At 69.2% G+C, this 448,307-nt stretch carries 442 protein-coding genes, 2 tRNA genes, 1 other RNA gene and 3 pseudogenes (2 of these 448 only partly in view); 227 read left to right on the top strand and 221 right to left on the bottom strand.

The features are described 5' to 3' along the window. A protein-coding gene (locus tag LAJ19_RS05680; RefSeq protein WP_225477429.1) for a DJ-1/PfpI family protein crosses the window boundary here: on the bottom strand, nt 1-405 show its 5' portion. The gene continues 210 nt to the left of window position 1, outside the view; only the first 405 of its 615 coding nucleotides appear in the window; the start codon lies at nt 403-405; its stop codon lies beyond the left edge, outside the window. Beyond that, entirely contained in the window at nt 402-863 is a 462-nt protein-coding gene (locus LAJ19_RS05675; protein WP_225477427.1) for a GNAT family N-acetyltransferase, read from the bottom strand. Before LAJ19_RS05675 ends, LAJ19_RS05680 begins: the two co-directional genes overlap by 4 nt. A gap of 18 nt (nt 864-881) precedes the next feature. Between LAJ19_RS05675 and pdxR the strand changes: the two genes are divergently transcribed. From pdxR to LAJ19_RS05655, 4 genes are all read left to right on the top strand, one after another. After that, complete coding sequence (gene pdxR, locus LAJ19_RS05670; RefSeq protein ID WP_225477424.1) at nt 882-2,393, top strand: MocR-like pyridoxine biosynthesis transcription factor PdxR; 1,512 nt, start codon at nt 882-884, stop codon at nt 2,391-2,393. A gap of 8 nt (nt 2,394-2,401) precedes the next feature. After that, entirely contained in the window at nt 2,402-2,770 is a 369-nt protein-coding gene (locus LAJ19_RS05665; protein ID WP_225477423.1) for a hypothetical protein, read from the top strand. Between the two features lie 107 nt (nt 2,771-2,877). Continuing rightward, nucleotides 2,878-3,024, top strand: a complete 147-nt coding sequence (locus tag LAJ19_RS05660) for a hypothetical protein (RefSeq protein ID WP_225477422.1) — start codon at nt 2,878-2,880, stop codon at nt 3,022-3,024. Continuing rightward, nucleotides 3,021-4,181, top strand: coding sequence for a glutathionylspermidine synthase family protein (locus LAJ19_RS05655; RefSeq protein ID WP_225477421.1), 1,161 nt, complete (start codon nt 3,021-3,023; stop codon nt 4,179-4,181). The genes LAJ19_RS05660 and LAJ19_RS05655 overlap by 4 nt, the downstream gene beginning before the upstream one ends. A 68-nt stretch (nt 4,182-4,249) precedes the next feature. Here LAJ19_RS05655 and LAJ19_RS05650 read toward each other — a convergent pair whose 3' ends face one another. From LAJ19_RS05650 to LAJ19_RS05630, 5 genes are all read right to left on the bottom strand, one after another. Then, nucleotides 4,250-4,822, bottom strand: coding sequence for a cob(I)yrinic acid a,c-diamide adenosyltransferase (locus LAJ19_RS05650; RefSeq protein WP_225477419.1), 573 nt, complete (start codon nt 4,820-4,822; stop codon nt 4,250-4,252). An 80-nt stretch (nt 4,823-4,902) separates the two neighbouring features. Continuing rightward, nucleotides 4,903-6,408: a 4-alpha-glucanotransferase gene (malQ, locus tag LAJ19_RS05645; protein ID WP_225477417.1), complete on the bottom strand. Its 1,506-nt coding sequence runs from the start codon at nt 6,406-6,408 to the stop codon at nt 4,903-4,905. A 204-nt stretch (nt 6,409-6,612) separates the two neighbouring features. Continuing rightward, a complete protein-coding gene (locus LAJ19_RS05640) occupies nt 6,613-7,779 on the bottom strand; it encodes an N-acetylmuramoyl-L-alanine amidase family protein (RefSeq protein WP_225477415.1) in 1,167 nt (388 codons plus the stop codon). 81 nt (nt 7,780-7,860) lie between these two features. Further along, nucleotides 7,861-8,328 (bottom strand): Rrf2 family transcriptional regulator, encoded by a 468-nt coding sequence (locus tag LAJ19_RS05635; RefSeq protein ID WP_225477413.1) that lies wholly within the window; start codon nt 8,326-8,328, stop codon nt 7,861-7,863. A 19-nt stretch (nt 8,329-8,347) separates the two neighbouring features. Then, nucleotides 8,348-9,220: a DUF1028 domain-containing protein gene (locus LAJ19_RS05630; RefSeq protein ID WP_225477411.1), complete on the bottom strand. Its 873-nt coding sequence runs from the start codon at nt 9,218-9,220 to the stop codon at nt 8,348-8,350. 90 nt (nt 9,221-9,310) lie between these two features. Here LAJ19_RS05630 and pyrF point away from each other — a divergent pair, with 90 nt between their 5' ends. Beyond that, nucleotides 9,311-10,111, top strand: a complete 801-nt coding sequence (pyrF, locus tag LAJ19_RS05625; RefSeq protein ID WP_225477409.1) for an orotidine-5'-phosphate decarboxylase — start codon at nt 9,311-9,313, stop codon at nt 10,109-10,111. A 58-nt stretch (nt 10,112-10,169) separates the two neighbouring features. Here pyrF and LAJ19_RS05620 read toward each other — a convergent pair whose 3' ends face one another. Beyond that, on the bottom strand, nt 10,170-11,384 hold the full coding sequence (locus tag LAJ19_RS05620; protein ID WP_225477407.1) for a cysteine desulfurase-like protein: 1,215 nt from the start codon (nt 11,382-11,384) through the stop codon (nt 10,170-10,172). A 155-nt stretch (nt 11,385-11,539) separates the two neighbouring features. Between LAJ19_RS05620 and LAJ19_RS05615 the strand changes: the two genes are divergently transcribed. The 6 genes from LAJ19_RS05615 to LAJ19_RS05590 all read left to right on the top strand — a co-directional run bounded on the left by LAJ19_RS05615 (nt 11,540) and on the right by LAJ19_RS05590 (nt 17,979). Further along, on the top strand, nt 11,540-11,815 hold the full coding sequence (locus LAJ19_RS05615; RefSeq protein WP_225477405.1) for a hypothetical protein: 276 nt from the start codon (nt 11,540-11,542) through the stop codon (nt 11,813-11,815). A 12-nt stretch (nt 11,816-11,827) separates the two neighbouring features. After that, nucleotides 11,828-13,942 carry a transglycosylase domain-containing protein gene (locus LAJ19_RS05610; RefSeq protein ID WP_225477403.1) on the top strand — a complete coding sequence of 705 codons (2,115 nt, stop codon included), beginning with the start codon at nt 11,828-11,830 and terminating at the stop codon, nt 13,940-13,942. A 27-nt stretch (nt 13,943-13,969) separates the two neighbouring features. Then, complete coding sequence (locus LAJ19_RS05605; protein WP_225477401.1) at nt 13,970-14,380, top strand: vWA domain-containing protein; 411 nt, start codon at nt 13,970-13,972, stop codon at nt 14,378-14,380. Further along, nucleotides 14,377-14,655: a hypothetical protein gene (locus tag LAJ19_RS05600; RefSeq protein ID WP_225477400.1), complete on the top strand. Its 279-nt coding sequence runs from the start codon at nt 14,377-14,379 to the stop codon at nt 14,653-14,655. Before LAJ19_RS05605 ends, LAJ19_RS05600 begins: the two co-directional genes overlap by 4 nt. Then, a complete protein-coding gene (locus LAJ19_RS05595; RefSeq protein ID WP_225477398.1) occupies nt 14,652-16,241 on the top strand; it encodes a hypothetical protein in 1,590 nt (529 codons plus the stop codon). The genes LAJ19_RS05600 and LAJ19_RS05595 overlap by 4 nt, the downstream gene beginning before the upstream one ends. An 88-nt stretch (nt 16,242-16,329) precedes the next feature. Beyond that, nucleotides 16,330-17,979 (top strand): VOC family protein, encoded by a 1,650-nt coding sequence (locus tag LAJ19_RS05590; RefSeq protein ID WP_225477396.1) that lies wholly within the window; start codon nt 16,330-16,332, stop codon nt 17,977-17,979. Between the two features lie 43 nt (nt 17,980-18,022). On the opposite strand, the gene LAJ19_RS05585 is transcribed toward LAJ19_RS05590, so the two are convergent. The 3 genes from LAJ19_RS05585 to lepB all read right to left on the bottom strand — a co-directional run bounded on the left by LAJ19_RS05585 (nt 18,023) and on the right by lepB (nt 19,905). Then, on the bottom strand, nt 18,023-18,706 hold the full coding sequence (locus LAJ19_RS05585; protein WP_225477394.1) for a DUF2259 domain-containing protein: 684 nt from the start codon (nt 18,704-18,706) through the stop codon (nt 18,023-18,025). 35 nt (nt 18,707-18,741) lie between these two features. Then, entirely contained in the window at nt 18,742-19,257 is a 516-nt protein-coding gene (locus LAJ19_RS05580) for a hypothetical protein (RefSeq protein WP_225477392.1), read from the bottom strand. Between the two features lie 69 nt (nt 19,258-19,326). Continuing rightward, nucleotides 19,327-19,905, bottom strand: coding sequence for a signal peptidase I (gene lepB, locus LAJ19_RS05575; protein ID WP_225477390.1), 579 nt, complete (start codon nt 19,903-19,905; stop codon nt 19,327-19,329). A gap of 161 nt (nt 19,906-20,066) precedes the next feature. Between lepB and LAJ19_RS05570 the strand changes: the two genes are divergently transcribed. The 10 genes from LAJ19_RS05570 to LAJ19_RS05525 all read left to right on the top strand — a co-directional run bounded on the left by LAJ19_RS05570 (nt 20,067) and on the right by LAJ19_RS05525 (nt 33,401). Next, nucleotides 20,067-20,411 carry an FKBP-type peptidyl-prolyl cis-trans isomerase gene (locus tag LAJ19_RS05570; protein ID WP_225477388.1) on the top strand — a complete coding sequence of 115 codons (345 nt, stop codon included), beginning with the start codon at nt 20,067-20,069 and terminating at the stop codon, nt 20,409-20,411. Nucleotides 20,412-20,570: 159 nt separating this feature from the next. Beyond that, nucleotides 20,571-21,329: a DeoR/GlpR family DNA-binding transcription regulator gene (locus LAJ19_RS05565; protein ID WP_225477386.1), complete on the top strand. Its 759-nt coding sequence runs from the start codon at nt 20,571-20,573 to the stop codon at nt 21,327-21,329. A 27-nt stretch (nt 21,330-21,356) separates the two neighbouring features. Then, entirely contained in the window at nt 21,357-22,628 is a 1,272-nt protein-coding gene (locus LAJ19_RS05560) for an ABC transporter substrate-binding protein (RefSeq protein WP_225477384.1), read from the top strand. An 82-nt stretch (nt 22,629-22,710) separates the two neighbouring features. Next, complete coding sequence (locus LAJ19_RS05555) at nt 22,711-23,619, top strand: carbohydrate ABC transporter permease (protein ID WP_225477382.1); 909 nt, start codon at nt 22,711-22,713, stop codon at nt 23,617-23,619. Beyond that, nucleotides 23,616-24,485 carry a carbohydrate ABC transporter permease gene (locus LAJ19_RS05550; RefSeq protein WP_225477380.1) on the top strand — a complete coding sequence of 290 codons (870 nt, stop codon included), beginning with the start codon at nt 23,616-23,618 and terminating at the stop codon, nt 24,483-24,485. The genes LAJ19_RS05555 and LAJ19_RS05550 overlap by 4 nt, the downstream gene beginning before the upstream one ends. Nucleotides 24,486-24,542: 57 nt before the next feature. Continuing rightward, nucleotides 24,543-26,549 carry a beta-galactosidase gene (locus tag LAJ19_RS05545; RefSeq protein WP_225477378.1) on the top strand — a complete coding sequence of 669 codons (2,007 nt, stop codon included), beginning with the start codon at nt 24,543-24,545 and terminating at the stop codon, nt 26,547-26,549. Continuing rightward, a complete protein-coding gene (locus LAJ19_RS05540) occupies nt 26,542-28,041 on the top strand; it encodes a glycoside hydrolase family 36 protein (RefSeq protein WP_225477376.1) in 1,500 nt (499 codons plus the stop codon). Before LAJ19_RS05545 ends, LAJ19_RS05540 begins: the two co-directional genes overlap by 8 nt. After that, nucleotides 28,038-29,150, top strand: coding sequence for a galactose-1-phosphate uridylyltransferase (gene galT, locus LAJ19_RS05535; RefSeq protein WP_225477374.1), 1,113 nt, complete (start codon nt 28,038-28,040; stop codon nt 29,148-29,150). The genes LAJ19_RS05540 and galT overlap by 4 nt, the downstream gene beginning before the upstream one ends. Then, nucleotides 29,147-30,202, top strand: a complete 1,056-nt coding sequence (gene galK, locus LAJ19_RS05530) for a galactokinase (protein ID WP_225477373.1) — start codon at nt 29,147-29,149, stop codon at nt 30,200-30,202. Before galT ends, galK begins: the two co-directional genes overlap by 4 nt. Before the next feature lie 409 nt (nt 30,203-30,611). Beyond that, a complete protein-coding gene (locus LAJ19_RS05525; protein ID WP_225477372.1) occupies nt 30,612-33,401 on the top strand; it encodes a hypothetical protein in 2,790 nt (929 codons plus the stop codon). A gap of 360 nt (nt 33,402-33,761) precedes the next feature. Here LAJ19_RS05525 and LAJ19_RS05520 read toward each other — a convergent pair whose 3' ends face one another. From LAJ19_RS05520 to LAJ19_RS05510, 3 genes are read right to left on the bottom strand one after another with little or no spacing between them, the layout of a single operon-like run. Further along, nucleotides 33,762-34,163, bottom strand: a complete 402-nt coding sequence (locus LAJ19_RS05520; protein WP_225477371.1) for a DUF4259 domain-containing protein — start codon at nt 34,161-34,163, stop codon at nt 33,762-33,764. Continuing rightward, the gene (ispG, locus tag LAJ19_RS05515; protein ID WP_225477370.1) at nt 34,160-35,395 is read right to left on the bottom strand and encodes a flavodoxin-dependent (E)-4-hydroxy-3-methylbut-2-enyl-diphosphate synthase; all 1,236 of its coding nucleotides are present in this window, start codon (nt 35,393-35,395) and stop codon (nt 34,160-34,162) included. The genes LAJ19_RS05520 and ispG overlap by 4 nt, the downstream gene beginning before the upstream one ends. Nucleotides 35,396-35,441: 46 nt before the next feature. Further along, a complete protein-coding gene (locus LAJ19_RS05510) occupies nt 35,442-36,014 on the bottom strand; it encodes a TetR/AcrR family transcriptional regulator (RefSeq protein ID WP_225477369.1) in 573 nt (190 codons plus the stop codon). Nucleotides 36,015-36,316: 302 nt separating this feature from the next. On the opposite strand from LAJ19_RS05510, the gene LAJ19_RS05505 reads away from it, so the two are divergent. The 3 genes from LAJ19_RS05505 to LAJ19_RS05495 all read left to right on the top strand — a co-directional run bounded on the left by LAJ19_RS05505 (nt 36,317) and on the right by LAJ19_RS05495 (nt 39,547). Next, complete coding sequence (locus LAJ19_RS05505) at nt 36,317-37,057, top strand: MBL fold metallo-hydrolase (RefSeq protein ID WP_225477367.1); 741 nt, start codon at nt 36,317-36,319, stop codon at nt 37,055-37,057. A 197-nt stretch (nt 37,058-37,254) separates the two neighbouring features. Next, a complete protein-coding gene (locus LAJ19_RS05500) occupies nt 37,255-39,078 on the top strand; it encodes an alpha-amylase family glycosyl hydrolase (protein WP_225477365.1) in 1,824 nt (607 codons plus the stop codon). Nucleotides 39,079-39,151: 73 nt separating this feature from the next. Then, nucleotides 39,152-39,547 carry an NADH-quinone oxidoreductase subunit 15 gene (locus LAJ19_RS05495; RefSeq protein WP_225477363.1) on the top strand — a complete coding sequence of 132 codons (396 nt, stop codon included), beginning with the start codon at nt 39,152-39,154 and terminating at the stop codon, nt 39,545-39,547. Nucleotides 39,548-39,610: 63 nt separating this feature from the next. On the opposite strand, the gene LAJ19_RS05490 is transcribed toward LAJ19_RS05495, so the two are convergent. The 5 genes from LAJ19_RS05490 to ligA form a co-directional block, all read right to left on the bottom strand. Then, on the bottom strand, nt 39,611-40,045 hold the full coding sequence (locus tag LAJ19_RS05490; RefSeq protein WP_225477361.1) for a divergent PAP2 family protein: 435 nt from the start codon (nt 40,043-40,045) through the stop codon (nt 39,611-39,613). Between the two features lie 4 nt (nt 40,046-40,049). Further along, a complete protein-coding gene (folD, locus tag LAJ19_RS05485; protein ID WP_225477358.1) occupies nt 40,050-40,943 on the bottom strand; it encodes a bifunctional methylenetetrahydrofolate dehydrogenase/methenyltetrahydrofolate cyclohydrolase FolD in 894 nt (297 codons plus the stop codon). Continuing rightward, a complete protein-coding gene (nusB, locus tag LAJ19_RS05480) occupies nt 40,940-41,443 on the bottom strand; it encodes a transcription antitermination factor NusB (protein ID WP_225477356.1) in 504 nt (167 codons plus the stop codon). The genes folD and nusB overlap by 4 nt, the downstream gene beginning before the upstream one ends. After that, a complete protein-coding gene (locus tag LAJ19_RS05475; protein ID WP_225477354.1) occupies nt 41,440-41,790 on the bottom strand; it encodes an Asp23/Gls24 family envelope stress response protein in 351 nt (116 codons plus the stop codon). The genes nusB and LAJ19_RS05475 overlap by 4 nt, the downstream gene beginning before the upstream one ends. 118 nt (nt 41,791-41,908) lie before the next feature. Then, nucleotides 41,909-43,939, bottom strand: a complete 2,031-nt coding sequence (gene ligA, locus LAJ19_RS05470) for an NAD-dependent DNA ligase LigA (RefSeq protein ID WP_225477352.1) — start codon at nt 43,937-43,939, stop codon at nt 41,909-41,911. A gap of 227 nt (nt 43,940-44,166) precedes the next feature. Here ligA and LAJ19_RS05465 point away from each other — a divergent pair, with 227 nt between their 5' ends. Further along, nucleotides 44,167-45,264, top strand: coding sequence for a BMP family lipoprotein (locus LAJ19_RS05465; RefSeq protein ID WP_225477350.1), 1,098 nt, complete (start codon nt 44,167-44,169; stop codon nt 45,262-45,264). Between the two features lie 135 nt (nt 45,265-45,399). Here the strand turns inward: LAJ19_RS05465 and LAJ19_RS05460 are convergent, their stop codons facing one another. Beyond that, a complete protein-coding gene (locus tag LAJ19_RS05460; RefSeq protein WP_225477349.1) occupies nt 45,400-46,467 on the bottom strand; it encodes a protease complex subunit PrcB family protein in 1,068 nt (355 codons plus the stop codon). A 75-nt stretch (nt 46,468-46,542) separates the two neighbouring features. Next, nucleotides 46,543-48,183 carry a DNA repair protein RecN gene (locus tag LAJ19_RS05455; RefSeq protein ID WP_225477347.1) on the bottom strand — a complete coding sequence of 547 codons (1,641 nt, stop codon included), beginning with the start codon at nt 48,181-48,183 and terminating at the stop codon, nt 46,543-46,545. A 184-nt stretch (nt 48,184-48,367) separates the two neighbouring features. On the opposite strand from LAJ19_RS05455, the gene LAJ19_RS05450 reads away from it, so the two are divergent. The 8 genes from LAJ19_RS05450 (at nt 48,368) to LAJ19_RS05415 (ending at nt 56,504) form a co-directional block, all read left to right on the top strand. After that, nucleotides 48,368-49,480: an alginate biosynthesis protein AlgP gene (locus LAJ19_RS05450; protein WP_225477346.1), complete on the top strand. Its 1,113-nt coding sequence runs from the start codon at nt 48,368-48,370 to the stop codon at nt 49,478-49,480. Nucleotides 49,481-49,819: 339 nt separating this feature from the next. Next, complete coding sequence (gene pckA / locus LAJ19_RS05445; protein ID WP_225477344.1) at nt 49,820-51,412, top strand: phosphoenolpyruvate carboxykinase (ATP); 1,593 nt, start codon at nt 49,820-49,822, stop codon at nt 51,410-51,412. A gap of 120 nt (nt 51,413-51,532) precedes the next feature. Beyond that, on the top strand, nt 51,533-51,862 hold the full coding sequence (locus LAJ19_RS05440; RefSeq protein ID WP_225477342.1) for a cyclic-di-AMP receptor: 330 nt from the start codon (nt 51,533-51,535) through the stop codon (nt 51,860-51,862). Between the two features lie 403 nt (nt 51,863-52,265). Beyond that, a complete protein-coding gene (locus tag LAJ19_RS05435; RefSeq protein WP_225477340.1) occupies nt 52,266-52,691 on the top strand; it encodes an acyl-CoA thioesterase in 426 nt (141 codons plus the stop codon). Beyond that, on the top strand, nt 52,675-53,106 hold the full coding sequence (gene nrdI, locus LAJ19_RS05430; RefSeq protein ID WP_225477338.1) for a class Ib ribonucleoside-diphosphate reductase assembly flavoprotein NrdI: 432 nt from the start codon (nt 52,675-52,677) through the stop codon (nt 53,104-53,106). The genes LAJ19_RS05435 and nrdI overlap by 17 nt, the downstream gene beginning before the upstream one ends. Beyond that, entirely contained in the window at nt 53,085-55,172 is a 2,088-nt protein-coding gene (nrdE, locus tag LAJ19_RS05425) for a class 1b ribonucleoside-diphosphate reductase subunit alpha (RefSeq protein WP_225477337.1), read from the top strand. The genes nrdI and nrdE overlap by 22 nt, the downstream gene beginning before the upstream one ends. A gap of 71 nt (nt 55,173-55,243) precedes the next feature. Then, complete coding sequence (locus LAJ19_RS05420; RefSeq protein ID WP_225477335.1) at nt 55,244-56,242, top strand: ribonucleotide-diphosphate reductase subunit beta; 999 nt, start codon at nt 55,244-55,246, stop codon at nt 56,240-56,242. After that, nucleotides 56,235-56,504 carry a thioredoxin domain-containing protein gene (locus tag LAJ19_RS05415; protein ID WP_225477333.1) on the top strand — a complete coding sequence of 90 codons (270 nt, stop codon included), beginning with the start codon at nt 56,235-56,237 and terminating at the stop codon, nt 56,502-56,504. Before LAJ19_RS05420 ends, LAJ19_RS05415 begins: the two co-directional genes overlap by 8 nt. A gap of 117 nt (nt 56,505-56,621) precedes the next feature. Here LAJ19_RS05415 and LAJ19_RS05410 read toward each other — a convergent pair whose 3' ends face one another. From LAJ19_RS05410 to LAJ19_RS05385, 6 genes are all read right to left on the bottom strand, one after another. Further along, entirely contained in the window at nt 56,622-57,221 is a 600-nt protein-coding gene (locus LAJ19_RS05410; RefSeq protein ID WP_225477331.1) for an HAD family hydrolase, read from the bottom strand. 77 nt (nt 57,222-57,298) lie between these two features. Further along, nucleotides 57,299-60,076, bottom strand: coding sequence for a DNA polymerase I (gene polA / locus LAJ19_RS05405; RefSeq protein WP_225477329.1), 2,778 nt, complete (start codon nt 60,074-60,076; stop codon nt 57,299-57,301). A gap of 89 nt (nt 60,077-60,165) precedes the next feature. After that, nucleotides 60,166-60,303: a hypothetical protein gene (locus tag LAJ19_RS05400; RefSeq protein WP_225477327.1), complete on the bottom strand. Its 138-nt coding sequence runs from the start codon at nt 60,301-60,303 to the stop codon at nt 60,166-60,168. A gap of 272 nt (nt 60,304-60,575) precedes the next feature. Beyond that, nucleotides 60,576-61,145, bottom strand: a complete 570-nt coding sequence (locus tag LAJ19_RS05395) for a C39 family peptidase (RefSeq protein ID WP_225477325.1) — start codon at nt 61,143-61,145, stop codon at nt 60,576-60,578. A 96-nt stretch (nt 61,146-61,241) separates the two neighbouring features. Next, nucleotides 61,242-62,840 (bottom strand): peptide chain release factor 3, encoded by a 1,599-nt coding sequence (locus LAJ19_RS05390; RefSeq protein WP_225477323.1) that lies wholly within the window; start codon nt 62,838-62,840, stop codon nt 61,242-61,244. A gap of 161 nt (nt 62,841-63,001) precedes the next feature. After that, nucleotides 63,002-63,982, bottom strand: a complete 981-nt coding sequence (locus LAJ19_RS05385) for a histone deacetylase family protein (protein WP_225477322.1) — start codon at nt 63,980-63,982, stop codon at nt 63,002-63,004. Between LAJ19_RS05385 and LAJ19_RS05380 the strand changes: the two genes are divergently transcribed. Next, nucleotides 63,955-64,977, top strand: a complete 1,023-nt coding sequence (locus tag LAJ19_RS05380) for a nitronate monooxygenase (protein ID WP_225477320.1) — start codon at nt 63,955-63,957, stop codon at nt 64,975-64,977. The genes LAJ19_RS05385 and LAJ19_RS05380 overlap by 28 nt on opposite strands. Then, nucleotides 64,974-65,465, top strand: coding sequence for a GNAT family N-acetyltransferase (locus tag LAJ19_RS05375; RefSeq protein ID WP_225477318.1), 492 nt, complete (start codon nt 64,974-64,976; stop codon nt 65,463-65,465). Before LAJ19_RS05380 ends, LAJ19_RS05375 begins: the two co-directional genes overlap by 4 nt. Here LAJ19_RS05375 and LAJ19_RS05370 read toward each other — a convergent pair. After that, nucleotides 65,452-65,835: an ACT domain-containing protein gene (locus LAJ19_RS05370; RefSeq protein WP_225477316.1), complete on the bottom strand. Its 384-nt coding sequence runs from the start codon at nt 65,833-65,835 to the stop codon at nt 65,452-65,454. The genes LAJ19_RS05375 and LAJ19_RS05370 overlap by 14 nt on opposite strands. Nucleotides 65,836-65,935: 100 nt before the next feature. Between LAJ19_RS05370 and LAJ19_RS05365 the strand changes: the two genes are divergently transcribed. Together LAJ19_RS05365 and LAJ19_RS05360 are read left to right on the top strand one after the other, a co-directional pair. Continuing rightward, nucleotides 65,936-66,922 (top strand): S1C family serine protease, encoded by a 987-nt coding sequence (locus tag LAJ19_RS05365; RefSeq protein WP_225477315.1) that lies wholly within the window; start codon nt 65,936-65,938, stop codon nt 66,920-66,922. Between the two features lie 38 nt (nt 66,923-66,960). After that, nucleotides 66,961-67,548, top strand: coding sequence for a helix-turn-helix transcriptional regulator (locus LAJ19_RS05360; protein WP_225477313.1), 588 nt, complete (start codon nt 66,961-66,963; stop codon nt 67,546-67,548). A 4-nt stretch (nt 67,549-67,552) separates the two neighbouring features. On the opposite strand, the gene LAJ19_RS05355 is transcribed toward LAJ19_RS05360, so the two are convergent. The 5 genes from LAJ19_RS05355 to LAJ19_RS05335 all read right to left on the bottom strand — a co-directional run bounded on the left by LAJ19_RS05355 (nt 67,553) and on the right by LAJ19_RS05335 (nt 72,193). Then, nucleotides 67,553-67,843, bottom strand: coding sequence for an antibiotic biosynthesis monooxygenase family protein (locus LAJ19_RS05355; protein ID WP_225477311.1), 291 nt, complete (start codon nt 67,841-67,843; stop codon nt 67,553-67,555). A 66-nt stretch (nt 67,844-67,909) separates the two neighbouring features. Continuing rightward, the gene (locus LAJ19_RS05350) at nt 67,910-69,463 is read right to left on the bottom strand and encodes a 2-isopropylmalate synthase (protein WP_225477309.1); all 1,554 of its coding nucleotides are present in this window, start codon (nt 69,461-69,463) and stop codon (nt 67,910-67,912) included. A 205-nt stretch (nt 69,464-69,668) separates the two neighbouring features. Then, a complete protein-coding gene (gene upp / locus LAJ19_RS05345) occupies nt 69,669-70,292 on the bottom strand; it encodes a uracil phosphoribosyltransferase (protein WP_225477307.1) in 624 nt (207 codons plus the stop codon). A gap of 22 nt (nt 70,293-70,314) precedes the next feature. Then, on the bottom strand, nt 70,315-71,154 hold the full coding sequence (locus tag LAJ19_RS05340; protein WP_225477305.1) for a phosphotransferase family protein: 840 nt from the start codon (nt 71,152-71,154) through the stop codon (nt 70,315-70,317). A 25-nt stretch (nt 71,155-71,179) separates the two neighbouring features. Further along, a complete protein-coding gene (locus LAJ19_RS05335; RefSeq protein ID WP_225477303.1) occupies nt 71,180-72,193 on the bottom strand; it encodes an HD-GYP domain-containing protein in 1,014 nt (337 codons plus the stop codon). A gap of 35 nt (nt 72,194-72,228) precedes the next feature. Between LAJ19_RS05335 and LAJ19_RS05330 the strand changes: the two genes are divergently transcribed. The 9 genes from LAJ19_RS05330 (at nt 72,229) to LAJ19_RS05290 (ending at nt 81,480) form a co-directional block, all read left to right on the top strand. Continuing rightward, nucleotides 72,229-72,960: a YkgJ family cysteine cluster protein gene (locus LAJ19_RS05330; protein ID WP_225477301.1), complete on the top strand. Its 732-nt coding sequence runs from the start codon at nt 72,229-72,231 to the stop codon at nt 72,958-72,960. After that, nucleotides 72,957-73,490, top strand: a complete 534-nt coding sequence (locus LAJ19_RS05325; protein WP_225477299.1) for a histidine phosphatase family protein — start codon at nt 72,957-72,959, stop codon at nt 73,488-73,490. Before LAJ19_RS05330 ends, LAJ19_RS05325 begins: the two co-directional genes overlap by 4 nt. Beyond that, the gene (locus LAJ19_RS05320; RefSeq protein ID WP_225477296.1) at nt 73,487-74,302 is read left to right on the top strand and encodes an alpha/beta fold hydrolase; all 816 of its coding nucleotides are present in this window, start codon (nt 73,487-73,489) and stop codon (nt 74,300-74,302) included. Before LAJ19_RS05325 ends, LAJ19_RS05320 begins: the two co-directional genes overlap by 4 nt. 126 nt (nt 74,303-74,428) lie before the next feature. Next, nucleotides 74,429-75,958 (top strand): DUF4127 family protein, encoded by a 1,530-nt coding sequence (locus LAJ19_RS05315; protein ID WP_225477294.1) that lies wholly within the window; start codon nt 74,429-74,431, stop codon nt 75,956-75,958. Between the two features lie 111 nt (nt 75,959-76,069). Next, complete coding sequence (locus LAJ19_RS05310) at nt 76,070-76,351, top strand: hypothetical protein (protein WP_225477292.1); 282 nt, start codon at nt 76,070-76,072, stop codon at nt 76,349-76,351. Between the two features lie 38 nt (nt 76,352-76,389). Beyond that, the gene (locus tag LAJ19_RS05305; RefSeq protein WP_225477290.1) at nt 76,390-77,313 is read left to right on the top strand and encodes an ROK family protein; all 924 of its coding nucleotides are present in this window, start codon (nt 76,390-76,392) and stop codon (nt 77,311-77,313) included. 159 nt (nt 77,314-77,472) lie between these two features. After that, on the top strand, nt 77,473-79,050 hold the full coding sequence (locus tag LAJ19_RS05300) for an L-glutamate gamma-semialdehyde dehydrogenase (RefSeq protein WP_225477288.1): 1,578 nt from the start codon (nt 77,473-77,475) through the stop codon (nt 79,048-79,050). 92 nt (nt 79,051-79,142) lie between these two features. Next, the gene (locus LAJ19_RS05295; protein WP_225477286.1) at nt 79,143-79,640 is read left to right on the top strand and encodes a DinB family protein; all 498 of its coding nucleotides are present in this window, start codon (nt 79,143-79,145) and stop codon (nt 79,638-79,640) included. 523 nt (nt 79,641-80,163) lie between these two features. Then, nucleotides 80,164-81,480, top strand: coding sequence for an aminotransferase family protein (locus tag LAJ19_RS05290; protein ID WP_225477284.1), 1,317 nt, complete (start codon nt 80,164-80,166; stop codon nt 81,478-81,480). Between the two features lie 21 nt (nt 81,481-81,501). On the opposite strand, the gene LAJ19_RS05285 is transcribed toward LAJ19_RS05290, so the two are convergent. Genes LAJ19_RS05285 through aroE form a run of 4 tightly spaced genes read right to left on the bottom strand, consistent with a single transcriptional unit; the run spans nt 81,502 to nt 87,386 of the window. After that, nucleotides 81,502-81,900, bottom strand: a complete 399-nt coding sequence (locus LAJ19_RS05285; RefSeq protein ID WP_225477282.1) for an OsmC family protein — start codon at nt 81,898-81,900, stop codon at nt 81,502-81,504. Between the two features lie 4 nt (nt 81,901-81,904). Further along, a complete protein-coding gene (locus tag LAJ19_RS05280; RefSeq protein ID WP_225477280.1) occupies nt 81,905-83,197 on the bottom strand; it encodes a sensor histidine kinase in 1,293 nt (430 codons plus the stop codon). Next, nucleotides 83,194-86,523 (bottom strand): CHASE domain-containing protein, encoded by a 3,330-nt coding sequence (locus LAJ19_RS05275; RefSeq protein WP_432804230.1) that lies wholly within the window; start codon nt 86,521-86,523, stop codon nt 83,194-83,196. Before LAJ19_RS05275 ends, LAJ19_RS05280 begins: the two co-directional genes overlap by 4 nt. Continuing rightward, complete coding sequence (aroE, locus tag LAJ19_RS05270) at nt 86,520-87,386, bottom strand: shikimate dehydrogenase (protein ID WP_225477276.1); 867 nt, start codon at nt 87,384-87,386, stop codon at nt 86,520-86,522. Before aroE ends, LAJ19_RS05275 begins: the two co-directional genes overlap by 4 nt. Before the next feature lie 220 nt (nt 87,387-87,606). On the opposite strand from aroE, the gene LAJ19_RS05265 reads away from it, so the two are divergent. The 5 genes from LAJ19_RS05265 (at nt 87,607) to LAJ19_RS05245 (ending at nt 90,848) form a co-directional block, all read left to right on the top strand. Continuing rightward, a complete protein-coding gene (locus LAJ19_RS05265; protein WP_225477275.1) occupies nt 87,607-88,662 on the top strand; it encodes a PhoH family protein in 1,056 nt (351 codons plus the stop codon). 105 nt (nt 88,663-88,767) lie between these two features. Beyond that, nucleotides 88,768-89,235: an rRNA maturation RNase YbeY gene (gene ybeY / locus LAJ19_RS05260; protein ID WP_225477274.1), complete on the top strand. Its 468-nt coding sequence runs from the start codon at nt 88,768-88,770 to the stop codon at nt 89,233-89,235. Between the two features lie 5 nt (nt 89,236-89,240). After that, nucleotides 89,241-89,624 carry a diacylglycerol kinase gene (locus LAJ19_RS05255; protein ID WP_225477273.1) on the top strand — a complete coding sequence of 128 codons (384 nt, stop codon included), beginning with the start codon at nt 89,241-89,243 and terminating at the stop codon, nt 89,622-89,624. Between the two features lie 62 nt (nt 89,625-89,686). Beyond that, nucleotides 89,687-90,235, top strand: a complete 549-nt coding sequence (locus LAJ19_RS05250; protein ID WP_225477272.1) for a GNAT family N-acetyltransferase — start codon at nt 89,687-89,689, stop codon at nt 90,233-90,235. A 1-nt stretch (nt 90,236) separates the two neighbouring features. After that, on the top strand, nt 90,237-90,848 hold the full coding sequence (locus LAJ19_RS05245; RefSeq protein WP_225477271.1) for a hypothetical protein: 612 nt from the start codon (nt 90,237-90,239) through the stop codon (nt 90,846-90,848). Nucleotides 90,849-90,860: 12 nt separating this feature from the next. Here the strand turns inward: LAJ19_RS05245 and LAJ19_RS05240 are convergent, their stop codons facing one another. After that, on the bottom strand, nt 90,861-91,925 hold the full coding sequence (locus tag LAJ19_RS05240; RefSeq protein ID WP_225477270.1) for a lipid II:glycine glycyltransferase FemX: 1,065 nt from the start codon (nt 91,923-91,925) through the stop codon (nt 90,861-90,863). A 91-nt stretch (nt 91,926-92,016) separates the two neighbouring features. Between LAJ19_RS05240 and LAJ19_RS05235 the strand changes: the two genes are divergently transcribed. From LAJ19_RS05235 to bshA, 3 genes are all read left to right on the top strand, one after another. Then, nucleotides 92,017-93,009 (top strand): peptidylprolyl isomerase, encoded by a 993-nt coding sequence (locus LAJ19_RS05235; RefSeq protein WP_225477269.1) that lies wholly within the window; start codon nt 92,017-92,019, stop codon nt 93,007-93,009. A gap of 112 nt (nt 93,010-93,121) precedes the next feature. Continuing rightward, a complete protein-coding gene (gene ilvD, locus LAJ19_RS05230; protein WP_225477267.1) occupies nt 93,122-94,816 on the top strand; it encodes a dihydroxy-acid dehydratase in 1,695 nt (564 codons plus the stop codon). Nucleotides 94,817-94,938: 122 nt separating this feature from the next. After that, complete coding sequence (gene bshA / locus LAJ19_RS05225; protein ID WP_225477265.1) at nt 94,939-96,072, top strand: N-acetyl-alpha-D-glucosaminyl L-malate synthase BshA; 1,134 nt, start codon at nt 94,939-94,941, stop codon at nt 96,070-96,072. A gap of 66 nt (nt 96,073-96,138) precedes the next feature. Here the strand turns inward: bshA and LAJ19_RS05215 are convergent, their stop codons facing one another. Beyond that, nucleotides 96,139-96,381 carry a hypothetical protein gene (locus LAJ19_RS05215; RefSeq protein ID WP_225477263.1) on the bottom strand — a complete coding sequence of 81 codons (243 nt, stop codon included), beginning with the start codon at nt 96,379-96,381 and terminating at the stop codon, nt 96,139-96,141. 755 nt (nt 96,382-97,136) lie between these two features. Then, nucleotides 97,137-97,211 (bottom strand) — tRNA-Val (locus tag LAJ19_RS05210). A 197-nt stretch (nt 97,212-97,408) separates the two neighbouring features. Between LAJ19_RS05210 and rimP the strand changes: the two genes are divergently transcribed. From rimP to infB, 4 genes are read left to right on the top strand one after another with little or no spacing between them, the layout of a single operon-like run. After that, a complete protein-coding gene (rimP, locus tag LAJ19_RS05205; RefSeq protein WP_225477261.1) occupies nt 97,409-97,867 on the top strand; it encodes a ribosome maturation factor RimP in 459 nt (152 codons plus the stop codon). 42 nt (nt 97,868-97,909) lie between these two features. After that, nucleotides 97,910-99,094 carry a transcription termination factor NusA gene (nusA, locus tag LAJ19_RS05200; protein ID WP_225477259.1) on the top strand — a complete coding sequence of 395 codons (1,185 nt, stop codon included), beginning with the start codon at nt 97,910-97,912 and terminating at the stop codon, nt 99,092-99,094. A 60-nt stretch (nt 99,095-99,154) separates the two neighbouring features. After that, a complete protein-coding gene (locus LAJ19_RS05195; RefSeq protein ID WP_225523204.1) occupies nt 99,155-99,382 on the top strand; it encodes a YlxR family protein in 228 nt (75 codons plus the stop codon). Nucleotides 99,383-99,427: 45 nt separating this feature from the next. Next, complete coding sequence (infB, locus tag LAJ19_RS05190; protein ID WP_225477257.1) at nt 99,428-101,233, top strand: translation initiation factor IF-2; 1,806 nt, start codon at nt 99,428-99,430, stop codon at nt 101,231-101,233. Nucleotides 101,234-101,405: 172 nt separating this feature from the next. Here infB and LAJ19_RS05185 read toward each other — a convergent pair whose 3' ends face one another. Further along, nucleotides 101,406-101,906 (bottom strand): hypothetical protein, encoded by a 501-nt coding sequence (locus LAJ19_RS05185; RefSeq protein ID WP_225477255.1) that lies wholly within the window; start codon nt 101,904-101,906, stop codon nt 101,406-101,408. Between the two features lie 195 nt (nt 101,907-102,101). Between LAJ19_RS05185 and LAJ19_RS05180 the strand changes: the two genes are divergently transcribed. From LAJ19_RS05180 to argC, 3 genes are all read left to right on the top strand, one after another. After that, nucleotides 102,102-102,446 (top strand): hypothetical protein, encoded by a 345-nt coding sequence (locus tag LAJ19_RS05180; protein ID WP_225477253.1) that lies wholly within the window; start codon nt 102,102-102,104, stop codon nt 102,444-102,446. A 65-nt stretch (nt 102,447-102,511) separates the two neighbouring features. Beyond that, on the top strand, nt 102,512-104,803 hold the full coding sequence (gene secD / locus LAJ19_RS05175; protein WP_225477251.1) for a protein translocase subunit SecD: 2,292 nt from the start codon (nt 102,512-102,514) through the stop codon (nt 104,801-104,803). A gap of 126 nt (nt 104,804-104,929) precedes the next feature. Beyond that, nucleotides 104,930-105,973, top strand: coding sequence for an N-acetyl-gamma-glutamyl-phosphate reductase (argC, locus tag LAJ19_RS05170; protein WP_432804239.1), 1,044 nt, complete (start codon nt 104,930-104,932; stop codon nt 105,971-105,973). A gap of 82 nt (nt 105,974-106,055) precedes the next feature. Here the strand turns inward: argC and ftsY are convergent, their stop codons facing one another. From ftsY to LAJ19_RS05155, 3 genes are all read right to left on the bottom strand, one after another. Further along, nucleotides 106,056-107,012 carry a signal recognition particle-docking protein FtsY gene (ftsY, locus tag LAJ19_RS05165; protein ID WP_225477247.1) on the bottom strand — a complete coding sequence of 319 codons (957 nt, stop codon included), beginning with the start codon at nt 107,010-107,012 and terminating at the stop codon, nt 106,056-106,058. A gap of 93 nt (nt 107,013-107,105) precedes the next feature. Continuing rightward, nucleotides 107,106-107,360 carry a glutaredoxin family protein gene (locus LAJ19_RS05160; protein WP_225477245.1) on the bottom strand — a complete coding sequence of 85 codons (255 nt, stop codon included), beginning with the start codon at nt 107,358-107,360 and terminating at the stop codon, nt 107,106-107,108. Beyond that, complete coding sequence (locus LAJ19_RS05155; protein WP_432804238.1) at nt 107,357-109,126, bottom strand: protein kinase domain-containing protein; 1,770 nt, start codon at nt 109,124-109,126, stop codon at nt 107,357-107,359. The genes LAJ19_RS05160 and LAJ19_RS05155 overlap by 4 nt, the downstream gene beginning before the upstream one ends. Before the next feature lie 501 nt (nt 109,127-109,627). Between LAJ19_RS05155 and LAJ19_RS05150 the strand changes: the two genes are divergently transcribed. Then, a complete protein-coding gene (locus LAJ19_RS05150) occupies nt 109,628-111,430 on the top strand; it encodes a hypothetical protein (protein ID WP_225477241.1) in 1,803 nt (600 codons plus the stop codon). 61 nt (nt 111,431-111,491) lie between these two features. Continuing rightward, on the top strand, nt 111,492-112,145 hold the full coding sequence (locus tag LAJ19_RS05145) for a glycosyltransferase family 2 protein (protein ID WP_432804229.1): 654 nt from the start codon (nt 111,492-111,494) through the stop codon (nt 112,143-112,145). 45 nt (nt 112,146-112,190) lie between these two features. On the opposite strand, the gene LAJ19_RS05140 is transcribed toward LAJ19_RS05145, so the two are convergent. From LAJ19_RS05140 to LAJ19_RS05125, 4 genes are read right to left on the bottom strand one after another with little or no spacing between them, the layout of a single operon-like run. After that, the gene (locus tag LAJ19_RS05140) at nt 112,191-112,739 is read right to left on the bottom strand and encodes a hypothetical protein (protein ID WP_225477237.1); all 549 of its coding nucleotides are present in this window, start codon (nt 112,737-112,739) and stop codon (nt 112,191-112,193) included. Between the two features lie 8 nt (nt 112,740-112,747). Continuing rightward, a complete protein-coding gene (locus LAJ19_RS05135) occupies nt 112,748-113,605 on the bottom strand; it encodes an MBL fold metallo-hydrolase (protein ID WP_225477236.1) in 858 nt (285 codons plus the stop codon). Beyond that, the gene (yjjX, locus tag LAJ19_RS05130; RefSeq protein WP_225477234.1) at nt 113,602-114,174 is read right to left on the bottom strand and encodes an inosine/xanthosine triphosphatase; all 573 of its coding nucleotides are present in this window, start codon (nt 114,172-114,174) and stop codon (nt 113,602-113,604) included. Before yjjX ends, LAJ19_RS05135 begins: the two co-directional genes overlap by 4 nt. Next, on the bottom strand, nt 114,171-114,599 hold the full coding sequence (locus LAJ19_RS05125) for a damage-inducible protein DinB (protein WP_225477232.1): 429 nt from the start codon (nt 114,597-114,599) through the stop codon (nt 114,171-114,173). The genes yjjX and LAJ19_RS05125 overlap by 4 nt, the downstream gene beginning before the upstream one ends. Before the next feature lie 139 nt (nt 114,600-114,738). Between LAJ19_RS05125 and LAJ19_RS05120 the strand changes: the two genes are divergently transcribed. Beyond that, entirely contained in the window at nt 114,739-115,185 is a 447-nt protein-coding gene (locus LAJ19_RS05120; protein WP_225477230.1) for a response regulator, read from the top strand. A gap of 44 nt (nt 115,186-115,229) precedes the next feature. Here the strand turns inward: LAJ19_RS05120 and LAJ19_RS05115 are convergent, their stop codons facing one another. Continuing rightward, complete coding sequence (locus LAJ19_RS05115; protein ID WP_225477975.1) at nt 115,230-116,201, bottom strand: aldo/keto reductase; 972 nt, start codon at nt 116,199-116,201, stop codon at nt 115,230-115,232. 83 nt (nt 116,202-116,284) lie between these two features. Between LAJ19_RS05115 and LAJ19_RS05110 the strand changes: the two genes are divergently transcribed. Continuing rightward, nucleotides 116,285-117,667 carry an MDR family MFS transporter gene (locus LAJ19_RS05110; RefSeq protein WP_225477228.1) on the top strand — a complete coding sequence of 461 codons (1,383 nt, stop codon included), beginning with the start codon at nt 116,285-116,287 and terminating at the stop codon, nt 117,665-117,667. 105 nt (nt 117,668-117,772) lie between these two features. Here the strand turns inward: LAJ19_RS05110 and pdxT are convergent, their stop codons facing one another. The 6 genes from pdxT to fsa all read right to left on the bottom strand — a co-directional run bounded on the left by pdxT (nt 117,773) and on the right by fsa (nt 123,077). Further along, nucleotides 117,773-118,366 (bottom strand): pyridoxal 5'-phosphate synthase glutaminase subunit PdxT, encoded by a 594-nt coding sequence (gene pdxT, locus LAJ19_RS05105; RefSeq protein ID WP_225477226.1) that lies wholly within the window; start codon nt 118,364-118,366, stop codon nt 117,773-117,775. 5 nt (nt 118,367-118,371) lie between these two features. Next, entirely contained in the window at nt 118,372-119,262 is an 891-nt protein-coding gene (pdxS, locus tag LAJ19_RS05100; RefSeq protein ID WP_225477225.1) for a pyridoxal 5'-phosphate synthase lyase subunit PdxS, read from the bottom strand. A gap of 80 nt (nt 119,263-119,342) precedes the next feature. Beyond that, nucleotides 119,343-119,735, bottom strand: a complete 393-nt coding sequence (locus LAJ19_RS05095) for a response regulator (RefSeq protein ID WP_225477224.1) — start codon at nt 119,733-119,735, stop codon at nt 119,343-119,345. Further along, nucleotides 119,732-121,105 carry a peptidoglycan DD-metalloendopeptidase family protein gene (locus LAJ19_RS05090; RefSeq protein ID WP_225477223.1) on the bottom strand — a complete coding sequence of 458 codons (1,374 nt, stop codon included), beginning with the start codon at nt 121,103-121,105 and terminating at the stop codon, nt 119,732-119,734. The genes LAJ19_RS05095 and LAJ19_RS05090 overlap by 4 nt, the downstream gene beginning before the upstream one ends. Nucleotides 121,106-121,143: 38 nt before the next feature. Then, entirely contained in the window at nt 121,144-122,421 is a 1,278-nt protein-coding gene (gene rho, locus LAJ19_RS05085) for a transcription termination factor Rho (RefSeq protein WP_349774828.1), read from the bottom strand. Next, on the bottom strand, nt 122,418-123,077 hold the full coding sequence (gene fsa, locus LAJ19_RS05080) for a fructose-6-phosphate aldolase (protein WP_225477222.1): 660 nt from the start codon (nt 123,075-123,077) through the stop codon (nt 122,418-122,420). The genes rho and fsa overlap by 4 nt, the downstream gene beginning before the upstream one ends. A 627-nt stretch (nt 123,078-123,704) precedes the next feature. Between fsa and ileS the strand changes: the two genes are divergently transcribed. Continuing rightward, complete coding sequence (ileS, locus tag LAJ19_RS05075) at nt 123,705-126,893, top strand: isoleucine--tRNA ligase (protein ID WP_225477221.1); 3,189 nt, start codon at nt 123,705-123,707, stop codon at nt 126,891-126,893. A 78-nt stretch (nt 126,894-126,971) separates the two neighbouring features. Here ileS and LAJ19_RS05070 read toward each other — a convergent pair whose 3' ends face one another. The 4 genes from LAJ19_RS05070 to argJ all read right to left on the bottom strand — a co-directional run bounded on the left by LAJ19_RS05070 (nt 126,972) and on the right by argJ (nt 130,619). Beyond that, complete coding sequence (locus LAJ19_RS05070; protein WP_225477220.1) at nt 126,972-127,721, bottom strand: shikimate dehydrogenase; 750 nt, start codon at nt 127,719-127,721, stop codon at nt 126,972-126,974. A 68-nt stretch (nt 127,722-127,789) separates the two neighbouring features. Beyond that, nucleotides 127,790-128,542 carry a TspO-related membrane protein gene (locus LAJ19_RS05065; protein WP_225477219.1) on the bottom strand — a complete coding sequence of 251 codons (753 nt, stop codon included), beginning with the start codon at nt 128,540-128,542 and terminating at the stop codon, nt 127,790-127,792. Nucleotides 128,543-128,610: 68 nt separating this feature from the next. Continuing rightward, on the bottom strand, nt 128,611-129,390 hold the full coding sequence (locus tag LAJ19_RS05060; RefSeq protein ID WP_225477218.1) for a hypothetical protein: 780 nt from the start codon (nt 129,388-129,390) through the stop codon (nt 128,611-128,613). Between the two features lie 74 nt (nt 129,391-129,464). Next, nucleotides 129,465-130,619, bottom strand: coding sequence for a bifunctional glutamate N-acetyltransferase/amino-acid acetyltransferase ArgJ (argJ, locus tag LAJ19_RS05055; protein ID WP_225477217.1), 1,155 nt, complete (start codon nt 130,617-130,619; stop codon nt 129,465-129,467). A gap of 88 nt (nt 130,620-130,707) precedes the next feature. Here argJ and LAJ19_RS05050 point away from each other — a divergent pair, with 88 nt between their 5' ends. Both LAJ19_RS05050 and LAJ19_RS05045 read left to right on the top strand, forming a co-directional pair. Beyond that, on the top strand, nt 130,708-132,300 hold the full coding sequence (locus tag LAJ19_RS05050) for a GMC family oxidoreductase (RefSeq protein WP_225477216.1): 1,593 nt from the start codon (nt 130,708-130,710) through the stop codon (nt 132,298-132,300). A 92-nt stretch (nt 132,301-132,392) separates the two neighbouring features. Beyond that, the gene (locus LAJ19_RS05045) at nt 132,393-132,917 is read left to right on the top strand and encodes a hypothetical protein (protein WP_225477215.1); all 525 of its coding nucleotides are present in this window, start codon (nt 132,393-132,395) and stop codon (nt 132,915-132,917) included. Nucleotides 132,918-133,005: 88 nt separating this feature from the next. Here the strand turns inward: LAJ19_RS05045 and LAJ19_RS05040 are convergent, their stop codons facing one another. Further along, nucleotides 133,006-134,835 carry an arginine--tRNA ligase gene (locus LAJ19_RS05040; protein ID WP_225477214.1) on the bottom strand — a complete coding sequence of 610 codons (1,830 nt, stop codon included), beginning with the start codon at nt 134,833-134,835 and terminating at the stop codon, nt 133,006-133,008. A 121-nt stretch (nt 134,836-134,956) separates the two neighbouring features. On the opposite strand from LAJ19_RS05040, the gene LAJ19_RS05035 reads away from it, so the two are divergent. From LAJ19_RS05035 to LAJ19_RS05020, 4 genes are all read left to right on the top strand, one after another. Beyond that, complete coding sequence (locus tag LAJ19_RS05035; protein WP_225477213.1) at nt 134,957-136,987, top strand: thioredoxin domain-containing protein; 2,031 nt, start codon at nt 134,957-134,959, stop codon at nt 136,985-136,987. An 85-nt stretch (nt 136,988-137,072) separates the two neighbouring features. Further along, nucleotides 137,073-137,666, top strand: a complete 594-nt coding sequence (locus tag LAJ19_RS05030; RefSeq protein WP_225477212.1) for a chromate transporter — start codon at nt 137,073-137,075, stop codon at nt 137,664-137,666. Between the two features lie 85 nt (nt 137,667-137,751). Then, nucleotides 137,752-138,270, top strand: coding sequence for a chromate transporter (locus LAJ19_RS05025; protein WP_225477211.1), 519 nt, complete (start codon nt 137,752-137,754; stop codon nt 138,268-138,270). Nucleotides 138,271-138,346: 76 nt separating this feature from the next. Beyond that, nucleotides 138,347-139,024 (top strand): polyamine aminopropyltransferase, encoded by a 678-nt coding sequence (locus LAJ19_RS05020; protein WP_225477210.1) that lies wholly within the window; start codon nt 138,347-138,349, stop codon nt 139,022-139,024. Between the two features lie 60 nt (nt 139,025-139,084). Here the strand turns inward: LAJ19_RS05020 and LAJ19_RS05015 are convergent, their stop codons facing one another. The 3 genes from LAJ19_RS05015 to LAJ19_RS05005 all read right to left on the bottom strand — a co-directional run bounded on the left by LAJ19_RS05015 (nt 139,085) and on the right by LAJ19_RS05005 (nt 141,942). Beyond that, a complete protein-coding gene (locus LAJ19_RS05015) occupies nt 139,085-139,864 on the bottom strand; it encodes an alpha/beta hydrolase family protein (RefSeq protein ID WP_225477209.1) in 780 nt (259 codons plus the stop codon). Between the two features lie 66 nt (nt 139,865-139,930). Beyond that, a complete protein-coding gene (gene aspS / locus LAJ19_RS05010) occupies nt 139,931-141,274 on the bottom strand; it encodes an aspartate--tRNA(Asn) ligase (RefSeq protein ID WP_225477208.1) in 1,344 nt (447 codons plus the stop codon). Between the two features lie 188 nt (nt 141,275-141,462). Further along, the gene (locus LAJ19_RS05005) at nt 141,463-141,942 is read right to left on the bottom strand and encodes a GreA/GreB family elongation factor (protein WP_225477207.1); all 480 of its coding nucleotides are present in this window, start codon (nt 141,940-141,942) and stop codon (nt 141,463-141,465) included. A gap of 312 nt (nt 141,943-142,254) precedes the next feature. Between LAJ19_RS05005 and LAJ19_RS05000 the strand changes: the two genes are divergently transcribed. The 3 genes from LAJ19_RS05000 to LAJ19_RS04990 all read left to right on the top strand — a co-directional run bounded on the left by LAJ19_RS05000 (nt 142,255) and on the right by LAJ19_RS04990 (nt 144,461). Then, nucleotides 142,255-142,893: a hypothetical protein gene (locus tag LAJ19_RS05000; protein WP_225477206.1), complete on the top strand. Its 639-nt coding sequence runs from the start codon at nt 142,255-142,257 to the stop codon at nt 142,891-142,893. A gap of 211 nt (nt 142,894-143,104) precedes the next feature. Continuing rightward, nucleotides 143,105-143,965, top strand: a complete 861-nt coding sequence (locus LAJ19_RS04995; RefSeq protein WP_225477205.1) for an HpcH/HpaI aldolase/citrate lyase family protein — start codon at nt 143,105-143,107, stop codon at nt 143,963-143,965. A 22-nt stretch (nt 143,966-143,987) separates the two neighbouring features. After that, on the top strand, nt 143,988-144,461 hold the full coding sequence (locus LAJ19_RS04990; protein ID WP_225477204.1) for a MaoC family dehydratase: 474 nt from the start codon (nt 143,988-143,990) through the stop codon (nt 144,459-144,461). A gap of 506 nt (nt 144,462-144,967) precedes the next feature. On the opposite strand, the gene LAJ19_RS04985 is transcribed toward LAJ19_RS04990, so the two are convergent. Both LAJ19_RS04985 and LAJ19_RS04980 read right to left on the bottom strand, forming a co-directional pair. Then, entirely contained in the window at nt 144,968-145,702 is a 735-nt protein-coding gene (locus tag LAJ19_RS04985; protein WP_225477203.1) for an MBL fold metallo-hydrolase, read from the bottom strand. Nucleotides 145,703-145,757: 55 nt separating this feature from the next. Continuing rightward, nucleotides 145,758-146,453, bottom strand: coding sequence for a Crp/Fnr family transcriptional regulator (locus LAJ19_RS04980; RefSeq protein WP_225477202.1), 696 nt, complete (start codon nt 146,451-146,453; stop codon nt 145,758-145,760). A 92-nt stretch (nt 146,454-146,545) separates the two neighbouring features. On the opposite strand from LAJ19_RS04980, the gene LAJ19_RS04975 reads away from it, so the two are divergent. Further along, the gene (locus LAJ19_RS04975; RefSeq protein ID WP_225477201.1) at nt 146,546-147,232 is read left to right on the top strand and encodes an ABC transporter ATP-binding protein; all 687 of its coding nucleotides are present in this window, start codon (nt 146,546-146,548) and stop codon (nt 147,230-147,232) included. A 5-nt stretch (nt 147,233-147,237) separates the two neighbouring features. Here the strand turns inward: LAJ19_RS04975 and LAJ19_RS04970 are convergent, their stop codons facing one another. The 7 genes from LAJ19_RS04970 to prxQ form a co-directional block, all read right to left on the bottom strand. Next, entirely contained in the window at nt 147,238-148,320 is a 1,083-nt protein-coding gene (locus tag LAJ19_RS04970) for an NADH:flavin oxidoreductase/NADH oxidase (RefSeq protein WP_225477200.1), read from the bottom strand. A gap of 129 nt (nt 148,321-148,449) precedes the next feature. Beyond that, nucleotides 148,450-149,046, bottom strand: a complete 597-nt coding sequence (locus LAJ19_RS04965) for a hypothetical protein (protein WP_225477199.1) — start codon at nt 149,044-149,046, stop codon at nt 148,450-148,452. After that, nucleotides 149,047-149,835, bottom strand: coding sequence for an ABC transporter permease (locus LAJ19_RS04960; RefSeq protein ID WP_225477198.1), 789 nt, complete (start codon nt 149,833-149,835; stop codon nt 149,047-149,049). Beyond that, nucleotides 149,832-150,581: an ABC transporter permease gene (locus LAJ19_RS04955; protein ID WP_225477971.1), complete on the bottom strand. Its 750-nt coding sequence runs from the start codon at nt 150,579-150,581 to the stop codon at nt 149,832-149,834. Before LAJ19_RS04955 ends, LAJ19_RS04960 begins: the two co-directional genes overlap by 4 nt. A gap of 47 nt (nt 150,582-150,628) precedes the next feature. Next, nucleotides 150,629-151,645, bottom strand: a complete 1,017-nt coding sequence (locus LAJ19_RS04950; protein ID WP_225477197.1) for an ABC transporter ATP-binding protein — start codon at nt 151,643-151,645, stop codon at nt 150,629-150,631. 124 nt (nt 151,646-151,769) lie between these two features. Beyond that, on the bottom strand, nt 151,770-152,456 hold the full coding sequence (gene rpiA, locus LAJ19_RS04945) for a ribose 5-phosphate isomerase A (RefSeq protein ID WP_225477196.1): 687 nt from the start codon (nt 152,454-152,456) through the stop codon (nt 151,770-151,772). Beyond that, nucleotides 152,453-152,953 (bottom strand): thioredoxin-dependent peroxiredoxin PrxQ, encoded by a 501-nt coding sequence (gene prxQ / locus LAJ19_RS04940; RefSeq protein WP_225477195.1) that lies wholly within the window; start codon nt 152,951-152,953, stop codon nt 152,453-152,455. The genes rpiA and prxQ overlap by 4 nt, the downstream gene beginning before the upstream one ends. Before the next feature lie 202 nt (nt 152,954-153,155). Here prxQ and LAJ19_RS04935 point away from each other — a divergent pair, with 202 nt between their 5' ends. The 9 genes from LAJ19_RS04935 to LAJ19_RS04895 all read left to right on the top strand — a co-directional run bounded on the left by LAJ19_RS04935 (nt 153,156) and on the right by LAJ19_RS04895 (nt 161,470). After that, nucleotides 153,156-155,012, top strand: a complete 1,857-nt coding sequence (locus tag LAJ19_RS04935; RefSeq protein WP_225477194.1) for a hypothetical protein — start codon at nt 153,156-153,158, stop codon at nt 155,010-155,012. Next, a complete protein-coding gene (locus LAJ19_RS04930; RefSeq protein ID WP_225477193.1) occupies nt 155,009-155,470 on the top strand; it encodes a pilus assembly FimT family protein in 462 nt (153 codons plus the stop codon). The genes LAJ19_RS04935 and LAJ19_RS04930 overlap by 4 nt, the downstream gene beginning before the upstream one ends. Next, the gene (locus LAJ19_RS04925) at nt 155,467-155,895 is read left to right on the top strand and encodes a type II secretion system protein (RefSeq protein WP_225477192.1); all 429 of its coding nucleotides are present in this window, start codon (nt 155,467-155,469) and stop codon (nt 155,893-155,895) included. The genes LAJ19_RS04930 and LAJ19_RS04925 overlap by 4 nt, the downstream gene beginning before the upstream one ends. Continuing rightward, the gene (locus tag LAJ19_RS04920; RefSeq protein WP_225477191.1) at nt 155,892-156,626 is read left to right on the top strand and encodes a prepilin-type N-terminal cleavage/methylation domain-containing protein; all 735 of its coding nucleotides are present in this window, start codon (nt 155,892-155,894) and stop codon (nt 156,624-156,626) included. The genes LAJ19_RS04925 and LAJ19_RS04920 overlap by 4 nt, the downstream gene beginning before the upstream one ends. Nucleotides 156,627-156,757: 131 nt before the next feature. Further along, complete coding sequence (gene deoC, locus LAJ19_RS04915; RefSeq protein ID WP_225477190.1) at nt 156,758-157,420, top strand: deoxyribose-phosphate aldolase; 663 nt, start codon at nt 156,758-156,760, stop codon at nt 157,418-157,420. Next, a complete protein-coding gene (locus tag LAJ19_RS04910) occupies nt 157,421-158,053 on the top strand; it encodes a Maf family nucleotide pyrophosphatase (protein WP_225477189.1) in 633 nt (210 codons plus the stop codon). Next, nucleotides 158,050-158,832, top strand: a complete 783-nt coding sequence (locus tag LAJ19_RS04905; RefSeq protein WP_225477188.1) for a rod shape-determining protein MreC — start codon at nt 158,050-158,052, stop codon at nt 158,830-158,832. The genes LAJ19_RS04910 and LAJ19_RS04905 overlap by 4 nt, the downstream gene beginning before the upstream one ends. Nucleotides 158,833-158,840: 8 nt before the next feature. Continuing rightward, nucleotides 158,841-159,365, top strand: coding sequence for a rod shape-determining protein MreD (mreD, locus tag LAJ19_RS04900; RefSeq protein ID WP_225477187.1), 525 nt, complete (start codon nt 158,841-158,843; stop codon nt 159,363-159,365). Beyond that, nucleotides 159,362-161,470 (top strand): penicillin-binding transpeptidase domain-containing protein, encoded by a 2,109-nt coding sequence (locus tag LAJ19_RS04895; RefSeq protein WP_225477186.1) that lies wholly within the window; start codon nt 159,362-159,364, stop codon nt 161,468-161,470. Before mreD ends, LAJ19_RS04895 begins: the two co-directional genes overlap by 4 nt. A gap of 63 nt (nt 161,471-161,533) precedes the next feature. On the opposite strand, the gene LAJ19_RS04890 is transcribed toward LAJ19_RS04895, so the two are convergent. Continuing rightward, nucleotides 161,534-162,280: a WecB/TagA/CpsF family glycosyltransferase gene (locus tag LAJ19_RS04890; RefSeq protein WP_225477185.1), complete on the bottom strand. Its 747-nt coding sequence runs from the start codon at nt 162,278-162,280 to the stop codon at nt 161,534-161,536. A gap of 76 nt (nt 162,281-162,356) precedes the next feature. Between LAJ19_RS04890 and LAJ19_RS04885 the strand changes: the two genes are divergently transcribed. Together LAJ19_RS04885 and bshC are read left to right on the top strand one after the other, a co-directional pair. Further along, nucleotides 162,357-163,031: a Crp/Fnr family transcriptional regulator gene (locus tag LAJ19_RS04885; RefSeq protein WP_225477184.1), complete on the top strand. Its 675-nt coding sequence runs from the start codon at nt 162,357-162,359 to the stop codon at nt 163,029-163,031. Between the two features lie 155 nt (nt 163,032-163,186). Continuing rightward, nucleotides 163,187-164,743 carry a bacillithiol biosynthesis cysteine-adding enzyme BshC gene (gene bshC, locus LAJ19_RS04880; protein WP_225477183.1) on the top strand — a complete coding sequence of 519 codons (1,557 nt, stop codon included), beginning with the start codon at nt 163,187-163,189 and terminating at the stop codon, nt 164,741-164,743. A 56-nt stretch (nt 164,744-164,799) separates the two neighbouring features. Here bshC and proC read toward each other — a convergent pair whose 3' ends face one another. Beyond that, nucleotides 164,800-165,591 carry a pyrroline-5-carboxylate reductase gene (gene proC / locus LAJ19_RS04875; RefSeq protein WP_225477182.1) on the bottom strand — a complete coding sequence of 264 codons (792 nt, stop codon included), beginning with the start codon at nt 165,589-165,591 and terminating at the stop codon, nt 164,800-164,802. Between the two features lie 80 nt (nt 165,592-165,671). Between proC and LAJ19_RS04870 the strand changes: the two genes are divergently transcribed. Both LAJ19_RS04870 and LAJ19_RS04865 read left to right on the top strand, forming a co-directional pair. Further along, nucleotides 165,672-166,484, top strand: coding sequence for a 50S ribosomal protein L11 methyltransferase (locus LAJ19_RS04870; protein WP_225477181.1), 813 nt, complete (start codon nt 165,672-165,674; stop codon nt 166,482-166,484). Further along, complete coding sequence (locus LAJ19_RS04865) at nt 166,481-167,188, top strand: 16S rRNA (uracil(1498)-N(3))-methyltransferase (RefSeq protein ID WP_225477180.1); 708 nt, start codon at nt 166,481-166,483, stop codon at nt 167,186-167,188. Before LAJ19_RS04870 ends, LAJ19_RS04865 begins: the two co-directional genes overlap by 4 nt. A gap of 18 nt (nt 167,189-167,206) precedes the next feature. Here the strand turns inward: LAJ19_RS04865 and recO are convergent, their stop codons facing one another. After that, the gene (recO, locus tag LAJ19_RS04860; RefSeq protein ID WP_225477179.1) at nt 167,207-167,941 is read right to left on the bottom strand and encodes a DNA repair protein RecO; all 735 of its coding nucleotides are present in this window, start codon (nt 167,939-167,941) and stop codon (nt 167,207-167,209) included. A gap of 85 nt (nt 167,942-168,026) precedes the next feature. Between recO and LAJ19_RS04855 the strand changes: the two genes are divergently transcribed. Next, entirely contained in the window at nt 168,027-168,455 is a 429-nt protein-coding gene (locus LAJ19_RS04855; RefSeq protein WP_225477178.1) for a hypothetical protein, read from the top strand. A gap of 136 nt (nt 168,456-168,591) precedes the next feature. Here the strand turns inward: LAJ19_RS04855 and LAJ19_RS04850 are convergent, their stop codons facing one another. Beyond that, a complete protein-coding gene (locus LAJ19_RS04850; protein WP_285892302.1) occupies nt 168,592-168,858 on the bottom strand; it encodes a cold-shock protein in 267 nt (88 codons plus the stop codon). A gap of 209 nt (nt 168,859-169,067) precedes the next feature. On the opposite strand from LAJ19_RS04850, the gene LAJ19_RS04845 reads away from it, so the two are divergent. From LAJ19_RS04845 to LAJ19_RS04825, 5 genes are all read left to right on the top strand, one after another. Then, a complete protein-coding gene (locus tag LAJ19_RS04845; protein ID WP_225477177.1) occupies nt 169,068-169,541 on the top strand; it encodes an MgtC/SapB family protein in 474 nt (157 codons plus the stop codon). 286 nt (nt 169,542-169,827) lie between these two features. Next, nucleotides 169,828-170,490, top strand: a complete 663-nt coding sequence (locus tag LAJ19_RS04840; protein WP_225477176.1) for a GntR family transcriptional regulator — start codon at nt 169,828-169,830, stop codon at nt 170,488-170,490. Then, a complete protein-coding gene (locus LAJ19_RS04835) occupies nt 170,487-171,419 on the top strand; it encodes a proline dehydrogenase family protein (protein ID WP_225477175.1) in 933 nt (310 codons plus the stop codon). The genes LAJ19_RS04840 and LAJ19_RS04835 overlap by 4 nt, the downstream gene beginning before the upstream one ends. Before the next feature lie 68 nt (nt 171,420-171,487). Next, nucleotides 171,488-173,059 carry an L-glutamate gamma-semialdehyde dehydrogenase gene (gene pruA / locus LAJ19_RS04830; protein ID WP_225477174.1) on the top strand — a complete coding sequence of 524 codons (1,572 nt, stop codon included), beginning with the start codon at nt 171,488-171,490 and terminating at the stop codon, nt 173,057-173,059. A 477-nt stretch (nt 173,060-173,536) separates the two neighbouring features. Beyond that, on the top strand, nt 173,537-175,270 hold the full coding sequence (locus LAJ19_RS04825) for a S8 family serine peptidase (protein WP_225477173.1): 1,734 nt from the start codon (nt 173,537-173,539) through the stop codon (nt 175,268-175,270). A gap of 76 nt (nt 175,271-175,346) precedes the next feature. On the opposite strand, the gene LAJ19_RS04820 is transcribed toward LAJ19_RS04825, so the two are convergent. Further along, nucleotides 175,347-176,696 carry a phytoene desaturase family protein gene (locus LAJ19_RS04820; protein WP_225477172.1) on the bottom strand — a complete coding sequence of 450 codons (1,350 nt, stop codon included), beginning with the start codon at nt 176,694-176,696 and terminating at the stop codon, nt 175,347-175,349. A gap of 1 nt (nt 176,697) precedes the next feature. Next, nucleotides 176,698-177,600, bottom strand: coding sequence for a UbiA family prenyltransferase (locus tag LAJ19_RS04815; protein ID WP_225477171.1), 903 nt, complete (start codon nt 177,598-177,600; stop codon nt 176,698-176,700). 114 nt (nt 177,601-177,714) lie between these two features. Between LAJ19_RS04815 and LAJ19_RS04810 the strand changes: the two genes are divergently transcribed. Together LAJ19_RS04810 and LAJ19_RS04805 are read left to right on the top strand one after the other, a co-directional pair. Beyond that, nucleotides 177,715-178,668, top strand: coding sequence for a MerR family transcriptional regulator (locus LAJ19_RS04810; protein ID WP_225477170.1), 954 nt, complete (start codon nt 177,715-177,717; stop codon nt 178,666-178,668). Next, a complete protein-coding gene (locus tag LAJ19_RS04805) occupies nt 178,665-179,543 on the top strand; it encodes a complex I NDUFA9 subunit family protein (RefSeq protein WP_225477169.1) in 879 nt (292 codons plus the stop codon). The genes LAJ19_RS04810 and LAJ19_RS04805 overlap by 4 nt, the downstream gene beginning before the upstream one ends. 57 nt (nt 179,544-179,600) lie before the next feature. Here the strand turns inward: LAJ19_RS04805 and LAJ19_RS04800 are convergent, their stop codons facing one another. Together LAJ19_RS04800 and LAJ19_RS04795 are read right to left on the bottom strand one after the other, a co-directional pair. After that, on the bottom strand, nt 179,601-180,155 hold the full coding sequence (locus tag LAJ19_RS04800; RefSeq protein WP_432804237.1) for a phosphoribosyltransferase family protein: 555 nt from the start codon (nt 180,153-180,155) through the stop codon (nt 179,601-179,603). A 209-nt stretch (nt 180,156-180,364) separates the two neighbouring features. Further along, entirely contained in the window at nt 180,365-180,895 is a 531-nt protein-coding gene (locus LAJ19_RS04795; protein WP_225477167.1) for a phosphoribosyltransferase family protein, read from the bottom strand. Between the two features lie 686 nt (nt 180,896-181,581). On the opposite strand from LAJ19_RS04795, the gene LAJ19_RS04790 reads away from it, so the two are divergent. From LAJ19_RS04790 to LAJ19_RS04755, 8 genes are all read left to right on the top strand, one after another. Beyond that, complete coding sequence (locus LAJ19_RS04790; RefSeq protein ID WP_225477166.1) at nt 181,582-182,034, top strand: DUF4395 domain-containing protein; 453 nt, start codon at nt 181,582-181,584, stop codon at nt 182,032-182,034. A gap of 9 nt (nt 182,035-182,043) precedes the next feature. After that, on the top strand, nt 182,044-183,615 hold the full coding sequence (locus LAJ19_RS04785; RefSeq protein ID WP_225477165.1) for a nitrite/sulfite reductase: 1,572 nt from the start codon (nt 182,044-182,046) through the stop codon (nt 183,613-183,615). Then, nucleotides 183,612-184,151: an adenylyl-sulfate kinase gene (cysC, locus tag LAJ19_RS04780; protein WP_225477164.1), complete on the top strand. Its 540-nt coding sequence runs from the start codon at nt 183,612-183,614 to the stop codon at nt 184,149-184,151. The genes LAJ19_RS04785 and cysC overlap by 4 nt, the downstream gene beginning before the upstream one ends. Next, nucleotides 184,148-184,831 carry a phosphoadenylyl-sulfate reductase gene (locus LAJ19_RS04775; protein ID WP_225477163.1) on the top strand — a complete coding sequence of 228 codons (684 nt, stop codon included), beginning with the start codon at nt 184,148-184,150 and terminating at the stop codon, nt 184,829-184,831. The genes cysC and LAJ19_RS04775 overlap by 4 nt, the downstream gene beginning before the upstream one ends. A 106-nt stretch (nt 184,832-184,937) precedes the next feature. Beyond that, nucleotides 184,938-186,107, top strand: a complete 1,170-nt coding sequence (gene sat, locus LAJ19_RS04770; protein WP_225477162.1) for a sulfate adenylyltransferase — start codon at nt 184,938-184,940, stop codon at nt 186,105-186,107. Between the two features lie 98 nt (nt 186,108-186,205). Beyond that, entirely contained in the window at nt 186,206-187,156 is a 951-nt protein-coding gene (locus tag LAJ19_RS04765; RefSeq protein ID WP_225477161.1) for an ABC transporter substrate-binding protein, read from the top strand. A gap of 30 nt (nt 187,157-187,186) precedes the next feature. Continuing rightward, nucleotides 187,187-188,029: an ABC transporter permease gene (locus tag LAJ19_RS04760; RefSeq protein WP_225477160.1), complete on the top strand. Its 843-nt coding sequence runs from the start codon at nt 187,187-187,189 to the stop codon at nt 188,027-188,029. Between the two features lie 8 nt (nt 188,030-188,037). Further along, a complete protein-coding gene (locus tag LAJ19_RS04755) occupies nt 188,038-188,775 on the top strand; it encodes an ABC transporter ATP-binding protein (RefSeq protein WP_225477159.1) in 738 nt (245 codons plus the stop codon). 85 nt (nt 188,776-188,860) lie between these two features. Here the strand turns inward: LAJ19_RS04755 and LAJ19_RS04750 are convergent, their stop codons facing one another. Beyond that, nucleotides 188,861-189,595, bottom strand: a complete 735-nt coding sequence (locus tag LAJ19_RS04750) for a sporulation protein (RefSeq protein WP_225477158.1) — start codon at nt 189,593-189,595, stop codon at nt 188,861-188,863. Between the two features lie 43 nt (nt 189,596-189,638). Continuing rightward, nucleotides 189,639-190,448 (bottom strand): polyphosphate--glucose phosphotransferase, encoded by an 810-nt coding sequence (gene ppgK, locus LAJ19_RS04745; RefSeq protein WP_225477157.1) that lies wholly within the window; start codon nt 190,446-190,448, stop codon nt 189,639-189,641. Between the two features lie 125 nt (nt 190,449-190,573). Between ppgK and LAJ19_RS04740 the strand changes: the two genes are divergently transcribed. Both LAJ19_RS04740 and LAJ19_RS04735 read left to right on the top strand, forming a co-directional pair. Beyond that, complete coding sequence (locus tag LAJ19_RS04740) at nt 190,574-191,188, top strand: TetR/AcrR family transcriptional regulator (RefSeq protein ID WP_225477156.1); 615 nt, start codon at nt 190,574-190,576, stop codon at nt 191,186-191,188. Between the two features lie 114 nt (nt 191,189-191,302). Beyond that, nucleotides 191,303-192,793, top strand: a complete 1,491-nt coding sequence (locus LAJ19_RS04735) for a 2-phosphoglycerate kinase (protein ID WP_225477155.1) — start codon at nt 191,303-191,305, stop codon at nt 192,791-192,793. 19 nt (nt 192,794-192,812) lie between these two features. Here the strand turns inward: LAJ19_RS04735 and pdxH are convergent, their stop codons facing one another. Together pdxH and LAJ19_RS04725 are read right to left on the bottom strand one after the other, a co-directional pair. After that, nucleotides 192,813-193,457, bottom strand: a complete 645-nt coding sequence (pdxH, locus tag LAJ19_RS04730; RefSeq protein ID WP_225477154.1) for a pyridoxamine 5'-phosphate oxidase — start codon at nt 193,455-193,457, stop codon at nt 192,813-192,815. Then, nucleotides 193,454-194,293, bottom strand: coding sequence for a DNA-formamidopyrimidine glycosylase (locus tag LAJ19_RS04725; RefSeq protein ID WP_225477153.1), 840 nt, complete (start codon nt 194,291-194,293; stop codon nt 193,454-193,456). Before LAJ19_RS04725 ends, pdxH begins: the two co-directional genes overlap by 4 nt. 396 nt (nt 194,294-194,689) lie before the next feature. On the opposite strand from LAJ19_RS04725, the gene LAJ19_RS04720 reads away from it, so the two are divergent. Then, the gene (locus tag LAJ19_RS04720) at nt 194,690-195,343 is read left to right on the top strand and encodes a pyroglutamyl-peptidase I (protein ID WP_225477152.1); all 654 of its coding nucleotides are present in this window, start codon (nt 194,690-194,692) and stop codon (nt 195,341-195,343) included. A 265-nt stretch (nt 195,344-195,608) separates the two neighbouring features. Here LAJ19_RS04720 and LAJ19_RS04715 read toward each other — a convergent pair whose 3' ends face one another. The 12 genes from LAJ19_RS04715 to LAJ19_RS04660 all read right to left on the bottom strand — a co-directional run bounded on the left by LAJ19_RS04715 (nt 195,609) and on the right by LAJ19_RS04660 (nt 205,324). Then, nucleotides 195,609-195,908, bottom strand: coding sequence for a hypothetical protein (locus LAJ19_RS04715; RefSeq protein ID WP_225477151.1), 300 nt, complete (start codon nt 195,906-195,908; stop codon nt 195,609-195,611). Nucleotides 195,909-195,910: 2 nt separating this feature from the next. After that, entirely contained in the window at nt 195,911-196,300 is a 390-nt protein-coding gene (locus tag LAJ19_RS04710; RefSeq protein WP_225477150.1) for a hypothetical protein, read from the bottom strand. An 8-nt stretch (nt 196,301-196,308) separates the two neighbouring features. After that, entirely contained in the window at nt 196,309-196,803 is a 495-nt protein-coding gene (locus tag LAJ19_RS04705) for a hypothetical protein (protein WP_225477149.1), read from the bottom strand. 63 nt (nt 196,804-196,866) lie between these two features. Beyond that, a complete protein-coding gene (locus LAJ19_RS04700; protein ID WP_225477148.1) occupies nt 196,867-199,749 on the bottom strand; it encodes a transglutaminaseTgpA domain-containing protein in 2,883 nt (960 codons plus the stop codon). Continuing rightward, complete coding sequence (locus tag LAJ19_RS04695) at nt 199,721-200,671, bottom strand: AAA family ATPase (RefSeq protein WP_225477147.1); 951 nt, start codon at nt 200,669-200,671, stop codon at nt 199,721-199,723. Before LAJ19_RS04695 ends, LAJ19_RS04700 begins: the two co-directional genes overlap by 29 nt. Nucleotides 200,672-200,725: 54 nt before the next feature. Continuing rightward, nucleotides 200,726-201,046, bottom strand: coding sequence for a VanZ family protein (locus LAJ19_RS04690; RefSeq protein WP_225477969.1), 321 nt, complete (start codon nt 201,044-201,046; stop codon nt 200,726-200,728). A gap of 50 nt (nt 201,047-201,096) precedes the next feature. Then, the gene (locus tag LAJ19_RS04685; RefSeq protein WP_225477146.1) at nt 201,097-201,516 is read right to left on the bottom strand and encodes a VOC family protein; all 420 of its coding nucleotides are present in this window, start codon (nt 201,514-201,516) and stop codon (nt 201,097-201,099) included. 9 nt (nt 201,517-201,525) lie between these two features. Next, entirely contained in the window at nt 201,526-202,008 is a 483-nt protein-coding gene (locus LAJ19_RS04680; protein WP_225477145.1) for an AAA family ATPase, read from the bottom strand. Between the two features lie 37 nt (nt 202,009-202,045). Continuing rightward, entirely contained in the window at nt 202,046-202,531 is a 486-nt protein-coding gene (locus LAJ19_RS04675; protein ID WP_225477144.1) for a PaaI family thioesterase, read from the bottom strand. A 197-nt stretch (nt 202,532-202,728) separates the two neighbouring features. Continuing rightward, nucleotides 202,729-203,292, bottom strand: coding sequence for a DUF402 domain-containing protein (locus tag LAJ19_RS04670; protein ID WP_225477143.1), 564 nt, complete (start codon nt 203,290-203,292; stop codon nt 202,729-202,731). Between the two features lie 9 nt (nt 203,293-203,301). After that, complete coding sequence (purN, locus tag LAJ19_RS04665) at nt 203,302-203,877, bottom strand: phosphoribosylglycinamide formyltransferase (protein ID WP_225477142.1); 576 nt, start codon at nt 203,875-203,877, stop codon at nt 203,302-203,304. A gap of 88 nt (nt 203,878-203,965) precedes the next feature. Further along, nucleotides 203,966-205,324 (bottom strand): dipeptidase, encoded by a 1,359-nt coding sequence (locus LAJ19_RS04660; RefSeq protein ID WP_225477141.1) that lies wholly within the window; start codon nt 205,322-205,324, stop codon nt 203,966-203,968. A 165-nt stretch (nt 205,325-205,489) separates the two neighbouring features. Here LAJ19_RS04660 and hspR point away from each other — a divergent pair, with 165 nt between their 5' ends. The 5 genes from hspR (at nt 205,490) to LAJ19_RS04635 (ending at nt 210,839) form a co-directional block, all read left to right on the top strand. After that, complete coding sequence (gene hspR / locus LAJ19_RS04655) at nt 205,490-206,185, top strand: heat shock protein transcriptional repressor HspR, fused homodimer type (protein ID WP_225477140.1); 696 nt, start codon at nt 205,490-205,492, stop codon at nt 206,183-206,185. 103 nt (nt 206,186-206,288) lie between these two features. Beyond that, nucleotides 206,289-207,128, top strand: a complete 840-nt coding sequence (locus tag LAJ19_RS04650; RefSeq protein ID WP_225477139.1) for a metallophosphoesterase — start codon at nt 206,289-206,291, stop codon at nt 207,126-207,128. 126 nt (nt 207,129-207,254) lie between these two features. Continuing rightward, nucleotides 207,255-208,811: an ABC transporter ATP-binding protein gene (locus LAJ19_RS04645; RefSeq protein ID WP_225477138.1), complete on the top strand. Its 1,557-nt coding sequence runs from the start codon at nt 207,255-207,257 to the stop codon at nt 208,809-208,811. Continuing rightward, nucleotides 208,808-209,863: an ABC transporter permease gene (locus tag LAJ19_RS04640; RefSeq protein WP_225477137.1), complete on the top strand. Its 1,056-nt coding sequence runs from the start codon at nt 208,808-208,810 to the stop codon at nt 209,861-209,863. The genes LAJ19_RS04645 and LAJ19_RS04640 overlap by 4 nt, the downstream gene beginning before the upstream one ends. 82 nt (nt 209,864-209,945) lie before the next feature. Continuing rightward, nucleotides 209,946-210,839 carry an ABC transporter permease gene (locus tag LAJ19_RS04635; protein ID WP_225477136.1) on the top strand — a complete coding sequence of 298 codons (894 nt, stop codon included), beginning with the start codon at nt 209,946-209,948 and terminating at the stop codon, nt 210,837-210,839. Between the two features lie 111 nt (nt 210,840-210,950). On the opposite strand, the gene msrQ is transcribed toward LAJ19_RS04635, so the two are convergent. Both msrQ and msrP read right to left on the bottom strand, forming a co-directional pair. Beyond that, nucleotides 210,951-211,577 carry a protein-methionine-sulfoxide reductase heme-binding subunit MsrQ gene (gene msrQ, locus LAJ19_RS04630; protein WP_225477135.1) on the bottom strand — a complete coding sequence of 209 codons (627 nt, stop codon included), beginning with the start codon at nt 211,575-211,577 and terminating at the stop codon, nt 210,951-210,953. A 2-nt stretch (nt 211,578-211,579) separates the two neighbouring features. Further along, nucleotides 211,580-212,569 (bottom strand): protein-methionine-sulfoxide reductase catalytic subunit MsrP, encoded by a 990-nt coding sequence (msrP, locus tag LAJ19_RS04625; protein ID WP_225477134.1) that lies wholly within the window; start codon nt 212,567-212,569, stop codon nt 211,580-211,582. 200 nt (nt 212,570-212,769) lie between these two features. Here msrP and LAJ19_RS04620 point away from each other — a divergent pair, with 200 nt between their 5' ends. Both LAJ19_RS04620 and LAJ19_RS04615 read left to right on the top strand, forming a co-directional pair. After that, a complete protein-coding gene (locus tag LAJ19_RS04620; protein ID WP_225477133.1) occupies nt 212,770-213,939 on the top strand; it encodes a BMP family ABC transporter substrate-binding protein in 1,170 nt (389 codons plus the stop codon). Between the two features lie 674 nt (nt 213,940-214,613). Continuing rightward, on the top strand, nt 214,614-215,177 hold the full coding sequence (locus LAJ19_RS04615; protein WP_225477132.1) for a peroxidase-related enzyme: 564 nt from the start codon (nt 214,614-214,616) through the stop codon (nt 215,175-215,177). Nucleotides 215,178-215,231: 54 nt separating this feature from the next. On the opposite strand, the gene LAJ19_RS04610 is transcribed toward LAJ19_RS04615, so the two are convergent. The 4 genes from LAJ19_RS04610 to LAJ19_RS04595 all read right to left on the bottom strand — a co-directional run bounded on the left by LAJ19_RS04610 (nt 215,232) and on the right by LAJ19_RS04595 (nt 218,692). Further along, complete coding sequence (locus tag LAJ19_RS04610) at nt 215,232-216,074, bottom strand: hypothetical protein (protein WP_225477131.1); 843 nt, start codon at nt 216,072-216,074, stop codon at nt 215,232-215,234. A 67-nt stretch (nt 216,075-216,141) separates the two neighbouring features. Beyond that, the gene (locus LAJ19_RS04605; protein WP_225477130.1) at nt 216,142-216,978 is read right to left on the bottom strand and encodes a 3-hydroxyacyl-CoA dehydrogenase family protein; all 837 of its coding nucleotides are present in this window, start codon (nt 216,976-216,978) and stop codon (nt 216,142-216,144) included. A gap of 218 nt (nt 216,979-217,196) precedes the next feature. Further along, the gene (locus tag LAJ19_RS04600; RefSeq protein WP_225477129.1) at nt 217,197-217,505 is read right to left on the bottom strand and encodes a YciI family protein; all 309 of its coding nucleotides are present in this window, start codon (nt 217,503-217,505) and stop codon (nt 217,197-217,199) included. Nucleotides 217,506-217,510: 5 nt separating this feature from the next. Then, nucleotides 217,511-218,692: a thiolase family protein gene (locus LAJ19_RS04595; RefSeq protein WP_225477128.1), complete on the bottom strand. Its 1,182-nt coding sequence runs from the start codon at nt 218,690-218,692 to the stop codon at nt 217,511-217,513. A 618-nt stretch (nt 218,693-219,310) separates the two neighbouring features. On the opposite strand from LAJ19_RS04595, the gene ffh reads away from it, so the two are divergent. From ffh to LAJ19_RS04580, 3 genes are all read left to right on the top strand, one after another. Next, nucleotides 219,311-220,651, top strand: coding sequence for a signal recognition particle protein (gene ffh / locus LAJ19_RS04590; protein WP_225477127.1), 1,341 nt, complete (start codon nt 219,311-219,313; stop codon nt 220,649-220,651). 110 nt (nt 220,652-220,761) lie between these two features. Beyond that, nucleotides 220,762-220,837: transfer RNA gene (locus LAJ19_RS04585), tRNA-Lys, on the top strand. Between the two features lie 221 nt (nt 220,838-221,058). After that, complete coding sequence (locus LAJ19_RS04580; RefSeq protein ID WP_225477126.1) at nt 221,059-221,280, top strand: MarR family transcriptional regulator; 222 nt, start codon at nt 221,059-221,061, stop codon at nt 221,278-221,280. 139 nt (nt 221,281-221,419) lie between these two features. On the opposite strand, the gene pfkA is transcribed toward LAJ19_RS04580, so the two are convergent. The 4 genes from pfkA to LAJ19_RS04560 form a co-directional block, all read right to left on the bottom strand. Continuing rightward, nucleotides 221,420-222,427 carry a 6-phosphofructokinase gene (gene pfkA, locus LAJ19_RS04575; protein WP_225477125.1) on the bottom strand — a complete coding sequence of 336 codons (1,008 nt, stop codon included), beginning with the start codon at nt 222,425-222,427 and terminating at the stop codon, nt 221,420-221,422. A gap of 93 nt (nt 222,428-222,520) precedes the next feature. Beyond that, complete coding sequence (gene rsmI / locus LAJ19_RS04570; protein WP_225477124.1) at nt 222,521-223,450, bottom strand: 16S rRNA (cytidine(1402)-2'-O)-methyltransferase; 930 nt, start codon at nt 223,448-223,450, stop codon at nt 222,521-222,523. Further along, nucleotides 223,443-223,661 carry a hypothetical protein gene (locus LAJ19_RS04565; protein WP_225477123.1) on the bottom strand — a complete coding sequence of 73 codons (219 nt, stop codon included), beginning with the start codon at nt 223,659-223,661 and terminating at the stop codon, nt 223,443-223,445. Before LAJ19_RS04565 ends, rsmI begins: the two co-directional genes overlap by 8 nt. Further along, complete coding sequence (locus LAJ19_RS04560; protein ID WP_225477122.1) at nt 223,658-224,086, bottom strand: hypothetical protein; 429 nt, start codon at nt 224,084-224,086, stop codon at nt 223,658-223,660. The genes LAJ19_RS04565 and LAJ19_RS04560 overlap by 4 nt, the downstream gene beginning before the upstream one ends. 124 nt (nt 224,087-224,210) lie before the next feature. Here LAJ19_RS04560 and LAJ19_RS04555 point away from each other — a divergent pair, with 124 nt between their 5' ends. From LAJ19_RS04555 to LAJ19_RS04510, 10 genes are all read left to right on the top strand, one after another. After that, entirely contained in the window at nt 224,211-224,651 is a 441-nt protein-coding gene (locus LAJ19_RS04555) for a 23S rRNA (pseudouridine(1915)-N(3))-methyltransferase RlmH (protein WP_225477121.1), read from the top strand. A 27-nt stretch (nt 224,652-224,678) separates the two neighbouring features. Continuing rightward, a complete protein-coding gene (locus tag LAJ19_RS04550) occupies nt 224,679-225,314 on the top strand; it encodes a GNAT family N-acetyltransferase (RefSeq protein ID WP_225477120.1) in 636 nt (211 codons plus the stop codon). 48 nt (nt 225,315-225,362) lie between these two features. Continuing rightward, on the top strand, nt 225,363-225,827 hold the full coding sequence (locus LAJ19_RS04545) for a hypothetical protein (RefSeq protein WP_225477968.1): 465 nt from the start codon (nt 225,363-225,365) through the stop codon (nt 225,825-225,827). 19 nt (nt 225,828-225,846) lie between these two features. Beyond that, nucleotides 225,847-226,632 (top strand): hypothetical protein, encoded by a 786-nt coding sequence (locus LAJ19_RS04540; protein ID WP_225477119.1) that lies wholly within the window; start codon nt 225,847-225,849, stop codon nt 226,630-226,632. 70 nt (nt 226,633-226,702) lie between these two features. Beyond that, on the top strand, nt 226,703-227,626 hold the full coding sequence (locus LAJ19_RS04535) for a phospho-N-acetylmuramoyl-pentapeptide-transferase (RefSeq protein ID WP_225477118.1): 924 nt from the start codon (nt 226,703-226,705) through the stop codon (nt 227,624-227,626). A 106-nt stretch (nt 227,627-227,732) separates the two neighbouring features. Further along, on the top strand, nt 227,733-228,698 hold the full coding sequence (locus LAJ19_RS04530) for a class I SAM-dependent rRNA methyltransferase (protein WP_225477117.1): 966 nt from the start codon (nt 227,733-227,735) through the stop codon (nt 228,696-228,698). Between the two features lie 77 nt (nt 228,699-228,775). Then, nucleotides 228,776-229,420: a monothiol bacilliredoxin AbxC gene (gene abxC / locus LAJ19_RS04525; RefSeq protein ID WP_225477116.1), complete on the top strand. Its 645-nt coding sequence runs from the start codon at nt 228,776-228,778 to the stop codon at nt 229,418-229,420. Between the two features lie 272 nt (nt 229,421-229,692). Continuing rightward, nucleotides 229,693-230,472 carry a hypothetical protein gene (locus LAJ19_RS04520; RefSeq protein WP_225477115.1) on the top strand — a complete coding sequence of 260 codons (780 nt, stop codon included), beginning with the start codon at nt 229,693-229,695 and terminating at the stop codon, nt 230,470-230,472. Then, nucleotides 230,469-230,873, top strand: a complete 405-nt coding sequence (locus LAJ19_RS04515) for a DUF8082 domain-containing protein (protein WP_225477114.1) — start codon at nt 230,469-230,471, stop codon at nt 230,871-230,873. Before LAJ19_RS04520 ends, LAJ19_RS04515 begins: the two co-directional genes overlap by 4 nt. 82 nt (nt 230,874-230,955) lie before the next feature. Continuing rightward, a complete protein-coding gene (locus tag LAJ19_RS04510; protein ID WP_225477113.1) occupies nt 230,956-232,644 on the top strand; it encodes a HAMP domain-containing protein in 1,689 nt (562 codons plus the stop codon). A 63-nt stretch (nt 232,645-232,707) separates the two neighbouring features. Here LAJ19_RS04510 and LAJ19_RS04505 read toward each other — a convergent pair whose 3' ends face one another. Next, nucleotides 232,708-233,163: a PA2169 family four-helix-bundle protein gene (locus LAJ19_RS04505; protein WP_225477112.1), complete on the bottom strand. Its 456-nt coding sequence runs from the start codon at nt 233,161-233,163 to the stop codon at nt 232,708-232,710. Between the two features lie 226 nt (nt 233,164-233,389). On the opposite strand from LAJ19_RS04505, the gene LAJ19_RS04500 reads away from it, so the two are divergent. Further along, nucleotides 233,390-234,085, top strand: a complete 696-nt coding sequence (locus tag LAJ19_RS04500) for a YqjF family protein (RefSeq protein WP_225477111.1) — start codon at nt 233,390-233,392, stop codon at nt 234,083-234,085. A gap of 49 nt (nt 234,086-234,134) precedes the next feature. On the opposite strand, the gene LAJ19_RS04495 is transcribed toward LAJ19_RS04500, so the two are convergent. Further along, nucleotides 234,135-237,263, bottom strand: coding sequence for a DEAD/DEAH box helicase (locus LAJ19_RS04495; protein ID WP_225477110.1), 3,129 nt, complete (start codon nt 237,261-237,263; stop codon nt 234,135-234,137). 574 nt (nt 237,264-237,837) lie between these two features. Further along, the gene (locus tag LAJ19_RS04490; RefSeq protein ID WP_225477109.1) at nt 237,838-238,212 is read right to left on the bottom strand and encodes an MliC family protein; all 375 of its coding nucleotides are present in this window, start codon (nt 238,210-238,212) and stop codon (nt 237,838-237,840) included. Between the two features lie 168 nt (nt 238,213-238,380). Between LAJ19_RS04490 and LAJ19_RS04485 the strand changes: the two genes are divergently transcribed. Then, nucleotides 238,381-238,656: a hypothetical protein gene (locus tag LAJ19_RS04485; protein ID WP_225477108.1), complete on the top strand. Its 276-nt coding sequence runs from the start codon at nt 238,381-238,383 to the stop codon at nt 238,654-238,656. Between the two features lie 181 nt (nt 238,657-238,837). On the opposite strand, the gene LAJ19_RS04480 is transcribed toward LAJ19_RS04485, so the two are convergent. The 3 genes from LAJ19_RS04480 to LAJ19_RS04470 are packed head-to-tail and all read right to left on the bottom strand — an operon-like array spanning nt 238,838 to nt 242,617. Then, complete coding sequence (locus LAJ19_RS04480; protein WP_225477107.1) at nt 238,838-239,632, bottom strand: FAD binding domain-containing protein; 795 nt, start codon at nt 239,630-239,632, stop codon at nt 238,838-238,840. Nucleotides 239,633-239,690: 58 nt separating this feature from the next. Next, nucleotides 239,691-242,081, bottom strand: coding sequence for a xanthine dehydrogenase family protein molybdopterin-binding subunit (locus tag LAJ19_RS04475; protein ID WP_225477106.1), 2,391 nt, complete (start codon nt 242,079-242,081; stop codon nt 239,691-239,693). Between the two features lie 50 nt (nt 242,082-242,131). After that, nucleotides 242,132-242,617, bottom strand: a complete 486-nt coding sequence (locus LAJ19_RS04470; protein ID WP_225477105.1) for a (2Fe-2S)-binding protein — start codon at nt 242,615-242,617, stop codon at nt 242,132-242,134. 281 nt (nt 242,618-242,898) lie between these two features. Between LAJ19_RS04470 and LAJ19_RS04465 the strand changes: the two genes are divergently transcribed. The 4 genes from LAJ19_RS04465 (at nt 242,899) to LAJ19_RS04450 (ending at nt 247,268) form a co-directional block, all read left to right on the top strand. Further along, nucleotides 242,899-244,107: a GAF domain-containing protein gene (locus tag LAJ19_RS04465; protein WP_225477104.1), complete on the top strand. Its 1,209-nt coding sequence runs from the start codon at nt 242,899-242,901 to the stop codon at nt 244,105-244,107. Nucleotides 244,108-244,142: 35 nt separating this feature from the next. After that, nucleotides 244,143-245,333, top strand: coding sequence for an MFS transporter (locus LAJ19_RS04460; RefSeq protein WP_225477103.1), 1,191 nt, complete (start codon nt 244,143-244,145; stop codon nt 245,331-245,333). A gap of 188 nt (nt 245,334-245,521) precedes the next feature. Beyond that, nucleotides 245,522-246,661, top strand: coding sequence for an NAD(P)/FAD-dependent oxidoreductase (locus LAJ19_RS04455; RefSeq protein WP_225477102.1), 1,140 nt, complete (start codon nt 245,522-245,524; stop codon nt 246,659-246,661). Nucleotides 246,662-246,788: 127 nt separating this feature from the next. Next, the gene (locus LAJ19_RS04450) at nt 246,789-247,268 is read left to right on the top strand and encodes a hypothetical protein (protein ID WP_225477101.1); all 480 of its coding nucleotides are present in this window, start codon (nt 246,789-246,791) and stop codon (nt 247,266-247,268) included. 12 nt (nt 247,269-247,280) lie between these two features. Here the strand turns inward: LAJ19_RS04450 and LAJ19_RS04445 are convergent, their stop codons facing one another. Further along, nucleotides 247,281-247,745, bottom strand: a complete 465-nt coding sequence (locus LAJ19_RS04445; protein ID WP_225477100.1) for a peroxiredoxin family protein — start codon at nt 247,743-247,745, stop codon at nt 247,281-247,283. A 564-nt stretch (nt 247,746-248,309) separates the two neighbouring features. Beyond that, the gene (locus LAJ19_RS04440; protein WP_225477099.1) at nt 248,310-249,062 is read right to left on the bottom strand and encodes a MerR family transcriptional regulator; all 753 of its coding nucleotides are present in this window, start codon (nt 249,060-249,062) and stop codon (nt 248,310-248,312) included. A gap of 191 nt (nt 249,063-249,253) precedes the next feature. On the opposite strand from LAJ19_RS04440, the gene LAJ19_RS04435 reads away from it, so the two are divergent. The 4 genes from LAJ19_RS04435 to LAJ19_RS04420 all read left to right on the top strand — a co-directional run bounded on the left by LAJ19_RS04435 (nt 249,254) and on the right by LAJ19_RS04420 (nt 253,139). Continuing rightward, a complete protein-coding gene (locus LAJ19_RS04435) occupies nt 249,254-249,985 on the top strand; it encodes an AzlC family ABC transporter permease (protein WP_225477098.1) in 732 nt (243 codons plus the stop codon). Next, the gene (locus tag LAJ19_RS04430) at nt 249,982-250,278 is read left to right on the top strand and encodes an AzlD domain-containing protein (protein WP_225477097.1); all 297 of its coding nucleotides are present in this window, start codon (nt 249,982-249,984) and stop codon (nt 250,276-250,278) included. The genes LAJ19_RS04435 and LAJ19_RS04430 overlap by 4 nt, the downstream gene beginning before the upstream one ends. Before the next feature lie 73 nt (nt 250,279-250,351). Next, nucleotides 250,352-251,998, top strand: coding sequence for a PASTA domain-containing protein (locus tag LAJ19_RS04425; RefSeq protein WP_225477096.1), 1,647 nt, complete (start codon nt 250,352-250,354; stop codon nt 251,996-251,998). A 7-nt stretch (nt 251,999-252,005) separates the two neighbouring features. Continuing rightward, nucleotides 252,006-253,139, top strand: a complete 1,134-nt coding sequence (locus tag LAJ19_RS04420; protein WP_225477095.1) for a cysteine desulfurase family protein — start codon at nt 252,006-252,008, stop codon at nt 253,137-253,139. A 121-nt stretch (nt 253,140-253,260) separates the two neighbouring features. On the opposite strand, the gene LAJ19_RS04415 is transcribed toward LAJ19_RS04420, so the two are convergent. The 5 genes from LAJ19_RS04415 to LAJ19_RS04395 all read right to left on the bottom strand — a co-directional run bounded on the left by LAJ19_RS04415 (nt 253,261) and on the right by LAJ19_RS04395 (nt 259,317). Then, on the bottom strand, nt 253,261-253,953 hold the full coding sequence (locus tag LAJ19_RS04415; RefSeq protein ID WP_225477094.1) for a Nif3-like dinuclear metal center hexameric protein: 693 nt from the start codon (nt 253,951-253,953) through the stop codon (nt 253,261-253,263). A 141-nt stretch (nt 253,954-254,094) separates the two neighbouring features. Continuing rightward, nucleotides 254,095-256,884, bottom strand: a complete 2,790-nt coding sequence (locus LAJ19_RS04410) for a valine--tRNA ligase (RefSeq protein ID WP_225477093.1) — start codon at nt 256,882-256,884, stop codon at nt 254,095-254,097. Beyond that, nucleotides 256,877-257,356, bottom strand: coding sequence for an NUDIX domain-containing protein (locus LAJ19_RS04405; protein ID WP_225477092.1), 480 nt, complete (start codon nt 257,354-257,356; stop codon nt 256,877-256,879). Before LAJ19_RS04405 ends, LAJ19_RS04410 begins: the two co-directional genes overlap by 8 nt. Before the next feature lie 600 nt (nt 257,357-257,956). Then, nucleotides 257,957-258,712: a hypothetical protein gene (locus tag LAJ19_RS04400; RefSeq protein WP_225477091.1), complete on the bottom strand. Its 756-nt coding sequence runs from the start codon at nt 258,710-258,712 to the stop codon at nt 257,957-257,959. Nucleotides 258,713-258,795: 83 nt separating this feature from the next. After that, complete coding sequence (locus tag LAJ19_RS04395; RefSeq protein WP_225477090.1) at nt 258,796-259,317, bottom strand: DUF4388 domain-containing protein; 522 nt, start codon at nt 259,315-259,317, stop codon at nt 258,796-258,798. Nucleotides 259,318-259,482: 165 nt separating this feature from the next. Here LAJ19_RS04395 and LAJ19_RS04390 point away from each other — a divergent pair, with 165 nt between their 5' ends. The 10 genes from LAJ19_RS04390 to LAJ19_RS04345 all read left to right on the top strand — a co-directional run bounded on the left by LAJ19_RS04390 (nt 259,483) and on the right by LAJ19_RS04345 (nt 268,247). Further along, nucleotides 259,483-260,505 (top strand): ADP-ribosylglycohydrolase family protein, encoded by a 1,023-nt coding sequence (locus tag LAJ19_RS04390; RefSeq protein WP_225477089.1) that lies wholly within the window; start codon nt 259,483-259,485, stop codon nt 260,503-260,505. 96 nt (nt 260,506-260,601) lie between these two features. Then, nucleotides 260,602-260,820: a 50S ribosomal protein L31 gene (gene rpmE / locus LAJ19_RS04385; RefSeq protein ID WP_225477088.1), complete on the top strand. Its 219-nt coding sequence runs from the start codon at nt 260,602-260,604 to the stop codon at nt 260,818-260,820. 90 nt (nt 260,821-260,910) lie between these two features. Then, complete coding sequence (locus LAJ19_RS04380) at nt 260,911-261,522, top strand: thymidine kinase (protein WP_225477087.1); 612 nt, start codon at nt 260,911-260,913, stop codon at nt 261,520-261,522. Nucleotides 261,523-261,635: 113 nt separating this feature from the next. Continuing rightward, nucleotides 261,636-262,712, top strand: coding sequence for a GGDEF domain-containing protein (locus LAJ19_RS04375; RefSeq protein WP_225477086.1), 1,077 nt, complete (start codon nt 261,636-261,638; stop codon nt 262,710-262,712). A gap of 42 nt (nt 262,713-262,754) precedes the next feature. Beyond that, nucleotides 262,755-263,141, top strand: a complete 387-nt coding sequence (locus tag LAJ19_RS04370) for a response regulator (RefSeq protein WP_225477085.1) — start codon at nt 262,755-262,757, stop codon at nt 263,139-263,141. 28 nt (nt 263,142-263,169) lie between these two features. Continuing rightward, nucleotides 263,170-265,530, top strand: a complete 2,361-nt coding sequence (locus LAJ19_RS04365) for a transglycosylase domain-containing protein (protein ID WP_225477084.1) — start codon at nt 263,170-263,172, stop codon at nt 265,528-265,530. 77 nt (nt 265,531-265,607) lie between these two features. Further along, nucleotides 265,608-265,991, top strand: coding sequence for a hypothetical protein (locus LAJ19_RS04360; protein ID WP_349774827.1), 384 nt, complete (start codon nt 265,608-265,610; stop codon nt 265,989-265,991). A gap of 173 nt (nt 265,992-266,164) precedes the next feature. Next, on the top strand, nt 266,165-266,890 hold the full coding sequence (locus LAJ19_RS04355; protein ID WP_225477083.1) for a cytochrome c biogenesis CcdA family protein: 726 nt from the start codon (nt 266,165-266,167) through the stop codon (nt 266,888-266,890). Continuing rightward, on the top strand, nt 266,875-267,534 hold the full coding sequence (locus tag LAJ19_RS04350; protein ID WP_225477082.1) for an ABC transporter ATP-binding protein: 660 nt from the start codon (nt 266,875-266,877) through the stop codon (nt 267,532-267,534). The genes LAJ19_RS04355 and LAJ19_RS04350 overlap by 16 nt, the downstream gene beginning before the upstream one ends. After that, the gene (locus LAJ19_RS04345) at nt 267,531-268,247 is read left to right on the top strand and encodes a heme exporter protein CcmB (protein ID WP_225477081.1); all 717 of its coding nucleotides are present in this window, start codon (nt 267,531-267,533) and stop codon (nt 268,245-268,247) included. The genes LAJ19_RS04350 and LAJ19_RS04345 overlap by 4 nt, the downstream gene beginning before the upstream one ends. 10 nt (nt 268,248-268,257) lie before the next feature. Here the strand turns inward: LAJ19_RS04345 and LAJ19_RS04340 are convergent, their stop codons facing one another. After that, complete coding sequence (locus tag LAJ19_RS04340) at nt 268,258-270,732, bottom strand: tetratricopeptide repeat protein (protein ID WP_225477080.1); 2,475 nt, start codon at nt 270,730-270,732, stop codon at nt 268,258-268,260. Nucleotides 270,733-270,926: 194 nt separating this feature from the next. Here LAJ19_RS04340 and LAJ19_RS04335 point away from each other — a divergent pair, with 194 nt between their 5' ends. From LAJ19_RS04335 to LAJ19_RS04290, 11 genes are all read left to right on the top strand, one after another. Further along, entirely contained in the window at nt 270,927-272,726 is a 1,800-nt protein-coding gene (locus LAJ19_RS04335) for a S8 family serine peptidase (RefSeq protein WP_225477079.1), read from the top strand. Nucleotides 272,727-273,446: 720 nt separating this feature from the next. Next, nucleotides 273,447-274,163, top strand: coding sequence for a cytochrome c biogenesis protein CcsA (gene ccsA / locus LAJ19_RS04330; RefSeq protein ID WP_225477078.1), 717 nt, complete (start codon nt 273,447-273,449; stop codon nt 274,161-274,163). Then, nucleotides 274,156-274,287, top strand: coding sequence for a hypothetical protein (locus LAJ19_RS21660; protein ID WP_255639843.1), 132 nt, complete (start codon nt 274,156-274,158; stop codon nt 274,285-274,287). The genes ccsA and LAJ19_RS21660 overlap by 8 nt, the downstream gene beginning before the upstream one ends. Then, nucleotides 274,284-274,748, top strand: coding sequence for a cytochrome c maturation protein CcmE (gene ccmE, locus LAJ19_RS04325; protein WP_225477077.1), 465 nt, complete (start codon nt 274,284-274,286; stop codon nt 274,746-274,748). Before LAJ19_RS21660 ends, ccmE begins: the two co-directional genes overlap by 4 nt. Nucleotides 274,749-274,797: 49 nt before the next feature. After that, nucleotides 274,798-276,771 (top strand): heme lyase CcmF/NrfE family subunit, encoded by a 1,974-nt coding sequence (locus LAJ19_RS04320; RefSeq protein WP_225477076.1) that lies wholly within the window; start codon nt 274,798-274,800, stop codon nt 276,769-276,771. Between the two features lie 32 nt (nt 276,772-276,803). Further along, nucleotides 276,804-277,385: a TlpA family protein disulfide reductase gene (locus tag LAJ19_RS04315; RefSeq protein ID WP_225477075.1), complete on the top strand. Its 582-nt coding sequence runs from the start codon at nt 276,804-276,806 to the stop codon at nt 277,383-277,385. Then, on the top strand, nt 277,382-277,858 hold the full coding sequence (locus tag LAJ19_RS04310) for a cytochrome c-type biogenesis protein (protein ID WP_225477074.1): 477 nt from the start codon (nt 277,382-277,384) through the stop codon (nt 277,856-277,858). Before LAJ19_RS04315 ends, LAJ19_RS04310 begins: the two co-directional genes overlap by 4 nt. A 20-nt stretch (nt 277,859-277,878) precedes the next feature. Next, on the top strand, nt 277,879-278,913 hold the full coding sequence (locus LAJ19_RS04305; protein WP_225477073.1) for a c-type cytochrome: 1,035 nt from the start codon (nt 277,879-277,881) through the stop codon (nt 278,911-278,913). Further along, nucleotides 278,910-279,497, top strand: a complete 588-nt coding sequence (locus tag LAJ19_RS04300) for a QcrA and Rieske domain-containing protein (RefSeq protein WP_225477072.1) — start codon at nt 278,910-278,912, stop codon at nt 279,495-279,497. The genes LAJ19_RS04305 and LAJ19_RS04300 overlap by 4 nt, the downstream gene beginning before the upstream one ends. 1,378 nt (nt 279,498-280,875) lie before the next feature. Next, on the top strand, nt 280,876-281,382 hold the full coding sequence (locus LAJ19_RS04295) for a GNAT family N-acetyltransferase (RefSeq protein ID WP_225477071.1): 507 nt from the start codon (nt 280,876-280,878) through the stop codon (nt 281,380-281,382). A gap of 175 nt (nt 281,383-281,557) precedes the next feature. After that, nucleotides 281,558-282,454, top strand: coding sequence for a carbohydrate kinase family protein (locus tag LAJ19_RS04290; protein WP_225477070.1), 897 nt, complete (start codon nt 281,558-281,560; stop codon nt 282,452-282,454). A gap of 26 nt (nt 282,455-282,480) precedes the next feature. On the opposite strand, the gene LAJ19_RS04285 is transcribed toward LAJ19_RS04290, so the two are convergent. The 4 genes from LAJ19_RS04285 to bamA form a co-directional block, all read right to left on the bottom strand. Further along, nucleotides 282,481-283,836 (bottom strand): HD-GYP domain-containing protein, encoded by a 1,356-nt coding sequence (locus LAJ19_RS04285; RefSeq protein ID WP_349774826.1) that lies wholly within the window; start codon nt 283,834-283,836, stop codon nt 282,481-282,483. 79 nt (nt 283,837-283,915) lie between these two features. Beyond that, complete coding sequence (gene panD / locus LAJ19_RS04280; RefSeq protein ID WP_225477069.1) at nt 283,916-284,278, bottom strand: aspartate 1-decarboxylase; 363 nt, start codon at nt 284,276-284,278, stop codon at nt 283,916-283,918. 56 nt (nt 284,279-284,334) lie between these two features. Beyond that, complete coding sequence (locus LAJ19_RS04275; RefSeq protein ID WP_225477068.1) at nt 284,335-285,900, bottom strand: Rqc2 family fibronectin-binding protein; 1,566 nt, start codon at nt 285,898-285,900, stop codon at nt 284,335-284,337. 123 nt (nt 285,901-286,023) lie between these two features. Next, a complete protein-coding gene (bamA, locus tag LAJ19_RS04270) occupies nt 286,024-288,615 on the bottom strand; it encodes an outer membrane protein assembly factor BamA (RefSeq protein ID WP_225477067.1) in 2,592 nt (863 codons plus the stop codon). 323 nt (nt 288,616-288,938) lie between these two features. On the opposite strand from bamA, the gene LAJ19_RS04265 reads away from it, so the two are divergent. From LAJ19_RS04265 to LAJ19_RS04255, 3 genes are read left to right on the top strand one after another with little or no spacing between them, the layout of a single operon-like run. Next, on the top strand, nt 288,939-289,589 hold the full coding sequence (locus tag LAJ19_RS04265) for a YggS family pyridoxal phosphate enzyme (RefSeq protein ID WP_225477066.1): 651 nt from the start codon (nt 288,939-288,941) through the stop codon (nt 289,587-289,589). Further along, complete coding sequence (locus tag LAJ19_RS04260) at nt 289,586-290,425, top strand: DivIVA domain-containing protein (RefSeq protein WP_225477065.1); 840 nt, start codon at nt 289,586-289,588, stop codon at nt 290,423-290,425. The genes LAJ19_RS04265 and LAJ19_RS04260 overlap by 4 nt, the downstream gene beginning before the upstream one ends. Next, on the top strand, nt 290,422-291,681 hold the full coding sequence (locus tag LAJ19_RS04255) for a cytochrome P450 (RefSeq protein WP_225477064.1): 1,260 nt from the start codon (nt 290,422-290,424) through the stop codon (nt 291,679-291,681). The genes LAJ19_RS04260 and LAJ19_RS04255 overlap by 4 nt, the downstream gene beginning before the upstream one ends. Before the next feature lie 594 nt (nt 291,682-292,275). Here LAJ19_RS04255 and LAJ19_RS04250 read toward each other — a convergent pair. Both LAJ19_RS04250 and LAJ19_RS04245 read right to left on the bottom strand, forming a co-directional pair. Further along, complete coding sequence (locus LAJ19_RS04250; protein WP_432804228.1) at nt 292,276-293,031, bottom strand: hypothetical protein; 756 nt, start codon at nt 293,029-293,031, stop codon at nt 292,276-292,278. Between the two features lie 26 nt (nt 293,032-293,057). Then, nucleotides 293,058-293,234 carry a helix-turn-helix domain-containing protein gene (locus tag LAJ19_RS04245; protein ID WP_432804236.1) on the bottom strand — a complete coding sequence of 59 codons (177 nt, stop codon included), beginning with the start codon at nt 293,232-293,234 and terminating at the stop codon, nt 293,058-293,060. 591 nt (nt 293,235-293,825) lie between these two features. On the opposite strand from LAJ19_RS04245, the gene LAJ19_RS21900 reads away from it, so the two are divergent. From LAJ19_RS21900 to LAJ19_RS04235, 3 genes are all read left to right on the top strand, one after another. Next, the gene (locus LAJ19_RS21900) at nt 293,826-293,942 is read left to right on the top strand and encodes a DUF554 family protein (protein ID WP_349774825.1); all 117 of its coding nucleotides are present in this window, start codon (nt 293,826-293,828) and stop codon (nt 293,940-293,942) included. After that, entirely contained in the window at nt 293,936-294,169 is a 234-nt protein-coding gene (locus LAJ19_RS04240; protein WP_255639842.1) for a DUF554 family protein, read from the top strand. Before LAJ19_RS21900 ends, LAJ19_RS04240 begins: the two co-directional genes overlap by 7 nt. Before the next feature lie 194 nt (nt 294,170-294,363). Beyond that, nucleotides 294,364-295,629 carry a DUF4384 domain-containing protein gene (locus tag LAJ19_RS04235; protein ID WP_225477061.1) on the top strand — a complete coding sequence of 422 codons (1,266 nt, stop codon included), beginning with the start codon at nt 294,364-294,366 and terminating at the stop codon, nt 295,627-295,629. A 351-nt stretch (nt 295,630-295,980) separates the two neighbouring features. On the opposite strand, the gene nspC is transcribed toward LAJ19_RS04235, so the two are convergent. The 6 genes from nspC to rpe form a co-directional block, all read right to left on the bottom strand. Next, nucleotides 295,981-297,201, bottom strand: coding sequence for a carboxynorspermidine decarboxylase (gene nspC, locus LAJ19_RS04230; protein WP_225477060.1), 1,221 nt, complete (start codon nt 297,199-297,201; stop codon nt 295,981-295,983). Between the two features lie 47 nt (nt 297,202-297,248). After that, nucleotides 297,249-297,773, bottom strand: coding sequence for a hypothetical protein (locus tag LAJ19_RS04225; protein WP_225477059.1), 525 nt, complete (start codon nt 297,771-297,773; stop codon nt 297,249-297,251). Between the two features lie 93 nt (nt 297,774-297,866). Beyond that, nucleotides 297,867-298,013, bottom strand: a complete 147-nt coding sequence (locus LAJ19_RS04220) for a hypothetical protein (protein ID WP_225477058.1) — start codon at nt 298,011-298,013, stop codon at nt 297,867-297,869. A gap of 21 nt (nt 298,014-298,034) precedes the next feature. Beyond that, complete coding sequence (locus tag LAJ19_RS04215) at nt 298,035-298,862, bottom strand: hypothetical protein (protein WP_225477057.1); 828 nt, start codon at nt 298,860-298,862, stop codon at nt 298,035-298,037. 95 nt (nt 298,863-298,957) lie between these two features. After that, nucleotides 298,958-299,683, bottom strand: a complete 726-nt coding sequence (locus LAJ19_RS04210; protein WP_225477056.1) for a 2-phosphosulfolactate phosphatase — start codon at nt 299,681-299,683, stop codon at nt 298,958-298,960. Between the two features lies 1 nt (nt 299,684). Then, complete coding sequence (gene rpe, locus LAJ19_RS04205) at nt 299,685-300,359, bottom strand: ribulose-phosphate 3-epimerase (protein WP_225477055.1); 675 nt, start codon at nt 300,357-300,359, stop codon at nt 299,685-299,687. A 199-nt stretch (nt 300,360-300,558) separates the two neighbouring features. On the opposite strand from rpe, the gene scpA reads away from it, so the two are divergent. The 3 genes from scpA to meaB all read left to right on the top strand — a co-directional run bounded on the left by scpA (nt 300,559) and on the right by meaB (nt 304,553). Beyond that, entirely contained in the window at nt 300,559-302,700 is a 2,142-nt protein-coding gene (scpA, locus tag LAJ19_RS04200; RefSeq protein ID WP_225477054.1) for a methylmalonyl-CoA mutase, read from the top strand. A 206-nt stretch (nt 302,701-302,906) separates the two neighbouring features. Further along, nucleotides 302,907-303,359: a hypothetical protein gene (locus LAJ19_RS04195; protein WP_225477053.1), complete on the top strand. Its 453-nt coding sequence runs from the start codon at nt 302,907-302,909 to the stop codon at nt 303,357-303,359. Between the two features lie 240 nt (nt 303,360-303,599). Next, nucleotides 303,600-304,553 carry a methylmalonyl Co-A mutase-associated GTPase MeaB gene (gene meaB, locus LAJ19_RS04190; protein ID WP_225477052.1) on the top strand — a complete coding sequence of 318 codons (954 nt, stop codon included), beginning with the start codon at nt 303,600-303,602 and terminating at the stop codon, nt 304,551-304,553. A gap of 19 nt (nt 304,554-304,572) precedes the next feature. On the opposite strand, the gene LAJ19_RS04185 is transcribed toward meaB, so the two are convergent. The 5 genes from LAJ19_RS04185 to LAJ19_RS04165 all read right to left on the bottom strand — a co-directional run bounded on the left by LAJ19_RS04185 (nt 304,573) and on the right by LAJ19_RS04165 (nt 308,105). Continuing rightward, a complete protein-coding gene (locus LAJ19_RS04185) occupies nt 304,573-305,196 on the bottom strand; it encodes a DNA-3-methyladenine glycosylase (RefSeq protein ID WP_225477051.1) in 624 nt (207 codons plus the stop codon). Continuing rightward, a complete protein-coding gene (locus LAJ19_RS04180) occupies nt 305,193-305,426 on the bottom strand; it encodes a hypothetical protein (RefSeq protein WP_225477050.1) in 234 nt (77 codons plus the stop codon). The genes LAJ19_RS04185 and LAJ19_RS04180 overlap by 4 nt, the downstream gene beginning before the upstream one ends. Nucleotides 305,427-305,430: 4 nt before the next feature. After that, a complete protein-coding gene (locus LAJ19_RS04175; protein WP_225477049.1) occupies nt 305,431-306,387 on the bottom strand; it encodes an ABC transporter ATP-binding protein in 957 nt (318 codons plus the stop codon). Between the two features lie 61 nt (nt 306,388-306,448). Next, nucleotides 306,449-307,267 carry an ABC transporter permease gene (locus LAJ19_RS04170; protein WP_225477048.1) on the bottom strand — a complete coding sequence of 273 codons (819 nt, stop codon included), beginning with the start codon at nt 307,265-307,267 and terminating at the stop codon, nt 306,449-306,451. After that, entirely contained in the window at nt 307,260-308,105 is an 846-nt protein-coding gene (locus LAJ19_RS04165; protein WP_225477047.1) for an ABC transporter permease, read from the bottom strand. The genes LAJ19_RS04170 and LAJ19_RS04165 overlap by 8 nt, the downstream gene beginning before the upstream one ends. 192 nt (nt 308,106-308,297) lie before the next feature. Between LAJ19_RS04165 and LAJ19_RS04160 the strand changes: the two genes are divergently transcribed. After that, on the top strand, nt 308,298-309,050 hold the full coding sequence (locus LAJ19_RS04160) for a DUF937 domain-containing protein (RefSeq protein WP_225477046.1): 753 nt from the start codon (nt 308,298-308,300) through the stop codon (nt 309,048-309,050). Nucleotides 309,051-309,182: 132 nt separating this feature from the next. On the opposite strand, the gene cysK is transcribed toward LAJ19_RS04160, so the two are convergent. Then, on the bottom strand, nt 309,183-310,139 hold the full coding sequence (cysK, locus tag LAJ19_RS04155) for a cysteine synthase A (protein ID WP_225477045.1): 957 nt from the start codon (nt 310,137-310,139) through the stop codon (nt 309,183-309,185). An 834-nt stretch (nt 310,140-310,973) separates the two neighbouring features. Here cysK and LAJ19_RS04150 point away from each other — a divergent pair. From LAJ19_RS04150 to LAJ19_RS04140, 3 genes are all read left to right on the top strand, one after another. Beyond that, on the top strand, nt 310,974-311,765 hold the full coding sequence (locus LAJ19_RS04150) for an ATPase (RefSeq protein ID WP_225477964.1): 792 nt from the start codon (nt 310,974-310,976) through the stop codon (nt 311,763-311,765). Then, the gene (locus LAJ19_RS04145) at nt 311,762-312,850 is read left to right on the top strand and encodes an enolase C-terminal domain-like protein (protein WP_225477044.1); all 1,089 of its coding nucleotides are present in this window, start codon (nt 311,762-311,764) and stop codon (nt 312,848-312,850) included. The genes LAJ19_RS04150 and LAJ19_RS04145 overlap by 4 nt, the downstream gene beginning before the upstream one ends. A 106-nt stretch (nt 312,851-312,956) precedes the next feature. Next, nucleotides 312,957-313,214 carry a hypothetical protein gene (locus LAJ19_RS04140; protein WP_225477043.1) on the top strand — a complete coding sequence of 86 codons (258 nt, stop codon included), beginning with the start codon at nt 312,957-312,959 and terminating at the stop codon, nt 313,212-313,214. Between the two features lie 84 nt (nt 313,215-313,298). On the opposite strand, the gene LAJ19_RS04135 is transcribed toward LAJ19_RS04140, so the two are convergent. Further along, nucleotides 313,299-313,778: a hypothetical protein gene (locus LAJ19_RS04135; protein WP_225477042.1), complete on the bottom strand. Its 480-nt coding sequence runs from the start codon at nt 313,776-313,778 to the stop codon at nt 313,299-313,301. Between the two features lie 95 nt (nt 313,779-313,873). Between LAJ19_RS04135 and glgP the strand changes: the two genes are divergently transcribed. After that, the gene (glgP, locus tag LAJ19_RS04130) at nt 313,874-316,390 is read left to right on the top strand and encodes an alpha-glucan family phosphorylase (RefSeq protein WP_225477041.1); all 2,517 of its coding nucleotides are present in this window, start codon (nt 313,874-313,876) and stop codon (nt 316,388-316,390) included. Nucleotides 316,391-316,852: 462 nt separating this feature from the next. Continuing rightward, nucleotides 316,853-317,755: an EamA family transporter gene (locus tag LAJ19_RS04125; RefSeq protein ID WP_225477040.1), complete on the top strand. Its 903-nt coding sequence runs from the start codon at nt 316,853-316,855 to the stop codon at nt 317,753-317,755. 59 nt (nt 317,756-317,814) lie between these two features. Here LAJ19_RS04125 and LAJ19_RS04120 read toward each other — a convergent pair whose 3' ends face one another. Next, nucleotides 317,815-319,389, bottom strand: a complete 1,575-nt coding sequence (locus LAJ19_RS04120; RefSeq protein WP_225477039.1) for an ABC transporter ATP-binding protein — start codon at nt 319,387-319,389, stop codon at nt 317,815-317,817. A 76-nt stretch (nt 319,390-319,465) separates the two neighbouring features. Between LAJ19_RS04120 and LAJ19_RS04115 the strand changes: the two genes are divergently transcribed. After that, entirely contained in the window at nt 319,466-320,290 is an 825-nt protein-coding gene (locus LAJ19_RS04115; protein ID WP_225477038.1) for a phosphatase PAP2 family protein, read from the top strand. Between the two features lie 102 nt (nt 320,291-320,392). Further along, nucleotides 320,393-321,082 carry a c-type cytochrome gene (locus LAJ19_RS04110; RefSeq protein WP_225477037.1) on the top strand — a complete coding sequence of 230 codons (690 nt, stop codon included), beginning with the start codon at nt 320,393-320,395 and terminating at the stop codon, nt 321,080-321,082. A 4-nt stretch (nt 321,083-321,086) separates the two neighbouring features. Here LAJ19_RS04110 and LAJ19_RS04105 read toward each other — a convergent pair whose 3' ends face one another. Continuing rightward, nucleotides 321,087-321,413, bottom strand: a complete 327-nt coding sequence (locus LAJ19_RS04105) for an HNH endonuclease (protein WP_225477036.1) — start codon at nt 321,411-321,413, stop codon at nt 321,087-321,089. A gap of 93 nt (nt 321,414-321,506) precedes the next feature. Further along, the gene (locus LAJ19_RS04100; RefSeq protein ID WP_225477035.1) at nt 321,507-322,475 is read right to left on the bottom strand and encodes a DUF1517 domain-containing protein; all 969 of its coding nucleotides are present in this window, start codon (nt 322,473-322,475) and stop codon (nt 321,507-321,509) included. 92 nt (nt 322,476-322,567) lie between these two features. Here LAJ19_RS04100 and LAJ19_RS04095 point away from each other — a divergent pair, with 92 nt between their 5' ends. The 8 genes from LAJ19_RS04095 to LAJ19_RS04060 all read left to right on the top strand — a co-directional run bounded on the left by LAJ19_RS04095 (nt 322,568) and on the right by LAJ19_RS04060 (nt 330,332). Further along, nucleotides 322,568-322,948, top strand: a complete 381-nt coding sequence (locus LAJ19_RS04095; RefSeq protein WP_225477034.1) for a hypothetical protein — start codon at nt 322,568-322,570, stop codon at nt 322,946-322,948. A 76-nt stretch (nt 322,949-323,024) separates the two neighbouring features. Continuing rightward, nucleotides 323,025-323,582 carry a desiccation-associated late embryogenesis abundant protein gene (locus LAJ19_RS04090; protein ID WP_225477033.1) on the top strand — a complete coding sequence of 186 codons (558 nt, stop codon included), beginning with the start codon at nt 323,025-323,027 and terminating at the stop codon, nt 323,580-323,582. Nucleotides 323,583-323,696: 114 nt separating this feature from the next. Beyond that, nucleotides 323,697-324,014 (top strand): ATP-dependent Clp protease adapter ClpS, encoded by a 318-nt coding sequence (clpS, locus tag LAJ19_RS04085; protein WP_225477032.1) that lies wholly within the window; start codon nt 323,697-323,699, stop codon nt 324,012-324,014. Between the two features lie 13 nt (nt 324,015-324,027). After that, nucleotides 324,028-326,253, top strand: a complete 2,226-nt coding sequence (locus tag LAJ19_RS04080) for an AAA family ATPase (protein ID WP_225477031.1) — start codon at nt 324,028-324,030, stop codon at nt 326,251-326,253. A 72-nt stretch (nt 326,254-326,325) separates the two neighbouring features. Beyond that, nucleotides 326,326-326,805, top strand: a complete 480-nt coding sequence (locus tag LAJ19_RS04075) for a hypothetical protein (RefSeq protein ID WP_225477030.1) — start codon at nt 326,326-326,328, stop codon at nt 326,803-326,805. Nucleotides 326,806-326,870: 65 nt separating this feature from the next. After that, nucleotides 326,871-327,437: a GNAT family N-acetyltransferase gene (locus LAJ19_RS04070; RefSeq protein ID WP_225477029.1), complete on the top strand. Its 567-nt coding sequence runs from the start codon at nt 326,871-326,873 to the stop codon at nt 327,435-327,437. 53 nt (nt 327,438-327,490) lie between these two features. Beyond that, nucleotides 327,491-328,633 (top strand): LCP family protein, encoded by a 1,143-nt coding sequence (locus tag LAJ19_RS04065; protein ID WP_225477028.1) that lies wholly within the window; start codon nt 327,491-327,493, stop codon nt 328,631-328,633. Between the two features lie 100 nt (nt 328,634-328,733). Continuing rightward, nucleotides 328,734-330,332, top strand: a complete 1,599-nt coding sequence (locus LAJ19_RS04060) for an alpha-amylase family glycosyl hydrolase (RefSeq protein WP_225477027.1) — start codon at nt 328,734-328,736, stop codon at nt 330,330-330,332. A 61-nt stretch (nt 330,333-330,393) separates the two neighbouring features. Here the strand turns inward: LAJ19_RS04060 and LAJ19_RS04055 are convergent, their stop codons facing one another. Beyond that, the gene (locus LAJ19_RS04055; protein ID WP_225477026.1) at nt 330,394-330,984 is read right to left on the bottom strand and encodes a DedA family protein; all 591 of its coding nucleotides are present in this window, start codon (nt 330,982-330,984) and stop codon (nt 330,394-330,396) included. A gap of 69 nt (nt 330,985-331,053) precedes the next feature. Continuing rightward, a complete protein-coding gene (locus tag LAJ19_RS04050) occupies nt 331,054-331,623 on the bottom strand; it encodes a hypothetical protein (RefSeq protein ID WP_225477025.1) in 570 nt (189 codons plus the stop codon). A 98-nt stretch (nt 331,624-331,721) separates the two neighbouring features. Between LAJ19_RS04050 and LAJ19_RS04045 the strand changes: the two genes are divergently transcribed. Together LAJ19_RS04045 and hisG are read left to right on the top strand one after the other, a co-directional pair. Continuing rightward, a complete protein-coding gene (locus tag LAJ19_RS04045) occupies nt 331,722-332,906 on the top strand; it encodes an ATP phosphoribosyltransferase regulatory subunit (RefSeq protein ID WP_225477024.1) in 1,185 nt (394 codons plus the stop codon). Then, complete coding sequence (hisG, locus tag LAJ19_RS04040) at nt 332,903-333,541, top strand: ATP phosphoribosyltransferase (RefSeq protein ID WP_225477023.1); 639 nt, start codon at nt 332,903-332,905, stop codon at nt 333,539-333,541. Before LAJ19_RS04045 ends, hisG begins: the two co-directional genes overlap by 4 nt. 60 nt (nt 333,542-333,601) lie before the next feature. On the opposite strand, the gene LAJ19_RS04035 is transcribed toward hisG, so the two are convergent. Next, on the bottom strand, nt 333,602-334,795 hold the full coding sequence (locus LAJ19_RS04035; protein ID WP_225477022.1) for a MalY/PatB family protein: 1,194 nt from the start codon (nt 334,793-334,795) through the stop codon (nt 333,602-333,604). An 81-nt stretch (nt 334,796-334,876) separates the two neighbouring features. Here LAJ19_RS04035 and LAJ19_RS04030 point away from each other — a divergent pair, with 81 nt between their 5' ends. The 4 genes from LAJ19_RS04030 to LAJ19_RS04015 are packed head-to-tail and all read left to right on the top strand — an operon-like array spanning nt 334,877 to nt 337,325. Beyond that, entirely contained in the window at nt 334,877-335,590 is a 714-nt protein-coding gene (locus LAJ19_RS04030) for a 5'-methylthioadenosine/adenosylhomocysteine nucleosidase (RefSeq protein WP_225477021.1), read from the top strand. A gap of 11 nt (nt 335,591-335,601) precedes the next feature. Beyond that, on the top strand, nt 335,602-336,000 hold the full coding sequence (locus tag LAJ19_RS04025; RefSeq protein ID WP_225477020.1) for a CidA/LrgA family protein: 399 nt from the start codon (nt 335,602-335,604) through the stop codon (nt 335,998-336,000). Between the two features lie 28 nt (nt 336,001-336,028). Next, complete coding sequence (locus tag LAJ19_RS04020; protein WP_225477019.1) at nt 336,029-336,694, top strand: LrgB family protein; 666 nt, start codon at nt 336,029-336,031, stop codon at nt 336,692-336,694. Nucleotides 336,695-336,728: 34 nt separating this feature from the next. Next, complete coding sequence (locus tag LAJ19_RS04015; protein ID WP_225477018.1) at nt 336,729-337,325, top strand: TetR/AcrR family transcriptional regulator; 597 nt, start codon at nt 336,729-336,731, stop codon at nt 337,323-337,325. A gap of 15 nt (nt 337,326-337,340) precedes the next feature. Here LAJ19_RS04015 and LAJ19_RS04010 read toward each other — a convergent pair whose 3' ends face one another. After that, a complete protein-coding gene (locus LAJ19_RS04010) occupies nt 337,341-338,081 on the bottom strand; it encodes a helical backbone metal receptor (RefSeq protein ID WP_225477017.1) in 741 nt (246 codons plus the stop codon). A gap of 81 nt (nt 338,082-338,162) precedes the next feature. Here LAJ19_RS04010 and LAJ19_RS04005 point away from each other — a divergent pair, with 81 nt between their 5' ends. Next, nucleotides 338,163-338,837, top strand: a complete 675-nt coding sequence (locus LAJ19_RS04005; RefSeq protein ID WP_225477016.1) for a c-type cytochrome — start codon at nt 338,163-338,165, stop codon at nt 338,835-338,837. A gap of 56 nt (nt 338,838-338,893) precedes the next feature. Here LAJ19_RS04005 and LAJ19_RS04000 read toward each other — a convergent pair whose 3' ends face one another. The 5 genes from LAJ19_RS04000 to LAJ19_RS03980 all read right to left on the bottom strand — a co-directional run bounded on the left by LAJ19_RS04000 (nt 338,894) and on the right by LAJ19_RS03980 (nt 342,027). Next, entirely contained in the window at nt 338,894-339,103 is a 210-nt protein-coding gene (locus LAJ19_RS04000; protein ID WP_225477015.1) for a hypothetical protein, read from the bottom strand. 101 nt (nt 339,104-339,204) lie between these two features. Then, complete coding sequence (locus LAJ19_RS03995; RefSeq protein WP_225477014.1) at nt 339,205-339,390, bottom strand: ATP-binding domain-containing protein; 186 nt, start codon at nt 339,388-339,390, stop codon at nt 339,205-339,207. Continuing rightward, nucleotides 339,387-340,181, bottom strand: a complete 795-nt coding sequence (locus tag LAJ19_RS03990; protein ID WP_225477013.1) for a helicase domain-containing protein — start codon at nt 340,179-340,181, stop codon at nt 339,387-339,389. Before LAJ19_RS03990 ends, LAJ19_RS03995 begins: the two co-directional genes overlap by 4 nt. Next, nucleotides 340,154-341,368 (bottom strand): helicase domain-containing protein, encoded by a 1,215-nt coding sequence (locus LAJ19_RS03985; RefSeq protein ID WP_225477012.1) that lies wholly within the window; start codon nt 341,366-341,368, stop codon nt 340,154-340,156. Before LAJ19_RS03985 ends, LAJ19_RS03990 begins: the two co-directional genes overlap by 28 nt. Before the next feature lie 125 nt (nt 341,369-341,493). Next, nucleotides 341,494-342,027, bottom strand: coding sequence for a hypothetical protein (locus tag LAJ19_RS03980; RefSeq protein WP_225477011.1), 534 nt, complete (start codon nt 342,025-342,027; stop codon nt 341,494-341,496). Between the two features lie 163 nt (nt 342,028-342,190). Between LAJ19_RS03980 and LAJ19_RS03975 the strand changes: the two genes are divergently transcribed. After that, nucleotides 342,191-342,655 carry a hypothetical protein gene (locus LAJ19_RS03975; protein WP_225477010.1) on the top strand — a complete coding sequence of 155 codons (465 nt, stop codon included), beginning with the start codon at nt 342,191-342,193 and terminating at the stop codon, nt 342,653-342,655. A 110-nt stretch (nt 342,656-342,765) separates the two neighbouring features. Here the strand turns inward: LAJ19_RS03975 and LAJ19_RS21895 are convergent. After that, nucleotides 342,766-343,194, bottom strand: a pseudogene (locus LAJ19_RS21895) (HD-GYP domain-containing protein); the annotation flags it as partial. Between the two features lie 223 nt (nt 343,195-343,417). On the opposite strand from LAJ19_RS21895, the gene LAJ19_RS03970 reads away from it, so the two are divergent. Further along, nucleotides 343,418-344,932, top strand: coding sequence for a glycine--tRNA ligase (locus LAJ19_RS03970; protein ID WP_225477009.1), 1,515 nt, complete (start codon nt 343,418-343,420; stop codon nt 344,930-344,932). Between the two features lie 57 nt (nt 344,933-344,989). On the opposite strand, the gene LAJ19_RS03965 is transcribed toward LAJ19_RS03970, so the two are convergent. Further along, complete coding sequence (locus tag LAJ19_RS03965; RefSeq protein WP_225477008.1) at nt 344,990-345,613, bottom strand: DUF305 domain-containing protein; 624 nt, start codon at nt 345,611-345,613, stop codon at nt 344,990-344,992. Between the two features lie 26 nt (nt 345,614-345,639). Between LAJ19_RS03965 and LAJ19_RS03960 the strand changes: the two genes are divergently transcribed. Together LAJ19_RS03960 and trmFO are read left to right on the top strand one after the other, a co-directional pair. Further along, nucleotides 345,640-346,458, top strand: coding sequence for a YdcF family protein (locus tag LAJ19_RS03960; protein WP_349774824.1), 819 nt, complete (start codon nt 345,640-345,642; stop codon nt 346,456-346,458). A 223-nt stretch (nt 346,459-346,681) separates the two neighbouring features. Further along, the gene (gene trmFO, locus LAJ19_RS03955) at nt 346,682-348,112 is read left to right on the top strand and encodes a methylenetetrahydrofolate--tRNA-(uracil(54)-C(5))-methyltransferase (FADH(2)-oxidizing) TrmFO (protein WP_255639848.1); all 1,431 of its coding nucleotides are present in this window, start codon (nt 346,682-346,684) and stop codon (nt 348,110-348,112) included. A gap of 32 nt (nt 348,113-348,144) precedes the next feature. Here the strand turns inward: trmFO and LAJ19_RS03950 are convergent, their stop codons facing one another. Both LAJ19_RS03950 and LAJ19_RS03945 read right to left on the bottom strand, forming a co-directional pair. Next, nucleotides 348,145-349,086 carry a hypothetical protein gene (locus LAJ19_RS03950; protein WP_225477007.1) on the bottom strand — a complete coding sequence of 314 codons (942 nt, stop codon included), beginning with the start codon at nt 349,084-349,086 and terminating at the stop codon, nt 348,145-348,147. Nucleotides 349,087-349,148: 62 nt separating this feature from the next. Next, complete coding sequence (locus LAJ19_RS03945; RefSeq protein WP_225477006.1) at nt 349,149-349,319, bottom strand: hypothetical protein; 171 nt, start codon at nt 349,317-349,319, stop codon at nt 349,149-349,151. 106 nt (nt 349,320-349,425) lie between these two features. On the opposite strand from LAJ19_RS03945, the gene murD reads away from it, so the two are divergent. Together murD and LAJ19_RS03935 are read left to right on the top strand one after the other, a co-directional pair. Beyond that, nucleotides 349,426-350,754: a UDP-N-acetylmuramoyl-L-alanine--D-glutamate ligase gene (gene murD, locus LAJ19_RS03940; protein ID WP_225477005.1), complete on the top strand. Its 1,329-nt coding sequence runs from the start codon at nt 349,426-349,428 to the stop codon at nt 350,752-350,754. Further along, nucleotides 350,751-351,866: an FtsW/RodA/SpoVE family cell cycle protein gene (locus LAJ19_RS03935; protein ID WP_225477004.1), complete on the top strand. Its 1,116-nt coding sequence runs from the start codon at nt 350,751-350,753 to the stop codon at nt 351,864-351,866. Before murD ends, LAJ19_RS03935 begins: the two co-directional genes overlap by 4 nt. Nucleotides 351,867-351,945: 79 nt before the next feature. Here LAJ19_RS03935 and mglA read toward each other — a convergent pair whose 3' ends face one another. Continuing rightward, nucleotides 351,946-352,536, bottom strand: a complete 591-nt coding sequence (gene mglA, locus LAJ19_RS03930; RefSeq protein ID WP_046844630.1) for a GTPase MglA — start codon at nt 352,534-352,536, stop codon at nt 351,946-351,948. 34 nt (nt 352,537-352,570) lie between these two features. After that, nucleotides 352,571-353,056, bottom strand: a complete 486-nt coding sequence (gene mglB / locus LAJ19_RS03925; protein WP_225477003.1) for a GTPase-activating protein MglB — start codon at nt 353,054-353,056, stop codon at nt 352,571-352,573. A gap of 118 nt (nt 353,057-353,174) precedes the next feature. Here mglB and LAJ19_RS03920 point away from each other — a divergent pair, with 118 nt between their 5' ends. Next, entirely contained in the window at nt 353,175-355,022 is a 1,848-nt protein-coding gene (locus LAJ19_RS03920) for a phosphodiester glycosidase family protein (RefSeq protein ID WP_432804227.1), read from the top strand. Between the two features lie 98 nt (nt 355,023-355,120). On the opposite strand, the gene LAJ19_RS03915 is transcribed toward LAJ19_RS03920, so the two are convergent. Genes LAJ19_RS03915 through LAJ19_RS03895 form a run of 5 tightly spaced genes read right to left on the bottom strand, consistent with a single transcriptional unit; the run spans nt 355,121 to nt 358,250 of the window. After that, complete coding sequence (locus LAJ19_RS03915; RefSeq protein ID WP_225477002.1) at nt 355,121-355,672, bottom strand: 3'-5' exonuclease; 552 nt, start codon at nt 355,670-355,672, stop codon at nt 355,121-355,123. Nucleotides 355,673-355,709: 37 nt separating this feature from the next. After that, nucleotides 355,710-356,630, bottom strand: a complete 921-nt coding sequence (locus LAJ19_RS03910; protein ID WP_225477001.1) for a hypothetical protein — start codon at nt 356,628-356,630, stop codon at nt 355,710-355,712. A 38-nt stretch (nt 356,631-356,668) separates the two neighbouring features. Next, nucleotides 356,669-357,181: a gluconokinase gene (locus tag LAJ19_RS03905; RefSeq protein WP_225477000.1), complete on the bottom strand. Its 513-nt coding sequence runs from the start codon at nt 357,179-357,181 to the stop codon at nt 356,669-356,671. Then, the gene (uvsE, locus tag LAJ19_RS03900) at nt 357,178-358,077 is read right to left on the bottom strand and encodes a UV DNA damage repair endonuclease UvsE (RefSeq protein WP_225476999.1); all 900 of its coding nucleotides are present in this window, start codon (nt 358,075-358,077) and stop codon (nt 357,178-357,180) included. Before uvsE ends, LAJ19_RS03905 begins: the two co-directional genes overlap by 4 nt. Continuing rightward, on the bottom strand, nt 358,074-358,250 hold the full coding sequence (locus LAJ19_RS03895) for a DUF2256 domain-containing protein (RefSeq protein WP_225476998.1): 177 nt from the start codon (nt 358,248-358,250) through the stop codon (nt 358,074-358,076). The genes uvsE and LAJ19_RS03895 overlap by 4 nt, the downstream gene beginning before the upstream one ends. A 333-nt stretch (nt 358,251-358,583) precedes the next feature. Here LAJ19_RS03895 and LAJ19_RS03890 point away from each other — a divergent pair, with 333 nt between their 5' ends. After that, nucleotides 358,584-360,554: a carbohydrate binding domain-containing protein gene (locus tag LAJ19_RS03890; RefSeq protein WP_225476997.1), complete on the top strand. Its 1,971-nt coding sequence runs from the start codon at nt 358,584-358,586 to the stop codon at nt 360,552-360,554. Between the two features lie 143 nt (nt 360,555-360,697). Here LAJ19_RS03890 and LAJ19_RS03885 read toward each other — a convergent pair whose 3' ends face one another. The 3 genes from LAJ19_RS03885 to LAJ19_RS03875 all read right to left on the bottom strand — a co-directional run bounded on the left by LAJ19_RS03885 (nt 360,698) and on the right by LAJ19_RS03875 (nt 362,978). After that, nucleotides 360,698-361,786: a 3-deoxy-7-phosphoheptulonate synthase gene (locus LAJ19_RS03885; RefSeq protein WP_225476996.1), complete on the bottom strand. Its 1,089-nt coding sequence runs from the start codon at nt 361,784-361,786 to the stop codon at nt 360,698-360,700. A gap of 204 nt (nt 361,787-361,990) precedes the next feature. After that, nucleotides 361,991-362,299, bottom strand: coding sequence for a hypothetical protein (locus tag LAJ19_RS03880; RefSeq protein ID WP_225476995.1), 309 nt, complete (start codon nt 362,297-362,299; stop codon nt 361,991-361,993). Between the two features lie 73 nt (nt 362,300-362,372). Further along, nucleotides 362,373-362,978 carry a YIP1 family protein gene (locus tag LAJ19_RS03875; protein ID WP_225476994.1) on the bottom strand — a complete coding sequence of 202 codons (606 nt, stop codon included), beginning with the start codon at nt 362,976-362,978 and terminating at the stop codon, nt 362,373-362,375. Nucleotides 362,979-363,096: 118 nt separating this feature from the next. Between LAJ19_RS03875 and era the strand changes: the two genes are divergently transcribed. After that, on the top strand, nt 363,097-364,017 hold the full coding sequence (era, locus tag LAJ19_RS03870; RefSeq protein WP_225476993.1) for a GTPase Era: 921 nt from the start codon (nt 363,097-363,099) through the stop codon (nt 364,015-364,017). A gap of 104 nt (nt 364,018-364,121) precedes the next feature. Here era and LAJ19_RS03865 read toward each other — a convergent pair whose 3' ends face one another. From LAJ19_RS03865 to LAJ19_RS03855, 3 genes are read right to left on the bottom strand one after another with little or no spacing between them, the layout of a single operon-like run. Beyond that, entirely contained in the window at nt 364,122-364,613 is a 492-nt protein-coding gene (locus tag LAJ19_RS03865) for a Nudix hydrolase (protein ID WP_225476992.1), read from the bottom strand. A 6-nt stretch (nt 364,614-364,619) separates the two neighbouring features. Then, on the bottom strand, nt 364,620-365,150 hold the full coding sequence (locus LAJ19_RS03860; protein ID WP_225476991.1) for a YfiT family bacillithiol transferase: 531 nt from the start codon (nt 365,148-365,150) through the stop codon (nt 364,620-364,622). After that, the gene (locus LAJ19_RS03855; protein WP_225476990.1) at nt 365,147-365,479 is read right to left on the bottom strand and encodes a nucleotide pyrophosphohydrolase; all 333 of its coding nucleotides are present in this window, start codon (nt 365,477-365,479) and stop codon (nt 365,147-365,149) included. Before LAJ19_RS03855 ends, LAJ19_RS03860 begins: the two co-directional genes overlap by 4 nt. Before the next feature lie 90 nt (nt 365,480-365,569). On the opposite strand from LAJ19_RS03855, the gene LAJ19_RS03850 reads away from it, so the two are divergent. Further along, nucleotides 365,570-366,475: a phosphoribosyltransferase gene (locus tag LAJ19_RS03850; RefSeq protein ID WP_225476989.1), complete on the top strand. Its 906-nt coding sequence runs from the start codon at nt 365,570-365,572 to the stop codon at nt 366,473-366,475. Between the two features lie 73 nt (nt 366,476-366,548). On the opposite strand, the gene LAJ19_RS03845 is transcribed toward LAJ19_RS03850, so the two are convergent. Continuing rightward, the gene (locus LAJ19_RS03845) at nt 366,549-367,040 is read right to left on the bottom strand and encodes a DUF4384 domain-containing protein (RefSeq protein ID WP_225476988.1); all 492 of its coding nucleotides are present in this window, start codon (nt 367,038-367,040) and stop codon (nt 366,549-366,551) included. 84 nt (nt 367,041-367,124) lie between these two features. On the opposite strand from LAJ19_RS03845, the gene ftsH reads away from it, so the two are divergent. Beyond that, nucleotides 367,125-368,972 (top strand): ATP-dependent zinc metalloprotease FtsH, encoded by a 1,848-nt coding sequence (gene ftsH / locus LAJ19_RS03840; protein WP_225476987.1) that lies wholly within the window; start codon nt 367,125-367,127, stop codon nt 368,970-368,972. Between the two features lie 20 nt (nt 368,973-368,992). Here the strand turns inward: ftsH and LAJ19_RS03835 are convergent, their stop codons facing one another. From LAJ19_RS03835 to LAJ19_RS03820, 4 genes are all read right to left on the bottom strand, one after another. Continuing rightward, the gene (locus LAJ19_RS03835) at nt 368,993-370,177 is read right to left on the bottom strand and encodes a mechanosensitive ion channel family protein (protein ID WP_225476986.1); all 1,185 of its coding nucleotides are present in this window, start codon (nt 370,175-370,177) and stop codon (nt 368,993-368,995) included. A 127-nt stretch (nt 370,178-370,304) separates the two neighbouring features. Next, nucleotides 370,305-371,339 carry a phosphate acyltransferase PlsX gene (gene plsX, locus LAJ19_RS03830; RefSeq protein WP_225476985.1) on the bottom strand — a complete coding sequence of 345 codons (1,035 nt, stop codon included), beginning with the start codon at nt 371,337-371,339 and terminating at the stop codon, nt 370,305-370,307. Beyond that, a complete protein-coding gene (locus LAJ19_RS03825; RefSeq protein WP_225476984.1) occupies nt 371,329-371,907 on the bottom strand; it encodes a LabA-like NYN domain-containing protein in 579 nt (192 codons plus the stop codon). The genes plsX and LAJ19_RS03825 overlap by 11 nt, the downstream gene beginning before the upstream one ends. A gap of 103 nt (nt 371,908-372,010) precedes the next feature. Beyond that, complete coding sequence (locus LAJ19_RS03820; RefSeq protein WP_225476983.1) at nt 372,011-372,361, bottom strand: DUF309 domain-containing protein; 351 nt, start codon at nt 372,359-372,361, stop codon at nt 372,011-372,013. 127 nt (nt 372,362-372,488) lie between these two features. Here LAJ19_RS03820 and trxA point away from each other — a divergent pair, with 127 nt between their 5' ends. Then, nucleotides 372,489-372,845 (top strand): thioredoxin, encoded by a 357-nt coding sequence (gene trxA / locus LAJ19_RS03815; RefSeq protein WP_432804235.1) that lies wholly within the window; start codon nt 372,489-372,491, stop codon nt 372,843-372,845. Between the two features lie 176 nt (nt 372,846-373,021). Here trxA and LAJ19_RS03810 read toward each other — a convergent pair whose 3' ends face one another. Beyond that, complete coding sequence (locus LAJ19_RS03810) at nt 373,022-373,594, bottom strand: alpha/beta hydrolase (RefSeq protein ID WP_225476981.1); 573 nt, start codon at nt 373,592-373,594, stop codon at nt 373,022-373,024. 44 nt (nt 373,595-373,638) lie between these two features. Beyond that, nucleotides 373,639-373,995 carry a VOC family protein gene (locus tag LAJ19_RS03805; RefSeq protein WP_225476980.1) on the bottom strand — a complete coding sequence of 119 codons (357 nt, stop codon included), beginning with the start codon at nt 373,993-373,995 and terminating at the stop codon, nt 373,639-373,641. A 27-nt stretch (nt 373,996-374,022) separates the two neighbouring features. Here LAJ19_RS03805 and LAJ19_RS03800 point away from each other — a divergent pair, with 27 nt between their 5' ends. The 3 genes from LAJ19_RS03800 to LAJ19_RS03790 all read left to right on the top strand — a co-directional run bounded on the left by LAJ19_RS03800 (nt 374,023) and on the right by LAJ19_RS03790 (nt 376,532). Beyond that, on the top strand, nt 374,023-374,619 hold the full coding sequence (locus LAJ19_RS03800; RefSeq protein WP_225476979.1) for a hypothetical protein: 597 nt from the start codon (nt 374,023-374,025) through the stop codon (nt 374,617-374,619). Between the two features lie 51 nt (nt 374,620-374,670). Beyond that, nucleotides 374,671-375,699 (top strand): aldo/keto reductase, encoded by a 1,029-nt coding sequence (locus LAJ19_RS03795; RefSeq protein WP_225476978.1) that lies wholly within the window; start codon nt 374,671-374,673, stop codon nt 375,697-375,699. Between the two features lie 86 nt (nt 375,700-375,785). Further along, nucleotides 375,786-376,532, top strand: a complete 747-nt coding sequence (locus LAJ19_RS03790; RefSeq protein WP_225477956.1) for a chlorite dismutase family protein — start codon at nt 375,786-375,788, stop codon at nt 376,530-376,532. Between the two features lie 72 nt (nt 376,533-376,604). Here LAJ19_RS03790 and LAJ19_RS03785 read toward each other — a convergent pair whose 3' ends face one another. The 11 genes from LAJ19_RS03785 to LAJ19_RS03735 form a co-directional block, all read right to left on the bottom strand. Next, nucleotides 376,605-377,267 carry a response regulator gene (locus LAJ19_RS03785; RefSeq protein ID WP_225476977.1) on the bottom strand — a complete coding sequence of 221 codons (663 nt, stop codon included), beginning with the start codon at nt 377,265-377,267 and terminating at the stop codon, nt 376,605-376,607. Beyond that, nucleotides 377,264-378,289: a DUF4097 family beta strand repeat-containing protein gene (locus tag LAJ19_RS03780; RefSeq protein ID WP_225476976.1), complete on the bottom strand. Its 1,026-nt coding sequence runs from the start codon at nt 378,287-378,289 to the stop codon at nt 377,264-377,266. Before LAJ19_RS03780 ends, LAJ19_RS03785 begins: the two co-directional genes overlap by 4 nt. After that, a complete protein-coding gene (locus LAJ19_RS03775) occupies nt 378,286-380,028 on the bottom strand; it encodes a sensor histidine kinase (RefSeq protein WP_225476975.1) in 1,743 nt (580 codons plus the stop codon). Before LAJ19_RS03775 ends, LAJ19_RS03780 begins: the two co-directional genes overlap by 4 nt. Nucleotides 380,029-380,102: 74 nt before the next feature. Beyond that, on the bottom strand, nt 380,103-380,870 hold the full coding sequence (locus tag LAJ19_RS03770) for a BON domain-containing protein (RefSeq protein WP_225476974.1): 768 nt from the start codon (nt 380,868-380,870) through the stop codon (nt 380,103-380,105). Nucleotides 380,871-380,918: 48 nt separating this feature from the next. Then, the gene (locus LAJ19_RS03765; protein ID WP_225476973.1) at nt 380,919-382,358 is read right to left on the bottom strand and encodes a M1 family metallopeptidase; all 1,440 of its coding nucleotides are present in this window, start codon (nt 382,356-382,358) and stop codon (nt 380,919-380,921) included. A 6-nt stretch (nt 382,359-382,364) separates the two neighbouring features. Continuing rightward, on the bottom strand, nt 382,365-382,841 hold the full coding sequence (locus tag LAJ19_RS03760) for an NUDIX domain-containing protein (protein WP_225476972.1): 477 nt from the start codon (nt 382,839-382,841) through the stop codon (nt 382,365-382,367). Between the two features lie 41 nt (nt 382,842-382,882). After that, on the bottom strand, nt 382,883-383,296 hold the full coding sequence (locus tag LAJ19_RS03755) for an acyl-CoA thioesterase (RefSeq protein WP_225476971.1): 414 nt from the start codon (nt 383,294-383,296) through the stop codon (nt 382,883-382,885). After that, nucleotides 383,293-383,580: a 30S ribosome-binding factor RbfA gene (gene rbfA, locus LAJ19_RS03750; protein ID WP_225476970.1), complete on the bottom strand. Its 288-nt coding sequence runs from the start codon at nt 383,578-383,580 to the stop codon at nt 383,293-383,295. Before rbfA ends, LAJ19_RS03755 begins: the two co-directional genes overlap by 4 nt. A 67-nt stretch (nt 383,581-383,647) precedes the next feature. Next, entirely contained in the window at nt 383,648-384,940 is a 1,293-nt protein-coding gene (locus LAJ19_RS03745; RefSeq protein ID WP_225476969.1) for a LysM peptidoglycan-binding domain-containing protein, read from the bottom strand. 88 nt (nt 384,941-385,028) lie between these two features. Then, the gene (locus tag LAJ19_RS03740) at nt 385,029-385,544 is read right to left on the bottom strand and encodes a hypothetical protein (protein WP_225476968.1); all 516 of its coding nucleotides are present in this window, start codon (nt 385,542-385,544) and stop codon (nt 385,029-385,031) included. A 37-nt stretch (nt 385,545-385,581) separates the two neighbouring features. Next, nucleotides 385,582-387,540: a VWA domain-containing protein gene (locus LAJ19_RS03735; RefSeq protein ID WP_225476967.1), complete on the bottom strand. Its 1,959-nt coding sequence runs from the start codon at nt 387,538-387,540 to the stop codon at nt 385,582-385,584. Nucleotides 387,541-387,818: 278 nt separating this feature from the next. Here LAJ19_RS03735 and LAJ19_RS03730 point away from each other — a divergent pair, with 278 nt between their 5' ends. Continuing rightward, the gene (locus LAJ19_RS03730; RefSeq protein WP_225476966.1) at nt 387,819-389,837 is read left to right on the top strand and encodes a DNA gyrase subunit B; all 2,019 of its coding nucleotides are present in this window, start codon (nt 387,819-387,821) and stop codon (nt 389,835-389,837) included. On the opposite strand, the gene LAJ19_RS03725 is transcribed toward LAJ19_RS03730, so the two are convergent. Next, complete coding sequence (locus LAJ19_RS03725; RefSeq protein WP_225476965.1) at nt 389,827-391,521, bottom strand: S8 family serine peptidase; 1,695 nt, start codon at nt 391,519-391,521, stop codon at nt 389,827-389,829. The genes LAJ19_RS03730 and LAJ19_RS03725 overlap by 11 nt on opposite strands. Before the next feature lie 53 nt (nt 391,522-391,574). Beyond that, nucleotides 391,575-393,965 carry a tetratricopeptide repeat protein gene (locus LAJ19_RS03720; protein WP_225476964.1) on the bottom strand — a complete coding sequence of 797 codons (2,391 nt, stop codon included), beginning with the start codon at nt 393,963-393,965 and terminating at the stop codon, nt 391,575-391,577. A 90-nt stretch (nt 393,966-394,055) separates the two neighbouring features. Here LAJ19_RS03720 and LAJ19_RS03715 point away from each other — a divergent pair, with 90 nt between their 5' ends. Continuing rightward, on the top strand, nt 394,056-394,712 hold the full coding sequence (locus tag LAJ19_RS03715) for a cyclase family protein (protein ID WP_225476963.1): 657 nt from the start codon (nt 394,056-394,058) through the stop codon (nt 394,710-394,712). 133 nt (nt 394,713-394,845) lie between these two features. Here LAJ19_RS03715 and LAJ19_RS03710 read toward each other — a convergent pair whose 3' ends face one another. The 8 genes from LAJ19_RS03710 to mraZ all read right to left on the bottom strand — a co-directional run bounded on the left by LAJ19_RS03710 (nt 394,846) and on the right by mraZ (nt 401,082). After that, nucleotides 394,846-395,334: an acyl-CoA thioesterase gene (locus tag LAJ19_RS03710; protein ID WP_225476962.1), complete on the bottom strand. Its 489-nt coding sequence runs from the start codon at nt 395,332-395,334 to the stop codon at nt 394,846-394,848. Next, nucleotides 395,331-395,654 (bottom strand): 4a-hydroxytetrahydrobiopterin dehydratase, encoded by a 324-nt coding sequence (locus LAJ19_RS03705; protein ID WP_225476961.1) that lies wholly within the window; start codon nt 395,652-395,654, stop codon nt 395,331-395,333. The genes LAJ19_RS03710 and LAJ19_RS03705 overlap by 4 nt, the downstream gene beginning before the upstream one ends. Nucleotides 395,655-395,720: 66 nt before the next feature. Beyond that, nucleotides 395,721-396,908 carry an FtsX-like permease family protein gene (locus LAJ19_RS03700; RefSeq protein WP_225476960.1) on the bottom strand — a complete coding sequence of 396 codons (1,188 nt, stop codon included), beginning with the start codon at nt 396,906-396,908 and terminating at the stop codon, nt 395,721-395,723. Nucleotides 396,909-397,014: 106 nt separating this feature from the next. Next, on the bottom strand, nt 397,015-397,575 hold the full coding sequence (locus LAJ19_RS03695) for a 3D domain-containing protein (RefSeq protein WP_225476959.1): 561 nt from the start codon (nt 397,573-397,575) through the stop codon (nt 397,015-397,017). A gap of 435 nt (nt 397,576-398,010) precedes the next feature. Beyond that, nucleotides 398,011-399,348, bottom strand: a complete 1,338-nt coding sequence (locus LAJ19_RS03690) for a peptidoglycan D,D-transpeptidase FtsI family protein (RefSeq protein ID WP_225476958.1) — start codon at nt 399,346-399,348, stop codon at nt 398,011-398,013. Beyond that, nucleotides 399,339-399,713, bottom strand: coding sequence for a hypothetical protein (locus LAJ19_RS03685; protein ID WP_225476957.1), 375 nt, complete (start codon nt 399,711-399,713; stop codon nt 399,339-399,341). The genes LAJ19_RS03690 and LAJ19_RS03685 overlap by 10 nt, the downstream gene beginning before the upstream one ends. After that, complete coding sequence (gene rsmH, locus LAJ19_RS03680; protein ID WP_225476956.1) at nt 399,710-400,651, bottom strand: 16S rRNA (cytosine(1402)-N(4))-methyltransferase RsmH; 942 nt, start codon at nt 400,649-400,651, stop codon at nt 399,710-399,712. Before rsmH ends, LAJ19_RS03685 begins: the two co-directional genes overlap by 4 nt. A gap of 2 nt (nt 400,652-400,653) precedes the next feature. Further along, a complete protein-coding gene (gene mraZ / locus LAJ19_RS03675; RefSeq protein WP_225476955.1) occupies nt 400,654-401,082 on the bottom strand; it encodes a division/cell wall cluster transcriptional repressor MraZ in 429 nt (142 codons plus the stop codon). 243 nt (nt 401,083-401,325) lie between these two features. Here mraZ and LAJ19_RS03670 point away from each other — a divergent pair, with 243 nt between their 5' ends. Continuing rightward, nucleotides 401,326-401,685, top strand: coding sequence for a DUF423 domain-containing protein (locus LAJ19_RS03670; protein ID WP_225476954.1), 360 nt, complete (start codon nt 401,326-401,328; stop codon nt 401,683-401,685). 57 nt (nt 401,686-401,742) lie between these two features. Here LAJ19_RS03670 and rnpB read toward each other — a convergent pair. The 3 genes from rnpB to LAJ19_RS03655 form a co-directional block, all read right to left on the bottom strand. After that, nucleotides 401,743-402,179, bottom strand: an RNA gene (gene rnpB, locus LAJ19_RS03665) — RNase P RNA component class A. A gap of 129 nt (nt 402,180-402,308) precedes the next feature. After that, complete coding sequence (locus LAJ19_RS03660) at nt 402,309-403,070, bottom strand: pseudouridine synthase (RefSeq protein WP_225476953.1); 762 nt, start codon at nt 403,068-403,070, stop codon at nt 402,309-402,311. After that, nucleotides 403,067-403,438: a hypothetical protein gene (locus tag LAJ19_RS03655; protein ID WP_225476952.1), complete on the bottom strand. Its 372-nt coding sequence runs from the start codon at nt 403,436-403,438 to the stop codon at nt 403,067-403,069. Before LAJ19_RS03655 ends, LAJ19_RS03660 begins: the two co-directional genes overlap by 4 nt. 132 nt (nt 403,439-403,570) lie before the next feature. Between LAJ19_RS03655 and truB the strand changes: the two genes are divergently transcribed. Continuing rightward, entirely contained in the window at nt 403,571-404,497 is a 927-nt protein-coding gene (truB, locus tag LAJ19_RS03650) for a tRNA pseudouridine(55) synthase TruB (RefSeq protein WP_225476951.1), read from the top strand. Between the two features lie 38 nt (nt 404,498-404,535). Here the strand turns inward: truB and gatA are convergent, their stop codons facing one another. The 4 genes from gatA to LAJ19_RS03630 all read right to left on the bottom strand — a co-directional run bounded on the left by gatA (nt 404,536) and on the right by LAJ19_RS03630 (nt 408,087). After that, a complete protein-coding gene (gatA, locus tag LAJ19_RS03645) occupies nt 404,536-405,984 on the bottom strand; it encodes an Asp-tRNA(Asn)/Glu-tRNA(Gln) amidotransferase subunit GatA (protein WP_225476950.1) in 1,449 nt (482 codons plus the stop codon). A gap of 45 nt (nt 405,985-406,029) precedes the next feature. Then, nucleotides 406,030-406,791 (bottom strand): DUF4388 domain-containing protein, encoded by a 762-nt coding sequence (locus tag LAJ19_RS03640; RefSeq protein ID WP_225476949.1) that lies wholly within the window; start codon nt 406,789-406,791, stop codon nt 406,030-406,032. 127 nt (nt 406,792-406,918) lie between these two features. Continuing rightward, complete coding sequence (scpB, locus tag LAJ19_RS03635) at nt 406,919-407,452, bottom strand: SMC-Scp complex subunit ScpB (protein WP_225476948.1); 534 nt, start codon at nt 407,450-407,452, stop codon at nt 406,919-406,921. Then, nucleotides 407,449-408,087, bottom strand: a complete 639-nt coding sequence (locus LAJ19_RS03630) for an L-threonylcarbamoyladenylate synthase (RefSeq protein ID WP_225476947.1) — start codon at nt 408,085-408,087, stop codon at nt 407,449-407,451. Before LAJ19_RS03630 ends, scpB begins: the two co-directional genes overlap by 4 nt. Nucleotides 408,088-408,181: 94 nt before the next feature. Here LAJ19_RS03630 and pilC point away from each other — a divergent pair, with 94 nt between their 5' ends. Both pilC and LAJ19_RS03620 read left to right on the top strand, forming a co-directional pair. Continuing rightward, on the top strand, nt 408,182-409,402 hold the full coding sequence (gene pilC, locus LAJ19_RS03625; RefSeq protein WP_225476946.1) for a type IV pilus assembly protein PilC: 1,221 nt from the start codon (nt 408,182-408,184) through the stop codon (nt 409,400-409,402). Between the two features lie 257 nt (nt 409,403-409,659). Further along, nucleotides 409,660-410,751 (top strand): annotated as a pseudogene (locus LAJ19_RS03620) (transposase). Between the two features lie 6 nt (nt 410,752-410,757). Here the strand turns inward: LAJ19_RS03620 and LAJ19_RS03615 are convergent. From LAJ19_RS03615 to acnA, 3 genes are all read right to left on the bottom strand, one after another. After that, nucleotides 410,758-412,083 carry a S8 family serine peptidase gene (locus LAJ19_RS03615; RefSeq protein ID WP_225476945.1) on the bottom strand — a complete coding sequence of 442 codons (1,326 nt, stop codon included), beginning with the start codon at nt 412,081-412,083 and terminating at the stop codon, nt 410,758-410,760. An 857-nt stretch (nt 412,084-412,940) separates the two neighbouring features. Beyond that, the gene (locus tag LAJ19_RS03610) at nt 412,941-413,273 is read right to left on the bottom strand and encodes an HNH endonuclease (RefSeq protein WP_225476944.1); all 333 of its coding nucleotides are present in this window, start codon (nt 413,271-413,273) and stop codon (nt 412,941-412,943) included. Nucleotides 413,274-413,391: 118 nt separating this feature from the next. Then, complete coding sequence (acnA, locus tag LAJ19_RS03605) at nt 413,392-416,103, bottom strand: aconitate hydratase AcnA (RefSeq protein ID WP_225476943.1); 2,712 nt, start codon at nt 416,101-416,103, stop codon at nt 413,392-413,394. A 169-nt stretch (nt 416,104-416,272) separates the two neighbouring features. Between acnA and LAJ19_RS03600 the strand changes: the two genes are divergently transcribed. After that, nucleotides 416,273-417,091 carry a hypothetical protein gene (locus tag LAJ19_RS03600; RefSeq protein ID WP_225476942.1) on the top strand — a complete coding sequence of 273 codons (819 nt, stop codon included), beginning with the start codon at nt 416,273-416,275 and terminating at the stop codon, nt 417,089-417,091. A 161-nt stretch (nt 417,092-417,252) separates the two neighbouring features. Here LAJ19_RS03600 and LAJ19_RS03595 read toward each other — a convergent pair whose 3' ends face one another. After that, nucleotides 417,253-417,420 (bottom strand): hypothetical protein, encoded by a 168-nt coding sequence (locus LAJ19_RS03595; RefSeq protein ID WP_225476941.1) that lies wholly within the window; start codon nt 417,418-417,420, stop codon nt 417,253-417,255. A 1,083-nt stretch (nt 417,421-418,503) separates the two neighbouring features. On the opposite strand from LAJ19_RS03595, the gene LAJ19_RS03590 reads away from it, so the two are divergent. Together LAJ19_RS03590 and LAJ19_RS03585 are read left to right on the top strand one after the other, a co-directional pair. Beyond that, nucleotides 418,504-419,097 (top strand): chemotaxis protein CheB, encoded by a 594-nt coding sequence (locus LAJ19_RS03590; RefSeq protein WP_225476940.1) that lies wholly within the window; start codon nt 418,504-418,506, stop codon nt 419,095-419,097. A gap of 555 nt (nt 419,098-419,652) precedes the next feature. Further along, a pseudogene (locus LAJ19_RS03585) lies at nt 419,653-420,437 on the top strand (IS982 family transposase). 50 nt (nt 420,438-420,487) lie between these two features. On the opposite strand, the gene LAJ19_RS03580 reads toward LAJ19_RS03585, so the two are convergent. Beyond that, the gene (locus LAJ19_RS03580) at nt 420,488-421,222 is read right to left on the bottom strand and encodes a class I SAM-dependent methyltransferase (protein WP_225476939.1); all 735 of its coding nucleotides are present in this window, start codon (nt 421,220-421,222) and stop codon (nt 420,488-420,490) included. Between the two features lie 690 nt (nt 421,223-421,912). Between LAJ19_RS03580 and LAJ19_RS03575 the strand changes: the two genes are divergently transcribed. After that, nucleotides 421,913-423,829: a heavy metal translocating P-type ATPase gene (locus LAJ19_RS03575; RefSeq protein WP_225476938.1), complete on the top strand. Its 1,917-nt coding sequence runs from the start codon at nt 421,913-421,915 to the stop codon at nt 423,827-423,829. 560 nt (nt 423,830-424,389) lie between these two features. Beyond that, nucleotides 424,390-424,719: a hypothetical protein gene (locus LAJ19_RS03570; RefSeq protein WP_225476937.1), complete on the top strand. Its 330-nt coding sequence runs from the start codon at nt 424,390-424,392 to the stop codon at nt 424,717-424,719. Nucleotides 424,720-424,817: 98 nt separating this feature from the next. On the opposite strand, the gene LAJ19_RS03565 is transcribed toward LAJ19_RS03570, so the two are convergent. The 4 genes from LAJ19_RS03565 to rpmH all read right to left on the bottom strand — a co-directional run bounded on the left by LAJ19_RS03565 (nt 424,818) and on the right by rpmH (nt 427,346). Beyond that, on the bottom strand, nt 424,818-426,410 hold the full coding sequence (locus LAJ19_RS03565) for a YidC/Oxa1 family membrane protein insertase (RefSeq protein ID WP_225476936.1): 1,593 nt from the start codon (nt 426,408-426,410) through the stop codon (nt 424,818-424,820). Next, nucleotides 426,407-426,661: a membrane protein insertion efficiency factor YidD gene (gene yidD / locus LAJ19_RS03560; RefSeq protein WP_225476935.1), complete on the bottom strand. Its 255-nt coding sequence runs from the start codon at nt 426,659-426,661 to the stop codon at nt 426,407-426,409. Before yidD ends, LAJ19_RS03565 begins: the two co-directional genes overlap by 4 nt. Then, complete coding sequence (rnpA, locus tag LAJ19_RS03555) at nt 426,658-427,125, bottom strand: ribonuclease P protein component (protein WP_225476934.1); 468 nt, start codon at nt 427,123-427,125, stop codon at nt 426,658-426,660. The genes yidD and rnpA overlap by 4 nt, the downstream gene beginning before the upstream one ends. 77 nt (nt 427,126-427,202) lie before the next feature. Next, entirely contained in the window at nt 427,203-427,346 is a 144-nt protein-coding gene (rpmH, locus tag LAJ19_RS03550) for a 50S ribosomal protein L34 (RefSeq protein WP_012692334.1), read from the bottom strand. A gap of 179 nt (nt 427,347-427,525) precedes the next feature. On the opposite strand from rpmH, the gene LAJ19_RS03545 reads away from it, so the two are divergent. Together LAJ19_RS03545 and LAJ19_RS03540 are read left to right on the top strand one after the other, a co-directional pair. Next, nucleotides 427,526-427,912, top strand: coding sequence for a ComEA family DNA-binding protein (locus tag LAJ19_RS03545; RefSeq protein WP_225476933.1), 387 nt, complete (start codon nt 427,526-427,528; stop codon nt 427,910-427,912). 92 nt (nt 427,913-428,004) lie between these two features. Then, entirely contained in the window at nt 428,005-430,131 is a 2,127-nt protein-coding gene (locus LAJ19_RS03540) for a DNA internalization-related competence protein ComEC/Rec2 (protein ID WP_225476932.1), read from the top strand. A gap of 59 nt (nt 430,132-430,190) precedes the next feature. Here the strand turns inward: LAJ19_RS03540 and LAJ19_RS03535 are convergent, their stop codons facing one another. From LAJ19_RS03535 to LAJ19_RS03525, 3 genes are all read right to left on the bottom strand, one after another. Further along, a complete protein-coding gene (locus tag LAJ19_RS03535) occupies nt 430,191-431,786 on the bottom strand; it encodes an MDR family MFS transporter (RefSeq protein WP_225476931.1) in 1,596 nt (531 codons plus the stop codon). Beyond that, a complete protein-coding gene (locus tag LAJ19_RS03530) occupies nt 431,783-432,253 on the bottom strand; it encodes a MarR family winged helix-turn-helix transcriptional regulator (RefSeq protein WP_225476930.1) in 471 nt (156 codons plus the stop codon). The genes LAJ19_RS03535 and LAJ19_RS03530 overlap by 4 nt, the downstream gene beginning before the upstream one ends. Before the next feature lie 91 nt (nt 432,254-432,344). After that, the gene (locus tag LAJ19_RS03525) at nt 432,345-432,800 is read right to left on the bottom strand and encodes an NUDIX domain-containing protein (protein WP_225476929.1); all 456 of its coding nucleotides are present in this window, start codon (nt 432,798-432,800) and stop codon (nt 432,345-432,347) included. Between the two features lie 264 nt (nt 432,801-433,064). Between LAJ19_RS03525 and LAJ19_RS03520 the strand changes: the two genes are divergently transcribed. The 4 genes from LAJ19_RS03520 (at nt 433,065) to LAJ19_RS03505 (ending at nt 438,194) form a co-directional block, all read left to right on the top strand. Then, complete coding sequence (locus LAJ19_RS03520; protein WP_225476928.1) at nt 433,065-434,093, top strand: thiamine ABC transporter substrate-binding protein; 1,029 nt, start codon at nt 433,065-433,067, stop codon at nt 434,091-434,093. A 221-nt stretch (nt 434,094-434,314) separates the two neighbouring features. Beyond that, nucleotides 434,315-435,871, top strand: coding sequence for an ABC transporter permease (locus tag LAJ19_RS03515; protein WP_225476927.1), 1,557 nt, complete (start codon nt 434,315-434,317; stop codon nt 435,869-435,871). 1 nt (nt 435,872) lies between these two features. After that, nucleotides 435,873-436,871 carry an ABC transporter ATP-binding protein gene (locus tag LAJ19_RS03510; protein ID WP_225476926.1) on the top strand — a complete coding sequence of 333 codons (999 nt, stop codon included), beginning with the start codon at nt 435,873-435,875 and terminating at the stop codon, nt 436,869-436,871. 657 nt (nt 436,872-437,528) lie between these two features. Continuing rightward, complete coding sequence (locus tag LAJ19_RS03505; RefSeq protein ID WP_225476925.1) at nt 437,529-438,194, top strand: thiamine diphosphokinase; 666 nt, start codon at nt 437,529-437,531, stop codon at nt 438,192-438,194. Here LAJ19_RS03505 and LAJ19_RS03500 read toward each other — a convergent pair whose 3' ends face one another. Then, nucleotides 438,195-438,485 (bottom strand): hypothetical protein, encoded by a 291-nt coding sequence (locus LAJ19_RS03500; RefSeq protein ID WP_225476924.1) that lies wholly within the window; start codon nt 438,483-438,485, stop codon nt 438,195-438,197. A 145-nt stretch (nt 438,486-438,630) separates the two neighbouring features. Here LAJ19_RS03500 and LAJ19_RS03495 point away from each other — a divergent pair, with 145 nt between their 5' ends. Further along, nucleotides 438,631-439,209: a hypothetical protein gene (locus tag LAJ19_RS03495; RefSeq protein WP_225477954.1), complete on the top strand. Its 579-nt coding sequence runs from the start codon at nt 438,631-438,633 to the stop codon at nt 439,207-439,209. 72 nt (nt 439,210-439,281) lie between these two features. Here LAJ19_RS03495 and LAJ19_RS03490 read toward each other — a convergent pair whose 3' ends face one another. The 3 genes from LAJ19_RS03490 to metG all read right to left on the bottom strand — a co-directional run bounded on the left by LAJ19_RS03490 (nt 439,282) and on the right by metG (nt 443,646). Continuing rightward, nucleotides 439,282-440,658: a gluconeogenesis factor YvcK family protein gene (locus tag LAJ19_RS03490; protein ID WP_349774823.1), complete on the bottom strand. Its 1,377-nt coding sequence runs from the start codon at nt 440,656-440,658 to the stop codon at nt 439,282-439,284. After that, entirely contained in the window at nt 440,655-441,497 is an 843-nt protein-coding gene (gene rapZ, locus LAJ19_RS03485; RefSeq protein ID WP_225476923.1) for an RNase adapter RapZ, read from the bottom strand. Before rapZ ends, LAJ19_RS03490 begins: the two co-directional genes overlap by 4 nt. A gap of 124 nt (nt 441,498-441,621) precedes the next feature. Continuing rightward, nucleotides 441,622-443,646: a methionine--tRNA ligase gene (metG, locus tag LAJ19_RS03480; protein ID WP_225476922.1), complete on the bottom strand. Its 2,025-nt coding sequence runs from the start codon at nt 443,644-443,646 to the stop codon at nt 441,622-441,624. Nucleotides 443,647-444,370: 724 nt separating this feature from the next. Here metG and LAJ19_RS03475 point away from each other — a divergent pair. Beyond that, the gene (locus LAJ19_RS03475; protein ID WP_225476921.1) at nt 444,371-444,712 is read left to right on the top strand and encodes a hypothetical protein; all 342 of its coding nucleotides are present in this window, start codon (nt 444,371-444,373) and stop codon (nt 444,710-444,712) included. Nucleotides 444,713-444,764: 52 nt separating this feature from the next. Here LAJ19_RS03475 and LAJ19_RS03470 read toward each other — a convergent pair whose 3' ends face one another. Next, complete coding sequence (locus LAJ19_RS03470; protein ID WP_225476920.1) at nt 444,765-445,412, bottom strand: GNAT family N-acetyltransferase; 648 nt, start codon at nt 445,410-445,412, stop codon at nt 444,765-444,767. A 109-nt stretch (nt 445,413-445,521) separates the two neighbouring features. Between LAJ19_RS03470 and ruvA the strand changes: the two genes are divergently transcribed. Further along, the gene (gene ruvA / locus LAJ19_RS03465) at nt 445,522-446,124 is read left to right on the top strand and encodes a Holliday junction branch migration protein RuvA (protein ID WP_225476919.1); all 603 of its coding nucleotides are present in this window, start codon (nt 445,522-445,524) and stop codon (nt 446,122-446,124) included. A 1-nt stretch (nt 446,125) separates the two neighbouring features. Here the strand turns inward: ruvA and mnmE are convergent, their stop codons facing one another. Further along, the gene (gene mnmE, locus LAJ19_RS03460) at nt 446,126-447,442 is read right to left on the bottom strand and encodes a tRNA uridine-5-carboxymethylaminomethyl(34) synthesis GTPase MnmE (protein WP_225476918.1); all 1,317 of its coding nucleotides are present in this window, start codon (nt 447,440-447,442) and stop codon (nt 446,126-446,128) included. A 104-nt stretch (nt 447,443-447,546) separates the two neighbouring features. Between mnmE and LAJ19_RS03455 the strand changes: the two genes are divergently transcribed. Next, nucleotides 447,547-448,307: the 5' portion of a hypothetical protein gene (locus LAJ19_RS03455; protein WP_225476917.1), read on the top strand. 25 nt of this gene lie beyond the right edge of the window; only the first 761 of its 786 coding nucleotides appear in the window; its start codon is at nt 447,547-447,549; its stop codon lies beyond the right edge, outside the window.

Raw genomic sequence — 448,307 nt, 5'->3', positions numbered from 1 at the left:
CGCGGCGTCCTCCCAGTGGGTTGTGACGGGCAGCGCCGCGAGCAGCCCCGCGCCCGCCAGCACAAACGCCCCGGTGCAGATGGAGGCCAGAAGTTCCACCCGCCGGGCCTCCTTCTGCAGCCAGGCGCGCACCTGCAGGTCGGCGCTCAGGTCATCCACCACCCCGCCCGGCACGATCAGCACGTCCAGCGGCGGATGGGTGTCGAGCGTGGCGTGCGGCAGGACCCGGAACCCGCCGCGGCCCACGGCAGGCCGGTCCTCCACGGCAATCAGGAGGGGCTCAAACGGCCGCGCCTCACCTTCACGGTCCGCAAGGCGGGACGCGACGCTCAGCACCTCGAACGGGCCGCCCAGGTCAAGCACCTCGATGCCGTCGAACAGCAGGATGCCCACGGTGCGGGTCACGGCGCGCCGCCCAGCGCGCGGCTGAAGTGATGCGCCGTGAGGTTCAGGCCGCACTTCAGGTACAGGCGGTGCGCGGCAAAGCGCGTCTCCCCCACCCCGGAATCCAGGTGCAGCGCCGCGCAGCCCAGTTCGCGGGCACGGGCCTCCAGCCAGTGCAGCAGGGCGCCGGCATGTCCGCGCCGGCGGGCGGCAGGGCGCGTGCTCAGGTCATCCACGTACAGCGTGCGGCCGGCGTCCAGCAGGTGCATGACCCGGTAACCGGCCGCCGCAACGGCCTGTTCGTCGCCTGGCTCGAAGGCGCCCACCAGCGCGTACCCTTCGCTCCGGGCGCTGAACACAAAAGCCGCCAGGGCTTCAGGCGTGGCGGTGTGGGGCGACTCGGGACGCAAGGCCCGCAGGGCCTGATACGCCAGGTGCGCCTCGTCGGGTGCAATGGAACGTAGGGTTCGTTCAGTCATGCGGGTACACTAGCGGGCATGGTGGCCCCCAGCACAGTTCCACTTCCGGCTGTTTCCCGGGGGCCACTGGCCCCGCGGACCGAGGACCTGCCGTTCCCGGTCACGCTCGCCCGCAGCGTCCCTGAACCGCTGCACGCGCAACTGGCCCGGCAGGTGCGCGCCGCCGTCCTGGCCGGCCGGGTGCCCGGCGGGACGGCCCTGCCCGGCACCCGCACCCTCAGCCGCACGCTGGGGGTCACGCGCGGCGTCGTGGAGGCCGCGTACGCGGAACTCGTCGCCGACGGCACCCTTCAGGCCCAGGTGGGGCGCGGCACCCACGTGCCCGACACCGCTGCCCCGGGTGACCCGGCGCCCGCCGGGGACCGGCCTGCGTGGCTGCCCACCCCCGGCCCACTGCCTGTGGACGGTCTGCAGGTCGCGGCCGGTCTGAATTTTCGGGTCGGCGTGACCGGCACCGCCGTGCTGGACACCCGCGCGTGGCGGCAGGCGTGGGCGGACGCGGCGCGCCAGCCGGTGCCCGGCGATTACGGCGACCCGGCCGGCGAGGAGCCTCTGCGGGCCGCGCTGGCTGCGTTCGTGGGCCGGCAGCGCGGCCTGCCGGTCACTGCGCAGGACGTCCTCGTCACGAACGGGACGCTGCACGCCCTGAACCTGATCGTGCGCGCCCTGCTGCCCCCAGGCTCCCGGGTCCTGCTGGAGAACCCCGGCTACCGCGCCGCGAGGCAGGTGCTGCTGGACGCAGGCCACGAGGTGATTCCAGTTCCCGTGGACGCCGACGGCATGAAGGTCGGGCCCGGCACGCCGCCTGCCCGGCTGGCCTACGTGACCCCCAGCCACCAGTTCCCCCTGGGCGGCCGCATGTGCCTGCCGCGCCGCCTGGCCCTGCTGGACTGGGCCCGCACGCACGACGCCCTGATCGTCGAGGACGATTACGACGGCGAATTCCGGTACGGCGCGCCGCCCCTGCCCACCCTCGCCAGTCTGGCGGCGCAGACGGGCGCGCCGGGCCGCGTGCTGTACCTGGGCACCCTCAGCAAGGTGCTGACGCCGGCGGTCCGCTCGGGTTTCGTGGTGGCGCCCCCCGCGCTGCGCGCGGCCCTGCTGCGCAGCCGGACCCTGCTGGACTTCGCGCCGTCCCTGCCGGTGCAGTCGGCCCTGACGGCGCTCCTCGCGGGCGGGCACGTGGACCGGCACGTCCGGCGGGCGCGGCGCTGGCACGCGCAGGTTCGGGCGGCGCTCACGGCGGAGCTTGCGGCCCTGGCGCCCCTTGCGGCGCTGGGCGGCATCGAGGCCGGCCTGCACGTCTGCCTTCACCTGCACCCCAGCCTGGATGCCGTGGCCGCGGCGGACACCCTGTCTGCCCAGGGGGTGCAGGTCTCCACGCTGCACACCTACACCTTCGGGGGGCCCGTTCCGAATGCCCTGCTGCTCGGGTACGGCGGCCTGACCGCCGCCCAGGCCATGGAGGGCGGGCGTCGCATCGCGCAGGTGCTGCGGGCCGCGGCAACTTCCCAGCGGCTCATGACGTAACGGAAACCATGAGCAAGACCTTCACCCTTCCGCTGCTGGCCGCGCTGCCGGCCCTGCTGGCGTCCTGCGGGAACGATCTCGACCGGTACTCCCGCGGGCAGTACACCACCTACGAGCAGTGCCTGAATGCCAACCGCAGCGTCATCCAGCGGGGCCTCACCAACCCCTGCCAGAAACGCAGCGGCGGCGGGTACTACGGGCCGTACGTGTTCATCGCAGGTGGCCTGACCCGCTACGTCGGCTACACCAGCGCGGGCGGACTGTCCGGCCGCGGCCTGACGTACGACAGCAAGAAAGGCACGTACGGGTCGTTCAAAGCGCCCGTGAGCCGCGGCGGATTCACCAGCAGCAGCCGTGCCAGGAGCTCCAGCAGCTGATCCTTCAGCCGCGCGCCCCGGGGTCCACCCGGGCGGCGCCTTCCCCTGCGCTCCGTTCAGTTCTCATTTGCACCGCGCCGCCCACCGGGCGTGTGCCGGAGGTTCCCGTGCCGAAACACCTCACGATTCTGCTGCTTCCCGCCGCCTCTTCCGCCGCCAGTGGCGCCCCGCGCGTGACGCACAACGGCTGCCGCCAGAGTCCGCTGCGCACGACGCCCGGACTGGCCCGCCGCGCCGTCAGGGACGCAGCATGAAGCGGCAGCTCCTTCCCCCGCGGCCGAACTGGGAGGCTCGCCTGCAGGAGGTGGGGTTCACCTGGTACGCCCCCACCCCGGAGCACCCCGTGCCGTACTGGAGTGAGGACGGTTACTACGCGTTCACGTCCGCCGAGATCGCCACGGTCCAGACGGCCGGTCAGGACCTCACGCGGCTGGTGCTGGACGCTACCGGGCACGCCATCGAGCGCGGCCGGCTCGCGGAACTCGGCATTCCGGCCTTCCTGCATTCGGCGGTGCGGGACTCCTGGGAGCAGGACGATCCGACCGTGTACATGCGCCTGGATGTCGCCTACGACGGCCAGGGCGGGGTGAAGCTGCTGGAGGTGAACGCGCAGACGCCCACCAGCCTGCTGGAGGCGGCGGTGAGTCAATGGCAGTGGCTGGAGGACCGTCAGGCACGCGGGGAGCTGCCGGCGCACGCCACGCAGTGGAACACCATTCATGAGGCCCTGACCGAGCAGTGGACGCACCTGCGCGAAGCGCGCGGCCTGACGGAGGTGGCGTTCAGCAGCGCGCGCGTGGACGAGGATCTCGCCACGGTCACGTACCTGCGGGAACTGGCGCAGGCCGCGGGCGTACGCACGTCGTTCCTGTTCGCGGATGAACTTGGAACCAGCCCCACCGAGCCGTTCCTGCTGGACACCTGGAGCCTCCCGCTGAGGCAGCTGATGTGGCTGTGGCCGTTCGAGTATGCCTGGGAGTCGCGCGACGCGGCGTTCCTGGCCAGTACCGGCACGCGGTTTCTGGAGCCCCTGTGGAAGACCGTGACGGGCAGCAAGGGGCTGCTGGCGCTGCTGCACGAGCTGAACCCCGGCCACCCGAATCTGCTGCCTGCCACGCTGAGTCCCGGCGCGCTGGGCCCCCAGGTGGTCCGCAAGCCGCTGTACTCACGCGAAGGGCAGAACGTGCAGCTGCCGGGCGAGGCCAGCACCCCCGGTGCGTACGGGGACCTGCCGGTCGTGGAACAGGCGTACACGGAACTTCCGACCGTGCCCGCCCCTGACGGGCCGCGTTACCCGGTGCTGGGCGTGTGGGTGGCCGGGGATGAGGTGTGCGGGCTGGGCATCCGGGAGGGCCGGTCACGCGTGACGGATAACCGGGCGACCTTCGCGCCTCACGTGGTCCTGAACTGAGACGGCAACGCGCAGCGGAGCGTTCAGGCCAATCAACCTGAACGCTCAGGGCTGCTGCGGGCCGGTCGTCAGCGGCGGCCCTTGACCAGCCACGCGTGCTCGCCAATGCCGGCGCTCTGGTTGGCGGCCCGGGCCATCACGAACAGCAGGTCCGACAGGCGGTTGAGGTACACCTGCACGTGCGCGTTGGCGTCCTCCTCGTGCAGCAGCCGGATCACCTCGCGCTCGGCGCGGCGGGCCACGGTGCGCGCCACGTGCAGCGTCGCCGCGGTGGGCGTGCCGCCCGGGTGCACGAACCCCGTGAACGGCGGGGCGCCCTCCTGGTAGCGGTCGATCATGGCCTCCACGAACTGCGCGTCCTGCTCGTCGATCCGGCTGATCTTCTGCTCGTACGTGGTGCCGCTGCGCGTGGCGAGGTCGGCGCCAACGTCGAACAGGGCGTTCTGAAGGTATTCCAGGTCGGCGTCCAGGGCGGGATCGGGGGCGTGACTGCGGGTGTTGTGCGCCCGGGCCAGGCCCAGCACGCTGTTCAGTTCATCCACGGTGCCGTACGCTTCGACGCGGATGTTCGCCTTGCTGACGCGGTCCGCGCCGTACAGGCCGGTGGTGCCGCCATCCCCGGTTTTCGTGTAGAGCTTCATGCTGCCCAGGCTAGTGCAGCGCGGCGCCACAAGATGGCAGATGGCCCACCGACCGGGGCCATCTGCCGGGTGCCGGGAGGTTAGAGGCGGCCGGTCTGTTCCGTCAGGGTCCGCAGCGCGGCGGCGTGCTCGGCGCGCAGGTCCCCGGCGCGGTAGCGCCAGGTCCAGTTGTGGTCCCCGGTGGTGCCCGGGAGGTTCATGCGGGCCTCGGTGCCCAGATTCAGCAGGTCCTGAAGGGGCACCACCGCGAGGTTCGCCCGGCTTTCGAAGGCGAGGCGGGTGAGCTGAGCGGCGAAGGTTTCTTCGGTGGGGTCGCTGCTGGTGTACACCCGGAAGTTGTGGCGTTCCTGGTCGTCGGCGTTGCGCCACCAGCCGCGGGTGGTGTCGTTGTCGTGCGTGCCGGTGTACACAACCTGGTTTTCACGCAGGTTGTGCGGGAGGAAATCATTCACGCTGAAGTCCCCGCCGCCGAACGCGAACTGCAGGACCGCCATGCCCGGGAAGTCGAAGTCGTCGCGGAGTTTCTCCACGTCGGGCGTGATGACGCCCAGATCCTCAGCGATGATGGGCAGCACGCCCAGCGCGGTCCGGACGGCTTCGAACATCTCGTGCCCGCGGGCTGGCACCCACTGCCCCTTGATGGCGTTCTCGGCCGGGAAGGGAATCTCCCACGACGCAGCGAAGCCGCGGAAGTGATCGATGCGGATCACGTCGTACAGTTTCAGGCTCCCCTGGAACCGCTTGATCCACCACTGGTAACCGTCTTTGCTCATGACGTCCCAGTTGTACAGGGGGTTGCCCCACAGCTGCCCGGTTTCGCTGAAGTAGTCCGGTGGAACGCCCGCCACGACCGTGGGCTGCCCCTGGTCGTCGAAGTAGAACTGATCGCGGTTCGCCCAGGCGTCGCTGCTGTCCATCGCCACGAAGATGGGAATGTCCCCGATCACCTGAATTCCGCGTTCGGCGGCGTAGCGGCGCAGGACCGTCCACTGGCGGAAGAACAGGAACTGCGTGAATTTCACGCGTTCAATGGCTTCGCGCAGGCGGTCCCGGGCGGCGGCCAGGGCCTGCGGGTCGCGGTCGCGGGTGGCGCTCTCCCAGGCGTTCCAGGGCAGCCCGCCGTGCGCGTCCTTGAGTGCCATGAACAGGGCGTAGTCGTCCAGCCAGTCGGCTTCTGCGACCGTGAAGGCGTCAAAGTCAGGTTTCAGGTGCTGCGCGTCACCGGCGGCGTAGCGGGCGTAGGCGCGTTCGAGCATCTGGTTGCGCCACACGTACTGCTGCCCGAAATCGACCTTGTCGGCGTTGAATTCAGGCAGGGGGGTGAAGTCCACGTCCTCCAGCAGACCGTGTTCGCGCAGGGCGTTCAGGTCGATCAGGTAGGGGTTGCCGGCGAAGGCACTGAAGGCCTGGTACGGACTGTCGCCGTACCCGGTGGGACCAAGCGGCATGACCTGCCAGTATTTCTGGCCGGCCTGGGCGAGCCAGTCCACGAAGGCGCGGGCAAACTGACCGAGCTCGCCGATACCGTAGGGCCCGGGGAGGCTGGTGGGGTGCAGCAGGACGCCGCTGGATCGTTGAATCGTCATGAAGGGACCTCCGGGAACTGAGTGGAGCGGGGCCGTTCCCCGCTATGGAAGTGATTCCACTTTTCGCCACCGATACTACAGCCCCGCACCCCTGTCCGGCCATCCCAACAAGCTTTACACCGGATCCACTCGCGGGTACCTCCCGGGTCATGCCGCGGCACCCGGGCGGGTCCGCGACCGGGCCCCGGCCGCCGTGCGCAGCGGTCACTTGGTGTTCAGGAAGTCCAGGATGGCGCGGGCCAGCGCCTGCGCCAGACGCTCCCGGTACGCGGGCAGCGCGAGTTTCGGCCCCTCGACCGGGTGTGACCCGAAACCGACCTCCACCAGGATTGCAGGCGTGGTGGGGTTGCGGATCACGTAGAACGCGTCCGTCTGCACCCCGCGGTTCACGGCCCCTGTCGCGCTGATCAGCTGCGCCTGCACCTGCCGCGCCAGCTGCCGGCTGAATGAGATCTTCGCCTGCGCCAGGATGTCCCCCAGTTCCTTCTGGGCGGTTCCGGCCGCCTGCCGCGTGAGTTCCAGTCCCACGCTGCCCCCACCGTTTTCCTGCACGGCCAGACTGCGGTTGCCGCCGGCCAGCGGCTGCCCGAAGTAGTACGTCTCGATGCCCTGCGCGCCCGGCCCGGCCGAGTTCACGTGAATGCTCACGAAGGCACTCACCTGTCCGTTGTTCGCCAGGCGGGACCGCGCGGCAAGGTCAGTGCGCTTGTCCGAACTGAGATGCTGGTCTACGGTGCGGGTCATGACGACGTCCACGCCGTGCCGCAGCAGTTCCGCGCGGGTGCGCAGCGCGACGTCGAGCGTGACGTCCTCCTCCTTCACCCAGTGGCTCACGGCGCCCGGGTCAGTGCCGCCGTGCCCGGCGTCCAGCACCACGCGCGGGCGCACCAGGGCGCTGGTGGTCACGGCGGCGGGACGGGCCACCGCCGCCGGCGCGGGTGCTGTGGCCCGCGCCGGGGTGCTGGGCACCCGCGCGGCCGGGGCGCTGGCGGGCACGTCAATCACCAGCCGCGCCGGCTGAGCGCCGCTGGCGGGCATGACGCTCACCTTCGCCTGAGCGTGCCCGGAGGCCAGGGTGACGGTCACCGTGCTTCCCGCCACGGCGTATGCGGTGACGCCTGGGGCATGCAGGGGTCCCTGGTCGGCCTTGAGGGTCACGCCGAGTTTCACGGTGACGCTCGGCCCGGCCAGTTTCACGCTGCTCGTGGTGACTTTCGGCAGGTCGAACACAAGCCGGGTGTACCCGTCGTGTTCCCCCACGCGGGGCGCGGCGAGACTGCCACTGAGCGGCCCGATCAGCAGGCTGCCCAGCAGGGCGCCCAGGGCCAGGGACCGGCGAACGCGGGAGGAGGGGGTGGCGGGGCTGTTCACTGCGCTGGAGTGTATCGCCCGGCGGGCAGGCCCGGATGGGAGGCGGGTCCGGCCCGCCTCATGCGGCCTGGGAAGCGGCGTTCAGGCGTTGGGTTTCAGAAGGTGACCCAGGCAGTGGCCGTAATTCACGCCCTGACGGGCGTCGGTCACCAGGTCTTGCACACTGAATTCCTGCAGGACGCCGAGCATGGCGTCCCGCATGCGGGTGTACACGGTGTGCCGCGCGTGGCAGCGGGCCTCCTCCACGCAGGGTTCATGCCAGTTGAGGCTGATGCATGACAGCGGCGCGACCGGCCCGTCAATGGCGCGCACCACCTCGCACAGGCTGATCAACTGGGGTTTGCGGGCCAGGGCGTAGCCGCCCCCGATGCCCTTTTTGCTTTTCACGACGCCCTTGGCGGTCAGGGCGGCCAGGATGCGCACCAGGTACGGGCGGTGGACGCCGGTGGCTTCGCTGATCTCTTCACTGGACACCCAGCGGTCGAGCGCCTGGGTGCCCAGGAATCCCAGCGCCTGGAAGGCGTACACGTCGGTGGCGGACAGCCGCATGCCGCGCAGTGTACCCCGGCTACGCGCGGTCCGGGGTCCGGCCGGCGTGCCGCGCCTGGAGGTACCCCAGGGCGACGGGGTCGAACTGCCCGCCCGGCACCCAGCGTTCCTCCAGGTTTTCCGTCCCGAACAGGGCCCAGGCGGCCGCTTCGGTCCGGTCGTCCCAGTCGCCCTGCGGCAGGTCCGGCGCGTACCCCTGGGTGACCAGCAGCGCGCGCAGCCAGGCGAGTTCCGCGGGTGTCAGGACGCGGGTGGTGTCCGGCCGGCCGAACAGCAGATCGTGGGTGTCCAGCAGCCGCGCAAGGTCGCCGCAGGGGTCGGGGTGATCGTCGGAGCGCAGGTTCACCCAGTCATCGGTCAGGCCGCCGTACCCCCGGCCCGGTCCGGCGCACACCAGCGCCGCGGACTGCCGGCCGCGGCGGTCGCCGCCGGCGGCGTCGCCGGCGATCAGGGCGGCCAGCAGCCGGCGCGGCAGCGGCAGGGCGCGGCCGGCCTCCCAGGCGGCGCGCATGGCCTGCACCACGCCCGCGCCGGCCAGGATGTTGCCCTGAATGGCGACGTCCGGCGCGGCGTACCCACCGGCCCAGGCGTGGCAGTCGGGGCCGGTGAACGTGGCGCTCGTGCCGTCAGCGCGCACCAGCCCGAACTGCCGGTGGGCGATGCCGCTGTCGGTGGCCTGGAAGTGCGCCGAGGTGGCTTCGGCGCTGTGACCACCGGCCATGAGGCGCAGGCCCTCCGGGCCGAACGTAGGGTTCACGTAGCTCTGGGTGGCCACAGCGCCCACACCGCCCTGCACGAAGGGCACCAGGGCGCCCACAGCGAGGAACTTGCTGGCGACCGCCACGCCCAGGTCGCCGGTGCGCGCGTCGCGGCCCACGATGGAAAAAGTCATGGGTGAAGGCTACCGCGCGCCGCTTACAGGAGGTCTGTTATTCCAGACACCGCGCCGGGCGGGTGGGGGCGCGTGTTAGCGTTGAGCCCGATGACGTTTGCGCAGGCCGTGACCGACCGCACCCGAACCCACCAGACCCGCCTGTGCGTGGGCCTGGATCCCCGCCTGGACGCATACCGGGACGCAGAGCACCTGCGCAGCCACACGCTGGAGGTGCTGGAGGCGACGGCGCCCTTCGCGGCGTGCGTGAAACCGCAGCTGGCGTTCTATGAGGCGCTGGGGCTGGACGGGCTGCGCATTCTCGAGGAGGTGTGCGCCGCCGCCCGCACGCTGGGCGTGCCGGTGCTGCTCGACGCCAAACGTGGGGACATCGGCAGCACCGCGCAGGCCTACGCGCAGGGCTGGCTGACGGGCCGGCACGCGGGCGCGGCGCTGACCGTGAACCCGTTTCTGGGCTTCGAGACCCTCACGCCGTTCGTGGAGGCCGCCCGCGCCAATGGCGGCGCGGTGTTCGTGCTGGTGAAGACCAGCAACCCGGGGCAGGGGGACCTGCAGGGGGGCGGCATCAGTGAACGCGTGGCGGATGAGGTCACCCGCCTGAACGCGCAGGAGGACGGGGAGTACGGCAGCGTGGGGGCGGTGGTGGGGGCCACGCACCCGGGGGACCTCGCGGCGTTCCGGGTGCGGATGCCGCGCGCGCTGCTCCTGCTGCCGGGGCTGGGCGCGCAGGGGGCCACGGCCGCGCAGCTCGCGCCGGCGTTTGCGGCCGGCGGAACGGGTGCGCTGGCAAGTGCCAGCCGCGGCGTTCAGTACGCGCAGGGGCTGAGCGTTCCGGCCAGTGTGGCTGCTGCGCGGTCGTTCCGGGACGAGCTGAACAGCGCGCTGAATTAAACGGCGTGAGGTCCGGTGGAGGGGTGTCCCTCCACCGGACCTTATGGCTCCGGCCGGCTCAGCCGAGGAGACCCAGCATCCGGTCTATGTCGTCCAGGCTGGTGTAGTGCGCAATGCTGGCGCGCACCACGCCCAGCGGGTACAGGCCCAGATCCTTGAGGGGCTGCACGGCGTAGAAGTGCCCGGCGGCGACGTCCACGCCCTGCGCGGTGAGGCGCAGCGCGGTCTGTTCGGGCGTTTCGCCACCCACGCGGAAGGCGACGGTCCCGATGCGGCCCTGCATGCTCTGAGGGCCGTACACCGTGACGAGATCATGGGCCAGCAGGCCGTTCACGAGCCGCTCCATGACCGGCGCCTCGAGCGCCTGAATGTGGGCGGACGCCGCTTCGAGGGCCGCGCGGGTCAGGTCCGCGTGACCGCCCAGCTCCCGCAGGTAGTCCAGGGTGCCGAGCCACCCGGCGAGCAGTTCGAACTGCGGCGTGCCGTGTTCGATGCCGGTGATGTCCCCCTGCGGCACGAACTCCAGGCGGGGCCACGCCAGGGTGGCCCGCAGGTCGGGGCGGATCCACAGGGCGCCCAGGTGCGGCGCCCAGACTTTATACGGGCTGAACGTCAGGAAGTCCGCACCCCAGCTCTGCACGTCGGGAAAGGCGTGAGGTGCGGCGTGCACGGCGTCCACGATGCTCCACGCGCCCGCCGCGCGGACCTGCGCCGTGATCGCGCGGATGTCCGGGCTGACGCCCAGGGCGTTGCTGGCAGCGGTCACGGCCACCAGCCGCGTGCGGGGCGTGAGGAGTGCGGCGAGGTCGTCGGGGTGCAGGGTCATGTCGGGCTGCCGGGCGTGCCAGACCTTCACGGTGACCCCCTGGCGCTCCAGCTCCCGCCAGGGGCTGGCGTTGCTTTCGTGCTCCAGGCCGCTGAGAATCACCTCGTCGCCCTCGCCCCACAGGCGGCTGAAGGCGGCGGCGAGGCGGAAGGTGAGGGCGGTGGTGCTCTGCGCGAGGGCCACGTCCTCCGGCTGGGCGTTCAGGAAGAGGGCCGTCGCTTCGCGGGCGCGGTGCTTGAGAGCCAGGATCTCCGCGCCGGGACGGTGTCCGGGCATGGAGTTCGTGGCGCCGTAGCGGGTGAGGTGGTCGGTGACCGCCTGAATGGCGCGTGTGGGAATCAAGCCGCCGGCGGCGTTGTCAAGGTAGGAGCGGCCATTCTGAAGTTGCGGGAACTGGGCGCGCAGGTCAGCCTGGGCGGGCAGGGGGGTGCGGGCGGCGGTGGTCATGCGCCGAGTGTAGGCCGAAGGCACGGGGGGTGTCCCGGCACGCGGAACTGCCTGTGCAGATAGGAGGGATCGCCGCCGGGGGCGGGAACATGAACGCCCGCCTGATCGTTCTTTCGTGTGATGTGTCCCTCATGCCTCTCCCCTATGCTGCGGCCATGAGTTTCGTGCGTAAGCCCCGGCCCTACTCGTCGGGACTGCCGGCCACGCCGCGGCCCGCGCCGGCCGTCCCGAAGCTGCGCCGCGAGCGGGCGTCCGGCGGAACGCCGCGGCCACGCGCGCCCCGGTCGTCATGGGCGGGGGCCGTATCGGCCCTGGCGGGGCTGGGGGCGCTGCTGGTGCTGCTGGTGGGCCTGTCGGGCCTGTGGAACTCGGTGGCGCGGGACTGGCAGTTCCGGTCGGCGGGCGCGGGCGTGCTGGACGTGGTGCGCTGAGTGACCCGGAGGGTGAGGACACTGCTGCGCAGGTGGCAGAACCCCTGGCCGCGCACGCCGTTCGTGCGGCAGCCGGCGCCCTGGACGCTGCGGCGCGCCCTGAGGGCCGCCCTGGCCGGGGTGGGCGCCCTGACGCTGGGCACGATCGGGCTGGGCGTGGCGGGCGCCGTGAGCACGGGCGCGCTGGGGCGGGTGTGGAACCTGCGGTCGGAACTGCTGCCCATTGAGGTGCAGGACCGGCGGGGCGGGCCGCTGGGCGTCATCGATCACTGCCGGGAGGGCAACGCCGTGAACGCCGTGCCGTGCCGGGAATCGCTGAGCGTGCCGCTGTCGGGCGTGAGCGAGCCGTTCCTGCTGGCGTACGTGGCCAAGGAGGACGTGCGGTTCTTCTCGCACGCCGGGGTGGACCTGGGCCGGTTGCCGCGCGCGGTCCTGAGCGGCGCGGGGGGCAGCACGATCACCATGCAGCTGCTGAAGAACAGCGTGCTGGCCGGGCACTTTGATTACGACACGGACCGGCGCGGCCCGCTGCTGACCGTGGCCCGCAAGGCGACGGAATTCGTGCTGGCCCCGCTGGTCACGTGGCGGTACGGGCGGCGGGAGGTGCTCGCCATGAGCGTGAACAGCCTCCCCTGGATCGGGATTGGGCAGCGCAAGGGCGTGTACGACGCGTCGCGCGCGGTGTTCGGGGTGGAACCCGCAGACCTGACGCTGGCGCAGAGTGCGTTTCTGGTGGGGCTGCTGCCCGCTCCGGGCCGCTACCTGGTGTCGGAGGACACCGCGCCGGAGCAGGCGACCGCGCGCTTCCGCTGGATGCGCACCCAGCAGCTCGTGACGCTGAACATCCTGCGCTCGCACGGGCTGATCAGCCCCTCAGCGCACGCCGAGGCGGCCGCGACGCCGCTGCAGCCCAGGCTGTGGCGGGTGACCTACGCCGGAAGCGGCGCGGACCTGCGGGTGGTGTCCGCGGCACGCAACCCGGCGTACATGAACGAACCGGAACCCGTGTGGGCCATGCAGGAACTGGTGCGCCGCGAGCTGCGGCAGGCAGGGCTGGACCCGAAACGGGTGGGGCGCGTGGTGCTGACCGTGGACGCGCAGGCGCAGGCGGCCCTCACGCGGCGCGTGACGGGCGAAGGGAGGACGGGACCGCGCCCGCCGGGCGTCGCGGAGGGCGCCGCGATCGTGGACGTGCGGGGCGGCGGGATTGTGGCACTGGCCAGCAGCACAGGCGGCGCGCAGAGCAGTGAGGCGGGGCGGCAGTGGGCCGCGTCCGCGCTGCGGCCGGTGGCCAGCACCGTCAAGCCGCTGCTCTACGCGCTGGCGTTCGGGGACGGCGTGACGCAGCTGAGCACTTTCCGTGACGAGGTAACCCGCTACGCCGGGCAGGCGATCGGCAACAGTTCCGGGACCTTCCTGAACCGGGCGGTCACGCTGCGCGAGGCGAACGCCCGCAGCCTGAACACCGTGGCGGTGCAGGTGGGCACCCCCCGCGAGGGGGCGCTGCGCCGCACGCTGGACCGCGCCGGGTACCGTCAGGACCCGGACAACACGTCCAGCGTGTCGCTGGGCACGTACCGCGCCGCGCCGCTGGGCGTGGCGGCGGCGTACGCGAGTTTCGCCAACGGCGGTCAGCTGTGCCGTCCGCATCTGCTCGCCGAGGTGTACGACCGGTCCGGGCGGCCGCTGGCTCTGCCCCGCCCAGGGTGCGCGCCGCTGTGGGACGAGGTGGTGGCCTTCGAGACCTTCGACCTGCTGACTGGGGCCGTGACCTCGAACGCCGGTCACGTGCCGTTTCTGCGCCCCACGGCGTGGCAGCGCCTGACCGGCAGGGCCGTGCCGCTCGGCGCCAAATCCGGCACCACCGACGACGTGAACGACACGTGGTGCGCGGCCGTGACGCCGCAGTACGCGATGGCGGTGTGGATCGGTGACCCGGACGGCCGGCAGAGCGTGCCCGTGAACCTGTACCGTGATCAGACCGCATGCCGTGAGGTGGCGCTGCTGCGCGACCTGCCGCATGACCGGAGCAGCCTGGCGGTACCGCCCGGCATCACCCGCGTCGGGGGGGTGGCCGTGCCGCTGGCCGGCCTGAACCCCCGCAATCCGGCGCCTTCCCCGCCCTGAACTTCCGAGGTGACCATGTCCCTGCCTATGACTGTGCCTGCCCTTCTGTCCGCCCTGCTACCCGCGCCGCTGAGCGCCTCGACCCTGCTGGGGCTGTCCACGCCACCGCTGCACCTGACCGTGGCGGTGGACATGACCGGCAGCAGCAAGAATCCCGCATTCCGGTACGCGGATCAGGCACGGCTGCTGTCGCAGAGTGTCCTGTTCAACCAGCTGAGGTCCGGGGACACCGTTACGCTGCTGCGCATCTGTGACGGCGTGCAGACCGTGGCGGATTTCCGCTTTCAGTCGAAGAACGGCGCGCGCCTCGCCCGGGCGGACATCCTGCGTTACACCACAGCCCTCACGAAACCCTGCGCAGGGAAGGGGAGCGCCATCACGGCGGGGCTGGCGCTGGCGGCCAGACGTGGGGGCAGACGCCCCGGGTGGGTGACGTGACGGTCCTGTTCACGGACGGCGCGCTGCTCGACGACCCGAAGCGCGCTGGGATCGGGGGCGTGGTGAAAGGGTACCTGGGCGCGCAGGACACGCGGCTGCTGTTCGTCGCGGGCCTCAGCCCGGAGGCAGGCGCTGGTGGGGTGTCCATCCGGGACAGCTTTGTCAAGGCGCTGGGCGCGAGCGCGGCGGAGAAACGGGTGCTGCTGGCCGGCGCGTATGATCTGTCGAACGTGTACCCGTCTTTCGCGAACCTCGTGAAGGCGGCCCGCAGGTGAGCGGGCGTGAGCCGCACGAGCCTGCGCCGCTGGCCGGGGTGATCAGCCAGGAGGGCCACACCGACGACCTGCGGCCCCTGTCCCGGGTGACGCTCAGCGGCCCGGACCTGGGCACCGTGAACATGGAATTCGCCGGTGAGGATAACCGCGTCGGCCCGCAGCAGGTGATCGTGCCGCCCTTCCCGGCAGCGGGAGAGGCGGCGCCGGCAACCGCCGCCCAGACCGCAGGGATGACGGGTGTGGACGCAGAAGAGTTTGATCCGCGGGTCTATGAGCCGGCCCTGCCGAAACCCGGCCCTCTGGTGGCCGAGGCGTTCATGCCGGTGCTGACGCCGCACCACTTCGGGGAGCTGCTCGATGACCTGCGCGGCGAGCTTCAGCTGGTGAAGGACGAGTCGGCGCGCGCGGCCCTGACGTCCCGGTCGCGGCTGCTGCGACTGAACGTCGAGCAGTACCGCGTGAACTTCGAGCTGGCGCGCACCACCCTGAACCGCGTGCTGGCCGAAACCGGCGTGGGCGTCCGGACCTCATGGGCGCGGCAGCAGGAGCACCTGAGCTTCATGAACGCGGCGAGCAGCGGCGTGGAACGCGCCTACGAGCAGGCGACCGAGGCGATCGAGCAGGCGCGCGCCCAGCGGTTCGAGGCGCTGGCGCGGGCGGGCGTCCGGCCCGATACCATCACAGCCGAGGATTTCTACACGCAGCAGGCGGTGGCGCAGCTGGCGGCTGAAGGGCACGCGGTGCGGCCGCCCGAGCAGAAGAGCGGCAGCAAACGGGTGTTCAACGCATTCGCGGTGTTCAGCAAGTTCTTCGTAGGCCTGATCAGCGGGGTGAGCATCAATCTGCTGTTCAACCCGGAGTCCCGGCTGTACCTGACCCTGATCGCCCTGACGGCGGGCGTGATGTTCAGCGTGCTGCTGCTGTGGCTGGTGGATGAACTGTCCTACCGCGCGAAACTCGCGGGCAGCACGCCCGGCATGAGCCGCCCGGCGTCGTACGTGACAGGGATCGTGCTGGTCACCTTGCTGTACCTGGGTGTGGAAGGGTACCTGAACTGGGACGGCATCCTGCGGACCACGCAGGAGATCGCCGCCAACGCCGCGCAGCAGGGTCAGCTTACGGACCTGAGTGCCGCGCCGGAGGAGCGGAGTGCGCCGGAGCACTGGTCGCTGCTGGTGTTCACGCTGGCCCTGGTGAGCATGGCGGCGGGCGCGGCCCTGATTCAGGGGCGGGAGCGGGCGCGCGGGGTGCTGGAGCGCGAGCGGCTCACGGCGCGCGTCTCGGTGCTCAAGGCAGGTGGGGCGTGGCAGGAGGTGGCGCGCGCCACAGACCTCGTCACGTACCTGGAAGCGGCGCGGGACCGGCTGGCGCCGCCGCGGGACGTGACGAGCCCGGATCACGCGCGGCTGAACGAGCGGGTGCTGGGGCACTGGGAGCAGGAGCGGGACCAGCAGGTGCAGGCCGTGACGGGCGCGCTGGTGCGTGAGGCGCGGGCGCTGCACGAGACGCTGGAGGAGTTCGCGGCGCAGGTGCAGGCGGCGCGGTTCCCGGTGCGGCGGGGCGGGTTGCGGGGCCTGCTGGGCTGAAGAGCTGGGGGGTGATGGCACTGCCCCTCCATCATTTTTTGTGTTCTGATTGTCAATTAATAGTTCAATATTAAGTAATAATTGGAGCATGACCTTCTTCACCCCCGCTCCCGGGACCAGCCCCGTCCAGGGCCTGCACCACGTCACGGTGATGGCCAGCGACCCCCAACGCAACCTCGACTTCTACACCCAGGTGCTCGGCCAGCGGCTCGTGAAGGTCACCGTGAACTTCGACGACCCCGGCACGTACCACTTCTACTACGGCGACCACACCGGCCAGCCCGGCACGATCATGACCCATTTCCCGTGGCCCGGCGCCCAACGCGGCCAGCGCGGCAACGGTGAGGTCGTCGCCACGGCCTACAGCGCCCCCGCCGGCTCCGAAGCCTACTGGCGCGCCCGGCTCGCCGAACACGGCCTGAGCGTCACTGAAACCACCCGGTTCGGGCAGACTACGCTGACCTTCGACGACCCGGACGGCACCTGGGTGGAACTGATCTTCGAGAACGGCCAGCCCGTGCAGCCCTGGCCCGCCTCCCCCGTGCCGGCCGGGCACGAACTGCGTGGGTTTCACTCCGTGACCGCCTGGGTGCGCGACACAACCGCCGTGCGGGACCTGCTGGTCGGGCAGCTGGGGTTCACCGAACTCGGCACCGAACGTGACTCCGAAGGCCAGCGCACCCGCTTTCAGGGCAGCGGCAGCGGCGTCGGGCTGTTCGTGGACGCCGTGGAACGCCCAGGCCAGGGCCGCGGGCATTTCGGGGCCGGCAGCATCCACCACGTGGCGCTGCGCACCCGTGACGACGCGGAGCAGGAAGCGTACATGACGTCCCTCACCGCCGCCGGGTACCGCCCCACGCCCGTGCAGGACCGGCAGTACTTTCACTCCATCTACTTCCGGGAACCGAACGGCGTGCTGTTCGAGATCGCCACGGACGCCCCCGGCTTCCCCGACGATGAACCCGTTGCCGAACTGGGCATGCACCTGAAACTCCCCGCGTGGTTCGAGTCCCGGCGGGCCACCATCGAGGCGCACGTGCCGCGCATTCTCAACCGCGAGTACGGCGTGACAATCGGACAGCGGGACCTGAGCGCCGCGCCGGCCACGCCGCAGCCCCAGCCGGAAGGCGTGCAGGTGTACGCCGCGGGGCGCGCGCTGGATCAGGCGCGCGTGGCGGTGGTCCTGCTGCACGGGCGGGGCGGCACGGCGCCGGACATCCTCAGCCTGGAACGTGACCTCAACCTCAGCGCGTTCGCGTACCTCGCTCCGCAGGCGCCGGGGAACACCTGGTACCCGCTGTCGTTCCTGGCGCCGGTCGGGCAGAACCAGCCGCACCTGGACCGCGCGCTGGGCGCCGTGGACGCCGTCATGGCGCAGCTGGCCGCGCAGGGCATCCCGGCCAGCCGGGTGGTGCTGGGCGGGTTCAGTCAGGGCGCGTGCCTTGCCCTGGAGTACGCCAGCCGCGCCGAACATAAACCCGCCGCGGTGGTGGCGTTCAGTGGCGGCCTGATCACCCTGGACCAGGCCAGCCGCTTTGACGGCACGGCCGTGTTCATGGGGGTGGACCCTCAGGACAGTCACATTCCCCTGGCCCGGTTTCAGGAGACCGCCGCGCAGTTGCAGGCGCGCGGCGCGGCCGTCGACGCCCGCGTGATTCCCGGTCTGGGCCACACCATCAACAAGGACGAACTGGACGTTGCCCGCATCCTGATGCAGCAGGTGGCCGCCCAGGTCTGAGCCCACCTGCACCGGGGGCACCCACAATGGGGTGCCCCCGGTGTCACTTCAGGGTGACGGCCACGAAGAGGGCGGTGGCATCCGGGCCCTCGAAGCCAGGCCCGTAGGCGCGCACCGTGACCAGCACCCGGTTGCCCTGCACGTCCACCCGCTCCAGGGTGTACCGGGCCGCGCAGGCCCGCCCGGACGGCAGGGCCCGGTCGCGCCACACCTCCTGTCCGTTCACGCTCAGGATGAATCCAGCCGGGCGCTCCCCAGGGGGCAGCAGTTCTGGCGAGCAGTCCGACGGCAACGGCACCACGTGCAGGCGCACCGGGACAGCGCGGGACCACAGCGCAACCGGCGTGACCTGCGTCTGGCCGGGCGGCGTGGCGTCACTCCAGCGGGGGAAGGAAACGCTGTACACCCGTTGATACCGGGGCCGGCTGAGCGGGCGGCCCGCCAGACCAGACAGGGCGGCGCGGGTGGCTGGCGCCGCGAGCAGGTCCGTCAGGACATGGCCCGGGGCCTGGTCAGCGGTGCGCTGGGCCTGAAAGGTCACGCGGCTTGACGTGGTGCTGAGGACCGTGACCTGAGCGGTCCCGAACCCACTGCCGTCACGTGCGCCCTGAGTGACCGCCAGCACACGCTCCCCACTGGCGGAGAAGCGCACCTGGGTCACGGGGAGACGGTCGTTGGCCAGGGCGCTGCCGGTCAGGGCAAGCCACAGCAGAAGAAGTCGGGGCATACCTGCACCGTACTCCCCGGCGGCCAGCAGGTGCGCTATTTGAACTTGAGGCTGGCGAGCACCTTGTCGAAGGTGGCGCTGGCCTGGGCGAACCGGGCGGGGGCGTCCGTGAGCTGAAACGAGTACAGGTTCCGGGCACCCACACCGTACCAGACGCGCATCTTGAGCTGGCCTTTGGGATGCACGAGGGTGTAGCTGCGCTCCACACCGCTCAGGCCGCCGTAGTTCACCGTGCGGCTCGCGGTCTGCTTCACAGCGGCTCCGGTGCCCTTGATGCCGGCCTCGAATTTCTTGAATTCCGTTTCGGGTGTCGGCTTTCCTCCGGCCTTGTCCACGAACAGCAGGCGCATCAAGGTCGCGGGCGGCGCCTTGGCCGAAACCAGCGAGACGCCCTTGGTGCCGTCACCGAAGTCGGCACCCAGCCAGCCTTTGGGAAGGCTGACGCTGAAAGGCAGTTTCGGATCGCTGAACTTCACGAGAGTCTGCGCGCTGCTCAGGCCGCCCGCAAGCACTGCGGCGGCCAGAAGAACCTGGGGTCGGACAAACGTCATGACGGGCACCGTATCAGGCGAGTGTGAGTGCGCCACGGCCGTTGCGTGAACGGAACCGCGGCGCTCCGGTCAGCGCGCAATCAATCCCGGCTTCGGCCACAGGCGCAGGTCGGCAGGCCCGGCGGCGTCTCTCAGGCTGACCGGGCCGTAGGCGCGGCTGTCGAGACTCTCCCCGATGCGGCGGTTATCGCCAAGAACCCACACCTTGCCGGCGGGAACGGTCAGGGCCACCTGATCGTCCAGGAACCCTTCGCTGGCGTACGACTCTGCGATGACGCGGCCGTTGACCTGCACCTGCCCGCCCTGAATGGCGATGCGGTCGCCCGGCAGGCCAAGCACGCGCTTGACGTTGTACTGCCGGTGCCGCACGCCGTACACCCTCTCGAAGGCGTAGGGACTGTCTGCAGGCGCCTTGAAGATCAGCAGGTCCCCCCGTCTGGGGAACGGGCCTCCCAGGCGCCAGGCGCGCAGCCACCGGGGGTACTTGAGCAGCAGCAGCACGTCCCCGCTGCGCAGGGTGGGGTTCATGGAGTCGCCGTCCACGCGGGCCAGGGTACAGCCGAACGTGGTCAGCAGGTAGACGGGCAGCAGGCCGCCCAGCAGCCAGGCACGCCAGCTGGAATCAGGGGAAGGGGGCGGCGTGGTCACAGGCGCCGAGGGTAGCGCAGTGAGGGCGCCGGGTGTGGCGCGCACCGGGCGTGGCGGGCCCTTGAGGATCGTCCCAGCAGAACGCCGTTCCTTTTCACTGTCTTTAGGGTCACTTCAGTAACGCTCGCACTTGCCTGGGAAAAACCGGTACCCTGTCGCGCATGACGGCTGAAGGCATGACGGACGGTTTGAAGGTCGAGAAGTACCATGAGGGCACAGGGGAGCAGGCCGAGGCAGGCCGGATGGTCCGCGTGCATTACACGGGGACCCTGGAGAATGGACAGAAGTTCGACAGCAGCCGTGACCGTGGGGAGCCCATCGAGTTTCCGCTGGGCGTGGGGTACGTGATTCAGGGGTGGGATCAGGGCATCGCGCAGCTCCGGGTGGGGGATAAGGCGAAACTCACGGTTCCTGCCCACCTGGGGTACGGCGCGGCGGGCGTGCCCGGGGTGATTCCCGGCGGCGCCACCCTGATCTTCGACGTGGAACTCGTGGACGTGCGCTGAGCTTCAGCTTTCGTAAGTTGCGCGGGCACACCCTGTTCGGTGTGCCCGCGCTGATGTGTGGCACACCTTTCAGCGTGCTTCCACGGTTGAGCCCGTTGACAGCTTTGCGCTCACAACATAAACTTTGAAAGTAACGAAACTCACTCATCGGGGGCCGCCTTGGTTGAAGCACGCAGAAGCGAGATTCTCTCATTGGTCCAGCAGCACGGAGAATTACCCGTCACAGAACTTTCGAAACTTCTGGGCGTTTCGGAAGTCACCGTCCGCAGCGACCTGAAAGTCCTGGTGGACGCCGGACAGGTCCGCCGCACCCGCGGCAGCGTCCGCCTGCCCCTGGACATCCGCCGCGAATCCCCCATCGAGGAAACGCGCCTGGAACACAGCGCGGCCAAACGCCGCATCGGCCGCGCCGCCGCCGCCCTGGTCCGCGACGGGGAAACTGTCTTCCTGGACGTAGGAAGCACCACCACCGAAGTCGCCCGCGCCCTCTCCCCCACCCTGCAGGGCGTCACCGTGGTCACCAACGGTCTGAACATCGCCCTGGAACTTGAGCGTCTGTCCGGCGTGCGCGTCATCGTGACCGGCGGCACCCTGAGGCCCCTGCAGCACTCGCTGATCAGCCCGTACGCCCTGGACATCCTGCGCCGCATTCACGCCGACCGTCTGATTCTGGGCTGTAACGGTGTGCACGCCGAGCACGGCGTCACGAACGCCAACCACGAGGAAGCCGAGATCAAACGCCTGATGGTTGAACAGGCCCGCGAGGTGGTCGTCGTGGCGGACCACAGCAAGCTGGGGCAGATCAGCCGCGCGCACATCGCCCCCACCCGCCGCGTCACCACCCTCGTCACCGACCGTGGCGGCACCCAGCCCTCAGCCGCCCTGCGTGACGCTGTCCTGGACCTGATCCTCGCCTGAGCCACCCCCACGTTCCCTGGAGGAATCATGAAAAAATTTGCCCTGCTGTCCGCACTGGTCCTCGCCACCACGGCCTCCGCGCAGTCCAGCCTGTCCGGCACCGTCACCGTCTGGTCCTGGGACGCCGCCGCCAAGGCCCTGGAAAGCACCGTTCCCAGCTTCAACAAGAAGTACCCGAACGTGAAGGTGAACGTCGTGGACCTGGGCAACCAGAACGTGTACGACCGCGGCCTCGCCGGCTGCGCCGCCGGCGGCGTGGACATGCCCGACGTGTACTCCATCGAGAACAACGAGGCCGAGGTGTTCTGGGCGCGCTTCCCTGACTGCTTCGTCGACCTGAACACCAAAGGCGCAGACAAGCTCATCAGGAACTTCCCCGCGTTCAAGTGGACGGAACTCACCGCGAACGGCAAACGCTTCGCGATGCCCTGGGATTCCGGCCCCGTCGTGATGTTCTACCGCCGCGACCTGTACCAGCAGGCCGGCGTGAACCCCACCGCCATCAAGACCTGGGACGACTTCATCGCGGCCGGCAAGAAAATGAACGCCAAGTTCGGCGGCAAGGTCAAGCTGGGCGTCATCGCCAACGGTCAGGACGACGAGTGGTTCCGCATGCTTGCCAACCAGAACGGCTGCTTCTACTTCGACAATGACGCCGCGAATGTCACCGTCAACAAACCCGGCTGCGTCGACGCCCTGAACACCGTCAAGAAACTGCTCGCCGCGCAGGTCGTGGCCACCGGCGACTGGGGCGGGCAGATCACGTCGTTCAAGGCCGGCCGCACCGCCAGCGCCATGTTCGGCGCGTGGTACGAAGGCACCATCCGCACCAACGCCCCCGACCAGAAGGGCAAGTGGGGGGTGTACCAGATGCCCGCCAGCAGGGCCGGCGGCGTGCGCGCCAGCAACCTGGGCGGCAGCGCCCTGGCCATCCCCAGCGCCAGCAAGAACCAGGCCGCGGCGTACGCCTTCCTGGAAAACGCCCTCGCCACCAGCAACGGTCAGGTCACCATGCTCAAGTCCCAGGGGCTGGTGCCCAGCCTGCTGAGCGCCACGAAAGACCCCTACGTGAACCAGGGCCAGGCCTACTGGGGCAACCAGAAGATCTGGAAAACCATCCTCGACACGCTCGGTGACGTGCCCCAGGCGCGCGGCACGCAGTACTTCCAGGACGCCCGCCAGGTGATGATCGTCGTGCAGGCCGACTTCGTGAAGGGCAAGTACAAGACCGCCAAGGAAGCCCTGGACGACGCCGCCAGGAAGATCAGCAGCGCCACGGGCCTGCCGGTCGCGAAGTAAGGTTCAGCTCCCAGAGCCAACGGGCGGGCGGAGGGCGCACACCGCGCCTCTCGCCCGCCCGGCCCCCGTGTGCGAGGTGTTCATGACCACAGCCCCCCGACCCGCCGTGACGCGGCCCGCCAAGGCGGGCTGGTGGGCGCGCCTGCCCAAAGCGCCCTACCTGTTCATCCTGCCGTACCTGCTGATCTTCCTGGCCTTCTGGGCCTGGCCGATCGTGAGTTCCTTCCTGATGAGTTTCAAGGATTCGCGCCTCGGGGCCGCCGCGCCCTACGGCATGGCCAACTGGTCGCGCCTGATCAGCGACGAGTTCTTCCGCACCGCGCTGCGCAACACCCTGGTGATCCTGCTGGTGCAGGTGCCGCTCATGCTGTCGCTCGCCACGGCGCTCGCCGTGGCGCTGAACAGCCGCCTGCTGCGCGCCGCCGGCTGGTTCCGCTTCGCGTTCTTCGCGCCGCTGGTGGTGGGGACTGTGGCGTACTCGGCGGTGTTCCGGCTTCTGTTCAACACGGATTTCGGCATTGTGAACCGCGCCCTGACCAGCCTCGGCCTGCCCGCCGTGGACTGGCTGAACCAGTCGGGACCCGCCATGACCGTCCTGATTCTCGCCATGACCTGGCGCTGGACGGGGTACAACGCGATCATTCTGCTGGCGGGCCTGCAGGGCATCAGCGAGGATGTGTACGAAGCGGCCTCCATTGACGGCGCCACACCCTGGCAGCAGTTCTGGAAGATCACGCTGCCGCTGCTGCGCCCCAGCCTGCTGTTCTGCCTCGTGCTCAGCGTGATCGGTACGCTGCAGCTGTTCACGGAACCGGCGCTGATCACGAACAGCGGCCCGGGGAACGCCACCATGACGCTCGGCACGTACCTGTACCAGCAGGGCTTCCGGTCGTTCAACTTCGGGTACGCCAGCGCCATCGCGTACACCGTGGCGGCCATCGCCGCAATCTTCAGCGTGGTGCAGCTGCGCCTGTTCGGGAGGGACGAATGACCACCGCACCGCAGAGGACCGCTCCGCAGCGCAGCCGCAAGGCGCGTGACCGCATCTCGGCCACGTGGCTGCACGTCCTGCTCATTCCCCTGGCCCTGGTGTTCCTGGCGCCCCTGTGGATGATGCTGGTGTTCAGCACGCACCCGGAAACCGCCATCTTCAGCCCTAACCCGCCCCTGTGGTTCGGCGGGGCGTTCGCAGAGAACTTCCGCGGGCTGCAGGCCGACACGAACTTCCTGCGGGCCCTGCTGAACAGCACCGTGATCGCCACGATGTACACGGTCTTGAGCATGCTGCTGACCAGCATGGGCGGGTACGCCTTCGCGAAGTTCGAGTTTCCCGGGAAGAACGTCCTGTTCGGCCTGATCCTGGCGACGCTGACCATCCCGACGTTCGTGACGATCATTCCGCAGTTCATCCTGGTGGCGCGCGACCTGAAGATGTCGAACACCTACTGGGCGGTCATTCTGCCCACCCTGGCGAACACCATCGGCATCTTCTACATGCGTCAGGCGTTCCTGACGGTGCCCACCGACCTGCTGAACGCCGCGCGCATTGACGGAGCCAGCGAGTGGCGCATCTACTGGCAGATTGCGCTGCCCATCGTCCGGCCTGCCCTGGCGGCCCTGGCCATCCTGCTGTTCCTGGCGTCCTGGAATGACTACCTGTGGCCGCTGATCGTGCTGACGCAGAAAGACAGTTACACCATGCCCGTCGCGCTGGGCACCCTGGTGGGCCTGACGCGCGTGTCGTGGGGCGGCATCATGGTGGGCACCGCGATTGCCACCGTGCCGTTCCTGGCGCTGTTCCTGGCCCTGCAGCGTCACTTCGTGGCGGGCATCGCGGGCGGCGCCGTGAAGGACTGACCCGGCGCACCCACCCCGCCCCACGCGTTTCCGTTTCTCTCTGGAAGGACCACTCCCATGACCCACGCTGACACCGTTCCTCCTCATCTTCTTCTGGGCACCTGCGACTACCCGGAGCACGTGCCACCCGACCGCTGGGCGCCGTACGCCCGGCAGCAGCGCGAGCTGGGCCTGCACTTCGTGCGCGTGGCCGAGTTCGCCTGGAGCCGCCTGGAACCCCGCCCCGGTGACTTCAACTGGGCGTGGCTGGACGAAGCGGTGGACGCCTACCACGCCCAGGGCCTGCGCGTGGTGATGTGCACGCCCACCCCCACACCGCCCGCATGGCTGATCCGCGCGCACCCGGACATCCTGGCGTTCGATGAGCACGGCCGGGTCCGGGAATTCGGGTCCCGCCGGCACTACGATTTCGCGTCCCCGGTGTACCGGGAGCATTCACGGCGGATCACGCGCGCCATGGCGGAACGCTACGGGCAGCACCCGGCCGTGGCCGGCTGGCAGACGGACAACGAGTTCGGCTGTCACGCCACCAGCCGCAGCTACGGCGGCGCAAGCGCCGAGCGTTTCCCCGCGTGGCTCGAAGCGCGCTACGGCACGCTGGACGCGCTGAACCACGCGTGGGGCAACGTCTTCTGGAGCATGGAGTACACCGACTGGTCCCAGATTCGTCCGCCGGTCCTGACCGTCACGGAAGTGAACCCGTCGCACGTGCTGGACTACGCGCGCTTCGCGTCGGCCATGATCGCGGAGTTCCAGGCGGAACAGGTGGCCCTCCTGCGCGAACTGTCGCCCCGACGCTTCATTACGCACAACTTCATGATCTTCGAGTCGGGGTTCGATCACTACGACGTGGCGCGGGGCCTGGATTTCGCCACCTGGGACAACTACCCGACCGGCATGCTGGAGTTCTTCGCGCCGCCGGGCGTGGACGAGGCCCTCAAGACGCACTACGCGCGGACCGGCCACCCGGACCTCGTGGCGTTCAACCATGACGTGTACCGCGGCCTCATGCGCGGCCAGGACGGTCTGGGCCGCGAAGGCGCCGGCACCCCGAACGGCTTCTGGGTGATGGAGCAGCAGTGCGGGCAGGTGAACTGGGCGCCGTACAACCCGCTGCCCGCCGACGGCGCCGTGAGCTTGTGGACCGCGCAGGCCTGGGCGCACGGCGCGGACGTCGTGAGCTACTTCCGCTGGCGCGCCGCCACCATGGCCCAGGAGGTCATGCACTCCGGCCTGCTTCGCCACGACGAAACGCCGGACCGGGGCCACGCCGAGGTGCAGGCACTTGACCAGACGCTGTTCCCCGCCGGTCCCATACGTGCACGCGTGGCGCTGCTGCACGATTACGAAAGTCTGTGGCTGTACGACCAGCAGAAACATGCCGCCGGCCTGAGCTACTGGGCGCAGACCGTCACGTACTACATGGCGCTGCGCTCACTGGGCGTGGACGTGGACGTCGTGCACGCCGACACGGACCTGAGCGGGTACGCCGTGGTGGTCGCCCCGGCCATCACCCTGGTCAGCGCCGGACGCGCCGCCCACTGGACCCACGCCGTGCAGGCCGGCACGCCGCTGATCTGCGGGCCCCGCACCGCCTTCCGCACGCCGGGCGGCGCCACCTGGGACGACGGGCAGTTCGGTCCGCTCAGCGACCTCGTGGGCGCCCGGCTCCACCAGTACGACAGCCTGCGCCCCACGCTGACGCAGCCAGTCACAGGCCTCCTGGGGACGTTCGACGCGACCTTCTGGGCGGAAAGCTACCGCCTGAACGGCGCGCAGGCCCTGGCACACTATGCGGGCGGCCCCCTGGACGGTCAGCCGGCCGTGATCCGTCACGGCCGCGTCACGGTGATCGGCGCGCACAGCGCCCCCCTGATCAGCGCGGTCCTCACGGACGTGCTCACCGCAGCCGGCGTGCCGGTCACGCCCCTGCCGGAAGGCGTGCGGGTGTCACGCCGCGCCGGCCGGGTGCTGGTGCAGAACTGGAACCCGGAACCCACGGACTGGAACGGGCGGCGGCTGCCTCCCGTGAGTTACCAGGTGATGGAGGAAGCCAGTGTTTGAATGGACGGTGCAGGAGAACCCCGGCACGCTGCGGGTCCTGATCAGCGGCTTTCAGTCGTGGAGTGAGGCGGAACTGCGCCCGCTCACGGACGTGCAGGCTGCGCCTCAGCAGGCGTGGCGGACGGAACAGGGCCACGATCCGTCTTTTCCGCCCAGCGGCCGGGCAGGCGTATGGCGCAGCCACACCGTGCTGGCCCTGGTGCGCGCCGATGGCAGCGGCTGGGTGGGCAGCGTGGGCGAGGCGCCCCTCACCTTCGCGCAGTGGGAGGCGACAGCCCAGGCTGACCACGTGCGCGTGACCTGCACGCTCGAAGGCCCACCGGTGCCTGTGACCTGGGAGGCCACGCAGGACGTGACCGCTACTCTCGAAACGCGCGCAGCTGAGCTGGGCGCCGCCATGCAGGCGCGCACGCCAGCGCCGCTGCGCGTGTGGTGCTCGTGGTACTCCTACTACCGGGACGTGACCCTGGACGCCATGCTGGACAACGCCCGGCTCGCCCGCGAGCAGGACCTGCCGTTCGACGTGTTTCAGCTCGATGACGGTTTCCAGGCTGAACTGGGGGACTGGCTTGAGCCGAGCGCTCACTTCGGCGGGCACGCCCGGGAACTGCCAGCCCGGCTGGCGGAACTGGGGTTCACTGCGGGCCTGTGGCTCGCCCCGTTCCTGGTGTCACCCCGCTCGGCACTGTTCGCCGAGCACCGCGACTGGATGCTGCGCGGCCAGGACGGCGAGCCGCTGCCCGTGGGCCACAACTGGGGCGGGCCGTACCACGCGCTGGACACCACGCACCCGGACGTTCTGGCGTGGCTGCGGGAGCTGGGCCGCACCGTGCGCAGCTGGGGGTACACGTACCTGAAAATCGACTTCCTGTACGGCGCGGCCCTCCCCGGCGTGCGCCACGACCCACACGCCGGGCGGGCCGAAGCGTACCGCCGGGGGATCGAAGCGTTCCGGGAGGGCGTGGGCGAGGACGCGTTCATTCTGGGGTGCGGCGCACCACTGGCGCAGAGTACCGGCGTGGTCGACGCCATGCGCACCGGCCCGGACGTGGCCCCCATCTGGGATGAGGACTCCCGCCGGGTGTGGCTGGGCGACGCCACTGGACCGAGCGCCCGCAACGCCCTGCACACCGCCCTGAGCCGCTGGTACCAGCACACCTGGTACCAGCCGGACCCGGACGTGGCGATCTGCCGGCGTGAACTGAGCCTCCTGAACGCCACGGAACGTGAGGCGATCGCCGGCATGCTGGACGTCATCGGGGGTCTGCGCGCCAGCAGCGACCCGATCAGGCTGCTGGACCCTGAGGGGCTGACGTTACTGCGCCGCTGCCTGACGCTCAGCCGCCCGGACCGGCCGGCCACCCTGGCCCAATCGTTAGGGAACGCTGTTACCCACTTCACGAGGGGAACGTTTAACCTGACCGACACCCCGCAAGACGGTATTCCCGCACACGGATTCCGGCCGGGGCGTGCCCAGGAGGGTCACGCATGACCACCACGCTCACCGAATACCACACCGCCGATTTCGTGAAGCCCGACGGGCGCAACCTCACGCTGTACGGCCTGAACCCCATCCGGGTAGACAGTGACATCCCCAGCCCCAGCCCTGACCCGGTCGATGCCCGGCCCCTGATGCGCTGGCACCCCGTGCGCGGCGAGTGGGTCATGTACGCCGCGCACCGCATGGGCCGCACGTTCCTGCCGCCCCCTGAGTACAACCCGCTTGCCCCCACCCGTGACCCCGAGCATCCCACCGAACTGCCGCGCGGCAACTACGACATTGCCGTGTTCGACAACCGCTTTCCCAGCCTCACGCTGGCCGCCCCCGACCCGGGCGCCGGACCTGCCGGCACGCGCGCCGGGGTGGGCGCATGTGAAGTGGTGGTGTTCAGCCAGGACGCCCGCGGCCGCCTGAGCGACCTGACCGACGAGCAGGTCAGCCTGCTGCTGGCCGTCTGGGCCGACCGCACCACCCGCCTCGCCGGGACCGGCCGCATTCAGAGTGTGCTGCCCTTCGAGAACCGCGGGGTGGAGGTCGGCGTGACCCTGCACCACCCGCACGGGCAGATCTACGCGTACGATCACGTCCCACCCGTCGCGGCGCGCGCCACGGCGCAGATGGACGCCTACCAGGCGCAGCACGGCCGACCGTGGCTGGCGGACTTCGTGCAGGAGGAACGCGCCAGCAGCGCACGCATCATCCACGACGACGGGCAGGCCCTCAGTGTCGTCCCCCCGTTTGCGCGGTACACCTACGAGACCTGGGTGCTGCCCGCCCGGCCCGCCAGCCTCCTGTCGGAACTGTCGGACGAGGAACGCCTGAGCCTCGCCCGGGTCCTGAAAGACGCCCTGCTGCGCCTCGACGGTCTGTTCGGCGTGCGCATGCCGTACCTGATGACCGTACACCAGGCTCCCGTTGACGCCCCGCACCCGTCCTTTCCGCTGCACATCGAGATCTACCCGTACCTGCGCGCGCCGGGCCGCATGAAGTACCTCGCCGGCACAGAACAGGGCGCCGGAGAGTTCGCCAACGACAAATTCCCGGAAGTGGCAGCGCAGGAACTGCGCGCCGTGCCGGGTGGCGCCGGAGACGGCCTGTGAGCGCCGACACCACCGGCCCATCGTACGCCGCTGTCTTCGGCGCACCGCCGGCCGTGACGGCCTCCGCGCCGGGCCGCGTGAACCTCCTTGGCGAGCACACGGACTATCAGGGCGGCTTTGTCCTGCCCACCGCCATTCCCCAGCAGGCCACGGTGAACCTGGGGCGCAACGGCACCAGTGAGCACGTGCTGCATTCGGCCAACCTGAACCAGACGCTCCGCATCCCGGTCGGCGAGGTTGGCGAGGGTTTCGCCCCCTACCTCACCGGCTGCTTCGCTCTCAGCGGCGTGCAGGAGGGCCTGAACGCCTTCATCACCAGCGACGTACCCAGTGGCGGGCTCAGCAGCAGCGCCGCGCTGGAAGTCGCCACCCTCCGCGCCCTGCGGCAGCTGAACAGCCTGGACCTCGATGATGTGGCCCTTGCCCTGCGGGGCGTTCAGGTGGAACACGAGTTCGTGGGCGTCATGTGCGGCGTCATGGACCAGATGGCCAGCTCACTGGCCGACACCCGCACCATGCTGCTCATCGACACGCGCAGCCTGGAACGCCGCGCCGTGCCCTTCCCACAGGGTGCAGAAATCCTCGTGATCGACTCGGGCGTGCCCCGCCGCCTCGCAGAATCCGGGTACAACGAACGCCGCGCCCAGGTTGAAGAAGCCTCACGCCTGCTCGGTGTGCCGCAACTCCGGGACGTCACCGACCCCACGGCTGTCGAGACGCTCCCTCCCGTCCTGCGAGAACGCGCCCGCCACGTGGTCACCGAGAACGGCCGCGTGCTCGCCGCCCTGGAACCCGGCGTGGACGCCGCGCGCTTCGGTACCCTGATGAACGCCAGCCACGCCAGCCTCCGCGACGACTACCAGGTCAGCCACGAGCGCGTGGATGAACTCGTGGCGCTGCTTCAGGCCCACCCGGAGGTCTTCGGTGCCCGCATGACGGGGGCCGGCTTTGGTGGTGCGGTCGTTGCCCTGGTGCGCGAGGGGCAGGCCTCCGCCGTTGCCCAGACTGTGCTCGCGCAATACAGCGAACAAGGCACCCAGGTCGTTCCCTGATCAGGGAAGCTTTGGCACCACTCCTAAGCGTCCCTCTTATAAAGGAATTTCAAGGACATCACTGTTTGGCCTGGCTGGCACAGACTCAGCCCGTCAGGCATAGAGTGGTGGGCCGCGCCCCCACACTCAAGCCGGCAGCAACCTAAGCAGCTGAAAACAGGCCGGCCGCGCCACGATCCGAAGAGGTCAACAGGGCGCCACCTGATTTCCGTTCAGGGTGTCATCCGACGCTTCTGTACTACGAGGGCCAGCCTCATACCACAGGAGAACCGAGGCGGGCAGGCATGGCCTCTACACCCTGGGCCCAGTTCCGTCCCCAGCAGTACGAGTTTCATAGAATGGGGGCACACCTGCTGGCGCTCAAATCGTCAGCAGGGTCAATTATGACCCATTAGAATTCTGAGCGCATATGAAGAGCCTGCGCCTCCCGGCAGCCATGATTGGCCTGACTGCCCTCCTCACCGCCTGTCCTCAGACCCCCACACCCACACCGCCCACCGCGCCTGCCCGCCTGGGTCTGACCGTCAACCTCACTGGTGTGAGCAGCGCCCCGGTCAAGGTCACCAACACCAGCACGAATACGGTCTTGAACGATGGCCCCCTCAGCAGCGGAAAAACCTTCGGCGACCTTACAGCGGGCACCGTGCTGAAAGTCGAACCGGGCAACATCAGCGACTTTACGGCCCCCGCTACGCAGACGATCACCCTGGATGCCAGCAAGACCATCACGCTGGAATACAAGGCCCTGGCTGGCAGCGCCGTGCAGAGCAACCGCATTCAGGGAACTCTGAGCGGGCTGCCAGCGGGTGGAACGCAGGCCATGATTTACGACCACTACACTGGCTATGACACCAACAATGTAGGAACAGTGCTCGGCAATACCCTGAACCTGCCCCTGACGAAGGCGCCGGATGTCAGGGCCCTGAGCCCACTTCTCCCCTCCCCCTCCTATAACAGCTGTGTTTTTACGGGCACACAAACGGCAGTGCCTAATGTCGCCCTCTTCGCCAGCGTGGAGGTTCTCAGTGCCAAAAACGACCTGCTGGGAGAGGTGACCGAGCAGATCATTTCAGGTGGGACGCTGACAGACAGCAGTGTTGCCCGCATATACAGCGATTCAGCAGCGACCGTCAAGGGGACGGTGCAATGCTCGTTCTATGACGGCTCATCGTTAAAGGTCATCATGGACCTGACATTAAGGGCCGGCTGGAATGCCGTTGAGTACGTCGCTTCCGAAGCGGGCGCGACGTACAAGACCCTGAGCAGTGATGCCCGCTCGGCACTGAAGGGCGTGCCCTACGAGCAGCAGGTTTTCGTCACTCTTGACCGGAGTGTGGATATCACCTCCGACGCCAGCGTGACCGTGCCGGCCATGCTGTACCAGATTGGAGGCTACTCCGGTCAGGTGAGCCTCAGCACAGATGTTCCAGGGCTGACGGTGGAACCGTCCAGCCTGTCTCTGTCGCCTCTTAGTGCACAGAACGTGAAGGATCAGGCGGTCAGCAAGTACCTCACGAGGTTGGGCGTCAACCCCCAGCGGCTCGATACGAACCTGACCTTCAAGTACAGCGGCCAGGCCAACCTCTCAGGGTCCTTCAACGTGCTCGTGAAAGACGCGGCTGGCGTCCAGGTGGGCGGTGGCAGTGGAATGCTGAATATCACCCGGCCCGGCTTGAGCCTGTCCGCGTGTTATCCCAGTGATCTGGGGCTGTATCCCAATACCACCGGCGCGATCACCGTGTGTGCCAACACCATCGGATCGTTCAGTGGCCCCGTCACCTTCTCGGCAACCAACCTCCCGGAGGGCGTGACCGTGACTCCGGTCACTCAGCAAGTCTCCGGGTATTCTTACTCCTCACTCTCCTTCAAGGCAGACGCTAGTGCTAAACCAGGGTCGTATCCCATCACCCTGACCGCAGATGGCGGCGCCGTGACAGCGTCGACCACCGCGACCCTGAAGGTTCTCGCGCCTACGGTCAACGTCAACGTGTCAGGGTATTACGGGGGGCCAACCGTCTACCAGGGGGGAACCGCCGCGCTGAAGGTCGACGTGAGCACGGACAACGGCTTCAACGGCACGACCACCTTGAACGTGACGGGTCTTCCCGCAGGGGTGTCGGCCGCGCCGCGGACGGTGACGGTGACCCCGGGAAGTACCACCTCAACCAGCATTACCCTGACGGCTGCTGCCGACGCGGTGCTGGGCGATTCGACAATCAAGGTGACCAGCCCGGACCAAAGCGCATACAGCTACGGACAGGAGACCACGCTCTCGGTACGTCCGGCGCGACTGAGTCTGGGAACATCGATCAGCAATCCGGTAAAGGCCACGGGCGGAATCTGGGCAGTAACGGAAGGGGTCTACGACAGTTCCCTGTCGTCCTACAAGTACACGGTTACCCGCTTCACGGGGACGGCGCAAGCTGCGGCCAGTGCGTCAGTGGCAAGCGGTTACTACTCGCCTCAGCTGATCAGTACCACTGGCGGCGTGGTGGTCTTCCCTCAGGATGCCGGGAAGGCACCGACCCTGATTGCTGATGACGGCACCATGACCCAGCTGCCCCCTGTGGCTTTCAGTTCGACGCCAACCATGACCAACAGAACAGACAGCCAGGGTCGTGTCTGGTTTGTTCAGACGACCAGTACCAGTGCGGGTACGACCACCAGCCTCAAGACCTGGACCCCTGAGACGGGAGTCATCGTCACCATGGACTCGACGGCGAATTATGGTTACAGCTCTTATGACAGTTCGCTCATTCTGAGTAACGATGGAAAAACGCTCATTTACCTCGGAGGGTACTCCGGAGACGCCCTGAAGATCGACACAGGGAGTGGCACAATCACCAAGCTTGATCTGGTGAAGAGTAGCAATACCTCCTCCGCAGCCGTTGCTGGTGACGGTACGCTCTGGTTCAGCAGCGGTGGTCTCCTGGCACGCCTTAACGCAGACAATTCAGTCACCAGGTTCAACAATGTAACGACAGGAAGTCTCATCGGCTTCGACCTGGCAGATCCCACGATCCTGTGGGGCGCCGACTACTCCTCTGTGTACAAGATCAGCACGGTCACTCCCACCTCGACCCGAATCACCATGGGAAGCATTACCAAAGCCGTGCTCAATGATCAAGGCGGTGCTCAGGTGATCACTTCTGAATACGGCGGTTCTTCCTCCGCGTCTTACCTCTCGCTGATTAAGTAACGTCTCCTCACAGCAGAAGGTCACAGGTTGAGCTGTGGCCTTCTGCCTGTTGGTCTTCCCCTGTGCGGCGGCCCATGAACGCTCCCAGGAGCATGCAGGTCTATTACTGCGGCAACGCAGCACGCACTTTCAACCGTGGCTCCTGAAATTCACAGTGATCCGCTGGGTCGCTGCCCATCGAACAACACTGTCATCTGCGGCCGCCAGCGACAGAACTCATCTGCTAGGCGCAGGAAAAGGAATTCCTTGTGCCTGGCAGTAGCGGGAATGCAGTGCTCAGGGCGTCTAACGGCTGGCGGTGCAGGCTACTGCTCCAGGCCGGAATGGTGTGCGCTGCCGGCAGGGATCAACAACCGGTCATCAGCCCAGCGCGACGCGCAGGCGTTCCACATCGGCGCGCCAGGTGTCGGCGGTCTCGCTCTCTTCCCAGAGGTCCGGGAGTTCACTGCTGGGGCTGAGTACGCGGTCCACAGCTCCGGTCGCAAGGTCGCGCAGGGGGGCAAGTTCGGCGGGATCGGTGCCTTGCACCCAGCTTCGCAGGGCGGCGTCGGTGAGGGCGGTGGTGTCGCCGGTGAGGACCGCGGCGAGGATTTCAGCGGCGGCAATGGCGCGGTGGCCTTCCTCTGCGCCCAGCCAGTCGTTGTCGGGGTCCAGGGCGACGTCGAAGGCTTCGGCGAGGGCGAAGGCGCCGTCCTGCAGGACTTCCTGGATGAAGGCGGCGGCACTTTCGTTCTCGAACGGTCCGGTTCCCCAGGCGTTCATGCGTTCACGCTCTCGGCGGTGAGGGCCTGACCGTAGCGCTGCTGCACGTAGCGGTTGAGGAGGTCCTGGAAGTCCTCAGCAATGCGGGGGCCTTTGAGGGTGGTGAGGAGTTTGCCGTCCTGGTACACGGGGGCGCGGGGGTCTTCGCCGGTGCCGGGGAGGCTGATGCCAATGTTGGCGTGTTTGCTTTCGCCGGGACCGTTGACGATGCAGCCCATCACGGCGACCTGCATGTCTTCCACGCCGGGGTAGTGTTGTTTCCAGTCGGGCATGGTGTCGCGGATGTAGTCCTGAATTTTCTGGGCGAGTTCCTGGAAGAAGGTACTGGTGGTGCGGCCGCAGCCGGGGCAGCTGGTGACCTGGGGGAGAAACTGGCGCAGGCCGAGGCTCTGGAGGATCTGCTGGGCCACTTCAACCTCGAGTTTGCGGCTGGCGCCGGGTTCGGGGGTGAGGCTGACGCGGATGGTGTCGCCGATACCGTCGATGAGGAGGGGGGCGAGGGCGGCGCTGCTGGCGACAATGCCTTTCATGCCCATGCCGGCTTCGGTCAGGCCGAGGTGCAGTGGGTAGTCGCACAGGGGGGCGAGCTGGCGGTACACCTGCCACAGCTCGGGGGCGCTGCTGACCTTGACGCTGATCAGGATTCGGTCGTGGGGCAGGCCGAGCTGTTCGGCGTAGCGGGCGCTTTCGAGCGCGGAGACCACCATGGCGTCGATCATGACGTCGGTGCTGCTTTTGGGTGATCCGGCGGTCGTGTTCTCGTCCATGAGGCGGGCGAGGACCTGCTGGTCGAGGCTGCCCCAGTTGACGCCGATACGGACGGGTTTGTCGTATTCCCTGGCCACCTCGATCATGGTGGCGAAGTTCGCGTCGTGGTGCTGTCCGGCGCCGACGTTGCCGGGGTTGATGCGGTATTTGGCCAGCAGACGGGCCGTTTCGGGGTATTCGCGCAGGAGGATGTGGCCGTTGTAGTGGAAGTCACCGACGATGGGAACGTTGAGGCCCACCTCGTTCAGGCGGGTGATGATGTCGGGGATGGCGGCGGCGGCTTCGCGGGTGTTGACGGTGACGCGGACGATTTCGCTGCCGGCGCGGGCGAGTTGCGCGATCTGGATGGCGGTGGCCTCGGCGTTGGCGGTGTCGGTGTTCGTCATGGACTGCACGACGATGGGGTGGGCGCTGCCCACCATGACGCCTCCCACGTTCACGCTGACGGTCTGGCGACGGTTCATGCCGTTCAGTGTACGCGGGTGGGTCCGGGACGGGCCGGAAGCGTGGCTACGGGTCCTGGCGGGCGGCTTCCATGCGGTCGAGGAGAGCGTTGAGGCCGATGTCGAGGCCGCCTTGGGGGCCGCTGCTGTCGTACAGGCCGGCGCGTTCGAGGCTGGCGGCGCCGTGCAGGAAGGTCCAGTAGGCGACGGCGTGTCCGGTGTCGTCGGGGTGGCCGGTGAGGGCGCCGACGTGTTCAAGGAGGGTGCGCCACAGGGCTTTGCCTGCGGTGGTTTTCAGGCCGGGTTCGGGGGTGGCGTTGGGGGTGAGGAGGAGGGTGTAGGCGTGGGGGTGGGTGCGGGCGAAGTGGAGGTAGGTGTGCGCGAGGAGGTTCAGGGCGGCGCGGGGGGGGTGGCCCTGGGCGGCCGTGGTGAGGGTGGTGCGGAGTTCCGTGGCGGCGTGTTCGGCGAGGTGGCGCAGGAGGGTCTCGCGGTTGGTGACGTGCCGGTAGAGGCTGGCGGGGCGGACGCCGAGGCACTCGGCGAGGGGGCGCATGGCGAGGGCGTCGGGGCCGCCCTGTTCGAGCAGGGTCCAGGCGGCCTGTTCGATGGCTTCGCGGGTGAGTTTGGTGGGGTACGGCATGGTGAACAGTGTATGTCTTGACCCTGAACGGCCGAAGGTGTACGGTGTTCACCATGAAAACGAACACCGTTCACAAAGATTCTGATCCGGACCCGGTAAGCCTTCAGGACGGGCGCGCCTTCGCCCCAGAAAGTGCAGCGCTGGCTTCCCTGACCATCTGGAGCGCCCAAGCTGCAGCGTGGAGCGGCGGCCCCTTGACCCTCACCGGCCGCGGCCCTGGCCCCCGCCGTCTTGTCTTCTCCCCCGCTGACCGCCGCGTTCCTGGCTCCTGTGCTCCTCAGCGTCAACCTGGGCGGGACCCTGTGAGCCGCCCCCCACTGCGACTGACGCAGCTCGGACTGATCAACACCTACCTGGTGCTGGAAGACGACGGCCTGACTCTCATTGACGCCGGCCTGCCCGGCCTGGAGCGCCGCGTCCTGCGCGCCGCGCGTCAGCTGCACCGTCCGCTCCGGCGCCTGGTGCTGACGCACGCGCACGACGATCACACCGGCGCGGTGGACGCTCTGGCCGCGCTGGTGCCCGGCCTGGAGTTCCTGCTTGGCGAGGCGGACGCCCCTCTTCTGAAGGCCTGCGGGGTGCGCACGCCCCCCACGCGTCTGCTGCGGTCGGGGGACCGGGTGGAGTCGCTGACCGTGATCGACACGCCCGGGCATTCGCCGGGCCATGTGGCGTACCTGGACGGCCGGGACGGAACGCTGTTTGCAGGCGACACCTTCGTGAACGTCCCGGGCCTGCGCGTTGCCAGCGTGCTGCACCCCCTGTTTCCGCTGCCGACGTTCGGCACCCATGACGCCGCGCGCACCATCCGCAGCGCCCGCACGCTGCTGGACGTGCCGGCCCGGCTCCTGGCGCTGGGGCACGGGCCGGTCCTGCCCCGCCCGCAGGCCGCCATGGAGCGGGCGGTCCAGGCAGCCGAGGCGGACCGCGGCCCCTCTCCCCTCAGGGTGAGGCTGGCGAAGCTGAACGCGCACCTGACCCGCCTGAGTACGGCGGGCGCGGTCCGCGCCAAGGCCCGCATCACGGTCCCCCCGCCTGTCTGAAGGGCCGGGCTGCCGTGAGCGTCCCCTCACCCGTGGAAGCGGTGCCACCCCCTTGACCGATCCGGGGCGTCTGTCCCACACTGGAGCTTAAAGTTCAAAGGCAACGCATGCCCGGACGGGCACGACCTCATTCCGCATCCCCTGCGCATTGAGGTCGTGCCCGTCCTCCGTGCTGCCGTATCCCAGCTGGAGGCCCCATGACTCTTTTTCCACTGCTGTCCACCCAACATGACCACACCCCCGCGTACACCGAGCGCCTGGGCGCGCCCGTCGGTTCCGTCATCCGCGTGCGGCTGCGCACCACACTGTCCGTGACGGACGTAACTCTGAAATTCGTGCGAGTAGGCGAAGTCGAATCCGTCCCTGCCCGCGAAATCGAACCGCTCGGGGACGCGCCCGGCCGCTGGTTCGAAGCGGACCTGCCCGCCCATGAGGGCCGCGTGCGGTATTCGTGGCAGCTGAACTTCACGAACGACCACCTCAACCTGACGAGCCTGGGACTGCACCGCACCCGGCGGGGCTTCCGCTCCTGGTTCACGTACCTGACCGGGCACGTGGCCCCCGAGTGGGCGTGGGAGAGCGTGTTCTACCAGATCTTCCCCGACCGCTTCCGCAATGGTGATCCCACCAACGACGTGCAGACCGGGCAGTACGTGTACGGCGACCGCGTGGTGGAGCACGTCGGGTGGGGAACGCCCATCGATGCGTGGGGGGACATTCACGGTCACTACGGCGGGGACCTGAACGGCATCACGCAGGCGCTGCCCTACCTGAGCGACCTGGGCATCACGGGGCTGTGGCTCACGCCGGTGTTCGTGTCGCCCAGCAACCACCGCTACGACATTACCGACTACCGGCACATCGACCCGCACCTGGGAGGCGACGCCGCCTGGACCGAACTGGTCGAGGCGGCCACGGACGCCGGCGTGAGAATCGTGCTCGACGGGGTGTTCAATCACGTGGGCAACGAGAACGCCCTGTTCCTCGCGGCTCTGGACGACGAGCTCGCCCCGGAACGCGCGATGTTCACGTGGCGTGACGAACCCGGCAAGCTCCCCTACCACGCGTTCTTTGATGTGCCCACCCTCCCGAAGATTGATTACCGCAACGAGTCGGCGGTGCAGGAATTCTTCAGCGGCGAGGAGAGCGTGGTGCGGCACTGGCTGCGGCGAGGCGCGGCCGGCTGGCGCCTGGACGTGGCCCACATGATCGGCACCGGCGGCACCGACGAGGACAATCTGCCGCTTCACCGCACCCTGAAGCGCGCCGCGCGCGAGGAACGCCGTGACGCCTACGTGTTCGGGGAGCGGTTCTACGACCCGGAGCACGCCCTGGACGGTCAGGGTGAGGACGGCAGCATGAACTACCACGGGTTTGGCCTGCCGGTTATGCAGTGGCTGGCGCGCGCGAACATGACGTTCGAACCGAGCGCCCTGAGCGGCGAGGAACTCGTGGAGATCCTCTGGGACGCCTACCACGCCCTGCCGCCCCAGGTGGCGCTGAGCATGTTCAACGTGCTGGAATCCCATGACATTGCCCGGGCGCTGTACCGGGTGGGCAACGACCGCATGAAGTTCCTGGCGGGATTCACGCTGCTGATGGGCTACACCGGGGTGCCCTGCACGTACTACGGCAGCGAGGTCGGGGTCACGCAGTCGCGTGACGGCGCAATGCCGTGGTGCCGCGAGACGATGCCCTGGGATGAAACGCTCTGGGACCTGAACCTGCGCGGGCGCGTGAAGGCCCTGATCGGCGTGCGCCGCGCCACGCGGGCGCTGCAGCGTGGCGCGCTGCGCTTCGTGCACGCCGAGGAGGACGCCGTGGCGTTCCTGCGTGAGTACACCTGCGAGGATGGCCGCGTGGAGCGCGCCGCTGTGGTGGCCAGCCGCCAGGATCAGCCACACGAGGTGAGCCTGACCCTCCCGGACGGCGAATGGCGCGACGCGGTGACGGGCGAGGTGTTCCCGGGGGGGCACGTCACGCTGAATGCTGCGGGAGGCTGCGTCCTCGTTCAGGACTGAAGCGCAGCAGGCCACCCTTGACCTGCTGCGTGGCTTCTCCGCCGCCCGGCGACATGCAGTATGCTTGTGTCACATGTCACATGCACACGACTCGGCGTTATACGCGCAGTGGGTGGACCTGCTCGGCTGGCTGGAGGCGGAAGCCCACGCGCGCGGGCTGGGCTTCGAGAAGGTCGCGGACTTCCCGGACTACATCTACCGCATGGAGCGGCCCTACGATCTGCCCACCACGGTCATGAGCGTCTCCCTCAGCGCCGAGGGGCAGTCGCTGCTGATCGCGGCAGTCAGCCCGCGGCACGTGGACCTCAAGGGCGTGTCCCTGCGCCTGATGGGCGGCAGCAAACACTGGCACCTGCACGCCGGTGAGGCGGGGCTGCTAGAAGGCAAGCGGCCCTTCACACGTGAGCGCCTGTCCGTCCTGCTCGACGGCGCCGTGCGCGGCGTCCGCACCGGCCCGGTCAGCGCCTAGCGTTCACCAGACGGAGGCTCACCCTACATTCGTGGGGTGAGCCTCCACTTTTCCTCTGGCCGGTCAGGGGGAAAACGCAATGAGCCCCGCTGCGAAGCCAATGATGGTCCCGACCAGCACCTCCAGGTACGTGTGCCCCAGCAGCACCCGCAGCGGCAGGGGCGCGAACCCCTCGCGGACCACGGCGCGCAGCTCCTCCACCAGCTCGTTCAGCAGCCGCGCCTGCTGTCCACTGGAGTGACGTACGCCCGTCGCGTCATACATGACGATCAGGGCGAACACGGCACTCGCGGCGAACAGCGGACTGCCAGGCCCCTCGGTGATTCCCACGCCAGTCGTCAGGGCGGCCACCATGGCGGAGTGGCTGCTGGGCATACCGCCCGTTTCCATGAAGGCCGCGGGGCGCCAGCGGCGCTCGATCAGCAGGATCAGCAGAACCTTCAGGACCTGCGCCCCGGTGCTGGAGAGCACCGCCACCCACAGCCAGCGGTTGCTCATCAGCTCAGCGAACGAGTTCACCGTGAACCTCGACATGCTGGCGTTCGGCGGCCAGAACAGTGTTCATCAGCAGCTGCGCTACCGTCATGGGCCCAACGCCGCCAGGGACGGGCGTCAGCGCGCCGGCCACCAGCCCCACGTCCGGATGGACGTCGCCGGTCAGGCGGCCCCGGCCATCCCCGGTGGGCACCCGGTTGATGCCGACGTCAATCACGGTGGCGCCGGGCTTCACCATGTCAGGTGTGATCAGGTGGGCCTGCCCGGCTGCCACGATCAGCAGGTCCGCGTCGCGGGTCACGGCCCCCAGGTCCGGGGTGCGGCTGTGCGCGACGGTCACGGTGGCGCTGGCATTCAGCAGCAGCGCCGCCATGGGGCGGCCCACCAGGACGCTGCGGCCCACGATCACAGCCCGGCTGCCGGCGACGGGCACCTCATAATGGGCGAGCAGCGCCATCACGCCGGCGGGGGTGCAGGGGCGCAGGCCCGGCTGGGCGCTCCACAGCAGCCCCGTGCTGACCGGATGCAGGCCGTCCACGTCCTTGCGCGGGTCCAGCGCCAGCAGCGCGGGTTGCGGGTCCAGGTGGGCCGGGAGCGGCAGCTGCACCAGAATGCCATGCACATCGTCGTTGGCATTCAACGTGTGAATCAGGGTGAGCAGTTCGGCGGCCGTGGTGTGCTCGGGCAGGGCGTGCACCTGGCTGCGCAGCCCCACCTCCGCGGCCTTCTTCGCTTTGCCTTTGACGTACGACACGCTGGCCGGGTCCTCCCCGACGCGCACGAGCGCGAGGTTCGGCGTGGTCGGGAGCGCCTGGGCCCGCCGGGCCGCTTCGCCCAGCAGGGCGGCCGCGGCGGGCGGGCCGGCCAGGGGGCGGGCGGGGGCCCGCTCGGCGGTCGTCACTCCGGGGTCTCCGGGTCGGGTGCGGGGGCAGCTGCACTTTTCATGCTGCGGCTCAGCCCGGCCAGCACGCCGTTCACGAACCGGCCGGAATCATCTCCACCGAACTTCCGGGCGATGCGCACCGCGCTTTCAATCACGGGCGGGTGGGGTTCGGTGGTGGAGGTCATCTCGTACACCGCCAGACGCAGGATGTTCAGGTCGGTCTGGGCCATCTGGTCGAAACTCCAGCCGCGGATGGTGCGGCGCAGCGTGGCGTCGATGTCGGGCCGGGCGCGGCCGATGCCCTGCACGAGTTCCTGCGCGAAACTCAGGGCGTCCTCGCTCAGGGGCGGGGACGTGTCATCGCCGGCGCGCATGGCGGCCTCGGCGCGGTTGAAGACACTCTGCAGGGGCAGGTCCCCCCGGTCAGCTTCAAACAGCACGCGGAACGCAAATTCCCGTGCTGCGCGGCGGGTTCCCACCGGGGCGGCGGCGGCGGCCTTCTCGCGCCGGCGCGTCACGCGCCACTTCCTTTGGGCAGGCAGACGTTCTGCACGGTGACGTTCACTGCGCGGACCTTCAGCCCGGTCATCAGTTCAATGTTCTCGCACACGGCCTGCTGGACCTTCTCGGCGGTGGCGTTGAGGTTCCGGCCGTATTCGACGTTCAGGCCGACGTCCACGGTCACGTCGTTGCCCTCGCGGCTGACGCGCAGCGCGCGCGCTTTGCGGCCGGGGTTCTGGTTGCGCAGCACCTCGCCGACCTTCAGGGCGGCGGCGGCCACCTCGGTGCCCTCGATGCCGTCCAGGGTGGTGGCGGCGATGTCCATCAGGACGTTCTTGCTGATTTCCACTTCGGGTGTTGCCATGTTGATCTTGCCTCCACTTCGCGGTCCGGCAGGGAATGAACCGCGACAATACGTCAGTGTAACTGCTCGGCCTCCCGCCCCGGCCGGCCGGGCCAGGAGCGGGAGGCCGGGCGGAACGTCAGGCGAACAGCGTCACGCCGCGCTCGGCGAGCAGGGCGTCCAGGGCGTCCTCCGTGAGTATCGTCACGCCGAGTTCCTGCGCGCGGGCGAGTTTGCTGCCCGCATCCTCCCCGGCAATGAGGTAACTGGTTTTCTTCGTGACGCTGCCGGTCACGCGGCCACCGGCCTGCTCCAGCATCCCCTTGAGGGTGTCGCGCGGGCGCGAAAGGCTGCCGGTGATCACGAAGTTCAGGCCGGCCAGCTGCTCGCTGCGCGTCACCTGTTCCTCCTGGGGGTTCAGGCCGTGGGCGCGCAGCCGGGTGATCAGGTCACGCATGCTGGCGTCGGCGAGTGCGGCTGTGACACTCTGCGCAATCACGCCGCCCATGCCGGGCACGTTCTCAATCTGCCCGGGCGTGGCGGCCAGCAGGGCGTCCAGCGTGCCGAACGCCCGGGCGAGGGCCTGGGCATTGCGTTCACCGACGTGATTCATGCCCAGAGCGTTCACAAGGCGCCACAGGGGACGGGTTTTGCTGGCCTCCAACTGCGCGAGGATATTCTGCGCTTTCTTCTCTCCGCCGCGCTCCAGCCCGGCAAGCTGCCCGGCGCTGAGGGTGTACAGGTCCGCGGCGTCACGCACGAGGCCGGCGGCCAGCAGCTGCGCCACGAGTTTCTCCCCGATTCCGCGGACGTCCATGGCGCCGCGCGACACGAAGTACCGGATGCGTTCGAAGGCCTGAGCGGGGCAGGCGGGGTTCGGGCAGTAGGTGTTCGCGTCGCCTTCGGCGCGGGTGGCTTCATGTCCGCATTCAGGACAGTGGGTGGGGAACACGAACGGTTCGGTGCCTGCCGGACGCCTGTCCAGAATCACGCGCATGATCTGCGGGATGACGCCGCCGGACTTCCGGACGATCACCGTGTCGCCCACGCGCAGGTCAAGGTCGCGGATGAAGTCCTCGTTGTGCAGCGTCGCCTTGCTGACGGTGCTGCCCTCAATCAGTCGCGGCGACAGGTGCGCGAGGGGCGCGAGCTTCCCGGTCCGGCCGACGTTCACGGTAATGGATTCGAGGGTGGTTTCGACTTCTTCAACCGGGAACTTATAGGCAATCGCCCAGCGGGGCGCGCGGCTGGTAAACCCGGCTTCCTCCTGGGCGCGCAGGTCATTGAGTTTCAGCACCGTGCCGTCCGCGTCGAACTCGAAGGTGCTGCGCGCGGCGGTCATGCGGGCGTGGTAGTCGGCGGCGGCGGCCATGCCGCGCAGTTCCTCGCTGTGGATGCTGGTGGGAAACCCGCGCTCGCGCAGCCAGGTCAGCAGGTCCCACTGGGTGCCGACCGGGACGCCGTCGCGTTTGCCCAGCGCGTAGAAGATGGCTTTCAGGTGGCGGCTGCGCGTGACTTCCGGGTCCTTCTGCCGCAGCGCGCCGGCCGCTCCATTGCGTGGGTTTTTCAGCAGGGCCGTGCCGAGTTCCTCGGCCTGCGCGTTGAACGAGGCAAATTCGGCGCGGCTCATGTACACCTCGCCGCGCACCTCCAGCTCGCCGCGCAGGCCGCTGAGCTGCTGCGGGATGCCGGGCACCGTGAGAACCTGCGCGGTCACGATCTCGCCGGTCACGCCGTTGCCGCGCGTGGCCGCCCACTGAAGGATCCCGTCGACGTAGTAGAGGTTCACGCTCAGCCCGTCGACCTTCAGTTCCCCGGTGAAGGTGAAGTCGTCCGAGTCGGCGGGCAGGCCCAGGGCGCGGGCCAGTTTCTCCTGCCAGTCCCGGAGTTCCTCATCGTCAAAGGCGTTGTCCAGGCTGGTCATGGGAGTCGGATGGGTGACCGGCTGGAAGGCGCTGCTGGGGGCGCCGCCGACGGTCTGCGCGGGGCTGCTCGCGCCGACCTGGGCGGCCCAGTCCGGGTGGGCCACTTCCAGTTCACGCAACTGCCGGGCCAGGGCGTCGTACTGGTCGTCGGGGATGGTGGGGGCGTCGTGTTCGTAGTAAGCGCGGTTGTGCCGGTCCACCTCGGCCCTCAGCGCAAGGTAGCGGTCGAATTCGGCCTGACTCATGGGTGTCAGCGTACCATCCTGGTTCTATTCAGCCAGGAACAGTACGCTCCAGCGCTGGGTTTGCGCTGAACTTCAAGTGTGAGCGTTAAGATTCATACAATAAGTGACTCACCCATTTGCTCATTCGCGTCAGGTGACTGTGACCCTCACAGGGGTCTAGACACGGGCCAAATTCCGTATACTCTATTCAAGCAATCCGCTCACCATATTCCCCGGAGGAATCATCCATGAAAAAGATCCTGACCCTGGCCCTTGCCCTGACCACCGCTGCGGCCTCTGCCCAGACTGTCCGCGTGGGCATCGCCTATGACGCGGGCGGCAAATTCGACAAGAGCTTCAACCAGAGCGCCTACGAAGGCACCCAGCGCGCCGTGAAGAACCTGGGCATCCAGTCCAAGGACTTCGAGCCCAGCGACCCCAGCCAGACCGTGTCCGGCATCCGCCAGTTCGCCAACGAAGGCTTCGATCTGACCATCGGCGTGGGCTTCGCCAACAACGGCTCCATCAGCGCCGTCGCCAAGGAGAACCCTGACCTGTACTTCGGCCTGATCGACGACGTCTCCCCTGAGAAGAACGTCGCCAGCCTCGTCTTCCAGGAAGAGCAGGGCAGCTACCTCGTGGGCTACCTCGCCGGCATGAACAGCTCGACCGGCGTCGTGGGCTTCGTGGGCGGCATGGACATCCCCCTGATCCACAAGTTCGAAGCCGGGTACACCGCCGGCGTGAAGGCCGCCAACCCCAAGGCCAAGGTCATCGCGCAGTACGTGGGCACCACCCCCGAAGCGTGGAACAACCCCGGTAAGGCCAAGGAAATCGCGGGCAGCATGCGCGCCAAGGGTGCAGACATCATCTTCGCCGCCGCGGGCGGTTCCGGCAACGGCGTGATCGACTACATCAAGCAGACGCAGTGCATCAAGGGCTCCAGCCTGCCGTCCGGCGTGAAGTTCAACACCAACAACTTCGCCAAGATCAAGAAGAGCGCCACGTACACCAAGGCGTGCGCCGGCAACACCCGCCCCATGTTCTTCATCGGCGTGGACAGCAACCAGAACTACCTGGGCGACTTCGACAAGAACCCCGCCACCATGAACCACGGTCTGACCAGCATGCTCAAGCGTGTGGACAACGCCGTGTACGCCCTGATCCAGGACGTCAAGAACGACAAGTTCAAGGGTGGCGAGCGCCGCTTCGGTCTGAAGGACGCGGGCGTCGGCTACGCCGTCGACCAGTACAACAAGGCCCTGATCAGCAGCGCGCAGGTGGCCCGGGTCGAGGCCGTGAAGGCCAAGATCATCAGCGGCGCCATCAAAGTGCCCAACAAGTAAACCTCTGTGCCCGGCGGCCCCCTCGCGGGGCCGCTTTTTCATGCGGTGGCCGCGCAGCAGCGGCTCCCTGGACAACGAAAGGACCGCTCCTGAGTTCAGGAGCGGTCTTCAGGCCGTGTGCGGGGCCGCGTCGCTTCAGCGGGTGGTGCCGCCGCCACTCAGGGGCTGCCCGGCCTCATCCACCACGGTCACGGTGCGGTAGGCGCCGGGAACACTCACGATGGTCCAGGGGCTGGTGATGGCCTGCGTGGTCAGGCTGCCCGCGCCGGGTGCAGTCACGCGGACGCGCAGGGTCACGGCGTCGCCCGTCACGGTGGCGCCGACCACCCGCACACTGTACCCGCCGGTGCTGCGCTGCCCCAGGAACACGCCGATCAGGGTCCGGCCGGTGACGCTGGGCGGGGTGGGCGCGCCGGTCTGGCGGCCGTAGGCCTGGGCGTACAGGGCGGCGGCGGCGGCATTGGTGGTGGCAACCTGCACGCCGAAGGCGGCCGCTGAGGCGTTGGTGCCGCTGGCAAGTTCAGTGAAGGTCACGCTGGCTCCTGTGCTCGGGACGGCGGGTGTGGCGGGTGCCGCGGCGGTGGGGACGCTGGACTGGATGTACAGCGCGGTGCGGCGGTACTCGGTGGGGGTGGGCTCCACGGCGAGCGGGGCGTCCGGCAGTCCGGTGTCGCTGAGAACGGCCACGGCGAGCGGGCCCTGGGGCCGCAGCACGTCGCCGAGGGCCCGGGCCTCGTCGTCCGTGAGCTGCCCCGCGCCCCGCAGGCCGTCCACGCGAGTGGCGCTGACGGCGCCGCTGGTGCCGCTGAGTTTCACCCAGCTCTGGCCGTCGGTGTAGTACACCGCCTGAATGTTCGCGCCGGGTTGGGGGCTCACGGTGAACAGGCTGGCGCCGCTGCGCGTCAGGGTCAAACGGGGCGGCAGGGCGGCTGTGGCCTGACGATAGGTGGCCTTGCCGTTCACGCTGAGTGAACCGGGGACCGCCAGGGCGTCGTTCACCTGGGCGCGCACGTCGGCGGTGGTGCCGCCCAGCTTCACGCTGCTCTGACTGCCCTGGAGTGTGCCGTACACCCAGACGACGCGCTCCTGAGCTCCTCCGTACAGGAGCACTTCGTGCACGCGGAGATTACCGGGCCCGGTCATGGAACAGGCACTGAGCAGGCCCACGCCGAGAAGCGCGGCGGCCATCAAGGTTCGTTTCATGCTGCTCAGCTTATGAAGCGCTCCTGACGGCGGACTGAAGCTTACCTTGAGGGAACCCATACCTCCGGAGGCAGCTCAGGACACGGCGTGCAGGAGTTCACGGGCGTGCTGCAGCGCCGCGTCACTGGTGTTGCCGCTGAGCATGCGCGCAACCTCCTCCAGACGCTCCTGCTGGTCAAGTCGCCGGACGCGGCTGACGGTCCGCCCCCCTTCCACGCTCTTCTCGACCTTGTAGTGATGGTCGGCCTGCGCGGCGATCTGCGCAAGGTGCGTGACGACCAGCACCTGACGGGTGCGGGCCAGGGAGCGCAGCTGCGCAGCGACGGCCAGCGCGGCGCTGCCGCCGATCCCGGCGTCCACCTCATCAAACACCACGGCGGGGGTGTCTGCGCCCAGCACGGTACTGATGGCCAGCATCACGCGTGAGAGCTCACCGCCGGACGCCACGTCGGCCAGCGGGGCAAGGTCCTCACCGGGGTTGGCCGTGAACTGCAGGGTCACGTCACTCAGGCCGTGCGGACCGGCGTCGGCCAGGGGGCTCAGTTGAAACTCCAGACGGGCGTGTGGCATGCCCAGCTGCCGGATCACGTCCAGCAGGTCCTGCGCCAGGGGCCCGGCGCGTTTCCTGCGCGCGGCGTCCAGCGCGGCGCCCACCCGGGTCAGATCAGCGTGCAGGGCCGCCACCTCGGCGTCCAGGGTGCCGGCGTCCTGTTCATCGCGGGTCAGGGCGGCCAGTTCATCTTCCACCTGCGCGTGGAAGGTCAGGACGTCATCGAGGGTGGGGCCGTACTTGCTGCGCAGTTTGCCCAGAGCGCCGAGCCGCGCTTCAACTCGCGCGAGTTCCTCGGGATCGGGCGCCTGATCCTCAGCCACGGCGCGCAGTTCACCCACCACGGCCTGAACGCTGGCCACCGCCTCCCGCAGCTCCGTCTGCAGCTGCCCAGTGGTCTCGTCGTACCGGGCGCCGGCGTTCAGCGCGCGGACGGCCTCGTTCAGGAACCCCAGGGCGTTTTCGTCAGCGTCACTCAGGAGGCTCAGGGCATGCGCGGCGCTCTGGGCAATGGTGTCGAGGTTCGACAGGCGCGTCAGGTCGGCCTGGAGGGGCTCCTCCTCTCCGATCTGCGGAGCGATCTGCGCGATTTCCTGCGCCTGGAACTGCAGCAGGTCAAGCTGCCGGGCCCGCTCGCGTTCACTGGCGCGCAGGCGTTCCAGGCGCGTGCGGGCGTCGAGCCACGTGCGGTAGGCGCTCGCGTAGGCGGCGTGCTCGGCGGGCAGCTGCCGGTCGAGCAGGGCACGCTGGTTGGCGGGGGTCAGCAGGCTGACCGCGGAGTGCTGCCAGTGAATGGTGAGCCGCCGCTGCGCCCACTCCTGCAGTTCGCGCAGGCTGACCACCTCGCCGTCGAGCCGGGCGGTGGAGCGGCCCTGGCTGCTCACGCGGCGGCTGGCGATCTCCTCTGCCCAGTGCCCGGTGACCAGCAGGTCGTCCTCGCCGGTGCGGATCAGGTCGGTGTTGCTGCGCGAGCCCAGCAGCAGCCCCAGCGCGTCCACGATGATGCTCTTGCCCGCGCCGGTTTCGCCCGTAAAGACACTCAGGCCCTCCTGAAACGGCAGGTCCAGCGTCTGGATCGTCGCGAGGTTCCGGACCTCCAGCCGCGCCAGGGGCGGCAGGACCGGGTCTGGAGAAACGGCGGTGGGACGCGGGGCCTTGCGGGTCACGTGCCCGAGTCTAGCGCCTGCCTGCCGGTGCGAACCGTGGCGCGCTGCGGACGCCGGCGGAACATGAAATTCCCGTTACATTCTCCCCACGTTGCGCGGCTCTGCTCGCCAGACAATGGCGGCACTGTTTCCCTGGGAATCTCCCGCCAGAGCGCGTGGGCAGGCGGAACGCAAAGGAGTCATCATGACGAACGAAACAACCGGCGGCGTGAGCAAACGCAGCCTGCTGATGCTGGGCGGCCTCGCGGCCGTGGCCCTGAACGCCGACACCCGGCGTGCCCTGGTCAATTCCAGCCGTAGCGCCTGGAGCGGAGCGCAGGACGCCCTGGGGGACACGGTGAAACCCGCGCTGCTGTCAGCGGCGGCCCAGGCCCAGCACATGGCGCAGCAGGCCGCTCACGCCGGGACCGAAACGGTCACCCACACGGCCACGACCCTGCGCGAGGAAGGCGTGCCGCGCGTGAGCGCCCTGCTGGGCGAGGTTCTTCAGGCTGCCGGGGGCGTGGCACACCTGGCGCAGGAAAAGGCGCAGGTGGTGGCCGGGGAGGCGCAGACGTACGCGTCGCTTGGTTCGAAGCAGGCGGCGCAGCTGGCCCGCACGGCCCGCACGGCTGCCGGCTCGACCCTGGGGGACGCTCAGGGCGCCGGAACGGAACTGCTGGCGTCGGTGCATGACCGCGTGAGTTCCGCGCTGCACGAGGCGGCCGACGGCCACGAGGCCCGCCGGCGCCGGGCAGAGCGGACCCTGAGGCAGGCCCGGCGGGAGGCCGAGCGCGAACTGCGCTCCGGCCGCCGCACCCTGCAGGGCCGGCAGCTGGAAAAAGCCGTGTCGAAAAAAGTTGCTCCGCTGGAAAAACAGATGCTGCGCGAACTCAAGCAGATTGACCGGCAGGTGCGGCTCGCGCGCCGGGATGACCGGTCCGGGTCCGGGCTGGGCGGCGCAGTGGCGCCGGTGGTGCTGCTGGGTGTGGGGGCCGTGGTGCTGGCGCGGGTGCCCGCGGCGCGGCAGGGCATTCTGAATGCGGTGGAGTCATTGAGCCCGGACGCGGCGCAGTCGCTGCGGACGGCTGGTCGGAACGCGCGGAACCTGATCGGTTCGGCGTGGCTGGAGCGGATCGAGGAGCCGCATCCGGCGCCCGCTCCAGGCGCGGCCGGGAAGACGCAGGCGGGCACCACCGGTGGAACGTGGGGGGGGTCGCCGGCGCCGGATTCGCCAGCAGCGGCCAAAAGCTCAGGTGATGCGGCCCGTCCGTCAGAGAAAGCGGCCGAGAAACCCAGCGGGCCGAAGAACAACTGAGGCTTTCTGTGTCCAGGCACCGGCCCAGATTTGGGCCGGTGTTTTCTGCCTGCCTGGGAAGTGTTCATGCGCTGAACAGAAGGCCTGTGATCTTGGCTGGCATCTGAACGTTGGAGCGGAGGTCCCGGCCAGCGCCCGAAAAGTGTGCGTGCTGACGATCTTCTCGCATGGTAAGTCGTCTGTCAGTCGCGGACAGGCACCTTGTTGTTTCCTGAAGGGTGACACCACAAAGGTTGGACTGGAATCGCTTCACAGGCGACAATTCCGGCGTCACTTCGGACACCAATTCACCTTTCTCGCGTTTCGTGCCCCTGGCCGCGCCCCACCCATGGAGGACCCATGAGCCTGACCGCCCCCAGCCCCCTGGCCGACCTCGGCATTCAGAACGCCACCATTCACCTCAACGCCGGCGTCACCGACCTGTACGGCCACGCCATTCGCCTCGGCGAAGGCGAACAGGCCGCCACCGGCCCGCTCACCGTCCGCACCAACAAAACCGGCCGCAGCCCCAAGGACCGCTTCATCGTCGAAGATGACCTGACGCGCGACACCGTGTGGTGGGGCGGGTTCAACACCCCCATCAGCCCCGTGGTTTTCGACCGCCTGCTGGACAAGATGACCCGCTACGCCGAAGGCCGCGAACTGTTCGTGCAGCAGGTGTTCGCCGGAACCGACCCCCGCTACCGGGTGGCCTGCCGCATGGTTACCGAGATGGCCTACCACTCGCTGTTCATCCGCAACATGTTCGTGCGGCCCACCGATGCTGAACTTGCGGACTTCCACGAGGACTGGACCGTACTCAATATCCCGTCCTTCAGGGCGGATCCGGCCGTGGATGGCGTGCGCAGCGACACGTTCATCATCGTGAACTTCAGCCGCAAGATGATCATCGCGGGCGGCACCCAATACGCCGGTGAGAACAAGAAAGGCATTTTCGGCGTGCTGAACTACCTCCTGCCCCAGCAGGGCGTCATGCCCATGCACTGCTCCGCGAACGTGGGGGACGACGGGGACGTGGCGCTGTTCTTCGGGCTGAGCGGCACCGGCAAAACCACCCTCAGCGCCGACCCCACCCGCAAGCTCATCGGGGACGACGAGCACGGCTGGACGGACACCGGCGTCTTCAACTTCGAAGGCGGCTGCTACGCCAAGGTCATCAATCTCAATGCCGAAGCTGAGCCGGCCATCTACGGCACGACGCGAACGTACGGCACGGTGCTGGAGAACGTCGTCCTGGACGCGCAGGGCGTGCCCGACCTGAGCGACGGCTCCCTCACAGAGAACACCCGCAGCGCCTACCCCATCGACCAGATCACGAACGTGCAGCCCGGCTCCATCGCCGGTCACCCGCGCCACATCGTGTTCCTGACGGCCGACGCGTACGGCGTGCTGCCGCCCATCAGCCGCCTGAGCCCCGAGCAGACCATGTACCAGTTCATCAGCGGCTTCACGGCCAAGATCCCAGGAACGGAAGACGGGGTCACGGAACCCAGCCCCACCTTCAGCACCTGCTTCGGCGCGCCCTTCATGCCCCGTCACCCCGGCGAGTACGCCCGGCTGCTGGCGCAGAAGGTGCAGGACAGCGGCGCGACGGTCTGGCTGGTCAACACCGGCTGGAGCGGCGGGAAGTACGGCACTGGCAGACGCATGAGCATCGCCCACACCCGCGCGATGCTGAGCGCCGCGCTGTCCGGCGCCCTGGATGACGTGCCCTTTGAACGCGAACCCTTCTTCAACCTGGATATCCCCACGCAGGTGCCCGGCGTCCCAGAGGGCGTCCTGAACCCCCGCGCGGCCTGGGCCGACCAGGACGCCTACGACGACACAGCCCGGCGACTGGCCCGGATGTTCCGTGAGAACTTCGCGCGGTTTGAGGCGGGCGTGGACCCGGCCGTTTCGGCCAGCATGCCCAACCCGGACGCGCCGGCCTGAACGCCCCCGCCCGTGGTCCTCAGCCTGCGGGCTGAGGACCACGGCTGTTGCACAGCCGGTAGCGACCGGGCTCAGGCGTGGCCGACCGCGCCGCTGCGGCCGTCTGGTATCCTTCGGGGCATGAAGCTTGTGCTGGCTGTGATTCAGGATGCCGACGCGACCGCGCTGGTGCGCGTGCTGTCGCAGAACGCCTTCGAGGTGACGAAACTTGCCAGCACCGGTGGGTTCCTGCGCGAAGGCAACACGACGCTGATGATCGGCGTGAATGATGAGCGCCTGGACGAACTGAAACGCCACGTGCAGCGCACCTGCCGGACCCGCACCCGCCTGGTGGCCCCCAGCGTGCCGATGGGTGAACAGAACGAAGGGCTCGTGAATGACCCGGTAGAGGTACCGGTGGGCGGCGCGGTGATGTTCGTGATGGGCGTGCAGGAGTTCGTGAAGGTCTGACCTGCCCCTTGCCTGAGGCCGCTTTCTCCGCCAGGAGGGGCGGCCTTCGCCATGTACCATATCCTGTACCCCCAACGCCGGTTTGACCGTTTCAGGTACACCATGTAGACTCCACACGTTCTGCCAGCCGGCAGCACTCCGCAGGAACTGAGGGAAGTCCGGTCACGCCCCGCCCAGGGGTTCAGTCCGGCACGGTCGCGCCACGGTCCCAGTCCGGTCACTCGCCTTGCGGAGCCCCTCGCCCCCACTCTGCTCCCGCGTCAGGAGCGCAAGGCGGTCTCCCACGTGCCTACCTGAACTCACCTCACCTCCGGTTCCGCCGCCCCTGTACCTGCACCGGGCGCCGTCTTTTCATGGGGCGCCGACACACGGGCGCCTCTCCTCCTCTGCCCGAGGTTCACGCATGACCACCTCACCTCCACGCGCCACCCCACCCTGTGCCGGCAAGACCCGCGTCACCCACACGGTTTTTCCGGCGCACACCAACCACCACGGCCTCCTGTTCGGCGATGAGGCCCTGTCCCTGATGGCCTCGGCAGCGTTCATTGCGGCCACCCGCTCCGGCCGCCGCAAGGCCGTCACGCGGCACCCCGACGCGATGGCCTGCCGCCACCCCATTCCACAGGGGTCGCTCGTGGAACCCGTGGCCCGCGTGACGCGCACCGGCCGCACCAGCATGACCGTGCAGGTGGACGTGTTCCGCGAGGACCTGTACAGCGACGCGCGCGAACCCGCCTGCGCCGGCGCCTTCACCCTGGTCGCCCTGGACGCCGCCGGGCGCACAGTACCCGCGCCGCCCCTGGAGACCCCCGATGCTGCTGGTCTTTGACTCCCTGACCGGGAATGTCCGCCGCTTTGCCCAGGCGGTCGCCCGCGAAGCAGGGGGCCTGCACGTCCAGAGCGTCACCGACCCGCCCCCCGCTCCCGGCCAGGCGTACCTGCTGCTGACCTACACCTTCGGGCAGGGGCAGGTGCCGGACACGACGGCCGTGTTCCTGCGCGCGCATTCTGCGGGCCTGCGCGGCGTGGTGGCCAGCGGCAGCTACCACTGGGGCGTGAACTTCGGGCGGGCCGGAGACCGGATCGCCAAAGCCTACGGGGTGCCGCTCGTCGCGCGTCTCAACAAGGCCGGCAGCGCCGCCGACCGGGCGCAGGTCCGGCAGTGGCTGGCCGACCACACTGCGCCTCACCCCGGCCCCGCGACAGCGGAAAGGAGAACAGAATGGACCCCTGGATTGAACTGAACAACCGCGTGCTTTCGGGCGGGGTGGTGGATACCTCGCATGACCAAGAGGCCCTGAAGGTGTACTTCCGCGAGAAGGTCAACCCAAATACCGTGACCTTCGCCAGCCTGGAGGACAAGATCGCGGCCCTCACAGAGAAGGGCGTGTGGGACCCGGCGGTGTTCGCGCGCTACACCCCGGAGGAGGTGCAGTCCGTGTTCGGGCGGGCGCAGTCGCTGAACTTCCGGTTCCGGTCGTTCATGGGAGCGTACAAGTTCTACAGCGAGTACGCCACCATGACGCCCGACCGCACGCAGTGGCTCGAACGCTACGAGGACCGCCTGAGCGTGACCGCGCTGGCGCGCAGCGACTCGGCCGCCCAGGCGCTGGAACTCGTGGAGCACCTCGTGACGCAGACCTTCACGCCCGCCACGCCCACCCTGATGAACTCCGGAAAGGCCAACACCGGGCGGCTCGTGAGCTGCTTCCTGCTGCAGGACTGCACCGACAACCTGGATTCCATCACCAAGACCCTGTCGTTCGTGGCCGAGCTCAGCAAGGGTGGCGGCGGCATCGGCGTGGAGGTCAGCAACCTCCGCGCGCGCGGCGAGAGTCTGCGCGGCATTCAGAACGTCACCAAGGGCGTCATGGGCGTCGCAAAGATGCTGGACAACATGCTCCGCTACGCCGATCAGGCCGGACAGCGTCCCGGGGCGGGCGCCATCTACCTCAGCGTCATGCACCCGGATTTCCTGGACACCCTGAGCGCCAAGAAAATCGCCTCCGACGAGGACGCCCGCCTGAAGACCCTTTCGATGGGCGCCACGGTCCCTGACATTTTCATGCTCAAGGCCCGTGCCGGGGAGGACATCTACCAGTTCTACCCGCACTCCCTGTTCCAGGAGACCGGCCGGGACTTTACCAGCATCGACTGGACCCGCGAGTACGACGCGCTGGCCGCCAATCCCCGCATCCGCAAGAAGAGCGTCTCCGCGCGGCGCATTCTCGAAGAGATCGCCGTGACCCAGGGCGAGAGCGGCTACCCGTACCTTTTGTTCGAGGGCAACGCCAACCGCGCCAACCCCATCCCGAACGTCGGCACGATCAAGATGAGCAACCTGTGCAGTGAGATCCTGCAACCTACGCTGCCCAGCACCTTCCACCCCTACGGGCAGGAGCACCGCGACCAGGTGGGGCTGGACGTCAGCTGCAATCTCGCCTCGCTGGTCATCGAGCAGAGCCTCGCCAGCGGCGACCTCGGGCGCGTGGTGCGCGCCGCCGTGCACCTCCTCGACAACGTGGCGCGCTCCACCAGCATCACCGAGGTGCCGGCCGTGAAACGCGCCAACGACGAGATGCGCTCCATCGGCCTGGGCGCCATGGGCCTGCACTCCTTCCTGGCAAAGAACGAGATTGTGTACGGCAGCCCCGAGGCGCTGGAATTCGTGGACGTGTACTTCGCAGCCGTGCACTACCACGCCCGGCGGGCCAGCATGACCATCGCGCGGGACACCGGCTTCGTGTTCCAGGGCTTCGAGGGCAGCCGCTACCAGAGTGGGGAGCACTTCGCGCAGTACCTGCACCACGACTTCCTCCCCACCACCCCGGAGATCGCGGCCCTGTTCGAAGGGCACCACCTGCCCACCCGCGAGGACTGGCAGCAACTCGTGGCGGACATCCAGGCGCACGGCCTGGCGCACTCGTTCGTCATGGCGGTCGCACCCACCGGGAGCATCAGTTACGTGTCGGGCGCCTCAGCGAGCATCATGCCCATCACGGAGCGCGTGGAAACCCGCACGAGCAACAAGGCCCGCACCATCTACCCCATGCCGCACCTGAACGAGATGACCGAGTGGTTCTACGAAGAGGCGTACGACATGGACCAGCGCCGCGTGCTCGACACGGTTGCCGCCGCGCAGAAACACGTGGATCAGGGCATCTCGTGCACCCTGTTCGTGCCCAGCACCGCCAGTACCCGCACCCTGCAGCGGTACTACCTGTACGCGTACGGCAAAGGTCTGAAGACGCTGTACTACACCCGTCTGCGTAAGGTCAGTATCGACGAGTGCCTGAACTGCGCCGTGTAACGCAGTGGCCCGCGCCCCTTGGCGGGGCGCCTGTTCCCTTCCCTTCCCACCCTGATTCCAGAGAGACCCCCATGACCCGACCCCCCTTTACCGCCACGAACTGGAGCGAACCCGAGGACAGCTTCTCCGTCACCTTCTACGAGAAGTACACGTCGCAGCTGTGGTTCCCCGACGAGATTCCCCTCACCAACGACGCCCTGCACTGGAAGAGCCTGAGCGACCAGGAACGCTGGACGTACATGCACGCCTCGGCGGGCCTGAACGCTCTGGATACCCTGCAGGGTGAGGTGGGAATGCCCGCGCTGCGCGGCCTCGTGGACGGCCACATCCGCAAGGCCACGCTGCAGTTCCAGGGCATGATGGAAGACATTCACGCCCGCAGCTACAGCCTGATGAACAAGACGTTCCTGACCATCACCGAGGAACGCGCCGTGTTCGCCTGGGTCGAAACGCAGCCGCAGCTGCAGTTCAAGATCCAGTTCATCGAGGCCGTGTTCCGCGACCCGGACGTGAGCGACCTGGGCCTGTGGCGCAAGATGGTCGTCTCCTGCATGCTGGAAACGGCGCTGTTCTACAGCGGCTTCTACTACCCGCTGCTGCTGGCGGGTCAGGGCCGGATGGTGTCGGCCGGGGAGATCTTCAACCTGATCATCCTGGATGAAGCGGTGCACGGCGTGTACGTGGCGCTGCTTGCGCAGGAACGCTTCGCGGCCCTCAGTGGGCCCGAGCAGACGCAGGCGCTCGCCTGGTACGACTCCACCCTGGACACCCTGTACCGCAACGAGCTGGCGTACACGCAGCAGCTGTACGCCTCCGTGAACCTCGTGGAGGACGTCGAGCGGTTCATCCGGTTCAACTTCAACGTGCTGGCGGACAACCTGAACCTTGAGCGCCCCTTCCCCGACGAGGAGGTCAACCCGGTGGTCCTGAACGGCATCCGGTCGCGCGGCACCACGCACGACTTCTTCAGCGCCAAAGGGAGCAGTTACGCCAAACTGCCTGTGGAACCCCTCACGGACAACGACTTCGCGGAGCTGTGGCCGGACCACGCGGTGGTGGCCCATGACTGAACGCCGCCCGTTCGTGCTGTTCACGCAGGACCAGTGCCCGCAGTGCGAGATGCTCAAGCGGATGCTGGCCCTCCCGCTGCGCGGTGCATTCGACGAGCAGATCGAAGTGCTGCACCGCCAGGCGGACCCTCAGGCGTTCGAGGCCCTGGCGGATGCACACGCCCTGGCGCGGACGCCTGCGCTCCTGCACCGGCCCACCGGCCGCCTGCTGCTGGACACAGGCAGCCTGGGGGCCGTCAAGGCCTTCCTGACCCACAGCTGAGCGGCGCAGGACAGGCCACAGGCCCTCGGGGCGGCCGGGCGGCGGTCTGTGTTCTGGCTGGATCTGTGAACTGCGCAGCGGACCGCTCCCGGGCGAAGGTGCCTGCCTGGCCTCACTTCACGTGACGCCCAGTGCGGCCAGTTCCTCCCGGAGCTGCGCCGCGCTGGAGTACTGCACGGCCTGCATGCCGACCGACCGGGCTGCCTCGACGTTCTGGCGGCGGTCGTCGATCATCACCGCTTCGTGCGGGGTCACCGCCGCCAGGTGCAGGCCCAGGCGGTACATGGCGGGGCTGGGTTTCATCAGTTCCAGGATGGAGGACGTGAAGAATGCCAGCAGGATCTCGTTGAGGGCGAAGGTACGGATCCGGTGCTCGTTGAGGTCACGTCCCTCATTGTTCAGGGCGTAGCTGCGGTAGCGGGCCGACAGGTCGCGGGCCACAGCGAGCGCGTCGGGGTGGGGGGTGCTCTGGGCTTCCATGGCGGCCCGGAACTCGGCTGGCGTGAAGGCCTGCGGGTGGCAGAACACCGTCTGGGTCATGTATTCGTCGAGGGTCATGCGGCCCAGTTCGAGTTCCGGCGCGGCCAGTTTGTGCCGCTCGGCGAAATCCTCGGGGTTCAGGGCGAACTGCGCGGCCACCACGGCCCGCTGGTCCCGGTCCCAGCCGTTGCTGAGCAGCACGCCGCCAATATCCCAGAACAGTGCACGTATGGTCATACGGCAGGGTACGCCCACAGCCTGACGACAGGCCGCGGGGAGAGGTGGCGACCTCTCCCCTGGAGCGCTCGGTGAACTTACTTCGTGTCGAACCAGTTGGGCCCCACACCGATCTCGACGGCGAGCGGCACCTTGAGCTGCGCGGCGCCTTCCATGATGGTCCGGACAACGGCGCTGATCTCGTCTGCGCGGTTCTGGGGAACTTCGAGCAGCAGTTCGTCATGCACCTGAAGCAGCAGGCGGGCGCCCGTTCCTTCCAGTTCACGTTCCAGGCGGATCATGGCGAGCTTGATGATGTCGGCCGCGGTGCCCTGGATGGGCATGTTGTACGCGAGGCGTTCCCCGGCTTCCCGCAGGGTACGGTTCGTGGCGACGAGTTCCGGCACGTACCGGCGCCGACCGTACAGGGTTTCCACGTAGCCCTGCTGCCGGCCGAACTCCAGCGTCCGGTCAATGTAGGCGCGGATGCCGGGGTAGGTGGCGAAGTACGTCTCGATGAAGCCGGCCGCGTCCGCGTACCCAATGCCGAGATCGTTGCTGAGGCGGTGGGCACTCATGCCGTACAGCACGCCGAAGTTCACGGTTTTCGCGGCCCGGCGCTGGTCGGGCGTGATGGTCTGTTCGTTCAGGCCAAGTACCTGCGCGGCGGTGCGGCGGTGAATGTCGGCGCCTTCCTGAAATGCCTGCTGCATGAGGGGATCATCGGCAATGTGGGCGAGGAGCCGCAGTTCGATCTGAGAGTAGTCCGCGCTGATCAGGCAGTACCCGGGGTCGGCAATGAAGCCCTTGCGGATCTCACGGCCCAGTTCACTGCGGATGGGGATGTTCTGAAGGTTGGGGTTCAGGCTGCTGAGGCGGCCCGTGGCGACGGCCGCCTGGGCAAAGGTGGTGTGCAGCCGCCCGGTGTGCGGGTTGACGAGGTTCGGCAGGGGTTCCAGGTACGTGCCGCGCAGTTTCTCCAGTTCGCGGTACTCCAGCAGCGCCGGGATGATGGGGTGTTCACCGCGCAGGGGCTCCAGGGCCGCCACCGCAGTGGAACGCTTGCCGGTGAGTTTGGTTTTCTTGCCGCTGGCCAGGCCAAGCTCGTCGTACAGGACCGCTTCAAGCTGGTCGCGGCTGCGGATCGGGAATTCCCGGCCGGCCAGCGAGTGAATCTGCGCTTCAAGCGTGGCGAGCCGGGCGGCCGTGGCGTGTGAGAGGCCTCGGATGTACTCACTGTCGAGTTTCACGCCCTGGACTTCCATGCGGGCCAGCACGGCCGACAGGGGTTTTTCCATCTCGTCGTACAGTGTGCGCCGGGCGTCATCGAGCTGCGGGGGCAGCAGATCCAGGAGCTGGGCGGTGAGGGCGGCCCGGCCGGCCGCGTCGTCCGGCCAGGGTACGCCGAGGTACCGCTGCGTCACGGTGCTCATGGTGGTGTTGGCCGGGTCAAGCAGGTACGCCATCAGGAGCGGGTCATCGCCTGGGTCCACGTGGGTGCCGCGCACGCTGAGGTGGGTGGCGAGCGCCTTGGCGGCGGCGGCGGTGACGATGCGCTGGCCGACGAATTCGGCTTCGCTGACCGTGGCGGGGTAGCGCTCCCGAAGCTTCGCGGCAGCCTTCTCCTGATCCCTGCGGGCCTTCTCGGCCGCTTTCTGCTGCGTTCTGGTCAGGGGGGCGGGGGCCTCGAAGGACTCGTCGAACAGGCCGCCCGGTGCGGTGGGGGTGCCGGGCGCTTCCCACTGGGTGGGCTGCTGGCGGGGCGCGACGCGCACTGTGGCGTCCGTTCCGTTGCGCTCCAGGGTGGCGGCGTCCAGGAGTGCGGCGGTCAGGTCTTCCTCGCGGGACAGGACGTATCCCCAGGTGACGTTCTGCGCCGGGGTGCGCCACTCGGCGGTCTGCACGTTCAGCGCGTCCGGGGCGGGCGCGTCAGCCGGCGCGTCCGGGTGAGGGGCGGCGCGGTGCGTGGCGTCAAGTACGGTGTCGGGTACGGCCGCGGCCACGCTGGCGCCGTCCAGGGCCGCCACGTCGCGTTTCACGGAGTGGAGGTCCAGCTCGGTGAGCAGTTCCTCCAGACGCTGCGGGTCGCCGGGGAGGCGGCCCGCGCCAAGCTGAACGTCCAGGGGCAAGTTGGTGACCATGCAGGACAGCTGGTGGCTGAACTGCACGGCCTCCTCGGCGTCCAGAAGTTTCTGGCGGGTCCCGTCGGGCTTCAGGGTGCCAGCTTTGGCCGCGGCGTAGATCCCTTCAAGCGTGCCGTACTCCTGAAGCAGTTTCGACGCGGTTTTCGGGCCAATGCCCTTGGCGCCGGGGATGTTGTCGCTGGCGTCGCCGGTCAGGGCGCGGTAGTCAACCCACTGGGTGACGGTCACACCGTACTTCTCGAACACCTCGGCCGGTCCGATCAGCCTGAAGTCGTTCGTGATGACGCGGACGTGGTCGTCCAGCAGCTGGTACGCGTCGCGGTCGCTGGTGACGATGCGGACCTGCATGCCGGTGCCTTCGGCCTTGCGGGTGAGGGACGCAATGACGTCGTCGGCCTCGTAGCCGGGTTCCTCCAGGCGCGGCAGCCCGAGCGCGTCCACAATCTGCCGGATGCGGTTGATCTGGCCGGGCAGGTCGGCGGGCGTTTCGGCGCGGCCGGACTTGTAGCCGTCGAACTGCTCGTGCCGGAAGGTTTTCACGGGCGGGTCGAACACCACGATCACCTGGTTGCTCTTCTGCCGCACGAGACGCAGCGTGAGGCGCAGGAAGCCCAAGATGGCGTTGGTGGCTTCCCCGCGGCTGTTCGTGAGGGGCGGAAGTGCAAAGTACGACCGGAACGCCAGGGCGTGCCCGTCGATCAGCACCAGGGTGTCGGGGGAGGCGGAGGTCATGCCGGGCATTCTACTGGGGGCGTAACGTCCGCAGGCTGCGGGCCACGGCTGACCTCCGCCGTGGCCCGTCAGGAGGCAACTGCGGGGCCTCAGTCGCCGGCTGTGAAGTTACGCGCAGGCTGCGCTTCCAGTTCACGGAGTATTTCGCGGTCCTCCTCTGTCATGGCCACGAAGGCCACGAGCATGATCAGGAGGGTCAGTGCGGCCATGATCAGCAGGAGGTTCATACCTCCAGTGTGCCGGGCCTGCTTTTTCCTTCGGTGGGGCGCGCCTGAAGGAACCTCCACGGGAACTTGACGGGGCGTCAAGGCAACCCTGAGCGAATCTCAATTTTTCCTGCCTGCGCCTCTGCCCAGCGGGAGACCATCCGGCCCGGGCGGTGCGGTCCTCGCTGCCTTTCCCCGCTCAGCGTGGTGGGAACCCGCAGCGGAAGTGACCGGCAGGAACGCCGCAGAAGGCGCGCAGAGAGAGTGGAGGTGTGGCGCACGGTCCCGGGCAGTCAGCCGATTGTGCGGCGGACCGTGTCTGCCAGGTGCGGGGGGAACATCAGGGCGAACTGGCCGCGCTGGTCAGCCCAGACGCGGGTCATGTCGTCGTACCCCATGGAGACGTACCCCAGCAGCGGATCCATGATGTACACCTGCCGGGTGGCGTCGTTGTACCCGACGAGCACACGCCAGTGCGGAATCACCCTGCGGGCGCTGGTAATGTGCGACTGCAGCGCAATGACGGGGATGCCGTTGCGAATGGCCGTTTTCATGGTGTCGAGGCTGCCGCCGGAGTACAGCCGGGCCTGCATGCCCACGTGAGGGGCGAACGTCACGATGGCCTGCGCCGTCATGTAGGAACGCTCGGTGGGACGGGTCTGGCGGCTGACGTCCTGCATGCTGATCTTCTGCCCGAAGTACGCCAGCACCTGCGTGAGGCTGGCGGGGCCGCAGGCATTGTACGTCTGCCGGACCAGCGGCATGCCGCTCAGCACGTAGCCGGGCGGCTGGGTGGCGGCCGCCTGGGCGGGCGACAGCAGGACGGCGCAGAGGAGGGCAGCGAAAAGACGAACGGCAGGCACACTGCGCAGCCTGCCACAGGAACCGTCACGCCCTTCTTTCAAGACTTGATGAAGGATGCCGGGGAAGACGCCCGTGGACTCCCCCGGCGGCCGGGCTCAGACGCGGGTGAGGTCCCGGGGCAGCGGCAGGAACTCAATTTCGGGGTGCTGCTCAGCGGTGTACTCCAGGTCGTAGCGGCTGCGGAACAGCATGACGGGGCGCCCCTGGTCATCCTCGACGTGCCGCGCGAAACGCGCGACGCTGTTGGGGTCACCGGCCAGCCAGCGCACCAGTTGGTAGCTGGTGACGTGCATCTCCACGTCCACCCCGTACTCCTCGGCCAGGCGGGCCTGGAACACCTCGAACTGCAGGGGGCCGACAGCCCCCAGGTACGGGTCGCGGGCGCCGTCAGTCGGGTAGAACACCTGCACCACGCCTTCCTCGGCCAGCTGGGTGAGGCCTTTCATGAACGCCTTGCGCTTGCCCACGTCGCGCAGGCTGAGCGTGGCGAACGTTTCAGGCGTGAAGCGCGGGAAGCTGGGCAGGGTCACCTTCGGCTCCACGCTGATCACGTCCCCGATCTGGAACACGCCCGGGTTCACGAGGCCGACAATGTCGCCCGGGTACGCTTCCTCGACCTTCTCACGGTCCTGCGCGAACAGGGTGTGCGCCTGCGAGAGGCGCAGTTTGCGGCCTGTGCGGGTGTGCGTGACGTCCATGCCGCGCTCGAAGTGGCCGCTCATGACCCGCATGAACGCCGTGCGGTCGCGGTGCTGTTTGCTCATGTTCGCCTGCAGCTTGAAGATGAAACCGGCGAAAGCCGCGTCCGGGGCGCGCTCGCCCAGGCTGGTTTCCACGGCGCCGGGGGGCGGGGCGAGTTCCACGAAGTTGCTCAGGAAGTGCTCCACCCCGAAGTTGTTCATGGCGCTCCCGAAGAACACCGGCGTCAGTTCCCCGCTCAGGAACCCGTCGGCACTGAATTCCGGCATGGCGCCCTGAATGAGTTCCACGTCCTCCCGGAGTTTCGCGGCGAGATCCGCGCCGACCAGCGCGTCCAGCTGGGGGTCATCCAGACCCGCCGTCTGCACGGGCGCGCGGTGCTTCCCGCCGGAGGTGCGTTCGAAGGCCAGCACCTGCCCGGTCTGCAGGTCGTACACGCCCTTGAAGTCCGGGCCGTCCCCGATCGGCCAGGTGAGCGGCACGGCCGTGATCTTCAGGGTGCCTTCCACCTGCGCGATCAGTTCGAAGGGGTCCTGGGCGGGGCGGTCCATCTTGTTCACGAAGGTGAGGATGGGAATGCCGCGGTTGCGGCACACCGCGAACAGCTTTTCCGTCTGCGCCTGCACGCCACGCGCGGCGTCCAGGACCATCAGGGCGCTGTCGGCGGCGGTCAGGGTGCGGTAGGTGTCCTCGCTGAAGTCCTGGTGGCCCGGGGTGTCCAGCAGATTGATGTGCCGCCCGCGGTACTCGAAGGTCAGGGCGCTGCTGGAGATGGAGATGCCGCGCTGCTGTTCGATGCTCATCCAGTCGCTTCGGGTGTGGCTGCGGCCCTCCTTGGCGGTCACGCTGCCCGCTTCCTGAATCGCGCCTCCGTACAGCAGAAGCTTCTCAGTGATGGTGGTTTTCCCGGCGTCCGGGTGGCTGATGATGGCGAAGGTGCGGCGGCGGGCAATTTCGCTTGCGAGCGCGGCGGGGTTGATCTCGGGGCTGGTCATGGGGACTCCTGCGGGCCTCAGGTGGGCGGCCCGGGTGCGGCGGGTGGGGTCTGGGGAGCGCGGGTCTCGACTCGCGCTACGGGGGCGTGAGGAGAACCGTCATTCCCCCATGATACGGCATCCCGGCCCAGGCACTGACCGCGGCGTACCTCAGGCCGGGGTCACCGGGCCGGCTGCGGCGCGAAGGCGCCGACCGCGGCGTCCAGGGTGTTCCAGCGCGCCTGGATCAGCTGCTGCGGGTCGCGGTTGTAACCGCCGGCCATGACCGTGACCAGGGGCGTGCGGGTGCGGGCCGCCCAGCGGAACACCTGGTGGTCGCGGGTCTGTGCGCCGCGCAGCGTGAGGGCCAGGCGGCCCAGCTGATCGCCGGCCAGCACGTCCGCGCCGGCGAGGTAGAACGCGAAGTCCGGCTGGAACGCCGCGACGACCGGTGCCACCTGGGTGTCGAGCGCGTGCAGGTAGGCGTGGTCGCCGGTGCCGTCGGGCAGGGCCACGTCCAGGCCGCTGCGCTCCTTGCGGAACGGATAGTTGTGCTCGGCGTGCACGCTGACGGTCAGGACCCGCGCCTCACTGGCAAAAATGGCGGCTGTGCCGTTGCCCTGGTGCACGTCCAGGTCCAGGATCAGGACGCGCCGTGCCTGCCCGGTGTCCAGCAGCCAGCGGGCGCTGATGGCCACGTCGTTCAGGAAGGAGAAGCCCTCGGCGTGGTCGGCGTACGCGTGGTGCGTCCCGCCGCCCAGGTTCAGGCCCAGCCCGCCCGTGAGGGCGTCCCGCGTGGCGGCCAGCGTGGCGCCACTGCTGCCCAGGGCACGCTGCACGACGGCTGGCGTCCAGGGAAATCCGAGGGCGCGTTCCTCGGCGCGGGTCACCTGCCCGCCCTGCCAGCGGGTCAGGAATGCCGGATCGTGCACCCGCTCCGCGAGGGCCCAGTCCAGGTCGGGGGCGTCAAGCAGCGGCAGCCGGGCCTGCGCGCCGGCCAGGAGATCTGCGATGAGTTCGCGCGGCAGGAACTGCCGGCGGGGCGCGGCCACCTGGGCGTACGCGGCGCGGCGAAAAGCGGTGTACGCCCGGAACCGGTGCGGGAAGGTCACGCTGGCAGGGTACGCTGGCCGGCGTGAACGGACCGCAATCCTGGCCGGCATTCCGCGCGTCTCTGCGTGTCCCCCTGGTGCTGGCCCCCATGGCTGGGGGAACGGGCACCCCCGCACTGGCCGCCGCGGTGAGCGCGGCGGGCGCGCTGGGCAGCCTGGGCGGCGCGTACCTGACCCCGGATGCCCTTCGGGGCGCGATCCGCGAGGTGCGCGCCCTGACGCCCGGGCCGCTGATGGTGAACCTGTTTGCCCCACAGCCCATTCCGGCCGTGACCGGGGAGGAGGTGCGGCGGGCCGCGGCGGAGCTCACGCCGTTCCATGAGCGTCATGGCCTGCCTCCCGCTCACCTGCCGGAAACCGTGCAGGAGGCATTTGAGGCGCAACTGGAGGTCGTGCTGGTGGAACGCCCGGAAGTGTTCTCGTTCGCATTCGGGCGCCTCGCGCCGGACGTGCTGACCAGCCTGCGCGCGCGGGGCATTCTGACGGTGGGAACGGCCACCAGCGTGGCCGAGGCGCTGGACCTGCAATCAGACGGGGTGGACGCCGTGACCGTGCAGGGCGGCCCGGCGGGCGGACACCGGGGCGGCTGGCGGGAGGACGCCCTGGCCGACACCCTGACCCTGACGAGGGCCGCGGCGGCGCAGCTGCGCGTCCCGGTCATTGCGGCCGGCGGCCTGATGAGCGCCGCGGACCTCCGCGCGGTCCTGGCGGCCGGAGCGGCCCTCGCGCAGTGCGGCACGGCGTTCCTGCGGGCCCAGGAGGCCGGAACGCCCGGCGCCTACCGGGCGGCGCTGCAGGCCGGGACGCGCGACACGGTACTGACCCGCGCGTACAGCGGCCGGCCGGCGCGGGGCCTGCGGACCACCCTCACGGACGTGGTGGCCTCTCCCCTGCCGTTTCCGCTTCAGAACGCCCTGACGCGTCCCCTGCGCGCCGCGGGGGCCCGCCGGGATGACCCGGAGGTGCTGAGCCTCTGGGCCGGTGAAGGGTACCGGCGGGGCCTGACGGGCACGGCCGCGCAGATCGTGGCGCACCTGACGCCATGACCGTCACCCTGCGCGCCCTGCAGGCGGGGGACGAGGAGGCCGCGGTGCGCTGGGCGGCAGATGAGGTGTTCTGCCGGGCGGCGGACTGGACGCCGGGCCTCGCGCCACGGGTGGTGCGGCGGCACTGGCAGGCGATCATTGCAGGGGGTGACCCCCATTTCCTGCGGCTGGGCGTAATTTACGGCGGAGCACTGGTCGGGTACGTGGACCTCGCCAACCTCAGTGCCGGGGCCGGGGAACTTGGGGTTGCTCTCGGCGAGCGGTCCCTGTGGGGCCGCGGGATCGCCCGGCAGGCCTGTGAGCAGCTGTTGACGCGCGCCTGGGCGCTGGGCCTCGCGCGCGTAACGGCGCAGGTGGATGCACACAACGACCGCTCGCACGCCCTGATGACCCGCCTGGGCTTCCAGGAAAGCGGCAAGGCGGTGGCTGCGCCGGACTCGGGAGACCAGCCTCCGGTCCGGCAGTACATGCTCCTCAGGCCCCGTTGACGGTGTGCCCCGCCTCGCGCAGCGCCGCCACCGTGCGGTGCAGGTCCCGGCCGGCCACCAGCACGTAATCCGTGTTGAAGGTCGACAGGGCGAAGATGCCCACCCCGGCGTCACGCAGGGGGTTGAGCACACTGGCAAGAATCCCGGTCAGCGTGAAGGCGAAAGGCCCGGTCAGCACCAGTGCCCGCCAGCCCGGCTGCGTGGTCACCCCCGCAGGCACCGCGTCAGAGGCGCACACCACCGACAGTTCGTCCGGGGCACTCAGCACGCACCACAGGCCGCCGCTGTGCGCCCAGGCAGGCACGGCGCTGCCGGCGGGCAGCTGGGACACGGCGTACTCGCCGGGCAGCACGGTCAGGGTGAGGCTCATCCCCGCAGCATAGGGCAAGCCCTTCCCTGGCCGAATGGAGGGGCCGGTGACCCGGCTGGCAGGAGGGCGTGTTTTTGCCGCCTGAGCTCCACCATGAGGCATGACGAACTTCACTGATCTTTCTACAGCCCTCGCCGACGCCGTCGAGCAGGCCGCGCGCAGCGTCGTCACCGTTCAGGCCATGCGGCCGGTCAGCGGCACCGTCACCGCGCCCGGCCAGGTGCTGACGGTCGCCCACCTGCTGCACGCCGACGAGGTGACGGTCGTGACGCCCGGCGGTCAGGTTCTGACCGCCACCGTCGCGGGCCGTGATCCGGGCAGCGACCTCGCGCTGCTGCGCGTGGACGGCCTGACGGCCCCCGCCCTGGCCGCCGGGCCCGCACCGCGCGTGGGAGAGCTGCTGCTTGCCGTCGGGCGGACCGGGCACGGCCCGCAGGCCACGCTGGGCTTCATGGAACGCCGCGCGGACCGCGGGTGGCTGCCCACGGGCGCCGCGCCGTTTCGCGGCGTGAGCGGCGGCGCCCTCGTGAGCAGTCACGGGACACTGGTGGGGGTCCTGAATGCCGGCGTCTCCCGCGGGGACCTGCTCGCCGTACCGGCCGAACGGGCGCTGCGCGTGGCGGGCCTGCTGGGAACCTCCGGGCGCGTGCCGCGCGGGTACCTGGGCCTCGCCACCCAGCCGGTGCACCTGCCCACCGCCGGAATGGAGCAGGACAGCACCGAGGCGCCCGGCCCTCACCGGCCGCGGGGGCCGGGCGGGGGGCGCCCCTGGGGTCCGTTCGGGCCGGGGGACCGCGGCCGGGGGCCCTGGGGAGCCCGGCCCGGTCCGGACGGTCGCCCGGACCGTGACCGGTTCGGGCAGGCTGGTCGGCCGGGCCTCACCGTGGTGCAGGTGGAACCCGGCAGTCCCGGCGAGCAGGCGGGTCTGCGGGTCGGGGACATCCTGCTGGCACTGGACGGCACGCCCATGCGGCACCCCCGTGAACTGCTCGGGCAGATCCGTGACCGGGCCGGGGAGCTGCTGAAGCTGAGAGTGCTGCGCGGCGGTGAGGAGCAGGACGTGACGGTCACGGTGGGTGAACGCTGACCGTGCCTGCCCCGAGCATGCGCCCGGTAGCATCGGGCATGACCCGCGTGGCACCCGCCTCCCTGCCCAGCGTGCGGGTGAGTCTGGGCTCCGAGGTGCTGGCGGCCGGGGTGCGCGCGGTGCTCGCGGACGCGGCCCTGCTGCCGCCGCCTGAAGGCAACGAGGCGGACGTGCTGATCGTGGATGACCGCTGGCTGAACGCCCCGGACGACCTGGCGGGCGCGGCCGTCGTGTCCCTGGGGTCGCGCGCGTGGCTGGCCCTGCTGCCGGACGTATGCCCGGCCGGGTGGGCCGCCCTGCCTCCGGACGCCACGCCGGCAGAACTGGTGGCCGCGGTGCTGGGCGCCGCGGCCGGCCTGAGTGCGCTGCCTCCCGCGTGGCTCGCCGCACCTGATGACGACGCGGACGCCCCCCTCGATGGTGGGGAGGTGAGCCTCACGCCGCGGGAACGGGACGTGCTGGCCCTGCTCGCGGAGGGGCTCAGCAACAAACGCGCCGCGCGGGACCTGGGGGTCAGCGAAAGCACCGTGAAGTTCCACGTGCAGGCCCTGTATTCCAAACTGGGTGTGCAGAGCCGCGCCGGGGCGGTCGCGCGCGGCTTCGCGCTGGGGCTGGTGAGCGTGTAGGCGTCTAGTCAACCGCGCGGTAGTGCTCCACGGTCGGGAACGGGTCGTAGAAGTGGTGCAGCAGGGCGCGCCACTCCTGGTACTCCGGACTGCCGCGGAAGCCCACGGTGTGGTCCTCCAGGGTCGCCCACCAGACCAGCAGGGCGTAGCGGTGGTCGTCTTCTACGTAGCGGTGCAGTTCATGCCTGACGTGTCCGTGCATGCGCGCGATGAGTGGCCTGGCCTGCGCGAACGCCTCTTCGAATTCAGGGGTGCGCGTGGGGCGGACCTGCAGGAGAGCGATTTCAAGGATCATGGGGAAGCTCCAGGGGCGCGGCCTGGGCCCGCCTGAGATCCAGGCGGGCCCCCGCACCGGTGCGGTTCAGATGCGGCCGGGCGCGAATTCGCCTTTGCGCCGCTCGGTGCCCATGCCGGCCACGACCATGTTCTGAATGCGGATCCAGGCGCGGGCGCTGGCCTCGACCACGTCAGTGGCGACCCCGCTGCCGTGCAGGGTGGTCTCGCCGTGCCGGGCGCCGATGCTCACCTCACCCAGGGCGTCGCCGCCCTTGGTGACCGCCTGGATGCGGTAGGTTTCCAGTTCGGGCGTGATGCCGGTGATGCGGTTGATGGCCTGGAAGGCCGCCTCGACCGGTCCGTCGCCGTGTGCGGTGGCTTCCACGGGCCCGTCGGGGGTGCTGAGGCGCACGAAGGCGACGGGGGTCATGTTCATGCCGGAGGTGATCTGGAAGCCTTCGAGCGTGAAGGTCTGCGGTACGTCCGTGCGGGCCTCGACGAGGGCGCGCAGATCATCGGCGTAGATCTGGCCCTTGCGGTCGGCGAGGTCCTTGAAGCGGGCGAACAGGTGCTGGACCTTGTCGTCGGGCAGGTCGGTGTAGCCCAGGTCGTTCAGGGCCTTGCGGAACGCGGCGCGGCCGCTGTGCTTGCCCATGACGAGCACGGCGGCTTCCCGCCCGACCAGTTCGGCGTTCATGATCTCGTACGTTTCGCGGGCCTTGATGACGCCGTCCTGGTGAATGCCGCTCTCGTGCGCGAAGGCGTTGTCACCGACGATGGCCTTGTTCGGCTGGACGGGCATGCCGCTCAGGCGGCTTACCATGCGGGAGGCGCGGTACAGTTCGCGGGTGCGGATGCCGGTGTCGAAGCCGTAGTGGTCGCGCCGGGTGTGGAAGGCCATGACGAGTTCTTCCAGGCTGGCGTTCCCGGCGCGTTCGCCGATGCCGTTGATGGTGCACTCAATCTGCCGGGCGCCGCCCTCGGCCGCGGCGATGGAGTTCGCGACGGCCATGCCCAGGTCGTCGTGGCAGTGGGCGCTGAGGATCACGTGGGCGGGCAGCGCGGCGCGGATCTGGCTGAACAGGGCCTTGATTTCTTCCGGGGTGGTGTACCCGACCGTGTCGGGAATGTTGATGGTGGTGGCGCCGGCCTCCACGGCGGCGGTGAAGATGCGGATCAGGAAGGCAATGTCGCTGCGTGTGGCGTCCTCGGCGCTGAATTCCACATCATCCACGAAGCTGCGGGCGTACGTGACGGCCTGAACGGCGCGCTCGACGACAGCGTCGGGTTCCAGCTGCAGTTTTTTCGCCATGTGGATGGGGCTGGTGGCGATGAAAGTGTGGATGCGGGCCTTTTCCGCGGCTTCGACAGCTTTTGCGGCGGCCTCAATGTCCACGCGGGCGGCGCGGGCCAGACCGGTGATGATGGGGCCGCGGACCTCCCGGGCGATGCGGCTGACGCCTTCCAGATCGCCGGGGCTGGCGATGGGGAAGCCGGCTTCGATGACGTCCACGCCCATGCGGGCGAGCTGGTGCGCGATTTCCAGTTTCTGCGCGTGGTTCAGGGCCACGCCGGGGGACTGCTCGCCGTCGCGCAGGGTGGTGTCGAAGATGCGGATGCGGTTGGGGTCCTGGGTCATGGTGGGGCTCCTGTGAGGGTGAGGGGGAACGAAAAACCCCGGAGGGGTTCCTCCGGGGGGTTCGGGCAACGCCTTCTTGCCGTTCACTCCACCGGAGGAACGCCAAGAAGAAGACCGAACGCTTGCATGCCCTCAGCCTAAGCGCACCTGTGGGCGCTGCGCAGAAGTTGTCTAAGTGGGCAGCGTCCAGCCACCCCGGGAAACGTCACTTCGTGCCGTAGATGCGGTCGCCGGCGTCCCCGAGGCCCGGAACGATGTAGCCGTGGTCGTTCAGGTGGGAGTCCAGGGCAGCCACGACAATTTCCACGTCCGGGTGGTCGCGTTCGATCACGGCGATGCCCTCAGGCGCGGCGAGAATGCACATGAGTTTGATGGTGGTGGCGCCCGCGGCTTTCAGACTCGCGAGGGCGGCGCTGGCGCTGCCGCCGGTGGCGAGCATGGGGTCGGTCAGGAACACGCGGCGTTCGGCGATGTCGGTGGGAAGTTTGTTGTAGTACGCGACGGGTTCAAGCGTTTCAGGGTCGCGGTACAGCCCGATGTGACCGACCTTGGCGGCGGGCACGAGCTGCACGATGGCGTCGGTCATGATCAGACCGGCGCGCAGAATGGCCACAAGCGCGAGTTTCTTGCCGCTGAGCATCGGGAACGCCGCGGTGGTGATGGGCGTGGTGATGTCCTCGAGCGTGGTTTCCAGGTCGCGCATGGCTTCGTAGGCGAGCAGCAGGCTGAGTTCACTGGCCAGTTCGCGGAACTCTTTCACGCCGGTGCGCACGTCGCGCATAACGGACAGTTTGTGTTGAACCAGGGGGTGGGTAACGACCGTAACCATGGGCTCACCATACCGCCCCGGACTAGCCGGGCAGGCGGGCCAGGGCGTGCCGGGCGCGCGGCACCTTCTGGTCGCGCTGGCCCTCGAACTCGTACGGTTCATTCATCAGGAACCAGTACAGGTCGTGCAGGGTGGTCATGGCCAGATACGCGCGGTAGCGGGTGAGGGTCAGGGGCGCGTGGTCCGGCAGGAAGTTCAGGGCCAGGGTCAGGCTCTCGTCGGGCGGCAGGAGGTCCAGCGTGCCGGTCTTGAGCAGGGCAAGGTCGCGCAGCGGGTCGTCCCACGCGGCTTTGGTCCAGTCAATGACGAGAACCTGCCCGTCGTCCTCGCGGATCAGGATGTTGTCGTGCCACAGGTCCAGGTGGCAGAAGGCGGCAGGCTGATCAAGCAGGCCCCGCTCCAGGGGGATCTCCACGGCGTCGAACAGATCCTCGAGGGGGTAGGCGGCCAGGGCGCTGCGAAAGCGCCGCAGGCGTTCCTGAACGCGGCGCAGGTTCACGCGGCCGTGCGTCCGGGCGTGAAGGTCGCGCAGGCTGTTCTGAAGGTGCGGCGCGGCGCGCCGGACGTCCGGCGCGCGCAACGGGTGTCCATGAAAACGGCGCATGATCAGTGCTTCGATGCCGTCCACTTCCAGGGCGTCCACCACCCAGCCGCCGAGACCGGCGCGGCGCATGTTGTCCGCTTCCACGCAGTGCTCCCCCTGGTGGTTGCGGTACACCTTCACGACCGTCTGGCCGTCCTGCGTGGCGTACACCCGGCTCTGCATCCCGGCGTCCATGGGGCGCAGCGGGCCGTACCGGGCTTCGAGCACCGGGAAGCGCGGGGCGGGCGCGTCGCCGTGGGGTGCGGGGCGCAGGGTCACGCTCGCCCCCTGGACGCTCGGGGAGTCACTTCGGGAGTTTCTCCAGCAGGGCGACCAGCCGGGCGTCCAGGCCCTTCCCGGCCTGGGGTTTCAGACGCTCCGCCTCGCCGACGCGCACGAAGGCGTTTGCCACGGCCAGGATGCGGGCGTACAGGGGCACGGCCTCAGCCGCGAGCTTGTCCGGTTCGCCTTGGCCGTCCCAGCGTTCATGGTGGTGGCGGATGGCCTTCTGCGCCTCGGCGAGGTGCGGCACGCCGTGCAGGAAGTTCGCACCAACCTGCGCGTGGCCCTGCTCGCCGTGAATCTTGCCGATGTCGTGCAGCATGGCCGCGAACCACAGTTCTTCCAGTTCACGCTCGGCGAGGCCCATGGCGCGCCCGAGTTTCAGGCTGACGTCGGTGACGGACTGGGCGTGCCCCAGAGAGTCGAAGTCCCGGCTTTCCACAGCCTCGACCAGCGCGCCGGTCAGCTGCCGCGCCGCCTGCTTCCATTCCTCGCGGCCTTCCAGGATGCCCAGCAGCGGCGCTACGGCCGAGGCCCATTTCGTGACGGCTTCCTGCACGGCGGGCGTGATGCCTTCGCTGGTCACGCGGTCCAGGATCAGGGCGCCCAGGTGCCGGCCACGGACGGTCAGGGGCACCACCAGCGTGACCTTCACCTCCTGCATGCTGGCCTCGTCGAGCAGGGTGATGATCTCCGGGCCGTTCGTCTCGTACAGTTCACGGGAACCGTCGGCCACCACGCGTGAACGCATGGCGGCCCAGGGACCGGTGAGGGCGGCGCCCAGCAGGCTCCTGGGGTAGCCGAACACGGCACTCACGTGGTCCTGTCCGCGCCGCACGACCGCGTACCCCTGCACGTGGCCGCCCATCAGGGTGGCGGCGTACCCGAGGGCACCTTCAAGCACGCCTTCAAGGCTGGGGCGGGCCACGAGGTCGGCCAGCACCCGCGTCGGGTCGGGTGCGTCCATGGAAATCCCGGTTTTACGCGGGTCTGGACTGCCGGTCGGGGTCTGGGGGGTGCGGGGGCGCCTGAACACGTTGCGGTCAGTATACGCGCGCTAGGCTGCGCCTCATGTTGAGTTCCCCCGTAAATCGTGAAGTAACGGCCGCCGTGCGGCGCGCGTATGAACGCTACGAAACACAGTCCCGGAGCTGGATGGACCGCTACGCGCGCCAGGGCGGGCGGGTGTACTGCGCGGCGGGGTGCGTGGCCTGCTGCAACATGCCCATCCGCGTGAGCCTGGCCGAGGCACTGGTGATGGCCGAGGCGCTCGACGACGCGCTGGCCGCGGCCATGGAGGCGCACGCGCGCGCCGCCGTCGCGAACGCCCGCACGGCGCGCGATGACGACGAGTACGTCCACCGGCACCGCGAACAGGTGGGGTTCTGCCCGGTCCTGGACCGCCACAGTGGCGGGTGCAGCCGCTACGAGTCCCGGCCCACGCGCTGCCGCGACACCTTCAGTGCCTTCCCGGCTCATTTCTGCGAGGCGGGCGTGTGGGAGCGCATGACGCGCCGCGAAAAGGCCGAGTACCGCCGGGAGGTGGCGCGCACGCCCGGCACGGACGGCGAGCTGCATTTCATTGCGCCGCTGGAGCACATGAGCGAACCCGTGTGGGCCGCGGCGTCCCGCGCCATGCAGGACGCCTGGGGCACGGAGGTCTGGGGCGACTACTGGGTCCTGACCACCCTGGCGCGCGACGAACGGTTCATGGCGGCCGTCGCGGGCGGAGACACGCGCAGCGCGTGGCAGCGGGCGTCGGGGCGGGGTCTGGCGCACCGGTCCCTGCTGGAATTCGCGTGATCCTCCCGGCCGGGTCGGTGCTGCTGGTGCGGCACGCGCGCGCGGCCGGGCAGGCGCCGGACGCGCCGCTCACGCCCGCAGGCGAGGACGCCGCCCGGACGCTGGCCACGGCGCTGACCGGGGTGGGCATCTCGCGGCTGGTGAGCAGTCCGTGGCGGCGCGCGGCGCAGACCCTCGCGCCGCTGGGGTTGGCGCTGAACCTCCCGGTGGCGTTCGATGACCGGCTGACCGAGCGGGTTTTGAGCGCCGAGCTGCGATCAGACTGGCAGGCCCGCCTGAGGGACAGTTTCGAGGATGACACGCTGGTCCTTCCGGGCGGGGAGTCCGGCGCTGCGGCCCGGACCCGCGCCCTTGCCGCCCTGACCGAGCACCGTGATCCGGATGGCGTGACGGTTCTGGGCACGCACGGCAACCTGCTGGCGCTGATGCTCGGACTGGATTTCCCCGGCTGGGCGGCGCTGCGCAACCCGGATGTGTGGCACTGGGCGCCGGGGGCCGGGCCGGCCCGCTGGGCGGCGGGAGTCGCGTGACGCGCACCTTCAACCCGCTCGACCCACACGCCACGCCGGTGGTGGAGGGCCAGCCCTACAGCGTGGAGAGGCGCGTCCTGGCGGGCGTGCCGTGCCTTGTGGAGCGGCCGCCGGAAGGCACCGTGATCCGCGCCGTGTGCGTGGTGTACCACGGCGCGTGGGCCAGCAAGGAGGGGAAGCTGGGCGTGTACCCGGCCCTGACGGCGCGTGGCGTCGCGGTGATCCTGCCGGACTCGGCCCTGCACGGTGAGCGGCAGGGGGACACCCCGCCGGGCCTGAACGCACGGGAGTACGTGTGGGAGAGTGTGCGGCGGACCGTGGCCGAGGCGCCCGCGCTGCTGGACGCCGCGCAGGGCGCGTACGGTGCCGGGCCGGTGTGGGTGGTGGGTTCGAGCATGGGCGGCTACATCGCGCTGACCCTGGCGCGGACCGAGCCGCGCGTGACGCGGACGGCGGCGCTGATCACCTCCGGCGTGTGGAACGAGCCGGAGGTCCGCCGCGCTGAACTTCAGACGTTCCTGAACGCGCACCGTCCCGTGGAGCACGCTGCGGCCGGCACGCGCGCGCCGCTGTTCCTGGCGAGCGCTGAGGCCGACCCGGTCTTTCCGCTGGAGCTGCACCACGCGCCCACCGCCGGCGCGTACCGGGCGGCGTACGCCGCGGCCGGCACGCCGGGTGCATTCCAGGAAGCCACCTACGCTGGCGTGGGGCACTACACGAGCCGGCGCATGCGGGACGACACAGTGCGTTTTCTCCTCAGCGCCCTGCCTGGGGCCATTCCGGCAGACAGTGGGCCGGGGGGACACGGCTGAGCGCCTGCGGCCCTGCCGCCCGCCCACACCGGCGCCGCCGGGCCGAATCATGTGAAGGCCCTTTCAGGTCCGGCGCAACGCGGGGACGCCGGACACCCGCCGCTGCGCCCTGCTAGCCTGCCCGGCATGACCCGCGTGCTGCTCGTTCCGCCGGACACCCGCCCGCCTACACTGAGCCTGCCGGTGCGGCTGGGCGGCATGACGGGCGCAGAGGTGCGCGTCCCGCCGGCCGTCGCCCTGCCGGACTTTTTCACGCCGGGTGACACTGACGCGCTGCGGCACTGGCTCGGGCGTGAGGCGCCCGCAGCGGACGTGCTGGTCGTGTGCCTGGAGACGCTGTGCCTGGGCGGCATGATTCCCGCGCGCCGCGTGCCGGACACCCTGGAGGTGGCCCTGGCGCGGCTGGCCGTGTTGCGTGAGGTTCACTCGCGTCACCCGGCGCTGCGGATCTATGCGTTCGGCGTGATTGTGCGCGTGGCGCACGACAACGACCCTCACGAGGAAAAACCGTACTACGGGGAGTGGGGCCGTGAGCTGCGGGCGTACTCCACGGCGTTCGACCGGCAGGCCCGGCATGGGGAGAGCGAACGTTCCGCCCTGGACGCGGCGCGTTCAGCCGTTCCCGCCGACGTCCTGGCAGACTGGGTGGGCACCCGGGAACGCAACCGGGCGCTGCACCTGGCGGCCCTGGACCTGCTGGCGGGCGGCGTGCTGACCCACCTGTGCCTCACGCTGGACGACACCACGCCGTACGGACTGGCGGCCTTCGACCGTCGCCTGCTGGAAGCCCGTACGGACGAACTGGGCGTGTGGGACCGCCTGGACGTGTACCCGGGCGCGGACGAGGTGCCGAGCGCGCTGCTGGCCCGGGCGCTCTGTCCGCAGGAGGTGCCGGTGTGGGTCCGGTACAGCGGCATGACCGGCGCAGGTGCAGAGCTGCTGTACGAGGACCGGCCCGCGGGGGAACTGGTCCGGGCGCACCTGCGGGCCGCCGGGTGCCGACCGGCGGACTCGCTGGCGGAGGCGGCGTTCGTGCTCGCCGTGAACACACCAGGCTCGCGGCAGGCGCACCGGCAGCCGGATTTCGCGTCCGTGGACACGCCGCACCGGCACCTGCCGGCGTTCGTGGACGCCGTCGCGGCGGATCTGCAGGCGGGGCGGGCCGTGAGTGTCGCGGACATCGCGTACCCGAACGGCGCGGAAATGCGCCTGTGGACGCTGATGCAGCGCCTGCCGCTCGCCGACCTGGCGGGGTTCAGTGCGTGGAACACGGCGGGCAACACGCTGGGGTCGGCGGTGGCGTTCGGGAAGCTGGCGCCGCTGGTGGTGGACCGCGCGGCGCATGCCGGGGCGCTGATGGAACGCTTTGCCGATGACGTGCTGTACCAGGGCGAGGTGCGGACGCTGGTGCGGGAGCGGCTGGGGAACCCCAGCCCGTTTGATCTGGGCGAACAGCGGGCCGAGGCAGAAGCGGCGCTGCGGGAACTGCTGCCGCCGCGCGTGCAGGCGGTGTGGGCACGGCACTTTGCCTCCCGCAACCTGACACTGTCCCTGGGTGACCCTCACCTCGCGTGGCCGCGTCTGTTCACGGGCGTCGTTCCTCTCTCGGTGAGCGCGGGCCGTCCGGGCAGCCCGAGCGGTGCATCAAACGGCTGATGCGGCGCAGACGCGCCTGCGGCACACTGGGCCTATGACGCCGCCCGCCCTGCCTGCCCACGCCCGGCCCGCCGCCCCCTCACCCTCGTGGGCGGTGGGGGGGCGGTGCTGGTGACGCTCACCCTGGTCGCGTGGGCGCACCTGCTGTTCGGCGCGGAGCCCGGCGTGCAGGTCGTGAACCGGTCCGGGCAGGTTCTTTCGGGCCTGCGGGTGTGTGGCGAGACCGGCGCGTGCGTCGAGCGGGAGCGGCTGTGGCCGCACCAGGCGTGGCGGGTGCCGGTGCAGGGTGAAGCGACAGTGCAGGTTCAGGGCGAGCACGTCCGGCTGGCCACGGAGGACGGCGCCGCGCGCGTGGTGGTCGGTGAGAGCGGCCGGGTGGCCTGGACCGAGTAACGGTCCCCGGGCGGAGGCCCGGATGGCAGAATGCCCCCGTGACTGCCTCTGCCGCGCCTGCCCTGACTGCCGCCCGACCGCTGCTCGCCCTGGATATCGGAGGGACGAGCATGCGCGCCGCCCTGGTGGAGGGCGGCCGGGTGACGGCGCGGGTCGAGCAGCGCACGCCGCGCCCCGCTACGCCGGACGCGGTGGTGCCGGCCGCCGCGGCGCTCGCCGCGCCGCTGGCGGAGCAGGCGGGGGCGCTGGGCGTGGCCTGTGCGGGGGCGGTGGCGCTGGGCCGCGTCACGGCGACCGCGGCGCATACCTTTCCCGGTTGGGTGGACGTGCCGCTGGCTGAGCAGCTGGGCGCGGCGCTGAACCTGCCGTGCGCCGCGCTGAATGACGCGCGGGCCGCCGCGTGGGGTGAGTTCGTGGCGGGGGCTGGCAGGGGCACACGGGAATTCATGTTCGTGACGATCAGCACCGGTGTGGGTGCGGGACTGGTGCTGGGGGGACAGCTGCACCTCGCTGGCAATGGTCTGGACGCCGAACTGGGGTTCGTGAGTGTGCCGGCGCTGTGGCATGAGGGGTACGCGACGCCGCTGGGACGGCTGGCACCACTCGAATTCGAGTCGAGCGGCACGGCCCTGAGTGCGCGGGCGGCTGCAGTGGGCTTCCCGGATGCGCGGGCCCTGTGTGACGCGGCGGAGGCGGGCCACGCCGCTGCGCAGGAGGCGTACGGGCATTCGGCAGGCGTGCTGGCCTGGAAGATTGCGGATATCGCGGCGCTGCTGGGGGTCACGCGGGTGGCGCTGGGCGGCAGCGTCGGGCTGCGCGCCGGGTACCGGCAGCGGGTCCGGGCGGCGCTGGAGGCGTTTCCGGAGCGGTACCGGCCGGAGGTGGTGCACGCGGGCCTGGGGGCCGACGCCGGGCTGATCGGCGCCGCGTTGTGGGCGGCCGCGCCAGGAGTGAAGGGGTGAGCGTCAGCTGAACCTCTCATTGATTACCTGGCGTTTGAAAGGTTTTTTGTCGGCCGGCCACCAGCCGCAACCGTGGAAGGGCAGCATTTATAGCGTCTGACAGCGTGTTTACGCCCCTGAAATGGTGTGTTAGCCTCCAGTCACCACCAAGGAGGCCGTATGACCAGCACCCTCATGGAAGGATTCCTTCCTTTCGAGCATGAACCGTATTTCACCTTCCGGGACCCGCAGATGGCCGAGCGACAGCGGGCCGCGTTCACGCAGGTGCGCGCCCAGTACGTCGGGCAGACCTTCCCCCTGATCGTGGCCGGACAGGCCGCCCAGGGCAGCGGAACCTTTGAGGTCCGCAACCCCGCCGACACCCGGGAGGTTGTCTGGAGCTTTCAGAAGGCCACCCCGGCGCAGCTGAATGAGGCCGTGGAGGCCGCGCAGCAGGCCTTCGAGGAGTGGCGCTTCAGTGACCCGTTCCAGCGCGCGAGCATCTTCAAGCGCGCCGCGCAGCTGCTGCGCGCCCGCCGCATGGAATTCAACGCCGTGATGACCCTGGAGAACGGCAAGAACTGGGCCGAAGCGGACGGCGAGGTGGCCGAGAGCGTGGATCACTTCGAGGTCTTTGCCCGCGAGGCGCTGCGGTGGGGGCAGGGCAAACCTGTGTACCCCATGCCTGACGAACACGTCACCACCGTGTATGAACCCCTGGGCGTCGTGGCGTGCATCAGCCCGTGGAACTTCCCCAGTGCCATTCCACTGGGCATGGCCCTCGGCGCCCTCGCCGCCGGGAACACCGTGCTGTGGAAGCCGGCCAGTGAAACGCCGCTCTCCTCGTACCTGATGGTCGAGTTGCTGTTCGAGGCGGGACTCCCCCGCGGCGCCATTCAGTTCCTGACCGGAACGGATGACGTGCTCGGCGACCCGCTCGTGGATCATCCGGGCGTGCGGATGATTGCGTTCACCGGCAGCAAGGAGATCGGGTGCCGCATCTACGAGCGCGCCGCCCGCGTGCAGCCCGGGCAGCGCTGGCTCAAACGTGTGATCGCAGAGATGGGCGGCAAGGACCCCACCATCGTGTGCGCGGACGGAGACCTGGAAGCCGCCGCAACCGGCATTGTGCAGGCGGCGTTCGGCTACAGCGGCCAGAAGTGCTCCGCGTGCTCCCGCGTGATTGTGGAAAGCAGCGTGTACGACGACCTGCTCGCCCGCGTGGTGGACAAAGCGCGCGCGCTGAAGGTCGGCCTTCCCGAGGACAACGCCGACCTGGGCCCCGTGATTCACCAGGGCAGTGCCGACCGCATCCAGCAGTTCGTGCAGGACGGCCAGGCGCGCGCGCGCCTGCTGCTGGGCGGTGACACCCCCGACACGGGTGGACGCCCGGGCGGGTACGTCTCCCCCACCGTGCTCGCAGACGTGGAAGCCAAAGACCCGCTGTTCCAGGAGGAGATTTTCGGGCCGGTGCTGGCCTTCACGCGCGCACGCGACTGGCAGCACGCCATTGAACTGGCGAACGACAGCGAGTACGGGCTGACCGCCGCGTTCTACTCCCGCGACCCCCGCAAGATCGAAGAAGCCCGCCGGCGCCTGCACGTGGGCAACCTGTACATCAACCGCAAGTGCACGGGCGCGCTGTCGGGCACGCACGCCTTCGGCGGGTACGGCATGAGCGGCACGAACGCCAAGGTGGGCGGCCCGGATTACCTGTTCTGGTTCCTTCAGACGAAAACCATCGCGCAGCAGTACTGACCCCCCCGGCGCCGGGCGTGACCGGGCGCCCGTGAAGGCGGCCTCGTTCCTTTCCCGCCCGGTTTCCGGGTGGCATCTGAGACACTGGCGTTATGACTGATGACCGAAATGTCCGTTCCCAGCTCGCGTTCGCGCGCCTCCTCCCGAAACTCTTCCGGGGGGGGCAGGCGTTCGTGGGCGTCGAGGCGTCCCTGAGCGGCCTGACCGACGAACAGGCCACCACGCGCCCCGGAACGCTGCCGCACAGCGTGGCGGAACTGGTGGCGCACGTGAACTGGTGGAACCGCTGGATGCTGGACATCATCGAGATGGGCGAAGCGCAGCCCTACCCGAAGCGCGCCGCGGACACCTGGCCGGCCGTGACGCCCGCCGAGTGGAGCCGGGTGCGCAACGACTTCTATGAATTGCTGGCCCGCATTGACCCCCACGCGGCCCGGCCGGACCTCGCGAACCCGGTGAATCATGAGGAAACCATCGGGGAACTGCTGGCCGACATGGCGCTGCACACCACGCACCACTTCGGTCAGGTGGTCACCGTGCGGCAGGCGCTGGGCGCGTGGCCTCCTCCGGGCGGCGGTGACACGTGGTAACAGGTTCCGGGGTGTTCGCCCCCGCCCCCCGTCCGCTGTTCCTGCGCAGGCTGGTGAACGTGTCATGGGAGCGGGTGCCGGAAGGCCTGAGCGCCGCCCACGCTGCACCTGCCCCGGTGGGTTTGCCGTCTTTGGCGGCGCAGGTGCAGGTGTGGCCGGCGTGGCGGCTGGCGGCCGCAGTGGATGAGCAGTCGGGCCGGCCGGCGTCAGGGTGTCGGCGTAGCCCGGGTGGCTGGGCCGCCTGGTGCGCGGCGTCGCTGGCCGTCACGCTCAAACTTCGTGAGCTGGCGCGCGGCCCGGCCTTCAACGCGGGCGCTTGTGCGCAGTCCCACCCGTGGACGGCGCCGGGCCTGAATTTTGCCTGGCAAGGCGCCAACCCCAGGGGCCGGCGGGGGCTGGTGCGGCGGACGCTCCGCTTGTGGCCGCTGCCATCTGGGAGAGACATGGGTAAAGCTGGCCTTGCCCGCGCTGTGCCGTTGTCCTCCGGTCCTGTTCGCCTCTCTTTCCCGTGAAGGAAGCTGCCATGTCCAATGTGTTCTACCGGTCCAGCAAGTCGTACCCCGTCGCCGTGCGCGCCGAGGGGGTGTTCATCGAGGACGCCTCAGGGCGCCGCGTTCTGGACGGGTCGTCCGGCGCGCTCGTGGCGAATATCGGGCACGGGCGGGCGGAGGTCGGGGCGGCCATGGCGGCGCAGGCGCAGGCCCTGGCCTTTGTGCACGGCTCACAGTTTTCCAGTGAGGTGCTGGAAACGTACGCTTCACGGCTTGCAACGTTCCTGAATCTGCCGGACCACCGGTTCTGGGCGGTGTCCGGCGGGTCGGAGGCGAACGAAAGCGCCATCAAGCTGGCGCGGCAGTATCACGTGGAACGCGGCGAGAGTGCGCGGTTCAAGGTGATCACCCGCACGCCCAGCTATCACGGGGCGTCCCTGGGAGCTCTGGCCGCGTCCGGGATGGGCGCGCGGCGGGCCGTGTACGCACCCCTGATGCGCGAGGACGCCTGGCCGAAAATGCCGAAGCCCGATCCGGCCCTCAGTGGGCCAGAGGACGCCGGGCGCCTCCGGGCGGTGCTGGAGGCGGCGGGTCCCGAGACCGTCTCTGCTTTCATCTGTGAACCGGTCGTGGGTGCGTCGGACGCGGCCCTCACCCCGAATCCCGGATATCACGCCCAGGTGGCCGCGATCTGCCGCGAGTATGGGGTGCTGTTCATTGCGGATGAGGTGATGAGTGGAATGGGCCGCTGCGGCGCCCCCCTGGCTGTGCGGCTCCACGCGCAGGACGCGGCGCCGGTCACGCCGGACATCGTCGTGCTGGGCAAGGGCCTCGCGGCCGGGTACGCGCCGCTGGCCGGGCTGATGGCAGGCCCACACGTGTATGACACCGTCATGCAGGGCAGTGGCGCTTTCAAGCACGGGTTCACGTACGCGGGCCACCCGGTGAGTGTCGCGGCGGGCCTGAGCGTGCTGGACATCGTGGAGCGAGAAGGGCTCGTGCGTGCCGCGCAGGCCCGGGGGCCGCAGCTGCTCAGCGGCCTGGAGGCCCTGAAGGCGCGCCATCCTCAGGTGCTGGCGGTGCGGGGCCAGGGCCTGCTGCTTGGCGTTCTGCTGGGGGACCCGGATACCGGGGAAGCGTACGCGCAGCCCGGCATCGCGGAGCGGGTGGCGGCCGCCGCACGGGCCGAGGGCCTGCTGACGTACCCGGGCAGCGGCGCGCTGGACGGCGTGCGGGGCGATCACCTGCTGCTGGGGCCGCCGCTGAGCATCACAGCGGCGGAGGTTGACCTGCTGCTGGAGCGTCTGGACCGGGCTCTGGCGCGGACCGGGACGCCCGCGGCCCTCTGACCCTGAAGTGCTGCGCCGGGGTTACTCGACGCGCGTCTCGACCGTGATGTCGCTGTTGAGCGTGGCTGCCACCGAGCAGTATTTCTCGTGGCTGAGGTGCGCGGCGCGGTTCAGCGCGTCCTCGGTGACGCCTTCGCCACTCGCGACGTGCCGCACGGTGATGTGCGTGTACCGCTTGGGGTCAGTCCCGGCGCGCTCGCCCTCCACCTCAATGCGGTAGCTGGCGAGGGGCGTGCGCCGTTTTTTCATGATTTCCACCACGTCGTACGCGGTGCAGGTGGCCAGTGCGCCGAGCAGGGCTTCCATGGGGGACACGCCCACCTTCACGGGGCTGTTGTCAATCAGCAGCTGGTGTCCGCTTTCGCTGACGCCCAGGTACCGCTGCTCCCCCAGCCAGGTCACGTTCAGGGTCTTCTTCATAGGTCTACGCTAGCGCGTCCGGCAGGCGAGAAGTGTCGGCTGTCCGGGCATCTGTGCCGTCATCCGGTTCGCCGTCCAGGGTGAGGGAGTCCAGATCAAGGTCGTCCTCTCCGGCGTCCTCTTCAGGCAGGGGCAGGCGCACGCGGAACGTGGCGCCACCGCCGGGCGTGTCCATCACGTCGATGGTGCCGCCGTGGGCGGTGACGACCTGCTGCGCGATGGTCAGACCCAGGCCGGCGGAGCCGGCTTCCTTGCCGCGGTAGAACTTGTCGAAGATGCGAGGTTTCACGGCGTCGGGCACGCCGGGGCCGTGATCCACGACGCGCACCTCGATCTCTCCGGCGCGCGGCTCGACTTCCAGGCGCACCAGTTCGGTCCTGCCGGTCACGCGGATGGCGTTCGTCACAAGGTTGATAAACACCTGCGTCAGGCGGCCCGGGTCACCGACGATCTCGAAGGCGCCGTCCGGGGCGTTGACGCCATAGTCACGCCCCACCTGGCGCAGCAGCTGGCCCAGGTTCATGAAGTGCATCTCGATGCTCTGCACCAGTTCCCCGCGCGAGAGCTGCAGCAGGTCGTTCACGAGGCGGGTCATGTTCTCGGCAACGCGCTGCGCGTCCTGGAGGGTCTGGCTGCCGCCAGCTTCGCGCTCGGCCCGGCGCAGGTACCCGTGCAGCGCGGTAAGCGGGGTGCGCAGTTCGTGGCTGGTCTCGGCCAGGAAGGTTTTCTGGAGGTTCAGCGCTTCTTCGAGCTGTTTGGCCTGCACTTCGAGACGCTGGCTCTGCCGCTCGGCGGTGTTGCGCAGCCGTTCGACCTCCTCGAGCCGGGCGCGGAGGTCGGCGTTCAGCTGGCGAATCTCCCGTTCGGCCCGTTCACGCTGAATGCGGGACTCGACTTCGCTCATGGCGCGGCGGATGCTGGACGGGAGGCGTTCCAGGCGCTGCTTGAGGATGTAGTCGGTCACGCCCTCGCGCAGGGTGTCCACGGCTGTTTCCTCGCCCATGGCGCCGGTCACGATGATGAACGGCACGTTCGGCACGCGGGCGTGCGCGGCGCGGTAGGCGCTCAGGCCGTCGTAGCTGGGCAGCGCGAAGTCACTGAGGATCAGGTGCGGCGTGAAGCGCTCAAGTTCACTCAGAAAGCCGTCCTCGTCCTCGACGCGCAGGAACTGCACCGGCCAGGGCAGCTCGGTGTCCACGTGCATGGTGACCAGTTCGTGGTCCAGTTCGCTGTCCTCCAGATGCAGGATGCGCAGCTGGCCGCCGGGCGTGGGCAGACCGGAGTCCGGCAGGCTCACGCCGGTCCTCCCAGAGGCAGGGTGACGCTGAAGGTGGCGCCCTCACCGGGACGGCCCTGCGCGGCCACCTGCCCCCCGTGGCGGGTGACGATGCGGCGGACGTTGGCGAGGCCTATGCCGATGCCTTCGAACTCATCGGCGCGGTGCAGACGTTGAAACACACCGAACAGTTTATCCACGTAGCGCGGATCGAAGCCCAACCCGTTGTCCGTGATGTTCACCGTCACTTCATGATCGGTGACCTGCGCCTCCACCTCGATGCGCGCCTCGTCGCGCCCGCGCGAGTACTTGATGGCGTTGCTGAGCAGGTTCGTGAACGCCAGCGTCAGCAGCGCCTCGTCGCCCTGCACGGTCGGCAGCGCGTCCGGCAGCTGAAACGTGATGTGCCGGCCCTGCCGGTCGGGCTCCAGGCCGCGCCAGCTCGTCTCAATCACCTGCCGCAGATTCACAGGCACCTGCCGGAGTTCCTGCCGCCCCATGCGTGAGAACGCCAGCAGATCGTCGATCAGCTGACTCATGCGGCTGGCGGAGTCCTTGATGACCGTCAGGTACCGCTGGGCTTTCGGGCTCAGGCTGTCCCCGGTTTCTTTGTGCAGCAGGTCGCCGAATCCCACGATGTGCCGCAGGGGGGTGCGCAGGTCATGGCTGACGGAGTAGCTGAAGGCCTCCAGTTCCCGGTTGGCGGCCTCCAGTTCGCGCGTGCGCTGCTCGACGCGCTCCTCCAGCGACTGGTTCAGCTGTTGCAGGTCGGCCTGCGCAGCCAGCACCCTTTCCTGCAGGCGGTCGTTGCTGAGGGCCGACGCGAAACGCTGGGCGAGTTCCTGCGCGAAATCATGGTCCCGGGCGGTGAGGGCCTGACGGTACAGGAGGCCCAGCACGCCCACAAGCGTGCCGCCCCGCCCGGTCAGCGGGTAGAACAGCGCCCCAGTGGCATTCACGCGGTGCAGCGCTGGGTCCGCGTCGATGAACACGGGATCCTCATTCGTGACGACCCGCTCGATGGCCTGTCCCGCCACGACGTGGAACGCCGCGGAGTGCCACGTGGCGCCCGGAGAGGAGACCGCGACGAGTTGGGTGGGGTTCACGGTCCACAGGGCGCCGCTGTCCACGAACCGGGACCCGAGACGGGCCAGGGCGGCGCGGTACCGGTCGTGGCGCAGGTGACTGGGGTCGTCGCTGCGGGCGGTCAGCTGTTCGGTCACGTCGGCGAGCAGGCGGGCAGTCTGCTCGGCGTACACCTGATCGTCAACATCGGTGCTTGTGCCCACCCACTCGAGAACCTGTCCGGCCGCGTCCTGCACGGGCAGGCCACGCGTCACGAACGTGCGGTAGTGCCCGTCGAGACCCAGCAGGCGGTGCTCGGCCTCGAAGGGCCGGTCGCTGCGCAGCGCGGCCATCCAGCGGCGCTGGTAGTCGGCGCGGTCGTCCGGGTGCAGCAGGGACAGGAACCCCTGCCTGGCGCGTTCGGCGCCCACGTGTTCCGCCCAGCGCCGGTTGAAATACACGGGGGTGCCGGCCGGGTCGGTGAGCCACACGATCTGAGGCATGCCCTCCAGAACCGCGCGGTAGCGTTCCTCATTGCGCTGCGCGAGCCGCTCGGCCAGCAGCCGGTCGTGGATGTCGGTGGCGCTCGTGACCCAGTCCGTCACCTGCCCGGGACGCCCTGCGGAACCGGCCGCGCGGATGGGGTTGGTCCGCACCTCGAACCAGCGGGCGCTGTCACCGGGGACGAGCAGGCGCACCTCGCAGCGGCTGTCGCGGTTCTCGGTGGTGGCCTGCTGCCGCATGCGCTGGTAGGCGGGCCGGTCGCGTTCATCGATGCGGCTGGCGAAATCCGAGCCGTCCAGCAGTTCCGCGTGCCGGCGGTTGCGGTAGGTCACCGTGCCGTCCGGGGAGGACAGCATCACGATGTGCGGCATGGCATCCAGCACGGCCCGTGAGCGGCGCTCCTCCGCGTGGACAGCCTGCTCGGCCTTGACGCGTTCGGTCACGTCACGGATCACTTCCAGCAGCCCCAGCAGCGTGCCGTCCGGGGAGCGGACCTCGCCGCGCTGGGCCTCACCGGTGAACACGCTGCCGTCCGCACGGCGGTACTGGGTGGAGAGCGCCGCGAAGCCCGCCGCGTGGTCCAGGCGGCGGTCCTCGTGCAGTACGCCCAGCAGCTGCCCCTGCAGGTCCCCGGCGCTCTGACCGAACTGGGTGGCCAGGGCGCTGTTCACGAGCCGGATGCGGCCGTCCGGGTCCGTGAATGCGGCGCTGTCCTGCATGGAGTGGAAGATCGCTTCGAATTCCGCGCGGGCCGTGGCCTGCTGCGCGCGCGCCAGACCGAGCGACACGTTGAGCCGTTCGGCGCGGCCACGTGCGTCCACCTGCGCCTTGACCATCAGGAAGGAAAACCCGGCGATCAGCAGGCCCAGCAGGGCCAGCAGGTACGGCACGAGCGCCGCCTGGTCGCGGCCAAAGTCACTGGTCGCGCCGAAGGTCAGGGTCCAGGGCTGTCCGGCCAGGGCGAAGCTGGTGGTCGTCCGGAACGGCAGGTTCTGCAGGTCCGCCGGCGCTGGCGGCAGGGACTGCCCGGCAAGCCGCACCTCGGCGTGCAGGCTGCCGCTGCTCTGGTCGGCTCTGGGCGCGGCGAGGTCCGCCAGGAGCCGGTCGGCGCGCACGGCGAGGTACAGGAAACCCAGCAGTTGCCCGTCCTGCCGGACGGGCAGGGCCACGAGCAGCCCGGGGTACTGCCGGCCCAGTGGGTCCCGCTGCGCGAGCAGAAGCAGCCCCGTGGCCTGCGCCCGGTCACGGTTGCGGGCCACGTCGAACGCGGCCCGGCGGACGGGTTCGCTGTACATGTCAAAGCCCAGCGCCTGCAGGTTGCGGGTGGTGGGCGGAGCGATCATGGCAATGATGACCTGCTGGTCTCTGGGAGGGCCTGAGGTGCGGATGGTGTAGGTCGGGCTGATGGTGCGGCGCAGGCGCGCCTCCACGGCGCCGGCCTCGTCCCGGCGGATGAGCGCGCCGAACCCGACGGCCTGCACGCCCGGGTAGCGGCGGTCCAGGTCCAGTCCTGCCACGTACTGCGCGAAGGTCCGTTCGTTCATCACGGGCCCCTGCGCCCCCCAGGCGGAGCGGGTGGCTTCCAGCAGGCGTTCGTACACCAGCAGGCGGTCGCGCAGGGCCTGCGTGTACGCGCCCGCCTCCCGTTCGAAGCGGCCCCGCTGCTGCTCGCGGGCGAAGGTGTGCACCACGAACGCGACCAGCAGGGTCAGGATCACCACCAGCAGCAGCACCAGGGCGGGCACCTGATGGCCGCGCAGGCGATCACGCACGGTCATCCGCCGGCCTGGGATGGGTTAAGGGCGCCGGTGAAGACGCCCGCAGGGACAGCTGCGCCGGTCCAGGCGTGAAAGGCCAGCCGGGCCTGATGGGCCAGCATGCCCAGGCCGTTCTCTGCTTTCAGGTTTCGGGCGCGGGCGTCGCGCATGAGGCGGGTTTCGGCGGGTTTGTACACCATGTCGTACACCAGGGCCGTTGCCGGCAGCTCGTCCAGAACCGCGGCGTCCAGGGGCGACTGGCCGGGGTCGTTCAGACCGGCGCTGCTGGCATTCACGATCACACTCACCTGGGGCCACGGCACGCGGGTCACTTCGGCGGCGTGAACAGAGCGGGGCGCGCCGCGCACGTCCCAGGCGTCGGCGAGGGCCTGCGCGCGGCTCAGGGTGCGGTTCACCACCCACACGGTCTGCCCGGCCCGGGTGAGGGCGTACACGGCGGCGCGCGCGGCACCCCCGGCGCCCAGCACCACAGTGTCCGCGCCGCGCGGCCAGCGGTACCCCGCGTCCGTGAGGGCGTCCCGGAATCCGGGGGCGTCGGTGTTGTCGCCCAGCAGCCGCCCGCCGCGGTGAATGATGGTGTTCACGGCGCCGATGGCCCGCGCCGCGTCACTCAGGTCATCGAGCAGCGCCAGGGCCGTCTCCTTGTGCGGCAGGCTCAGGTTGGCGCCCAGCACATCCGGCTGGCGTAGTCCCCCGATCGCGTCGCCCAGGTCGGCCGGTGGGACGTGCCGGGCCTCGTACGTGCCGTTCAGCCCGGCGTGCGCGAAGGCCGCGCGGTGCATCTGCGGGGACAGCGAGTGAGACGCCGGATCCGCAAACAGGAAGGCGCGCAAGGTGGGGGCAGGACCGTCCAGCAGGCTCACAGCTTCAGTCTAGAGCAGTTTCCGGCGGTTCAGTCCGCCCGGCCAGGCTGCGCCGCACAGCGCATGTGAAGGTCTTGACTCAGCATGCACAATGTGCCTGGGGCCACGCCCGGCCCGCGGCGCCCGGTGGACAATAGGCTCTCACGATGACCGCAAGCCCTTTTTCCCTTCACCCCGACCCACCGGGGGGAGGCTGCGCCCACGCGCGACTGGAGATGATTTGACACAGCCCAACCAGGACAGCGGCATTACCCCTGCAGCCAGCGCCACCGTGACGCTGGACAATCAGCGCGAGGCGTTCGCGCTGCTCGGGGCGGGTGACGCGAACCTGCGCCGCATGCGCGAACTGACCAAGGCAAAACTGATCGCGCGGGGTGAGACGATCACCATCACGGGCGAGGACGCGGACGTCCGCGTCGCGGAGCGTATGGTCCGTGACGCACTGGACGTGGTGCGCAGCGGCGCGGAACTCACGCCGGACAGCCTGCTGCGCTCCGCGCGCCTGAGCGGCGAGGGCCGCTCCCTTGCCCAGGAGACGCAGGTGGCGGGCCTGAGCCTGCCCCGCGGTCTGAAACCCAAGACGCCCGGGCAGAAGCTGTACCTCGAAAGTATTGACAAGAGTGACATTACCTTCGGGGTGGGGCCGGCCGGGACCGGGAAGACGTACATGGCGGTCGCCATGGCGGTGCAGGCCCTGAAAGCCAAAAAGGTCAAGCGGATCATCCTGACCCGTCCGGCCGTGGAGGCCGGCGAGAAGCTGGGCTTCCTGCCCGGGGACCTGCAGGCCAAGATCGACCCGTACCTCCGTCCCCTGTACGACGCGCTCCAGGACATGCTGGACCAGGAGAAGTTCGAGTCGTACCTGACGAGCGGCGTGATCGAGATCGCGCCTCTGGCGTTCATGCGTGGGCGCACGCTGAACGACGCGTTCGTGATTCTGGACGAAGCGCAGAACACCACCGGCGAGCAGATGAAGATGTTCCTGACCCGCATGGGCTTTTCCAGCAAGGTCGTGGTGACCGGCGACGTCACGCAGATCGACCTGCCGCGGCACATCACGAGCGGTCTGGCGGTGGCGAAGCGGGTGCTGAGCACCATCGAAGGCATCGCGTGGCATGAGTTCACGGAGGTGGACGTGGTGCGTCACCCGCTGGTGGGGCGCATCATCAAAGCCTACGAAACTGCCGAGAACGCCGAGCAGGACAAACGCGCGGCGCGGCGCGGCGAGTTCGCCAGCATTCCGGAAGGGGACGGCGACCCACCGTCCCGCGCCTGATCCCGCCCGCCCTCCTCTGACCCCTGCCGCTCTGGCAGGGGTTGCTGCTACCGCGCCTCCGGTCCGGGCAGCGTGGGGGCGGCGAAATCCACTACCCTGTGGAACGTGATTGACCTGATCGTGCGCAAAACGCCGCCCGCCGGCCTGAGATCCGCGCTGCGCGCCAGCCTGGAGGCCGTCATGACGCACTTCGGGGTGGCGGACCGTGAGGTCACGGTCGTCCTGGTGGGAGACCGCACCATCCGCGCCCTGAAACGCGAGCACTGGGGGGAGGACGCCGCGACCGACGTGCTGAGCTTCCCCACCTGGGAGCCGGGCGATCCGTTCGTGCCGCCTCACCTGGGGGACATCGTGATCAGCCTGGACACCGCCGGGCGGCAGGCAGCCGCGCGTGGCCACAGCCTGGCGCGGGAGGTGGCGCTGCTCGCCAGTCACGGCCTGACGCACCTTGTGGGGCACGACCACCCGCACGCCGAGGGCCTGGGCTTCGAGGAGGGCGCCACCGGCCCGGACTGGGCGGTGTTCCACGGCGCGTGGGACGCGGCGCGCACGGCACTGCCCGCCGGGACCTGAGGCGCGTGCGCAGTGACGGCTCGGCGCTAAGTGTGCGCCGCTGGTGGCGCTCGGCAGGCTTCGCGTGGGCGGGTGTGCAGCACGCCTACCGCACGCAGGGGAACTTCCGCGTGGAGTGCTGGGCGGCGCTGCTGGCCCTGGGCGCGGCCGGCCTGCTGCGCGCGCCCCTGACCCCGGTGGCGCTGGCGTGCGCGCTGGTGCTGAGCCTGGAGCTGCTGAACACGGCGCTGGAAGCGGTGGTGGACCTCGTGAGTCCCGGCGTGCATCCGCTGGCGAAGGTGGCCAAGGACGTGGCGGCGGCCGCGGTGCTGATTGCCAGCGCCGGCGCGCTGCTCGTGGCGGCGGACGTGCTGCTGCCCCGGCTGCTGCGCGTCCTGTGGGGCACCTGAACTGAACGGGGCGTAAACGCAGCCCTGCACTGCGTCAGGCCGCCCTGTGGCAGCATGCCCGCGTGACTGACCTCTCCCCCGCGAGCGTGACCCTGCGTGGCCGCAGACCCCGGGACCTGCCCACGCTGCGCCGCTGGCTGACCGACCCGGACGCCGCGTGGCGCGCCTGGGACGCGCCCTACCTGCCTGCGCAGGAAACCACCGCGTCCCTGCAACGCTACGCTGAGCAGCTGGCCTCCAGCCCTCCCCATCCGAACGAACGGGTGATTGACGTTGCCGGCGTGGTGGTGGGCATGGTGAACCGGGCCGAGGAGGACCCGGCGGGGAGCGGCTGGTGGGACCTGGGCATCCTCATCTACGACCCGGCGCACTGGGGCCGCGGCCTGGGCGCGCGCGCCCTGAGCCTGTGGGTGCAGGCGACGCTGGACGAGACGGACGCCCACGTTCTGACGTTCAGCACCTGGAGCGGCAATGAGCGCATGCTGCGCGCCGCCGCGAGGCTGGGGTTCCGGGAGGCCGCGCGGATCCGGGAAGCCCGGGCTGTCGGCGACAGGCGCTTCGACGCCGTGCGGCTGGACCTGCTGCGCCGCGAGTGGCCGGGAGGGGCGTAACGTGCCGCCCAGAGGCCGGGAAGACGGCGCGACGCTGAACCCGCCGGGGTTCGTCGCCACCCAGGACCTGAAGGACCGGGGCTGGACACCCGCGCTGATCCGGCGGTTCCTGGGTGAGCACGACCGGACCCGGCCGAACGGCCTGCGCATGGGCCGCCGCCGACTGCCCCCAGTGAAGCTGTACGAGGAGGCGCGGGTGCTGGAGGTGGAACGCGACGACGCGTTTCTGGCGGCCCAGGCCCGCGCCGCGGACGCCCGGGAGCGGGCCGAGCGCACGCGCGCCGCCCGGACCCAGGCCCGGCAGGAGCAGCTGGAGCGTGCCGCAGCCGAGTACGTGCCGGTCATTCAGCCGCAGCCGCTGCGCAAGGGAGCGGTCCGCAAGGCCCGTGAGCCTTACCTGCCGGCGGTGGAGGCCCGGCTGGACCAGCTGGCGCGGGAGCTCCCCCGCCTGACCGAACGGGAGCGTGACGTTCTGTCCGCGCTGCTGCGCACCCAACTGGACCGGGCGCTCGCTGCAGCCTACCCCTGGTTCCCGTCGCCGGACGCAGCGGCGCCCGCCAGGCCGTCCGGAACGGCGAAGGCCAGTGACTGGCGCACCTGGGAATGGGATTAGGGGCGGCTGTGCTTACAGGACGTCGTCGGCGCTGCCGCGCTTGCGGAGGTTGTTCTGGGTCTTGCGCCAGCGCAGCGCCTTCACGATGGCCGGCGCGGCCGGATTCAGGTTCAGGTCGTACGCGGGGTACCAGACGCGCTGTTCACTGAACTTCAGCTTCATCTTGAACACGCCGAAGGAGTGCTTCTCCTCGTCAAGCGTCCGGGGAATGCCCCAGAAGTCGAACAGTTCGTAGCCGCGGCGCCGGGCGTCGAGCATGGCGTTCCAGTAGAAGGCGTCGGGCGCCTTGGCGTCCTTGACGGGGGAGCCGTCGCTTTGCATGCGGTCGTCACGGACGCTGCCGCCGAACAGGTAGTACGTGCCCTTGCCCATGGCCAGGAAGAACCCACCGGCCAGCGCACGCCCCTCGTGGCGCGACAGCACGATGTACGCCTCGCCGCCGTGCGCGTTGCCTTCGCGCAGCATCGTCTCATAGTACGCGCGGGGGAACGCGCCGAGTTTGGCGCGTTCGTTCGTGGCGGTGAAGATCTCCCAGAACGCGTCGAAGTCGTCGTCCCGGCCCGCCACGACACCCATTTTCTGCGCGGTGCGGACGTTGCGCCGCGCCATGGAGTGCAGGCCGGCGAACAGCTCGTCCTCACTGCGGGTCAGGTCAGCCACGATGGTGTGCTCAGGCTGCTCGGTCTCGGCCCGGCGGAACAGGCCGTACTCCTCGGGCAGGGTCACGCCCTCGGACGCCAGAAACGGCACCGGCGGCTCGATTTTCAGCAGGGCGTCGGTGGGGCGCGCCACCTTCCTCACGGCCTCACCCACCGCGGGCAGCAGGTCCAGGTTTTCCAGCGCCGGTCCGCGCGGGGCGTACAGGGTGCTGAAGCCCGGCACGAGTCGTTTGCGGATCAGCTGCAGCGCACCGACCGTCCGGCTGCCGTCCATGATCAGGTAACGCATAGGCTGCTGGCCCAGCGTCCGCCGCGCCTCGCCGTACCCCCAGCCCTGCAGGGCGCTGGTGATGGGCAGGTTCCGCACCGTGTCGTCGTACACGCGCGGATCGGAGGTTTCTACAAGGGTCAGGCGCACGGGGGGGATTGTAGCAGGGCGCACCAGAACACGCAGGAGCGGTTCACGCCGTCATCATGGACGATTGGCGTCCGGACGCTAGAGTGCAGGGGTGAAACGATTCCTGCTGACCGCCCTGCTGCTCTCGGGCGTGGCGCTGGCCCAGACCAGTGCGCCCGCGACACCCACCACTGCGCCCGCCACGACGGCCGCCCCCGCCCAGGACTCCACGGCCGTTGTGGCGCGCGTCGGGCAGGAGTCGTTCACGGTGGCGGACTTCGACCGGGCGTTCCGGCTGGCGGTGGCCCGCGTTCTGAACGCCCAGGGCATCCCCTTCGAGGTGAGCTACCTCACGGAATTCGCCGAGGCGCGCGGGGACTTCCTGAAACAGTACGTGCGTGACCGCGCGGTGTACCAGCTGGCCCGCGTGAACAACAAGGCCGACGCCAGCACCCTGGACAAGCAGATGCAGGAAGCCCGCGCGGACTTCGAGACGGACGCCGCCTTTCAGGACGCCCTGATTGCCACCGGGTACGGCAGTGCCGACGAACTGCGCGCCGAACTGGAACGTCAGGCGATCGTGGGCGCGTACCTGCAGGGCATCCAGAAACGGTTCACGTTCGGCGACGCCCTGGTCAACGGGTACTACAACCTGCACAAAGACGCCTTCCGGCAGGATCCGGAAGCGTGCGTGAAGCACATTCTGGTGACCACGCAGGCCGAGGCGCAGGCCATCACCAAGGACCTCACGGGCGGCGCGGACTTCGCGGTGCTCGCCAAAGCGAAGAGCCAGGACCCTGGCAGCGCCGCGCAGGGCGGGGACCTGGGCTGCTTCGGCCCGGGGGAGATGGTGGACACCTTCGACGCGGCCAGCTTCAAGGGCGCCGTGAATCAGGTGCAGACCGTGCAGTCGCAGTTCGGCTGGCACGTGCTGGTCGTCACCAAGCGCACCCAGGCCGGCCTGCTGCCCCTGGCGGAAGCCGCGCCCAGGATCCGCGAGCAGCTGGCGCGCGAAGCGTCCCAGAAGTACCTGGACACCCAGGTGGCCCGCATCAGCAGCGAAAGCTTCCCGGACCGCGTGGGCGCCGTGCCCGCCACGAAGTAAGGTCTCTCAGGCAGGCCCGCTTCCCCTATAGGGAGCGGGTCTGCTGCGTTGATGACCGCGCCCTGTCTGACAGTCTGGCGGCACCAGGCGCCGCGCGGCGCTACCCTGGGGCATGACGGACACCACGCGCAAAAGCAAGTTGAACTGGAACAGTCATCAGGTGACGCAGGGTGACGAACGGGCCCCGAACCGCGCAATGCTGCGCGCCGTCGGCTTTCAGGACGGCGACTTCGAAAAGCCGATCATCGGCGTGGCCCACGCGCAGAGCAACATCACCCCCTGCAACAACGGCCTGGGCGAACTCGCCGATCACATCACCGGTGCCATCCGGGAGGGCGGCGGCATGCCGCAGGTGTACGGCACCATCACCGTGTCCGACGGCATCAGCATGGGCACCGAGGGCATGAAGTGCTCCCTAGTGAGCCGTGAGGTGATCGCCGACTCCATCGAGACGGCGTCACGCGGCATGTCGCACGACGGAGTGATCGTGGTGGGCGGCTGCGACAAGAACATGCCCGGCGCCATGATCGGAATTGCCCGCCTGAACATTCCCGCCATCTTCGTGTACGGCGGGACCATCAAGCCCGGACACTACGACGGCAAGGACCTCACGATCGTCAGTGTGTTCGAGGCGGTCGGGGCGTTCGGCGCCGGGAAGATCAGCCGCGAAGACTTCACGGAAATCGAGAAGCGCGCCTGTCCCGGCAACGGATCGTGCGGCGGCATGTACACCGCGAACACCATGTCCTCCGCCTTCGAAGCGATGGGCATGAGCCTGCCCCACTCCAGCACCATGAGCGCCGTGGACGCCGAAAAGGCCGTCTCCAGCGCCGACAGTGCGCGCGCGCTCCTGCGCCTGATTGAGCAGGACATCCGTCCGCTGGACATCCTCACGAAAGAAGCCTTTGAGAACGCCATCACGGTCATCATGGCGGTCGGAGGCAGTACGAACGCCGTGCTGCACCTGATGGCCATCGCCCACGCCTGCGACATCGACCTGACCCTCGCGGACTTCGAACGCATCCGCGAACGCACCCCGGTGTTCTGCGACCTGAAGCCCAGCGGCCGGTACGTTGCCACCGACCTGCACGAGGTGGGCGGCATCCCACGCGTCATGAAGATGCTGCTCAAGGAAGGCCTGCTGCACGGCGACTGCCTGACCGTGACCGGCCGAACCGTGGCCGAGAACCTCGCCGACGAGCAGGACGAACCCGACGCCGGGCAGGACGTCATCCGACCGTTCCAGACGCCGCTGTACACCGAAGGTCACCTCGCAATCCTGCGCGGCAACCTCGCGCCGGACGGCTCAGTGGCCAAGATCAGCGGCCTGAAAAGCATCAAGATCACCGGACCCGCCCGGGTGTTCAACAGTGAAGAGGACGCCATGCACGCCATCATGGGCAACCAGATCCGCGCCGGTGACGTCCTCGTCATCCGGTACGAGGGGCCACGGGGCGGCCCCGGCATGCGCGAGATGCTCTCCCCCACCAGCGCCATCATCGGCAAAGGTCTCGGCGACAGTGTCGGCCTGATCACCGACGGACGCTTCAGTGGCGGCACGTACGGCCTCGTGGTGGGGCACGTGGCACCCGAAGCGTTCGTGGGCGGCCCTATCGCGCTCGTCGAGGAGGGCGACATCATCGAGCTGAACGCCGAAACGCTGACCCTCAACGTGCAGCTCAGCGCCGAGGAGCTCGAGCGGCGCCGGGCCGCGTGGGTGGCGCCAGAGCCCCGTTACACACGCGGCGTGCTCGCCAAGTACGCCCGGCTGGTCAGCAGCGCCGCCGTTGGCGCCTACACCGACTGAACCCCCAGCAGGCGGAGGCCGGGGGAAGGCAACCGTGGCAACCATCAACCTGACAGACCACCTTTATAGTTGTCACTCATGAATCCGTCAGCTTTCCTCTCTGCCTCCGGCCCGGGGCTCGCGTGAAGATCGCGGTGCTGTGCCACGCGAGCGCCGGCGGCTCCGGCGTCGTCGCCACCGAACTGGGCCTCCAGGTCGCCCGCGCCGGGCATGAAGTGCACTTCGTGGGCTCTGCCCAGCCTTTCCGGCTCGCCGGGCACGGCGGCATGCGCGGGCCGTACTTTCATCAGGTGGGCGGCTACGCCTACGCCCTGTTCGACCAGCCGTACCCCGAACTCGCGGCCGCGAACACCCTGACCGAGGTGATCCTCGAACACGGCGTGGACCTGTCACACGCGCACTACGCCATTCCGCACGCCACGGCCGCCATTCACGCCCGCGCCATCACCGGCCGCACCCGCGTGATGACCACCCTGCACGGCACGGACGTCACGCTGGTCGGCCTGGAACCCGCGTTCCGCAGCACCACCCGGCACGCCATTGAACGCAGCGATCACGTCACTGCCGTCTCCCGCTACCTCGCAGAGCACACCCTTGAAGTGTTCGGCGTGGACCGCGACATCGAAGTTATTCACAACTTCGTGGACAGCGACCGCTTCGTGCGGGTCACCGACCCCACCATCCGCGCCCGGTTCGCTCACCCGGACGAGGCGCTGCTCGTGCACGTCAGCAACTTCCGCCCTGTGAAACGCGCCGCGGACGTGGTGCAGGTGTTCGCACGGGTCGCGGCGGAAATCCCCGCGCGGCTCCTGATGATCGGAGACGGCCCGGAAAAGCCCCGCGCTGTTGAACTCGCGCAGCAGCTGGGCGTCATTGGACGCACCCACTTCCTGGGCTCCTTCCCGGATGTGGAAACCGTGCTGGGCATCAGCGACCTGTTCCTGCTGCCCAGCCAGCAGGAAAGTTTCGGACTGGCGGCACTCGAGGCCATGAGCTGCGAGGTGCCGGTTGTGGCAGCGCGCGCCGGCGGCATCCCAGAGGTCGTGCAGGACGGCGTCACCGGTTTCCTCGCCGACGTGGGTGACGTGGACCGCATGGCCGACGCCTCCCTGAGCATTCTGCGCAACCGTGACCTGTACCAGCTGATGGGGCAGGCCGGGCGACAGGCCGCAGTCGAAACCTTCCATCCCTCGAGAATCGTGCCGAAGTACCTCGCAGCGTACGAACGAACGGTCCGGGGCGAACCCGTCGCCTGAACCTCTAAGAAACGTCAAAGGGAAGCGCCCCGGTCATAAGAACCGGGGCGCTCCTCTGCACCTGGCTCAGGCGCTGTAGGACAGACCACCATGGCGTGACGAGGTCCGGGCATCATCCATCGCGCGGGCCAGGGCACGCTGGTGCGCCGCAAGTCTCAGGTGACGGTCGGCAAGATCCATCATGGCCTCCCGCACCGCGGGAAATAACGTTGCCTCGTCAGCCTGAGCGCGAAGGGTGAAAGCGTGGGTGTCATTCAGGCGGGCCGCAGTCCGAAGGGCCTGGGCCGCTTCAGGGGAAACGTCAGTCATCCCCGCCATGCTGCCCGACCGCCTCACCGCCCAGCCATTGGAAACCTCACACGCTGGGGGTCAGGCACACCTGACAGTCGTCGACAGATGCCACGTACCGTCATTCTTCCCCTCTCCCGGCCTTGCGCCTCCAGCCTCGCGGTTACCGCCGCCCCAGAAGGGCTCCGCAGCTTCTTGAGTAGTGCACCTCGCCGGGGTGTACCCTCAAAACTTTTTTTGGGCCTTGCACCCGTGTGAGCAGGGTTCAGACATCAGGAAGTCCACCAGGAACGTCGTTTGACCCGTACTCCTGTGTGCCACCCATCCTGACTCCGGGCTGGATCAGCACACTGCTGGGGCCAGCCTTTCGAGGGCCGGGGCGCCCACGCGGATGGTCAGGGTTCCACTGTGACGAGTTCCCGCACCTCATGCTGATGAACCGGACCATGCCAATCAGGCTCGGCCCACGCCTCAGGAGTTCACCGGACGCCGCGCCGCTGGTCGAGCCGATCAGGTCCTGACAGATGACCGGCCAGTACCGCTGACGCTGCCAGGGCTACAGAGCCAGCTCCATTGGCGCTACCTCCTCACGCCATGCGGACACAGCCCTGTACGTGCCTTGCAGCGCAGAAATGTGAGCGCCAGGTTCCCAGGCCGAGCGAGAGTCGCGTGAGCTCCACCTGCCCGCGTCTACCCACCAAGCTGAACTGGAAACCGCACCAGACTCCCCTCTGAGCTGTTAAACAAAAACCCGCGCCTGAGCACGGGTCTGCTGATGGTGGGCGGTGAGGGATTTGAACCCCCGACCTATCGCTTGTAAGGCGAGAGCTCTACCGCTGAGCTAACCGCCCACGCGGCCTGACATACTAGGCCAATGCAGTGGCCGCTGCAAGTGGGTGGGCGTTTTACCGGTCGTTTGTGATGCCTGGCGTGCGCCCAGGCGCATTTGGGGTATAGTGTGAAGGTAGTTCCTCGAACGGAGGGTGGGTGGGAACCCACCTTTTTTCGTGGAGGGGGTGGTTTCAGGCTGGCTGTCAGCCGACACAATATGAATAACAACGGAAACAACCAACTTGTGGAGATTGCCCGTACGGCGCTGGAGCCGTTGGGGTATGAGGTGCTGGAAGTGCAGGTCCAGAACCTGGGGGGTCAGCCGGTCGTGCTGGTCCGGATTGACCGTCTGGATGAGCAGCCCGTGACGGTTGATGACCTGACCCGGGCCAGCCGCGCGGCGGAAGTGGAGTTTGACCGCGTGGATCCGATTGCCGGGGAGTACCGCCTGGAATTCGAATCGCCAGGTGGAAAGCGGCCGCTGCTGCGCGCACGGCATTTTGAGCGCATGCTGGGCCTGAAAGTCCGCGTGCGTGGGGAGGGGCAGTCGTTCACGGCCCCTGTGACCGGGGTGGACGGGGACCAGATCACCTTTACGGTGAATGGAGAGCCGCTGACCCTGAGGGCCGGGACCTTCCAGGCGAACCTGGCAGAGTTCCCGGACCGTCACCGTTAAGTACCAGAGTCCTGAGTGCAGGGCACTCGAAGGAAGAGTGAGATGAGCCAGCCGGAATTTAATTTTGCCGATGCGCTGCGTGAAGTGGCGCAGGCACGAAACATCAACGAGATGCAGCTGATCGAGGCGTTCGAGCAGTCACTCGCGCAGGCGTACACCCGGAACGTTGAGCCGGACAAACGCATCGAGGTGCACCTGGACCCCCAGAGTGGTGAGCTGGAGGTGCTGGTGGTGCGTGAGGTCGTGGAGAAGGTGGAGGACGAGCACCTTCAGATCTCCCTGGCCGACGCGCTGGAGCTCGATCCGGGCGTGGAAGTGGGCATGGAGATGGAGTTTCCCGTGGACCGCGAGAAGTTCAGCCGGATCGCACTGCAGGCCGCGAAGCAGACGCTGACGCAGAAGATGCGGGAAACCGAACGCAACGTGGTCTTCAACGAGTACAAGGACCGCGAGGGTCAGGTGCTGACCGCGCAGGTGGTCCGCAGTGACAACAAGGGGAACTGGTTCGTGGAGCTGGGGGCCGGTGAGGCAATCCTGCCGCCGCGCGAGCAGATTCCCGGGGAGAAACTCACGCCCGGTAACCGCGTGAAGATCTACCTGAAGGAGGTTCGCAAGACCCCCAAGGGCCCGACGATCCTGGCCAGCCGGGCCGATGAGCGTCTGCTGGATTACCTGCTGAAGCAGGAGATTCCGGAGGTCGCCAACGGCATCGTGGAGGTCAAGGCCATCAGCCGTGAGGCGGGGCAGCGCAGCAAGGTGGCGGTCTTCAGCCACAACAGCAACGTGGACCCGATCGGGGCGTGCATCGGTCACCGCGGGAACCGCATTCAGGCAGTGACGGGTGAACTGGGCCGTGAGCGCGTGGACGTGATCCTGTGGGACGCGAACACCCGTGACTTCATCCGCAACGCCCTGTCGCCCGCGAAGGTGGGTTTGATCGAGGTGCAGTCCGAGCGGCGCGAGGCGACCGTGACGGTCACGCCCGATCAGCTGTCCCTGGCCATCGGCAAGGGCGGTCAGAACGTGCGTCTCGCGGCGAAACTCACCGGGTTCAAGATTGACCTGCGTGAAACGGCCGCGATCAGCGATCTGGACGCCGCGATGCAGCAGGCCCTGCAGGACGAGCAGGAGGGCCGCGACACGACGACCGCCCAGTCCGCGTTTGACGCGCTGTTCAAGGACAGCAAGTCGGTCGCGACGGCCAGCCCGGACGACGTTCAGGAGTAAGGGTTGACTGGCGCGGCCTTCCCTGCTGCTGCGGCGGGACACGTCCCGGAACGCACGTGTGTGGCGTGCCGGCGGCGGCGTCCGCAGGCGGCGTTCATCCGCGTGGCCCGTGAGGGCGGCGTGTGGGGCGTGCAGGAAGGACACCGGTCGGGCCGGGGCGCGTACGTGTGTGCCGATTCCCCAAGCTGCTGGCAGGAGAAGCGGTTGCGCCGGGCGTTCGGAGCGCAGGCTCCGGGCGTTGCGCAGGCGCTGAGTGCGCGGCAGTCCACTGATTCATCCCGCGCCTGATTCCCGGTTGTTCCGGGCGGGCGGCGGGCCTCACCGGAGGTGAGCATGTCGAAAGTTCGTATTTACACCCTCGCCAAGGATCTTGGCGTCGAGAACGCCAGGATGCTGGAGATCCTGGATGGTCTGGGCGTCTCCTACAAGAGCGTGAGCAGCACCATTGAGGAAGACACGGTCGAATTGATCAAGGAAATTCTCGCGGAGGAGTCCGGCCAGGGCGGCGCAGCAGCTACCGCTGCGCCCGCTGCCGACGTGAGTCCCGCCGCGGCTGAACCGGCTGTTCAGACGGCCGCCGTGCAGGTCGCCGAACCTGAGGTGCAGACGGAACCGGCGGCGACCGCTGCACCGGAAGTGCCTCACCGTGCGCCGGTCGTGACGATCATGGGTCACGTGGATCACGGGAAGACCAGCCTGCTCGACTACATCCGCAAGACGAAGGTCGCGGCGAAGGAAGCGGGCGGCATCACCCAGCACGTCGGGGCGTTCGAGGCGAAAACCAGTAAGGGCCGCATCGTGTTCATCGACACGCCCGGTCACGAGGCGTTCACGACCATCCGCGCGCGCGGGGCGAACGTCGCGGACATCGCGATCATCGTGATTGCTGCCGATGACAGCCTGATGCCGCAGACGCGCGAAGCCATTGCGCACGCGCAGGCGGCGAAGGTGCCGATGATCGTTGCGATCAACAAGGTGGACCTGCCGCAGGCGGATCCCGAACGCGTCAAGACGGACCTGACGCAGCTGAACCTCGTGCCGGAAGAGTACGGCGGCGACCTGATCGTCGTGCCTGTCTCGGCCAAGACGGGTGAAGGGGTCGAGGACCTGCTGGAGTACATCAGCCTGACGGCTGAGATTGAGGACCTGCGCGCCGACCCGAAGGGCACCTTTAGCGGCGTGATCATCGAGGGCAAGGTGGACAAGCAGGCCGGCGTGCTCGCCACCGTCATGGTGCAGGAAGGCACGCTGCACGTCGGCGACTTCCTGGTTGTGGGCGAGAACTACGGCAAGATCAAGGCCATGACGGACAGCAACGGCGGCCGCATCAAGGACGCCGGTCCCAGCACGCCCGTGCAGATCCTGGGCTTCAGCGATGTGCCGCACAGCGGTGAAACGGTGACAAGCGCCAAGAACGAGCACGCCGCCCGCGAACTCGTGGCTCAGCGGGTCGGCACCCGCCGCGACGCGGAGAATGCCCGCGTGCAGCGCCGCCTGACCCTGGAAGAGATGATGGGGCCACTGGGCAGCGTCCGCACCGTGAACCTGATTCTGCGTGCTGACACGCAGGGCAGCGTGGAGGCCATTCAGGGCATCCTGGCGCGCAAGGAAAGCGACGACGTGAAGATCAACGTGATGCTGGCGGGAATCGGCGCTCCGACCGAGGGGGACGTGCTGCTGGCCAGCACCGCCGAGGCGACCATCCTGTGCTTCAGCGTCACGGCGTCTGGCGGCGTGAAGAAGGTCGCGGAGAACAAGAGCGTGGACATCAAGTCCTTCCGGATCATCTACGAACTCATTGACGAGGTGGACCGCCTGATCAAGGGCAACCTCGAACCGGTGTTCGAGGAACGGTACCTGGGCCGCGCAGAAGTCCGCATGGTCATCCGTCACCCGAAAAGCGGCAACATTGCCGGGTCGTACGTCACGGACGGCAGCCTGAAACGCAACGCCCGCGCGAAGGTCACCCGTGGCAAGCAGGTCGTGTACGAGGGCACCATCATCGGCCTCAAGCGCTTCAAGGACGACGTCCGTGAAGTGCAGACCGGGTACGAGTGTGGCATCAACCTCGACTGGAATGACGTCACTGAAGGCGACATCATCGAAGCCAGCGAGATGGTGGAAGTCGAACAGGCCTGAAGCCTCCCCAGGCTGCTTTGAGAACCACCCCCGACCGGCCGGTCGGGGGTGGTTTTGTCCAGTGGTGAGCGGCGCCGGGGGAACAGTCTGTGCCCAGGCCGGACCGTTCTGGTTCTGATTCCCGGGAGACCGTCGCGGCGCCGCGTCACGGTCCAGCAGGTTCGAGAGGGGTTCAGGTGCCGCTGGGGCTGCCGTCGGTGTTCTGAACGGGGGCCGAGGCGCCCTGGTCTTCATGGTCGCCGCGAGGACCGTCGGGGCCCATCGGTCCGCCGTGCCGGCCATGTCCCCCGGGGCCGTGCCCGGCGAAGGCGAAGGGGTTGTCGGCGAGACGCTGCTTCATTTCCGCGGCGCGGTCGCTGGGAACGTCACCGGCTTTCAATGCGGCGTCGATGGTGGCGGTCCCGGCCTTCACGGCCGCGGCTTTGAGTTTCTCAGGCGTGACCCCGAGCTGCTGGGCGAGGTTCTTGAGGTACGCGTCGGCGTAGTTGGTCCCGCTGAGCTGCGGGCGCTGGGCGGGTTGCGTCTGGTTCTGCTGGGCCGGGCTGCGCTGGCCGGGCTGAGCGGGTTGCACGCGCTGCGGCGTCTGGGAGGTAGCGGCGCCCTGCTGGGCGAGCACCAGTCCGGCGGTCAGGGGGAGGGCAGCGAAGGCAATCAGGGGCAGGCGGTTCTTCATGGGGGCACGCTCCGTGGGGGTGAGGAGGGACGGGCCAGCGGGAGGGCCGGGGGCCGGTCATGACGCGGCCGGGCGGGGGGGCGGGCCCGCAGCGGGGTGGGCTGAGCTCCGGAGTTCAGCCACAGGCGCAGTGTGGCCCCCGCGTGTTAAGAGGCTGCTAATTGACAGTGCGGGGGTCTGCTATGCTGGGTCGCCTTGAGATTCCCTCGTTCTTTTCTGCGGGTCTGGCAGCGTGCGCTGCTGGGCTGGCCGGGGCTGTTCCCGCTGCTGCCGCTGCTGGCGGTGCTGCTGGGCACGCCGCCGAGCCTGCCGGAGCCGGGGGTGCGCTGGGCTGCCGGGAGTGTCACCCCGGCCCTGCCGGAGCTGCGCCCGGCACCGGCGCCCGGCGTGCCGGTGCCGCTGGCGGCGGGCGAACCGCCGCGGCCGTTCCGGCTGCCGGACGTCAGGCCGGCCCTGGCGCCCTGGGTGCCGGTGTGGGCGGCGCCGTCACGGCGGGTGTCGTTGAGTGAGCTGGGGCGACGTCAGGCTGACGGGGGCTGAAGGAACGCCCGGTGGGGTGCAGTCTGGCCTGTCGTTTCATTCCTTTCTTTTTTCTGGAGTATCTCGTGACCTACGGTAACAAACGCAACAAGAATGGTCGTCCCGCGCCGCGTGGCAGCGGACCGACGGCCGGTAGACCAAATCTGTGGACGGGCCTGCTGCTGCTGCTGACGCTGCTGGCCTCGCTGGCGTTCATCTGGCGGCCCTGGCAGCATCAGGCCACCCCGTGGAGCCTGTGGAATGACAAGTTCCAGTTCATGACCCTGGGGCTGGACCTGAAGGGCGGCCTGCGTATTGAGCTGGCGCCCGAGACAGGAACCGCCACGAAGGATGAACTTGAGCGGGTCAAGACAGTGATTGAGAACCGCATCAATGCGCTGGGCGTGGCCGAACCCACCGTGACGGTCGCGGGTGGGCGGCGTGTGGTGGTGGAAATCCCGGGCGCCACCCCGGCCGTACAGGACCGCGCGCGGGCCATCATCCAGAAGACGGCGCGACTGGAGTTCAGGATTGTGCAGCAGGGCGCGCAGCCGGATCAGGCGCTGGCGCAGAGCAACCCCCGCACGGGCGGGTACACGCTGATGCAGCTGGGGCCGGTGGAGGCCACCGGTGAGGTGATTGCAGACGCGAAGGCCGCGACGGATCCGCAGTCGGGCCGCTGGGTCGTGACGTTCCAGACGACCGACAAGGGCGCGCAGACGTTCGGTGATTTCACCGGGAAGAACGTGAACCGTCTGATGGCGGTGGTGCTGGACGATCAGATTCAGAGTGTGGCGACCATTCAGCAGCGGCTGTTCCGTGACGTGCAGATCACCGGGAACTTCGACGCGGATGAGGCGAACCAGCTGGCACTGGTGCTGAAGTCCGGCGCGCTGCCCATCAAGATCAAGACGGAGGCGGAGCGCGCGATCGGTCCGAGCCTGGGGGCGGATGCCATTCGCAGCGGCGCCATTGCCGCGCTGGTGGGCATCGGGCTGGTGTTCGTGATGCTGTTCGGCTACTACGGTTTCTGGTTCGGTCTGGTGGGGGCGCTGGGTCTGCTGTTCTCCAGCATCGTGATTCTGGGCATGCTGGCTGGCTTCGGGGCCACGCTGACCCTGCCGGGCATCGCGGGTCTGGTGCTCACGATCGGCGCCGCGGTCGATGGGAACGTGATTTCCTTCGAGCGCATCAAGGAAGAGCTGTACCGCGGCAAGGGCATCAAGAACTCCATCCGGGCCGGGTACGATCACTCCACGGCCGCGATTCTGGACGTGAATGCCTCGCACCTGCTGTCCGCGCTGGCGCTGTACAACTACTCCACCGGTCCCGTGAAGGGCTTCGCGGTCACGCTGATCATCGGGGTGGTGGCGTCCACGTTCTCGAACCTGGTGTTCGCCAAGTGGTTCATTCAGTGGCTGGCGCAGCGCCGGCCGAACATGAGCGCGCCGCAGTGGATCAAGGACACGCACATTGACTTCATCAGGCCGGCGCCCTTCATCACGACGCTCAGCGTGCTGCTGGCCATTGCGGGCGGCGCGGTGCTCGCCACGCGGGGCCTGAACTTCGGGGTGGACTTCACGAGTGGTACGACCATGTCGGTCAAGACGAGCAGCGCGACGACGACCGAGCAGGTCCGCGAGGCTGTGACGGGCGCGGGGGTGGAGAAGGTCAACGGCCAGAGCACGGTGATTCAGCGGACGGTCACGCCGGGTGTGGAGGGTGCGTCGTACACCGTGAAGGTTCCGGAGCTTACGCGTGCGGAAATCAACCGTGTGGCGGCCGCTGTCGAGAAGCTGCCGCAGGGTGAGAAACAGTCGGACGAGACTGTCGGGCCGGCTGTGGGACAGGAGCTGACGCAGAAGACCCTGTATGCGGTGCTGCTGGGCATGGGTCTGATTCTGATCTACGTGGGCTTCCGCTTCGACTTCATCATGGGGCTGGGCAGCATCCTGGCGGTGCTGCACGATGTGGGCATCGTGATGGGGCTGTACTCCCTGCTGGGGCTGGAATTCTCGATTGCCAGTGTGGCGGCGCTGCTGACGCTGATCGGTTACTCGCTGAACGACTCGATTATCGTGTCGGACCGCATTCGCGAGAACATGAGGGAGATGCGCGGTAAATCGTACCGGGACATCGTGAACGCCAGCATCAACCAGACGCTGTCGCGCACGGTCATGACGTCCGTGAGCACCATGCTGCCGCTGCTGAGCCTGCTGATCTTCGGTGGGCCGGTGCTGCGGGACTTCAGCCTGGTGCTGCTGGTGGGCATCCTGATCGGGACGTATTCCAGCATTTACATCGTGGCGCCGCTGGTGGTGTACTTCGAGGAGTGGAACCGCCGGCGCAAGGGTGGGGCGCAGACCGTGAAGGCCTGAGTCGAGGCTGACCGGGTGGCTGTGGGGACGACCCCACAGCCACCTTTCATTTGAAATATCAATAAACAGTTACACATATCACTCGACAGGTCGGGGGGCAGCGGGGTATGCTGCCCGGCGATGAGCATGCACGACCAGAAAACCGTCGCCATTGTCGGCGGCAGTGGCTACGCCGGCGGCGAATTCCTCCGTCTCGCGCTGGGTCACCCTCAGCTGAACGTCACCCAGGTCACCAGCGAGCGGAACGCCGGGACACCCGTCAGCATGGTGCACCCCAACCTGCGCGGCCGCACCAATCTGAAATTCCGCCGGGCCGCGGACCTCGACGAGGCCGACATCATCGTGCTCGCCCTTCCGCACGGCAGCGCCGCAAAGAAGATCAGTGACTACGAAGCCCGGGGCAAGGTCATCGTGGACCTCTCCGCCGACTTCCGCCTGAAAGACCCCGAGGTCTACCGCGCGGTGTACGGCGAGGACCACCCCACCCCGGACCGGCTCGGCGAATGGGTGTACGGCAATCCCGAACTTCACCGCGAAGACCTGCGGGGTGCCACCCGCATCGCCTGCGCCGGCTGCTTTGCCACCAGCGTCATCCTGGCCCTGTACCCGCTGCTGAAACTGGGCGTACTGCTGCCCAAGGACATCATTGCCACTGGCCTGGTGGGCAGCAGCGCCGCCGGCGCCAGCGCCAGCGACGGCAGCCACCACCCGGAGCGGGCCGGCAGCCTGCGCGTGTACAAACCGGTCGGTCACCGCCATACCGCCGAGGCGCAGCAGGAACTTCCCGGTCACTTCCCGCTGCACCTGACGGCAATCAGCACCCCACGGGTGCGCGGCATTCTTACCACGGCGCAGGCCTGGATTCCCGACGGGTACAGTGACCGCGATGTGTGGAGCGCCTACCGCGAGGTGTACAGCCAGGAGCCCTTTATCCGGATTGTGAAGGTCGCCAAGGGAATTCACCGCTACCCGGACCCCATGCTGCTGGACGGAACCAACTACTGCGATCTGGGCTTCGAGATGGACATGGATACCGGGCGCGTGGTCCTGATGAGCGCCATCGACAACCTCGTGAAGGGCACGGCCGGGCACGCCATTCAAAGCCTGAACATTGCCCACGACTGGCCCGAAACGACCGGTCTGGAGTTCACCGGCCTGCACCCGGCCTGAACCCGGGTGGAAGCACGCGCGGCGGCCCCCACCATGCCGGTGGGGGCCGCCGCGCGTTGTGCCCGCTCCGCGCAGGCCGTTCTCAGTCCCGGGGAATGTTCACATCGAACAGCGCACGGACGAATTCACGGCTGTCAAACGGCTGCAGGTCCTCAGGCTGTTCGCCCACCCCGATAAACTTGATGGGCACGCCCAATTCACGCACGATCGGAATCAGAATGCCGCCCTTGGCCGTGCCGTCCAGCTTCGTGACGATCACCCCGGTCAGCGGCGTGGCCTCGTGGAACTTCTTGGCCTGCTGCAGCCCGTTCTGGCCTGTCACGGCGTCCAGCACCATCCACACCTCGGCAGGTTCGCCGGGGTCGGCCTTGTCAATCACGCGGCGCACCTTCTTGAGTTCCTCCATCAGATTGTGCTTGTTGTGCAGGCGCCCGGCGGTGTCCACGAGCAGCAGGTCAGTGCCGCGCGCGGCACGGGCGCTCGCGCCGTCAAAGGCGACGGCGGCGGGGTCACTGCCGTCAGCCCCCTGCACCACCGGGATCCCCAGGCGCTCGCCCCATACGCCCAGCTGCGTGCCTGCGGCGGCGCGGAAGGTGTCGCCGGCCGCGAACATCACGCTCCGCCCACGGGTCATGTAGTACTGGCCGAGCTTGGCAATGGTGGTGGTCTTCCCGACGCCGTTGACGCCGATCACCATGACCACGTGCCCTTTGGGGTCCACGCTGCTGCGGCGCGCTTCCGGAGCGAAGCCCAGTTTGCGGAACTCGGCGCGGCGCGCATCCGGCTCGAGTTGCAGGGTCAGGGCGTCCATCAGGGCGTCCTGAAGGTTGCGGCCCTCGGCGCGGCGAACGTCCTCGAGGATCTCATCCGTTGCGGCCCGGCCGACGTCCGCGGCGATGAGGGCGTACTCGAGGTCTTCGATGGTCTCCAGGCGGTTGGTCAGCACGTCCCGGACGTCCGTGCCCAGGAAACCAGCGGTGTCGTTGATCTGCTTGCGGGTCTTGCTGAGCCCGTCCCGGAGGCGTTCAAGCCAGCTCACGCGGCGGCTCCGGCGGGGCGGGAGAAGGTGGGGTGCATACGTTCACCATAGCGTCCCCAGGAGCAGGCGCGTGCCCCTGGCCCGCCGGGCCCTTCAGCCGGGCGGCGACCCGCGCATCAGCAGCAACTTCAGGCTGCCCAGCCGCGCACGACTGAAACTGCCCTTTCCCAGCACGCGTTCCCCGGCAGCGAGGACCGGAACGTCATCACCGAAGCGGCGACGCAGGTCAGGATCCAGGTCCACGTTGACCCGCTGGAACGTGAAGCCCATCGCCTCCAGGTTCGTGCAGGCCAGGTCGCACAGGCCGCACCCTGGCCGGGTGTACAGGGTCAGGGCGGGCAGGGTCATGCCGGGACGGCGGCGTGCGGCCGGGCGACCAGGGTCATGGCCTGCACCGGCGCGTACATGTCACTGGAGGTCAGCAGATCGCCCACGCTGGAGTACGTGCGCAGCACCTGCCCGCCCTGACGCACCGCGTACATCTGGCCTTCCGGTCCCACCTGAATCAGCCACGGAGCGTCGGTGGGCTCGCCCACCAGGGTGTCCATGGCGAAGGTGAGGCCCGGCGTGCCGTCGGCCTCAATCTTACGGACCTTGCGGGCCACGCTGTCCACGATGTACACCGCGCCGAACTGGTCCACGCCGAGGCCTTCCAGGGGCCTGAGGCTGTCACTGTTACGGTCCAGCCGGAACGCGAAACGGCTGATGTACTCGCCCTGGGGCGTGAACCGCTGCACTTCATTGTTGCCGGTGTCCAGAACGTACACGTGCCCGTCGGGCGCCGCGACAATCGCGCGGGGCCGCTCGAAGCGCCCCATACCCTGCCCGTGCCCGCCAAAACGCCGCACGAAATGCCCCTCCAGGTCGAACACGGCCACGTGGTGCGCTTCGGCGTCCAGCACGTACACCTGTCCCTGCGACACGGCGATACCAACCGGTTGCAGCAGTTCGCCCTCACCAAGACCGTACGCCCCGAAGGACAGGAGTTCCCGGCCGTCCGGGTTGAGCTTGCGGACCAGGGCGCCGGCCCGGCCCTGCCGGTAGTCGAGCAGGGTCACGTACAGGTTCCCTTCGTGATCACTGGCCATGGCGTTCGGCGCGCCGGGCATGCCCTGGGCACTCTGATCGCGCAGCGTGGCGCGCAGTTTGCCCTTCAGGTCCAGCAGGCGGAGCGTGCCGCGTTTCTCCTGCACGCTCAGGGCCAGGGCAACGGGGTCGTTGAACACCTCGTCGGTCAGGATCCCGGCGTCAATGCGGGCGATCACGTCGTCCAGGGCCGGCCGCGAGGCGGGGTCCTTCTCGATCATGTGCAGGATCAGGTCGTTCAGTTTGCCCGGCACTTCCAGACGCACCTGCTTGGGTGGTTTGGGGTACTCGAACACCTGCTGGTGCACCACGGCCTCGTAACTGCCCTTGAAGGCGGTCTGTCCGGTGGCCATCTCGTAGGCCAGCAGGCCCAGGGAGTACACGTCGCTGCGGGCGTCCACGCGGTTGCCTTTGGCCTGCTCGGGCGCCATGTAGATGGGCGTGCCGACGCGTGCGCCGGTCATGGTCAGGCGCGTCAGGACCTTTCCGACGGCAATGCCGAAGTCCATGAGTTTCACGCCGCCCTCACGCAGCACGCCGTCAATGAAAGCGTTTTTCAGCAGCATCACGTTGGCCGGTTTGATGTCGCGGTGCACCACGTTCTGCATGTGAATGTGGCGCAGAGCGTCGGCCAGGGCGCGCATCAGCTGGGCGCACTCGTTGAAGCTGAGGCTGCGCTGCTCCAGCACGGATTCGAGGCTGTCGCCGTCCAGGAACTCCATGGAAATGTAATGCTCGGGGTCCTGCATGCGGTAGTCGTACACCCGCACGATGTTCGGGTGACTGAACCGTTTGAGAACTTCCGCCTCCCGGTAGAAGCGCTTCACGAATTTGGCGTCCGCGAGGTACTTGTCCTGCGGGACCTTCAGGGCCACGATCCGGCCGTCCTGCCGGCGCCGGGCGCGGTACACGCTGCCCATGCCGCCGATACCGATGCGGTCGAGCACCTCGTAATCCTGAAAGCGCAGGTCAACGGTGGACTGCACCTGTGTCAGGGTGCTGCGCCGCGTGCTCAGGGTGGGTTTCATGGTGCGCTGGACCTTCACGGGCCGCCCGGGCCGGTCGAGGGTGGGCAGCACCACGCGCCCCATCCGGTACGCCCCGGTCACCACCACGAACGCCGCGAGGGCCAACACAGTCTGCGCCCGGTCGAGATTCCCGAAGTTCAGGCCCTCACCCTGCGGGCCGCCCACACCCAGCGCCAGCGCCCCCATCAGCAGGGCAATCAGCGCCACGGCACCCCCCACGATGATGCTCAGCAGGCGCTCGGAGGCACGGACCGCCAGGAAGACGCCCACAACGAACAGAGACGCGAGCAGCAGGGGAATCACGCCCGCGCCTCGGGAGGAACGGAAGGAGTGCGGTGACACTTCATTGCACCTGTTATACAGGGAGGCTGACACGGGCGCCTTACATAAAGGTGGCCTGCGCGCGTGGGCCATTCGGGAGCCCTGACAGGTGTGCGCGCCAGCGGTCATACTGAGCGGGATGCCTCACATGCCGCTGCTCCCGGCGCCCGGAAGGTCCCCGTGACCCACTGGATGGAACTCGTGGAACTCTACGAGTACAAGGTCACGGACCTCGTGGAGGGCCGCGTGCCCCGCGGAGGACGACGCGGCCTGGCCCTGCTGCGTGACGAACTGCTGGGCGCGCCGCTGGAGCCGCCCCTGCTGCGCCGCCTGATGGAAGCGGACCGGACGTACCGGCTGCACCAGGGCAACCGGGCCGCAGCCCCACCGCCCCGCCAGGGGCACACAGGACCCAGCACCTGGAACGCCCCCACCACCGGCGACACCGAAGAGGTGCGCGCCTGGGAGGAACTGCAGCTGCTGCTGTGGCACCACCGGGCGGCGCTGCAGGCGCGGGACCTGACCCTGCGCTGGCAGCGGGAACCCACCTTCCGGCACCTGCGGGTGCTGTACACCGTGATCGAGAACGCCGAGCGGCTCGCGCGGCCCGGCACGCAGCCGCTGCCCGTGCCGCCGGCACATGACGCCCTGATGGACCTGCACGACCCGGAGGTGACGGGGCTGCTCGCACAGGCCCTGTCGGCGCTGCTGCTGACGGACGAGGGCCGCACGCGCGTGCGCGCGGCCCTGTCGGCCGTACACGCCGAACCGTTTCCCCGGCACCCGGACGAGGACGTGCTGGCCGCGCGCATCGCGGCGGCAGAGCGTGAACCGATGTCGCATGAGGCGCGCGCCACGCTGATCCGGGCGCTGCAGGCCGAGTTTCCGCTGCCCCGCGACCCGCGTGAACGGCCCGCGATCCGTGAGGCGGCGCGTGAGGTGGGGCGCTTCCTGGACGGCATTCTGGACTCGGTTCCGAAGCCCGCCATGAACGCGGTGCCGCACGGCAGCGTGCTGTACTCCCCGAACGCACCAAGCGCCATGCGCGGCCCGGACGACGGAGCGGAGCGCCTGACGATCTTTCTCAGGGGTGGGGGCTCGGCCCGCTGGCGCGGCCTGAACATCGAGTGGCAGCCGATCGGCCCGAACTGGCAGCTGCAGGTGGGCTCGCAGCTGGCGCTCCTGCGCCCGGGCCTTGCGCCGCAGGAGCGCACGCAGACGCTGCGCCTGCCGGACTCGCAGTTCCGGGCGTTCATCAGCGGCGCGTACCTGCTGCTGCTCGTGGAAAGTCAGACGGCGCTGGAGCTGGGGCGCCGGGCGTCCCTGTCGCGCGCGGTGTCGCTGCTGCTGGACGCCAGCATGGACTTCGCGTTCCTGCGCCTGGCCCGCGCCGCAGCGCAGCTGCTGCGGGGCGGCGCGCTGCAGGTGGAAAAACTCACCCCGGACAGCGCGCGCCGCTACCGGGACGCCACACCGGACGTGCTTCTGGCCTTCGCACGCAAGGGCGTGGAGACCCTGTGCGTCCGCCTGAGCCGCGTCAACCCGGAGGAGGCGGCTCAGGCCTTCCGGAACGCCGCGCAGACCCTGGGCCTGCACCGCGTACTGGCCGACCGGCTGCACGCGGCGCTGCACGTCGCGCTGCACGACCCGGAGACCCTGCCCGCGCCGGTGGTGGCCGAGCGCGTCTCGCTGGTGCCGGGCGCGCCGTTCGCCAGCGTGCAGCTGGCCGACGAACCGCTGACGCTGCTGATAGAAGGGCGGGCGGCGACGGTCCGCCCGGACTACAAGGGGGAACTGGTGATCATGCTTCCGGGCCTGGCACCGCTGATTCTGCATGACCTGCTGGTCGTGCGCCTCTCGGACGTGAATGTCCTGCTGGTGCGCCACGGGCAGTGGCTCGGCGCGGCCCTCACGCACGACGTGCCGGTGCCGGGCTCAGACGCAGCCGGGGCCACCACAGCCGACATCCGCGGCACCAACTGACCGCAGGGACTGGTGGGCTCAGGGTTGGTCATCGGTGTGCTTCTCGCATAGGATGGGCGCCATGTCCCGGGCCGACCCGTCCTCCTCCCGTCTGGCGGTCGTGATTCCCGCGTTTAACGAGGAGGACACCGTGGGTGATGTGGTGCGCGTGGCGCGGACCGTCACGCCGGACGTCGTGGTCGCCTCGGACGGCAGCAGTGACGGCACTGCCGACGCGGCCCGCCGAGCGGGCGCGCACGTGGTGGACCTGCTGCACAATGCCGGTAAGGGCGCGGCACTTTACGCGGCGCTTCAGGCCACCCAGGCGGAGATCGTGGTGCTGCTGGACGCCGACCTGACGGGCCTGACGGCCGCGCACCTACAGGCGCTGAGCGCTCCGGTGCTGAGCGGCGAGCTGGATATGAGCATCGGGGTGTTTGAAGGCGGAGGGTTCGTCACCGACTGGGGGAACAAACTCACGCCGCATCTCAGTGGGCAGCGGGCCTGCCGGCGGGCGTGGCTCCTGGCGGTGCCGGACCTGGGAACGGAACGCTGGCCGGAACCGGCGATTACGCGGCACCTGAAGGCCACCGGAGCCCGCTGGGCATACGTGGAGCTGCCGAACGTGGCGCAGGTGGTCAAGGAGAAGAAGCGGGGCTTCTGGCGAGGCGCCCAGGCGCGCACGAAGATGTACGCGGCGCTGCTGACGTACCGGGCGAGACGCCGGAAGTCCTGACGGTCAGGTGCGGGGAGGTCAGGCGGCCCGCCGGGCGGGACCGGGTCAGCGTTGCAGGTCGATGCGGGCGCCATCCGCGGTTTCGTAACGCACGATCCCCACAGTCGGCACGAAGTAAGAGGTTTGCACGCTGGTTTTCCCGCCAGCTGTGGTTTCGGTGCGGATGCTCAGGGCATTGAAGGTCCCGGCGGTGAGGGCCAGGGGGGCCACCCCGGTCACGGTGGCTTTCATGCGCAGGGGGCCAGTGGCACTCTGCCAGGTGCGCCCGGGGGCCAGGGGGGCGGGCGGGTAGACCATCAGGGGCGGCGCGTACCACTGGAGCCGCCCGGCGGCGTTCACGCCGCGCAGCCAGACGCTGCCGTCCTTGCGGTACTCCAGCAGGTCCTGGGTGTACGTGGTGCTGCCGTACTGGTGACTGACGGGCACAACGTTCACGCCGCGGTGCGTGACGGGCGCGCCGACCACCTGCGTCTCGCCGCTGGCATAGGTCCAGCGCGTGCCGGGCTTGTGAGGGTAGTAGTGGGCGTCAAGGGTGGCGGCTGCCGCGGCGGTGGCGGCGGCGAACAGCAGGGTCAGGGTGGGGCGGGAGGGCATCGGCCGGTTCAGGGTAGCGTGTCGGGCTGCAGGGTGAAGCCGCCCTTCGGATGAGGGTGCAGGCGCGCGAAGGCCGTGTCCGGGTCGTGTGGGGTGCAGATGAGGGCCTGCTCCTCGAACCAGGCCCCCAGGTGGCGTTTGCGGGTGTCGAGGGTGGTCACGGGGTACAGGTCGTAGCCCATGATGTACGCGGTGGGCGCGTGGGCCAGGGTGGGGATCAGGTCCGCGACGTACACCAGCGTCTGCCCGCCGCTGCGCAGCATGACGCCCTGCTGGCCCAGGTTGTGGCCGGGCAGAGGCAGGACGCTCAGGCCGGGGCGCAGTTCGTGCTCGCCGTCCACAATGTCAAAGAGCCCGGCGTGCTCGATCGGGTCGATGTACGCGGGAACGTAACTGGCGCGGCTGCGTTCGTGGGTGTGGCGGGCGTCGTGGAGTTCCTGGCGCTGCACCACGTACCGGGCATTCGGGAAGGCCGGTTCGCCCAGCAGGGTCACGTTGCGTCCGGCGTGGTCGAAGTGCAGGTGGGTGTTGATGACGAGGTGAATATCTGCCGGGGTGAGGCCCAGGGTGTTCAGGCCGCGGAACACGGTCTCGTCGCGGTCCAGGCCGTACATGGCTTCGAATTTCTCGCCGCCCTGGTCCCACATGCCGGTTTCCACGAGGATGTTCTCCCCACCCAGCTGAATCAGGAGGGGGTTGATGCGCAGGCGAATACGGTTGAGCTCGTCCGGGGGCGCGACGCGCTCCCACAGGACGCGGGGTACGCTGCCGAACATGGCGCCGCCGTCGAGACGGAACTGACCGTCGGTGAGGGAATGCACGGTCGCGTCCCCGAGCTGGCGGGTCTGAATCCAGGAGTGGGTCATGCGCCAGAGCCTAACAGACGTTCGTTTTCCCGGACGCCGGTTGAGCCGGGGTACAGCTGTGGATGCACGGCGGGTGCCAGAGCGAGCGCCAGGGCCTGAGCCCACACCGCCGGGCGCGTCACCAGGCCCTGCGTCAGCGCGCCCACCGTGCCTGCTCCGCGCTTCAGGTCGCGGGTGCCAAGCAGCTCATCCATGACGCCGCCCAGCTCCTCGCCGCGCAACACGCGCGCCAGGACAAGGTCCGGGACGGGCAGCTCGGCGGTGCGCGCCGTGTACACGGCGCGCACGCCGGGCCGGACGGCCGCCACCACCCCGAACAGCCACCCGCGCCCACGTTCGACGCGCACGCCGCCCTCCAGGCCCACGCCCCACACCGCGCCGGGCGTGCGCGCAGCTGCGCGCGCCCGGTTCACCGCGCCGCGCCGGGTCTCCCCCACCCCGACAGGCTGGTCCGGCACGCCGCTGGGCACCGACAGTCCCCGGACCTCCACCCCCGGGAACAGCACGCCGAACACGTCGCGCGCCGGCTGGACCTTGCCGGGGTTCAGTGACCCGACGATGACATTCATGCGTTCCCCTGCGGCCCGGGCAGCGTGCCGCTCAGGCGGCGCAGCAGGGCCACCTGTCCCCAGTGGTAGGCGCTGTGCACGGCCAGGTCCGTCAGGACGTCCCGCGCACGGCTGCTGGGGTCCTGCGCGAGCATCTGCGCTTCAGCCAATCCGGCCTGCAGGTCACGCAGGACCCGCGTGAACTCCGCTTCGGACAGCGGTTCATCCGGCCAGAGGTTCAGATCGTCCGGCCAGCGTTCAGCCCGGCCGGAAGCGAGGTCCAGACTGACGCGCTGCGTGACCTGCAGGTGCCACAGCAGCGCGGCCAGCGTGAACGGCACGTCCGGGTGCGCGGCGCTCGCCTCGGCCCAGTTCAGGCCGTGCAGGAGAGCGTCCACGTCGCGGAAGGCGGCGCCGCCGCGCAGGGAATAATGCAGGACATTCACCTGCCCAGGGTAGCAGCGGGCCCTCAAGGGAGCCTCAAGGCTGCGTGGGCGCCGTGTAAAGTCAGCCGGGGCCAATCCGTCATGAGGGAGTGAAACACTGTGAGGCAACTGGATCCCGACCGGACCAAAGGACACTCCCATGACCCAAGCTGCGCCCACACCCAACCCTATTCACATCCTGCTGGTCGAGGACAGCGAGGCCGACATCATCCTGACGCAGGAAGCCTTCGCTGAGGCGGGCATCCTGGTTCAGCTGCACGTGGCCCGCGACGGTGTGGAGGCCCTGGAGGCCCTGCGCACCCCCGATTTCATGCCCCGGCCGGACGTGATCCTGCTGGATATCAACATGCCCCGCATGAACGGCCTGGAGCTCCTGAAGGAGATCAAGCACGATCCGTCGCTGATGACCATTCCCGTCATCATGCTGACGACCAGCAAGGCGGAAGAAGACATTCTGCGGTCCTACGAGGCGTACGCCGCGAGTTACGTCGTGAAACCCGTGGAGTTCACCTCCTTCTATGAGGCCATTCAGGCGCTCGGGCGGTACATGCTCACCATCGTGCGCCTGCCGCCGCGCGCCAGCTAAGAGCAGAAGGCCGGCCCACAGGGCCGGCCTTCTGCTCAGACGGCTTAAGCGGGCTGGTACCAGTTGCGGTCCCAGCGGTGGCCACGCAGTTTCTGCACTTGAGCTTCGGGCAGGCCGCGCCCATCGGCCAGCGCGGCGTTGCGGTCCACATTCCGCACCGAGCGCATTCCCACGATCACGGTGGAGACCGCCGGGTGCGACAGCACAAACCGCAGGCTGGTCTCGGCCAGCTGATCCGTACGGACGCCGAGGTCCTGTTCAATGGCGCGCAGGTGGGGCTGCAGTTCACTGCGGCGGTTTCCCCCGAAGTACCCGTGGCGCCAGTCGCCCTCGGGGAAGATGGTGTCCTCGGTCACTGTACCGGTAAGGCTGCCTTCGTCCAGAGCCACGCGGACAATCACGCCGACCCCATGGGCGCGGCAGGCGTCCAGCAGCCGGTCCTGCGGCGACTGGTCAAAGACGTTGTAGATCACCTGCACGGTGTCCACCACGCCGGCCTCCACGGCCTGAACGGCATTGTTCGGCTGATGGTCGTTGATGCTGATCCCGAAGCTGCGGATCTTCCCGTCGCGCCGCAGCTGGGTCACGGCGTCCTGCCAGTCTCCCTGCCCCAGCCAGGAGTCGTTCCAGACGTGCAGCTGCTGCACGTCGATGCTGGGCAGGCCCAGGCGTTCGAGGCTGGCGTCGGTCATACGGATCAGGTACTCGCCCGGGTACGCCTGGTCGGCGGTCGTGGCGGGCGCGGCGGGCCACTGCATGTTCATGGGACTGATTTTCGTGGCGACCAGCGTGCCGGGGTGTTCGCGCGCCACCTGACCGACGAGGCGTTCGCTGTGACCGTTGCCGTAACCCATGGCGGTGTCGATGAAGTTGCCGCCCAGTTCAATGTAGCGGCGCAGCGCAGTCAGGCTCTCAGTGTCGTCGGCGCCCTTCCACATGTCTGCGCCGATGCCCCAGGCGCCGTAGCCGATCTCGGTGACATTCAGGCCGGTGCGGCCCAGCGGTCGTTGATGCATGGTCATGTCCTGACTGTAACGATTCAGACCCGCTGAATCCAGTCCCTCATTCTTTATGCACCCCTGGGAGTACCCTGGGCCACGTGACCCCCCCCGCCTTCCCGCAGCTCTCCCCCCACGCCCGCCAGCTGGCGACCCTCGGGCTGGTGGTGGGCGTGTTTCTCGCAGCGCTGGAAGCCAGTGTCGTTGCCACGGCCATGCCCAGCGTCATCCACGACCTGGGCGGCGAACACCTCTACGCCCTGCCCTTCGCGGTGTACCTGCTGACCAGCACAGTCTTCAGCCCCCTGTGGGGCCGCGCGAGCGACATCCTGGGGCGGCGCACCCTGTACCTGACCGGCATCGTGATCTTCCTGCTGGGCTCGGCCCTGTGCGGCCAGAGCCACTCCATGCCTGTCCTGATCGCGGCGCGCGCCCTGCAGGGCGTCGGCGCCGGTGCCCTGCTGCCGCTGACCCTCACCATGGTCGGCGAACTGTACGCCCTGACCGAACGCAGCCGCGTGCAGTCCATGATTTCCGGCGTGTGGGGCGTCTCCGGACTCGTGGGGCCGTTGCTGGGCGGCTGGCTCACCGAAACGCTCTCGTGGCGCTGGACCTTTTACGCCAGTCTTCCCTTCGGCGTGGCTGCTCTGCTCCTGGCCCTGCGGTTCCTTCCGGAAACCGGGCAGCCCCGCCCCGCCCGCCTGGACTGGGCGGGCGCGACCCTGTTCACGCTCGGCAGCGGGCTGGTCGTGTGGGGCCTGGAGCAAAAGCAGTGGCTGCTGGTGGGTCTGGGCGCCCTAACCCTGGCAGGCGCGGTCGTGCTGGAACGCCGCCATCCTGAACCGCTGCTGCCCATGCGCGCCCTGCGCGAACGGCTGCCCCGCGTGGCGTTTGCCGGGAACCTGCTGGGCGGCGCGGCGTACTTCGGCGTGATCGCCTACCTGCCCCTGTACGCCCAGGGCGTCACCGGGCGGGGCGCCACAGCGGGCGGCGCCATCCTGACCCCCATGCTGGTCGGCTGGACGCTGACCGCCATCCTCACTGCGCGCCTCGTGAAGACTGTGCCGCTGGCCCGCATTGCGCAGGTGGGGTTCGCGGTGCTCGCCATGATGTTCGCCGCCCTGACCTTCGCCGTGCACGCGCCGCTCTGGGTGACGAGTGCGCTGGGCTTCGCGGTGGGCACCGGCATGGGCTTTTCCATGCTGAGCCTGCTGCTCGCTGCGCAGGACGTTACCCCCCGCCCGGAACTGGGCGCCGTGACCAGCGGCGTGCTGTTCGCCCGGCAGATGGGCGGCGCCCTGGGTGTGGCCCTGATGGCCCTGCTGATCGGTTCAGGGGCCATAGAGACGGGCGGCTTTGAACTGGCTGAGGGCCTGCGGCGGGCGTACATCCTGGCCCTGGGTCTGGTGGCCGTGGCATTCGGATTGAGCCTGCTGCTGCGGCCCGGCCCGCTGCGCAGCGCCGCCCGGCAAGCCAACGACTGAACCAACGGAAGGAGCTTGGGCGGGGCTGGCCTTTACCCGCCCGCGCCCAGCCACAACAAAGGGCGTCCTGTTCACAGGGAACAGGACGCCCTGAACAGCGCCGCTTCAGGTGGGCACGAGGCACTGCTGCACGAACAGTTCGTGCAGGCGGTTGTCATCCGTGAGTTCCGGGTGAAAGGCCGTGGCGAGGACGCGGTTGTGCCGGACGGTCACGGCGCGCCCCTCGAACTCGGACAGGACCTCCACGCCCACACCCACGCGAACAAACGCAGGGGCACGGATGAACACAGCGGGCAGCGGAGCGTCGAGCCCGGTGACCGGGAGTTCTGTGGTGAACGAGTCGATCTGGCGGCCGAAGGCATTGCGCTGAACGGTGACGTCGAGCAGGCCCAGGCTGTCCTGCCGCCCGAACTGCGGCGGCGCGCCCTGAACCTCGCGTGACAGAAGGATGGCGCCGGCGCAGGTGCCCCACAGCTGACCGCCGCGGTCATGCAGGGCCCGGATGGGCGCCCACAGGTCGTACTCGGTCATCAGGCGCGCCATGGTGGTGCTTTCCCCGCCAGGCAGCACCAGGCCGTGCAGGCCTTCCAGGTCAGCCGGGAGGCGCACTTCTGCAACCTGCGCTCCCAGGCTTTCCAGGTGCCGGCGGTGTTCCCGGAAGGCCCCCTGCAGCGCCAGCACCCCGATGCGCGGTCCCATGTGCCTTACCAGCCCCGGCTGGCGAGACGTTCGGCGGGAATCAGGTCGTCGATGTTGATGCCGGTCATGGGGGCGCCCAGGTCCTCGCTGATCTCGGCGAGCACGTCGGCATTCTGGTAGTGCGTGACGGCCTTCACGATGGCCTCCGCGCGGCGCTCGGGGTTGTCGCTCTTGAAGATGCCGCTGCCGACGAACACGCCGTCCAGGCCCAGGTGCATCATCAGTGCGGCGTCGGCGGGCGTGGCGACGCCGCCGGCAGCGAAGTTCACGACCGGCAGCTTGCCGTGCTCATGCACGAAGCGGATCAGTTCGTACGGCGCCTGAAGGTCACGGGCCACAGTCATGAGTTCCTCGGCCGGGCGGGCCTGGATGGCGCGGATCTCACCGAGGACCGTGCGGGCGTGCCGAACGGCTTCGATCACGTTGCCGGTACCGGCCTCGCCCTTGGTACGGATCATGCTGGCGCCCTCACCAACGCGGCGCAGGGCCTCGCCGAGGTTCTTGGCGCCGCACACGAAGGGCACCTTGAACTCGCTTTTCAGGATGTGATACTGGTCGTCGGCGGGGGTCAGGACTTCGGACTCGTCGATAAAGTCCACGCCGAGCGCCTGGAGGATCTGGGCTTCCACGATGTGCCCGATCCGCACCTTGGCCATCACGGGGATGGAGACGGCGGCGATGATTTCCTTGATCATCTTGGGGTCGCTCATGCGGGCCACCCCGCCGTCCTTGCGGATGTCGGCCGGAACGCGTTCGAGGGCCATCACGGCCGTGGCGCCGGCGGCCTCGGCAATCCGGGCCTGCTCGGCGGTGACGACGTCCATGATGACGCCGCCCTTGAACATTTCAGCGAAGCCCTGTTTCAGGGCGGGGGTTCCAGTGTTCACGTCAGACATGCCGTCAGGGTAGGCCAGAACTGACCCCGCCGGTAGGGTCACTCCTGTGTACCCGGCGGGGTCAGTTTGAACCGTAGTGGTCAGCGCTGCGTCCGGCGGCGGACCTCCTCGATCTTCTCCACCAGTTGGGCTGGGCGGAAGGGCTTGACCAGATACGCCTCCACCACCCCCGAGCCCAGTTCCGGCATCACGGCCGGGCGCGCCAGGCCGGACAGAAAGACCACAGGCGGGAGGGCCGCGCCGTGCCGCTCTGCCAGGCGGCGCACCGTCTCGAACCCGTCCCATGGGGCCATCAACACGTCCATCACGATCACGTCGACCGCCTGACGCTCCAGCCGTTCCAGCGCCGCAGGACCGCTGGCCGCCGGGTACACCTCATACCCCTGAAGGCTGAGCGTGAGGTCCAGCAGTTCCAGGATCTGCTCCTCATCGTCCACCACCAGAAGGCGCACACCGGCACGCTGGCCGGTCATGGCAGCAGCGTCAGCGGGTCCACAGTCTGCCCGCCCAGCCGAACCTCAAAGTGAAGGTGTGGGCCGGTGCAGATGCCGGTGCAGCCCACGTACCCCAGCAGCTGCCCCTGCTGCACCTGCTGCCCCGCAGCAACGGCCGTGCGGCTCATGTGCCCGTACACCAGCGTGCTGTTCCCGCCGGACGTGAAGACGTTCAGACCGTACGCACCGTACCCGCTCTGCGTGACTGTCCCCGCCGCCGCAGCGTAGATGGGCGTGCCGTACGGCGCCGCAAAGTCCACGCCCCCGTGAAACACCTGCCGGTGAAATTCAATATCCCGTTCCGCATAGCGGCTGGTGATCCGGAATGACCGCATGGGCCACACCAGCCCGCCGCTGCCCGTTGCCGCGTGGGGGCCGGCATGGGTGCTCGCAGCGGACACGGTGCTGCGCTGCGCGTTCTGCCGGGCCGTCAGGCGGGCGCGGGTCCGCGCCGCGGCCTGGGCCGCCTCGAACTGGGCCTGGCGCTCGTAGGCGGCGATCTTGGCCTGCCGCTCGGGGCTGCTCTTCCAGGCGAGGTACGCCTCGTACCGGGCCTGCGCCGCGAACTTCGCTTCCAGCCGGGCACGCTGACGCTGCTGCTTCCACGTCAGAAACTTCTCGTACTGCTGCTGCCGCTGCGCGGCCAGCGCCGCGCGGCGCTCCGCGTCGCGTTTCTCGGCCAGCTGCCCGGCAAAGCCCTCGGCGCGAATGCCGGGCAGCAGCAGCTGATCCCCGACCTTCAGTTCGGTGGGCAGCACGTCATTCGCCTGCGCGGTGGCAAGCAGGTCCGCGCCGTACCCGGCAATCAGGGACAGCGCGTTCTGCCCGGGTTTGATACGCACCAGCAGACCTGTCGGCCCGGTGGGAACGTTCAGGGTGCTGCCCTGTTTCAGGTGGTCCAGGCTGGTGCGGTCCAGATTCATGCCCAGCAGGTCCACGAGCGACACCCCGAAGCGGGCAGCGACGCGCGCCATGGTGTCCCCGCTCCGCACGCGGTACAGCGCCACGGAGCGCGGCCTGACCGGCTGGCGCTCCGCGAGACGCGCCGGCAGGGCCAGTTGCAGCACCTGCGTGCGCGGGTGTTCCTGCACTACCGTCACCGCGTGGCCGGTCAGGCCGTAGCGGTGTGCGACCGCCGCGACCGGCGTGGCGCGGTCCGTGACGACCTGCAGGGTCCGTTCACCGCGGTCCCGGCTCAGCACCAGGTCGGGCGCCTGCTCCAGGTGAAGTTGCAGCGGGGTAATCAAGTGATCCAGCGGCGTGGCCTGCTGGGCGTGAGCGCCGCAGGCCCACAGCAGACCGGACAGCGCCGCGAGCCGCGTGGCGCGGCGGAACAGGGTTGAGAACAAGACAGGACTCCGGAATCAGGGGTGAGGGCAATGAAACGTCAGCCGCCGGCCAGGGCCTGCAGGAACTCGACGTTGTTGCGGGTTTTTCCCATACGGGACAGCAGCATCTCCATGGCGTCCGCGGGGTCCATGTCACTGATGACCTTACGCAGCAGCCACATCTTCTTCAGAACTTCGGGTTGCAGCAGTAGTTCCTCACGGCGCGTCCCGGACTTCAGGATGTCCAGCGCCGGGAAGATGCGGCGTTCCTCCAGGCGGCGTGAGAGCACGAGTTCCGCGTTGCCGGTGCCTTTGAATTCCTCGAAGATGACGTCGTCCATGCGGCTGCCCGTTTCCACCAGCGCAGTGGCGAGGATGGTGAGGCTGCCTCCCTCGCGGATGTTGCGGGCGGCGCCCAGGAAGCGTTTGGGCCAGTGCAGGGCATTGCTGTCCAGACCACCCGAGAGGGTGCGGCCGGTGGGCGGCGTGACGAGGTTGTTCGCGCGGGCCAGCCGGGTAATGGAGTCCAGCAGAATCACCACGTGCCCGCCCTCCTCCACGATGCGCCGGGCGCGTTCGTGCACGAACTCCGCCACGCGCACGTGGTGCTGGGGCGGTTCGTCGAAGGTACTGGCGATCACCTGGGCGCCCTGGACGCTCTCCCGGAAGTCCGTGACCTCCTCGGGGCGTTCATCGACGAGCAGCACCATGACGGTCACGTCCGGGTAGTTCTTGACGATGGAGTTGGCGATTTTCTTCAGCAGGGTGGTTTTCCCCGCTTTGGGCGGCGCGACGATCAGGGCGCGCTGCCCGCGCCCGATCGGCACAAGCAGGTCCACCACACGCAGGCTCAGGCCGTCGTCCATGCTGGGATCTTCCATGACCAGCTGCGCTTCCGGGAAGGTGGGCGTCAGGTCATCGAACCGCGGGCGGCGGCGGGCCGTGTCAGGGTCCAGACCGTTGACGGCCTCCACCTGCACCAGCGCGCCGAAGCGTTCGTTCTCGCGGGGCTTGCGGGCCCGGCCGATGATCTCGTCTCCGGTGCGCAGGTAGAACTGCTTGATCACGCCGGCACTGACAAGCACGGTGCGGCTGTTGGGGTCCAGCAGGTCGGCCTGGAGGAACCCGTAGCCGTCGGCGCTGATCTCCAGGAAACCGCGGGCAAGCAGCTGCCCCTCGGCGTCCGCCTGGTGCTCCATGATGGACAGCGCCAGGGCGTCTTTTTTCAGTTTGCGGTAGTTTTCGATGCCGTACCCGGCGGCAATCAGGTGCAGTTCGGGGAGGATCTTCTGTTGAAGTTCGTGAAAGGGCAGGCTCGGCCGGGTGGAATCGGTCACTTCTGGACCTCACCTCCGGCTCGTTTCGCCCAGTCTTTCATGAAGCCGTCCAGACCGGCGGTGGTCAGGGGGTGCGTGACCATCTGCCTGAACACCTTGTAGGGGATGGTGGCGACATCGGCGCCGGCCAGCGCGGCCTGCACGACGTGCGTGGGATGGCGGATGCTGGCGGCCAGCACCTTGGTCTCAATGCCGCCCAGCACGTACGCCTCCTTGATCTGCCGGATCAGGTCGATGCCGTCCCAGCCGATGTCATCCACGCGCCCGGCGAAGGGGCTGATGTACGTGGCGCCGGCGCGGGCGGCCAGCAGGGCCTGCGGCACGCTGAAGCACAGGGTGACGTTCGTGCGGATGCCGTCGTCCGTCAGGGCCCGGCAGGCCTGCAGACCTGCGGGCGTGAGGGGCAGTTTCACGACGACGTGGTCGCTCCACGCGGCCACCTCGCGGCCTTCGCGGATCATCGCTTCAGCGTCGAGCGCGGTCACTTCGGCGCTGATGGCGCCGCCGACCAGGCCGGCGATCTCCTGCACAACCTCACGGAAGTCGCGGCCTGAGGCGACGATCAGGCTGGGGTTGGTGGTCACGCCCGCCAGGACGCCCCACGCGTTGATTTCGCGGATCTCCTCCGTGATGGCCGTATCGATAAAGAATTCCATAACTGATCTCCTGATGACAATTGTAATCACCTGCGGCGGCATCTCGCACGCCTAAGGGCACTGGAAGCGGGGATGAAGCGCAGGAAGCCAGGACCCAGCATACTCCGCAGCGTGACGCACTGTAGCTCTCACGTTGACCGTGAGCAGCCTGCCGTCCTACCATGAGGCGCGCCCCAGACCGGGGTGAGACAACTCACGGCGACCGAGAGGACAGTACGCGGTGCAAGGGCAGCATGAGCGAGTCAGGGACGGTGAGAGCCTGACGCGACGCCGCACCTGCCGAACCATCACCTCCCGCGCCGGCGGAAGAACAGCCTGCCCCCCGAGGGGCCAGCGGCCCACTAGACCCGCCCGGACGCCCCCCGGCAGAGGGCCCTGCAACAAGGTGAGGCGCCGTGCGCCGCACGAAGTTGGGTGGTACCACGCATCAGCCCCCCGGGGCGGCGCGTCCCAGCACACGCTGAGACCTGCCGCCCCGTCTGTCTGCATTCCTGCCCGCTCCGGAGGTGACCATGCCACAACTGCACGCCCCTGCCCGTTGCCGCTGCCGCCGAGCTATTCGGACGCGGGTGATCCCCGCCCCAGCGACGGCCCTCACCACTCCCCCGTACCCAGCCTGGAGATCCCATGACCACTGAGAAGACCCTTCCCTTTTCGCCTGTGCCGCCCAATCCGAACTTTCCCGCCATGGAACAGGACATCCTGACCTTCTGGCGTGAAGGCCGCGTCTTCGAACGTTCTCTGGAGCAGACCCGGGACGGTCCGGTGTTCACGTTCTACGAAGGTCCACCCACCGCCAACGGCCAGCCCGGCGTGCACCACGTGCAGGCCCGGTCCTTCAAGGATCTCTTCCCGCGTTTCCGCACCATGCAGGGCTACTTCGTGCCGCGCAAGGCCGGCTGGGACACCCACGGCCTGCCGGTGGAACTGGGCGTGGAGAGGAAACTTGGTCTGAACAGCAAGCGGGAGGTCGAGGCGTACGGGATCGACCGCTTCAACGCCGAGTGCCGCACCAGCGTGTTCGAATACGAAGCCGAGTGGCGCCGCTTCACCGAGCGCATGGGCTACTGGGTGGACCTGGACGACGCGTACATGACGCTGCACAAGAACTACATCGAGAGCATCTGGTGGAGCGTCAAGCAGCTCAGCGAGAAGGGTCTGCTGTACAAGGGCTTCCGCGTCGCGCCGTACTGCCCGAAGGACGGCACCACGCTCTCCAACGCGGAGGTCAGCGAGGGCTACAAGGACATCCAGGATCCCAGCGTGTACGTGCCCTTCCGCCTGACCGACCCGCAGAGTCTGGACCTCCCGGACGGCGCGGCGTTCCTGGTGTGGACCACCACGCCCTGGACCCTGCCGTACAACGTGGGCGTCGCCATTCACCCGGAGTTCGAGTACGTGGCGGCCAGGGATCAGGACGGGAACGTCCTGATCCTGGCGGCCAGTCTGCGCGCTGAGGTGCTGGGCGAGGACGCCGAGATCGTAAAAACGTTCCGCGGCACGGACCTGGAACGCGTGGCCTACCACCCGCTGTTTACCGAAGCGTACGACGCCGAGGGTGAAGGTAAGCCCGTGTGGATGAGCGGCCTGGATACCTACGTCAGCGACAGTGACGGCACCGGCATCGTGCACACGGCGCCCGCGTTCGGTGAGGACGACATGCGCCTCGCCCGGAACTACGGCTTCCCTGTGATCGTGGGCGTGGACGGCGAGGGCAAGCACCGCTTCGGACCGTGGAAGGGCGCGTTCTTCCGCGACGCGAACACCGAGATTGTCCGCGACCTGCGGGCCCGGGGTCTGATGTGGCGCGAAAAGAACTTCCTGCACGCCTACCCGCACTGCTGGCGCTGCGGCACACCGCTGATGTACTACGCCACCGAGTCGTGGTACCTGAACAACACCCGCCTGAAAGACCGCCTGATCGAACTGAACCAGACCATCGACTGGCATCCCCCGCACATCCGCAACGGCCGGTACGGCGGCTGGCTCGAGAACCTGATCGACTGGAACCTCAGCCGCAGCCGCTACTGGGGCACCCCGCTGCCCGTGTGGGAAAGTGAGGACGGCGAAGCCCGGGTGATCGGCAGTTACGCGGAACTGGCCGAGCTGAGCGGCCGCCCCGAACTGACCGGACCGGACTTCGATCCGCACCGGCCCTACGTGGACGACATAACCTTCGAACAGGACGGCAAGACGTTCCGGCGGGTGCCCTACGTGATGGACGTCTGGTACGACAGCGGCGCCATGCCCTTCGCGCAGCATCACTACCCGTTTGAGAACAAGGAGAAAGTCGAGCAGGGCGGCTTCCCCGCGGACTTCATCGCGGAAGCCATCGACCAGACGCGCGGCTGGTTCAACTCGCTGCACCAGATCGGCACGATGGTGTTTGACTCCGTGGCGTACAAGAGCGTCATCTGCTCCGGACACATCCTGGACGAGAAGGGCGCGAAGATGAGCAAGAGCAAGGGGAACATCGTGAACCCCTGGGACGTCTTCGAGCAGTACGGCGCCGACGCCGCGCGCTGGTACATGTACGTCTCCGCGCCGCCCGAACTGAGCCGCCGCTTCGGCATGAACCTGGTGGGTGAGGCGTTCCGTTCGTACTTCCTGACCCTGTGGAACACCTACTCGTTCTTCGTGCTGTACGCCAACCTGGACCGCCCGGACCTCCAGGCGGCCTCGCCCGCCCATGAGCGGCCCGAGGTGGACCGCTGGCTGCTGGCCAAGGTGCAGGCCCTGATCACCACCGTGACCGACCGCCTGGAAACCTACGATCCGACCGGGGCGAGCCGCGCCCTGCAGGACTTCGTGGTGGAGGACCTGAGCAACTGGTACGTCCGGCGCAACCGCCGCCGCTTCTGGAGCGGCGACGGGCAGGTGGACCACAACGCGTACTCCACCCTGCACTACGCCCTGGTGACCGTCACGCAGCTGACGGCGCCGTTCACGCCGTTTCTCGCCGAGACGCTGTACGGTAATCTCGTGCGTTCCCTGGTGCCGGACGCGCCGGACAGCGTCCACCTGACGCCCTGGCCGACCGTGGACGAAACCCTGTCCGCCCCTGTGCTCGTCGGGGAGATGGACGCCGTGCTTCGCGTCGTGAGCCTCGGCCGCGCCGTGCGTGGGCAGACTGGTCTGCGCCAGCGCCAGCCCCTGCCGAAAGTGATGGTCCGCGCCCGAACGGCCGAGCAGACCCAGGCGCTGGGCCGCTTTGCGGAGCAGATCAAGGAGGAACTGAACGTCAAGGCGGTCGAACTGATTGATCAGTTCACGGAACTCGTCAGTTACCAGTTGCGCCCCAACCTGCCGGTCCTGGGGAAGAAGTTCGGGAAGGCCGTGCCGCAGGTTCGCGCCGCCCTTCAGGCCGCGGACCCCAGCGAGGTCGCCCGTTTCGTCCGGGACGGCAAGCACTTTGAGGTGGTCGCCCCGACCGGCGAACGCTTCGAACTGGGACCCGACGAGGTGCTCGTGGACGCCAGGTCTCCCGAAGGGTTCGCCGCCCAGGAGGAAGCCGGGTACCTCGTGGCGTTCGACACCACCCTGACGCGCGAACTGGAACTCGAAGGCCTGGCGCGTGACCTGGTGCGCGGCGTGCAGGATGCCCGCAAGAAAGCCGGTTTCGAGGTGCAGGACCGCATTGCCCTGCACCTGGACCTGAGTGGCGACGCCCGCGAGGCCGCCGAGGCGTGGCAGGAGTACCTGATGAGCGAGACGCTCGCCGAAACGCTGGTGTTTGGCACAGCCGACGGCTTCGAAGCGTCTCTGGAGGGTGGGCGCGCCTTCCTACAGAAACTGGAAACAGTCAGTCACAACTGAGAGCAGCGCAACAAGGGAGGCGCCCCCACTGCTGGGGGGCGCCTCTGTGTCTGTGTCCGGCGCGCGCTGCGGCGTGGCTCAGGCCAGGGCCTGCAGGGCCCCCTCCAGTCCCTGCGGGTGGAACCGTTGACCGGTGGCATGCTCGAGTTGCCGGGCAAGGCGGCGCAGCGGCAGGTCCCGCAGGTCCACGCTGCTGGCGCCCGTCCCGGTAACACTGGCGCGGCCCGTCAGATCGATCACGGTGTGATAGGGCTGCACCATCCCGGCAGGCATGGTGCCGGCGGTGAGAATCAGCAGGTCCGCGCGGGCCGCGAAAGCGCTGACGCTCGGGTCACGCCGGCTCAGGGGGTAGGCGCGGCGCGCCGCGGGCAGGTCCCGGGCGGCACGTTCGGCCTCCGGGATGCTTTCGGCCGCGAGACCCAGTTCGGTGAAACCCAGCCGGGCCAGGGGGAGGGCCAGCGCGAGGTCGTGGGCATCCAGGCCCAGAATCAGGGCGCTCGCGCCGCGCGACGCGTACCCGCTCGCGTCGAGCGCGTCAGTCAGCGCGTCACTGAACGCGAAGGTGCCGCGCGGCTGGCCGCTGAGGGACACGGCGTCCACGCGCCCCACGCGGCGGGCGACCGGGTCAGGGGTGACGGCGTCAAGGGCGTGCGTCTCCTGGCTGGGATGCACGAGCGCTCCGCTGAACTGCAGGGTGCGGCAGGCGTCCAGCACGCCCCGCAGGTCGCCGGTGGGAACGTTCACGGCGATCAGGCCCAGGTCCCGGAGGGCACGTGCGGCCGGGGAGGGGTAGCCGATCAGGGCGAGGGGCGTGTCAGACGGAGGCATGAGAAGGGCAGTCTACCCGGGCCAGCGACCGCAACACACGCGGGCGTGCCGGCCTGCGCTGCCGGTCGCTACAGAGCAGTGCGGCGGCCACGCAGGGCCACCAGACTGCCCAGCATCACCAGTGCGGCGGCAATGCCGACCCCGGTGGTCACCGTGGCAACGTCGGGCCGGGCCACATACACCCCGTAGAACGCCCACAGCAGCACCAGCGCGAAAGGGAAATCCCGGAAGCGGACCAGGAAGAACACGCCGATCACCGCGGCGATCACCACCAGCAGGGCCGACCACAGGGGCGCACTGAGCCCCAGCGCGCCACCGGTCACCCCGGCCCCCACCAGAAAGGCCGTGATATTGGCGATGGTCGCCACGCTGATCCACGCGAGGTAGATCGAGGTGGGCACCGCCAGCGTCCACCGTTCCGGCCCCTGCGGGGGGAGGCGGCGGACGGTCAGGTACAGCCAGATCAGGGCGGCGAGAAGGGCCAGCATGACCAGCACGCTGAGCCCGACACGCAGGCTCTGAAAGGCCAGCAGCCACGACACGTTCAGCATGTTGCCCAGCAGGAACGGCCAGAACAGCCGGTCCAGGCGCGGACCTCGCTGCGCCGGAAGCGCCTGGTACGCCGCGAAGATCAGCAGGCCCACGAAAATCGGGCCCCACACGGCGAAGGTGAGGCCAGCGGGTGTGAAGGCGTTCGGGAGGGCGTCGCTGACCTCCTTGTTGGACTTTCCGAACAGGGGCAGGGCGCTGCTGAGGTAAGTCATCACCAGGGTCAGGAGCGTGGCGAGCACCAGCGTCACCTGTCTTGCCATTCCGGTCATGGGCTCAGCTTAGTCACGCGCGGCGCCGTGAAGCTGTCATGGGGCCTGCCATTAACGGGCGCAGGCATTCATTCAGTCTTCAGGTCTGCCCCGGCGCGCCGCGCCGCAACGGTCAGGCACGCGGCGGCCAGGGGCAGCAGCCCGCGGGACTGCCGGGCCACGAGTCCGGCAGCCAGCGCGAGGACGGCCACCTGCCTCGTCCGCTGCACCTCGGCGGCGCGGACCGTGCGGGGCGCGCGGTCGCAGGCGCTGCCCACCGCTTCAGGGGCTGTCAGCGTCCCGGCGAGGGGCAGGGCGGCGGCGGACAGAAGTGCGCCCCGCCACGAGCCGGCGTGAGCGTGCGTGAAGGCGGGCAGCAGCGCCCCCATCAGGGGTACGGCGCTGCGGTCCTGGGGGGTGAGGAGCGGCGCGGCGCCGGCCACGGCCGCCGCGACCGGTGCGCCCGTCCCGGCGGCCAGCAGCGCCTGGGTCAGCAACGCCACGAGATCAGTGCGCGTGGTGCTCTGCCCGGTGGTGCCGGCTGTGAGACGCAGCCCCGACAGGACCGCCACCGCCCCCAGCAGGGGCCGCAGGCCCACAGGCCGGTCAGGCAGGGTCGCGGCCGCCGCGACGGCCAGCGCTGCGTTCGCGGTGACCGGGTGATCAGGGTCGAGCTCACGGGCCGTGGCCCAGGCCAGGAATGCTGCGGCGCCCGTGCCGAGCGCGTCGGGCCAGGGCCGGCCGCGCGCCCGGGCGACCGCCACAGTCGCCAGGGTGCCCAGCGCCGCGGCGCGGTTGGACGGGTACGTGAGGTCCAGCGGGCGCGCCAGCGCCGGGCGCGGCCGGGAAGCGGAAGTCGGGGAAACCATGCCTGCACCCTACGGCTCCCCCGGCCAGCGCACGCAGAGGGTCAAAGGACGCTCAAGCCCGCCCGGCCCGCGCGTCAGGTGGTGTAGTCGGCGTTGATGCTGACGTACTCGGCGCTCAGGTCGCAGCCCCACGCCTCGCCGCGCGCGTCGCCGACCCCCAGGTCCACGGTGAACACCACCTCGTCGGCTTTCATGCTGGCACTGACCTGCGCGTCGTCGTAGGGCAGGGGCCGGCCCTCGAACACCGGCTGGCCCTGCACCGTGACGCGGAGCTGTTCGATGTTCACGCCCGCGCCGCTGCGGCCGACCGCCATGATCACGCGGCCCCAGTTCGGGTCGTTGCCGTGCACGGCGCTTTTGAGCAGCGGGCTCACGCAGCAGGTGCGTGCGGCGGCCAGCGCCTCGGCCTCGGTGCGGGCGCCGCTGACCTGCACGGTCAGGAGTTTCGTGGCGCCCTCGCCGTCCGCAGCGATCTGCCGGGCCAGGTCGCGCATCACGGCCTCCAGGGCGCGCAGGAACTCCTGAAGGTCCACCGGGCCTGCCTGGCCGTTGGCCAGCACGACCGCCATGTCGTTCGTGCTGGTGTCTCCATCCACGGTCACGGCGTTGAAGGTGCGGTTCACGATGGCCGGGAACGCCCCGCGGAGCGCAGCCTGATCCACCTGCGCGTCCGTGAACGCGAACGCGAACATGGTCGCCATGTCCGGGTGAATCATGCCGCTGCCTTTGGCGGTGCCCACGATGCGCGCGCCGCTGCTGAGCGTGACCTGCGCCGTCTTGGGGCGCGTGTCGGTCGTCATGATGGCGCTCGCGAAAGCGTCCGCACCGGCATCCAGTTCGTCGGGCAGGTGCTCGATGCCGCTCAGGACGCGGTCCATGGGCAGCAGGTGACCGATGATGCCGGTGCTGGCGGTCAGCACGGCGTCGGCGGCGACGTTCAGGACGCTGCCGAACGCGTCGGCCATGTCGGCGTTGTCGGCCGCGCCGCGCGCCCCGGTGGCGGCGTTGGCGTTGCCGGCGTTCACCAGCAGCGCCCGCACCGGCGCGCCCTGCGCGTACAGGGCGCGGTTGCGGGTCACGCAGGCGGCCGCGGTGGTCGAGCGGGTGCCCGCGAACGCCCAGGTGCAGTCGCTGCTGGACGTGACGCCGCTCAGGTCGGTCCGGCCGCTCGGCTTGATGCCGGCGGCCATGGCGGCGGCGGTGAATCCCTGCGGAAACGTGAGGCTCATGCGCAGAAGTGTAGAACACGGCCCGCCCGGCGTCCCGGCAGCGCGGTAGACGCCTGCGCGCGGCGCGGCGCGGCTATACTCGCCGCACATGACAACGGATGACCGGGGCGCGGCGGGCCGCGCGGATTTCATTGTGGTGGGGGCCGGCTCGGGCGGGTGTGTCGCGGCGCGGCGCCTGCTGGACGCCGGAGCGAAGGTGCTGCTGCTCGAGGCGGGCGGCCCGGACACGCACCCGCTGATCCGCGCGCCCGGCGCGTTCAACCGGCTGTTCCGCACGCACCTGGACTGGAATCTCAGCACGGTCCCGCAGGCGCGCGCCGCCGGCCGGGCGTTCTACTGGCCCCGCGGGAAGGTGCTGGGCGGCAGCAGCGCCATCAACGCCACCATCTGGATCCGCGGGTCGAAACGCGATTTCGACGGGTGGGGCGACGGGTGGACGTGGGCGGACGTGCTGCCGGAATTCCGGGCCCTGGAAACGTACCGCGGTCCCGCCGGAGGCACGCGCGGAGACCGGGGGCCCATGCCGGCCGGAGCGCGCGCCGAGTCCCATCCCCTCAGCCACGCGTTCGTCGCGTCTGCCGCGCTGGGCCTGGGCCTCCCGGTGGTAGAGACCTTCAACGACGGCCGTCTGGACGGCGCGGGCCTGCTGGAGAGCAATCACCTGAACGGGGAGCGCTTCAGTGCCTTCCGGGCGTTCCTCAAGCCGGTCCTGACCCACCCGAACCTGACGGTCCTGACGGGCGCCCACGTGCTGGAACTGCTGTGGAACGGCACGCGGGCGGCAGGCGTGCGGCTGCGCTGGCGGGGCCGCACGCTGGACGCTCCGGCCGGAGGGGTGATTCTCACGGCAGGCGCCGTGCAGACCCCGCAACTCCTGATGCTCTCGGGGGTGGGGCCGCGCGCGGAATTGCAGCGGCACGGCATTCCAGTCCGGGTGGCGCTTCCCGGGGTCGGCGCGGGCCTGCAGGATCACCTGGCGGTCCCGGTGATTACGCGCTCGCGCGTGCAGTCCCTGGACCGCGTGCCGCAGGGCGCGGCGCTGGCGCAGTACGTGTGGAGCCGCCGCGGCCCGCTGAGCAGCAACGTCGCGGAGGCCGCGGCGTTCTCGCACGCACGGTCCGGGCTGAACGCGGCCACGGACGATCCGGACATTCAGTTTCACTTCGGGCCGGCGTACTTCCGGGACCACGGTTTCGTTACGGAGCCCGGCAATCACTTCTCGATCGGGCCGGTGCTCGTGGACGTGCACAGTCGCGGCCGGCTGACGCTGGCGTCACGGGACCCGCTGGCCGCTCCCGTGATTGACCCCGCATACCTGACGGACGAGCGTGACCTTCAGAGTCTGGTGGGGGGGGTGCGTCAGGCGCGGGAGATCGCAGCCACGGCGCCGCTTTCCACGCTGCGCGGCGCGGAGGTTCTGCCCGGCGAGGGACTGCGCAGTGACGCGGCCCTGCGGCAGCATGTCGCCCGCGAGTGCGCGACCCTGTACCACCCGGTGGGCACTGCGGCCCTCGGGGACGGGGAGGAGGCCGTGGTCAGCCGCGCGCTGCAGGTGCAGGGAACGCAGGGCCTGTGGGTGGGGGACGCGAGCGTGATGCCGCGCATTCTTCACGCGAACACGAACGCGACGACCCTGATGATCGGGGCGCGCGCCGCAGGTTTCGCTCTGGCTGGGGCCTAGGGTGCGTGGCTGACGGGTGGTTGACCGGACCCGCACGTTCCTCATCCTGGCTTCATGAGCAGCCGGGTGCAGGCAGGTAGGGTGACACCGACATGAAGCCCCGCTCCTTCCTCCTGACGCTTGCCGCCGCCCTGACCCTCAGTGCGGCGAGCGCCGTGCCCGTGAAGCTGGGCAACGTGCCCGTCACCGTAGAACCCAACGCCAGGCTGCTCACGCTGAGCGCCGCCGGCATCCGGACCGCCTTTCCGAGCGCCGCCGGCCGACCCGACGCGGTGTTTCTCACCGAGGACCGGAAGGTGAGTGTCGCCTTCGAGTGGCGCAGCAGCAAACTCGCGAAAAATGAGATCACCACCCTGGTTGAGCAGTTTCCCAGCGTGATCCGCGCGCAGGTACCCAACGTGAAGTCGCTGAAGGCCAGCCTCGTGCAGGTCAGCGGGACGCCGTGGGCGCAGTTCGTGTTCACCACGCCCGGCCAGGGCGACGAACTGCGCCGTGAGCTGCTGGTCACGAGCGCCGGGGGCCGCATGCTGGTTCTGACTATCGCCGGGAACGTGAAGGACTATGGTCGCAACGAAGCGGTCATCCGGGCCCTGGCGAACAGTGTCCGCGTGAACTGAACCCATTCCGACAAGCAGCGGCCCCCAGCACGAGCTGAGGGCCGTTGCTTCTGAGGCGGGGAGGGGCTAGACCCTCCCCCACTGCGGGTTACATGGCCGCCGGAATCTCGATCCCGATGAGGTCCAGGGTTTCCTCGAAGGCGCGGCGCAGGCGGGCCACGAGGGCGAGGCGAGCCTCGCGCAACCCCTCGGGGCTCTGAAGGACGTTCGTGGCCGGTTTGCCCTGTCTGTCCTTGGCGTTGTACCACGCGTTGAAACTGGTGGCCAGGTCCAGGGCGTACTGCGCGACGCCGTGCGGAGAGTGAAGCTTGACGGCCTGCGCGACCACTTCAGGCAGGCGGGCCACCTGCTTGGCGAGAATCAGGTCCACGTCGGGCAGGGCGTCCCACGCGGCTCCCGTGCCGTCCGTGGCGTGGCCGGCTTCCTGCGCGCGGCGCAGGATGTTCGCGGCGCGCACGGCGGCGTACTGGATGTACGGCGCCGTGTCACCCTGCAGGCTGCTCGCCTTGTCCAGGTCAAAATCGAAGGCGCGGCTGGGTTCGTTGCGCAGCATGGCAAAGCGCAGGGCGCCCACGCCAATGCGCCGTGCGATCTCCTGGGCGTCCTCACGCAGGGCGAGGTCGGGGTTCTTCTCGCTGAGTTCCGCAAAGCCGCGCGCGGCCGCCTGCTCCAGCGCAGTGTCCACGGCCAGGGTGATGCCCTTGCGCCCGCTGATGGTCTGCCCATTCAGGTTCACAAACTCGTAGGAGAGGTGAATGCTGCGCGTCTCCTTCTCCGTTTCCCCGGCGACCCCCAGGCTGCTTTTCACGAGCATCTGCGGGTGCTTCTGGCGGGAGTCGATGACGTTGATGACCTCGCCCGCATGCCCGAAGCGCCGTTCCAGGTCCGGCTGGCCGTCCGGAGCGCTGGTCCAGATGGCGCGCCCTTCGGGGTCCTGCATGAACGGTTTGAATTTCATGCCTTCGAACAGCCCGAACTTCCAGAACTGGTACCCGATGTCCTTGGCGACGTACATGGCGGTGCCGTCGCTGCGGCGCAGCACCACGTTGGGTTCTTCCAGGCCGGGCATGAATTCGCTGACGTCCATCACGAACGCCCCGGCGAATTTGCCTTCGGTGGGGTGCGTGGTGTAGCGGCTGTCTTCAAGAATGTTCATGGCCTGCGCGAGAAAGCCGCTGCCGACCACGTCGGATTCCCAGACGAGCAGGTCGTACGTGGCGCCGATGCGGAAGCAGGTGTCCAGCTGGGCTTTCACGGTCTGTTCCACCAGGGGCCGCAGCGCGCCCACTTCCAGCCGGTGCATGATCTCGCGGATTCCGCTTTCCAGGTCCGCTTTGGCCGGGTCGGCGTTCAGGCGCACGTACCCCTCGCCGAGCCAGTGATCGTACTTCTGCGTGCCGTCCCACTGGCGGCCGTAGTGGTCCATGGCAAAGAGGCTCTCCGCGGCCTGACGGCCGGTGTCGTCAATGTAGTTCTGGACTTCCACCTGGTGTCCGGCGGCGCGGAAGATGCGGGCCATGCTGTCGCCGAGCACCACGTTGCGCAGGTGCCCCACGTGAAGTTCCTTGTTGGGGTTCACGCTGGTGTGCTCAATGACGACCTTCCCGCCCTGCGTGGGCATCGCGAACGGAGTGGTCACGACGTTGCGCACGAAGCCGCCCACATCCACGAAGAAGTTCAGGAACGGCCCGGCGGCCTCCACGCGGCTGATTCCTTCCGGCAGCGTGACCGTCTGCGCGAGCTGCTGCGCGACCTGAGCAGGGTTCGCGCCGAGCGCCTTGGCCATCTGGAATGCGGCGGGCGTGCCGTAATCCCCGGGTTTGCTGGCCGGGGTGTCCTGGATGGCAGCGTCCAGAGGAGCGCCCATCTGCGCGGCGGCCGCCTCGACCGCTGCTTTGAGTTGTGCCTTCAAGTCCATAACTGAGAAGTGTACGGGATACGCCGCGGGCACATGATGGCCCGAGGGACAGGCATGAGCGGACCGTGCGGCGGGCGTTCAGGCTCTGCCCCCGCGCCCCGGGGGGCGCTACGCTGCGGGCATGAACCGCCTTGGTCAGGAGAGCAGTCCGTACCTGCGGCAGCACGCTCAGAACCCGGTGGCCTGGTGGCCCTGGGGGGACGCGGCGTTCGCGGCGGCCCGGGAGCGAGACGTGCCGGTCCTGCTGTCGGTGGGGTACTCCACGTGCCACTGGTGCCACGTGATGGCGCACGAGAGTTTCGAGGATGACGCGGTCGCGGCGTTCATGAACGCTCACTTCGTGAACGTCAAGGTGGACCGCGAGGAGCGGCCCGACGTGGACGCGGTGTACATGGCCGCCACGCAGGCCATGACCGGGCACGGCGGGTGGCCGATGACGGTCTTCCTCACGCCGGACGGCGCGCCGTTCTACGCCGGGACGTACTTCCCGCCGCAGGACGGTCACGGCCTGCCCAGTTTCATGCGGGTCATGGCGAGTGTGGATCGGGCGTGGCGGGAAGAGCGGCACACCCTGCTGGGCAACGCGCAGGCGCTGACCGAGCACGTGCGGGAGGCCAGCCGGCCCCGTCCGTCGGACGGTGAGGTGGGTCCGCAGGCGCTGGAGCGGGCGGTGGGCAACCTGCGGCGGGTGTTCGATGAACCGCTGGGGGGTTTTGGGGGCGCGCCGAAATTCCCGGCGCCAACCACGCTGGATTTCCTGCTGACCCGCCCGGACGGGCGGCTGATGGCGCTGCACACCCTGCGGCGCATGCTGGCGGGCGGCCTTCACGATCAGCTGGGAGGGGGTTTTCACCGTTACAGCGTGGATGAGGCGTGGCGGGTCCCGCACTTCGAGAAGATGCTGTACGACAATGCGCAGCTCACGCGAACGCTGCTGCGCGCGTACCAGGTGAGTGGAGACGAGGCGTTCGCCCAGGCCGCCCGCAGCACCTTGGCGTACCTGCAGCGCGAGATGCTCGGCCCGGACGGCGGGTTCTTTTCCGCGCAGGATGCGGATACTCAGGGCGTGGAGGGCCTCACCTTCACCTGGACCCCGGCGGAGGTCCGGGCGGCGCTCAGTGACGAGGACGGCGCGCTGCTGTGCCGCCACCTGGGGATCATGGACCCGGGCAATTTCCTGGATCCTCACCGGCCCGAAGCAGGGCGGCGCAGCGTGCTGTTCGTGGCGCTGCCCGTGCCCGATCTGGCGCTGGAGGCGCAGCGCACCGAGGCGGAGCTGGGCGCGCACCTTGACGCGCTCAAGGCGCGGCTGCTTGCCGAGCGGCACACGCGGCCGCAGCCAGGAACGGATGACAAGGTGCTCACCTCGTGGAACGGGCTGGCGCTGGCAGCGTTCGCGGACGCCGCGCGGATCCTGCAGGATGAGGCGTATCTGGCCGTGGCGCAGCGTAACGCGCAGTTCGTCCGGACGCGCCTGCGCCGGCCGGACGGCACGCTGCACCACACCTGGGGCGGCGGGCAGGCGCGGGTGGAAGGTTTGATGGAGGATCACGCGCTGTACGCGCTGGGACTCATTGCGTTGTTCCAGGCGGACGGGAACCTCGAGCACCTGCACTGGGCGCGGGACCTGTGGGGCGTGGTGCGGCGCGACTTCTGGAATGAGGAAGCGGGGGTGTTCATGGCGTCCGGCGGGCGGGCGCAGGTGCTGCTGGCCCGGCAGGCACCGGGATTTGACAGCGCGGTGCTCTCGGACAACGCAGCGGGCGCGCTGCTGGGCGTGTGGATGGAACGGTACTTCGGGGACGCGGCGGCCGAGGCGCTTGCCCGGCGGACCGTGAGTGCGTTCCGGGCCGATATGCAGGCCGCGGTGATGGGGTTTGGGGGGCTGTGGCAGGCGGCGGCGTTCCTGAACGCGCCGCATGCGGAGGTGGCGATTATCGGTACGTCGCAGGAGCGGCGGGCGCTGGAGCAGGTGGTCGCCGGGGTGTTTCTGCCGTTCGTGGCGCTGACGTGTACAGAGGAGGGTGGGGATCTGCCTGTGCTGCAGGACCGGCCGGGTGGGGGCCGCGCGTACGTCTGCGTCAGCCGCGCGTGCGACCTGCCCACCACCGACGCCGGAGTCCTGCGGGGTCAGCTGCTGCGCCTGACCTGACCAGACCGGGAGTTCCGTAGACCGCCCTGCTGTTGTCACCAGGGTAGTACCGACCGTCAGCTGAGGGGAGCGCTACGCTCAGAGCATGAGCGCGCCCTCCTCACCCCTGACCACCACCGCGCCGCCCGCTCCACCCCCCCAGCCGCCCACCCCGGCCAGCCTGCTGCGCCTGTTCATGGGGGTGGCCCTGGTGGGCATCGGCGGGGGCCTGCCCGCCCACACCCGCCGCGCCCTGAACACCCGCGGCTGGATGACCGACGCGGAATTCGCCGAGGCGTTTACGCTTGCGCAGCTCACACCCGGCCCGAACGCGGTGAATCTCGCCGCGATGATCGGCGCCCGCCTGAGCGGCCAGGCGGGCGCCCTGCTGGCCGTGGTGGGCATCCTCACCCCCGGCCTGATCGTCATGTTGGCCGTCACGGCCTTCACGCTGGGCGTTCCCGGCGGACTCCCCGGGCCTCTGCAGAGCGCACTGCGCGGCGCCGCCGCTGCCGCCCTGGGGGTCATGCTCACCGCTGCCCTGCCCGTGCTGAAAGTCACGGCCGGCATCCGCGGCGGACCGGTTCTGGCGGGCGCCACCTTCCTCGCGCTGGCGTGGCTGCATCTGGACCTGCTGCTCGTCCTGGCGGGGGTGCTCACGGTCGGGCTGGTCGTGCACCGTCCCCGGAGCGGCGAATGACGGCCCGCCCGCCTGGGGGGGACGCGCTCCCCTGTTCCCCCCTCGGTCCATTCACGGCCACGCAGGGCCTGGTTCGCCCGGCGTCATGACAGCCGACCCGCTCGACATTTTCCTGACCTTCACGCGCCTGGGGCTCGTGAGTTTCGGCGGGGCGAACCTGCCGGAGATTGAACGGGTCCTGGTGGACCAGAAGCACTGGATTACGCCGCAGGTGCTCGCCAACGGATTCGCGCTTGGGCAGGTGATGCCTGGCCCGAATATGCTCGCCATGACCCACTACGGGTTTGCCGCAGGCGGCTGGCCGGGCGCGCTGGCCGCCACGCTGGGCTTCTACGGTCCCACCGCGCTGCTCAGCGCCCTCGCCATTCTCGCGTGGCAGCGGCTGAGCCGCTGGCGCTGGCTGCCTGCCGTGCGCAGCGCCCTGCTGCCGTTCGGGGCGGGGGTGATGCTCGCGGGCGTGCTGGTTCTCACGCGCGGCAGCCTGCACAGCTGGACGGGCGTCCTGATCGCCGCCGCGGCGTTCGCGCTGCTTCAGGGCACCCGCGTGAATGCCGCCGTGGTTGTCATTGGGGCCGCGGCGCTCGGCGCATTGATTGGCCTGTAGGCCTCATCGTGGGTCACCCGCACGGGCGGTACACTGACCGGATGCCGCTTCTTCCTTCCGTTTGCGGGACCGCCGCGTGAAGCCCTGGGTGCCGCTGGGCCGCGCGCCCATTCCCGGCAGCCGCGACGAACTGCAACTGTGGCAGCGGGACGCGGAATTCAGCATCCGCGTCAGCGGCGCCGCGTACGACCTGATGAACAGCCGCCAGCATGCCAGTGAGGAGGCCCTCGCGGACCTGAGCCTCCCCCTGATCGCCGAACGGGCGGCGCCGCGCGTGCTGATCGGCGGGCTCGGCATGGGGTTCACGCTCGCCGCCGCCCTTCGCGCCCTGCCCGCCGACGCCCAGGTGACCGTGGCGGAACTCGTGCCGGAGGTCGTTACCTGGAACCACGGACCGCTGGGCGAGGTCGCCGGCCGCCCCCTGAACGACCCCCGGACGCGCGTGACCGTGGGGGACGTGGACGCCGTGATGCGCGCCTCACCGGAACACTTCGACGCGGTGCTGCTGGATGTGGACAACGGTCCTGAGGGCATGACCCGGTCCGGGAATGACGGTCTGTACGGGCCGCGCGGCCTGGCGAACGCCCGGGCGGCCCTGCGGCCCGGGGGGGTGCTGGCCGTCTGGAGTGTGGATGAGGTGCCGCGTTTCACGGCGGCACTCGGGCGCGCTGGCTTCGAGGTGCAGGTGCGGCGCGTCCGGGCCCGCGGTACGAAGGGCGGCGGGCACACTGTCTGGCTGGCCCGCACCCCCTGACCCTGGCCGTTCCCCCCAGGCGGCGCAGCGCCGCTCAGGCGTGCACCTCAAAGCCAGCTGCTACTGACCCGTCAGGAACCGGGCAGTTTCGCGGAACAGCAGCTCCGTCTGCTCCAGCGAGTCGAAGGTGTGCCCCGCGCCAGGGATGGCAACTGCGTCGCAGTGGAGGGCCTGCGCGTACCGCACCCCCCACTCGGGCGGGCAGGTCCGGTCGGCGTCTCCGTGAAACACCCGCGCCTCGCCTCCCCAGCCGGCGGCGGCGTCCAGCGGCCGGGTCCGGGTGACCTCCTGAAGAAACTCGCGGCCCAGCGGCCACCCGCCGTGATCGGTGATGGTGGCGGGCAGGAATCCGCCGCGCAGCATGGGCAGCCACAGGTCCGGCAGGGCCGGCGCCCACAGCGCGAGCCGGTGCGGGCGGACCTGCGGCGCGGCGAGCGCCGCCACGAGGCCGCCCATGCTGAAGCCCAGCAGCATCACCCGTTCGGGGTCCAGGTCCGGCTGGCGGCGCATGTACTCGAAGGCAGCCGCGGTGTCCTCGACCTCGCGGGACACCGTCATCTCGCTGAAGTCCCCCTGGCTTTCGCCGCTGCCGCGAAAGTCAAAGCGGAGACTGGCGACGCCCCGCCCCGCAAGCAGCCGCGAGAACAGCGGGAAGATGCGGTGGTCGCTGGTGCGGCTCCCGGTAAAGCCGTGCAGGAGTATCACGCTGGGGTGCCCGTGCGCGCCGGACGCGCCGGGCGGGCGGTGCAGCATGCCGTACACCCGCTGTCCGCCCACGCTGAACTGCGCGAATTCCTCCTGAAGACCCTGTTCGTTGTTGCCCCGGCCGCGGTCCGTCATGCGCCGATGCTACTGTCCCCGGCGTGCCCAGGGCCCCGTCCAACGTGAACAGGGCCCTGTCACGGGTCAGGGGGTGAGGCGGTGACGGTCGCGGGGGAAGGCGCGCGCGTAGCGGACGTTGCTGATGCCCAGCAGTTTCGCGGTGAGGCGTTCGGCACCGATCGCGAACCCGCCATGAGGCGGCATTCCGTACTTGAAGACCTCGGTGTAGCCCTCAAGGGTCTCGGGTTTGAGCTTGTAGGCGGCAATGGAGTCCATCAGCATGGCGTGGTCGTGAATGCGCTGCCCGCCGGACGTGATCTCGATGCCGCGGAACAGCAGGTCGAAGCCGCGCGTGATCTCGGTGCTGGGCGTCCCGTCCTCGTTCACGTCCGGATGCGCGTAGAAGGGCCGCGCGGCGCGGGGGTACTTCGTGACGAACACGAAGTCGCTGCCCTGCGTTTCGGCGTAGTGCTGGCACAGCAGGCGTTCCGCTTCGGGGTCCAGGTCCTTGCCACCCACCGCGTGCCCGTACTTCTCGGTCACGAGGGCGCGGGCGTCCATGAGGGTGATGCGGGGAATGTGGGCAGGCACGTCGGGGATGGTGGCGCCCAGCAGGTCGAATTCCGCCTGGGCCCGCGCGCGCAGCCGGGTCATGATGGCCGAGAGCACGCGGTTCTCGAGGTCCATGACGTCCTCCTCATCCTCGATGAAGCCCATCTCGATGTCCAGTGACAGGTACTCGTTCAGGTGACGGCTGGTGGCGTGCTCCTCGGCGCGGTACACGGGCGCCACCTCAAAGACGCGTTCAAACACGCCCACCATGATCTGCTTGTACAGCTGCGGGCTCTGCGCGAGGTAGGCGGGGTGACCGAAGTAGTCGATGGGAAACAGGTTCGCGCCGCCCTCCGCGCCGGCAGACACGATTTTCGGGGTGCTGATTTCCGTGAAGCCCTCGGTGATCAGGTGGTCACGGAACGCGGCCACCAGTTCCGCCTGAACCTTCAGCGCGGCGCGTTCCTTCAGGCCGCGCACCGTGACCACGCGGTAGTCCAGCATGGTTTCCGGGTTCACGTTCCATTCCATCTTGGGAATCTCGACAGGGGCGGGCTCCACCGCCGCCGAGATCACGCGGAACGACTCGACCTGCACCTCAAACCCGCCGGGCGCCTTGGGATGCGCCTTGACCTTCCCGGTGACCTCGACGCTGCTTTCCGCCAGGGGCAGATTCAGGCCGCTGCCGACGCACTGCGTGACGCCGCTCACGTCGCGCAGCACGATGAACTGCACGCCGCCCAGGTCACGCCGGGCATGCACGAACCCCTGCAGGCGAACGGTCTGACCGTCGAACTGCTTCAGGTCACGGGTGAGGGTGCGGGGCAGGGCGGGCTGGGCGCTGGGGGGCGTCGGGGACTGCGCTTGGGTGGTCATGATGCGTGCTCCTTCATTGAAAAGCCCCCGACTCCGGTGTGGGGTCGGGGGCGCGGTATGCGGCGTGACGTCCCCTAGCAGGGATCATCATTCACGTTGTTGTTCGCCGCGATCATGCAGGGAGTGTAGCGGCGCCCGAGGCGGGTGGTCAACGCCAGAAGCTAGGCAGGATGAACGGCGCCGCGGGATTACCGGGCGCCGATGCTGCGGATTACGTACCGGGTGGTGCGGTCCGCCAGTTCAACGTCCACGCTGTCCCCGGCCTGCCGGCCCTTGATGGCCTGCCCGACCGGGCTGTCGTCACTCACCTGGGTGGGACCGTCGGCCGTGGCGTCGATCTCCACAGCACTGACGAGCTGCACGCGCAGCTCGCGGCCATGCTCCTCGTCGGCAAGCATGACCACCGAGCCGAGCTGCACGCGTTCCTCCCCTTCGGGGGCTTCCACGATCACGGCGCGGGCCAGCACGTCCTCAAGTTCCAGTACGCGCGCTTCCATGGTCTGCAGGTCAATCTGCGCCAGTTCGAGGTTGCGGTCCTCAAGATTGCTCTCCTCATCTCTGAGGGCCGCGATCTGCTCAATGGCGGCCTCGCGCCGGTCACGTTCGCGGGCCAGGCTTTCTTCCAGACGCTGGTAGCCGTCGGCCGTCATGGGAATCTGTTCTGCCATACCGTCCTCCTGTTGCGGGGCACCCGTGTGGGGTGGGTCCCGCGGACCGCTCTCACTGAAGCGCGGCGGCGGCGGCCTCCGGCAAGAAATCGGCCAAGGTCAGTTCACGTACCCCCGCCCTGGTGATGCGGCGCCGCCCGCTTCTCAGGCCCCTCGTGGGTCTGAACGGCAGGGGACGCAGGAACCGGCAGGTGAGCGTTAAGGTCTGAACCAAGGCGCGTTACCGTCCTCCTCATCGGGAACGGCCGGGCCGGGACTCTAATCGTGGAAGTGCGCGGGCCTGCGCCCAGCGGCCCCCGACGGGAGGAACCCATGACTGACCCCATTAACCGCGATCCCACAGCCGATCTCGACCCTGAACTGAATGACCGCCTGGAGGACGACGCCACAGCCGGTGGCGACGACACCGAACGCCCCGAGAGTGATGACACGGACGCCCGGCTGCGACCGACCGGCGGCCTGAGCGCCGGCGCCACCAGCGACTACTCTCTGCCGGGGGATGATGACCCGGCCAGCCAGGACACGCAGTCGAACGCGGAGGAGATCCGCGGTGTGGCGCAGGCCGAAGAGGACTTTCCGGTGTCTGGCGACGTGACGGGCGGCCGGGCGGGCAGTCCCGGCAGTGCCGCGCTGGCCGGCGCGGGGCTCGCCTACGATGACGGCGTGGACCCGTCCCTGCGCACCGAGATGCTCGACAACGCCATGGCGTACGGAACGGACTTCGTGCCGAACAACGTGAATGACGAACCCGCCTTTGATGACGGCGTCCCCGGAAGCTTTTCCGATTTCAGTACGGAAGGGGCACAGGGCGGTGTGGGTGCGCCGCGCCTCGCCGACCCCAGCCTGGACGCCGGGGGGGAGGTCAAAGGGCCGCGCGTGGGAGGCTCGGGTGGCATTGACGGGGGTCCGCCCCGCACGACGCCCCTGCCCGGGTCCGGCGAGGACGCCTGAGGAACCTTCGGGCGCGCCGGCCGGGATCGTAACCCGTCCGGCGCGCCCGACTGTATTTCGCGCCTGTCAGGGTCGCCTCCACGCGCCGGGAAGGCGTCAACCCGGTGTTGTGGTCTGGCGGTGGGCCTGACCCATTCAGGCTGGGCGGCGGAGCATTCAGTCGGTATGCTCTGCGCATGTCAACAAACGTTTGTTCGCCCGGGCGGTTGTGGTGACCGCCACCCGGCTGAGCCGCCCACGCAGCCTGCTGTTCGCTCCCGGAAACCGCGCTGACCTGGTGGCCAAATTGCCCCGCAGCGCTCCAGACGCCGTGGTAATCGACCTGGAAGACGCCATTCTCGGCACGCCCGACGCCAAGGAGGCCGCGCGGCCGGTGGCGCGAGACGCGGCGCGGGAGCTGATTGCCGCCGCGCCGCACCTCCCGGTGTTTGTGCGTGTCAACGCCGTGCACTCGCCGTACTTCGCGGAGGACCTCACGGTACTGACACCGGAACTGGCCGGCGTGATCATCCCGAAGGTGGAGTCCGTGGCCGACGTGCGTGAGGTCGTGAACGCCCTGGCGACGCACGGCCTGAGTCTGCCACTGCTGGCGGGACTGGAGACCGGCGCTGGCGTCTGGAACGCCCATGACATCCTGCGCGAAGGCGCCGTGCGCTGGACGTACTTCGGTGCGGAAGACTACACCACCGACCTCGGTGGCCGCCGCACCCCCGGTGGCCTGGAAGTGCTGTACGCCCGGTCACAGGTGGCCCTCGCCGCCCGCCTGACCGGCGTGGCCGCCCTGGACATCGTGGTACCGCGCCTGAACGACGAACCCGCCTTCCGTGAGGACGCCGCGCTGGGCCGCGCGCTCGGGTACGCCGGGAAGCTCTGCATTCACCCGGCGCAGGTGGCCCTGGCGCACGACCTGTTCGGCGCCACCGAAGCCGAGAAGACGCGCGCCCGCGCCCTGCTGGCCGCCGCACACGACGCCAGCCTCAGCGGTCACGGCGCGTTCGCTTTTGAAGGTCAGATGGTGGATGAACCGATGCTGGCCGCCGCACGCGCCATCCTGGCCGGCAGCGACACCTGAGCCCACCCCACCGAGGTTACCGATGAACGAGGATCTGAACCGCCCGCAGGGCCGCTACCTGGAAGAACTCCAGCCCGGCGCCGTCATCCGCCACCGGGTGACGCGCACACTGACCGAGGCGGACAACGTGTTCTTCACGACGCTCACCATGAATCCCCAGCCGCTGCATCTGGATCATGAGTACGCGGCGCACACGGAGTTCGGCCGGCCCCTGGTGAACAGCCTGCTGACCCTGAGCCTCCTGGTGGGCCTCAGTGTGCACGAGCTGACGCTGGGCACCCTGGTCGCCAATCTGGGCCTGACCGACGTGGTGTTTCCCCACCCGGTGTTTCACGGCGACACCATCCGCGCCGAGTCCGAGGTGCTGGAAGTCCGCGACAGCCGCAGCCGTCCGGACGCCGGGATCGTGACCGTGGAGCACCGCGCGCTGAACCAGCGCAACGAGGTGGTCGCGCGCTGCAAACGCACGGCCCTGATGCAGAAGCGCCCCGCCTGAGCCGCGGCTCCTGGGCGAAGTGACAGCGTCCGGCACGCCAGCGCCGCCTGTCACTGCACCGGGTCGGAGATCACCGCGCTCAGGCTGCACCAGCCGCCGTCAGACGGGGCGCGAACAGGTTCAGGCCCTGGCTGCCTCTTCAAAGTCCAGCGCCGACTTAGCGTGGCAGGCTCAGCGGGCAGACCTGCCGGAGGGTGGTGAAGTGGCCCGGCGCGTTCAAGCGGTCGGCCTGCACGGCCAGGCGCTTCTCGTCGTGAACAGCGTGGGCCTTCCCGGTGAAGGGCCATGCTGACCTGGGCAGGGCGAACGCACGGGCGTTCTGGTGGAAAGCCGCGGAGCGCAGGCCACCCAGGGTGCCAGGAGGACAGCTTCCGCCAGGTGTGAGGCCGGCCTGGGAAACGCGGGGGTATCTGGCTCAGGAGGTGGAGCTGAACAGTCATTCCAGGCCAGGCGTGAACCGGCCAGCCCACGCGAAGCCCACGGGTGCGGAACAGGCGCGCGGCCTGTCAGGTGGACTGGGCGGCCAGCGCGCGGAGCTGGGCGCCGGCGTCCTGGCTGACCACGCCGCCGTGATACGTGACGATGGTCTGGACGTCCAGTTCGGCCAGGGTGCGCACCGACGCCAGGGCGGTGGGCATGTCCGGCGTGGCGCGCTCCATGGGGCCGTGCAGCGTGCCGTCACGGGAGGTCAGGGCGTCACCGCTGATAAGAACGTGCCCGGCCGGGACGTACAGGCTGAGGTGGCCGGGCGTGTGGCCGGGCGTGGCGACGACGCGCACACCCCCGGGAAGCAGGTCGCCGTCCCGCAGGGGACGCTGCACCGGGACACGGACGGGTTCGCGCGTGAGCATGGCGCGCATGGTCGGGCTCAGGTCCGGGTCGGCCAGCATGCTCTGGGCCTGCTCAGGCGGGGGGAGTTTCTGCGCGCGGCGCTCGCCGGTGATGAAGGGCACCTCGGTGTCCAGGGCGTACACTTCGGCGTTTGTGGCGCGCACGACGTCTTCCAGGCTGCCGATGTGGTCGAGGTCATGGTGGGTGACGACCACGCGCCGGACCTGCCCGAGTGCGTACCCGGCCTCTCCAAGTTCCGCGATGAGGCCGTCCAGCTGTCCGGGCGTGCCGGTGTCCACCAGGGTCAGGGTGTGGTCCGGGCCGACAAGAGCAACCGGGTGAATCAGACCCGGGCCACCCATGAGGGACACGGTGAGGTTCAGGACGATCACGTCACCTAGGCGCTGCATACCGTGCAGGGTACCCCGGGGGCGTGCGTGCTGGCGCGTGTTCTGCGGCGGTAACCTACTCCAGGCCTTCAGCTTCCTCAAGGGTGATGCTCATGAGGCCGTCCACGTCCAGCAGCGTGACCTGCTGGCCGTTGTACGTCAGGAGTTGCGCTTCGGAGAGTTTGCGCATCACGCGGGAGACCGTCTCGCGGCTGGAGGAGATACGCTGCATGATGTCCTGCGTGCCCAGGGGCAGCACTTCAGGCGTGGGCACGCCCGCCCGGACACGCTGGCGGTACAGGTTCGTGAACACGTGACTCAGGGCCGCTTCGGTGTTCAGGCCGAACGCGATCAGTTCGTCGTTCAGGAACGTGACCCGCCGCACGAGCATGGCGCTGAGGTTCCACAGGACGTCCGGATGGCGACGCAGGATCTGCTTGAAGTGCGTGCGGTACAGCATCAGGGTGGTTACGTCGGTCAGGGCGCGCACCGTGGCGCTGCGTTCCCCGCCGCCGAGCACGGCCGTCTCCCCCACCACGGCCGGAGCGTACAGGTCACCCATCACGCGTTCACGGCTGCCCAGGCTGACGCGGGACACCCGGACCACGCCGCGCGTGATGAGGTGCAGCGCTTCGCCCTCGGCGTCCTGCTCCAGGATGGCCTGACCAGCCCGGTACTGGCGTTCCGTGGTGACCTGCACGGCCTCCTGCAGCGCTTCCTGCGGAACGTTCTGAAAGAGGGGGGAAAGTTTGAGGTCGTCCAGCCGGGCCATGAGGCTTCCATCCTAGCGGCCAGGACCCGCGCTGAACAGTCACGACCGGCGGAACAACGCGGCCCTGACGGCCGCGCGGCATCCGTACTACTATGCCCCGCGTGACCTCCCTTCCCGCGCTGGATGCCCGGGCCCTGACGCAGGCGTTCGGGCCGCTGACCGTGCTGCACGGCGTCTCCCTGAATGTCATGCCGGGCGAGGTGGTGGCCGTGACCGGCCCGTCCGGCAGCGGAAAAAGTACCCTGCTGCACCTGCTGGGTGGCCTGGACACCCCACAGTCCGGTGAGGTGTGGTGGGCGGGCGAGCGGGTGGACACGCTGGGCACGCAGGTGCGGGCGGAGCGCCGCGCCGCGCAGGTGGGCCTGGTGTTTCAGCATCACTACCTGCTGGAAGACCTGAACGTGCTGGACAACGTGCTCGTGCCCTGCCGGCTGTCCGGCCGGGGCGACGCGGCGCACGCCAGGACGCTGCTCGCCCAGGTGGGCCTGGCCGGACGCGAGGAGACGTTCCCGGGCGTCCTGAGCGGCGGGGAGCGGCAGCGGGTGGCGGTGGCCCGCGCCCTGGCGGCGCGGCCGGCCGTGGTGCTGGCCGACGAACCCACCGGAAGTCTGGACCGCGCCAACGCGCAGGCTGTCGCGGAACTCCTCGTGAACCTCGCGCGGCAGGAGGGAGCGGGCGTGCTGCTCGTTACGCACGATGATCGCCTGACCCGCTACGCCGACCGCAGCCTGCACCTCCTGGACGGCCGCTTCACCGACGAGGCCCCGGACTTCCGCTAGGCCGCTCAGCTGGTGCGCGTGCCCCGCTGGTACTGGGGGGCCACCTCATGTGGGGCGCCCAGGTCCCGCGCGGCGGCCTGCACCCAGTGCGGGTCGCCCAGCAGCGGGCGGGCCAGCGCGATCAGGTCGGCGTCGCCGTTCAGCAGGATGCCTTCGGCGCGCTGCGGAGTGTCGATCATGCCGACCGTCATGACGTGCAGGTCCGGCACGGCCGCCTTCACCTGCGCCGCAAAGGGCGTCTGGTAGCCCGGCGCCGGCGTGATCTGCTGGGCGGGTGTCAGGCCGCCACTGCTGAGATCAATGACGTCCACGCCCTCCTTCGAGAGGAGGCTGCACAGCACGGCCGTCTGCGACTCGTCCCACCCGCCCGGCGCCCAGTCGGTGGCGCTGAGGCGCACAAACAGCGGCTTGTGGTACGGCCAGGCGTCACGCACGGCGCGCGTGACTTCCAGCAGGAAGCGCGTGCGGTTCTCGAAGGACCCGCCGTACTCGTCGGTGCGGCTGTTGGCGAGTGGCGAGAGGAACTGATGCAGCAGGTACCCGTGCGCCGCGTGGATCTCCACGGCGTCGAAGCCGGCAATTTCTGCCCGGCGGGTGGCCTTCAGGAAATCCTGCGTGACGCGCGCGATGTCCTCGGGCGTCATGGCCTGCGGCTGCGGGAACACCTCGTTGTAGGGGTGGTCGTCCGGTCCGATCACCTGCCACCCGCCCCGCTCGGGCGGCACGGCTCCGCGGCCCCGCCAGGGCGCGAACGTGCTGGCCTTCCGGCCGGCGTGCGCCAGTTGCACGCCGATCCGGCCGCCCTGGGCGTGCACGAAGTCCGTCACGCGGCCCAGCGGCGCGATCTGCCGGTCCTCCCACAGCCCCAGGTCCTCCGGGCTGATCCGCCCTTCAGGACTCACGGCCGTGGCCTCGGTGAAGATCAGCCCCGTGCCGGCCAGTGCGTACTGCCCGAGGTGAACGAGGTGAAAGTCGTTCGCCTGACCGCCTTGCGCGGAGTACATGCACATGGGGGACACCACCACCCGGTTGGGAAGGGTCAGGGTCCGCAGTTTCAGCGGCTGGAACAGCAGGGGCGCTTGGGTCATGCGGTGACTGTAGTGCCGAGCGGGTCTGTCCGGCCACCCTGTGCCTGTTCACGTGACACTCAGCGCCGCCGGAGACCCCCGTGAAGGTTCAGGCCAGCTGAACACCAGGCTCGGCAGGCCCCCGGAAGTTCAGAGGCGCCGCGCCTGCCAGCGGGCGTGACTGTCGTGCGCGACCTGCGCGGCCTGCGCCCAGAAACCGCTCTCCAGAGCGTGAAGCTCAGGGGCAGCGGCGCCGCCGCGGTCCGGCTGCCGGTACGACGTGGCTTCCAGCCTCACCAGGAGCGTCCGGTTCGGGTGGCCCTCCAGGGCGAGCCGCGCGGCCTGCAGAACCTCAGCCTCGCCGGCGCGGCTCGCGGCGGCCACCAGCGCCCCGTACGCCCCGGTGAGGTTCTGCAGGGCCCGCACATCCGGCACGTACACCCAGGGGCCGTATTCGCCCAGCAGGGCCAGGAAGCCGCTCCACTCGCCACGCAGGACCTCCGTGACCACCTGCCGGCCTGGCGTGGCGGGCGGCAGCCAGGAGCGCACGCCCAGCAGGTCCGGGGCCAGCCAGCGTTCCCCGGCGAATTCCGCGCCGGCCCGCGCCGCGTCGGCAGGCCCGGTGATATCCCGGAGTTCCGCCATGTGCGCCAGCCTGGCCCGGGCGCCTGGGGAGAGCGGCAGTGCCCGGGGCCGCGCCAGGCCCAGCGCCGCCCAGGCGGCCGTCCGGTCTTGAGGGCTGTCCATTCAGCTGCTCGCGCTGGTGTAACTGGCCACGGCCCGGCGCCAGAACAGCCGGGTCGCCACGAACAGCGCGGCCGCCACGAGCGGCGACGTGAGCGCCACCGGGACCGAGAGCGTCCCGGTGAGGGCCTGTGCGGGCACGGTCGTGATGAACGCCACCGGAATCACGAAGGTCAGCATGGCCCGCACGGGCACGGGGAACGCCGTGACTGGAAAACGCGCCGCGCCGAACACCCCGTTGAACAGTTCCGTGACGTTCTGAGTCTTGACGAACCAGAACGCTGTTGTGGACAGGCCCAGCCAGATGCAGTACACGATCACGACCGCCGAGGCGTACAGCATAAGCGCCGCCAGCACCCCCGGCAGCGTGACCGTCAGGGCGGAGGCCGCGTACGCGATCAGGCCCAGCCCGATCAGGAGGTCCGGCGCGCGCAGCAGGTTCAAGTTGCGGGTGCTGACGTTGAACTGCGCGTCAATGGGTTTGAGGAGCGTGAAGTCCATGCTGCCTGTCCGCACCGCCTCTGCGATCCGGCTCATGTTCGGCTGGATGAACACACTGATCACCCCTTCGGTCAGCATGAAAAACCCGGTGACGAGCAGCGCCGCCCGGAAGGACCAGCCGCCCACCTGCGTCACGCCGGGCTGCCCGAACAGGATGCTGATGCCCAGCAGCGCCACCCCGACCTCCCCGAGGCTGGCAAGCACCGCACCCACGAAATTCGCGCGGTACTCCAGCTGCGCGGCCAGCGTGGCGCCCAGAAAGATGCGTGCCAGCCGGAAGTACCGCCTCACGCTCCCACCGCCCCGTATTTCCGGAGTCCGGCGCGCCACACCAGCCCCCGCAACAGCCAGAAGGCGGCCAGCCACACCAGCATCACCAGCGCCCCGCGGCCCGCCTGGGCCAGCGTGGCCTTTCCGGCCAGCAGCTGCGCCGGCAGGCCCAGCATGTACGGAAAGGGGGTCCAGACACTCAGGCGCTGCACCCACTCCGGGTAGAAGCTCAGCGGCGCGAACATGCCGCCCAATGCCGCGTACACCAGCCACACCACTTCCTGAAACGACGCGCTGCTTTCCGTCCAGAACGCCAGCAGACCGAGGGTGTACTCGTACAGGAACCGCACGCCGAAGCCCAGTGCCGCCAGGCCCAGCGCCGCCGGGTACGCCCACCACTCCCGCGTGAAGGACGCGCCGGACATCACGGTGAACAGCGTGAGCAGCGCCAGCAGCGGCACAATCCGCACCAGCCGCTCCGCGACGTGCGACGCGAAATGCAGCCACAGGGGGTCCACCGGACGCAGCAGCTGCGGCGACAGGGTGCCCTGCCGGATCTCGAAGTCCAGTTCGTGCGCCACCCACACCACGAGCAGCTGCGACACCAGCCACGTGGACAGGAAATAAGTGGCGAACTCTGCAGGCGCGTACCCGCGGATCTGCCCGCCCGGCGCCGCGGCCGCCTGCGCCATCCACACCAGCATCATCACGAGGGAAAGCGTGCCGGAGAGCATCCAGATCACCACCTCAGCGCGGTACTCGGCCATTTCCGCGAAGCGCGTGACGAACAGGACCCGCGCCTTGTTCAGCGCGCTCACACCGGCTCCTCGGTCCGGGTGACCCGCCCACCAAACAGGGACGCCATGACGCTCTCGATGCTGGGATCCTCCACCGTCAGGTCCGCCACGTCCAGTTCCGACAGGAGCCGCGCAGCCCGCGCACTGACCTGCGCGCGCGGCACGATCAGCTCCGCGCTCAGCCCGTCCACCCGCACGTCCTCACCGTACTGCGCCAGTTGCTCGGCGGTCACGGCGCGCCGCAGCTGCAGCTTCACCGTCTTGCCCCCGCCCCCCTGCTCGGCCAGCCTCGCCAGGTCCCCATCGAACACCAGTTGCCCGCGGTCAATCACCAGGATCCGGCGGGCCAGGGCCGTCACGTCCGCCATGTAATGACTCGTGAGGATCACAGTCGCCCCGTACCGCTCGTTGTAATCACGCACGAAGGTCCGCACGGCCTCCTGCATGTTCACGTCCAGCCCGATGGTGGGTTCATCCAGGAACAGCACCTTCGGGCGGTGCAGCAGCGCCGCGGCGAGTTCGCACTTCATGCGCTCGCCCAGGGACAGCTTGCGCACCTGTTTCTTCAGGATGCCCTCCAGGCCCAGCACCGCCGTGAACTCCGCCATGGTCGCGCGGAACTGCCCGTCGGGAATTTCGTAGATGGCCTGGTTGACCAGGAACGAATCGAGCGCCGGGAGATCCCAGATCAGCTGCTGCTTCTGCCCCATCACCAGCGTGATCTGCCGCAGAAATGCGTTCTGCCGCCGGCGAGGCTCGAACCCCCCCACGCGCGCCACACCGCCCGACGGGTGCAGCAGCCCCGACAGCATCTTCAGGGTGGTTGTCTTTCCGGCGCCGTTCGGCCCGAGAAACCCCACCACCTCGCCCGGCGCAAGGTCAAACGAGACGCCCCGCACGGCGTCCACCGTACGGGAGCGGCGGCTCACGAACGACCGCAGGCTCCCCATGAACCCCGGTTCCTTCTCGTGCACCACGTACTGCTTGTTCAGGTCGCGGACATGCACCGCCGCGTCCGGCAAGGGGTTCGGCATGCTGCCCAGGGTAAGCCTGAGCGCCGGGTGCCGCCACCCGCTACGCCATCACGCGTAATCAGCCCGCATGTACGCATCACCGCACAGCTGCCCGGGGTGGGTGCGGCCCCCGCAGCTGCGCTTCTCAGCGGGGCGTGAGTTCCGTCACGCCGTCCGGGGACGCCACGAACGCCCGTTCCGCCATACCCAGGAACAGCCCGGTCTCCACCACACCCAGCGTGCCCTTAAGCTGACGTTCCAGGGCGGCGACGTCGACTCCCGCAGGGATCTGCGCGTCAAAGATGAGGTTGCCGTTGTCCGTGAGGTAGGGCTGCGCGCCGGCCTGACGCAATCGCCCGGCCGGAAGAATCGCCCGCAGGCGTTCGATGGTGCTCAGGAATCCGAAACGCGCAATTTCGACCGGCAGCGCGGACTTCTCACCAATGCGCGTCACGACCTTCGTGTGGTCGGCAATCACGATGAACCGCCGCGCCTGAATCTCCGTGAGTTTCTCCCGCAGCAGCGCCCCCCCCAGCCCCTTGATCAGGTCAAGGTTCGGCGCGATCTCATCCGCGCCGTCAATGGCGATATCCAGCGGGCGCGGGTCCAGGTTCTCCACCGGAATGCCCACCTGACGCGCCAGGACGTCGCTCGCTTCGCTGGTCGCCACGCCGACCACGCCGCTGAGTTCGCCGGACTGTAGCCTGCGGCCAATCTCCTCGATGGCGTACTTCGCGGTGCTACCTGTCCCCAGCCCCACACGGTCCCCGCTGCGGACCAGCGCCACTGCCCGGACGGCCGCTTCCTTCTTCAATCCTTCCAGGTTGCTCACCCCTCACCCCGCCCGACGCGGTCCTTCTCAATGGCCGCCGCCACGTGATCGGCGTGCCCGTCCACCTTAACTGCCAGCCAGGCCTTCACCAGCTGGCCGTCCGGACCGATCAGGAAGGTCTGTCGCTTGATGCCTTCGGTCACCTTGCCGTACATGTTCTTCGTGCCGTACGACCCGACTGACCGCAGGAACGCCGCGCCCGGGTCGCTCAGCAGCGGGAACGGCAGACTGTACTTTTCCGCGAAGCTCGCGTGACTCTCCGCGTCGTCGGCACTGACCCCCAGGATGACCGCGCCGTGCGTCCGGAGCAGGGCGTTGTCGCGGAAGTCACAGGCTTCTTTCGTGCAGCCCGGCGTGTCATCTTTCGGGTACACGTACAGCACCACGTACCGGCCCGCGTAGGTGCCCAGGGTGTGGGTCTGCCCGTGGGCATCGCTCAGCGAGAAGTTCGGGAAGGGCTGACCCACCATGGGTTCACTGGCCGCTGCGTCTGTCATGCCTGTCAGGGTACTGTGCGCGTCACGTTCAGCGTTCAGGTTGCCCGAACCTGCATTCACCGAACTGAACCCACAGTCATCTAGAGTACACCTGTCGGAAACTTCACAGCGAGCGCCCAGATTGGGGGCAGGTTCTGTAAGAACGACCTCTCTACACTGTGCCTATGAACTCGGCCAACGCTCTTTTTTCGGACGGTGCTTCATGAAACAGCAGACCTCCGGTTACGCCATCGCCCTGGCCCTGATGTTCACTGTTCTCATTCTGGCCACCATGGTCGGGACCATCTCCATCACGTCCATGAACAGCCGCGCCGGCACGCAACAGGAAAACATCAGTTACCAGGCGCTGCTGGCGGCCGACAGTGGTATCAGCACCTTCGTCGCCCGGGCCAAGGAAGCGGGCTTCTCTGGCACGGTCGCAGACCTCCCCTGCTTCGTGCAGGGCACGAACCAGTACGCCGTCAGGGCGGGCACGCTGAGAACGGTCACCGACACGTCCACCACCCCGCCCAGCAACGCCCCGGCCTGCCCGACCGGCTCCACCGCGAAGCTTTCTACTCTCAGCCTGTCCAGCGCGACGAACGCGCCCACCGTGAAGGTTGAGATCGTGTCGTACAACTTCACGGCCGGTACGGCCATGCTGAAAGCTGAGGGCGCTGCCGGCGCCGGGGCCTACAAGGCAAATTCAGTGGTGTCGCAGATCGTCAACCTGCAAAGCCCGCCCTTCCTGAACGTGTCCGCGCCCGCCGCACTCACCTCGTGCCCGGGCATTACAGGTAAGGGAACCGCGAACCTCTCTGGAACCGGGAGTACCTACACCGGGTACGCCGCGACTGGCGTCTCCGCCACGGCGGCCTCCCCGGCAAGCGTCTCGGCGACCATGGCTCTGGGGCCCACACAGACAGGCTGGCCAGCCACCCTCACCGTGGCCGACGGCACCTACTTCAGCGCGGGCAGTTACATCCGGCTGAACGGCTCCACATACATCGTGATCGCGGAGACCAAGACCTCCACCGCAACGCAATTGACGATCAAACCGGTGGGCACCATGCCTCTGGCCGGCACCTCACTCACCGGCAGTCTGGACCTGATTCCTATCGCCGCCCGTGGGGGCGCCACGGCCACCGGCACCTCGGCCAACGGACAGCCCGTGTACCGGCTTCCGATAAGCGATCCGACCGGGGTGTTTGTTGAAGACGTGCTGTACATCACGATCAACGGGGTCACGTATGGCGTCACGGTCGTCGGCAAAGGCTTTGAGGGGGGCAGCCTGAGCGCAGGATATGCCGATGTCACCCTGGGTCCAACCGGCGCGGGCGCCTACCTGTACAGCCCCACCACAGGCGAGCGGCTGAGTGGCACCGTGCCGACCCCCACGGCCGCGCAGATGGCCCTGATTATCGAGGGCCAGCCGGTGCGCCGCTACGTGCCGGCAGCCACGAGCGCGAGCAGCATCGGCGGAACCTCAACTGGCGCGGTGCCAACCAGCGCCTGGGGAGGGAGCAGCACCGTCTCACCTGCCGCCATCGCGGGATCCGACGTGGTGGAGTGCGGTGACGCGCTGTTCGCGCAGGTGTTCAACGGGCTGACCAAAGCCAAGTACTACAACATGACCCCACCCGCCAACCGGCTGACCGACGTGACGGCGCCCCTGAACAAGGACATCTACTGGCTGGGAGGAGCAACCGTGCCCAGCTCTGCGACGTTTACCCTCAACGCCAACGCACTGTGCGGCAACGGCATCATCGTCGTGAACGGCAACCTGGACATGAGAGGCACCGGGAGCCTCCACGCGGCAAGCAACACCTGCACCTCCTCAGGGGACGGCATCAGTCCCACAGGATTTACGGGCGTGCTGTACGTGATGGGCAACTTCGCCAACCAGGGCAACAGTGACGTGTTCGGTTCGGTGGTCGTGGAAGGAAACGTGTCCCTTGTCAATACAACCCTGGGCGGCACCATGGACATTACCTACAGCCCCCTGGCCGTCCTGTCCTCCGCCGGGCGCCTGTCACCGGTGACGTTCAACATGCGCGGCGGCACCTGGAGCCAGCAATGAAACCGTCCGGATTCTCGCTCATGGAGCTGCTGCTGGTGATCGCCATCATCGGCATCATCAGCGCTGTGACACTCCCGAATTACCTGAGTTACCGCAAACGCACGCAGCAGGACCAGCTGACGCAGCAATTCGTCACGAACGCCAACAGCGCCCGGTTCAACGCCAAACGGCTCGGGCAGTGCCAGGGCCTGAAGTACGTCAGTTCCAGCAGCTACCAGTTGCTGAGCTACACCACCCCAAACTGCACCGACACGCCCACCGCCGTGACCTACACCCTGCCGGCCACGTTCACCCTTGCCCAGACGTCCACCGGTGACACCGTGCAGTTCCTGCCGCCCTACGGCACGAACTACGGCACATCGACCGGGGCCGCGCCGCTCAGCGTGACCATCACCAACGGCACCCGGGTCAGCAAAATCTCGGTGACCAATGTCATGGGCCGGGTGATCGTCCAGTGATCCACCCGAACCGCACCCAGGGCGTCACCCTTATTGAACTGCTCGTCGCGATGGCCATCCTCGGCATTATCGTCAGCACCGTGCTGGCGATCATTCCCCGCCTGTACCAGGTCAACCGCACCAACGTTCAGGCGCAACTCGCCAGCACCTACGCCCGGACGGTCATGGAAAGCGTGCGCAGTCACTGGCTCGTCCCGGTGTACCCCATACCCACCAGCGGGGACCTCTACCCCAACTTCACCAGTGGCACGCTGCCCTCCCCTCTCCCCACGGCGCCCTCCGGTCTGACGTGTGCCGCTCCCACTGTCACCGCGGAAGGCACCGCTTCACCGGTGGGCCGCCGCACCATCTCGGTCACCTGCACCTCAAATTCCAACACCACCCAGAAGTTCACGTTCGTCGGTCAGTTCGGCAGGCCCGAATGAGAACGCGCACCCATGGATTGACGCTGGTCGAGATTCTGGTTGGCCTGGCGCTGCTGGGGATCATCATGGCCGCCGTCCTGTCGCTGCAGGTGGGCACCTTCCGCAGTGCGTCGGACATTCAGGGCGGCGCCGACCAGCTGCGCGAACTGCAGATCAGCAGCGGGTACCTGACCGACCGCGTGCGCACGGCCAGCGCGGTCAGCACCAGTCTCACCGTGAACGGGACCACCTGCACCATGACACCCGCCGCCGGGGAGTACCCCTGCTTTGCCGTGGTGGTCGGGGAGATCCGGCAGGTGGGCAGCACCCCCCTGTTTGCTCCGAACACCTACCTGTACCTGGCGTACCGGTTCGTTCCACGCTCCTCCCTGACGGTCAGTGCGAAAACGCCCGACTCCTGGGCGGACAGCAACACGCTCGCTCTGATGGAGTACCGCTCGGTCTTCTGCGGGCCGACTGCCTCTGTGACCTGTGCCACGGCCACTCCCCCACCCACGGGCTCCGTGGCGATTCCTACCGTTGTGCCGAGCACACTGACGGGCATGACCGAGGCTGTGATCGCGGACCGCGTTACGCTGGCAGACGCAGCTGGCACCTTCACGCCGTTCGCCTACAACGCCACAAAGGGTGAATTCACGATCAGGTTCCGGCAGGCGCAGCGGGTGAACGGGAAGACGGTGTACACGCCGCCGGGCGGGCCGATGACGGTGGTAATTCAACGCCGCAACTAATCAAGACACCCGAGGGACCGGGGGGCGGCGGCATTCCCCGGTCTGCTGTGGCTCTGCCGGGAAAGCTGCGCGGCGTGCCGTACGCCTTCTGGATCAATCTTTCTTAGGGGCGGGCGGGTATTCTGGGGGGCGTGAAGCTTTCTTCCTACATTGATCACACGCTGCTGAAACCCACTGCCACGCGCAGTGACATTGTTCAACTGTGCGCCGAGGCCCGTGAGCATGCGTTCTACGCCGTGTGTATCAATCCCGTGTTTCTTCCGCTGGCGAAAGAGGAACTGGCCGGATCGGACGTGAAGGTCGCCACGGTGTGCGGTTTTCCGCTGGGGGCCGTGAGCAGTGAACAGAAGGCCGTGGAGGCCCGCCTGAGCGTCGAGGCCGGAGCGGACGAGGTGGACATGGTGATTCACATCGGCGCGGCCCTGGCAGGCGACTGGGAGGCTGTGGAGGCGGACGTCCGCGCCGTGCGCCGCGCGGTGCCGGACGCAGTGCTGAAGGTCATTCTTGAAACCTGCTACCTGAACGAGGCGCAGAAGCGCAGGGCCACCGAGGCGGCGGTGCTGGGCGGAGCAGACTTCGTGAAGACCAGTACGGGCTTCGGAACGGGCGGCGCCACGCTGGAGGACGTGCGGCTGATGGCAGAAGTGATCGCGGGACGGGCGCAGATCAAGGCGGCGGGCGGCGTGCGCACGACAGCGGACGCGCAGGCCATGATTGAGGCGGGGGCGACGCGGCTGGGCACATCGGGTGGCGTGGCGCTGGTGGCGGGCGAGCGGACAGGCGAGGGGTACTGAGTGACGCCGGTGGAGGCCGGCCGCCCGGCGGGCGTGCCGGAGGTGGTGCTGGCGTCGGGCAGTCCTCGCCGGCGGGAACTGCTGGGGTCACTGGGGGTGCCGTTCCGGGTGCAGGTCAGCGGCGAGGCGGAAGACAGCCCCGAGCTGAATCCGGAGCGTCTGGCGGCGGAGCTGGCGCTCCTGAAGGGCCGGTCCGTGGCGGAGCAGCTGCCGGGCGCGGTGGTCATTGCGGCGGATACCGTGGTGGCCGTGGGTGGGCTGCTGCTGGCGAAGCCGGCCACTGCCGAGGAGAATGCGGCGTTTCTGGAGCGGCTGTCGGGCCGCGTGCATGAGGTCTTTACGGGTGTGGCGGTCCTGTGGGCCGGTGCCGAGCGGGTGGAAGTGGCACGCACGGCGGTGACGTTCCGGACCTTGCTGCCCGAGGAGATCGCGTTCTACGCCGCGACCGGTGAGGGCCTGGACAAGGCGGGCGGGTACGGTATTCAGGGTGTGGGGATGGCCCTCGTGTCTCACCTGGAGGGCGAATACTCGAACGTGGTGGGCTTTCCGCTGAGTGTGGTGACGCGGCTCCTGCGGGAAGCGGGAGTGCCGGTGTGGGGCACGGCGCGGGTGCCGGAGGTGCGGCCGGCGTGAAGGGGTGGCGTCGTGTGCTGCTGGTGTTTGCGGGCCTGCTGTTTGTGAGCATGGTCCTGACGCGCTTTCAGGTCGTGGCGCCTTCCGCGCTGCGGGCAGGGACCGCGCCGGTCACGCGCGTGTCGGTGGCGGCGGCGGACAATGTGCGCCGGGCGTACACGGTGTTGCTGCAGGACCGGGACCAGTCGCGGGAGGTGCGGGCGCTGCGCAAGCACAATGACCAGCTCACGCAGCGCAACGAGCTGCTGTCACGGGAGGTGGCGCGGCTGAAACAGGTGCTGGTCATCACCACGACGCAGGCCCCGAACGCGCTGGCGATCGCGCAGGTGATTGGGGTGGATCCCAGCGCGTTGCAGGCGCGGCTGGAGTTGAACCGTGGTTCGCGTGACGGGGTGCGTGTGCGCATGCCGGTGACCGTTCCGGCAGGTCTGGTGGGGCAGGTGACGGACGTGTCGGCAGGGCAGGCGACGGTGCTGGCCCTGGTGGACCCGGAGAGCGCGGTGGGGGTGACCCTCCAGGGGGGACGGGGGGGGCGCGGCGTGGCCCGCGGCCTGCCGCCGGACCGTTTGAAGGCAGAATTCTCGCGGAGCGTGCCGATCCGTGTGGGGGACGTGCTGGTGACGAACAGTCAGGGGGGTGTCTATCCGGTGGGCATTCCCGTGGGGAAGGTGGAGCAGGTGCTGCCGATGGGGCCGAATGACATCAGCCGGACCGTGATTGTGAAGCCCGCCGTGGACGTGGGTGTGGTCGAGGACGTCACCATTCTGGAGGGCCTGTGATCCGGCCGTTGACCCAACGTAATTCGGGGCGCTGGGTTCGGCTGGCCCTCTACCTGGTGCTGCTGGTGGCGGCGCAGGGGCTGCTGTCTCGCCTGGCGGACGCGCTGGGGGTGCCCGCGCCGGATCTGTTCCTGCTGACGGGGGTGGCCCTTGCGTCCCGGTCCGCGCCGGTGCCAGCGCTTGTGGGAGCGTACGGGCTGGGGCTGTTGCAGGACGTCCTGGGGGGCGGGGTGCTGGGCCTGCACGCGGCGGGCGTGGCCGGCGGGGCGTTGATGGCGCTGCTGGTACGGCGGTACCTGTCGGATTCGGGCACGCTGCAGGCGCTGCTGAGCGTGCTGTTCGGGCTGCTGGGAGAGTGGCTCACGTTCCTGATCCTGACGTACTGGTTGCGGACGGACCTGGTGACGGTGGACATCCTGCGGACGGTCGTGCCGTTGCTGTTCGTGGGAACTTTTGTGGTGTCGCTGGTGTGGGATCGTCTGATCACTTGGGCCTTCGGGCCGCGGTCGACTGTGGAGGATCAACTGTCATGAGCCGGGCTGGAAGTGCGCTGGACCGCCGGGAGCGGATGCGGCGCCGTGCGGGTGGGCGCGGAGAGGTGCGCCGCGCGGCGCAGGGGGCCAGCCGCGTGCAGTGGCTGGCGCTGGGGTTCAGCGTGGCGCTGCTGGGCCTCGGGGGTCGGCTATACCAGTTGCAGGTCGTTCAGCATGATCAGTTTGCGGTGCGGTCGGCCAGCAACTACCAGCGTGACGAGGTGCTGCGCGCGCTGCGAGGAGAGATCCGCACGCGTGACGGCGTGCTGCTCGCCACGAACCGCCTGGCGGTGGACCTGGTATACACGGGGCGGCGCAAGGCGGACCGCGAGACACCCATTCCGGCGTGGGACAAGATTGTGTACCTGGCGGGCATCAAGGGGGACGTGCTGGTGAACGGTCAGCCGCGCGAACCGGATTACGAGCGTGAAGCGCAGACGGTTCTGGCGCGGAACATCTCGCCGGAGAAGCTGGCGGCGCTGTACGAGTACACGGTGCTGATTCCCAGCCTGGAGCTGCGCGAGCGGCTGGAGCGCGTCTATCCGCAGGGGAAGATGGCGGCGCACCTGCTCGGGTACGTGCAGGAGGCCAGCGAGGCGCAGTTGCAAGAGGACGGGTACACGCAGGGTGACCTGGTGGGCCGCTCGGGGCTGGAGTACAGCCTGCAGAAGACGCTGGAAGGCAAGAACGGCCTGCGGCGCCGGGAGGTGACGGCAGCCGGAAAACCGCAGACGGAGCGGGTGATTGACGCTGGCCTGAAAGGCAAGGACGTGGTCCTGACGATCGACGCGACGCTGCAGCGGGCTGCGGAGCAGGCGCTGCGCGAGGGGCTGGCAGACGTGAACCGCGGACGGGCGAAGTACGGCAAGCCGCCGGAGCCCTACACGCGCGGCGCGGTGATTGCCATTGACCCGCGGACGAATGAGGTTCTGGCGATGGCGAGCAGCCCGGCGTACGACCCAAACTGGTTTTCCCAGGTGCCCAGCCCGGACCCGAAAGCGAAAAACTGGGCGATTGACCCGAACCGGCCGCTGGCGAAGCTGGACGCGGTGACCAGTAACCGCGTGGTTCAGAATTACGATTCGGGCAGTGTGTTCAAGCCGGCGTCCACGATGGCGTTCGTGGAGAAGTGGGGGAACCGGTCGTTTAACTGCCTGCCGTACGTGAGGTACGGCGGGCCGCGGTACAACTGGCACCGCTCGGGGAGTCTGGGCACGGTGGATGGCCGGCTGGCCATCGCCTACTCCTGCAACACGTGGTACTACCAGGCGACCATTGCCGCGGACCCGATCCAGTTCGGGAACTACCTGGGGCGGCGTGTGGTGGAACTGGGGTTCGGGCGGGAGACTGGTCTGGAACTGGCCGGTGAGAAGACCGGGTACATTCCAAGTCCGGAGAATTTCGAGAAGAGGTACGGCGCCCTGAACGAGCAGCGCGTGAAGAACGGGGAGGAGCCGATTCCCTACTACCCGGGGCAGGCGCTGTCGTTCTCGATCGGGCAGGATTCGCTGCTGGTCACGCCGGCGCAGGTGATTTCGGTGCTGTCCACTCTGGTGAATGACGGCACGCGCCGGAACCTGACGCTCCTGAAGGCGGTGGGGGGGCAGCCGGCGCCGCGCGCCGCGCCGGAGCGGGTGCGGGGGCAGAAGAAGAATTTCGAGCTGATCAAGGAGGGCATGGCGATCACTACGGCGGGCACGACGCCGTGGGGAACGGCGCAGCATGTCCTGGGGCCGAATTTCTTTCCGGTCCGCACGGGTGGGAAGACCGGCACCGCGGAGAACGGCGTGAGTTTCCGTCAGGGGTACGCGTACACGAACGCGTGGTACGAAGGGTACGGGCCGATCGGAACGGGGAAACCCCCGAACTTCATGGTGGTGACGTTCTTCCAGAACGGCGGGGAAGGGTCGGGGCCGGCGCTGACCGCCGCGGCGAAGATGTTCGCGGCGCGCTGGTGCGTCACGCTGGACGAGCGGCATCATGCGCCGCCCGGTCAGACGCCCTGCACCGGGGAGCTGGAGCAGATGCACCAGGTGTACAGGGTCCGCGAGGCGCGGGCGAAAGCCAGCGCTGCGAAGGCGCAGCAGGGCGCACGCACGCCCTAGCCCCGGGGCGCACGCCCCTGCTCAGGGGACAGGCTGCGTCGGCCTCTCCCCTGTTTCATGGGTTCAGCGGCGTTTCTTCTCGGCGCGGACCATCTGCACGAAGCGCGCGAGGCGAGGCGCGCGGTTCCAGCGTTTACGGTCCAGGCCCACCCGCCAGATCCATTCGACGCCCAGGCGCCGCGTCCAGGCCGGGGCGAGGTCGGCGTTGCCGGCAAGGACATCAATGACGCCGCCGCAGCCGATCATGGCGGGCGTGTTCATCACCTGCCGCCAGTACTGGTTGAACGTTTCCTGCCGGCCGGCGCCCATGGCGGTCAGGAGCAGGTCGGCGCCGCTGTCACGCACGAGTTCCGCGACGCGCTGATCCTCAGGCAGGTCAAAGTAGCCGTGATGCACGCCGGCCACCTGAATGCCGTAGTCCCGGGCGGCGTTCTGCGCCGCGATTTCCGCCACGCCGGGTTTGGCGCCCAGGAAGAACACGCGCAGGTTCGCGCCGTGGCGTTTCATGAGGCCCTCCACGATGTCGAACCCGGGGGCGCGCGGAACGTCAGTTCCAGTCAGCTGCCGCGCCGCCCAGACGATACCGACGCCGTCGGCGGTGACGAGATCGGCCGCCTGCATGGCGTTCACGAAGTCCGGCTGGGTGCGGGACTGCACGATAAACTCCGGGTTGAGGGTCACGACGGTGTGCGGCGCGCGGGGCTCCTGGTAGATCCAGTGGCCCAGGCGGTCCAGCGTCTCGCCGAGGGTGACGACGTCCAGCGGCAGGTCGAACAGGCTGAGGCGCTGGCGTGGAGCGGGTGTGGTCATGCTGGCGTGAATTGTAATGCACGCCGGTAGGGCGGGGGGTTGCGCGAAGCGGGCGCGGGTGCGGCATACTGCTCACATGTTGCCCGGTGCTTTCGGTGCCCTGCCTGCAGACGTTCAGGCGCAGGTGGTGGCAGCGGGCCGGGTGGGCCGCTGGAGCCGCTCGGAGCTGTTGTTCCACCCGGAGGACCTGTCAGAGACGTTGTTTGTGCTGCTGCGCGGCTCGGTGCGGCTGTACCGGCTGGGGGTGGGCGCGCGTGAGGTCACGCTGGACGTGCACGGGCCGGGGGCGCTGCTGGGGGTGAGTGCCCTGACGCCAGGCGCGCGGTGCGGGATGTACGCCGAGGCCATGGACGACACCGAGGGGCTGATGCTGGGGCAGGACGCCCTGTCGCGCCTGACCCACGCGCAGCCGGCCGTGGCGGTCGCGTTGACCGAGCAGGTGACGCGGCAGACAAGAGGCGTGCAGGAGCGCCTGTCGGGTCTGGTGTTTCTTGAGGTTTCGCAGCGTCTGGCGCTGGCGCTGCTGCACCTCGCGGAGCGCGAGGGTCCCTGGCCGGAGGGGGGGACGCTGGCCCTGCGGGACCGGGTGTCGCATCAGGATCTGGCGCACGTGGTGGGAAGCACGCGGGAGACCATCACGAAGCTGCTGGGCGATTTCCGTTCGCGGGGGCTGCTGGATCTGGGGTACCGGCGGATCATCCTGACCGACCATGACGGGCTGGTGCGCGCCACCCGGGAGCCGCTGCGCTGAGCATGTCCCGGCTGCTGCTTTGTTTCATGGTGTAGTGTGACTTCTGTTGCAGTGTCCGGGACGAACTCGGATAGAACGGGTGCGGACCCTGACGTTCGTCAGGACTGCCAGAGCGCGGCGCTTCAGCGTCCGGAGCCAGGCGGGAAGGGATAAGGATGGCGCGGAACGCAGGAGCGGAATACAGGAATGGGGGCCTGCTGGACTACGTCCGGCTGCCGGTCGGCGCGCTGGACACCGCTCTGGCCGAGGAGCGCACGGACGTGGACCGCGCCGCCCTGGCCGGCGCGCTGCGGGACTACCACCGCGAACTGGGCACCCTGGACCGGCATGTGCAGGCGGCGCTGGAGAAACTGGCGCACCCGCGTTCAAGGGTGGTCGTGACCGGTCAGCAGGCCGGCGTCCTGACCGGCCCGGCGTACTCCGTTCACAAGGGCGCCGACGCAGCCCTGCTCGCCCGGTCGCTGGACTGCGAGGACGCACCGGTCGTGGCGGTGTACTGGGTGGCCAGCCAGGATCACGACGCGGCCGAGGTGGCGTCCACGACCCTGCTGGACCTGAATGAACGCCTGCACCGCCTGACGCTGGATGTCCCCGGCGGTGTGCCGGTCGGCCGCGTGAAGTGGCAGGACGGGTGGACGGCGCAGGTTCACGCGCTGCTGAACGCCTTCGCTGCCCCGGCCGAGCACGTGCAGGCCGTCCGTGAACGGTTCAGCCGCGCCGTGGAGGGGGGCGGCAGTTACGCCGACGTGTTCGCCCGGCTGATTCATGGGCTGCTGGGCAGCGCCGGCCTGGTGGTCCTTGACCCGATGCACCCGGCTCTGGCGCGCCTGATGGCGCCCACCCTGATCCGCGAACTGGAGCGGCCGCTCGCGTCGTCTCAGGCCATTGAGGCTGCCGCGTCGCGCCTGGAAGCGGACGGGTTCGTGCCGCAGCTGCGCCGCCCGGACGGTGCGACCAACCTGTTCGTGGAGGAGCACGACGGCCAGCGGCGGCTCCTGAGGTCGGAGGGCGCGGTGTTCTCGACCCCCACCCGCACCTATACGGGTGAGGAACTGCTGGCGCTTCTGGAACTGGACCCCACCCGGCTGACCCCTGCGGCCGGGCTGCGCCCGGCCGTGCAGGACGCCCTGCTGCCCACTGTGGCGTTCGTGGTCGGACCCGGGGAGATCGCGTACGGCGCGCAACTGCGCGAGGTGTATGCCCTGCACGGGCTGCGCCAGCCCCTGCTGTGGCCGCGCCTGAGCGTCACCTGGCTCGAACCGAACGTGGCGCGGCTGCTGCGGCGCCTGGACGCTACCGCCGCGCAGGTTCAGGCCGACCCGGACGGCGTGCTGGGCCGCGCCCTGGCGCGTGAGCGTGCAGCGGGCGCTGTAACGACGGCCCGACTGGACGCCCTGGACGCCGACCTGAAGGCCCTGACCGACGAGATCGGGGCGCTGGATCCCACCCTGGTGGGCGCCGCCCAACGCACCCGGACGCGAACGACCGCGCGCGTCGCCCACCTGCAGCGCCTCGCTGCGCGCGCCCTTGCCCGCGCGGAGGATGAACGCAGCGGGCAGCTGTCCCGCCTCAGGACGCACCTTCTGCCGAACGGGGTTCCGCAGGAACGCGAACTGAATCTCCTGACATTCCTGCTTAAGCACGGCGAGGCGCCGCTGCGGCAGCTGCTGGCCCTGCCGCCCGGCTGGCAGGGTGAAATCGAGATTCCCTGAAGCCAGGACACGGGGAGGCCCCGGCAGCGTAGCTGCCGGGGCCACTTCCCGATCGTTCAGTCCTGATCTTTGCCCAGTTCGTTGCCGCGCCGGGTGGCCTGAACCACGGCCTCGATCAGCCCGCCCCGCACCGCGGCCGATTCCAGTGCGGCCAGGCCGGCGATGGTGGTGCCGCCCGAACTCGCCACTTCGTCTTTCAGCATGCCCGGGTGCGCGCGGCGCTGCAGAAGTTCCCCGCTCGCCACCAGAAGCTTCGCGGCCAGTTCATTCGCCAGGGGACGCGGCAGGCCCATGCGTACCCCGCCGTCTGCGAGGGCCTCGGCGACCACGGCCGCGTAGGCGGGGCCGCTGGCGCTCATGCCGGTAAACGCGTTGAACAGGTGTTCAGGCAGCTCGTACGCGTCCCCGACCGCGCCGAACAGCGTGTGAGCGAACGCGAGGTCGCCGGCGTCCCCGGCGTCGCGGGGGCCAGTGATGGCCGTCTGGGACAACCCGATTGTCGCGGCGAGATTCGGCATGACCCGCACGACCCGTTTGGTCCCGAGCCGGCGGGACAGCGCAGCGACATTCACGCCAGCCATGGTGCTGATGTACCCCACGTTCGGCTGGGCGAGCCATTCGGCGGCTTCCGGGAACACACGCGGCTGGAGGCTGATCAGGATCCGTTCAGCGTGCCCGAGGTCTGCGGGCGTGATCACGCGGGCGCCGGTCCGCTGGCCGAGGTCCTGGACGCGGGCGGCATTGGCGTCAAGCAGGCCGATCTCCGCGGGCGCCAGGACGCCCCGGGAGGTGACGCCCTCCAGCAGGGCCAGACCGAGTTTCCCGACACCAACGATCGCGAGCTTCATGCGGGTCAGTATAGGTGCGCCCTGGCGGGCCGGGCGGGCGGCCCGTGCAGACGTGCCGCGCGGGCCGGTACACTTCATGGATGCTGGTGTATCACCTTCCGGGAACGTTCGAGACGCGCGAGGACCACCTCAACCTGCTGTGGGAGGCCGGCGCGACCGGACTGGAGGAGCGCGCCGGCCTGATCCGCGCGTACTTCGACGAGCAGACGCCGCTGCCTGACGCGGTGCGCGACGGGGAGTGGCGTCAGGAGGCGGATCAGGACTGGCTGGCAGAATTCAAGGCGAACCTGCGGCCGGTGCAGGCCGGGCGCGTGACCATCGTGCCGCCGTGGCTGCGCGCAGGCGTCCCGGACGGGCAGGTGGGGCTGGTCATCGAACCGGGCATGGCGTTCGGCACCGGGCACCACGCGACGACCCGCATGGCCGTGGAGGCCCTGTCTGCGCTGAATCTGCATGGCCGGACCGTGCTGGACGTCGGGACGGGCAGCGGGGTTCTGGCGATCGCGGCGGCCCTGCTGGGCGCCGGGTACGCCCTGGGGGTGGACATCGACCCGATCACCATTCCCATTGCGCAGGAGAACGCGCGCGATAACGGCGTGCCGGCAGGGCGCGCAGCGTTCATGGTGGGCACGCTGGGTGACGAGCTGCCTGGGGACGTGGTCGCTGACGGCGTGTTTGACGTGCTGGTGGCGAACCTGTACGCCGAACTGCACGACCTGCTGGCCGGCGCGTACGTGGGGCACCTGCGTCCGGGTGGGCCGCTGGTCCTGACCGGCATCCTGTCCGGCAAGCTGCCGCTGGTGCTGGGCGCGCTGGAGCGCGAGGGGTTCACCGACGTCACGGTGCGGGAGGACGGCGAGTGGGCGCTGGTCACCGCCCGGGCGGGCGCGTGAGCGCCGGTCGGCTGCCGCGGCACCGGCTGCGGGTGGAGACGCTCTCCCCCACCATGACGCTCGGTCCGGGTGAGGCGCGGCACCTGCACGTGCTGCGCCTCACCCCCGGTGACGTCGTGCGGGTGTTCGACGGTCGCGGCGCCGAGGCGCTCGCGGAGGTCACGGCCCTGGAGGACCTGCGGGCGGTCCTGACCCTTGGTGAGCCGGTCGAGGGTGCCGTGGAGACGCCCTTTGCCCTCACCGTGGCAGTGGCGCTGCTGAAGGCGGACAAACTGGCGGATGTGGTGCGCGCCGTGACGGAACTGGGCGCCGCACAGGTTCAGCTGCTGGTCACGGCCCGCGCCGACGTCCGGGAGATTGGTGAGCAGAAGCTCACGCGACTCAACCGCGTGGCACAGGAGGCCGCCAAGCAGTCCCGCCGCGCCGTGGTGCCGCCCGTTCTGCCGCCCGTGCCGCTGACGTCTCTGACCCCGGCAGGCGCGGTCCTGGTGGCGCAGCCGGGCGCCAGTCTGCGCGTCATGGACGTGGTGACCTGGGAGACCCCCGTGACGGTCGTAACTGGCCCTGAAGGGGGATTGACCGACGCGGAGGTGCAGGGCCTCGTGGCGCGGGGGGCGCACGCCGTCACGCTCGGACCCCGCATTCTGCGCGCGGAAACCGCCCCAGTGGCGCTGCTCGGCGCCATCGCTGCGCTGGGCCTGTAACCTGCGGCCCGGCCGGTGCTACGCGCCGGCCAGTTCTGCCGCGGGCAGCAGCTGCCGCCAGGAATGCACGCTGCCTACCTGCGCGGTCACAAAACGCTCCAGGGCACGCCACAGGGCCGGACGCTGCTCGGCAGGCAGGGGCCGGTCCATGCTGAGGCGCACGGTGCGCCGCACCATGTTCTGCAGAAAATCAAGCGTCTCAGCCGGGTAGGGCGGCAGGGCCGCGCACGCGCGGCACAGCATCTGCCCGCCCAGTGGATCGGGATGCGCGGGGTCCGGCGCGCCGCAGCGGGCACACCGGGCCGTCTGCGGTACAAAGCCCGCTAGAGCGAGCAGCTTGTAACTCATGACCACCGCCACCCACTCCGGGTCAGGCTGGTGAGCCACGCCGCGCAGCGCTCCGGCAAACAGTTCGAAAGCCTGCTCGCTGAATTCCCCTTCCTGGAAGAGGGTGTCTGCGAATTCGGCGAGCAGGTGCGCGAACGCGTAGCGCCCGGGCTGCGCGAGAGTGGGCAGCGCCCCTTCCAGCACCGCCTGCTGGACGCTGGCCAGGTCATTCTGCGGCGCCTGGTACACCTGCACGTTCACGTGATGAAAAAGGTTCAGGCGGCTGGACAGCGGGCCGCGCACGCCACCGCGCGCGATCGCCTTGAGTTTCCCCTGTGGGGTCAACATGGTCACGATGATGTCCCCGGCGGGCGTCACGCGCCGCCGGATCACGATGCCACTGCGGTTGGCGGTCCGGGACCTCACTGCCCAGCAGCATAGCGTTCCCGGGCGGAGGCGGCTGTGCCCCTTTCCACCTTCCGCGCACGCCGGCGCCCCTACACTGCGGTGAATGAACGACCCGCACCGTCACAAGCCTTCCCGTGAGCAGGCGCACAGTGTGCAGGACCTGCTGCGGGAACTGTTTCCCGACACGCACCGTGAACTGTTCGGCGACGGCCTTGACCCGGATGCGCCCGCCACGCTGGGGCTCTACCCGGTGGCGGACGGCCGGTTGGCGCTCGTGCACGGTGACCAGCTTGCCGAGTTCACGCCGATCGACCCGAAGGGCCGCAACGCGCTGCACTGCGACCTGTGCCACTACACCCGCAGCCGTTCTGAGGCGGTGATGTACCGCGTGGTGGTGGCTGCGCGACGCACACGGTACGTGACGCTGTGTACACCCACCCACAGCTGCCAGCAGCGGGCCGGGGAGCGGGGCCTGCTGTCCCTGGCTGAGCGCATCTTCCCGATTGAACCGTTTGGTCCGGACGAGCACTGACGGCCCGGTGGGTGCCAGCAGGGTGCTTGAGGTCTTTTGATGGCCCTTGCTGGCCTGTGCGTCTGTGGCCGCCGGTCCTGTTTCCAGCCGCAAAAAAAACAGGCACCCGGTCTGGTGCCTGTTCATCTGGAGGTGCTTACCAGCGGTCGTTGCGACGGCCGGCGCTGCCGCCACCGTACTCGCTGACGGGGGCCGCTTTGGTCACGACAATGTTCTTGGCCTGGGGGCCCTTGCCGCGCTGGCCTTCTTCGATTTCGAATTCGACTTCGTCGCCTTCGTTCAGCTTCTTGAAGCCGCTCGACTGGATCGCGCTGAAGTGCGCGAAGACGTCAGGGCTGCCTTCCGTCTGAATGAAGCCGTAACCCTTTTCCGCGTTGAACCATTTTACTTTACCTACTGCCATGATGCACTCCTTAGTTTCCAAAACACGAGAGGGCGCACGTGGTGAAGACCCTGTGCGCCCAACCATTCGTGCGAACTCAGGAAACTATGCAGGCAGTGTATGATCCGTTTTTGGCTCGAAAAGTAATCTGTGTCACTCTAAAACCGGGGGCCCGCGGAGGTAAAGAAAGGCGCGTTGTGTTGCCGGTTCAGGCCCGGCACGATCAGGGCATGTCTGCCGGGGTGCCTGATCCGCTGGCGCAGCTGGGGCTGCTGACCGGGCTGCTCGTCGCGGCTGTTCTCAGTGGGCTGATCGGCTGGGAACGCGAAGCGCACCGTGCCGGGGCGGGCCTGCGTACACATATGCTCGTGGGCATCAGCGCGGCTCTGTTCGTGGTGCTGGCTGAGCAGCTGATCAACCAGTTCGGCAACGACAACCGGGCGGTGCGCTTTGATCTGGTCGGTGTTCTGGCGGCCGTGGTGAGCGGGGTCAGCTTTCTGGGGGCGGGAACCATCTTCTCGTCGGGAAAAAGTCAGCACACGCGTGGGCTGACCACGGCCGCCAGTCTCCTCGCAACGGCGGGCGTGGGCGTGGCCTGCGGCCTTCACCTCTATGTGTTCGGGCTGGGTGCCACCCTGCTGTTCCTGTTCGTGCTTCGCCCACTGCACCTGCTGACTGAGGCCAGGGAAGATGGGGAGTCGTGAGACCCGGCACCCGTGAAAGACTGGGCAGATTGGCCGGTGGGAGAAGCTCCCGGACGTCATTTCAACGCTTCACAACCTGACCTGACAAGTCTGTTGTTTCAGGGCGCGTCATTGTTAGAGGTGAAGGCCCTCGGTGAGGCGGCTGCAAGGGGTGATCCTGGACCACCCCTTGCAGCCGAGCTTGCCCCGCTTGCGCTTGAGAGGGGTGGGCTTTGCCGGAGCAGCTTTCGCGGGCACCTGTTTCACCCCTCTTGCAGTTCCATGAATATTGTATACAATATCCACAATGACTTCGTTTGAGCGACCCACCCTGGTCCGGGACGGCGTGTACGAGCACCTGCGCCGCGCCGTCCTGGACGGCGACCTCGCCCCCGGCGAACGTCTCGGGGAAGTGGAACTCGGCCAGCAGCTCGGCGTCTCCCGCACGCCCATCCGTGAAGCCCTGATGCGCCTCACCCAGGACGGCCTGCTTGTTGCCGAGGCCAACAAGGGGGTCCGTGTCAGGACCCTCAGCGCCAGCGAGGCGCGCGATACGTACGTGGTCCGCGAGGAACTCGACGGCCTGGCCGCCGCCCTGGCTGCCGATCACCACACGCCCAGCGACGCTCACGCCCTGCGCGCCGCCCTCGCCGCCCTCCATGCCGCGCCCGGCAGTGACTACCGGGAACAGACCCGTCTGGACCTCGCCTACCACCGCACCATCACGCACGCCGCCCACAACGCGGCCCTGAGCGACCTGAACCGCGACCTCGAACAGCGCGTGGCCCTGATCAAACACCAGACCCGCACCTACAACGCCCACCCCCAGACCGACGGGCAGCACGCCGCCCTGCTCGACGCCATCCTCGCCCGTGACGCCCACCGCGCCCGGCAGGAAGCCCGGGCACACGTCCGTACTTTCGCCGCCCTGGTCCTCAGTGACCTCGACCCTGCCAGGAGAACCTCATGATTGACCAGCTGTACCGCAAAGCCGTCCTGACCGTCGCCGGTCAGAAAAGCATCGAGAACGCCGTCCGCGCCCGCGGCTGGAGCATGGCCCAGCGCTTCGTCGCCGGCGAGAGCCCCCAGACGGCCATTCAGGCCGTTCAGGACCTTGCCCGCGACGGCATCCTCGCCAACCTGGATCTGCTCGGGGAATTCATCGAGAGCCCCGAGCAGTGCACGCAGTTCGCAGACAACGTGATCATCATGCTCGACGCCGCGCACGCAGCCGGAATCACCCCGTACGTGAGCATCAAGCTGTCGAGCGTGGGCCAGGGAAAAACCGTGAACGGGGAGGACCTGGGCCTCACGAACGCCCGGCGTATCATCAACCGCGCCAAGAACTACGGCGGGTTCGTGTGCCTGGACATGGAAGACCACCCCCGCGTGGATGTCACCCTCGCGCAGTTCCGCACGCTGCACGGTGAATTCGGCGGCGAGCACGTCGGCACTGTTCTTCAGTCGTACCTGTACCGCGCCGAACAGGACCGCAGCAGCCTGGACGACCTGCACCCCAACCTCCGCATCGTGAAGGGCGCGTACCTGGAGCCCGAAACGGTCGCCTACCCCCAGAAAGCCGACGTGGACGCTGCGTACCGCCGCCTGGTGTACGCCCACATGCAGGCCGGAAACTACGTGAACGTCGCCACCCACGACGAGAGCCTCATTCAGGACGTGCAGATGTTCGCCCTTTCGCACGGCATCAGCAAGGACGCGTTCGAGTTCCAGATGCTGTTCGGGATCCGCCGCGACCTGCAGCGCAACCTTGCCGCCGCCGGGTACCGCGTCCGCGCCTACATCCCGTACGGCCGCGACTGGTACCCGTACTTCAGCCGCCGCATTGCCGAAACGCCCCGCAACGCCATGTTCGTCCTGCGCGGTCTGCTCAAAGGCTGACCCCACCCCCGTTCATCCGGGCCGCCCCGCACCCTGCTCACGCCACCCCCGTTCCCAAGGAGTCACCCATGATCAAAGTTCAGGAATACCGTCCGCAGAGTTTCACGGATTTCACGAAGGAAGAGAACGTCAAGGCCTACCAGGACGCGCTGAAGAAGGTGCGTGCCGAACTGGTCGGGAAGCACTACCCGCTGGTCATTGACGGCGAGCGCGTGGACACGGCGGAGAAACTCACCAGCCTGAATCCCTGCGACACAAATGAAGTGGTGGGGACGACGGCGAAGGCCACCATCGAGGACGCCGAACGGGCCCTTCAGGGCGCCTGGAAGGCCTTCGAAAGCTGGAAGAAATGGGATGTGGACGCCCGCGCCCGCATTCTGCTGAAAGCCTCCGCCATCCTCAAACGCCGCCGCCTGGAAGCCTGCGCGCTGATGAGCGTCGAGGTGGGCAAAAACTACGCCGAGGCAGACGTGGAGGTGGCCGAAGCCATCGACTTCCTGGAGTACTACGCGCGCAGCGCCATGAAGTACGCCGGGTTCGGCGCAGCCGAAACCACGTGGTTTGAAGGTGAGGAGAACGGCCTGATGCACATCCCGCTGGGGGTGGGCGTCAGCATCAGCCCCTGGAATTTCCCGTGCGCAATTTTCATCGGGATGGCGGCCGCGCCCATCGTGACTGGCAACTGCGTCATCGTGAAACCCGCTGAGGACGCCGGGCTGATCGCCGGGTTCATGGTGGACATCATGCTGGAAGCCGGCCTGCCCGGCGGAGTTCTTCAGTTCCTCCCCGGGGTGGGCAAGGAAATCGGGGAGTACCTCACCACGCACGCCCGGACGCGCTTCATCACGTTCACGGGCAGCCGCGCGGTGGGCCTGCACATCAACGAGGTGGCCGCGAAGGTGCAGCCCGGCCAGAAGTGGATCAAGCGGGTGATCATGGAACTCGGCGGCAAGGACGGCATGATCGTGGACGAGACTGCTGATCTGGAGGGGGCGGTCACGGCAGCGGTGCAGGGCGCGTTCGGTTTCAACGGTCAGAAATGCAGCGCGATGAGCCGCCTGATTGTGGTGGACAGCGTGTATGACGACGTTGTGAACGCGGTGGTGGAACGCGCCAGGGCCCTGAAGGTCGGGACCGGCGAGGAGAACGCCAACGTGACGGCCGTGGTGAACCAGATGAGTTTCGACAAGATCAAGGGCTACCTGGACCTCGCTCCGCAGGAAGGCAAGGTGCTGCTGGGCGGCGAAGCGACGGGCGAGGCGAACGGCAAGCAGGGGTACTACGTGCAGCCCACCATTGTCGGGGACGTCGCGCGTGACTCGCGCCTCGCGCAGGAGGAGATCTTCGGCCCGGTGGTGGCCGTGATCCGGGCCCGTGATTGGCAGGACGCCCTGGACATTGCCAACAGCACCGAGTACGGCCTGACGGGCGGGGTGTGCAGTGCCAGCCGGGAGCGCCTGGAGCAGGCCCGTGCGGAGTTTGAGGTGGGGAACCTGTACTTCAACCGCAAGATCACCGGGGCGATCGTGGGGGTCCAGCCGTTCGGCGGGTACAACATGAGCGGGACGGACAGCAAGGCGGGCGGACCGGACTACCTGGCGAACTTTATGCAGCTGAAGACGGTGACGGAACGCTGGTAGTTTTTACCCTTGATTGGGGGAGGCCGGGCTGAGCCCGGCCTCCCCTTTTGCGCTGCGCTGACTGGTTTGGGTTGTCACCTGTCACTTCGCACAACCGAATGGTTAACACCTGTGCCGTAAGGCAGCAGGGCTGTTGGCATCCGTCAGGTTACCCTCAATTTCTGATTCAGAAATAAAGCCACAAAGTGTATGTCAAACCTCTGACATTTTCGACCGAAAGAATTACTTTCAGCAGGCGGAGGGGCCTGATTTATGCCTGAGACACACACATCGTCAACTCTTCTGCACTCACTCCAGACCACCCTAGACAGGGGTAGAAGTGTGAAGTGCGCCCGCACTAACATCCCAGTCACCTTCAATCCCTGAGCCTCACCGACGTTCATCCCGCTGCCGACCAACCCGGCTGCGTTCACCGGATATGGACCAGCGCGGTCCACCCGGCCGAACCACCGGCTCCCCGCACCCCTGGAGACGCACATGAAGTACACCCGTTCTGTCCTGGCCGCCACCCTCGCCCTCAGCCTCGCCGCCTGCGGACAGCAGACTGCCGCGCCGGCCACCGCACCCGAAGCGGCCGCCCCGACCACCGACGCCATCGCCGGGGCGTACCTCGTGGGCTTCAGGCAGGGCAACCTCAGCAGCCAGAGCCTCACGGAACAGGCGACGCTTCAGGCGCAGGCGATCGCCGCGGCCGGCGGCGTCATGACCAGCCAGTGGGTGGACATCAGTGCCGCCGCTGTGAAACTCGACGCCGCCGCCCTCGCAAAACTGAAAAGCAACCCGCTTGTCGAGTACGTGGAACCCGACTACGTTCGCCACGCCATGGGCGTCAGGAGTGGCGTGACCGACAGCAAGGCCAGCCAGGGCCTGTCCGCGCAGGCGCTCTACACCGCCAGCGGCGAGTACACCTGGGGCGACAACGCCCTGCAGGTCCAGAACCTGGTGGCCAGCAGTTACACGGGCGCCGGCGTGGCCGTGTGCGTGGGGGACACCGGCATTGACGGTAACCACCCCGAATTCGCCCGCAAGCTTAAGGGCTTCAGGAACTTCGTCACCACCGAAACCAACCGCAACGACCCCTACGCCACGAACGACGTGTCTCACCACGGCACGCACGTGTCCGGCACCATCTTCGCTCAGGCTGGCGTGGGCGCCACCGGCCTTCAGGAGGGCATGGTGACCAACGGCGTGGTCGGGGTGGCCACCGGCGTGAACCTGTACATGGCGCGCGTCCTGGGCGACACCGGTTCAGGCAGCAGCAGCGGCATTATCAACGGCGTGAACTGGTGCGCCGCGCAGCTCAAGAGCCAGGGCGGCCTGGAAAACAAGGTCGTGATCAGCCTGTCCCTGGGCGGAGGCAACAAGAGCATCACCGAGCAACGCGCCTACACCAGCGTGTACAACAAGGGCGCCCTGACCATCGCCGCCACCGGCAACGACGGCGCCGCCGTGTCCTACCCCGCCGCGTACAGCGAGGTTGTCGGTGTGGGTGCCGTGGACAGCAACCTCGCCAAGGCTGACTTCAGTAACTTCGGGACGCAGGTGGACCTCGTGGGTCCCGGCGTGGACGTGATCAGCAGCGTGCCCCTGGGGCAGGGCACCCGCGCCAGCGCCAACGGCGGCGGCGTGACCTTCACGCAGGTGCAGGCCGCCGACCTGACCGGCAAGGGCAGCTTCAGCGGGTCCATTGTCCGCGCTGGTGACGGAACCGGCGTGGCCGGCAAGAACGAATTCTGCGGTACCAGTACCCGCAACCCTGCCCTGGGCGGGAACATCGCCCTGATCAGCCGCGGTACCTGCTCCTTCGAGGAGAAGACCGCCAACGCGGTCGCCAGCGGCGCCAGGGCCGTCATGATCTACAACAACACCGCTGGAACGCTCGGCATGAGCCTCACCAACGCCTACAACGTGCCGGTCGTGGGCATCCTGCAGACCGACGGTCAGGGCCTGATCTCCAAGCTCGCCAGCGGCTCCGTGACCGGCTCGGCCAGCGTGACGAGCGCCGACTACGAGTCCTACAACGGCACGAGCATGGCCACCCCCCACGTGAGCGCGGCCGCTGCGGTCGTCTGGGCGGCCAAACCGACCCTCACGAACGCGCAGCTGCTGAGCCTGCTGACCAGCACCGCCAGGGACCTGGGCACGGCCGGCAAGGACAACAACTTCGGGTACGGCCTGGTCGACCCGCTGAAGGCCATCGCCGTCAAGTAAGCGCCAGTCTGATCACCGCCTCTCCCCATGCGGGGAGGGGCGGTTTGTGACGCCGCACTGCACCGGCACCCGCACCCTACACGCCCGTTTCGCTCAGCAACCGGTTCACGTTCAGCGCGCCGCCCAGAATGGCGGGCAGCCCGCCGCCCGGGTGCACGCCCGTCCCCACCTGCCACAGCCCCGGCCGGACCTGGTAGGGCTGCGGGTGCAGCGGTCCGCCCCGCCACGCCGGGAGGCCCAGACCGTACAGCGCGCCGCCCGGGTGTCCACCCGCAGCGTAATGGGCGGGGGACAGGCTGGCGATGTCCGTCGCGCGGGCCAGCAGGCCCGGCGCCTCCAGCGTCTGTTCGGCGCGCGCCAGCTGGCCCTGCACCCACGGATGCGTGAGGGGCAGGGCCTGCCCGGTGGCCGGCGTGGCCATCAGGACACTGAGGTGCGGGCCGCGGGCATGCACCAACGTCAGCGTGTCCGGCGGCAGGTGCCCGCGCCGCACGGCCGCCCGGAACACCCGGAAGTCCGTGGGGGGCAGGACGCTCGTGGCAGGCAGCGCGAGCGGCGACGGGAACGCGGCGTACACGCCCACGCCGCTCACCGTCCGGCGCCGCAGCGGGGAGGGCGCGGGAAAGCCGAGCAGGGCGCGCAGGCGGGCGGGGTCCAGGGCGCTGACGATCAGGTCATGCCGGACTGGCCGGGCTCCGCTGAAGTGCAGGGTCTGGCCCTCCACGCGCTGCACGGTGGCCCCTTCGAGTACGGTCACCCCGCGCGCCGCCGCGAACGACAGCAGAGCGTCCAGCAGCGCGCCCATGCCGGGTGCGGGAGCGCAAACAGTCTCGGCCACCAGGGCGGGAATCAGGGCGTACAGGGCCGGGGCGTCCTGCGGGCTCAGGCCGGCGTTCAGGGCGTGCGTGGCGAGCGCGTGCGTCAGGGCGGGGGGAAGGCGCTGGGCGCGCAGCCACCCGTGCGCGCTCAGGTGACCGCCCGTGACGCGCAGCAGGGCGCCGGCGGCCTGCCGGAACAGCGGATCACGCAGGCGCGGTGGCGTGGTCAGCAGGACCGGCATGAACGGCGCGACCGGCGCGGCGGCCGCCACGTACTGCTGCCAGTACGGGTGCAGCGGGTGGCCCGCCGGGACGGGCAGGGGCACCGGGCCGTGCGGCGTGTGGTGCACGCCCAGCCCCCCTGGGAGAAGCTGCAGGTTCAGAGGGTCCGGTTCGTTCAGGTGCCGCAGGAAGGCGCGCCACACCGCCGGGAACGTGAACAGGCTCGGACCAGTGGCCATGGTGGCACCCGCCAGGGGAACGCGGCGCAGCTTCCCGCCGGCCCGGTCCCGTTCATACACGGTGACCGCGTGGCCCCGCTGCGCGAGCAGGGCCGCGAGGGTCAGACCGGCCAGCCCGCCCCCCAGAATGCCGACCGAGCGCGGCATGTCAGGGGCCGTTCAGGCCGTGCCACAGGCCCCGGGCGAGCAGGAACACCAGCTGCACGCCCGCCACGGCGCCCACGATCCACGGCGTGACGATACTCAGCGGGTAGAGCCGGGCGGCGCGCGCGGGGGTGGGTTGCAGGCGCAGCGCCACGGCCATGCCGCCGCAGGTGAGCAGCAGGGCCAGGGCCGTCAGCCTGGACACGGGCCACAGGCACGCGGCGGCGAGCAGGAACCAGGCCAGGGCGTACGCGGCCGTACCGGCCGGACCCAGCGTGGTGGCGACCGTGCGGGTGCCGGCGAGCTGGTCGGCAGGAATGTCCTGCGCCGCGTCGAAGGCGTGCTTGCCCACCGAGTAGCTCATGAGGGCCAGCAGCGGCCACCAGGGGACCGGCGTGCCGAGCGCCAGGGCGGGCAGCGCCAGGGGCAGGGCGTACGCGACGTTGCTCAGCCCGTCCAGGAACGGCCGGGCCTTCAGGCGCAGCGGCGGCAGACTGTACGCCGCGAACAGGGCCGCCGAGGCGAGCAGCACCAGCGTGGCCGGCCGGGGCAGCAGCGTACCCAGGACCGCGAGGGCCGGCAGGTTGCACCACAGCGTGGCGCGCAGCAGCGGCCCCGCCTCGTCCGGGCGCAGGCGGGCGCCCTGCCAGCCGCCCTTGCGTGAGGAGCGGGCGTCTTCCTCCTGGTCCCACAGGTCGTTCAGGCCGTAGATCAGCAGGTTGAACGGCAGCGTCAGGTACACCAGCAGGGCCAGCACCCCGGTGTCCAGGGTGTACAGGCGCCCGGTCAGCCACACGCCGGTGACCAGGGTGCCCACGGTGTTCACCCACAGGGCTGGCCGGGACACAACCAGGGCGCGCCGCAGGGGCAGCGCAGGCAGGTGGGGGCGGGCGGGAACGCTTGGCATGGCGGCAACCGGCACAGCATACCGGCACAGGGTGGTGGGCAGATGCCCCGGCAGGAGGGGTTTGGGCGGAACCCTTACGGTCTGCGCGGCGGGCGGGCCTCAGAATAGGCTTTGATGAACCTTCCCGCCGGCCGGTCACAGACCGCCATGTTCACCGCCTCGGAGGTGGAAGCGCAGACCGGCGTCCCTGCCACCACCCTGCGGCAGTGGGAGCGGCGGTACGGATTTCCGCATCCGGTGCGCAACGCCAGCGGTTACCGACTGTACTCTCCGCTGGATATCGCCGCCATCCAGCACATGCAGGCGCACCTGAACGCGGGGGTGCAGGCCAGTCGCGCGGCGGAACTCACGCGCCGGGACCTGGCGGGCGCCGCGGAGCCGCCCGGCACCGCGGCGCCGGACGCCGCACGGGACCCGGCGGAGTGGGCGCAACTGCTGACCGCTGCGCTGCTCGCCTCGGACACGGAGCGCGCCTCGGCGCTGCTGGGGCAGGTGCACGCGCAGCTGCCTGTGGAGGACGTCGTGACCGAGGTGATCTCCCCCACCCTGATCGAGGTGGGTGCCCGCTGGGAGCGCGGAGAAATCACGGTGGCGCACGAGCATCAGGCCACGGCGTTCCTGCGGGCGCGGCTGTCGAACCTCATGGACGTGGCGGGCGTGAACGAGGGGTTCGGGCCGCTGGTCGTCGCAGCCTGCGCGCCGCTTGAACAGCATGAGCTTGGCCTGATGATGCTGACGCTGGCCCTGCGGCGACGGGGCGTGCGGGTGGCGTACCTGGGCGCCAACACGCCCCTGGGGGACCTGGCGGTGTTTGCCCGGATGCAGGGCGCGCGGGCTGTGCTGCTCGCCCTGAACGGCGAGTGGGCGCTGAACGCCACCCTGGAACACCTGCGGGACCTGGGGGGTCTCAACGTGCCGCTGTTCCTGGGCGGCGCGCTGCTGAATGTCCGCCCGGAGCTCGCCGCACAACTGGGCGGCGAGTACGCCGGGCCGGACGCGCCGCGGGCCGCGCAGGCCATCGCGGCGTACCTGCACCGGGCGGCGCACACTGAGGGAGGGCACGCATGAGAATTCTGGTCACCGGAGCGAGCGGGTTTGTGGGGAAAGCTGTGGTTGCGGAGCTGATTCACCGTGGGCATCAGGTGTGGGCAGGCAGCCGGCGGGGTGAGGCCGGCCCGGGCGCCCATGGGGTGACGCTGGACGTCGCCGACCCGGGCAGCGTGCAGCGTGCCGTCGGGCTGGCGGACCCGGAAGTGGTGGTGCACCTGGTGGGCATCATCGCGCAGCAGGGCGAGCAGACGTTCGAGCGGGTGCACGTGGAGGGCACGCGGCACGTGCTGGCAGCCACGCCCCGCGGCGCGCGGTACGTGCACATGAGCGCCCTGGGCGCCCGGGAGGACAGTGACAGCCGGTACTCCAGCAGCAAGGCGCGCGCCGAGGCGCTCGTGCGGGCCAGTGGGCTGCGCTGGACCATCTTTCAGCCGAGCCTGATTTTTGGGCCTGGGGACGATTTCTTCGGGCGCGTTCTGCGGGAACTGGTCAGCGCGGGGCCGGTGGTGCCGCAGATCGGGGACGGGTCGTTCCCGTTCCGGCCCGTCAGTGTCCAGGACGTTGCGCAGGCCTTCGCGGGCGCCGCAGGCAGCGAGGTGGGCACGGGTCAGACATTCGCGCTGACCGGCCCGGAGGAGTTCACGTTCCGGCAGTTGCTGACCCTGGAACTGCAGGCCCTGGGCAAACGCAAACCCGTGCTGCCGGTGCCGCTGGCCCTGATGAACCTGGCGGTGCCGCTGATGCAGCTGCTGCCCCAGCCGCCCATCACGCGTGACCAGTACGCGATGCTCAAGGAAGGCAATACGGCGCCGAACGAACCGGCCCGGACGGTGTTCGCCCTGCCGATGCTGCGGCTGCAGGAGCAGCTGCCGGGTATCGTCACGCGCCGCTGAGTAGCTCGAACTGAAAGGAAGCCAGGGCAGGGCGCCGGTGCGCCCTGCCCTGGGTGCTCAGGACAGCGTGCGGGGCAGGTCCTGAAGGGCAGTGACCGTGACGCTCGGTTCACCCTGACGGAACGCCGCAAGGTAGCCGTTCAGGGTGCCGCCGGCGCGTTCCACAAGGCGCGCCAGGGCCAGGGCGGTGCCACCGCTGGCAATGACGTCCTGCACGATAGTGACGCGTTTTCCTTTCAGGCGGTCGGCGTGCGGGCCGTCGAGCCACAGGGTCTCGGCGACGCCCAGGGTCATGCTGGGCACGTCCTGAATGAGGGGGTTCTGCATGTACGTGCGGCGTTTCTTGCGGGCGCAGACGTACGGCAGGCCGGACCGGTCGCTCAGTTCGTGCGCGAGCGGCAAGGCGTTCGTCACCACGGTCAGCAGGACCTCGGTGCCCTGGGGAATGAGCGCCACCATGGCCTGCGCAACGGCGTTGGTGAATTCGCTGTCGCCGATGAATTCCACCAGGGGCACGCGGCCCATCCCGCCGGCACGGACGGTGGGAAGGGTGCGCTGCACGCCGCCAATCGTGACGGTCAGTTCCTGCTCAGGGGGGACGTTCGCGGTCATGGTCATGCGTCAGGCTAACGCACGTTCGTCAGAGCAGGTGGCCAAGGTGGCCGACGGGTCCGCCCACCGGGACGGGCTGCGCTGCGCACGGCTGCCGGACCCGCCTGCACTTGCGCCGCAGGGGGCTCTGCCGGGGCCTGACGGTGCACGGGGAGCGTGGCCGACCCCCCGGGCGTTGCCCGGAGGCCGGTCACGCCGCTTTCGCCTGCCTACCTGAAGAGGGGCAGGTGGCCCAGGGCGGTCACCTCGGGCCGCTCCTGCCCTTCGGTGAACACCGCGACGACCGCGGCGACCTCACCGCCGACCTCCTCGATAATCTGCCGGATGGAATGCAGGGTCCCGCCACTGGACACCACGTCATCCACGATGGCCACCTTGCGGCCCCTGATCTTCTGCACGTCGAAGCCGTCCAGAACGAGCAGCTGCGGTTTCCCGGTCGTGATGGAGACGACCTCGCGGGCGACCGGGTCGACCATGTAGGGCTTCTGGGTCTTGCGAATAACGATGTAAGGCTTGCCGCTCTCCCGGCTGATGACGTGCGCGAGGCTCAGGGCCTTGACCTCGGGGGTGACGAGCACGTCAATGTCGGCAGGCAACAGGCGGGCCAGTTCACGTCCGGCCTCCTCGGTCACCTCGGTGTCGCCCAGCATATTGAACAGGGCGACCCTGACATCAGGGGAAACGGGCACAATGGGAAGATCGCGGGTCACGTGACCCACCTGAACCTTGAACGTGTTCACTCTGCGCAGTGTATACGGCCAGGGCCGCTGCCACCGGACCGCGCAGGTTCAGGGCGTCCCCCGGCGGAGCGGCAATTGAGGGGACTGGGGTGGGCCGCGCCGCCGCCATGCAGCACCGGAACGTGGAGGCTGGGCGCCGGCGTGCCCCGCGCCCAAAGGCGGGAGGTGAGGCGCCGCAGCGGGTGCCGGGCGGGTGCGGCGGGCGGGACTCGTGCGGGTCGCCGCACCCGCCACGGCCTGTTGACTACGGGCATCGCGCAGGCCCTGCGGGAGACCGCCTGCTGGCGGTTGTCCGGTGTGGTTGCCCCGAACCGGAGATGGACCGACCTATGGCACAGATCTGCTGAGTACCGCGCGGCGGTGCTGATCCAGCTCGGCGGAGGGAACCTGGGGAGCACGGTGCCGTAGGGACTTGCCGCGTACCGGGGGCCTGAGAACGGCAACCCCGGGGGGTGAGGTGGGGTGTTCAGAGGTCCTGCCGGGCAGGCCGGGAGAAACTGCGCCCTGGGCGGATGCGGTGCGTCCAGCGTCCTGGGAGTGCTGGAGACGCTGGGCAATCCTCTGCACTGGCGGGCGCAGGGGGCGGGCGGGTCCGGGGTGGGGTGTCGGTCCTGGCTGGACAGATGAAGAAGCTGTCTGGATAGTTGACTTGAGTTGTCCGGCCGAAAGGTTTACCTTTTTTATCAATGATTGCCTCCGCCCCTCCACGCCACCCCGCCCGAACGGACCTCAGTGCACTGAAATTCAATCAGTTCACCGTTGTGCTCGTGACGGCCCTGGCCGTGACGTTGACGCTGCCCGCCCTGACGCTCGTGCTGGGCGCGGCCATGCTGACCGGCGCACTCATTCCGCACCTCTCCCCCCTGAAGGCCGCGTACCGTCTGCTGGGTCCCGTCCTGCACCTGCAGCCTGAAGTCGTGGACGAGGATCCCCGCGCGCATCACTTCGCGCAGGGCGTGGGCGGCACGTTCCTTCTTGCCTCCGCCGCCCTGACCTTCGCTGGCCTGCAGGCCGCCGGCGTTGTCCTGGGCGTCATCGTGATCGCCCTGGCCGCTCTGAATCTCTCCCGCAGCATCTGCGTGGGCTGCCTGATGTACTTCCAGTACCGCCGCCTCCGCTACCAGCTGCTCAAGCGTTAAGGACATCCCATGAGTGACATTGAAGCCCTGAAAAAAGAAGTCCCGCCCTTCCAGATCTTTGACCTGATCCCGCAGTATGCCGCGCAGGGCTTCATTGACCCGGAACGTATCGACCTGCTCAAGTGGGCGGGCGTGTACCCCCAGCGTCCCCAGGAAGACGGCTTCCTGATGATGCGCGTGCGCGTGCCCACTGCCGAGTTCTCCAGCGCCACCCTGCGCGAAGTGGCGAATATTGCCGAGGAGTACGGGCGCGGCTTCCTGGACGTCACTGACCGTCAGGCCTTCCAGTTTCACTGGCTGACCATTGACAAGATCCCCCAGATCTTCGAACGTCTGGAACCGCTGGGCCTGCACCCCAAAGGGGCTTGCGGCGATACCGTGCGCGCCGTGATCGCCTCGCCCCTGGCTGGCCTGGACGCCCGCGAAATCATCGATGTCCGTCCTCTTGCCCTTGCCATGGAAGGCACCCTGACCGGCAACCCGGACTTCCAGGATCTGCCCCGCAAGTTCAAGATGAGCATCACCGCGGTGCCTGAACTCGAAGGCATCCACATGATCAACGACATCGGCTTCCTGGCGCACCGCGTGAACGGTGAGATCGGCTTCGACGTGTGGGTCGGTGGCGGCCTGGGCGCCGTGGCGCACCTTGCCAAGCGCCTGGGCGTGTTCATCCGCCCTGAGGAAGTGGTCGAGGTCGGTCAGGCGATTACCGCTGCGTACCGTGACCACGGCTACCGTCAGAACCGCAAGAAGAGCCGCCTGAAGTTCCTGCTCAAGGACCTGGGTGTCGAGAAGTTCCGCGAGATCGTCGAAAACGACTACCTGGGCCGCAAACTGCAGGACGGCCCCGCCGCACCGGTGGCCCGCTTCGGCGGCAACGACGTGCTGGGCATCAACCCCCAGGCGGACGGACTGAACTACGTGGTCGTGGCGACCACCGTCGGCCGCATCGATCCGCTCAAGGCCCGCAGGCTGGCCGAACTGGCCGACCGTTTCGGGAAGGGCGTGCTGCGCACCACCGCCTTCCAGAACATGGTGATCCCGCACGTGAGCACCGAGAACCTCACGGCGCTTACCGAGGAGCTCGCGGCCATCAACCTTGCGCCAAAAACCACGATCCGCGGCACGACCATCGCCTGCACCGGCAACCAGTTCTGCCGCCTGGCCCTCACGGAGACGAAAGCGCGCACCTCGGCGCTGGTGGACCACCTGGAGCCGCTGACCCTGGCGATGGACGTGCCGTTCACCATCAACCTGACCGGTTGCAGCAACGCCTGCACCCGCTACCAGGTGGCGGACCTGGGTTTCATGGGCGCCAACCGCACCGACAAGGACGGCACCGTGCACGAGGTGTACAACGTGCATCTCGCCGGCAGCATCGGTCAGGCGCAGCGCACCGGCACGAAGCTCAAGGGTGCCGTGCACGCCGAGCAGCTCAACGCGTACACCGAAGCGGTGCTTGAGGACTTCCAGGCGAACAAGCAGCCCGGCGAGAGCTTCGTGGAGTACGCCGACCGCGTGGGCCACGAGCGCTTCGCGCCGGACGCGGTGCTGGCGATCAGGGAAATGGTGAACGCGTGAGTGCCGTGACCAGACGCCCGGCCGTGACCACGGGCCGCGTGGTGTGGCTGACCGGCCTCAGCGGCGCGGGCAAAAGCACCCTGGCGAGTGCGCTGCACAGCGAACTGGTGGCCCGCGGTGTGCCCACCGAGCTGCTGGACGGCGACGCTGTCCGTGAGAACCTCAGCAAGGGTCTGGGGTTCTCCAAGGCGGACCGGGACACCAACGTGCGGCGCATCGGTTTCGTCGCGGGTCTGCTGGCAAAGCACGGCGTGACGGTGCTGGTCAGCGCGATCAGCCCGTACGCCGACACGCGCCGCGAGGTGCTTGCGAGTCTGCCGAACGCCCTGGAGGTGTTCGTGGACGCCCCGCTGGACGTCGTGACGGCCCGGGACGTCAAGGGGCTGTACCTGAAGGCCCTCGCCGGGGAGATTCCGCACTTCACCGGCGTGAGCGACCCGTATGAGGCGCCCGACGCGCCGGACCTGCACCTGCGCACCGATCTGATCAGTGTCGAGGACGGCGTGCGGCAGCTGCTGGAGGCCCTCGGCGTATGACCACGCTGGAACGCCGCCCTGACTTTGCGCCGGACAGCGATCCGCTGGACGTGATCCGCTGGGCGCTGGCCGCCTACGGTGACGTGCTGATGCCCAGTGCGTTCAACCTGAACGGCGTGGTGCTGCTGGACCTGGCCGTCCGGGCCGGGTACCGGGGTGAAGTGGTGTTTGTGGACACCGGATACCACTTCCCGGAAACGCTGGCCACCCGCGACCGGCTGGCAGCGCGCTACCCGGAGCTGAAGTTCGTGACCCTGAATGACGGGGCCTCACCGGAGGACGGACAGACGGACCCGGCGCTGTATGCCGCGGATCCGGACGCCTGCTGCGCGGTGCGGAAGGTGGCGCCGCTGCAGGCGTACCTGCGGCAGAAGGCGCCGGCGGCGCTGCTGAACGCCCGCAGCCGTGACCAGGCGACCACGCGCGCCGAGATTCCTTTCGTCGAGCAGGGCGTCCGGGTGAAGGTGAATCCGCTGGCGCACTGGACGCGTGAGATGCTCGAGGCGTACGCCACCGCCCATGACCTGCCGGTGAATCCGCTCTACTGGGACGGTTTCCTGAGTGTCGGGTGCTGGACGTGTACCCGCGCCGTGCGGCCGGGCGAGGACGCCCGCGCGGGTCGCTGGGCGGGTAAGGGCAAGACGGAGTGCGGCCTGTGGGCTGGGGAGAACAGGCTGTGAGCTTCTGCTGTTGACGTTGCTTTCCGGCCGCTGAGCGCGGCTTTTCCTGCCCTGAATAGTTGAGTCTTTTCATCCACCAACGTGCGCGTGTGAAATGAGGTTCCCCATGACGATCCTGCTGCCTGATACCACCACCCTGCCCAGCCCCCTGGGCGGCACCCTTGTCAACCGCGTCCGCCGCGCCGGGCATGATTTCGACCCGGCCAGCCTGACCGGCCTGCCGCGCCTGGAGGTCAGCGAACGGACCCTCGCGGACCTGGAGATGCTCGGCACCGGCGCGTACTCCCCCCTGACCGGCTTCCTGGGCGAGGCCGACTACCTCAGCGTGATCGAGCGCCTGCGGCTCGCGGACGGCACGCCCTGGAGCGTCCCCATCACGCTGCCCGTGGCGCGCGAGGACGCCGCGCGCCTCCACGGCCGCGTGGTCCTCACGCACGCCGGGCAGGACGTCGGCTGGATTGACGTGCAGGAACTGTACGAGGCCCGCAAGGCCCTGGAGGCGCGCGAGGTGTACCGCACCGAGGATGCCGCCCACCCCGGCGTGGCCGCCCTGTACGCGCAGGGAGACCTGAACCTTGCCGGCGAGGTGGCCCTGTTCGAAGTGCCGCGCGGCGCCTTCCCCCGTCACCACCGCACCCCGGCCGAGGTGCGGGCCACCATCGAGGCCCGCGGCTGGCGTTCCACAGTAGCGTTCCAGACCCGCAACCCGATTCACCGGGCGCACGAGTACCTCCAGAAGGTGGCCCTGGAACTCGTGGACGGCCTGCTGCTGCACCCGCTGGTGGGCACCACCAAGGGAGACGACGTGCCCGCCACCACCCGCGTGCGCGCGTACGAGGTGCTGCTGGAGCAGTACTACCCGCAGGCCCGGACCCTGCTGAGCGTGTACCCGGCCGCCATGCGGTACGCCGGTCCGCGCGAGGCGATCCTGCACGCCCTGTCCCGCCGGAACTACGGCGTGACGCACTTCATCGTGGGTCGCGACCACGCGGGCGTGGGCAGCTACTACGGCACGTACGACGCGCAGGAGATTTTCAGCGCCTACACCCCGCAGGAACTGGGCGTGCAGATCCTGAAATTCGAGCACACCTTCTATTGCAATTCCTGCGGGCAGCTGGTGAGCCCCCGGACGTGCCCGCACGACGCGTCGCACCACCTCGTGCTGAGCGGCACGAAGGTCCGGGAGAAGCTGCGTGCCGGCGAGAATCTGCCCCGCGAGTTCACGCGGCCTGAAGTGGCTGAAGTGCTGCGCGCCGCGTACGCCGAGCGGTCCTGAACAAGCACCTGAAGAAACCCTGAAGGTCCGGCGGTCACGGTCACACGTGGCCGCCCTCTGACCAACGTGAAATGCAGCATTCAGCACAGGAGGCCACCATGACCCGCAGCTCATTGATCAGTCTGCTTGCCCTGACCCTGACCACCACAGCAGCCGCACAGGACGCCCAGACGGTCCGCCTGGGGTTTTTCCCGAACCTTACGCACGCCCCCGCCCTCGTAGGGCTGCAGCGCGGCACCTTCCAGAAAGCGCTGGGCAAGGTGAAACTCGACGCCAAGGAATTCGTGTCCGGGACGACCCTGACCGAGGCGTTCGCCGCCGGGCAGATCGACATCGCGTACGTCGGCCCGGGGCCGGCCATCAACGCGGCCGGTCGCGGCATGCCCCTGCAGATCGTGGCGGGAGCCAGCGAGGCCGGCGCGGTGCTCGTGGCCCGCAAGGACAGCGGCATCAGGAGCTACAAGGACCTGGCCGGGAAGGTCGTGGCGGTGCCCAGCCTGGGCAACACCCAGGACATCAGCCTGCGGCACATCCTGAACGAGAACAGCCTCAAGTCCAAAACAGACGGCGGCAACGTGACCATCACGCCGATCGCGCCCGCCGATGTTCTGGCCGCATTCGCGGGCAAACGCGTGGACGCCACGCTCGTCCCTGAACCCTGGGGCGCCGCGCTGGAAGCGCAGGGGCACAGGGTCATCGGGACCGAGAAGACCGTGTGGCGCGAGGGCCGCTACCCCACCACCATCGTGATCGTGAACGCGAAGTTCGCCGCAGCGAACCCCCAGCTGGTCACGGCGTTCCTGAAGGCCCACGCGGACACCGTGGCGTTCATCAACCGCTCCCCGGCCGCCGCGCAGGCCGCCGTGAACGCACAGCTGCAGAAACTGACCGGCACGTCCCTGGACCTGCGGGTGCTGCAGCGCGCCTTCGCGCGCACGCGCTTCACGACTGCCCTGGACCTCGCCGCGCTGAAAGAGTACGCGGCGCTGAACGTGGAAGCCGGGTACGCCCGCAGCGCGCCGGACCTCACGCCCTTTCTGCGCAAGTAAGCGCTGCGCCCCTGCCGGAGTGTGTCCTGAATGACTGTCTCACCCCTGTCCCCTGAACGGCCCGCCACGCCCCCGGCCGCAGTTTCCTCGCGCTGGCAGACCCTGGCGCTGCAGGTGGTGGGCCTGCTCGTGATCCTGGGGATCTGGTGGCTGCTCACCGACGTCCTGAAACTCTACCCGCCGTACGTGTTCCCCGGCCCGAAAGCCGTGTGGACGGAAATCAGTTACGGCCTGTGGGGCAACGGCCCGCAGGACGGCAAGCTGCTCTCTGCCATCGGCGGCAGTCTGCGCCGCGTGGTGGTCGGGTATACCATCGCCGTTCTGCTGGGCACCCTGGTGGGCCTGCTGCTGGGCGCGTGGCGGCCGCTGCGGGCCACGGTCGGGTCGTACCTGACCGGCGTTCAGAGCGTGCCCAGCATTGCCTTCGTGCCGTTCGCGATTCTGTTTCTCGGCCTGAACGAACGGGCGGTGCTGTTCGTGGTGATTCTCGAAGGGTTCATTCCGGTGGCGCTGGCGGTGTCCGGCGCGCTGCTGAACGTCCCGCCGGCCCTGCGCGTGGCGGGCCGGACCCTGGGGGCAGGGCCACTGAGCCTGACCCTGCGGGTGCTGCTGCCGGCCAGTGTGCCCAGCATCCTGACCGGGCTGCGGACCGCGTGGAGCTTCGCGTGGCGCGCCCTGGTCGGCGGGGAACTCCTGATTGCGGGCAGCACCAGTCTGGGTGAACTGCTCGAGGTGGGCCGCAACACGGCGAACGTGGCCCTGGTGATGGCGACCATCATCATTATCGGCATCATTGGCGGGCTGTTCGACACGCTGCTGCGCGCCGCGGAGGGCCGCGTGCGCAGCACCTACGGGCTGGAAGTGCCACAATGACGACCACCATGACCCCAGCCGCTCCCCTGGCCCAGCCCGCAGAGCGTGGCGGCGCACCCCTGGCCCTGCAGGACGTCACCTACCACTACCACGGACGCAAGGCGCACGGCGCCGGCGTCGGGCCTCTGAACCTGACGGTAGCTGCCGGGGAGTTCCTGTGCGTGGTCGGCCCCAGCGGCAGCGGCAAAAGCACCCTGCTGTCCCTCCTGGCCGGGTTCCTGAAACCCCAGTCCGGCCAGATCACGCTGGCGGGCGAACCGGTGCGCGGCCCCCACCCCCGCCTGACCCTGGTGCAGCAGGAAGCGGCGCTGTTTCCGTGGCTGACCGTGGGCGGCAACGTGGCGTTCGGCCTGCGGAATGTCCCGCGCGCAGAGCGGGGGGCCCGCGTCACCGAGGCGCTGCGGCAGGTGGGCCTCGCCGGGTACGAGCGGCGCCGGCCTCACGAGCTGTCCGGCGGGCAGCGCCAGCGGGTCAGCCTCGCGCGGGCCCTCGTGACCCGGCCGGGGCTGCTGCTGCTGGACGAACCGTTCAGCGCGCTGGATCACGCCACGCGCACCACGCTGGCCGACGAACTGCTTGCCCTGTGGCGGCACTCGGGCGTGACCGTCGTGTTCGTGACGCACCAGCTGGAGGAGGCCCTGCACCTGGGGCAGCGGGTGGTGGCCCTGCACGATGGCGAGGTCGCGCTGGACGCTCCGGCCAGCGCCACCAGCGTGGACGCCCTGAAACGTCTGCTGCAGGCGTAAACAAGAACAGCGGCAGGCGGCCCGGGGGGTGATCCTCCCCGGGCCGCCTGCGCCGCCGTGAGGGGCAGCCCGGACCGAAATCGGCTTACAGCAGGGCGTGAATGCGGCGCTCCAGTTCGCCGGCCACGGCGTCAGGGCCGGCGTTCAGAGCGGCGGTGCTCAGGAACCAGGTGCCCTTGCGTTCAAATTCGCTGGTGAAGATGCTGGCCATCCCCGTGGCGCGGCGGTCCACTTCCAGGATGATGTCCAGGCCGTCCGGGCGGGGGAAGAGCATCATCTCGATCTCCGCGATGCGGTACTGACCATGCGGAGGGCGGAAACTGATTTCCTGCACGATCCGGCCGTGGTGGTACTCGATCTCGCTGCCACTGAGCTGGAAGCCCAGCCGCTGCGCGCCCCCGAACAGCACCTCCATGCTGCGGCTGGGCAGAACCTGCAGCGGGTCCTGGTCACTGGGGTCGAGGGCGCCGGCGATATCCGCGTCGGTGGCGAGCCACAGCTGAGTCCCGGGCAGAGACAGGGGCGTGCCGGGCTCCACGGGCACGCTGAAGGGGAACTCGCGCCGCTCGCCGGCCCGCAGGTCGAAGCCGGGCGTTACGGGGTGTCTGCTCAGCTGATGAACAGCGTAGGTGTCGTCCGTCTTGTACCGGGTGGCGATCCCCAGGTTCACCCGTTCGATCCGCTGGTCAAGCGAACCGCCCTGCACGATCAGCACGCCGTTCACCGTCTCCCCGATCCGCACGGCGGGGTTGTGCACCTGGGCGTCTACGCGGGCGCCACCGACACCGATGGCCGCCATCATCTTTTTCAGGAATCCCATACGCCTGCCCTTACGCGGCGGGCGCGGTGAAGGTTGCGGCTGCTCAGGCCCGGCGTTTGCGGGGGGCAGGCTTGGGAGGGGCCGGCGCCTCCAGCTGAGCGGTGAGTTCGGGCAGCGTGCCGGTGGCCATCATGGCCGCGCCGATGATGCCCGCCTCGTTCAGCAGCCGGGCCGGGACGATATGGCTGCGCTCCACCTGGAGGTGCGGGAGCCACTTGTCGGCTTTCTTGCTGACGCCCCCGCCGATGATGAACAGGTCCGGGCTGAACAGCAGTTCCACGTGTTGCAGGTAGGCGCTGACGCGTTTACTCCACTGTTTCCAGTTCAGGTCGTCGCGTTCGCGCGCCCGGTCGGACGCCCAGGTCTCGGCGTGCCGGTCGCGCAACCACAGGTGCCCGAGTTCGGTGTTGGGAACCAGCACGCCGTTGTGGATCAGGGCGCTGCCGATGCCGGTACCGAAGGTCAGGACCATCACGGTGCCCAGCACGTCTGCGCCCGCCCCGAAGCGCGCTTCAGCGAGGCCCGCGGCGTCGGCGTCGTTGATCAGGTGAACGGAGCGTCCGGTGGCCTGGGTGAACAGGGCGTCCGCGTCCAGGCCGATCCAGTCCGGGTGGACGTTCGCGGCCGACAGCGTGCGGCCGCGCTGCACGATGCCGGGGAAGGTCACGCCCACCGGGCCGGGCAGACCGAAATGCTCCACGAGTTCCTTCACCACGCGCGTCACGTCGTTGGGTGCCGCGCCTTCCGGCGTGGGAATGCGGTGACGTTCGGCGCTCAGGGTGCCGGTGCGGGTGTCCACGGGCGCGCCCTTGATACCGCTCCCGCCGATGTCGATGCCCAGGATCACGCTCATGGCCTTCAGCGTATCCCACTTCCGGCCCGCCGGGCCCGACCGTGAAGCGCAGTGAAGCGGCCGGACAGACAACCCGTTTGAACGGGGTGTAATTTTGTACTGGAAACGGTATACCCTGAAGAATCATGGATTCAACCTCGCTGCGCGAACGCCAGAAAGAACGCCGCCGCGCCCGCATCTATCACGTGGCCATTGACCTGTTCAAACGCGGCGGGTTCCAGACGACCACAGCGACAGACATCGCCCGCGCCAGCAACGTCTCCCGGGGCACCTTCTTCAACTACTACCCGTACAAGGAAGCGGTGCTGCTGGATTACGGCAGCGAGGTCATGAACCGCCTGCGCGACCACGCCGAGTCCCGCCTGCACGACGGCACGCCCCCCCTGACGGTCCTGTACGAGGTCTGGGACCTGCTGGCTGACGAGAACACCCGCGAACGCGACCTGTTCCCTCCCCTGGCCTACGAGGTCATGAACCCCAACCCGGAACGCGCCCGCACTGCGTACCAGGCCCTGCCCCTGAGCAAGGTGATTGAACTGATCCTGCGGCCCATGCACCAGTCCGGCATGATGCGCACAGACCTGAGCCTGCAGCGCATCAGCAACCTGATCGCCGATACGTACCTGATGGTCGCCCTGCGCTGGAGCGCCTACGGCACGGAACGCCCCCTGCAGGAGGAGATGCGCCTGGCCCTGAACCTGCTCCTCGAAGGCGCAGTCAAGCGCGACGGTCGTCCCTGAATCCAGAGCGGCCGTCAGCGCTCCCGCGGCGCGCCTCGCAGCGGCGCACTACACTGCCCGTGTGAAGGACCGCCTCACCCTCCCCGCGCACCCGCACTCCGGGCCGGTGCGGCCGTGACGCAGCCCGAGCTGCGGATCGGCTCGCCCCGCCACGCCTTTCCGTTCAGCCGCGGCCTGCTCGTCGAGTCTCTCGTGAATGCCGGCGCCAGCTCACCGCTGGCGGCGGCCGTGTCACGCCGCGTGGAGCAGCAGCTGCGCCTGGCGCGGCGCACCCTGGTCAGCGCAGCCGAACTGAAAGCCCTGATGGTGGAAGTGGCCCGCGACGTGGCCGGGCCGGAGGTGGCGCAGCGCGCCGAGCAGCAGATTCCCGCCTTCCAGGACATCATGGTCAGTGCCCGCAAGGGCGACCTGCCGTTCAGCCGCGGCGTACTGGCCCGCACGCTTGAGGACGCCGGGCTGTCCGGCAAGGACGCCTACGCGACGGCCAGCGTCGTCGACGTGCGCCTGCGTCAGCAGGGGGTCACGACCCTCACCGCCGAGGAGATTGACAACCTCACCGAGGACGCCCTCGCCCAGCGCTACGGTGAGCACCTGCGCCTCACGTACCGGTACCTGCGGCAGAACCGCGGGAAGCTCGGCGTGATCGGCGAGGGCGCCAGCGTGCCCAGCCCGTTCAGCAAAGGCATCCTGGTGCAGTCCCTGCTGGCCGCCGGCGTCACGCCGGACGTGGCCCGCAAGGTCGCGCGCGTCACGCAGCGGGACCTGCGCGGCAGCGACGACCGCGTGATCGCGCGCCACACGATCCGCCTGAAGGTCGAGGCGCTGCTGCGCGACGAGGTCGGCCCGGACGTCAGCGCCCGCTACCGCCTGCTGCGCGTGATCCGCCGCCCGCCCCGCCCGGTGATTGTGCTGCTCGGCGGCGTGAGCGGCACCGGCAAGAGCTTCCTGGCCGCCGAGATCGCCTACCGGCTGGGCATCGCGCGGGTGGTCAGCACCGACTCCATCCGCGAGGTGATGCGCGCCATGGTCTCCCCCGCCCTGCTGCCCACCCTGCACGCCAGCACCTTCAACGCCTGGGAAGCGCTGCTGCCTCCCGGCGCGCCCCGCCCCGAACACCCCAGCCGGGAAGCGCTGCTCGCCGGGTTCCGCGATCAGGTGCAGCAGGTGAACGTGGGCCTGAGCGCCGTGGTGGAACGCAGCGTGCAGGAAGGCAGCAGCCTGGTGCTCGAAGGCGTGCACCTCGTGCCCGGCTACATCCGCGCGGACGCTGCGCAGGGCGCCATCGTGGTGCCCATCCTCGTGACCCTCCCCGACCCGGACGAGCACCGCAAGCACTTCCAGAGCCGCGACACCGAGACTGCCGCCAGCCGGCCCCTGCACCGCTACATGGCGTACTTCCGGGAGATCCGCGCCATGCAGGACGAACTTGAAGCTCTGGCCCGCGCACAGAACGTCCCCCTCCTCGACGGCCTGACGCTCGACGAGAGTGCCGAGCAGGCCGTGGACGTGGTGCTGCGCCGCGTCATGGTCGCCCTGACCGCCGAGGAAAAACAGAACCTCCTGGGCGACGACTACGCCGAACTGAACCTCGACAGCGGCCGCTAGGCAGCGCCCCGCAGCGCCTCTACGGCATCAGCCGCTCGATGTGCCAGACGTGCCCGTCACGCCGGTACCGGAAGCGGTCATGCATGCGGTTGGCGCGCCCCTGCCAGAACTCCCACTCCTGCACCTGCACGCGGAAGCCCCCCCAGAAAGCCGGGCGGGGCACCTCGGCCCCCTCCGGGAACCGGGCGTGCAAGGCGGCAAAGGTGGCCTCCAGCGTCTCCCGGTCAGCCACCGGCGCGCTCTGCGGATCACTGGCATGCGCCGCGAGCTGACTCTCCCGGGGCCGGGCGTGAAAGTACGCGTCACTCTCCGCGGGCGGCACGCGCACCACTGGCCCGTACGCCCGGACCTGCCGTTCATGCTCCGCCCAGTGAAACAGCAGCTCTGCCTGCGGGTTGCCGCTCAGGTCCCGGCCCTTGTGCGATCCGTAGTTGGTGTAGAACGTCAGGCCGTGCGGCGTGGCGCCCCGCAGCAGCACGGTCCGCACGCTCGGTCGACCCGCGGCGTCCGCCGTGGCGACACTCAGCGCGTACGGCTCACGCAGGCCCCCGGCAATCGCCTCGTTCAGCCACAGCTGAAACTGCGCCAGCGGGTCAGCGTTCAGGGCGGCGCGCCGCAACTCCGCGCGGGTGTACGACAGTCTCAGGCCAGTCAGGTCCGTCACGCGCGCTCCTCCCGCCGCAGCGGCTGGCACTGCGGGCAGAAATGCGTGCCGCGCTGCGCGAGCACCATCTTCTCAATGGGCGTGCCGCAGCGCGGGCAGGGCTCCCCACTCCGGCCGTACACCACATGCGAATGCTGAAACAGCCCCGACAGTCCGTCATGCTGCCGGTAGTTGCCCTCCCCGGACCCCAGGCTGCTGCCCCCGGCGTCCACGGCGCGGCCCATCACGTCCCGCACCGCGTGGTACAGCCGGCCGGCCTCCCCCCGCGTCAGGCGGGTCTGCGCCGGGTGAATGCGCGCCTGCCACAGGCTCTCGTCCGCGTAGATGTTCCCCACCCCACTCACGGGCTTCTGCGACAGCAACCAGGGTTTCACCGCGCCGGCCCGCGCGGCAAGCGCCACGAAATCCTCCTCCCGAAACGCGTCTGACAGCGGCTCAGGTCCCATCGCAGTCAGGGTCGGCATGCCCGCGTACTTACCGGCCGGCACCACCGCCATCTTCCCGAACCGGCGTGGATCGTCGAAGTGCAGTTCGCCCGCATCGGTGCGGAGCGTCACCCGGGTGTGCTTGCCGCGCTCCATGCGGAACCCCCCGGTCATGCCCAGATGCACGATGAACTCCAGGTCGTGCGGCGCGTCCTGCGCGGCGTCTGCCGCCGCCAGGTGCAGCATCAGGTACTTGCCGCGCCGCGACAGGGCCGTCACGCGCCGCCCGGCCGCCAGGTGCGTGTCCCGGTACCGGTGCGGCGCGTCGTGACTGACCTCCAGAATCGTGCGGCCCAGTAGCAACGGCTCAATCTTCTTCCTTGTGGTTTCCACTTCCGGCAGTTCCGGCATACCTGCGCAGCATAGACCCCGGACCGGGCAGACACTGCGGGCTGAGTGACGGCCAGCCTGAGCCCGGGCTTCGGTCACCTGCCGTGCCCTCGCTCGCGCACCACCGTTCAGGCCAGCACGCCTCGCAGCCCTCCCTGTGCAGGATGCATAGCGGCCGCTGGTGATGCATTCAGGGGACAGGTGCCCAGAGCAGGCACAGGCTGTCCAGCCGCCTTAAGAGAGCCAGAGACGGTGCATCCGCAGTGAACGGGCCATTGACCGGGCGTGTGGCCCGCCTCACCCCCACCCAGGCCCTGCCGCGTGGACCACGAAACGACCGGGCCTTCCGGCGGCCCTGAAGGCTGGCACGTTGCCCGAATCACCCCGGGCGGCCAGGCGGCCCGGTAGGGTGGAGGCATGCCGACCCTGCTTCTTACTGGTTTTGAACCCTTTCATACGCATCCGGTCAACCCAAGTGCCCTCAGTACGGAAGCGCTGCACGGGCAGCAGGTGGGGTCCCTGACGGTGGAGGGCACGCTGCTGCCCGTCGAGCCACACGCGGCCTGTGCCCGCCTCAGCAGTCTTCTGGCTGCCCTTGAGCCGGACGCAGTGCTGCTCACCGGACTGGCAGCCGGACGGCCCCAGGTGACGCTGGAACGCGTCGCGGTGAATGTCATGGATTTCAGCATTCCGGACAATGCCGGGCAGGTGTACCGCGACGCTCCCATCGCGCCGGACGGACCGGAGGCGTACCTGAGCACCCTGCCGCTGCGGTCAGTGCTGGGGGCGTGGCGGGCGGCGGGTATCCCGGGCGACATCAGCAACACCGCGGGGCTGTACGTGTGCAACGCCGTGATGTACCACGCGCGGCACGTTCTGACGCGTGCGGGGCGGGGGAACGTGCCTTGCGGCTTCCTGCATCTGCCCGCCAGTGCGCCGGTCGCCCTGGCGGTGCCTGAGGACCGGACGGCGCTGCCGTACCTGCCGCAGGAGGAACTGACGCGCGCAGTGCGCGTGGCGGCCCAGGCAGTTGCAGAGGCCCGGCAGGGTCACGGAACAGCCGACCGCTGAAGGCACAGACCAGGGTGGCCGCGTGACCCGCGCCTGAGCTCCCATGGTTTGTCCAGAAGCTCCCGGATATCTGTGGTCTCCCCAGATCAGACGAGCCTGCAGGGAAGGCGGAGGGCAGGTGCGGTCCCTCAGCAGGACAGCGACCCGCGTGCGCCGGCGGGCGCGCGAGCCGATGGTGCACTGGGATGCGATGTCTGGTGACGTCTTAGGCGTCCTTGGCCGGCGACCGCGGCAGAGAGTCTTCAGGGCCGGGGCCCTGCCGGGACTACGGGAACGGCGCACGGCCGGGCTGCCAGTTCCCGGCCTCTCCGCCGGCCCAGTGCCATTCGCCGGCGCCAGGGTGGGTGGCGAGCGCGGCCTTTACGGCGCTGAGGGACACGCGACGGGCGAAGCGGGTACGGGCGTGCCACGCGGCCAGCGTGGCGTCGGGCTGTCCGGGGCGCAGGCCGCGCAGGGCGGCGTGCGCGCGGTTCACGGCGAGGTCGAACAGGGCGGGCGGGACGGCCCCGGTGCCGTGCGTGCCGGCGGGGCTGGGGTCTGTGAGGAAGGGCCAGTCGCCGGGCACGGTCAGGCGGTCAGGGTGCGCCGGGCGAGCGCGGCGACCTGGCCGGCATGCCAGGCGGTGTGGCGGGCGTTCAGGCGCAGCAGCGCCTCGATGGTCATGAGCGTGCCGCCCAGGGACACGAGCTCGGTCAGGGCGGCGGGGGGCAAGGTCCGGGTGACCTGCACTTCCCAGGCCATCAGGCGGGTCAGGCCGGCGTCGTCCGGGGGAGTGTCGGTGCCGGCGGCCTGAGCAATCAGGGTCCAGCATTCGCGTTTGCTGCCGCTCAGGTGCGCGGCGAGCGCCGCGACGCGCGGGTGAGGCTGGCCGTCCACGCGGGCTAGGGCGGCGGTGACGCTCTGGCGGGGCGCGTGGTTGGCTTCGTCCAGCAGGGTGGCCAGGTCGTGGGGGGTCATGGTGGAGGTCAGGACAGGCGGAAGGTGTCGCCGTCGCGGGTGAGGCGGCCCAGGTCGAGCAGGCGGGCGGTGACGGCGCGCGCCTGCTCGTCGTTCAGGGGGCTGGCGGCGCGCAGGTCGTCCAGGGTGAAACGCCCGCCGCGGCGGTGGGCGAGGCGGTAGACCATGCGTTCCTGAATGTCGGGGCGCGGGGCCCTGGTCTGGCGGCGGGTGAACACCCACCAGACGAGTGCGCCGATGAGTACGCCTGTCAGGAGGGCCAGGGGCAGCGTGGCGGCCGCGAAGGCCGGGTCGCCCACCTGTTGGCCCAGGGCGTGCAGCTGCGCCTGGGCGGCGGTGATCTGGTCAGGTGTGCCGCCCTCTTTGAGGCGGCGCAGGGCGCCGCGGGCACGCAGGTACGTCATGACGCCGCCCAGGTCGCCGCGCACGAACAGGATGCTGTAGGCGATCAGCGCGGCGGCGCAGCCGGCAATGGCAGACAGGGCGGCTTTGAGGACGTTCACCTGCTTATGCTACTGCCCGGACGCGGGGGGGAACGGTAACGCGGGTTGCCTGCCTCGCCCCCATCAGCGGCGGGGCAGGGCCCGCACGGCGGCCTTCAGGGCGCGCAGGGCGGGTGCCGGGTCGCCTGGAGCGTACCGCGCCGCGTGGTAGGCGGCCAGCACAGCTTGAAGAGGAGCGGTCAGGTCGGGGCGGGTCTGCGTGACCCGGCTGACGTACGCAGTGGGGGTCTCACCGGGGGCGCGTGGTACGCGCAGCCGCCCGGTCAGGTCCTGCAGGGCGCGGCTGGCCGGGTCGGCCGGGCGGGCGCGGCGGCGCAGCGTGAACCATGCCGGCAGCAGCGTGGCGAGCGTCACGGGGAACAGCAGCCACAGCAGCCCTCCTGGGCCCAGACCGCGCAGGCCGGCGCGTTCGAGCAGCGCGGCCTGCGCCTGTCCGTCGTAATCCACGACGAGGTCGTTCCAGCGGTTCTGCAGGGCGTCGAGCCGCAGGCGCAGGCGTTCAAGTGTGCCGGGTGCGCGGGGGGCGGCGGCAACGGGGCTGCTCAGGGCGGTGCGCACGTCCGCGTTCCGACGGGCAGGGGCGATTTCGGCGGTGGGGTCTACGCGCACCCAGCCGCGGTCAGGCAGCCACACTTCGGTCCAGGCGTGGGCGTCGCGCTGCCGGATGATCAGGTACCCGCCGTCTGGGTTCACCTCGCCGCCCAGGTAGCCGGTGACGACGCGGGCGCTCAGGCCGCTGGCGCGCATCAGGAAGGCGAACGCACTGGCGTAGTGTTCGCAGAATCCTTCGCGCGTGCCGAACAGGAAGGCGTCCACGCGGTCCTGTTCGGGCAGGAGGGCCGGGGCCAGGGTGTAGCGGTAGTTGCCTTTGCGCAGGAAGGTGAGGGCGGCCTGCACGCGGGCCTCCGGGGCCAGGGCCTGCCAGGACTGCCCGAGGGTCAGGGCGCGGGGGCTCTGGCCGTGGGGCAGCTGCTGGTTGAATGCCAGCCGGTTCTGGTCTTCGCGGCGGCCGAGCAGGGCGGGCTGGCTGACGAGTTCCACGCGGCGCCGGGAGGTGACGAAGCGGAGCGTGACCGCCTGGAAGGCCCCGCTGATGAAGGCCCCGTCCGGAACGCGCACGGGCGCATCAAGCGCCAGCAGCCAGGGCGTGCCGCTGGGTTCCAGGGTCAGGGCGTACGTGATCGGCGCGCCGGTCGCCTCGATGCTGGGTGCGGCGGCGCTGCCTCTCACCTGCTTCCAGGCCTCACCGTCGTACGCTTCCAGGACAGGTCCGCGCCAGTAGCGGTCCGTGGGGCCGGGCACGGCGTCCTGGAAGTCGGCGCGGAAGGCCACTGCATCACTCTGCGCGAGGTTCGTGAAGGACCCGGCGCGGACCTCGCTGCCCAGGCCCGTGAGCGCCTGGCCCTGCACGGGCAGTTGCCACAGGGGCTGCTGGGGGCGCGGGAACAGCACGAACAGCGCGGCGGCGAGCGGCGTGGCCAGCGCCATCAGGCGGACCACGCGGCCCAGCCGTCCTCCCACGCGCGGCCAGGTCAGGGGCGGCGCAGGGCTCACCCAGGTGCTGGCCGCCGCGAGGAGTGCGGCGGCGGCCAGCACGGTGAACGCGGCGGAGAGGGGCCCCTGGCTGAAGAAATACTGGGTGCTGGTGAGAAACAGGCCCAGCGTGACGAGCAGCTGTCCGTCCCGGCGGGTGCGGGTTTCGGCGGTTTTCAGCGCGACGAGCAGGGTCAGGAAGGCCGTGCCGGCGTCGCGGCCCAGCAGTGTGCCGTACGTGGCGTTCAGGGCGGCCCCGCCGGCCACGGCCAGCAGGGCCAGCAGCCAGGTGGGAAGCGGCTGGACTGCCACCCGCCCGGGGCGGATGGGCTGCCCACGCAGCAGGGTGTGGCCCAGCAGCGCGGCAACCAGGGCGGTGTTCCACACCGGCATGCGCGTGACCCAGGGCAGCAGCGTGAGCGTCAGGGCCAGCAGGGTCCACAGCAGGGCTTGGCGGTCCAGCGCGGCAGAGAGAGCAGAGCGAGATGGGGCTGGGGGCGGGACCGGCAGAGGGGCGTGCAGGGCCAGGGCGTTGTGCACGGCCAGCCGGTGAGGTTCGCCTCGCCCGGCAGGCACGCTCTCCCCGGGGAGGTGCAGGGCGTATGGGCGTCCGGCGGCGTGCAGCGCGTGCACCCAGGCACTCAGGCGGGCCAGGCGGGTTTCGTCGTCGCCGTGCGTATCACGCCAGTCAAGCAGGATGGCCTCGCCGCGGGCGGCGTCGGTTTCACGGGTGAGCAGCTGCCCGGTGCGGGCCACGTGCCGCCACGACACCTGCCGCGGCGAGTCGCCGGGGGTGAATGGGCGCAGCCCGGCGAAATCCTCGTCGCCACGGGTGCGGGCCGCGCCGTTCCCGGTGTCCGGCGCGGCGCGGTCCGGCACCGACGGGGGGGCGCTTTCCGGCACGGGGTGCGCCAGGGTGGTCAGCGGGGCGGGGGCGGGCAGGGTCACGCGCCACAGGCCCAGCCGGTCCAGGGCGTGCAGCGTGACCTTCACGGTCACGGGCCCGCGGACCGGGGCGGGCAGAGGCACCGTGAGGGTCAGGGGCGCGCCGGCGCGCAGGGGGGCGCTGCGCTGCGCGGCGCGGCCCGGGCCGCGCAGCCGGACCTGCAGCACCCCGTCCGCACCGGGGGCCGCAGCCACGCTGAATGGGGCGTCGGCACCGGCCAGCACGGGGGGTGGGGCCTGCACGGTAACGCTGACGTTCCGCGCGGCGCGCAGGGCCTGCGCGGCCGACAGAACCCACATGCCGCCCAGCAGGAAAGTCAGGCCGTAGCCCAGGCTCAGGCCGTAGTTGACGCAGCCGACCAGGGTCAGCAGGATCAGCAGCAGGAACGCCACCCCGAACCCTGTGGGCCACAGGCCCGCGGCGCGGTCCGGCGGAGCGTCAGGGGATCGGGATGTCCGCCAGGACACGGCTGACGACCTCCTCCACGTTCACGGACGGGTCGCGCCGGGTCAGGCGGTGGATGGCCAGCGCCGGGAACACTGCCTGCACGTCGTCCGGGAGAACCATGGCACGCCCGTGCAGGTACGCCCAGGCGCGCGCGGCGGCCAGCAGGGCCAGCAGCCCACGTGGGCTGAGTCCGCCCATCAGGGCGGGATGCTCGCGGGTGGCGCGCGCCAGCAGCTGCAGGTAGTCCAACAGGGGCGCGGCGGCGTGCACGGCGTCCACCTCGGCCTGCATGCCCAGCAGCGTGCCAGCGTTCAGGACGGCGCCCAGGTCGCGCACGGTGCTGCTGCGGCCCCCGGTTTCCAGCAGTTGCCGTTCGGCGCGCGGGTCCGGGTAGCCCAGCGTGACGGTCATCAGGAAGCGGTCGAGCTGCGCTTCGGGCAGGGGACTGGTGCCCACGAACGCCGCGGGGTTCTGCGTGGCGATCACGAAGAACGGTTCGGGCAGCGGGCGGGTCACGCCGCCCTCGGACACCTGACGTTCCTCCATGGCTTCCAGCAGCGCGCCCTGCGTGCGGGGCGTGGCGCGGTTGATCTCGTCGGCGAGCAGCAGTTCACTGAACACCGGGCCCTCCATGAACCGGAAGGCGCTGGTCTGGGCGTCCCAGATGGAGACGCCGGTCAGGTCGGCGGGAAGCAGGTCGGCCGTGAACTGCACCCGGCGGAAGTGCAGGCCGCACGTGCGGGCCAGCGCCTGGGCCAGGGTGGTCTTGCCGACGCCGGGCTGGTCCTCGATGAGCAGGTGGCCGCGCGCCAGGAGGCACGCGACGGCCAGCCGGATCTGCCGGCCCTTCCCCAGGATCACCCGGTCCAGTTGCGTGAGGGCCGCCTGGAGGGCCGCCGCGTGGCTGGCGTGCTCCGGCGAGAGGCGGGCGGCGGTGGTCATGACCGGCAGCCTACAGGGACCCCTCTGACAAGACTGCGACGCGGCGCCCGGGCTTCAGGTCACGTGAACGCCCGGCGCCTCCAGAGGTGCCGGGACGCGGCTCGTGGCGAGGCGTGCCCCCAGCCACGCGCCGGCCGCGTCGAACAGCCAGTCTTGCACGCCCGCTTCCCGGGGTGGCACGAAGGCCTGATGAATTTCATCGAGCGCGCCGAACCACGCGGCGACCACCCACGCGGCGCCCGGGCGGCCGGTGGCGCGGCCCAGCGTGAAGCCCAGCGCGAGGTACGCCAGGAAGTGCGCCGCCCAGTCCAGCGGGTGCGCCAGGGGTGGGCCGGGGGTGCGGGGCTGCCCGCTGAGCCACCAGATGACACCCATAACCGCCAGGGCCGGCAGCCACCACGCGGGCCGGGCGCGGCGCGCGGCGTTCAAGGGTGCCTGCCGGCGGGGTGCTCGACCAGTTCGATCAGGGTGCCCTGGCCCCATCTGGGGTGCAGGAAGGCCACCTGTGAGCCCGCGCGGCCCGGTGTGGGGGCGTCCTGCAGGAAACGGGCTCCTTGGGCCTTCAGGCGCGTCATCTCGGCAGTCAGGTTTGCGACGCGGTACGCCGTGTGGTGCAGGCCGGGTCCCCGGCGCTCCAGGAACGCGGCGATTGGGCTGTCCGGGCGGGTGGGCATCAGCAGCTCGATCAGGGTCTCCCCCACCTGGTAGGCGCGCACGCGCACGCCCTGGGTGGGGACGTCCTCATCCGGGCCTTCGGGGTGCAGGCCCAGCGCGTCGTAGGGCGCTGAACCCGCGTCGAGGTCCGGCGTGGCGATGGCCACGTGATCCAGCAGCAGGGCAGTCATGCCTGCAGGCTAGAGCATGCAGGCCAACCCGGACCACCTGAGGCCGCTCAGGGCGCCGGCGGGAAGAACAGCGCCTCGATCCGGTCGGCCACCTGCGCTGGCGCCAGGGTGTCGGTGTTCAGTTCGGTGGTCGCGGTGTGGCGCAGCAGCGGCTCGACCCAGCTGACGTGGTCCGCGGTGCGGGCGCGGTCTTCGGTGGGAGGTGGTGATGCTGGCCTGCACGCGGGTGAGCAGCACCGGCAGGGGGGCGCTGAGGGGCACCACAGCCTGGAATTGCCGGTGAAAGAGGCCCTGGTTGCTGTGGCAGCCGCTCAGGATCAGAGGGGCGGGCCCGGCGGTGTCAAGCAGGGCCTGAATGCGGTCCTCGCGCCACACCCAGTCTGGGCCGTCAGGCGCAGTTCTCCATTCGTTCCATTCGTCGTCGGTGTCCACAGTGCGGTGCCCGCGCCGGGCGAGTTCCCGCAGGGTCGTGGTTTTCCCGGTGCCGGACATGCCAGTGATCAGGATGGCAGGCTTGGTCCGGCGCGGGTCAGAGGGCCTGGGGGCGGGCGCGCAGGTACCAGTGTGCGACGGCGCGCATGACGTCCTTGCCTTCAGCGTCCTGCACGGTGACGTTCAGGACCAGGCGGGCGCGGCCGTCACGGGCGTACTCGGCGTGCGCGGCAGACAGGGCGGCGGGGTCCGCCGTTTCGGCGCGGGCGGTCAGGTTGCCTGCGGCGCGGCTGACGTAGTGGGTTTCGAGTTTTTCGATGAGGGGCACGGCCTGGTGCAGCTGGGCGGCGAACGCCCCGGCGAAGGCGGCGCCGCTGACAGCTTCGGCCAGCAGGAACTGCACGCCGGCGTGAATGGTGCCCAGGTGGTTGCGGAAGGGCGCGGTGTCGGGCGCGGCGCCTGTGGCCCAGCCGGCCCCCACGTCCGTGATCTGCACGCCGACTGTGGCGTTCATGGGAATGGCGTGCAGCGCCTGTTTGACGGTGTCGGCGGCGAAGGCGGGCAGGGGGGTGGTCTGGGTCATGCGGGTCCTCCGGAACAGCGCGGGATTTTGAACTGAGTTCAAGTATAGGGCGATGATGACCGGACCGCACGAAGCATTGGGCAACCCACCCGGTGCAGGACCACAGCCCGGAACCTCACCGCTCGGCCTTCCCCCCGCACCGGGGGCTCCCCGGCAGGAGGCATCTTCCTCTCATTCCTCCGGGACCACCTTCAGGTTCAGGTGTAAGGGTCTTCCAGGTACCGGCGCAGCACGGCAAGCGGCGGGTAGGTGCCCGTCCGGAGCTCGGCCTCGACCCGCCGGGCGTGTGCCCAGGTGGCCGCGGCCACCTCCGGACTCACGAGGCCCGCCTGCACGGCGTCTTCCAGTTCGTCGCCGTCAATGACGGTCGTGGCATCCACCGCCCAGGGGTCCTGCCCGGCCGGGTGGGCAATCACGTCGAGGTACAGGTCGTCGTGCCAGGGCAGGCCGCTCTCGTGCACGCCTTCCCCGCCGTGCAGGTCCACGTAGAACTGCACGGGCCGCCCCGCCGGGTTCAGCTGCGCAGTGAGGGCGCTGCCAGGCACGCCCTCGCCAGTGCCTGTGGGATGCACCCGCACCCAGCGGTACCCGTTGTCCAGGACGCGCTGCGTGCCCGCGTGCCCTGGCACAGGCACGTCCAGCGGGCGCAGGACCGCATGGGCCTCGTAATCCACGATCACGTGGCCCGGCACGCGCAGGTGCGTCTGCGTGTGGGCCGTGACGCGCGGCCAGGGCCGCAGGTCGAACACCTTGCGTTTCACGCCCGGACCCTACCCGCCCAGGCCACGCACGGCGCGCAGCATCAGGTCCCCCTCAAGTGCCTGGACGCGCGCCTTGAGGCTGGCAAGATCATCGCCGGGCAGCACGGGAACGCGCGCCTGCGCGAGCACCGGGCCTTCATCGATCCCGGCGGTCACCAGGTGCACGGTTGCGCCGCTCTCCGCGTCGCCGGACGCCAGGACGCTCTCGTGCACGCGGTCGCCGTACATGCCGCGGCCGCCGTGGCGGGGCAGCAGGCTGGGGTGAATGTTCACCAGACGCCCCGCGAAGTGCGACAGGACACGCGGACCGATCTCCCGCATGTAACCGCTCAGCACCAGCGTGTCCGCCCCGGCCTTCACCAGGAACTCGCAGATGGCGCGGTCCAGGTCATCCGGGTCGGGGTGGCGCGCGCTGCTGAGGTGCGCGACCTGCAGGCCCGCCTCACGTGCCCACGCGAGGGCCGGCGAGCGGCTGTTGTTGCTGATCAGCGCGGCTGGCGTGGCGTTCAGGTCGCCGCTGCGACAGGCGTTCACGAGGTGCCGCGCCGCACTCCCGCCGTGCGACGCGAGGAACCCAAGCTTCACAGGCGACCCGCGGGGGGCGTGGCGTGCGGCGTGACGGCCCGGGCCGTCCAGGCCCAGGCTGCCGTCCGCTTCACGGGCCCCCGGGCGTTCACTGCCCGAGCTCCTGCAGCAGGTACGCGCTGGTCAGGATGCCGTTGTGGTAGTCGGTGACCGCGAAGCTCTCGTTGGGGCTGTGGGGGGCGTCCTCGTTCAGGCCCATGTCCACGAACAGCACCGGCGCGTGCAGCAGGTCGTTGAACGCCGCCACGATCGGGATGCTCCCGCCGGTGCGGGCGAACACGGCCTCACGGCCGTACACGCGGTGCAGGGCGCGGTTGGCCGCCTGGTTGAAGGGGCTGTTCAGGCTGAACTTGAAGGGACGGCCGCCGTGGTGCGGAACAACCGTGGCCGTCGTGCCGGCCGGGGCCAGGGTGGGCACGTACTCGCTGATCAGGCGGGTGATGCGTTCGGGGTCCTGGCCGGGCACGAGGCGCATGCTGACCTTCGCGCCGGCCTTGGCCGCGATGACGGTCTTGCTGCCCTCGCCCTGGTAGCCGCCCCAGATGCCGTTCACGTCGAGGGTGGGGCGGCCCCACAGACGCTCGAGTGTGCTGTAGCCGGCCTCGCCGGGCAGGGCGGGCACGCCGATACTGGCGGCGAACTCGTCATCGCGGTGTGGGAGGCTGGCCCACATCTGACGTTCCTCGCTGGTCAGTTCGTCGATGCCGTCGTAGAAGCCGGGAATCGTGACGCGCCCCTGGTCGTCCTTGAGGCGCGTGATGATCTCCGCGAGGGCGTTGATGGGGTTGGGCGCCGCGCCGCCGTAGCTGCCGCTGTGCAAGTCGCGGTTGGCGCCCTGCACGTGAATTTCCACGTAGCTGAGGCCGCGCACGCCGTAGGTGATGGTGGGCACGTCCGGCGCGAAGCGGCTGCCGTCGCTGATCACGATCACGTCGGCTTTGAGTTCGTCGGCGTGCTGCGCGAGGTACGGTTCGAGATTCGGACTGCCGATCTCCTCCTCGCCTTCAAGCAGGAACTTCACGTTGACGGGCAGTTCCCCCTGGGCGAGCAGCAGTTCCACGCCCTTGACGTGCGCGTACGCCTGGCCCTTGTCGTCGGTGCTGCCGCGCGCGTAGATGCGCCCGTCACGGATGGTGGGTTCGAAAGGCGGGGTGATCCACTCTTCCAGGGGCGCTTCGGGCTGCACGTCGTAGTGCCCGTAGATCAGCACGGTGGGTCTGCCCGGGGCGTTCAGGCGCTCGGCGTACACGACAGGGTGCCCGGGGGTGGGGTCCACGCGGACCGTGAAGCCCATCCCGGCGAGCTTGGCGCGCAGGAACTCGGCGGTCAGCGCCATGTCGGCCCGGTGGGTGGGGTCGGCACTCACGGAGGGAAGACGCAGCAGGTCGAACAGTTCCGCGTTGGCCTGTTCACGGTTGAGCAGGGCACTCAGGTCGGGCGTGGTCATGCGTGGATGATACGGGCTGCGCGCCCCGGGCGTCCGGCTTTCATGATCCGCCGGCACGGTCAGGAAACCGGGCGGCGGGGCGGCAGGTGTGCTGAGCGTGCCGGCGCAGGCGCGGAGGCTGTCACGGTCTCAGAAACACTGCTTCCCGTATACTCAGGAGAAGTTATGCCCTCTGACGCCAAACATCGGCCCGTGTACGTGATTTCCGTGGCGGCGGAACTGGTGGACATGCACCCCCAGACCCTGCGGCTGTACGAACGCAAGGGCCTGATCCGTCCGGGCAGAAGCAGCGGCAAGACGCGGCTGTACAGCGAACGGGACATCGAGCACCTGCGTGAAATCCGCCGCCTGACGCAGGAACTCGGCGTGAACCTCGCGGGCGTCGAGGAGGTCATGCGGCTCCAGCACGAACTTGATGACATTCAGGGCGAGTTCGAGGCGGAAATCGAGCGGCTCGAAGGTGAACTGCGCGAGCAGGCCCAGCGGCCCGACGCGCTGCCCGCCCCGGATGGCCGGCTGGACCCCAGGGACCGTCCGGTGTACGTGATTTCCATCGCGGCGGAACTGGTGGACATGCACCCCCAGACCCTGCGGCTGTACGAACGCAAACAGCTGATCCGGCCTGGGCGCAGCAGCGGCAAGACGCGGCTGTACAGCGAACGGGACATCGAGCACCTGCGTGAAATCCGCCGCCTGACGCAGGAACTCGGCGTGAACCTCGCGGGCGTCGAGGAAATCATGCGGCTGCGCCATCAGCTGGATGCCACGCGCTCCGGGCTGGAGCACAACGTGCGCCGCATTCAGGAGGACATCACGGACCGCATGACGAAGTGGCGCACCCTGCCGGAGGGGAACGCGTGAGGCCACCGCCGGGGTGCACAGGCCGCCCGGAGGGCCGTATGCTGCGCAGCGTGCCCCGCTCCGCCCTGATCCGGACTGCCGCGCCGGCCTGCCGGAGGCACCCTTGAGGCCCCTGTGGGTGGTGGGGGACATTCACGGCGCGTACACCAAGCTGCGCGCCATGCTGCTGCGCGCCGGCCTGATCGATTTCGACGGCGCGTGGACGGGCGGCGACGCCCACCTGGTGTTCCTGGGCGATTACGTGGACCGCGGAGCGCAGGGCCTGGAGGTCATCCGCCTGGTCCGCCAGCTGGAAGGGCAGGCGCACGCGGCGGGCGGGCAGGTCACGGCGCTGCTGGGCAACCACGAGGTGATGTTCATGGCCGCCCTGGTGTTTCAGCGGCAGGACCCGCAGGACCGCCTGGGCTTCCGGGAGTACTGGCTGGAGAACGGCGGGCAGATCCGCGACGCGGACCTGCTGGAGCCCGGGGATCTGGGGTGGCTCGCGGCCCGGCCGGCCATGGTGCAGGTGGACGGCTGGCTGCTGATCCACGCGGACAGCCAGATGTACGTGCGGCTGGGCACCAGTGTGGACGAGGTGAACTCCGAGGTCACGCGGATACTGTCCGCACCGGACGCCGACGAGTGGGGCCTGTTCCTGAACTGGTTCACGGAGCGTTACGCGTTCGTGCTGGGCGAAGGAGAACGCAAGGCCCGCCGGACGCTGGAAGTCTTCGGCGGGGAACGGATCGCGCACGGGCACACGCCGGTGTACGTGCTGCTTGATGAGCACCTGCACGGGCCGACGCTGGGGGCCGGGGCGCCCATTCCGTACGCGAACCGGCTGTGCCTGGCGCTGGACAGCGGCATGGCGTACCGCGATGACGCAGGGTTCATTGCGCGCCTTGACCGGCAGGGCCTGGCCGAAGTGGTGTCATTTCCGAGTGGCGGCGCCCTCTACTGACGCTCGCGCTGCCTGGGGGGGATCAGGTGTTCAGCAGCCGGATGGCCTAGGCTGGGCGCAGCGCCGGGTGAAGGGCCCGTGAAGGGAACCTGCGGGTGATTCCCCCGTCCGGCGAAAGGACCTCCCTTGACGCACGTTACCCCTCCTGATTCCAGCCCACCCGCGCTGAGGTTGCGCGGCATCACCAAACGCTTCCCGGGTGTCACTGCCAACGACGGCGTGGACCTGACCGTCCACGAGGGCGAAGTGCTCGCCCTGCTCGGCGAGAACGGCGCGGGCAAAAGCACCCTGATCTCCATCCTGTACGGCCTGTACCAGCCAGACGAGGGCACGGTGGAACTTGCGGGGCGACCGGTGCGGATCGCCAGCCCGGCGCAGGCGCTGCGGCTGGGCATCGGGCTGGTGCCGCAGCACCCGCTGCTCGTCGCGCGGCACACCGTCGCGGAGAATCTGGCGCTCGGAGGAACGGGCGGCCTGTTCCCGGCCCGGCGCGTCGCGGAGCGCGTGCGGGCCCTGTCCCAGCAGTACGGGCTGGAAGTGGACCCGCAGGCGCGGGTGGCCAGCCTCTCGCCCGGGGAGAAGCAGCGGGTGGAGATCGTGCGGGCACTGCTGGGCGGCGCGCGCGTCCTGATTCTGGATGAGCCCACGAGTGTCCTCACGCCGCAGGAGGCAGAGGGGCTCTTCCGGGTGATGCGTGAACTGCGCGCCGATGGCCGCAGTCTGATCTTCATCTCGCACAAGCTCGACGAGGTGCTGGCCGTCGCTGACCGCGTGACGGTCCTGCGGCGCGGCCGGGTCGTGGGAGGCGTGCCCACGGCCGGCGCCACCCGCGAGAGCCTGGCGGAACTGATGGTGGGCCGCAGCGTGGACTTCACCCGCAAGCGAAGCGGTGACCCCGGGACGGACGCACTGCTGGACGTGCGTGACCTGTGCGCGCTCGGCGCGCGGGGCCTGCCGGCGCTGCGCGGCGTGAGCTTCACCCTGCGCCGCGGCGAGGTGCTCGGCGTGGCCGGCATCGCCGGGAACGGCCAGAGTGAACTTGTCGAGGTCCTGGCCGGCCTGCATGCCGCGACCGGCGCGGTCACGCTCGACGGGCAGGCACTGGCCGGAGGCGCCGCAGCGCGCTTCCGCGCCGGCGTGGCCCACATTCCCGAGGACCGCATTCACAGTGGCACCGTTCCGAGCATGACGGTCGCGGAGAACCTTGCGCTGCGCGAGTACGACCGCGCGCCCCTGGCGCGCGGCCTGGTCCGTGACCTGCGCGCCACCGACGAACGCGCCCGGCAGGACGTGGACACCTACGCCGTGGCGACCCCCGGCATTCATACGCCCACGCGTCTGCTTTCCGGCGGGAACATCCAGAAGCTGATCCTGGCGCGCGAACTGGCCGGACAGCCGAAACTGATCCTGGCGGTGCATCCCACGTACGGTCTGGACATCGGCGCGACGGATCAGGTGCACCGGGTGCTGCTGGAACGCACGCAGGACGGCGCGGGCGTGCTGCTGGTCAGTGAGGACCTCGATGAACTGCTGAGCCTGTCCGACCGGGTGGGCGTCATGGTGGGCGGGCAGCTGCTGGGGCCGTTCCCTGCCGCGGAGGTCACGCGGGAGTCGCTGGGGCTCCTGATGGGCGGCGCTCACCCGCGCAGCGTTCCGGGTGCGGACCAGGGGGGGGTGGCGTGAGGTTCACAGCGATTGCGGCGCCCTCGGCGGCCCGCACGGCCCTCGTTACCGTGGCGTCGGTCGTGGCGGCGCTGCTGATCTGCGCGCTGGTGTTCAGGCTCGCCGGGCAGGCCCCGGGCCTGGTGTACGGCACCATGCTGCGCGGCACGCTGGGGGACCCCACCGGCCTGGCTGAGGTGGGACGGCGCACCATTCCGCTGCTGCTGGTCGGTGCGGGGCTGGCCCTGGCGTTCCGCGCGCAGTTCTTCAACATCGGTGCAGAAGGCCAGCTGCTGCTGGGCGCAGTGTTCGCGGCGGGCACGGCGCTGTTCGTGCCGCTGCCAGGCCCGCTGCTGCTCCCGGTGATGTTCGCGGCCGGGTTCGTGGGCGGCGGCCTGTGGGCGCTGATTGCGGCGGGCCTGCGGCGCGTGAACGTGAACGAGATTCTCTCCACCCTCATGCTGAACTACGTGGCGGTGGCGCTGGTCACGTACCTGATCGCCGGACCCTGGAAGGGCAAGGACGTGCGCGGCTACATCTACACCGATACCTTCGCACCGGCCGGGTGGCTGCCCACACTGGGCGGCACCCAGGTGCACTGGCCCACGCTGGTGCTGGGCGTCCTGCTCGCCCTGGGATTGCAGTGGCTGCTGACGCGTTCCACGTTCGGGTACGCGCTGCGCGTCGTGGGAGAGAATCCCGGCGCGGCGCGTTACGCCGGGCTCAGCAGCGCCCGGATTGCCACCCTGGTGGCGCTGCTCACCGGGGGGCTGGCCGGCCTGGCTGGCGCAGGCGAGGTGGCCGGGATTCACCACCGCCTGCTCGAAGCGGGACAGATCAGCCTCGGGTACGGGTTCACGGCCGTGATCGTGGCGTGGCTGGCGCGCGGCAACCCTGCCCTGTGCCTGCTTACGGCGCCGCTCATGGCCGTGATCCTCGCGGGGGGCGACCTGCTGAAAATCGACCTGAACCTCCCGTTCCGGGTGGTGGACGTGTTCTCCGGCGTGATCCTGCTGTGCCTGATCGCCTCCGAGGTCTTCGTCCGCCACCGTGTGCAGTGGAGGGGCGCGTGAGCCCCGCGGCCCCGCGTGAATTCCGGACGGCGCGCCTCAGGGCCGGCACGCTGTCCTCTCCCCTGCGCCTGGAGGTCCGCTGATGGAAACGATCGTCATTGAAGCCCTGGTGCGCGCCCTGGCGGTGGGCACACCACTCCTGCTGGCCTGCCTGGGCGCCATCCTGAATGAACGGGCGGGCGTCGTGAATCTGGGCGTGGAGGGCCTGATGGCGGTGGGCGCCCTGGCGGCGTTTGCCGTCGCGTCGGCCAGTCCGGACGCCAGCCTGTGGCTCGCCGTGGGGGCGGCGCTGCTCGCCGGCGCCGCTCTGGGCGCGGTGCATGCCTTCGCCACCGTGACCCTGCGCGCCAACCAGTTCGTGAGCGGACTGGCCCTGGCCCTGATCGGCACCGGCGCGGCCGGGCTGCTCGGCAAGAAGTTCGAGGGTCTGCCTCTGTTCAACAAGGTGCCTGACTGGACGCTGGGCAGCTTCACGATCAGCCCGTTTACTGTCGCGGCTCTTGTCCTCGCCGGGCTGATGGCGTTCTGGCTGAGCGCCACCCGCTCGGGCCTGACGCTGCGGTCCGTCGGGGAGAACCCGGCGGCGGCAGACGTTCTGGGCGTGAACGTCGGGCTGGTGCGGGTGCTGGCGGTGCTTGGGGGCGGCGCGCTGGCCGGACTGGCTGGGGCGTTCCTGGCCCTGTCATACCGGTCCTCCTGGGCCGACAACATGACCGGCGGCCTGGGCTGGATTGCGGTGGCGCTCGTGATTTTCGTGGGCTGGCGGCCCCTGCGGGCCATCGCCGGCGCGCTGTTTTTCGGGTTTCTGTTCTACCTGCAGTTCCGCCTTCAGGGCAACAGTGGCGTGCCCACCGAGGTGTTCAGCGCCATGCCGTTCGTGCTGGTGCTGGTGGTGCTGGCCCTGGCGGGCCTGCGTGGTCAGGCGGGCGACGCTCCGGCGGCGCTGGGCCGCGCCTACGTCCGTGGGGAACGCTGAGCGTCGTCCAGGCGCCAGCCAGTCCTGGCCGGCTGCCGGGCAGGGACCAGACAGAACATGTGCAGGGAGCCCGCCAAACTTGTCGGCGGGCCCCGCGTCTCCAGGCAGACTTCAGGGCCTCGGAACGGGACGCGCGGCGCGGCGGGCCGGGCGCCGCCACAGGAAACGCACGAGGAACAGCGCCGCGATCACACCCGCGTAGATCAGCGGCGGGGTGTGGTCCTTCTTCACCCCCCAGTAGTAGTGGAGGACCCCCACGCTGACGGCCGCGTACGCCAGCTGGTGCAGCCGCGTCCAGCGCTGGAAGCCCAGGCGTGTCACGGCGCGGGGCGTGCTGGTCAGCGCCAGGGGCAGCAGCAGCAGCAGCGCGGTGAAGCCGGCCGTGATGAATGGGCGCTTCACGACGTCGTCGGTCATGAGCCCCAGGTCAAAGCCGTGGTCGAACAGGTAGATCAGGAAATGCAGGACCGCGTACCCGAACGCCAGCAGGCCCAGGGTCTTCCGGATCCGTGCAGGCCAGGTCCAGCCGGTCAGGAGGCGCAGGGGCGTGCAGGCCAGGGACAAGACCAGCAGCGTCAGGGTGAGCAGCCCCGTCTGAAGGGTGGCCCGCTGGATGGGATTGGCACCAAGCCCTCCGGTCGCGGCGTCAAGCAGCAGCACCGCGACAGGAAGCAGGCCACCGGCCAAGATGGCTGGCGGGAGCCAGCTCAGGCCGGACCGGCGCGGGGTGCGGGACACGGTCAGTAGAATTTCCTCAGGTCCATGCCCTTGTACAGGCCGGCAACCTGCTCGGCGTACCCGTTGAACGGCAGGGTCTTGCGGCGTCCCAGTTCGCCGATGCGGCGCTCCGTCGCCTGACTCCAGCGGGGGTGAGGCACGCCGGGGTTCACGTTCGCGTAGAACCCATATTCCTGCGGAGCGGCGAGCGCCCAGGTGGTGCGGGGCTGCTTCTCGGTAAGCGTGATCCGGACAATGCTCTTGATGCTCTTGAAGCCGTACTTCCACGGAACCGCGAGGCGCAGGGGCGCGCCGTTCTGACCCGGCAGCACGCGGCCGTCCAGGCCGACCGCCATGAAGGCCAGGGGGTGCAGGGCCTCATCGAGACGCAGACCTTCCACGTACGGCCACTCAAGCACCTGCTGCCGCTGACCGGGCAGCTGCTTGGGGTCCAGCAGGGCCGTGAACTGCACGTACCGGGCCTTGCTGGTGGGCTCCACGCGGCGGATCAGGCTCGCGAGCGGGAAGCCCAGCCAGGGCATAACCATGCTCCAGCCTTCCACGCAGCGCATGCGGTACACCCGGTCCTCCAGTGGGAACCACGATTGCAGGGTGTCCATGTCCACCGTCTGCGCCTTGCGCACCTCACCGTCAATCCGGACAGTCCACGGGCGGGGCCGGAGGGTGGCGGCCATGCGGGCCGGGTCGCTCTTATCCGTACCGAACTCGTAGAAGTTGTTGTACGTGGTGGCCTGCGCGTACGGCGTGATGGGCTCTGCCGTGTCGTACGGTCCGAGGGGCCGTGCGGGGCGCGTGAACGGGACGCCCTGCGCCTCCGCGCTGCCAGCGCCGGGCCGGCGGGTCAGGAGTTCCAGGCCGCCGCCCAGCGCGCCGGCCGTGACCGTGAACAGCGCGGCGCTGCGCAGAAACTCACGGCGCGGATGAACGGCACTGTCCGGCGCGAGAATGCGGCGCTCCTCGGGGGAATCGTGTGGCGTGCGGGGATCAGTCATGGCGCCCTCCTGTATGCAGCTGTATGCAGGATGCGCCTGATCGGTTCAGTCAACCGTTGCCGAACGCACCGGTTGTCCCGCCACCGCCCCCCCCGCAATACCTGGGCATCTGCCGCGCGCGGCCCTATTCTCGACGGTGGAATGAAGTCAGAATAAAGGCGACGACTTCATCCGCGTTGCCCTGACCCTGGAGGTCCACCATGAAAAAAGCACTTCTTGCTGTCCTGCCCCTGTCCCTGGCCCTCCTCAGCACCGCCGCCGGTCCCGCCGCGCAGGCCCAGCAGAGCGGCAAACTCAAAGCCTGCTTCATTTACGTCGGCCCGGTTGGCGATATCGGCTGGAGCTACGCGCACGACCAGGCCCGCAAACTCAGCGAGAAGGCCCTGCCGTGGCTCGAAACGAAGTACGTGGAAAGCGTACCCGAAGGTCAGGCCACGCCCGTTATCGACCGCCTGGTGAAGGACAACTGCCAAGTGATCTTCACCACCTCCTTCGGCTTCATGGACCAGACGGCCGAAGCAGCCAAAAAGTACCCGAACGTGATCTTCGCGCATGCCAGCGGCTTCAAGCGCGCCCCGAACCTCGCCACGTACATGGCGGACTTCTACCAGCTGTACTACCTCAACGGCATGATGGCGGCCGCCGTCAGCAAAACCGACAAGCTCGGCTACGTCGGCGCTTTCCCCGTGCCGGAACTCAAGCGCCACATCAGCGCCTTCGCCCTGGGCGCCCGCGCCGTGAACCCCAAGGCGACCGTGAGCGTCAAGTGGATCAACGCGTGGTTCGATCCGAACAAGGCCCGCGAAGCCGCCGAAGCCCTGATCAGCGAGGGCGCCGGCGCACTGGCCTTCACCGAGGACACGGCCACTGTCGTGCAAACCGCGGGCGCCCGCAAGATTCCAGTGTTCGCGCACTACACCCCGATGTACAAGTTCGCGCCGGACTACGTCGTCAGCGGCCAGCTGGTGCACTGGGAAAAGATCTACATCGACTTCCTGAGTAAGGTCCACAGCGGCAAATACACCAACAAGAATCTCCAGAACGTCGACTACTGGAACCTCCTGAAAGGCGGCAGCGTCGAACTGGGCGCGCAGGACAGCATGGCCATCAACCCCAAGTGGGTCCCTGCCCTGAAAGCCCGCATGATCACCGTGAACGGCAAGAAGGTCAGTGTGTACGACCGTGTCATGGCCCTGAAAACCGAGATGGAAAAAGGCGGCAGGTTTGATCCCTACACCGGCCCACTCAAGGACCGTAACGGCATCCTCCGCGTTCCCGCCGGCAAGGTCGCCAGCCCCGCGGACCTGAACAACATGTCATGGGTGGCGCCCGGCGTGACCGGCCAGGTGGCCGACGAACCCAAGAAGTAAACCGCAAGGCCCACGCGGGCGGGACCGGGGTCTTCCCCCAGTCCCGCCCGTTCCTGTTACGCATCAGCCGCGTGCGTGGCTCCGTCGTCACGCCCTGCACATACCCGCACCTGTGCACGATCCAGCACTGGACCATGCCCAGGCCGGGTCTTCCTCAGGTCCGGGCTTCCCTCTGCCCTCAACGTGCGCAGGGCTCCGCCGTGGTCCGCAATAAACGCGGGGCGCAGGAGAGGAGCGGGTACCGGAAACCCCCACCACCGCGTCATCAGCACGCTGCCCCGACCCATCCCGTCCAGCCTGCACGGCTCGAGACGCACGGACCAGCACGTCCCTGTGCACAACACCGGGCACCACACTCCCGGTTGGCCCTCCGGGCCCGGCAGGCTGTGCACTTCCCCACCAGCACCGGAACTCCAGAGGGTCCGTCAGCGCGTGCACCCCTGTCAGGTTTCCCGAAACGCGCTCCCCACGTGATCCATATGCGCTTGTGTCGGTAGCAGTGCGTCCAGTTGGAACGTCTGCATCCGCCACGCCAACGACAGCGCACGGACAGCCCACCGCTCTCCACAGGTCGTCGTCCCTCACGCGGTTCCAGACCAGACACGTTCGCCTACAACGGACAGACCAATGCCCTCATGCGCCCGGTGAGGCCATGTCCCGTACGCTGAAGACCCATGAATCGAATCTCCTGGCTGGCTGTCCCGACCGAGGACCACACCCACGAAGGCGTACTGAAACTCTGGCAGAAAGCCGAAGCGAACCTCGGGTTTATTCCCAATGTGTTCCGCGCGCAGGCCCTGAATGCCGAGCAGTTCCTTGCCTGGTGGACGAACTTCAACCTTCTCGTCAACCGCGAAGGCCACCTCAGCAACGCCGAACGGGAAATGCTTGCCGTGGTCGTCAGCGGCCTGAACCGCTGCGTGTACTGCGCCGTGTCACACGGCGCCGCCCTGCGCACCTGCACCGGCGACCCCATCCTGGCCGACACCGTTGCCGTCAACTGGCGCCACGCGCGTCTTGACCCTCGTCAGGCCGCCCTGTGCGCCTTTGCAGAGAAGCTGACTCTCACGCCCGCCGACATGACCGAACAGGATCTGTACCCCCTGAAACAGGCAGGGCTGAATGACCACGAGATTCTCGAAGCCACGCAGGTGATCGGCATGTTCAACATGACCAACCGTGTCAGCAGCGCCCTGGGCTTCCAGCCCAACACCGAGTACCACCAGCAGGGGCGCTAAAGCATTAAAGGAACTGGAGAGCCAGGCATTGCGCCTGGCTCTCCAATAAGGGGGTCAGCCTCGGGTGTACCCTATGGCGCGCCAGCCACAGCCAGAACGTACAAGGTTCACTGATCCCGGGAATGTATCCGTGGTCCGTTCACCACTGCCGCGGCTGGTCAGGCTGATGGTGACGCTGCCACTCACCGTAGCAGCGTTTCCATTGATGCTGACCCCTCCCACATTGACCTGATAGGCAAAGCTTGAGAAACCGGCTGAATATGAACTTGCCAGCGCGGACAGAGCCTCATTGGCGGCAGCCACTGTCGCTGCTTTGGCCGCGGCGGCGTCCTGTTCCGGAGTCAGGTTGCACTGTTCCGGTGCGCCGGTTCCAGCACCACTGAAGTCAGTCCCTGCGGTGGCAGCGGGCGCACCATAGCGGCTGAGGTCACCGACGTTCATGCGGTAAGTCAGCCCCAGATTGAACCGCGGCCCCACTACCGGCTGAAGGGCCGTATTAATGCGTTGCACGCCAGCTTCCACAAACCCTTCGACTGGAATGAGGGCAATCCCATACCGGGCGCCCACCCCGGCGAACGTCACCGTAGAACTTGCCTGCCGCCCCACACCACCCAGAACGTACCCGGTGACCGGCCCGGCCCGAAGCAGATTGACAGTCAGCCCTGCATCGAACGCGCCACGGCCCGACTGGCCCTCTACGTTGCTGAGGCAGTACGCACCTTCCCCGAACACACCAAACCGGTCCTGTTCCAGCGCCACCCGAGCACTGGCCACCTGGCAGGACAATCCCAGACTGCTCCCCACACTCAGGCGCAGGTCTGCGGCCGAGGCCGAACCGCTCCAGGCTGCAGTGGCAGCCATACCCATCAGAAATGCCAATCGTTTGATTCTGTTCATCGGATCACGTTCTAACACATCACTGTGAGGCAAAACTCACCAAGCGGTTGGGCTGCTTCGCGTTCGTTCAGTATGAGTAGAAGCCTTGCCCGCTCTTGCGGCCCAGCAGGCCTGCCTGGACCATTTTCCGCAGCAGGGGGCTGGGGCGGTACTTGTCGTCGCCCAGGCCCTGATGCAGCACTTCCATGATGGCGAGGCAGGTGTCCAGGCCAATGAAATCCGCCAGGGTGAGGGGGCCCATGGGGTGATTCATGCCGAGTTTCATGATCCCGTCGATCGCTTCGGGTTCCGCTACGCCTTCCATGACGCACTGGATGGCTTCGTTCAGCATGGGCATCAGAATGCGGTTGCTTACGAAGCCTGGGAAGTCGTTGCAGGCGAGGGGAGTTTTGCCCATTTTGTGGGCGGTTTCCGTTACGTACTGTGCGGTGGCGTCGCTGGTGCTGTACCCGCGGATGACCTCAACGAGTTGCATGAGGGGCACGGGGTTCATGAAGTGCATGCCGATGAAGCGGTCCGGGCGGCCTGAGGCACTCGCGAGGGCCGTAATCGGGATGCTGCTGGTGTTGCTGGCCAGCACGCCTTCAGGCTTCACGATCTGCCCCAGTTGCCGAAACAGGTCGGCTTTCACGCGTTCGTTCTCCACGATGGCCTCCACGACAAGATCGCAGTCCGCGAAGTCCGTCAGGTTCGTGGTGAACTGAATTCTCGCCAGCACCGCTTCTGGCACGTCGGGGAGTCGGCCTTTCTCGTGCAGTTTGGCCAGTGATTTCTGTATGACCGCCCTGCCCCGGTCAAGGAATTCCTGTTTCATGTCCTGCACGAGCACGTCAAAGCCGCTCTGCGCGGCCACCTGTGCTATGCCGCCGCCCATCTGTCCTGCTCCAATAACACCGAATTTCATGGTTGAACTCCTTTTCCCAGCACGATGGAAGTGCGTCGTTGAGGCCAGCCAGCAGCGTCAGGGGTCCTGGCTGGCAGGTGGAGCCTTTGAGCGTGTGCGACTGCGCCTGCACCAGACCTGGGGCACTGCGAGATGATTGCCGACCGGGCGTCCCCATTGGCCCCCGCGGGGCCAGAAGGGTGATCTGCTCTCAGCAGCGGCTGAACTCAGGGCGCGTCTCAGTCCACCAGAGGGACACCCTCAAGGTTCACGTCCCGGCCGCGTTTGACAGGGTTGAAGGCCGTGTATTTGTACCGGGAGCAGCCGGCCTGCACAAAGGGGTCGTGGTCGAAGAGGTCCACGAGTTCCTGAAGGGTGGCGGCGCGGGCGACAATCATCCCGCCGGTGTTGTCGACCTTGCGGCCACTGGTGAGGAAGACGCCGCTGCGGTAGTGCTGGTCGAGCCATTCGCGGTGCGCGGGGGTCACCTGAGCGATGTCGGCGGCGGGTTTGAGGTACGTGCTTTCGATGATCCAGAGGGTGGTCATGCCGCTCAGCCTACCCGCTTGACGGCGAGGGCAAGGCCGTTGCCGCCCCCCATGCAGAGGGTCGCGACGCCCGTTTCCTTGTTCTGCTGCTTCAGGGCGTGCAGGAGCGTCACCAGGATGCGGGCGCCACTGGCGCCGATGGGGTGGCCGAGGGCAACCGCACCGCCGTTGACGTTCACACGCGCGGTGTCCAGGCCCAGTTCCCTCTGCACCGCGAGGCTCTGGACGCTGAAGGCTTCATTGAGTTCCCACAGGTCGATGTCGCTGGTCTGCATGCCAAGCTGCTGGAGGAGTTTCTGTGTGGCAGGAACGGGCGTCATCATGACCCATTCGGGCGCGAGGCCGCCGGTGGCGTACCCGGTGATTTCCGCGAGCGGAGTGAGGCCATGGGCCTGGGCGAAGTCGTCGCTGACGATCATGAGGCTGGCGGCGCCGTCGTTCAGGCCGGGGGCGTTGCCAGCAGTGACGCTGCCCTCCTGCCGGAAGGCAGGTTTCAGTCGGGCGAGGCTGTCTTCGCTGGTGTCGGCGCGCGGACCTTCGTCAGTGTCGACGACGGTGTCGCCTTTGCGGCCCTTGACGGTGACGGGCACAATCTCGTCGGTGAAGCGGCCGGCCTGTTGCGCGGCGATGGCCTTCTGGTGGCTGGCGGTGGCGTAGGCGTCCTGTTCCTGACGGCCGATACCGTACTTGTCAGCGACGCGTTCCCCGGTGAGGCCCATGCCTTCGTCGTTAATGGAGCACCACAGGCCGTCGTGTGTGTTCGCGTCAAGTACCTGCGCGTGCCCCAGACGGTAGCCTTTGCGCGCCTGCGGGAGAAGGTGCGGGGCGTTGCTCATGCTTTCCATACCGCCGGCCAGAACGGCGTGCTGGTCGCCGGCACGGACGCTCTGCGCGGCCAGGATGACGGCTTTCAGGCCGCTGCCGCACACCTTATTGATGGTGAGCGCGCCGACCTCGTGGGAGAGGCCGGCTTTCAGGGCGGCCTGCCGGGCGGGGTTCTGGCCGCAGCCGGCCTGCACCACCTGTCCCATAATCACTTCCTGGATGAGGTCGGCGCTCAGGCCGCTGCGGCGCAGGGTGTCCTGGAGGGTAAGGGCGCCAAGCTGCACGGCACTCACGCTTTCCAGAGTCCCGAGGAACTTGCCGGTGGGGGTGCGGCTGGCCGCGACGATGACTGCTTTGCTCATGGGCGCAGCATAGCGCGGCGTCCCTAACGACCGTTAGTTTTTCGTCCAGCAAGACCAGCCTCTCTCCCGGCTTGTCATCAGTCTCCAGCGCTCTGAGGGCCTGATCAGACAGCGAATCGATGTTTTACAGCACGAAAGCTCGCGCCGACCGGACCTTGCCAGACGCAGCAACCGTACACACCCCATGTCTGGTGTGGGCGAATCCATTCGCCCCTGCATGGGTCGGCTACGGCCCCAGGTTCACCTCGTTAAGTGCTGCGAGAGGGCGCACGACTTCAAGCAAGGCGGCGAGTTTCTCCGTATGGCCGAACACGAAGTGCCCGGCGACCTTTTCCGGCACTTGTGTGCGCGGTACCAGGCAGAGTCCGGCCTGGCACGCGCACTACAGCTCGAATCCACGGCCAAGGTTCTGCTCGCGAAAGAATGACAGCAGGCTCAGCAGGTACAGTTGAGCCCCCGGCCACGGCCAGAGCGTGACGGTGCTGGCCCGCCGGATCGTCCGGGCCGGGCGGAAGGCGTCACTCTCACGACGGAGTGAGCAGGCGCGCGACCGGGGGCGCCCAGGCCCGCGGTGCGGGCGGCACAGACGCCTTTTCCCGTGCGTGGTAGCCTCGCAGCATGTTTGAGTCCCTGGGCAACAAGTTGCAGGACATTCTGGACCGGGTCGGTAAGGAACGCCAGCTGACCGAGGCGCAGGTGAAAGCCGCTATGCGCGAGATCCGCATGGCGCTGCTGGAAGCCGACGTGAACTTCGGGGTTGCCAAGGATTTCGTGGCGAAGGTCAGTGAAAAGGCCGTTGGGCAGGAGGTGCTGGGCAGCCTGAATGCCGGTCAGACCGTTGTGAAGCTCGTGCATGACGAACTGATCGAAACGCTGGGCGCAAGAACAGCGCAGCCGGAGCTGAAGCAGGACGGCAACGTGTGGTTCATGGTGGGTCTGCAGGGCGCAGGGAAAACCACCAGCGCCGGGAAGCTCGCGCAGCTGTACAAGAGCAAGGGCCGGCGCGTGCTGCTCGTCGCGGCTGATACGCAGCGTCCGGCGGCGCGCGACCAGCTTGAGGTTCTGGCCCGGCAGGTGGGGGTTCCTGTCCTGAAGGTCGCTGATGGTGAACGCCCCGATGAGACCCGGCGCCGGGTGGATGAGCACCTGCGCACTGACTACCGTGACCTCGTGATCGTGGACACCGCGGGCCGCCTCCAGATTGACGAGGCGCTCATGGATCAACTGGCGGACCTGCAGCGCGTCATGCAGCCCACCGAGAGCCTGCTGGTCGTGGATGCCATGACCGGTCAGGAGGCACTGAACGTCGCGCAGACCTTTGACCAGCGCGTGAACGTTACGGGCCTCGTCATCACGAAAATGGACGGAGATGCCCGCGGTGGCGCGGCCCTGTCTGCGCGTAGCGTCACCGGTAAGCCCATCTACTTTGCCGGGACGAGTGAGAAACTCAGCGGTCTGGAACCCTTTCACCCGGACCGGGTGGCGGGCCGCATCCTGGGGATGGGAGACGTACTGGGTCTGATCGAGCGCGCCCAGCAGGCCGACCTGAAAGCCATGGAAGTCAAGAAGCCCGGGGATTTTGACCTGGAGGACCTGCTCGTCCAGCTGCGTCAGATCCGCAAGATGGGGCCCCTGGGGGACCTGCTGAAACTCATTCCTGGCATGAGTCGCGCCCTGCCCGAAGGGTTCAACGTGGACGAGAAGCAGATTCAGCGGATTGACGCGATGATCAGCTCCATGACGCTCAAGGAGCGCCGGAATCCCAAGATCATTGATGGGCGCCGACGCAAACGGATCGCGGCGGGGAGCGGCCACACCGTGCAGGACATCAACAAGCTTCTGAAGATGCACGAGCAGATGAAGGACATGATGAAGATGCTGCAGCGCATGAGTGGGGGTGGCGGCAAAGGCATGAAACCGCCCCGCATGCCGAACGTTCCCCCCAGCCTGAAGCGCTGAGCCGTCACCGCCCGGGCAGACCTCACGCGATGCCCGGGTGTTGACACTCCCGCCTGCTCCCCATATACTCACTCCCGCTGAGAACGCGCCCACACGGCACGAAGCGAAGCGGGTCGTTAGCTCAATCGGTAGAGCAGCTGACTTTTAATCAGCGGGTTGTAGGTTCAAGTCCTACACGACCCACCAGGAAAATCCCCGTCTTCGGCGGGGATTCTTGCTTTGGCATGGGAGAGGAACGGCGGTGGGTCCACTGCCGTGCGATAACTGGCGCTGCTCCCCAGTTGATGCGAACGGATGACGCACCGGCCTCACCCTGATCGGGCAGAGCAGGTCAACGTTGTGCCCGCCTGGCTGGTGATGAAGTGAACTGAAATCCGGCTTCCGGGACCTGCGGCGTACACTGCCGCATGACCTCTCCTGCCCTTGGTTCTGTTGCGGCGCGCGTGCTGAAGCAGTTGCAGCAGGACGCTCCTAAACCCCACAGTGCTGACGATCTGTCCAGCCTTGTGAGTGCACCGGCGGCCGAGGTGCAGCAGGCTCTTGAGGAACTGCATACGGCGCAGCTGGTGTCGCCGCAGGCAGCGACCGGGTACGGCGGCAGTGCCACGCTCTGGAGTCTGAACCCCTGACCTTCAAGTGAAGCCTGGACGCTTATGCCCGGGCAGCCGCAGTGGGCCGTACCTGTCGCCTGAAGCCCAGGCACGTGAAAGAGGCGCACCCAGGAGTTCAGCTCCTGGGTGCGCCTCTTCGTGCCCTGAGGGGAGGGGCTTAGATGCTGAGGGTCTTGGCGCAGCGGTACAGGTCGCGGCTGACGTCCTTGCGTTTCTCCCAGGTATCCTGGAAGTCGGTGTAGCTGGTGCGGTGGTTTTCACGGCCGATCATGACGTTGCTTTTGCCGTCCATGAGCGCGTACACGGCGGCCTCGCCGAGGCGGCTGGCGAGGATGCGGTCCGAGGAGACGGGGCTGCCGCCGCGCTGGATGTGCCCGAGGATGCTGACGCGAGTTTCCATACCGGTGCCGTCCTCGATGGCCTTGGCGACGCCGGTGGCCCCACCGGGGTAGCCCTCGGCGACGATGATGATGCTGCCCAGCTTGCCTTTCTCAACGCTCTTTTTAACGATGTCGAGCACGCCGCTGATTTCCTTGGCGTCTTCTGGAATGAAGACTTCTTCGGCGCCGCCGGCTACGGCAACATCGAGGGCGATGTGGCCGGCGTGGCGGCCCATGACTTCAATCACGAAGATGCGTTCGTGACTGGCGCCGGTGTCGCGGAGTTTATCCACGGCGTCCAGGGCGGTTTCGACGGCAGTGAAGTAGCCGATGGTGTGGTCGGTACCGTACAGGTCGTTGTCGATGGTGCCGGGGAGACCGACGACGGGAATGCCGTGCTCTTCCTGAAGGTAGTGCGCGCCGTGGAAGCTGCCGTCACCGCCGATGACGATCAGGGCGTCAACGTCGTGCGCGCGGAGGTGCCGGGCGCCGCGGGCGCGGCCTTCCGGGGTGCGCCAGGTGTGACTGCGGGCGGACAGGAGGATGGTGCCGCCGCGCTGAAGGATGTTGGCAACGTCGCGCGGGCCGAGCGTGATGAAGTCCCCGCGGTGCAGGCCGGAAAAGCCGCGCCGGACACCGATGACTTCGATGCCCTGGGAGGTGGCGGTGCGGACAACGGCGCGGATGGCGGCGTTCATGCCGGGGGCGTCGCCGCCGCTGGTGAGCACGGCGACGCGTTTGATGCCGGCGGGGTTGGGGTGGGAGTCGCTGTGGGGTTCGGTCATGGGTGGCCTCGCTTGGGGTGGGTTCAGCGCACGTTGGGAGCACTTCCAAGCGGCCGGGACGGTGAGGGTCGGACCGGGTGGGGCCGGGACGGGTCAGGTGTCCGCGGTCACCTGGAGTGCCAGTGCATAAGCGTCATTCTTACGCAAACCCTCCTGAATGAGAAGGTCACGTATATCCCGAACCCGCAGCCCCTGCGCGGCCAGGGTCCGGGCCCGCGCCTCGTGGTCCACAGCGGCAGCCTCAGCGGCGCGTTCCTCGTCGCTGCGCCCGGCCACCACGACCACGATCTCACCGCGTGCGCCCGCCTCGAAGTGGCTGCTCAGGTCGCTCAGCGGGCCGCGCACGGTTTCCTCGAAGCGCTTGCTGAGTTCCCGGGTGACGCTGGCCGGGCGAGCGTCACCGCAGGCGGCGCGCAGGTCCTCAAGGGTGTCGTGCAGGCGGTGCGGACTCTCGTACAGCACGGTGGTTTCGGCGCGCGCCGCGATGGCACCCAGGCGTTCCCGACGCTCCCGGCCGGAGCGCGGCAGAAAGCCCTCGAAGGTGAAGCGCGCCGTGGGCAGCGCGGAGAGCACCAGCGCCGGCACGAACGCCGTGGCGCCCGGCAGCGTCTCCACGGGAATGCCGGCGTCCAGAGCGGCCATGACAAGTTCCGCGCCGGGGTCGCTGATGCCGGGGGTGCCCGCGTCACTGACGTACGCCAGCCGGGGATACCGCTCGAGCACCTGCGGGGCGCGGCGCATGGTGTGGGCGTCGAGCCGCACAAGGGGTTTACGCAGGCTAAGGTGACTCAGCAGGGCGCCGGTGCGGCGGGTGTCCTCGCAGGCGACGGCGTCTGCGGCGCGAAGGACGTCCAGGGCGCGCAGGGTGATGTCCCGCAGGTTCCCGACCGGTGTGGGCACCAGCCACACGCGCGCTCCGCCGGGCAGACCGGGCGCCTGCGGTCCCTGATCCTCGGGCCCAGGGGTGGCTGGCGCATTGGCGGTCAGGGCGAGCGGGAGCGATTGGGCCTCCAGGTCAGTCATCGCTGCCGAGAATGCCAGTGCCGGTGGCAGCGAGGCCTGTGGTGGGCTTGAGCCGCACCTTAACCTTGCGGGGCCGCTTGAGGACGTTGGTGATCCGGGCGCGCAGCAGTTCGCCCTCGCCCACGGTCACGGTCACGACCGTGCCTTCCGGCAGTCGCCCGCCGATAATCACCACCACACCGTTTTCCACCACGCCTTTGTAGGCTTTCATGCTTCCCTCCCCTGCGCGCGCCGCTGACGCCGCTCGGCGGCCGAGAGGGCCTCGCGCAGCGCCACGATTTCGGATTCCCGCGCGCCGCCCAGCCGGGCGTACCGGTCTATGACCTCGGCCGCTTCACGCCGCCGGTCGAGCCGCAGCAGCAGCGCGCCCACGTGTTCACCCGCCACGAAGTACGCGCGGGGGTTCTCGGGGTCGGCGGCAATCTGCGACCGCGCGGCGTTCAGCCGTTCCAGCTGCGCCCGGTGCCGGTTGACCTGCCAGCGGACCGTGAACGTCGCGAGACTGAAGGTCACCACGGCGCCCAGAACCGACAGGACCACCGCCTCCGGCACTCCCACGCGCGCGCCAAGCTGCACGGTCAGGGGAAAGCAGAAGGCCAGGACCACCAGCACGGCCAGGGTCGCCGCGTAGTTCATGCGGCACCTGTCCGTGCGGGAAGCTGGAACGTCAAGCCTTTCACGAAGGACAGTCTAGCGGCCCGGGCCCGTCTGCGCCGTTCATGTGGCGCTGACCTGCGGGCCGTGGGCTACGCTGCGGGGCGTGCGGCTTCACCTGATCACTGTTGGCGAACCGAAACTCACGTACGCCCGGGCGGGGTGGGAGGAATACGAGAAACGTCTGCGCCGTTACCACCGGGTGCAGGTCACCCGGGTCAGCGGGAAGACGCAGGCGCTGGAGAGCGACGCGGTGCGCCGGGCTGCCGGGCGCGCGCCGCTGGTGCTGCTTGATCCGCGCGGGCGGCAGTTCACGTCCGAGAGTCTGAGCGCGTACCTGGACGCTCAGGCGGTTGGTGGGGTGGGGGAACTGGCGTTCGCGATTGGCGGGCCGGAGGGTCACACGGATGAGCTCCGGGCCGGCGCGCACCTGCTGTGGAGCCTGGGGCAGCTGACCCTGCCGCACGACCTGGCGATGGTGGTGCTGGCTGAGGCGCTGTACCGGGCCAGCACCATCAGTGCCGGCGAGCCGTACCACCGCGCGTAGCGGGGCGCGCTGCGGTAGCCTCCGGGCATGACGTTGCCTGCTCCGGACACCGACTGGTTTGCCGTTCCCACGCTGCATGGCCGGGTCGTTACCCTGGAGGCCCTGCGGCCCGAACATGCCTCGGACCTGAGTGAGGGCGCCACTGAGGACACCATCCGTTTCCTTGCGCGGGGTGGTCCCGAAGCGAACACTCCGGACGCCTGGGCGCAGTATGTGGAGCGCCTGAACGCCCTGCCGCGCCGCATCAATTTTGCGGTGCGGGACCGGGCGTCGGGGCGGGTGGTGGGGCGCATCAGTTACAGCGAGGTGAACGTCGCCGACCGCTGGGTGGAGGTGGGCACGATGCTGCTGCCGGCGGCGCAGGGCAGCGGCGTGAATCCGGAGGCCAAGCGGCTGCTGATGGGCCGGGCGTTTGAGGTGCTGGGCGCGCAGCGGGTGCAGTTCAAGGTGGACGCCCTGAATGAACGCAGCCTGCGGGCGATGCGGCGGCTGGGCGCGGTGCAGGAGGGGGTGCTGCGGCAGTACCAGGTGCGTCCGGACGGCCGGGCGCGGGATTCGGTGATGTTCAGCGTGCTGGCCGCGGAGTGGCCTGAAGTTCGCGCGGGGCTGGAGGCGCGTCTGGACGCCCTGGCGGCCCCGGTTGAGCGCCCTGCATTCTCATGAGAAAAAGCACAAGATTGCCAGAATCCGCCTGCTAGCCTGGGACCCGTGATGCCTCGCCTTCTCCGGTCCATGCTGCTGTCTGTTGTGCCCGGCGCGCTGCTGTGCGGCGGCGCGCACGCATTGATCGTGCCTCTGGCCGGCTGGGCGCCCGTGAGCGGTGACGCGAACTACTGGACGGACGCCTCGGGCAGCTGCCTGATGCGGGAGGAACGCCATGGTCAGGCCTTCCCCACCTTCACGTCTCCGGACGCAGCGCGCACCTTCGCGCTGAAACTGCAGAACACCCTGGGCCGGAACGTGCGCGCAGTGGTGACGCAGCCCGTGGACCGCGCCGGAAACTGGGGGGTGCTTGCCGCGTTCGATTTCCAGGAGAGCGGCGTGACCTACCGCGTGAGCCAGCTGTACCTGAGTGACCGGGGCGTGCTGCGCACCGTGACCGGCAGCAGCGCCGCCCAGGCCACGAATCCCTGCGTCAATGAGATGCGCGACTTCATCCGCTACCTGGCGAACTGAAGCGCAGTACAACAGAAGGGTGAATGACCGCCCGGCCGCCCTGCTGACCCGCCTTGACGACATCGCCCGCGCCCTGGACCGCTCGGGCCGGGCGGTGGCCCTGCTGGGACTGGGCTCAGTGGGGCACGACCTCGCGCGGCTCGACCAGTGGTCGGACCTGGATTTCTTCGTTGTTGCCCGCCCTGGTCAGACCGAATGGTTCAGCCGGCAGTGCGACTGGCTGGCCGGGGCGGCCCCGCTCGCATACGCGTTTCACAACACGCCCGCCGGCGCGAAGGTGCTCTTTGAGGACGGCCTCTACGGCGAGTTCGCGGTGTTCGGGGTGGAGCAGCTGCCTGATCTCCCCTACCAGAACGCGCGGCTCGTGTGGGCCGCGCCGGACGCTCCACCGGACCTGCCGCTGAAGATCACGCTGAGCGGCAGTGCAGGGCCGACCGCGCGGCTGAGCGCCGCGGCGCACGCGCATCACCTGGGCGAGGCACTCACGAACCTGCTGGTGGGCGTCACGCGCTTCCAGCGGGGCGAGCGGCTCTCGGCGCTGAAGTTCATTCAGGAGTACGCCCTGGGGCACGTGCTGGCCCTGGCCGCCGCCCGCGCCCAGAGCGTGCCGCAGGGCGGTGATCCCTTTGGCCTGGAGCGGCGGTTCGAGCGGCGCTACCCGGAGCTCGCCTCCGCTCTGCCGGCGTTCGCGCCGGGGTACGACCGCTCTCTGGACGCGGCCCTGGCCCTGTTGCGGCACCTGGAAACCCATGAGGACGTGCCTGCGGCGCTCGCCGGGGCCATCCGCGCAGCGGCGAGCGCCTGAGCGGCGGTGCGGGCGGCATGCTAGGCTGCGCGGTTGAGATGCGAATGCATGCAATTCGGGCGGTGCGCCCATGATGGTCGTCACGGCGCTGCTGTCCTGGTTTCTGGTGGGGCTGTTCGTCCGGGTGAGCCGAGCGCGCGGCTGGGGACAGAAGGTCCGGCAGGACGGCCCACAGACCCACCTTGTCAAGGAGGGGACGCCCACGGCGGGCGGCGTGCCGTTCGTGCTGGCCATGGCCGCCGTGTTCTTCCCCCTGTACTTCACCGGTCACGGCGGCGGACCGCGGGAACTGGTGATCATGCTGGCCGCCCTGGGCATGGGCGTGGTGGGCGGCGTGGATGACCTGCTGAAAATCCGGTCACGCATGAAGGGCAGCGGGAAGACGGAGCTGCTGGCGCGTGAGAAGTTCCCGCTGCAGTTTCTGGTGGCGGCGCTGTTCGCGTTTTTTGCGGCGCCCCTGGCGGCGCACGAGCTGGTGCCGGGGTTCGGGCAGCTGGGCGACACCATCCTGCTGACACTCGTGATGGTGGGCAGCGTGAACGCCTTCAACTTCACGGACGGCCTGGACGGCCTGCTGAGCGGCGTGGCGATCATTCTGCTGCTGCCCCTGCTGGCGCTCTCGCCGGTCAGTGCCCTGCTCGTCGCGGCGCTGCTGGGGTTCCTGTGGTTCAACGCGCACCCGGCGCGGGTGTTCATGGGCGACATGGGCAGTCACGCCATCGGGGCGGTCGCGGCGGGCGCCTACGTGCTGTACGCGGACGTATGGCTGCTGCCGATCGCGGCCATCATTCCGGTCGTGGCGGTCCTGAGCGTGGTGATTCAGGTGGCCTCGTTCAAACTGCGTGGCAAACGTGTCTTCAAGATGGCGCCCATTCAGCATCATTTTGAGCACCAGGACATCGGGTGGCCGGAAACGCACGTCACCATGCGGTTCTGGGTGGTGACGGCCGTGGCCACCGCTGCCGTCTGGTGGCTGCTGGGCGGCCGGCCCTAGGGGCGAACGCAGACCTTGCCGGGGAGAAGGCCGCGTGGCCTTCTCCCCACGCGTTCAGGCCGGCGCAGACCGGCCCGGCCGCCCGGCGCTGTGTACACTCGGCGCTGTGACCGAGTTTCATGACCTGACCCTGCCGGACCTGGGGACGCTGCTGGCGCGCCGCGCGCATCTGGTGGCGCAGGGTACCACGGTGTACCGCGCCGCGCACCTGACGGAAACGGCTGGGCAGTTTACGCTGGATGTCGCTGGGGACGCCGGTATCCTGAGCCTGTACGCGCCGCTCGACGCGGCTCAGGAGGCGGCGCTGGCCGAGGCGTGCGGGAACGCCGGGGGCCTGGGCGGCGTGTACCTGAAGCGCCGGCCGGTGGAGGCGAGGCACGCGGCGAATGTGGCCCGCGAACAGCTGTCTCCGCCGGACCCGGTATGGGGAGCGGACCGGCCGGAGGTCACGGCGCTGGAGGCCGGCGTGCCGTTTCTGATCCGCCCGGGCGCGGACCTGAGTGTGGGGCTGTTCACGGACGCCCGCCCGGCGCGGGCGTGGGTGCGGGAGCACGCGGCGGGCCGGCGGGTGCTGAATACCTTCGCGTACACCTGCGGCTTCGGCCTGAGTGCCGCGCTGGGCGGCGCGCAGGCCGTGAAGAACGTGGACCTCTCGCGCAAGGTCCTGGCGTGGGGGCAGGCGAATTACGCCCTGAGTGGTCTGCCGGCGCCGGACGTGGATTTCCTGTTCGGGGACGTGTTCGAGTGGCTTGCGCGCCTGGAGCGGCGCGGGGACCGGTTTGATCTGGTGGTGCTGGATCCGCCCAGTTTCGCGCGCGGGAAGGCAGGGGTGTGGCGTTCGGAGCGGGATTACGCGCGGCTGGCCTCGCTGGCGGCGAGAGTGACAGCGCCGGGCGGCACGGTTCTGGCCCTGCTCAACCACGCGGGGGTAGGGCGAGGCGCGTTCGAGCGGATGATCAGGGCGGGCCTGGCCGCTGGGGGCCGGCGGGCGCGGCTCGAGGCGCAGCTGGGGGCCGGCGAGGACTACCCGGGCGCAGATCACCTGAAAGTGCAGGTCTGGGTTCTGGACTGAGAGGAGCGGGCAGGGAAGCAGGAGCCGCTTGTGGGCCTCCTCACTTCGTTTTCTAAAGCAGGCGGTATGCTGAGGACATGACGCAGACCACTCAGAACGAAGCGCAGGTCCTGGTGCCCCTGACCACCCCCGAGGACGTGGATCAGTTCCTGCAGGATTACCCGCTGGCCGCCGTGTTCAAGGCCGGCACCTGCCACAAGACCATGCAGGGCTTCGGCGTGCTCGAAACCTTCCTGCAGCGCCACGACCTGCCCGTGGGGTTCATCCGCGTGGTCGACTGGCGCCCGGCCAGCAACCACGTCACGCAGCGCACGGGCATCGTGCATCACAGCCCGCAGTTCATTCTGTTCCAGAACGGCGAACCGCAGTTCGAGGTGAACAACTGGGACATCACCCCCGAGGCGCTCACGCCGGTGTTCCAGGCGCAGGTGCCGGTGCGTCAGGGCGTGGCGAGCGTCGCCACGGATGACAACGTGGAACCCTACCGCCGCCTGATGCGGGCGTTCCTGGACGGCCAGCTGAGCGAATGGGCCTTCCAGGATCAGTACGTGAACCTGTTCCGTGATGACGCGAGCCTGCGCAGCCAGCGCGAGTTCGAGCTGCTTTCGCGGCTGTTCGGCGATCCGGATGCGTACCACGGTGGCCTGCACCAGCTCGGGGCACCTCAGGAGCGCGGCGACCTGAAGGCCCGCGTGCAGGCGCTGCTTACCGAACTGGGCTGAGGCCCTCTCCCGGCCCCTGAGGCCCCTCTCAGGGGCGCCTCACGGACACACCGCACCTCCCGAACGCGTGGGGGTGCGGTTTTTCACATCTGTAAGCGGCGAGTAAGAGCCTTCAGAGTGTCATGATGGTGTATCCCTGTAGGACGACAGTCGTTCACCTGACCCCTTTCCTCATGCTCACCTCACCGGAAGTTTGAATGCCAGAGCCCACTGCCACAACTGCCTCCCCCATCAAACTCCTCCACCCCGTCCCCGTGCCGCAGGAGGGTGCCGTGTACAGTGCCCTGAGCACCGACCACTACCCCTGGACGGAAGTCACCACGGATCTCAGTGCCCGGCAGAGCCGTGAATTCACCGGGGCCTTCGATGCCTGGCAGGGCGCCCGCTGGGGGCGTTTCCTGTGGAACCGGGGCACGCTGCTGGGCGGCTACACGCACGCCGGGCAGCTGGTCACGTGGGGGACCGTCATGCAGGGGCTGCCCCGCGCCCGCGTGAGCCTCACGGAACTCTCCCCACGCCTCGTGGACCTGTTGTGGAGCACCCGGGACGTGGAGGGAGAACCCCTGAGCGCGCCGTGGCCCGTGGGGCGCGCCGAGCTGGAACGCCGGCATTTCCACGGTCTGCTGATGACAGGCACCACGTGCAGCTACTGGGCCTCAGGACGCGTGATTGCCGGCGAGGTCCCCGGCACGGGCGCGGGCGGTGTGCTCTTCTCCCCGCACTCCGAGGCGAACCGCGAGGGGCTCGTGGGGTTCTGGCAGGAACTGCTGCTCACCGTTCACCGCGCGCAGCCGCTGGACACTGCCTGGCAGGAGGTCACCGTCCGGCTCGCCGATGAGCACCCCTGCCTTGATCCCTTCGCGCAGGACGTCACGCTGCAACGCGGTCAGCTCACCATTGACGAGGACGTCCCGGTCGAAGAGTTCCGCCCCGCGCTGATCGCGGCGCTGCGCGGCGTGCTCGCCCGGCTCGGCGTGCGTCTCGTGGACCTGCCCATCACGAACCTGCGTGACCGGCCCGAATGGGCAGCGTCCGGCCTGGAGGCCCGGTGAGCGCCCCCGTCTGGCCAGCCGGCCTGGAAGACAGCAGCCCGCTGCCCTTCAACGTGTGGCGCGTGCTTCACCACGTGGACGGCCAACGGGATATTGCCGAAGTGGCGCGCCTGTCCGGCATGACCGTTCCGGACGTACAGGATCGCCTCAGAACCGCTGCCGCCTGGGTGGCACGCGCCAACCAGCGCGACCAGGCCGTCACCGACGAGACCGCCGACGCGGTCGCCCAGTGCCTGACCGCCGCTGTGGGCCCCATGGCCGCCGTGATGGTCGACGAGGTGCTTGATGACCTCGGGGAGCAGGCGACCCTCAACGCCCTGCTGTCCAGCCTCGCCCGGCAGCTCAGTCAGGACCGCGTGCAGCTGTTTGCCCGTCTGCTGCGAGAGCGCGGCATCACATGACCCGACCACCCTGCGCGGCTCTGCGGCCGCTGACCCCACCGGAGGACACCACGATGAATCTCACGCCCCAGGGAGTTCCGAAATGAAGTACACGGTTGTGATCCGTCAGCCCGTTGACCCGCTGCGCAAACCCGAGCTTGAAGAGCAGCTGCGCGACCGTTTCGGCCTGAACCCCGAGCAGGCCCAGCGCCTGAGTGACCGCCGCACCGGCCGCCTGATGAAACCCACCGGCCGCGCCCGCGCGGAGCTGCTGCTCAGCATGTTCCAGAGCATCGGCGCGGACGTCAGCCTGGAAGAAGTGCGCGACGAAACCAGCGTCATCAGCGAACCCTTCCAGAGTCTCCGCCCGGCCATGAGCGGCCAGACCGTCAGCACAGACGACGCGCTGCTCGCACCCGACCGTGCGCCCGGCAGCGCCGCGGACAGCTTCGGAGCCCTGAGTGCGCCGGCCGTGTGGCCTGAAGTGAACTCAGTGCCGGTCGACGCCCCGTTCCCCGCCTTCCCCGAACCGCTCGGCGCCCCGCTGCCCGGCGAGTTCATGCCCGGCGTGGACTGGAGTACGCCCCCCGCCCCCACCGCCCTGGGGTCGTCATCGTTCGGTGGGGACAGCGCCAGCGGCGCCGCAGCGATCATGGCGCCCCCTGAGGCGCTCGCCACCTCGCCCTTTGATGATCCCTTCGCCACCCTGAGCGGCAGCGTCCCCAGCGCAGGCGCCGGGAATACGAGCGACCCCGCCGCGGACGTCTGGTCGGACTTCACGGGCGCCCTGACCCTGACCGAAGCGCCGGCCAGGCCGGAAGTGACGGCGGAAGTGCAGGTTTCGAACGCCGGTCCAGTCGTCGTGCCCACGCACGAGGACGCGGCCACGACGCAGCCGCGCCGCAGCAGCCTGCGCCGCCGCATGGCGGTTGGCGCCCTGGTGCCGCTGGGCATCTCCAGCGCCCTGACCCTGGGCGTGCTGGCCCTCACCCTGCCGCCCCTGCAGAACGGCCTGGTGCAGCGCAACGCACAGGCCGTGGCGGTGGCCGTGGCCAGCAACATCGACTCCACCCGCGGGAGCCAGAGCATTCCCCCGCAGCTCGAAGCACTCGTGAACAATTCCAGCGTAGGCTTCGTGCAGGTCGAGTTGCGCGACGGGTCGCGTTACTTCGCCAGCCAGACCCCGGACGTGAACGACCTGCTGAACGCCGAGGTCAGCAACTGGCTGGTGGACAACGCGGGCCGCGCCGGTTTCGTCACCGCGATCTCGCCCGCCAAGGTGTACCGCGATCAGGCCACCGAAATGCGCAACATGGGCGGCACCGCCAACGACATCGCCAAGCTCGACAAGCTCGCCGCCGACCCTGTCAACCAGCGGGTCACGAAAGTGAACTTCATCGTGCAGCAGGTGACGGTCAAGCAGGAAGAGGGCAAGCGCGTCGTAACGAACGACCGGCCCACAGAAAGCGACGACGTGCTGTACACCGTGGCGGTCGGCGTGGAAAACGGCAAGCAGCAGAGCGCGCTGCGCCGCACGCTGCTGCTGGTGCTGCTGGTGTCACTGGCCGCCCTGGCGATCGCGGCGTACCTGGCGCTGCGCGCGGCCCGCGCGGTCGTGACGCCCATCGAGGAACTCGTGCGGGTGGCCGACGCGATCAGCATGGGTGACCTGAGCCGCCCGGTGAAAGCCAACCGCAATGACGAGATCGGTGACCTCGCGCAGGCACTGGAACGCATGCGCCTGAGCCTGGATTCCGCGATGGAACGCCTGCGCCGCCGCAAGCGCAGCTGAGCCGTTCCGGACGCGAGACCGCCCGCAGCCATCTGGCTGCGGGCGGTCTTCATGCAGGGGTGATCAGCTGGCCTGCATGCTGTTTTTCATGTCACGGATCTGGTCGTGGCTGGCCTTCACCTGCGTGAACTGGCCTTCCACGAAGCTGCGCAGCTCGGCCGGCAGTTCCGTTTCCTTCAGCACGTCCTGGTAGTTCTCCACGGCCACGTCCTCACCGCGTTCGCACTCGGCCACCACCTGGTAGTCGTCACGGCCGGTCAGGGCGTCGCGGACGTTCAGCCACGTGCGGTGCAACGCGGCGCCCACGCTGCTGCGGTTGTTCGGCTCGCCGCCCAGGCGGGTGATGTGGGACTCCACCTCGGTGGCCATCTGGGCGCGCTGCGCGCTGCGCTGCGTGAACAGGCTCTTCAGGCTGGGGTCGGTCGCGTGCTCCGCAGCGTCCGTAAAGCCCTTCTCACCGTCACGCAGGGTGCCAAGCAGGTACTGGAGTTTGTCGAGCGCGGTTTCGTTGTTCATCATGTGAGACCTCCGTTCAGTGACGCGCAGCTGGTCCGGACGTCCGGTCCGCTGAACGGACCGCAGGGACGCCGGCGCGGCGCAACGAACTCAGCCTATGGGCGGCCACGGCCCTTCACCTGACAGTTCAACCAAGGCGGGGTTCACGCAAGGTTGGCCTGAACTTTCTGCTTCTCACATTGTTCTCTTCCCTCGCCTGGCCAGGCCGGGGCGTGCTGTGCTGTGACGCATGCTGCCCTGGGTACTGCGGATGCGCTGGCTGGACCTCTGCTTCATGCACTGGGCGGTGCCGCCGGCTGCCGTCCAGGCCACCCTGCCGCGCGGCGTGCAGGTGGAAACCTACGCCGGCAAGGCGTACGTGGCGGCGGTACCGTTCCGGATGGAGGACGTCGCGCCGCGCCTGACACCTGCCGTGCCTGGGCTGAGCGCCTTCCCGGAACTGAACCTGCGCACCTACGTGCGCGTGAACGGCCACAGCGGCGTGTGGTTCTACTCCCTGGACGTCACGCAGCCTCTCGCGGCGGCAATGGCGCGGCGGTTCTTTCACCTGCCGTACCGGCAGGCGCGCATGTGGGTGGACCGCCAGGGCGACGTGACCCGGTACGCCAGTGTCCGCACCGACCTGCGGACCGGTCCCGGGACGTTTGCCGCCGCGTACCGCCCGGTCGGCGCGCCGCTGCCCGCCACGCCCGGAAGTCTGGAGGCCTGGCTCACAGATCGCCTGCACCTGTTCAGCGCCGACCGGGCCGGGCGGGTGTACCGGGGCCGCATTCAGCACGCGCCGTGGCCGCTGCGCCGGGCCGAGGCGGCCGTCCGCGTGAACACCCTGGCGGAGCCGCTGGGTTTCACGCTGGCGGGCGAACCACACCTGCTGCACGCGGACCGGCTGGACGTCACCGCCTGGTGGCTGGAGCGGGTGCTCTAACGCCCGCCGGGCGGGCCCGGCAGCGGACCGTGCGGGTTGCGCCCGCTGATCAGCCGAAGTACCCGAGCAGATCGATGAGGGTCCGGGCGTAATCGTCGGGTTTCACGCCGCGCTTTTCCAGCTTCACCGAGGGAGGGAACGTGACGACCTCCGTCCTGAAGGGGAAGCGTTTCAGGCCCGGCGCGTCGTAGTCGAGGCTCTTGTAGGCGAACGTCACCTGAAGCTGCGTCATGGTTTCGCCGATGCTGAGCACCCGCTTGGCGGCGGCCGTGAGGCGCAGCTTGGCCAGGTCGATGAAGTTCTGCACCTCCGGGGTGGGCGGGCCGTACTTCTTGCGCAGGTCGCGTTCCACGCGGCTGATCGCCTGCAGGGTGCGGCTGTCCGAGAGGCGGCCGTACGTGGCGATGCGCGCCTCCTCGTCGTTCTCGAAGTACGCGGGGGTGAGGCGGGCGTCGATGGGCAGGTCAATGCTGATGTTCACCGGGGCTTCCATCTTCTCGCCCTTGAGTTTCGCGACGGCCTCGGCGAGCAGTTCGGTGTACACGTCGATGCTGACCGCCTGCACGTGACCGTGCTGCTCCTCCCCGAGGATGTTACCGACGCCGCGGATCTCCATGTCCTTCTCGGCCAGCAGGTGCCCGCTGCCCAGGTCCTGAAGGTCGGCGATGGCCCACAGGCGGCGCTGGGCGTTCTCGGTCATGCGGGGCGGGTAGAACAGGTAGGCGTACGCGGTCTGGGCGCGGCGGCCCACGCGGCCACGCAGCTGGTAGAGCTGCGCGAGGCCCAGACGGTCGCTGCGCTCGATCAGGATGGTGTTCGCCTCCGGGATGTCCAGGCCGGTCTCCACGATGGTGGTGGCGAGCAGCACGTCGAAGGCGCCCTGCTCGAAGCCCAGCATGATTTCCTCGAGTTCCTCCTCGTTCATGCGGCCGTGGGCCACCCCGATGCGGGCTTCCGGCACGAGGTTACGCAGGTACAGGCTGCGCGCGCCGATGCTGGCAACACGGTCGTGAATGTAGAAGACCTTCCCGCCGCGCTCGATCTCGCTGAGGATCGCGTCACGCACGGTGATCGGGTCGAAGGGTGCCAGGATCGTCTGAATGGGCTTGCGGCCCTTGGGAGGCGTCTGGATGGAGCTCATGTCGCGCAGGCCGACCATGCTCATGTACAGCGTGCGGGGAATGGGCGTGGCGGACAGGGCCAGCGTGTCCACGGCGCGCACGTCCTCGGGAATGTCCAGCCTGCCGTCCTTGGGCACGTCAGGCAGGCCGCGCAGCGCCCGGAGTTTCTCCTTCTGGCCCACCCCGAAGCGGTGTTCTTCATCCACGATGATCAGCCCGAGGTCCCGGAAACTCACGTCCCCGCTCAGGAGGCGGTGCGTACCGATGAGAATGTCCACCTTGCCCTTGGCCGTGTCGGCCAGGATCGCCCTGGCCTGCTGCGGCGTGGTGAAGCGCGACAGGCCCTCCACGCGCACGGGCATACCCTTGAAGCGCTCAACGAAGGTGCTGGTGTGCTGCTCGGCGAGAAGCGTGGTCGGCACCAGCACTGCCACCTGCTTGCCATGCCCCACCACGCGGTGCGCGGCGCGCAGGGCCACCTCGGTCTTGCCGAACCCCACGTCGCCGCTGATCAGCCGGTCGGCCGGGTTGGCTTTTTCTAGGTCGCGCATCGTTTCTTTCAGCGCGGTTTTCTGGTCGGCGGTCAGCTCGAACTTGAAGTTCTGCTCGATCTGCCCGTCCCATTCAGGCTGCGGGGGAAAGGCATTGCCGGGCGTGACCTGCCGCGCGGCGTACTGCACGAGGAGTTTCCCGGCGACCTCCTCGGCGTTCCTGCGGGCTTTCTCTTTCGCCTTGGCCCAGTCCTTCTTGTCGAAGGAGCTGAGGCTTGGCGGGTCATCGGTGGTGCCCGGGTGCCGGCGCAGGACGGGCAGCTGCTCGATGGGCACGCTCAGGCGCGCGCCGCCCCGGTAGGTGAGGTTCAGGTAGTCGCGGGTGACGCCCAGCACCTTCCGGGTTTCCAGGCCCTCGAACTGCCCGATGCCGTGCTCCGGGTGAATCAGGTAATCCCCGACGTGCAGGCCCAGGGCGTCCGTGACGGGTTTGCCGCTCAGGCGCTTGCCACGCAGAGCGCTGCCCCCCTGGAAGCCGTAGATCAGGTCCTCGGTCAGCACCACGGTCCGGTGCTCGGGAATCACGAACCCACCCTCGCCCGCAGCGCGCAGGAAACCCAGTTCCCCCTCGCGCACCCTCGGCACCTTCAACCAAGGGATCTCGTGCGTGTTCAGCAGCTTGTCCGCCAGGTACGCGGCGGTGCGGTCATGCCGGACGAGGATCAGCAGGCGGTACCCGGCGGCCCGCCACTCGTTCACGTCGCGCTCCAGGTCCGACAGGCGCGCCCGGTAGAATCCCAGGGGCTGCAGGCCGGTGTCCAGGTCCGGCAGGTCCAGCGGGGCCCGGCCGAAACTCGTGACCTCCCGCGCCGCGAGTTTCGGCCACAGCGTGTCGATCAGAACACCCAGCGCCGAGGCATAGAACTCCGGGGAGTCCAGAAACACCCGCCCGGGCAGCAGGTCCAGCCGCGTGGCGTCCCACTTCACTTCAGTCAGGTACTCCGTGGTGGGTTCCAGCGTGAAACTCTGCGCTTTCTCGCCGGTCAGTTCGCCGGGCTTCAGGAACCGCAGTGTGTCCAGGTCATCCCCGAAGAACTCGGCGCGCACCCACAGGCCTTCCTCTGCTTCGGCAGGCAGCCCGGCGCCCGCCGTGAGGCGCAGCTCCAGTGTGTCCCCGCGCAGTTCGTAGCCCGGCTCCTCACCACGTTCGTAGCCCAGGCGTTCAAGCCGGGCGAGCAGGGCCTCGCGCGGGTAGCTCGACCCGACCTTCAGGGTGAGGGCGTGGTCTTCCGGGCGAGCGGGAAACAGGTCCAGGGCGGTGTTCACGTCCAGGACCACGTGCTCATGCCGGGCGTCCCAGTCGCGCAGACCGGGGTTCACGGTCACGGGGGCGCCCAGCGCGCCGGCCGTCACGTAGTTGCCCAGGCGGTCCGGGGTGGTGAGCAGGACGGCCGGGCCGGGAAATGCGGCGAACAGCGCCGCTCGGGCCACCTGCGGCAACAGCAGCAGCCCTCCGGGGGGAGCGGCGGGCAGCAGTTTCGACAGGTTCGGCGCAGCAACAGTCACCGGAAGATTTTACGCGGCGCCCGGCGGGGACAAGGCGAGCCAAAAGACTTACCGAAGAGCGGGCTTCAGGTCTGGCTGTGCAGAGGGCAGTGGGAGCGGCCACTGCGGGCGCCGTGTGGTCGTCATGCCGCTTGAGGGGCTGGTGGGCGGGGTCGTCGCCCCTGCCTCTGGCTTCTTCCAGGGCAAACGGTCATCCCAGGGGGCTTCGCGGCTCAGGGGCGCGGCCCGGTGGATCAGGGCGTCTGAGCCTGAAAGGCGCCTGCCAGGGTGTGCGGGCGTCCACGCACTCTGGGAGACGGGTGAAGAGCGGCGGGAGGGACACTTCAAGAACGCTGAAGCAGGCCGCCGCGGCCTGCGAAACCTACGCTGAGTGAGGGCCGCCCCCGGAACCTGTCGGCCTGCGACGACGACGACTATTTTCTCCTCCCAGCCGCACAGCGGACGTCATACGCCCTCTGGGCCGGGGCTGGGACAACACGGCCAGCTGCACCAGGCTCCGCGGCGACCTGACCGCACCCGGGACGACGGCGCCACCGACGGGGAGGCCGCCGCAGACCGGTGAAGGGAACTCGGGTCAGCGGCCCGGGGCCTTGCAGCCGGTCAGCAGGGTTTTCGTGGTGGTCGTGCTGTTGCCCGTGAACGTGCTCAGTTCGGCTGACCCCTGATGCTCCCACCACTGCAACCCGCCGCGCGCACCGGCCGGCCCGTTCAGGCTGGCGTACCGGGCGCCGCTCGCACTGATCGCCTGCGCCAGCCCGAACCGCTGGCCCTTCCAGTCGAGAACCGCGAACATGGGCTGATCGCCGAAGGTCACGTATGACACGTCGACGTTCCGTCCGCCTGAGCAGGCGTAATGAAACACGTGGTACGTCACCTGCACGGGCGGCGTGGCGGCAACAGCGGCGGCCGGAAGGGCCAGAACGGTGGTGAGCAGCAGGGATCGGAGCATGCCTTCACCCTAGGCACGGCACATGAATGGAGGGCGAGGCCTGCATGATGACCGGCCTGGGCGCGGCGCTCATCGTGCAGCTCACCGGTCCAGGCTGCCGGCCTTCCGAAACGCCTACCCGACCTAATCACCTCTGACGCCGCAGGAACGGGTCCGCTGTGGCCGCAGGTGCTGCCCACTGCGTCGGGCAGCCCGGCCCGCGTGACCGCAGTGGGGAGTCCTGCGGGTGCGCTGGCCCTGCATGAGGGAGCCAGCATCTCGGGAGGCTGCGGCCCTGTCGGCCAGGATCGGCATGACGTTCCAGGGAGCGGCACGAACGTCAACCCGCGCGCCGTGCGGCGCCTGCCTGGGCACCCTGTGTCGTCCTTCGCGTTCGGCACGGTCATCAAGGCCGTGGTCATCAGCGCCGTGGTCAGCAACGGGGTCGCTGGCCTGACTGAGTGATGAGGGATATGCCTGCCCGCACGGCCGCGTTCCGGGCACTCAGAGCCGCACCGCCACTTCAGGACGGGCCTGTTCACGTCATCAGCCCACGGCGCAGGACCGCACACGTCACGTGCGTGCATGGCGCCATGCACAAGCACGCCCCCGCGCAGGACGCAGGGGCGTGCTCAGGCGTGAAGGGTCAGCCGAGGCGTTCGATGGCCCGGGCCGCGAGGACATCCACGAGGTGCGCGCGGTACTCGGCACTCGCGAAGCGGTCTCCGAGCAGGTCGCTGGCGTCCACCAGCCCGGTGGCGGCGATCTGGCCGGCGCGCACGGCGTCCTCCAGTCGGGTCAGGCGGTGGGCTTTCTCGGCGGCGCCAGTGTACGCGGCGCGGATCTCGCCGCTGGCATGCCGGGCGACGGCCACGCCCACCACGGCGTAGTGGCTGGCGGGGTGGCGGAACTTCTCGTAGGCGCTGGCCTGGATGGTCGCGGGAATGCTGAGATGCGTGAGCAGTTCGCCGGGCTGCACGGCACTTTCGAACATGCCCTGGAACATGTCGTCGGCGTGCACCGTACGTTCGCCGCCCGGGCCGCGAATCACGAACTCCACGCCGAGGGCGAGGGCCGCGGCGGGGTAGTCGGCGCTGGGGTCGGCGTGGGCGAGGGAGCCGCCGATCGTGCCGCGGTTGCGGACCATGGGATCGCCCACCCAGCTGGCCACCTCGGGGAACAGGGGCAGCTCGGAGCGCAGCACGTCGGCGTGGGTGGTCATGGCGCCCACCACGAAGGTGTCGCCTTCACGCCGGATGCCTTTGAGTTCTTCCAGGCTCCAGATGTCGAGCAGGGCGGGAGGCTGCGCGAGGCGGAGTTTCATGGCGGGCAGGAGGCTGTGGCCGCCGGCGATGATTTTCAGGTCGGGGTTGGCGGCGAGGGCGGCAAGGGCCTGGTCGACGCTCTCGGCTTTCTGGTAGTCGAAGCTGGCTGGGTACATGGGTGCCCTCCGGTGGGTGGGCCGCCGGGGCGCGCACGGCCCCTGACGGCGGTGGGGTTCAGTCGTCGGCGGCCTGGGGTTGCGGGCCCTGCGCCTCTCGGATGGCGCGCCAGACCTTCTCGGCGGTGTAGGGCATGTCGAGGTGCGTGATGCCGTACGCGTGCCACAGGGCGTCCATGACGGCGCTGGCGACGGCAGCGGTGCTGGCGATGGTGCCGGCCTCCCCGATGCCCTTGACGCCCAGGGGGTTGTGGGGGCTGGGGGTGACGGTGTGCCCGAGCTGGAAGGTGGGAACGTCGTCGGCGCGGGGCATGGCGTACTCCATGTACGTGCCGGCCAGCAGGTTGCCGTCCTCGTCGTACGCGGCTTCTTCCAGCAGCGCCTGTCCCATGCCCTGGGCGATCCCGCCGTGAACCTGGCCCTCGGCGATCAGGGGGTTGATGAGCGGGCCGCAGTCGTCCACGCTGCCGTAGTTGCGCAGTTTCACGTGCCCGGTGTCCGTGTCGATTTCCACGACGGCGATGTGCGTGCCGAAGGGGTACACGAAGTTCTTCGGATCGTAGAAGGCGGTGGCTTCCAGTCCGGGTTCAAGGTCCGCGGGGTAGTTGTGCGCGAGATGGGCCATCAGGGCAATGTCGAAGAAGGTCTTGCTCTTGTCCGGGGCGCCCTTGATGCGGAACACGCCGCCTTCATGCTCGATGTCGTCCTCGCTGGCTTCCAGGAGGTGCGCCGCGATCTTGCGCATCTTGGCCGTGATTTTCTGCAGGGCCAGTTTCAGGGCGCTGCCGCCCACGGCTGCGGAGCGGCTGCCGTAGGTGCCCCAGCCGTAGGGCATGCGGCCGGTGTCGCCATGAATGAGGTCAATGTCCTCGATGGGGATCTGCAGTTCGTCCGCGGCGATCTGCGGGAAGGCGGTTTCGTGGCCCTGGCCGTGGCTGTGGCTGCCGGTGTACAGTTCGACCTTCCCGGTGGGGTGCACGCGCACGAGGCTGGATTCCCACTGGCCGGCCTGCGCGCCAAGCTGCCCCACCAGGGCGCTGGGGGCCAGACCGCAGGCTTCCAGGAAGGAGATCAGGCCGACGCCCAGGATCTTTTTGCCGCCCTTCATGCGGGCCTGTTCGTGGCGCAGGTCGTCGTAGCGCATCATCTGCATGGCCTGGTCCAGGGCGGGTTCGTAGTTGCCGCTGTCGTACACCAGCGCGACGGGCGTCTGGTACGGGAACTCGTCCGGCTGGATGAAGTTCCGGCGGCGGAACTCGGCGGGGTCGAGGTTCAGTTCGTGGGCGGCCATGTCCACGATCCGTTCGATCAGGTACGTGGCTTCGGGGCGGCCGGCACCGCGGTAAGCGTCAACGGGAACGGTGTTCGTCATGACGCCCGTGACCTTGGCGTGAATGGCGGCCATCTTGTACACCCCGTTCAGCAGGGTGCCGTACAGGTAGGTGGGGACGGCCGGCGCGAAGAGCGTCTGGTAGGCGCCGAGGTTCGCGACGGTGTTCACGCGGAAACCCAGGATCTTTCCGTCGTCGCTGACGGCAAGTTCGGCTTCCGTGTCGTGATCGCGGCCCTGGGCGTCACTCACGAAGGCTTCGCTGCGGCGCGCGGTCCATTTCACGGGGCGTCCCAGGAGGCGCGCGGCGAGCAGCACGATGACTTCCTCCTGGTACTGGAAGATCTTCGTGCCGAAGCCGCCGCCGACGTCCGGGGAGATGACGCGCAGCTTGTGTTCAGGGATGCTCATCACGAACGCCGCGAGAATCAGGCGGTGAATGTGAGGGTTCTGGCTGGTGGTGTACAGCAGGTACTCGCCGCTGGCCGGAGTGAACTGCGCGAGGCTGGCGCGCGGTTCGATGGGGTTGGCCACCAGGCGGTGGTTGCGGAGTTTGACGCTGACCGTGCGGGCCGCGCTGCGGAAGACCTCGTTGGTGGCGGTCTCGTCACCGATCTCCCAGCGGAACGCGACGTTGCCGGGCACGTCGTCGTGCACCAGGGGGGCGCCGTCGGCCAGGGCGGCGGTGGCGCTCGCCACGGCCGGCAGGGGATCGTACTCGACTTCCAGCGCGGCGGCGGCGTCCTCGGCCTGTGCGCGCGTTTCGGCGATCACGACGGCCACGATGTCGCCCACGTGGTTCGCTTCGGTCAGCGCGATGGCGGGGTGGGCGGGCGTCTTGAGTTCGGGGAGCAGCCAGCCGACCGGGATGCTGCCCAGCCCGGCGTCCTGAACGTCCTGGCCGGTCAGGACGCGTTCCACTCCCGGCATGCCCAGGATGGACTCGGTCTTGATGCCGGTAATGCGGGCGTGCGCGTAGGGACTGCGGACCATCGCGGCGTGCAGCGTGCCGGGAATCACGACGTCATCGGTGTACCGGCCGGTGCCGGTAATGAAGCGCGGGTCCTCTGTGCGCTTGCGGGCCTGACCGAAGTATTTCTCCGTGCGGGTTTCACTCATGGGTGGGTGCCTCCTGGGGGAAGCGCGGCGCGCGGGCGCGCCCGCGCACTTCAGTCGTCGGCGGCCTGCGTCTGGCCCTGCATGGCCTGCGCGGCGTGCTGCACGGCGCGCACGATGTTGTGGTAGCCGGTGCAGCGGCAGTAGTTGCCTTCCAGGTGGTGGCGGATGACCTCTTCGCTGGGGTTGGGGTTGTGCCGGAGCAGCTCAGCGGCGCTCATGATCATGCCGGGCGTGCAGAAGCCGCACTGCAGGCCGTGCTCCTCCCAGAAGCCGGTCTGCAGGGGGTGCAGCGCGCCGGGGGCGCCCATGCCCTCGATGGTGGTGACGTCCTGACCTTCGCACTGCACGGCCAGCAGCGTGCAGCTTTTGACGGCGTCGCCGCCGACATGAACCGTGCAGGCGCCGCACTGGCTGGTGTCGCAGCCGACGTGGGTGCCGGTCAGCCCGAGGTCTTCGCGGAGGAAATGCACGAGGAGCGTCCTGGGCTCCACATCGCGGGTGTATGACTTGCCGTTCACTTTCATCGTGACGTTCATGCGGGCCTCCCACAGCTTGAGGTGGAATGAATCGGGTCCTGGCGGGTGGAAACTGAGTTGTCTGACCGCTTCTATCTAAACACACGAAGGTTGGAAAAGGGTGCGCCCCGCCCCGGCGGGTGCATCCGGCTGCCCGGGGCGGGCGCGTCCAGCGGGCGCACCCGGGCACACTTGACGGCCCTGGGTGCGTGCTAGCCTGACTTCACTGCGCCGTGCCCGATGAAGAGAGAAGGTCAGAGTGACCTTCACGCCGCCCGCCGGGGTCCCGAGGTTCCGCTGGTATGAACGACAGGTTGTCGCTGGAACGACAGAAACTCCTCAGCGCCTGGCACCGCTACGTGGGCCGGCCCTCATCGCCGCCGGTGGAAACCACGGTGAACCGGGAGGTGGCGGCCTCCTGGGCGCGCTCGGCGCTGACCGTGTCACCGGAACGGGTCAGTGCGCCGGTGCTGAGTGAGCGTGACGTGCGGCACGCCTGGGAGGACAGCGCGCTGGAGTACGGCGTGCGCGGCCTGCGGCCGGAGCTGCGCCGCCTGGCCGAGGAGGCCGACCTGATCGTGGCGGTCGGAAATGCAGACGGCACGCTGCTGTGGACGGAAGGCAGCGAGCGGATGACGCACCTGGCCCGCACCGTGAATTTCGTGCCGGGCGGGCAGTGGGGCGAGGGCACCGTGGGCACGAACGCCCTGGCGCTGGCCCTGCGCACCCGGCAGCCGGTGCGGGTGTTCAGCGCGGAGCATTACGTGCAGACCGTGCACGACTGGGTGTGCTACTCGAGCCCCATCCGCGACCCTGGCACAGGCGCCCTGCTGGGCGTGCTGGACATCAGCACCACCTGGGAACACAGCACGCCGCTGGGCCTGACGAGCGCCCGGCACTACGCCGCGCAGATCGAGCAGGCGATTCAGGGACGACAGGCGCCGCCAGCGGGGCTGAGCCTGCGGGTGTGCGGCGCGCCGCTTGTGACCTTCGGCGGGCGTCAGGTGCACCTGACGCCCCGCCAGCATGAACTGCTGTGCGTTCTGGCCATGCACCCGGGCGGCCTGACCCTGGACGCCCTGCACGCCCACGTGTACGGGGACCAGCCGATCACGCTCAGCACCCTGAAGTCCGAGGTGAGTACCCTGCGGACCCTGCTGGGGGGGCATATTGCGTCCCGCCCGTACCGGCTGAGCGTGCCGGTGCAGCTGGACGCGCTGCGGATCGAGGAGCTGCTGCTCGCGGGCCGGGTCAGCGCAGCGGCGGATCTGTACGACGGGCCGCTGCTGCCGCACTCAGCGTCACCGCTGCTGTCGTACTGGCGTGACTACCTGGACGGCGCGGTGCGCGAAGCGGTGTGCAGGCTGGGTGACCCGGACCTGCTGTGGCGGTACGCTTCCCGCTTCGACGACCCCGGCTGCCTGGAGGTGCTGGAGCGCCTCCTGCCGGAGGGAGATCACCGCGGGCCGGTCGTCCGGGCCCGGCGTGCCGCGCTGGACGCGTCCTTCTGACCCGCCCCGCTTCGGCCGGAATGATGGCGCCGTCGGTGGCGCTGGTCCTTCTGGCCGGCGCGGTGGTGCTGAGCATGGCGCCGTGGTTCAGCGCGGCGGCGGTGGCGCCTCACCTGCGGGCCGCGTGGCACCTGAGCGTCTCGCAGGCAGCGGCGCTGACCCTGGCCGTGCAGCTGGGCTTCGTGCTGGGCGCGGTGCTCAGCGCCGGGCTGAATCTCGCGGACCGGCGGTCGGCGCGGAGCCTGATGGCGACCGGTGCGCTACTGGCAGCCGCTGCGAACGCGGCGCTGCTGCTGGCGCCTGGGCTGGGGGCGGCGCTGCTGGCCCGGGCGGCGGTGGGGGCGGCCCTGGCGCTGGTGTACCCGGTGGCGCTGAAGGTCATGAGTACGTACTTCACGCGGGGGCGCGGCCTGGCACTGGGCGTCATGGTGGGGGCGCTGACGCTCGGGTCGGCGTCCCCGCATCTGGTGAATGCCCTGGGCGGCGCGAACTGGCGCGCAGTGATCCTGGTGACGAGCCTGCTGGCGGCGGCGGGGGGCGCGCTGGCACTGCTGGTCCCGGCCGGTCCGGGGGCAGTGGGGAGCCCGCCGTTCCGGCCGGCGCAGGCGTGGCGGGGCCTCACGGCGCGGGGCCCGGCGCTGACGACGCTGGGGTACCTGGGGCACATGTGGGAGCTGTACGCGATGTGGACGTGGTTTGCGCTGTTCTACAGCGGCGTTCTTGAAGGCCACGTGCGGGACGTCGGACGCGGCGCGGCCCTGGCGACATTCAGCGTGGTGGGGCTGGGCGCGCTGGGCTGCGTGGTGGGCGGCGTGCTGGGGGACCGGTGGGGCCGCACGCGCCTGACGGAGCTGGCGATGTGGCTCTCGGGGGGAAGTGCGCTGCTGCTGGCCGGACTGCTGCTGGCCGGCTGGGGGTCGCCGGGGGTGGTCTGGGCGGTCAGCCTGGTGTGGGGGTTCTGGATCATTGCGGATTCGGCGCAGTTCAGCACGATCCTCAGTGAGATTGCGCCGGGCGCCTACGTCGGGACAGCATTGACCGCGCAACTGGCGCTGGGCTTCATGCTGACGGCGCTGAGTATTGCGCTGGTACCTGCCCTTCTGCCCGTGGTGGGGTGGGCCGGGGTGTTTGCCGTGTGGGCGGTGGGGCCGGTGTTGGGGGCGCTGGCGATGCGGGCGCTGCGCGGCAGTCCGGACGCCGCGCGGATCGCAGGGGGACGCGGCTGAGGTGACTTGGGAGCTGTTGATGAGTGCCAGAGTCTCCTGCTGATCTGCATAAGCGTGTGCCTTTTCACGGGTTGATTTGGTGTAACATGTACACTGTTGCCGTGTGGAAGCCGAGGGCTTCCGGCGGTGTTTACGGTCTCGTGGGCGCCTACCCTCAGGACTCGTGAATTCGTTCACAGGAGAAAGACATGAAGACCCTCATCCTTGGTGCTGGTTACTCCGGCCTTGCTGTCGCCACCAAAATGAAGCCTGCCCCCGACCTTGAAGCCCTGATGGTGGAACAGAACGCCTACCACACCTTCGAGACCCGCCTGCACGAAGCGGCGGCACACAACACCCCGGTCACGCTGCCCCTTGCGCCGCTGCTGCGCGGAACCGGTGTGAACCTCGAACAGGCCCAGGTCGAGAACGTCAACCTCGACGACAAGGAAGTCAAGCTCAAAGATGGCCGCGTCCTCACCTACGACGTGCTCGTCGTGGGCCTCGGGAGCGTCACGAACTTCTACCGCATCCCCGGCCTCGCCGAGAACGCCAGCGAACTCAAACAGCTCAGTGACGCCGACGAGATCTTCACCTTCGTCAACCGCGCCTTCACCACCGAGTACCAGGGCAACCGTGACATTGTTGTCGGCGGCGCCGGTCTGACCGGCGTGGAACTCGTCACTGAACTCGCGCAGCGCGCCCAGCTGCTCAGCAAGGAACGCGGCCTGCCTCCCTTCAATATCTACCTCGTTGAAGCCGGACCCAAGATTCTGCCCATCCTCGACGACAGCCTGCGCGGCAAAGCCCAGAAGACCCTCGAGGAGTACGGCATTCACATCCTCGTGGGCCACCGCCTGATGCAGGCCACAGCCGACAGCGTCACCGTGCAGACGGCCGACGGCGAACAGAAGGTCATCAGTGCCGGCAAGATCATCTGGACCGGCGGCATCCAGGCCCGCGACATCGTGACCGGCACCCACCTGGAAAAAGGCCCCGGCGGCCGCATCGCCGTGGACGACAAACTGCGCGCCAAAGGCTACCCCGACGTGTTCGTGATCGGCGACATGGGCCTCGCCCTGAACCAGGAAGGCAAACCCGTGCCCACCACCGCGCAGCACGCCGGGCAGCAGGGACGCCTGACGGGCAAGAACATCATGCGCCTCGTGCGCGGCGAGGAACTCGACTCCTACGAGCCCACCACGCTGGGTGAGTTCGTCAGCCTGGGCGGCCTGATGGCGGTCGGCTGGATGAAACTCCCCTGGAACCAGAAGCTCGCCATCACCGGTGGCATCGCCCACGTGATGAAGCGCGCCAGTGAATGGCGCTGGCGCCTCAGCATCGACTGAGCCCCGCTGTTCCAACACCCGGCCCCGGAGGCCGGGTGTTTTTACGTCCGGCCCTGACCAGTGAAAGTGGCCTACCGCGCCGCACCCGCGGTCACCCGCGCTGCTGATGCCCTCTACACTCCGGAAGATGCGCGCCCCCGCCACCCTCCTGCTGTTCGCCCTGCTGCCCGCCGCCCTGTCATCGTGCAGCGGCCTGTTTGAACGGCACAACCAGAACCGTGCGCTGCAACTTCAGCACGACAACGCCCTGTATTTCCGGCGCAAGTGCGTGGAGGCCCTGGAACGGGCCCGGGCGGTCAGCGCCACGCAGACCCTCCCCAGAGCGCTGGGCGGCCAGCCGTGCACGTCTCCCCTGCTCGGCGATTACGCCGTTGGTCAGGAACTTGCGGCCACCGTCAAAGGCAGTGTGATCCTTCTGGACGCCACCCGTCTGAGCGACTACCAGGTCACCGTGACCGGCCTGAACGGCCAGTCCTACCAGTACGTTGACCGCGGCGACGCGGACGCCGCGGCTGAACAGGCGGGCACCTTCACGGAAACTGCTCCGGACGTCACCCGCGATGACGGCGAAACGGCCACGAGCAGCGTGGACGAACAGACGCCCTGACACGTGAAGTGCTCAGCGGCCCGCCTCACCCCTGGCGCCGCCCACCCACTCCTCCAGCAGGTACTGCAGGCGCGTCTGGGCGTTTTCCTGGCTCCCGTACACGCTGCGCAGCAGTGGTCCGCCCGGCGCGAACGCCAGCCAGTGCGGGGTGCCCTCCGTGTGCCAGTACCGGGCGAATTCACCACGCAGGTCCAGCGCAACCGGGAACGGCAGCTTCGCGTAAGTGCGCGCGAACCTGACCAGCGTGGGCTCCACGTCCTCACGCGCCAGCAGCCGATGACCGAAACTGGTGTGCACCCCCAACAGCTGCACCTGCTCCCCGAACTCCGCGTGCAGGCGTTTCAGGAACGGAATGCCGCGCGACACGCAGCCCGGGCACTCTAGGTTGAAGGTCATCACCAGCCCCGGCCGGATCCACCCGCTGGGCGGCGGCACAGGCAGACCATGAACAAAATCACCGGACTCAGGCCACTCCATACCTGAAGGGTACCTTCCCGGCCGGACGCGGGCGCGCCGCTCAGCTGGGCTTCCACCGAAATAGCAGTCAGCACAAACCACTCCGGCGGGTGCGGGAGACTGATGACGGCGGTGCCCTCAAGGCTCCTGGCAACAGGACAGGAAGGTTGCGCCTGCACCTCCCTCAAGTGAGGACGCAGCAGACCCGCGCAGGCCGGTAGACGGGCCTCGAGAAGCGGACCGTCCTTTCCTCCAGGCCACGGAGCAGGCCATGTGCCTGTGAGGGAGGGACACCTCGCCTCTGGTCGCGCTTCACTGCCAGTTCACGGAGTACCCTGGCTCGTGAAGCGGAGAAGGTGCCCACGCATGAGCCCGGCAGCACGGCCAACCCTGGGTGTGACGCTTTCCTGGTCAGGCCGAGGGCCGGCGTGGGGTGGAGCGGCCCATCAGCCAGACCGGTCGTCAAGCCGGGCGGGGCCGGCTGAATGCACCGGTGGTGCGGCCGCTGTGCGGGCAGAGCAGCGATCCGGCCAGCGGACTGCGGCGCCTTGACGCCCCGGTCACCGGCGCAGCGAACTGGAGGGTTTACGGCTGGGCGTGGGCTTCTGCCCAGGCGGTCACGGCGGCGCTCTGGTACGCGGCGAGGCCGGGACAGGCGCGGTCGATGTTCCGTGTGAAGCGGTCGTCCGTGACCCACATGCGGGCCAGTTCGCGCATCATGCTGGGCGAGGCGTCGTAGTACGCGCGGCGGATGTGCGCGTGGTGCTGGGCTGCGACCGCCTGAGCCGGCGCACCTGTGGCGGGCTCACCAGCGTTCATGAGGGCCAGATACGCCTGCGTGATCCGGTCCATCTCCGCGCGGATACCTTCCCAGTCGGCCCGGGTGTAGCGCGCAGTGCGGTGGGCACTCTGGCGGTAGGCGTCCGTGCCTCCCCAGCGTTCCCGGGTTTCGTCCTCGTACTGCGCCGGGTCGAACCCGTCAAAGACAGCTTTCACGTCTTCGTTCGTCATCATGTCTCCTTCGTCCTGGCCGTTCAGGACGGTCAGCCGGGCCTGCACCTGCCTCAGGGTGCGTTGGGTGCGTCGCAGCGCTTCTTGCAGCGCGGCCGCGTGGGTGCGCAGCGTCTCGCGTTCCACGTCGGGGGGCGCGCTGAGGAGGCGGGCGACCTCCGCGAGGGGCAGGCCGACGGCGCGCCACGTGAGAATGCGCCGCAGCTGCGTGAGGTCCCGGGGGGTGTACAGGCGGTAGTTGCCTTCGCTGCGCTCAGTGGGGCGCAGCAGCCCGATCTCGTCGTAGTGGTGCAGGGTCCGCACGCTCACGCCCGTGAGGTGCGCCACGTCACCGACCGTCCAGCGGGGTTCGTTGTGGTCGCTCAGGGCTCACCTCCTTCCTGACTGGCAGCGTAGGGCCTCACGCCACGTGAGGGTCAAGTGCCGCTCCTGCCTGCACCGCCCTGGGCCTTGTCGCCCGTCCAGGCGGCTGGACGACGTGGCTTCAGGGGGCGGCCGGGCGTGACAGACTGCCGCCCATGTCGGATGTTTCTGCGTTCTGGCCCGCGTTCGGGCGGGGATTCCGCGTGATGCTGCCCCTGTGGCCGGGGATGGTGCCGTTCGCGGTGGCGTACGCGGTGACCGCCCGCGCCGGTGGTCTGAGTGTCTGGGAGACGTGCCTGATGAGCCTCACGGTGTTTGCGGGGGCCAGTCAGTTCGCGGCGGCCGGGCAGTTCGTGGCAGGCGGCCTGCCGGGCGTGGCGGGCGCGCTGGCGCTGGTGGGCACGACGTTCGTGCTGAACGCCAGGCACATGCTGTACGGGCTGAGTCTGTCCCGGCAGTTGCCGCTGGGCGGGTGGCGGCGGCTGGTGGGCGCCCAGTTTCTCACGGATGAGGCGTACGGCATGGTGATCGTGGCCGGGCCGCGCGACCCGGGCGGGCTGGGGGTCGCGTTCCTGCTGGGGGCCGAGCTGAGTCTGTACCTGGTGTGGAACGCAGCCACGCTGCTGGGGTCGCTGGCTGGGGCGGTGCTGCCGGACCCGGCGGTGCTGGGCGTCGGCGTGATCTTCCCACTGGCGTTCCTGGGGCTGCTCGTGCCGCTGCTGGACAACCGGGTGAGCGTGCTGGTGGCCGTGACCTCCGGGCTGGGCGCGTGGGAGTTGGGGCGGGTGCTGCCCGGGGGGGTGGTGGTGCTGCTGGCCGGGGTCAGCGGGGCGCTGCTGGGCGCGTGGCTGGTCACGCGGCGTGCCGGGGCGCAGGGGCGGGCGTGAGCGGCTGGCTGGTCATTCTGCTGATGTGGGCGGTGACGTATCCGGTGCGGCTGCTGGGCCTGAGCCTGGGGCGGCTGGACCTGCCGCCGTTCTGGCTGGCCTTTCTGAAGTTCGTGCCGGTCAGTGTGTTCGCGGCGCTGGTGATGCCGGACGTGCTGGGCAGCCCGGAGTGGCCGCGCCGGCTGGTGGCCGCCGGGGTGGGGGGCGCGCTGATGTGGCGGACCCGGAATCTCGGGCTGGGTATCCTGGGGGGCTTCGCTGCGTACTGGGCGGCGCGCCTGCTGGGCGTGTGACAGTGCCCGACAGGCAGGCGTGTGAGGCGCGCGGCGGTGGGGGCGCGTGCGGGCGCGCTATGCTGGACAACGCATGACGGGTCAGGTGGGCAGGGTCAGGGTCATTGATGGCAAGTACGAGGTACTGCGTGAACTCGCCGTGCAGGGGCCAGTGACGCTCTCGGAAGTCCGCGCGGCGGAGGGCGTGACCCGGCAGGTGGCGTGGTTCACGGTGAATACGCCTGCCGACCGGCAGGCCTTTCATGCGTACCGCACGGCCCTGCGGGCGCTGAGTCCGGCGGGCCTGACGGACGTTGTGGCCCGCCCCGGCGCGTTCTACGCGGTGTGGCAGCCGGTCGCCGGCCAGCCGCTGGAGGCAGCCCTGGCGCAGAAGGTCAAGTCGCAGGAACTCGTCGAGAACGTGCAGCGGCTCACGGCAGCGCTCGCGGAGCAGGGATACGCGCTGGAAGACGCGCAGGTGGTCGTGGACGCCACAGAGCCGCGTGTGGCGTACCTGACACCCCTGCCGGAAGCGCGCACGCCGGAGGATATCGCGGTCCGCAACGCACGCACGCTCGCGCCCCTGAAGGGCGGCCGCGTGAAGAAACGGCGGGAGCCGGGCGCCTGGCTGACGTTCGTGCCGGGCCTGCTGCTGCTGGGCGGCGCCGTGTACCTGGGCGCGCAGGCTGCGCAGATCTACCTGAATCCGCCTGTTCGGCCGGTGGTGACCGTGACCGGGCAGACCGCGAAGCAGGCGGCAAAGGCCCTGACGGACGCCGGGTTCCGCGTGGAGTACTCCGAAGGGCAGGCGGCCGGCCGGCCGATCGGATCGATCATCCGGCAGGATCCGGAGGGCGGCACCACCCTGCCTGTGGGCCGGCTGGTGACCCTGACGGTCAACAACCCCCCCGCCATTGAGGTGCCGCGCCTGGAGGAGATGACGCCCGCGCAGGCGCGCGACGCGCTGAAAGGCAGCGCGATGAGCGTGGGCAAGGTCGTGAAGGTGGACGGCACCCTGACCGGCACCGCCGAGGGCCGGATCGTGGCGCAGTTGCCGGAGGCCGGCTCGAACGCGCAGCAGGGTCAGGCGGTGCAGCTGATGGTCAGCAGTGGCGTGTCGGGCAGGAAAACATGGCTGCCCATCCTGACTGGCTTCACGTACGATCAGGCGCTGCAGTACGCGCGGGCGGCAGGCCTGGTGGTGACCAGTGTGGCCCGGCAGCCCAGCGACAAGAAGGAAGGCACGGTACTGGAGCAGACGCCCGCGCCGTTTGTGCTGGTTGAGGTGGGCAGCCCCGTGAAACTCACGGTGGCCGCGGCCCGCTACAGTGCCCCCAGTCGCCCTGCCGGCGCGCTGCCTGTGCCTCCACCCCCGGAGCCGGACCCCGAGCCGGAGCCCGCCGAGACGGCCCCCACGGACACCAGTGCGGGCACGGCGGAGACGGGCGCGGCGACGCCGGGCACCCAGGGCACGACGGGCGCGGAAATTCCGCCCACGCCGTCCGTGCCCGCACCCACGGACGCCCGTGGGGTCAGCCTGAACTACACGTTCCCCACCGACCTGCCTGAAGGCACGTACACCCTGGCGGTGCGTGACGACAACGGCGAGCGCGCCCTGGAACTCAACGCGGACGCCGCGTCCCTTGCGGGTCAGGCCGTGAGCACCACCGTGACTGTGCAGGGCGAGGCCGTGTTCATCATCCGGCGCGACGGGCAAGATTTCGCGCTGGTGACCCCCTGAGCCGGCCGTGATCTACCTCGACTACGCAGCCACGCACCCCATGACGCCCGAAGCGCTCGGCGCGTACGCGGCCGCCGCGGCGCTGCCCGGCAATCCGGCCAGTGTGCACGCCGCCGGGCAGGCCGCGCGCGAACGCCTGGAGGACGGGCGGGCGCAGGTGGCGGCCGCGTTCGGTGTGGATCCGCGCACCCTGATTGCCAACGGTGGCGGCACCGAAGGGGACAATCACGTGCTGATGGGGGTCACCCGCGCCTGGCAGGACCGGCACGGCCGTCCCGGGCACCTGATCATCACGCCCACTGAGCACTCTGCGGTTCTGGCGCCCGCCCGGGCCCTGGCCGCTCAGGGCTGGGACGTGACCTTCCTTACCCCGGACCGCTGCGGCCGCTACGACCCGGCGGAACTGCAGGGGGCGCTGCGGGAGGAGACGGCGCTGGTGTCCATCCATCACGCCAACAATGAGCTGGGGACTGTTCAGCCGACGGCGGCGCTCGCGGCGCTGGCCGCGGCGAGGGGCGTGCCGTACCACACGGACGCCGTGCAGGCGCCCGGGGTGCTGCCCGTGAACCTGTCCGCGTGGGGCGTGACGTTCGCCACGTTCAGCGCGCACAAGTGGGGCGGGCCGCGCGGGGTGGGCTTTCTGTTCGTGCGGCGCGGCGCGGTTCTTGCGCCGGTCACGTTGGGTGGCGGTCAGGAGGGGGGCGTGCGACCCGGCACGCAGGACACCGCCGGTGTGTATGCGGCGGGCGTGGCCCTGACGCACGCGGAGGCGCAGCGGGACGCCACGCACGCGCACCTGGGTGTTCTGCGTGACCGCTTCATGGCGGGCGCCGCGACCATCCCGGATCTGCGGATCAACCATGCGCCGGACGGCAGTCCCAAGGTGGTCAGCGTGACGGTGCCCGGCGCGGACGGTGAGGCGCTGCTGATGAACCTGGACATGCTGGGCGTGGCGGCCAGCGCGGGCAGCGCGTGTTCCGCTGGCACCATGCAGCCCAGTCACGTCCTGACGGCCATCGGGCTGAACGAGGCGGACGCCCGCGCGACACTGCGTTTCAGTTTCGGGGCGGCCACGACCCTTGCCGAGGTGGACACGGCCGTGCAGGCGCTTGCGCAGGCCGCACAGTGGAGCCGCGCCTGAGCGGCTCACCTGCTCCTGGCACGTCAGGCGCGTCACTGCCCTGAAGCCCGCCCAGAGCGGGCGCCTCAGATCACTGCACCTGGCTCCCCCCATCCGGTTTCTGGCGTTCCCCCCATGATCCTCAGCGGACGGTGGGTGGAACGTTCCGGTCTTCGAACACGGCGGTCTGCAGACCGGGAAAGGCGGCGCGCAGCTCACGGGCGAGGGCATGCAGCCCCCAGAGTTCGGTGCGCCGGTGACCCAGCGCGACGATCCCCATCCCGTGCTGCCGCGCGGCCGGCACGGCGGAAGGCCGGAGCTGGCCGGTCAGATATGCCGTGACGCCCAGCCCGGCGGTCTGCACGATGAGGGCCGGGGTCATGGCGTTCATGAGTGCCACGTACGGCAGGCCCGGCGGGCCGGGTGGAATGGAGGCGTCCTCACCCCCCAGTTCGGCGTGCAGGGCGTCGCGCAGGCCTTCCCAGGTGCGCTGTGGGGGGCGGGCGCTCAGGCCCACCACGCGGCCTTCCCACGTGATCTCGGTCAGGTCCTGCCAGGAGAGGCGGCGGGCGAGCCGGACGTTCGGGCCGGTGGTGAGGTGCCGGTCGAAGCCGTCGTGCGCGCCCAGGAGACCCAGGCCGGGCCAGCGGTCGCCGGCGTGCCGGGAGCGGTGCAGGAACAGGGCGTCGGCGTTCAGGACGTCGGGGGCGTCGGCAGGTTCAAGGGCCAGGGCCAGCCGGGTCACCCCGGGCGGCCCGGCCCGTTTGACCGGTGCGGCCTCCTGAAGTTCGGCGTAGAGCCACGCCGCGAGCTGGTCGAGCGTTGCGGCACTCACGGTCCGGCCGTCCCGGCGCGGGGGCCGGCCGGCCGGGCCGGGCCGCTGTGCGGCGTCACTGGCCGTGGGGTGCAGGTCATGGGTTCAGGGTAAGGGACGCGGCCCACTCCGTGACCGGGAGCGGGCCGCGTCCGGCGGGGCTTACTCGAACTGCGCGAGGACGTTCTGCAGGCGTTCTCTCTGGGTGCTGAAGTCCGCCACGCGGCGGCGTTCTTCGTCGATCACCTCGGCCGGGGCGCGGGCCACGAACCCTTCGTTGTTCAGTTTGCCCTGCGCCTGCTTGATCTGCTTGTCGAATTCTGCGAGGCGTTTTTTCTGCTTGCCGAGCCAGTCGGCAAGGTCCACGGTGCCTTCCAGCGGGGCGCGGATGGTGACGCCCTGCTCCACGAGGCTCAGGGTGCGGCCGTCCAGGGTGGGCGTGAGGGTCACGCGGGCGATGCTTTCCACCACGCGGGCGTTGTCGTGCACGGTGGGGGCGAGGTCGCCTTCCACCGCCACGTTCAGGCGGTCCTGGGGGCTGAGGCCCAGTTCGTTCTTCAGGCTGCGGGCGGCGGCCACGGCGGCGCGCAGCGCGTCGAAGGCGCGGGTGGCTTCCGCGTCGTGAAGCGCGGCGTCCGTCTGGGGCCAGGAGTGCACGGCAAGCTGGCGGCGGTGGCCGAGCGCGGCGTACAGTTCACTGGTCACAAACGGCATGAAGGGGTGAAGCATCTTCAGGATGTGTTCCAGGGTGGCCTTCAGCGTGACGAGCGTGGCGAGTTTCCCTTCGCTCAGCGCAGGTTTGGCCGCCTCGATGTACCAGTCGCAGAATTCATCCCAGGTGAACGAGTACAGGGTGCGGATCGCGGCGCCGATGTCGAGTGCATCGAGTTGAGCGGTGGCTTCGGCCGTCACGGCATTCAGGCGGGACAGGATCCAGCGGTCGGCGAGGCTCAGGTCGGTGCGGGCGCGGACGGCGCGGATCGCGTCGCGGCTGCGGACGGGTTCGCCGGCCGTGTCGTCCAGGGCGCTCTGCACGTACCGGATGAGTTCCACGTCGGCTTCACTTCCGGTGGTCTGCAGGTTCGGGAGGGCTTCGCCCAGGCGCAGCATGGCGAACCGGGCGGCGTTCCAGAGTTTGTTCGCGAAGTTGCGGCCCTGCTCGAAACGGCGCGGGTCGTGCTTGATGTCCTGCCCGCCGGTCGAGAGGTAACTGAACGCGAAGCGGCTGGCGTCCACCCCGTACTGGTCGAAGAGTTCCAGCGGGTCGATGCCGTTGCCTTTACTCTTGGACATCTTCTGACCCTTGCTGTCCAGGTACAGGCCGTGCAGCATGACGGTGCTGAAAGGCGCCCGCCCGGTCAGGCCGTAGGCGGCCATCTGCATGCGCGCCACCCAGAAGAACAGGATGTCGTAGCCGGTCACGAGCACCTGCGTGGGGTAGAACTTGCGGAAGTCCTCACTGTCCGTGTCGGGCCACCCGAGTGTGCTGAACGGCCAGAGGTTGCTGGAGAACCACGTGTCGAACACGTCCGCATCCCGCCGGAGGTTCAGGTGCGCGTAGCGGGGGTCCTGGTCGCAGTCCAGGTCAGGGTTCTCGGGGTCGGGCACGTACAGGTTGCCCTGCTCGTCGTACCACGCGGGAATCTGGTGACCCCACCACAGCTGCCGGGAGATGTTCCAGTCGCGGATGTTCTCCAGCCAGTCCCGGTTCACCTTGGCGTACCGGTCGGGCACGAGTTTCATCTCGCCCTGATCAAGTCCGCCGAGCACCTGGTCAGCGAAGGGTTTCATGCGCACGAACCACTGCTCGCTCACGATCGGCTCGACCGGCACCTTGGTGCGTTCGCTCAGGCCGATGGCGGTGTCGTGATCCTTCTCCTCCAGCAGGTCACCGGTCTCGGTCAGGGCCTTCACGACAACCTTGCGGGCCGTGAAACGCTCCAGGCCACGGAAGGCTTCGGGCACCAGGTCGCCGGTGCTCAGGTTGCCGTTCAGGTCGATCACGCTGGGGCGCGGCAGACCGTGCCGCTCGCCGATCTCGAAATCGGTGGGGTCGTGGGCGGGCGTGATCTTCAGTGCGCCCACCCCGAAGTCCATTTCGACGGCAGTGTCCGCAATGATGGGCACGAAGCGGTCCGTGAGCGGAATGCGGGCTTCCTGGCCGATCAGGTGTGCGAAGCGGGGGTCTTTTGGGTGCACGGCGATCGCCTGGTCCGCGAAGATCGTTTCGGGCCGCACGGTGGCGATGCGGATCTCACCGGCGTCGCCGTTGCTGGCCGCGGCGCCGGGATCACGCAGTTTGTACGACAGGGTGTACATCTTGCCCTTGCGGACCTCACGGTCGATTTCCAGTTCAGACAGGGTGGTCTGGCTGGCCGGGTCCCAGTTCACGATGCGTTCGCCGCGGTACGCCAGCCCGTCGTGGTACAGCTTCACGAACTGGTGACGCACGGCGCGGGAGAGGCCCTCGTCCATGGTGAACCGCTCGCGAGTCCAGTCGGCACTGACCCCCAGGCGCGCGAGCTGGTTGAGGATGATCCCGCCGGACTCGGCCTTCCATGCCCACACGTGATCCAGAAACTTTTCACGGCCCAGGTCATGGCGGCTCACGCCCTGCTCGCGCAGTTGCCGTTCCACAACCACCTGCGTGCTGATCCCGGCGTGGTCCATGCCAGGCAGGTACAGCGCCTCGAACCCCGCCATGCGCTTGTAGCGGATGAGGGTGTCGATCAGCGTGTTGTCCAGCGCGTGACCCAGGTGCAGGTTGCCGGTCACGTTGGGCGGCGGAATTACGATGGTGAACGGTTCACGGCCGCTGGTGGCGTCCGCGCGGAAGGGTTCATTGCGCCACTTGGCGGCCCACTGCGGCTCGACGGCTTTCGGGTCGAACTGCCTGGCGAGGGCGGCTGCGTCGTTCTCGGGGGTGAGGTCGGGCGTGTGGGGGTCAGTCATGCGGGGTCTTCTCCTTGAGCAGGGCGTGCAGGTGAGGGAGGGCGGCGTCCATCTCCCAGTCCAGACCAGGAGCGTGAAGGGGCGCCCAGCGGAACCGGAAGAGATGCCGCTGCTCGGCCACGTGATCCCAGGTGCCGGGCAGTGGGGTGCGGGCGTGAAACATGAACGCGTGGCAGACCTGGCGCGTGAACCGGTGGGGCAGCGCCGCCTCCCACAGGTAGGAGGTGACGTGCGTGGGGGCGGTGAGGTTCAGGCCCGTCTCCTCGCGCAGTTCCCGGACGGCGGCCTGCGCGGAGGTCTCGCCGGGCTCCACGCCGCCGGCAGCCACCTGCACGCCGGCCTGACCTGCGGGAACGTGCTCGAAGACGAGCAGCTGGCCGGGCCGCGTGACGAGGCACAGGGCTTTTTCCCGGAGGCCGCGCATGGCCGCGTCGAGTCTGGCGTGGTCCTGAGTGTCATAGAACGTGATCAAGGGTTCACCTCCCGCCCGGCGCAACGAGAAACGTCTCGTCCGCCGGAGCACTGCCGGATGCGGACGAGACGCCTGGAAGGTCCCGTGGTACCACCGCTCTTCCCTCCTGACTGGAGGGCACTCTGTGCGCTGTGGCGGGCGCACCCGGACGGGTCTACTGCCACCCCTGGGGGCGGGTTCTTCCGTCGTGCTCGCGGGGGACGTTCTCCGGGGGCCAGCCGCGCGGACTCTCAGTCTCGGTCTGCGCTTCCTGTGGAGGCCTGCCCGGGTACTCTTCCCGGTCACTGCATCCGGGAGTGTACGCGTCTGCCGGGGCAAGTTTCAATTGGCCGGACAGCGGATGCCCTCATGCGTGGCGATGCTGAGCCTGCAGCGCGTCAGGTCAGGAGGGCAGGGTGTGCGCCTGAAGCGCCCGGCCTGGGACCTTCCGTCCGGTCAGGCTGGGTGGTGCAGGCCGTTCAGGACAGCCGCCGTGCGCCTCTCCCCTCCTGATCCGGAGGCGCCGGGGGGGTGCCGTTCCTGCCAGACCCTGCAGTCGCTCAGGCCGCCGCTTCACGGGGGGCCTGCATCAGTGTGGGTTGCCTCTGGCTGTTCCAGTCTCTACACACTGGGCTCGGCAGCCGGCGGGTCAAGGCGTTCGTAGCGGTACAGCAGGGGCTTTTTCAGCAGGCCGCGCGGCACGGTGACGGTCGCGCTGCGGTAGGGCACCCCGGTGACGGCTGCGCCGGGGGCAAACAGTTGCGTGTCCTCGCTCACGCGGGCGGCGCGCTCACCGACATCAAGTGGGCCGTCCACGCGGGACAGCACGTCGTAGGGGTGTTCGATCAGCACGGTGAGCCGCACGGGCTGCCCGGTCAGGCTGCGCAGGGGATTGGCCGCGCTGGCAAACGGCGCGCGGACCTCCTGCGCCTGCCGTTCACGGGTCACCTTGACGCTCAGGCCGTACTCGCCGACCGGGAAGATCAGGTCGCGGATGAGCGTCACGCCGTCACCCTCCGCGCCCCGGAAGGCGCTGAGCAGCGCGTCGCGGCGGTTACGCAGCAGGGCGACGGGGGTCAGTGAGGCGCGGTCCAGCGGAAATTCCCCGCGGCTGAGGAAACGCTCGGCATGCCGCAGCGTGTCTTCACGGGTGCGGAAGGTGCGGTGCAGGACGTTCTGCACCGGTGTCCACTGGCCTGCGGAGTCCCGTTCGAGCCAGTCCGCCCACAATTCGAAGTGGTCCTGGAAGCGCCAGGAGGGGTGGGGTTGCGTGGGGGTGGCACGCGCCAGTGCGTCACGAGTGGCGGCGTCGCGGCCCAGGTCCTCCCGGACCGGCTGGGCATCATGGGCTCTGGACGTACGGGTGATCGCGCTCATGGGTCCTCCGGTACCGTTCATCATGCCTGACGGGCAGGGGCATATGTGCGGGCGGTGCAGAGGGAACGCTTAGCTGACCGTGGTCAGCTGATCTCAATAAGGCCGGCGAGCAGGAACGGCCGCAGGGTTTCGAGGGTGGCGCGGGGCGGCGCGGGGGTGCGTTCAAGCAGCGTCCGGATGTTCCCGCTGTCGGCCAGGAGGTTCAGCACGCGGTACTGCGCGCGGGTGACGGGCTGCGCTTCGGTCCATTTGCTGGTGAACCGCAGGCGCCGGGTCCAGTCGGGAAAAGTCCGCAGCAGGGGCGCCCAGGCGTTGCTGTCGTCGATCAGGCGGTGCAGGGCCGCGTCGCGGCGCAGGTTCATGGTGCGGTTGGGCACAGGCTGATCCACTTCAAAGGTGAAGATGCCCCCGTCGAGGCTCGCCATGAACTGCAGGGCGTGCTCGCCCCGCAGACGGCCGGCTTCGGCGTGGGTGATCTCGCCGCGTTCCAGCCACAGCTGGCCGCCGCGCACGTGGTCCACGGTGAGGCGCCCGGCGCGGCCGCTGGTCAGGAACATCTGCATGACGGACAGGAAAGGGAACACTGCCAGATCTCCGCGTACCATAGATGGCCTCAGTGTAGTGTCCTGCCGCAGGGGGACGTGAGAGGCGTGTCGGGGGTGACCGGCGGCCCCCTGGGGGGGGTGAGCTGCACTTCAGCCTCCCTGGCGCCGCAGGTCCCGCTGGGCTCTCATGAGTTTCGCATGGGTGTGACGTGCCAACATCAGCGCATGAGTAACGAGCGGGGAGAAGCACTGAACACGCTGCTGTCGCTGTGCGCGGCCGACGCGCTCGGCGCGCCGACGGAATTCCGGACGCCGGAGGCGGTTGCTGCGCGGTTCGGGTCAACCTTCCGGGCGTACCAGCCGGGCAGCGTGTTCGGGTTTGCGCCGGGCGAAGCGACGGATGACAGCCAGATGGTTGTGGCGACCCTTCAGGGCGTGGCCGGGGGTGACGGGCACGCGGGGGTGCTGGCGGCGTTCCGGGCGTGGCTGGCCGCCGCGCCCCCCGACGTGGGCGGGCTCACGAGGCAGGCGCTGCGGATCACGTTCACGGAACCCGAACGGCTGGACGGCGGCGCCCTGGCGTGGGCACGCGGCGGTTTTGACGGCGCCGGGAACGGTGGGCTGATGCGCGTGGCAGCGGCGTGGCTGCTGGGGTTCCGGGGCGAGGTCCTGGCGCGCGAGTCGGCGGTGCTGACCGCACTGACCCACGCGGACCCGAGGTGCGTGCTGGCGTCGGTCTTTCTCACGGCGTTCATGGAGGAACTGGCGTTCGGGCGGCCGTACGCTGCGGCGGCAGAAGCGGCGCTGGTCGTCACGGAACGGTTCGATGCCCGCGGCGCGCTGATCGAAGCCGGTGTGCTGGGTCTGGCCACGCAGGACGCCCACCGGGCGTTCCGGGGCCGGGAGCGCGAAGCGCGGGCGCAGGTGCGCGCCCGGGTCCGTTCCGGCCTGGACGGCCTGATCACGTCGCAGAGCGGCTTCGTGCTGGATACGCTGGAGGCGGCCGTCGCGCACGCCCGCCGTGAGCACTGGTTCGCGTGCGTGGAGCCGGCGGTGCTGCGCGGGGACGACAGTGACACGGTGGCGTGCGTGGTGGGGGCCCTGGTCGGCGCGCGTGGTTTTCCAGTACCGGCGGAGCTGCTGCCCGGGTTGCGGCTGGGGCACGCGTGGCCCGGCTGGGAGCGTGAGTGGCCGTGCGGTGCGCACCTGCCGGAACTGCTGGGTGCGGCGCGCGCCCGGGTCGCCTGAGGCTGCACACGGGCGCGCGCGTGGTGTATACTCCGAGGGTTGCCCGCTACGCACATTCCCGGACACTGGGGAGCAGACGTGGCGGAGGAGGCACCCATGAAGAAAGACATTCACCCCAAAGTCGTTCCTTGCAAGATCATCTACCAGGGTCAGGTTGTCATGGAGACCCTGAGCACCAAACCCGAAATTCACGTGGATGTCTGGAGCGGCGTGCACCCCTTCTGGACCGGGGAGGAGCGCTTCGTGGACACCGAGGGCCGCGTTGACAAGTTCAACAAGCGCTTCGGTGACAGCTACCGCAACAAGAAGAAATAAGCCGGCCCTGCCGCGCCCACCCCGCCCTCCAGGCGGGGTGGTTGTTTTGTGCGCCCCGCCCCGCGCCTGAGTTCTGCGATACTCCCGGGCGTGTTGAAGTCTCCCTACCACGGCGGTCACCTGGAGGTCATCGTCGGGCCCATGTTCAGCGGCAAGAGTGAGGAGCTGATCCGCCGGGTCACGCGGGCGGTGATTGCCCGGCAGCGCGTCCAGGTGTTCAAGCCGGCGCTCGACAACCGGTACCACGAGACGGCGGTGGCGAGCCACGCGGGACGCACCGTGCAGGCCCTGGCGGTCCGCGGGGCGCAGGACATCCGCACGCACCTGAGCGGCGACACCCCGCTGCTGAGCACCCGCGGGGACAGCCTGCCGGACGTAGTCGGGATCGATGAGGTGCAGTTCCTGGACGCCGCGGTCATTCCACTGGCGCTGGAACTCGCGGACGCCGGGGTGCGTGTGATTCTGGCGGGCCTGGACCTGGATTTCCGTGCCGAGCCGTTCGGCTTCATGCCGGCGCTGCTGGCCCGCGCGGAGAGCGTGGAAAAACTCACGGCGATCTGCACGGTGTGCGGCGCGCCGGCCACCCGGTCGCAGCGGCTGATCGGGGGACAGCCTGCCCGGTTCGATGATCCGGTGGTGCTGGTGGGGGCGCTGGAGAGTTATGAAGCGCGCTGCCGGGTGCATCATGAGGTGCACCACTGACCCGCCAGTGAGGGTGGTCCACCCGACCGGCCGTACGGTCAGGGGGTATAGTTGAGGGGCTTTGCTGACCCCCTGACTTCCTGCGCTGACCGCGTTTCTTCCTGGTGTCCTGCTTGAAAAGCCTGCCAACGCCCTCCCTGAACGCCGATCCTGCCCTGTGGCAGGCGCGGCAGCGTCGCATGTTCACGTGGCTCGTGGTTCTGGGGGTGGCGGCGTGCACGGTGGCGCTGGCATCACAGCTGCCGCACCTGGACCCGCTGGACGCGTGGGCCCTGCCGGTCCTGGTGGGGGTGCTGCTGCTGCTTCAGGGGCTGCTGCTGTGGGGCCGCGTCACAATTCAGACTGCGGTGCGGGTGACGTTCATGGCCACGGCCGCCTACCTGCTGATGGCGCTCGGGCATCAGTTCTCGGTGCTGCGTCCGACGTCGGAAGCGCTGATGGAGAACACGTACTGGTTTGCCGTGATCTACGTCTCGGCCTTCCTGGTGTATGAACCGCGCGAAGCGACGCGCGCTGCTGGGGCCGTGCTGGTCCTAGCGGCGCTGCTGTGCACGTATCACATGCTGTTCACCGTGCCGCCGGAAGCCCGCGCGCACCTCGTAGGTCCGTGCGCGCAGTTCCTGCTGATGGGCGCGGTCCTGACCGTCATGCAGGGCACGCTGGGCGTGCAGCGCGCGCAACTGCAGGCGGCGCACGCCGCGGCCTTCACCGACGCGCTGACCGGGCTGGCCAACCGGCGGGCGGCGGAGGAGCGCCTGGCGCAGCTCACGCGGATGCAGGAAACGTTCACCCTGATTCTCTTTGACCTAGATCACTTCAAACGCGTGAACGACATGCACGGGCACGCCATGGGCGACCTGGTGCTGCGGGGCGTGGCGCAGATCACGCAGCGGCACCTGCCGCCCGGCAGTCTTGCGGCCCGCTGGGGCGGAGAGGAATTCCTGCTGATCCTGCCGGAACAGCGCGACAAGCACCTGCGGCCCATGCTGGATCAGCTGCGCGCCGAACTGCGCCATCACCGGTACGGCACGGTGAACGGCGTCACGGCGTGCTTCGGCGTGGCGACCGCCACTGCCGGAGAGGACCCGGAGACCGTGGTGCAGCGCGCGGATCTCGCGATGTACCGCGTGAAGGAGCAGGGGCGCAATGACGTGCACCTCGCGGACCTGCGGCGCACCCAGATCGGGTAGGCGGCGGGAAGCGGCGGCGCGTTCTGGCCGCTCTGCACTATCATGGGCGGCATGGCGTATACCATTCTCGTCGCAGACGACGAACCGGCCATCCGGACCATGCTGGAGGTCATTCTGTCGGCAGACGGGCACGAAATTGTGGCTGTTCCGGATGGCAAGCAGGCGCTGGACTACCTGCGGGAGCACACGCCGGACGCAATGCTGCTGGACGTAAAAATGCCTCACATGGACGGGTTCGAGATCTGCTCACGGGTCAAGCGCATCAAACGGCTGCGCGACAGCCCGGTGCTGCTGCTGACCGGCTTCGACGACGACCAGACACGCGATCACGCGAAACTGGTCGGCGCGGACGACATTGTGTACAAGCCGCTGTCCGGCAAGAACCTGCGCGGGCGCGTGAACCAGCTGATTGAGGCGCGGCGGCGTTGAACACTCAATCCTTCTGCGGGTGGACGCTGTGATCTACATCGTCCGTTTTCTGAAATTCCTGACGTCGTTCATCCTGGCGACCCTCGTGGCGGGCCTGGGCGTGGCGGCCACGTACGCCGTGAAGTGGGGACGTGAACTTCCGGACTACCGGGAACTGGATAACCTGACCCGGTCGCTGGGCTCGGAGACACGCATCTTCGCGCGGGACAACACCCCGCTGGGCGCGCTGATTCCCAGGGTGGGCGACCAGGCGATCAGCCGCACCATCGTGACGCTGGACGAGATCACGCCCTTCATGACGGCCGCGCTGATCAGCAACGAGGACCGCCGGTTCTTCGAGCATTACGGCCTGGACCCCTACGGCCTGGGCCGGCAGGTGCAGCGTGTGGCCCGAGGGGACAGCGTGCAGGGTGGCAGTACCCTCACCAACCAGCTGGTGAAGAACACGTTGCTGCTCGACGAGTACCAGCAGGCCCGCACCCCGGACCGCAAGTTCAAGGAATGGATCCTGAGCGTGCAGGTCGAGCGGTCGTTCACGAAATCCGAGATCCTGCAGAACTACCTCAATACCATCTACTGGGGTGACGGCGGACCCGTGGAACTGTACGGCATCTACTCGGCGGCGCAGGCGTACTTCCGGACCACCCCGAAGAACCTGACCCTGGCGCAGAGTGCGTACCTGACGACCCTGGTGCCGAACGCCGGCCGGTACTTCCGCTACCAGGAGGTGCGGCCCCTGATGCGCGTGCTGCTGACCCGCATGGTCGAGGACGGCTGGATCACGCAGGCGCAGATGGACGCCGCGTGGCGGGAGAAACTCCAGCCGCGCGGCTGGAGAATCTCGTACGACGCCAGCGGCAACGTCACCCGGGCGGACCTGGTGGACGAGACGCAGAAGGAACTCAAGGCGGTCGTCACCACCCGCGCGCCGCACTTCACGCGGCAGGTGGAGCAGGAACTCGTGCGCCGCTTCGGGCGGGACGCGGTGTACGGCTCCGGCGGCCTGCGCGTGTACACCACGCTGGACCCCAAGGTGCAGACGGCGGTGGAAACGGCCAGCCGTGAAGCCAGCGGGCTGCCGCCGGGCGCCACGTTGGGCGCGACCATCATCAACCCCTACACCGGGGAGGTGCTGGGCATGATCGGCCAGAAGCTGCGGGGCACTGAACCCCCGGCGGACTGGAACAACGCCGCGCAGGGTCAGCGTCAGATCGGTTCGACCATCAAGCCGCTGCTGTACACCACGGCGCTGTCCACCGGACTGGACCAGACGCACCGTGAGGAGGACCGGCCGGTGTCGTTTCCCTGCACAGGCTGCAAAAACGGCGTGTACGAACCGAAGAACTTCGAGGGTGCCACCACCTACCGCGACATGACCATCCGTGAGGCGCTGGACCGCTCCCTGAACCTCGTCACGGTGCGCCTTGCTGACCGGATTGGCCTGCAGACCTTCTTCGGGAAGATCCGGCAGCTGGACCTGCAGACGAACGACGGGACCGGCCTGGCTGCGGCCCTGGGCGCCGTGGAAACCACCCCGGTGAAGATGGCGGCGGCGTACGCGCCTTTTGTGAACGGCGGCCTGTACCGCGAGCCGCGCTATATCACCCGTGTAACCGACGCACGCGGCGCGGTTCTCTACGACGTGAACAGTGAACCTCTGCGGCCCCGGCGGGTCTGGACGCCGCAGATCGCGTGGCTGGGCCTGGACATGATCCGCGGCGTCGTGAATGACCTGAGTGAACGGCAGGGTGGCCTGGCCAGCCGCGCGAAGTTCGGGGAGTGGCCTGTGGCCGGGAAGACCGGAACGAGTAACGGTCCGAAGGACTTCTGGTTCGTGGGCACCACGCCGCTGTACACCGGCGCCGTGTGGGTCGGCAGGCAGCAGGGGGGCGAGATGCCCACCTACTACTACTCCGGGTACGTGAACGCACCGATCTGGCGGCGCATGATGGAACTCGCGCATGAGGGTCAGGTGATGCGGCAGTTCAGCGAACCGCCCGGCATTCAGTACGTGGACGCCCCGGACCAGCAGTTCCTGCCCGAGGTGAAGGTGGCGGTGCTGGACCGCAACTACCGCGACGCCGCGAATACAGACGTCCAGTCGGACGCGCCGCCGCCCGTGCAGTACCGCGAAACCACGTTCCGGCCTGCGGACGACCCGGACACGCTGATGGTCAGCCTGGACCGCACGACCAACCGCCTGGCCACGGAGTTCACGCCGCCCGAGAACATTGTGCAGCGCCGCGTGCAGCTGGAAGATCTGCCGGGCTACGCCCCGGACGAGTCGCCGGTGCCGCTGAAGGACGAGACGCCGGACCCGGCCGCCCTGAAAGCCGCGCGTGGCCAGAGCGGCGCCGCGCAGGGCGTGCCGGCTCCCGCCACGCGCTGAGTTCCCCAGCGCCGGACCTCTTGACCTCCGCTTCGGCGGAGGTTTTCCTGTGAGGTACCGCTTCTCACTGGGACGTCATGCAGCGTGCGCTGCGGGCGGGCATGATGGCGGGCATGACTTTCCTGCGCCGCGCACCGCTGCTGACCCTGCTCCTGACCCTGGGCGTCTCCACGGCGCAGGCGCGGGTGCGCCTGGGGGAACTGCTTCCCCAGCACCCCTGGGCGGCCGCGGCGCAGGAGGTGGTGGTGGTGTACAGCCATGACTGCGGGGACCTGGGGGAGTTGTGGCAGGCGGTGCTCGCGGCGGGCCTGCCCGTGCGGGCCGTGAATGCCGAAGGCGTTCCCTCCCCTGCGCCGGCGGGCGTGCAGGCCTGGGGGGGCAGGACGCCACGACCTTCGCGCGCCGCCTGCGGGTGGGGGCGTACCCGACCGTGCTGCTCGTTCAGGACGGCCGGATCATGAACGCCTGGGAGGGAACGTTCACCGGACAGTGGCCGGAGGGCCGGGCAGCGGCCGGCGGGACAGGCGGCCTGAGGGGCGCCCGCTAGACTGCCGGGCATGATGCACCTTTCGCCTGTTTCGTTCCTGCACCGGTGCGGGCCTGGGGCGCAACCGCCCCGCCAGCAACGCCGTTCATGCCTGCTGTGGTGGCGTGCCGTTCCGGGTGGGGCGGGCAGGGCCGCGTGACCGTGGCGTCTCCCAACCTGACTGTGGCGTTCTTGGCGGGGCTGGTGTCCTTCCTGAGCCCGTGCGTGCTGCCGCTGGTGCCCAGTTACCTGGGCGTGCTGGGCGGAGAGCGGCGGCCCTGGTCGCGGGCGCTGGGGTTCATTCTGGGGTTCGGGCTGGTGTTCATTGCCCTGGGGGCCACGGCCAGCAGCCTGGGCGCGCTGATCGCGCCGCACAAGGCTCTGCTGGGACAGGTGTCGGCCGTCCTGATTCTGTTTTTCGGCCTGGTGATGCTGGGCCTGATCCGCCTGCCGTTCCTGATGCGCGACACGCGCGCCCTGGCGAACGCCGGTGGGTACGGTCCGGTGGCCCTGGGCGCCGCGTTTGCCTTCGGGTGGAGTCCGTGCCTGGGGCCCACGCTGGGCAGCGTGTTGAGCCTCGCGGCCAGCAGCGCCAGTCTGGGCAGCGGAGTGACGCTGCTCGCCGCGTACACGCTGGGCCTGAGCGTGCCGTTCCTGCTGGCCGCCGCGCTGTGGCACCGCGTGAATCTGCGCCGCCTGAACCGCTACGCAGGAACCTTCGAGAAGGTGGGTGGGGCGCTGCTGGTCGTGGTGGGCCTGATGATGCTGACCGGTCAGTTCACGCGCCTGGCAACGTTCTTTTTTGGCATCATGCCCGAGTGGCTGAGGCTGTGAGCGCGCCGGTGTTCGCCGTGCAGCTGCGGGACGTGTGGCTGCGGCTGGGGCGCGAGGTGGTGCTGCGCGGCGTGACGCTGGACCTCCCGGGCGGGCAGGGCGCCACCCTCCTCGGAGAGAATGGGGCCGGGAAGACGACGCTCCTGAGGTTACTGAGTGCCGGGCTGAGACCCGCACGCGGCGAGGGCCGGGTCCTGGGGTTTGACCTGCGCGACGGCCGCGCCGTGCGCGACGCTGTGCACCTGATGCCTGTGGACGGCGGTCTGTACCCGGACCTGACCTGCGAGGAGAACCTGCAGTTCGCGCTGCGCATGCATGGGCAGCCGGGCGACGTGCCCGGCGCGCTGCGGCGCGTGGGGCTGGACGCCGCTGCAGCGCGCCGGGCGCGTTTCCTGTCGGCCGGGATGCGCAAGCGGCTGGCGCTGGCGCGGGCCCACCTGCTCGCCCGGCCCGTCACGCTGGTGGACGAGCCGTTCGCGAATCTGGATGACGCCGGCCGCGCGCTCGTGCAGGACCTGCTGGGGGAACTCCGGGCGCAGGGCTGCGCGCTGGTGATCGCCGCACACGAGCCGGCCCTGGCCCGGGCTGTTGCCCCCCGAACCCTGCGCCTGGCGGGCGGCCAGTTGCGCGAGGAGTCGGCGTGACCGAGGCCGTGCGGCTCAGTCTGACGGTCGCGGCCAAGGACCTGCGCGTGTCCGGGCGCACCCGTGACACGCTGCTTGCCACCTCATTCTTTGCGGGGCTGGTGCTGCTGGTGCTGGGGCTGGCCCTCAGCGGCAGCGGGCGCAGCAGCACGCAGACCGCCGCCCTGGCCGCCGGGTCGGTCTGGACGGCGCTCGCGCTGGCCGCCGCCGTGGGGGCGCAGCGGGCGTTCGCGCAGGAGCAGGAAGCGGGCGCGCTGGAGCAGTTGCTGGCGTACCCGGGACCGCATGGCGCGCTGTACCTGGGCAAACTGCTGGGCGTGCTGCCGCCCCTGCTGCTGGTCGCGGCCCTGACCGTCCCGACCGGTCTGGTGCTGTTCGGGGCGGTCGGGGCAAGTTGTGTCGGGGCGTGCCCGCCGCCCACGCCGTGGGCAGGGCTGGCGCTGACCACCCTCCTGGGCGTGCTGGGCTTCGCGGCGGGCACGACCTTCTACGGCAGTATCACCGTGAACCTGCGGGCGCGTGAAGCGCTGCTGCCCGCCCTGGCGTTCCCGATTCTGGTGCCAGCCGTCATTGCGACCGTCAAGGCCACGGCGCTGCTGCTCGCCGAAGGCTGGGGGCCGGAGGTAAGCACGTGGCTGACGTTCCTCACGGCGTTTGACCTGGGCACCGTGATCCTGGCGACCCTGCTGTTCCCCGCAGCGGTTGAAGGGTAGCGGCCGGACGCTACGGACCGCCGGGCTCGCCGCTGTGCAGCCCGAGGCTGCGCAGGGCGTCGCGCAGCAGGCGGCGTTCCTGCTCGGCCAGTTCGGTTTCGCCACGCTGCTCGTGCCACCGGATGAGGTCCTCACGGCTGTCGATGTCCAGGGGGTCACTGGTGACCAGCAGGCGCAACGCGTCGCGCCGGCGGGTGTCCGCGTTGGGCTGCGCGGCGGCGTGGGCGCGCAGCGCGTCGTGCAGCAGCCGCTCGGCCTGCGCGCGCTCCTCGGACAGTTCCGCCGGGAGGTCCGGCAGCACGCTCAGAGGGGCGGTCAGGGGGCGCAGCAGGTGCGCGAGGCCTTCGGTGTCCTGCTGCGTAACCGCGCGGCGCAGGTCGTCAAGGTCGCTGCGCACCGGGAACAGCAGGGACAGCATGCCGCGTTCCGTGCCGATCATGGGAACGCCGAAGGTGGAGCGCAGGTGGTACACGGCGGTCTGCAGACTCGCAAGTGGGTTCTTCGCGCCGGGCCAGAAGCGTTCCGCCAGTGGCTCGCGCGGCTGGGGGTGGTCAGACAGGGCCAGCGCCACGAGCAGCGCCGCACTTTTGCGCGTGGGGAAGTCCGTGAGCTGCACCTGCCGCCCGGCATGCGTGAAGCGTAGCGGCCCCACGGTCTGAATCCGCAGCGGAAACAGCTCACGGGTGGCCTGGTCGCTGGCGAGCGCGGCGAGAGGCACCGCCACCGGACTGTTCAGCAGGCTCAGGTACCCGTACGTGCGGATCAGGTTCAGCGCCTCGGTCAGGTCGTCTGGCCGGGCGCGGCGCAGCAGTGCGGCCACGAGTTCCAGACGCGCCTCTTCCTGCCGGGCCTCATCGATCAGGGCGTCCAGGGACTCACCGTTCAGGGTGGCGCTTTCCAGCTGCGCGCGCAGGCCCAGGGACCGCGCTTCCTCCAGGGCGGTGCGGGCGGCCGCCGGGTCGCGCAGTTCACGCAGCGCCTGGGCGCGCAGGAGGGCCGCCTCGGCCTGCAGGCTGCGGTCATCGGTGCGCACGCCGCGCAGGACGGTGAGGGCCTGCGCGGGTTCGCCGTTCAGCAGCAGCGTCAGGGCCTGCAGCCGGCTCAGCCACCCGGCGGTGGGCGGGTGGGGGTCCCGGCTGTGCAGTTCCTGCACGTCCTGCATGTGCCGGTGCGCCTGATCGAACTCTCCGAGATACAGGTGGCACTCGGCGATGTTCAGGTGCGTGAGGGCCTGCATCTGCGGGTTGGGGCGCAGGTGCAGCGCGCGGCGGTACGCTTCGAGCGCCTCGCGCAGCTGGCCGCGCCCGAAGTGCAGGGTGCCCAGGCTCTGGAGACTGCGGGCCTCGCGTTCCGGGTCACCCGCCTCGCGGAAGGCCGCGGCGGCGCGGTGCAGGCTGTGCTCCGCGTCGGCGTGACGGCCCAGCTGAATCAGGAGGGTGGCGCGGTTCTGGCTGGCTTCCCCGCCTGTCAGGCCGCCTGTCTGCGCGGCCTGCTGGAAGTCGTTCAGTGCAGCCTCGGCGTCGCCCTGCATGGCGCGCACCACGCCGCGGGCATTGTGCGCCAGCGCGGCGCCGTGATCGTGCAGGCCGGTCAGCGAGCGGGTGTACAGCGCTTCAGCGCTGTCCAGGTCTCCCGCGGCGCGGGCCAGCAGTCCGGCAAGGTACGCCGCCTGGGGTTCGCGGCGCCAGCGGTCCGGGAGGGGCCGCAGCGCGGCGCGCAGGGCGTCCTCGCGCTGGCTGGCGCGGGCAGTGAGGGTCAGCAGCTGCAGGTACGCGCCCCACAGGGCGGCGCGCGCCAGGGTGTGCAGGGCCGCGTCGGGCAGGCCCTCGTCCTCCAGCGTCTGCGCGGCCTTCTGGGCGAGGTCCGGGTCAGGATGAGGGCACAGCAGGTCCCGCAAGAAGGGTGGGAAGGACCAGCCGTGCGGTTCCGGCCACAGCCAGCCGCCGTCCTGCAGGTCGTGAAGGGTGTCGGGGGGAACGTCCAACGTGCGGGCCACCTGGGGCGTGACCGTGTGGGCAGTCGCCAGACGCTGCGCTGAGGCTCTCAGGTCCTCAGGCGGCAGGAGTGGGCCCAGCAGGGCCGCCGCCTGCGGGTGGAGGTGCAGGTGCGCCCCGTCCGGGTACAGGCGGGCCAGGGGAAGCGCCGCCGGCCAGCCGCGCGTGGCGTGGTGGGAGCGCGCGGACTGCTCGGCCGTCTGTCCGGGCAGGGCGGCCGCCCAGTCCTCCTCGTCAAGCAGCAGGTCCGTGTCGGCCAGCACCAGCGTGCCCCCCTGCTCCGGGGGCAACCGGAGCAGGTCACTGCGGCGCGCAGGACACCACAACCAGCTGGTGTCGCCGGGCGCAGGCGGCAGGGTGGTGACCTGCCACTGCCGCGCCTGGGCCCAGCGGCGCAGGGCGTTCACATTCAGGCCCACACCGACGGGGGCGGTCACGCCGCGCTGTTCTGCGTCCAGCAGGAGCAGCAGGCGGCGAGGCAGGTCGGTCACGTGCGCAGTATAGGTCGGGGGCGGGACAACCCTCATCCTCCGCATGAAAGAAAGGAGTGTCTTGATGTACTCTTCATGCTTCGCAGGAACCCGCCCGGATGGGGGCGGCCTTTGCCTTCCTTTGTGTTTTTTTTGAGGGTCGGCTGCTGGAATAGGTTCACGTTCCCGTTCCCACCCTATTCAAGGAGTTACCGATGAAACACGTCTCCACCATTGCCATGGGTCTGACCGTCCTTCTCGCCGCCTGTGGCCAGAGCACCCCTCAGGGCGCCACGCCCGCAGCCCAGGGCAAGCTCGGCGCGCAGGCCACCACCCTCTCGGCCTGCTCGGCGCTGTACGCCACCGCCCCCAGTGAAGTGCAGGTGGACAGCAGCATGCGCTACGGCCAGGTGGGCACCCTGATCCTCACCTTCCTGGATGACACCAGCAAGGGCCGCGCCATCACCTGGATGGACTCCAACCTGGACGTCGACCTCGGCAAGGGGCTGGGCGCCTTTGAGAACCTGCCGATCGTCGCCGTGGACACCCTGATCACCCCTGAACTGGTGAGCACGCTCAAGAGCACACTGGGCGGCCTGGCCTCCATCTACCAGGACGCGCCGCTGAGCTACAAGCTGGCCGAAAGCGTGAAGTTCATCGGGGCCGACACCGCGCGGAGCACGTACAGCGTGAGCGGCAAGGGCATCGGGGTGGGCATCATCGACTCGGGTGTGGACGGCACGCATCCGGACCTGGACCATATTGCGAAGAACGTGAAGCTCGCGGGCCCGCTCACCAGCTCTCCTGCAGGCGGCTACCTGTACGTGGACCTCCAGGACACCGACACCACCAGCGGTCACGGCACGCACGTGGCGAGCACCATCGGTGGCAGCGGTGAGGCCTCGGCCGGCAGTCCGCGCATGCGCCGCGGGGTGGCCCCAGGCGCCACCCTGGTGGGCGTGGGGGCCGGGGACGGCCTGAGCATCCTGTACGCCCTGCAGGGCTTCGACTACCTGATGAAGCCCGAGATCCGCGAAACGTACAACGTGCGCGTGATCAGCAACTCCTGGGGCAGCAGCGGCGAGTTCGCGCCGTACAACCCGATCAGCATCGCTGCCAAACGCGCCTACGACGCCGGCATGGTGGTCGTGTTCGCCGCCGGCAACGAAGGCCCCGGGGCCAACACCCTCAACCCGTACTCCGCGAGCCCCTGCGTGATCAGCGTCGCTGCGGGCGACAAGCAGGGCTACCTGGCGTCCTTCAGCAGCCGCGGCCGCGCCGGTGACGCCCTGGTCCACCCCGATATCACTGCCCCGGGCGTGAAGATCAGCGCCGCACGCGCCCTGACCGGCGTGGTGACCACACCCGACGCGGACAACCCCCGCTACTCGACCATCAGCGGGACGAGCATGGCCACCCCTCACATCAGCGGCGTCGTGGCCCTGATGCTGGAAGCCAACCCGAAACTGAACCTGGACGGCGTGCTGGATATCTTCAGCAGAACCAGCCGCGCCATGTACTACGTGGCCAGCGCCACGAACGGGTTCGATCCGGCCCAGGTGGTCGTGAAGAAACGCGAGGAGTGGGAGGTCGGGTACGGGTACGTGAACGCCGACGCGGCGGTGCGCGAGGCTGTGAAACTCAACCCCACGCGCTACACCGTGAAAACCACCAACCTGCCCAGCTGGAGCGGCACGGTGCAGACCGCCGTGTGCGCTCCCACGGTGGACTGCGTGCAGAACGCCCAGGACACCCACATCCTGAATGTGCCTGCTGGAGCCAGCGCGCTGCGCGTCAGCACCGAGTGGGGGAACCCGGCGCTGGACCTGGACCTGGAGGTCTACAACCCGGCGGGCCAGCTGGTGGGCTCCAGCGCGCAGGGGACCAGCACGGGCGAGGCCGTCAGTATTCCCAAACCCGTCGCGGGGAACTGGCGCGTGGTGCTCAAGGGATACCTGAACACGCCCACCACCTACACCGGCAGCGCGCAGGTTGATCAGATCGTCAAGCAGTAACGCGCAGCGTGAGGGCCGCCCAGGGAGTGTCTCCCTGGGCGGCCCTGCGCGTGCCCCATTAACAGCTGCGCTGCGGCCAGAGCCAGGCGCGCGGCCCTCAGAACCGCCGCTCGTGGGTTCGGGCGTGCCCAGCGGATGGCCCCCCCGATTCACCGTTCCTGCCCCCCACGCAGTCGGGCCCCCGGCGGGCTGCGCAGCGCAGAAGCTGCCGTTCCAAGCTCAGGCTGCCCAGCCTATGGTCGCGCGATACGACGCCCCACTGACCGGAGAACTGCCGGCCACACGCACGGGCGGATCATGGAGCGATTGCGCTTACCGGCGTGCCTGATCGGGTTACTGAACGCCCGGAACGTGCCCGTCGAGGTGACAGCATGGCGGAACCCAGGTGGGGAGCAGCCTGGTGATGGGTGCGTGTCGGCTGGCCTGCCGGGCGTCCTGTCTGGCCGGGCAGGATCTTCAGGCGTCTTTGTGCTTATCGGGTGGCCCATCCTGGCCGGGTGAAGCCGTCCACTGGAGAGCGCACTTGCCCGGCCGGACACCGCGGCCGTTGGGGTCATGGGGATGCCTGCGCCGTTGAGCGGCCGCCCAGCGGCGCAGCGCGGGGACACTCGCACTTGTCCCCAGCGGGCAGAAACGCGATGCTGCGCGGGCAGATGATCCGTCCGGGCAGGGCCACGCTCACGGTGCGCGGCGCGGCCGGAAGGCACAATAGGGAGCGATATGAAAAGAGATCTCACGACGACCGTGCTGGGCGCGGCCACCCTGCTCACGCTGCTGGTGGCGGTGGGGCTGGGCCTGAGTGCGCCGCTGGACCTCAACCAGGGGTCGCTGGTCCGGCTGATGTTCGTGCACGTGCCCACCGCGTGGCTCAGTTACCTCGCGTACGGCGGAACGGGACTGTTCGGGCTGCTGTACCTGATTCAGCGCCGCCGCCACTGGGACCGCCTGGCGATGGCCAGCGGGGAGATCGGGCTGCTGTTCACGGTGGCGACCATCGTGGGTGGCATGCTGTGGGCGAAACCCACCTGGGGCACGTACTGGGTCTGGGACGCGCGGCTGACCACCACAGCGCTGAGCCTGGTGGTGTACGGCGGGTACCTGCTGATCCGCACCCTGATTGACGACCCGGAGCGCCGCGCGCGCGTGTCGGCCGTGGTGGGGATCGTGGGGACGCTGTACGTCCCGGTGAACTACATGGCCGTGGAGTGGTGGCGGGGCGTTCACCAGACGCAGACGTTGAAACTGCTGGGCAAGCTGCGCTTTGACGCGGCGCCCATCTACGGGTGGGTGCTGCTGATCGCCACGCTGGCGTTCACGCTGCTGTACTTCTACCTGCTGCGGGTGCGGGGCGTGCTGGCAGCGCGGGAAGAGGCGCGCGAGGAACGTGAACTGATGGAAGGCGCGCCCGCGGCGCGCGTGGAGGCTGCCCGTGGATAAGTACTTCTGGTACGTGTTGCTGACGTACGTGGCCTCCTTCGGGGTGCTGTTCGGGTACCTGGCCTGGCTGTGGGCGCGCCTGCGGGGTCTGCGCGATGAGCAGGCGGCGGAGGCGCCGCGTTGACCGCTCCGTCGCCGGCCCCGCTGGGACAGGCGCGCCGCCGGCGGCGCAGTCCGCTGCCGGTGGTGCTGGGCGTGGCGGCCCTGGTGGGCCTGACCGCCACCATTGCGTTCGGGAACCTGAACAGGAGCCTGGAGTACTTCGTGACGCCCACCGAGTATGCGCAGCAGCGCGGGCAGCTCGAGGGGCGGCCCGTGCGGATCGGCGGACTGGTGAAAGGCGCGACGTACGACCCGCAGACCCTGAAACTTCAGTTCACGGTAACTGACGGCGGCGCGAGTTTCCCGGTGCAGTACCACGGGGCGGTCAGCGACCTGTTCAAGGAGAACCAGGGCGTGGTGGTGCGCGGTGAGTTTCACGGCACTACCTTCCAGGCCACTGACCTGGTCGTGAAGCACTCCGAGGAGTACAACGTGCCCCGGACGCAGGCGGAGCTCAAGGACATGCTCAAGACCGCGGAGTGAGGTCCTGGTGGCCACAGCGCCCGGCTGAAGCGGCGGGCAAGAGGTGAATGTGCTGAACCTGATCTCGTTTTCCTCCAGCGCGGCGGGCGCGCTGGGGCAGCTGAGTCTGCTGGGCGCGCTGCTGTTCAGCGTGGCGGGGCTGCTGCTGGCGTTACTCGGCGGCGCGCGCGGTGATGCCCGCGTGACTGAAGCGGCCCGGCGGGCCACCTGGGCGGTGTTCGCGCTGGTGTCGCTGGCAGCGCTGGTGCTCATGGCGGCCTTGTTGCGGGATGACTTCACGGTGCGGTACGTGGCGGCGCACTCCATGCGCGCCTCGCCCACCTGGGTGAAGGTTACGGGGCTGTGGGGCGCGCTGGAGGGCAGCATCCTGCTGTGGGCGTGGCTGCTGGCGGGGTTCACGTTCGTGCTGAGCCTGACGCTGCGCCGGGACGCCCTTCGCCCCTGGGCGCTGAGCGCCATGTTCGTCAGCCTGCTGTTCTTCGTGGGGGTGTGCGCGACGGTGGCGTCGCCGTTCACGCCGGTCGCGTCGGTGCTGACCGACGGGCGCGGCCCGAACCCGGCGCTGCAGAACCACTGGATGATGGCGGTCCACCCGGTGCTGCTGTACCTGGGGTTCGTGGGGCTGAGCGTGCCGTTCGCGTACGCCTGCGCGGCGCTGGTCACCGGGCGCCTGTCGGACCACTGGGTGGTGGTGACGCGCCGCTGGACGCTGGTCGCCTGGACGTTCCTGACGGCCGCGATCGTGGCCGGCGGCTGGTGGAGTTACGAGACGCTCGGCTGGGGCGGCTACTGGGCGTGGGACCCGGTGGAGAACGCGTCGTTCATTCCGTGGCTGCTAACCACCGCGTTCCTGCATTCCATTCAGATTCAGGAACGCCGCGGTCTCATGCGCGCGTGGAACGTGTGGCTGATCGTGCTGGCGTACGCGAGCACGGTGCTGGGCACCTTCCTGAACCGCAGCGGAATCGTGCAGAGCGTGCATGCCTTCGCGGGTGGGCCGGTGGGCCCGGTGTTCCTGGGATTCCTGGCGTTCCTGCTGCTGGGCGGGACGCTGCTGGCCGCGTGGCGCGCACCCCACCTGCGGGACGACGCGGACCCGCCCGCGCCGCTCAGCCGCGAGGCAGCGTTCCTGGCCGGCAACTGGCTGTTTCTGGTGTTCGCGGTGATGGTGCTGGTCGGCACCCTGTTTCCCACCATCGTGGAAGCCGTTCAGGGCCGCCGGGACGCCAGCGTCGGGCCGGCGTTCTACACCGCGTTCGCGCTGCCGCTGGGCCTGGGCCTGCTGCTGCTGATGGGCGTAGGCCCGCTGCTGCCGTGGCGCCGCGCGCAGGGACAGACCCTGTGGCGCGCGTTGCTGCCCCTGGTGGCCGCCGGGGCGGTCACGGCGCTGGTGGCGCTGGCACTTGGCGTGCGGCACGCTGGCGTGCTGGGCACCCTGGCGCTGAGTGCGTACAACCTGCTGGGCCTGGCGCTGCTGACGCTGCGCGCCGCCGGGCAGGCAGGCGGGCTGGGCCGCACCCTGCGCGCGCAGCCGCGCCGGTACGGCGCGTACCTCGCACACGCGGGGCTGGTCGTGGTGGCGCTGGGCCTGGCGTTCAGCGGCACGTACCGCCGGGACGCGCAGGTCACGCTGAACCTCAACCGCCCCGCGCACCTGCTCAATGAGGAGTTGCAGCTCACCCAGCTGGCCTCCGTGGACCGCCGGGACGGCCGTTCGGTCGTGGCGAGCGTCCTGATCGACGGCCAGCCGTTCCGGGCGCGCCTGAACACGTACGTTCAGGGCGGCAACACGGCCTTCCCGGCCCCCGCGGTCCGCTACGGTCTGACCGGCGACACGTACCTGGTCCTGACCAACGTGGATCCCAAGGGGCAGTGGGCCAGCGTGCGCCTGATCGAAAGTCCGCTGGTGGCGTGGCTGTGGTGGGGCACGCTGATCATCTGCGCCGGCGCAGCGTTCACGCTCGTCAGCCCGCAGCGCGCCGCGAGGCCTGTCCCAGCCCGCCTGGCGCCGGCCACCGACTGAAAGACCCTGTCCTGTACCTCTGGAGACTGCTCATGACCGATTCCCCCTCCCCTGCCCCGCGTGCTTCTCAGGCGGCGCCCGCGTGGCGCCGGCTGCTGCCTCCCGCCGTGGCCTTCGTGCTCGTGGCCGTGCTGGCGGTCGCGCTGCGCACCCCGGCCAGCAACAACCAGACAGGCGGCCCCCTGATCGGAAAGGCCGCGCCGGACTTCACTCTGGACAGTCTGGACGGCACGACACTCAGTCTGGCCAGCCTGAAGGGCCGGCCTGTGGTGGTGAACTTCTGGGCCTCCTGGTGCGAACCCTGCCGGGAGGAAGCGCCCATGTTCCGGGAACTCAGTGAGCGGCAGGACGCCCAGGGCGGGCTGGCCGTGGTGGGCATCCTGTTTCAGGAGACCAGCGAGAACAACGCCCGGAAGTTCATCCAGGAGTACGCGCTGGCCTACCCGAACCTGAAGGACCCCGGGATCAACACCGGCGTGAACTACGGCGTGTCGGGCATTCCGGAAACAGTGTTCATCGACCGCAACGGCGTGGTGCAGCACATGGACCGGGGTGGCCTGACCCGCGAGAAGATGAACGTGGGGCTCGCAAGGATCGGCGTGCCCGGCCTATGAGGCGCGCGCTGCTGCCACTGGCGCTGAGCCTGACCCTGCTGGGCCCGGCCCTCGCGGCGCCCCCCCTGAGTGGCGCGCAGGAGGCGCGGGCCCTGGCGATTGAGAAGAACCTTCGCTGTCCGCTGTGCGACACCGGGGAATCCATCGCGGACTCGCGCAGCACCATCAGCGTAAAGATGCGTGACTCGGTACGTGAACAGATTGCCGCCGGGCGGACCGACACGGACATCTACGTGTACTTCGCGCAGCGGTACGGAAATTTCGTGCTGCTCGACCCGCCCAAGAAGGGCCGGAACCTCCTGCTGTGGGGGGCCCCCCTGGCAGCCCTGGCCGTGGGGGGCGGGGCGCTGTGGGCGTTCCTCCGGCGGGGCCGCGCCGCGCCCTCCACCCCTGACCCTGCCACTGAGGACGGCGCGTTCGACCCGTTCCTGGCGCAGGTGCAGCGCGACACGCGCGGCCGGGGTGAAGGGTGAACGCGGCCACGCTACTGAACGTGCTTCTGCTCGTTCTGGTGCTGCTGGCCTGCGTGTGGCTGGTCACGGAACCCCTCAGAGGCGGCACGCCGCCGGACCCGGACGCGACCGAACGGGCCCGGCTGGAAACCGAACGGGCCCGGCTGTACGCGGACCTCGCCGCCCTGACGGACGAGACGCGCCGGCCGGACTTGGAGCGGCGCGCGGCGCTGACCCTGCGCGCGCTCGACGCCCTGCCTCCCGCGCCGCGCCCGGCCCGGCAGACACGCACGCTGGCCCTGACCCTGCTGGGCGGCGCCGCGCTGCTGACCGTGGTGGGCGCCCTGACCTTCGTGCCCCGCTGGCAACTGGCCAGCCTGGACCGGGGGGAAGCGGAGGACGTGCAGGCCACGCTGCGGCTCCCGGCCCTGAAAGCGCAGGCGGAACGGTCCGGCAGCAGCGCGGCGTACATGAACTGGGGCCGCGCGGCGTTCGACTCCTCGCAGTACGATCAGGCCGTCACCGCGTACGGCAACGCGCTGAAACTCAATCCGCGGCAGCCGGAGGCGCTGCGGCGCCTCGGCATTCTGCTGCTCACGCGGGGTGAGCAGACCGGGCAGGTGCCCAGCGCCGAGGACGCGCAGCGGGCGGCCCTGCTGATCCGCACAGCCGCGCAGCTGGCCCCGGACGAGCCCGAGTCTCAACTGCTGCTGGGGTTCGCGCTTGCCCGGTTCGGGGAGCAGCAGGCGGCGCTCACCGCGCTGGAACGCTACCGCACCCTGGACCCCCGTGGCCGCGACGCGGACGACCTGATCACCGCCATTCGCGCCCGTCAGAACAAGAGCACTCCGGGCCTGCGGGTGTACGCCGCCAGGTGCGCCTCCTGTCACGGGCCGAGCGGCGCCGGCGGAATTGGCCCCAGCCTGCGGGCCTCCACGCTGTCACGCGAGGCCCTGACGCAGGTCATCACGCAGGGGAAGGGCGCCATGCCCGCCTACCCCAATCTGAAGGGCACGGAACTGGCGGCGCTGCTCACTGTCCTCGAAGGCTGGCAGCAGGGCGCGGCCCGCCCGTGACCGGAAACGGTCAGTCCACGCGGCGCGTCACCCGGCGGGCCCTGCTGGACCGCTGGTGGCTGCTGCCCGTGGCAGGTACGGCCGGCGCGTTCGGGTACATGGGCTGGTACGCCACGCGCGTCACCTACGGCAAGCGCCAGCCTGGTGAGGCGCAGTTCCAGACTGCCGCGCCGCAGCACGTGGCCGACCTGGCGGCCCTGCGCGATGCCTGGAGCGAACGGACGTTCACGTACGCCGGGCGGCCCTGCACGGTCATGCGGGTCCCACGCGCCGTTCCAGGGGGACTGACCGCCGGGGACGTTCACCTCGCGGCGTTCTCACGGGTCTGCACGCACCTGGGGTGCAGCGTGAATCTGGTCCGGGACCCGGAAGTGCTGGCCTTCGCCTTTAACTACCGCCCGCCGGCAGACGAGCAGCACCCGCAGCTGGGTTGCCGCTGCCACTATTCGGTGTTCGATCCCCTGCGAGCCGGACAGGCCGTCTTCGGAAAGGCAAACGGGCCGCTGCCGCGGGTACGGCTGGAAATGCGGGGGGACGGCGTGTGGGCCACCGGTATCGAACCGGCCCCGCCGCTGGGCGGGTAGGGCACGTCGGCCAGGGCGTAGTGGCCACCTATGCCCCCATGGTGCTGCTGACCGGGACCACTTCAAAGACATCTGAAGTCGGTGTGAACCGACAAGTGAAGGGGGCATGCGTCAGCCCCTTTGGGGCACCTTCGAGGCGTACAACCCCCGTAAGCGTCCAGGCACCGGCACGAAACTGAGCTGGTCGCGTAAAGACCACCGTGATGCTCGTGGCTCGCCGAATGGCGACATTTGCCAGACTCATGCAGGCCGTTCGTGCAACATGAGGGGTCCAACCTTCAAGCCGGTCGCCCCCGGACGTCCCTTTTGCATTTCCCAGGGTCAGGAAGACAAGCATCAGAGCCCTCAACAGGTGTTTCATGTGGAGCCACAGCCTATCTCACGCCCGCAGACGCCGATGAGGCGAGCCTGAGCCAGGAAGAGGCGACACCCGTCAATGGCCAGGAGCCTCTTGACCCACCTGCCGTGGCCCGCCAGCGCCACGAGCAGGTGAGGGGCACGCGGTGACGCCCGCCAGTTTTCGAGGCGGGCAGGGCCACATTGGCGTTCGCACTGTCGCAGTTCAGGGGGGCCAGCCACAGGAAACCGGGCCGGACTGCCGAAGGCTCAACGTAGTCGGCACGGTGCAGCCTTCACGGCGCCTCTCCGGCTTTACGGAGGTATTTGACCAGCCGGTACGTTTGATCGGCATGGTCTCGGGCGATGGCGCCACGAGATCCTCCCTGCCAGACCGGGGTCGGCCCGCCGCAGTCACGTCTGGCAGGCTGGCGCGACGCTGCGCGGCACATTTCTCTGCGCCGGATCTGGACAGACCGTTCATGCTCCTGAGGCGGTCGGTGTTGAGCATCAGCAGCGCGAGCGCCCGGCTGTCTGCGGGGTAGGCGTGAGGCTCTGTTCAGCCAGCGTCAGGAGCAGGGTCGGTGGTGGCCAGTGGCGGCAGTTGGTGTTCCACTTCGTGCCGCGCAGTGATCCCGAACAAGGGTGCGCCCGCTGGGCGTTCCAACTCCGCTCCGGGTGGGCCTGGCGCCGCAGCGGAGTTCCCCGCCGGTATGGCGGGCGCCGTGGTCCCGGAGGCGTGAGACAACGCCCTCGCCGGACACAACGAATCGTTCCCGGGCGTTGGGATTGAGAGCCGCCCGCCAAGGTGGAGTACGACGATTTCCGCGCCAGGGCGGTGAATAACGAAGCGGTGCGCAAGGACCACCCGGAGCAGCGTAGGGTCATAAAACGGGGCCAGCGCGAACGGCACCGAGGAGATCAGGGAGATGCCTTCCTCCACGCAGGGTTGAAGTTGAGGCCCCTGGTCAGGCCTGCGCCTGCCAGCAGCCTGTGGACGAGGCGCGGCTGCTCCGTGGCCCTTCGTTCTAGGCTGGGGGGCATGCAGTCCCTTACGTTTACCAGCGGCGACCTGAATGCCGCCGCGGCAGTGGTCCGGGCCAGTGCCCGGCACCTGCAGGCTCAGGGCCGTACCCTCTGGACGCCGGAGAGTGTCACGCCAGAGCGCCTCGCGCGGCACTACCCGGCACCCACCTGGCAGGTGGCCTGGCGTGGCGCCGGGCCTGTGGGCGCGTACGCGCTGCTGCCCAGCGACCCTCCTTTCTGGCCGGACGACCCGGCCCACGAGGCCCTGTACCTGCACAAGCTGGCGGTGCATCCGGACGCGCAGGGGCAGGGGCTGGGCCGCACGCTGCTGGCGCACGCAGTGGACCTGACGCGCGCGGCGGAGCGGCCGTGGCTGAAGCTGGATACCGCCGTGACACGCCCGGCGCTGCAGCGCCTGTACGAGGATTTCGGGTTCGAGCGCGTGGGGGAACGTGACGTGTTCGACTTCCGGGTGGTGCTGTACCGGTACCCGGTTCTGGCAGTTCCCTGCCGTTCACGCTGACGCAAGGGCGGTCAGGTGGTCGGCGTGACCACTGTGCTGTCCTCTGGAAGCGGCTCTGGTCACGCCTGCGGCAGGTGGCGTGTCCGGAGATCACCGGGGCGTGGTGTGGTCTAAGGTCAGACAGGCGGGCGGCGTGGTTCCGTGGTCACGAGGCCACCGGGGTAGCATGAGGGCGATGTCGCTGCCGCTGATCGTGAGTGCCGGAGAAGCCCTGATTGACCTTGTGACGGCCGGGGGAAGCTCCTGGCAGGCCCATACGGGCGGCGCAGGCTGGAACGTCGCGCGGGCGTGCGCGGCACTGGGCGTCCCCAGCGCCTTTGCGGGCGCGGTCGGGGACGACAACTTCGGCGATGACCTGACGCGCGCCTCACAGCAGGCCGGGCTGGATCTGCGTTTCCTGCAGCGGGTGGCGGCCCCGACCCTGATGGCCGTGGTGTACTCGGCCAGCCCCCCGGCGTACCGGTTCCTGGGAGAGAACAGCGCGGACCTGCACTTCGACCCGGCGCGGCTGCCCGCCGGCTGGCTGAACGCAGCGCGGTGGCTGCATGTGGGCGGCATCAGTCTCAGCCGCTGGCCGCTGGCCGACACGCTGCTGGGCGTGATCGACTCGGCCCGTACGGCTGGCATGAAAGTCAGTTTCGACCCGAACGCGCGCATCACGCACCGGCATCCGGATTACCCGGCGGTGTTCGAGTCCGTGGCGCGGCGCGCTGACCTGATGAAGTTCAGTGACGAGGACCTCCAGTTCTTTTTTCCGGACCTCAGTGAGGCCGACGTGCTTCGCCGCCTGCGGGGCATGAACGCGAAAGCACCCATCGTGGTGACGCGCGGCGCCGCTGGCGCGACGCTGTATCACGCGGCCGGGCACGCGTCCCTGCCGGCCGCGCCGGTGCAGGTGGTGGACACCGTGGGCGCGGGTGACGCCCTGTGCGCGGGCCTGCTGGTGAGCGCCACCGAACGCCCGGACGCGTTGTGGACCGAGCACCTGGGTGTGGGGCTGCGGGCGGCGGCCGCGGCCTGCTCGCATGCCGGGGCCTACGCGCCCACACGCGCCGAGATTGGCCTGAGCTGAGGTCTGGCCCCGCCCGCCTGGGCGTGTCAGATGACGAGGTGGGCGTCGTCGTGTTCGGCCATCATCCGCACGAACGCTTCAACGTACTGCGGGTCGAACTGCTGCCCGGCCTGCATGCGGATCTCGCTCACGGCCCGGTCGCGCGTCCAGGCGGGCTTGTAGGGGCGGGCGTTCGTGAGGGCGTCGAACACGTCCACGATGGTGAACAGACGGGCGGTGTCCGGGATGCTCTGACCGCGCAGGCCACTGGGGTACCCGGTGCCGTCCCAGCGCTCGTGGTGGTAGCGCACGAGGTCCAGCGTTTCAGCGGGCAGGAAATGCAGGTCCTGCAACATGTCGTACCCGATGGTGCTGTGCGTCTGGATGACCTTGCGTTCCTCGAAATCCAGTGGCCCGCGTTTGTGCAGCACGGCGTCAGGAATGGCAAGCTTGCCCAGGTCGTGCAGGTAGGCGCCCCAGCGCAGCGCCTTGACCTGGTCCTCGTCCCAGCCGAGGCGGCGGGCCAGGCGGACGCTCATGGTCACGACGCGGGTGGTGTGGCCTCCGGTGTCGTCGTCGCGGTGTTCCAGCGCTGCGCCCAGTGAGCGCAGGGTCAGGTCGTTGGCGTCGCGCAGGTCGCGGATGGCGTTCCACTGGCCCAGCTGAGCGCCGAGCAGACGCGCGAAGGACGCCACGACACTTTTCTCGTCCTCGTCGAAGGGTTCGGTGTCGTTGCGGGTCAGGATCAGCACGCCCAGGGGGTTGGAGGCCCGGCCGTACACCGGCGCGACGTGGTGGCGGCGCCGCTGGCTCTTCTTCAGGAGGGCCAGGGCCTCCTCGGCCACCCAGTGGTCGGCCTGCACGCTGCGACTGTCGTTGTCGCTGGGGTACATGGGGCGCTCCAGGAAGGCTTCGAAGGCGCCCTTGGCGGCCAGGATATGCGGCGTGCCGTGACGGTACGCCACGAACGCGAGGTTCGGCGCGACCTGCAGTTTATCCAGGATGCCGACGCCGGCGCGGATGATCGCGTCGGCGTCGCGCGCATCGGCAAGGCGTTCACTGCCGGCATGCAGCGCGGCGATGGTGTTGCGCTGCCACGCCAGTTCCCGCACGGTGTGCTGCTCGTGCAGGAGCCGGAAGCCCAGGCCGCCGAGGACCAGCAGCGCCCCGAGCAGGTCCAGCAGTCCGGCGCGCGCACCGGGCAGGGCGAGCGACAGCACGAACGCCACGGCGTACCCGGCCAGCGGTGCAAAGCGCAGCGGGCCAGGCGTACTGACCGTCGCGGCGGCCATCAGGAGGGCGGCGCCGGCCATCAGGGGGTACTGGAACTCCACTGCGGAGTACAGCAGCAGGCCGGCGGCGCCGATGAGCGCAGCGGTAGACCAGATGGTCGGGCGGGACACGCCCCGGAGTCTATCACTCACCTTCAGATTCTTTAAAGATAAAGGGGGACTGCCCGCCCGCCAGGGGCAGTGGGCGGGCCTATGCGGGTTGCAGTTCGATCCGGCGGTTGCGCGCGTCCACGTGCACCACGCGGGGCTGCAGGGTGCGGGCCTCCTCTTCGGTGTACTGGCCGTACGCGGCAATGATGACCAGATCGCCGGGCTGCACGAGGTGAGCCGCCGCGCCGTTGATGCCGATCACGCCGCTGCCGCGCGGGCCGCTCAGGGCGTAGGTGCTGAGGCGGTTGCCGTTCGTGATGTTGTAGATGTCCACCCGTTCGTTCACGAGGATGTCGGCGGCGTCCAGCAGTTCCTGATCGATAGTGACGCTTCCCACGTAGTCGAGGTCGGCCTGCGTGACGGTCGCGCGGTGAATCTTGGCCCTGAACATGATGCGTTCCACGAGCGGGCATTGTACCCGCCGGGCAGAGCGCTGCGCGTGCGGTCGGGCCGGCGCGCTCAGGGGTCGGGAGGACTCCCGTCCACGAACACGGTTTTCTGATCGGTGTAGTGCACCTGCCCGGCGGGCGCGCCCTTGGGCCGCCACACATGCTTGATCCGGGTGTAGTCCACGGGCACGTTGCTGCTGCCGCGCGCCTTGCTGTGAGCCGCGGCGAGACGGGCGGCGTACAGGATGTCCGGCAGGTCCAGGTCCCGTCCGCCGGTGCGGACAAGCACGTGGCTGCCGGGGTACCCCTGCGCGTGGAACCAGAAGTCCAGGCTGCGCCCGATCCGGTGGGTCAGGGTGGCGTTTTCCTTGTTGTTGCGGCCCACCAGCGCTTCGAATCCGCCGGGCGTGGTGTACCGTGCGCCGTAGGGGCTCTTCTCGGGACGCTCACTCTGCACCCGGACGGCCAGGGTTTCGAGCTGCTCGAGCGTGGCGCTGTCGAGGTCCTGCACGCGCGCCTCCGCTTCGGTCAGTTCGGCGCGCAGGGCTTCCTCGCGTTCGGCGAGGCGCAGGTACACGTCCTCACGGCGCCGGGCGCGGGCGTAGCGTTTCTCGGCGTTCTGCACGGCGCTCAGCTGCGGCTCCAGTGACACGGGCCGCTCTCCGCTGCCGTCGAAGGCACTCAGGGTCACGCTGCTGGCGCCGGCGGGCACGGTGTGCTGGTAGGCCATCAGCAGGTCGGCCTCCTCGCGGTCGCGGGCGGCGTCCGCCAGCCCGGTCTCGGCGCGCGCCACGTCAGACAGCTGGTTGCGCAGCAGGGTCACGCGTTTTTCCAGCGGTTCACGCAGCGCCTTGCGCAGGGTCACGGCCTTCTCCGTGCGGGCCGCCTCGCGCGCGCCGTCGTGCATGACCCCCTCACTGACGGTGGGGTCCTGCACCAGGGTCTGCACGGCCCTCAGAGCGGCGGGCCAGTGGTCCCCGGGTTCCTGGTCGGGGCGCAGGTCGGCGCGGCGGGCGAGTTCGGCGCTCAGCAGTGGACCCAGGCCGTCAAGCCGTTCCCGCCACCGCCCGACCGGCAGGTGCCGCAGGTCGCGGGCCTGGTCTTCGGTCAGGGTGCGCGGGTCGAGTTTCTCGTACGGCGGTGGGGGCGCGTAGCGGCCGCCCGTGCGGATCGTCCGGAAGCGGTTGCGGCTGCCGGTGATCTCGCGCGCGGCCATCACGATCCGGCCCCCGAAGCCTTCCCCTTCGTCCAGAACGAGCAGGTTGGCATTGCGGCCGGTCACCTCGAACAGCAGGCGGGTGGGCGGCTGGTCCACGAAACCGGTCTCTCCGGCGAAGTGCAGCGCGATGACCCGGTCGAGTTTCAGCTGTTCGGCGCGCAGCAGGTCACCCCGGACGCGCGCCGCGAGGTACCGCTGGAAGGGACTGCGCGGCTCGCCCCGCAGCCGCTCGCGTGACAGGAACACCACCGGCTGAGGCGGGCGGTAGGCCAGGACGAGGTTGCTGCGGCCCTCCAGTCCCGGACCTTCCAGGAGGAGGGCGGCAGTGGTTTCATCCGGAAACACCCAGCCGAGGGTGCGCAGGGGCAGGGTGGGGCCGAGGTCACGCAGGACGCGCGCGAGCATCAACCCTTCCATGGGGGACCTCCGGCAGAACAGGGCAGGGACGGGCTCATCCGGGCATGCTAGCAGGGGGCATGCACGGCGCGGGCGCCGGAAGGAATCTTTCCCTTCCGGCGCCCGCGTGGGCCGCGACTGGGATTACCAGAAGTTGCCGAGGCGGAAGTAGAACTTCCCGTTGCCCGTCTGGGGGCTGAAGCCGTAGTCGAAGCGCAGGCTGGGCAGCAGGGAGCCGCCAATCCCGAGGTTCAGCTGCACGCCCGCGCCGATGCCGTACTTCAGGTTGAAGTCGGTGTTGGTGGCGCTGCCGCCCCAGGCGCTGCCAGCGTCCGCGAACACCACGCCGTACAGGCCCTGGGCGATGCCGGCTTTCAGTCCGAAGTCGTACCGGTACTCGGCGCTGGCGGTCAGGTAGTTCGTGCCGAACAGCTCGCCGTCCTTGAGGCCGCGGATCTGGCGGCCGGTGCTGACGCTGCCGCCGCCCACGGCGTACCCGGTGCCGGCGGGCGCGGTGTCGGCGCCGAGGATGGTGCCGGCGTTGGCGCGCACGGCGAAGACCTGCTGGCGGGTCGTGACGCCCAGGTCCTTCTCCAGGGTGCGGCCCAGGCCGTAGTAGGTGCTGACGCCGGCGTTCAGGTCACCCCAGCGCAGGGCCAGGTCGCCCTGACGGCCAAAGTTGTACCCGGCGGCGGCGCTGGCGCGCACGCCGCGGCTGGGAAACTCGCCGTTGTCGCTGCTGTCGTAGTTCAGCGCGGTGCTCACGCGGGTGGTGAGGTTCGTGTCGGGCAGCAGGGCCTGCGCGTCGCCCTGCGTGAACGTGCGGGACTGCTCGGCGCCGGCGGCGTCCTTGTACGTGACGGTGTTCTTGTCGTCGCTCTGCAGCGGCTCCAGGAAGTAGGTCTTGTAACTCACGCCGGCGGCCACGCTGGCCGTCAGGTTGCGCGCGAGGTTACGTCCGGCGCTGACGCTGAAGGACGTGTCGCGCACGGTGTAATCCCAGCCGGTGTCGGTCTTGGCAGGCGTGTCGGTGTCGCGGCTGACCAGGGCGTTGTTGCCGCTGACGTTGGTGCCGGCGTTCATGCTGAGGCTCGTGCGGGTCTTGCGGAAGTCGAGGAAGTCAATGTCCAGCCAGGGAATGGCGTACCCGACGTTCGCCACGAGGTTCTGCCCGGCTTCGTTCTGCTGGCCGCCCAGGCTGACGCTGAAGGTGTGCCCCAGGCCGAAGGCGTTGTTGTTCGTGTAGGCCGCGTCCCCGCCGAAGCCGCCGTTGAAGGCGTCGTAGCTCAGGCCCAGGTTGACGGGAATGCCGGTCTTCGTTTCGGCGACGCCGAGCACGTAGGTGATGCTTTCAGGGTTCTGCGGGTCGCTGCGCACGCTCTCGGTGACCACCCGCACGAAGCCCAGGCGGGCGATGCGGCCCAGGGCGGCGTTCAGCTCGGTGCGGTTGAACGCCGCGCCGGGTGCGGGCAGTTCGCGCAGAAGCACGCGGTCTTTGGTGTTGTGCGCGCCCTGCCACTGCAGTTCGTACCCGGCGACCTTCACCTCGCGGATGGTGTAGGTGAGGGTGCCGTCCTGGTAGCCAATGGCGTCGCGGGTGCTGATCTCGTAGCCCTTCTTGCGGTACGCGTCGCGCAGCGCCAGGAAGTCCTGCTGGGCCAGCTGAGGGCTGTACACGTCGCCCACCCTGGTCTTCAGGGCGGCCTGCAGGGTGGCGATGGGAATCAGGGTGTTGCCCTGAATCTGAATGGCTTTCACAGGCCCGGTCGCCACGCCGGCCGACCCGAACAGCACGGTGACCTGGGCGGGGTTTTCGGGGTTGGCCTGCAGCGCGAAGCCCACGGGCTTGCCGGTCTGGTTGGAGAGGGTACGCACGTCAGCCTGCAGCCTGCTGAGGCTGACGGCCTGCCCGGGCACCGTCTGGAGGGTCACCTGGGGATTCCCAAGATCGCTGAGGTCCACGGCAGTGACCCTGCCCTCGACGGTGCGGATCTTCAGGACGCCGCCCTCGAGGGTGCTGTTCTGGGTGTCCACGCCGGCCTGGACGTACCCGGCGGCGTCGTAGGCCTGCTGAAGCTGCTGCACGGCGGCGTAGTACGCCTCGGGCGTGAAGCGGCGGGCGTCGTAGAGGGGCTTGAAGATGCTGGTCACCGTGCTGGCAGGCAGCAGCGTGACACCCTCGACCTCCACGCGGCTGAGGGGCGCGGTCTCGTCAACCACGAAGTTCACGTTGGCGGTGCCGTCGGCGTTGGGTTTCACCTCCGCGCTGATGCTGGGCGCGAACGGGTACCCCTCGCTCTGGAAGTTCTGCGCGAGGGCCTCCTTGGCTTCCTCGACGCGCTGGCTGTTCAGCGTGGCGCCCGGCGCGACGTTCAGCAGGTCCGCGACGCTTTTCTTGAAGCCTTCGGCGGGCAGGAAGGTCAGGCCCGTGATGGTGACGTCCTTGATGGTCGCGTTCGGCACGACGGTAATGACCAGGGTGTCCTTGCCAGCCACGGTGCGCAGTTCGGCCACGGCACTCTTGAAGTAGCCGGTCGCCACGACCTCCTGCTCCACCTGCCGCAGGTTGATGCCCGACAGGGGCGTGCCGGTCTGGGCGCTGAGGGTCGCGCGGATGAAATTGGCCAGCAGTTCGCTGGTGCCGACCACGGTCACGTCCTGCACGGTTCCGGCCGTCTGGGCGACGGCAGGCGCGGCAAGAAGGACGGTCACGGCGAGCGTCATGGGGTGTCGCATGCTTCTCCTAGTGTCGCACACCCGTGGAAATCGCCCCCGCCGCTGCTGCTGGCCGGGGGCTGGGCGGTGTGCACTGCTGCTCACACTTGCGGCACAAAGGCTGAGAAGGGTGAAGGTTTTGTGCGGCGCACTTGGGAAGCGGCCCCGGCGCCCGCTCTGCGCCCCCACACGGCGTACTGCAGTTATGAGAATCTCGTGATCAGGTGCGGGGAGCTGCTCACGAAACGCGCACTTGAGCCGCACCGGCCCCTGGGAGAGAATAGGTGTGTGAATTCTGAACCTATGCAGGGACCAGGCCGCGCCGCCCGGGCCGGAGTGGCCGGTTGAGCGTTCCGGAAGTCCTGGCGCGCCTGCGCGAGGCGGAACGCCAGGCCGGGCGCCCCGAGGGCAGTGTGCGCCTCGTGGCCGTCACGAAAGGACAGCCGCTGGACGCCATCGAGCGGTGCGTTCTGGCGCACGGCACGTTCCCGCTGGGTGAGGGACGCGCGCAGGAACTGCGCGACAAGTCCACCCTCCGGCCCGACCTGGAGTGGCATTTCATCGGGTCCCTGCAGCGCAACAAGGTGAAGTACCTGCGGCACGTGACGCTGGTGCACTCCATCGAGGCGCCGTGGCAGGCGGAAGCCATTGCGCAGGCCGCACAGGACTGGGGCCACGCGCCGGCCACGCTGCTGCAGCTGCACAACGGTGAGCGCCAGAAGCACGGCGTGGACCCCGCCGATCTGCCCGCCACGCTGCGGGCCGTTCAGGCCACCGGCCTGAGCGTGCGGGGCCTGATGGTGATGGCGCCGGACCTGGAGGACCTGCCGCCGGCCGAACGGGACGCGCACCTGCTGGCCCTGTTTACGGACACGGCGCGCCGGGCGCATGATCTGGGTCTGTCAGAGTTGAGTATGGGCATGAGCGGGGACTACCCGCTGGCCGCCGCCGCTGGAGCCACCCTGGTCAGGGTGGGAAGGAGTCTGTTCTCGTGAAATTCACCCCGCTTGATGTCCGACACCAGGAATTCCCGAGCCGCATGGGCGGATACGACCGCAGCAGCGTCCGCGCGTTTCTGAACGATCTGGCCGACGACCTCGAACTCCAGCTTCAGCAGCACCACAGCGCCCTGGAACGGACCAGGGACCTGGAACGGGACCTCGAAGCGCAGCGGCAGAATGAGGATGAAATCCGCCGGGCAGTCGTGGCCGCCGAACGCATCTCACACGAGCTGCGTGAGAACGCGGCCCGCGAGGCTGAGCTGATGGTCGCGCAGGCCACCACGGAACGTGACGGCCTGCTGCGCGAAACCGAAGCCCGACGCACCGAACTCGAAGCCGGCCATCAGGCGAGGCAGTCCGCGCTGGAAGCGGCGTTCCGCGGCCGGTTCGCGGACCTGGAACGCGACCACCACAACCTGATCCTGGAACGCGAACGCGCCCAGGCTGAACGGCTCGCCGCGCTGGAACGCACCTTCAGTGACCGGCACGCGGACCTCACCGCGCGTCTCACCGCGGCCCGGCAGGAGTACGCGCAGTTCCTCAGCGGCTACCGGGCGCTGCTGGGCTCCTTCACGGAACTCGCCGCGCGGCACGTCCCTCCTGAAGAGCCGGCGCTGCCCGTACCCCGCCTGCCACACGCCGCCCCGACGGCCACGGACGAAGCGCTGCCTGTCCTCCCGCCCACAGCGGCAGCGCAGGCCACGGATCCGGCTTCACCCCCTGACCTGAACGCCGCGCCCCTCGCCGGGCACGCGCTCATCACGCCCGGACCTGCCCAGGTGGACGCCGACGACCGACCCCTGCGCATAGAGGCGCAGCAGTTCCTGTGAGCGCGCCCGCTGCGGCCCTGCCGCACGTCACGCTGCCCCTGACGGACGGGGCGTTCCTGCGCGACCCCTACCCGCTGCTGACGCAGCTGCGCGCCGACACACCGGTGTTCTTCGACCCCGGCCTGCGGCGCGTGGTCCTGACCCGGCACGCGGACATCAGCGCCGTGCTCCGCGACCGGCGGTTCGGGCGCAGCGCCCTGCACCGCTACTCACGCGATGAACTCGGCTGGCCCCTCCCCGACCCGCGGCAGGCGAACTTCGACGCTTTCAACAGCAACCACCTGCTGGACAGCGAACCGCCGAAACACACGCGCCTGCGGTCCCTGTTGCAGCTGGCCTTCACCCCCCGCCGCGTGGACTCCCTGCAGCGCCGCATCGAGCTGATTCTCGACGCGCAGCTGCGCTCCCTGGGCGCCGCAGGTCCCTTCGATTTGGTCAGTGCCTACGCCGAGCCGCTGCCCGTCACGGTGATCGCGGAACTGCTCGGCGTGCCCGAAGCGCACCGACACCACTTACGCCCCTGGTCGGCGTCCATCGTGAAACTGTACGAACCACTGCCCACGCCCGCCGACCAGGACGAAGCGGAGCAGGCCGTCCTGGACTTCAGCGCGCTCCTGCGCGAACTCGTGGCCCAGCGACGCGCGCACCCACGCGATGACCTGATCACGGCGCTGGTGCAGGCCGAAGAGAACGGTGACCGCCTGACCGAGCAGGAACTGATCGACACCTGCATTCTCCTGCTGAACGCCGGACACGAAGCCAGCGTGAACGGCCTGACGGCCGGAGTGCTGACGCTGCTTCGCCAGCGTCCGCAGTGGGACGCGCTGGTCGCGCAGGCGCACGTGCCGGACAGCCTGGGCGTCTTCCGGCGCGCCGCCGAGGAACTCCTTCGGTTCGACACGCCCCTGCCCATGTTCGAGCGGATCGTGCTTGAACCTCTCACGCTGCACGGCGTGCCCCTGAACCCCGGCGACCGCGTGAGCCTGCTGTACGCCAGCGGGAACCGCGACCCGCAGCGCTTTGACGCCCCGGACGACCTGAAGCTGGACCGCGACCCGAACCCGCACCTGACCTTCGGACTGGGCATTCATTACTGCCTGGGCGCGCCCCTCGCCCGGCTGGAACTCGCGCTGAGCCTGCGCGCCCTGTGCCGCGCGCTGCCAGCCCTGCGCCTCGTGAATCCTCAGGAACCCGGGCAGTACACCGGGGGATTCGTGATCCGGGGTCTGGCGCGCCTGGACGTTCAGGCCGGTTGACCCTGCACCCGCCACACCCGGAGGTCACTGCCCACCACTGGGACCCTGGCACCTCGCGTGCGTTCCAGATCAGCGGCGGAGTGGGCGGGCCGCGCAGGAGGCCACGGGGCCGCGGCCATTCCCACTTCCATCGGCTCAAGCGGCGGGCGCCGAACGGAAATGTGACGGTGGCGCGCTGAGGACGAGGGAGCCTGCTGGCAGCGTGGTCCGGCCCGCAGCCCTGACCACCGGTCACGGGCATCAGGTGGGTGTCCTCCCGGAAGACCCTGTGACCGGCAGGCGAGCGCCCCCACAGAGGCCGACCCGGCATGTTTGCGCCTCCTGGCAGGCCCGCTGAACCAGCGGGCGAACACGCGGACCACCTGACCCTGGACCGGACCTCGGCGCAGACCTCCCCCCTGCTCGGCACTGCGGTCCAATGCCTGGACTGGTGTGCTGGCGGGGAAGGTCACGGGACGGGACTTCCAGGGAGGCAGCCTGACGCACGGACCGCGTGGGTGCGGATTGGGCCCCGCCGCGGAGGGGTGGTGACACGCCCCAAAGCCGGGGCATCCAGGGGTCCTGGGGGGACTCTGCTTGACCCGGCGCAGTTCGTCAGTCTACCGTCCGCCGCGCTGGTCCTGGTGCGGCGGGCAGCGTGGAGTCTCCGTCACTGTTGGGGACGGTGAAGGTCCACCAGTGCCGGCTCAGTTCGCCCGCTTGGGCTTCTGCGAGGGCCTCATCAGGGCGCGCGAGGGCCAGCAGGGCCAGCACGCGCGCCGGGCCGCGCGCCTCACTGCGCGCCAGGGCTTTGTGCGCGGTGGCCTGACCCTTGCGGGAATTCAGGGCCAGTTGCGCGTGCGCCAGCACCGCGAGCAGATGCGGGTCGGCGGCTTCGCCCATTAGTTCGGCCACTTTCAGGCCCTCGGCGAGGGCACGCAGCGCTGCGTGCGGCTCGCGCGCCAGCTGGAGTTCGCCCAGCAGGGTCACGGCGGCAATCAGCGCGGCGCCGTCACCGTCACGCCGCGCCTTTGTACGCGCGTCCAGGGTCAGGGTGGGGGCGTCCGGGTGCTGCTGCTGCTGGGCTGCCCGGGCGCGCAACAGGGTCACGCGGGCGTCCGCCGGCAGCAGCTGAAGGGTTGCGGTCGCCTCTGCGCTCTCGCCCAGACGCAGGAGGGCAGCGGCCCGCCGCTGGGGCTCGCGGGTCCAGGCCAGGGCCAGCCGGGGCTGGCCGCTGAGCAGGGCGAGCGCGGCAGCCTCCTCCTGCTGCGCCGCACTGAGGCCGGCAGGCAGACTGGGGAGCGCCGCGCCCGGCGGGAAGGTGCGCAGCTGCGCGCGGAGGGTCACCAGCGGGTCGGTCACGCCTGCCATTGTGCCAGCCGGGGCTGGCCGCGTGGTCAGGCGCTCAGGGCCAGGTCCAGTCCCAGGAACCGCCATAGTGCCCGGCGGGGCACGCGCAGGCCGTTGGGGTGTTCCACGGCGCCCAGCCGGCCGTCACGGATCCAGCGGCGGACCGTGCGTTCGTGCGTGCCGGTGAAGTCAGCCACCTCGCTGACTTTCAGGAGCTTGGGCATGTTCTGGTACTGGTCGGATAAGGTCACGTCTCTGGCCTCCTTAAACGCGGCGGGGCTGCGCGCCGGCAGCCCCACCTTCACATTCAGTTGTCACGACACCGGAAAGCTGGCTGAGCACATCCACACACGTCAGAACGGACGCGCCGCCCGGTCGGCCGCAGGGGCGCGGCTGGCGGGCGGGCTTGGTAGAGGTCCGTTTCAACTTGCTCAGAAGCTAGCACACCGTCTGTCAGGGCCGCGTCAATGTTCTTGGGGGTTTCTTGAGACCCCCCGGCTGGGGTCTTGGCGAGGCTCCGCGCCCCGGGGACGGCCGGCGCAGCGCTGCTCGACAGTCACGCGCAATGCGTCTGCTGTCGCAACTGTCTGGCACGCTGGTCAACGTGCTTACCATTCCATTCTGCTTGGTCCCGCCGTGGACGTGAGGGCCGGATACCGGAACGCACGCAGCAGACCCTGCTGCAGACCGTGAATCTGGCGACCCTCTCTATCGGGCTGAACGTGGCCGGCAACCTTAACCGCGTGCAGGGGGCGCCTGGGGACTGAGGAAAGCCTGGAACGGTTCGGGGAGACCCTGCGGCGCCGGTTCCGGTTGTGGGCCGGTTCACGGAGGGGTTCGAGGCGACCAGCCTGCTGTTCTGCATCGGTCCTATGACCGTGATCGGAGGCCTGCAGAATGGCCTGACCGGCGACAATGAACGTACGTGCTGAAAGCCACGCTGGACGGCATTACTGCACTGGTCCTGCCGAGTGCGTACGGCGTGAAGGTGGGATTCGGCGTACTGACGGTGCTGATCGTACAGAGCGCCACCGCTCAGCCAGCGGGGTCGTTTACGGTGGGTCTGCCAGGCGGCGCGGGCCCGAGCGTCCTGAACACGGACCCCTACGTGCTGTTGATCACAGGTGCGGGTGGCCTGACGATCTGGCCGCTGACCTGAATCCCGCGCCTGACCCGGTTAGGGCTCTGGCACACCCTGCCGGGGTCTTGAGTCCGGTATCAGTCGGGACTCATGAACGCATATTCTATGCAGCGGATCTTCAGAGGGTCTTGCGGCGTTCTTCCGGGTTGCTGTGCAGTTCAGCCGTTCGTCAGTTTCACAGCCTACGGTGCAAGGACATCAAGGAGGTTCATATGCAACAGCACCGTAAAGGGATTCTGATTCTCTCAACTCTGCTTGTGTCGGGCGCTGCAGGCGCCAGCCCTGCGAAAATCACGGCGCAGACCATCATTGTCAATCCGGTTGAGACAACACTGAACGTGGAAGTCTGGGTAAACAAGGACGCCAGCGGCCGCGGCAACCCGTCGTACCGCAAAGGTGAAAACATCAAGATCGGCCTGAAGACCAACCAGGACGCTTACGTGTACCTGTTCAACGTGAACGCCAACGGCGTGGTCGATCTGTTCTACCCGAACAGCTACGAGGAAAGTAATTTCGTAAAGGCCGGCGTGACCCGCGTGTTCCCTCCGCAGAACGCGAAGTATGCGTTTACGGTCGGCGGCCCGAACGGACAGGACCGTCTGCTGGCACTGGCCAGCACCCGTGAACTTGACCTGAACGACATCGTGCGGTTTGTAGAGGGGCAGGGTTTCGCGGAGGTCAGCGTGAAGGGTCAGGAAAACCTTGCCCGGGCCTTGAGCATCGTGGTGAACCCACTGCCCGCCGATGGCTGGACGACGGATACCGTCACGTTCCGCGTGGGGGGTCAGCCGGTCAGCACGCCGCCCTCGCCGCCGCAGGACAGCGCTACGGGGACGGTTACCATCACGCCGGACCGCCCCGCGCAGCAGCCCGCGCCCAGCCCGGCCCCGGCAGCCAGCACCCCCACAACGAATATCCAACCGGGTGAACGGCAGAACGCCGCGCGGGACCAGGCGATGGTGGATGCCTACGCCCGCCTGAAAGGTGAGGAGAGCCTGGGACCGGCCACCACGTACGCCACCGCCTGGGGCGATGGCCTGTGGCAGAAGTTCCGTGGTGTGGGGGCCTATGGTGACGCAGTGCTGCTGCACGCCAACGGGAGCAGCCGCGCGTACGCGGTGCACGGGATGCTGCTTGAACGTTACCTGGCGCTTGCGAAAGCGGAGAACGGGGCGACGCGCCCCCCAAACCGGCTGGGCTGGGCGGCGGGGGATGAGAAGGTCATTCCGCAGAACAGCCTGGGCACCAGTGGCCTGTACGGCTTCTTCCAGAATGGCGCGCTGTACGGCACAGAGAAATACGGCGTGTTCTGGCTGAGCGGGAATGTGCTGAAAACGTACCAGGGTCTGGGCGGGAGCGGCTCATTCCTGGGCTTCCCGACGCGTGACCAGTATCAGATCAGTGGGGCGTGGGCGGCTGATTTCGAGGGCGGTACGATCCGTACGGTGAACGGTGTGGTGAAAGTCTACCGGAAGTAACGTTCCCTGCAGGTGAAAGCGGACCCGGACTGGGTCCGCTTTCACCTGCAAGACCACGGGGTTAGGTGAGAGAAAGAAGCTGATGGATGAGCTGAGCGTTCAGTGGCGGGTCAGCTTGCGGACTTACAGTATGCGTACCTCGAAGAGGTTAAGACCAATCAGTTTCACGTTCTGCCGGAGGGCTCCCAGCACACCCCCGGCCCCGCATCCCCCGGCGGCCGCCGCACCGTGCGCAGCGCCCACCGGATTCAGAATCGGCGCCCCCGTCCGGACGGGGGAACACCCTCTCAGATCCCAGCGTTTTCCAGCAGAAGGGCCGCCCCGTGCACAGGGCGGCCCGACTTCATGCGCTCAGCTGAGTTTCGCCTTGAACTCCTCGTAGCCAAAGGTTTTCACCCGTTCGTATGACCCGTCCGTTCGCAGGATCCCGATGTCCGGGTGTTTGACGCCGTTGAAGAACGTCGTTTTCACCATCGTGTAGTGGATCATGTCATCGAAGACCACGCGGTCTCCTACCGTGAGGGGCCGGTCGAACACGTACTCACCGACCACGTCCCCGGCAAGGCAGGTCGTGCCCCCAATGAGGAAGGCGTGTCCGGCCGGGGCGTCCACCGCCTCCCGGTGATCCTGCTCGGGTGGGTCACCGGCCCCCAGAATGCGCGGCCGGTACGGCATTTCCAGGACGTCGGGCATGTGCGCCGACACGCTGACATCCAGCAGCACAGCGTTTTTGACGTTGTGAACAACGTCGAGCACGCTGCTCACCAGCCAGCCTGTCTGCCAGCCGAACGCACTCCCGGGCTCCAGAATCACGTGCACACCCCATTTCTCGCGGAAGGCCCGCACCACGCGGATCAGACGCGCAATGTCATACCCTTCGCGGGTCATCAGGTGGCCACCGCCGAAATTCACCCACTTCACGCGGGACAGGACCTCCCCGAAATTCCGTTCCAGGACCTCCAGCGTGCGCTCGAGCGTGTCACTGTCCTTCTCGCACAGCGTATGAAAGTGCAGGCCGTCCACGCCGTCCATCAGGTCCAGGCGGAACTCACGGCGGGTCACGCCCAGCCGGGAGAACGGACCCGCCGGGTTGTACAGATCCGTCTCGACCTCCGCGTACTCCGGGTTCACGCGAATGCCCACGTGGAGCGTGCGGCCCGAGGCGCGCGCCGCCTCCACCTGCGGCCGGAACCGCTGCCACTGCGTGAAGGAGTTGAACACCAGGTGATCAGCCAGTTCCAGGATGCGGGGAAAGTCCTCGTCGCTGTACGCCGGGGCGTACACGTGCACCTCGCCCCGCATCTCCTCCCGGGCCAGGATCGCTTCGTTCAGGCTGCTGGCCGTCGCGCCGGTGATGCCGTACTCCCGCAGCGTCGGAAACGCGGACCACATGGAAAAGCCCTTGAATGCAACGATGATCTGCGCGCCACTTTCACGCTGCACGTGCGAGATCAGCGCCAGGTTCCGCCGCAGTCGCGATTCATCCAGCACGAACGCCGGGCTTGGAATTGCCGACCAGTCCACGGCGTCCACGGGCGTCACGTCAGGCAGCTGAAAATCAGAAACAGTCACGCCCCACAGGGTAACCGCTGCGGGGCACGCAAAGAGTCAGCAGAGGCTCAGTGATGGCCGAACAGGGCGGCGATCAGGCGAAGCACAGCGACCGCCAGCATCCATTTCCACCAGCCTTCCCACCAGGTGCCGGTCTTCACCGGCAGGGCCGCGGCTGTGCCTCTGAGACTGAACCGGCGGGCGGTTGCCGCCTGCCAGTCCCGTTCGGGCGTGTCCCTGAGCATCTTGGCGGCCGGCCGGTACCCCGTGCCGGCGGCGCGTTCCAGCAGGTGCCGGGCATACTCCAGACTGGCCTGGATGGGCGCGGTGTCGACCGGGCGCAGCACACTGTCCTCCCCGAGTTCCACGCGGCCGGCCCGCAACTGTTGAGCCAGTTCGTAACGGGCGTCGTTGTTGCCGCCGTCGGCCGCCCGGTGCAGGTACCTGAACCGCTGCCGGGCATCGAGTGCGAACTGCTCCTGGTACGCGGTGAAGTCCTGATAGACGCGCCAGCTCATGTCGCCGCTCAGGAGATTGGCGGCTTTCAGGATGGCCTCGCGCTTTTGCGGAGTGTCCTTCAGGCGGTCGGGCATCCTCGCCTCCTGAAGGTGGACCAGCGTCTCGGCGGCCTCCGTATGCGCCTGTTCACGGGCGCTTTCCAGCAGGGGCCGCGCATCCGGCAGCGGTCAGTTCGGGTGGGCGAGTTGAAGCCGGGCCAGCAGCACGGCGGAATCGGCGTCCCCATCCTGAGCGGCCCGCGTGAGCAGCGCGGCCACCCGGGGAAGCTCGGGGAGGATCCAGTCCCTGGCGGCGTGCAGGGCCCAGCCGAACATGCCGGACGGCACCGCGCCGCCCTACTGCCCGGCCGCGCTGAGATACCGCCGCAGGGCCGCCAGACGCTCGTCGGGTTTCGCCTCTGCGCTGGTCAGGGCGACGAACAGCTGCTCGGCCTGCAGGGGATCAAGTTCGGCAGCAATGCGCGCGCGCTCCACGGCCACCTGCTGGTCGTTCCCGAAGGCCAGGGCGTGGTGCGAGACCCGGGCGTGAAATTCGGCCCAGAGGCGCTGCATGTCACCCTGGCCAAGCTGCCCGGCGTCCTGCTGCTGCCGGGCGAAGGTCAGCATCTGCTCCTCGCTGCCGCCCCATTCCGTGCGCAGGTGCAGAAGCATCACGCGGCGCAGGGCGAAACTGCCCGGATTGTCCTGCAGGCCCCGTGTGAACCACTCGGGGTACTCCTGCTGCTGCACTTCATGCAGGCTGACCTGGCAGCCACGCGTGTTGCTTGCCAGTCCCACCACGATCCAGGCCGCCAGGGGATTGTCAGTGAGGGTTGCGGCGTGGCGGGCGCAACCCTCCGCCTGGGTCAGGAAGTAGTCCAGGGCGCGCCACCCCTGATCACTCACGTGGTCCGAGCGGGCCTCACCGCGCGCTTCCCACCCGCGGCCCAGGAACCAGCTGGCCAGCGCCACATGCGGAGCGTAGGTGCCGGGATGCCGTTCCGTCCATGTCTGAAAGCCGTCACTGAGGGTCAGGTCAGAGGTCTGGAAGGCGCGGAAGGCGCCCAGCAGGTCGCGTTCCCCGAGCTGCCCGGCCTCAAACTGTGTCTGGAGTGCGGTCAGGTGGGTGTGCAGCGGCTCGATGTCGCCGCTGCGCAGGAGCTTCAGAAGGTCCGGGCCGTTCATGCAATGCTCATGATAGCGGCCGGCGGGGGCGCTGGGGCGAAGACCTGCCGCCCCGCACGCCGGTGAACCCGGCGCGCTCTTTAGTGGGCCGGGACCTAACCCGCCGTGAACTTCAGGGTGCCGTCCGGCGCGCCGTCCCGGACGAGGGTGGGCACAATGGTGCTTGTGCTCAGGCCCGCCGCAGCACGGACGTCCTCACCCAGGCCCAGGCGGTTGAGGTGCTGGCCGTGGCCGCTGCTGCTCAGGGCCTCCAGGGGGTTGCCACTGTTGCGCCGCACGGTCAGCGCGATGCGGGCGCCGTCGTCGATGCTGAATTCGCCCATGGCCAGCAGGTACTCGGCCAGCACCCCGGCGGCGTACACGTCCTCCAGACCCACGTGCTCGTCGGTGCCGGCGCAGACGATGGCAATTTCCTCAGTGGCGCTGGCGCGGGCGCGGCGCGCCGCGGCGTGGGCGTTGGTGAGCGCCGCGAGGAACACGTGCTTGCCGGTGGCGGCGGCAGTGTGCGCGGCGCCGGTCCCGTTGGTGGTGTTCATGACCACGGTCCTGCCGGTGAAGTTCTGCCCGGCCGCTTCGACGGGACTGTTCCCGAAGTCGAAGCCCGGAATGGGCAGGCCGCCGCGTTCGCCGCCCAGAAGGTACGGGCTGTTGTCGGCGCCGTCGCGCAGGGCCAGGGCGATGTCGGGCGTGGCGGTGAGGAGCAGGGCGTCGGCGCCGCGTTCCAGGTAGGTGACGGCGGTGGTGGTGGCGCGCAGCACGTCGATGACGACCACCACGTCCGGGTACGTGCCGTGGGGAAGCAGGTCGACTCTCAGGCGCATGTTATTTCAGGGCCTCCCGGAGGCGCTCGAGACCGGCGTGCGCGCCGTCTCTGCCGAAGACGGCGCTGCCGGCGACGAGGTTGCTGGCGCCGGCGTTCACGATGGCGCGGGCGTTGGTGGCGCTGACCCCTCCATCGACCTGAAGTTCGGCGTCGCTGCCAAGCTCGTCGAGCCAGCGGCGAACGGTGCGGATTCGCTCCAGGCTCTGCGGAATGAACTTCTGTCCGCCGAAGCCCGGGTTGACGCTCATGATCAGCACAAGGTCCACGTCGGGCAGGACGGGTTTCAGGGCGTCGAGGGACGTGCCGGGGTTAAGGGTCACGCCGGCCTTCTTGCCCAGTTCGCGGATCTGTTGCACGGCGCGGTGTACGTGCGGGGTGGCCTCCACGTGCACCGTCAGGCCGTCGGCACCGGCGTCGGCGAAATCCCGGAGGTACCGTTCGGGCCGGTCGATCATGAGGTGAACGTCCATGAACAGGGGACTGGCGGCGCGCGCGGCGGCCAGGATGGGCAGGCCGAAGGAGATGTTCGGGACAAACTGACCGTCCATGACGTCCACGTGGGCCCAGTCGGCGCTGTCAATGGCGCGCAGTTCCTCGCCGAGTCGGGCGAAGTCGCTGGCCAGGATGCTTGGCGCGAGCTTCACGCGTCGCGCAGGTTGAGGTTCGGCGGTCACGTGCCGAAGCTTACCATTCCGCCCGGCCGGGTTTCACAGGCGGCGAATCCTGCACCGGAGGTTCAGCTGGAGCCAGAATCAATCTCAGGGCGGCCAGGGTGTTCCCCCGTCCGGAACAGTTGGGGTTCCCGCGGAGCCAAACGGTCGTTTGGCTCCGGTTGGCTGCGGGTGGCATGATGACGTGCAGACGGAGGAACCCATGTCCCAGCAGCACCCCCGGCCCGACCTGAACGCCTGGAAGGCGCAGGCCAGCAAGGACCTGAAAGGCGCCGACCCGGCGCGCCTGAATCGCGAGACGCCCGAAGGCCTCACCCTGAAACCGCTGTACACCGCCAACGACCTCGACGGCCTGGACGTCAGCACCCTGCCGGGCCTGCCCCCTTTCACGCGCGGGCCACGCGCCACCATGTACGCCGCGCGCCCCTGGACCATCCGGCAGTACGCGGGGTTCTCCACGGCCGAAGAGTCCAACGCCTTCTACCGCCGCAACCTCGCCGCCGGGCAGAAGGGCCTGTCGGTGGCTTTCGACCTCGCCACGCACCGCGGGTACGACAGTGACCACCCGCGCGTCGTCGGGGACGTCGGCAAGGCCGGGGTCGCCATCGATTCCGTGGAGGACATGAAGATCCTCTTCGACGGCATTCCCCTTCAGGACATGTCGGTTTCCATGACCATGAACGGCGCGGTGCTCCCGATCCTGGCCGGGTACATCGTTGCGGGGCTGGAGCAGGGCGCCACCCTCGCCCAGCTGTCGGGCACCATTCAGAACGACATCCTGAAAGAGTTCATGGTGCGCAACACGTACATCTATCCGCCGGCGCCCAGCATGCGGATCATTGCGGACATCATCGAGTTCACGGCGCGGGAAATGCCGCGTTTCAATTCCATCAGCATCAGCGGGTATCACATCCAGGAGGCCGGCGCGAACGCCGCGCTGGAGCTCGCGTACACCCTCGCCGACGGGCTGGAATACGTGCGCGCCGCGCTCGGCAAGGGCCTGAGCATCGATGAGTTCGCCGGGCGCCTGAGCTTCTTCTTCGGGATCGGGATGAACTTCTACACCGAGGTCGCCAAGCTGCGCGCCGCACGGCTGCTGTGGAGCGAACTGATGGCGCAGTTCGAGCCGCGCAACCCCATGAGCCGCGCGCTGCGCACCCACTGCCAGACCAGCGGCTGGAGCCTCACCGAGCAGGACCCGTACAACAACGTGGTCCGCACGACCATCGAGGCGATGGCCGCCGTATTCGGCGGCACGCAGAGCCTGCACACCAACTCCTTCGACGAGGCCATCGGGTTGCCCACCGACTTCTCCGCCCGCATCGCGCGGAACACGCAGCTGATCCTGCAGGAGGAAACCGGGATTCCGCACGTCGTGGACCCCTGGGGCGGCAGTTACCTGATGGAACGCCTCACGCATGACCTGGCCGACAAGGCCCGCGAACTGATGCGTGAAGTGGAATCACTGGGCGGCATGGCGAAAGCCATCGAGAGCGGCGTGCCGAAACTCCGCATCGAGGAGAGCGCGGCGCGCAAGCAGGCGCGCATCGACCGCGGCGAAGACGTCATTGTGGGCGTGAACAAGTACCGCCCGGCTACCGAGACGCCCGTGGACGTCCTGGACATCGACAACGCCGCCGTGCGGGACGCGCAGATCGCGCGGCTGCAACAGGTGCGCGCCACGCGCGACCCCCAGGCCGCGCAGGCCGCCCTGACCGCCCTGGAGGACGCTGCGCGCACCGGTCAGGGCAACCTGCTGGCCCTCGCCGTTACTGCCATGCAGGCCCGCTGCACGGTCGGCGAGGTCAGCGAGGCGCTCGAGCGCGTGTGGGGCCGGCACGCCGCCGAGATCCGCACGCTGTCCGGCGTGTACGCCGCCGGCTACGAGGGCGACGAGGGCTTCAGCGCCCTGCAGGGCGAGATTGAGGCGTTCGCGCAGGCCGAGGGCCGCCGGCCCCGCATGCTGGTCGTGAAGATGGGCCAGGACGGACACGATCGGGGCGCGAAGGTCATCGCCACCGGCTTCGCAGACCTGGGCTTCGACGTGGACGTCGGCCCGCTGTTCCAGACGCCGGAAGAAGCGGCCCGGCAGGCCGTCGAGAACGACGTTCACGTGGTCGGCGTGAGCAGCCAGGCGGCCGGGCACAAGACCCTGGTGCCGCACCTGATCGAGGCGCTCCGGGCTGAGGGCGCCGGGGACATTCTGGTCGTGGTGGGCGGCGTGATTCCGCAGCAGGACTACGCGGCCCTCCGGGAGGCCGGCGCGGCCGGCATCTTTGGACCCGGCACCCCGATCCTCCAGAGCGCCCGTGAGGTGCTGCGCCTCCTGCGGGACCGCGCGTGACCCACCCGGCCCCGGACGCGCCGTCCCGCTCACCCGCCGGACCGCACCTGGGGGGCCTGGGCCTGGTACCGGGGACGCCGGCGCCGGGTGTCCTGACCGGGGTGCTGACGGGGCTGCAGGGTCTGGGCATGGAGTTCAGGGGGAGTGCCGCTCCTGGGTCTGGCGGCTGTTGTCACGGCGTCCCACCTGAACAGGCGGCGCCGACCGTGACCCGGCCCGCCCGACGCCTCTACAGTCCAGGTCGCGCTTCCGCTGCCCGGGGCGCTCTGCTCGTGGCCGCTCTTGTCGTGCCGGCAGGCGCGGCCGATACCGTGACCTTGCCCGCGCCGCCTGCCGCGCCTGCCGCAGTGGCTGGTCTGCGGTCGTGCGCGCAGGGTGACACCACGTACCTCCTGGACGGGGCGGGCCGCGTGCGCAGTCTCACGTACGCCCGCCTGATTCCGGACAACACCCTGCGGGTCTGGCAGAGTTACGACCGCCGGGGTGTCCTGACGGGCGCCCGGGTGCAGTGGACCGGGTTCGCGGGGCGCCTGCTCGACCTGCGCGGCGCGTTCAACGCCCGGGGCCAGCTGGTGAAGGAAACGGGGTACCGCGCTCCGAGCGTGACGGCCTCTCTGCGCAGTTCCCTGCGGCCGCTGCCGAAGGGGCGCCTGTGCTGAGCCGCCGCGCACCACTGCGCCCGAAGCGCGGATTCCCCGGGGTCAGCCGATCGCCCCAGTTGACCGGAAGGCGTGCCTTGAGACGGGCCGGACCGCCCTGGAGGGACCTTTGCCTGCCCCAGGCCGGTCGCTGACTCGGTCGCGGCTGCTCCTGGCTGGAGCTCCGCTGAGCGCGGTCAGCAGGTTCCGCTGTGTTCACCGCCTGTCTTCCGGCTTGACGCTGGCCGGCCTGGGGGAACTATGGTTCACCCGCTGAGCACGCCCCTGCTGGCGGGACAGCGGCGGGCACTGGCGAAGGCCATCACGCTCGTGGAGTCCACGCGGCCCGAGCATGAACGCGAGGCGCAGGCGCTGCTGGCTGAGGTGCTGCCGCGCGCCGGGCAGTCCGTGCGCGTTGGCCTGACGGGCGTGCCCGGCGTCGGCAAGAGCACGTTCATTGAGGCTCTGGGCGTGCGGCTGGCCGACGCCGGGCACCGGGTGGCCGTGCTGGCCGTGGACCCCAGCTCTGCCCGGACGGGCGGCAGCATCATGGGGGACAAGACGCGCATGCCTCGCCTGACCGTGCATCCCGGCGCGTTCATCCGCCCCAGTCCGTCGGGCGGGGCGCTGGGCGGCGTGGCGCGGCGCACGCGGGAGACGATCATTCTGTGCGAGGCGGCCGGGTACGACGTGATTCTGGTGGAGACGGTCGGGGTGGGCCAGAGTGAGACGCAGGTGGCGGCCATGACGGACCTGTTCGTGCTGCTGACCCTCCCGAACGCCGGGGATGAGTTGCAGGGCATCAAGCGCGGCATCATGGAGCTCGCGGACGTGTGCGTGGTGAACAAGGCCGACACGAACCCAGCGGCGGCCGTGCGGGCGCAGACGGAACTGCGCGCGGCGCTGACCCTGCTCACCCCGCACGGCGCGCCGTGGCGGCCCACGGCGCTGCGGGCGTCCGCGCTGACTGGCGAGGGGCTGGCGCAGGTGTGGGATGCGGTGGAAAGCTACTGCGCTCAGGTGGACGTGCAGGAGAAACGCCGCGCGCAGACGACGGTGTGGTTCGATGAGCTGCTGCGTGAGGCGGCGTGGCGGGCTTTTCAGGCGCGGCTCGACCCGGCGCGGGTGCAGGCGCTGCGTGCCGACGTGGCCGCCGGGCGGCTCACCGCCGTGCAGGGCGTCACGGCCCTGCTGCAACCGGACGCCGCGCCCTGAGCGGCTGGCGCCCTGGGCCTCAGGGACCGCCCGGACCGGCGAGGTCCATGCTGGGCACGGCGGGTGACACCCAGGCGTTGCCGCGGACGCTGAAGCGCCACGGGAGCGTGCGGCCCTCGCGAATGCCGATGCGGGCCGTGACCTGCACCTGCTCGTCCGGAATGGGGAGAGGCGCGGGAAGAATGTGCAGCGCGGGGCTGTCCACAGGCGTGCCGGCGATCAGGGCGGGGTTCAGGCCCAGGGCGTACACCAGTTTTGCCGGGCCGTTCGTGAGGTCCCGTTCGCGCACCACAGGCCGGAAATTCAGCATGTGGCCCACCCCGCCGAGTGGTTCGATGGCGCGAATGAGAATGCTCGCCGGGATGCCCTGGGGCCGGCACGCCACCTGAAGCAGCGGGTGGCCGTGCGCCGACCAGAACAGCCAGGTGCCGGGCGCGACGGCCATGTCGGCGCTGCGCGCGGCGTGGAAGCGGCCGGCGGTGCAGGCGGGGTCGCGGGGGCAGTCGTAGGCTTCGACCTCCACGATCCGTCCGCTGAGCGTCTCGCCGGTGTCCAGCAGCCGCACCAGCGTACTGCCCAGCAGGGCGCGGGCGGTGAGCACCGGGTCACCATGAAAATGCCGCGGGGGGAGGGGCGCGCTCACCGGAGGCAGGCGGCGCGGCGCGAGACAACCGCGGCAAACAGGCCCCACAGGCCCGGCGCGACAGGCCTGTGAAGCAGGAGCTGCCGGGCTGTTCCGGCCGACAGCCGGGTCGTGAACCCGGCGGCCAGGAAGGGCAGGTCAATTTCCGGACGGGGAACCCCTGTGCGGCTGGCCCGGGCCTGTGCTGCGGCGCTGGCGGGTGGCCGCTCAGCGGGCTCGGGTGTCGTCATTCGGTCAGCCTAGCGCGGGGCGCAGCAGGCCGCCTTCGTAGATTCTTCGGATGGTGGCCTCGATGTCCGGTTCCCGCACCGTGAGATCGCGGACGGACGCGTGCGCGGTCACGCGCGCGATCGGGGGCGCGGCGGGGCCGGTGAAGGCATACGCCGCGCGGGGCCCGTCGGCGTGCAGGAGGGTCAGGCCGGGCACCTGGGTGTGCTGGGGGGGGTCGGCGTACTCGACGTGCAGTTCACGCTGGTTGCCGTAACGGGCCTGAAGTTGCGCGAGGTCGCCGTCGTACAGCAGCTGGCCCAGGTCGATGATCATGACGCGCCGCGCGAGGCGTTCCACGTCACCAAGGTCATGGGTGGTGAGCAGCACCGTGACCTGCCGCTCGCGGTTGATGTGCGCGATGAATTCACGGATGCGTTCCTTCGCCACAACGTCCAGACCGACGGTGGGTTCGTCGAGGAACAGCAGTTCGGGGTCGTGCAGCAGCGCCGCGGCGAGGTCGGCGCGCATGCGCTGCCCCAGGGACAGGGCGCGTGCGGGGGTGCGCAGGAACGGCGCGAGGTCCAGCAGGTCGGTGAAGGTCGTCAGGTTGGCCTGCCAGCGGTCCTTCGGAACGCGGTACACGTGCCGCAGGAGGTCCAGGCTGTCCAGAACGGGCAGGTCCCACCAGAGGGTGGTGCGCTGCCCGAACACCGCGCCGAGCCGCGCGACGTGCCGGCGCCGGTCCTGCCAGGGGGTCAGGTCGCCCACGCGCACGTGGCCGCTGTCGGGAACGAGCAGCCCGGTGAGGATCTTGACGGTGGTGCTTTTGCCGGCGCCGTTCGGGCCGAGGTACCCGACGATCTCGCCGCGGGGAACGTGGAAGGAGATGTCACGCACGGCGTCGTGGGTGCGGCGCTGGGCGCTGAGAAAGCGGCCGGTGCGGGTGGTGAAGGTCTTGCGCAGATGCTCGACGTGAATCACAGAGGGGTCTCCTTTCGGGGCGGGGGCCGTCGGCCGGTCAGGCGCTCAGCCGCACAGCGGTTCAGGTGCCGGTGCCCTCGTAGTGCCGCACGCCGGAGCGCCAGAAGGCGAACGCCGCGGTCAGCAGCAGCGGGCCGGCCAGTGGGCCGAGCAGGGCGGCCCAGGTGGGCAGGCCGTCCGGCAGGGGGCGGCCCAGCAGATGCAGCACGGGCAGATAGGACAGGAACCCGGCGGGAATCAGGTACGTGAAGGTGCGGCGCAGCCACGTGCCGTAGATGTCCATGGGGTAACTGATCAGGGTGCGGCCGCCGTACGTCAGGACGTTCATGGCCTCCACGCTCTCCACCGTCCAGAAGGTGAGGGTGCCGCCGATCACGAACAGCCCCCCGAAAAAGCACACCATGCCGGCCACACAGCCGGCGAGCAGCAACGCCGCGCCCGGGTGCCAGGGCACGGCCGCGTGTGTCAGGCCGTACGCGAGGATCGCGGCGGCCAGGACGACGCGGGTCAGGCGGCGCAGTGCGAAATCCGAGCCGAACACCTGCACGGCGAGCGGTGCAGGGCGAAGGAGGAACGTGCTGAAGGTTCCTGCGCGGACGTGCGCGGACAGGTTGGGTGCGTCGAAGCCGCCAAACACGAGGTCCATCAGCACGAACGCCAGTTCGGCCAGGCCGTACAGCAGGCTGATTTCGCCCAGCGTCCAGCCGTTCAGGCCGCCGAAACGGGGCAGCACCAGCGCCAGCGCGGCAAATTCAGCGGCGGTGATCAGCATGCTGCCCAGGGCGTCGAGCAGGAAGGACGTGCGGTGCGCGCCCTGCGACCGCACCTGCGCGCCCAGCAGGCGAACGTACAGGCTCAGGAGGTGCCGGAGCTCACCCACCGGCGACCTCCAGCCGGCGCAGACCGGCACGCAGGGTGAGCAGGCACGCGGCAAGAAGCGCCGCTGTCCAGCCCAGCTGCGCGGCCAGGGCCGCCCAGGCGGCCGCGCCGCCCTTCACGCCGACCCACAGTTCCAGTGGCGTGTTCAGCATGCTGGGAAAGGGGGTGTACGCCAGCAGCGCCTGAACCCTGGCCGGGAAGAACGCCAGCGGCATCAGGAATCCGCAGCTCAGGCCCAGCACCGCCCACGCGAACCGCCCGAAGCCCACGGCGTCCGGGGACCAGAACGCCGCGCAGTTCACCAGGAACCGGAACAGGAATCCGCATGCCCAGGCCAGCAGGACGCTCAGGACCGTCTGCGTCCCGGCGGTGGCGCCCGCAGCAAACGTCATGTCCCACACCAGCCCGAACAGCAGCAGCATGGGCAGGCCGCGCAGCAGGAACTGTCCGGCAGCACGCCCGGCGTCCTGCGCCGCCCAGAAGGTCAGCAGCGGCGTGGGACGCAGCAGATCACCGGCCACCTCGCCGCGGTGCACGACCCGCATGAAATCGAACCACCCGAACAGACTCAGCGCCGCAATCAGCGCCTGGGTCAGGCCGGTGAAGGTGATGGCGTCCTGCACGGTGTACCCCGCCACCTGAGGGCGCGCGCCGAACAGGGCGCTCAGCACGGCCACCCGGAGCAGCCCGAAGAACGTGTTGGTGATCAGCCCCCACAGGGTGGCCTGCGGGTACGCGAACTGCCGCTGGAAGCCCAGACGGGCCACCGCCCAGGGCAGCGCCAGGAGCGCGAGCGGCCGAACAGAGGCACCCCCGGGGGGTGCAGGCGTGATGGTCATGAAACGGATCCTCCCTCTCCAGTTGCCGAACCGGAAGCGTTCAGGGTAACGGGTGCGTCCAACACGGCGGAATACGCCGCTTGGCGGAGCTGCGTGAGGCGGGACGGTCAGGGTTTCCTGAACGTGTCCCTACCGGCCGGCGGGGCGGGGCAGCTTAGGCTGGGCGCACCTGACTTTCTGGAGGTCATACCTATGATGGACATCTTCAACCAGCTGGGCGGAATGGGCCAGGCCCAGCAGACCATGGGACAGCAGCTCGGCACGCCACCCCAGCAGACCGAGGCGGCCATGCAGGCGGCGCTGCCGCTGCTGCTTGGCGCCCTGACCCGCAACGCCACGCAACCCGGCGGTCTGGACGCACTGGCCGGCGCTCTGGACCGGCATGACGGACGCGCCCTGGACTCCTTCGGGGCGGGGCAGGTCCCCGATTCTTCAGAAGGGCAGAAGATTCTGGGACACGTCTTCGGCGGGCAGCAGATGCAGGCGGCGCAGGCCGTCAGCCGCCGGTCCGGTCTTGATCCGCAGCTCGCCCTGCAGGTGCTGAGCATGCTCGCGCCGCTTGTACTGGCGTACCTGGGCCGGCAACGGCAGCAGGGGGGGACGGGCGGCCCGGCCCGCGGTGGGGACCTGGGCAGCATTCTGGGGGGCCTGGTGGGCGGCGGCGGACTGGGCGGGCTGCTGGGCGGGCTGCTCGGCGGCCGCCAGGAACACGCGCCGCAGACGCAGCGCGGCGCTGGGTTTGATGGCGGCTCCGGCGACACCTCCGGCGGGGGCAGCGTGCTGGGTGGGGGCAGCGTCCTGCCCGGGTACCCGGCCGGGGGAGCGCCCTCGCCCGCCCAGGGCGGCGGGGACCTGTTCGGTACGCTGAACCGTGCGCTGGACCGCGACGGAGACGGCAACGCGCTGGATGAACTGATCGGCATGTTCGGCGGTCAGCGCCGCTGAGAGCCACACGGGGCACCTCTCCCCTCCCGTTCGTGGGTTCCAGGAGGCGCCTCCGGGTCACCTTCACGGCACTGACCCACTCCCCGCGGCGCCGACCACCAGGCTGGAGCGGTCAGGCCGGGCACCCGGAGGTCAGCTGGCGGTCTTCTCGCGGGAGCGGGGCAGGTACCCGGGTGGGGTGTCGTTCTCCGCCGCGAACAGCGTGGTGGTCAGGTAGCGCGCGCCGGTGTCGCAGGCGATGGTCGCCACGCGCTTGCCCGGGCCCAGGCGACGCGCGACGGTCAGCGCCGCCCAGGCCATGGCGCCGCTGCTCATGCCCACAAACACCCCTTCCTCCTGCGCAAGCCGCCGCGCGAGCGGATAGGCGTCTTCCTCCCACACGTCAATCACGTCATCAATGACGCTGCGGTCCAGGTTGGCAGGAATGAAGCCCGGGCCCATGCCCTGGAACCCGTGCGAACCCATCTCCCCGCCCGTGAGCACGTTGCTGCGCGCGGGTTCACACGCAATGACCTGCACCTGCGGATTCATCCGTTTCAGGTAGCGCCCGACGCCGCTGATGGTGCCGCCCGTGCCGCTGCCGTACACGAACGCATCAATGCGGCCCTGCATCTGCTCCCACAGTTCAGGCCCGGTGGTGCGCTCGTGCACCGCAGGATTGGCCGGGTTGCCAAACTGGTTCATCATGACGGCGCCGCGCGTCTCCACGATCCGTTCGGCTTCCTCGATGGCGGCGAGCATGCGGCGCGCAGGGTCAGTCAGGATCAGCTCAGCGCCGTAGGCCACGAGGGTCCGCTTGCGCTCCTCGCTCATGCTGGCGGGCATGCACAGGATCAGCCGGTACCCCTTGGCGGCGGCAACCTGCGCCAGCCCGATGCCGGTGTTGCCGCTGGTGGGTTCCACGATGGTTCCCCCGGGTTTCAACAGTCCACGGCGTTCGGCGTCCTCAATGAGACCCAGCGCGGTGCGGTCCTTGATGCTGCCGCCGGGGTTCTGTCCTTCCAGTTTCACGAACACGTCGGCCATGTCCGGCTCGACCACGCGTGTGAGTTGCAGGAGGGGCGTGCGCCCGATAAGGGACTCGATCATGGCGCTCAGGATAGGGGCTGCGTGCGCCGCAGGTGGTGGGCGGTCTGACAGGCTGCGGAGCGATGGGCGAGGCAGGAGGCTGGTCCATGGTCGACCGGCCCCTGTGGGAAGGTTCGGCGCGGCCGGTCGTCGGAACGGATGGTCAGGATGGCGGGCCAGCGTGCGTCGTCTCCCTTCTGTCCGGTGGGCCCGGGGAGATCGCGCGGCTCAGAGTGCCGCAGGACCAGTCGCGCTCTGCGCCGCTGCGCCTTTCAACGTGCGGCGCTTCACGGCTGATGCCGCCGCTCAGGCCGCCACGGCACGCCACCGTCCGTGGCGGCCTGAGCGGCGCGGGGGAACGATCTCACCGAGGTTCAGGCGGATCGTCCCACCCGGCGCGAGGATCACACGGTTCACGGGGCCGTTCTTCCGATCACGCAGGTTTTGTGACGTTCAGCGGTGGCGGCCCGGACGTCCTCGCAGGGTTTCCGCACGGGGTCGCAGGCGGCGCGTTCGCCGGTGGAGCGGAGCGGCGAGTGTCCCGGCCTGCCCGGCAGGCGCGCCGGTGGGCGTTTCACTCCTGTGAGGATCAGACTGCTGCCGGTGAGAGAGGTGGTCCCGCCCGCTGTTGCGCCGAATTCGGAGTTCTTTTGGCGTTCGCGGGTGGTGCCGGCCCTATTCCCGTTCCGCTGCCTGCGGCACGGCTCAGGGGTTCAGGCCGCAGCCCTACGGCCGCCTGAAGGTGCAGGGTCTCCATCACGGGGTGTGCTGAGCGGGTGCGGAGGGCAGGCCTGCGGGATGACCGGGGCTTGACTGAACCTCGGACCGCTCTTTGTGTGCTGCAGGGGCTACGCTCTGGGCGTGACTGTTTCGCTGCCGTTCCTGCGGGCCGACGCCGCGCCGCCTGCCGCTCACGAGCGTTTTCTGGCCGACCTGCCGCTGACGGTCCTGGTGGGCGTGACGGGCGTGGGTAAAAGCACCGCACTTGCCGCGCTGACGGGGGCGGACCCGGGCATGCGGGTGCTGCCTGACCGGCGGGAGGTGACGGACGCCGTGATGATCCTGCCGGTGGCGGGGGCAGCGGTGCGGGACCGGGAGGAGCGGTTCCGGCTGACTGCCCGTTACCGGGAGGCGCATCCGGGCGGCATGGCGCAGGCGCTGGGGTCGCTGGTCGCGGACGTGCGCCACTGGGGACAGACGCCGGTGTTCGACGGGCTGCGCGGCCTGGATGAGGTGGCGTTCGCTGCGCGGAACTTCCCGGCGTGGCGGTTCGTGGCGCTGGGCGCGCCGGACGTGGTGAGGGTGCGGCGTCTGCTGGGCCGCGCGGACGCGTTTGATCAGGTGCGGACGGCTGAGGCGGGCGACCTGCGCAGCGCCCTGGCGGCGCTGCCCGGCGCCGGGGAGGTTTTCACGCCGGCTGAACTGGAGGTTCTGGCGGCGTTGCCTGCGGCGGGCTTCTCGCCCGCAGACGTGCTGGCAAAGGTAAAGATCGTCGTGTCTGAGCGGCGCAACTACGATCCTGGCGCTGCGGAGGCGTTCCTGCACACATTGCCTGGCGCGCGGGCGCTGGTGCTGGACACCGTGGTCCTGAACCCTGAGGGCGTGGCGGGCGCGGTCCGCACCTGGGCCGCGGGAGGTCACGCATGAGCGCGCCCACGGTGGCGCGCGTGGAGGGCGTTCCCTACCGGCTGCCCCTCACGTCGGCACTGGCGTGGGGCGCGCACTCTGCCCTGAACGCTGCCGAGCACGTGCTGGTGCAGGTGACCCTGTCGGACGGCACGGTGGGGGTGGCTGAGGCCACGCCCCGGCCCACGATCTATGGGGAGACGCCGGCAAGCGTTGTGGCAATCCTGGCGTTGCTGGAACAGGGTCTGCGTGGCGTGTCCATTCTGGATGAGGACGCCCTGAACCGCGTGCGTAACAGCGTGGCCAACAATCACACGGCGCGCGGCGCGCTGGACATGGCGCTGCACGACGCGCGGGCGCGGGCGCAGGGTCTGACGCTGTTCGATACGCTGCTGGGGCCGCGTGAGCAGGTACGGGTGAGTTTCATTCTGGGTATCGCCGCGCCGGACGAGATGCTGGCCGAGGCGCGGCGGGTGGTGGAGGCGGGCGTGCGGTGCCTGAAGGTGAAGGTGGGGCGGCAGCACGACCGGGATCTGGGGGTGATCCGTGCGCTGCGTGCTGAGTTTGGGGACGCGGTGCAGCTGTACGCTGACAGCAATGAGACGCTCACGCCGGCACTGGCGCCGGCAGCGCTCGACGCGATGCGGGAGGCCGGCCTGATGTATGTGGAGGAGCCTTTGCCGGCGCGGGACCTGCAGGCCCGGGCGGCGCTGCACGCGCAGGGGCGGCTGCCGGTTGTGGCCGACGATTCGTGTTTCACGCCTGCGGATCTGACGCGCGAGCTGGCTTTCAATACTTTTGACGTGCTGAACGTGAAAACGGCGCGCAACGGTTTCACGGATGGCCGGGCGATGCTGCGCGCGGCGGCGGCGGCTGGGAAGCGGGGCATGGTGGGGTCGCAGGCCAGCACGGGGCTGGGGACGCTGCACGCGGCGCTTCTGTCGACCCAGGCCGAGGTGACCGAGCCGTGCGAACTGAGTTTCGTCCTGAAGTTGCAAGATGACCTGCTGGACCGGCCGGTGACTTTCCGGGAGGGGTGGCTGGATGTGGGGGCGCTGCGGGAGCACCGGTTGGACCTGGCGCGGGTGAACCGCTACCGGCTGTAGTTGTTTAGGCAGTTCAGGCTGGAGGGACCCTCATTAAGCTGATTCCCTGGGTGGAGGTCATATGCCTGTCATGAAGGGCTGACCATAATGAGGTATGTCTCAAGAGATGCTTAACGCTCTGCTTCTCCCGCTGCTGTTCAGCATGGCCGGCGGCACCTTTGTGTTCCTGCAGCGTCCTGATCAGCGTCACAAGGGCCTGCTGGTCATGATTCTGTTTCAGCTGGTCGGCGCGGGCGGGTACGTCATGCAGCCGCACGTGGAATTGTTTGCGCTGCTGTGTGTTCATGCGGTTCTCGTGGTCAGCCTGATGACGCGGCATTTCCAGGCGCCGCTGCCGGCCCAGCAGCCCAGCCGCGACCGCTGATCCTCCAGGAAGAGGCCGAGGTCCGCAAAGAAGCAGGCGCGCAGCATGAAGGCTGCGCGCCTGCTTCTCTGTGCGGGCCTGACGTCAGGGCTGGTGGCCGTGTGGGCCGGGGAGCAGCTGCCGGATCTGACGTTCGAGAGCCTGCATGACGGGCGGGGAGCGCAGGCAGGCCACCAGGGCGCGCGTGGCGTGGTGCTCGCTGCCACTCAGGGCGCCCTGCAGGTGACCCTGCACGGCAGGGTGCAGCCGGCCGCGGATGAACAGCAGGTCGCGCAGCAGGTCCTCGGCCGGCTGGGGCGGCTGGGTAAAGCCGGGAGGGCCGGTGAACACCAGTTGGGCCCGGCCACGTGGGTCGGTGCTGAGCCCGGCGTGGATGGGGTGTCCGGCGCGCCGGGTAACGTGCTCCACGGCGCCCTGGTAGGCCTGCACGAGATTCAGGGCGAGACTGCGGCCCAGCAGGGTCAGGCGGGCGGGGTCGTGGGTGGTGACGTGCAGGGTCTGCGTGAGGTGCCGGGCAAGGCCGTCACCTTCGGCCATCAGGGCGATGTGGGTGTCCTGGGTCATGGGCCCTCCGGCTGTCTGGACAGGTGCGGGAACGTGGTGTGGGCTTCAGGGGGGGCTCAGCAGATAAAGAGAGGCTTAGTGTAAGCTCATCTGGTATGAACGTCATTGGTAAGGTCACTGTGCTGCCTCAGCTGCCGCCCAGCATTGCGCGGCTGTCGGAACTGGCTTACAACCTCTACTGGTCGTGGACTCCGCACGCTCAGGCGCTGTACCAGGATCTGGATCCCTCCAATTGGGAGCGCTTCCAGCACAACCCGGTGCGCACGCTGCTCGAAGTCCCCCAGGCCCGCCTGCAGGAGGTCGCTGCTGACCGCGCCTACCTCGCCCGGTACGCGCAGGTGATGGCCGACTTCGACGCCTACATGAATCACCCCAGCACCTGGGCACGGCGCAACGCCCCCGACATGAAACCCGTGGCGTACTTCTCGATGGAGTACGCCTTCCATGAATCCCTGCCCATCTACTCCGGCGGCCTGGGTGTCCTGGCCGGCGACCACTGCAAGAGCGCGTCCGACCTGGACCTACCCTTCACCGCCGTGGGCCTGCTGTTCCACCAGGGGTACTTCCGGCAGCTGTTCGACAAGGACGGCTGGCAGAACGAGGCGTACGACGAACTCGACCTGACGACCCTGCCGATCACGCCCGCCCTGACCGCCACCGGCGAGGAAGCGCGCGTCCGGGTCCGCATCGGCGAGCGCGACGTGCAGGTCCGCGTGTGGAACCTGAACGTGGGCCGCATCCGCGTGCTGCTGCTCGACACGAACGTCCCCGAGAACAGCGAGGACGACCGCAAGCTGACCGCCCGCTTGTACGGCGGCAATCAGGAACTGCGCGTGCAGCAGTACGTGCTGCTGGGAGTGGCCGGCATCCGCGCCCTGCGCGCCCTGAACATCCCCGGCGACGTGTACCACATGAACGAAGGGCACGCCGCGCTGCTGGGCCTGGAACGCACCCGCGAGTACGTTGCGCGCGGCCTGGACTTCCGCACCGCCGTGGAAACCGTGGCGAGCAGCACGCTGTTCACCACGCACACCCCCGTCCCTGCCGGCAACGACGCCTTCGCCTACGACCTGATGGACCGCTACATCGGCTCGTGGCCCGCGCAGCTCGCCACCAGCCGTGACGACCTGTACGCCCTGGCCGCGCACGAGCAGATGTGGGACGGTCACCTCGTGCCCACCTTCTCCATGACCGTGTTCGCCCTGAACATGAGCCGCGCCGCGAACGGCGTGTCCGAACTGCACGGCGAGGTGTCGCGCGACATGTGGAAGTTCCTGTACCCCGGCGCGCAGGCCGAGGAGGTGCCGATCGGGCACGTCACGAACGGCGCGCACAACCTGACCTTCACCAGTCAGGCGATGCGGGACCTGCTGGGCACCGTGCTGCCCGCCGACTGGACTGAACGGCTCGAAGACGAACAGATGTGGACCGCCGTGGAGCAGCTCACCGACCAGCAGCTGCAGGACGTGCAGCGCGACATGAAACGCGACATGATCACCTTCGTGCGCGGCCGCATGCGCGAGCACATGCTGCGCAACGGTGCCAGCGCCGCCGACGTGGCCGCCACCGAAACGCTGCTCGACGAGAACACCCTCACGATCGGCTTCGCACGCCGCTTCGCGACGTACAAGCGCGCCACGCTCCTGTTCCGCGACCGCGAACGCCTCAGCCGCATCGTGAACCACCCCGAGCGGCCCGTACAGTTCGTGTTTGCCGGCAAGGCGCACCCCGCCGACAACCCCGGCAAGTCCTTCATTCAGGAGATCTACCGCCTGAGCCAGGAACCTGAGTTCCGCGGCAAGATCGTGATCCTCGAGAACTACGACATGCACGTCGCCCGTCACCTCGTGCAGGGCGTGGACATCTGGCTGAACAACCCCCGCCGCCCTCTGGAGGCGTCCGGGACGAGCGGGATGAAAGCGTCCTTCAACGGCAGCCCCAACCTCTCCATCCTGGACGGCTGGTGGCGCGAAGGGTACGACGGCACGAACGGCTGGCCCATCGGTGAAGAACGCGAGTACGCCGACCTGAACGTTCAGGATGACGCCGATGCCTTCAGCATGTACCAGACCATCGAGCAGGACATCGTGCCCCGCTACTACGGCCAGCGGACCGGAGAGGCCTCCTGGGCACACACGGTGCGGCGCGCCATCCAGACCGTCAGTCCGCGCTTTTCCATGCAGCGCCAGGTGATCGACTACGTGCAGAAGTACTACCGCCCCATCGCGGCACGCGGCGCTCACCTGGCCGAGGACAGCAGCGCCCGCGCCCGGGAGATCGCCGGCTGGAAGGGCTGGGTGCGCCAGCAGTGGCCCTACACCACCCTGAGCGCCCAGGCGCAGCTGCCGGCCACCACCCGTCCCGGTCAGACCGTGCCGGTGAGTGCCCAGGTGAATCCTGCCGGCATCAACCTGAGCGAACTGCGCGTCGAAGCGGTGCTCAGCCGCGGCGGGCACCTCACGCACGTTCCCCTCACCAACAGGGGCGGCGGGACCTTCAGCGCCGACGTGCCCCTCACGGAAAGCGGACTGTACTCCGTGGGCGTGCGCATGGTGCCGGTCCTTGACGGCCTGAGCAACGAACTGGAAGCCGGCCTGATCAAGTGGGCGTGAAACCCTAAACGCACGGTCACCTCTCCCCTGCCCCCGCCTCAGAAGCGGGGGTTTCTGCTGATGCCCGTGACACACCCCGGTCGCGCGCAGGTGATTGGCAGGACTTCGTGCGCCTCGTCTTCAGCAGCAGGCCCCGGCGTGCTGGGCGCGGACGCTCGGGAACTCCTGACGCGCGGGCGGCAGGCTGGGACTGCAGGGACCCTCACGACGCACGGACCTCTGGGTCACCAGGCCGCGCTCGGCCACGAACGGGCATGTGAAGGTCACGTGCGCCCCACGCGCCACCCGTGAACGCGACTGGTCTGACGTGCGGCCCGAATCGGTCACCGACGCGCGCGCGTCCCGGCCGGCCTCAGCAGCTTCACGGTTCCCCCAGCGCGTCCTGAACGGAGGGACGCAAACGCCGCACCGGAGCAGACACCCCGGCTCCCACCGGAGAGGAGCGGTGTTCTAATGCCCGCCATGTCCCGCGTCCGCCCGGCCCTGCCCCGTTCCGTCAGCCTGCCGCCCGTGCCGTCCCTGCTGCTGGCCATGCTGAGCATTCAGGGCGGTGCGGCGTTCGCCAAGACTCTCTTCCCCACACTCGGACCGGCGGGAACCACCGCCGTGCGCGTCACGCTGGCCGCAGCGCTGCTGATGCTGGTGTTCCGCCCGGCGCTGGGACGCCTCACCCGCGCGGACTGGACGGTCATCGTGCCGTACGGCGCGGCGCTGGGTCTCATGAACCTGGCTTTCTACGAGGCGTTGCGGCTCCTGCCGCTGGGTCTGGCGGTGACGCTGGAATTCGTGGGGCCGCTGCTGCTGTCGCTGTTCCTGTCACGGCGCGCCCTGGACGTGGTGTGGGTGGCGCTGGCGGGGCTGGGCATCGCGCTGATCTCACCGCTGGGCAGCGGCGGCGCCACGAACGTCTCCGCGCTGGGCATCGCGCTGGCCCTGGTGGCCGGGGGATTGTGGGCGCTGTACATCCTGGCGGGGGGCGCCGTGGGCCGGCAGGTGCCGGGCACGACCGGTGTGGTGGCGGGCATGCTGGTCGCGGCGGTGGTGACGGTGCCGTTCGGGGTGGCGCAGGCGGGCGTGGCGCTGTTCGCACCTCCTGCGCTGCTGCTGGGCCTGGGCGTGGCGGTGCTGTCGAGCGCCCTGCCGTACACCCTGGAGATGCGCGCGCTGCGGGCCATTCCCGCGCGGATTTTCGGGGTGATGATGAGCGTCGAGCCGGCCCTGGCGGCGCTGAGTGGGCTGCTGTTCCTCGGCGAGCAGCTCACGGCGGTGCAGTGGGCCGCGATGGTCTGCGTGATCGCGGCGAGCGCCGGCATCAACCTGACAGGCAAGGCCACCGCGCACACCGAGCCGGAGCCGGTGAACTGAACCGATCGGGAACCGCCCGGCCACATCGCGTGGCCGGGCGGTTCTGAAGGCAGCCCGCCTTACCAGCCGGCGCTGGTCGTGGTGGTGTCTGCGCCGCTGCCGGTCATCAGCAGGCCAAGCTGGGTTTCGGTGGCGTTCGCGGCGTTCACTTCGCCCACCACGCGGCCCTCGTACATCACGAGAATGCGGTCGGAGAGGTTCATCACCTCGCCCAGGTCGGCGCTGACGAGCAGCACCGCAAGCCCCTGATCCCGCGCCTCAACGATGCGCGCGTGAATGAACTCGATCGCGCCGATGTCCACGCCGCGGGTGGGCTGGCTGGCCACCAGGATTTTGGGGCCCTTGCGCATTTCGCGCGCCACAATGAGTTTCTGCGCGTTCCCGCCGGAGTACCGGCCGGCCTGCAGGCTGGCGCTGCGGGGGCGCACGTCGTACTGTTCGCTCAGCTTGCGGGCGTTCTCCTCAATCACGTCACGCTTGAGGAAACCCAGCGGCCCGGCGAAGGGCGCGCGGTCGTGCTCACCCAGGATGTAGTTCTCGGCGGTGGTCATCTCCAGCACCAGGCCGCGCTCGTTGCGGTCCTCGGGCACGTGGGAGAGGCCGGAGGCTTCCACTTCGCGCACTCCGCGCGCCGCTTTGCCCAGGTAGGTGATCTGACCCTGGTAGGGGAGCAGGCCGGTGATGGCTTCAACCAGTTCGCTCTGGCCGTTGCCTTCCACGCCGGCAATTCCGACGATCTCGCCCGCGCGGACCTGGAAACTCACGCCGTCCACCGCGTTGCGGTGCTCGCCCTTCACGGTGACGCCTTGCACGTCCAGAGCGGCCGCGCCGGGCTGGGCGGGCGCCTTGCTGACCTTCAGGGTCACGTCGCGGCCCACCATCATGCGGGCCAGCGTTTCGGTGGTGGCGCCCTGGGCGGGGATGGTGCCGATCATCTTGCCGTCGCGGATGACGCTGATGGTGTCGCTGATGTGCAGGACCTCATGCAGTTTGTGGCTGATGAAGATCACGGCGTTGCCACTCGCGGCGTACTGGTTTTTCAGGAAGTCGAACAGTTCGTCCGTTTCGGAGGGCGTCAGGACGGCCGTGGGCTCGTCGAGAATCAGGATGCGCGCGCCGCGGTACAGGGTCTTGAGAATCTCGACTTTCTGCTGGAGACCCACGGGCAGTTCACCGACGATGGCGTCGGGGTTCAGGTCGAAGTTGAACTGCTTGATGAGTTCCGCGACGCGTTTGCGGGCCGCGGCGTAATTGATCGCGCCGCCCTGGGTGGGCTCGGCGCCCAGGATGACGTTCTCTGTGACGGTCAGCGTCTCGACCAGCATGAAGTGCTGGAAGACCATGCCGATGCCCCGCCTGATGGCTTCACTGGGGTCCGTGAGGTTCACGGCCTCGCCGTCCACGACGATCTCGCCGCTGGTGGGGGGCTGAATGCCGTACACGATCTTCATCAGGGTGCTCTTGCCCGCGCCGTTCTCACCGCACAGGGCGTGTACGCTGCCCCAGCGGACCTGCATGGAGATGTTGTCGTTGGCAAGCACAAGAGGGAAGCGTTTGGTGATGCCGCGCAACTCCAGCGCGTTCGGGGAGTTGTGCTGAACCGCGCGCAGAACGTCGGCCTGGGGAACAGTCATAACGGTCAGTCTAGCTTTCCGGCGCTCGTCTGGACAGACCTGCCATGTGGGCGAAATGAGGCAGAATGAAGCTCACATGGAACCTTTTCTGCTGGCCGTGACCAACCTGGGTCGTGACGAGGTCTTTATTGTGGCCCTGGCGCTGTACACCTGGCTGGTCCGGCCCTCAGGCGGGCGGGATCTGGGGGTAGCGTTCGCGCTGAGCTACCTGCTGAACACCGCCCTGAAGTACGGCCTGGATCTGCCCCGCCCCTTTCAGGTGGAGCCAGGAGCAGCGTCCGCCGCGGCGCAGGCCACGGCAGGCGGCCCGGGCCTGCCGAGCGGGCACGCGCAGATGAGCGCGACGCTGTGGCTGGGCATGGCGGCGCAGCTGCGCCAGGGGCCGGTGCTGGTGGCGGCCGCAACCCTGGTGGCCCTGGTCAGCGCATCACGGCTGCTGCTGCACGTACATTACCCCAGTGACGTGATCGTGGGCCTGCTGCTGGGCGGCGCGTTCGCGCTGCTCGCGGCGCGCGCGCACTTCCCGCAGGCGCAGTGGGCGCGCTGGGTGCCGCCGCTGGTGGTCCTCCTGGCAGCGGCACTCGTGCCCGCCGGTTCACCCCGGGAGGTGGGCGCGGGCCTGGGCCTGCTGGCAGGTTTCTGGGCGGTACGGCCATCTTTTGCCCCTCCACGTGACTGGGCGACGCGCCTCCTGGTGGGTGCGCTGGGTCTGGTGCTGGTGTTCGGTGTGTACTTCGCTCTGGGGGCCCTCCCGGAGGCCCTCAAGGACCTGGGGCTGGTGCGGGCGCTGCGGTATGCGCTGCTGGTGCTCATGGCGGTCGAGGTGGTCCCCGCCGTGCTGCGCCGCTGGCTGCCTCCGCAGAGCACAGCTGACCGGGCGACCATGCGGACCGTACACTGAACGGACCGTTTCGTGTGCTGGGGCGGGCGTGAGCCTGCCCCTTTCTGTTGATCTGCATGGCCGTTGCCACACCTTTCCCGCCCTGTTGTTCTGGAGACTCGCATGCGCCGATACCCCCCTTCCCTTTCCACCATGGCCCTGCTCGCCGCCCCCCTCCTGGCCGGCGCCCTGGCCCAGACCAGCCCGGTGCCCGCCACCCCAGCCCTGAAGGCCGGCCCGGCCGACCTGAAGCGCGGGGAAACCCTCGCCAGCAGCTGCGCCGGCTGCCACGGACCCACGGGACGCGCGCCGGTCCTCAAGGGGGAATCGGCCACGCACCTCCAGGCGGCGCTGGTCGCCTACCGCTCCGGCACCTGGCCGAATCCGGTCATGAAGGGCGTCGCGGCCCACCTGAGTGACCAGGACATCGTGGACGTTTCCGCCTTCTACGCCGGGCCGACTGCCGCGCCCGCCACGGCCCCGGTCGCCAGTCCAGCCACACCAGTTCCCCCGGCACCCGCCACGCCCGGAGATCCGGCAGCGCTGGGCCGGGCCCTCTACCTGGAAGGCGACCCGGCACGCGACGTGCTGGCCTGCGCGGTATGCCACGGCGAGGACGGCCAGGGCGCAGAGAACCTTGGGATTCCCGCCCTCACGGGCCGCAGCGCGCAGAGCGTGCTGAGCGCCCTGAAGGCGTACAAGAGCATGCCGGTGGTGGGCATTCCGTACCCGGACGCCATGCGCATCGCCCTGAAACCCCTGTCGGACGCCGACCTGAGTGCCGTGTCCGCCTTTGTCGCCACGCTGAAGTAATTACTCAGCGCACACGCACGGCCCGCGTGACCGGCTGCTTGCGGATCCACGCCACGAAACGGTGCACGTCCGGATGGGCACGCAGCGTTTCAAGGTCGCGGTACTCACGGGCGAGTTCTGCATTCGTGAACGTGCGGTGCAGGAACTTGTGGCACGCCGGGCACAGGCGCGTGGTGGGCAGATCCGCGACGCGCAGACCCTGCCGCCGACCCTGCGAGCGGGGCAACAGGTGATGCTCGGTGAGGTTCGGCACGGTGCGGCTGCACAGCGCGCACGGCTCCTCGGGCCGGGGTGCAGGGGGCCAGGTGAATTCAGGCTGGCGGCGGGCCATCAGACGCGCAGCATAGGTCCCCTCGTTGTGATCAACCGTGCGCGCGCTTTCAGGAGAGTCGCTCCGGCACGGCGGGCCGGCAGTTCCGAGCGCTTACAGCCGCGTGAGGTTCGGGTACTTGCGGATGGCTTCGTCCTCGGAGAGAAATTCACCCGGGGCGTCGGGGCTCCAGATCACGTCGGCGCGGATCAGGTCGCCCGGCGCGACGCTGCTGATGGCGCTCAGGGCCGCGCGGGCCTCCTGTGCGGTGGTGACTCCGGCGGGCGGCAGGCCGGCCAGGGTGTGCGCGGCGGCGGTGATGGTCACGGCCAGGTACTGGTCGCCCGGATCACCCTGGAACGCGTAGTCCTCGCGGTGCTGGTAGCCGGTGTTGACATCGCGGTTCTGGTAGTTGCTGGTGGTCTGTTCCGTGAAGGCCGCCCGGGCTTCGGTGGCCCAGGCGCCCACCTGACTGTCTGCGGTACTCGCGGAGCCCTGCGCACGCTGCACGTTGCCGTACACCCAGCGTTCCGGGTGGCGCAGCGCCACGAGCGCCGCTTCCTGCAGCATGCGCGCCAGACCTTCGTTCGTGTCGGGGTCGCCGCTCTGCGCCACGCGTTGCAGGGCGCGTTTGACCTCGTCTCCTTCGGCCATGAGCACCTGCACGCACACCGCCTGCGCGGTGCCGCTCACGGCGCCCAGGCTGCGCAGGCCACCCGCGCCGCCCAGGCTGCGGCGCATGGAGGCCACCACCATGAAGATCACGGCGCCGAAGATCAGCAGGCCGATCAGGCCGAAGCCGCCGCCACCTCCGCCGTACCCGTAGCCGCCGTACCCGCCGTTGTTGATGATGATCGGTCCGCTGTACCCGCCGCCGTACCCGCCGCCGTAGCCGCCGCCGCGTGAACTGCTGCCGCCGCTGTAGCCGCCGCCCGAACTGCTGGACCCGCCGGAGCTGCGCCCCCCGAACCCCCCGCCGGACTGCGCCTGGGCGAGGCCGGCCAGAAGGGCCAGCAGAACGAGAAGCGCACCTGCGAGCAGCAGGCGGCGGGCGGAAGCGCCGGGCGTGGTCTGTGCGGCCATATGGTTCAGTGTACGGGCCGGGCCGTGAACGTATTCCAGGGCGGCACCTGCACGAAACCTTCACGGCGTGCTGCGGGCCGTATGCTGGTGCGGTGACCGATCAAGGCCCTGTAATCACCCTGAGTGCTGACGCCTGGGAGGCGTTCCTGGCGACGCTGTTCGAGCGGGACGACCGCCTGGACGTGCGGGAGGCCGGCGTGACCTACGCCCCGGACGAGAAGGTGGACGCCTGGACGCTCAGCGCGCATGCCGAGGCGCTGCGCAGCGGCGAGGTGGACGGTGACGTGTGGGGCACCCTGCAGGACATCGAGGAGACGGCCGGCAGTGAGGAGGACGCCTGGGCGAAGATCGTGGCGTTCTATCTGGAACGGGACTGCGTGCTGGTGCAGGTGCAGGGGTACGACGAACCGGAAGAGTGGCTGCTGAGCGAGGCGCTGGCGCGCCGGCTGGCCCTGCCCGGCCTGCGCGGCTGAGCCGCCGGGCGGGGCCTGAACGGCGTGTAAATCGTGGCTCATCCGTGCAGGATGAACGCAGCGTAGGCTGATTCTCATGAGCATCGATCGTCATTTCCCCATGAAACGCCTCCTGGTGCTGGGCGCGCTGGTGGGCGCCGGCGCCTATTACTTCAGCCGTGAACAGAACCGGCGCGCGCTGGACGCCAAACTGGCCGAACTGGGCCTGAAGGACGCCGCGCAGGACGTCTCGCACAGCGTTACGAAAGGCTGGGAGAAAACCAAGGAGGCCGCCCGGGATGCCGGGGCCGTCATTGCCGACAAGGCGTCTGAAGTCAAGGACGCCGCGGCAGGCGGCGCGCAGGCCACTGCCGACAAGGCGCGTGAGGTGGCGGGCGACGTGAAGTCTGCCGTGGGTGACGCCGCCGGGAAGGTCGGGGACGCCGCCAGGGAGGTGGCCCACACGACCAGCAGCAAGGCCGCTGACGTGAAGGACACCGCCAAGGACAAAGCGGCGGAAGTGAAGGACACGGCCAAGGACAAAGCGGCCGAGGTCAAGGCCGACGCGCAGGCCAAGGCGGCGGAGGTCAAGGCCGACGTCCAGAAGACCGCGAACGACGCCAAGGACGCCGCCCGCACCGCCAAGAACCCCTGACGCCCCGCAGGCCCCACGCCCTGGTCCCCTTCCCCAAGAAGGGGACCAGCCTGTTGGGGCAGGACCGTGAGGACCGTTCCTGCTGCGCGGCGGGCGGGCAGGTAGACTCCCGGCATGACGCGCCGGGATCACGACTCAGGTACCCAGACGCTGGAGCGCACGCACACCCAGCGGCCCCGGCTGTTCCGGGTGCTGCTGCTGAACGACGATTACACCCCGATGGAATTCGTGGTGATGGTTCTGCGCCGCTACTTTCGCAAGGCGGAACAGGACGCCGAACTGATCATGCTTGCCGTGCATCACAAGGGTCAGGGCGTCGCGGGCGTGTATACCCGCGACGTCGCGGAAACGAAGGTGGCGCAGGTCATGGCCCACGCACGCCGCGAAGGGCACCCGCTGCGGGTCGTGGCGGAACCGGAGGGAGACGCATGAGGAGAAGCACACTGTGATCGGAGATCACCTGCAGGTCACGATTGGCCGCGCGGCGGACTACGCGCGGGAGGCCGGGCATGAATTCGTGACGCTGGAGCATCTGCTGCTGGCGCTCACGCATGACCCGGAGGCGCGTGAGGCGCTGCTGGCGGTGGGCGTGAACGTGGAACGGCTGCGCGACGACCTGCGCGGCCTGCTCTCTGATTTCGAGGTGGTGCCGGGCAGCGAGCCGGACTTCACGCTGGGCGTCCACCGGGTCGTGGAGGGCGCGGTGCTGCAACTGCACGCCAGCGGCAAGGGGCACGAGGAGGCCGACGGCGCGCGCGTGCTGGTTGAACTGCTCGAGGAGAATGACAGTCCGGCGCGGGCGGCGCTGGAGGCGCAGGGAGCGTCACGGCTGGACATGCTGAATTTCGTGTCGCACGGCGCGGCGAAGGTGCCGGGCCGGGAGCGGGAGCGGCGCGTGGCCGGCGTGGACGGCGCGGGGACGCCGGAACCGTCCGGTGAGGCGGCCGAAGTGGACCCGCTGGAGGCGTACGCTGCGGACCTGACCGCGCAGGCCCGCGCCGGGGAGTTCGATCCGGTGATCGGCCGGGAAGCGGAACTTGAACGGGTGGCGCACGTGCTGGCCCGGCGCGGGAAAAACAACCCGGTGCTCGTGGGCGAGCCGGGGGTCGGCAAGACGGCGCTGGCGGAAGGTCTGGCGCAGCGGATCGTGGATGGGCAGGCGCCGGGGTTCCTGAAAGGAGCGTCCGTGTACGCGCTGGACCTGGGGGCGCTGCTCGCGGGAACGCGGTACCGCGGGGATTTCGAAGCGCGGCTCAAGGCGGTGCTGGCCGCGCTGGACGGACAGAACGCGGTGCTGTTCATTGATGAGCTGCACACGCTGGTGGGTGCCGGGGCCACCGAGGGGGGCAGCGTGGACGCCGCGAACCTGCTGAAGCCGGCACTGGCGCGGGGAAAGCTCCGGGTACTGGGCGCAACCACGCCCGCGGAGCTCCGGCACCTGGAGAAGGACCGGGCGCTGTGGCGGCGTTTCCAGACGGTGGAGGTCCCGGAGCCGGACGAGGAGGACGCGCTGAAGATCGTGCGGGGCCTCGCGGGGCGGTACGAGGCGCATCACGGGGTGACGTTCACGCCGGCGGCGCTGGAGGTAGCGGTGCGGCTGTCGGTGCGGCACCTGCGTGACCGCTTTCTGCCGGACAAGGCCATTGACGTGCTGGATGAGGCGGGCGCGGCGCGCAGCAGCGCCGGGCGGGGCGGCGTGATTGACGTGCCGGACGTGGAAGGAACGGTGGCGCGCATGGCGCGCGTGCCTGTGGGCGCGGTGAAGGCCGAGGAGGTCACGTCGCTCGCCACGCTGGAAGAGGACCTGCGCCTGCGGGTGTTCGGGCAGGACGCCGCGGTGTCAGCTGTGGCCAGCGCCGTGAAGCTGGCCCGCGCGGGCCTGCGGGACCCACAGCGGCCGCAGGGGGCGTTCCTGTTCGCCGGGCCGACCGGCGTCGGCAAGACGGAGCTGGCCCGCGCGCTTGCCGACCGGCTGGGCATTCACCTGGCGCGTTTTGACATGAGTGAGTACCAGGAGGCGCACACCGTGGCGCGCCTGATCGGGGCGCCGCCCGGGTACGTGGGTTTCGATCAGGGGGGCCTGCTAACGGACGCAGTGGCCAAACACCCGCACGCCGTGGTCCTGCTCGATGAGATTGAGAAGGCGCATCCGGACGTGTACAACGTGTTCCTGCAACTGATGGATCACGGGACGCTGACCGACCATACCGGCAGGAAGGTGGATGGGCGGGGCCTGCTGCTGATTTTCACCACGAACGCCGGCGCGGCGGACGCGTCGCGGCCTGCGCTGGGTTTCGGGCGGGTCGGGCGGGCCGGCGAGGAGTCTGAGGCTGTGAAACGGACCTTCACGCCAGAGTTCCGCAACCGGCTTGATGCGGTCCTGCACTTCGAGCCGCTGTCACCGGACGTGATGGGCGGAGTGGTGGACAAGTTCATCCGCGAACTGCAGCTTCAGCTGGCCGAGCGTCAGGTGGCGCTGACGGTCACGCCGGCCGCCCGGGCACGATTGGCCCAGCTGGGCTACGACCCCCTGATGGGCGCCCGCCCCCTGGCCCGGGTGATTGAGGAGCACCTGAAACGGCCCCTGGCAGACCGCCTGCTGTTCGGGCCGCTGAAGGCTGGCGGTTCTGTTCTGGTCGATCACGCTGCCGGCGCATTCACCTTTGCCTGAGTGTGGGGGACGTAAAGGCCCACTGGGATTACCCTCACGTGCTGCTGAAAACAACCCGGGAAGATGACTGCCATGAAATCCACCCTGCTGGCTCTCCTGACTGCGGCCCTCCTGGCCTCCTGCGCTCCGAAGCAGGATGAAACCACGACCACGACGGACACGACGACCACCACCAGCACGGACGCCGGCACGACCGACACCGCCTCGACGGACACGACCAGCACGGACACGGCCGCCACTGAGACGGGCACCGACGCGAGCGACAGCACCATGAGCAACGACGACAGCGCCACCACCAGCGAGGAGGTGGACATGGCTGCGGGTGACGGCCTGGAAGGCAAGGTCACCACCTTCGACGGAACGGCCCAGACCTTCGGCCTGAGCGAGAACGACAAGAACTACAACGTGACGGTGTCCGAGACGACCACCTTTGAGGGAGGCGCCACCACCGCCGAGGAGTTCTTCGGGACGGACCGCAAAGACGCCAGCGTGGCGGTCGAGGGTGCCGTTGAGGGCGACAACCTCGTGGCCAGCAAGATCACCCTGAACTGAGCGGTCATCGACACCGGGCTCTGTGGTATGGGGCCCGGTGTTGCTGTGCACGCTATGCTCGGCGGGTGAGTGATCCCGTGACGGTGCGTCCCGCGCGGCCGTTCGACGCGGCGTTCGCCGTGCCGCTGATCCAGGAGACGATCGGGAAGATCGGCCTGGCCCTGACGGCGACGTCCTCGGCCACGGAAGCGCAGCGGGTGCTGCTGGGGTTCTTTCCGCTGCGGGACAACCGCCTGAGCCACCAGAACGTCCTGATCGCCGAGCGGGCCGGGCAGCCGCTGGGGCTGGCGGTCACGTACGCAGGCGCAGACGCTGCGCGGCTCGACGAGCCTTTCCGTGAGCGGCTGCGTGCCCTGGGCCTGCCGGGCGAGGTGATATCCGAGGGCACACCCGGCGAGCTGTACGTGGATACGCTCGCGGTTCTCCCGGGGGCGCGCGGGCAGGGGGTGGGCACCCTGCTTCTGTCGGCGGCGGCCGACCGGGCCGCCGGGTTGGGCCTGACCCAGGTGGGGCTGCTGGTCGAGGACGGCAATCCTGCCGCGCGCCTGTACGGCCGACTGGGGTTCCGCCCGGCAGGAACGCGGAGGCTGGCAGGCGGAACGTACACGCACCTGGTGCGGGCACTGGTCTGAACCTCGCCCTTAGGGTTGATTCCCCGGGCGGGCGGGGACGGTATGCTCCGCGCGTGCGCCCTGCTGCTGTTGTTCTCGTGGCCCTGGCGGGCGTGGTGGCAGTTGCGTCACCCGCCGCCCCGTTTCTCGCCCGTTACGGCACCCTGCCCCGCAAGGTGGACGGGCCGGTCACGCTGGTTCTTGCCGGCGTGGACGTGGATTACGACGACAAGGCGGCCGTGTGGCCTTACCCGCCGAAACCGGAGAACTACGACACGCGCACCGATACGCTGATGCTCGCGCAGGCGTGGCCGGACGGGCGCGTGAACCTGCTGAGCATTCCGCGGGACTCCTGGGTGAACATTCCGGGGTTCGGCTGGGGCAAGATCAACAGCGCGAACGTGCACGGGGGCGCGGAGATGCTGATGCGGTCGGTGCAGGCCCTGACCGGCCTGCCCGTCGACGGCTACGCGCTGCTGAGCCTGAATGCTGTGCCGGCCCTGACGGACGCGGCGGGCGGCGTGACGGTGGATGTGGGGCAGGCCATGAAGTACGACGACAACGCCGGGAAGCTGCACATTGACCTGAAACCCGGGCGGCAGCGTCTGAACGGCGAGCAGATGGTGGGCTTCCTGCGCTTCCGGCACGACAACCTGGGCGATATCGGGCGGATCGCGCGGCAGCAGCAGTTTGTGGGCGCGTTGGGCGCGCAGGTGCGCAACCCGCTGAACGTGTGGCGGCTCCCGCTGATGGTCGCGGCGGTGGACCGGAACATGAAGTCGAACCTGACCCGCGCGCAGGTGGGGGCGCTGATGGGCGCGGGCCTGAGCGGCGTGAAGATCAAGACGCATCAGGTGCCGGGGGATTTCGGGTACCGGGGCGCGGCGAGCATCTGGGAGGTGGACCGGGCGGCGCTGGGCACGCTGATCGCCAAGAACTTCCGTGACCCGAACGATCCGCGTTCCCTGGGGGTGGCGGTCGTGAACATGGACGCCCCGGACGGCAGCGCCCGCCGCCTGAAGGAGCGACTGGAGGGGCTGGGGTATGCGAACGTCTGGATTGTGAACGAGAAGCGCGGCCCTGCGAAAACGACCGCGTCGGGCGCGGCGGCGGCGCGGGTGCTGCGCGACGTGGGCTTCGGGACGGTCACGGATCAGACGCTGGCATCCGGCGCGGACGTAACGGTGCGGCTGGGTTCGGACACGCCCGCGCCCTGAGTGCAGCAGAGACGGGCGAGAGGGTGGCATGAGGAGTGCACCTCTCGCCCTTTTCTTTGCCCCCTTGATCTGAAACGATTCAGAAGGTAGTGTGCTGAACATGACCTCCTCCCTGACCGGTGAGCTGAAGTGGTGGCAGAGCGGCATCATCTACCAGATCTACCCGCGTTCCTTCCAGGACGACAGCGGCGACGGTGTGGGCGACCTGCGCGGCATCACCCGCCGCCTGCCGTACGTGGCGAGCCTGGGCGTGCACGCGGTGTGGCTCTCCCCCATCTTCAGGAGCCCCATGCGGGATTTCGGGTACGACGTGGCCGACTACTGCGACATCGACCCGCTGTTCGGCACGCTGGAGGACTTCGACGCCCTGGTGGCCGAGGCGCACCGTCTGGGCCTGAAGGTCATGCTCGACTACGTGCCCAACCACTCGTCCTCGGACCACGCGTGGTTCCAGGAGGCGCTGCAAGGCAAGGACAACGCGAAACGCGACTGGTACGTGTGGCGTGACCCGGCCCCTGGCGGCGGCGCGCCGAACAACTGGAAGTCCTTCTTCGGCGGCCCCGCGTGGACACTGGACGAGGTCAGCGGCCAGTACTACCTGCACCAGTTCCTGCCCAGCCAGCCGGACCTGAACTGGCGCAACCCCGCCGTGCGCGAAGCGATGTTCGAGGTGCTGCGCTTCTGGATGCGCCGCGGCGTGGACGGTTTCCGCGTGGACGTCATCTGGCTGCTCGCCGAGGACGAACGGTACCTGGACGAACCCGCCAACCCCAACTGGCAGCCCGGCCAGCCGGAGCACTGGAGCCTGCTGCACCCCTACACCCAGGACCAGCCGGAGACGCACGAGTACATCCGTGAGATGCGCGCCGTGCTCGACGAATTCCCCGACCGCATGATGGTGGGAGAGATCTACCTGCCCGTTGAGCAGCTTCTCCCCTACGCCGGCACGGAGGACGCGCAGATGGTGCACCTGCCGTTCAACTTCCACCTGATCCTCATGCCGTGGCAGGCGCCGCAGGTCCGCGCGTTCGCGGACAGTTACGACGCCGCGTGCCTGAGCACCCGGTCCTGGCCGAACTGGGTGCTGGGCAACCACGACCAGCACCGCTTCCGCACCCGCGTGGGTGACGCGCAGTACCGTGTGGCCCAGACCCTGCTGCTGACGCTGCGCGGCACGCCCACCGTGTACTACGGCGACGAGATCGGCATGCGGGATGTTCCTATTCCTCCCGAACGGATCATGGATCCGGCGGCCCTGCAACAGCCCGACAGCCCGGAGGCCGGCCGCGACCCGGAGCGCACGCCCATGCAGTGGGACGCCGGCGCGAACGCCGGGTTCAGTGTGCCCGGCACCACGCCCTGGCTGCCCCTGGCCGACGACGCCGCGCAGGTGAACGTGCAGGCCCAGGAGGCCGACTCCCAGAGCGACCTGAACTACTTCCGCAGCCTGACCCGCCTGCGCGCGGCGCACCCGGCGCTTGTGGACGGGACCTACCGCAGCGTGGACAGCTCGGACACCGTCTTCGCCTTCCACCGTGAAGGCCACGGTGAGCGCCTGACGGTCCTGCTGAACTTCAGCGGCGAAAGCCACGACCTGCCTGACCTGACCCGCGGGGAAACCCTGCTCAGCAGCCTGGGAGACCAGCCGCTCAGCGGCGCGCCGCTGCGGCCCAACGAGGCCCGACTCCTGCGAGCCTGATCGTCCGCGCACACGTGAAGGGCGGCCCCCGGTGAATTCGGGGGCCGCCCTGCGCTGCGGTTCAGGCTGCCCGGCGGCTGCGCCACACCTTCACGGCCACCGGCACCACGCTCAGGACCACCATGGCGCCCACCACGGCCAGGATGTAGCGGTCCAGGTCCGGAATCAGGCCGCCCAGGTAGTACCCCAGGGCCGGCACACTCACGCCCCACAGAAGCGCGCCGGCCACGTTGTACAGCGTGAACGGCGCGAGCGGCATGCGGCTCACGCCGGCCATGGTGGGCACGAGGGTGCGCACGACCGGCACGAACCGCGCCAGGATCACGGCCAGCCACCCGTAGCGCGCGAAGAAGAGTTCGGCGCGGGTGATGTACTCCGGCTTGAAGTACCGCGCGTTCTGGTTGCTGAACACGCGTGGGCCGAACCGCTGCCCGATCAGGTAGCCCGCCACACACCCCAGGACGCCGCCGACCACCACGGCGGCCATCACGCCGCCCAGACTGATCGCCCCGCCTGCCGCGAGCACCCCGGCCGCCAGCAGCAGACTGTCGCCGGGCAGAAAGAAGCCCAGCAGCAGGCCAGTCTCCGCGAACACAATGGCAAACAGGCCCACGTAGGAGGCCGAGAGGATCAGGCTGGTCAGGTCGTGCATACCTGCGCAGGCTAGCGCGCCGGCCCCCCCGCCCGCGTCCGCCGCAAGGTGCAGAGGCCGCAGGCGGACTCAGCGTGCGCGCGTGTTCGTGGTGTTCCCGGCCGTGTCGGTCACCACGATATCTGCCCAGATGCCGGTCGTCTCGGCGTAGAACTCCACCTTCTGTCCAGGCGTGATGTTCAGGCGGTTGCCGTCCACGCTGACCTGCGCCACGCGCACGTTGTCCGTGGCGACGCCCGCCACGCGGATCACGCTGCCGCTGCGTTCAAAGCGCGTGACCTTCACCGTGGGCCGCAGGGGATCCACCGTGACCGGCAACACCAGTTTCGCCTCGTTCCCGGCGGCGTCACGCGCGGCAATGGTGTACCGCCCGGTGGGCGTGGACAGCAGCGCCTGAAACTGGAACCTGGCGATCTTGCGGCTGCCGGCCTGAACGGGAACGGCCTTGCCGTCCACGGTGACGCTGGTCACGCCGGTGTCGTCCAGCACGTAGCCCTGCACCAGGAAGCTTTTCTCGCGGCTGACATTCTGGGCGCTGGTCACGCTGATCCGCGGGGTGAAGGTGTCGGTGGTGCGGGCGCAGCTGCCCAGTCCGAGGGTCAGGGCGGCCCCCAGCAGGGCGAGGTGAACAGGGCGCATACGGGCGCAGTATACGCAGCGTGGCCTCCGGCGCGCCCGGGCACGCTGTGCAGCCGGGCGTGACCCGGGGCGCCTGCGCGGCGCTTAGAATGCCCGGCGTGAGTTCGTCCGTCCGTTCCCCGAGTTCCCCTGACCTGCCGGGCCTGCCCCGGTTCACGGCGTCCATTCCGGAAGGCACCCGGGACGTGCTGCCGCCCGAGTGGGCGCAGCGCGAAGCGATCCGCGCGCACCTCTCGGCCCTGTTCGGCCGCTGGGGGTACCGGGGCGTGGAGGTCCCCGCGCTGGAGTACGCCAGCGCCAGCCACCCGCAGGACGCCGTGGCGTTCAAACTGATTGATTCGGGCGGGCAGGTGCTGGCGCTGCGCAGCGAGTTCACCACCGCCGTGGGCCGGCTGGTCCGCACGCGCTTCCCGCACGGGCCGTTCCCGCTGCGCCTTCAGTATGCCGGGCGGCTGTGGCTGCGCGCCCTGAACAGCGAACTGGGCCGCCTGCGGGAATTCAACCAGCTGGGCGTGGAACTGATCGGCGTGGCGACCCCCGCCTCGGACGCGGAACTGCTGCACCTCGCGGCAGCTGCGCTGCGGGAGGTCGGTGTGCACGCGGCACTGGAGGTCGGCTACCCCGGGTACGTAGACGCGGTGCTGGAAGACGCCGGGCTGCATGGCGCGGCGCGCGCGGCGCTGCACGACGCCATTGACCGCAAGAGCGGCGCGGACGTGGACCTGCTCAGCGAGCAGTTCGGTCTGGGCGGCGAGACGCGCCGGACCCTGCACGCCTTGACGGACCTGTACGGCGGGCCTGAGGTGCTGGACGCCGCGCAGGCCCTCGCGCAGGGTGAGCGGGCGCAGGAAGCCGTGGGGCACCTGCGCCGCGTGGCCGCCCTGTACGGCGGGCCGCTGCTGTTCGACCTGGGGGTCAGCCGCCGCTATGACTACTACACCGGCGTGACCTTCCGGGCGTACGCGCCCGGCCTGAACCAGCCGGTGCTGGGCGGCGGCCGCTACGCGCTGGAGGGCGGGCTGCCCGGCGCGGGCTTCGCGCTGGGCCTGGAGCGGCTGATGCGCGCCCTGGCGGGTGACCTGCCGCCTGAACCCGAGGTGGTGCTGGCCCTGGACCTTCCGGCGGCCGAAGCGGCGCGCGCGCAGGGTCTGCACGCCGAACTTGCCTGGACCGATAACCGCGATGAACTGCGGGCCTTCAGTGCGGCGCGCGGCATTCGCCGCTGGGCCCGCACGGCAGAGGGTGCTGTCACGCTTCAGGCGCCTGACGAGGTGACGCCGTGACCCCCGCCCCGGCACGCGGCGCAGATCACCTGACGCTGGCCCTTCCGAAAGGCCGGATCCTGGAAGACGCCATTGCGCTGCTTTCACAGGCGGGCCTGCCCCTGACCCTCCCCGAGAAGTCGCGGGCGCTGCGGCACGAGTTCCCGGGCGTGACCGTGCTGGAACTGCGCAACCAGGACGTGCCGGTGTACGTGGATCTGGGCGTCGCAGACGCCGGCATCGTCGGGAAGGACGTGCTGATCGAATCGGGCCGCACGGTGTACGAACCGGTGGATCTGCGGTTCGCGGGGTGCCGCCTGTCCCTGATCCGGGAAGTCGGTGCGGGCGGCGACATCGCGCGGGTGGGCACCAAGTACCCGCGCGCGGCGCGGGCGTACCTGAACGCGCGCGGGATTCCGGCCGAGATCGTGAAACTCAGCGGGAACATCGAGCTGGCGTGCCTTACGGGCCTCGCCGACGCCGTGGTGGACCTCGTGCAGACGGGCAGCACCCTGCGGGCGAACAACCTGGAGGAGGTCGATGTGCTGTTTCACTCCACCGCGCGCCTGATCGTGAACCGCGCCGCGCTGAAAATCCGCCGGGCCCGCCTGCGGCCCCTGATTGAGCAGCTGCGGACCCTCACCGGCCAGGGCTGAGCGCGTTCCATCCGGCGGGCCGGGCGGTCATCAGCTTCCCGGCCCGCCGCGGGGCCTGACTCAGGCGGGCTGATCGCGGCGCAGCGCGGCGGCCATCCGGTCAAGGGCCTCGCGCAGCAGTTCGCGGCTGGTCGCGAAGTTCAGGCGGATGAACCCCTGGTACTGCGCGCCGAACCCTTCCGGGGCGAACAGCGGGCCGTCATGAATCGCCACCCGGGCTTCTTCCAGCAGGAACGCCTGGATGTCCCCGGCGCGCGGGTGGGCGCGCAGGTCCAGCCACGCGAGGTAGGTGGCTTCCGGCACGTGAAAACGCACCCAGGGCAGGTGCTCACGCAGGTACGCACTCAGGAAGTCGCGGTTGTCCTGCAGGTAAGCCAGGGTTTCTTCCAGCCACGGGCCGCCCTCTGCCAGGGCGGCGCGCCACATGGTGATGCTCAGGGCGCTCTCGTGGCCCATCAGGCCGCCGGCCGCGCCGCGCACGCGCCCGAGCAGGGCCGCGTTGTGACTGATCATCGCGCCGATTCCCAGGCCGGCCGTGTTGAACGCCTTGCACGGCCCGGTCAGGGTAATGGTGCGGCTCTGCACGCGCGGGTCGGCGGCGAACGCCTCGAACGGTTCGCCGGTAAAACGCAGGTCGGCGTGCAGTTCGTCGCTCATCACGAACAGGTCGCGGGCGAGCACCAGGTCCCGCAGGCGCCGGAGTTCCTCGGCGGTCCACACCCGCCCGGTGGGGTTGTGCGGGTGGCACAGCAGCAGCAGCCGCGAACCGCGCGAAGCGGCGTCCATGGCGGCCCAGTTGATCTCGTACCCCTGCTCCGCGTCGCGCAGGGGCACGCCGGCCACGCGGCGGCCCAGCTGCGTGATCGCGAGGTGGAACGGGTGGTAGACCGGGGTCATGGTGACCACCGGTTCGCCGGGGCTGGTCAGGGCGTGTACGGCGGCGTAGATGCCCGGCACGACGCCCGGCAGGAACGTCACGCCATCGTCCGGCAGGTCCGTGAGGCCCTGCGCGGCCAGCTTCGCACTCAGGGCGCTGGTCAGGCGGCGGTCGCCGCGCAGCTGTGCGTACCCGAGGCCCTGCTCAAGGCGCTCGCGCAGGGCCGCCATGATGGGCGGCGCAACCGGGTAGTCCATGTCCGCCACCCACATGGGAATCACGTCCTCGGCGTACAGGGTCCACTTCAGGGAGTCAGGGTGACGCAGGGCGCTCACGTCCAGGGTGTCCCGCGGGTTGCGGCTGGTGGTGTCCGTCATGCCGCCGAGCATACGCCGCGCCCATGAGGTGAGCCACCACCCGCGCCGGGCGGCGCGGACCGCTGGGCTACACTGGCAGGAATGCTGGCGATCATTGGCGCGATGGACGAAGAAATCGAGTTGCTTCTCGCGGACCTGCACTCCCGTGAGGACCTGGCCTTTCCGGGGGTGACCCTGCACCGCGGCACGCTGGGCGGCGTGCCGGTGCTCCTCACGAAAGGCGGCATCGGGAAGGTGAATGCCGCCATGACCACCACGTACCTGCTGATGCAGGGCGCCACCCGCGTCATCTTCACGGGTGTGGCCGGGGGCGTGCACCCGGAACTGCAGGTGGGGGACATCGTGGTCAGCACGGACTGCGTGCAGCACGACGTGGACGTGACGGCCCTGGGGTATGCGGCCGGCACGGTGCCCGGCGAGACGCCCACGTGGCCGGCGGACCCCACGCTGCGCGAGGCGGCCCTGACGGCCGCGCGCGAGGTGCCCGGCGTGCGCGTGCTCGACGGCCGGGTGGCGAGCGGGGATCAGTTCATCGCGTCCAGCGAGGGCGTGCAGCGCCTGTGGACCACCTTCGGCGCGGCCTGCGCGGAGATGGAGGGCGCGGCGGTCGCGCAGGTGTGCGCCAAGGCAGGCGTGCCGTTCGTGGTGATCCGCTCGGTCAGCGACACTGCTGACCACGACGCCCAGGTGGACTACCGGGAGTTCATGCCGCGGGTGGCGCGGCACGCCAAACAGGTGGTGCGCGGCATGCTGGCCCAGCTGCACGCCCAGGCGGGCGGCCAGCCGGGCGCCTGAGCCCGCGTCCGGTGTCTGCTTCCCACGGGGAATTCACGGCCCGGCTGGCCGCGCCCGCGCGCTTTGTGCTGGGCCTGGGCGTGCTCCTGGCCTTCGCCGCGGCCGGACAGGCGCTGACCGGCGCGCTGCACCTGCCGCTGCCCGGGTCGGTGGTGGGGCTGGTGCTGCTGTGGGCGGCGCTGGGCACCGGCGCGGTGCGGCTGCACTGGATCGCCGACGCCGCCGATGGCCTGCTGGGCATCCTGGGGCTGCTGTTCATTCCGGCCACCGTAGGCTTCCTGCAGTTCCTGGGCGCGGGGGCGCAGTGGGCACTGTGGCTGCTGGTCATGACGGCGGGCCTGCTCATTGGTGCGGGCGCGGCCGGCCTGCTGGCCTCCCGCCTGCTCCGCACGGACGACGGCGCGCCGTGACTGGCCCAGGTGCGGGCCGGGGCGCTCCATGATCTGGGTGGCGGTGACGCTGCTGGCCTTCACCGCGGGGGTCCTGGCCCAGGCGCGCGCGCATTCCCCGCTTGCCAACCCCACCCTGATCGGCACGCTGCTGGTGGCCCTGGCCCTGCTGGTGTCCGGGGTGCCCTACCCCGCGTACCTGCGCGAGGTGGACGCCCTGACGGCCCTGCTCGCGCCGGCAGTGGTGGCGCTGGCCGTGCCGCTGTACCGCCAGCGGGCGCTGCTGGCGCGGCAGTGGCGGGCCCTGCTGCTGGGTGGCCTGAGCGGCACGCTGCTGGGCGTTCTCACCGACACCATTCTGGCCCGCGCCCTGCACCTGAGCATGGACGCGCAGCGCGCCCTGAGCACCGCGCCGGCCACCAGCCCGGTCGCGCTGCAACTGGCGCCGTTCACGCACGCTCCGCCCGCCCTGGCGGCCACGCTCGCGGTCCTGTCCGGTCTGGTGGGGGCGCTGCTGCTGCCTGCGGCGCTGAGTGTGCTGGGCGTGCGGCACCCGCTGGCGCGGGGCGTGGCGATGGGGGCCGTGGCGCACGGCATCGGCACGGCGCGCGCGCGCGAGGAGGGAGCCCTGACCGGCGCGGCCTCCTCGATCGGCATGGGTCTCGCTGCCCTCACCGTGACGCTGGTGGTGGCCCTGCTCGCACAGGTGCCTTGACGCGCGGGGCGCGCAGCCGGGATGCTGAGCGGCAATGGCGCGAAAGGTCAACCCCATTCAGGACCGGCAGCGCCGCGCCGCTCTTGAGAAAGCCGCGTACCTCGCTCTGTACGAGCGTGGCTACGCGGGCGTGACCCTGGCCGACATCGCCGCGCACGCCGGCGTGAGCCGCGGCACGCTGGTGTACCACTTCGGCAGTCGCGCCGGGCTGCTCAGCGCCGTGATGCGCCGCTTCTCGCGGACCATTGCGGTGGCCACGCGCCGGGCCGTGCGGCAGGCGACCACGCCGGAGGCAAAGCTGCGCGCGTACGTGGACAACCAGTTCTACGGTCTGGTGAACACCCGGCGCTTCTACACCGTGTCCCTGGATTTTCTGGCCGCCGCCACCCGCGACCCGGACCTGATGACCATGCAGCGCGCCTTTCTGGCTGACTCTCTGGCCGTGGATCTCGAACTGGCGCGCCTGGCCGGGGCCGAGGGCGCGCCGGGCCGGGCGCGCCTGTTGCGGGCGCTGGTCGAGGGCCTCAGCGTGCGCTTCCTGGCCGACCCGGACCCGGACCTCGGTCAGTACCGGGCGGACTGCGTCACCGGCCTGCGGGCCCTGCTGGGCTGGTCACCCCAGGTCACCTGACCCGCAGGCCGGACCTCAGGGCAGGCGGTCCAGGGCCGCGCGGATCTGCCGGGCGCCCTCGATCAGGCGGGGCCCCGGGCGGCCCAGGCCGCTTTCTGGCACGGCCACGACCGGAACGCCCAGCCCGCGCGCCTCAATCACCTCGGGGCGGAGTTTCTTCGCGCCGCACCATGAGCACACGATCAGGTCAGGCCGGGCGGCACGCACCTCCTCCAGCGTGAGGGGACTGCTGCGCCCGGCCCGCTCTGCCAGGGCGTTCACGGCGCCCAGGCTGGCGAGCAGGTCGGTAACCCAGGAGTCGCGGGTGGCCGCAATGATCGGTTTCGGCCACCATTCCACCAGGACGCGCGGCGTGACCGGCCACGCGCGGTGCAGCGCGGCCAGTTCAGCTTCCAGCGCGGCCGCCACCTCCTCGGCGCGCGCGGTGAGGTTCAGCAGCTTTCCCACCTGCCGGATTGTGGCGGCCGTCTCCGGGACGCTCGTGGGATCCAGAATCACGGTGGTGAGGCCCGCGGCCTGCACCTCCTGCACCACGCGTTCCATGCCGGGCACGCTGAGGCTGGCCAGCACCAGGTCCGGCCGGGCGGCGCTCAGGGCGGCCACGTCAATGTTCAGATCTGGTCCCAGGCGGGTGGCGTGTCCCAGGCCGGGTGCGTCGCTGTGGCTGTCTACGGCAACCAGACGGTCGGTGGCACCCAGGGCGTGCAGGATGTCGGTATTGCTGCACGTCAGGCTGGCGAGGCGCGGCTCTGGCATGTGCGCAGTGTAGGGCACATGAGCGGGGAAGTGCGCTCTGGCGCGGGCAAACGACCCCTGACCGTATGGTAGGCTCGGGGTATGAAGAACACGTTCGTCGTGACCATCACGCTGCTGCTGGCGCTGACCATCGGCGGTTCCATCGCCGGGTACAACACCGCCGTGCACCACGAGGAGGCCGGCCATGAGAAACCGCGGGGGGACGGCACCACCGAAGGGAACGCCGCGCGCAACAGCGACGAGCCGCCCAGCCCGGAAAGCTCCACGACCACCGCGGTGGGCGCAGAGAACCCCACCCAACCCCAGGGCAACGTGATGGCCGACACGACCGGCGGCACGCAGAGCGGTGAGGAAGGCGCCGTGGCCGCCAGCGGCCGCACCGCCACGGGCAGTCAGCCGTCCGGCGCCACCACCGAAGGCAGCGACCTGGACCAGGATGATTCGGGGCAGACCGGCCAGCAGCCCGCCGAAATGGCCGAAGGCGCCGAAACCCAGGGCGACGGCCAGGCCGGCGCGAAGACGTTCGCGAGCAACTGCGCCGGCTGCCACGGCGCAGAAGCCAAGGGCGGCGTGGGCCCCAGCCTCGTGAACGCGGACGGCCCGAAGGCCTGGACGCTGGCGCAGTTCACCACCACCTTGCGCGAGGGCAAGACGCCCGAGCGTGAACTCAGCGCCGTGATGCCCCGGTTCACAGACGCGCAACTTACCGATTCGGATATTGCCAACGTGTACTGGTTCCTGAAAACCCAGAACTGATCCCACGCAAGGCAGGCGCCCCGCACAGGAAAGCGGGGCGCCTGCCTTGCCTCTGTTCAGCGGCCCGGGATGCTGCTGCCCGCATCGAAGGTCGTGCCGGACGCACCGGCGTCCGGCTGGTCCTCCGCCTCGCGCCTTCCGGCCGTGTGGCCGCTCGCCACCGGGGTGTCGGTCTCACCGGTGCCGGACTCGCCCTGCACGCTGCGCTCACTCATGCTGTTGCCGGTGTCCTCCGGCAGCCCGCCCGTGGTTTTCTGATCATCCATGCCCCACTGTGCTCCGCCCCCCGGCCGGTGCGGGTGAGCCGCGCCGAAAGGCGCCCTCAGGCAGAGGCCGGCCCGGCCGGGGGCGCAACGGTGCCCTGATGTCAGGCGATCAGGGGGTGCAGGTCCCCCACACTCACCAGCGCCAGCCAGTGCAGCGCGCGGCTCACGGACACGTACAGCAGCCGCCGCTCGTACTCGGTGCTTTCATCGTAGGTTTCCGCGTTCGCACTTGCCACGATCGCCGCGCTGAACTCCAGCCCCTTGGCGAGGTTCACAGGCAGAATCACCAGCCCCCCCGGAACCGGTGCTCCTGACTCGTGATCGGCTGCGCGTCCGTATCGAACTCCCGCAACGTCTCGGCCAGGCGCTCGGCCTCCACGCCGCGGCGCGTGACAATGGCGATATTCACGTGCCCGGCCGCCTGCGCGTCCTTCACGGCCCGCGCAATCAGGGGCAGTTCCCCGTTCAGGCTGCCGGACGGGGCCGTGTACCGCTGCACCTCCGCCCCGTCCCGGTCCACGCCCTGCACCGCCGCGGCGCGGTTGTACGTCGCTGCGATCCGCGCGCCCAGCTCGGTGATCTGCCGCGTGGACCGGTACGTGCGGCCCAGCGTGAGCACCTGCGCGCCCGGCAGTTGCGCCTGCACCGCCTCCCACGAGCTCGGCCCCTTGTAGCCGTGCATGCCCTGGTTCATGTCGCCCAGCGCCGTGATATGCCCCGGCCGCGTCGCGCGGCCCAGCAGCGCGTACAGCAGCGGCGAGTAGTCCTGGGCCTCGTCCAGCACCACGTGATCGAACGGTTCAAGCGTCCGCCCGTCCAGCCGCCCGATGCCCCCTGTGAACGCCTGCACCGCCAGCATCAGCGGCAGTTCCGTGACGTCCGCGTTGGCCCGCCGGGGGGTGGGAATCCCACTGAGCGGATCGGTGCCGAGCAGCGCAATCTCCCGCTCGGTCAGCAGCCCGCTCGCCGCGAGGTCCGCGGGACTGCCCAGCAGGCGCCGCGCCTCAGTAATGGGCGTCGTCGTGGCGAAAATGCGGCCCAGCAGGCTCGTCAGCGGCGTCGCCAGCTGCCGGCGCACACTGGGTTCCTCATCCTCCGGAACCCGCAGGAACTCCAGGGCCCGGGCTTCAACCGCGCGGCGCATGCCTGCCCGGTAGCCGTCCAGAGGATCGGCCGCGAACACGTCCCGCAGCAGGGCGGCCAGCGCCGCCTCGTCGAGCGTGAACACCTGCGCGTCCCGGCCCCGCACGGCCACCGTCTCGTGCAGCGCCAGCCCCCGCAGCGCCGCGTTAAAGCGGTTCCAGAGATGCGTGCGGACCACGTCCAGCATCCGCGCGTCCCCAGCAGCTTCGCCCGGCGCCACGCCAGCGCCCGCCTGGTGTTGTCCCGGTCGGTCAGCAGCAGGCTCAGCGTCCGGTCCGTGACCTCCAGCTTCTCCAGACCCAGCAGCCCTGTGGCCCAGGCTTCCGGGGTGGTGACCACCACCCGTTCAATGCCCAGTTCCGGCAGGATGCGCGCGGCGTACGTCGCCAGAACCCGGTTCGGCATCAGCACCATGCACGCCTCCGGCCGCGCCCGGTGCGCGCCGCGGTCCGCGTTGATCATCCACGCCAGGCGGTGAAACCCGATGGTCGTCTTGCCGGACCCCGCCGCACCCTGGATGATGACCGGCACGCCTGCCGGGTGCCGCATCGCTTCGTTCTGCTCGGGCTGCAGCGTTTCCACCACGTCCCGCATGCCGGCGGTGCTGCTCTCGTTCAGCCGGCGCAGCAGCACCTCTTCCCGCCCGCCGGTGTCCCCGCCCTGCTCATCGTCGTACAGGTCGGTCACGCGAAGCAGCGTCTTCTGGTGCACGTCCAGCTGACGGCGCCGCCGGATCACGCCGGCACTTCCGCGCCGGGGCGTCCAGCCCAGCGCCTGCGAGTAGAACAGACTGCCCACCTCGCTGTCCCAGCTGACCACCGAGTACGGTCCCTTCACGTCCCGGAAGCCGTGCTTGCCGACGTACAGCGTCTGTTCCCGGCCCGCCACGCGGACCTTGAGGCTTCCGAAGTAGGGTTGGTGCACGTGCGGTGAGAGCAGCGCCGCGAATTCCTCCGCCTGATCACCGAGGATGATGCTGGTTTCCAGGTCCGCGCCCATCTGCCGGTCCCGGTCCTCCCAGAACTCGATCTGCCGTAGCATCGCCGCGACCGTTTCTTTCAGGTGCTCCTTCTCTATTTCAAAATCCGGGTGGATTTCCGGACGTGATTCCGCAACAGGCATAACGCACAGAATACGGGATGAGGGGCCACCCCACCGCGCGGCCAGCAGACCGCGCACGCGGCGTCACAGAGGCAGGCCCCCGTCCACGTGCGGGGGCCTGCCTCTGTCGCCGGGTGGCGGTCAGGTCACTGCGTCACGTTCAGGAACACCATCACGTCCGGCGTGCGCTTCCCGTCGTTGAACGTCACCTTGGCGGTGTCGACGCCGGTCTTGGCATCCGCAGCGGCCGTAATCTTGTACGTCACGCGGAACACCTCGTAGTACTTCACGTTGACGCCACTGTCCGAGTCCGTGGTCTTGGTCACCTCACGCACCACATTGACCTTCTGCACATTGATCGTGACGCCCTTGGGCGCCTCGACGGCCTGCAGCTTCAGCCAGTCTGCCGGTTTGACCGGGCTGGGCACGTTGCCGTTCACGCGCGAAGCCGGGGAGTAATCGAAGGCCAGCGCGTCAAAGTACTGATCGTACTCCTGATCCTCCTCCAGCAGGTTACGCGGATACCGGTACTGGACGTAGAGCGTCTGGCCAGGGGCCAGGCGCGCTACCGAGGCGGCGGACGTCTGCACCAGCGGCACGTAGTCCGCAGTTCCGGGCTGTACGGAAGTGCAGGCGGTCAGGGAGGCAAGCAGAGCGGCAGTCAGGGGAAGCAGGCGCATACAGGTGAACGCTAGCACTGCTTAGCGCTTCCTCATGCCTCACATGATGCAGGCCTGGGGGACCCCCCCATCAGGGTTCACGCGGCGGGGGCCGGCCCCCCGGCCTCCTGCGCAGGACGCGCCCTCCTGCCGGGGGCAGCCGTTGATCCGCTACGCTCGGAGCATGTGGAAACGGTGGTGTCTGGGGGCGCTGATGTGCGCGTCTACCGCAGGAGCGCAGATTCACCTGGGCCTGAGTGGCTCGGCGGGCCCGGTTGGCACTGAGGGGGGCGTGCACGCCTCCGTTCTGTCGGCGTGGCAGGGCGGCGGGCGCTGGCGGGGTACGCTGGGCGTCTCCTTGAACACCCGGCCCTCGCCCTTCAGGCGCCGGCCGTGGCTCCGGGCTGACGTCACCCACCTGCGGTCTCTCGGCGCAGACCGGTACGCCGGGGTGGGCGTGGGAACGGGCCTTCTGCTCAGCCGTGAGTCCACAGCTGGTGGGCTGCCTCTGGCCGTGTACAGTCCGCTGCTGGCGGCGAATCTGCACGGCGTGTACGGCGCTGCGTTCGGCGGGGTTGATCTGGAGGGTGCGCTGCGGCTGGGCGCGCGGTCCAGCGTTGAAGTGCGCATGAATTTCCCGCTGCGCTGACCCTCCTGAGCCCGGCGGTAAAGGCCCGCGGCAAGCGGGGCTTTAAGTGACGCCGCTCCGGACAGTGGTGTCGAGGGCCACGACCACGCGCAGGTCTCACGGCCGGCCTGGGCGCGGATCTCGTTTATGGCTTCCGCCAGGGGCCACGCAGGTCTGGAGGGGCGCTCGCTCGTAAGGGCGTCAGGAACGTCCGCGACGGCCACGAGCCGGCCGGGGGGGCGATGGCCTCGCCTTTCAGGCCGCCGGGGGGAGCCGGTCCCGTCCCCGCGATTATGGTGCGTGAGGGCCGTGGGCGAGGTCCATGAGGGGCGAGGTGCTGCCGTCAGGAACGGCGGCGCCCACCTCGGCGTGGGTCCTGACCACGCCGAACTCGTCCGGTGTGAGGCGAGCGGACTTGAGGAGGGGGCGTCCGCCAGAACGCTGACGGGCCTGAACCTGAAGGTCGGCGCGCGGCGTGGCCCGGACCGGGGGAGGCTTGACCCTCTCCCCTGCCCGGCGGCACACTGAGGGGGCGTTGATCCGCAGGAGTAGCGGCGCACGTACCCAGGAGCGAGCCCGTGACGGTGAGAGTCGGGCGGGTGGCGGGCCGTGAAGGGCGGCGGGGAGCACAACCAACACACAAAAGTGCCCACCTGTGGCCGCGGAGTGCGGTGGTGGGAACTGGGGTGGAACCGCGCGTGACCTCATGCGTCCCCAGACGAGCCCGCGCCGCAGCGGCCCGTCTGGGGACGCCTGCTGCGCGTGGCTTTCAAGGAGACACGTATGCCCGCACAATCGATGGAAGAACTCGTCAGCCTGTGCAAACGCCGCGGCTTCATTTTCCAGGGCAGTGAGATCTACGGGGGCCTGCAGGGCTTCTACGACTACGGTCCGCTGGGCGTGGAACTGAAGAACAACATCAAGGCCGCGTGGTGGCGCAGCAACGTGTACGAGCGCGACGACATGGAGGGCCTGGACGCGAGCATCATCATGCACCGCCAGGTGCTGCGCCACTCGGGCCACGAGGCGACCTTCAGTGACCCGATGGTGGACAACAAGAAGAACAACAAACGTTACCGCCTTGATCACCTCGTCAAGGACCAGAAGGCGGACGTGATCGCCCGGGTGGCCGAAGCGATGGGCGAGAGTGCGGAGAACTTCCCGGCGCTCGTGGCGGCCCTGAACGCCAGCCCCGCGCGGGCCAGCGAGGCGCTGCGCGCCGCAGGTGTGCGTGATCCGTTCAGCGGCGAGGTGGGCGAGTGGACGGACCCCAAGCCGTTCAACATGATGTTCAAGACCACCATCGGTCCGGTCGCGGACGACGAGAGCTACGGGTACCTGCGTCCGGAAACCGCGCAGGGCATCTTCACGAACTTCAAGAACGTCGTGGACTCCACCAGCCGCCGCCTGCCGTTCGGAATTGCGCAGATCGGCAAGGCGTTCCGCAACGAGATCACGCCCCGCAACTTCATCTTCCGGGTGCGTGAACTGGAGCAGATGGAAATCGAGTTCTTCTGCGCCCCTGGTACGGACGAGGAGTGGCACCAGCACTGGCTGGAACGGCGCCTGGCGTGGTGGGAAGCGCAGGGCGTGCCCCGCGGGAAGATCGAGATTCTCGACGTGCCCAAGGAGGACCTCGCGCACTACTCCAAGCGAACGTACGACCTGATGTACGACTACCCCACCCTGGGGCACGAGGAGATCGAGGGGATCGCCAACCGCAGCGACTACGACCTGGGCAGCCACACCAAGGCGCAGGGGGAACTGAACCTTGTGGCGCGGGTGGAGGAGAACCTGGACTCCATTGCGAAACTCACCATTCCGCACCCGGAAACGAACAAGCCGGTGGTGCCGTTCGTGATTGAGCCGTCCGCAGGGGTGGACCGCGCGATGCTGGCCGTGCTGAGCGAGGCCTTCACCAAGGAAACACTGGAGAACGGCAACGAGCGCATCGTGTTGAAGCTGCGCCCGCACCTTGCGCCCATCAAGGTGGCGGTCATTCCGCTGGCGCGCAACAAGCCCGAACTCGTGGACCTGGCGCGCAGCATCAAGAGCGACCTTCAGAAACTCGGCCTGGGCCGCATCCTGCTGGAAGACAGCGGGAACATCGGCAAGGCGTACCGCCGGCACGATGAGGTGGGCACCCCGTACTGCGTGACCGTGGATTTCGACACGGTGGGCAAGGGCGAGGACGCCAGCCTGACCGATACGGTGACCGTGCGGGACCGGGATACGCTTGCGCAGGAACGCGTGAAGATCAGTGACCTGAGCACGTACCTTCAGGCGAAGCTGAAGTAGGTCCCCGGACACAGCGGCCCCCGCACCAGTCGGTGCGGGGGCCGCTGTGTCCGGCGGTCAGTGCTCGTGACCGCCCATGTTCATGCCGGGCATGCCGGCCGGCGATGGCAGAGGCTGCGCCTCCCGGCCGCCGAGCAGGCGCGTCATGAGGGTGATCTCGGCGCTCTGCGCCGCCTGAATCTGCCGGGCCAGCGCCTGAACTTCGGGCCGCACGCCGCTCCTGAGCACGGGGGTCACCATCTGCAGGGCGCCCTGGTGGTGGCGGGTCATGAGTTGCAGGAACGTCACCTCGGCCTGGCCCTCGGGCAGCGCCGTGATGCGGTTCACCTCGGCCGGCGTCGCCATACCCATGGCGCGGGCGTGCCCGGCGCTCATGCCCTCCCCGGCCCAGGGGCGCCCCCAGAGGGTCAGCCAGCCGTGCATCTGCCCGACCTGCTCCTGCTGACTGAGCATGATGTCCAGCGCCAGGGTCCGCAGTTCCGCGTTCCTGGTGCGGTCGCGGATGCGGGTGGCCATGTCGATCGCCTGGGTGTGATGCTGGATCATCTCCCGAACGAACCTCACCTCCCGGCTCGTCTCACCGGGGGGCACGAGGCGCGGGCCGAACAGCAGCGCGGCGAGGATCAGCAGGGCCGACAGGGCGGCGAGGGTCAGCAGGACGGGCGGCGGGCGGCGGGTCATCACTGCGGAGTATAGGAGCGGGCCGGGTGATCGCCGTTAAACTGCCCCGCATGCGCGTGCATCCGGCAAAGCAGGTGGCAGGCGGCGCGGCCATCGCGGCGGGCCTGTCCGTTCTGGCGGCGTTCATGGGAGACGTGCGGGCCTCCGCCCCGCTGCTGCTGACGCTGATTGTGCTGGGCGGCGTGGCGGGCGCGTTCCGGGCGTCGCGCGTGGCCCTGCAGGTGGGGGCCGCGCTGCTCACGGCGGGGCTGGCCGCGTGCCTGCTCACGCCGGTACTGCGCGGCCCGCTCGCGGCACTGACCCTGAGTGAACCGCCGCGGCACGCGGACGTGATTGTGGTTCTTGGCGGCGGCGTGCAGTGCGGGCCGGGCGCCCTGGAAGCCAGCAGTCTTGCCCGGCTCGTACGCGGCCTGGAACTGTGGCGCGCCGGGTACGCGCCGGTCATCACGGTGTCGGAACAGTCCGGCCTGATCGGCCCGCGCGACTGCCCGAAACTCAGCGGCCTGGCGCGCGGCGTCACAGGCGCGCTGTACCCCGACAGCGGACCTGAAGTGCTGACCCTGGCAAACGTCACCACCACCCGGGACGAGGCGGCGCGCGTGCGTGACCTCGCGCGGGCCCGGCGGTGGTCGCACGCCCTGCTGGTCACCTCGCCCAGTCACTCCCGGCGCGCTGCGGCGCTGTTCCGGGCGACGGGCCTTCGCGTGACGAGCGTGGCGGCTCCGGAGCCCCGCTTCGATCCGACGCTGCCGCACCCCGCCGACCGCCTGTGGGCCGCCCGGATCCTGGCGTACGAGGTTCTGTCGCGCGTGAAGGCGGACCTTGGCGGCACCCCGGAACGTTAGGTGCGGAGCGGGTCGTCGGGGCGACGCGCCGGTCGCCGGGGCGTGCCCGGCCTGCCCCAGGCTCACCAAGACCGCAGTCAGAGCCCAGACCGCCTGCACTGAGCACCCTGGCGGCCCCCTGTGGACGCTCACGCCCCAGCGCGGTCTGGGGGCCGCGCTGGCACCTTCACGCGGGTGCCAGCCGACAAGGCGTCAGTGGGCGGGGGGCGCGCAGCACACTTCACTGGGCGGTCTTCCCGTACACTGCGCGGCTGTGAGTGAGCGAATGATCACGGTGATTGGGGCGGGCCTGGCGGGTTCGGAGGCGGCGCTGGCAGCGGCGCGGCTGGGCGTGCGGGTGCGGCTGCACGAGATGCGGCCGGTGAAGATGACCCCGGCGCACCGCAGCGGGAACTTCGCGGAACTCGTGTGCAGCAATTCCCTGGGCGGCGAGGGGGAATTGCAGAGCAAGGGCCTGCTGCAGGCGGAGCTGCGCAGTGTGGGCGGCGCGATTGTCGGCGCGGCGGACGCGTCGAAGCTGCCGGCGGGCAATGCACTGGCGGTGGAGCGTGAGGAGTTCAGCGCGCGGGTCACGCGGGCGGTGCGGGAGCACCCGCTTATTGAGGTGGTGGAGGGTGAGGTGACGGCGGTGCCGGACGGCGTGGCGGTGATCGCGTCGGGGCCGCTCACCTCGGATGCGCTGGCGGAGGACGTGGCCCGCCTGACCGGCAGTGAACGCCTGAGTTTTCATGACGCGGCGGCGCCGGTCATTGCGTTTGAGAGCATCAACATGGATGTGGCGTGGCGGGCCGGACGGTACGAGCAGAGCGCGGACTACATCAACTGTCCGTTCACCAAAGACGAGTACCTGGCCTTCTTCGGGGCACTGGAACAGGCGCGGGCGCACACGCCGCACGACTGGGAGAAGCTGGAGTTCTTCGAGGGGTGCATGCCGATCGAGGAGATCGCGCGCCGCGGTGTGGACACGCCGCGTTTCGGGCCGATGTCCCCGAAAGGCCTGGATGATCCGCGGACAGGGCGCTGGCCGTACGCGGTCGCGCAGCTGCGCCAGGAGGACCGTGAGGGCCGCATGTGGTCACTGGTGGGCTTCCAGACGGGCCTGAAGTGGGGCGACCAGAAGGCCGTCGTGAACCTGATTCCGGGTCTGGAGACCGCGGAGATCGTGCGTTACGGCGTGATGCACCGCAACACGTATCTGAACGCGCCGCTGGTGCTGGACGCGACGCTGCAGCTGCGGGCGGACCCCACGAAACTCGTGGCGGGCGTGCTGGCGGGCACGGAAGGTTACCTGGAGTCGGCGGCGACCGGGTGGCTGGCCGGCACGAACGCGGCGCGCCTGGCGCTGGGCCTGCCGGCGGTCACCCCCCCGGCGGAGAGCATGCTGGGCGGCCTGACGCGGTACCTGGCGAGCGCGAACCCGAAGGGCTTCCAGCCGATGAACGTGAACTGGGCGCTGGTGCCCGAGCTGCCCGTGGTGCTCAACGAGCGCACCGGGAAGCCCCGGAAGCTGGGCAAGCGGGAGAAACGCCCGGTGATGTTCCGCCGCGGCCTGAACGCGTTCATGGACTGGGCCGCGCAGGACGTGGGCCTGACGGTCACCCCGCCTGCCCTGCTGCCCGCCGCTGAGCCTGAGAGTCTTCCGGCGCTGGGCTGAGGAGCGGCTGGGCAGCGTTGCAGACCGGGGGCTCAGCGTTCCTGGCGCAGCTGCAGGGTGTACTGCCCCGCGACGTCCTCACGCCAGGCGACGGTCAGGGTGCCGTCCGGACTGAAGGTGAGGCTGGGGGAACGGGCGTCGCGGCGCGGGTCAAGGTTCAGGACGCCGCGGGCCTGCCACGTCTGGCCGTCCCAGCGGGCGAGGTGCACCTGTCCGCGGCCGCCGGTCTCCTCCACCCAGGCGAGCGCGGCGTGCCCGGCAGGATCGGTGGCGAGGGCCGGCGCGGACGCGAAAGCGCCGCTGACCCTGGTGCCGAGCGGCTGCCACGCTGCGCCGGTCCAGCGGGCCGCGTAGAGGGTGTCCGTCCCGCCGTGATCCTCGAGCCACGCGGCGATGGGGCGGTCCTGACCGTCCAGCACGAGACGGGTGGCGGCCACGTAGGCGGGGCCGTGACGGTTCAGGGCGGCGCCCAGCGGCTGCCACGCCGCGCCGGTCCAGCGGGCGGCGAGGGCGCGGCTGGCGGTCACCTCACCTTGCAGCCACGCCACGACCGGCTGCCCTTGGCGGGTGACGGCCAGGGCGGGCGTGCGGGAGAACTGGGCGCGGTCGTTGAAGCGCGGGCCGCGCACCCAGCTGTTCGCGGCGGGGTTCCAGGTGCGCACGGTGAGCTGGCTGCCGCCGGGGGTGCGCAGCCATTCGCCCCACGCAAGGAGCAGGTCGCCGTTCCACGCGGCGACGGCGCGGGTGCGGGCGGCGTACGGCAGGTCGTCGCCCAGGTACCGGGCGTGCCAGTCGGTCCACGTGCCGCCTTTCAGGGCGCGGAATTCCACGACGTCGTTGTCCGCGTAGTTCTCGTTCCACGCGAGGACCGCGCCGCCCTGCGGGTCGGTGGCGAGGTTCAGGCTGGCGGCGGGGCGCGGCTGACGGTAGTTCAGGATGCCGCCCAGGGGGTGCCAGCCGTCCGGGCCGCTCACCCAGGTGCGCAGGACCCGCGCGACGGACGTGCCGCGCCCGCTGTTGTAGCGGCCGTGGTCGATCAGGACGGCGAGGAGGAGCGTACCGTCCGGGCGCGCCGCGACGGCCAGTTCCCGGACGGGCGCCGTGATCGCCGGGGGGGCAGGGTGCGGGCGGGCGGGGCGCCGCGCCCGCCTGCCAGGGCAGCGGGCAGCAGCAGGGTCAGCAGGAGAAGCCGGGCCGGGCGGTGCATGCGGAACCTCCAGAAGCTCAGGGCAGGTGTGGGGCGCTGGCCTCTGGATTGTTTCTCACGTGTGACACGGAACACAAGCGTGCCCGCGCTGGTCTATGGTGTGGGCGTGACGCTTGACGGGCTGAGATCGGGTGCGGTGGGGGCAGAAGTGCCGGGTGGGCGGGTGCTGCTCTATGGGTTGGGCCGCAGTGGGCGGGGCGCGGCGCGCTTCCTGGCGCGCGAAGGCCTGCAGGCCGAGTGGCTGGACGCACGTCCCGCCCCGGAGGACGAGACGCTGATGGATGAACTGGGGTGGGAGCGGGGTGACGCGGCGGGCACCTACGCCACGGTGGTGGCCGCCCCGGGCGTCCCGATTGATCACCCGGACCTGGTGGCGTTCCGGGCGCGGGGCGCAGAGGTGATCGGTGAGGTGGCCCTGGCCGCGCGCCTGCGTCCGGCCGTGCCCATGGTGGGCATCACCGGCACCGCCGGGAAGGGCAGCACCACCGTGCTGGTGGCGCATCTGCTGCGAGAACTGGGCGTGCGGGCCCGCGAAGGCGGGAACATCGACCCGCCCCTGCTGGACGTGGTGGATGACGCGGAGGTGGCGGTGGTGGAGCTGTCGAGCTTCCAGCTGGAGCGGGTGCCGGGGCTGCGCCTGCCGGTGGCGGTGATCACCAACCTGGGCGTGGACCACCTGGACCGGCACCGGACGGTCGAGGCGTACCACGCGGCGAAGCTGAACATCACGGCGGGCCAGGATCAGCCGGACGTGCTGATTGTGCCGCACGGCCTGCAGGTGCCCACGCGGGCGCAGGTGCGCCCCTTTCAGGCAGAACGCATCACGCTGGCAGACGGCACGTCCGTCCTGGGGGCCGCGGACCTGCCGGACGGCGTTCATCCGGCGAACGCCGCGGCGGCCGTGCTGGCGGCCGAGGCGATGCTCTCACACCTGGGCCGCCCGGCGCTCGCCGGGGCGCTCGCCGGGGCGCTGCGGAGCGCGCAACCGGTCGCCGGGCGCTTTGAAACCGTGGCGCGTCTGGGCAACGTCCGCTTTGTGGAGGACAGCATCGCCACGCGCACCCTGGCGGTGCAGGCGGCGCTGGAGCGCGCCGCGCCGCCGGTGGCGTGGCTGGTGGGCGGCCGCGACAAGGGCGCCGACCTTGACCCGCTGCGTGAGGCGGCGGCCGGCCGGGTGTCGCAGGTGATCGCGTTCGGTGAGGACGGTGAGGCGCTGGCCCGCGGCCTGGGTCTTCCCTACCGGGTGGTGCAGGGGGAGGACGGCGCGGCGACCATGCGCGCCGCGGTCCGCGCGGGCCTGGACGCGCTGAAGGGTGAGGGCACCGTGCTGCTCGCGCCGATCGGCACGAGTTTCGATCAGTTCCGGGATTACAAGGCGCGTGGGGACGCCTTCCGGCAGGCCGCGCAGGCGCTGGCAGCGGAGGTGGCACGGTGAGCATTCAGCTGGTCATCGCGCAGATTCTGCTGATCAGCCTGGGGCTGCTGGGCGTCGCGGCGTCCGAGCCGGACAAGATTGCCGATCATGGCCTGAAGGCCCTGTTGGCGGTGGGCGCCACGATGCTCATTGCGCGGCTGCGGCCACGGGCGTTCCTGCGGATCGGGCCGGGCGTGTGGGTGTTCACGCTGCTGCTGCTGGCCCTGGTGCCGTTCGTCGGGGTGGGCACGGCGGAAAGCGAGGCGACCCGCCGCTGGCTGCACTTCGGGCCGGTGCGTTTCCAGCCGTCCGAGATGGCGAAGCTGGGTCTGGTCCTGATGCTCGCGTCGTTCTTTGCCCGTCGCGGCGTGCAGAACAAACTGATCAGCGCGACCGGCATGATTCTCCTCACCACCGGCCTGGTGTTCATCGAGCCGGACCTGGGCACCAGCGTGCTGATGTTCGGGCTGGGCATCATCCTGATGTACGCGGCGGGCGTGCGGATCAGTAACATCAGCGGCTTCATCCTGGCGCTCACCATGCTTGCCATTCCGTTCGGCGGCCTGTACCTGGAGCAGCACCCCTACATCCTGGAACGCTGGACGGGGCACCAGACGCGGGATGTCAGCACGCAGCAGGGCCTGGACCAGATTGGTCTCGCGCACCGCGACCTGAGTTTCGGCGGGCTGATCGGGCAGGGTCCGGACGGCCTGCGCTACAAATACTTCGGGGAACACACCGACATGATCGTGGCGTCCGTGGGCTTCACGTCGGGCCTGCTGGGCGTGGCGACCCTGCTGTTCGCGTACTGGGTGATTGTGGTCACGGCGCTGGACGTGGCGCACCTCGCCAGCCGGGTCCGGCCCATGACGCCCGAGGTGCACGGCGCGAGCATCCTGGCCATCGGGGCGATGTTCATGATCGTGGGCCAGGCCTTCGTGAACCTGTGCGTCGCGGCCGGTATTTTCCCGGTGACGGGCGTGCCGCTGCCGCTGGTGAGTTACGGTTTTTCCAGCATGCTGACCATGAGTGTGGCGCTGGCCGTCATCCATTCCGCCATGCGGGAGGTGCGCCGGCAGCTGTACGACGGTGACGTCACGACGGACGCGCCGGTGACGCTGAGCACCGACTGACCGCAGCGCGGGCGGGAACGACAACGGCGGAAGGGGGTGGGAAGTGCTCAGCGGCACTTCCCACCCCCTTCCGTGACCTTTATTTGTTCTGGGAGAGGCGCTCGAGCACCAGGCGGCTGACGGTCTTGAGGGTCTCGAACACGCCGACGCCCTTGTCGGACACCGCCTCGAAGATCATCAGTTCCTGCTTGGGATCCACGACCGCGCGGATCATGGACAGCGGCAGGGCGTCGGGCAGGTCGCGCTTGTTCACCTGCAGCACGATCGGCACGTCGCGCACGTCGATGCCGTGCTCCTGGAGGTTCTCGCGGAGGTTGCGCATGCTTTCGGCGTTGGCGCGCAGGCGGTTGGGGGCGCTGTCCGCGACGAACACGATGCCGTCCACGCCGCGCAGGATCAGTTTGCGGCTGGCGTTGTAGAACACCTGGCCGGGCACGGTGTACAGGTGGAAGCGGGTCTTGAAGCCCTGCACGGTGCCGAGGTCCAGCGGCAGGAAGTCAAAGAACAGGGTGCGTTCGTCCTCGGTGGCCAGGGAGACCATCTCGCCGCGCAGGTGGCCGGGCACCTTGGAGAACACGTGCTTGAGGTTGGTGGTCTTGCCGCTCATGCCGGGGCCGTAGTAGACGATCTTGCAGTTGATTTCGCGCGCCGCGAAGTTGATGGTGCTCATGGGTCTCCTGTATCCGAACGTGGGGGTGGGGCGATCAGCCGAGCAGGTCGTCCAGCAGGGACGTGGCGCCCTGGCTGAAGTCCTCACCGAGCTGCACGGGTGGGATGTCCTTGAGTTCGTCGAGGATCGCGGCGATCTGCCCGATGCTCTTCTTGGCGTACACCTTGACCTTGCCCAGCGGCACGCTGGCGTCGAAGATCAGGGTGAGCAGCGAGTCGGTGCCGACGCTCTCCACGTACAGGGTGCCGTTCTCGCCCTGGTGGATCTGCTCGCTGAAGGTGCGTTCGCCCAGCATGTTGGCCAGGGCGGCCGTCGCGGCGGCGTTGCTGGCGACCAGCGTGGCGACGCTGTCGAGTGCGGGCGGGCGCGGCGCCCACAGCGCTTCTTTGTGGGAGAGCACGAAGCCCTTGCGGTCCACCAGCAGGCCGTAGCGTACGCCCGTGGTGTCCAGCAGCTCCTGAATAAGCCCGTCTACGCGCTCGAAGGCGTCGCCGTACAGCGCCAGTGATGGTTCGATCATATGGGCGTCACTATAAAATCACATTTCATACAAGAGCCTGACTGCGCGCCGGGGGCGGCCGGTGAAGCTGACGGCGTGCTCACCCGCGCCGGCTCCGGGGGGCGCTACACTCGCCCGCGTGAAGGGAAGCCCCCGCCGATCCTCCTCCCGTCGTCTCCGCACCTCCGGCACCCTCACGGCCCTGCTGGGCCTGACCCTGCTGGGTGCCGCCGCCGCCCGTCCGGTCGCGGTGGCTGGCGTGGTGCAGGCCAGCGCCGTGGAATCCCGCGTGCTGCCGGGCGGCGAGGCGCTGGCCGTGTGGACCCTCCCGCGTCTGGGCGTGGCTGTCCGCAATGACCCGGTGGATCTGCGGCTGCTGTTCCGCGGCCGGGAACTGCGCTTCGCGCCGGCCACCGGGTGGCGGGCGGTGGGGTTTACCCTGGGCGGCAAACTTTCCTTGCCGCAACTTGCGGGCGGCAGCCTGTACGTGCCGGTCACGGCCCTCACGGCGCTGGGCGTGCCGGTGCTGGCTGATACCCCGGCCCTGCTGGATTTCGGGGCGCCGGAGAGCGTGCCGGCCGGCACGCTGCCGCCCTCACCGGATCCGGGGGTGCCGGCCGTGACCCCTGTGCCCGCGCCTCCCATCCCGGTGACGGTGGTGCCGCCCACCCCGTCGGCCAGTGCGAACCTGGATACCGTTCGGGTCAGCCGGACCCTGCACCGCACGGTGGAGGTGCAGCGCGTGGTGCTGGAACTCAGCGCCACGGTGCCGTACACCGTGACCCGCGCGCAGGACGGCGTGAACCTCACGCTCCCGGGGGTCGGGGTTACGCCGGGCACGCAGACGCTGGAGTCCGGTGACACGCTCACGCTGGCGCAGGGCGCGGCGGGCGCCAGCGTGACGCTCGCCACGTCGGGCGGCCGCAGTGAGATCTTCACGCTGGACAATCCGTACCGGGTGGTGGTGGACACCACCACGTACCTGGACAACACCGTTCCGCCGCCCGTGGATCCGGACGCCCTGCCGGACGGCGTCGCGTACCGGCAGCTGGGCGGGCTGCACCTGCTGAGCTTCGACCCGGCGCTCTACCAGCCGCGTGTGGTGACGGCCGCTACCGGCCGTGCCAGTGGCGTGGCGGACCTCGTGAAGCAGGCGGGGGGCGTGGCGGGCGTGAACGGCGGGTACTTCGACCCGGCCAGTCGCCTGCCGGTGGATCTCGTGGCGGTGGGAGGCCTGATGACCGCGCCCAGTCTGGAGAAACGGGGCACGCTGGGCTTCACGGCGCAGGGCGGCACGCTGTTCGGGTACCCGCGCCCCCGGTACGTGCTGAGCGGCGCGGGCTTCAGCGTGACCGTGAACAGCGTCCGGTCGAAGCCGGACGCGGGGCTGCTGACGGCGTTTGTTGGGGATGGCCGCACCCGTGTGGGCGCTGACGCGCTCACCACGCTGCTGGTCGCGCCTGGCAGCGCCACAGTGGGCCGCGCCCTGACCGGCGGGGTCACGCCGCCGGAAGGCACGCTGGCCTTCACGTTCGACCCGGCGCGGTTCCCGCAGTTGCCGCGTGCGGCGGGCGCGCCTCTGGGCGTGGCGCTGAACTGGCGGGCCGACAGCATCTGGGACACGGCTGTGGACGCCCTGAGTGCCGGGCCGCTGCTCGTTCAGGGGGGGCGTGTGGTGCTGGACGCGCAGCGCGAGGGGTTCAACACGGCGGGCAGCATCTGGCGGGCCACCCGGCAGGTGGCGTTCGGGGTGCTGGGCGGGCAGCCCACGATTGCGTTCCTGGAACACGGCTCCCCGGACGCCTTCGCGGCGGCCCTGGCGAGGGCAGGCGTGCAGGACGCGGTGCGTCTGGACAGCGGCAGCAGCGCCACGGCGTTCGTGACCGGCGGGTACGGCAATCTGGGCGGGTACCTGAACACCGTCTGGAGCCGCCCGGTGCCGAATGCGATTGTGCTCGTTCCGCGCAGTCAGACTGCGCGGAAGTAGCGCGTGCCCTGACTCAGCGGCGTCACCTGGGGCGTGGGCAAGTCAACTGGCATGCAGGCCGGCGCGCGCGGGGCCGGCCGTTCACCCCCGGGGGTCTGTCAGGACTTGACCGGTCTGCTCTGGAGGAGGTCCATGAGGCGCAGGTAGGCCTGCGCGGTGACCTGCACGTCCCCGAAGCTGCGGTGCCGGCCGCCGGGCGCGAAATTCAGGCCCAGCCGTTCGGCCAGTACCGTCAGGTTGTGCGCGCGTTCTTTCGGGAATGCCCGGCGGGAGAGTTGCACGGTGCAGTGTTCCGCAGCCGGGTTCCACGTCAGGCCGTGCCGGGTGGCGTTGGTGCGCATGAACCCGCCGTCGAAGCCGATGTTGTGGGCCACGACCGGCCAGCCGTTGACGAACTCCAGGAATTCGGGCAGCACCTGCGCAATGGTGGGTGAGGCGCGCACCATGTCGTTGCTGATGCCGTGCACCCGCTCGGCCCGCCAGGGAATCAGCATGGCGCGCCCGTCGGCGCTGGTGGGGCGCACCAGGGTCTCGTAGCGCTGCGTTTCGTCCACCCGGCCGTCCACGATGCGCACGGCGCCAATTTCGACGATGCCGTCTCGTTCCGGTGAGAGGCCCGTGGTTTCCAGGTCGAACACGACAACGTTCACGCCCCGCAGGGTAGCGCCTGCGGGGCAGTTGCGGAGGTCAGCGGACCAGGAGAGGTTCATAGGCGGTTTTCACGGCGCCGTTTGCGAAGGTGAGTTTCGCAATGGTGTTCAGGCTGGTCACGGTGCGGCCGGGCGTTTTCTTCACCGCGAGGCTGACGTTGAGGGTGATGACGCGGCCCTGCTGGGTGAGGCGCGGGTCGAGGGCGCCGGGCGCCCGGCCGGGCAGCCAGAGTTCCTTCCCGGGCAGGAGTTTCTTGACGTACTGGCCGTTTTGCACATACTCGATTTCGTACTGCAGTTCGGCCTTCACGACTGGGCTCTGCTCGCCTTTCGTTTCGATGCGCAGGGTGCAGCGGGCCGCCTCGCCCATCAGCAGGTACGTGTTCGTGCCGCTCTGGGAGGCGCAGGTCGTGAAGGACCAGCGGTGAAGTTTGGTGGGTCCGCTACTCAGGGCCGCCGGGGCGGGTGCGGTGCGTGCGAGGTAGGCGGGGTCGGCAGTGACGTAAAAGTCGGTGCTGCTGTCCCACAGTTCACAGCTCACGCCCAGGGTGCGTTCGTCCGGGCGGTTCACGAGGGTACGGGTGGTCATGGCGGCGTAGCAGGGTTCAACGGCGCCGGTGTAGGGCACGTACCCCAGGGCGAGGCGCTGCGCCTGCTGGAAGGCGGCCCGGTCGGCCGCGGCGTTCAGGCCGTCATTGCGCACCCAGAGGCTCACACTCACCACGCGGCTGCCGGCCTCACCGGACTCCCGGGTGATGGTGAGACCCTGGTAGCGGCTGAACGGGTACTGCCAGTCGCGGCCGCGCACGAACGGTTCTCCGCAGCTGTACTGCTGACAGAACGTGGACGCCTGAATCTGCGCCGGCGTGACGCTGGTGCCGAGAATTCCGGCGGCCTGCACCTGCGCCACAAGCAGGACGGGAAGGGCACGCAGCAGGGACATGAAGCGGCGGGTCATGGTCTGCAGGGTAGGGGAACGCCGGGCGGGGCGCTGCCTTACCTGACGTTCAGCAGGGCGGTGGCGCGCCTGACGAGGGCAGCGGTTGTGTCGCCTGCGCTGACCGGCAGGGTGTGCACGTCCGGTTCGTCGGGGCCAGGTCGTTGCAGGGTTGTCAGCTGGGAGTCCAGGAGACTGACGCCGGCGTAATGCCCGGTGCGGCGTTGCAGGCGGTCGCGCAGGAGGAGTTCAGGCACGTCCAGGAACAGGAACTGCACGCCGGGCACGCGCAGTTCGTCCCGGTAGGCGCGTTTCAGGGCGGAGCAGGCCAGCACCAGGCGCCCGTGCCCGCACAGGTGCTGGCGCAGCCGGGCGAGCCAGGGAGCGCGGTCGGCGTCCGTGAGGGCCTGCCCGGCGTGCATGCGCGCGCGGGCCTCGGTGGTGTGGTAATTGTCGGCGTCCAGGAACGTGGTGTGGAGGGCCGCGGCGAGCGCCTCGCCGACGCTGGTCTTGCCACTGCCGGAGACGCCCATGACGATCAGGCGCTGCGGCTCACCGGGGTTGGAGGTCACGCCCTGTAGTGTAGGCGGGCATGCAGGTCCGCCAGGGCCTCCTCCTTGCCCTTGGCTTCCACCTCGATCCAGGGGACGTCGTGGTAGGCGCTGGGCAGATGGCTGATCAGGTGACTGTGCCGGCGGTCCTGCGGGCCGTCCAGGCCGTTGCTGAGGTGTACCACCTGCCACTCTGGGGGGTGCCAGGTGCGCCGGGCGGCGAGAACCCACTCCCGCACGCTGGGGTGCTCCTGATCCGGCAGACGGTCGTGCACCACGTGGTGGTGCGCGTCGAGAATCAGGGGCGTGCCGGTGGCCTCGCACACGGGCAGCAGGTCGCGGGGACTGTAGGCGCGTTCGTCGTTCTCCAGGCCCAGGCGCAGGCGGACGGGGTCGGGCAGGTCGGGAATCAGGGCCTGCAGTTCGGCGGCGCGGCCGCCCTTACCGCCGTGCAGCAGCAGGAGATTCCAGTGGCTGCGTTCCAGGCCCATGGTGTCCATGACGTGCGCGTGGGTGGTGATGGCGCGCAGGCTGCTGGCGCGCACTTCGGGGCGGTCGCTGTTCAGCACGATGAACTGCTCAGGGTGCATCAGCAGGCGGATTCCGGCGTTCTGGAAGGCCTGTCCGGCTTCGAGCAGCTGCGGGGCGAGGTGCGCGAGAACGCTGGCGCCGGTGTCGTCCCCGTCGAGGTCGAGCATGGGAAACAGGCTGGAGCTCAGGCGGTACAGACGGATGCCGCGCGCGGCGCAGTAGGTGGCTGCGCCGCGCAGGCGGCTGATGTTCGCGGCGTACAGGTCCAGCAGTGTGGCGGCGCGCTGTTCAGGCGGCAGGGCGCGGAAGCGGGTGAGGGTGATGGTGCGGAAGCGGACTTCGGGACCCAGGGTCAGGCAGACCAGGCCGTAGGTGGGGGTGGTCATGGTCTCTCCCGTTTCGCGGCGGCCCGGCAGCGCTCAGAACAGTAGCGGACCTCGTCCCAGTCACGGGCCCATTTCCGGCGCCACGTGAACGGCAGCTGGCAGTGGGCGCAGATTTTGCTGGGCCGTTCGCTGGGGGGCCGACCGCCCCCGAAGGTGTTGTTTCGGCGCGCCATACCTGCTCAGCATGCCGCGCGCAGCGTGAAGGGCGGCAAGGGCAGGCTTGCGGCTTTCTTGGGAGGGCGCACGCCCACTTCAGTGGGGCATAAGCTCATTCGTGCAGATGGCAGCCAGAATTCATTGTACTGAACGCAGTTCTCTCCTCTTCATGGGCGGTGGCAGACATTCTTGACAGCGCTTTCAAGACTGGGTACGCTCAACCACAGTTCCATCTTTCCCCTGCTGCTCTCCGCCCGTCGGGGACGCCACCCGGCCGTGCCCCAGCGCACCAGCCTGCCGGGTGACGCGGCCCCATGCCCCTCCGCGCCCTCGCCCGCACAGGAGCCCCCATGACCCGACTGCCGCTGCTGCTCACCCTCACTGCCCTCTTCACCGCGTGCAGCACTGCCCGCACTGTCAGTCCCCAGGCCGCCTGGCAGGACGAATTCAGCGGCACCACCCTCAATGCGGCCCGCTGGACCCCGCAGATTGGTAACGGCTTCACAGCCGGCACGGACTACATTGCCGGCTGGGGCAACAATGAACTGGAGTACTACACCGACCGCCCAGAGAACCTGCGCGTCGAGAACGGCACCCTCGTCATCACTGCCCGCAGGGGCGCCTACACCGGCCCGGCCGGTGCCACCACGGGCACCTTCGACTGGACCTCCGCCCGCATTCGCACCGCCGGAAAATTCAGCCGCACCTACGGCCGTTTCGAGATCCGCGCGAAATTTCCCTCCGGCAAGGGCCTGTGGCCTGCCATCTGGCTCCTGCCCGAGGAACCCAGCCCCTACGCCAGCTGGGCCGCCAGCGGCGAGATCGACATTGCCGAAGGGTGGGGCAGCAAACCCGGTGAGCTGGCCCAGACCATCCACTACGGCGGCGTCTGGCCGAACAACGTGTACTCCGGCGCGACTGTTCCCTACCCGAACGGCGGCCGCATGGACGGGTGGCACACGTACAGCGTGGAATGGACCCCCGGGAAAATCCAGTGGTTCATTGATGGGCAGCTCACCAGCGAGAAAACCCAGTGGTGGAGCTCGAACACCACCCCGCCCACCCGGGACGCGGACCTGAACGCCTGGCCTGCCCCGTTCGACCGGCCGTTCTACCTGCTGCTCAACCTTGCCGTGGGCGGCAACTTCGACGGCAACCCCGACGCCACCACCCCCGAAACGGCCGAGATGCTCGTTGACTACGTCCGCGTGTACGGCCTGAACGCCGAGAAGAACAGCCCCGGTCCGCGCCCCACCATGACCTACCCGTGGACGCCCCGGCCCGCCCGTCCCGCCCTGGGTGACGGGAACCTCGTGTACAACAGCAGCTTCGACTGGGCCGACACGGACCCGCACATCACGCCCGGCACCACTCACCTGGACAGCGTGCCACACTCGGCGTTCTGGACGCTGTTCACCAGTGACGGCCGGGTGACCCTCAGCAACGACGCCACGCAGGACCACGCCCTCAAGGCGGACATCACTGCCCCCGGCAGCGTGAACTACGCCGTGCAGGTCCGCCAGGACGGCCTGAACATCGAACAGGGCGGGCGGTACGAGGTGAGTTTCGACACCTGGGCCGCCCAGAACCGCTCCATGATGGTCAAGGTGGGCGGCGGCCAGGACCGCGGGTACGCCGCGTACTCCGGCGAGCAGACCGTACAGACCGGCACCATCCGCGGGCGGCGCACCCTGACCTTCGACATGAAAGCCACCAGCGACGCCGCCGCCCGACTGGAATTCAACCTGGGGAACGCCGGCGCCGGCCCCGTCTGGCTGGACAACATCACCGTGAAACGCACCGGGAACGCTGCCGGCGCCCGCCCCCCCGCCGCCGACGGCAACCTGCTGTACAACGCGGCGTTCACCCAGGACAGCGCCGCCCACCCTGGCATCCCCGGCGTGCCCGGCACCGCCTACTGGACCACCTGGGAGGACGGTGCCAGCGGCCTGAGCGCCACCACCAGCGGCGGCACCCTCACCCTGAACGTCGCGCACGTGAATCCCAGCAACAACTGGCACGTGCAGCTGAACCAGACGGACGTTCCCCTCGTGGCCGGGCAGAAGTACACCCTGACCTTCACCAGCCGCGCCTCTGACGCCCGCGAGGTCGCCGTGGTCGTCGGGGAGAACGGCGGCAGCTACGCCCGTTATCTGGACGCCAAAGCCGCCCTGGGCACCGCCGACCAGACCTTCACGTACACCTTTACCGCCCCCGCCACCAATCCAGCCGCGCAACTCCAGATGCTCGGAGCGGTCGGGGCGCCTGGCAGCGCGTACAGCCTGTCGTTCCGGGATTTCCGGCTCATCCCGGCCCACTGAAAGCCGCATGGTCCGCCCTCGCCGTAGCCGGGGCCGACCATGCAGCCTCATTCCGGCTTCTCAACTGCATGCACCGGCACCGCGCGGGGTCCGGCCGGCGGCCTCGCGGCACCCTGAACACCGTGCCCGGCGGCGTTCAGCCCTTACCCCCTGACGGGTTCGCGGCTGAGCGCGGCGTGCGCTTCGAGAAGCAGGGATTCGGTTTCGTCCCAGCCGACGCAGGCGTCCGTGACGCTCAGACCGGGGATCAGGTGCGTGAGGTCCGCGGGGATGCTCTGCTTGCCTGCACGCAGGTTACTTTCGATCATCAGGCCCTTGATGGCGGTCTGGCCGGCGGCACGCTGATGCAGCACGTCACGCCACACCAGGTTCTGGCGGGTGTGGTCAGAGCCGCTGTTGGCGTGCGAGCAGTCCACCATGACGGCGGGGGTGAGGCCGGCAGCCGCCATGAGATCGGCGGCTTCCTTTACGAACTGCGGCGCGGCGTTCGGGCCGCCGCGACCGCCGCGGAGAATCACGTGACCGTCGGGGTTGCCGAGGGTGTGCACGATGCACGCCTGCCCGTCGTCGTCGATGGTGAAGAACGCGTGGGAGGCGCGGGCGGCGACGATGGCGTCCACGGCGAGTTTGATGCCGCCGCCGGTGCCGTTCTTGAAGCCCATGGGGGCGGAAACGGCGCTGCTCATCACGCGGTGCGTCTGGGACTCTGTGGTGCGGGCGCCCAGGCAGGCCCAGGCGACGGCGTCGAAGACGTACTGCGGAGCGAACGGGTCGAGCAGTTCCGTGGCGACGGGAAGGCCCAGTTCGCTGACCTGCACCATGAGCTGACGGGTGAGTTCCAGACCCCGGTTGATGTCGTTCGTGCCGTTCATGTCAGGGTCGAGGAGGTAGCCGCGCCAGCCGACGGTGGTGCGGGGTTTGTCGACGTACACGCGCATGTGCACTTCCAGGCGATCCTTGACCCGTTCGCGCAGCGTGGCGAGGCGGCGGGCGTACTCGAGCGCCTGGTCGTGGTCATGCACGGAGCACGGGCCGACCACGATGAGCAGGCGGTCGTCCCGGCCGTGGAGGATGTCCTGCGCGGCCCGGCGGCCTGCGAGCACGGTCGCTTCAGCCTGGGGCGTGAGGGGCCAGCGGGCTTTCAGGGCGCGGGGGGTGATCAGGGGCGTGAAGCCGGAGACGTTCAGGTTCTCGGTACGGCCGGGCTGGACGGTGGGTTCGGGGTGCGTCATGAGCGTCTCCTGGGGTGTGAAAGCGCCCGGTGGCCTTGGGGGCGCACCGGGCGGTGGTGAGATACAGCGCGACTAGGCCCGGTGAGTACCGAACCAATAAAAAAAGCCGCGGGCAGTCATGGGTGAAGTGTAGTCCTGCGGCGGGGGACCCGGGCACGGCGGTCTAGGACACAGGCAGACAGGCGCCTCTGGTCAGGGTGCGTGTCAGGCGTCGGCAATGTGCTTGAGCTTCTCGATGCGGGCGGCGAGGTCCGGGAGGTTGAGGGCCCGGAGGGCCTTGGCGGTCCGGGTCAGGCCAGGGGTGTCCACGCGCCCCTGGTTCCAGCCGGCGATCAGCATGGCGCAGCCCTGGAGGGCGTCACTGACGGTTTCCTTGTGGAACATGGCGGCCAGATTGCCGGCCTGGGCGGGCGCGGTCTGCTGGGCCTGGGCCTGCACGTCAAGCACAACCTGCATGAACACCTGGTCCAGGCGGGCGCGGTCGTCCGGGGTGATGGGGGTGCCTTGGGTCATGGGGCAGTGTACCTGGGGGGCACCGGGGGGAGGACACAGGCGAGGGGCGCGGCGCCCCTGTGGCCGCAGCGGGTCAGCTGCCGGTGACGGCGCGGCCCACGGCGAACATGCTGGCGAAGAGTGCGCCGATCACGCCGGCGACGACCAGCTGCGCGATCCAGGCCAGGATCAGCGTGATGACCGCCTGGGTCTGGTCACGCAGGTTCATGCTGCTCTGCACGGCCATAAATCCGAAGTACACCATGGCGAGGCTGATGATGAACATCACCAGCCAGCCCAGCACGGGGATCACGCCGATGAGGGTGCTGACGATGCTGAGGGGCACGTAGAACAGGGCGAAGGAGTACGCGACCTCCGGGTAGGTGCCGGTGCCGCGGAAGAGGCTGCGGCCGATCAGGTACACGGCCCCTGTGAACACAAGGAAGCCGACGGGCACAAGGATCAGGCGGGTGAACAGCTGCCCGAAGAAGGTCACGTCGGGGTGCAGCAGGGCGAAGAGCGCCGCGATCACGGCGGACACGACGGCCGCGATCATGACGTATGTCAGGGCGCTGGTGATGGTGCCGCGCCGCTCGAAGCGTTCGAACGTGGCGGGGCTGGGGCGGCTGAGGACCGCGACGCTCTGGGCAAACATGTCCTGAACGCTGCTCTGGGGGCCGCTGGTCACTGGGTTTCTCATGTCTGGCAGTACGTGGACTGCCGGGGGGAAGTTGCCCCCACCAGCGTTCATCTGCTCTTCATCTCCCGGCGGGTGGCGGGCACGATTGCCAGCGCCGGGGCGTGCCACAATACCCCTGATGACGGAATTCTCCCAGACCTCCGGCGAGCAGACCCACTCCGGCTTCGTAGCCATTGTGGGCAAGCCCAACGTCGGCAAAAGCACCCTCCTGAACTCCTTCCTGGGCACCAAGGTGGCCCCCACCAGTCCCCGCCCACAGACCACGCGGCGCGGCGTGCGTGGCATTTATACCAGCGGCGCCCGGCAGGTGGTCTTCGTGGACACCCCAGGGCTGCATAAAGCCAAGGACGCGCTCGGCAAGTACATGAACCATGAGGTGCACAGCGCCCTGGCCGACGTGGACGTCATCGTGTGGGTCGTGGATCTGCGCCACCCGCCCACCGACGAGGACAACCTCGTGGCGCGGCAGGTGCGGGACCTGAACCGCCCGCTGTTCCTGGTGGGCAACAAGACCGACGCTGCGAAGTACCCGGACGAAGCGATGAAGCTGTACCGCGCTCTGCTCGACGGCCGCGACGCAGGCTTCAACGAGATCATGCTGAGCGCGCAGAACAATCCGAACGCCGTGGCCACCCTGCGTGAGCAGTTGCTGGACATACTGCCCGAAAACCCGTTCTTCTTCCCGCAGGGCAGCGCCAGCGATCAGTCCCGGGAACAGTGGGCCGCGGAGATCATCCGCGAGGAAGCCATGAAAAAACTTCGCGATGAGCTGCCCTACGCTGTCGCCACCCGCGTGAACCGCTGGACGGAACGCGAGGACGGCCTGCAGCGCATCGAAGGCGAGATCGTTGTGGAGAAGAATGCCCATAAGGGCATGGTGATCGGCGCGGGCGGCAAGCAGCTCAAAGAAATTGGTCAGGCGGCCCGCAAGCAGCTTGAAGTCTTCCTGAGCCGCAAGGTGTACCTGGGCCTGGAGGTCATCGTGATTCCCGGCTGGCGTGAAGACGAGGAAGCGCTGCGCGAACTCGGCTACGAGTAAACCCCACCCCCAGGGCGGAGCCTCCGGATGCGTGCCGGAGGCTCTGTTCGTCTCCCCCCTTCATCTGGCCCCGGCAGCAGCGGGCCACCTGCCTCCGGGCCAGATCACGCGCCCTGTGCTGGAGAACGTGCCCGCCTGGACTGTTCCCGCAGGGCGTCCTCGTAAAAGAGCTTCGTGTGGTGCATGCGGATGCGCCCGGCGCTGTACAGCTCATCGAATTCGGTGCGGGACACAAACCGGACCGCCCGCACCTCGTCCGGCAGCGCCGGCTGGAACGTGGAGCCCGTCAGCGGCTCGGCGAGCCAGGCGTGGCGCAGCACGGGCGCGCCGTCCGGAAAGTGGCCGAGGTACGCCGCGAGGAACTTCACGAGCCGGACGCGTACACCCGCCTCCTCCCACGCTTCCCGCACGGCCGTATCCTGGGGGTTCTCACCGGGTTCCACCGTGCCGCTGGGGAGGTGCCACAGCCCCGCCTTGTGCGGCTGGTCCGGCACGCCGCGCTCCTGGATCAGCAGCACGTCCCCGGCGCTGTTCAGGATCACCACACCGGCCGCGCGGCGCTCGACAGGCGTATGGAATTCCGGACCGAACTGCACGCCGCCCTACCAGCCCTGCCGGTCGCGCAGACCCTGAATGTGCGCCACATGGTGCCGGCCATGCCAGGCGTACATGGCGAGCAGGGTATCCACGGTGTACGTGCGGCCCTGCGCGGGGTGCGTCCACGGCCGGGCCCAGTCTCCGCGCTCCGCATTCAGGGACGCGAACAGCATGCCCAGCCTGGAATGCAGTGCGTCCAGGAGGTTCAGGCTCACTTCCGGCACGAGGTCATGATCAGGCAGGGTGGCCCAGCGGTCCTCCTCGTACGGGCGCACGGTGGGATTCTCCTCGGTCAAGGCGAGTTTCAGGCGTGTGAAGGCATTCAGGTGGCTTTCCGCCACGTGGTGCACCACCTGCCGGACGGTCCAGCCCCCCTCCCGGTAGGGCGTGGCCAGCTGGTCCTCGCGCAGGCCCTGCACCACCTCGAACAGGTCGGCCGGCAGCGCGAACAGCTGCCCGAGGGCCTCCATCCGCTCCACGGGCGTCAGGCTCTGGGGCGTGGGCATCGGTCCCAGCGGATAGCGCAGGTCGCTCACAGGTCCTCCACGGTTTTTTTCGTCCAGCGGGTGGTGTCGCGCTGCTCGATCTTGGTCATCATGCGCTCGAACCCGCGTTCGAGGCTCAGGCCCCGTTCGTTTGCCATGCAGATGGTGACGAACAGCAGGTCTGCCAGTTCCATCTCCAGGTCGCCGGGGTCCTCACCGGGCTTGGGCGTCTTGCCGTTCTGGTGCGCAATCACGCGGGCAATCTCTCCCGTTTCCTCCGTCAGGCGCGCCAGCATCAGCAGCGGCGGGAAGTATCCTTCCCGGAACTGGCTGATGAAGGCGTCCACGCGGGCGCTGGCATCCTCGAAGGTCAGGCTCATGCGGCCCAGCATACTGGCCGGTCCCTGCGACATTTGGCGGGGTGACGCTGCGCCGGTTCGCGGATGCCGCTTTGCGAGGCGGAGCGCAGCATGACGGCATGGCACCTCACCCTCTGGAATCAGCCGGGCCCCCTGTGTGGAACGTGGCGCGTGCCGCCGGGCTGGGTCTGCCGCGCGCGCCTCTCGGACAGGCGGCCGAACACCTGCCGGCGCTCCGCGCCGCCCTTGCTGGTGTGCTCGTCGCTGCGGAAGGCCGGGATCTGGTGTTTATCGGCCGGTCCCCCGGAGCCGCTGCGCGCGTATCTCAGCGGCCTGCTGCGTGGCGTGAACGTCACGTGGCGTGTCGCGGGCCTGAACGTGTCCCTGCTGAATGCAACGCTGACCCCCGCCCAGGCAACGACCCTGCGTCCCCTCTTCAGCAGCGCCGGGCTGAATCCACGCGTCCTGGTGCGCGAAGACCGCCGCGTGGCCCTGGTGGACGTGGTGGCGTCCGGCGGGACGTTCTCGGCCCTGCACCGGGCGCTGCGCGACTGGGCGTGTGAGGACGCCCGCAGGCCGCAGTGCATCGAGCGGCGCGTGCAGGTGACCGGGCTGCTTCGCTCTGCGGCGGGACGACCGCGGGCGTGGCGCTGGTCCGCGCAGCCCCAATTTCAAGGCGTGCAGACCCGCAGCGTCCTGATCGACTGGCGCTGCTGGCAGTGGCTGGCGGAGGAAGGGGTCAAGGTCGCGCCCCACCACCCGCCGGCCTGCTGGGTAAATACGCCTGCTGGTCTGCCGGAACGCCACCCGGACCGCCTGGAGGCCCTGGGTCAGGCGCGCGCGCTTTACCTGCTGGCGCAGACCCGAACCGAGCGGGCTGCCGCAGCTGCCGAACTCGCCACTGCGGGCGGGCTGCGCGTGGCGGCACTGCGCAGTCTCATGGCCGCGTGGCAGAGCGGCGCGGCGTCCGGACGTCCAGAATGCCGGGGGCAACTTCCTGTGCCCTGGTGTGGCTGAGCGTCCGGCCAGGCCCACCTGACCCAGGCATGAACAGGGCCCGCCTGGGTCAGGCGGGCCCCTCAGGCGGACGTCAGCGGATGTACAGGTAGGTTTCCTGAACGTCGCGGTCCTCGGTGGCGTAGGGCTGCAGGTACGCGGTGCTCGTGGCGTTCCAGCGGCCCTCGTCGTACGTGCCGCGCAGCACGAGATCGGTGGTGGGGCGCACCCGGGTGAAGATCGCGCGGACGCGCTGCACGCCGCGCGGTTCGGCGAGGTTGTAGGTCACGCCGTCCTGCGCGCGGGGGAAGGTGGTCGCCCCGGCGGGAATGTACACGTTGCGCACCAGGGTGTCGGTGTACCCGTTGCTCTGCAGGGCAATCATTGTCACGTACCCGGCGGTGCGGGTGCGGATGGTGAAGCGCACGGCTTCACCCACGGCGTACGTGCTGCCCTCGCCCCGGTCGGGGCGCAGGTCCACGATCAGGTTGCTGTCGGCGCCCAGGAGGCCCACGTTCGGGCGGACGGTGACGGTGCAGGCGCTGAGGCCCAGGGCAAGCGTGCCAAGCAGGAGTACTTTGCGCATGTGCTCACCTTATGACCCGGACCTGACCTGAAGCTGAGTGCCGTTCTCACGAAGTTCCGGAGCCCGGTGGCCGTAGGATGGGGCATGAACCGCGCCGCCCGACTGCTGCTGGCTACGCTGATCCTGAGCCTGGGGGCCACGCTGGGTCCGGCGCTGGCCGCTCCCACGCGGGCGGCCGTGACGTCGGACGGCCCGTACACCACCAACCGGTTCTTCGCCGATCTGGAACAGCAGCGCGTGACGCGCGTGGTGCTCAGCAGCGGCGGCATGGCGAACGTGACCCTCGCGGACGGCAGCGGGACTCGCGTCCGGACCCTGGTTGTGCCGCCGGACGGCGCGACCCTGACCCGCATCCGCAAGGCCGGGGTGCCGCTCACCGTGACTGGCAGTGGGTCCACGCTGGGCTGGCTGGGACAGGTGCTGCCGCTGCTGCTCACGGGACTGATCCTGGTCGTGTTGTGGCGCAGCATGCGCACGGGCGCCAGCAGCGCCAACCCCACCGCGTTCGGCCGGTCGCGGGCGGCGGTGATTGCCGAGGGGCAGATCAAGCTGACGTTCAACGACGTGGCCGGCTGCGACGAGGCCAAGCAGGACCTGCAGGAAGTCGTGGACTTCCTGCGCCAGCCGGAACGCTACCACCAGCTCGGCGCCCGCATTCCCCACGGGGTGCTGCTGGTCGGTCCTCCCGGCAGCGGCAAGACCCTGCTCGCCAAAGCCGTCGCCGGTGAGGCCCGCGTGCCGTACTTCAGCATCAGCGGCAGCGACTTCGTCGAGATGTTCGTCGGCGTGGGCGCCGCCCGCGTGCGCGACCTGTTCGAACAGGCCCGCAAGTCCGCGCCGTGCATCGTGTTCATCGACGAGATCGACGCGGTGGGCCGCAAACGCGGCGTGAACATGCAGGGCGGCAACGACGAGCGCGAGCAGACCCTCAACCAGCTGCTCGTGGAAATGGACGGCTTCTCCAGCGGGCAGGAGGTGATCATCCTGGCCGCCACCAACCGCCCGGACGTGCTGGACGCCGCGCTGCTGCGCCCGGGGCGCTTCGACCGGCAGGTGGTGGTGGACGCGCCGGACGTGCGGGGCCGGGAGATGATCCTGCGCATTCACGCGCGCAAGAAACCGCTGGACGCCAGCGTGGACCTGGGCGTGATCGCGCGGCGCACGGCAGGCATGGTGGGCGCGGACCTGGAGAACCTGCTGAACGAGGCGGCGCTGCAGGCGGCGCGTTCGGGGCGCACGCGGATCGTGGGGCGGGACGTGGAGGAAGCGCGCGACCGGGTGCTGATGGGACCGGAGCGCCGCTCGCTGGTGGTGCGTGAGGCCGACCGCAAGGTCACCGCCTACCATGAGGTCGGTCACGCCCTCGCCGCCCAGCTCCTCCCCCACGCGAACCGGGTGGCGAAACTCACCGTGGTGCCGCGCGGCCGCGCGGCGGGGTACATGATGCCCGACGCCGACGACCGCCTGCACGTCACCCGCCCCGCCCTGGAAGACATGATTGCGGTGGCCCTGGCCGGCCGCGCGGCGGAGCAGGTCGTGTTCGGCGAGATCACCACCGGCGCGCAGAACGATTTCCAGCAGGCGACGAGCATCGCGCGGCGCATGGTCACCGAGTGGGGCATGAGCGACCGCATCGGCAAGGTGGCTCTGGCCAGCGACCAGGGCAACTTCCTGGGCGGCGGGCCGCAGATGCTCCCCATGAGTGAAGGCACCGCTTCGCAGATCGACTCGGAGGTCAAGGACCTGATTGACACGGCGTACACCCGGGCCGTGCACCTGATCGGGGAGCATCTGCACCGGGTGCATGAGATCGTCACGGTGCTCCTGACCCGCGAAACGCTCAGCGGTGAGGAATTCACGGCCCTGCTTGACGGGCAGACTCTCGATCCACTGCCACCCGCCGTGCCTCGCCCTTCCGGTCTGGCCGGGTAAGCCTCACAGCGGCGCGCCGTTCAGGTGAGCTCGTTGGCGTCGGGATCGCGGGTGAGGGTGGGTTTCACGGGCGACCGCTCGCGGTCCTGCGCGGCGCGGGGATCACGGCCGCTGTCCTCGCGGGTCAGCTTGATCTCGATGGGTGCCCCGCCGAAGTTCAGGCTGCGCTGCGGGAAGGGAATTTCGATGCCGGCTTCGTCCATGGCAATCTTGATGCGGCGGTTGAACTCACGCCCGATGGCCCACTGGCTTTTGGGCTGCACCTTGAACAGCGCGCGCAGCGTCACGCCGTCCGGGGCGAGCTGCACCACACCCTGCTGCTCGGGTTCTTCCAGGAAGAAGTGCCGCCACTGCTCGTCGGTGTAGATTTCCGTACTGACCTGCTGCAGGACGCGCAGGGCGTCGTCGATATTGGCCGTGTAGGTGACGTCCACCTGCGCCACCACACGCGACCAGTCCTTGCTGCTGACGCTGACGGTCTGAATCTGCCCGTTGGGAATGATGTGCATGGTGCCGTCCATGGCGCGCAGGGCCGTGACGCGCAGGTTGAGGCGCTCCACGCCGCCGGTCAGCTGGCCGGTATTGACGGTGATGACGTCGCCCACGCCGTACTGGTCTTCCAGGAGGATGAAAAACCCGTTGAAGACGTCCTTGATGAGGCTCTGCGCGCCGAAACCCACGGCGAGACCCAGCACGGACACGCCGGCCAGGAGGCTGGTGGCATTCACCCCGAGCGCCTGCAGGCCGGCAATGGCGCTCAGCAGCACCACGGTGACGCGCAGCGTGCTTTCCACGACGCCCTTGAGGGTCTGGACGCGCACACTGCGGCGGTTGAATTCCTCCTCCGCGACAATCCGGTGCGCCAGGGCACTGATGAGATTCCACGCGATGAGGGCCATGGCGAGCACCACCACGAGCTGACCGGCGCTGTGCCGGAAACCTTCCATGATGTCGCGGCCCAGGCTGAACAGGATAGGAACGCTGGGCAGGTACGCCACGGCGGTCGCAACCGCCACCCAGCTGATCAGGACGGCCAGCGCCCACAGAACTTTCAGGACGGGCAGCAGTTGGCTGGGGACGTGGGGCTGCAGGGCGCGCAGGAGAAGCTGGCCGAAGCGGTAGATGGCGTAGGCGGCCACGGCGGTCAGGGTGCACCCGACCCATACCTGCGGTTTGACGATCTGTACGCTGAGTTCCTGCAGCATGAGGCACACACTTTCATGAGGAGATGAGGTTGAGCCGAACCCTGCCTTCAGACTGCAAAACCTGAGCTTCCATGCTCCAACAGTCGCCTGCTGAGGTCAGATGGGCAGACTGCTGTTGAAAGGAACGTCAGTCCTGCGCGGCGCTTCCTGTGAACGCCGCTTCCAGGCGCGGCATCAGGTTCGCTTCGTGCGCGCGGGCCGCGCGCAGCAGGGCATTTTTCACTGCGCGGGCGTCGGCGCTGCCGTGCCCGATAAACGTGAGGCCCCGCACGCCGATCAGAAGGCTGGCCCCGTACGTGCTCGGGTCCATGCGTTCGGCGAGGCCGCGCAGGGCACCGCGCACGAGCAGGCCACCCAGTTTGCTTTTCAGACTGCTGCCCAGGGCGTCCTTCACCCAGCCGAACAGGACCTTCGCCTCCCCCTCCGCCAGTTTCAGCACGACGTTGCCGGTGAAGCCGTCGGTGACCACGATATCGGTGGTGTTGCGGAAGATATCGCGCCCCTCCACGTTGCCGTGGAAATTGATTCCCTGGCCGTTCAGCCCGCGGAGAAGGGCGTGGGCCTCCAGGACCAGCGCGCTGCCCTTGTGGTCCTCCTCGCCAATGGAGAGCAGGCCCACCGTGGGATTCTCCCGGTCTTCCACGACGCGCAGGTACACGCTGGCCAGGCGCGCCCACTGCGCGTAGTACGTCGCTTTCACATCGGCGTTGGCGCCCACGTCGAGAAGGGTGGTGAAGCCGCCGCGGGCGGGCAGGTGCGTCAGGATGGCGGGGCGTTCCACGCCCCGGATGCGGCCCAGCGTGAGCAGCGCGGAGGCCATGGTCGCGCCGCTGTGGCCCATGCTGACGGCCGCCGCGGCGCGGCCCTCCCTGACGAGGCGGGTGGTGACGTTGATGCTGGCGTTCGTCCGCCGGCGCACGTCGCTGGCGTGCTCGTCCATGCCGATCACGTCGGTCGCCTCTATCACCTCGATGGGCAGGGCGGCGCTGCCCGCATGCCGGCCGAGTTCGGCGTGCAGTTTCACGCGTTCCCCGACGAGCAGGACGCTCACGCCGGCGCGGGCGGCCAGAACGGCGCCCTCCACGTTGGGGACGGCGCCATGATCGCCGCCCATGGCATCAAGTGCGACGGGCAGGCGGGCGGGGCGGGACTCAGCGGTCATCGCCGTCCAGGGCCGCGGAGGTGTAGAAGGGGCGCTGCTCGGCGCCGCGCTGCTCACTGGGCAGGCGGTAACCGGGCCGCTCCACGTGCTCGCGGATGTCCTTGAAATCCACATACTGGTCAGCGGCGTTACGCAGTTCGTAACTGGTCATCTCGGCGATGCTGGCCACCACGATCCGCTTGCCACGGGCGCGCAGGACTTCCACGGGCCGTTCGAAATCGCCGTCGCCGGTGAGCAGTACGGCCGTGTCGTACAGGTCGCTGGTGGAGAGCAGGTCCGTGACGATCTCAATGTCGAGGCTGGCCCGGCGGTACGTGTCGCCGTTCTCGTCGGTGCTTTCCCGCAGGGGGCGCGTGCGGACGGTGTACCCCATGTACGTCAGGGCGTCCGTGAAGCGTTTCTGCTTGTCGTCAATGGGTGTGGGAACAGCCGTGTAGTAAAAGGCGTTGTACAGGCGGCCCTGCGCAGAGAAGTGCTCCAGGATCTTGCGGTGGTCGAAATTCCAGCCGAGTCGTTTGGCCGCTGCGTAAACATTCGCGCCGTCAATAAAGAGTGCAATGCGTTCCATCGTTGAGGTCTCCTGAAGGTCCGCGCGGCTCGCGGGATGAAGCGGCGGACGCTCCGCGGGCCGCGCGGACCCTTCATGCGCAGGATACCGGATGCCGCTGCGCTCAGGTGGGCAGGCGCGGCGGCGGAGCAGCGTGCAGGGCGGGCCGCAGCTCAGTGTCATGAAGCGCCGCCCACACGTCGGCGCGCAGGCGCGCGAGGTCCACGCCGGCGTACGAGGGTGGCAGGCCGTTCAGGTACCGCTGGGCCTTGACGTAATTGCGGTGCGTGAGGCTCCCGTGGTGCCAGCGTTTGTGCAGCGCGGCCGCGAGGAGAATCAGCGCCTGCAGGAAGTGGCGTGTGTCGCCGCGCGCCGTGAGCCAGAGCCCCTCCCAGGCCTCGTGGGCTTCCCACCACTGCCCCTGGGCGAACAGGGCGGCGCCACGCTGGAAGTCCGGGCTAGCCGTTACATTCACGCTCCTTACCCTACTGCGGGCGGGCGGGGAAACCGGAATTGAAAGGCAGCTCACGACGGTTAAATAACCGGTGAGGTGACGCCCATACGCGGCATATCCCCAGGGTGTCCCCCGGGCGTATAGTCGGATCATGAAGCCTCTGGAACTGACAGACAGCAACTTTAAGGAAGAAATCGCCAGTGGACTGACCCTGGTGGACTTCTGGGCCCCCTGGTGCGGCCCGTGCCGCATCATCGCGCCGGTCATCGAGGAACTCGCCGGGCAGTACGAGGGCCGCGTGAAGATCGGCAAACTCAACGTTGACGAGAACCCCGTTACGCAGGGTCAGTACCGCGTGATGAGCATCCCCACCCTGATCCTGTTCAAGGACGGTCAGCCGGTAGAGGGGGTCGTGGGTGCTCAGCCGAAGCGCGCTTTCGAGGCCCTGCTCGACAAGCACAGCGCCGTGGACCAGCAGAACGCTGCTGAGACCGCCAGCGTCTGAACCCGGCCCTGAGTCGCGCCCCGGGTGTGCCCCGGGGCGCGACGTCGTGTGGCCTTGCGGGGTGCAGCTTCGCCCGGTTCAGCAATCCGCGCACCACAAGCCCTCACCGCGGTGTGTCCGTCGCGCCTGTCGCCGGACCCCGGGCACGCCTGCCCCGGGCCTCTGGCAGCCCTGGGTCAGAAACGCACGATGTCCGGCGGGGTCCAGGCGTGCAGCACCTCGCTGAGCAGCACCTCACCTTCCGGCCAGTCGCCGTGCCCGCTCGCGGCATTGATGTGCCCGGCCGGACCGGCAGAGATGAACTCGGCCTCCCAGGCTGCCGCGAACGCCTGCGCCCGCTCGAACCCTGCGAAGGGATCGTCCTCGCTGGCCACGACGAGCGCCGGGAACGGCAGGGGCGTCAGGGGTACTGGGGCCATCGCACAGACGGCGGGGTACAGAACCGGCATGTCGGCCTGTTCGGCGTCCGTGGGCGCCACGAGCAGGGCACCTTTCACCCGGGGGTGCCCGCCGGTCAGATGGGCCCAGTGCACAATGTTCAGCACGCCGCACGAATGCCCCACCAGGATCAGGTCGCCGGGGGTGGCGTCGATGACGTCCTGAAGGCGCCCGGACCAGGTCTGCGGGGTGGGGTGATCCGGGTCATCCTGGCGGACGTGGGCCGCACTGAACTTGTGTTCCCAGAGGGTCTGCCAGTGGTCCGGGCCGCTGTCGCCCAGGCCGGGTACGATCACGAGGGTCGGGGTCATACGTTCAGCGTACGGGAATTCGACGGGCCGGGGGGCCCGCGCCCTCAGGCTTCCAGCAGTTCCACCTGCCGGCCGTCCGGGTCAAGCACGAACGCCATGTCGCGGCCGCCGGGGCTGGATTGCAGGTCCCGGGTCACGGCCACGCCAGCGTTCCGCAGCGTGGGGAGCAGGTCGCGCAGGCCGCGCACGTGCAGCGCAATGTGCTCCGCCCAGTGGGCGTGCGGGGCGGGCGTCTCGCCAGGCACCTCGAAGAACTGCACGGCGCCCTCACCGAAGCGCAGGACGGCGCGCCCGTACCCTTCGGACGTCACGACCTGCTTCTCGACCGTGCCGCCGAGCCGCGTGTAGAACGCCAGGGTCGCGTTCAGGTTCCGTGTGAGGAATGAAACGTGTTTCAGCATGCCGCTTCAGGGTATACGCTGCCGGGCATGTCTCCTCCGCCGTGGGTGCTGGGTGGTCGCGCGCTGGTGGCCGTGTATGGCGGCGCCCAGCCGGGCGCGCTGATGCTGGTGAGGTACGCGTACTCGCCGGTCGGGCCGTACGATGAGCTGCTGTGGGTGGCCCTGAGGCCACCCAGTCCGGCCGGGGTGCGGCCCCGCGTGACGGACATCGTGGTGAGTACGCAGGAGAGTGTCACGTGGGGCCGGCGGAACTGGGGCATTCCGAAGACGAAGGCGCACTTCGAGTGGCAGGGCGCCCCCGGAAAGGAGCAGGTGAGGGTTACCCAGGCCGGCCAGCTTGTGGCGCACCTGGCGGTGCGTGGGGGCGGGCCGCGCCTGCCGGTCACGACGGCGGTTGTGCCCCTCGCCTGGCGGACGCTGGCGCAACCGGCCCTGCACGGCGGGGAGGACTGGCTGCTGACACCCGTCTCGGCCGGTGGGAGCGTGCGGCAGGCCCGGCTGAGCGTAATTTCCGGCGATCGGTTCCACCCGGGGCTGCTGGAGCGGCGGCCCCGGGTGACACTGGACGTGCCGGCCTTCCGGCTGGTGTTTCCCACGCCGGCCCGTCAGCGCGGTCCTGTCTGACCGGTCGTTCGGGGTCATCCATCCCCGCGGCCGGGTGGAAGAGTGACAAACATGGAATACCGCAAGTTGCTGGGCACCGACCTGACCGTCAGCGCACTGGGGTTCGGGGTGTGGACGGTCGGCACCACCTGGTGGGGCGTGAAGGACGAGCAGATGGGCAAACGGCTGCTGCGTCAGGCTTTCGACCTGGGCGTGACGTTCTTCGACAACGCCGACACCTACGCTTCAGGGCGCGCTGAGGAGCTGCAGCGCGAGGCGCTGGGTGACGTGCGCGACCAGATCGTGATCGGCACGAAGTTCGGGTACGACATCTACAACCACCCCGACCGGCCCGGACAGCAGGAACGGCCCCACGACTGGTCCCCGGCGCACCTGCGCCGGGCGCTCGAAGGCAGCCTCAGGCGCCTGGGAACCGACCGCATCGACTACTACCAGCTGCACAATCCCCGCATGGACGCCATCCTCCGTGACGACCTGTGGGCCGAACTGGACCGCGCCAGAACCGAGGGGCTGATCCTGGCGTACGGCACCGCGCTCGGGCCCGCGCAGCACGAGCGGCAGATTGAGGAGGGGATCGCCAGTGTGCGCGAGCGCCGCGCCCCCACGCAGATCATCTACAACCTGCTCGAACAGGCCCTTGGAGAGCAGATCCTGCCCGTCGCTGAGGAGGTCGGCGTGGGCGTCATGGCGCGCGTACCGCACGCGTCGGGGCTGCTGGAAGGCTACATGAGCATGGACACCGAGTTCGAGCCCGGTGATCACCGCAACTGGCGCCTGACGACCAACGCCCGCCGGAAGGCCTGGATGGAAGACGGCCTGAAGAAGGTCGAGCAGCTGCGGGAAGCGGTGGTGGACGGCCAGGACCGGACCATCGGACAGCTGGCCCTTCAGTTCACGCTGCGCTCGCCCGCCATGGCCAGCATCCTGCCGAACATCTACTCCGAAGAGGGCCTGCGCGAGTACACCGCAACCTTCAGCGCCGCGCCCCTGACCGGCGAGGAGTACGAGCAGATCCAGGCCATGTACCGCGTGAACTTCGGGTTCACGCACGACCTGCGCGGTCAGGAGGTGGCGCAGTGAGCGAGCACGAACAGGCCGCCCCCGGCGCGCAGCAGCCCGAAGGTGCCCCGGCCGGCCGCCCCGGCGCCGCCGGTGGACGCCCCAAAATGATGGTGGACCTTGACCCGAGCGGGCAGGTCACGCAGCGGGAACCGGACCGCGCCAACCGGCAGTTCCTGAACTACGCGTTCTTTAAATTGGACCCCGCTTTCCGGCGCCTGCCCCAGGCCGAACGCGACGAACTGAAAGCCGAGTTCCTGGCCGCCGCGACCGGCTGGACGGAGGACGCCCCGGCAGAAAAGGGCCTGATCCAGCGGCCGTACTCGCTGGTGGGCGTCCGCGCCGACGTGGACTTCATGCTGTGGCGCATTGCGTTCGACGTGCGGGACTTTCAGGAGGCGCAGGCCCGGCTGAACCGCACGCGCCTGATGGGCTACCTCACGCAGCCGTACAACTTCGTATCCATGAACAAACGCAGCCAGTACGTCAACCGCGTGGAGGGCAGCGGGCACGGCCTGGAGATTCTGCCGGGCCAGGGGCAGTTTCTGTTCATCTACCCGTTCGTGAAGACCCGGGCGTGGTACGACCTGACCCCGCAGTCCCGCCAGGGCATGATGGACGAGCACATCTACGCGTCAGGGCCATTCAAGGGCGTGCGCATCAACACAAGTTACTCCTACGGCATCGACGACCAGGAATTCGTCGTGAGTTTCGACAGTGACCATCCGCAGGAATTCGTGGACCTCGTGCACCGCCTGCGCTACACCGAGGCCAGCAACTACACGCTGCAGGACACGCCTATGTTCACCTGCGTGAAAAAGGACCTGGCGGACACCCTGAACGACCTGGGCTGACTCCCCACCGGACCAACGAGAGGGAGAGGCATTCACTGCCTCTCCACTCCTCGTTTCACGGTCCGGCCTCGCCTAGACGTCCACGCCGTCCAGCGTGGCAATGCCGTGTTTCAGGGCGTACAGCGCCGCCTGGGTGCGGCTGTCCAGGCCAAGTTTGCTGAGCAGGCGCGACACGTGCGTCTTCACCGTGGCTTCGCTGACGCCCTGATCCGCCGCGATGTCCTTGTTGCTGTACCCGTGCGCCAGCAGTTGCAGGACAATGGTTTCCTTCGGCGTGAGGCTCTCGCGCATCTCACCGCCCCGGAAGTCCCGCACCAGACGCCGGGCTGCTTCCGGGTGCAGGCGCACTTCCCCCCGGGCCGCGGCATGAATGGCGTCCGCCAGGGTGTCGCTGCTGGCGTCCTTGAGCATGTACGAGATGGCGCCGGCCTCAATGGCGCCGTTCACTTTGTGTTCCTCCAGGGTGCTGGTCAGGGCAATCACCTCCATGTCCGGGTGCTGCCGCTTGAGGGTGCGGGTGGCGGTGATGCCGTCCATTACTGGCATCATCAGGTCCATGATGATCACCTCCGGGCGCAGGGTCTGCGCGGCGTGCAGGGCCTCCTCGCCGTTGGCGGCCTCGCCGATCACGTCGATCAGCGGGTCCAGGCCCAGAAAGAGGCGAAGGCCCTGGCGGACCACGGCGTGATCATCGACAAGCAGCACGCGAACGGAACGGAGATCAGGATGGGTCATGGGGTGTCCTCCAGGTCAGGCAGGGTGAAACTGCTGCGCGGCGCGTCCACGAACACGTCGAGTGCCGGGCTGGGATCGGGCCGGGCGCCGCGCGGCAGGGTGAGGGTCGCGCGGTCCGTGAAGCGGATGCGGGCGCTGAGGGTCGGGGGAATACGCAGCGTCACCTGACCGCTCTGCGTGCGGATGTCGAGGTTACCGCGCGTGCCGGGCAGGGCCGTCACCGTGACATTCCCACTCCCGGTTGTGACGCTCGCGCGCCCGGACACGCCCGGCAGCGTCAGGCGCACGTCCCCGCTGTCACTGCCGACACTCAGGTCCCGGGTGCGGGCGCCGGCGAGATGCAGGGCCTGACTGCCACTGCGGGTATTGACGCGCAGCGCCGCCGGGACGCTCCCGGCCGGCCCGGTCACACTCACCTGCCCGCTTCCGGTCGTGACGCTCACCGGCCCGGTCTCCCGCTGCGGCAGGGTCAGGGCCAGGTCGCCGCTCACGCTGCGCAGCGTCAGGTTCTGCACCCGCAGGGGCGTCAGGTCCAGGATCTGCATGCCGCTGGTGGTGCTCGCCGTCAGCGCCAGGGGAATCCGGCGGGTCAGCGCCAAGTCCAGCGTGTGCTGCACGCCTTCAGGACCGTTCAGGATCACACCGGCGTTGATGGGCTGCACCGACAGGGCCACGCGGGCGGTCACGCGGCGGCCGTCGCGCGCCACGTCCGCCTGAATGGCGTTGCGGGCGCGGTGGTGGGCGCGCCCGCGCACCACCTGCGCGCTGCCGGGCTCCAGTGGCGCCACCGTGACATCCACCCGGTCCCCCTCCAGCGTCAGGGCGGCGCTGCTGGCCAGGTCCAGCGGCAGCGGACCGTCCAACGGAACACTCAGCGGCGTGTCCTGCACGCTCATCCCAGGCGTGAGACTGCGGGGGGCACCCTGCCAGAACAGCGTGGCGCCCAGCGCCGACAAGCCCAGGCCCAGCGCCATGCGCTGCAGGGTGGGCGCCAGCGGCCGGGACGGCGGAAGGCTGGTCATGCGCCGCTCCGGTCCAGAGGCGCGCCGGTCTCTGCCGGGTTCAGGCGCGGCAGGGTCAGGACCACCTGCGTGCCCCCACCGGGCGCGCTGCGGACCGTCAACGTGCCACCTGCGCCGGCCGCGCGTTCCCGCATACTGCGCTGCCCCAGCGTGCCTCGCCCCTGGGCGTCCGGGTCAAAGCCGCGCCCATCGTCACGCACTTCCAGCGTCACGACCGGCCCGTGCTGCGCCACGCGCAACCAGACCGTCCGGGCGCGCGCGTGCTTCACGACGTTGTGCAGCGCCTCCTGCGCCACCCGGTACGCGGCCGCCTGCGCGTCCGGCGTCAGCGCCGGTTCGGCCGGCAGGTCCGCCTGCACGTTCAGGCCGTGCCGGGCCTCCAACGCGTGCGCATGCTGCGTCAGGGCCGCCACCAGCCCCCCCTCCTCCAGCGCGTCAGGCCGCAGGCTGAACAGCAGCGCCTTCATCTCCGACACGCCCCCTTCCGCCAGACGAATCGTGTACTCCAGGCTCTGCCGGGTGCGTTCCGGATCGCGCTCCAGCGTCGCGCGGGCCGTCTTGGCGCCCAGCGTGATGCCGTACAGCGCCTGCGCCACACTGTCATGCAGTTCCCGCGCCAGCCGGGCGCGTTCCAGCTCGCCGGCGCGCGCCCCCGCCCGCTCGATCAGCTGCGCCGCATGCAGGGCGGTCCCCGCGTGATCAGCAATCGACAGCAGGAACGCCAGTTCCTCCCCGGACGGCCGCACGCCGGGCGCGTACCTCGCGCGCAGCGTCCCCCCATCCACACCCGCCGACGCGGGCAGGGTCACCCGCAGCGCCGCCAGCACGGCCCCGCCTGGCAGGACAGCCACGCTCGCCTCCCCCGCCGCCGGCAGGCGCGGCAGCGCCCCGGTCAGGTCCTCTCTGCCGTCCCCTGGACCCGGGCTCTGGGCGCGCAAAGTACCGTCCGGCCCCACCAGCGCCACAGCCTGCGCGCTGCTCGCCTGCCGCGCCTGGGCCACCAGGTCCGTCAGCGTGGCCGGCAGGTCATCACCCAGCGCCACGCGCCCCGCCGCCCGGCGCAGCGCAATGACCTCGCGCCGCGCAACCTCCCCCGCATCCAGCGACAGCAGCGCCACGCCCAGCCGCGTCCACATGCGGCCCATCAGGTTCAGCACCCCGGCGCTCACCAGCACCGCGCCTGCCCCAGCCAGCATCAGTCCGGCCACCGCCAGCGGGCCGGGCCGCAGGGTCCATTCACTCCACACGATCGGCACGGCGCTGTTCATCGCCCAGAACGGCGCACCCAGTCCCAGGACCTCCACAGCCAGCAGCGCGCCCAGCACCACCCAGCACAGCAGTCCCAGCGGCAACTGAATCACGTGAAACAGCAGCGTCCGGTACGTCACCGGGTCCGCCAGGGTGGCACCCAGCCACAGCAACAGCGCCTGCGGCGCCGGCGCGGCCGGCCGTGCGAACCGCAGCCCCAGAATGCCCGCCAGAACCCGTTGCAGGTTCCCCAGCGCCCCCACGAGCCACAGGGCCCCGATCAGCAGCAGGGCCCCCACCAGGACGGGCAGACTCAGCAGGCCCCCCACCACCGCGGCCGTCAGCAGGCCCGCGACCGTGCCTCCCAGCGGCACGGACAGCAGCACGTACAGCGCGGCGCGGTACGTGCTCAGGTCCAGCAGGTCACCCAGCAGCCCACCCCGGGCAGACTGAGGCGCGCGGATCGGTGACGGGTCCATCACCTTCATCATGCCGCGCAGCCTAGCCAGGATTCACCCGATTCAGCGTCCCTCGAAAGGCGCAGTGGCCTCACGCCACAAGTGTCTCAGCCTGGAATGCGCAGCTTCTGCCCGACCTGGATCAGGTCCGGATCGCTGATGTTGTTGTGGTGAGCAATCTTCCGGTACTCCGCGGCGTCCCCGTAGTACCGCTGCGCGATGGCCGACAGCGTATCCCCGGCCTTCACGGTGTACACCGTCTCCCCGCTGTCCTGGTCCTTCTCCCGCGCGAGTTCCTTCACGCCCGCCGCCACGCGCAGCCCACTGACATCCACACCGGCCACGCCAGGCACCGCCCGCGCCAGCTTCTCTGCGAGACGCTGCTCGTGATCACTGTCCACCACGCCCCGCAGGATCACGGTCCTGCCGCTCTGCAGCACGTCAATCGGGTCATCGGCCAGCTCACCATTCCCTCGCAGGGCCTGCAGCACCGCCTTCGCCACCCGGCTCGAATCCTCGATCTCCACGTCCATCTCCCCGGCAGGAACAACGTCCTGGGGCTGCGAGGTCGGCTCAATCTCAGGCAGCGACGCCGCATCCGCCGAGGGCACTGTGGCCGGTGCAGACGGCGCCACAGGCGTGACTGGCTGGGCAGCCTGCTCAAAGGTCACACCGCTGACATCGACGGATTTCACCCCGTTGATGCCTTCAGCCACCACCCGAACAAGGGGCAGATAACGTTGGTTGGGAACCATGCCCGTGACAGTGACGGCCCCCCCACGCTCCTGAACCTGAAGCCCAAGGTCCTTCAGCCGGGGCTGCTCGTTGAAGGCGTCCTTGACTCGTTCTGCGGTGCTCTTCCCGAATGGCCACATGGCGGCAGCGTAGCGTGCGCGGCTGCGCGCGCCGGGTTGCGTTCAGGTTTAGTGAACCGGGCCGCCCAGAACTTCAGGGCGGGGCGGGAGTTCGGGCTGCTCAATCCACTCCCGCAGGGTGCGTTCTGCGGCGTCGCCCAGCCGGGTGCGGGTCAGGCGGAGCAGGTCGGCGGTGCGGGTGGGCCGGGCGGTGCGGGCGGCGGCGTACGCCCGCAGGAAACCGCGGAAGGCAGGGTCTCCCACCTGTGCGCGCAGGGCGTGCAGGGCCAGGGCGCCGCGCTGGTAGGCGCTGAGGTCGAACATTTCTTCCTGCGTGCGGGCGACGAGTGGGCGGGTGCCGCGGGCGCGGAGCTGCTCGTACCAGGTGTTCGCGACGCTCTGGCCGTCCTGGCCCTGCGCCTGGGCCCAGAGGAGTTCGGCGTACGTGGCGAAGCCTTCGTTCAGCCACACGTCGGCCCAGTCGGCGAGGGGGACGGCGTTGCCGAACCACTGGTGGGCGAGTTCGTGAACGACGACGCGGTCGGTGCTGGACCGGACGGGCATGGTGGAGAGCGTGGCGGTTTCCAGCGCGGGCAGGGCGGGTGTGACGACCACCGCGCCGAGCGTCTCGAAGGGGTAGGGGCCGAACCAGTCCTGGAGGGTGCGGAGCATCTCGTTGGTGCGGCGGTAGGGCGCGCGGACGGTGTCGGGCACGCCGGGCGGGAAGTAGTCGGCGCGCGTGACGGTCCGGCCGGGCGCGGCGGGTGCGGGCGGGACGGTCACGCGTTCGAGTGGGCCGACGTGCAGGGCCAGGGCGTAGGTGGGGATGGGCTGGCGCTGCTCGAACGTGACGGTGTGGCGCTGCCCGGGCGCAGGGTGGTCGGACGTCTGGACTCCGCTGGCGACGGCCGTCAGGGCCTGAGGGACGGTCAGGTGCACGGTGAAGGTGGCAGGGTCGGCAGGGTGGTCGTTGACGGGCAGGAAGCTGCGGGTGCCGTCGGGTTCGCTGAAGGCGAAGTTCGCTCCGGGGGCGCCGGCGGCGCCGGGCACGCTCTGCCAGCCGACGCGGAGCGGCAGGACCGGATCGGGGAGGCCTTGCGGCTCGCCCTGGTAGTGCAGGGTGACGGTAGTGGCGGCGCCGCGCGGGAGCGCCCGGCGGAGCAGGAGTTTGCCGCGCGCCCGGTCGTGCGTGAAGGGGAGGGACTGGCCGTTCCAGGTGGCGCGCGTGACGGCCGGGCCGGTGAAGTCCAGGCTCAGGAGGGGCAGGTCGCGGGTGGCGTGGGCGGTCAGGGTGACGTTTGCGCTGAGGGTGGGGGTGCCGGGGGTGGGGACGGTCAGGGCGAGGTCGTAGTGCTGCACGTCCAGGCCGGCCTGTCCGAGGGTGGGGTACAGCGAGTCACCCCACGCGGCGGTGGGGGCCGGGGGGGCGGTGGTCTGCCCGGCCCCGCCGGGCGCCACCCCGCCGGGAACCAGGAGGCTCAGCAGGAGAGGCAGGGCGGCGCGGCGCATGAGCGGTCAGATGGGGTAGTACGAGCGGGGCTGGCCCTGCACGAAGTCGCGGGTGGGCACCCAGATCAGGGGGTTGCGTTCCTCAACTTCGGGGGGCGGGCCGTAACGGATGAGGGATTCCACCTGCGCGAAAGGCACCCATTTCACGCCGACCACTTCAGGGTCGGTGGGGTCGATCTCCCCGTGGAAGGTGGCGGTGAAGCGGCCGAAGATGGCGTAGCACTCGTTGCGGGTGCCGGTCAGGAGTTCTCCTTCGAGAAGGCTGACGAACATCAGGTCCGTGACGGTCAGGCCGGTCTCGACGAGCACCTGGCGCACGGCGGCGTCGCCGAGGGTCTCGCCGGGCAGGGCCTTGCCGCCGGGCAGGCCGTAGAAGATGCTGCCGTCGTCCATGCGTTCCTCGACGAGCAGCAGGTGACCGTCGCGGACGAGGTAGACGTGCGCCGCGCGTTTGAGCGGCAGGGTGCGCGCGAGGTGACTCATCTGCGGCGCAGTGTAGCGCAGGCGCCCGAGCGTCCGGGCGCTCAGGTGGACGGGGCCCCGGCCATGAGGGTCAGGAGGTCGTCGGGCAGGCGGGCGGGGCGGTAGGTGTGGTCGGTGGCGATGTGCCGCGTTTCTCCGGTGGCGAGCAGTTCGTCGCCGCGGTGGACCTCGTACGTGAAGGTGAGGGTCCGGGAGCGGACGCTGCTGAGTCGGGCGGTGATGTGCAGTTCGTTGTCGTAGCGGGCGGCCCGGCGGTACTCGACGTTGAGGCCGGAGAGCATCAGGTAGTAGCCGCGCGCTTCCACCTCGCGGTACGGGAGGCCCAGGGCGTGCATCAGGTCGGTGCGGGCCACCTCGAACCACACGGGGTAGGTGGCGTGGTGAACGACGCCCATGGCGTCCGTTTCGGCGTAGCGGACGCGGATCACGGTGGGGGCCCAGCGGGGTGGGGTCACAGGGGGCGGTCTCCGGCGTTGTGGAATTCAAGCAGGGGCGTGCGGCGCAGCCGGACGTGTTCGGCCACCTGGCGTTGCAGGTGGCCGCGGGCGCCGCGCAGGGCGTCGAGCAGTTCGTCCATGTCGCCGGTCATGGCGCTGACGTAGACGCGCGCGATGCTGTAGTCAGCCGTGACGGTGACGCGCTCGACGGTGACGATCATGGGCACGCGTGGGTCGCGCAGGCCCGAGATGGCGTCACTGATGACGCGGGTCAGTTGTGCCTGGATCTGCTCGGGTTTCATGCAGTCACCCCGCGCGGGAAAGTAGGAAGCGGCATCCCGGCATGCTACGGCATGCCCGGGGGAGGGGTCAGCGGGCGTAGCGGCGCCCCTGGTATCCCGTGAACACGCCGATGCCGTAGCTGACGCGCCGGACGCTGTCGAGCACAGCGCGGCCGTTCCAGGCGATGCCGGCGCTGCTGCCGCCGTCGAGGAGCAGAGCGTCGCGCACGCCCAGGCGGGTCATGAGTTTGCCCATTTCGGTGATGGTGAGTTTCGCGTGGGTGCTGACGAGCACGAGGTCGCGGTTGCTGACGAGCCCCACGGCGCTGCGGGCGGCGCGGCCGAACAGGGCCGGGTCGCGAAAGGCGGTGCTGTAGCGGGTGACGACCTGCCCGCCGTTGAGGATGCGGGGGCCGGTGGCCACCACGGTTTCCATGCCGGTCCAGGTGCTGTCCAGCGGGCGGCCCAGGAGCGCGGCGGCGCTGGGGCGGATGGTGGCGCGGTTGTCGGGGGTGATGGCGAGCGCCAGGGGAATGCGGCCCCAGGTGAGGAGGCGGCCCTGCGTGACGATGTCCCCGGCGGGCGCGTAGGACTGCGGGTGGAAGTAGCTGCCGTTCACGAGGACGCGCGCGCCGCTCTGGCGGGCGAGTTCGCTGACGCGGGCGCCGCGGTTGAAGGCCAGGGCCCGGCCGGGCAGGACGGGCGTGACCAGCACGTTGCGCCACCGGAGGTCCACGTTGGCAATCTGTACGGGGATGTTCAGAGGACTGAGGCGCTTGAAGGTCACGGGGTCACGCTGCGGGGCGGGCGGAATGGGAACGGGCATGTGGGAGGGCACGAGGAGTTTCTTGCCGGGCACGATGTGTTTGTAGCTGCCCAGGCCGTTGAGGCGCCGGAGCTGCTCCAGGTTCAGGCGGTAACGCTGCGCGAGAACCTGCGGGGTGTCCCTGAGGCCCACGCGCACGTAGCGGTACACGACGCGCACTTCGGTGGTGGGGCGCGGCGCGGCGGTGGGGGTGCGGGGGGGAAGTTTGAGGCGCTGGCCGATGGTCAGGGCGGTGCTGCGCAGGCTGTTGCCGGCCTTGAGGGCGGTGACACTCACCCCGTACTGCCGGGCAATCCCGTTGAGGGTATCGCCGGCTTTCACGGTGTACGTGCCGGCCGCGGCGGGCGGCGTGGGGGGACCGCTGAGGCGCAGCACCTGACCCACGCGGATGATGTCGCTGTTCAGGCCGTTGGTGGCTTTGAGTCTGGCGACGGTGGTACCGGCGCGGGTGGCGATCTTGTAGAGGGTGTCCCCGGCGCGGACGGTGACCGTGGCGGGGGCGGCGAGGGCGGCGCCCAGACTGGTCAGGAAAAGCAGGGGGAACAGAAACCGCATGGGTTCACACCTCATCACAGCGGGGGGGGCCGCTCGTGAAGTGAAGCTGACCTGACGTTAATCCGGTTGTCAGGAAGGAAGGTGGGTTTCAACTGCCGGGGGTGCTGCCGGGCACGACGGCCACCCGGCCGATCATGTACGCGCAGCCGTACAGGAACAGCGTGGCGACGGGCAGGAGGCGCAGCGCGGTCTGCGCTTTGATCAGGCGGCCCTGCACGAGGACCTCGATGATGTAGAGGGTCAGCAGGCACAATGCGGCGTACATCGAGTGTTCCCAGTTGCGGCTGGGATCCACCGGGAAGCAGTACCGGCTGAGGTCGCCGTCCTGACCGCAGCGTTCACGCAGCACGTCCGCGCCTGCCCGGGTGGCGCTGGGGACCTTCTCGCCGCCCAGGGCGAGGATGACGCCCGTCACGCCGGGAATGAGTGTGAGGGCCCAGGTGAGGCGCAGCCACGCCATGAAGCCGCGGCCGACGTGCGCCTTGATGGCCGGGGCCAGACTCCAGATGAACAGCACCAGGGTGGCCAGGGCGTACGGCGTGGGGAACAGTTGCGCGGCGGCCGTGTCGAACTGGTACCCGTGAATCAGGCGCAGAAACTCCATGCGCGCAGCGTAGCGCGCCGGCCGGGCCGCCCATGGCCTACGGGGCAGGCAGGAAGTCGATCACAGCGTGCCCGGGCAGGGGCGCGCTGGGCGGCAGGGGTTCGTTGCTGCCGGCGGGGCGCAGTTGCAAGGTGGCGGGGGTGGCGAGCAGCAGCAGGTCGCGGCCACTCACGCTGACGCTCAGACCTTCGAGTGCCGGGGCCTGCAGGGCGAGTCCCAGGTCGGTGACGGGCGCGCTGAGGTGCAGGGCGTGTTCGCCGTACGGGCCGCGCACCTGCAGGTGCTGCCCGCGGACGTGCAGCGCCAGCGGCAGGCCCAGGCCCGCGAGGCCGCCCAGGGCCGGCTGCGGCGCGCGGGCGCGGCGGGACACGGCGACGCCCAGCAGGGTGCCGGGGCGGATCACGTCGCCCGGGGCGATCAGCCGCGCGCCCTGGCTGACCTCCAGGTCCGGTGGAACGCGCAGAACGCGCAGGCCGTCGCGGTGCTGTTCGGCGCGCAGGCCGCTCAGGTGGGGGACGCGCGCCATCTGCCCCAGGTCGAACGGGCCGCCCAGCGGGGTGGGCACGCCGGCAATCTCACCGGTGGCGGTGACGAGGTGCAGGGTGCGGTCCTCGCGGTACTCCAGGCCTTCCACGCCCGGCAGGAAGGGCCGGACGGGCGCGGCGCGTGCCGGGACGGGGGCCGCGCGCCGGCGCACGAAGGCCCAGGCCAGGGCGCTCAGGGGGAGCAGCACGGCCCAGGGCCAGACGGGCGGGGCCGTGCTGCCGGGGGGAGGGCGCGTGGCGCTGCGGGTGGTGCCGGCGCCGGGGTCAGTGTGGCCGCCAGGCTGGCCGGTCAGGGTGGGCAGCGCCACGCGGCCCACGCCGGGAAAGGTCAGGGCGGGCGTGAAGGCCAGGTCTGGCTGGGGGCGCGTGGCGCGCAGCCGCACGGTGAAGTCGCGGGCGCCGGGGGGGGCGTCCACGCGGGCGGTTACGCCGGGGGGCACGCCGTCGAGGGTGGCCTGGGCGGGGTTCAGGCCGGGGGCGGCGCGCAGGCGCAGGGTGACGTCCTCGCCGCCCTGCACCCGGCGGTCCGCGCCGGGATTCAGCCAGGTGAGGGGTTGGCCGGTCAGGCGCAGCAGCACGTGCCGGGCGCGCGGCGCGGTCCAGCGCTCGCCGGTGACGGGTGGGGCGCACAGCAGGGCTGCTGCGCCTGGCCGCCGGCCGGCGGGCAGGCTGAAGCGGAGGGGGCTGTGCGGGGCGGGGGGGTTCAGGCGCAGGCCGGCGCTGTCCGGGGTGACGCCCAGGGTGAGAGGCGTTCCCGCCGGGAACGGGGAGGGCAGGGTCGTACCGTTCACGGCGCGCAGGCCGCCTTCCAGCCCGGGGCCGTTCAGGTTGGGGACGGCCCCGACGGGCAGGGTGAGGCCACTGGCGTAGGTGCTGGCCTGCAGCGCGGCGCGCGCTTCGGCGGGGATGTCGGTGCCCAGGGCAATGTACGTGAGGCGGTCGAGGGGGCCGCGGCCGGTGAAGGCGTTCAGGGCGTCGGTGGCGGTGACGGCCTGCCCTTGGGCGCGGGTGTCGTTGTCGATGCCGTCGGTGAGCACGAACACCTGCGTGACGTCGCCGTTGCTGGCGCTGAGGGGGCGCAGGGCGTCGCGCAGGCTGCGGTACAGGTGGGTGTTGCTGCCGTTGGCGGTGAGGGCGCCCAGCGCGGCATTCCAGGCCGCGCTGCCGGCGGGGCGCTCGAAGGTGCGGCGGGTGCGCAGTCCGGCGTCGAAGGTCACGAGGTCCACGCGGTCGGGCTTGACCTCGCGGACGTAGGTGTTCAGCTGGGTCTTGACGCGGCTGAAGATGTCGGCGCGGCCGTCGCCGATGCCGCGCATGCTGCCGCTGGTGTCAAGGACGAAGACGGCACGGGTGCGGGTGGGCAGCGGGGCGTCCGGGGGCGTGCAGGAGGCCCCCTGTGCGTTTGCGGCGGAGGCCAGCAGCAGGGCGGAGAGCGGGGCGGCGCGGGACATTCGGGTCACCATTGTGACGGGTCAGGAGATGGCTGGGGTGATGATCGGCCGGGCCCTGCGGAAGGGCGGTGTGGTTTTGGTGTCCTGCACGGTGGTTTCGCGGTTCAGTCCTGCGGCGATATCCGGTGATTTATTACGCTATTTGCGTAAAATATTTGACCCTTTTCAACCTTGGTAGTATACTGGACAGACCCGGAAGGCCCGCCCAGCGCGCCCCACACCCTCCTCCCCTATCGACCCGGCCACGGCCCCACCGGGAGCCGCGCCCCAGGAGCAACATGACCAGACTTGACGACACCATTGACACTCCCGTGGAAGACATCACCACCACCAGCGGCCCCAGCGCCGACTACACCGCCGCCGACATCAGCGTCCTTGAAGGCATGGACGCCGTGCGCAAACGCCCCGGCATGTACGTGCAGGGCGGCACCGGCATCGACGGTTACCACCAGCTGCTCACCGAAATCATCGACAACGGCATCGACGAAGGTCTCGCCGGCTTCGCCACCGAGATCCACGTCATCCTGCACGAGGACGGCAGCGCGACCGTCACGGACGACGGCCGCGGCATTCCCGTGGACATCATGCAGAGTAAGGGCCGCCCCGCCATCGAAGTGATCTTCAGCGAACTGCACGCCGGCGGCAAGTTCGGCCAGGGCGCCTACAAGGTCTCCGGCGGTCTGCACGGCGTGGGCTCCACCGTCGTGAACGCCCTGTCCACCTACCTGGACGTCACGGTCAACAAGCACGGCAAACTCCACAACATCCGCTTCGAGAAGGGCCTGCTGGTCAAGCCGCTGGCCGTGGAGGGCGCCACGCCCGACAGCGTCACCTGGTCCACGAGCGTGTCGTTCCAGCCGGACCCCGCGATCTTCAAGGAATTCGACAACCACTTCAACTACGACCGCATCCGCAACCGCCTGCGCGAACTGGCGTACCTCACGGGCCTGAAGATCGTCATCCGCGACGAGCGCCGCAACCTGCACGTCGGGGAGATCAAACAGGAGATCTTCCATGAGAAGGGCGGCGTGTCGAACTTCGCCCGCGCGCTCGTCACGGACGACAGCAAACTCCTGTACGACCAGCCCATCGTCATGCGCGGCAAGCACAGCGACGTGGAGGTGGAGGTCGCGTTCATTCACGCGAACACCTACGCCAGCGACAACATCCTGACGTACGCAAACATGATCCGCACCCGTGACGGCGGCACGCCCCTGACCGGTTTCAAAACCGCGTACACCCGCATCCTGAACAAGTACGCCAAGGACAAGAACCTCATCAAGAGCGGCAACCCCCTGCCCAGCGGCGACGACCTGCTTGAAGGCATCTACTGCGTGGTGTCCGTCAAGCTCGGTGACCCGCAGTTCGAGTCGCAGGCGAAGGTCAAACTGCTGAACAGTGAAGCGCAGACGGCCGTGAACGCCGTGGTGGGCGAGAAGTTCGCCGAGTTCCTTGAGGAGAACCCCAAGGTCGGCAAGACCATCGTGGAAAAAGCCGCCGAAGCCGCCCGCGCCCGCGAGGCCGCCCGCAAGGCCCGCGACATCGTGCGCCGCAGCAACCCGCTGGAAAACGACGACCTGCCCGGCAAACTTGCCGACTGCTCCAGTCAGGACCCCAGTGAATCCGAGCTGTTCATCGTCGAAGGCATCAGCGCCGGCGGCAGCGCCAAGGGCGGCCGTGAACGCCGCTTCCAGGCGATTCTTCCGCTGCGCGGCAAGATCCTGAACGTCGAGAAGGCCGAGCTGAACAAGATCCTGAAAAACGCCGAGATCCGCGCCCTGATCGGTGCGATCGGCGCCGGGGTCGAGGGCACCGGCGACCGCATGCACTTCGACCTGTCGAACCTGCGCTACCACAAGATCATCATCATGACCGACGCCGACATGGACGGCGGGCACATCGCCACGCTGCTCCTGACCTTCTTCTACCGCTACATGCGCCCCATCGTGGAAGCCGGGTACCTGTACATCGCGCAGCCGCCCCTGTACCGCATCATGGTGGGCCGCGAGAAGAAGGGCACGTACCTCTACACCAACGAGGACCTCAAGGAACACGTCGCCCGCGCCAACAAGGAAGGCAAGAAGTACGACATCCAGCGCTTCAAGGGCCTGGGCGAAATGAACGCCGACCAGCTGTGGGACACCACCATGAACCCCGAAACGCGCGCCCTGAAACGCGTGGGCATCGAGGACCTGATCGTCGCCAACGAAGTGTTCGAGAATCTGATGGGCTCCGAGGTCGCCCCCCGCAAGACCTTCATTCAGGAAAACGCCCGCTTCGCTGAAATCAGCGTGTAAGCAGCGTTCCCACCGGAAAGGCCCGCACAGCTGTGCGGGCCTTCGTTCTCCCCGGGCCCCTCAGGGGCACCTGCCCGGGCACGGCCACCAGCGGCAGCAGCGGCACGCCCGCGCGGCAGGTCATCCAGTTGGCCAGCAGGCCGCTCACCACCGGCGCGGCGAACGACGACCCGAAGTACGGGAAGCTCCCCACCCAGAACTCTCCGGGCGCCTGCACGCCCGGCGGCAGCACCAGCACGCCGGGGGTTCCCACACCGCGGTTGTAGGTGGCCAGCTGCCGCGTGGCCACGTCCCAACCTGCCACGCTGAACAGCAGCGTCGGCTGCGCGCTGCTCTTCCCGAACGCCACCGCCGGGCCGGTGGCGAAGTCCGCACTCCAGTCGGCCGGATAGTGCCAGCAGCGGTCCCCGGCTCTCAGGTCCGCGCAGTCGTCCCGGTTGCCGTACGAGGCCACCACCGGCACCCCGGCGCCCGTGACCTCCTGAAGAGCCAGGTGCAGCCCCCGCACGGGGTAGGGGCCACCCGCGCTGAGGTTCACCACGTGCCGCCCCCCGCGCCGCGCTTCGGCCGCCACCGCGCACAGCGCCTGCGCGACCTTCAGGGTGGAGCAGCGCCCCCCCGGGTCGCAGACCGCCCGGTTCACCACCGTGGCATTCGGCGCCGCAGCCTGAGTGATCTGCGCGATCACCCGGCCGTGGCCGGGCCGCCCCGGGTACAGCTCCCCGTAGTAGTTCGGTGGTGGGGCCGCCACAAACGGATCGCTGCGGCCGTCCGCCGTATCGAGAATATGCACGGTCACGCCTTTCCCGTTGCCGCCCCTGAAACCCAGGATGCGTGACAGCAGTTCTGCGGGCGCCACCTGCCGGTAGGGAGCGGCGCCCTCATCCGGGTGGCCGTACCCGGTCGGGTCAACCTGCAGGTCCGGGCCGAACAGCGTGCTCAGGAGCGTGATGACCTGCCCGGCCGGCAGGCCGGCCGTCGGGAGCGTGGCCGTGAGCGCCGAGCAGATCCCGCTGGTGCGCCCACCCACGAGCGCCGGGGGCTGCTGCGGCAGCGCCCTCAGGTCCGGAACGACCGGCGCCGCGGCGGGCGCGGGCGGCGTCGGCAGGCCCAGCGGAGGCCGCCCCACCACCGGGCTGGGCGGCGCGGGCGGGCGCCCCGTGGTGTCCAGCGGCGTGAACGGCGGCAGCGACAGGGCGCCGAGGCGGGCGATCACGGCCTGCACCTGCTCTGGACAGCGGGTCCTGGCGCAGCTGGCGCTGAGCTCCCGCAGGCGCGCCGGGAACGTACTGCGCAGGCGGTTCACGGCGGCAGGCGGCACGTAGGCCAGCAGGTCCTGCGCGCGGCTCTCGCGGTCCAGCACGGTGAGTGTCAGGGCGGCCTGCGGCGCGGGGCCATTCAGGCCCAGCGTCTGCGGCCCGCCCGCAGCGCGTTCCGGGACGGTGAAGGCCAGCCAGCCGGACGGGCGGTCACGGGTGTAGGGCGTCACCTGAGCGCCGATCCACACCCGGCCCTGGTCGGGCAGACCTGAGTTGATCAGCCAGACGGTCTCGCCGGGCGCCGCCACGGTCGGGTACAGGCGGGCGGCGGGGGCGGCAACGGTGGTCTGGGCGTACGCGGTCGCGGCGGTCAGCAGTGCAGCCAGAGCGTGCGCGGCGCAGCGGGCGAAGGGGGGGACGTTCATGAGGACCTCCTGGAGTGATGCGGCTGCGTCGCCTGGACCCAGTGCGCGGCAGGTCAGGACGATAGGGAGGGCAGGGTGGCGGCGTGCAGCAGGGCGTTGCGGCGGATGCGCTCGGCCAGTTCATGCTGTCCGGCGCGTTCCAGCAGGTGCAGGGCGTCCTCAAACGCGCTGAGGTCCCCTTCGATCTCACTCAGGTTGCTCAGGGTGCGCCCCAGTTGCCGCACGTTCCCGGAGCCCTTGAGCAGCTCCATGGTCTGGCGGTACAGCCGGGCCGCCTCGGCCAGCTGGCCCTGCATGTGGCGCCGCACCCCCAGGTTGCCGTACGCGGCGGCCAGACCCACACGGTCCCCGGCGTCTTTCAGGATCCGGATGGCGTCCTGCATCAGGCACTCGGCCTCGCTGGCCTGCTGGCCTTCCATCAGCGCCAGGGAGTAATTGACGAGGGCCGTGCCGTGCAGGCTGGGCCGGCCCTCACTTTCTGCCAGGACGCCCTGGAACGCCGCCTGCGGTGAGCTGCCCAGGCGAACGGCGGCGCGCGCGACCATCACGAGTTCGTTCACCCGGGCCTCGTCGTCGCCATGCAGCTGCCACAGGTCCGCGGCCATCTGCGCGTGCCGGCGGGCCTCCGCCCAGTGTTCCCGGAAGTACGCGGCCTGCGCCTGCACGCTCGCGGCGTGCGCGGCCTCCGGACCGCTTCCTCTTACGTCTGCCACCAGCGTGACCGCCTCGTCGGTGCGGCCCAGGCGGACCAGGGTGGTGGCGCGCGCCACGCGCACCTCCGGGCCGGTCTGCCCGGAGGTCCCCAGGGCGTCCAGGCGCGCCAGGGCGTCGTTGTAGCGTCCGGCGCCGATCAGTGCCCAGGCGTGCGGGACGGCCAGATCGGCCCGGTGGGCCAGCAGATCCAGGAGGGTGGCGGCCTGTCCGGGATACCCGCGTTTCAGGTGGGCGTGGGCGCGGTGACAGGCGGCGCCCGCCGCACGGGTCTCGTCGGTGTCCTCCCACAGGTCGCGGGCCTGCTCGTAGTGCGGCCAGGCGTCAGGTTCCGGCAGGGTGCGGGCCAGTTTCAGGTGCAGCAGCGCGGCGTGCACGTGCACGCGGTTCAGGTACTCACGGGTGGTGGCCGCGGCGTACACGCGCCCGGTCTCGACGGTCAGGCCCTCGGTGGTCAGGAAGGCCACGGTCCGCGCGAAGGTGTCGGCGTCCAGGTTCAGGGCGGCGCGCGTGGCCCGCAGGTTCGGCTGGTCCTGGAGGGCCAGCAGCAGGAAGGTGTCACGCACGTGGTCAGGGTACGTCCGTACCCGCGCGCCGAACCGCAGGTCGAGGGGCTGGCCCCGCAGCGCCGCACCGACCAGGGTGGGGTGCCCGTCGGTCCGGGCGTGCAGGTCGGGCCACGCGCTGAGGTCCGCGGGCGGCAGGGGACCGAGGTGCACGTGCGTGTCCACGTCGAAGGGCGGGTGGGTGCGGCCGGTCACGACGATGACCGCGCCGGGGCGCGCCTGGGCAGCCTGGCGCAGGACAAGCTGCGTGGCGGGGTCGGTGGTGTCCCAGCTGTCTACCGCGAGGCGCAGCCCGGGGTCACGCAGCGCGCCGAGTGCCGCGTGTGCACTGGTGGGTGGCGCGGCACTCAGGGGGGCCAGGGTGGCGTAGGCCGGGTCGGCCTGCCCGGCCAGGATGCGCCAGCCGCCGCTGCGGGCCAGCGCATCCAGAAGCGCGGTTTTGCCCATGCCGGCGTGCCCGCTGATCCACGCGAACGTGCCGGGCGTCAGGGTGTGCACAACCGCGAGTTCCTCCGCCCGCCCGGCAAAGGGGGCGGCGCTCACCGTGACGGCTGCACCAAGCTTGAGGCCCAGGCTGCGCGCGTCACGGTCCACCTGCGCGGCCAGGGGATGCCCCGCCAGGGTGAGCAGGTGGTGGAGTTTCGGGAGGTCCAGTTCGTCGGGAGGAGGGGCGCCAGGCAGGCTCAGGGCCTGCGCGGCGAGTTCCCCGGCCCGCTCAGCCTGGCCGCGCGCGGCATCCTGCGCCGCCAGGGTGAGCAGGGCGGTGCGGGCGTCACGGGCCAGGGCCTCGCGGGTGTCGAACACCCATTCCTCCAGGTCCGCGCCAAGGGGGATGCCCAGGGAATGCAGGAACGGCCCGGCGTACAGCGCGGCGGCCTCGGCGTGGCGGCCCCGGCGGACTGCTCCGCGCAGCAACGCGGCGTCGCACGGCAGACCGGCCGCCACGCGCGGGCCATCCTCTGCCAGCGCTCCCTCAAGTCCGCGCAGGTGAACCAGATGCTGGGCCAGGGAATTCATGGGGTTGGCCGCCTCCGGCCAGAACACCGCCGCCAGCCGCCGGCGGGGCTGCGGGCCTTCCAGGCACAGGTAAGCGAGCAGCAGCAGCACTTTTTCCCGCCGGAAGGTCACGCCTTCCACGGACAGGCCCCCCAGTGTCCGCAGGGTCATTCATGCATTGTCATGGATGACGCGCACGTGAAACAAGGTGGGCGGCGCAGGGAAGGCCCCACGCCGCTGTATGCGGGGCTATGGTGAGGCGTGCCTGACTTTCCTGTGGACATCTCCCGCCTGCTCACCCCCGGTCACCCGAACTGGCCCGGCGACGCCCCGTACCGCGTGAATGCCGGCGCGCGCATCGCGGCCGGCGACGCCGTGAATACCGGAGAGCTGTGTACGAGCACGCACACCGGCACGCACGTGGACGCCCCCTGGCATTACGACGACGCGGGCGTGAAACTGCAGGACGTTCCGCTGGGCGTGTACCTCGGCCGCTGCCAGGTGCTGGGCGTGACGGCCCCGTCGGGCCTCGTGCAGCCGGACGTGCTGAACAGCGTGTCCCGGAGCCTGCCGCCGCGGCTGCTGCTGCGCACTGGGCAGCCGGCCCACTGGCAGGTGTTCCCGGAAGATTTCGCGGCGCTGTCTCCGGCGTTCGTGAGGGAAGCGGCGCGGCGCGGCGTCCGCCTGATCGGCACGGACTGCCCCAGTGTGGATCCACTGACCAGCAAGGCGTTGCCTGGGCACGCGGCGTGCCGTGAGGCGGGCATCTTCATTCTGGAGAGCCTGAACCTGGAGGGCGTGCCGGACGGTGAGTACGATCTGGTGTGCCTTCCGCTGCCGCTGGCCGAGGTGGACGGCGCGCCGGCCCGCGCGCTTCTCCTGCCGGCCGGCAGCGTGCCCGACAGCCTGCGCCGCTGACCTGGGGGCCGCGGCTTGCGTGCCCTGCTGCGTCAGGAGCGCGCCCAGCCTGGGCCGTCCGGACCAGTGAGACCAGTCGCCCGGTGCGCCGCGCGGCCCGGCCCCCTTCAGGGCGGCGCCGGGCCTTCTGGGGTTACCGGCTGTACACGGCGTCGCTGAACCCGAATCCGGTACTGACCGCTTCCGGCGCACGTTTGGGGCGGCCACTGACGGGGTCGACCCACACCCATTCGGTCTGACATTCGGCAAGTCGTACGCCGCCGTCCGGGTCGTCAGGGTTCAGCCGGTCCAGCGCGTACGCGCGGACGCTGCGCACGCCCGCATGAAGGGTCAGGGCGGTGCGGATGCGCACGGTGTCACCCAGCACAGCGGGCCGGTGGTAGTTGATGACGTGCTGGCGGGCCACAGGCACCGCGCCCAGCTCCATCAGCGCCTGGGTGCCCATGCCCAGGCGCAGGGCATGCTCACGGGCCACCTGCTCGCACCACGCGAGGTACACGGTGTTGTTCACGTGCTGCAGGTCATCCAGCTCGGCTGGCGTGACGGTCAGGGTCAGTTCGTGACGGCGCGTGGCGGGCAGGTCCTCCCACAGCACGTCCGCGTCGGGAATGCGGAGCTTCAAGCCGGCGTGCCCTCACCGAGCAGGTCGTTCAGGGCCTGCGCACTTTCGAGGTCCAGCCGGGTGACGCCGCCCGCGTCGTACGTGAAGTAGTTGACGCGCACGAAGTGGTAGTGCACGTGGATGTCCGGGTGATGGCCGCGTTCCTCGGCCTGCTGCGCCACTTTCAGGGCGAAGTTCATGCCGTCCATGAACGTGGGAAAGGGAAAGTCGCGGTACAGTTTCCCGGCGTCCCCCCACCAGCCTTCGGGCTTCTGCTCGAGCACGTCGCCGTCGGTGAGTTTGCGCGTCGGGTCGTAGTTCATGCGGGGGTCGTACGCCATACCCTGCATGGTAGGGCCTGCGCGTGAGGTGCGCGCGGGGTCAGGGACACGGTTCAGGCAGCGCGCTCAGCGGATGATCCGGCCGGGTTCCACGCCGGCAGCGCGGCGGGCGGGAATGAGTGCGGCCAGCAGCGTGGTGACCAGGCCGATGGCATTCACGCCGAGCAGGTCCGTGAGTCTCACCTCAACAGGCAGGGAGGTGATGAAGTACAGGTCGCCGGGGAGCGTGAAGGGCCGCACCGTGAAGTACGCGCTGATCCCCAGGCCCAGGAGGTTGCCCAGCAGCAGGCCGCCCAGCCCCAGCGCGAGCCCTTCGATCAGGAACACGCGTGTGATGAGGCTGCGCGTGGCCCCGATGGCGCGCAGGATGGCGATTTCCTGCGTTTTTTCGAACACGGCGAGGGTCAGGACGTTGGCGATGCCGAACGCCGCGACCACGACAATCAGCAGCACCACGAACGCGATGACCTTTTTCTGCAGGGCCAGCTGGTCGAGCAGCGTGCCGTACAGACTCTGCCACGGCAGCGGAGCGTACGCACGGGCGCGGGTCAGGTCTTCACCCACCGTGCGGGCCAGGTCGGGGTTGCGCAGGCGCAGCTGATAACCGGTGATGCTGGCCGTGCCCTGAAGGGTCTGGAGGGTACGCAGGTTCGTGAAAGCGTAAGCGGAGTCAATCAGATAATTGCCGGTGCTGAACACGCCCCGGACCTTCAGGGTGGCGCGCCGCTGCGTGCTGTTCAGCAGGCGCACCTCATCGCCGCTGAACGCACCGACGCTGCGGGCCAGGGCGGCGCCCAGCAGCACCTCGCCGTCCTTCAGGGTGCCGAGCGCCTCTCTCTCCTGCGGGGGGAGGTCAAGCACGCGCGCCGCGTCGCCTGTCACGCCGAACAGCGTGGTGAAGTCCACGCCGGCGGCCCGGCCGGCCGTGGCGGGGCGGGTCAGGAGTCCCTTGTCGCCCAGGAACGCCGTGAAGGCCTGCACCCGGGCGTCGGCGCGCATCACGCCTTCCAGCGCAGGATCGCGCGGGCCGGGCGTATACCCGGCGAGGCTCAGGTGCGGACTGGCGCGCAGGGTCGCGTCGACCAGGGCGCGCGTGAACCCGTTGGTGAGGCTCAGCGCGGCAATCAGGGCCATGACACCCACCGCGATCCCCAGGATGGTCAGGACGTTCTGCGTGCGGCGGCGCCGCAGGTGCGCGCGCGCCAGCGTCCAGGCGAGGGTCCGGTCAGGCCGGGCAGCGACGGGCGGGGTCATGACTGCGGAGGATACCAGACCGTCTGTTGCGGACCTCTGGGGCGCCGTGCCGAGAGCAACACGAGAACAGGCCGCCCGGAGGCGGCCTGAGGAGGGGCGCTGAGGTTCAGCGCACCGCAGTAATGCGGATCTGCCGGGCGCCCCAGTTGAGGGCCTCGCTGCGGGTGGGCATCCAGATATCCACGGAATTGCTCTTGCGGGCGGCCATGGTGTCTTCCACGATGAAGACGCGGTTCTTGAGGATGTTGCTGTACTTGCCGCTGAGGTCTTCGATGGTGACGCGGGTGCCGTACGGGAAGGTGCGCAGCAGGTCGCGGGACAGAGCGATGACGCCGGGGCGGGTGCGGGTGCCGGTGGCCGTGATGAAGGGCGTGGCGTCCGTCTGGCCGGGCACGCTGTTGTAGGCGGTGCTGCGGGCGATGGCGGTTTTGCCGCGCACGGGCGTCAGGGCCACGGTGGTGCTGGGCGTGGACTGTGCGGCGGCGACAGCGGCGGCGCGGTTCTGCGCGGCCTGCTGGGTGGGGTTCTGCGCGGGGTTGGTGGTGGCCAGGGCGTCGCGGACGGCGTCGGTGGCGAGGGTGCTGGCGGGCAATGCGGGGGTGGCGCTGGCGGTGCCGACGAGCGCAATGATCAGGGCACGGATCCAGCGGTGAAGTGTTTGGGGCATGAAGTCTCCTGCAGGGGTGGGCGTGGAGCCCGCTCCTGGTGTTCGTGGGTGGAGGTGGTACGCGGGGGAAGCGCAATTCAATGAAGACTTCCCCGACCTCGAGGATGAGCGTACGGGGGCTATATGGGCAGTTTTTAAGAATCCTGCTTTTATTAACTCATTTTAAAGAGCAGTAAATTATTGACTCGGTATATAAAACTATAAATTATCCCACTGGGACGCGTTTGTAATTATGAGATGAATTCTAATACTCTCATTTATATTCTCATTTAATACGGTTTTTATAGTGCCTGTACCGGTCAATTTTCTTGCACTTTCCTCAAAAAAGAAGCTCAAATGTAATCAGGTTTACGCTTCACTTTTGAGAGCTGGTGAGAAGGGGCCAAAAGAAGAGGTGACCGTTCGGTCACCCCCTCCCATATCCTCACTCGACACTCACTCTTTCGGCTCAAGTTGCGGCATCGCCCCCCAGGCTGACAACACATCCGCCGAGATCTCGCGGAAAATTGGCGCTGCCAGCTGTGAGCCGTGATGCCGCAACTTCGCGCCATGCACCATGACCGTGACTGTCACGCGCGGCGCGTCCGCAGGAAAGAAGCCCGCAAACACACTGTCATAAACGCTTCCCGAGTACCGTCCATCCACGACGACCTGCGCCGTGCCCGTCTTCCCGGCCAGGTCATAGCCCTTGATGCCCGCCTCGTGAAAGATGCCTTCGTTGATCACGTTCAGCAGAAGCTGCCGCGTCGTGCGCGCCACTTCAGGCTTCAGCACCTCGCGCCGCTCGACGCCCCCCGCGCCTTCGACCAGCCGGGGCGAGACATACTGCCCGTCGTTCGCCAGCACGTTGAACGCCGCCACCAGCTGCAGGTTCGTGGTGCTCATGCCCTGCCCGAACGCGTTCGTCGCGCGGACCAGGTCATTCCACCGCGACAGCGGCTGCAGCTGCCCGCTGGTGGTGGCCACCACCGGCAGCTGCACGTCCCGCCCGAAGCCGTAGCGTTCCATGTACCCCCGCATCCGGTCCGGCTCGAACCGCTCGACAATATGAGTCATTCCCACGTTGCTGCTGTAACGCAGGATCCCCTGGGTCGTCAGGCTCGGTGGGTGCGCGACGGCGTCCCCGATCCGGCTCCCCCAGCGTCCCCCCACGTACCGGCTCATGGGCGTGTCGTACGTGGTGGTGGGCGTGGTGAGTCCCTCGTTCAGCGCGGCCGCCACCACCAGCGCCTTGATGGTGGAACCCGGCTCGAACAGGTCAATGAAAGGGCGGTTGCGCCACGCCTGCGCGCCATACTTGCGCCAGTCGTTCGGGTCGAACGGCGGGTAGCTGGCGGCTGCAAGCACCCGGCCGGTGCGGGTTTCGAGCACCATGACCGATCCGTATTCCGCCTGGTGTTCGGGCACGGCCTTGGCCAGCGCGGCTTCGGCTGACGCCTGAATCTGTGTGTCCAGCGTGAGCTGCAGGGTCTGCCCGGAGGTCAGCTGCCCGTTGTAGGCGTTCTCCAGACCTTCAAGGCCTTCGGTGTCGCCCATCATGCCCAGCAGCTGCCCGGCCACGCGGCCCTGCGGGTACACGCGCTTGCCGTTCACGCTGGTCGCCAGGACCCGGCCGTCTGACGCGACGATAGACCCGCGCGCCTGGATGACCTTCTGCTTCACGCCCTGCGGAGCGCCCCACTCCAGCTGCGCGTACGCCCAGACGAGCGTCACGAACATCAGCAGTGCCAGGAAGCGCATCAGATGGGAGCGGTTGCGGATCTTCACTTCCATTCGGTCCTCACCTCCAGGGGGGGCTGGGCGGCGCCCGTACCGGGCGCCGCGGCGTTCACGTGCTGTACCGGGAAGGTCTGGACTTCCTTGGGCGCGTCCGCGACGCGGCGCATTCCGTTGGCGAAGGCCCAGTTGCGCACCCGCTGCGGGTTTTCCAGTGCCTGCAGCTGCAGGGCGAGGTTGTCGCGCTGCGTGATGAGCTGCCCCTCGCGGCTGCGGGCTTCACGCAGCGCGGGGCGCACGCCGCTGGTGCCGCTGCGTACGCTGACGAGGGCCACGACCAGCGCCACGTAGATCAGGAGGTACCTCACGGCCCGCGCCCGCCAGGTGGGCAGGCTCGTGTCCAGCTCCAGTGGAAGGGTCACGCACTCACCCGTTCGGCGCCGCGCAGTTTGGCGCTGCGGGCCCGGGGGTTTGTGGCCTGCTCCGTCTCGCTGGCCACCACGGGCCGCTTGGTGAGTGGCGACAGAACCGGACTGCCCAGCAGGAATCGTTTCACGATGCGGTCCTCCAGCGAATGGAAACTGATGACCGCCAGCCGCCCGCCGGGGGCGAGCAGGTGCTCGGCGGCCTGCAGGCCGTCGCGCAGCGCGCCGAGTTCGTCGTTCACGTGAATGCGCAGCGCCTGGAAGGTTCGCCGGGCCGGATGGATGCCCTTGCTGAACCCTGGGTAGGCGCGCTTGACGATATCCGCGAGTTGCACGGTCGTTTCGATGGGCGCCTTCTCGCGGGCGTAAACGATGCCCCGCGCGATCCGGCGGGACAGGCGGTCCTCGCCGTACTCATAGATGATCGCGGCAAGATCCTCCTCCTCGTAGGTGTTCACGACGTCCGCGGCACTTTCGCCGGACTGGCTCATGCGCATGTCCAGAGGCGCTTCCGTGTGGTACGAGAAGCCGCGCGCCGTATCGTCGAGCTGGAAGGAACTCACGCCGATGTCCAGCAGGACGCCGTCCACCTGGGTGACGTTCACAGCGGCCAGAAGCGCCCCCATATCGCGGTAGTTACCCTCCACCACGGTCAGGCCGTCCGGGTTGGCGGCTCGGGCGCGGTCGAGGGCGTAGGGGTCCTGATCGATGCCGTACACGGTGGCGCCGGCGGCAAGCAGCAGGCCGGTGTGCCCGGCACCGCCCAGCGTGCCGTCCACGAATACCTTGCCGGGCGCGGGTTGCAGCATGTCCAGCACCTCGGCGGCGAGGACGGGAACGTGAGAGAGAGAGGTCTGATGGTCAGTGGGCTCAGTTTCGGACAGGCCGTCAGGGACGGTCTGGTTCAGGTCAGGGGAAAACTCAGGGTCAGTCATGATCACGCCACGAAATTCGCGAGAAGGTCAGGTTTGGGCGGGTTGTCCTGCACGGCCGTGATGGCGGCTTCCCAGCGGGCCGGACTCCACAGTTCCAGCCGGCCGGGTGCACCGGCCACGATCACGTCACTGTCCAGACCCGCGAAGGCCCGCAGGGTCTGCGGGACCGACACGCGACTCTGGTTGTCCAGCCGCGCCTTGTTTGCTCCGGAATAGAAGAACCGCACGAACGCGCGTGACTGCGCGTCCGTGAGCGGCAGGCCCTCAAGCTGTTCCTCGACCCGCTTCCAGCTTGACACCGGAAACACGTACAGGCAGCCTTCCATGCCGCGGGTCAGGATCATGCCGTCCTCCACGAATTCACGGAACGCGGGTGGCATGACCACGCGGCCCTTGTCATCGATGGTGTACGGATACTCTCCAAACGGCAAACGTCTCCTCTCTTCCCCACCCGCTCCCACCAGGTACAGCGCAGGCGCGGGGAGCCACGTTCAACCGTGAACACGGGATAAACGCATTTCGGTTGATGCCGGGAGTGTAACAGTCACCACCACGATTTACCACCGATTCCCACCGGCCCACCCACTTCCTCTCATTTCCGGCCGCGTGTTCCCACCAGACCCCACCAGCGGGGCAGGACACCCACCCCCACCCGCGCGCCTTACCCTGACCCCATGACCCCCACACGCACCCTGCAGAGCGGCGCGGTGCTGGCCGCTCTGGCCGTCGCCCTGGGCGCCTTTGCCGCGCACGCCCTGACCCCGCGCCTGGACGCCGCCGCACTCTCCACCTTTGAAACGGGCGCCCGCTACCAGATGTACGCCGCTCTGGCGCTGCTTACGCTCGGCACCCAGGCCACGCAGCGGCGCGCCCCGGCTTTCCTGCTGGCCGGCGCCCTCATGTTCAGCGGCAGTCTGTACGTCCTGGCGCTCAGCGGCGTGAAGGTCCTGGGCGCCATCACGCCCATCGGCGGCCTGCTGATGATCACCGGCTTCCTCCTGGCCGCCCTCGACGCCTCCAGACCAGCCCACTGAGCTGCATGAGCAGCAGGCCGCTCCCTCTTTGAGGAGCGGCCTGCTTGTGCCTGAAAGGAATGCGGGGGAACTATAAGCCGGGTTCTGTCCGTCACTGACGTGACTGTTCGGCCATCTCTCTGGGACGCACGTCACCGCGCGCCTCAAGCGACCATCCTGGCGGTCAACGGGCGGGCCGCCCTCGCGCACTGTCGGGTCTTGCACCGGATGGGGTTTACCAGCGGCGCCGGTCTCCCGGCACCCTGGTGCGCTCTTACCGCACCGTTTCACCCTGACCACCTGCCCGCCCACGCCCGGGCTTCACGTTCTGCACGCTGGCAGGTGGCGGTCTGGTTTCTGTGGCACTGTCCTTCGGCTTCGCCGCCGCCCGGGCGCGTGGCGCGCGCCGCGGGCACTTGACTCGCCGACCAGCCGTTAGCTGGCATCCCTGCCCTGCGGTGCCCGGACTTTCCTCACGCCTACTCACGCAGGCGCGCGGCCGAACATTCCCCCGCAAGACAGCAGGATAGCAGGAAGCGGAAGGTGAGGGCTGAGACAGCACGGCCACGGAGCAGCCCGCCGGACCTGAGACCTGCAGCGTGACGCGGCCGACCGGCACCGTCCCGGCTGCCTGCTGAGCCGGTCTATCCCCAGCGCTTCTGAATGCGTTCCCACTGCCGGTCCCAGACGGCCGGCGGCGTGGACGTCGGATTCAGCAGGTCCCGCAGATCGCGGTCCTCCAGTTCCCGGTACTCACCAACCTCCAGATTGCCCAGCCACAAGCCCCCCACGCGGTAGCGCAGCAGCCGCGTGACCGGGTGTCCGGTCGCTTCGAGCATGCGGCGTACCTGCCGGTTACGCCCCTCACCGAGCACCACGAACGCCCCGTCCCGCGCCGGGAGGGCCTGCACGGCCCGCGCCGTACCGTCCTCCAGTTCCAGGGTGCCGTCCGTGAGGCGCTCCAGGTCTTCAGGGGTGGGCGCGTGCGGGCCGTCCGTCCACGCGCGGTACGCCTTCTCATGCCCGTAGCGTGGGTGCGTGAGGGTCAGCGTGAGGTTCCCGTCGGTGGTGAGCAGCAGCAGCCCTTCTGAATCCCGGTCCAGGCGGCCCACCGGATGCAGACCCGGAACCCGGGGCATGGCGTCAAGCACGTTCTTCCGGCCGTACTCATCCCGCGCCGTCGTGACGTACCCGCGTGGTTTGTACAGCATGTACGTCACTTTCGGGGCGCTTGTCGTCTCGACCAGCTGACCGTCCACGCGAATGTCATCGGCATCTGTAACGGTGCGCCCCAGCACGGCCACCTCCCCGTTCACCGTGACGCGCCCCGCCGTGATCATGTCTTCCACCGCGCGGCGCGACGCCACACCGGCGCGCGCCAGCCGCTTCTGCAACCGCTCGCTCACAGCCGCCCCCGGCGGGAGGGCGTTCCCAGGATCGCCATGACGGCCAGCACCACCAGCACACCTGACAGGCCCAGCAGGAACGTGCGCACCGGCACAGGCAGGGCGTCGCCGCTGCGCAGGGCAGCCGGCGCGAGCGCCGCGACGAGCAGCAGGTTCCCGCCGACCAGTCCACCTGTCCTCACGCGGTCCGGTTCGAAACTGGCTGCCAGCAGGAATGTCCCCCACGCAAGCAGCAGCCCACCTGACCCACGGGCCAGCCAGAGTGGAGCGACCCCCACCAGGGACGCCACGTCCGGCGGAAGAAAGTAGAGATACAGGCCCAGCGGGATGAACAGCAGGGCGGTCAGCCAGAACGCGACACGCAACACAGCCCACAGTGTACGCGGCCCTGGGAGAGGCACACCCGGGCCCCCGGACCGCAGCGTGAGCCGCACGCCCGCCTCATGGCCCGCACCCGTGGCTCAGGCCCGTGGCCGGCTGACCTCTGGTACCCTCCCCGCATGCCGGTCATTGCCGTAGACAAGCCTCTGAACCTCACCTCGCACGACGTTGTGAACCGCGCCAGGCGGGCGCGCGGTACGAAGCGCGTGGGGCACACCGGCACGCTCGATCCCCTGGCGACCGGGGTGCTCATTCTGTGCGTCGACGACAGCACCAAGGTCGTGCAGTTCATGGAGGCCGACAGCAAGGACTACCTCGCGTGGATCAGCCTGGGCGCCGGAACCCCCACCCTGGACGCGGAAGGTCCGGTGGACTCCACGGCGCCCGTGCCAGCCCTCGATGAGGCCCGCGTGCAGGAGGTCCTGAGGACCTTCACCGGGCCACAGGCACAGGTGCCGCCCCAGTACAGCGCCATTCAGGTGGGCGGACAGCGGGCGTACGCCGTGGCGCGCGCTGGCGGCACCCTGGACCTGCCCGCCCGGAACGTCGTGATTCACCACCTGCACCTGCTGGGCCTGTATCCCAGCGTGCAGGCGGCGCCGCGGACCTTCGACCCGGCCACCTGGACGCCCGCCGGGGAGGGGCGCACGTTCACGCTGCCGGACCCGCTGGGCGAGTTCCCGACCCTGCTGGTCCAGGCCAGCGTCGGCAGCGGCACGTACCTGCGGTCCCTGGCGCGGGACGTGGGCGCCGCCCTTGGCGTGCCCGCGCACCTGGGCGGCCTGGTCCGCACCCGCGTGGGCCGCTACGACCTGAGCACCGCCATTTCCCTGGAGGACCTGCCCGGCGCGGCCGGACTTCCGGACCTCGCGGCCCTGGACTTCCCGGCGATTGCCGCGGACGAGCCGCTGGCCCGGGAGCTGCGCCAGGGGAAACGCCCCGCCCACCCGGCGCGGGGCCGGCACGTCGTCACCCTTGAGGGCGCTCTGGTGGCCGTCGTGGACGGCAACGGCGAGCAGCTGAAGGTCGTGCGGGCCTGGGCGTAAGGTGCCGGCCCGGACGCTCCTCGCGCCGCACGTCGTGCTCAGTACCCGGGAGCCCCGCCCACCTGAACGGCGCCGAGCGCTTCCAGCGCACCGGCGACCTTCACGAGCAGTTCGTCGTGCAGAGCGGGCGCGATGAACTGCACACCCACAGGCAGGGCCGCGCCGTCCACCGTTTCGAACCCGGCAGGCACACTCAGCGCGGGCAGGCCAGCCAGATTGATGGCGACGGTGTCCACGTCCGCGGCGTACATGGCGAGCGGGTCGCTGGTCTTCTCGCCGCGCCGGAACGCCGGGAAGGGACTCGTGGGGGTGACCAGGACGTCAAAGTCCCTGAACGCCTGCGTGAACCGCTCGGCAATGAGGCGGCGGACCTTCATGGCCTTGCTGTAGTACGCATCGTAGTAGCCGCTGGACAGGGCGTACGTGCCGATCATGATGCGGCGCTGCACCTCCCGCCCGAACCCCTGCTCACGGGTCAGGGTCATGGCCTCGGTCACGTCATGGCCGCTGACGCGCCGGCCGTACACCATGCCGTCAAACCGGGCGAGGTTGCTGCTCGCTTCAGGCATGGCAATCAGGTAGTACGCAGCGATGGCGTACCGCAGCTCCGGCAGACTGACCTCACCCACGGTCGCGCCTGCCCCGCGCAGGGCGTCCAGGGTCACGCTCAGGGCGGCGTGAACTCCGCTGGTATTCCCCTCAAGACTCTCGGTGATCACCCCCACCCGCAGGCCCCGCAGGTCCTCCGGCGTTCCTACCTGAAACGCGGGCGGCGCGTGAAGGCTCGTGGCGTCCTGCGGGTCGTGTCCCGCAATGACATTCATCAGGAGGGCCAGGTCCTCCGCACTGCGGGCGAACGGCCCGATCTGATCGAGACTGCTGGCGTACGCCACAAGGCCGTAACGACTGACCCGGCCGTACGTGGGCTTCAGGCCGTACACGCCAGTGAACGCCGCAGGCTGGCGGACACTCCCGCCGGTGTCGCTGCCCAGGCTGACGGGCGTGAGGTTCGCGGCGACCGCCACCGCACTGCCCCCGCTGCTGCCGCCCGGCACGCGCGCCGTATCCCAGGGGTTCAGGGTGGCGCCGTGCGTGCTGCTCTCGGTGGAACTGCCCATGGCGAACTCATCCATGTTCGCTTTCGCGACGATCACCGCGCCGGCCTGCACGAGCCGCCGGACCGCCGTGGCGTCATAGGGACTGACGTAACCGGCCAGGATGCGGCTGCCGCAGGTGGTGGCCGTGCCGGTCACATTGATGTTGTCCTTGACCGTCACTGGGATGCCCGCCAGCGGCAGGGCCTCACCGGCCGCCACGCGGGCGTGCACCTTCTGTGCCTGCGCGGCGGCATTCGGGTTCACGCTGACGATGGCATTCAGGGCCTGAGCCGCCTGAATGCGCGCCAGGCTGGCCTCAGTGAGGGCCTGGGGGGAAACGTCACGCGACTGAACGCGCCGGGCAAGCTCTGCGGCGGAGGTGAAGGCCATACCGCGCCAGTCTAGCCGCCCGCACAATGAAGGCGTGAGGGACGCTCAGACGGGTTTGACAAGCACACTCTCCCCGGCACGCAACCCGGTCCTCATCAGCAGTTCGGGCGGCAGCATCAACTGCGTGGCGAGATTCAGGCCCATCCGGACCGGCAGGGAATACACGCGTCCATTCTGCGTCTTGACCGCCACGAACTGAGGGTGACGCACGATGTCCTCCTTCCAACGCCGGAAGATCAGTTCGTCCACCAGCGCCACATCCCTCACCTGCCGGGTGACTGTGACGATCAGGCGCGCCGTGCGCGACCGGCGGGGCGCGAGCAGCCCAATCCGGTGCAACTTGACCAGCAGCCGCTTCGCGTCCGGGTCCTGCGCGAGGTCCGCCAGAGGCTTCTGCGCGTCAACCAGACTCAGCACGTCGAGTTCCCTCAGGCTCCAGCGCATGCGTTTCACACGCCCAGGCGCCGTGATCCGCGCCGGACCATCAAACGGCAGCTCCTCCGCGGGCAACAGTTCCAGCGCCTCCAGCGCCACCTCATCCAGCGACACATCCAGGCGGGCGTCCGGGTGCGTCACCCCTTCCTCAAAGTGAAACCGGCCTGCCGGGTCCTGCAGCAACCTCACCAGCGCCGGCACACCCAGCGCATCCCCGAACTGCAGGTGCCTCACCTGCCCCCCTTCCAGCCACGCCTGAAACTGCCCGTCCGGCCGGTACACGCACAGCGCGCCGCTGCGGCCCTGCTCAGACAGCAGGTACAGCAGCTCCAGAAAATCAAAGGGGTCAAGGCTGGCAGTTGATCGGGTCATTGGAAGGGCACGAGGACCGGCCCGCACCCAGCTCCGGACGCCCTCAGACCCTCATGTTCCCCCATCGGGCGCGTCGCGGCAAGGACACCTCTCCCCTGCCCCCGGCGGGGCACCCCACGCCAGCTTCTCAGCTGCGCAGCAGATGCGCGAACCGGCCCGGTTCCAGCGGCGGCAGGTCCTCCAGGGACGTCAGCCCGAACTCCAGCAGGAACCGCTCCGTCGTGCCGTACAGCAGAGGCTGACCCACCGCGTCCGAGCGACCCACCACCTTCACCAGTTCCCGCTCCTGCAACGTCACCACCGTCCCCGCACTGCCGCCCCGCATCGCCTCGATCTCGACGCGCGTGACCGGCTGCCGGTACGCGATCACCGCGAGCACCTCCAGCGCCGCGCCACTCAACACCGGCAGCGGCGGCGGCGCCAGCAGCGGCGCCAACTGCGACGCCAGCCCCGGAGGAACCACCAGCCGGTACCCACCCGCCACGGCCTCGACCTCAAAGCCCAGACCGACCAACCGCACCTGCGCCGCAAACGCCTCCACCGCCCGCAGAGCCGCGTCCTCCGCCAGGTTCAGCACCCCCGACAGTTCACGCACCGTCACTGGGCGCCCCGCCGCCAGCAGCGCCGCCCCGATCAACGCCTGCACTGGAGCCTCCTTCACTGCGGGACTCCGCTCAGTCGGGCCAGCAGCGCCGCCCCCGGCACCGCCCCCTCCCGGAGCACCTTGCGCTCCGGGAGCAGCACAACCGTGCTGGGTACACCCCGCGCCGCAACACCAGCGTCAGGAAGCACCAGATCCGCCAGACCCATCCCCAGCGCCTCGCCATACGACAGGGCCGGACTCTGCCCACTCGGGTTACAGCTGGTCGTGGCCAGCAAGCCCCCCACGCGCCACAGGAGCGCCAGGGCAACCGGGTGATCCGGCACCCGCACCCCGACCCGTCCCTCAGGCGCCAGCGCTGCCGGGCAGGATGAAACCGCGGGCGTCACCACCGTCACCGGCCCCGGCAGAAAACCAGCCAGACACTCCAGCGCCGGGTCCGGCACGACCAGCTGCTGCGCAACCCCGACGTTCAGGCATGAGACCTGCACCGGCTTCTGCGCCGCGCGCCCCTTCACCTCATACAGCCGCTGCACGCCGCCCGCCTGACCCGGCAGGGCCGCCAGCCCCCACACCGTTTCGCTGGGGTAGGCCACCACACCGCCCCCCTCCAGAACCGCAGCAGCATGGTCCAGCAGGGCCACCCAGTTGACACCAGGGGCCAATTCACTCAGGGCAGGCAGGGGAAGCGACAAGCTGTTCATCATGCACTCGTTCAGACGGGCTGTCCAGAGCTGCCCCCAGACCTGTAAGGCCAGCGCAAGACCACCAGCACTATACTCAGATCCTATGCCCGTCTTTGAATACCGCGTGCGTGACCGCTCCGGCAAGGTGCTGAAATCGCAGATGGAAGCAGAATCGGCCGTTCAGGTTCGAGACGCACTGCGGTCCAAGGGACTCATGATCGTTGAGATCAAAGCACCCAAAACCGGCCTGAGCGCCGACATCAACATCCCCTTCCTGGACAACCGCCCGCCGAGCCTGAAGCAGGTCGCGATCTTCAGCAAGCAGCTCGCCACCCTGATCAATGCAGGGGTCCCCCTGGTTCAGTCCATGGCGATTCTGCAAAAGCAGATTGAACACAAGGGCTTTCAGAAAGTCGTCAAAGAAATGCGAACAGAGATCGAGTCGGGAACGCCGCTCAGCGAAGCGATTGCGAAGTATCCGAAAATCTTCAACCGTCTGTACCTGAACCTCATCCGCGCTGGAGAAACGAGCGGCACACTGGACACCGTTCTTGAGCGGATTGCCGACTTTCAGGAGAAGGAACTGGCACTCCGTGGGAAAATTAAGAGTGCCTTGACCTACCCCGTTGTGGTGTTGGTCTTTGCCATTCTGATTACCTATTTCCTGCTAACCACGATTGTGCCCCAGTTTGCCAGTATTCTCTCGCAACTCAATGCGCCATTGCCGCTCATTACCAAGGTGCTCATGGCCGTGTCAGACTTCCTACGGCACCGAGTGCTTATTCTTGTCGGAGTTTGTGCCCTAGTGGTGTTTGCTTACCGCCAGTATTATGCTACTCCAAAAGGACGAATAGTAGTTGATGATATTAAGCTCAGATTGCCAATTCTTGGCAATCTGACCCAAAAAAGCGCCATTGCCTCCTTCGCTCGCACTTTTGGACTTCTTATTAGCAGCGGCGTGAATATTATCGAAAGCCTTGAAATTACAAAAGGCACCGCCAACAACGCAATCGTTGAGGATAGCATTGAAAACGCGAAAAATGTCGTCATGGTGGGTGAGCAGATGAGTTCCAGTCTCGCAACGAGCAAAGTATTCCCACCGATGGTCGTCAGCATGATCAGCATTGGCGAGGAGACTGGCTCTTTAGATGATATGCTCAACAAAGTAGGTGATTTCTATGACCGCGAAGTAGATGAAGCGGTAGATGGTATGACAGCTGCAATTGAACCAATAATGATCGTTTTTCTAGGGTCTATTGTCGGTACGATCGTTGCAGGTATGTTCTTACCAATGTTTAGTATCATTGGACAACTTAGTCAATAGTCCAGAATATCAAATGAAATCGGGCTTAGCATTAATGCTAAGCCCGATTTCATTTGAGCAAAATTAGATATGCGGCGGTCACTATTGATCACGGCACAGGTTCGCCTTGCTCCCGCCCAGACCCGTCGGCGATCAAGCTCACCCAGACACCTGAAGCCTGACGGCAACCGAGACAAAGCTACGCCGTGATCAATAATACTCAAATCTTGCACCTGAATAGGTAGTCAAAAAGCGCTCCCAGACGAGAGAACGAGGGTGTGAACGACCTCAGACTCTCTAGGAAGCGCGCTCGTATTCTGGCAGATCACCTGCTCTCCGTCCCCCGCACGATCGACCAGCGGCGCAACCTTGAGACTGCTCTCGGGCTGTTCCTCGATCTGGGGCGGAAAACAGCGCTTCACCGCGCCTCCACGGTCAGCGCCAGTGCCCTCAGTCGTCTCCTGAACGCGTATACCTGGGATACGTGCGCCTGCTGGGACAGCCTTCAGCACACGCAATGGGACTCGCTTCTTCTGGCTGCGCGCCGCAAGCGGCGCCCGCGACTCCACCTGTGCGTCGACCTCACCAGCATCCCCAAAACCGGCCAGAAGCTCCCCTCTGTTCGCGTGTACAACGGCGTGCACGGCATTCACCTCGTCGTCCTGTATGCCGTCTACGGCACACTCAAGTTTCCAGTCGGGTATCGCGTGTACCGGGGTCGGGGTACCCCGACCCCGGTCCGGCTCGCATTGGATCTCCTCGCCACCGTTCCGCAGCAGATCCGGCGGCGATTCGACGTGTCCGTGCTGGCGGACAGCGGGTTCGAGTCCGAGAAGTTCCTGCAGGGCGTGCGGGAAGAGGGGTTCGAATTCGTCGTGGGTGTTCGGTCGAATCGGCGCACCGATCACCCAGGTCGAGTGACCGTGAGTGACTGCGAGCACGGCAGCTGGCTGTCGCTCCACAACTGGCCGTGGGAGGTCGTGACGCTGGCCCGATTTGACCGGGGCGACCGGACTTTCTTCTCGGTGTCGTCGCAACTCCTCTCTGGCGACGACGTCGCCAGAGAGGGAAAGCGTCGGTGGCCATCGAATCGTTCTTCAAGGAGTCAAAGCACCAGTTCGGCCTGAATCGGTTCGCGCTGCATACCGCTCAGGGGCTGGATCGTTGGGTTCTCCTGGTGTGTGCCGCGTTCACGCTGACCGTGCTGTGCTCTGAGGGGGGGGGAAACGCTGGAAGAGGACGCCGTGCGGGCAGCACAGATCGCACTGCCCGCACTGGTCATTCTGCGGGTGATGATCGAGGTGCAGCGACACGAGGAATTCCTGCGCCAGCACGGCTATTCATTCCATCTATCCAGGTGCAAGATCTAAGTAATACTATTTAGTAGCAGCACGAATTGCCGCGTTAATATTCAAAATTTTCAAACTGTTCGAAGTGGTCGTGGCACTGGCAATTAACAGGTTTCGGGTTGCTGGGGCACTGAGTTGAGGGTTGGCCGCACGCATGAGGGCAGCGGCGCCACTGACGAGGGGAGCCGCGAAGCTGGTTCCTGCACCGAGTGTGTAGCTTCCTCCCGGTGCGAGAATCAACATCTGCGAGGCGTTTGTGGCTCCAGGGCAGTTGCCGGCGCCACCGGGCGCCACAAGGTCGAGTTGGCGGGTGAGAGTGGCGTTGGGCCGGGCACTGTAGCAGGCGAGTTGATTATCATCCGGGCCGACGGCACCGACGGCTATGACGTCTGGGTGACTGGCAGGGAAGTAAATTCCCTCACTGGCTGTGTTGCCGGCGGCAGCGACGAGAACGGCGCTTTGGGCGGCGGTGGTCAGAGCGCGGTAGAGGATGGTGTCACTGCTGGGACCGGGGGAACCGAGGCTCATATTAATGACTTTGGCGCCCTGCTGAACAGCATAGTTGAGGCCTTGCGTGAGGCTGGTGGTGCTGCCCCCGTTCGCCCCGAGGACTTCCACGGCAAGAAGCGGGCCTGTCCATGTGACTCCAGCGAGGCCAGTACGGTTGTTGGTGGTGGCGCCAATCAGGCCTGCGGAAGCGGTGCCGTGGCCGCTGCTGGTGTCGGATCCACCTGCGTCGGGGCTGAGGAAAGAGGCCGCACTGTTGATGCGGCCAGCCAGATCGGGGTGGGTGGTGTCGATTTTGGTGTCAAGCACGGCCGTCAGGGCGGCGGTAGGGGTTTTGCCGCAGCCCTGCAGGAAGGTCCATGCTTCAGGGGCGTGAATGCGCGTGAGGTACGTCTGGGTGGCAGGCGTGGTGGTACCGGGGATGAGAAGGCCACCGTTTCCGGGCACCCCGGGGTCATTGGGGTTGGCGAGCGGGCCGTAGAGGTAATCAGGTTGCACGGTGAAGCCGCGGGCCATGAGCTGCTCTGCGAAGGTCTGGTCGGTGGTGCCGGCCGGGGTGAGAGCGAGAGTAAGCGTTGGTGTGATGGTGCGGGTCTGCGTGCCGGCCGGAAGGGCCTGAGTCTGGAAGTTACTGCTGGCAATGAGAACGCGCCCGGGAATATGAGGGGCGGTCCAGCGAGGCGTTGATGTGAGGGTTGAGGGATGGATGACACCCTGCGTATTAAGGGGAATGGGAGTGGCCTGAGGGCAGACGGCAGTGGGGGTCGGGGTGGGCGCTGGAGGGGTAGAGGTTCTGCAGGCACTCACCAGCAGAGTGAGGGTCACAGCGGGCAGAAGGAAGCGCATATCCTAGGGTAGACCCAAGTGGCTGACGCCCACCTGAAGCGGTTCTTGAGGGTATGGACAAAGAGGGTATCGCTGCCAGGCTGAGGTGACTGCTTCGTGTTGCTCTACCGTCACTCTCCTGACAGTGGTGGAGTGACTGGCAACCTGCCCGGCAGGGGGTTGCACCTCGCGCAACCCCCTGCTTTTTTCCTTGCGCCAGAGGTGATTGTTCCTTTCACCCGGGCCGCAAGCACCACCAGGTACACGCTGAACTCCCTATCCGGCTGGGTGGCTCTGGACCAACGGGGACGGCATCTGGCTGGCCGACCAGCCCCAGGGAGGTCATGAGGTCGGTCATACGTCACTCCACGCCGCCGGCTGCCCACGAGAATTTCCTCGCTCCATGGGGTGAGGACACCTGAGATTTCATTCGGGAACTGTCGCTGCGCACCTCAGCCTGGGTGCAGCTCCGGTCGTCTGCCACGCGGTGCGGGTGATCGTGAACCTTTATTGATAATGGCGTAGCTTTGTATCGGTTGCCGTCAGACTTCAGGTGTCTGGGTGACTTGATCGCTGACGGGTCTGGACGGGAGCAAGGCGAACCTGTGCCGTTCTCAATAGAACGGGCGCCCGCGTTGGCGATGCAGCCTATGGGATTCCCATTCAGACGCCGCCCGGGTCGGCGGTTTCGGCAAGTTCCACTATGAGCGTCGGCCAGTCCACTGCTGTTTCCGGTGGATCACTCTGAGCCGCCTGAAGCCTTCTGCCTGGCTTCCAAAGGGGAGCCGACTGTGCATGTGGTTCAGGGAGGACGTGCAACCCTCCATAACGCAACGACGCATAGGTGAGGGGCGTTGTGAGCGGTGGGGTGACGCAGCTCAGTGCACACGTACGCCTTTCGTCAGGGGCTGCTTCTGCACCCATTTGACGAACCGCTGAACCTCCTCGCGGGCCTGAATGGCGTCGACCGTGTTCAGTTCGTTCGCCAGTTGCGCGTTGCTGAACGTTTTTGTCAGGAAGCCCTGACATGCAGCGCACATTTTTACGGTGGGAATCTCGCCCAGCCGGACGCCCTGCCTGCGCCCCTGTGATTTCGGGACGAGGTGGTGATCCGTGAGGTTCTCGCCTTCACGCCCGCACAGGACACAGACGTCGAGCGGCTGCGCCTGCGGTTCGGCCCAGTCGGCCTGTTCTCGTTGCTTACGACCCATCCGCCTACGATAGCGTCCCGGCGTGTAGCACCCGTGGGCGTGGGCACACTGTGGCCGGCGGCACGTGAATCAGCCCCGCCCGGTAGTGCCGGGCGGGGCTGATTGGGTCGGTTCGGGGTTACGCCCTGACTTCGCTGCCTTTGGCGAGGATGCCGCGCAGAACGGTCTGCAGGATGCCGCCGTTTTTGTAGTAGTCAATTTCGACGGGGGTGTCAATGCGGCACTGCACCGTGATCCCGCGGCTCTGGCCGTCGGCGCCGGTCACGCGGACCTGCACGTCCTGGCGGGGTTTGAGGTCACCGGGGAGGATCACGTCGAAGGTTTCGTCGCCGGTAATGCCGAGGCTCTCGGCGGTTTCGCCGTTCTTGTACTGCAGGGGCAGCACGCCCATGCCCACAAGGTTGCTGCGGTGGATGCGTTCGAAGCTCTCGGCGATCACGGCCTTGACGCCGAGCAGGAAAGTGCCCTTGGCGGCCCAGTCGCGGCTGCTGCCCATGCCGTAGTCCTTGCCGGCGAAGATCACCAGGGGGATGTTGGCGTTCTTGTAGTTGACGCTGGCGTCGTAGATGCTGCTGACCTGACCGGTGGTGTAGTCGGTGGTGAAGCCGCCTTCGGTGCCGGGGGCCAGCTGGTTTTTCAGGCGGATGTTGGCGAAGGTGCCGCGGGTCATGATGCGGTCGTTGCCGCGGCGTGAGCCGTAGGAGTTGAAGTCTTTCGGTGCGATGCCGCGCTCGGTGAGGAAACGGCCGGCGGGGGTGTCGGACTTGAAGGATCCGGCGGGGCTGATGTGGTCGGTGGTGACGGAATCGCCAACTTTCACGAGGGCGCGGGCACCTTCGATGCTGATGATGTCGCTGGGGCCGCCGGCGAGGTTGTCGAAGAAGGGGGGGTTCTGGATGTAGGTGCTGTCTTCCTTCCAGTCGTACAGGGCGCCCTCGGCGACGGGAATGGCGTTCCAGTCCTGGTTGCTTTTCTCGATGCCGTCGTAGACCTTCTTGAACATCTCGGCGTTGATGGCGCTGTCCATGACCTGCTGGATTTCGGCGGTGGTGGGCCACACGTCGCGCAGGTACACGGGCTGGCCGTCCTTGCTGGTGCCGAGGGGGTCGTTGACGATGTCATTCACGACGGTGCCGGCCAGGGCGTAGGCGACGACCAGGGGCGGGGACGCGAGGTAGTTGGCTTTGATGTGCGGGTTGACGCGCCCTTCGAAGTTGCGGTTGCCGGACAGGACGGACGCGACGACGAGGTCGCCTTCCTGGATGGCTTCCACGACAGGTTCGGGCAGCGGTCCGCTGTTGCCGATGCAGGTCATGCAGCCGTAGCCGACGGTGTTGAAGCCGATCTGGTCGAGGTACGTCTGGAGGCCGGCCGCTTCGAGGTACTCGGTCACGACGCGGGAGCCGGGCGCGAGGCTGGTCTTCACCCAGGGTTTGCTGTCCAGGCCGAGTTCAACGGCTTTTTTGGCGACGAGACCGGCGGCGATCAGGACGCTGGGGTTGCTGGTGTTGGTGCAGCTGGTGATGCTGGCGAGGGTTACGGCGCCGTGGCCGATCCGGATCTCGGTGCCGCCGATGGTGCCCTGCGCAGCGAGTTTCTCAGCCGGGAGTTCGAAGCCGCGGGCCTTGACGGGCGCGGTGAGGGCCTCGTTGAACACGGTGTGCATGTCGCTGAGGTTCACGCGGTCCTGGGGGCGTTTGGGGCCGGCGAGGCTGGGGACGATGGTGGAGAGGTCAAGCTCGATGGTGTCGGTGAAGACCGGGTCGGGCGTCTCGTCGGTGCGGTACATGCCCTGGGCCTTGTAGTAGGCCTCGACCAGTTCGACTTCGGTGTCCAGGCGGCCGGTGCGGCGCAGGTAGCGCAGCGCTTCGTCGTCTACGGGGAAGAAGCCCATGGTGGCGCCGTATTCGGGGGCCATGTTGGCGATGGTGGCGCGGTCGGGGAGGGTCATGTTGCTCAGTCCGGCGCCGTAGAACTCGACGAACTTGCCGACGACGCCCTTGGCGCGCAGCATTTCGGTGACGCGCAGCGCCAGGTCGGTGGCGGTGGCGCCTTCGGGCATGGCGCCGGTGATTTTGAAGCCGATCACTTCAGGCATCAGCATGTAGATGGGCTGGCCGAGCATGACCGCTTCGGCTTCGATGCCGCCGACGCCCCAGCCGACGATGCCGAGGCCGTTGATCATGGTGGTGTGGGAGTCGGTGCCGACGAGGCTGTCGGGGTACACGACGACGCCGTCGTCTTCGGGGCGGCTCTGGACGCCCTTGGCGAGGTATTCGAGGTTCACCTGGTGCACGATGCCGCTGGCGGGGGGGACCACGCCGAAGTTGTCGAAGGCCTGCTGGCCCCAGCGGAGGAACTCGTAGCGTTCGCGGTTGCGTTCGAATTCGAGGGCCATGTTGTTGGCGAGGGCGAAGTCCGTGCCGAACTCGTCGACCTGCACGGAGTGGTCGATGACGAGGTCCACGGGGATCAGGGGGTTGATCTTGCTGGGGTCACCGCCGAGCCTGACCATGGCGCTGCGCATGGCGGCGAGGTCCACGACAGCGGGCACGCCAGTGAAGTCCTGGAGGATCACGCGGGCAGGTTTGAAAGGGATCTCGACTTCTTCGTTGACGGGCTTCCAGCCGGCGACGGTGGTGACGTCCTCGCGGCGGACGTCATAGTCGTTGGCTTCGCGCAGGACACTTTCCAGCAGCACCTTGATGGAGACGGGCAGGCGGCTGATGTCGTGGCCCTGTTCCTGAAGTTTGTTCAGGTTGTAGTAGTAGAGTTTCTGACCGCTTTGCGTGGTGAGGACGTCTCGCGTCCCGAACAGGTTCATCGCCATGCTTGGTTTCCTCCTTGCCCATTGAGGGCGGTACTTCCATCATAAATGTTTGGTGTATGGGCGGGCGTTACCGGTGCAGGCACGATTGCTCATACTTGTCACCCCCATGGAAACAACACGCTGGGTCTGGTATTGTCCGCGACTGCACCCCACCCCAGCGAGGTCCAGCATGACTGCACTGCAACCCCACGAATCCGCCCGCCTGAACGCCCTGGAACAGACCGTCCGCGACGGCCTGCGAGACTTCCGCCGCACGGGGCAGGCCCTCAGCGAAATCCGCGACAACGGGTTCTACCGCGTCTCACACGACTCCTTCGAACTGTACCTGCAGGACCGCTGGGGTTTCACCGCCCCGCAGGCGGGTCGCCTGATCGACGCCGCCGACGTCGCCCGGGTCCTGGACCCACTGGGAATTCAGCCCAGGAATGAAGCGCAGGCCCGCGCCTTCAAGGCCGCCGCGACCATCATCACCGAACTCGAACCCGAACAGCAGCGCGTCGTGGCGCGCCTCGTGGAGGCTGCCGCGCCCGAACACGACACCGCAGAGCAGGACGTGCCGTGGGACGTTCCCCCTGCCGAGGTGCGGATCATGGCCAGCGTCGTGAGGAAGCTGCAGCCCGACGCCCTGGTGCACCACCCGGACAGCGGCAACGAGGTGCCCCTCGGCACCCTGAGCGCCCCGGAGCGCTTCGAGGTCATCCGCACGCACGTCGACCAGAAAACCCAGGCGTACCGTGAGAGACAGGAAGCGAAAGCCAACGCGCCGCAGCCCGAGAAGATCAACTGGGCCGACTGGTGCCTGAACACGGCCGCGACCCAACTGGCCCCAGGGCAGCGACTGGAAATCGTGGTGGAACCCGACGGCAGTGGCGCCGCGCGCGCCGTGGCCCGAGTCATTGACGGTCACACCGGGGAGGTCATCTCCGCCGGGCAGGGCGCCGTCACCCTGAAAAAAGCGGTCCTGAATCTCGCCGCAGCCCTCAAGTAACGCGGCCCCGGCCACCGCTCCTGCGTCAGGCCGACCTGATGAAGGGCAAAAATCACCCCCGCCTTCAGCCTGCCGCTGGGGCGGGGATTTTGAGCAGATCATCAACCGGAGCTTTGCTTCAGCCGCTCAGGGGTTCACTCTTTCACGGTGCTGGTTCTGCCTCAGTTCAGGACAGCTGCGAGTGCCAGCGCCATGGCTGTCAGGGTCACCGCGGCCAGCCAGGCGCCCGCCGCCCACGCCCACATCTGGCGTGGCAGAAGCGCCACGACGCCCGTTAAACCCACGGTGAGCAGCTCGGCCCCGACATACGCTTCGCCGTTGAAACTCATGAACCTCAAGGCAACAAGGACCCCGCAGAGAATGCTGGCCAGAACAGCAAGCGGTGCCAGGAGAGGTGTGGGGCGGTACAACCGCATGCCGGCCAACCGGGCGAAAGGGACAGAGACAGGAGTTGAGCGCTGCAACCTGAGCATGCCTCACAGTACTTTAACAATTGCCAGGAATGTCGACTTTTTCTCAAGGGGGGAAGTCAATGGGGGTGACCCCCCACGTTCCATTAAGAATATAAAAACCAGGATCTGAGGGGCTGACGCAACGAGTTATAGCCTGCCGGTCGACAGCGCAGTTCTAGGGGTTCCGCCTACTGACGTCTGCGGGCGGTCACCCGGGACATGGCGTGACTCACGGGGTGAGCTGTAGACCTGACCCACCACACGGGCAGCTCTTTACAGGCCGGTCAGGCTGACGCTGTTGATCAGGGCACAACCACCGGGGCAGATGGGATTCGTGGGCCCGGCATTTCAGCCTGTGCTTCTCCGCTCGGTTCTGAACCTTATAGCCCCGTGGGGCTGCCTTCAGATCACACTGCACTGCACCCGGCGATCCTGAGGTGGAGCCTCCACTGGCAAGGGGCGCTGGCCCGCTGAGGTTTGGTCTTGCCTTTCCGAAAAGCGCTGGGCGGACCGGCACGCTGTATCGTTCTGATCACCTTTGATGCTCTGCAGATCATAGGCTGCGCCCGGCAGTGCGTTGGCCTGAGCAAGTTCCCCGTAACCTACTCAAGAGGCCACTCTCGACACCTTGCGAGACCTAGGGGAAGTCAAGCCCTCGCGCCTTCACGTTTCCACTTGGGGCGGGGGGACCATGATCCGCAGTCTCCCTCCTGACTGGAAGAAACGACGCTACACGGTTACCAGACTGGGTCCGGCCTGTCTGGTGCGCTTCTCTCTGCATACCTCCTGGGAGACCATGCCTCCAGCGCCAGGGTTACGGTCATGAAGGCCACTTCAGGCAGACTCCCGGGCTCATCGCTGTGCGCGTCGCCTGGCCCGCACCACCGCTGACCGGTTTCAATGCCATGCCTGTGGCAGGTGCACGCCTCAAGCCTCATGTGCGGGATTTACCCTGCAGGTATGAAGCAGGTGCCGCTGGTGGTTGTCGGAACGTCGGCGGGAGGGATGAACGTGCTGCAGCACCTCTGCGCGCAACTGCCCGCTGATTTCCCAGCGTGCGTCCTGATTGTCCAGCATCTCGCCCCCACCCGCCGCAGTGAACTGGCGGACATCCTGGGACGGTCCTGCGTCCTGCCGGTCATGCCGGCCACCCACGGCGCCTCAATCCTGCCCGGGGTGGTGTACGTGGCGACTGAGGATCACCACGTGCTGGTGGAACCGGGGTGGGTGAGCCAGTCGCACGGCGCCCCGGAGAACCGGTCACGACCGGCGATCAATGTGCTGTTCCGTTCGGCGGCACAGCATTACGGCCCCATGACCATCGGCGTGATACTGACCGGCATGCTGGACGACGGAGCGGCGGGTCTGGCCGAGATCAAACGTCTGGGTGGCGTGACCATCGTGCAGGACCCGGCAGAAGCGCAGTTTAATGCCATGCCGTTGAACGCGCTGGAGGCGTCCCCGGTGGATTACGTGGCCCGGTTGGACGAGATGGGTCTACTTCTGGGTGCATTGGTGCAGGGCATGAAGCAGCGGAGCGCAGAGCAGAAATGAGTGAATCTGAACTGCTACGTCACGGCAGCTGCGCGGTCTGAAAGCAGCCCGGTCGGCGAACCGGCTCCCGGCGTGATGAACACGTTCCAGACCGCCCTCCCTTTCTGAACGCGATGTCATTGCCGCCCCTCGCGCGGGCTTCCTGGGCAGGCAGGAGGGGTGAGCCGCAGGGCTCAACCAGGAGCCAGTCGCCATTGACACCCAGGGAGAGAAAAGCCAGTAGCTGCTGGCGTCCCTCCATTCTCTCTGCTTGATCAGGCAGCCCATGCCGACGCCGCGGCGCCCATACGGAACCTTAAAGGCGACCGTTCAGCGAGGTCCGTGGTTGGCAAATGCACCCACGGAATCCATCGTTCCAGAAAGTGAACACTGATCGCCAGACCACGCCAGGACAGGAGCAGGAACTTTCAGCCGTGGTGGTCGCGATGGAATGACAGGAGGCATGGCAGCCTTGCTGCACGTCTTGTGAACCTCCGGCTCGCACTGGCCCACGATCAGCATTAACCGAGAATAGGGGTTGATAAGGGCGATCAGAAAGGCGCTAGGAGAAGGCTCATGCGCCCTCTCGATCTGACTTTCCTCCCGCTGTCAGCCGCAGTAACGCGCCTCACCCAATGGATCGCTCCGCACATCCCAGCGAAATTGCTTCACCCACACGAGAAAATGTCAGACGCTGAACTGCTTGCGGTCGCTTTGCTCCAGAAGCTCCATAACGTGACGTATTTCAGCCGGTGGTGGCGATTTCTGAAGCTGAACCACTTCCCGCACTTCCAACTGAGCCCCAGTCCCGCATTCGACTGGCTCGACTGACCCCAGTGATGGAGCGGCTCGCAACCGAAGTCCAGCCCCTGGACTTCGTGGTGGTCGATTCCGAGCCCTTGCCCGTCTCGACGTTCAAACGCGCACCTCGCTGCAAATTTCGTGGGGCTCGTCACGGCTTCAGCACAGCCGGCCCTGTGTTCGGCTTCAAATTCCATGCCTGGAGCGCCCTGAATGGCAAGATCGTGAAATACGACATCTATCCCGCAAATGAACATAATTTTACCGTGCTGTGCCACATGAACCTAGATTGGGTCACCTACGGCGGGCCAAAACAGATTGGGGATAAGGGGTACCAGTCGGGAACATGTCTGACGCCGCCCAAGGTCAATGCCAAGGAGGTTGATCCGCGCTGGAAGGAAGAATATGGGGCCGCGAGGAAGTGCATCGAGTCTGCCTTCTCCGTCCTGGTGGGTGCGGGTCTGCGCTGGGGACAGGTCAAGACCTATCTCAGTCTGCGATTGAAGGTCGCGCTCGGCGTCCTGGCACACAACCTGAAATTCATCGACCTCAGTGGCTGATCGCCGCCCTGTCCATGCCTATGCTCTGCGGTTCAGCTTCCATGCCGCTGTTATTGATGCCGTCGGAAAAGCGCTGCATGCAGGAACGGCATGTGGAAGACCTCTTCAGTCTGGCCGGACTCGATCTGAAGAACATCACCTTCTATAAATTCCAACGAAGAGAAGACTTGGCGAAGATCGTCCATGGTGTACGCGATTCCGCCTTCAAGGTGACCTTGGCGCAGGAGCGTGACATCGTCTTCTTCACTGCCCATCTGTCCCCACGCAAAGGTGCAGATACCGAACAATCCGCCAGGTTTTAAGACATTCTCCAGGGTCTGGAGGTAAGACAATCGGCGATGCGGTGGAAGATGGTGGAAGCAGCCTGAGTCATAGACCACATCAAAAGGCCCGCCCGAGATGTGTTCGCGCAGGACATCTCCCTCCCGGAATGTGACGGCTCCTCCGCTGGAGCGCCCCCGCGCTTGATTGATCGCATATGCGGATAGGTCAATGCCGGTGGCTTGGTATCCCTGTCGAGCGAGCCAGCGAGTATTTCGGCCTAGGCCACAACCGAGATCAAGTGCCATCCGGGCCCCCCCTTCCGGGAGAAAACCTTGCCTGAACCAAGAGACCAAATTGGCATCAGGAAGATTGGAATTCAGAGGGTGGTTGTCCTGGCTGAAAATGCGAACCCATGGGTCCTCCTGCTCTCGCCGAGTCCAATCAGAGCCATCGACGAATAAGCCATCAAGAGCGTCCAGGAGCTGATCTAAAGTCGCTATTCGCACTGCCGATTTTACCATGCCCGGGAATGATCAAGTCATTTCACGGGCGAAACTGTGCGCAGAGGGAACCCATGCCTTAGCAGATCGATATTGCTACGTGTCAACCCCTATTCGCGGTCATTATTGATCACGGCACAGGTTTGCCTTGCTCCCGCCCAGACCCGTCGGCGATCAAGCTCACCCAGACACCTGAAGTCTGACGGCAACCGATACCAAGCTACGCCGTTATCAATAGTGCCAGTGAAAACAGCCGGCGCTGAACCCTGTGCGCCCCCCAGGTTGCAGATTCACCTCCCGGCACGGAACTGCCAGGAGAGCAGCCATTTGGGGCCTTCGGGAGTGACAACGCGACGTGCCCAGGGGGCGGACCAGGCGCGCAGCCGGAAACGTTCCAGGCGGCTCACTGGCCGTCGCCCGGACGGAGCAGTGGCAGTGATATGGCCGGGCGTCGTGCCGATGCTCTCAGGCCAGTTGACCGGTGGCCTGGGCTTTTTCAGGACTGCATGCGTTAGGCCTTGAGCGAGGTGCCCGGGCAGGGGGCCACCTGGCCGGCCGAACTCATGCGGCTGTGGAGGGGAACATGTGGCCTGCTGCGTCTGGTGTGCTGCGTTGAGTTCCGGCCGGGTGGCAGGGTACACTCTCTTTATTGAGAATCTTTCCTATTAAGATTCCTGTGTCTGTCTTCGTCCTCATCGCCTGGAGGCCGCCTTGATCACCTCAACCCTCACTTCCATCCACCATCACAGCGCGCCGCCCCTCACCCTCTCCCCTGCCCTGAAGACAGCCGTGCTGCTGACCACGCTCACGCTGCTGGGCCTCCTTGCGGGCCTCACCGGCCAGCACCTGCTGCACCAGCCCGCCCTCACCTGGGCCGGGTACCTCACCGCGTTTCTCGCCGGCGGTATCCCCGCAGGCCGCGAGGCCCTGCACGCCCTGTTTACGGCACACAAACTGGACGTCGACCTCCTGATGGTGCTGGCGGCCCTGGGCGCAGCCAGTATCGGGCAGACCGCAGACGGCGCCACGCTGCTGTTCCTGTTCTCCCTGAGTAACACCCTGCAGGACTGGGCCCTGGGCCGCACCTCCAGCGCCATTCAGAGCCTGATCACCCTGAATCCCGAAGGCGCCACCGTGCGCCGCGCCGGCACGGAACGCTGGTGCACGCTGGACGAGCTTCAGGTCGGTGACCTTCTCATCGTGAAACCCGGGGAGCGCGTCGCCGCGGACGCCCGGGTCACGCGGGGGCAGACGAGCGTGGACGAGAGTTCCATCACCGGGGAAAGCGTTCCTGTGGACAAGGCGCCCGGCTCGGCCCTGGCCAGCGGCACCGTGAACCTCAACGGCAGCGTGGAAGCCCAGGTGCTGCGTCCTGCGGGCGACAGCACCCTGGCGCGCCTGGTCGCGCTGATGGAACAGGCACAGACGCAGAAAAGCCGCACCGAGAGCATCACCGAACGCTGGGAGAGTCCATACGCGATGACCGTCCTGGCGCTCGTGCCGGCCGTTTTCGCCCTGTTGCACCTGGGGTTCGGGCTGAACGTCACTGAGGCGTGGGTCCGCGCCATGACCTTCATGGTGGTCGCGAGCCCCTGCGCCGTGGTGATCAGCACCCCGGCCGTCATGCTGTCCGCCATGGCCGCCGCGGCGCGCGCCGGCGTGTTGTTCAAGAGCAGCGCTGCTCTTGACGCCCTGGGTGGCGTGCAGACCATCGCGTTCGACAAGACCGGCACCCTCACGCAGGCCCGGATGACCCTCACCCACGTCACGGCGCCAGACAAACCGGCGGCCCTGGCCCTCGCCGCCGGTCTGGAAGTGCACAGTGAACACCCGATCGCGCAGGCCATCGTGACGGCCGCCCGCGAGCAGGGCCTGACTCCCGTGACCGTCACCGGCGCGCAGGCCGTGCCCGGGCAGGGCCTCGAGGCGCGCCTCCCGGGCGGACGGATCGTGTGGGCGGGGAACCTCCGGCTCGCGGCGCGGCACGGCGCGGCCCTCAGTGCCGCGCAACACACGGTGCTGGATGACCTCAGCCGCCAGGGCAGCAGCAGCGTGATCGTGGGTGCCGGCCAGGACGTGCTGGGCCTGATGGGCGTGGCCGACGCGCTTCGTCCCGGCAGTCGCGCCGCCCTGAACGCCCTGAAAGGCAGCGGCGTGGCGCACCGCGTGATGCTCACCGGGGACCGCGAGGAGGTGGCCCGCAGCGTGGCCGCGCAGGTGGGCCTGACCGAGTACCGCGCCGGCCTGCTGCCCGAAGACAAGCTGCGTCTCATTGCCGAGCTGCCCGGCCCGGTTGCCATGGTCGGCGACGGCGTGAACGACGCGCCCGCCCTGGCCCGCGCGGACCTGGGCATCGCGGTGGCCAGCGGCACGGACGTCGCTCTTGAGAGTGCGGACGTGATCCTGATGCGCAGCGACCTGAGCACGCTCGCCGGCGCCGTGCGGCTCGCGCGGGCCGCGCGGCGCACCGTGATCCTCAACCTGAGTTTCGCGTTCGCAGTCATTCTGCTTGTCGCGCCGCTCGCCGTGGCAGGCCGGATACCACTTCCCCTGGGCGTCCTGGCGCACGAGGGCGGCACGGTAATCGTGGTGCTCATGGGGCTGCGCCTGCTCCGCTTCCGGCTGTAGGGGCGCGCCGCGTTTCTTCTCACTGAGGCACGGTCCTCCCTCTCAGGAGATCCGCAGCTGAATGCCACCCGGTCCTTGCGGCGTTGCCCAGCTTCCCACCAACTGAGTGCCGTGTGCCTTTGGGTGCCCCTGCGGCCCTGGGGCCGGGCGCCCACCAACCCGCACCAGCCCGCCCGTGGAGGCCCCAACCGGCTGGAGCGCCCCCGCGACGCAGGCGCAGGTGATGTTCACGCTGGCGTGTAGGGACCGCCCCAGCGACGCAGCCGAAGCCCCTGGCCCCTGCGCCAGTGGGGCCCCTGTCGTGGCGGCGCAGCGGCACGTGGACGCAGACGCCTCCAACTTCAACGTGACCGTGCCGGGTGGCCTCAGTTGCGCCCCGGCCGAGGCCACCGGGACAGTTCGCCAGGGCGCCGTACCGGGCGGCACTGATCCTGGCGGGCAGCCTGAGCCAAGGTCACGTGAATACCGGCCCTACCCACCGCCCGCCCGTGGCCCCCTACGCTGGGCTTCTACGCACGATGCAGACCGCTGGCCCCCGCGGGGCCGCACAGGAGGCAGTTATGGGAGAAGGCAGACCGAACGGCGAGGCGCACGCGAACGTATCCCAGGAAACCATCAACGATCAGGCGCAGTGGAATACCGGAACGCCCAAAAGCACCGGGGACGCCACCACGGAGGGTATTTATCCCGGTGCCAGCGATGAGAATGCCGATGCGAACACCGGCGTCTCCCAGGCGGAGCAGCTGAGCAGCACCACCGACTCCCGCCCGGCGGCGCAGGGTGGGACCGACGTGAATCCCACCACGTTCGGCGGCATGAAGGACGGCCTGCCGGCCAGCGGCGCCGCCACGGACCCGGACCGGACCGTGGACGCCAACGACAAGGTCTGAACCGTTCCTCAGGGTGCCGCCAGCGGTGAACCTCCTGGGCCCTCAAGACCACACGACGCGAGCGCCCCCTGAACTGGAGGCGCTCGTTTGCTGTGCGGTTACTTTTTGGGTGCGTCGATGGTGCGGCTGGCCTTGGGCTTGGTGGCCGGGCGCGCCGCGGTCTTCTCGAGCCGCTGGCCGATGGTGGCCGTTTCCTTCTCCACCTGCCGGTTGATCAGGATCTGCTGCCCGATGCCGATCAGGGTGGACAGGATGATGTAGATGGTCACGCCGGCCGGGAAGGTCAGGGCGAAGTACAGGAAGACCAGGTAGATCATGGCCTGCTGGCGGAACATGTCGGGGTTCTTGCGGGTCATGACGTACAGCTGCCCGATATTCACGATCAGGTACACCACGGCCAGCAGGTAGAACGGGTCGGGAATGGCGAGGTCCGGGAGCCACAGGAAGCCGCTGTCGAACTCGAAGTTGCGGATGGTGGACCACAGGGCGATCAGCACGGGGAACGGAATAAACGTGGAGAAGCACCCGGCCGGGTTGAAGCTGTAGTCGCGGTACAGCTGTTGCATCTCGGCCTGCATGGCCCGCTGGGAGTCCATGTCCTTGCGGTCTTTGTACTTGTCCTGAATCTCCTTGATCTTGGGCTGCATGATCTGCATGCGTGCCTGCGTGCGGCCCTGCGCCTGCATGAGCGGCCACATCACGGCGCGCAGCAGGATGGTCAGGACGACCAGCACCAGGCCCCAGTTGCCGATGAGCTTGTACAGCTGTTCCATCAGCTTCACGATCAACAGGCTGATCTGCCCAAAGAAATTGGGTTTGAACAGGCCCGGCAGTTCGGTGTAACCGCTCTGGTAGAGGTGGATCAGTTCGTTCTTCCCGCCGTACACCTCAAGGCTGCTGCTGGCCGGAACGGACGCTGCGATCAGCCCCTGCGCGCCGCCGGTCAGGGTGGCGTTCACCCGCGTGCTCCCCTGCGGGCGCAGGATCAGGGCGTGCGCCACCTGACTGGGGTTCTCCTGCAGGGCGGCGTACTGCACGTTCTCAACGGTCAGCGTACCAGTGCCCTGGGCCGCGGCGGGCTGCGTGCCGCCCGTGGCGTAAGCCTGTACGCGCGGGTTGTCGGCCTTGCCGAGGCCCGGGAAAAGCAGGTTGACGCGGTCGGGGCCGCCCGTCACTTCGGTCTTCACGTCGATCTTGAAGTTGCGGGGGTGCAGCGTGACGGTTTTCGTGATGGTCGCGCCGCCCTGCGTGTAGCGGAACACGGCGTCCTGCCGGTTGGCTTTCAGGTTGGTGCTCAGGCCGGTGGGGGCGCTGGCCTCGGCTGCCTGGGCAGGGTCAAGTCCTTTGCCCTGGACGGCCAGGGCCTTGCGGCCGGACACCATGTTCACGATGCCTTTCTGGTTGCTCAGGGCGCTGAAGTCGTAGGTGCCGTCCGACTTTCTCTTGATGTAGGGGGTGCCGGCGTACCCCTTGACGTACCAGCCGATAATCTCGCCGCGGGCGTTGAACACCACGTCCTGCAGGTTGCTGGTGGCGATGAACTCGTCGCCGCGCACGCCGTCGAAATCCGCCGTGATCCATTCGGGCGTGATGGCCTTGCCGAAGGTGGGAAGGGGGCCGGTCTGGCCGCAGCCGCTGAGCAGCAGCATGCCGCCCAGGGCCGTCAGGGGAAGCAGGTGTCTTGTCTTCATGGGGTGTGGGGGTGCCTCGTGGGGAAGTGCTCGGGAACGGGATCGAACCCGCCGGGCACCAGGGGATTGCAGCGCATGACGCGCCACGCGGCCAGCCAGCTGCCTTTCAGCGCGCCGTGCCGCTCAAGGGCCTGCGCGGCGTACTCCGAGCAGCTCGGGGTGAACCGGCAGGTCGGGGCAGGCTTGCGGGGTGAAAGGTGCTGCTGGTACGAGCGGACGGCCCGCACCAGCAGGCGCCGGGGGCCGCTCACGCGTTTCCCCCCTCTGCCGGATCGGGTTCCTGCGAGTCTAGCGGGCTGGGCGAGGGCTTGGGCACAGCAGCAGGTACGCGCGCGGCCCGGCCGGGGTTCCCGCCGCCCCGGCCGCCGCGGGTGGGCGCGCGGCTCAGGGCCTGCTGCAGGGCCGCCTGCAGGTCCGGGAAGGGGGCCGTGAGCACGGCCGGGTTCGGCAGCAGAATGGCGCGGCAGGTGGGCAGGCCGCCGGGCAGGGTGCGCAGCGCCTCGCGCACGCGGCGCCGGGCGCGGTTGCGGTCTACGGCGCGCCGCAGGGTTTTCTTGCTGATCACGATGCCGATGATGGCGCGTGGGCGCCAGGGTTCGCCGTGCCGCGGGCGGTACTCGGTGACGCGCAGCGTGAACAGTGGGTTGCGGACAGCCACACCGTGCGCGCGGACCTTGCGGAACTCACGGTCGCCCCGTAACGAGTCCAGCGCCACCGGACGGCGAGGCCGTACCTGCGTGGCGCTGGGAGAATCCGACTGTGCGATGAGGGCCGCTCCTTGAGGGAGAAGGCTTACTCGTCGGCGACGGTGAGCTGGTGACGGCCCTTCGCGCGGCGGCGCGCGAGGATGTTACGGCCGGACTTGGTCTTCATGCGGGCGCGGAAACCGTGGGTCTTGGCCCGCTTGCGGACGTTGGGCTGGTAGGTACGCTTCATGGTGCTCTCCTCGTTCCTCGCGGAGCGGCCGCCGTTCCCGCATCCGGGTTGAGCGTGTCACGCGAGAGAGCCCCCCTGGGGAGGCAAACTCAAGGAGTGTAGCACGCGTCCGGGCGTGGATCAAAGGCGGGCGCTCATCTGCGGCAACAGCCGCCGCGGGCGCCTCCTACCCTGAACGCATGCTTGACGTGAAGGACCCCTGGACGGCCCTGCTTATGGCCGGGGTGCTGGTCACGGGCGTGGTGACGGTGGGCCCGGCCGTGCGCCCCACGCCCCGCGCGCCCACCGTGACGCGCGCCGCGCTGAGTGCCCCCACGCCGGCCGCGCCGGTGAGCGCCGAACCGCCGGTGTACCCCACCACCGCCAGTGTGCAACCCCTGATTTCCGGCCGCGTGAACCTGAACACCGCCAGCGCCGAGCAGCTTGAGGCCCTGCCGAAGGTGGGGCCAGCGCTGGCCGCGCGGATCATGGCCGCCCGCCCCTACCGGTCCCTGGCGGACCTGGACCGCGTGAAAGGCGTCGGGGCCGCCACACTGCACACCCTGACGCCCCTGGTGACGTTCTGAGCGGCGCCGTCCTGGCGGGCGCAGAGGGCCGCGCGGCCAGACCAGTCCGGCGCGGCGCGCTGGCCTGGCCGGTTCCAGCGGTGCTGGGCGTCATGGGCGGCGTTCTGCTGGCGACGGGAAGCCCCTGGGGTCTGGCGCCGCTTGCGCTGGGCGCAGCCCTGCCCCTGTGGCACGCAAGTCCGGCCCTGCTGCTGCTGACCCTGCTGGGTGCGGGGGCCGGCTGGACTTCGGCGCACAGCCTCCAGACGCGGCCCGACCCGCTGGCCCCCTGGGTGGGCGCTCAGGTGACCCTGTCGGGCGAGTGGGACGGGCAGTTCCTGACGCTGAGTGAGCCGCGGGCGCGCGTGGCCGTGTCCCCCAAGCCCACGCAGGGCCCGGGCGCCCTGGTGGTGGCGGGGCGCCTCGTGGCGCCGGAAGGGCGACGCCTTCCGGGTGGTTTCGATCAGGCGGCGTGGCTGCGCGCGCAGGGCGGCCTGCTGCTGCCCACGCCGGGCGCGGTGCTCGTGGGCGCCCGGGTCAAGCGGCACGCGCCGGAAGGGGGGCTGCGTGGCTGGTTCCGCCGCGGGCTCACGGCGGGGCTGGGCCCCACCCAGGCCGCGCTGATGCAGGCCGTGGAGCTCGGTGACCGCGGCGACATCAGCCGCGAGGCATTCGGGGACGGTGTGGCAGTGCAGGACGCGTTCACGCGCGCCGGCCTGGCCCACCTGATGGCGCTGTCCGGGCAGAACGTCGCGCTGATCACGGCAGTCCTGGTGGGGCTGCTGGTGCGTCTGGGGGCCGCGCCCGTGTGGCGGTTCGGGCTGCCGGGCGCGCTGCTCGCGCCGTACCTGCTGCTGGTGCAGCCGTCGCCAAGCATCACGCGGGCCGTGATCATGGGGGGCGTGGTGCTGCTGGCCTTGGCAGTGGGGCGTGGCCGGCCGGACCCGCTGGGCGTGATCGCGCTGGCGGCCCTGGCGTGCCTGCTGCTGTTCCCGCTGTGGCTGACGGACGTGGGCTTCCAGCTGTCCTTCCTGGCTGTCCTGGCGCTCACACAGGCCCAGCGGCTCGCCTCCCGCCTTCCGGAACGCTGGCCGCGTGCCCTGCGCCTGGCGCTGTCCGCCACGCTCCTGGCGGAACTGGGCACCCTGCCGGTCGTGGCCGGGACCTTCGGACAGGTGCCGCTTGTGGGCCTGCCCGCCAACCTTCTCGCGGAGGGCCTCATGGCGGCGCTCGTGCCACTGGGCTTCCTGGCGGGCCTGCTGGGGCCGGCCGGTGGGCTGGTGAATGTGCTGACCGGTCCGTTGGCGTCGCTGCTGCTGCTTGTCGCGCAGACCTTCGGGCACGCGCCGGTGCTGACGTGGGGCGCCGTCGGGATGGGCGGCCTGCTGGGGGCCGCGACGGTGCTGGCCGCCGGGTGGCTGTGGCTGCTGGGGCGCATTCCGGCGCGCGTGCTCGTCGGGTGTGCGCTGGCCTGCATGCTGCTCACGGCGCTGCCCGGCTGGCTGCGCCCCGCGCGGGAGGTGGTGTTCCTGGATGTGGGGCAGGGGGACAGCACGCTGGTCCGCCTGCCGGACCTCACGGTGCTCATCGATGCGGGCGGGTCCGTGGGCAGCGGGTTCGACGTGGGGGAACGCACGGTGGTGCCGGCGCTGCGGGCGCTGGGGGTGCGGAAGATTGACGTGCTGGTCGCCACGCACGCGGACACCGATCACATCGAGGGGGCTGCGGGCGTGCTGCGGGCCCTGCCGGTCGGGGAGGTGTGGATCGGGCACCGCAAGGCGGACGACCCGGTGCTGGACGCGGTGCTGCTGGCCGCCCGGGAGCGGCGCGTGCCGGTGCGGGAGGTGCGGCGTGGGGATCAGGTTCAGGCGTCCGGCGCGGCCCTGACGGTCCTGTGGCCGGCCGGGCCGAAGTGGAGCGCGGAGGACAACGAGAACAGCGTCGCGCTGCTGCTCGAATCGCGCGGGTGGCGCGCCGCGTTCCTCGGTGACCTGCCGGACCCGGTTGAGGGTCAGCTGGGCCTGGGCCACGTGGACGTGCTGAAGGCCGCGCATCACGGCAGCCGCCACAGCAGCGGCGCGGCTTTCCTGGCGCAGGTGACGCCGGCAGACACGGTGATCAGTGTGGGGCGCAACACGTACGGTCACCCGCATGCCGACGTGCTGGAACGTCTGGGGGCGGCGCACTCGCGGGTGTGGCGCACCGACCAGGCGGGCACGGTTCGCTGGCCCATTCCTTAGGATCAGAAGAGACAAAGCCCGGAGAACAAGACTCCGGGCTTTGTTACGGACGGGCGGCTTCAGTCGGCAGCGACCGGGGCGCTTTTCTTCTCCGGCTGGGTGCGCAGGCCTGCCAGGGGCCGTTCGGGCAGGGCGAGGGTGGCGAGGAAGGCCAGGGCCATGAGCACGGCGGCCACCAGGAACACCTGGTCGATCGCGCCGGCCATCGCGCCGCGCAGGGCGTTGAGGATGGGCTCCAGGAGGTTGCCGTCGCCCACGCGGGTGAGCCCCGCGCCCAGCTGCGCAGTGGCCTGCGGGCTGGTCAGCAGGTTCGGGTTGGCGATCTCGCTCTGCAGGGCGGCGGGCAGCGTGCGGGCCTGCGCGGGGAGGCTGGCGGTGAGGCTGCCGTTCAGGTGGGCGTTCACGAGCGCGCCGAAGAGGCTCACGGCCAGGGTTCCGCCGATCTGCCGGAAGAACTGGTTGCCGCTGGTGGCGCTGCCCAGCTGGTCGCGCCGCGCGGCGTTCTGCACGGCCAGGGTCAGCTGGCTGTTCACGGGGCCCAGGCCCAGGCCCAGCAGGATCATGAGGCCCACGGCGAGCAGCAGGGGCGTGGTGGTGCTCAGGGTGGTGGCGAGCAGCAGCGCGACGGTGGACACGAGGCCGCCGATCAGGATCAGGCGCTTGTAGCGGCCGGTGCGGCTGACGACCTGTCCGGAGAGGGTGCTGGTGAGAATCATGCCGAACATCAGTGGGGCGAGCGCCATGCCGCTGCTGCTGGCGCTGGAGCCGCGCACGCCCTGCATGTACAGCGGGAGGTACAGGATTGCGGCGTACATGCCGGCGCTCGTGAGGAACCCCGCCAGGGACGCGACGGCAATACCGCGGTCTTTCAGGAGGCGCAGGTCCAGGATGGGCCGCTCCTGCCGCGCGCTGTGCCTCGTGTAGGCGCCGAACAGGATCACGGTGGCGGCCAGGAGGCCCAGGATGGTGGGGCCGGTCCAGGGGTACGTGCCGCCGCCCCAGGAGAGTGCGAGGGTGAGGGTGGTCACGGCCCCGCCCAGCAGGGCGGCGCCAGGCGCGTCGAAGTGGCCTGGTGCGCCGGGGGCCGGCAGGCGGAAGAAGCGCCAGATGAAGTACGTGGCGAGCAGGGCGAAGGGCAGGTTCACGAAGAACACGCTGCGCCAGCCCAGGTGGTCGGTCAGGAAACCGCCGACCAGGGGGCCTACGACGCTGCTGACGCCCCACACGGCGCCGGTGTAGCCCTGGTAGCGGCCACGTTCGATGGGGGTGAACAGATCGGCGATGGCGGTGAAGCTCATGGCCATCAGCGTGCCGCCCCCGACGCCCTGCAGGGCCCGGAGGATGATCAGCTGTTCCATGTTCTGCACGAAGCCCAGCAGGACGCTGCCAAGCGTGAATACGGCGATGCCCGCGAGAATCAGGGGGCGGCGGCCGTAGCGGTCGCTGATGGTCCCGACGATGGGGATGGTGACGGTGGTCGCCAGCGAGTACGCGGTGAAGGCCCAGGCGTACAGGTGGAAGCCGCCGAGGTCGCTGATCACGCGGGGCATGGCGCTGCCGACCACGGTGAGGTTCAGGCTGGAGAGGAACAGGACGGTCAGGATGCCGACGAAGGCCAGGCGTTTCTGGCCTTCGGTGAGGGTGGGGGTGGTCATGCGGGGCCTCCGTGTAGCGCCTGGTCGAGGGCCTGCAGGGCGTTCAGGGCGGCCTGCACGCGTTCGGGCGGCAGGTGGCCGAAGTGGGCGTGGACGACGTCCTGTGCGACGGCGCGGGTCCGGGCGCGGGTGGCCTGGCCCTGTGCGGTGAGTTCAAGGCGTTGCAGGCGCAGGTCGCTGGGGTCGGTGAAGCGCTGCACGAGGCCGGCCTGCACGAGTTTGGTGATCATGCGGGTCACGGTGGGGGCGGGGAGATTCTGGGCCTGGGCGACGGCGCCGGGGGTGGCGGCGCCGTCCATGATGGTGGCGAGCACGACGAGTTCCTTGGTGTTCAGGCCGAGCGCGGTTTCGAGCGGGTCGTCGAGCACGTGGTGAACGCGCCGGGAGAGGCGCAGGATCAGCCGGACGAGGCTGTAGAGGTCGTCTGTGTGGGGGAGTGGGGTGGGCACCGGGGGACTACTAGTCATTTCAAACGGAAGTATTTCAGATGGAACGAGTGGCCGCCAGTCCTGAGGTGTTCACGAACGGGGAACACCCCCAGGCACACCTGCCTGGCCCTCAGGCGAACGGCACGGCCTTCAGGGCCTCCCAGCCGTCCAGCAGTTCCGACAGGCGGACCCCGCCGCGCAGGTGGGTGTTCAGAATGCCCGGCACCCACGGCAGCACGTCGTCCGGCAGGGCGTCTGGCGCACACCACGCCACCTCGGAGGTTTTGTCGAGCGGCTGCGCCTCGCCTGCCCACGCCCGCGCGAGGAAAAACACATCCAGCCCCTGTGCGCCGCTCAGGTCGTACCTGCAGGCCCCCAGAGCGACCAGGGCCGCCGGCTCCACGCTCAGGCCCACCTCCTCCAGCGCCTCGCGCGCCGCCGCCTGGGCCAGCGACTCCCCCGGCTCCACGTGCCCGCCCGGCAACCCCCACAGGCCCTCCCCGTACGCGGAGCCGCTACGCCGCCCCAGCAGCACCCGCCCTGCGCCGTCCTGCGCCACCAGCCACGCCACCAGATGAAACGTCACGGCTGGCCGCTCCGCCCGGCCTCGCCCCGCCATTGCCGCTGCATGGCCTCACTCTGGCACGCCGGTGACGCAGGGGGCGGCAGGCATGCGCTATCCTCGACCCTGCGTCACCGGGGGTGCCCTGCTTCCGCCCACACGGGCAGACGGCGGGCTGAGACTTACCCCAGGAACCTGATCCGGGTCATTCCGGCGGAGGGAGCGTGACCGGCAGCCTCCACTGGGACGCTGCCCCCCGCTTCCCCTCGAGACGCGAGGGGATTTTTCATGCGCACAACCGTACTGACCGCCCTGCTCCTCGGGAGCGCCGCCCACGCCCAGACCACCCTGACCGTCATCACGCATGACTCCTTCGGCGTGGACAAGAAACTCATCGCCACGTTCGAAGCGCAGAACAAGGTCCGGGTGCGCTTCATCAAGGGCGGCGACGCCGGCGAACTCCTGAACCGCCTGATCCTCACCCGCCGCGCGCCCATCGCGGACGTCGTGTACGGCCTGGACAACAGCCTGCTGCCCCGCGCCGCGCAGGCCGGCATTCTGCAGGCGTACCGCAGCCCCGCGCTGAGCCGCGTGCCAGCCGCGCTGCAACTGGACGACGCGGGCCTGCTGAACACCGTGGATTACGGCTTCGTGGCCCTGAACTACGACCGCGCGTGGTTCGAGAAGAGCGGCGTGCCGCTGCCAAAAAGCCTGGATGACCTGAAGACCCCCACGTACGCGAAACTCACGGTGGTCCAGAGTCCCGCCACCAGCAGCCCCGGCCTGGCCTTCCTGCTCGCCACCGTGAACCACTACGGCGAGGCCGGCGCCTGGCAATGGTGGCGCGACGCCCGGGCCGGGGGCATGAAGGTCACGCGCGGCTGGAGTGACGCGTACTACAAGGACTTCACCCGCAACGGCGGGAAGTACCCCATCGTGCTCAGTTACGCCAGCAGCCCCGCCGCGGAAGTGTTCTACGCCGACGGCTTCACGCCCGACAAACTCCCCGCGCAGGCGCCCACCGGCAACCTCTTCCTGCCCGGCAGCACCTTCACGCAGCTTGAAGGCGTCGGCATCCTCAAAGGCACCCGCCAGGGCGCGCTGGCCCGCAAATTCGTGGATTTCATGCTCAGCGGCCCCGTGCAGGCCGACATCCCCACCCGCATGTGGATCTACCCGGCAGTGAAGGGCACGCCCCTGAACCCGGTGTTTACATTCGCGCAGGAACCCCAGGGCACAGCAGTGAAGGCCGACCTGACGCGCAACCCCCAGCGGCTCGTGGACGCCTGGATCACGCAGGTTCTGCGCGCCCGGTAAGCACAAGCAACGCGGGCGCGGCGGCAGGTTCCCTTCGCCTGCCGCCGCGCCCTGACCCTGTGGCGGACCGGTACCGCCAAAAGGAGAGCTGTTCCCCGCATGCCCCAGGCCTCAACGCACACCGGCCCTCCTGAACCGGGCCCTTCGCGCCTCACCCTGCATGTGGTCCTCCGCCCCCCTGAACCCAGCGGCAGGCACCCACCGGCAGCGGGGGGCCGGGCGTGAATCAGGTTCCCCTCTCCCGCCTGTCCGGGTGGCTCCTGACCCTGCCGGGCCTGCTGTTCGTGCTCCTGTGCCTGGTGGTGCCGCTGGCACGGACGCTGCTGGAGGGCGGCGTCACCCTGAGCGTGTGGGCGGACCCGTACTTCCAGGGCCGGCTGGGCTGGACGCTGGCGCAGGCGGCCGTCACGGCGGGGCTGGCAGCGGGGCTGGGCGTGCCGCTGGCCTTTCTGCTGTCACGGTTCCAGGTGCGGGGCAGCACGCTGTTCCTGCGCCTGCTGCTGCTGCCGTTCGTGACCCCGACGCTCGTGGCCGTGCTGGGCCTGTCGGCGCTGCTGGGCCCGCAGGGCTGGGGCACGCGCCTGCTGGGCGTGGACCTCAGCGACACGCCGGCGCTGCTGGTGCTGGGCAACCTGTTCTTCAACCTGCCGGTGATGGTGCGCCTGAGTTACGCAGGGTTCACGCGGGTGCCGCCGGGCCTGCTGGGCGCGGCGCGGTCCCTGGGGGCCTCCGGCTGGCGCGCAGCGTGGGAGATCGCGCTGCCGCTCGCCCTGCCGGGCGTCCTGGCCGGCACGGTCCTGGTGTTTCTGTACTCGGCCCTGAGTTTCGGCCTGCCACTCGCGCTGGGCGGGGAGCGCTACGCAACGCTGGAGGTAGAGATCTACACCCTGACGGCGTTGCAGCTGCGCCTGCCGGAGGCAAGCGCCCTGATCGTGGGTCAGCTGGCGTTCACGCTGCTCGCCACGGGGGCGTACGTGCGCCTGACGCGCGGCGGGCTGGGGGTCGCGGGAGCAGGGCGGCCGCGGGCCCGTGGGGCGGCCCGGGCGGCCCTGCTGGTCCTGGGAGGCGTGACGGTCGCAGTGTGTTTCGCACCGCTCCTGGCGGTGGTGGCTCGGGGCCTGCTGGGCTCGGACGGCGTGACGCTGGCGTACTGGCACGCCGTGCTGGCCGACGAGAGCACGCCGCGGCTCGTCTGGAACACCGTGCGTTTCGGCCTGATGGCCCTGGCCGGGGCCGCGCTGCTGGGCGGCCTGTACGCGCTGGGCGCCTGGCGGGCGCAGTCGCGGACCCTGGACCTCGTGTCCCTGCTGCCGCTGATGGTCTCCCCGGTGAGTCTGGCGGTCGGGTACCTGCTGGCGTACCCGGCGCTGGCCGCCACGCTGCCGATGCTGATCGCGGCGTACACGCTGCTGGCGTGGCCCCTGGTGGTCCGGTCGGTCCTGCCGGCCCTGCGGACCATTCCGCCGCGCCTGCACGAGGCCGCCCGGTCGCTGGGCGCGTCACGCGGCGCGGCGCGGCGCACCGTGACGTTCCCCCTGGTCTTCCCCGCCCTACGGGGCGGCGCGGCGCTGGCCCTGGCCACCGTGCTGGGAGAGTTCGGGGCCACCCTGGTCCTCACACGGCCGGAGTGGGCCACCCTCAGCACCGGCCTGTACGAACGCCTGGGGCGCCCCGGGGAACGCAACCTGGGCGAGGCGTGCGCGCTGGCCACGGCGCTGCTGCTGCTGTCTACGCTCGCCTTCACGCTGCTGGACGGCGGCGAGGGTGAGGTGACGTGAGATGCTGGGCAGCGTGAATCACGCGCAAGGGCCGGTGCTGTCGCTGCGCACGGTGCGCCGGTCGTTCGGGCCGGTCGCTGCGGTGCGGGACGTCTCGCTGGACGTGGCGGCGGGCGAGACAGTGGCGCTGCTCGGCCCGAGCGGATGCGGAAAGAGCACGGTGCTGCGCGTCACCGCGGGCCTGGAGCGGCCGGATGCCGGCAGCGTGCACGTGGCAGGCCAGGATGTCACGGCCCAGCCGCCGGAAGCGCGGCACGTGGGGCTGGTGTTTCAGGATTACGCCCTGTTTCCGCACCTGAGCGTGCTGCGCAACGTGGCGTACGGGCCGCGCGTGCGGGGCGCGGCGCGCTCCGTGGCCGAAGCGCGCGCGCGCGAAGCGCTGGCGCTGGTGGACCTGATGGGTCTGGAGGACCGCCGCCCCGCGCAGCTGTCGGGCGGACAGGCACAGCGGGTGGCCCTGGCGCGGGCCCTGGCGACAGGCTCCCCGCTGCTGCTGCTGGACGAACCCATGTCCAACCTGGATGAGCAGCTGCGCGCGGACCTGCGGGCGGAGTTGCGCGACCTGTTCGCGCGGGTGCGGGCGGGGGTGCTGCTGGTCACGCACGACCAGCGGGAGGCGCGGTCCCTCGCGGACCGCGTGGCGGTGATGCGCGCCGGTCAGCTGGTGCAGGTGGGCGCCGCCGCGGAGGTGTTCGCACGTCCGGCGACGGCCTGGGTGGCGGCGTTTCTGGGTGAGGCGAACCTGCTGCCCGCCGCCCCCGGGGAGGTGCGGTTCGTGCCGGAGGAGGCCCTGTGGCCCGGTGAGGGCCAGGCGTGGCCGGTGACAGCCCGGCAGCCGGTGGAGGGCGGCGTCCGCGTGACGGTCGCACACGCCTGGGGGCCCCTGACCCTGACCCTGAGCGCGCGGGAAATGGCGTCGTTACGCGGAGAGACGCTGCCCCTGGCCGTTCGTGAGGCGCTGGTCCGGCCGCTGCCGGACGACCGTGACCCCACGCACTGATCTGACTTTCCCGCAGGTCACCTATGCGGGCGGGCCGGCCACCTCAGGCCACGCACAGAGGAAGGGATCAGGACGAACGCACCCGCGAGGCGCCAGGGAGCGCACCTGCCGTGGCGAGTGGAAAGGGGCCTCCACCACGGTTCGTGGGCTGCGGGCAGGGCACCTGCGGGGCAGCAGCGGCCGAGTTCAGCAGCGGGTGGCCCGGCAGCGTCTCCCCCAGCTCTGACGAAGGAAAAGCCGCACCGGCCTGCGCCGGGAAGCTGGTCCAGAAACTGACGGCCAGCGACGTGTTCGGCCTGTCCTGGACTCCCGTGCCGGGCACACTTGTTCCAGGCACGCTCAAGGCACTGAATGCAGCGGCCGTAAAGTTCAGCAGTACGCCGCCACACAACGCAGCAATGAACGAGCGGCTGGGCATGACTCCACACGGCCGGAGAGGTCCGAACAGCTGACCGTGACGGCAGGCCTGACCTGAACTCACGCGGGGCATACGCAGAGCGTTCCTGCCGGCGTTCAAACCGCCGCAACGGTGCTGCACTGAACTGAGCAGCAGCGTGGGGCCGCTCCCGAACCGCCTGAATGCGGCACTTGGGCGCACAGGCCTCCTGTACTCCTCCAGCACCTCAACCGGAACCGGCCGCGTAGACTGCAAGGGCTGTGAGTGCCCTTCCTTTCTCTGACGCCCCCCTGGAGGCCGGCGTGGCGTGGATTCTGGTGGGGGGCCGCCTGACGCCCTCGCCCCTGCTGGACGCGCTGCCACGCCCGGACGTGGTGGTTGCCGCGGATGGCGGGGCCCGGCACGCCGCGGCGCTGGGCGTGCGGGTGGATGCGTGGGTGGGAGATTTTGATTCCTCAGCGGGCGTGCACGTGGACGCTCCCCGGGAGGTGCATCCCACCGCAAAAGATGAAACGGACGCTGAGCTGGCGGTGCGGGTGGCGCGCGCGCGCGGCGCTGCGGAACTGGTGTTCGTGGGGGCGTTCGGCGGCCGCTTCGACCACACGCTCGCGCTGGCCCTTGGGGCGCTGCGCCTGGCGGGCGAGGGCCTGCGGGTGACCCTCACCAGCGGGGACGAGTGGGGCTGGCCGCTCCTGAGCGGCGCGGCACTGTCAGTTCTTCTGCCGCAGGACGCGACCCTCAGTGTTCTGGCGGTCACGACCCTCCGGGGGCTGACGCTGGGCGGTGTGCGCTGGCCCCTGGCCAGCGCGGACATTCCACTCGGAAGTGGCTGGACGGTCAGTAACGAGGTGGCGCAGTCGCCCGTCACGGCGGCCCTGGACGAAGGGCAGGCCCTTGTGACGGCCCTGACCGGTGACCTTCGCTGATCAGATTCGGGACCATGGCCCGTTGCCGGCTCGAGCCGGCTCAGAGGGGTTGGCGTTCAGCTGGCAGGCGGCCCCGCCGATCCGGGTGGCCCGGGTGAACTGGCAGGCGCAGCTGAGGTCTGCGATGACGGTGGGGGTGGTGACGTCGTCCCCAGCGGGCTTCACGCCGGTCGCCTCCCATTTCACGAGGTCCGTGAAGGCCTCGGCGAGTTCCGCGCCGTTGAATTCGCAGTGTCCGGCGGAGCGAATGGCGCGCTGCACGGGGCGGTGGCCGTTCCCGGCGGCATTCAAGGCGGCGCGGTACAGCTGCTGGTGAGCGTCCGGAACCTTGCGGGGGTGCCACGCGTAGTGTCTGGGGATGAGACAGGCCGGAAGGGGTGGACGTGGATTGGGGTGCGGGTGCCTGGGGTGTGGCGGAGGCACGCTGCTGACCTTGGTGCTGCTGGGCGGGCTGGCGTGGTTTTTCGTGATCCAGCCGGCGCGGGCGTTCCTGGCGGGGTGGCAGGCGCCGCCCGCCCAGACGCAGTCGCAGGGTGGGAGTGGGGCGGGGGTCCCGGCGCCGAGTGGGAAGGTGAACGCCGCGCTGACCCAGCAGGACGTGCGGCGGTTCGTGCGGGTGCGCCGCGACGTGCGTCAGGCGCTTGGGTCGTCGTTCACGGGGGTGCAGCAGGTCTGGACCGATATTCAGGGCGGGCAGAACCCGAACGTGCTGCAGGTCATGACGGTGCTGCGGGACGTGGGAGGCAGTGTGAACGCGGCGCGGCAGGCGCAGGCGCAGGGGCTGGCGCGGGAGGGCATGAGCGCCGAGCGGTACGCGGCGGTGCGGGCGGGCGTGAACCGTGCGCTGGGGCTGCCGAATATTGATTTCGCGCAGGCGGCGCGGGCGTTGCAGAGCGGCCAGGTGCCGGACCTGAACCGTGACGTGCAGACGGGCACGGCGCAGGAGCGGGCGCTGGTGCAGCCCTTCCAGCAGGAACTCACGGAAACGGTGGCGCTGGGCCTGCTGGGCCTATAACCCTGTCCGAACTGGCCGCGCCGGACCCTGGGATCAAGTCCAGGGTCCGGCGCGGCCACTTGTCGTGTGGGCCTAGCCGGTCTGGTCGCGGCGGGGCGCGGCGTACAGCAGCGCCTGCGCCAGGGCCACCGGGTCATGCCGGGCCTGCCCGGGCTGAAGCAGTGGCAGCACCACCGCGCGGCCCCGCACGTCGCGGCTGGCGCCCGTGAGGCTCAGCAGGTGGGCGCCCTCAGCGGCGTACCGGGCGACGACGTCGCGGGGCGGCACGGCGTTGTTCACCAGCAGGCAGTCGGGGGTGCGGCCCAGGTGCCGGGCGATCGCCTGCACGTGGCCTTCGAGGGTCAGGCGGCTGGTCTCGCCGGGCTCGGTCATCAGGCTGGTCACGTAGATCACGGGGGCCGGGGACTGCCGGATTTCGTGCGCGATGGCCGGAACGAGCAGGGCTGGGATGATGCTGGTGTACAGGCTGCCCGGGCCCAGCACAATCTGGTCGGCTTCCCGGATGGCCTGCAGCACCTCTGGCAGGGCCGGGAGGTCAGGGGGGTCCAGGCTGACCTGCTCAATGGTGGCTGCGCCGACCTCCTGCGCAAAGCGGCTCTCCCCGCGGATGACGCGGCCGTCGCTGAGTTGCGCGACCAGGGTGGGGGGCTGCGTGGCGGCGGGGTACACGCGCCCGCGGATGCGCAGCACCTCGTGGATGTCCAGCATGGCTTCACTCAGGCCGCCCTGCTCCTCGCTGAGCGTGGCGAGCATCAGGTTCCCGAAGGTGTGCCCCTCGATGCCGTCGCCGCGCTGGAAGCGGTGCAGCAGCAGCCGCGCCATGACGGGGCTGTCGCTCAGGGCGGCGTAGCAGTCGGTCAGGTCACCGGGGGCGATCATGTCGAGCGACTGGCGCAGCCGGCCGCTGGAACCTCCGTCATCGGCGACCGTGACGATGGCCGTGGTGTTGCCGGTGTGTACCCGCAGGCCTGACAGGAGGTTGGACATGCCGGTGCCGCCCCCCAGCGTCACGATCCGCGGACCGCGGGCGAGGTGACGGTTCTGGTACATCAGGTCCACGGCCTGTTCGGGGGCGGTGCCGGTGCCGGTCAGCACGGACCGGTTGAGCATCATGATGCTCCACAGCGCGCCGAACAGGGCGAGCAGCATCAGGGCGATCCCGCCGGTGTACAGCGGCATGACTTCAGGGCTGATCAGGGTGTTCACCCACAGAATCCAGCGGGTCGCGACAAAATGCAGTGGGCCGGTCCAGGTGAAGTGCAGCACGCCGACTGCGCCGATCACGGTGCAGATCACGAACAGGGTCAGCCAGCGTTTGACGCCGATTCCGGGGGACATCCACATGCGGGCGCGGCGCGTGACGTGCTGCCCGCGCCGGATCAGCTCGCCGTGCCGGGTGGCCGGGGGGGTGCTGAGCGCCGCGCGCTGCGGGAGGGGCGGGTCGCTCACTCGTGTTCGCCTGCTTTCATGTCGCGGTGGTCGAGGATGTCCACATTCAGGTCAGCGAGGTCCCGGGCCAGCCGGGCAGCCACGGCGACGCTGCGGTGCTGTCCGCCGGTGCAGCCGACGGCGACGGTGTACCCGTGGCGGCCGCCGGCGCGGGCGCGTTCAGAGGCGACGCGCACGAAGTCGCGCAGGTCCGCGTAGAACTGCTCGGACGTCTCACCCTGGAAGGCGTACTCGGCCACGTCATGGTCCAGACCGGTGCGGGGGCGCAGGGCCGGGTCGTAGTAGGGGTTGGGCAGCGAGCGGACGTCCAGGATCATGTCGGCGTCGCGGGGTGGGGCGTGCTTGAACCCGAAGGACATCAGGCGCAGGTGGAAGTCGTGCTCCAGGCGAAAGACCCGCAGGATCTGCGCGGCGAGTTCCTTGGCGCTCAGGCTGGTGGTATCGATGACCGTGTCGGCGATGGCGCGCAGTGGGGCGAGCAGTTCACGTTCCCGCGCGAAGTCCAGCATCAGGTTCTCGCCCAGGGGGTGCTCACGCCGGGTGAAGTTGTAGCGTTTCAGCAGCACGTCCGCGTTCGCTTCCAGGAACAGCACGCGCAGGTCCTCACGGCGGCGGGAGAGGCGCACGAAACTGTCTTCCAGTGAGCCCAGGAAATCGCGGGTGCGGGCGTCGGTGCTGATCGCCACGCGGGTGAGGCCCCGCGCCTGGACGAGGTCGTGCATGGCGCCCCACAGTTCCGGCGGGAGGTTGTCCGTGATGAAGAACCCGGCGTCTTCCAGGGTGCGCAGCGCGGTGCTCTTTCCACTTCCGGACAGACCGGAGACAACGACAAACGGCATGGCGTCAGTCTAGCCCGCGCCCGGCGCGCCGCCGGAGACGTGAACGTCTGGCCAAGGTCCGCTGGGCCCGCCTTTCATGAAGAACCCGCCTGGCGCTGAGGCCAGGCGGGTCGGGTGGGCAGCTTCAGCGGACCTTGGTGCCGCTGGGCAGGTCGAGTCCCAGCCCCACGAGGTCCAGGTTCCCCTGATCGTCCTCGGCGGCCAGGATCATGCCCTGGGATTCGATGCCACGCAGCTTGGCGGGTTTCAGGTTGGCAACCAGAATCACCTTGCGGCCCACGAGCGCTTCGGGCTCGAACCATCTGCGGATGCCGCTCACCACGGTACGCTCCTCCTCGCCCAGCCTCACGGTGAGTTTCAGAAGCTTGTCGGCCTTGGCCACTGCCTCGGCGGCAATGACTTCCGCGACGCGCAGGTCAATGCGGGCGAAATCGTCGATGCTGATCAGGGCTTCCGGGGCGGGGGGCGCGGGGGCCTGAGCGGCTGGTTCGGCAGGCGCGGTCTGGGTCATGGGACTCTCTTTCTTCGCGGCTTTCGGGGCGGGCGGCGTGGCGGGCGTTCCGGCGCCCGTCTCAGGTGCGCTGGCGTCTTTCACTTCAGGTTTCGGGAACAGGATGGCGCCGCTCTGCACGCGCGTGCCGGCAGGGGTCAGGCCCCAGGCGGACGCGAGGGCGTACGACTGGCCGCCCAGGCCCAGCTGCGCACGCAGCTCGCGGGCCTTCCCAGGAATCACGGCCTCCAGGGCAACGCTGGCCACGCGCAGGCCCTCGGCGGCGGTATACAGCACAGTGTTCAGGCGGCGCTGGGTGTCGTCACTCTTGGCGAGGTTCCAGGGGGCGCTCTCGGCGATGTAGCGGTTGAGGTCCCGGACGAAGTTCATGGCGGCCTCGATGGCCATGTTGATCTTCAGGTCATCCACGAGCTTCAGGATCTCGCCGGGCAGGGCGAGGGCGGCCGTTTCGATCTCGTGTTCCCGGTCGGTGATCTCGGCCGCTGCGGGAATGACTCCCTCGCGGTACTTCTGGATCATGCTGACGGTGCGGGAGAGCAGGTTGCCCAGGTCGTTGGCGAGGTCGCTGTTCAGGCGGGACACCAGGATGCCCTCGCCGTAGGGGCTGTCGGCACTCAGGGTCGCTTCCCGCAGCAGGGTGTACCGGATGGCATCCACGGGGTACGTGGAGACCAGGGCCTCCGGGTCAATGGCGTTGCCCAGGCTCTTGCCCATCTTGCGGCCGTCCTCGGCGAGGATGTGACTGTGCACGACCAGCCGGCGGTAGGCGGGCAGGCCCGCGGCCCGGAGCATGGTGGGCCAGAACACCGCGTGCGGCTTGAGGATGTCCTTGCCGATCACGTGCCACGCGGTGCCGATCACGTCGGGACGTGCCCCCTTGCTGACGGGCGCCGAGACGTAGTTCAGCAGCGCGTCGAACCACACGTACGTGACGTGATCCGGGTCCCAGGGCAGTTCGATGCCCCACGGCACGCGGCTCTTGGGGCGGGAGATGCTCAGCGGCCCGATGGGTTCGCGCAGCATCTCCAGGACCTCGTTGCGGTACCCGGCAGGCTGGATGAAGTCCGGGTTGGCCTGGATGTGCTCCAGCAGCCACGCCTGGTACTTGTCCATCTTGAAGAAGTAGTTCGCTTCGCGCCGAAGTTCGGGCGGGTCCTTGTCGCCGGGGTAGCGGCGCACGCCGTCGGGCCCTTCGACAAGTTCCTTATCCGTCACGTAGCGTTCGGCGCCCACGGAGTACAGGCCCTCGTACTCGGCGAAGTAGATGTCGCCCGCGTCGTACACGCGCTGCAGCACGTCCTGCACGAAGCGTTTGTGGCGGCCTTCGGTGGTGCGGACGAAGTCGTCGTAGCTGATGTCCAGTCGGTCCCACAGGCCCTTGAAGGCCCGCAGGGACAGGTCGTCGACGAACACCTGGGGGGTCTGCCCGGCTTTCGCGGCGGCTTTGGCGATCTTCTCGCCGTGCTCGTCCGTGCCGGTCAGGAAGAACACGTCCCGCCCGGCGAGGCGGTGGTAGCGGGCGATGGCGTCGGCCAGGATCTTCTCGTACACGTGGCCGATGTGCGGGGCGCCGTTGGCGTAGTCAATGGCGGTCGTGATGAAAAAGTGCTTGGGGTGGCTGGGGTCTGGGTGGCTCATGGGCGTCCTTCCTTCCCGGCGCAGGCCCTGATGGGAGGCCGGCCGGGCAACCTGTTCAGCATACGGGGTGAAGGCGGCGGGGCGTCCCTGCTGCTCAGAACGCCCCGCGTGACCTTGATGGGTCAGGGTCGCGGGGGCATTCGCATCATCACGGGAGCGTGAGACATACGCGCAGTGTACCGTGCGCTGCGCTCAGACTGACCGCCGCCCTTTAGCGGTGTCCACCCAGGCACCGCAGAAGCAAGCTGGACGGCAGGTCAGTCGCCCCCGGGTGGATTTCCCGAACAACCTCAGCAGGCCCTGTCCCGGGAATCCGCCTGCACCTGGGGCTGGTGTCCCGGCCACCAGCGTGCATTCACCCCGTCTGAGGGTCTGGGCAGGCCACACCCGTCCATCCCGTTCACTGGAGGTTGCCGGCCGTCAGGTGGCGTTCCCTTCCCCTATCTGTCCTGCTTACCCTGGGCGTTCTGCCGGTCGACCTGGACGCCCGGCCGCCGCGCAGCCCCAGGGGACCGGGACGGGCGACATCACCCTGAACTTCGCCGCTGGCGGGGCATGATCACGCAGGATCAGCCTCTCCTGCGCGTCAGTAGTCCCGCGAACAGTTGCGGCAGCAACGTGTTCACCGGCCACAGGACCATCGACGGCCCCGGCGGCATCCTGGCCCAGAGCGGGTTATGCGGCGTTCGCCCCAGCACCGGGCCTGACCACCTCCTCCGCCCTGGTGGTCGACACGGCCGACCTGGGCGCCTTCAGCCGCCAGCGTGCAGAGATCGCCGTGCACGAAGTGGCGCACCCTCTGGGTGTCGGCCCGCTGTGGTCCCGCTTCCGGCTGGTCAGTGGCGGCAGCGGCACCGTGGGCGCGCAGTGGCGTGTGACGACCTGCAACCCGGAACTGATGACCGGCCACCTGAACAGCGGCGTGAGGAGTCGGCTGAGCCGCAGCAGCGGGAGCAGCCTGCAGGACACGGGTTACACCGTATGTTTCGGCACTGCGGCTGCCTGCACGGTCCCCGCCGCCACCACACAGGCCCCAAAAGGTCTGCACCTGGGGGCCGCGAGGTGATCATCACGCTCCGGGACTGCACCGAGGCAACCGCCCACCGGGGCCGGACAGGTCAGGCGGGGTCATCTGGTGACGTCGCGCCGGTGGCCATGAGCCGCAGGCCATACGTCACGGCGCCCGGTGAGCGGCGCAGTTCCTGGAAGCCCAGGTGCTGGTAGAAGCCCTGGGCGCGCGTGTTGCTCTCCCCTACCCCCAGGTGCACGCCGGGCACACCGGCCCCGCGCAGGGCCCCGAGCAGGGTGGTCATCAGGGCCCGGCCCCGCCCGCCGCCCTGCGCGCGCGGCAGCAGGTCAATGTGCAGGTGCGCGGGGTAGGCGCCCAGCAGGTCCGCGGGCGTGTGGGCAGGGTGGTGGATCAGGTGCGCGATCCGCTGGTCCGGCGTGCGGCGCTCCCGTGGCACGCCGGCCGGGTCCGGGTAGATGCGCCGCAGGGCCGGCCACCATTCGCGTTCCAGCGTGGCTTCGAACGCCGCAGTGTCCGGGGCGCCCAGAATGTACCCGGCAGCCTGTGTGCCGTCGCCAGGGTCGAGCACGAACGCGAAGTCGGGCGCGTGGGTCAGGTACGGCCCGGCGTACACATGCCCGAGCAGCAGCGGGTCGTGGTACAGCGCCGTGGCGTCCTCGCCGCTGGCACCGGTCTGCAGGCAGATGCGGTACAGGGCGGCGCGGTCAGCCTCACGGGCGGGGCGGAGCGTCAACATGTTTTCAGTGCATCACACGCCGGGCGGGCGGGGGCGCTGCGGTGGTGTGAACCTGCGGTGGCGCCCGGCGGCACGTTTTCTGCTGTGGGCGGAATGTAAACTGGAGGTAATGATTGCCTACCTGTCCGGCGTGGTCCGGGAAATCCGCGAGAACAGCGCCGTAGTCGTCGCCGGTGGCGTCGGTTACGAGGTGCAGTGTCCGGTCAGCACCCTGGGGAAACTTACGGTTGGAGAGCCCGCCGAGCTGAACACCCGCTTCGTGGTGCGTGAGGACGCGCAGCTGCTGTTCGGGTTCCAGGACGCCGACAGCCTGCGCCTGTTCGACCTGCTCACCACGGTCAGTGGCGTGGGGCCCAAGCTGGCCCTGGCGCTGCTGTCGGCCATGCCGGTCAGTGCGCTGGCCGCCGGGCTGCTGGGCGGCGACGTGAAGCTGCTGAGCAGTGTCAGCGGGGTCGGCAAGAAGACCGCGGAGCGGCTGGTGCTGGAACTGCAGAGCAAGGTCCCTGAGCACCTCGCGGCGCCCGCAGCGGCCGCCGGGGGTGCCCGGCCCGCGCGGGTGGTGACTACGGCCGGACGTGACGCCATTGACGCGCTGCTGGCCCTGGGGTTCCGCGAGGCGCAGGTGCGGGGGGTGGTGGCCGAGCTGCTGGCCAGTGACCCGGAGCTGAACGCCGACGCGCTGATCCGCCGGAGCCTCGGGCGCCTGCGGTAGGTTACTTGCCCACGCAGAAATTGCGGAACACGGCGTCGACCACGTCCTCCTGCACGTCCCGGCCTGTCAGGTCGGCCAGGGCGCGCAACGCCTCTTCCAGTTCGTACCCGGCCAGGTCGTCGGGCAGGAACGCGGCGGCCTGCACGTAGCCCAGGGCGCGCCGGGCGGCGTCCGCCTGCCGCTCCGTGGTCAGCCACGCCTCGCCCCGCGCCGCGTCGCCGAGCAGCGCGGCCTGAATCGCCTCGCGCAGCTCCGGCAGGCCCTGGCCGGTCACGGCGCTGACGTCCAGCGCCGCCGGGTCACGCCACGCCTGCGGAAGGTCGGCCTTGGTGCGCACGTGCAGCACCCGGGCGCCGCTCAGGTCGGCGGGCAGGGGTTCGCGGGGGGCGCTGCCGTCCTCCAGGGCCAGTACGAGATCAGCGGCGCCGGCCAGGGAGAGGGCCTGCCGCACGCCGGCGGCTTCAATGACGTCTGCGGTATCGCGGATACCTGCCGTGTCAACGAGCGTGACGGGCACCCCGGCGAGCTCCACTGCGGCTTCCAGGTAGTCGCGGGTGGTGCCGGGGGTGGGGGTCACGATGCTGCGCTCGTACCCCAGCAGGGCGTTCAGGAGGCTGCTTTTGCCGGCGTTGGGTCGGCCGATCAGGGCCAGCCGGGCGCCGCGAGTGGCGACCTGACCGGCGCGGGCGGAACGCAGCAGTTCCTGCAGGTCCGCTTCTGCGTGCGCCAGTGGCGCGGCGCGGTCCTCGTCGGGCACGCCCTCCTCAGGGTAGTCGAGCATGGCCTGCATGGCAGCGAGGGTCCGCGTGACGTTCTGCCCGATCCGCGCCACCCGTTCGCCCAGCGCGCCGCTGAGGCCCAGGGTGGCCTGCCGGCGGGCCGTGTCGGTCTGCGCTTCGATCAGGCCCAGCACCGCTTCAGCCTGCGCGAGGTCCAGCCGGCCGCTCAGGTACGCGCGCAGGGTGAACTCGCCGGGGCGGGCCAGCCGCGCGCCGCAGTCCAGGGTGGCCTGCAGCACGCGGGCCAGGACCGCGGGACTGCCGTGGGTCTGCAGTTCGGCCACGTCCTCACCGGTGTAGCTGCGCGGTCCCTTGAAGATCAGGCACAGGCCCTCGTCGAGCGCGTCTCCCGCTGCGTCTTGCAGCTGCCCGAACAGGAACCGGCCGCCCGGGGTGCCTGAGGGCGCGCGCCGGCCGCGGAACACGCTGTCCGCGACGCGCAGGGCGTCCGGTCCGCTTACGCGCACGATGCCCACGCCGGCGCTGCCGGGGGCTGTAGCGATGGCGGCGATGGTGTCCGAGAGGCCAGAGCGGGTCACGGGCGCAGGCTAACACCGTCCTCGCCCGGCGACCGTGGCCCTCCTCATCACGGCCTTCACACGGGGGTCGGGTTTCTCATGCATGGGCACTAGCATGCCTGCATATGCGTTCTTCCCTGCTTTCCCTGACCCTGACTGCCCTCGGGGCGCTGCTCGGCGCGCCTGCCGTGGCCCAGACGGCACCCGCCACCACACCCCAGGCGCCCGCCAGGGGCGTGGCGTCCGCGACGACCAGCAAGGCCGTCAGCGCGCTGTCGGTTGAGGTGGGTTCCGTCGTGAAGGGCCGGCTGATGACCTGCCCGGCCGCCCTGAAACTCAGCACGAGTGCAGTGTGCCTGTACGTCCAGACGTCCTCCACCACCCTGCGCCCGCTGCTGCGGGGAAAACTCTCGGCGCGTGCCAGTGGCGACTGGAAAACCACCGGGAAGGCCAGCGTGCTGCTGCTGAAGGACACCAGCGGCGCCGTGAACACCTTTGTGATGCTCAGCGCCCTGGCCGACAAGGAAACCCTGGTCGTGATGGACGCCGCGCAGGTGAAGGCCGCGGCGCCGGCCGCGAAGGTCGCCGTGCCTGCGGGCGTCGTCAAGGGACAGGCCTACGTGCTGGGCAGTGACCTGACCGGCGTGGTGCGCGTCACGGCGCTGGGCGGCGGAAAGTACCGCCTGTCGAATGACGATCAGGGCACACTGACCGTGACGGTCGGTCAGCGGGCCGCCCAGACCGACGCTGGCGCCGTGGAGCTGCCCCTCGCTCCTGCCACGGACGGCAAGAACCTGATCTTCCCGCTGGCGGGCCTGCGTGCCCTGGGCTGCACCACGACCCCGAACGGCGGCGTGCTGACGGTCGCGTGCGGATCGGACAGCGT

The organism is Deinococcus taeanensis, from assembly GCF_020229735.1.
Lineage (GTDB): Bacteria > Deinococcota > Deinococci > Deinococcales > Deinococcaceae > Deinococcus > Deinococcus taeanensis.
Note: the sequence above shows the minus strand (reverse complement) of the source record. Positions and strands in the feature narration are given on the sequence as shown.

Bases quoted from the DNA above. Each gene is read 5' to 3' on its own strand.
- LAJ19_RS05675 (WP_225477427.1), bottom strand. From the start codon at position 863: ATGACTGAACGAACCCTACGTTCCATTGCACCCGACGAGGCGCACCTG.
- pdxR (WP_225477424.1), top strand. From the start codon at position 882: ATGGTGGCCCCCAGCACAGTTCCACTTCCGGCTGTTTCCCGGGGGCCA.
- LAJ19_RS05665 (WP_225477423.1), top strand. From the start codon at position 2,402: ATGAGCAAGACCTTCACCCTTCCGCTGCTGGCCGCGCTGCCGGCCCTG.
- LAJ19_RS05655 (WP_225477421.1), top strand. From the start codon at position 3,021: ATGAAGCGGCAGCTCCTTCCCCCGCGGCCGAACTGGGAGGCTCGCCTG.
- LAJ19_RS05650 (WP_225477419.1), bottom strand. From the start codon at position 4,822: ATGAAGCTCTACACGAAAACCGGGGATGGCGGCACCACCGGCCTGTAC.
- malQ (WP_225477417.1), bottom strand. From the start codon at position 6,408: ATGACGATTCAACGATCCAGCGGCGTCCTGCTGCACCCCACCAGCCTC.
- LAJ19_RS05635 (WP_225477413.1), bottom strand. From the start codon at position 8,328: ATGCGGCTGTCCGCCACCGACGTGTACGCCTTCCAGGCGCTGGGATTC.
- LAJ19_RS05630 (WP_225477411.1), bottom strand. From the start codon at position 9,220: ATGACTTTTTCCATCGTGGGCCGCGACGCGCGCACCGGCGACCTGGGC.
- pyrF (WP_225477409.1), top strand. From the start codon at position 9,311: ATGACGTTTGCGCAGGCCGTGACCGACCGCACCCGAACCCACCAGACC.
- LAJ19_RS05620 (WP_225477407.1), bottom strand. From the start codon at position 11,384: ATGACCACCGCCGCCCGCACCCCCCTGCCCGCCCAGGCTGACCTGCGC.
- LAJ19_RS05615 (WP_225477405.1), top strand. From the start codon at position 11,540: ATGAGTTTCGTGCGTAAGCCCCGGCCCTACTCGTCGGGACTGCCGGCC.
- LAJ19_RS05605 (WP_225477401.1), top strand. From the start codon at position 13,970: ATGACTGTGCCTGCCCTTCTGTCCGCCCTGCTACCCGCGCCGCTGAGC.
- LAJ19_RS05590 (WP_225477396.1), top strand. From the start codon at position 16,330: ATGACCTTCTTCACCCCCGCTCCCGGGACCAGCCCCGTCCAGGGCCTG.
- LAJ19_RS05585 (WP_225477394.1), bottom strand. From the start codon at position 18,706: ATGCCCCGACTTCTTCTGCTGTGGCTTGCCCTGACCGGCAGCGCCCTG.
- LAJ19_RS05580 (WP_225477392.1), bottom strand. From the start codon at position 19,257: ATGACGTTTGTCCGACCCCAGGTTCTTCTGGCCGCCGCAGTGCTTGCG.
- LAJ19_RS05570 (WP_225477388.1), top strand. From the start codon at position 20,067: ATGACGGCTGAAGGCATGACGGACGGTTTGAAGGTCGAGAAGTACCAT.
- LAJ19_RS05560 (WP_225477384.1), top strand. From the start codon at position 21,357: ATGAAAAAATTTGCCCTGCTGTCCGCACTGGTCCTCGCCACCACGGCC.
- LAJ19_RS05555 (WP_225477382.1), top strand. From the start codon at position 22,711: ATGACCACAGCCCCCCGACCCGCCGTGACGCGGCCCGCCAAGGCGGGC.
- LAJ19_RS05550 (WP_225477380.1), top strand. From the start codon at position 23,616: ATGACCACCGCACCGCAGAGGACCGCTCCGCAGCGCAGCCGCAAGGCG.
- LAJ19_RS05545 (WP_225477378.1), top strand. From the start codon at position 24,543: ATGACCCACGCTGACACCGTTCCTCCTCATCTTCTTCTGGGCACCTGC.
- galT (WP_225477374.1), top strand. From the start codon at position 28,038: ATGACCACCACGCTCACCGAATACCACACCGCCGATTTCGTGAAGCCC.
- LAJ19_RS05525 (WP_225477372.1), top strand. From the start codon at position 30,612: ATGAAGAGCCTGCGCCTCCCGGCAGCCATGATTGGCCTGACTGCCCTC.
- LAJ19_RS05520 (WP_225477371.1), bottom strand. From the start codon at position 34,163: ATGAACGCCTGGGGAACCGGACCGTTCGAGAACGAAAGTGCCGCCGCC.
- ispG (WP_225477370.1), bottom strand. From the start codon at position 35,395: ATGAACCGTCGCCAGACCGTCAGCGTGAACGTGGGAGGCGTCATGGTG.
- LAJ19_RS05510 (WP_225477369.1), bottom strand. From the start codon at position 36,014: ATGCCGTACCCCACCAAACTCACCCGCGAAGCCATCGAACAGGCCGCC.
- LAJ19_RS05500 (WP_225477365.1), top strand. From the start codon at position 37,255: ATGACTCTTTTTCCACTGCTGTCCACCCAACATGACCACACCCCCGCG.
- LAJ19_RS05495 (WP_225477363.1), top strand. From the start codon at position 39,152: ATGTCACATGCACACGACTCGGCGTTATACGCGCAGTGGGTGGACCTG.
- LAJ19_RS05490 (WP_225477361.1), bottom strand. From the start codon at position 40,045: ATGAGCAACCGCTGGCTGTGGGTGGCGGTGCTCTCCAGCACCGGGGCG.
- LAJ19_RS05475 (WP_225477354.1), bottom strand. From the start codon at position 41,790: ATGGCAACACCCGAAGTGGAAATCAGCAAGAACGTCCTGATGGACATC.
- ligA (WP_225477352.1), bottom strand. From the start codon at position 43,939: ATGAGTCAGGCCGAATTCGACCGCTACCTTGCGCTGAGGGCCGAGGTG.
- LAJ19_RS05465 (WP_225477350.1), top strand. From the start codon at position 44,167: ATGAAAAAGATCCTGACCCTGGCCCTTGCCCTGACCACCGCTGCGGCC.
- LAJ19_RS05460 (WP_225477349.1), bottom strand. From the start codon at position 46,467: ATGAAACGAACCTTGATGGCCGCCGCGCTTCTCGGCGTGGGCCTGCTC.
- LAJ19_RS05450 (WP_225477346.1), top strand. From the start codon at position 48,368: ATGACGAACGAAACAACCGGCGGCGTGAGCAAACGCAGCCTGCTGATG.
- pckA (WP_225477344.1), top strand. From the start codon at position 49,820: ATGAGCCTGACCGCCCCCAGCCCCCTGGCCGACCTCGGCATTCAGAAC.
- LAJ19_RS05440 (WP_225477342.1), top strand. From the start codon at position 51,533: ATGAAGCTTGTGCTGGCTGTGATTCAGGATGCCGACGCGACCGCGCTG.
- LAJ19_RS05435 (WP_225477340.1), top strand. From the start codon at position 52,266: ATGACCACCTCACCTCCACGCGCCACCCCACCCTGTGCCGGCAAGACC.
- nrdI (WP_225477338.1), top strand. From the start codon at position 52,675: ATGCTGCTGGTCTTTGACTCCCTGACCGGGAATGTCCGCCGCTTTGCC.
- nrdE (WP_225477337.1), top strand. From the start codon at position 53,085: ATGGACCCCTGGATTGAACTGAACAACCGCGTGCTTTCGGGCGGGGTG.
- LAJ19_RS05420 (WP_225477335.1), top strand. From the start codon at position 55,244: ATGACCCGACCCCCCTTTACCGCCACGAACTGGAGCGAACCCGAGGAC.
- LAJ19_RS05415 (WP_225477333.1), top strand. From the start codon at position 56,235: ATGACTGAACGCCGCCCGTTCGTGCTGTTCACGCAGGACCAGTGCCCG.
- LAJ19_RS05410 (WP_225477331.1), bottom strand. From the start codon at position 57,221: ATGACCATACGTGCACTGTTCTGGGATATTGGCGGCGTGCTGCTCAGC.
- polA (WP_225477329.1), bottom strand. From the start codon at position 60,076: ATGACCTCCGCCTCCCCCGACACCCTGGTGCTGATCGACGGGCACGCC.
- LAJ19_RS05400 (WP_225477327.1), bottom strand. From the start codon at position 60,303: ATGAACCTCCTGCTGATCATGGCCGCACTGACCCTCCTGATCATGCTC.
- LAJ19_RS05390 (WP_225477323.1), bottom strand. From the start codon at position 62,840: ATGACCAGCCCCGAGATCAACCCCGCCGCGCTCGCAAGCGAAATTGCC.
- LAJ19_RS05385 (WP_225477322.1), bottom strand. From the start codon at position 63,982: ATGCCGGCCAGGATTGCGGTCCGTTCACGCCGGCCAGCGTACCCTGCC.
- LAJ19_RS05375 (WP_225477318.1), top strand. From the start codon at position 64,974: ATGACCGTCACCCTGCGCGCCCTGCAGGCGGGGGACGAGGAGGCCGCG.
- LAJ19_RS05370 (WP_225477316.1), bottom strand. From the start codon at position 65,835: ATGAGCCTCACCCTGACCGTGCTGCCCGGCGAGTACGCCGTGTCCCAG.
- LAJ19_RS05365 (WP_225477315.1), top strand. From the start codon at position 65,936: ATGACGAACTTCACTGATCTTTCTACAGCCCTCGCCGACGCCGTCGAG.
- LAJ19_RS05360 (WP_225477313.1), top strand. From the start codon at position 66,961: ATGACCCGCGTGGCACCCGCCTCCCTGCCCAGCGTGCGGGTGAGTCTG.
- LAJ19_RS05355 (WP_225477311.1), bottom strand. From the start codon at position 67,843: ATGATCCTTGAAATCGCTCTCCTGCAGGTCCGCCCCACGCGCACCCCT.
- LAJ19_RS05350 (WP_225477309.1), bottom strand. From the start codon at position 69,463: ATGACCCAGGACCCCAACCGCATCCGCATCTTCGACACCACCCTGCGC.
- upp (WP_225477307.1), bottom strand. From the start codon at position 70,292: ATGGTTACGGTCGTTACCCACCCCCTGGTTCAACACAAACTGTCCGTT.
- LAJ19_RS05330 (WP_225477301.1), top strand. From the start codon at position 72,229: ATGTTGAGTTCCCCCGTAAATCGTGAAGTAACGGCCGCCGTGCGGCGC.
- LAJ19_RS05315 (WP_225477294.1), top strand. From the start codon at position 74,429: ATGACCCGCGTGCTGCTCGTTCCGCCGGACACCCGCCCGCCTACACTG.
- LAJ19_RS05300 (WP_225477288.1), top strand. From the start codon at position 77,473: ATGACCAGCACCCTCATGGAAGGATTCCTTCCTTTCGAGCATGAACCG.
- LAJ19_RS05295 (WP_225477286.1), top strand. From the start codon at position 79,143: ATGACTGATGACCGAAATGTCCGTTCCCAGCTCGCGTTCGCGCGCCTC.
- LAJ19_RS05290 (WP_225477284.1), top strand. From the start codon at position 80,164: ATGTCCAATGTGTTCTACCGGTCCAGCAAGTCGTACCCCGTCGCCGTG.
- LAJ19_RS05285 (WP_225477282.1), bottom strand. From the start codon at position 81,900: ATGAAGAAGACCCTGAACGTGACCTGGCTGGGGGAGCAGCGGTACCTG.
- LAJ19_RS05275 (WP_432804230.1), bottom strand. From the start codon at position 86,523: ATGACCGTGCGTGATCGCCTGCGCGGCCATCAGGTGCCCGCCCTGGTG.
- ilvD (WP_225477267.1), top strand. From the start codon at position 93,122: ATGACGGACACCACGCGCAAAAGCAAGTTGAACTGGAACAGTCATCAG.
- LAJ19_RS05215 (WP_225477263.1), bottom strand. From the start codon at position 96,381: ATGACTGACGTTTCCCCTGAAGCGGCCCAGGCCCTTCGGACTGCGGCC.
- rimP (WP_225477261.1), top strand. From the start codon at position 97,409: ATGAATAACAACGGAAACAACCAACTTGTGGAGATTGCCCGTACGGCG.
- nusA (WP_225477259.1), top strand. From the start codon at position 97,910: ATGAGCCAGCCGGAATTTAATTTTGCCGATGCGCTGCGTGAAGTGGCG.
- infB (WP_225477257.1), top strand. From the start codon at position 99,428: ATGTCGAAAGTTCGTATTTACACCCTCGCCAAGGATCTTGGCGTCGAG.
- LAJ19_RS05185 (WP_225477255.1), bottom strand. From the start codon at position 101,906: ATGAAGAACCGCCTGCCCCTGATTGCCTTCGCTGCCCTCCCCCTGACC.
- argC (WP_432804239.1), top strand. From the start codon at position 104,930: ATGCACGACCAGAAAACCGTCGCCATTGTCGGCGGCAGTGGCTACGCC.
- LAJ19_RS05160 (WP_225477245.1), bottom strand. From the start codon at position 107,360: ATGACCCTGCCCGCCCTGACCCTGTACACCCGGCCAGGGTGCGGCCTG.
- LAJ19_RS05155 (WP_432804238.1), bottom strand. From the start codon at position 109,126: ATGAAACCCACCCTGAGCACGCGGCGCAGCACCCTGACACAGGTGCAG.
- LAJ19_RS05145 (WP_432804229.1), top strand. From the start codon at position 111,492: ATGTCCCGGGCCGACCCGTCCTCCTCCCGTCTGGCGGTCGTGATTCCC.
- LAJ19_RS05140 (WP_225477237.1), bottom strand. From the start codon at position 112,739: ATGCCCTCCCGCCCCACCCTGACCCTGCTGTTCGCCGCCGCCACCGCC.
- LAJ19_RS05135 (WP_225477236.1), bottom strand. From the start codon at position 113,605: ATGACCCACTCCTGGATTCAGACCCGCCAGCTCGGGGACGCGACCGTG.
- yjjX (WP_225477234.1), bottom strand. From the start codon at position 114,174: ATGAATGTCATCGTCGGGTCACTGAACCCCGGCAAGGTCCAGCCGGCG.
- LAJ19_RS05120 (WP_225477230.1), top strand. From the start codon at position 114,739: ATGACCCAAGCTGCGCCCACACCCAACCCTATTCACATCCTGCTGGTC.
- LAJ19_RS05115 (WP_225477975.1), bottom strand. From the start codon at position 116,201: ATGCATCAACGACCGCTGGGCCGCACCGGCCTGAATGTCACCGAGATC.
- pdxT (WP_225477226.1), bottom strand. From the start codon at position 118,366: ATGGGACCGCGCATCGGGGTGCTGGCGCTGCAGGGGGCCTTCCGGGAA.
- pdxS (WP_225477225.1), bottom strand. From the start codon at position 119,262: ATGTCTGACGTGAACACTGGAACCCCCGCCCTGAAACAGGGCTTCGCT.
- LAJ19_RS05095 (WP_225477224.1), bottom strand. From the start codon at position 119,735: ATGACCGGCCAGCGTGCCGGTGTGCGCCTTCTGGTGGTGGACGATGAG.
- fsa (WP_225477222.1), bottom strand. From the start codon at position 123,077: ATGGAATTCTTTATCGATACGGCCATCACGGAGGAGATCCGCGAAATC.
- ileS (WP_225477221.1), top strand. From the start codon at position 123,705: ATGACCACTGAGAAGACCCTTCCCTTTTCGCCTGTGCCGCCCAATCCG.
- LAJ19_RS05070 (WP_225477220.1), bottom strand. From the start codon at position 127,721: ATGCCTCCGTCTGACACGCCCCTCGCCCTGATCGGCTACCCCTCCCCG.
- LAJ19_RS05065 (WP_225477219.1), bottom strand. From the start codon at position 128,542: ATGACCGGAATGGCAAGACAGGTGACGCTGGTGCTCGCCACGCTCCTG.
- LAJ19_RS05060 (WP_225477218.1), bottom strand. From the start codon at position 129,390: ATGGTTTCCCCGACTTCCGCTTCCCGGCCGCGCCCGGCGCTGGCGCGC.
- argJ (WP_225477217.1), bottom strand. From the start codon at position 130,619: ATGAGCCTCACGTTTCCGCAGGGATTCACCGCCGCCGCCATGGCCGCC.
- LAJ19_RS05050 (WP_225477216.1), top strand. From the start codon at position 130,708: ATGACAACGGATGACCGGGGCGCGGCGGGCCGCGCGGATTTCATTGTG.
- LAJ19_RS05045 (WP_225477215.1), top strand. From the start codon at position 132,393: ATGAAGCCCCGCTCCTTCCTCCTGACGCTTGCCGCCGCCCTGACCCTC.
- LAJ19_RS05040 (WP_225477214.1), bottom strand. From the start codon at position 134,835: ATGGACTTGAAGGCACAACTCAAAGCAGCGGTCGAGGCGGCCGCCGCG.
- LAJ19_RS05035 (WP_225477213.1), top strand. From the start codon at position 134,957: ATGAACCGCCTTGGTCAGGAGAGCAGTCCGTACCTGCGGCAGCACGCT.
- LAJ19_RS05030 (WP_225477212.1), top strand. From the start codon at position 137,073: ATGAGCGCGCCCTCCTCACCCCTGACCACCACCGCGCCGCCCGCTCCA.
- LAJ19_RS05025 (WP_225477211.1), top strand. From the start codon at position 137,752: ATGACAGCCGACCCGCTCGACATTTTCCTGACCTTCACGCGCCTGGGG.
- LAJ19_RS05015 (WP_225477209.1), bottom strand. From the start codon at position 139,864: ATGACGGACCGCGGCCGGGGCAACAACGAACAGGGTCTTCAGGAGGAA.
- aspS (WP_225477208.1), bottom strand. From the start codon at position 141,274: ATGACCACCCAAGCGCAGTCCCCGACGCCCCCCAGCGCCCAGCCCGCC.
- LAJ19_RS05005 (WP_225477207.1), bottom strand. From the start codon at position 141,942: ATGGCAGAACAGATTCCCATGACGGCCGACGGCTACCAGCGTCTGGAA.
- LAJ19_RS05000 (WP_225477206.1), top strand. From the start codon at position 142,255: ATGACTGACCCCATTAACCGCGATCCCACAGCCGATCTCGACCCTGAA.
- LAJ19_RS04990 (WP_225477204.1), top strand. From the start codon at position 143,988: ATGAACGAGGATCTGAACCGCCCGCAGGGCCGCTACCTGGAAGAACTC.
- LAJ19_RS04985 (WP_225477203.1), bottom strand. From the start codon at position 145,702: ATGCAGCGCCTAGGTGACGTGATCGTCCTGAACCTCACCGTGTCCCTC.
- LAJ19_RS04980 (WP_225477202.1), bottom strand. From the start codon at position 146,453: ATGGCCCGGCTGGACGACCTCAAACTTTCCCCCCTCTTTCAGAACGTT.
- LAJ19_RS04975 (WP_225477201.1), top strand. From the start codon at position 146,546: ATGCCCCGCGTGACCTCCCTTCCCGCGCTGGATGCCCGGGCCCTGACG.
- LAJ19_RS04970 (WP_225477200.1), bottom strand. From the start codon at position 148,320: ATGACCCAAGCGCCCCTGCTGTTCCAGCCGCTGAAACTGCGGACCCTG.
- LAJ19_RS04965 (WP_225477199.1), bottom strand. From the start codon at position 149,046: ATGGACAGCCCTCAAGACCGGACGGCCGCCTGGGCGGCGCTGGGCCTG.
- LAJ19_RS04955 (WP_225477971.1), bottom strand. From the start codon at position 150,581: ATGGCCGAGTACCGCGCTGAGGTGGTGATCTGGATGCTCTCCGGCACG.
- LAJ19_RS04950 (WP_225477197.1), bottom strand. From the start codon at position 151,645: ATGCCGAACCCCTTGCCGGACGCGGCGGTGCATGTCCGCGACCTGAAC.
- prxQ (WP_225477195.1), bottom strand. From the start codon at position 152,953: ATGACAGACGCAGCGGCCAGTGAACCCATGGTGGGTCAGCCCTTCCCG.
- LAJ19_RS04935 (WP_225477194.1), top strand. From the start codon at position 153,156: ATGAAACAGCAGACCTCCGGTTACGCCATCGCCCTGGCCCTGATGTTC.
- LAJ19_RS04930 (WP_225477193.1), top strand. From the start codon at position 155,009: ATGAAACCGTCCGGATTCTCGCTCATGGAGCTGCTGCTGGTGATCGCC.
- LAJ19_RS04920 (WP_225477191.1), top strand. From the start codon at position 155,892: ATGAGAACGCGCACCCATGGATTGACGCTGGTCGAGATTCTGGTTGGC.
- LAJ19_RS04895 (WP_225477186.1), top strand. From the start codon at position 159,362: ATGAGCCGGGCTGGAAGTGCGCTGGACCGCCGGGAGCGGATGCGGCGC.
- LAJ19_RS04890 (WP_225477185.1), bottom strand. From the start codon at position 162,280: ATGACCACACCCGCTCCACGCCAGCGCCTCAGCCTGTTCGACCTGCCG.
- LAJ19_RS04885 (WP_225477184.1), top strand. From the start codon at position 162,357: ATGTTGCCCGGTGCTTTCGGTGCCCTGCCTGCAGACGTTCAGGCGCAG.
- bshC (WP_225477183.1), top strand. From the start codon at position 163,187: ATGGCGCGGAACGCAGGAGCGGAATACAGGAATGGGGGCCTGCTGGAC.
- proC (WP_225477182.1), bottom strand. From the start codon at position 165,591: ATGAAGCTCGCGATCGTTGGTGTCGGGAAACTCGGTCTGGCCCTGCTG.
- LAJ19_RS04870 (WP_225477181.1), top strand. From the start codon at position 165,672: ATGCTGGTGTATCACCTTCCGGGAACGTTCGAGACGCGCGAGGACCAC.
- LAJ19_RS04855 (WP_225477178.1), top strand. From the start codon at position 168,027: ATGAACGACCCGCACCGTCACAAGCCTTCCCGTGAGCAGGCGCACAGT.
- LAJ19_RS04850 (WP_285892302.1), bottom strand. From the start codon at position 168,858: ATGGCAGTAGGTAAAGTAAAATGGTTCAACGCGGAAAAGGGTTACGGC.
- LAJ19_RS04845 (WP_225477177.1), top strand. From the start codon at position 169,068: ATGTCTGCCGGGGTGCCTGATCCGCTGGCGCAGCTGGGGCTGCTGACC.
- LAJ19_RS04840 (WP_225477176.1), top strand. From the start codon at position 169,828: ATGACTTCGTTTGAGCGACCCACCCTGGTCCGGGACGGCGTGTACGAG.
- LAJ19_RS04835 (WP_225477175.1), top strand. From the start codon at position 170,487: ATGATTGACCAGCTGTACCGCAAAGCCGTCCTGACCGTCGCCGGTCAG.
- pruA (WP_225477174.1), top strand. From the start codon at position 171,488: ATGATCAAAGTTCAGGAATACCGTCCGCAGAGTTTCACGGATTTCACG.
- LAJ19_RS04825 (WP_225477173.1), top strand. From the start codon at position 173,537: ATGAAGTACACCCGTTCTGTCCTGGCCGCCACCCTCGCCCTCAGCCTC.
- LAJ19_RS04820 (WP_225477172.1), bottom strand. From the start codon at position 176,696: ATGCCGCGCTCGGTCGGCATTCTGGGGGGCGGGCTGGCCGGTCTGACC.
- LAJ19_RS04815 (WP_225477171.1), bottom strand. From the start codon at position 177,600: ATGCCAAGCGTTCCCGCCCGCCCCCACCTGCCTGCGCTGCCCCTGCGG.
- LAJ19_RS04810 (WP_225477170.1), top strand. From the start codon at position 177,715: ATGAACCTTCCCGCCGGCCGGTCACAGACCGCCATGTTCACCGCCTCG.
- LAJ19_RS04805 (WP_225477169.1), top strand. From the start codon at position 178,665: ATGAGAATTCTGGTCACCGGAGCGAGCGGGTTTGTGGGGAAAGCTGTG.
- LAJ19_RS04800 (WP_432804237.1), bottom strand. From the start codon at position 180,155: ATGACCGCGAACGTCCCCCCTGAGCAGGAACTGACCGTCACGATTGGC.
- LAJ19_RS04790 (WP_225477166.1), top strand. From the start codon at position 181,582: ATGATTGCCTCCGCCCCTCCACGCCACCCCGCCCGAACGGACCTCAGT.
- LAJ19_RS04785 (WP_225477165.1), top strand. From the start codon at position 182,044: ATGAGTGACATTGAAGCCCTGAAAAAAGAAGTCCCGCCCTTCCAGATC.
- LAJ19_RS04775 (WP_225477163.1), top strand. From the start codon at position 184,148: ATGACCACGCTGGAACGCCGCCCTGACTTTGCGCCGGACAGCGATCCG.
- sat (WP_225477162.1), top strand. From the start codon at position 184,938: ATGACGATCCTGCTGCCTGATACCACCACCCTGCCCAGCCCCCTGGGC.
- LAJ19_RS04765 (WP_225477161.1), top strand. From the start codon at position 186,206: ATGACCCGCAGCTCATTGATCAGTCTGCTTGCCCTGACCCTGACCACC.
- LAJ19_RS04760 (WP_225477160.1), top strand. From the start codon at position 187,187: ATGACTGTCTCACCCCTGTCCCCTGAACGGCCCGCCACGCCCCCGGCC.
- LAJ19_RS04755 (WP_225477159.1), top strand. From the start codon at position 188,038: ATGACCCCAGCCGCTCCCCTGGCCCAGCCCGCAGAGCGTGGCGGCGCA.
- LAJ19_RS04750 (WP_225477158.1), bottom strand. From the start codon at position 189,595: ATGGGATTCCTGAAAAAGATGATGGCGGCCATCGGTGTCGGTGGCGCC.
- ppgK (WP_225477157.1), bottom strand. From the start codon at position 190,448: ATGAGCGTGATCCTGGGCATCGACATCGGCGGGAGCGGTATCAAGGGC.
- LAJ19_RS04740 (WP_225477156.1), top strand. From the start codon at position 190,574: ATGGATTCAACCTCGCTGCGCGAACGCCAGAAAGAACGCCGCCGCGCC.
- LAJ19_RS04725 (WP_225477153.1), bottom strand. From the start codon at position 194,293: ATGCCGGAACTGCCGGAAGTGGAAACCACAAGGAAGAAGATTGAGCCG.
- LAJ19_RS04720 (WP_225477152.1), top strand. From the start codon at position 194,690: ATGCCGACCCTGCTTCTTACTGGTTTTGAACCCTTTCATACGCATCCG.
- LAJ19_RS04710 (WP_225477150.1), bottom strand. From the start codon at position 196,300: ATGACCCCCCACGACCTGGCCACCCTGCTGGACGAAGCCAACCACGCG.
- LAJ19_RS04695 (WP_225477147.1), bottom strand. From the start codon at position 200,671: ATGACCACCGCCGCCCGCCTCTCGCCGGAGCACGCCAGCCACGCGGCG.
- LAJ19_RS04690 (WP_225477969.1), bottom strand. From the start codon at position 201,046: ATGGGTGTCATCTGGTGGCTCAGCGGGCAGCCCCGCACCCCCGGCCCA.
- LAJ19_RS04685 (WP_225477146.1), bottom strand. From the start codon at position 201,516: ATGACTGCCCTGCTGCTGGATCACGTGGCCATCGCCACGCCGGACCTC.
- LAJ19_RS04680 (WP_225477145.1), bottom strand. From the start codon at position 202,008: ATGTCCGGCACCGGGAAAACCACGACCCTGCGGGAACTCGCCCGGCGC.
- LAJ19_RS04675 (WP_225477144.1), bottom strand. From the start codon at position 202,531: ATGACCCAGACCACCCCCCTGCCCGCCTTCGCCGCCGACACCGTCAAA.
- LAJ19_RS04660 (WP_225477141.1), bottom strand. From the start codon at position 205,324: ATGACCACGCCCGACCTGAGTGCCCTGCTCAACCGTGAACAGGCCAAC.
- hspR (WP_225477140.1), top strand. From the start codon at position 205,490: ATGCCCTCTGACGCCAAACATCGGCCCGTGTACGTGATTTCCGTGGCG.
- LAJ19_RS04635 (WP_225477136.1), top strand. From the start codon at position 209,946: ATGGAAACGATCGTCATTGAAGCCCTGGTGCGCGCCCTGGCGGTGGGC.
- msrP (WP_225477134.1), bottom strand. From the start codon at position 212,569: ATGACTGATCCCCGCACGCCACACGATTCCCCCGAGGAGCGCCGCATT.
- LAJ19_RS04620 (WP_225477133.1), top strand. From the start codon at position 212,770: ATGAAAAAAGCACTTCTTGCTGTCCTGCCCCTGTCCCTGGCCCTCCTC.
- LAJ19_RS04615 (WP_225477132.1), top strand. From the start codon at position 214,614: ATGAATCGAATCTCCTGGCTGGCTGTCCCGACCGAGGACCACACCCAC.
- LAJ19_RS04610 (WP_225477131.1), bottom strand. From the start codon at position 216,074: ATGAACAGAATCAAACGATTGGCATTTCTGATGGGTATGGCTGCCACT.
- LAJ19_RS04605 (WP_225477130.1), bottom strand. From the start codon at position 216,978: ATGAAATTCGGTGTTATTGGAGCAGGACAGATGGGCGGCGGCATAGCA.
- LAJ19_RS04600 (WP_225477129.1), bottom strand. From the start codon at position 217,505: ATGACCACCCTCTGGATCATCGAAAGCACGTACCTCAAACCCGCCGCC.
- LAJ19_RS04595 (WP_225477128.1), bottom strand. From the start codon at position 218,692: ATGAGCAAAGCAGTCATCGTCGCGGCCAGCCGCACCCCCACCGGCAAG.
- ffh (WP_225477127.1), top strand. From the start codon at position 219,311: ATGTTTGAGTCCCTGGGCAACAAGTTGCAGGACATTCTGGACCGGGTC.
- LAJ19_RS04580 (WP_225477126.1), top strand. From the start codon at position 221,059: ATGACCTCTCCTGCCCTTGGTTCTGTTGCGGCGCGCGTGCTGAAGCAG.
- pfkA (WP_225477125.1), bottom strand. From the start codon at position 222,427: ATGACCGAACCCCACAGCGACTCCCACCCCAACCCCGCCGGCATCAAA.
- rsmI (WP_225477124.1), bottom strand. From the start codon at position 223,450: ATGACTGACCTGGAGGCCCAATCGCTCCCGCTCGCCCTGACCGCCAAT.
- LAJ19_RS04565 (WP_225477123.1), bottom strand. From the start codon at position 223,661: ATGAAAGCCTACAAAGGCGTGGTGGAAAACGGTGTGGTGGTGATTATC.
- LAJ19_RS04560 (WP_225477122.1), bottom strand. From the start codon at position 224,086: ATGAACTACGCGGCGACCCTGGCCGTGCTGGTGGTCCTGGCCTTCTGC.
- LAJ19_RS04550 (WP_225477120.1), top strand. From the start codon at position 224,679: ATGACGTTGCCTGCTCCGGACACCGACTGGTTTGCCGTTCCCACGCTG.
- LAJ19_RS04545 (WP_225477968.1), top strand. From the start codon at position 225,363: ATGCCTCGCCTTCTCCGGTCCATGCTGCTGTCTGTTGTGCCCGGCGCG.
- LAJ19_RS04535 (WP_225477118.1), top strand. From the start codon at position 226,703: ATGATGGTCGTCACGGCGCTGCTGTCCTGGTTTCTGGTGGGGCTGTTC.
- abxC (WP_225477116.1), top strand. From the start codon at position 228,776: ATGACGCAGACCACTCAGAACGAAGCGCAGGTCCTGGTGCCCCTGACC.
- LAJ19_RS04510 (WP_225477113.1), top strand. From the start codon at position 230,956: ATGAAGTACACGGTTGTGATCCGTCAGCCCGTTGACCCGCTGCGCAAA.
- LAJ19_RS04505 (WP_225477112.1), bottom strand. From the start codon at position 233,163: ATGATGAACAACGAAACCGCGCTCGACAAACTCCAGTACCTGCTTGGC.
- LAJ19_RS04500 (WP_225477111.1), top strand. From the start codon at position 233,390: ATGCTGCCCTGGGTACTGCGGATGCGCTGGCTGGACCTCTGCTTCATG.
- LAJ19_RS04490 (WP_225477109.1), bottom strand. From the start codon at position 238,212: ATGCTCCGATCCCTGCTGCTCACCACCGTTCTGGCCCTTCCGGCCGCC.
- LAJ19_RS04480 (WP_225477107.1), bottom strand. From the start codon at position 239,632: ATGTACCCAGCCAGCTTCGACTACCAGAAAGCCGAGAGCGTCGACCAG.
- LAJ19_RS04475 (WP_225477106.1), bottom strand. From the start codon at position 242,081: ATGAGTGAAACCCGCACGGAGAAATACTTCGGTCAGGCCCGCAAGCGC.
- LAJ19_RS04470 (WP_225477105.1), bottom strand. From the start codon at position 242,617: ATGAACGTCACGATGAAAGTGAACGGCAAGTCATACACCCGCGATGTG.
- LAJ19_RS04465 (WP_225477104.1), top strand. From the start codon at position 242,899: ATGAACGACAGGTTGTCGCTGGAACGACAGAAACTCCTCAGCGCCTGG.
- LAJ19_RS04455 (WP_225477102.1), top strand. From the start codon at position 245,522: ATGAAGACCCTCATCCTTGGTGCTGGTTACTCCGGCCTTGCTGTCGCC.
- LAJ19_RS04450 (WP_225477101.1), top strand. From the start codon at position 246,789: ATGCGCGCCCCCGCCACCCTCCTGCTGTTCGCCCTGCTGCCCGCCGCC.
- LAJ19_RS04445 (WP_225477100.1), bottom strand. From the start codon at position 247,745: ATGGAGTGGCCTGAGTCCGGTGATTTTGTTCATGGTCTGCCTGTGCCG.
- LAJ19_RS04435 (WP_225477098.1), top strand. From the start codon at position 249,254: ATGTCGGATGTTTCTGCGTTCTGGCCCGCGTTCGGGCGGGGATTCCGC.
- LAJ19_RS04425 (WP_225477096.1), top strand. From the start codon at position 250,352: ATGACGGGTCAGGTGGGCAGGGTCAGGGTCATTGATGGCAAGTACGAG.
- LAJ19_RS04410 (WP_225477093.1), bottom strand. From the start codon at position 256,884: ATGACTGACCCCCACACGCCCGACCTCACCCCCGAGAACGACGCAGCC.
- LAJ19_RS04400 (WP_225477091.1), bottom strand. From the start codon at position 258,712: ATGAGCGCGATCACCCGTACGTCCAGAGCCCATGATGCCCAGCCGGTC.
- LAJ19_RS04395 (WP_225477090.1), bottom strand. From the start codon at position 259,317: ATGGTACGCGGAGATCTGGCAGTGTTCCCTTTCCTGTCCGTCATGCAG.
- LAJ19_RS04390 (WP_225477089.1), top strand. From the start codon at position 259,483: ATGAGTAACGAGCGGGGAGAAGCACTGAACACGCTGCTGTCGCTGTGC.
- rpmE (WP_225477088.1), top strand. From the start codon at position 260,602: ATGAAGAAAGACATTCACCCCAAAGTCGTTCCTTGCAAGATCATCTAC.
- LAJ19_RS04370 (WP_225477085.1), top strand. From the start codon at position 262,755: ATGGGCGGCATGGCGTATACCATTCTCGTCGCAGACGACGAACCGGCC.
- LAJ19_RS04360 (WP_349774827.1), top strand. From the start codon at position 265,608: ATGCAGCGTGCGCTGCGGGCGGGCATGATGGCGGGCATGACTTTCCTG.
- LAJ19_RS04355 (WP_225477083.1), top strand. From the start codon at position 266,165: ATGCCTGCTGTGGTGGCGTGCCGTTCCGGGTGGGGCGGGCAGGGCCGC.
- LAJ19_RS04335 (WP_225477079.1), top strand. From the start codon at position 270,927: ATGAAACACGTCTCCACCATTGCCATGGGTCTGACCGTCCTTCTCGCC.
- ccsA (WP_225477078.1), top strand. From the start codon at position 273,447: ATGAAAAGAGATCTCACGACGACCGTGCTGGGCGCGGCCACCCTGCTC.
- LAJ19_RS04315 (WP_225477075.1), top strand. From the start codon at position 276,804: ATGACCGATTCCCCCTCCCCTGCCCCGCGTGCTTCTCAGGCGGCGCCC.
- LAJ19_RS04310 (WP_225477074.1), top strand. From the start codon at position 277,382: ATGAGGCGCGCGCTGCTGCCACTGGCGCTGAGCCTGACCCTGCTGGGC.
- LAJ19_RS04295 (WP_225477071.1), top strand. From the start codon at position 280,876: ATGCAGTCCCTTACGTTTACCAGCGGCGACCTGAATGCCGCCGCGGCA.
- LAJ19_RS04290 (WP_225477070.1), top strand. From the start codon at position 281,558: ATGTCGCTGCCGCTGATCGTGAGTGCCGGAGAAGCCCTGATTGACCTT.
- LAJ19_RS04275 (WP_225477068.1), bottom strand. From the start codon at position 285,900: ATGGAAGGGTTGATGCTCGCGCGCGTCCTGCGTGACCTCGGCCCCACC.
- bamA (WP_225477067.1), bottom strand. From the start codon at position 288,615: ATGCGACACCCCATGACGCTCGCCGTGACCGTCCTTCTTGCCGCGCCT.
- LAJ19_RS04250 (WP_432804228.1), bottom strand. From the start codon at position 293,031: ATGGCAGGCGTGACCGACCCGCTGGTGACCCTCCGCGCGCAGCTGCGC.
- LAJ19_RS04245 (WP_432804236.1), bottom strand. From the start codon at position 293,234: ATGCCCAAGCTCCTGAAAGTCAGCGAGGTGGCTGACTTCACCGGCACG.
- LAJ19_RS04235 (WP_225477061.1), top strand. From the start codon at position 294,364: ATGCAACAGCACCGTAAAGGGATTCTGATTCTCTCAACTCTGCTTGTG.
- LAJ19_RS04225 (WP_225477059.1), bottom strand. From the start codon at position 297,773: ATGCCCGACCGCCTGAAGGACACTCCGCAAAAGCGCGAGGCCATCCTG.
- LAJ19_RS04220 (WP_225477058.1), bottom strand. From the start codon at position 298,013: ATGTTCGGCTGGGCCCTGCACGCCGCCAGGGACTGGATCCTCCCCGAG.
- LAJ19_RS04215 (WP_225477057.1), bottom strand. From the start codon at position 298,862: ATGAACGGCCCGGACCTTCTGAAGCTCCTGCGCAGCGGCGACATCGAG.
- LAJ19_RS04210 (WP_225477056.1), bottom strand. From the start codon at position 299,683: ATGCGCCTGAGAGTCGACCTGCTTCCCCACGGCACGTACCCGGACGTG.
- scpA (WP_225477054.1), top strand. From the start codon at position 300,559: ATGTCCCAGCAGCACCCCCGGCCCGACCTGAACGCCTGGAAGGCGCAG.
- meaB (WP_225477052.1), top strand. From the start codon at position 303,600: ATGGTTCACCCGCTGAGCACGCCCCTGCTGGCGGGACAGCGGCGGGCA.
- LAJ19_RS04180 (WP_225477050.1), bottom strand. From the start codon at position 305,426: ATGACGACACCCGAGCCCGCTGAGCGGCCACCCGCCAGCGCCGCAGCA.
- LAJ19_RS04165 (WP_225477047.1), bottom strand. From the start codon at position 308,105: ATGACCATCACGCCTGCACCCCCCGGGGGTGCCTCTGTTCGGCCGCTC.
- LAJ19_RS04160 (WP_225477046.1), top strand. From the start codon at position 308,298: ATGATGGACATCTTCAACCAGCTGGGCGGAATGGGCCAGGCCCAGCAG.
- cysK (WP_225477045.1), bottom strand. From the start codon at position 310,139: ATGATCGAGTCCCTTATCGGGCGCACGCCCCTCCTGCAACTCACACGC.
- LAJ19_RS04145 (WP_225477044.1), top strand. From the start codon at position 311,762: ATGAGCGCGCCCACGGTGGCGCGCGTGGAGGGCGTTCCCTACCGGCTG.
- LAJ19_RS04140 (WP_225477043.1), top strand. From the start codon at position 312,957: ATGCTTAACGCTCTGCTTCTCCCGCTGCTGTTCAGCATGGCCGGCGGC.
- LAJ19_RS04135 (WP_225477042.1), bottom strand. From the start codon at position 313,778: ATGACCCAGGACACCCACATCGCCCTGATGGCCGAAGGTGACGGCCTT.
- glgP (WP_225477041.1), top strand. From the start codon at position 313,874: ATGAACGTCATTGGTAAGGTCACTGTGCTGCCTCAGCTGCCGCCCAGC.
- LAJ19_RS04125 (WP_225477040.1), top strand. From the start codon at position 316,853: ATGTCCCGCGTCCGCCCGGCCCTGCCCCGTTCCGTCAGCCTGCCGCCC.
- LAJ19_RS04120 (WP_225477039.1), bottom strand. From the start codon at position 319,389: ATGACTGTTCCCCAGGCCGACGTTCTGCGCGCGGTTCAGCACAACTCC.
- LAJ19_RS04115 (WP_225477038.1), top strand. From the start codon at position 319,466: ATGGAACCTTTTCTGCTGGCCGTGACCAACCTGGGTCGTGACGAGGTC.
- LAJ19_RS04110 (WP_225477037.1), top strand. From the start codon at position 320,393: ATGCGCCGATACCCCCCTTCCCTTTCCACCATGGCCCTGCTCGCCGCC.
- LAJ19_RS04105 (WP_225477036.1), bottom strand. From the start codon at position 321,413: ATGGCCCGCCGCCAGCCTGAATTCACCTGGCCCCCTGCACCCCGGCCC.
- LAJ19_RS04100 (WP_225477035.1), bottom strand. From the start codon at position 322,475: ATGGCCGCACAGACCACGCCCGGCGCTTCCGCCCGCCGCCTGCTGCTC.
- LAJ19_RS04090 (WP_225477033.1), top strand. From the start codon at position 323,025: ATGAGCATCGATCGTCATTTCCCCATGAAACGCCTCCTGGTGCTGGGC.
- clpS (WP_225477032.1), top strand. From the start codon at position 323,697: ATGACGCGCCGGGATCACGACTCAGGTACCCAGACGCTGGAGCGCACG.
- LAJ19_RS04075 (WP_225477030.1), top strand. From the start codon at position 326,326: ATGAAATCCACCCTGCTGGCTCTCCTGACTGCGGCCCTCCTGGCCTCC.
- LAJ19_RS04060 (WP_225477027.1), top strand. From the start codon at position 328,734: ATGACCTCCTCCCTGACCGGTGAGCTGAAGTGGTGGCAGAGCGGCATC.
- LAJ19_RS04055 (WP_225477026.1), bottom strand. From the start codon at position 330,984: ATGCACGACCTGACCAGCCTGATCCTCTCGGCCTCCTACGTGGGCCTG.
- LAJ19_RS04050 (WP_225477025.1), bottom strand. From the start codon at position 331,623: ATGCGCCCTGTTCACCTCGCCCTGCTGGGGGCCGCCCTGACCCTCGGA.
- LAJ19_RS04035 (WP_225477022.1), bottom strand. From the start codon at position 334,795: ATGACGGACACCACCAGCCGCAACCCGCGGGACACCCTGGACGTGAGC.
- LAJ19_RS04030 (WP_225477021.1), top strand. From the start codon at position 334,877: ATGCTGGCGATCATTGGCGCGATGGACGAAGAAATCGAGTTGCTTCTC.
- LAJ19_RS04020 (WP_225477019.1), top strand. From the start codon at position 336,029: ATGATCTGGGTGGCGGTGACGCTGCTGGCCTTCACCGCGGGGGTCCTG.
- LAJ19_RS04015 (WP_225477018.1), top strand. From the start codon at position 336,729: ATGGCGCGAAAGGTCAACCCCATTCAGGACCGGCAGCGCCGCGCCGCT.
- LAJ19_RS04010 (WP_225477017.1), bottom strand. From the start codon at position 338,081: ATGCCAGAGCCGCGCCTCGCCAGCCTGACGTGCAGCAATACCGACATC.
- LAJ19_RS04005 (WP_225477016.1), top strand. From the start codon at position 338,163: ATGAAGAACACGTTCGTCGTGACCATCACGCTGCTGCTGGCGCTGACC.
- LAJ19_RS04000 (WP_225477015.1), bottom strand. From the start codon at position 339,103: ATGGATGATCAGAAAACCACGGGCGGGCTGCCGGAGGACACCGGCAAC.
- LAJ19_RS03985 (WP_225477012.1), bottom strand. From the start codon at position 341,368: ATGCCTGTTGCGGAATCACGTCCGGAAATCCACCCGGATTTTGAAATA.
- LAJ19_RS03980 (WP_225477011.1), bottom strand. From the start codon at position 342,027: ATGCGCCTGCTTCCCCTGACTGCCGCTCTGCTTGCCTCCCTGACCGCC.
- LAJ19_RS03975 (WP_225477010.1), top strand. From the start codon at position 342,191: ATGTGGAAACGGTGGTGTCTGGGGGCGCTGATGTGCGCGTCTACCGCA.
- LAJ19_RS03970 (WP_225477009.1), top strand. From the start codon at position 343,418: ATGCCCGCACAATCGATGGAAGAACTCGTCAGCCTGTGCAAACGCCGC.
- LAJ19_RS03965 (WP_225477008.1), bottom strand. From the start codon at position 345,613: ATGACCCGCCGCCCGCCGCCCGTCCTGCTGACCCTCGCCGCCCTGTCG.
- LAJ19_RS03945 (WP_225477006.1), bottom strand. From the start codon at position 349,319: ATGCACCGCCCGGCCCGGCTTCTCCTGCTGACCCTGCTGCTGCCCGCT.
- mglA (WP_046844630.1), bottom strand. From the start codon at position 352,536: ATGAGCACCATCAACTTCGCGGCGCGCGAAATCAACTGCAAGATCGTC.
- mglB (WP_225477003.1), bottom strand. From the start codon at position 353,056: ATGATCGAACCATCACTGGCGCTGTACGGCGACGCCTTCGAGCGCGTA.
- LAJ19_RS03910 (WP_225477001.1), bottom strand. From the start codon at position 356,630: ATGACCCGCCGCTTCATGTCCCTGCTGCGTGCCCTTCCCGTCCTGCTT.
- uvsE (WP_225476999.1), bottom strand. From the start codon at position 358,077: ATGACCACCCCCACCTACGGCCTGGTCTGCCTGACCCTGGGTCCCGAA.
- LAJ19_RS03895 (WP_225476998.1), bottom strand. From the start codon at position 358,250: ATGGCGCGCCGAAACAACACCTTCGGGGGCGGTCGGCCCCCCAGCGAA.
- LAJ19_RS03890 (WP_225476997.1), top strand. From the start codon at position 358,584: ATGACCCGACTGCCGCTGCTGCTCACCCTCACTGCCCTCTTCACCGCG.
- LAJ19_RS03885 (WP_225476996.1), bottom strand. From the start codon at position 361,786: ATGACGCACCCCGAACCCACCGTCCAGCCCGGCCGTACCGAGAACCTG.
- LAJ19_RS03880 (WP_225476995.1), bottom strand. From the start codon at position 362,299: ATGACCCAAGGCACCCCCATCACCCCGGACGACCGCGCCCGCCTGGAC.
- LAJ19_RS03875 (WP_225476994.1), bottom strand. From the start codon at position 362,978: ATGAGAAACCCAGTGACCAGCGGCCCCCAGAGCAGCGTTCAGGACATG.
- era (WP_225476993.1), top strand. From the start codon at position 363,097: ATGACGGAATTCTCCCAGACCTCCGGCGAGCAGACCCACTCCGGCTTC.
- LAJ19_RS03855 (WP_225476990.1), bottom strand. From the start codon at position 365,479: ATGAGCCTGACCTTCGAGGATGCCAGCGCCCGCGTGGACGCCTTCATC.
- LAJ19_RS03850 (WP_225476989.1), top strand. From the start codon at position 365,570: ATGACGGCATGGCACCTCACCCTCTGGAATCAGCCGGGCCCCCTGTGT.
- LAJ19_RS03845 (WP_225476988.1), bottom strand. From the start codon at position 367,040: ATGCGCAAAGTACTCCTGCTTGGCACGCTTGCCCTGGGCCTCAGCGCC.
- ftsH (WP_225476987.1), top strand. From the start codon at position 367,125: ATGAACCGCGCCGCCCGACTGCTGCTGGCTACGCTGATCCTGAGCCTG.
- LAJ19_RS03835 (WP_225476986.1), bottom strand. From the start codon at position 370,177: ATGCTGCAGGAACTCAGCGTACAGATCGTCAAACCGCAGGTATGGGTC.
- plsX (WP_225476985.1), bottom strand. From the start codon at position 371,339: ATGACCGCTGAGTCCCGCCCCGCCCGCCTGCCCGTCGCACTTGATGCC.
- LAJ19_RS03825 (WP_225476984.1), bottom strand. From the start codon at position 371,907: ATGGAACGCATTGCACTCTTTATTGACGGCGCGAATGTTTACGCAGCG.
- LAJ19_RS03810 (WP_225476981.1), bottom strand. From the start codon at position 373,594: ATGACCCCGACCCTCGTGATCGTACCCGGCCTGGGCGACAGCGGCCCG.
- LAJ19_RS03805 (WP_225476980.1), bottom strand. From the start codon at position 373,995: ATGCTGAAACACGTTTCATTCCTCACACGGAACCTGAACGCGACCCTG.
- LAJ19_RS03800 (WP_225476979.1), top strand. From the start codon at position 374,023: ATGTCTCCTCCGCCGTGGGTGCTGGGTGGTCGCGCGCTGGTGGCCGTG.
- LAJ19_RS03795 (WP_225476978.1), top strand. From the start codon at position 374,671: ATGGAATACCGCAAGTTGCTGGGCACCGACCTGACCGTCAGCGCACTG.
- LAJ19_RS03790 (WP_225477956.1), top strand. From the start codon at position 375,786: ATGATGGTGGACCTTGACCCGAGCGGGCAGGTCACGCAGCGGGAACCG.
- LAJ19_RS03785 (WP_225476977.1), bottom strand. From the start codon at position 377,267: ATGACCCATCCTGATCTCCGTTCCGTTCGCGTGCTGCTTGTCGATGAT.
- LAJ19_RS03780 (WP_225476976.1), bottom strand. From the start codon at position 378,289: ATGACCAGCCTTCCGCCGTCCCGGCCGCTGGCGCCCACCCTGCAGCGC.
- LAJ19_RS03775 (WP_225476975.1), bottom strand. From the start codon at position 380,028: ATGATGAAGGTGATGGACCCGTCACCGATCCGCGCGCCTCAGTCTGCC.
- LAJ19_RS03770 (WP_225476974.1), bottom strand. From the start codon at position 380,870: ATGTGGCCATTCGGGAAGAGCACCGCAGAACGAGTCAAGGACGCCTTC.
- LAJ19_RS03765 (WP_225476973.1), bottom strand. From the start codon at position 382,358: ATGCGCCGCGCCGCCCTGCCTCTCCTGCTGAGCCTCCTGGTTCCCGGC.
- LAJ19_RS03760 (WP_225476972.1), bottom strand. From the start codon at position 382,841: ATGAGTCACCTCGCGCGCACCCTGCCGCTCAAACGCGCGGCGCACGTC.
- rbfA (WP_225476970.1), bottom strand. From the start codon at position 383,580: ATGAAACCCGAGCAGATCCAGGCACAACTGACCCGCGTCATCAGTGAC.
- LAJ19_RS03745 (WP_225476969.1), bottom strand. From the start codon at position 384,940: ATGCGGTTTCTGTTCCCCCTGCTTTTCCTGACCAGTCTGGGCGCCGCC.
- LAJ19_RS03740 (WP_225476968.1), bottom strand. From the start codon at position 385,544: ATGGAGTTTCTGCGCCTGATTCACGGGTACCAGTTCGACACGGCCGCC.
- LAJ19_RS03735 (WP_225476967.1), bottom strand. From the start codon at position 387,540: ATGTCCCGCGCCGCCCCGCTCTCCGCCCTGCTGCTGGCCTCCGCCGCA.
- LAJ19_RS03730 (WP_225476966.1), top strand. From the start codon at position 387,819: ATGACCAGACTTGACGACACCATTGACACTCCCGTGGAAGACATCACC.
- LAJ19_RS03725 (WP_225476965.1), bottom strand. From the start codon at position 391,521: ATGAACGTCCCCCCCTTCGCCCGCTGCGCCGCGCACGCTCTGGCTGCA.
- LAJ19_RS03720 (WP_225476964.1), bottom strand. From the start codon at position 393,965: ATGACCCTGCGGACACTGGGGGGCCTGTCCGTGGAAGGCGTGACCTTC.
- LAJ19_RS03705 (WP_225476961.1), bottom strand. From the start codon at position 395,654: ATGGCGTACGACCCCCGCATGAACTACGACCCGACGCGCAAACTCACC.
- LAJ19_RS03700 (WP_225476960.1), bottom strand. From the start codon at position 396,908: ATGACCCCGCCCGTCGCTGCCCGGCCTGACCGGACCCTCGCCTGGACG.
- LAJ19_RS03695 (WP_225476959.1), bottom strand. From the start codon at position 397,575: ATGCCCCAAACACTTCACCGCTGGATCCGTGCCCTGATCATTGCGCTC.
- LAJ19_RS03690 (WP_225476958.1), bottom strand. From the start codon at position 399,348: ATGGAAGTGAAGATCCGCAACCGCTCCCATCTGATGCGCTTCCTGGCA.
- rsmH (WP_225476956.1), bottom strand. From the start codon at position 400,651: ATGACTGACCCTGAGTTTTCCCCTGACCTGAACCAGACCGTCCCTGAC.
- LAJ19_RS03670 (WP_225476954.1), top strand. From the start codon at position 401,326: ATGACCCCCACACGCACCCTGCAGAGCGGCGCGGTGCTGGCCGCTCTG.
- truB (WP_225476951.1), top strand. From the start codon at position 403,571: ATGCCGGTCATTGCCGTAGACAAGCCTCTGAACCTCACCTCGCACGAC.
- gatA (WP_225476950.1), bottom strand. From the start codon at position 405,984: ATGGCCTTCACCTCCGCCGCAGAGCTTGCCCGGCGCGTTCAGTCGCGT.
- LAJ19_RS03640 (WP_225476949.1), bottom strand. From the start codon at position 406,791: ATGACCCGATCAACTGCCAGCCTTGACCCCTTTGATTTTCTGGAGCTG.
- pilC (WP_225476946.1), top strand. From the start codon at position 408,182: ATGCCCGTCTTTGAATACCGCGTGCGTGACCGCTCCGGCAAGGTGCTG.
- LAJ19_RS03615 (WP_225476945.1), bottom strand. From the start codon at position 412,083: ATGCGCTTCCTTCTGCCCGCTGTGACCCTCACTCTGCTGGTGAGTGCC.
- LAJ19_RS03610 (WP_225476944.1), bottom strand. From the start codon at position 413,273: ATGGGTCGTAAGCAACGAGAACAGGCCGACTGGGCCGAACCGCAGGCG.
- acnA (WP_225476943.1), bottom strand. From the start codon at position 416,103: ATGGCGATGAACCTGTTCGGGACGCGAGACGTCCTCACCACGCAAAGC.
- LAJ19_RS03600 (WP_225476942.1), top strand. From the start codon at position 416,273: ATGACTGCACTGCAACCCCACGAATCCGCCCGCCTGAACGCCCTGGAA.
- LAJ19_RS03595 (WP_225476941.1), bottom strand. From the start codon at position 417,420: ATGAGTTTCAACGGCGAAGCGTATGTCGGGGCCGAGCTGCTCACCGTG.
- LAJ19_RS03590 (WP_225476940.1), top strand. From the start codon at position 418,504: ATGAAGCAGGTGCCGCTGGTGGTTGTCGGAACGTCGGCGGGAGGGATG.
- LAJ19_RS03580 (WP_225476939.1), bottom strand. From the start codon at position 421,222: ATGGTAAAATCGGCAGTGCGAATAGCGACTTTAGATCAGCTCCTGGAC.
- LAJ19_RS03570 (WP_225476937.1), top strand. From the start codon at position 424,390: ATGGGAGAAGGCAGACCGAACGGCGAGGCGCACGCGAACGTATCCCAG.
- LAJ19_RS03565 (WP_225476936.1), bottom strand. From the start codon at position 426,410: ATGAAGACAAGACACCTGCTTCCCCTGACGGCCCTGGGCGGCATGCTG.
- rpmH (WP_012692334.1), bottom strand. From the start codon at position 427,346: ATGAAGCGTACCTACCAGCCCAACGTCCGCAAGCGGGCCAAGACCCAC.
- LAJ19_RS03545 (WP_225476933.1), top strand. From the start codon at position 427,526: ATGCTTGACGTGAAGGACCCCTGGACGGCCCTGCTTATGGCCGGGGTG.
- LAJ19_RS03540 (WP_225476932.1), top strand. From the start codon at position 428,005: ATGGGCGGCGTTCTGCTGGCGACGGGAAGCCCCTGGGGTCTGGCGCCG.
- LAJ19_RS03535 (WP_225476931.1), bottom strand. From the start codon at position 431,786: ATGACCACCCCCACCCTCACCGAAGGCCAGAAACGCCTGGCCTTCGTC.
- LAJ19_RS03530 (WP_225476930.1), bottom strand. From the start codon at position 432,253: ATGACTAGTAGTCCCCCGGTGCCCACCCCACTCCCCCACACAGACGAC.
- LAJ19_RS03520 (WP_225476928.1), top strand. From the start codon at position 433,065: ATGCGCACAACCGTACTGACCGCCCTGCTCCTCGGGAGCGCCGCCCAC.
- LAJ19_RS03510 (WP_225476926.1), top strand. From the start codon at position 435,873: ATGCTGGGCAGCGTGAATCACGCGCAAGGGCCGGTGCTGTCGCTGCGC.
- rapZ (WP_225476923.1), bottom strand. From the start codon at position 441,497: ATGCCGTTTGTCGTTGTCTCCGGTCTGTCCGGAAGTGGAAAGAGCACC.
- metG (WP_225476922.1), bottom strand. From the start codon at position 443,646: ATGAGCCACCCAGACCCCAGCCACCCCAAGCACTTTTTCATCACGACC.
- LAJ19_RS03470 (WP_225476920.1), bottom strand. From the start codon at position 445,412: ATGTTGACGCTCCGCCCCGCCCGTGAGGCTGACCGCGCCGCCCTGTAC.
- ruvA (WP_225476919.1), top strand. From the start codon at position 445,522: ATGATTGCCTACCTGTCCGGCGTGGTCCGGGAAATCCGCGAGAACAGC.